General features: G+C 44.9%; 396 protein-coding genes, 9 pseudogenes, 9 riboswitches and 1 other annotated feature (1 of these 415 only partly in view). Of the genes and pseudogenes, 292 read left to right on the top strand and 113 right to left on the bottom strand.

Going from position 1 to position 408,191, the window contains the following annotated elements:
* Positions 1–735 precede the first annotated feature (735 nt).
* The 6 genes from gyrA to dnaA form a co-directional block, all read right to left on the bottom strand.
* Positions 736–3,318 (bottom strand): DNA gyrase subunit A, encoded by a 2,583-nt coding sequence (gene gyrA / locus IRE19_RS10890; RefSeq protein WP_191714523.1) that lies wholly within the window; start codon positions 3,316–3,318, stop codon positions 736–738.
* Positions 3,319–3,348: 30 nt separating this feature from the next.
* Positions 3,349–5,277 carry a DNA topoisomerase (ATP-hydrolyzing) subunit B gene (gene gyrB, locus IRE19_RS10885; RefSeq protein WP_191714524.1) on the bottom strand — a complete coding sequence of 643 codons (1,929 nt, stop codon included), beginning with the start codon at positions 5,275–5,277 and terminating at the stop codon, positions 3,349–3,351.
* A gap of 164 nt (positions 5,278–5,441) precedes the next feature.
* Complete coding sequence (gene recF, locus IRE19_RS10880) at positions 5,442–6,554, bottom strand: DNA replication/repair protein RecF (RefSeq protein WP_191714525.1); 1,113 nt, start codon at positions 6,552–6,554, stop codon at positions 5,442–5,444.
* Positions 6,544–6,783, bottom strand: a complete 240-nt coding sequence (yaaA, locus tag IRE19_RS10875) for a S4 domain-containing protein YaaA (protein WP_146555346.1) — start codon at positions 6,781–6,783, stop codon at positions 6,544–6,546. Before yaaA ends, recF begins: the two co-directional genes overlap by 11 nt.
* Before the next feature lie 106 nt (positions 6,784–6,889).
* The gene (gene dnaN, locus IRE19_RS10870) at positions 6,890–8,026 is read right to left on the bottom strand and encodes a DNA polymerase III subunit beta (protein ID WP_203340396.1); all 1,137 of its coding nucleotides are present in this window, start codon (positions 8,024–8,026) and stop codon (positions 6,890–6,892) included.
* A gap of 173 nt (positions 8,027–8,199) precedes the next feature.
* Positions 8,200–9,543, bottom strand: a complete 1,344-nt coding sequence (gene dnaA / locus IRE19_RS10865; protein ID WP_191714527.1) for a chromosomal replication initiator protein DnaA — start codon at positions 9,541–9,543, stop codon at positions 8,200–8,202.
* 491 nt (positions 9,544–10,034) lie between these two features.
* Here dnaA and rpmH point away from each other — a divergent pair, with 491 nt between their 5' ends.
* From rpmH to IRE19_RS10790, 15 genes are all read left to right on the top strand, one after another.
* Entirely contained in the window at positions 10,035–10,172 is a 138-nt protein-coding gene (gene rpmH, locus IRE19_RS10860) for a 50S ribosomal protein L34 (RefSeq protein ID WP_038705267.1), read from the top strand.
* Between the two features lie 80 nt (positions 10,173–10,252).
* A complete protein-coding gene (gene rnpA / locus IRE19_RS10855; protein ID WP_191714528.1) occupies positions 10,253–10,594 on the top strand; it encodes a ribonuclease P protein component in 342 nt (113 codons plus the stop codon).
* 60 nt (positions 10,595–10,654) lie between these two features.
* The gene (yidC, locus tag IRE19_RS10850) at positions 10,655–11,434 is read left to right on the top strand and encodes a membrane protein insertase YidC (protein ID WP_191714529.1); all 780 of its coding nucleotides are present in this window, start codon (positions 10,655–10,657) and stop codon (positions 11,432–11,434) included.
* Positions 11,431–12,177, top strand: coding sequence for an RNA-binding cell elongation regulator Jag/EloR (gene jag / locus IRE19_RS10845; RefSeq protein ID WP_203340395.1), 747 nt, complete (start codon positions 11,431–11,433; stop codon positions 12,175–12,177). The genes yidC and jag overlap by 4 nt, the downstream gene beginning before the upstream one ends.
* A 464-nt stretch (positions 12,178–12,641) precedes the next feature.
* On the top strand, positions 12,642–14,027 hold the full coding sequence (mnmE, locus tag IRE19_RS10840) for a tRNA uridine-5-carboxymethylaminomethyl(34) synthesis GTPase MnmE (RefSeq protein WP_191714531.1): 1,386 nt from the start codon (positions 12,642–12,644) through the stop codon (positions 14,025–14,027).
* Positions 14,028–14,049: 22 nt separating this feature from the next.
* A complete protein-coding gene (gene mnmG / locus IRE19_RS10835) occupies positions 14,050–15,939 on the top strand; it encodes a tRNA uridine-5-carboxymethylaminomethyl(34) synthesis enzyme MnmG (RefSeq protein WP_203340394.1) in 1,890 nt (629 codons plus the stop codon).
* Between the two features lie 139 nt (positions 15,940–16,078).
* Positions 16,079–16,792 carry a 16S rRNA (guanine(527)-N(7))-methyltransferase RsmG gene (gene rsmG, locus IRE19_RS10830; RefSeq protein WP_203340393.1) on the top strand — a complete coding sequence of 238 codons (714 nt, stop codon included), beginning with the start codon at positions 16,079–16,081 and terminating at the stop codon, positions 16,790–16,792.
* Positions 16,793–16,878: 86 nt separating this feature from the next.
* Positions 16,879–17,745: a nucleoid occlusion protein gene (gene noc, locus IRE19_RS10825; RefSeq protein WP_203340392.1), complete on the top strand. Its 867-nt coding sequence runs from the start codon at positions 16,879–16,881 to the stop codon at positions 17,743–17,745.
* A gap of 155 nt (positions 17,746–17,900) precedes the next feature.
* Positions 17,901–18,662 (top strand): ParA family protein, encoded by a 762-nt coding sequence (locus IRE19_RS10820; RefSeq protein ID WP_191714535.1) that lies wholly within the window; start codon positions 17,901–17,903, stop codon positions 18,660–18,662.
* Positions 18,655–19,488: a ParB/RepB/Spo0J family partition protein gene (locus IRE19_RS10815; protein WP_203340391.1), complete on the top strand. Its 834-nt coding sequence runs from the start codon at positions 18,655–18,657 to the stop codon at positions 19,486–19,488. Before IRE19_RS10820 ends, IRE19_RS10815 begins: the two co-directional genes overlap by 8 nt.
* A 150-nt stretch (positions 19,489–19,638) precedes the next feature.
* A complete protein-coding gene (locus IRE19_RS10810) occupies positions 19,639–20,352 on the top strand; it encodes a DUF554 domain-containing protein (protein ID WP_191714537.1) in 714 nt (237 codons plus the stop codon).
* A gap of 19 nt (positions 20,353–20,371) precedes the next feature.
* Complete coding sequence (locus IRE19_RS10805; RefSeq protein ID WP_203340390.1) at positions 20,372–21,259, top strand: mechanosensitive ion channel domain-containing protein; 888 nt, start codon at positions 20,372–20,374, stop codon at positions 21,257–21,259.
* Positions 21,260–21,278: 19 nt separating this feature from the next.
* Complete coding sequence (locus IRE19_RS10800) at positions 21,279–21,479, top strand: DUF951 domain-containing protein (RefSeq protein ID WP_146555360.1); 201 nt, start codon at positions 21,279–21,281, stop codon at positions 21,477–21,479.
* A gap of 88 nt (positions 21,480–21,567) precedes the next feature.
* Positions 21,568–22,668, top strand: a complete 1,101-nt coding sequence (gene ychF / locus IRE19_RS10795; RefSeq protein ID WP_203340389.1) for a redox-regulated ATPase YchF — start codon at positions 21,568–21,570, stop codon at positions 22,666–22,668.
* 433 nt (positions 22,669–23,101) lie between these two features.
* The gene (locus tag IRE19_RS10790; protein WP_203340388.1) at positions 23,102–23,482 is read left to right on the top strand and encodes a gamma-glutamylcyclotransferase family protein; all 381 of its coding nucleotides are present in this window, start codon (positions 23,102–23,104) and stop codon (positions 23,480–23,482) included.
* 14 nt (positions 23,483–23,496) lie between these two features.
* On the opposite strand, the gene IRE19_RS10785 is transcribed toward IRE19_RS10790, so the two are convergent.
* A complete protein-coding gene (locus IRE19_RS10785; RefSeq protein ID WP_203340387.1) occupies positions 23,497–24,057 on the bottom strand; it encodes a DUF3267 domain-containing protein in 561 nt (186 codons plus the stop codon).
* Between the two features lie 177 nt (positions 24,058–24,234).
* Between IRE19_RS10785 and rpsF the strand changes: the two genes are divergently transcribed.
* From rpsF to IRE19_RS10695, 18 genes are all read left to right on the top strand, one after another.
* Positions 24,235–24,522, top strand: coding sequence for a 30S ribosomal protein S6 (gene rpsF / locus IRE19_RS10780; RefSeq protein ID WP_106533339.1), 288 nt, complete (start codon positions 24,235–24,237; stop codon positions 24,520–24,522).
* 50 nt (positions 24,523–24,572) lie between these two features.
* The gene (ssb, locus tag IRE19_RS10775) at positions 24,573–25,046 is read left to right on the top strand and encodes a single-stranded DNA-binding protein (RefSeq protein ID WP_008427713.1); all 474 of its coding nucleotides are present in this window, start codon (positions 24,573–24,575) and stop codon (positions 25,044–25,046) included.
* 49 nt (positions 25,047–25,095) lie between these two features.
* Positions 25,096–25,332 (top strand): 30S ribosomal protein S18, encoded by a 237-nt coding sequence (rpsR, locus tag IRE19_RS10770; protein WP_006830564.1) that lies wholly within the window; start codon positions 25,096–25,098, stop codon positions 25,330–25,332.
* Positions 25,333–25,673: 341 nt separating this feature from the next.
* Complete coding sequence (locus IRE19_RS10765) at positions 25,674–26,633, top strand: YybS family protein (protein WP_203340386.1); 960 nt, start codon at positions 25,674–25,676, stop codon at positions 26,631–26,633.
* A gap of 14 nt (positions 26,634–26,647) precedes the next feature.
* Positions 26,648–28,624: a DHH family phosphoesterase gene (locus IRE19_RS10760; RefSeq protein WP_203340385.1), complete on the top strand. Its 1,977-nt coding sequence runs from the start codon at positions 26,648–26,650 to the stop codon at positions 28,622–28,624.
* Complete coding sequence (gene rplI / locus IRE19_RS10755; RefSeq protein ID WP_191714544.1) at positions 28,621–29,070, top strand: 50S ribosomal protein L9; 450 nt, start codon at positions 28,621–28,623, stop codon at positions 29,068–29,070. The genes IRE19_RS10760 and rplI overlap by 4 nt, the downstream gene beginning before the upstream one ends.
* Positions 29,071–29,082: 12 nt before the next feature.
* Complete coding sequence (gene dnaB / locus IRE19_RS10750; RefSeq protein WP_191714545.1) at positions 29,083–30,438, top strand: replicative DNA helicase; 1,356 nt, start codon at positions 29,083–29,085, stop codon at positions 30,436–30,438.
* 132 nt (positions 30,439–30,570) lie between these two features.
* Complete coding sequence (locus IRE19_RS10745) at positions 30,571–31,857, top strand: adenylosuccinate synthase (RefSeq protein ID WP_191714546.1); 1,287 nt, start codon at positions 30,571–30,573, stop codon at positions 31,855–31,857.
* A 376-nt stretch (positions 31,858–32,233) separates the two neighbouring features.
* Positions 32,234–33,511, top strand: coding sequence for a peptidoglycan DD-metalloendopeptidase family protein (locus IRE19_RS10740; protein WP_203340384.1), 1,278 nt, complete (start codon positions 32,234–32,236; stop codon positions 33,509–33,511).
* A 191-nt stretch (positions 33,512–33,702) separates the two neighbouring features.
* Complete coding sequence (gene yycF / locus IRE19_RS10735) at positions 33,703–34,410, top strand: response regulator YycF (RefSeq protein ID WP_191714548.1); 708 nt, start codon at positions 33,703–33,705, stop codon at positions 34,408–34,410.
* Between the two features lie 9 nt (positions 34,411–34,419).
* Positions 34,420–36,249 (top strand): cell wall metabolism sensor histidine kinase WalK, encoded by a 1,830-nt coding sequence (gene walK, locus IRE19_RS10730; RefSeq protein ID WP_191714549.1) that lies wholly within the window; start codon positions 34,420–34,422, stop codon positions 36,247–36,249.
* Positions 36,240–37,571 (top strand): YycH family regulatory protein, encoded by a 1,332-nt coding sequence (locus tag IRE19_RS10725; RefSeq protein ID WP_349291270.1) that lies wholly within the window; start codon positions 36,240–36,242, stop codon positions 37,569–37,571. Before walK ends, IRE19_RS10725 begins: the two co-directional genes overlap by 10 nt.
* Positions 37,558–38,367 carry a two-component system regulatory protein YycI gene (locus tag IRE19_RS10720; protein ID WP_203340382.1) on the top strand — a complete coding sequence of 270 codons (810 nt, stop codon included), beginning with the start codon at positions 37,558–37,560 and terminating at the stop codon, positions 38,365–38,367. Before IRE19_RS10725 ends, IRE19_RS10720 begins: the two co-directional genes overlap by 14 nt.
* A gap of 12 nt (positions 38,368–38,379) precedes the next feature.
* The gene (locus IRE19_RS10715; protein WP_191714552.1) at positions 38,380–39,168 is read left to right on the top strand and encodes an MBL fold metallo-hydrolase; all 789 of its coding nucleotides are present in this window, start codon (positions 38,380–38,382) and stop codon (positions 39,166–39,168) included.
* Between the two features lie 387 nt (positions 39,169–39,555).
* Positions 39,556–40,758 carry a S1C family serine protease gene (locus tag IRE19_RS10710; RefSeq protein ID WP_203340381.1) on the top strand — a complete coding sequence of 401 codons (1,203 nt, stop codon included), beginning with the start codon at positions 39,556–39,558 and terminating at the stop codon, positions 40,756–40,758.
* Between the two features lie 507 nt (positions 40,759–41,265).
* Positions 41,266–41,478 (top strand): CxxH/CxxC protein, encoded by a 213-nt coding sequence (locus IRE19_RS10705; RefSeq protein ID WP_349291269.1) that lies wholly within the window; start codon positions 41,266–41,268, stop codon positions 41,476–41,478.
* Positions 41,479–41,567: 89 nt separating this feature from the next.
* Positions 41,568–42,047 carry a 23S rRNA (pseudouridine(1915)-N(3))-methyltransferase RlmH gene (rlmH, locus tag IRE19_RS10700; RefSeq protein ID WP_191714555.1) on the top strand — a complete coding sequence of 160 codons (480 nt, stop codon included), beginning with the start codon at positions 41,568–41,570 and terminating at the stop codon, positions 42,045–42,047.
* Between the two features lie 333 nt (positions 42,048–42,380).
* Positions 42,381–43,889 (top strand): DUF1846 domain-containing protein, encoded by a 1,509-nt coding sequence (locus tag IRE19_RS10695; RefSeq protein ID WP_191714556.1) that lies wholly within the window; start codon positions 42,381–42,383, stop codon positions 43,887–43,889.
* 161 nt (positions 43,890–44,050) lie between these two features.
* Here the strand turns inward: IRE19_RS10695 and IRE19_RS10690 are convergent, their stop codons facing one another.
* Entirely contained in the window at positions 44,051–45,976 is a 1,926-nt protein-coding gene (locus IRE19_RS10690; RefSeq protein ID WP_203340379.1) for a sigma-70 family RNA polymerase sigma factor, read from the bottom strand.
* A gap of 649 nt (positions 45,977–46,625) precedes the next feature.
* Between IRE19_RS10690 and arr the strand changes: the two genes are divergently transcribed.
* A complete protein-coding gene (gene arr / locus IRE19_RS18425) occupies positions 46,626–47,039 on the top strand; it encodes an NAD(+)--rifampin ADP-ribosyltransferase (protein WP_238943192.1) in 414 nt (137 codons plus the stop codon).
* Positions 47,040–47,238: 199 nt separating this feature from the next.
* Positions 47,239–48,237 carry an alpha/beta hydrolase fold domain-containing protein gene (locus tag IRE19_RS10680; protein ID WP_203340377.1) on the top strand — a complete coding sequence of 333 codons (999 nt, stop codon included), beginning with the start codon at positions 47,239–47,241 and terminating at the stop codon, positions 48,235–48,237.
* A 98-nt stretch (positions 48,238–48,335) separates the two neighbouring features.
* Here IRE19_RS10680 and IRE19_RS10675 read toward each other — a convergent pair whose 3' ends face one another.
* Together IRE19_RS10675 and fdhA are read right to left on the bottom strand one after the other, a co-directional pair.
* Complete coding sequence (locus IRE19_RS10675; RefSeq protein WP_203340376.1) at positions 48,336–48,746, bottom strand: GlcG/HbpS family heme-binding protein; 411 nt, start codon at positions 48,744–48,746, stop codon at positions 48,336–48,338.
* A gap of 45 nt (positions 48,747–48,791) precedes the next feature.
* Entirely contained in the window at positions 48,792–50,009 is a 1,218-nt protein-coding gene (gene fdhA, locus IRE19_RS10670) for a formaldehyde dehydrogenase, glutathione-independent (protein ID WP_203340375.1), read from the bottom strand.
* Between the two features lie 216 nt (positions 50,010–50,225).
* Here fdhA and IRE19_RS10665 point away from each other — a divergent pair, with 216 nt between their 5' ends.
* The 3 genes from IRE19_RS10665 to IRE19_RS10655 all read left to right on the top strand — a co-directional run bounded on the left by IRE19_RS10665 (position 50,226) and on the right by IRE19_RS10655 (position 51,969).
* Positions 50,226–50,597 (top strand): winged helix-turn-helix transcriptional regulator, encoded by a 372-nt coding sequence (locus IRE19_RS10665; protein WP_191714559.1) that lies wholly within the window; start codon positions 50,226–50,228, stop codon positions 50,595–50,597.
* Positions 50,598–50,781: 184 nt separating this feature from the next.
* Positions 50,782–51,399 carry an NAD(P)-dependent oxidoreductase gene (locus IRE19_RS10660; protein WP_203340374.1) on the top strand — a complete coding sequence of 206 codons (618 nt, stop codon included), beginning with the start codon at positions 50,782–50,784 and terminating at the stop codon, positions 51,397–51,399.
* An 87-nt stretch (positions 51,400–51,486) separates the two neighbouring features.
* Positions 51,487–51,969 carry a nucleoside deaminase gene (locus IRE19_RS10655; protein ID WP_203340373.1) on the top strand — a complete coding sequence of 161 codons (483 nt, stop codon included), beginning with the start codon at positions 51,487–51,489 and terminating at the stop codon, positions 51,967–51,969.
* Between the two features lie 94 nt (positions 51,970–52,063).
* Here the strand turns inward: IRE19_RS10655 and ahpF are convergent, their stop codons facing one another.
* Both ahpF and ahpC read right to left on the bottom strand, forming a co-directional pair.
* On the bottom strand, positions 52,064–53,611 hold the full coding sequence (gene ahpF / locus IRE19_RS10650) for an alkyl hydroperoxide reductase subunit F (protein WP_203340372.1): 1,548 nt from the start codon (positions 53,609–53,611) through the stop codon (positions 52,064–52,066).
* Between the two features lie 12 nt (positions 53,612–53,623).
* Positions 53,624–54,193 (bottom strand): alkyl hydroperoxide reductase subunit C, encoded by a 570-nt coding sequence (gene ahpC, locus IRE19_RS10645; RefSeq protein WP_191714563.1) that lies wholly within the window; start codon positions 54,191–54,193, stop codon positions 53,624–53,626.
* 500 nt (positions 54,194–54,693) lie between these two features.
* Here ahpC and IRE19_RS10640 point away from each other — a divergent pair, with 500 nt between their 5' ends.
* A complete protein-coding gene (locus IRE19_RS10640) occupies positions 54,694–55,887 on the top strand; it encodes a DUF4317 domain-containing protein (RefSeq protein ID WP_203340371.1) in 1,194 nt (397 codons plus the stop codon).
* A gap of 107 nt (positions 55,888–55,994) precedes the next feature.
* Here the strand turns inward: IRE19_RS10640 and IRE19_RS10635 are convergent, their stop codons facing one another.
* Complete coding sequence (locus IRE19_RS10635) at positions 55,995–56,963, bottom strand: sugar phosphate isomerase/epimerase family protein (protein WP_203340370.1); 969 nt, start codon at positions 56,961–56,963, stop codon at positions 55,995–55,997.
* A gap of 201 nt (positions 56,964–57,164) precedes the next feature.
* Here IRE19_RS10635 and IRE19_RS10630 point away from each other — a divergent pair, with 201 nt between their 5' ends.
* The 6 genes from IRE19_RS10630 to IRE19_RS10605 all read left to right on the top strand — a co-directional run bounded on the left by IRE19_RS10630 (position 57,165) and on the right by IRE19_RS10605 (position 63,857).
* Positions 57,165–58,154 carry a LacI family DNA-binding transcriptional regulator gene (locus IRE19_RS10630; protein WP_203340369.1) on the top strand — a complete coding sequence of 330 codons (990 nt, stop codon included), beginning with the start codon at positions 57,165–57,167 and terminating at the stop codon, positions 58,152–58,154.
* 117 nt (positions 58,155–58,271) lie between these two features.
* Positions 58,272–59,255 (top strand): substrate-binding domain-containing protein, encoded by a 984-nt coding sequence (locus IRE19_RS10625; RefSeq protein WP_203340368.1) that lies wholly within the window; start codon positions 58,272–58,274, stop codon positions 59,253–59,255.
* A 64-nt stretch (positions 59,256–59,319) separates the two neighbouring features.
* Positions 59,320–60,834, top strand: a complete 1,515-nt coding sequence (locus IRE19_RS10620) for a sugar ABC transporter ATP-binding protein (RefSeq protein ID WP_203340367.1) — start codon at positions 59,320–59,322, stop codon at positions 60,832–60,834.
* On the top strand, positions 60,827–61,801 hold the full coding sequence (locus tag IRE19_RS10615; RefSeq protein WP_238943168.1) for an ABC transporter permease: 975 nt from the start codon (positions 60,827–60,829) through the stop codon (positions 61,799–61,801). The genes IRE19_RS10620 and IRE19_RS10615 overlap by 8 nt, the downstream gene beginning before the upstream one ends.
* Before the next feature lie 11 nt (positions 61,802–61,812).
* Positions 61,813–62,871: a Gfo/Idh/MocA family protein gene (locus IRE19_RS10610; protein WP_203340366.1), complete on the top strand. Its 1,059-nt coding sequence runs from the start codon at positions 61,813–61,815 to the stop codon at positions 62,869–62,871.
* Positions 62,872–63,080: 209 nt separating this feature from the next.
* The gene (locus tag IRE19_RS10605) at positions 63,081–63,857 is read left to right on the top strand and encodes an alpha/beta hydrolase (RefSeq protein ID WP_203340365.1); all 777 of its coding nucleotides are present in this window, start codon (positions 63,081–63,083) and stop codon (positions 63,855–63,857) included.
* Positions 63,858–64,108: 251 nt separating this feature from the next.
* Here the strand turns inward: IRE19_RS10605 and IRE19_RS10600 are convergent, their stop codons facing one another.
* From IRE19_RS10600 to IRE19_RS10590, 3 genes are all read right to left on the bottom strand, one after another.
* Positions 64,109–65,557 carry an SLC13 family permease gene (locus IRE19_RS10600; protein WP_238943167.1) on the bottom strand — a complete coding sequence of 483 codons (1,449 nt, stop codon included), beginning with the start codon at positions 65,555–65,557 and terminating at the stop codon, positions 64,109–64,111.
* Positions 65,558–66,739, bottom strand: coding sequence for a glycerate kinase family protein (locus IRE19_RS10595; RefSeq protein WP_203340364.1), 1,182 nt, complete (start codon positions 66,737–66,739; stop codon positions 65,558–65,560).
* Positions 66,740–66,977: 238 nt separating this feature from the next.
* Positions 66,978–67,547, bottom strand: a complete 570-nt coding sequence (locus tag IRE19_RS10590; protein WP_203340363.1) for a YdeI/OmpD-associated family protein — start codon at positions 67,545–67,547, stop codon at positions 66,978–66,980.
* A 378-nt stretch (positions 67,548–67,925) separates the two neighbouring features.
* Between IRE19_RS10590 and IRE19_RS10585 the strand changes: the two genes are divergently transcribed.
* From IRE19_RS10585 to IRE19_RS10525, 13 genes and pseudogenes are all read left to right on the top strand, one after another.
* Positions 67,926–68,378, top strand: coding sequence for a helix-turn-helix domain-containing protein (locus IRE19_RS10585; protein WP_191715064.1), 453 nt, complete (start codon positions 67,926–67,928; stop codon positions 68,376–68,378).
* Between the two features lie 248 nt (positions 68,379–68,626).
* Complete coding sequence (locus tag IRE19_RS10580; RefSeq protein ID WP_203340362.1) at positions 68,627–69,121, top strand: LURP-one-related/scramblase family protein; 495 nt, start codon at positions 68,627–68,629, stop codon at positions 69,119–69,121.
* Between the two features lie 183 nt (positions 69,122–69,304).
* Positions 69,305–69,490 carry a response regulator gene (locus IRE19_RS10575; RefSeq protein WP_203340361.1) on the top strand — a complete coding sequence of 62 codons (186 nt, stop codon included), beginning with the start codon at positions 69,305–69,307 and terminating at the stop codon, positions 69,488–69,490.
* Between the two features lie 58 nt (positions 69,491–69,548).
* Positions 69,549–69,827, top strand: a complete 279-nt coding sequence (locus IRE19_RS10570; protein WP_203340360.1) for a hypothetical protein — start codon at positions 69,549–69,551, stop codon at positions 69,825–69,827.
* Complete coding sequence (locus IRE19_RS10565) at positions 69,820–70,512, top strand: ABC transporter permease (protein WP_203340359.1); 693 nt, start codon at positions 69,820–69,822, stop codon at positions 70,510–70,512. Before IRE19_RS10570 ends, IRE19_RS10565 begins: the two co-directional genes overlap by 8 nt.
* A gap of 269 nt (positions 70,513–70,781) precedes the next feature.
* Positions 70,782–71,363 carry a VanZ family protein gene (locus IRE19_RS10560; protein ID WP_203340358.1) on the top strand — a complete coding sequence of 194 codons (582 nt, stop codon included), beginning with the start codon at positions 70,782–70,784 and terminating at the stop codon, positions 71,361–71,363.
* A 29-nt stretch (positions 71,364–71,392) separates the two neighbouring features.
* A complete protein-coding gene (locus tag IRE19_RS10555; RefSeq protein ID WP_203340357.1) occupies positions 71,393–72,085 on the top strand; it encodes a response regulator in 693 nt (230 codons plus the stop codon).
* Positions 72,069–73,175 (top strand): sensor histidine kinase, encoded by a 1,107-nt coding sequence (locus tag IRE19_RS10550; protein WP_238943166.1) that lies wholly within the window; start codon positions 72,069–72,071, stop codon positions 73,173–73,175. The genes IRE19_RS10555 and IRE19_RS10550 overlap by 17 nt, the downstream gene beginning before the upstream one ends.
* A gap of 279 nt (positions 73,176–73,454) precedes the next feature.
* Positions 73,455–75,368: a PTS mannitol transporter subunit IICBA gene (locus IRE19_RS10545; RefSeq protein ID WP_203340356.1), complete on the top strand. Its 1,914-nt coding sequence runs from the start codon at positions 73,455–73,457 to the stop codon at positions 75,366–75,368.
* A 96-nt stretch (positions 75,369–75,464) separates the two neighbouring features.
* A complete protein-coding gene (locus tag IRE19_RS10540) occupies positions 75,465–77,552 on the top strand; it encodes a BglG family transcription antiterminator (RefSeq protein WP_203340355.1) in 2,088 nt (695 codons plus the stop codon).
* A gap of 4 nt (positions 77,553–77,556) precedes the next feature.
* Positions 77,557–78,696 (top strand): mannitol-1-phosphate 5-dehydrogenase, encoded by a 1,140-nt coding sequence (locus tag IRE19_RS10535; RefSeq protein ID WP_203340354.1) that lies wholly within the window; start codon positions 77,557–77,559, stop codon positions 78,694–78,696.
* Positions 78,697–79,047: 351 nt separating this feature from the next.
* Positions 79,048–80,547 carry a malate:quinone oxidoreductase gene (locus IRE19_RS10530; RefSeq protein WP_203340353.1) on the top strand — a complete coding sequence of 500 codons (1,500 nt, stop codon included), beginning with the start codon at positions 79,048–79,050 and terminating at the stop codon, positions 80,545–80,547.
* Between the two features lie 129 nt (positions 80,548–80,676).
* Positions 80,677–81,316, top strand: a pseudogene (locus IRE19_RS10525) (O-methyltransferase).
* 59 nt (positions 81,317–81,375) lie between these two features.
* On the opposite strand, the gene IRE19_RS10520 reads toward IRE19_RS10525, so the two are convergent.
* The 4 genes from IRE19_RS10520 to glcT all read right to left on the bottom strand — a co-directional run bounded on the left by IRE19_RS10520 (position 81,376) and on the right by glcT (position 85,977).
* A complete protein-coding gene (locus IRE19_RS10520) occupies positions 81,376–81,918 on the bottom strand; it encodes an ECF transporter S component (RefSeq protein WP_203340352.1) in 543 nt (180 codons plus the stop codon).
* A 97-nt stretch (positions 81,919–82,015) separates the two neighbouring features.
* Positions 82,016–82,837 (bottom strand): endonuclease/exonuclease/phosphatase family protein, encoded by an 822-nt coding sequence (locus IRE19_RS10515; RefSeq protein ID WP_203340351.1) that lies wholly within the window; start codon positions 82,835–82,837, stop codon positions 82,016–82,018.
* Between the two features lie 97 nt (positions 82,838–82,934).
* Positions 82,935–84,971: a glucose-specific PTS transporter subunit IIBC gene (ptsG, locus tag IRE19_RS10510; protein WP_203340350.1), complete on the bottom strand. Its 2,037-nt coding sequence runs from the start codon at positions 84,969–84,971 to the stop codon at positions 82,935–82,937.
* A gap of 163 nt (positions 84,972–85,134) precedes the next feature.
* Positions 85,135–85,977, bottom strand: a complete 843-nt coding sequence (gene glcT / locus IRE19_RS10505; protein WP_203340349.1) for a glucose PTS transporter transcription antiterminator GlcT — start codon at positions 85,975–85,977, stop codon at positions 85,135–85,137.
* Positions 85,978–86,229: 252 nt separating this feature from the next.
* Here glcT and IRE19_RS10500 point away from each other — a divergent pair, with 252 nt between their 5' ends.
* Positions 86,230–87,111, top strand: a complete 882-nt coding sequence (locus IRE19_RS10500; protein WP_203340348.1) for a Cof-type HAD-IIB family hydrolase — start codon at positions 86,230–86,232, stop codon at positions 87,109–87,111.
* A gap of 137 nt (positions 87,112–87,248) precedes the next feature.
* Here the strand turns inward: IRE19_RS10500 and IRE19_RS10495 are convergent, their stop codons facing one another.
* Positions 87,249–88,232, bottom strand: a complete 984-nt coding sequence (locus IRE19_RS10495) for a cation diffusion facilitator family transporter (RefSeq protein WP_203340347.1) — start codon at positions 88,230–88,232, stop codon at positions 87,249–87,251.
* A gap of 167 nt (positions 88,233–88,399) precedes the next feature.
* On the bottom strand, positions 88,400–89,659 hold the full coding sequence (locus tag IRE19_RS10490; RefSeq protein WP_203340346.1) for a YeeE/YedE family protein: 1,260 nt from the start codon (positions 89,657–89,659) through the stop codon (positions 88,400–88,402).
* A 228-nt stretch (positions 89,660–89,887) separates the two neighbouring features.
* On the opposite strand from IRE19_RS10490, the gene mnmH reads away from it, so the two are divergent.
* The 13 genes from mnmH (at position 89,888) to IRE19_RS10425 (ending at position 109,825) form a co-directional block, all read left to right on the top strand.
* Positions 89,888–90,937, top strand: a complete 1,050-nt coding sequence (gene mnmH / locus IRE19_RS10485; protein ID WP_203340345.1) for a tRNA 2-selenouridine(34) synthase MnmH — start codon at positions 89,888–89,890, stop codon at positions 90,935–90,937.
* 500 nt (positions 90,938–91,437) lie between these two features.
* Positions 91,438–93,531: an Ig-like domain-containing protein gene (locus tag IRE19_RS10480; protein WP_203340344.1), complete on the top strand. Its 2,094-nt coding sequence runs from the start codon at positions 91,438–91,440 to the stop codon at positions 93,529–93,531.
* A gap of 489 nt (positions 93,532–94,020) precedes the next feature.
* The gene (locus IRE19_RS10475; RefSeq protein WP_203340343.1) at positions 94,021–97,176 is read left to right on the top strand and encodes a DEAD/DEAH box helicase; all 3,156 of its coding nucleotides are present in this window, start codon (positions 94,021–94,023) and stop codon (positions 97,174–97,176) included.
* Between the two features lie 157 nt (positions 97,177–97,333).
* Entirely contained in the window at positions 97,334–97,948 is a 615-nt protein-coding gene (locus IRE19_RS10470) for an NUDIX hydrolase (protein ID WP_203340413.1), read from the top strand.
* Between the two features lie 145 nt (positions 97,949–98,093).
* Positions 98,094–99,167, top strand: a complete 1,074-nt coding sequence (locus IRE19_RS10465) for a branched-chain amino acid aminotransferase (RefSeq protein ID WP_203340342.1) — start codon at positions 98,094–98,096, stop codon at positions 99,165–99,167.
* Positions 99,168–99,407: 240 nt separating this feature from the next.
* The gene (locus IRE19_RS10460; protein ID WP_203340341.1) at positions 99,408–100,607 is read left to right on the top strand and encodes a multidrug effflux MFS transporter; all 1,200 of its coding nucleotides are present in this window, start codon (positions 99,408–99,410) and stop codon (positions 100,605–100,607) included.
* Positions 100,608–100,757: 150 nt separating this feature from the next.
* Entirely contained in the window at positions 100,758–102,188 is a 1,431-nt protein-coding gene (locus IRE19_RS10455) for an alkaline phosphatase (protein WP_191714595.1), read from the top strand.
* 35 nt (positions 102,189–102,223) lie between these two features.
* Entirely contained in the window at positions 102,224–102,868 is a 645-nt protein-coding gene (locus IRE19_RS10450; protein ID WP_203340340.1) for a hypothetical protein, read from the top strand.
* Between the two features lie 204 nt (positions 102,869–103,072).
* Positions 103,073–104,083, top strand: a complete 1,011-nt coding sequence (locus IRE19_RS10445) for a hypothetical protein (protein ID WP_203340339.1) — start codon at positions 103,073–103,075, stop codon at positions 104,081–104,083.
* A gap of 315 nt (positions 104,084–104,398) precedes the next feature.
* Positions 104,399–105,835, top strand: coding sequence for a carbon starvation CstA family protein (locus IRE19_RS10440; protein WP_191714598.1), 1,437 nt, complete (start codon positions 104,399–104,401; stop codon positions 105,833–105,835).
* Between the two features lie 128 nt (positions 105,836–105,963).
* A complete protein-coding gene (locus IRE19_RS10435) occupies positions 105,964–107,211 on the top strand; it encodes a TerD family protein (protein ID WP_203340338.1) in 1,248 nt (415 codons plus the stop codon).
* Positions 107,212–107,750: 539 nt separating this feature from the next.
* Positions 107,751–108,521, top strand: a complete 771-nt coding sequence (proB, locus tag IRE19_RS10430) for a glutamate 5-kinase (RefSeq protein ID WP_203340337.1) — start codon at positions 107,751–107,753, stop codon at positions 108,519–108,521.
* Positions 108,522–108,550: 29 nt separating this feature from the next.
* Positions 108,551–109,825 (top strand): glutamate-5-semialdehyde dehydrogenase, encoded by a 1,275-nt coding sequence (locus IRE19_RS10425; protein ID WP_203340336.1) that lies wholly within the window; start codon positions 108,551–108,553, stop codon positions 109,823–109,825.
* 46 nt (positions 109,826–109,871) lie between these two features.
* Here the strand turns inward: IRE19_RS10425 and IRE19_RS10420 are convergent, their stop codons facing one another.
* Positions 109,872–110,285 carry a DUF4395 domain-containing protein gene (locus IRE19_RS10420; protein WP_203340335.1) on the bottom strand — a complete coding sequence of 138 codons (414 nt, stop codon included), beginning with the start codon at positions 110,283–110,285 and terminating at the stop codon, positions 109,872–109,874.
* Positions 110,286–110,377: 92 nt separating this feature from the next.
* Positions 110,378–111,736, bottom strand: coding sequence for a magnesium transporter (gene mgtE / locus IRE19_RS10415; protein WP_203340334.1), 1,359 nt, complete (start codon positions 111,734–111,736; stop codon positions 110,378–110,380).
* Between the two features lie 124 nt (positions 111,737–111,860).
* A riboswitch (cyclic di-GMP riboswitch) is annotated at positions 111,861–111,948 on the top strand.
* Between the two features lie 46 nt (positions 111,949–111,994).
* Between mgtE and IRE19_RS10410 the strand changes: the two genes are divergently transcribed.
* The 3 genes from IRE19_RS10410 (at position 111,995) to IRE19_RS10400 (ending at position 115,543) form a co-directional block, all read left to right on the top strand.
* Positions 111,995–112,864, top strand: a complete 870-nt coding sequence (locus tag IRE19_RS10410; protein WP_203340333.1) for an amidase — start codon at positions 111,995–111,997, stop codon at positions 112,862–112,864.
* A gap of 196 nt (positions 112,865–113,060) precedes the next feature.
* Entirely contained in the window at positions 113,061–114,107 is a 1,047-nt protein-coding gene (locus IRE19_RS10405) for a HEAT repeat domain-containing protein (RefSeq protein ID WP_203340332.1), read from the top strand.
* The gene (locus IRE19_RS10400; protein ID WP_203340331.1) at positions 114,104–115,543 is read left to right on the top strand and encodes a glycosyltransferase family 2 protein; all 1,440 of its coding nucleotides are present in this window, start codon (positions 114,104–114,106) and stop codon (positions 115,541–115,543) included. The genes IRE19_RS10405 and IRE19_RS10400 overlap by 4 nt, the downstream gene beginning before the upstream one ends.
* Positions 115,544–115,977: 434 nt before the next feature.
* On the opposite strand, the gene IRE19_RS10395 is transcribed toward IRE19_RS10400, so the two are convergent.
* From IRE19_RS10395 to mtnW, 5 genes are all read right to left on the bottom strand, one after another.
* Complete coding sequence (locus tag IRE19_RS10395; protein WP_203340330.1) at positions 115,978–119,178, bottom strand: hypothetical protein; 3,201 nt, start codon at positions 119,176–119,178, stop codon at positions 115,978–115,980.
* 134 nt (positions 119,179–119,312) lie between these two features.
* Positions 119,313–119,849, bottom strand: a complete 537-nt coding sequence (locus IRE19_RS10390; RefSeq protein WP_203340329.1) for a 1,2-dihydroxy-3-keto-5-methylthiopentene dioxygenase — start codon at positions 119,847–119,849, stop codon at positions 119,313–119,315.
* A 15-nt stretch (positions 119,850–119,864) separates the two neighbouring features.
* On the bottom strand, positions 119,865–120,479 hold the full coding sequence (locus tag IRE19_RS10385) for a methylthioribulose 1-phosphate dehydratase (protein WP_203340328.1): 615 nt from the start codon (positions 120,477–120,479) through the stop codon (positions 119,865–119,867).
* Entirely contained in the window at positions 120,476–121,141 is a 666-nt protein-coding gene (locus tag IRE19_RS10380) for a 2-hydroxy-3-keto-5-methylthiopentenyl-1-phosphate phosphatase (RefSeq protein ID WP_284700314.1), read from the bottom strand. Before IRE19_RS10380 ends, IRE19_RS10385 begins: the two co-directional genes overlap by 4 nt.
* Positions 121,142–121,146: 5 nt before the next feature.
* Positions 121,147–122,361: a 2,3-diketo-5-methylthiopentyl-1-phosphate enolase gene (gene mtnW, locus IRE19_RS10375; protein ID WP_203340326.1), complete on the bottom strand. Its 1,215-nt coding sequence runs from the start codon at positions 122,359–122,361 to the stop codon at positions 121,147–121,149.
* Between the two features lie 75 nt (positions 122,362–122,436).
* Positions 122,437–122,546, bottom strand: a riboswitch (SAM riboswitch).
* Between the two features lie 243 nt (positions 122,547–122,789).
* Positions 122,790–122,943: riboswitch (SAM riboswitch) on the top strand.
* Positions 122,944–123,017: 74 nt separating this feature from the next.
* Between mtnW and mtnK the strand changes: the two genes are divergently transcribed.
* The 5 genes from mtnK (at position 123,018) to IRE19_RS10350 (ending at position 128,927) form a co-directional block, all read left to right on the top strand.
* On the top strand, positions 123,018–124,208 hold the full coding sequence (gene mtnK / locus IRE19_RS10370; protein ID WP_203340325.1) for an S-methyl-5-thioribose kinase: 1,191 nt from the start codon (positions 123,018–123,020) through the stop codon (positions 124,206–124,208).
* Positions 124,205–125,266, top strand: a complete 1,062-nt coding sequence (gene mtnA / locus IRE19_RS10365) for an S-methyl-5-thioribose-1-phosphate isomerase (protein WP_191714613.1) — start codon at positions 124,205–124,207, stop codon at positions 125,264–125,266. Before mtnK ends, mtnA begins: the two co-directional genes overlap by 4 nt.
* Positions 125,263–126,345 carry a sugar ABC transporter substrate-binding protein gene (locus IRE19_RS10360; RefSeq protein ID WP_203340324.1) on the top strand — a complete coding sequence of 361 codons (1,083 nt, stop codon included), beginning with the start codon at positions 125,263–125,265 and terminating at the stop codon, positions 126,343–126,345. Before mtnA ends, IRE19_RS10360 begins: the two co-directional genes overlap by 4 nt.
* Before the next feature lie 64 nt (positions 126,346–126,409).
* The gene (locus IRE19_RS10355; protein ID WP_203340323.1) at positions 126,410–127,966 is read left to right on the top strand and encodes a sugar ABC transporter ATP-binding protein; all 1,557 of its coding nucleotides are present in this window, start codon (positions 126,410–126,412) and stop codon (positions 127,964–127,966) included.
* Positions 127,890–128,927: an ABC transporter permease gene (locus IRE19_RS10350; protein WP_191714616.1), complete on the top strand. Its 1,038-nt coding sequence runs from the start codon at positions 127,890–127,892 to the stop codon at positions 128,925–128,927. The genes IRE19_RS10355 and IRE19_RS10350 overlap by 77 nt, the downstream gene beginning before the upstream one ends.
* Before the next feature lie 47 nt (positions 128,928–128,974).
* Here the strand turns inward: IRE19_RS10350 and IRE19_RS10345 are convergent, their stop codons facing one another.
* A complete protein-coding gene (locus IRE19_RS10345) occupies positions 128,975–129,511 on the bottom strand; it encodes a dihydrofolate reductase family protein (protein WP_203340322.1) in 537 nt (178 codons plus the stop codon).
* Between the two features lie 330 nt (positions 129,512–129,841).
* Between IRE19_RS10345 and IRE19_RS10340 the strand changes: the two genes are divergently transcribed.
* Positions 129,842–130,846, top strand: coding sequence for an EAL domain-containing protein (locus IRE19_RS10340; protein WP_203340321.1), 1,005 nt, complete (start codon positions 129,842–129,844; stop codon positions 130,844–130,846).
* Positions 130,847–130,954: 108 nt separating this feature from the next.
* On the opposite strand, the gene IRE19_RS10335 is transcribed toward IRE19_RS10340, so the two are convergent.
* The 4 genes from IRE19_RS10335 to IRE19_RS10320 form a co-directional block, all read right to left on the bottom strand.
* Positions 130,955–131,962, bottom strand: coding sequence for a FecCD family ABC transporter permease (locus IRE19_RS10335; RefSeq protein WP_203340320.1), 1,008 nt, complete (start codon positions 131,960–131,962; stop codon positions 130,955–130,957).
* Positions 131,959–132,957, bottom strand: coding sequence for a FecCD family ABC transporter permease (locus tag IRE19_RS10330; protein ID WP_203340319.1), 999 nt, complete (start codon positions 132,955–132,957; stop codon positions 131,959–131,961). The genes IRE19_RS10335 and IRE19_RS10330 overlap by 4 nt, the downstream gene beginning before the upstream one ends.
* Before the next feature lie 148 nt (positions 132,958–133,105).
* Positions 133,106–134,032, bottom strand: a complete 927-nt coding sequence (locus tag IRE19_RS10325; RefSeq protein WP_203340318.1) for an iron-hydroxamate ABC transporter substrate-binding protein — start codon at positions 134,030–134,032, stop codon at positions 133,106–133,108.
* Between the two features lie 5 nt (positions 134,033–134,037).
* Positions 134,038–134,829 (bottom strand): ABC transporter ATP-binding protein, encoded by a 792-nt coding sequence (locus IRE19_RS10320; protein ID WP_191714622.1) that lies wholly within the window; start codon positions 134,827–134,829, stop codon positions 134,038–134,040.
* Between the two features lie 130 nt (positions 134,830–134,959).
* On the opposite strand from IRE19_RS10320, the gene IRE19_RS10315 reads away from it, so the two are divergent.
* Together IRE19_RS10315 and IRE19_RS10310 are read left to right on the top strand one after the other, a co-directional pair.
* Positions 134,960–136,009 carry an NAD(P)/FAD-dependent oxidoreductase gene (locus IRE19_RS10315; RefSeq protein WP_203340317.1) on the top strand — a complete coding sequence of 350 codons (1,050 nt, stop codon included), beginning with the start codon at positions 134,960–134,962 and terminating at the stop codon, positions 136,007–136,009.
* Positions 136,010–136,091: 82 nt separating this feature from the next.
* A pseudogene (locus tag IRE19_RS10310) lies at positions 136,092–136,508 on the top strand (cupin domain-containing protein); the annotation flags it as partial.
* Positions 136,509–136,610: 102 nt separating this feature from the next.
* Here the strand turns inward: IRE19_RS10310 and IRE19_RS10305 are convergent.
* Both IRE19_RS10305 and IRE19_RS10300 read right to left on the bottom strand, forming a co-directional pair.
* A complete protein-coding gene (locus IRE19_RS10305) occupies positions 136,611–137,804 on the bottom strand; it encodes an MFS transporter (protein ID WP_203340316.1) in 1,194 nt (397 codons plus the stop codon).
* The gene (locus tag IRE19_RS10300; protein WP_238943165.1) at positions 137,801–138,172 is read right to left on the bottom strand and encodes a MarR family winged helix-turn-helix transcriptional regulator; all 372 of its coding nucleotides are present in this window, start codon (positions 138,170–138,172) and stop codon (positions 137,801–137,803) included. Before IRE19_RS10300 ends, IRE19_RS10305 begins: the two co-directional genes overlap by 4 nt.
* A gap of 280 nt (positions 138,173–138,452) precedes the next feature.
* Here IRE19_RS10300 and IRE19_RS10295 point away from each other — a divergent pair, with 280 nt between their 5' ends.
* Positions 138,453–139,664 (top strand): MFS transporter, encoded by a 1,212-nt coding sequence (locus IRE19_RS10295; RefSeq protein ID WP_203340315.1) that lies wholly within the window; start codon positions 138,453–138,455, stop codon positions 139,662–139,664.
* Between the two features lie 112 nt (positions 139,665–139,776).
* Here IRE19_RS10295 and IRE19_RS10290 read toward each other — a convergent pair whose 3' ends face one another.
* Positions 139,777–140,121 (bottom strand): heme oxygenase, encoded by a 345-nt coding sequence (locus IRE19_RS10290; RefSeq protein WP_191714627.1) that lies wholly within the window; start codon positions 140,119–140,121, stop codon positions 139,777–139,779.
* Between the two features lie 162 nt (positions 140,122–140,283).
* Here IRE19_RS10290 and IRE19_RS10285 point away from each other — a divergent pair, with 162 nt between their 5' ends.
* Entirely contained in the window at positions 140,284–141,096 is an 813-nt protein-coding gene (locus IRE19_RS10285) for a protein phosphatase 2C domain-containing protein (RefSeq protein WP_203340314.1), read from the top strand.
* Here the strand turns inward: IRE19_RS10285 and IRE19_RS10280 are convergent.
* The 4 genes from IRE19_RS10280 to IRE19_RS10265 all read right to left on the bottom strand — a co-directional run bounded on the left by IRE19_RS10280 (position 141,090) and on the right by IRE19_RS10265 (position 145,325).
* Positions 141,090–141,683, bottom strand: a complete 594-nt coding sequence (locus IRE19_RS10280; RefSeq protein ID WP_203340313.1) for a histidine phosphatase family protein — start codon at positions 141,681–141,683, stop codon at positions 141,090–141,092. The two genes, IRE19_RS10285 and IRE19_RS10280, sit on opposite strands and share 7 nt — an antisense overlap.
* 117 nt (positions 141,684–141,800) lie before the next feature.
* Entirely contained in the window at positions 141,801–143,024 is a 1,224-nt protein-coding gene (locus IRE19_RS10275) for a dicarboxylate/amino acid:cation symporter (RefSeq protein WP_203340312.1), read from the bottom strand.
* Between the two features lie 214 nt (positions 143,025–143,238).
* Positions 143,239–144,081 carry an aldo/keto reductase gene (locus IRE19_RS10270; protein WP_203340411.1) on the bottom strand — a complete coding sequence of 281 codons (843 nt, stop codon included), beginning with the start codon at positions 144,079–144,081 and terminating at the stop codon, positions 143,239–143,241.
* A 17-nt stretch (positions 144,082–144,098) separates the two neighbouring features.
* On the bottom strand, positions 144,099–145,325 hold the full coding sequence (locus IRE19_RS10265) for an MFS transporter (RefSeq protein WP_203340311.1): 1,227 nt from the start codon (positions 145,323–145,325) through the stop codon (positions 144,099–144,101).
* A 141-nt stretch (positions 145,326–145,466) separates the two neighbouring features.
* Here IRE19_RS10265 and IRE19_RS10260 point away from each other — a divergent pair, with 141 nt between their 5' ends.
* Together IRE19_RS10260 and IRE19_RS10255 are read left to right on the top strand one after the other, a co-directional pair.
* The gene (locus tag IRE19_RS10260; protein ID WP_191714631.1) at positions 145,467–145,826 is read left to right on the top strand and encodes a winged helix-turn-helix transcriptional regulator; all 360 of its coding nucleotides are present in this window, start codon (positions 145,467–145,469) and stop codon (positions 145,824–145,826) included.
* A gap of 50 nt (positions 145,827–145,876) precedes the next feature.
* Positions 145,877–146,131 (top strand) — a binding site (T-box leader).
* A 63-nt stretch (positions 146,132–146,194) separates the two neighbouring features.
* Positions 146,195–146,359: pseudogene (locus IRE19_RS10255) on the top strand (MFS transporter); the annotation flags it as partial.
* A 254-nt stretch (positions 146,360–146,613) separates the two neighbouring features.
* On the opposite strand, the gene IRE19_RS10250 reads toward IRE19_RS10255, so the two are convergent.
* Entirely contained in the window at positions 146,614–147,465 is an 852-nt protein-coding gene (locus IRE19_RS10250; protein ID WP_191714633.1) for a MurR/RpiR family transcriptional regulator, read from the bottom strand.
* Between the two features lie 128 nt (positions 147,466–147,593).
* On the opposite strand from IRE19_RS10250, the gene gnd reads away from it, so the two are divergent.
* The 12 genes from gnd (at position 147,594) to IRE19_RS10190 (ending at position 157,526) form a co-directional block, all read left to right on the top strand.
* Positions 147,594–148,478: a phosphogluconate dehydrogenase (NAD(+)-dependent, decarboxylating) gene (gene gnd, locus IRE19_RS10245; protein WP_203340309.1), complete on the top strand. Its 885-nt coding sequence runs from the start codon at positions 147,594–147,596 to the stop codon at positions 148,476–148,478.
* 156 nt (positions 148,479–148,634) lie between these two features.
* The gene (locus IRE19_RS10240; RefSeq protein ID WP_203340308.1) at positions 148,635–149,975 is read left to right on the top strand and encodes a GntT/GntP/DsdX family permease; all 1,341 of its coding nucleotides are present in this window, start codon (positions 148,635–148,637) and stop codon (positions 149,973–149,975) included.
* A 65-nt stretch (positions 149,976–150,040) separates the two neighbouring features.
* Positions 150,041–151,585 (top strand): gluconokinase, encoded by a 1,545-nt coding sequence (gntK, locus tag IRE19_RS10235; RefSeq protein ID WP_203340307.1) that lies wholly within the window; start codon positions 150,041–150,043, stop codon positions 151,583–151,585.
* 370 nt (positions 151,586–151,955) lie between these two features.
* Complete coding sequence (locus IRE19_RS10230) at positions 151,956–153,614, top strand: FAD-binding dehydrogenase (RefSeq protein ID WP_203340306.1); 1,659 nt, start codon at positions 151,956–151,958, stop codon at positions 153,612–153,614.
* 1 nt (position 153,615) lies between these two features.
* Positions 153,616–154,044 (top strand): DUF4181 domain-containing protein, encoded by a 429-nt coding sequence (locus IRE19_RS10225; protein WP_203340305.1) that lies wholly within the window; start codon positions 153,616–153,618, stop codon positions 154,042–154,044.
* A gap of 20 nt (positions 154,045–154,064) precedes the next feature.
* The gene (locus IRE19_RS10220) at positions 154,065–154,229 is read left to right on the top strand and encodes a hypothetical protein (protein ID WP_203340304.1); all 165 of its coding nucleotides are present in this window, start codon (positions 154,065–154,067) and stop codon (positions 154,227–154,229) included.
* Complete coding sequence (locus IRE19_RS10215; RefSeq protein ID WP_203340303.1) at positions 154,226–154,630, top strand: GNAT family N-acetyltransferase; 405 nt, start codon at positions 154,226–154,228, stop codon at positions 154,628–154,630. The genes IRE19_RS10220 and IRE19_RS10215 overlap by 4 nt, the downstream gene beginning before the upstream one ends.
* Before the next feature lie 48 nt (positions 154,631–154,678).
* A complete protein-coding gene (locus tag IRE19_RS10210; protein WP_203340302.1) occupies positions 154,679–155,218 on the top strand; it encodes a GNAT family N-acetyltransferase in 540 nt (179 codons plus the stop codon).
* Between the two features lie 28 nt (positions 155,219–155,246).
* Positions 155,247–155,810, top strand: a complete 564-nt coding sequence (locus IRE19_RS10205; protein ID WP_203340301.1) for a GNAT family N-acetyltransferase — start codon at positions 155,247–155,249, stop codon at positions 155,808–155,810.
* Entirely contained in the window at positions 155,761–156,312 is a 552-nt protein-coding gene (locus IRE19_RS10200; protein ID WP_203340300.1) for a GNAT family N-acetyltransferase, read from the top strand. The genes IRE19_RS10205 and IRE19_RS10200 overlap by 50 nt, the downstream gene beginning before the upstream one ends.
* A gap of 37 nt (positions 156,313–156,349) precedes the next feature.
* Positions 156,350–156,718: a DUF4181 domain-containing protein gene (locus tag IRE19_RS10195; protein WP_203340299.1), complete on the top strand. Its 369-nt coding sequence runs from the start codon at positions 156,350–156,352 to the stop codon at positions 156,716–156,718.
* Positions 156,719–156,830: 112 nt separating this feature from the next.
* The gene (locus IRE19_RS10190; RefSeq protein ID WP_203340298.1) at positions 156,831–157,526 is read left to right on the top strand and encodes a Na-translocating system protein MpsC family protein; all 696 of its coding nucleotides are present in this window, start codon (positions 156,831–156,833) and stop codon (positions 157,524–157,526) included.
* Positions 157,527–157,584: 58 nt separating this feature from the next.
* On the opposite strand, the gene IRE19_RS10185 is transcribed toward IRE19_RS10190, so the two are convergent.
* On the bottom strand, positions 157,585–158,349 hold the full coding sequence (locus IRE19_RS10185; protein ID WP_203340297.1) for a nucleotidyltransferase domain-containing protein: 765 nt from the start codon (positions 158,347–158,349) through the stop codon (positions 157,585–157,587).
* 106 nt (positions 158,350–158,455) lie between these two features.
* Here IRE19_RS10185 and IRE19_RS10180 point away from each other — a divergent pair, with 106 nt between their 5' ends.
* From IRE19_RS10180 to IRE19_RS10125, 12 genes are all read left to right on the top strand, one after another.
* Positions 158,456–159,160: a Type 1 glutamine amidotransferase-like domain-containing protein gene (locus tag IRE19_RS10180; RefSeq protein WP_203340296.1), complete on the top strand. Its 705-nt coding sequence runs from the start codon at positions 158,456–158,458 to the stop codon at positions 159,158–159,160.
* A 2-nt stretch (positions 159,161–159,162) separates the two neighbouring features.
* Entirely contained in the window at positions 159,163–159,942 is a 780-nt protein-coding gene (locus IRE19_RS10175) for an alpha/beta hydrolase (protein WP_203340295.1), read from the top strand.
* Positions 159,939–160,421: a GNAT family N-acetyltransferase gene (locus IRE19_RS10170; RefSeq protein ID WP_203340294.1), complete on the top strand. Its 483-nt coding sequence runs from the start codon at positions 159,939–159,941 to the stop codon at positions 160,419–160,421. Before IRE19_RS10175 ends, IRE19_RS10170 begins: the two co-directional genes overlap by 4 nt.
* Positions 160,422–160,427: 6 nt before the next feature.
* On the top strand, positions 160,428–160,772 hold the full coding sequence (locus IRE19_RS10165; protein WP_203340410.1) for a DUF6176 family protein: 345 nt from the start codon (positions 160,428–160,430) through the stop codon (positions 160,770–160,772).
* A 254-nt stretch (positions 160,773–161,026) separates the two neighbouring features.
* On the top strand, positions 161,027–161,863 hold the full coding sequence (gene panB, locus IRE19_RS10160; protein WP_203340293.1) for a 3-methyl-2-oxobutanoate hydroxymethyltransferase: 837 nt from the start codon (positions 161,027–161,029) through the stop codon (positions 161,861–161,863).
* A 181-nt stretch (positions 161,864–162,044) separates the two neighbouring features.
* Positions 162,045–162,281, top strand: coding sequence for a helix-turn-helix transcriptional regulator (locus tag IRE19_RS10155; protein ID WP_203340292.1), 237 nt, complete (start codon positions 162,045–162,047; stop codon positions 162,279–162,281).
* Positions 162,274–162,621, top strand: a complete 348-nt coding sequence (locus tag IRE19_RS10150; RefSeq protein ID WP_203340291.1) for a DUF2178 domain-containing protein — start codon at positions 162,274–162,276, stop codon at positions 162,619–162,621. Before IRE19_RS10155 ends, IRE19_RS10150 begins: the two co-directional genes overlap by 8 nt.
* Before the next feature lie 183 nt (positions 162,622–162,804).
* Positions 162,805–163,392: an RNA polymerase sigma factor gene (locus IRE19_RS10145; RefSeq protein WP_238943163.1), complete on the top strand. Its 588-nt coding sequence runs from the start codon at positions 162,805–162,807 to the stop codon at positions 163,390–163,392.
* On the top strand, positions 163,389–163,937 hold the full coding sequence (locus tag IRE19_RS10140; protein WP_203340290.1) for a zf-HC2 domain-containing protein: 549 nt from the start codon (positions 163,389–163,391) through the stop codon (positions 163,935–163,937). The genes IRE19_RS10145 and IRE19_RS10140 overlap by 4 nt, the downstream gene beginning before the upstream one ends.
* A 1-nt stretch (position 163,938) precedes the next feature.
* Positions 163,939–164,622 carry a YfjL-like protein gene (locus IRE19_RS10135; RefSeq protein ID WP_203340289.1) on the top strand — a complete coding sequence of 228 codons (684 nt, stop codon included), beginning with the start codon at positions 163,939–163,941 and terminating at the stop codon, positions 164,620–164,622.
* Between the two features lie 157 nt (positions 164,623–164,779).
* Complete coding sequence (locus IRE19_RS10130) at positions 164,780–165,112, top strand: YolD-like family protein (RefSeq protein WP_203340288.1); 333 nt, start codon at positions 164,780–164,782, stop codon at positions 165,110–165,112.
* Positions 165,113–165,563: 451 nt separating this feature from the next.
* Positions 165,564–165,848, top strand: a complete 285-nt coding sequence (locus IRE19_RS10125) for a hypothetical protein (RefSeq protein WP_203340287.1) — start codon at positions 165,564–165,566, stop codon at positions 165,846–165,848.
* A 107-nt stretch (positions 165,849–165,955) separates the two neighbouring features.
* Here the strand turns inward: IRE19_RS10125 and IRE19_RS10120 are convergent, their stop codons facing one another.
* Positions 165,956–167,260, bottom strand: coding sequence for a murein hydrolase activator EnvC family protein (locus tag IRE19_RS10120; RefSeq protein ID WP_404825529.1), 1,305 nt, complete (start codon positions 167,258–167,260; stop codon positions 165,956–165,958).
* 405 nt (positions 167,261–167,665) lie between these two features.
* A complete protein-coding gene (locus tag IRE19_RS10115; protein ID WP_203340286.1) occupies positions 167,666–168,130 on the bottom strand; it encodes a universal stress protein in 465 nt (154 codons plus the stop codon).
* A 214-nt stretch (positions 168,131–168,344) separates the two neighbouring features.
* On the opposite strand from IRE19_RS10115, the gene IRE19_RS10110 reads away from it, so the two are divergent.
* The 9 genes and pseudogenes from IRE19_RS10110 to IRE19_RS10070 all read left to right on the top strand — a co-directional run.
* Positions 168,345–169,013 (top strand): Crp/Fnr family transcriptional regulator, encoded by a 669-nt coding sequence (locus tag IRE19_RS10110; RefSeq protein ID WP_203340408.1) that lies wholly within the window; start codon positions 168,345–168,347, stop codon positions 169,011–169,013.
* A 152-nt stretch (positions 169,014–169,165) separates the two neighbouring features.
* Positions 169,166–169,288, top strand: a complete 123-nt coding sequence (locus IRE19_RS10105) for a cytochrome C oxidase subunit II (protein ID WP_191714657.1) — start codon at positions 169,166–169,168, stop codon at positions 169,286–169,288.
* Positions 169,289–169,313: 25 nt separating this feature from the next.
* On the top strand, positions 169,314–169,787 hold the full coding sequence (locus IRE19_RS10100) for a cytochrome c oxidase subunit II (protein ID WP_191714658.1): 474 nt from the start codon (positions 169,314–169,316) through the stop codon (positions 169,785–169,787).
* Positions 169,784–171,436: a b(o/a)3-type cytochrome-c oxidase subunit 1 gene (locus IRE19_RS10095; RefSeq protein ID WP_191714659.1), complete on the top strand. Its 1,653-nt coding sequence runs from the start codon at positions 169,784–169,786 to the stop codon at positions 171,434–171,436. Before IRE19_RS10100 ends, IRE19_RS10095 begins: the two co-directional genes overlap by 4 nt.
* A 270-nt stretch (positions 171,437–171,706) precedes the next feature.
* Positions 171,707–172,327: a methyltransferase family protein gene (locus IRE19_RS10090; RefSeq protein ID WP_238943162.1), complete on the top strand. Its 621-nt coding sequence runs from the start codon at positions 171,707–171,709 to the stop codon at positions 172,325–172,327.
* 140 nt (positions 172,328–172,467) lie between these two features.
* Positions 172,468–172,887, top strand: coding sequence for an organic hydroperoxide resistance protein (locus tag IRE19_RS10085; RefSeq protein WP_191714660.1), 420 nt, complete (start codon positions 172,468–172,470; stop codon positions 172,885–172,887).
* A gap of 23 nt (positions 172,888–172,910) precedes the next feature.
* On the top strand, positions 172,911–173,348 hold the full coding sequence (locus IRE19_RS10080; protein WP_191714661.1) for a MarR family winged helix-turn-helix transcriptional regulator: 438 nt from the start codon (positions 172,911–172,913) through the stop codon (positions 173,346–173,348).
* 28 nt (positions 173,349–173,376) lie between these two features.
* Positions 173,377–173,859 (top strand): glutathione peroxidase, encoded by a 483-nt coding sequence (locus IRE19_RS10075; protein ID WP_203340285.1) that lies wholly within the window; start codon positions 173,377–173,379, stop codon positions 173,857–173,859.
* 124 nt (positions 173,860–173,983) lie between these two features.
* Positions 173,984–174,115: pseudogene (locus IRE19_RS10070) on the top strand (DUF3934 family protein); the annotation flags it as partial.
* Positions 174,116–174,237: 122 nt separating this feature from the next.
* Here the strand turns inward: IRE19_RS10070 and IRE19_RS10065 are convergent.
* Positions 174,238–175,542: an MFS transporter gene (locus IRE19_RS10065; protein ID WP_203340284.1), complete on the bottom strand. Its 1,305-nt coding sequence runs from the start codon at positions 175,540–175,542 to the stop codon at positions 174,238–174,240.
* 240 nt (positions 175,543–175,782) lie between these two features.
* On the opposite strand from IRE19_RS10065, the gene IRE19_RS10060 reads away from it, so the two are divergent.
* The 12 genes and pseudogenes from IRE19_RS10060 to pabB all read left to right on the top strand — a co-directional run bounded on the left by IRE19_RS10060 (position 175,783) and on the right by pabB (position 186,374).
* Positions 175,783–176,562, top strand: a complete 780-nt coding sequence (locus IRE19_RS10060; protein WP_203340283.1) for a PAS domain S-box protein — start codon at positions 175,783–175,785, stop codon at positions 176,560–176,562.
* Between the two features lie 108 nt (positions 176,563–176,670).
* Positions 176,671–176,849, top strand: a riboswitch (cobalamin riboswitch).
* A 152-nt stretch (positions 176,850–177,001) separates the two neighbouring features.
* A complete protein-coding gene (locus IRE19_RS10055) occupies positions 177,002–177,487 on the top strand; it encodes an acyl-CoA thioesterase (RefSeq protein ID WP_203340282.1) in 486 nt (161 codons plus the stop codon).
* A 1-nt stretch (position 177,488) separates the two neighbouring features.
* Positions 177,489–179,111: pseudogene (locus IRE19_RS10050) on the top strand (ribonucleotide reductase N-terminal alpha domain-containing protein); the annotation flags it as partial.
* A 123-nt stretch (positions 179,112–179,234) separates the two neighbouring features.
* Positions 179,235–179,972: a GIY-YIG nuclease family protein gene (locus IRE19_RS10045; RefSeq protein ID WP_203340281.1), complete on the top strand. Its 738-nt coding sequence runs from the start codon at positions 179,235–179,237 to the stop codon at positions 179,970–179,972.
* A 187-nt stretch (positions 179,973–180,159) separates the two neighbouring features.
* Positions 180,160–180,822, top strand: a pseudogene (locus tag IRE19_RS10040) (ribonucleoside-diphosphate reductase subunit alpha); the annotation flags it as partial.
* Positions 180,823–180,834: 12 nt separating this feature from the next.
* Complete coding sequence (locus tag IRE19_RS10035; protein ID WP_203340280.1) at positions 180,835–181,881, top strand: ribonucleotide-diphosphate reductase subunit beta; 1,047 nt, start codon at positions 180,835–180,837, stop codon at positions 181,879–181,881.
* Positions 181,862–182,311, top strand: coding sequence for a flavodoxin domain-containing protein (locus IRE19_RS10030; protein ID WP_203340279.1), 450 nt, complete (start codon positions 181,862–181,864; stop codon positions 182,309–182,311). The genes IRE19_RS10035 and IRE19_RS10030 overlap by 20 nt, the downstream gene beginning before the upstream one ends.
* A 64-nt stretch (positions 182,312–182,375) precedes the next feature.
* The gene (locus IRE19_RS10025) at positions 182,376–182,588 is read left to right on the top strand and encodes a hypothetical protein (protein ID WP_203340278.1); all 213 of its coding nucleotides are present in this window, start codon (positions 182,376–182,378) and stop codon (positions 182,586–182,588) included.
* 496 nt (positions 182,589–183,084) lie between these two features.
* The gene (locus IRE19_RS10020) at positions 183,085–183,489 is read left to right on the top strand and encodes a DUF1259 domain-containing protein (protein WP_203340277.1); all 405 of its coding nucleotides are present in this window, start codon (positions 183,085–183,087) and stop codon (positions 183,487–183,489) included.
* Between the two features lie 27 nt (positions 183,490–183,516).
* The gene (locus tag IRE19_RS10015) at positions 183,517–183,864 is read left to right on the top strand and encodes a GNAT family N-acetyltransferase (RefSeq protein WP_203340276.1); all 348 of its coding nucleotides are present in this window, start codon (positions 183,517–183,519) and stop codon (positions 183,862–183,864) included.
* Positions 183,865–184,009: 145 nt separating this feature from the next.
* On the top strand, positions 184,010–184,636 hold the full coding sequence (locus IRE19_RS10010) for an anthranilate synthase component II (protein ID WP_203340275.1): 627 nt from the start codon (positions 184,010–184,012) through the stop codon (positions 184,634–184,636).
* Complete coding sequence (gene pabB / locus IRE19_RS10005) at positions 184,611–186,374, top strand: aminodeoxychorismate synthase component I (RefSeq protein ID WP_203340274.1); 1,764 nt, start codon at positions 184,611–184,613, stop codon at positions 186,372–186,374. The genes IRE19_RS10010 and pabB overlap by 26 nt, the downstream gene beginning before the upstream one ends.
* Before the next feature lie 50 nt (positions 186,375–186,424).
* On the opposite strand, the gene IRE19_RS10000 is transcribed toward pabB, so the two are convergent.
* Positions 186,425–187,462 (bottom strand): PTS sugar transporter subunit IIC, encoded by a 1,038-nt coding sequence (locus IRE19_RS10000; protein ID WP_203340273.1) that lies wholly within the window; start codon positions 187,460–187,462, stop codon positions 186,425–186,427.
* Between the two features lie 127 nt (positions 187,463–187,589).
* Here IRE19_RS10000 and IRE19_RS09995 point away from each other — a divergent pair.
* The 17 genes and pseudogenes from IRE19_RS09995 to lpdA (IRE19_RS09915) all read left to right on the top strand — a co-directional run.
* A pseudogene (locus tag IRE19_RS09995) lies at positions 187,590–187,853 on the top strand (phosphonate ABC transporter permease); the annotation flags it as partial.
* A gap of 102 nt (positions 187,854–187,955) precedes the next feature.
* A complete protein-coding gene (locus tag IRE19_RS09990) occupies positions 187,956–188,699 on the top strand; it encodes an SDR family NAD(P)-dependent oxidoreductase (protein ID WP_191714686.1) in 744 nt (247 codons plus the stop codon).
* A 142-nt stretch (positions 188,700–188,841) separates the two neighbouring features.
* A complete protein-coding gene (locus IRE19_RS09985; RefSeq protein WP_203340272.1) occupies positions 188,842–189,540 on the top strand; it encodes an aspartate/glutamate racemase family protein in 699 nt (232 codons plus the stop codon).
* 274 nt (positions 189,541–189,814) lie between these two features.
* Positions 189,815–190,525, top strand: a complete 711-nt coding sequence (locus IRE19_RS09980; RefSeq protein WP_203340271.1) for a DUF5058 family protein — start codon at positions 189,815–189,817, stop codon at positions 190,523–190,525.
* 21 nt (positions 190,526–190,546) lie between these two features.
* The gene (locus tag IRE19_RS09975) at positions 190,547–191,284 is read left to right on the top strand and encodes a small-conductance mechanosensitive channel (protein ID WP_203340270.1); all 738 of its coding nucleotides are present in this window, start codon (positions 190,547–190,549) and stop codon (positions 191,282–191,284) included.
* A 25-nt stretch (positions 191,285–191,309) separates the two neighbouring features.
* The gene (locus IRE19_RS09970; protein WP_203340269.1) at positions 191,310–192,524 is read left to right on the top strand and encodes an amidohydrolase; all 1,215 of its coding nucleotides are present in this window, start codon (positions 191,310–191,312) and stop codon (positions 192,522–192,524) included.
* A 435-nt stretch (positions 192,525–192,959) separates the two neighbouring features.
* A complete protein-coding gene (locus IRE19_RS09965) occupies positions 192,960–193,646 on the top strand; it encodes a FusB/FusC family EF-G-binding protein (RefSeq protein ID WP_203340268.1) in 687 nt (228 codons plus the stop codon).
* A 270-nt stretch (positions 193,647–193,916) separates the two neighbouring features.
* Positions 193,917–194,303: a transcriptional regulator GutM gene (locus IRE19_RS09960; protein ID WP_203340267.1), complete on the top strand. Its 387-nt coding sequence runs from the start codon at positions 193,917–193,919 to the stop codon at positions 194,301–194,303.
* Positions 194,304–194,316: 13 nt separating this feature from the next.
* Positions 194,317–194,844 (top strand): PTS glucitol/sorbitol transporter subunit IIC, encoded by a 528-nt coding sequence (gene srlA, locus IRE19_RS09955; RefSeq protein ID WP_203340266.1) that lies wholly within the window; start codon positions 194,317–194,319, stop codon positions 194,842–194,844.
* Positions 194,845–194,879: 35 nt separating this feature from the next.
* Positions 194,880–195,932 carry a PTS glucitol/sorbitol transporter subunit IIB gene (gene srlE, locus IRE19_RS09950; RefSeq protein WP_203340265.1) on the top strand — a complete coding sequence of 351 codons (1,053 nt, stop codon included), beginning with the start codon at positions 194,880–194,882 and terminating at the stop codon, positions 195,930–195,932.
* A 27-nt stretch (positions 195,933–195,959) separates the two neighbouring features.
* Positions 195,960–196,331: a PTS glucitol/sorbitol transporter subunit IIA gene (locus IRE19_RS09945; protein WP_238943184.1), complete on the top strand. Its 372-nt coding sequence runs from the start codon at positions 195,960–195,962 to the stop codon at positions 196,329–196,331.
* 14 nt (positions 196,332–196,345) lie between these two features.
* A complete protein-coding gene (locus IRE19_RS09940; RefSeq protein WP_203340263.1) occupies positions 196,346–197,671 on the top strand; it encodes an NAD(P)H-dependent oxidoreductase in 1,326 nt (441 codons plus the stop codon).
* Positions 197,672–197,729: 58 nt separating this feature from the next.
* The gene (locus IRE19_RS09935; RefSeq protein WP_203340262.1) at positions 197,730–198,074 is read left to right on the top strand and encodes a bh protein; all 345 of its coding nucleotides are present in this window, start codon (positions 197,730–197,732) and stop codon (positions 198,072–198,074) included.
* A 119-nt stretch (positions 198,075–198,193) separates the two neighbouring features.
* Entirely contained in the window at positions 198,194–199,177 is a 984-nt protein-coding gene (locus IRE19_RS09930; RefSeq protein WP_203340261.1) for a thiamine pyrophosphate-dependent dehydrogenase E1 component subunit alpha, read from the top strand.
* 24 nt (positions 199,178–199,201) lie between these two features.
* Entirely contained in the window at positions 199,202–200,185 is a 984-nt protein-coding gene (locus tag IRE19_RS09925) for an alpha-ketoacid dehydrogenase subunit beta (protein WP_203340260.1), read from the top strand.
* Between the two features lie 12 nt (positions 200,186–200,197).
* A complete protein-coding gene (locus IRE19_RS09920; RefSeq protein ID WP_203340259.1) occupies positions 200,198–201,541 on the top strand; it encodes a dihydrolipoamide acetyltransferase family protein in 1,344 nt (447 codons plus the stop codon).
* A 13-nt stretch (positions 201,542–201,554) separates the two neighbouring features.
* On the top strand, positions 201,555–202,946 hold the full coding sequence (gene lpdA, locus IRE19_RS09915) for a dihydrolipoyl dehydrogenase (protein WP_203340258.1): 1,392 nt from the start codon (positions 201,555–201,557) through the stop codon (positions 202,944–202,946).
* 56 nt (positions 202,947–203,002) lie between these two features.
* On the opposite strand, the gene IRE19_RS09910 is transcribed toward lpdA (IRE19_RS09915), so the two are convergent.
* Complete coding sequence (locus tag IRE19_RS09910) at positions 203,003–203,953, bottom strand: sugar-binding transcriptional regulator (RefSeq protein WP_203340257.1); 951 nt, start codon at positions 203,951–203,953, stop codon at positions 203,003–203,005.
* Between the two features lie 236 nt (positions 203,954–204,189).
* Between IRE19_RS09910 and IRE19_RS09905 the strand changes: the two genes are divergently transcribed.
* Complete coding sequence (locus IRE19_RS09905; protein WP_203340256.1) at positions 204,190–205,080, top strand: fumarylacetoacetate hydrolase family protein; 891 nt, start codon at positions 204,190–204,192, stop codon at positions 205,078–205,080.
* 77 nt (positions 205,081–205,157) lie between these two features.
* Here the strand turns inward: IRE19_RS09905 and IRE19_RS09900 are convergent, their stop codons facing one another.
* Positions 205,158–205,514, bottom strand: a complete 357-nt coding sequence (locus IRE19_RS09900; protein ID WP_203340255.1) for a hypothetical protein — start codon at positions 205,512–205,514, stop codon at positions 205,158–205,160.
* A gap of 240 nt (positions 205,515–205,754) precedes the next feature.
* Between IRE19_RS09900 and IRE19_RS09895 the strand changes: the two genes are divergently transcribed.
* The 3 genes from IRE19_RS09895 to IRE19_RS09885 are packed head-to-tail and all read left to right on the top strand — an operon-like array spanning position 205,755 to position 207,717.
* Complete coding sequence (locus tag IRE19_RS09895) at positions 205,755–206,324, top strand: bifunctional transcriptional activator/DNA repair enzyme AdaA (protein WP_203340254.1); 570 nt, start codon at positions 205,755–205,757, stop codon at positions 206,322–206,324.
* The gene (locus tag IRE19_RS09890) at positions 206,321–207,217 is read left to right on the top strand and encodes a DNA-3-methyladenine glycosylase family protein (RefSeq protein ID WP_203340253.1); all 897 of its coding nucleotides are present in this window, start codon (positions 206,321–206,323) and stop codon (positions 207,215–207,217) included. The genes IRE19_RS09895 and IRE19_RS09890 overlap by 4 nt, the downstream gene beginning before the upstream one ends.
* On the top strand, positions 207,214–207,717 hold the full coding sequence (locus IRE19_RS09885) for a methylated-DNA--[protein]-cysteine S-methyltransferase (protein ID WP_203340252.1): 504 nt from the start codon (positions 207,214–207,216) through the stop codon (positions 207,715–207,717). The genes IRE19_RS09890 and IRE19_RS09885 overlap by 4 nt, the downstream gene beginning before the upstream one ends.
* Before the next feature lie 80 nt (positions 207,718–207,797).
* Here IRE19_RS09885 and IRE19_RS09880 read toward each other — a convergent pair whose 3' ends face one another.
* The 4 genes from IRE19_RS09880 to IRE19_RS09865 all read right to left on the bottom strand — a co-directional run bounded on the left by IRE19_RS09880 (position 207,798) and on the right by IRE19_RS09865 (position 211,198).
* Entirely contained in the window at positions 207,798–208,388 is a 591-nt protein-coding gene (locus IRE19_RS09880; protein ID WP_191714697.1) for a hypothetical protein, read from the bottom strand.
* A gap of 26 nt (positions 208,389–208,414) precedes the next feature.
* Entirely contained in the window at positions 208,415–208,678 is a 264-nt protein-coding gene (locus IRE19_RS09875; protein WP_191714698.1) for a hypothetical protein, read from the bottom strand.
* A gap of 154 nt (positions 208,679–208,832) precedes the next feature.
* Positions 208,833–209,804, bottom strand: a complete 972-nt coding sequence (locus IRE19_RS09870; RefSeq protein ID WP_191714699.1) for a class F sortase — start codon at positions 209,802–209,804, stop codon at positions 208,833–208,835.
* Positions 209,805–209,863: 59 nt separating this feature from the next.
* Positions 209,864–211,198: a hypothetical protein gene (locus IRE19_RS09865; RefSeq protein WP_203340251.1), complete on the bottom strand. Its 1,335-nt coding sequence runs from the start codon at positions 211,196–211,198 to the stop codon at positions 209,864–209,866.
* An 862-nt stretch (positions 211,199–212,060) separates the two neighbouring features.
* Here IRE19_RS09865 and ganR point away from each other — a divergent pair.
* From ganR to IRE19_RS09835, 6 genes are all read left to right on the top strand, one after another.
* Positions 212,061–213,053: a galactan degradation operon transcriptional regulator GanR gene (gene ganR / locus IRE19_RS09860; protein WP_203340250.1), complete on the top strand. Its 993-nt coding sequence runs from the start codon at positions 212,061–212,063 to the stop codon at positions 213,051–213,053.
* A 171-nt stretch (positions 213,054–213,224) separates the two neighbouring features.
* Positions 213,225–214,502 (top strand): arabinogalactan oligomer ABC transporter substrate-binding protein GanS, encoded by a 1,278-nt coding sequence (gene ganS / locus IRE19_RS09855; protein WP_489884407.1) that lies wholly within the window; start codon positions 213,225–213,227, stop codon positions 214,500–214,502.
* Positions 214,503–214,612: 110 nt separating this feature from the next.
* Complete coding sequence (gene ganP / locus IRE19_RS09850) at positions 214,613–215,869, top strand: galactooligosaccharide ABC transporter permease GanP (protein WP_203340249.1); 1,257 nt, start codon at positions 214,613–214,615, stop codon at positions 215,867–215,869.
* A 2-nt stretch (positions 215,870–215,871) separates the two neighbouring features.
* Entirely contained in the window at positions 215,872–216,711 is an 840-nt protein-coding gene (gene ganQ / locus IRE19_RS09845) for a galactooligosaccharide ABC transporter permease GanQ (RefSeq protein WP_203340248.1), read from the top strand.
* A 34-nt stretch (positions 216,712–216,745) separates the two neighbouring features.
* Positions 216,746–218,803 (top strand): beta-galactosidase GanA, encoded by a 2,058-nt coding sequence (gene ganA / locus IRE19_RS09840; protein ID WP_284700312.1) that lies wholly within the window; start codon positions 216,746–216,748, stop codon positions 218,801–218,803.
* Between the two features lie 258 nt (positions 218,804–219,061).
* Positions 219,062–221,047: a glycosyl hydrolase 53 family protein gene (locus IRE19_RS09835; RefSeq protein ID WP_238943161.1), complete on the top strand. Its 1,986-nt coding sequence runs from the start codon at positions 219,062–219,064 to the stop codon at positions 221,045–221,047.
* Between the two features lie 355 nt (positions 221,048–221,402).
* Here the strand turns inward: IRE19_RS09835 and IRE19_RS09830 are convergent, their stop codons facing one another.
* A complete protein-coding gene (locus tag IRE19_RS09830) occupies positions 221,403–222,221 on the bottom strand; it encodes an aldo/keto reductase (RefSeq protein WP_203340247.1) in 819 nt (272 codons plus the stop codon).
* Positions 222,222–222,391: 170 nt separating this feature from the next.
* Here IRE19_RS09830 and IRE19_RS09825 point away from each other — a divergent pair, with 170 nt between their 5' ends.
* On the top strand, positions 222,392–222,679 hold the full coding sequence (locus tag IRE19_RS09825; RefSeq protein ID WP_191714705.1) for a hypothetical protein: 288 nt from the start codon (positions 222,392–222,394) through the stop codon (positions 222,677–222,679).
* The gene (locus tag IRE19_RS09820) at positions 222,666–222,974 is read left to right on the top strand and encodes a TIGR04104 family putative zinc finger protein (protein WP_203340246.1); all 309 of its coding nucleotides are present in this window, start codon (positions 222,666–222,668) and stop codon (positions 222,972–222,974) included. Before IRE19_RS09825 ends, IRE19_RS09820 begins: the two co-directional genes overlap by 14 nt.
* A gap of 43 nt (positions 222,975–223,017) precedes the next feature.
* Here the strand turns inward: IRE19_RS09820 and IRE19_RS09815 are convergent, their stop codons facing one another.
* Positions 223,018–223,827, bottom strand: coding sequence for a hypothetical protein (locus tag IRE19_RS09815; protein ID WP_203340245.1), 810 nt, complete (start codon positions 223,825–223,827; stop codon positions 223,018–223,020).
* A 427-nt stretch (positions 223,828–224,254) separates the two neighbouring features.
* Between IRE19_RS09815 and IRE19_RS09810 the strand changes: the two genes are divergently transcribed.
* A complete protein-coding gene (locus IRE19_RS09810) occupies positions 224,255–224,842 on the top strand; it encodes a hypothetical protein (RefSeq protein ID WP_203340244.1) in 588 nt (195 codons plus the stop codon).
* A gap of 61 nt (positions 224,843–224,903) precedes the next feature.
* Here the strand turns inward: IRE19_RS09810 and IRE19_RS09805 are convergent, their stop codons facing one another.
* The 3 genes from IRE19_RS09805 to abc-f all read right to left on the bottom strand — a co-directional run bounded on the left by IRE19_RS09805 (position 224,904) and on the right by abc-f (position 227,648).
* On the bottom strand, positions 224,904–225,644 hold the full coding sequence (locus IRE19_RS09805) for a hypothetical protein (protein WP_203340243.1): 741 nt from the start codon (positions 225,642–225,644) through the stop codon (positions 224,904–224,906).
* A complete protein-coding gene (locus IRE19_RS09800; protein ID WP_203340242.1) occupies positions 225,637–225,849 on the bottom strand; it encodes a helix-turn-helix transcriptional regulator in 213 nt (70 codons plus the stop codon). The genes IRE19_RS09805 and IRE19_RS09800 overlap by 8 nt, the downstream gene beginning before the upstream one ends.
* 167 nt (positions 225,850–226,016) lie before the next feature.
* Positions 226,017–227,648, bottom strand: coding sequence for a ribosomal protection-like ABC-F family protein (gene abc-f, locus IRE19_RS09795; protein WP_203340241.1), 1,632 nt, complete (start codon positions 227,646–227,648; stop codon positions 226,017–226,019).
* 360 nt (positions 227,649–228,008) lie between these two features.
* Between abc-f and IRE19_RS09790 the strand changes: the two genes are divergently transcribed.
* The 3 genes from IRE19_RS09790 to yiaA all read left to right on the top strand — a co-directional run bounded on the left by IRE19_RS09790 (position 228,009) and on the right by yiaA (position 230,355).
* Complete coding sequence (locus IRE19_RS09790) at positions 228,009–229,079, top strand: aldo/keto reductase (RefSeq protein ID WP_203340240.1); 1,071 nt, start codon at positions 228,009–228,011, stop codon at positions 229,077–229,079.
* A 109-nt stretch (positions 229,080–229,188) separates the two neighbouring features.
* Positions 229,189–229,674 (top strand): hypothetical protein, encoded by a 486-nt coding sequence (locus tag IRE19_RS09785; protein WP_203340239.1) that lies wholly within the window; start codon positions 229,189–229,191, stop codon positions 229,672–229,674.
* A 231-nt stretch (positions 229,675–229,905) separates the two neighbouring features.
* Entirely contained in the window at positions 229,906–230,355 is a 450-nt protein-coding gene (gene yiaA / locus IRE19_RS09780) for an inner membrane protein YiaA (RefSeq protein ID WP_191714714.1), read from the top strand.
* 82 nt (positions 230,356–230,437) lie between these two features.
* On the opposite strand, the gene IRE19_RS09775 is transcribed toward yiaA, so the two are convergent.
* Positions 230,438–231,115: an ABC transporter ATP-binding protein gene (locus IRE19_RS09775; RefSeq protein ID WP_203340238.1), complete on the bottom strand. Its 678-nt coding sequence runs from the start codon at positions 231,113–231,115 to the stop codon at positions 230,438–230,440.
* Positions 231,116–232,237, bottom strand: a complete 1,122-nt coding sequence (locus IRE19_RS09770; RefSeq protein ID WP_203340237.1) for an ABC transporter permease — start codon at positions 232,235–232,237, stop codon at positions 231,116–231,118.
* A gap of 1,017 nt (positions 232,238–233,254) precedes the next feature.
* On the opposite strand from IRE19_RS09770, the gene IRE19_RS09765 reads away from it, so the two are divergent.
* From IRE19_RS09765 to IRE19_RS09745, 5 genes are all read left to right on the top strand, one after another.
* Positions 233,255–234,667 carry an ATP-binding protein gene (locus IRE19_RS09765; protein WP_203340236.1) on the top strand — a complete coding sequence of 471 codons (1,413 nt, stop codon included), beginning with the start codon at positions 233,255–233,257 and terminating at the stop codon, positions 234,665–234,667.
* Complete coding sequence (locus IRE19_RS09760) at positions 234,664–237,336, top strand: Z1 domain-containing protein (RefSeq protein ID WP_203340235.1); 2,673 nt, start codon at positions 234,664–234,666, stop codon at positions 237,334–237,336. Before IRE19_RS09765 ends, IRE19_RS09760 begins: the two co-directional genes overlap by 4 nt.
* Positions 237,320–238,273: a PD-(D/E)XK motif protein gene (locus IRE19_RS09755; protein ID WP_203340234.1), complete on the top strand. Its 954-nt coding sequence runs from the start codon at positions 237,320–237,322 to the stop codon at positions 238,271–238,273. Before IRE19_RS09760 ends, IRE19_RS09755 begins: the two co-directional genes overlap by 17 nt.
* A complete protein-coding gene (locus tag IRE19_RS09750) occupies positions 238,270–240,318 on the top strand; it encodes an AIPR family protein (RefSeq protein WP_203340233.1) in 2,049 nt (682 codons plus the stop codon). Before IRE19_RS09755 ends, IRE19_RS09750 begins: the two co-directional genes overlap by 4 nt.
* 172 nt (positions 240,319–240,490) lie before the next feature.
* Positions 240,491–242,218 (top strand): DNA cytosine methyltransferase, encoded by a 1,728-nt coding sequence (locus IRE19_RS09745; protein ID WP_203340232.1) that lies wholly within the window; start codon positions 240,491–240,493, stop codon positions 242,216–242,218.
* Between the two features lie 46 nt (positions 242,219–242,264).
* Here the strand turns inward: IRE19_RS09745 and IRE19_RS09740 are convergent, their stop codons facing one another.
* On the bottom strand, positions 242,265–242,747 hold the full coding sequence (locus tag IRE19_RS09740; protein WP_203340231.1) for a hypothetical protein: 483 nt from the start codon (positions 242,745–242,747) through the stop codon (positions 242,265–242,267).
* A 99-nt stretch (positions 242,748–242,846) separates the two neighbouring features.
* Positions 242,847–243,257, bottom strand: a complete 411-nt coding sequence (locus tag IRE19_RS09735) for a very short patch repair endonuclease (RefSeq protein WP_203340230.1) — start codon at positions 243,255–243,257, stop codon at positions 242,847–242,849.
* 42 nt (positions 243,258–243,299) lie between these two features.
* On the opposite strand from IRE19_RS09735, the gene IRE19_RS09730 reads away from it, so the two are divergent.
* The 4 genes from IRE19_RS09730 to IRE19_RS09715 all read left to right on the top strand — a co-directional run bounded on the left by IRE19_RS09730 (position 243,300) and on the right by IRE19_RS09715 (position 247,602).
* Positions 243,300–243,566, top strand: coding sequence for a hypothetical protein (locus tag IRE19_RS09730; protein WP_203340229.1), 267 nt, complete (start codon positions 243,300–243,302; stop codon positions 243,564–243,566).
* A 139-nt stretch (positions 243,567–243,705) separates the two neighbouring features.
* The gene (locus IRE19_RS09725) at positions 243,706–244,032 is read left to right on the top strand and encodes a nucleoside triphosphate pyrophosphohydrolase (protein WP_203340228.1); all 327 of its coding nucleotides are present in this window, start codon (positions 243,706–243,708) and stop codon (positions 244,030–244,032) included.
* Entirely contained in the window at positions 244,025–246,454 is a 2,430-nt protein-coding gene (locus IRE19_RS09720) for a DEAD/DEAH box helicase family protein (RefSeq protein ID WP_203340227.1), read from the top strand. Before IRE19_RS09725 ends, IRE19_RS09720 begins: the two co-directional genes overlap by 8 nt.
* 176 nt (positions 246,455–246,630) lie before the next feature.
* On the top strand, positions 246,631–247,602 hold the full coding sequence (locus IRE19_RS09715; protein WP_203340226.1) for a ribose-phosphate diphosphokinase: 972 nt from the start codon (positions 246,631–246,633) through the stop codon (positions 247,600–247,602).
* Between the two features lie 67 nt (positions 247,603–247,669).
* Here IRE19_RS09715 and IRE19_RS09710 read toward each other — a convergent pair whose 3' ends face one another.
* On the bottom strand, positions 247,670–247,837 hold the full coding sequence (locus tag IRE19_RS09710) for a hypothetical protein (protein WP_191714728.1): 168 nt from the start codon (positions 247,835–247,837) through the stop codon (positions 247,670–247,672).
* Between the two features lie 142 nt (positions 247,838–247,979).
* On the opposite strand from IRE19_RS09710, the gene IRE19_RS09705 reads away from it, so the two are divergent.
* Both IRE19_RS09705 and IRE19_RS09700 read left to right on the top strand, forming a co-directional pair.
* Entirely contained in the window at positions 247,980–248,195 is a 216-nt protein-coding gene (locus tag IRE19_RS09705; RefSeq protein ID WP_203340225.1) for a DUF6366 family protein, read from the top strand.
* A gap of 24 nt (positions 248,196–248,219) precedes the next feature.
* A complete protein-coding gene (locus IRE19_RS09700; protein ID WP_203340224.1) occupies positions 248,220–248,627 on the top strand; it encodes a DUF4181 domain-containing protein in 408 nt (135 codons plus the stop codon).
* An 88-nt stretch (positions 248,628–248,715) separates the two neighbouring features.
* Here IRE19_RS09700 and IRE19_RS09695 read toward each other — a convergent pair whose 3' ends face one another.
* The 3 genes and pseudogenes from IRE19_RS09695 to IRE19_RS09690 form a co-directional block, all read right to left on the bottom strand.
* The gene (locus tag IRE19_RS09695) at positions 248,716–250,125 is read right to left on the bottom strand and encodes a DHA2 family efflux MFS transporter permease subunit (protein WP_203340223.1); all 1,410 of its coding nucleotides are present in this window, start codon (positions 250,123–250,125) and stop codon (positions 248,716–248,718) included.
* Between the two features lie 432 nt (positions 250,126–250,557).
* Positions 250,558–250,686, bottom strand: a pseudogene (locus IRE19_RS18565) (arsenic resistance protein); the annotation flags it as partial.
* Positions 250,662–250,916, bottom strand: coding sequence for a hypothetical protein (locus IRE19_RS09690; RefSeq protein WP_203340222.1), 255 nt, complete (start codon positions 250,914–250,916; stop codon positions 250,662–250,664). The pseudogene IRE19_RS18565 and the gene IRE19_RS09690, both read right to left, overlap by 25 nt.
* Positions 250,917–251,122: 206 nt before the next feature.
* Positions 251,123–251,302: riboswitch (cobalamin riboswitch) on the top strand.
* A 159-nt stretch (positions 251,303–251,461) separates the two neighbouring features.
* On the opposite strand from IRE19_RS09690, the gene IRE19_RS09685 reads away from it, so the two are divergent.
* From IRE19_RS09685 to IRE19_RS09670, 4 genes are all read left to right on the top strand, one after another.
* Complete coding sequence (locus IRE19_RS09685; RefSeq protein ID WP_203340221.1) at positions 251,462–251,644, top strand: hypothetical protein; 183 nt, start codon at positions 251,462–251,464, stop codon at positions 251,642–251,644.
* A gap of 125 nt (positions 251,645–251,769) precedes the next feature.
* Complete coding sequence (locus IRE19_RS09680) at positions 251,770–252,231, top strand: hypothetical protein (RefSeq protein ID WP_203340220.1); 462 nt, start codon at positions 251,770–251,772, stop codon at positions 252,229–252,231.
* A gap of 213 nt (positions 252,232–252,444) precedes the next feature.
* Entirely contained in the window at positions 252,445–252,654 is a 210-nt protein-coding gene (locus IRE19_RS09675) for a hypothetical protein (RefSeq protein WP_203340219.1), read from the top strand.
* 45 nt (positions 252,655–252,699) lie between these two features.
* Positions 252,700–252,867 (top strand): Fe3+ hydroxamate ABC transporter substrate-binding protein, encoded by a 168-nt coding sequence (locus IRE19_RS09670; RefSeq protein WP_203340218.1) that lies wholly within the window; start codon positions 252,700–252,702, stop codon positions 252,865–252,867.
* A 62-nt stretch (positions 252,868–252,929) separates the two neighbouring features.
* Here the strand turns inward: IRE19_RS09670 and IRE19_RS09665 are convergent, their stop codons facing one another.
* Positions 252,930–253,076, bottom strand: a complete 147-nt coding sequence (locus tag IRE19_RS09665) for a lipoprotein (protein WP_191714738.1) — start codon at positions 253,074–253,076, stop codon at positions 252,930–252,932.
* Between the two features lie 188 nt (positions 253,077–253,264).
* On the opposite strand from IRE19_RS09665, the gene IRE19_RS09660 reads away from it, so the two are divergent.
* The 4 genes from IRE19_RS09660 (at position 253,265) to IRE19_RS09645 (ending at position 255,467) form a co-directional block, all read left to right on the top strand.
* On the top strand, positions 253,265–253,558 hold the full coding sequence (locus tag IRE19_RS09660) for a hypothetical protein (protein ID WP_203340217.1): 294 nt from the start codon (positions 253,265–253,267) through the stop codon (positions 253,556–253,558).
* A gap of 21 nt (positions 253,559–253,579) precedes the next feature.
* On the top strand, positions 253,580–254,221 hold the full coding sequence (locus tag IRE19_RS09655; protein WP_349291268.1) for a DUF3885 domain-containing protein: 642 nt from the start codon (positions 253,580–253,582) through the stop codon (positions 254,219–254,221).
* A gap of 66 nt (positions 254,222–254,287) precedes the next feature.
* A complete protein-coding gene (locus IRE19_RS09650; protein ID WP_203340216.1) occupies positions 254,288–255,016 on the top strand; it encodes a nucleotidyltransferase domain-containing protein in 729 nt (242 codons plus the stop codon).
* 4 nt (positions 255,017–255,020) lie between these two features.
* Entirely contained in the window at positions 255,021–255,467 is a 447-nt protein-coding gene (locus IRE19_RS09645; RefSeq protein WP_203340215.1) for a DUF7878 domain-containing protein, read from the top strand.
* 671 nt (positions 255,468–256,138) lie between these two features.
* Here the strand turns inward: IRE19_RS09645 and IRE19_RS09640 are convergent.
* The gene (locus IRE19_RS09640) at positions 256,139–256,465 is read right to left on the bottom strand and encodes a DUF3784 domain-containing protein (RefSeq protein ID WP_191714742.1); all 327 of its coding nucleotides are present in this window, start codon (positions 256,463–256,465) and stop codon (positions 256,139–256,141) included.
* A gap of 183 nt (positions 256,466–256,648) precedes the next feature.
* A complete protein-coding gene (locus IRE19_RS09635; protein ID WP_255548289.1) occupies positions 256,649–257,905 on the bottom strand; it encodes a helix-turn-helix domain-containing protein in 1,257 nt (418 codons plus the stop codon).
* 211 nt (positions 257,906–258,116) lie between these two features.
* Here IRE19_RS09635 and IRE19_RS09630 point away from each other — a divergent pair, with 211 nt between their 5' ends.
* The 7 genes from IRE19_RS09630 to IRE19_RS09600 all read left to right on the top strand — a co-directional run bounded on the left by IRE19_RS09630 (position 258,117) and on the right by IRE19_RS09600 (position 266,235).
* A complete protein-coding gene (locus IRE19_RS09630) occupies positions 258,117–258,326 on the top strand; it encodes a mersacidin family lantibiotic (protein ID WP_225218419.1) in 210 nt (69 codons plus the stop codon).
* Between the two features lie 35 nt (positions 258,327–258,361).
* Positions 258,362–258,577, top strand: a complete 216-nt coding sequence (locus IRE19_RS09625; RefSeq protein ID WP_191714745.1) for a mersacidin family lantibiotic — start codon at positions 258,362–258,364, stop codon at positions 258,575–258,577.
* 118 nt (positions 258,578–258,695) lie between these two features.
* Positions 258,696–261,845 carry a type 2 lanthipeptide synthetase LanM family protein gene (locus IRE19_RS09620; RefSeq protein WP_203340213.1) on the top strand — a complete coding sequence of 1,050 codons (3,150 nt, stop codon included), beginning with the start codon at positions 258,696–258,698 and terminating at the stop codon, positions 261,843–261,845.
* Positions 261,846–262,095: 250 nt separating this feature from the next.
* A complete protein-coding gene (locus tag IRE19_RS09615; RefSeq protein ID WP_225218420.1) occupies positions 262,096–262,377 on the top strand; it encodes a response regulator transcription factor in 282 nt (93 codons plus the stop codon).
* A gap of 15 nt (positions 262,378–262,392) precedes the next feature.
* On the top strand, positions 262,393–264,564 hold the full coding sequence (locus IRE19_RS09610) for a peptidase domain-containing ABC transporter (RefSeq protein WP_191714747.1): 2,172 nt from the start codon (positions 262,393–262,395) through the stop codon (positions 264,562–264,564).
* Positions 264,548–266,032 carry a S8 family serine peptidase gene (locus IRE19_RS09605; protein WP_238943160.1) on the top strand — a complete coding sequence of 495 codons (1,485 nt, stop codon included), beginning with the start codon at positions 264,548–264,550 and terminating at the stop codon, positions 266,030–266,032. Before IRE19_RS09610 ends, IRE19_RS09605 begins: the two co-directional genes overlap by 17 nt.
* A 14-nt stretch (positions 266,033–266,046) precedes the next feature.
* Positions 266,047–266,235, top strand: a complete 189-nt coding sequence (locus tag IRE19_RS09600; protein WP_191714748.1) for a hypothetical protein — start codon at positions 266,047–266,049, stop codon at positions 266,233–266,235.
* 53 nt (positions 266,236–266,288) lie between these two features.
* Here the strand turns inward: IRE19_RS09600 and IRE19_RS09595 are convergent, their stop codons facing one another.
* Positions 266,289–266,462, bottom strand: coding sequence for a hypothetical protein (locus tag IRE19_RS09595; protein WP_191714749.1), 174 nt, complete (start codon positions 266,460–266,462; stop codon positions 266,289–266,291).
* A 200-nt stretch (positions 266,463–266,662) separates the two neighbouring features.
* On the opposite strand from IRE19_RS09595, the gene IRE19_RS09590 reads away from it, so the two are divergent.
* The 7 genes from IRE19_RS09590 (at position 266,663) to IRE19_RS09560 (ending at position 272,336) form a co-directional block, all read left to right on the top strand.
* On the top strand, positions 266,663–267,091 hold the full coding sequence (locus tag IRE19_RS09590) for a hypothetical protein (protein ID WP_191714750.1): 429 nt from the start codon (positions 266,663–266,665) through the stop codon (positions 267,089–267,091).
* Between the two features lie 107 nt (positions 267,092–267,198).
* Positions 267,199–268,083 carry an ABC transporter ATP-binding protein gene (locus IRE19_RS09585; RefSeq protein WP_191715079.1) on the top strand — a complete coding sequence of 295 codons (885 nt, stop codon included), beginning with the start codon at positions 267,199–267,201 and terminating at the stop codon, positions 268,081–268,083.
* A gap of 2 nt (positions 268,084–268,085) precedes the next feature.
* On the top strand, positions 268,086–269,294 hold the full coding sequence (locus IRE19_RS09580) for an ABC transporter permease (RefSeq protein WP_203340212.1): 1,209 nt from the start codon (positions 268,086–268,088) through the stop codon (positions 269,292–269,294).
* 59 nt (positions 269,295–269,353) lie between these two features.
* Positions 269,354–269,528: riboswitch (cobalamin riboswitch) on the top strand.
* Between the two features lie 86 nt (positions 269,529–269,614).
* Positions 269,615–270,664, top strand: coding sequence for a nicotinate-nucleotide--dimethylbenzimidazole phosphoribosyltransferase (gene cobT / locus IRE19_RS09575; RefSeq protein WP_203340211.1), 1,050 nt, complete (start codon positions 269,615–269,617; stop codon positions 270,662–270,664).
* An 18-nt stretch (positions 270,665–270,682) separates the two neighbouring features.
* A complete protein-coding gene (gene bluB / locus IRE19_RS09570) occupies positions 270,683–271,324 on the top strand; it encodes a 5,6-dimethylbenzimidazole synthase (RefSeq protein ID WP_203340210.1) in 642 nt (213 codons plus the stop codon).
* Between the two features lie 158 nt (positions 271,325–271,482).
* Complete coding sequence (locus IRE19_RS09565) at positions 271,483–271,800, top strand: PadR family transcriptional regulator (protein ID WP_203340209.1); 318 nt, start codon at positions 271,483–271,485, stop codon at positions 271,798–271,800.
* Positions 271,800–272,336 carry a DUF2812 domain-containing protein gene (locus IRE19_RS09560; RefSeq protein WP_203340208.1) on the top strand — a complete coding sequence of 179 codons (537 nt, stop codon included), beginning with the start codon at positions 271,800–271,802 and terminating at the stop codon, positions 272,334–272,336. The genes IRE19_RS09565 and IRE19_RS09560 overlap by 1 nt, the downstream gene beginning before the upstream one ends.
* Before the next feature lie 83 nt (positions 272,337–272,419).
* Here IRE19_RS09560 and IRE19_RS09555 read toward each other — a convergent pair whose 3' ends face one another.
* Together IRE19_RS09555 and IRE19_RS09550 are read right to left on the bottom strand one after the other, a co-directional pair.
* Positions 272,420–272,728: a monooxygenase gene (locus IRE19_RS09555; protein ID WP_203340207.1), complete on the bottom strand. Its 309-nt coding sequence runs from the start codon at positions 272,726–272,728 to the stop codon at positions 272,420–272,422.
* 13 nt (positions 272,729–272,741) lie between these two features.
* Positions 272,742–273,671: a DsbA family protein gene (locus tag IRE19_RS09550; RefSeq protein WP_203340206.1), complete on the bottom strand. Its 930-nt coding sequence runs from the start codon at positions 273,669–273,671 to the stop codon at positions 272,742–272,744.
* 170 nt (positions 273,672–273,841) lie between these two features.
* On the opposite strand from IRE19_RS09550, the gene IRE19_RS09545 reads away from it, so the two are divergent.
* Both IRE19_RS09545 and IRE19_RS09540 read left to right on the top strand, forming a co-directional pair.
* Positions 273,842–274,402: a TetR/AcrR family transcriptional regulator gene (locus IRE19_RS09545; protein WP_203340205.1), complete on the top strand. Its 561-nt coding sequence runs from the start codon at positions 273,842–273,844 to the stop codon at positions 274,400–274,402.
* Between the two features lie 26 nt (positions 274,403–274,428).
* Positions 274,429–275,388, top strand: coding sequence for a LacI family DNA-binding transcriptional regulator (locus tag IRE19_RS09540; protein WP_203340204.1), 960 nt, complete (start codon positions 274,429–274,431; stop codon positions 275,386–275,388).
* Between the two features lie 256 nt (positions 275,389–275,644).
* Here IRE19_RS09540 and IRE19_RS09535 read toward each other — a convergent pair whose 3' ends face one another.
* From IRE19_RS09535 to hxlA, 5 genes are all read right to left on the bottom strand, one after another.
* On the bottom strand, positions 275,645–276,007 hold the full coding sequence (locus tag IRE19_RS09535) for a winged helix-turn-helix transcriptional regulator (protein ID WP_191714758.1): 363 nt from the start codon (positions 276,005–276,007) through the stop codon (positions 275,645–275,647).
* The gene (locus IRE19_RS09530; protein WP_203340203.1) at positions 275,979–276,839 is read right to left on the bottom strand and encodes a Cof-type HAD-IIB family hydrolase; all 861 of its coding nucleotides are present in this window, start codon (positions 276,837–276,839) and stop codon (positions 275,979–275,981) included. The genes IRE19_RS09535 and IRE19_RS09530 overlap by 29 nt, the downstream gene beginning before the upstream one ends.
* Before the next feature lie 45 nt (positions 276,840–276,884).
* A complete protein-coding gene (locus IRE19_RS09525) occupies positions 276,885–277,505 on the bottom strand; it encodes a cyclase family protein (RefSeq protein WP_191714760.1) in 621 nt (206 codons plus the stop codon).
* A 193-nt stretch (positions 277,506–277,698) separates the two neighbouring features.
* The gene (gene hxlB, locus IRE19_RS09520) at positions 277,699–278,253 is read right to left on the bottom strand and encodes a 6-phospho-3-hexuloisomerase (RefSeq protein WP_191714761.1); all 555 of its coding nucleotides are present in this window, start codon (positions 278,251–278,253) and stop codon (positions 277,699–277,701) included.
* A 1-nt stretch (position 278,254) separates the two neighbouring features.
* Positions 278,255–278,896 carry a 3-hexulose-6-phosphate synthase gene (gene hxlA, locus IRE19_RS09515; RefSeq protein WP_191714762.1) on the bottom strand — a complete coding sequence of 214 codons (642 nt, stop codon included), beginning with the start codon at positions 278,894–278,896 and terminating at the stop codon, positions 278,255–278,257.
* A 140-nt stretch (positions 278,897–279,036) separates the two neighbouring features.
* Between hxlA and IRE19_RS09510 the strand changes: the two genes are divergently transcribed.
* The 11 genes from IRE19_RS09510 to IRE19_RS09460 all read left to right on the top strand — a co-directional run bounded on the left by IRE19_RS09510 (position 279,037) and on the right by IRE19_RS09460 (position 288,891).
* Positions 279,037–279,237, top strand: coding sequence for a hypothetical protein (locus IRE19_RS09510; protein ID WP_191714763.1), 201 nt, complete (start codon positions 279,037–279,039; stop codon positions 279,235–279,237).
* Between the two features lie 126 nt (positions 279,238–279,363).
* On the top strand, positions 279,364–280,881 hold the full coding sequence (gene zwf / locus IRE19_RS09505; protein ID WP_318247986.1) for a glucose-6-phosphate dehydrogenase: 1,518 nt from the start codon (positions 279,364–279,366) through the stop codon (positions 280,879–280,881).
* Between the two features lie 146 nt (positions 280,882–281,027).
* Entirely contained in the window at positions 281,028–281,591 is a 564-nt protein-coding gene (locus IRE19_RS09500; RefSeq protein ID WP_191714764.1) for an NADPH-dependent FMN reductase, read from the top strand.
* 204 nt (positions 281,592–281,795) lie between these two features.
* Positions 281,796–283,556, top strand: coding sequence for a SulP family inorganic anion transporter (locus IRE19_RS09495; protein WP_203340202.1), 1,761 nt, complete (start codon positions 281,796–281,798; stop codon positions 283,554–283,556).
* A 28-nt stretch (positions 283,557–283,584) separates the two neighbouring features.
* A complete protein-coding gene (locus tag IRE19_RS09490) occupies positions 283,585–283,923 on the top strand; it encodes an ArsR/SmtB family transcription factor (protein ID WP_191714766.1) in 339 nt (112 codons plus the stop codon).
* 227 nt (positions 283,924–284,150) lie between these two features.
* A complete protein-coding gene (locus tag IRE19_RS09485; RefSeq protein WP_191714767.1) occupies positions 284,151–284,585 on the top strand; it encodes a MarR family winged helix-turn-helix transcriptional regulator in 435 nt (144 codons plus the stop codon).
* A gap of 67 nt (positions 284,586–284,652) precedes the next feature.
* Positions 284,653–285,636, top strand: coding sequence for a ring-cleaving dioxygenase (locus tag IRE19_RS09480; protein WP_203340201.1), 984 nt, complete (start codon positions 284,653–284,655; stop codon positions 285,634–285,636).
* 78 nt (positions 285,637–285,714) lie between these two features.
* A complete protein-coding gene (locus IRE19_RS09475) occupies positions 285,715–286,257 on the top strand; it encodes an NADPH-dependent FMN reductase (protein ID WP_203340200.1) in 543 nt (180 codons plus the stop codon).
* 160 nt (positions 286,258–286,417) lie between these two features.
* The gene (locus IRE19_RS09470; protein WP_203340199.1) at positions 286,418–287,023 is read left to right on the top strand and encodes a flavin reductase family protein; all 606 of its coding nucleotides are present in this window, start codon (positions 286,418–286,420) and stop codon (positions 287,021–287,023) included.
* Positions 287,024–287,753: 730 nt separating this feature from the next.
* Positions 287,754–288,524 (top strand): succinate dehydrogenase iron-sulfur subunit, encoded by a 771-nt coding sequence (gene sdhB, locus IRE19_RS09465; RefSeq protein WP_203340198.1) that lies wholly within the window; start codon positions 287,754–287,756, stop codon positions 288,522–288,524.
* A 52-nt stretch (positions 288,525–288,576) separates the two neighbouring features.
* Positions 288,577–288,891, top strand: coding sequence for a cupin domain-containing protein (locus tag IRE19_RS09460; protein ID WP_203340197.1), 315 nt, complete (start codon positions 288,577–288,579; stop codon positions 288,889–288,891).
* Positions 288,892–289,205: 314 nt separating this feature from the next.
* On the opposite strand, the gene IRE19_RS09455 is transcribed toward IRE19_RS09460, so the two are convergent.
* Positions 289,206–291,485, bottom strand: coding sequence for a putative bifunctional diguanylate cyclase/phosphodiesterase (locus IRE19_RS09455; RefSeq protein WP_238943159.1), 2,280 nt, complete (start codon positions 291,483–291,485; stop codon positions 289,206–289,208).
* 421 nt (positions 291,486–291,906) lie between these two features.
* Between IRE19_RS09455 and IRE19_RS09450 the strand changes: the two genes are divergently transcribed.
* Entirely contained in the window at positions 291,907–292,443 is a 537-nt protein-coding gene (locus tag IRE19_RS09450) for a glutathione peroxidase (protein ID WP_203340195.1), read from the top strand.
* A gap of 87 nt (positions 292,444–292,530) precedes the next feature.
* Here IRE19_RS09450 and IRE19_RS09445 read toward each other — a convergent pair whose 3' ends face one another.
* The 3 genes from IRE19_RS09445 to IRE19_RS09435 form a co-directional block, all read right to left on the bottom strand.
* The gene (locus IRE19_RS09445; protein WP_203340194.1) at positions 292,531–293,886 is read right to left on the bottom strand and encodes a hypothetical protein; all 1,356 of its coding nucleotides are present in this window, start codon (positions 293,884–293,886) and stop codon (positions 292,531–292,533) included.
* 206 nt (positions 293,887–294,092) lie between these two features.
* Positions 294,093–294,968: a hydroxymethylglutaryl-CoA lyase gene (locus IRE19_RS09440; RefSeq protein WP_203340193.1), complete on the bottom strand. Its 876-nt coding sequence runs from the start codon at positions 294,966–294,968 to the stop codon at positions 294,093–294,095.
* Positions 294,965–295,636 carry a GntR family transcriptional regulator gene (locus IRE19_RS09435; protein ID WP_203340192.1) on the bottom strand — a complete coding sequence of 224 codons (672 nt, stop codon included), beginning with the start codon at positions 295,634–295,636 and terminating at the stop codon, positions 294,965–294,967. Before IRE19_RS09435 ends, IRE19_RS09440 begins: the two co-directional genes overlap by 4 nt.
* A gap of 273 nt (positions 295,637–295,909) precedes the next feature.
* On the opposite strand from IRE19_RS09435, the gene IRE19_RS09430 reads away from it, so the two are divergent.
* The 7 genes from IRE19_RS09430 (at position 295,910) to IRE19_RS09400 (ending at position 302,957) form a co-directional block, all read left to right on the top strand.
* Positions 295,910–297,163, top strand: a complete 1,254-nt coding sequence (locus tag IRE19_RS09430; protein WP_432419932.1) for a CaiB/BaiF CoA transferase family protein — start codon at positions 295,910–295,912, stop codon at positions 297,161–297,163.
* A gap of 19 nt (positions 297,164–297,182) precedes the next feature.
* Positions 297,183–298,601 carry a 3-isopropylmalate dehydratase large subunit gene (leuC, locus tag IRE19_RS09425; RefSeq protein WP_203340191.1) on the top strand — a complete coding sequence of 473 codons (1,419 nt, stop codon included), beginning with the start codon at positions 297,183–297,185 and terminating at the stop codon, positions 298,599–298,601.
* Between the two features lie 2 nt (positions 298,602–298,603).
* The gene (gene leuD, locus IRE19_RS09420; protein ID WP_203340190.1) at positions 298,604–299,206 is read left to right on the top strand and encodes a 3-isopropylmalate dehydratase small subunit; all 603 of its coding nucleotides are present in this window, start codon (positions 298,604–298,606) and stop codon (positions 299,204–299,206) included.
* 62 nt (positions 299,207–299,268) lie between these two features.
* Complete coding sequence (locus tag IRE19_RS09415; protein WP_203340189.1) at positions 299,269–299,529, top strand: hypothetical protein; 261 nt, start codon at positions 299,269–299,271, stop codon at positions 299,527–299,529.
* On the top strand, positions 299,522–301,024 hold the full coding sequence (locus IRE19_RS09410; protein ID WP_203340188.1) for a sodium:solute symporter family protein: 1,503 nt from the start codon (positions 299,522–299,524) through the stop codon (positions 301,022–301,024). Before IRE19_RS09415 ends, IRE19_RS09410 begins: the two co-directional genes overlap by 8 nt.
* A gap of 46 nt (positions 301,025–301,070) precedes the next feature.
* Complete coding sequence (locus tag IRE19_RS09405; RefSeq protein WP_203340187.1) at positions 301,071–302,318, top strand: MFS transporter; 1,248 nt, start codon at positions 301,071–301,073, stop codon at positions 302,316–302,318.
* A gap of 36 nt (positions 302,319–302,354) precedes the next feature.
* Positions 302,355–302,957, top strand: a complete 603-nt coding sequence (locus IRE19_RS09400) for a flavin reductase family protein (RefSeq protein WP_203340186.1) — start codon at positions 302,355–302,357, stop codon at positions 302,955–302,957.
* A gap of 183 nt (positions 302,958–303,140) precedes the next feature.
* On the opposite strand, the gene IRE19_RS09395 is transcribed toward IRE19_RS09400, so the two are convergent.
* Positions 303,141–303,536, bottom strand: coding sequence for a RidA family protein (locus IRE19_RS09395; protein WP_203340185.1), 396 nt, complete (start codon positions 303,534–303,536; stop codon positions 303,141–303,143).
* A 24-nt stretch (positions 303,537–303,560) separates the two neighbouring features.
* Positions 303,561–304,514: a carbon-nitrogen hydrolase family protein gene (locus tag IRE19_RS09390; RefSeq protein WP_203340184.1), complete on the bottom strand. Its 954-nt coding sequence runs from the start codon at positions 304,512–304,514 to the stop codon at positions 303,561–303,563.
* A gap of 101 nt (positions 304,515–304,615) precedes the next feature.
* Between IRE19_RS09390 and IRE19_RS09385 the strand changes: the two genes are divergently transcribed.
* Positions 304,616–305,608 carry a 2-hydroxyacid dehydrogenase gene (locus IRE19_RS09385; RefSeq protein WP_203340183.1) on the top strand — a complete coding sequence of 331 codons (993 nt, stop codon included), beginning with the start codon at positions 304,616–304,618 and terminating at the stop codon, positions 305,606–305,608.
* Between the two features lie 55 nt (positions 305,609–305,663).
* Here IRE19_RS09385 and IRE19_RS09380 read toward each other — a convergent pair whose 3' ends face one another.
* Entirely contained in the window at positions 305,664–306,041 is a 378-nt protein-coding gene (locus IRE19_RS09380; protein WP_203340182.1) for a hypothetical protein, read from the bottom strand.
* 201 nt (positions 306,042–306,242) lie between these two features.
* On the opposite strand from IRE19_RS09380, the gene IRE19_RS09375 reads away from it, so the two are divergent.
* The 16 genes and pseudogenes from IRE19_RS09375 (at position 306,243) to IRE19_RS09300 (ending at position 325,022) form a co-directional block, all read left to right on the top strand.
* Positions 306,243–306,647: a (deoxy)nucleoside triphosphate pyrophosphohydrolase gene (locus IRE19_RS09375; protein ID WP_203340181.1), complete on the top strand. Its 405-nt coding sequence runs from the start codon at positions 306,243–306,245 to the stop codon at positions 306,645–306,647.
* 33 nt (positions 306,648–306,680) lie between these two features.
* Positions 306,681–309,575: pseudogene (locus IRE19_RS09370) on the top strand (DEAD/DEAH box helicase).
* A gap of 729 nt (positions 309,576–310,304) precedes the next feature.
* Positions 310,305–311,156 carry an IclR family transcriptional regulator gene (locus IRE19_RS09365; protein ID WP_203340180.1) on the top strand — a complete coding sequence of 284 codons (852 nt, stop codon included), beginning with the start codon at positions 310,305–310,307 and terminating at the stop codon, positions 311,154–311,156.
* Positions 311,157–311,227: 71 nt separating this feature from the next.
* Positions 311,228–311,986, top strand: coding sequence for an SDR family NAD(P)-dependent oxidoreductase (locus IRE19_RS09360; RefSeq protein WP_203340179.1), 759 nt, complete (start codon positions 311,228–311,230; stop codon positions 311,984–311,986).
* A gap of 41 nt (positions 311,987–312,027) precedes the next feature.
* Positions 312,028–313,662 carry an AMP-binding protein gene (locus tag IRE19_RS09355; RefSeq protein WP_203340178.1) on the top strand — a complete coding sequence of 545 codons (1,635 nt, stop codon included), beginning with the start codon at positions 312,028–312,030 and terminating at the stop codon, positions 313,660–313,662.
* A gap of 45 nt (positions 313,663–313,707) precedes the next feature.
* Positions 313,708–314,865 (top strand): ABC transporter substrate-binding protein, encoded by a 1,158-nt coding sequence (locus IRE19_RS09350; RefSeq protein ID WP_203340177.1) that lies wholly within the window; start codon positions 313,708–313,710, stop codon positions 314,863–314,865.
* 81 nt (positions 314,866–314,946) lie between these two features.
* Positions 314,947–315,819, top strand: a complete 873-nt coding sequence (locus IRE19_RS09345) for a branched-chain amino acid ABC transporter permease (RefSeq protein WP_203340176.1) — start codon at positions 314,947–314,949, stop codon at positions 315,817–315,819.
* The gene (locus IRE19_RS09340; RefSeq protein WP_203340175.1) at positions 315,816–316,838 is read left to right on the top strand and encodes a branched-chain amino acid ABC transporter permease; all 1,023 of its coding nucleotides are present in this window, start codon (positions 315,816–315,818) and stop codon (positions 316,836–316,838) included. Before IRE19_RS09345 ends, IRE19_RS09340 begins: the two co-directional genes overlap by 4 nt.
* A 1-nt stretch (position 316,839) precedes the next feature.
* On the top strand, positions 316,840–317,571 hold the full coding sequence (locus IRE19_RS09335) for an ABC transporter ATP-binding protein (protein WP_203340174.1): 732 nt from the start codon (positions 316,840–316,842) through the stop codon (positions 317,569–317,571).
* A complete protein-coding gene (locus IRE19_RS09330; protein ID WP_203340173.1) occupies positions 317,564–318,271 on the top strand; it encodes an ABC transporter ATP-binding protein in 708 nt (235 codons plus the stop codon). Before IRE19_RS09335 ends, IRE19_RS09330 begins: the two co-directional genes overlap by 8 nt.
* A 19-nt stretch (positions 318,272–318,290) precedes the next feature.
* Complete coding sequence (locus tag IRE19_RS09325) at positions 318,291–319,028, top strand: SDR family NAD(P)-dependent oxidoreductase (RefSeq protein WP_203340172.1); 738 nt, start codon at positions 318,291–318,293, stop codon at positions 319,026–319,028.
* A 242-nt stretch (positions 319,029–319,270) separates the two neighbouring features.
* Positions 319,271–320,320 carry a zinc-dependent alcohol dehydrogenase gene (locus tag IRE19_RS09320; protein ID WP_203340171.1) on the top strand — a complete coding sequence of 350 codons (1,050 nt, stop codon included), beginning with the start codon at positions 319,271–319,273 and terminating at the stop codon, positions 320,318–320,320.
* 38 nt (positions 320,321–320,358) lie between these two features.
* Complete coding sequence (gene lpdA / locus IRE19_RS09315) at positions 320,359–321,756, top strand: dihydrolipoyl dehydrogenase (RefSeq protein WP_203340170.1); 1,398 nt, start codon at positions 320,359–320,361, stop codon at positions 321,754–321,756.
* Between the two features lie 14 nt (positions 321,757–321,770).
* Entirely contained in the window at positions 321,771–322,730 is a 960-nt protein-coding gene (locus tag IRE19_RS09310; RefSeq protein ID WP_203340169.1) for a thiamine pyrophosphate-dependent dehydrogenase E1 component subunit alpha, read from the top strand.
* Positions 322,731–322,744: 14 nt separating this feature from the next.
* Positions 322,745–323,761 carry an alpha-ketoacid dehydrogenase subunit beta gene (locus IRE19_RS09305; protein WP_203340168.1) on the top strand — a complete coding sequence of 339 codons (1,017 nt, stop codon included), beginning with the start codon at positions 322,745–322,747 and terminating at the stop codon, positions 323,759–323,761.
* Positions 323,751–325,022: a dihydrolipoamide acetyltransferase family protein gene (locus tag IRE19_RS09300; protein ID WP_203340167.1), complete on the top strand. Its 1,272-nt coding sequence runs from the start codon at positions 323,751–323,753 to the stop codon at positions 325,020–325,022. The genes IRE19_RS09305 and IRE19_RS09300 overlap by 11 nt, the downstream gene beginning before the upstream one ends.
* Positions 325,023–325,171: 149 nt before the next feature.
* Here IRE19_RS09300 and IRE19_RS09295 read toward each other — a convergent pair whose 3' ends face one another.
* The gene (locus IRE19_RS09295; RefSeq protein ID WP_203340166.1) at positions 325,172–326,158 is read right to left on the bottom strand and encodes an acrylyl-CoA reductase family protein; all 987 of its coding nucleotides are present in this window, start codon (positions 326,156–326,158) and stop codon (positions 325,172–325,174) included.
* 201 nt (positions 326,159–326,359) lie between these two features.
* On the opposite strand from IRE19_RS09295, the gene IRE19_RS09290 reads away from it, so the two are divergent.
* Positions 326,360–326,830: a peptide-methionine (S)-S-oxide reductase gene (locus IRE19_RS09290; protein ID WP_203340165.1), complete on the top strand. Its 471-nt coding sequence runs from the start codon at positions 326,360–326,362 to the stop codon at positions 326,828–326,830.
* Positions 326,831–326,933: 103 nt separating this feature from the next.
* Positions 326,934–327,650 (top strand): FAD-dependent oxidoreductase, encoded by a 717-nt coding sequence (locus tag IRE19_RS09285; RefSeq protein ID WP_203340164.1) that lies wholly within the window; start codon positions 326,934–326,936, stop codon positions 327,648–327,650.
* 76 nt (positions 327,651–327,726) lie between these two features.
* Here the strand turns inward: IRE19_RS09285 and IRE19_RS09280 are convergent, their stop codons facing one another.
* Positions 327,727–328,953 (bottom strand): AI-2E family transporter, encoded by a 1,227-nt coding sequence (locus tag IRE19_RS09280; protein WP_203340163.1) that lies wholly within the window; start codon positions 328,951–328,953, stop codon positions 327,727–327,729.
* A 408-nt stretch (positions 328,954–329,361) separates the two neighbouring features.
* Between IRE19_RS09280 and IRE19_RS09275 the strand changes: the two genes are divergently transcribed.
* Positions 329,362–329,673, top strand: coding sequence for a DUF4181 domain-containing protein (locus IRE19_RS09275; RefSeq protein WP_203340162.1), 312 nt, complete (start codon positions 329,362–329,364; stop codon positions 329,671–329,673).
* 86 nt (positions 329,674–329,759) lie between these two features.
* Here IRE19_RS09275 and IRE19_RS09270 read toward each other — a convergent pair whose 3' ends face one another.
* The gene (locus tag IRE19_RS09270; RefSeq protein ID WP_203340161.1) at positions 329,760–330,344 is read right to left on the bottom strand and encodes a TetR/AcrR family transcriptional regulator; all 585 of its coding nucleotides are present in this window, start codon (positions 330,342–330,344) and stop codon (positions 329,760–329,762) included.
* A gap of 145 nt (positions 330,345–330,489) precedes the next feature.
* Here IRE19_RS09270 and IRE19_RS09265 point away from each other — a divergent pair, with 145 nt between their 5' ends.
* Positions 330,490–331,224, top strand: a complete 735-nt coding sequence (locus IRE19_RS09265) for a glucose 1-dehydrogenase (RefSeq protein ID WP_203340160.1) — start codon at positions 330,490–330,492, stop codon at positions 331,222–331,224.
* A 58-nt stretch (positions 331,225–331,282) separates the two neighbouring features.
* Here IRE19_RS09265 and IRE19_RS09260 read toward each other — a convergent pair whose 3' ends face one another.
* Positions 331,283–331,885, bottom strand: a complete 603-nt coding sequence (locus tag IRE19_RS09260) for a hypothetical protein (RefSeq protein WP_203340159.1) — start codon at positions 331,883–331,885, stop codon at positions 331,283–331,285.
* A gap of 241 nt (positions 331,886–332,126) precedes the next feature.
* Between IRE19_RS09260 and IRE19_RS09255 the strand changes: the two genes are divergently transcribed.
* A complete protein-coding gene (locus tag IRE19_RS09255; RefSeq protein ID WP_191714786.1) occupies positions 332,127–332,516 on the top strand; it encodes a DUF4181 domain-containing protein in 390 nt (129 codons plus the stop codon).
* A 5-nt stretch (positions 332,517–332,521) separates the two neighbouring features.
* Positions 332,522–332,914 carry an RDD family protein gene (locus IRE19_RS09250; RefSeq protein ID WP_203340158.1) on the top strand — a complete coding sequence of 131 codons (393 nt, stop codon included), beginning with the start codon at positions 332,522–332,524 and terminating at the stop codon, positions 332,912–332,914.
* Between the two features lie 54 nt (positions 332,915–332,968).
* Here the strand turns inward: IRE19_RS09250 and IRE19_RS09245 are convergent, their stop codons facing one another.
* Genes IRE19_RS09245 through IRE19_RS09235 form a run of 3 tightly spaced genes read right to left on the bottom strand, consistent with a single transcriptional unit; the run spans position 332,969 to position 334,906 of the window.
* On the bottom strand, positions 332,969–333,196 hold the full coding sequence (locus IRE19_RS09245) for a hypothetical protein (RefSeq protein ID WP_203340157.1): 228 nt from the start codon (positions 333,194–333,196) through the stop codon (positions 332,969–332,971).
* Between the two features lie 49 nt (positions 333,197–333,245).
* Positions 333,246–334,289: a beta-carotene 15,15'-monooxygenase gene (locus IRE19_RS09240; protein ID WP_203340156.1), complete on the bottom strand. Its 1,044-nt coding sequence runs from the start codon at positions 334,287–334,289 to the stop codon at positions 333,246–333,248.
* A 5-nt stretch (positions 334,290–334,294) separates the two neighbouring features.
* Positions 334,295–334,906 carry a hypothetical protein gene (locus IRE19_RS09235; protein ID WP_203340155.1) on the bottom strand — a complete coding sequence of 204 codons (612 nt, stop codon included), beginning with the start codon at positions 334,904–334,906 and terminating at the stop codon, positions 334,295–334,297.
* Between the two features lie 170 nt (positions 334,907–335,076).
* Between IRE19_RS09235 and IRE19_RS09230 the strand changes: the two genes are divergently transcribed.
* Entirely contained in the window at positions 335,077–335,802 is a 726-nt protein-coding gene (locus IRE19_RS09230) for a class I SAM-dependent methyltransferase (protein ID WP_203340154.1), read from the top strand.
* A 109-nt stretch (positions 335,803–335,911) separates the two neighbouring features.
* Here IRE19_RS09230 and IRE19_RS09225 read toward each other — a convergent pair whose 3' ends face one another.
* The gene (locus tag IRE19_RS09225) at positions 335,912–336,583 is read right to left on the bottom strand and encodes an HAD family hydrolase (RefSeq protein ID WP_191714792.1); all 672 of its coding nucleotides are present in this window, start codon (positions 336,581–336,583) and stop codon (positions 335,912–335,914) included.
* A 99-nt stretch (positions 336,584–336,682) separates the two neighbouring features.
* Positions 336,683–337,621, bottom strand: coding sequence for a Gfo/Idh/MocA family protein (locus IRE19_RS09220; protein WP_203340153.1), 939 nt, complete (start codon positions 337,619–337,621; stop codon positions 336,683–336,685).
* A 186-nt stretch (positions 337,622–337,807) separates the two neighbouring features.
* Here IRE19_RS09220 and IRE19_RS09215 point away from each other — a divergent pair, with 186 nt between their 5' ends.
* From IRE19_RS09215 to IRE19_RS09155, 13 genes are all read left to right on the top strand, one after another.
* The gene (locus tag IRE19_RS09215) at positions 337,808–338,119 is read left to right on the top strand and encodes a PTS sugar transporter subunit IIB (RefSeq protein ID WP_191714794.1); all 312 of its coding nucleotides are present in this window, start codon (positions 337,808–337,810) and stop codon (positions 338,117–338,119) included.
* Positions 338,120–338,138: 19 nt separating this feature from the next.
* Positions 338,139–339,425: a PTS cellobiose transporter subunit IIC gene (gene celB / locus IRE19_RS09210; RefSeq protein WP_203340152.1), complete on the top strand. Its 1,287-nt coding sequence runs from the start codon at positions 338,139–338,141 to the stop codon at positions 339,423–339,425.
* A 43-nt stretch (positions 339,426–339,468) separates the two neighbouring features.
* Positions 339,469–339,774, top strand: coding sequence for a PTS sugar transporter subunit IIA (locus IRE19_RS09205; RefSeq protein ID WP_203340400.1), 306 nt, complete (start codon positions 339,469–339,471; stop codon positions 339,772–339,774).
* 103 nt (positions 339,775–339,877) lie between these two features.
* A complete protein-coding gene (locus tag IRE19_RS09200; protein WP_203340151.1) occupies positions 339,878–341,275 on the top strand; it encodes a glycoside hydrolase family 1 protein in 1,398 nt (465 codons plus the stop codon).
* Positions 341,276–341,293: 18 nt separating this feature from the next.
* On the top strand, positions 341,294–342,616 hold the full coding sequence (locus tag IRE19_RS09195) for a 6-phospho-beta-glucosidase (RefSeq protein WP_203340150.1): 1,323 nt from the start codon (positions 341,294–341,296) through the stop codon (positions 342,614–342,616).
* Positions 342,617–342,792: 176 nt separating this feature from the next.
* Positions 342,793–344,724, top strand: coding sequence for a BglG family transcription antiterminator (locus tag IRE19_RS09190; protein WP_203340149.1), 1,932 nt, complete (start codon positions 342,793–342,795; stop codon positions 344,722–344,724).
* A gap of 51 nt (positions 344,725–344,775) precedes the next feature.
* Positions 344,776–345,690, top strand: coding sequence for an ROK family protein (locus IRE19_RS09185; protein ID WP_203340148.1), 915 nt, complete (start codon positions 344,776–344,778; stop codon positions 345,688–345,690).
* 31 nt (positions 345,691–345,721) lie between these two features.
* Positions 345,722–346,675 (top strand): mannose-6-phosphate isomerase, class I, encoded by a 954-nt coding sequence (gene manA / locus IRE19_RS09180; protein ID WP_203340147.1) that lies wholly within the window; start codon positions 345,722–345,724, stop codon positions 346,673–346,675.
* A 108-nt stretch (positions 346,676–346,783) separates the two neighbouring features.
* Positions 346,784–347,050 (top strand): phosphocarrier protein HPr, encoded by a 267-nt coding sequence (locus IRE19_RS09175; protein WP_203340146.1) that lies wholly within the window; start codon positions 346,784–346,786, stop codon positions 347,048–347,050.
* A 588-nt stretch (positions 347,051–347,638) separates the two neighbouring features.
* Positions 347,639–347,683: an erythromycin resistance leader peptide gene (locus IRE19_RS18560; RefSeq protein WP_203334236.1), complete on the top strand. Its 45-nt coding sequence runs from the start codon at positions 347,639–347,641 to the stop codon at positions 347,681–347,683.
* A gap of 361 nt (positions 347,684–348,044) precedes the next feature.
* On the top strand, positions 348,045–348,941 hold the full coding sequence (locus IRE19_RS09165) for a macrolide 2'-phosphotransferase (RefSeq protein WP_203340145.1): 897 nt from the start codon (positions 348,045–348,047) through the stop codon (positions 348,939–348,941).
* Positions 348,942–349,070: 129 nt separating this feature from the next.
* Complete coding sequence (locus IRE19_RS09160; protein ID WP_203340144.1) at positions 349,071–349,253, top strand: hypothetical protein; 183 nt, start codon at positions 349,071–349,073, stop codon at positions 349,251–349,253.
* On the top strand, positions 349,229–350,689 hold the full coding sequence (locus IRE19_RS09155; protein WP_203340143.1) for an Msr family ABC-F type ribosomal protection protein: 1,461 nt from the start codon (positions 349,229–349,231) through the stop codon (positions 350,687–350,689). Before IRE19_RS09160 ends, IRE19_RS09155 begins: the two co-directional genes overlap by 25 nt.
* A 331-nt stretch (positions 350,690–351,020) precedes the next feature.
* On the opposite strand, the gene IRE19_RS09150 is transcribed toward IRE19_RS09155, so the two are convergent.
* The 3 genes from IRE19_RS09150 to IRE19_RS09140 all read right to left on the bottom strand — a co-directional run bounded on the left by IRE19_RS09150 (position 351,021) and on the right by IRE19_RS09140 (position 353,853).
* Positions 351,021–351,890: a cation diffusion facilitator family transporter gene (locus tag IRE19_RS09150; RefSeq protein WP_203340142.1), complete on the bottom strand. Its 870-nt coding sequence runs from the start codon at positions 351,888–351,890 to the stop codon at positions 351,021–351,023.
* 396 nt (positions 351,891–352,286) lie between these two features.
* Complete coding sequence (locus IRE19_RS09145) at positions 352,287–353,237, bottom strand: nucleotidyl transferase AbiEii/AbiGii toxin family protein (protein ID WP_203340141.1); 951 nt, start codon at positions 353,235–353,237, stop codon at positions 352,287–352,289.
* On the bottom strand, positions 353,206–353,853 hold the full coding sequence (locus tag IRE19_RS09140) for a DUF6088 family protein (protein ID WP_203340140.1): 648 nt from the start codon (positions 353,851–353,853) through the stop codon (positions 353,206–353,208). Before IRE19_RS09140 ends, IRE19_RS09145 begins: the two co-directional genes overlap by 32 nt.
* 350 nt (positions 353,854–354,203) lie before the next feature.
* Here IRE19_RS09140 and IRE19_RS09135 point away from each other — a divergent pair, with 350 nt between their 5' ends.
* Positions 354,204–354,881: a leucine-rich repeat domain-containing protein gene (locus IRE19_RS09135; RefSeq protein ID WP_203340139.1), complete on the top strand. Its 678-nt coding sequence runs from the start codon at positions 354,204–354,206 to the stop codon at positions 354,879–354,881.
* 282 nt (positions 354,882–355,163) lie between these two features.
* Here the strand turns inward: IRE19_RS09135 and IRE19_RS09130 are convergent, their stop codons facing one another.
* The 5 genes from IRE19_RS09130 to IRE19_RS09110 are packed head-to-tail and all read right to left on the bottom strand — an operon-like array spanning position 355,164 to position 359,323.
* Positions 355,164–356,717: a hypothetical protein gene (locus IRE19_RS09130; protein ID WP_203340138.1), complete on the bottom strand. Its 1,554-nt coding sequence runs from the start codon at positions 356,715–356,717 to the stop codon at positions 355,164–355,166.
* Positions 356,710–357,423, bottom strand: coding sequence for an ABC transporter ATP-binding protein (locus tag IRE19_RS09125; protein WP_203340137.1), 714 nt, complete (start codon positions 357,421–357,423; stop codon positions 356,710–356,712). The genes IRE19_RS09130 and IRE19_RS09125 overlap by 8 nt, the downstream gene beginning before the upstream one ends.
* Before the next feature lie 19 nt (positions 357,424–357,442).
* The gene (locus tag IRE19_RS09120) at positions 357,443–358,210 is read right to left on the bottom strand and encodes an ABC transporter permease (RefSeq protein WP_203340136.1); all 768 of its coding nucleotides are present in this window, start codon (positions 358,208–358,210) and stop codon (positions 357,443–357,445) included.
* Positions 358,207–359,097: an ABC transporter ATP-binding protein gene (locus IRE19_RS09115; RefSeq protein WP_203340135.1), complete on the bottom strand. Its 891-nt coding sequence runs from the start codon at positions 359,095–359,097 to the stop codon at positions 358,207–358,209. The genes IRE19_RS09120 and IRE19_RS09115 overlap by 4 nt, the downstream gene beginning before the upstream one ends.
* On the bottom strand, positions 359,072–359,323 hold the full coding sequence (locus tag IRE19_RS09110; RefSeq protein WP_203340134.1) for a PLDc N-terminal domain-containing protein: 252 nt from the start codon (positions 359,321–359,323) through the stop codon (positions 359,072–359,074). The genes IRE19_RS09115 and IRE19_RS09110 overlap by 26 nt, the downstream gene beginning before the upstream one ends.
* A 215-nt stretch (positions 359,324–359,538) precedes the next feature.
* Between IRE19_RS09110 and IRE19_RS09105 the strand changes: the two genes are divergently transcribed.
* Entirely contained in the window at positions 359,539–360,057 is a 519-nt protein-coding gene (locus tag IRE19_RS09105) for a helix-turn-helix domain-containing protein (protein ID WP_203340133.1), read from the top strand.
* A 226-nt stretch (positions 360,058–360,283) separates the two neighbouring features.
* On the opposite strand, the gene IRE19_RS09100 is transcribed toward IRE19_RS09105, so the two are convergent.
* Entirely contained in the window at positions 360,284–360,946 is a 663-nt protein-coding gene (locus IRE19_RS09100; RefSeq protein WP_191715085.1) for a sulfite oxidase-like oxidoreductase, read from the bottom strand.
* A gap of 80 nt (positions 360,947–361,026) precedes the next feature.
* A riboswitch (SAM riboswitch) is annotated at positions 361,027–361,137 on the bottom strand.
* 168 nt (positions 361,138–361,305) lie between these two features.
* Between IRE19_RS09100 and modA the strand changes: the two genes are divergently transcribed.
* From modA to IRE19_RS09075, 5 genes are all read left to right on the top strand, one after another.
* Positions 361,306–362,079 (top strand): molybdate ABC transporter substrate-binding protein, encoded by a 774-nt coding sequence (modA, locus tag IRE19_RS09095; protein WP_203340132.1) that lies wholly within the window; start codon positions 361,306–361,308, stop codon positions 362,077–362,079.
* Positions 362,076–362,759, top strand: coding sequence for a molybdate ABC transporter permease subunit (gene modB / locus IRE19_RS09090; RefSeq protein WP_191714816.1), 684 nt, complete (start codon positions 362,076–362,078; stop codon positions 362,757–362,759). Before modA ends, modB begins: the two co-directional genes overlap by 4 nt.
* Before the next feature lie 4 nt (positions 362,760–362,763).
* A complete protein-coding gene (locus IRE19_RS09085; protein WP_203340131.1) occupies positions 362,764–363,402 on the top strand; it encodes an ATP-binding cassette domain-containing protein in 639 nt (212 codons plus the stop codon).
* 90 nt (positions 363,403–363,492) lie between these two features.
* A complete protein-coding gene (locus tag IRE19_RS09080) occupies positions 363,493–364,512 on the top strand; it encodes a ThiF family adenylyltransferase (protein ID WP_203340130.1) in 1,020 nt (339 codons plus the stop codon).
* A gap of 17 nt (positions 364,513–364,529) precedes the next feature.
* The gene (locus IRE19_RS09075; RefSeq protein ID WP_203340129.1) at positions 364,530–365,045 is read left to right on the top strand and encodes a MogA/MoaB family molybdenum cofactor biosynthesis protein; all 516 of its coding nucleotides are present in this window, start codon (positions 364,530–364,532) and stop codon (positions 365,043–365,045) included.
* Positions 365,046–365,202: 157 nt separating this feature from the next.
* Here the strand turns inward: IRE19_RS09075 and moaC are convergent, their stop codons facing one another.
* Together moaC and IRE19_RS09065 are read right to left on the bottom strand one after the other, a co-directional pair.
* Complete coding sequence (gene moaC / locus IRE19_RS09070) at positions 365,203–365,691, bottom strand: cyclic pyranopterin monophosphate synthase MoaC (RefSeq protein WP_203340128.1); 489 nt, start codon at positions 365,689–365,691, stop codon at positions 365,203–365,205.
* A 149-nt stretch (positions 365,692–365,840) separates the two neighbouring features.
* The gene (locus IRE19_RS09065; protein WP_203340127.1) at positions 365,841–366,701 is read right to left on the bottom strand and encodes an alpha/beta fold hydrolase; all 861 of its coding nucleotides are present in this window, start codon (positions 366,699–366,701) and stop codon (positions 365,841–365,843) included.
* A gap of 142 nt (positions 366,702–366,843) precedes the next feature.
* Between IRE19_RS09065 and IRE19_RS09060 the strand changes: the two genes are divergently transcribed.
* The 4 genes from IRE19_RS09060 (at position 366,844) to IRE19_RS09045 (ending at position 370,439) form a co-directional block, all read left to right on the top strand.
* Positions 366,844–367,728 carry an SDR family NAD(P)-dependent oxidoreductase gene (locus tag IRE19_RS09060; protein WP_203340126.1) on the top strand — a complete coding sequence of 295 codons (885 nt, stop codon included), beginning with the start codon at positions 366,844–366,846 and terminating at the stop codon, positions 367,726–367,728.
* 65 nt (positions 367,729–367,793) lie between these two features.
* Positions 367,794–368,696 carry an SDR family NAD(P)-dependent oxidoreductase gene (locus tag IRE19_RS09055; protein WP_203340125.1) on the top strand — a complete coding sequence of 301 codons (903 nt, stop codon included), beginning with the start codon at positions 367,794–367,796 and terminating at the stop codon, positions 368,694–368,696.
* A gap of 28 nt (positions 368,697–368,724) precedes the next feature.
* Positions 368,725–369,624: an SDR family NAD(P)-dependent oxidoreductase gene (locus tag IRE19_RS09050; protein ID WP_203340124.1), complete on the top strand. Its 900-nt coding sequence runs from the start codon at positions 368,725–368,727 to the stop codon at positions 369,622–369,624.
* Between the two features lie 167 nt (positions 369,625–369,791).
* Complete coding sequence (locus tag IRE19_RS09045; RefSeq protein ID WP_203340123.1) at positions 369,792–370,439, top strand: Yip1 family protein; 648 nt, start codon at positions 369,792–369,794, stop codon at positions 370,437–370,439.
* A gap of 52 nt (positions 370,440–370,491) precedes the next feature.
* Here the strand turns inward: IRE19_RS09045 and IRE19_RS09040 are convergent, their stop codons facing one another.
* Together IRE19_RS09040 and IRE19_RS09035 are read right to left on the bottom strand one after the other, a co-directional pair.
* Complete coding sequence (locus IRE19_RS09040) at positions 370,492–371,289, bottom strand: YsnF/AvaK domain-containing protein (RefSeq protein ID WP_203340122.1); 798 nt, start codon at positions 371,287–371,289, stop codon at positions 370,492–370,494.
* A gap of 143 nt (positions 371,290–371,432) precedes the next feature.
* A complete protein-coding gene (locus IRE19_RS09035; RefSeq protein ID WP_203340121.1) occupies positions 371,433–372,245 on the bottom strand; it encodes a YsnF/AvaK domain-containing protein in 813 nt (270 codons plus the stop codon).
* A 450-nt stretch (positions 372,246–372,695) separates the two neighbouring features.
* Between IRE19_RS09035 and IRE19_RS09030 the strand changes: the two genes are divergently transcribed.
* From IRE19_RS09030 to IRE19_RS09020, 3 genes are all read left to right on the top strand, one after another.
* Positions 372,696–373,496 carry an alpha/beta fold hydrolase gene (locus IRE19_RS09030; RefSeq protein WP_203340120.1) on the top strand — a complete coding sequence of 267 codons (801 nt, stop codon included), beginning with the start codon at positions 372,696–372,698 and terminating at the stop codon, positions 373,494–373,496.
* A gap of 12 nt (positions 373,497–373,508) precedes the next feature.
* Positions 373,509–374,447, top strand: a complete 939-nt coding sequence (locus IRE19_RS09025) for a diguanylate cyclase (protein ID WP_203340119.1) — start codon at positions 373,509–373,511, stop codon at positions 374,445–374,447.
* A 118-nt stretch (positions 374,448–374,565) separates the two neighbouring features.
* Positions 374,566–375,408, top strand: coding sequence for an STAS domain-containing protein (locus tag IRE19_RS09020; protein WP_203340118.1), 843 nt, complete (start codon positions 374,566–374,568; stop codon positions 375,406–375,408).
* Positions 375,409–375,450: 42 nt separating this feature from the next.
* Here the strand turns inward: IRE19_RS09020 and dapA are convergent, their stop codons facing one another.
* Positions 375,451–376,341: a 4-hydroxy-tetrahydrodipicolinate synthase gene (dapA, locus tag IRE19_RS09015; RefSeq protein ID WP_203340117.1), complete on the bottom strand. Its 891-nt coding sequence runs from the start codon at positions 376,339–376,341 to the stop codon at positions 375,451–375,453.
* A gap of 128 nt (positions 376,342–376,469) precedes the next feature.
* Positions 376,470–376,648, bottom strand: a riboswitch (Lysine riboswitch).
* Positions 376,649–376,754: 106 nt separating this feature from the next.
* Between dapA and IRE19_RS09010 the strand changes: the two genes are divergently transcribed.
* The 9 genes from IRE19_RS09010 to IRE19_RS08970 all read left to right on the top strand — a co-directional run bounded on the left by IRE19_RS09010 (position 376,755) and on the right by IRE19_RS08970 (position 388,024).
* Complete coding sequence (locus IRE19_RS09010; RefSeq protein ID WP_203340116.1) at positions 376,755–377,366, top strand: SAM-dependent methyltransferase; 612 nt, start codon at positions 376,755–376,757, stop codon at positions 377,364–377,366.
* A gap of 58 nt (positions 377,367–377,424) precedes the next feature.
* Positions 377,425–378,270, top strand: coding sequence for a KPN_02809 family neutral zinc metallopeptidase (gene ypfJ / locus IRE19_RS09005; protein ID WP_203340115.1), 846 nt, complete (start codon positions 377,425–377,427; stop codon positions 378,268–378,270).
* 130 nt (positions 378,271–378,400) lie between these two features.
* The gene (locus IRE19_RS09000; RefSeq protein WP_203340114.1) at positions 378,401–379,567 is read left to right on the top strand and encodes a TraB/GumN family protein; all 1,167 of its coding nucleotides are present in this window, start codon (positions 378,401–378,403) and stop codon (positions 379,565–379,567) included.
* 117 nt (positions 379,568–379,684) lie between these two features.
* Positions 379,685–379,930, top strand: coding sequence for a hypothetical protein (locus tag IRE19_RS08995; RefSeq protein ID WP_203340113.1), 246 nt, complete (start codon positions 379,685–379,687; stop codon positions 379,928–379,930).
* A 99-nt stretch (positions 379,931–380,029) separates the two neighbouring features.
* Positions 380,030–383,077, top strand: a complete 3,048-nt coding sequence (locus IRE19_RS08990) for an efflux RND transporter permease subunit (RefSeq protein ID WP_203340112.1) — start codon at positions 380,030–380,032, stop codon at positions 383,075–383,077.
* A gap of 98 nt (positions 383,078–383,175) precedes the next feature.
* Entirely contained in the window at positions 383,176–384,603 is a 1,428-nt protein-coding gene (locus tag IRE19_RS08985) for a DHA2 family efflux MFS transporter permease subunit (protein ID WP_203340111.1), read from the top strand.
* A gap of 294 nt (positions 384,604–384,897) precedes the next feature.
* Complete coding sequence (locus IRE19_RS08980; protein WP_203340110.1) at positions 384,898–386,109, top strand: NupC/NupG family nucleoside CNT transporter; 1,212 nt, start codon at positions 384,898–384,900, stop codon at positions 386,107–386,109.
* A gap of 335 nt (positions 386,110–386,444) precedes the next feature.
* Positions 386,445–387,743 carry an NCS2 family permease gene (locus IRE19_RS08975; RefSeq protein ID WP_203340109.1) on the top strand — a complete coding sequence of 433 codons (1,299 nt, stop codon included), beginning with the start codon at positions 386,445–386,447 and terminating at the stop codon, positions 387,741–387,743.
* A 95-nt stretch (positions 387,744–387,838) separates the two neighbouring features.
* On the top strand, positions 387,839–388,024 hold the full coding sequence (locus tag IRE19_RS08970) for a hypothetical protein (RefSeq protein ID WP_142826756.1): 186 nt from the start codon (positions 387,839–387,841) through the stop codon (positions 388,022–388,024).
* Between the two features lie 62 nt (positions 388,025–388,086).
* Here IRE19_RS08970 and IRE19_RS08965 read toward each other — a convergent pair whose 3' ends face one another.
* Together IRE19_RS08965 and IRE19_RS08960 are read right to left on the bottom strand one after the other, a co-directional pair.
* Complete coding sequence (locus IRE19_RS08965) at positions 388,087–388,974, bottom strand: MerR family transcriptional regulator (RefSeq protein WP_203340108.1); 888 nt, start codon at positions 388,972–388,974, stop codon at positions 388,087–388,089.
* Between the two features lie 140 nt (positions 388,975–389,114).
* On the bottom strand, positions 389,115–390,314 hold the full coding sequence (locus IRE19_RS08960; protein ID WP_203340107.1) for an MFS transporter: 1,200 nt from the start codon (positions 390,312–390,314) through the stop codon (positions 389,115–389,117).
* Positions 390,315–390,655: 341 nt separating this feature from the next.
* On the opposite strand from IRE19_RS08960, the gene scpC (IRE19_RS08955) reads away from it, so the two are divergent.
* The 3 genes from scpC (IRE19_RS08955) to scpC (IRE19_RS08945) all read left to right on the top strand — a co-directional run bounded on the left by scpC (IRE19_RS08955) (position 390,656) and on the right by scpC (IRE19_RS08945) (position 394,790).
* A complete protein-coding gene (scpC, locus tag IRE19_RS08955) occupies positions 390,656–392,158 on the top strand; it encodes a succinyl-CoA:acetate CoA-transferase ScpC (protein ID WP_203340106.1) in 1,503 nt (500 codons plus the stop codon).
* A gap of 98 nt (positions 392,159–392,256) precedes the next feature.
* Positions 392,257–392,901 carry a LytTR family DNA-binding domain-containing protein gene (locus IRE19_RS08950; RefSeq protein WP_191714862.1) on the top strand — a complete coding sequence of 215 codons (645 nt, stop codon included), beginning with the start codon at positions 392,257–392,259 and terminating at the stop codon, positions 392,899–392,901.
* A 374-nt stretch (positions 392,902–393,275) separates the two neighbouring features.
* The gene (scpC, locus tag IRE19_RS08945; protein ID WP_203340105.1) at positions 393,276–394,790 is read left to right on the top strand and encodes a succinyl-CoA:acetate CoA-transferase ScpC; all 1,515 of its coding nucleotides are present in this window, start codon (positions 393,276–393,278) and stop codon (positions 394,788–394,790) included.
* A gap of 61 nt (positions 394,791–394,851) precedes the next feature.
* On the opposite strand, the gene IRE19_RS08940 is transcribed toward scpC (IRE19_RS08945), so the two are convergent.
* Positions 394,852–395,322 (bottom strand): VOC family protein, encoded by a 471-nt coding sequence (locus IRE19_RS08940; protein WP_203340104.1) that lies wholly within the window; start codon positions 395,320–395,322, stop codon positions 394,852–394,854.
* Between the two features lie 155 nt (positions 395,323–395,477).
* Here IRE19_RS08940 and rlmN point away from each other — a divergent pair, with 155 nt between their 5' ends.
* The 8 genes from rlmN to IRE19_RS08900 all read left to right on the top strand — a co-directional run bounded on the left by rlmN (position 395,478) and on the right by IRE19_RS08900 (position 402,457).
* Positions 395,478–396,551 (top strand): dual-specificity RNA methyltransferase RlmN, encoded by a 1,074-nt coding sequence (gene rlmN, locus IRE19_RS08935; RefSeq protein WP_191714865.1) that lies wholly within the window; start codon positions 395,478–395,480, stop codon positions 396,549–396,551.
* 184 nt (positions 396,552–396,735) lie between these two features.
* Positions 396,736–397,860 carry a sn-glycerol-3-phosphate ABC transporter ATP-binding protein UgpC gene (locus tag IRE19_RS08930; RefSeq protein ID WP_203340103.1) on the top strand — a complete coding sequence of 375 codons (1,125 nt, stop codon included), beginning with the start codon at positions 396,736–396,738 and terminating at the stop codon, positions 397,858–397,860.
* A gap of 22 nt (positions 397,861–397,882) precedes the next feature.
* Positions 397,883–397,986: riboswitch (TPP riboswitch) on the top strand.
* 122 nt (positions 397,987–398,108) lie between these two features.
* Complete coding sequence (gene tenA, locus IRE19_RS08925; protein WP_203340102.1) at positions 398,109–398,792, top strand: thiaminase II; 684 nt, start codon at positions 398,109–398,111, stop codon at positions 398,790–398,792.
* Position 398,793: 1 nt separating this feature from the next.
* On the top strand, positions 398,794–399,579 hold the full coding sequence (gene thiM, locus IRE19_RS08920; protein ID WP_203340101.1) for a hydroxyethylthiazole kinase: 786 nt from the start codon (positions 398,794–398,796) through the stop codon (positions 399,577–399,579).
* Entirely contained in the window at positions 399,576–400,421 is an 846-nt protein-coding gene (thiD, locus tag IRE19_RS08915; RefSeq protein ID WP_203340100.1) for a bifunctional hydroxymethylpyrimidine kinase/phosphomethylpyrimidine kinase, read from the top strand. The genes thiM and thiD overlap by 4 nt, the downstream gene beginning before the upstream one ends.
* Positions 400,405–401,058, top strand: a complete 654-nt coding sequence (thiE, locus tag IRE19_RS08910; protein WP_284700310.1) for a thiamine phosphate synthase — start codon at positions 400,405–400,407, stop codon at positions 401,056–401,058. The genes thiD and thiE overlap by 17 nt, the downstream gene beginning before the upstream one ends.
* Entirely contained in the window at positions 401,055–401,540 is a 486-nt protein-coding gene (thiW, locus tag IRE19_RS08905) for an energy coupling factor transporter S component ThiW (protein WP_203340099.1), read from the top strand. The genes thiE and thiW overlap by 4 nt, the downstream gene beginning before the upstream one ends.
* A gap of 89 nt (positions 401,541–401,629) precedes the next feature.
* Entirely contained in the window at positions 401,630–402,457 is an 828-nt protein-coding gene (locus tag IRE19_RS08900; protein ID WP_203340098.1) for a YkuS family protein, read from the top strand.
* Between the two features lie 69 nt (positions 402,458–402,526).
* Here IRE19_RS08900 and IRE19_RS08895 read toward each other — a convergent pair whose 3' ends face one another.
* Positions 402,527–403,804 (bottom strand): MFS transporter, encoded by a 1,278-nt coding sequence (locus IRE19_RS08895; RefSeq protein ID WP_203340097.1) that lies wholly within the window; start codon positions 403,802–403,804, stop codon positions 402,527–402,529.
* 365 nt (positions 403,805–404,169) lie between these two features.
* On the opposite strand from IRE19_RS08895, the gene IRE19_RS08890 reads away from it, so the two are divergent.
* Positions 404,170–404,925 carry an exodeoxyribonuclease III gene (locus tag IRE19_RS08890; RefSeq protein ID WP_203340096.1) on the top strand — a complete coding sequence of 252 codons (756 nt, stop codon included), beginning with the start codon at positions 404,170–404,172 and terminating at the stop codon, positions 404,923–404,925.
* A gap of 69 nt (positions 404,926–404,994) precedes the next feature.
* Here the strand turns inward: IRE19_RS08890 and IRE19_RS08885 are convergent, their stop codons facing one another.
* Complete coding sequence (locus IRE19_RS08885) at positions 404,995–406,182, bottom strand: CDP-glycerol glycerophosphotransferase family protein (RefSeq protein WP_203340095.1); 1,188 nt, start codon at positions 406,180–406,182, stop codon at positions 404,995–404,997.
* A gap of 174 nt (positions 406,183–406,356) precedes the next feature.
* On the opposite strand from IRE19_RS08885, the gene IRE19_RS08880 reads away from it, so the two are divergent.
* The gene (locus IRE19_RS08880; RefSeq protein ID WP_238943157.1) at positions 406,357–407,979 is read left to right on the top strand and encodes a catalase; all 1,623 of its coding nucleotides are present in this window, start codon (positions 406,357–406,359) and stop codon (positions 407,977–407,979) included.
* Positions 407,980–408,038: 59 nt separating this feature from the next.
* On the opposite strand, the gene IRE19_RS08875 is transcribed toward IRE19_RS08880, so the two are convergent.
* Positions 408,039–408,191, bottom strand: partial view of a P-II family nitrogen regulator gene (locus tag IRE19_RS08875; protein WP_203340094.1) — the final stretch only. The gene runs 549 nt beyond the window's last position; 153 of the gene's 702 nt are visible here — the last part of the coding sequence; the start codon falls outside the window, past its right edge; the stop codon is at positions 408,039–408,041.

The following is a 408,191-nucleotide window of genomic DNA, read 5'->3' as shown; positions in this document are numbered from 1 at the left end:
GCTGTATGTTGACGTTTTGCTGTTCAGTTTTCAAGGTTCAAGTTGTTTGCCGCGCTCATTGGCGACTCAACTAATATACCATGCTTACGTAATAGAAGTCAACACTTTCTGCAAAAAACTTTAAAACTAATAAAAATGCCTGTGGTAAAAATGAAAAAACTGAAGTTTTGCCAAAGAATAAGGCTTGCAGTAAAGCCTTGATCCAGTCTGCAGATACCGCATGATCCACTCTATAATCTTTGCAGCATGTGCTGTTGCTGTCTTACTGCCAAAAGAAAGACTTTACCGAAAAGCTTGCTGGCTACCAAAAGGAATCAACCATAAGACGGCGCCGAACAGTCCCACTTTCAAAGACTAAACCATCATATTCTATAGAGTTCCGGCTTTTATAAAAACGAAAGCCCTCCAATACTTTTCTCTTTCTCTTAATGATAGAAGAAACAAACGCTACAAGTTTATTGCGGGCAGACGCTACTGCATTCGTACGACTCTAATCCGTTTGTTTAATCCGGAAGATTCATTCTCACCGCACAACTCTCTGAACAGCCAGTGTTTCAGCTAAGAAAATTCTTATCGCCTCACGAAATTCCCATCGTCTTCCTGCCACGCATCAAAAGCCATGGCTGAACTGCAGTTCCCGCTCCTGCAGGCGAGAATGTCCGCATTCTTTTCATTGCTCGCTGTTTCCATAAAAAAAAGCCGGCTGAATATGATCAGCCGGCTGCAAAAATTCAATTATTCTTCGTCTTCTTCTGGAGTTTCTTCTATATCATCAATCTTCTCATCAGCTACAACGTCTTCGTCTTGGAAAACATCTGCTTCAGCACTTTCTTCGATCAAAGTTTTCTCAACATCTTCATCGATGTCTTCCAGATCGTCAGGCATTTCAATATCTTTCTTCACTTTAGCTACAGTTGCCACAATTTCGTCTTCACCCAATCGGATCAAGCGAACCCCTTGTGTGCTTCTGCCCGTCGTTGAAATATCGTTGACATCCATACGGATCAAAATGCCATTGACGGTAATCAGCATAATATCTTCTGTTCCATTCACCGTCCGTACCGCAACAAGAGGTCCGTTTTTGTCGGTGATCTGGCAAGTCTTGATTCCCATACCGCCTCGGGATTGAACGCGGTACTCGGATTCTTTCGTCTGTTTGCCGTATCCTTTTTCCGTGATGACCAATACATTGTCGTTTGGATCCAAAATCTCCATGCCGACCACTGCATCTCCTTCACGAAGACGGATGCCCCGAACGCCACTGGCAGTTCGGCCCATGCTGCGGATATCGGTTTCAGGGAATCGGATCAAGGCACCGTCTCTAGTACCGATGACCATTTCCTTATTGCCGTCTGTCAGCTTCACTGAAATCAGTTCGTCTTCTTCACGAAGGCTGATGGCAATCAAACCGTTTTGGCGAATGTTGGCATAATTCGTCACAGGGGTCCGTTTGCTGACTCCTTCACGCGTCGTAAAGAAGAAGAATGCATCTTCTTTGAATTCATTGACACGAATAACAGCTGTGACTTTCTCTTCCTTGCCGATTTCCAACAAGTTGACCAATGGCAAGCCTTTGGCAGTACGGCCGTATTCAGGAATCTGATAGCCTTTTTTACGGTATACTTTCCCTTTGTTGGTGAAGAACAGGATCGTATCGTGAGTAGACGTGTACAGCAAATGTTCGACGAAATCATCTTCGTTTGTACCCATTCCCTGCACGCCGCGCCCTCCACGTTTCTGGCTGCGGTAAGTATTGGCTGGAAGACGTTTGATATAGCCATTATGCGTCAGCGTCAATACAGATGCTTCCACTGGAATCAAATCTTCGTCTTCAAACATTTCCGCTCCGCCGGTTGTGATTTCAGTTCTCCGTTTGTCGCTGAAACGTTCTTTTATTTCAAGCATTTCTTCCTGGATGATTTCAAGAATGCGGTATTCATTCGCTAAAATCTCTTTAAGGTCGTCAATCAATTTGACAAGAGCTTGATATTCTTCTTCAATTTTGTCTCTTTCCAATCCAGTCAAACGCTGTAGGCGCATATCTAAAATGGCCTGAGATTGGCGTTCAGTCAAGTTGAAGTCGGACATCAGCCCATTGCGTGCCTGCTCAGCAGTCTGTGATCCACGGATCAAGGCGATGATTGCATCAATGTGGTCCAATGCAATACGCAGTCCTTCAAGGATATGTGCGCGGTCTTCCGCTTTCGTCAATTCAAATTGCGTACGGCGGCGAATCACTACTTTTTGGTGTTCCAGGTAGTGGAACAGAATTTCTTTTAGGCCAAGAACTTTTGGATGGCCGTCTACAAGCGCCAGCATATTAATACCGAAGCTTGTCTGCATAGCTGTTTGTTTGTACAAGTTATTCAATAACACACTCGCACTCGCATCTCTGCGCACTTCAATAACGATGCGCATGCCGTTGCGGTCAGACTCATCCCGAAGGTCGGTGATGCCATCAATCCGCTTGTCGCGTACAAGCTCGGCAATTTTTTCGATCAACCGGGCTTTATTCACCTGGAAAGGAATTTCGTTGACGATGATGACTTCCTTGCCGTTGGCTTTTGTTTCAATATCTACTACTGAACGGATCAGGATGGAGCCTTTGCCCGTTTCATAGGCACGGCGAATACCGCTGCGGCCAAGGATGATGCCGCCGGTCGGGAAATCAGGTCCTGGAATGAATTCCATCAGCTCTTCCGTAGTAATTGCCGGGTTTTCAGCCAATGCTAAAACAGCATCAATGGTTTCACCCAAATGATGAGGGGGAATATTGGTAGCCATACCAACTGCAATGCCTGAAGTTCCGTTGACCAATAAATTCGGGAAACGGCTCGGCAAAACAACCGGCTCTTTTTCTTGTCCATCGTAGTTGTCTCTGTAATCAATTGTGTTTTTGTTCAAATCACGGAGCAATTCCATGGAAATTTTCGACATTTTGGATTCCGTGTAACGCATCGCAGCTGCTGAATCGCCATCAACCGACCCGAAGTTACCGTGTCCATCTACCAGCATATAACGGTAGCTGAAATCCTGTGCCATGCGGACCATTGTTTCATAAACAGCTGTGTCACCGTGGGGATGGTATTTACCAATAACATCTCCGACAATACGCGCTGATTTTTTATAGCCTTTATCTGAAGTGATCCCTAAATCGTACATTGCATAAAGAATGCGGCGATGGACAGGTTTCAGTCCATCACGCACATCCGGTAAAGCACGGGAAACGATAACGCTCATTGCGTAATCCAAAAATGAAGTCCGCATTTCCGTACTTATATTTATTTCTTCAACACCACTGCTAGGCCGTTCAGCCATACCTGCAGCCTCCTCTCAACTCTCTATCACTTAAACGTCCAAATTTTTAACGTATTTCGCATTTTCTTCGATAAAGTTACGGCGTGGTTCGACGTCGTCTCCCATTAGGATATGGAAAGTTTCGTCCGCCACCATCGCATCGTTTAATGTCACCTGGAGCAATGTCCGAACATCCGGATCCATTGTCGTATCCCATAGCTGTGTAGCGTTCATTTCTCCAAGCCCTTTATATCGTTGAATATTCGGTTTCGGTGTCGGAGACAATTTTTCAAGCGCCTCTTTTAACTGTTGGTCTGTGTAAACATAATCCACGTGCTTGCCTTGTTTGATTTGGAACAAAGGCGGCTGGGCAATATAAATATAGCCTGCTTCAAGCAATGGACGCATGTAGCGGAAAAAGAACGTCAGCAGCAAGGTGCGGATATGGGCACCATCGACGTCCGCATCGGTCATGATGACGACTTTATGGTAGCGTGCTTTTTCCAAATTGAATTCCTCGCCAATCCCTGTTCCAAGCGCTGTAATGATGTTGCGGATTTCAGCGTTGGTAAGAATCCGGTCAAGACGGGCTTTTTCTACGTTGAGGATTTTCCCACGAAGCGGCAGGATCGCTTGGAAATGGCGATCACGCCCTGATTTTGCAGAACCGCCGGCTGAGTCGCCCTCAACGATATAGATTTCACTGACTTTCGGATCCCGTGATGAACAATCTGCCAATTTACCCGGAAGACTGGATACTTCAAGCACGGATTTGCGGCGCGTGAATTCACGGGCTTTTTTAGCGGCCATCCGTGCATGGGAAGCCATGATGCCTTTTTCAACAATTTTTCGCGAAACGGAAGGATTCTCCAATAAGAACCGCTCAAATCCGCCAGAGAATAAATTATTGACGATTGTGCTGACTTCCGTATTGCCCAGTTTGGTTTTTGTCTGGCCTTCAAACTGTGGATCCGGATGCTTAATGGAAATGATGGCAGTCAAGCCTTCACGCACATCGTCACCCGTCAAGTTAAGATCCTGCTCTTTTAACATGCCATTTTTGCGGCCATAATCATTGACCACACGAGTCAAAGCCGTTTTAAAGCCCGATTCGTGCGTTCCGCCTTCATGGGTATTGATGTTGTTGGCGAATGAAAAGATGTTCGCTGCATAGCCGGCATTGTATTGCATAGCTACTTCAACAGTGATTCCTTCTCTTTCGGCTTCAACGAAAATCGCTTCTTCATGAAGTGGATCTTTTGTTTTATTCAAGTGTTCGACATAGGACTTGATGCCGCCCTCAAAATGATAGTTCTTCTCTTTCTCTTCACCTTCACGCTCATCTCTTACCACGATTTTCAAGCCGCGATTCAAATAGGCAAGCTCACGAAGGCGGTGATCAAGAATATCAAACTCGTAAACGGTCGTTTCTTTGAAAATTTCAGAATCTGCTTTAAAACGAATCGTTGTGCCGGTATGTTCTGAATCACCGATCACGTGAAGATCTTCTGTTACAGCACCACGTTCGAACTTGATGTAATGGCGTTTTTCGTCACGGTTGACGTATACTTCCGTAACTTCAGACAAAGCGTTGACGACCGAAGCCCCAACACCGTGGAGGCCGCCGGATACTTTGTAACCGCCGCCCCCGAATTTACCGCCAGCGTGCAATACCGTCATAATAACTTCAACTGCCGGGCGCCCCATTTTTTCCTGCATGCCGACAGGGATTCCGCGTCCGTTGTCTTCTACGCGAATCCAGTTGTCCGGTTCGATTGAGACTTGGATTTCTGTACAATGACCTGCCAATGCCTCATCTATACTGTTATCAACGATTTCCCAAACCAAATGGTGAAGTCCTCTTGAACCCGTAGAACCGATATACATACCCGGTCTTTTACGAACGGCTTCCAATCCTTCCAATACTTGAATCTGATTGGCTTCATATGATTCCTGTAGACCTTTTTCTTCCATAGACATTCCATTCACCTGCTCTTTCTTACGCATTTCTTTCTCTTGTATAAACAAACTCTTGATTTCCAAACAGACAAGCAGCCGCACAAAAACAGCCGGCATCTGATTTTCTTATTAAATGACGGCTCAGCTATTCAAAGGATATGTGCGGGTGCATAAGGCATTTGTTTTCACTTCTTGACTGTCCCGGCAGAAACCTCAAACAAGCGGGCACTTTGAATCGTTTCGTGCTGGATGCCTTCCACACTGGTTGTTGTGACAAACGTCTGGACAGACCCCTTGATCGTATTCAATAAATGCGATTGCCTGTAATCATCCAATTCGGATAGGACGTCATCCAGCAACAGGATCGGCGCTTCTCCGACTTCTTGCTTGATCAATTCGATTTCCGCCAATTTCAGAGATAAGGCAGTGGTGCGTTGCTGTCCCTGTGAGCCGTAAGTCTGGACATCGTAACCATTCACGAAAAATTGAAGTTCATCACGGTGTGGACCCACCAGCGTCACTCCGCGTTCGATTTCTCGTTTCCTGACCTCTGCCAATTTCTGCTCTAAAAAAGACGCCATTTCCTCAGGCGTCCAGTCGGGCTTTAAACCGTTGATCGGCTGATAACGGATTTCAAGTTGTTCCAGCCCCCGGGAAATGCCGTGATGGATCGGTTCAGCCCACTTCTGCAAAAGCTCCATAAACTGATACCGCTTGCGGATGATTTTGACAGCCGACTCGATAAATTGTTCGGTATAAACGTCAAACATGACGTCATTGATTGTTTGTTTCCCATAATGTTGCTTTAATATATGATTTCTTTGTTTGAGGAGTTTTTGATAAGTTACTAGATCATGCAGATAAACTGGAGAAATTTGTCCAATTTCCATATCAATGAACCGTCTGCGGACCTGTGGACTGCCTTTTACAAGATGCAGATCTTCAGGAGCAAACATCACGACATTCAATTGGCCGACATAATCACTCAGCCTGCGTTGTTCCAAATGATTGACTTTCGCTTTCTTCCCTTTTTTTGACAATGTAATTTCAAGGGGCAGTTTGCCGTATTTACGGTAAACATCAGCTTTTATTTTACCATATTCGGCGTCCCAGCGTATCAATTCCTTGTCATTGGAAGTGCGATGGGATTTAGCCATGGATAAAACATACAAGGATTCCATGATATTGGTTTTTCCTTGTGCATTCTCTCCTATAAAGACGTTGATGTCTGGAGAAAACTCCAGTTCCAGCGTTTCGTAGTTTCGATAATTGACAAGCTCGAGGCGGTCAATCCGCATCGAAGCTCATGCCTTCAGCCGTCACGATACGAAAATCTCCAAACCCTGGAATGTTGACCAGATCATCAGGGCGCAATTTGCGGCCTCTGCGGTTTTCAGCTTCCCCGTTTACAAAAACTTCGTGTTCGCCTAAGAACCATTTGGCCATTCCGCCAGAACTTATTGTGTCTGTCATTTTCAATAATTGGCCAAGCGTAATATATTCAGTCTCAATCCCGATTTCTCTCAAAATGCACTCATCCTTCGATTCATAGTCTATCCCTTTATTTTACCCTATTTTAGCTAAAAAGTAAAAAGGATAGCCTATATGGCTATCCTGAGGGTCTGTTTTAAATTTAATAGGTTCGGACGGGAAGAATAAGCTGCAAAATTGAATCATCCAATGCCGATTTTAAAATGAACGGGCGCATCGCTCCAGTGAACTGGATGACGACATCTTGTCCGTCGATCGCTTTCAATGCATCCATCATAAATTTGGCACTGAAAGAGATTTTCAATTCTTCTCCTTCGATGCTTTGTGCTTGAAGCTGCTCTTCTACTTTCCCGACTTCCGGAGAATTAGATGAAACTTCAACTTCACTGCCGGAATTTGTGGAGAAGCGTACAACGTTATTGCGTTCTTCTCTTGCCAGCAAGGATGCACGGTCAATTGCCTGAAGCAATGAACGGCCGTTTACAGTGACAGTTGTTTTGTATTCTGCCGGAATCAGGCGGCTGGTGTCCGGATAGTTGCCTTCTAAAAGACGGGAGAAAAACAAAATGTGTTTGGATTTGAATAGAACCTGCTGGTTGGTCATGACGATTTCCACTGCTTCAGAAGTGTCATCCAGAATTTTATTCAATTCAGTCAAACTCTTGCCGGGAATGACCACACTGTATTCCCCTTCTGGCAAAGTTTCGAGTTTTGTTTTGCGGCGTGCCAAACGGTGGCTGTCAGTTGCTACACAAACCAGCTCCCCGTCTTTGACTTCCCAATGGACGCCTGTCAGTACAGGACGTGTTTCAGAACTTGATACGGCAAATACCGTTTCTCGGTTAATGGTCTTCAATAGATCTGCTGGAATGGTAAACAGGCGATCATCTTGAATATCAGGCAATTGTGGATAATCCATTGCATCCAACCCGATTAAATGGAATTCAGACTTCCCTGAACGAATATGAGTCTGGAAATTTCCTGTGATTTCGATTTCCACTTCATTTGTCGGCAATTTACGGATGATTTCACCAAAAACTTTGGCTTGAAGAACAATGCTTCCTCCATCGGTTACTTGGATGATCTGCTCTCCATCTTCTTCAGCTGGAATAAACGTTTGAATCGTGATGTCAGAATCACTTCCTGTCAATCTCATTCCTTCAGAAGAAACGTCCATTTTAATTCCCGTCAAAATCGGAATGGTCGTTTTTGAACTTACTGCTTTCATTACATCGTTTAATCCTTCAACTAGTCGCTCACGTTTTATCTCGAATTTCATTCTCGAACCTCGCTTATATATATATTTTATTTAAAGGCTTTTAAAGTAATAGTAGTAGTAGGGCCTGTGAATATGTGGATAAGCCCTTTAAAGTCAATAAAAGCAGCTTATCCACATGTAGACAGTCTGTGCATAAACTGCTTGCCTATTTATTGGGTTATCCACAAGGAATTTTACTTGCCGAGTGAACTTTTGATGTCTTTTACATCTTGCTGAAGCTGTTGATTATCTTTCAGCATCTTAGAAATTTTGTCGTGCGCATGAATAACCGTCGTATGATCACGGCCTCCGAATTCTTCACCAATTTTCGGCAAAGAGAAATCGGTCATTTCACGGGACAAATACATCGCCACTTGGCGCGGATAAGCAATGTCCTTGGTGCGGCGTTTTGTTTTGAAATCTTCCAGTTTGACGTTGAATTGCTCACCGACCGCGTTTTGGATGTCCAAAATCGTAATCACTTTCGGCTTGGAATTCGGCATGATGTCTTTTAAGGCTTCAGCTGCCAATTCTGCACTCATATCACGGTTGATGAGAGAGGAGTAAGCCACAACACGGATCAAAGCCCCTTCCAATTCACGGATATTGGAGTCGATGGAGTTGGCAATATAGGTCATAACGTCGTTTGGAATATCCAAACCATCAGCTTTTGCTTTTTTGCGCAAAATGGCGATGCGTGTTTCCAGATCAGGCGGGGTAATATCAGTGATTAAGCCCCATTCAAAGCGGGAGCGGAGCCGATCTTCCAGTGTTGGAATTTCTTTTGGCGGCCGATCACTTGAAATGATGATCTGTTTGGATTCTTCATGCAGCGTGTTGAATGTATGGAAGAATTCTTCCTGGGTCTGCTCTTTGCCCGCTAAAAACTGGATGTCATCAATCAAAAGAATATCGACACCTCTGTATTTATCGCGGAATTCTCCAGTTTTATTGTCACGGATCGAATTGATGAATTCGTTCGTAAATTTTTCCGAAGATAAGTAAACCACTTTAGCATTCGGGTTGTGTTCGAGGACATAATGTCCGATTGCGTGCATTAAATGTGTCTTCCCAAGTCCTACTCCCCCATAGATAAACAGCGGGTTATAAGCTTTTGCTGGAGCTTCGGCCACGGCCAAAGAGGCGGCATGGGCAAAGCGGTTACCTGAACCAATGACAAATGTGTCAAAAGTATATTTAGGGTTCAGCATACCAGGCAAAAACTCTTGCTGCTGGTCTTGCCCCGGTTTAATGCGAGGTGCAGGGAGTTGAAAATCATCCATATCCTGATCTTTTGGCACAACAAATTTAATCATCATATCATCGCCGGTGGAATCCGATAAGATCCCTGTAATCAAATGGACGTAATGGTTTTCCAACCAATCACGTGCAAAAGAATTAGGCGCTGAAATAGTGACTGTATCATCCTGGTAGGATAAAAGCTTTGTCGATTTTAACCATGTTTCAAAACTTGGTTTGGAGATTTTGGTTTCAACTTGGGCTAAGACACTCGACCATAGTTCGTCTAAGTGTTCCAATAGCTCGTCTCCTTTATATGCAATTATATTTTAGAGTATACCATACACAAAACCACAGCTTGTGGATAACATTTGCAAACAAGGTGGTGAATAACTATCCACACCTTACCCACAATTTGTGGATAACTTATTTAGGGTGAAAACTGTTAACAAGTGAAAACAAGTTAATGTTACCAAAAAAGATGAGACAACACAAGAAGTTCTTTAAGTTATCCACATTTCTTTTTTTGTTCACATTGGATCTATCCACAAGGAGTTCTTATGTTAAAAAACTGTAGATAAGGCATGTGGATAATTATTTTTTAGAAAAAATTAATGCACAGGGGATCAAGGGATAAAAAAAGAAACTGTGTATAACTTAAGAGATGGAGAAGAAGAGGATCTGAAGAGGTTTTACAATAAGATATTGACATTTATACCCGTGCGCCTTTATAATAGTCGAGACTGTCTTTAGAAAAATAGTTAACTCTTTATATAGGAGGTGTCTTATAATGACATTGCGCACATATCAACCAAATACACGTAAACACAGCAAAGTACACGGCTTCAGAGCACGTATGAGCACAAAAAACGGACGCAGAATCATCGCTGCACGCCGTCGCAAAGGAAGAAAAGTATTATCAGCTTAAGTCCACTGACCGCATCAGTGGTCTTTTTTTCTTTTCTGCTGCATTTTAGCGGAGAGGCATTAAAATAAGCAGGTGAAAGAATGAACAAGCACCAACGGATCAAGAAGAACAAAGAGTTCCAGCATGTTTTCAAAAAAGGAAAATCTTTTGCGAATCGGCAGTTTATTGTTTACGTATTAAAAGGTGAGCAGCCCGAATTTCGCCTGGGATTGTCCGTCAGCAAAAAAGTAGGAAATGCAGTAGCCCGCAACCGTGTTAAACGGTATATCCGGCAAACGTTCCTGGAATTGAAGGACGATTTGCTGCCGAATGCAGACTACATTATCATCGCCCGACCACAGGCGGCCACATTGGATTTTCATGAAAGCAAGAAAAGTCTTGAACACGTATTGAAAATAGCACGTGCATTACCCAAGAAGTAGAAGACCGTGCCGAATAGATGTTATTATAGAAGTAATTGAAATTAGTTTGGGGGAAGAAGGGTGAATAAGAAATTAGTTTTACTTATTTCACTGATTGCAGTTACGTTGCTGCTTTCCGGCTGTACGGAGTTTGATCAGCCAATCAGTGACCAGAGTGAAGGGTTTTGGAACGAATTTATCGTTTGGCCGTTAGTATCAGCCATCACGTACTTCAAGAATTTACTGGGAACTTATGGCTTCGGGATTATTGCCGTTACGATCATCATCAGATTGGTAATGCTTCCATTGATGATCAAACAAACGAAAAGTTCGAAGCGTATGCAGGAAGTACAGCCTGAACTTGTTAAGTTAAAAGAAAAGTACAAGTCGAAAGATGCTGTAACGCAACAGAAATACCAAACAGAAATGATGGCGTTGTTCCAGGAAAAAGGCGTTAATCCGATGGCAGGTTGTTTGCCTGTCTTGATCCAAATGCCTGTCTTGATTGGGTTCTATCACGCAATCAGCCGAATGAACAACACACCTGAAATCGATTTGGGAGCGTTTCTCATCTTCCCATTGGCAGAACCAAGCATTATTTTAGCGGTAATCGCAGGGTTGATGCAGTTTATCGTTTTGCGGACTGGACCAGCTATGGACAATCCACAAATGAAGATCATGATGTATTTCATGCCGGTAATGATCATTGGATTTGGTATTATCTTGCCGTCCGCATTGACACTTTACTGGGTTATTGGAAATATCATTTCACTTATTCAAAACCTGTTCATCTACCGTCCATGGGAGAAAAAAGAAGTGCAGCAACCTGTTAAAACGAAAGCAGGAGGGGTTAAAAAGTGAAACAGATTACGCAGACGGGTTTAACTGTTGAAAACGCGATATCTGAAGCATTAGAAAAACTCCAAGTTACACGTGAAGAAGTGAGCATCAAGATTATCCAGGAGCAGAAAAAGGGCTTTTTAGGCTTCGGAGCCAAAAAAGCAGAAGTCGAAGTTACGGTTATTGAAAAAACGCCGATTTCGGAAAAGCCACTGGATGAAACACCGAAAAAACTTGAAGAAGTTCAGGGGAAACCTGAATTATTGCCTGAAAAAGAGGAAGAAGAGGAAGCGATTCCGGCTCTTTCCAATGAACAAGCAATCCAAGAGACAAAAAATTACATCCAATCCATTGCGGAAGGCATGAAAATTGAGGACTTATCGATTACTCATGAGCAGCGTGGGAAAAAAGTGAATTTTTACTTGGAAAGCGAAAAAGTGGCGATGCTGATCGGAAAACGGGGACAAACCTTGAATTCCCTTCAGCAATTGGCACAGCTTGTTGCCAATAAATACTCAAATCAGTTTATGATGGTTGAATTGGACGCTGAGAATTACCGGGAGCGCCGCCAAGAGACGCTGGAGCAGTTGGCAGACCGGATGGCGGATAAAGCGATCCGGACTGGTGGGCGTGTACAGTTCGAACCGATGCCTTCTTATGAAAGAAAAGTCATTCATCAGGCGTTATCAAGACGTCTAGACATTGATACGCATTCTGAAGGAAAAGATCCGAACCGTTATCTGGTCATTGAACCTCATAAATAAGCTTGAATCCGCCGATCTGGCGGTTTTTTTTATGCCGAATATGCTGCTTCAAACAAGAATTTCTATGGTTTTCCCGGAATCTCTGTATTTCTTGTATAGCTAAGCGGCTGCAGTGATTAAAAAGATAGGGGAGTTTCAGTTTCTACATGAAAAATGAAATTTGAATTGTTGGAAAGCCGGAAATACGGAGATTTCGCATTAAACTAAGCCAATACAAAAAGCTTTGTGAACTTTTGAAGCGGAATTTTATTAAGGCGAAGCGCTGTGTCTTTTGATTTCAGCCGTTTTATGCTATTGTAGTATGTTAGAAAGCCATGTACATTTATTGGTTGTCCACATGTGGACAACTTTTTTAAAGCTCAAAATAAAGTTATAAACATAGATTTGGGTAATCGGGCTGTCGCGTTGTTTTATTTGTTATCCACAGCCAGCGCGAACGCTTTTCTTTAAGAGGAGGAAACATCATGGAATTCGACACAATCGCTGCCATATCGACACCGAGCGGAGAAGGGGCAATTGCCATCGTCCGTTTGAGCGGGCCGGAAGCTGTAGCTATTGCGGACAAACTATTCCGGGCTCCCAGCAAAAAAGCGTTGGCTGTTCAGCCTACGCATACCATCCATTACGGACATCTTGAAGATCCGGCCACAGAGGAAGTAGTGGAGGAAGTTATGGTCTCCCTCATGAAAGCCCCTAAAACCTTCACACGTGAAGATGTCATTGAAATCAATTGCCACGGTGGAATTGTTTCAGTCAATCGAGTACTGGAATTGGCGTTGCGCGCAGGAGCAAGACTTGCAGAGCCCGGCGAGTTCACCAAACGGGCATTTTTGAACGGCCGCATCGATTTGTCGCAGGCAGAAGCAGTGATGGATTTGATTCGCGCGAAGACGGATCGTGCCATGGATGTTGCACTCAACCAGATGGAAGGCCGGCTATCCAAGCTGATCGGTACATTGCGCCAGGCATTACTGGAATCAATTGCCCAAATGGAAGTGAACATCGATTATCCGGAATACGACGATGTGGAAGAAATGACACGTCCGGTTATGCTGGAAAAATCAAAATGGGTGCAATCGGAAATCGAGAAATTGCTGCAGACTTCCTCACAAGGCAAAATTTTGCGAGAAGGGCTTTCAACCGTCATTTTGGGGCGTCCCAATGTCGGAAAATCTTCTTTATTGAACAGCCTTGTTCAGGAAAATAAAGCCATTGTCACAGAAATAGCGGGAACAACCCGTGATATAATAGAGGAATACGTAAATGTCCGTGGTGTTCCATTGCGTTTAGTCGATACGGCAGGCATCCGGGAAACGGAAGACATTGTCGAACGGATCGGTGTTGAACGTTCACGAAAAGTGTTGAAGGAAGCGGATTTGATTCTTTACGTTCTGAATTATGCAGAAGCACTGACTCCGGAAGATGAGCTGCTGTTTGAAACAGTCAAGGATATGGACTATATTGTCGTTATCAATAAAACCGATTTGCCGCAGAAAATCGACTTGGAACAAGTACAGAGACTGGCGGGCGATAAATTGTTGGTGACCACTTCTCTGATTGAAGAAGAAGGGATCGATCAGCTTGAAGAAGCGATTGCTGACCTGTTCTTCCAGGGAGAGATCGAAGCAGGGGACATGACCTATGTATCCAATGTGCGCCACATCGCATTGCTGCATCAGGCACATCAAACTATTTCAGATGCGATCGGAGCAGCCGAAATGGAAGTTCCCGTGGATATGATTCAAATCGATGTCACTCGAACTTGGGAAATCCTTGGCGAAATTATTGGAGATACCGCAGATGACGGCCTCCTGAACCAATTATTCTCTCAGTTCTGTCTAGGGAAATAAAACTCGAAGGGAATGAACGAACATGCCACAATACGAAGCAGGCACGTTCGATGTCATCGTCGTAGGCGCAGGACATGCAGGAGCGGAAGCCGCTCTTGCATCTGCACGGATGGGCGCTAAAACGCTTGTTTTGACGATGAATCTGGATATGATCGCATTCATGCCATGCAACCCATCAATCGGTGGGCCGGCGAAAGGCATTGTCGTACGTGAAATTGACGCACTTGGCGGAGCCATGGGGCGCGTTATCGATAAAACACACATTCAAATGAGAATGTTGAATACAGCTAAAGGACCGGCTGTACGCGCTTTGCGTGCACAGGCGGACAAAGTGCTTTACCAACAGGAAATGAAGCGCTTGATGGAAGAAGAACCGAATTTAACTTTGCATCAAGGCATTGCTGAGGAATTGGTTGTGGAAGATGGTAAAGTACAAGGGTTGATTACGCAGGTAGGAGGCATTTACCGTGCCAAATCCGTCGTTATTACAACAGGGACATTCCTGCGCGGCGAAATCATCATTGGGGATCTGCGTTATTCAAGCGGACCGAACAACCAGCAGCCATCTATTAAATTGGCAGAAAACCTGGAAAAACTCGGCTTTGAAACGGTCCGTTTCAAAACGGGTACGCCTCCACGCGTCAACAGCAACAGCATTGACTACAGCAAAACCGAAATTCAGCCCGGCGATGAAGTGCCGCGCGCTTTCGGCCATGAGACCACCGAATACATTACAGATCAACTGCCATGCTGGTTGACGTATACAAATGAAAAGACTCATCAGATCATTGATGACAACCTGCATCTGTCGCCGATGTATTCCGGGATGATCAAAGGAACCGGGCCACGCTATTGTCCGTCAATCGAAGACAAGGTTGTCCGTTTCAATGACAAACCACGCCATCAGATCTTCCTGGAGCCGGAAGGCCGTAATACGCGCGAGGTTTACGTACAGGGCCTTTCAACCAGTTTGCCGGAACATGTCCAACGGCAGCTCCTGGAATCGATTCCAGGGCTTGAGAAGGCGGAAATGATGCGTGCCGGTTATGCCATCGAATACGATTCTATCGTGCCGACGCAATTGTGGCCGACATTGGAGTCGAAACAGATTGAGAATCTTTATACTGCCGGCCAGATCAACGGAACTTCCGGTTATGAAGAAGCGGCTGGCCAAGGATTAATGGCCGGCATCAACGCAGCAGCTAAAGTGTTAGGCAAAGATGAAGTCATTCTGAGCCGCTCTGATGCTTATATCGGTGTATTGATCGATGACCTGGTGACAAAAGGAACCAACGAACCTTATCGCTTGTTGACTTCCCGTGCGGAATACCGCTTATTGCTCCGTCATGACAATGCAGATATGCGGTTGACGGATCTTGCCTACTCAATCGGCATGATTACAGAAGAGCGTTACGTGAAATACTTGGCGAAAAAAGAGCGCATTGAAGAAGAAATCAAGCGTTTGAGAAGCATCATGATCAAGCCGAACGAAGTGACCCAGCAAGTGATTCGCGACGCAGGCGGCAGTGAATTGAAGGATGGCATTCGCGGAGCGGATTTATTGAAGCGTCCGGAAATGACCTATGACATGATTTCACAGCTGACAACCTCAGTAGTGGATCTGGAAGACGAAGTAAAAGAGCAAGTCGAAATTCATATCAAATATGAAGGCTATATCGAAAAATCATTGCAGCAGGTTGATAAACTCAAAAAAATGGAGAATAAAAAAATTCCGGAAAATATTGATTATCATGCCATTTCAGGAATCGCGACAGAAGCGCGTGGAAAACTTGCGGAAGTCCGTCCGCTTTCCATCGCACAGGCTTCCCGCATCTCTGGCGTGAATCCGGCTGACATATCCATCTTATTGGTGTATATTGAACAAGGAAAGATCGCTAAGATTTCAGTGTAAACATTCAGGTGGGAGCACCTGTTCGATATCATGGGATTCCCATGAACCAAAGGCATAAGCTAGACAACAGAATGGGCTGGCTCACACCAGCCCATTTGCTTTTACATAGAAACCCCATAACAAGAGGGAGGAAGCCAACTTGAATGAACAACAGTTTAAAGATGCCCTCAGCGAAAAAGGGATCCTTTTAACAGAGGAGCAACTTGAACAATTCCGGGTTTACCATAAGGAACTGGTTGAGTGGAATGAGAAAATGAACCTCACTGCAATTACGGAACAATCTGCTGTTTACTTAAAACACTTCTATGACTCCATTACTGCAGCTTTTTATATAGACTTTACAAAACCGATGAAGATTTGTGATGTCGGTGCCGGTGCAGGATTCCCCAGTATCCCACTAAAAATTTGTTTTCCCCATATCGAGGTTACGATTGTGGATTCATTGAACAAACGCATTCAATTCCTGGAGCATTTGAGTAGCGAACTTGGCCTAACGAAAGTGAAATTTGTTCATTCGCGGGCAGAAGATTTTGGCCAGTCGAACGATCGTGAAAGCTACGATTTGGTGACAGCACGTGCAGTAGCCAGACTGTCGGTATTGGCCGAGTTGTGTGTGCCTCTTGTTAAAAAAGGCGGCGTATTTGCTGCTATGAAAGCTGCGTCTGCATCAGACGAATTGGAAACTGCCGAAAAAGCGTTGCAGAAGCTTGGAGTGAAATTGGAAGCTGTTCATTCGTTCCTGCTGCCAGTGGAAGAGAGCGAACGCTATATTCAGGTCTTTAAAAAGTTTAAGGAAACACCAAAGAAATACCCAAGAAAAGCTGGAGTTCCCAATAAATCGCCAATCTCGTAATGTTTCACGTGGAACATTTTTGCCGACGGAATAATAGCGATGAAGATTCAGCAGCTAAGTGAGCTTGCAAAAGGTGGTGCTTGAGGATGAAAAGTCCTTTTTCCCGTTTCTTCGGAGGCGGCGATAAAGCGAATGATACAGCGAAGAAGGAAGCGGGAGACCATAAAACTTCAGAAGAAGTCATTAAGCTGCCGCTCGACAAAATACATGCCAATAAATATCAGCCGAGAACGGTCTTCGATCAGGAAAAGATTGAAGAATTGGCAAGAACTATCCACGTTCATGGGGTTATCCAACCGATTGTAGTACGGAAGTCCGAGAGTGAAGGGCAGTATGAGATCATAGCAGGGGAACGGCGCTTCCGTGCTATGAAGTCACTCGAATGGACAGAAGTACCGGCCATCGTCCGGAACTTGAGTGACAAAGAGACAGCCTCCATTGCATTGATTGAAAATCTTCAGCGCGAAGAACTTACTTCAATTGAAGAAGCCCATGCTTACCAAAATCTGCTGGAAATCCAGGAGATCACACAGGAAGCATTGGCCCAGCGTCTTGGAAAAGGCCAATCGACAGTGGCTAACAAGCTGCGGCTATTGAAGTTGCCGGAAGAAATCCAAACAGCGTTGTTGAACCGTTTGTTGACGGAACGGCATGCAAGAGCTCTTCTGAAAGTGAAAGACGCAGAGCTTCAGCACAAATTGTTCGAGGAAACGATTGAAGAGAGCTTGAATGTAAAACAGTTGGAGGAAAAAGTGAGCAAGCTGCTCACGCCCCAACCGAAAAAACCGAAAGCCCGCAGAAAAGCATTTAGCCGAGATATGCGCATTGCGATGAACACCATTAAAGAGTCCTTGAACATGGTTTCCAAAAGTGGAATCGATTTGACGGCAGAAGAAGAAGAACACGAAGATTATTACCAAATCACAGTGAAAATTCCGAAAAAGAAATCGTAAAGGCTCTTTCCTTCTAGGAAAGAGCTTTTTTTACTAGCTTTGCCATCATATTGTTGAAAAATTTTGATACAATAGGAAAATGGAGCCTGCCAAAATAGCAAAAATAGAGGTTCCGCAGTAAAATGAAGAGAGTATTAAAGAAAGTTGGTGCAAGTGTGGGTAGAACTATTGCGATCGCCAATCAAAAGGGCGGCGTAGGGAAAACAACGTCTTCAGTGAACTTAAGTGCCTGCCTTGCTTATTTGGGCAAAAAAGTTCTGTTAATAGATATCGATCCTCAAGGGAATGCCACGAGTGGAGTGGGCGTAAACAAAGGGGATGTCGATCAATGCATCTATGAAGTTTTGATTGATGATGTAGATGTAAAGAGCACGATTATGGAAACCAAGGTAGAGAATCTCCATGTGGTTCCTGCAACCATTTCGCTTGCGGGTGCTGAAATCGAATTGGTTTCAACCATTTCAAGAGAAGCGCGCTTGAAAAACGCCTTGGCAGAAGTCAAAGATATGTACGATTACATAATCATTGATTGTCCACCGTCATTAGGGTTGTTGACCTTGAATTCATTGACGGCGTCTGATGCGATCATTATTCCGGTGCAATGCGAATACTATGCGTTAGAAGGACTAAGCCAATTATTAAGTACTATTCGCTTAGTGCAAAAGCATTTAAATCATGATTTAATGATTGATGGTGTATTGTTGACCATGTTGGATGCCCGCACAAATTTGGGCATGCAAGTAATTGAAGAAGTGAAGAAATACTTCCAGGATAAAGTTTACAAGACCATTATTCCCCGGAATGTGAGACTCAGCGAAGCACCAAGTCATGGAGAGCCAATTATCATCTATGATCCAAAATCCAGAGGCGCAGAAGTGTATTTAGAATTGGCGAAGGAAGTGATTCATAATGGCTAAAGGATTAGGAAAAGGCATCAATGCATTGTTTCCTGGCGAAACAATCAATGAAGCGGATAAAGTAACTCAAATCAACATCAGTAAAATAGGTGCAAACCCATACCAACCACGCAAAATTTTTGACCAGGCGGCTTTAGAGGAACTGGCGGAGTCCATTAAGGAACACGGTATCCTGCAGCCGATTGTCGTCAGAAAAACAGGCGAAAAATTTGAATTGGTGGTAGGGGAACGCCGTTTCCGAGCAGCCAAATTGATAAAATTAAAAGAAGTTCCCGCAATCGTTAAAGAGCTGACAGATCAGCAAATGATGGAACTTGCTATATTAGAAAATCTTCAACGTGAAGACTTAACGCCGATTGAAGAAGCAGAAGCTTACCAGAAATTGATGGAAGCTCTAAGTTTAACGCAAGAGCAACTTGCTTTCCGCTTAGGGAAAAGCCGTCCTCATATCGCCAACCATGTCCGTCTGTTGGCTTTGCCTGCAAATGTTCGCAAACTCATTTCTGACAAGGAATTATCGATGGGCCATGGACGTACGCTGCTAGGCTTAAGAAGCAAAAAACTTATTCCGGAAACTGCGGAAAAAGTGGTCAAGGAAAACCTCAATGTGCGTCAGCTTGAAAATCTCGTACAGCGATTGAACGAAAATGTTCCACGTGAAACAATTGAAAAAAAGAAAGATATTTTTATAGAAGAAAAGCAATCTGAGTTAAGAGATCGTTTCGGTACGAATGTACAAATCAAGAAGAGCAAGAACAAGGGGAAAATTGAAATCGAGTTTTTCTCAGAAGATGATCTGGAGCGGATTTTAGAGTTGTTAAGCTGACGAGTGCCTATTTCCCAAAATGGGAAATAGGTTCTGTTTTTGATAGGTGAAATACGGTGGGGATTGGACGAAGACGTAAAATCGACCTTCAAAAGAGGGAGAAGAGAGTCGGAAAAGAATTAACGCATATTGTGGGAGAGGAGAAATGAAGTGGTTCTCTTAGGGACGTTTATAAATGCGGTTTTAATTGTAGTGGGAACCATTATTGGACGGGCTCTTCGCAATATTCCTGACAAGATGAAAGAGACGGTCATGTATGTGATTGGACTGGCGGTCATTGTGCTTGGTTTGCAGATGGGATTTGAAAGCCGAAATTTCGTCATTGTCATCATTAGTCTGGTACTTGGAGCGGTTCTTGGAGAATGGGCAGATCTGGATGGCAAACTGAATGCCTTTGGCCATTGGATTGAGCGCATGTTGGGAGCGAAGGAAAGCAAAGGCAGCATCGCACAAGGGTTTGTAACTGCCACCTTGATTTTTGTCATCGGAGCGATGGGAATTATCGGGGCAATGGAGAGCGGCTTGAGCAATGAACACGGAGTGCTGATCTCCAAAGGGATCATTGATGGATTCACATCTATTGTCTTGGCTTCTACACTTGGTTTTGGTGTTTTGCTTGCTGCCGTTCCTGTATTTGTTTATCAGGGTTTGATTGCTTTGTTTGCTACTCAAATCAGTCGGGCTATTCCAGATGCTGCATTGGATATGTTCATTATGGAAATGACTGCGACAGGCGGCGTTATGATCGCTGCCATCGGTTTGAATATGATGGGTCTTACGAAAATTAGAGTGGCCAACCTATTGCCTGGAATATTGGTGGTCGGAATAGTGGTTACGGTCATCTATAAATTTAACTTGATGTAAGAGGTAGGAAGGTGAAAGAGTGAATTTAGAGAAAATAACGCATGAAATAACAACTGTATTGTCGGACCAAGAGATGTGGATTGACTTGGTTGTCATTTTGTTGAAAGTGGTTTTGATCACCATCGCTGCGGTTGTACTGGTGAAAGTTTTGCGTGTTGTCATCCGTAAAACATTTTCTGTACGCATTAAAGGGCCATTGCTATACAACGAACGCCGGCAACAAACCTTGTCGAAGCTATTGTCCAACGTTGTAGCCTATGTCGTGTATTTCATAGCAGCTGTTTCGATTTTATCGACGTTTACAATTGATATTACCGGCTTGATCGCCGGAGCTGGGGTGCTCGGCTTAGCCGTTGGTTTTGGGGCGCAAAACCTGGTGCGCGATGTGATTACAGGGTTTTTCATTATTTTTGAAGATCAGTTTTCAGTGGGGGATTACGTCCGCATTGGTGCTGCAGAAGGCACTGTCGAAGAAATCGGTTTGCGGACAACAAAAGTGAAAGCATGGACAGGGGAGCTGTTTATATTCCCTAACGGCACCATAACAGATGTCGTAAACTTTTCGATTCACAATTCCATTGCGGTCGTCGATGTCAATATTTCGTATGAATCAGATATTACTCGCGTGGAAAGTTTGATTATGGAATTTTTGGACGGTCTCCAGGATCGCTACGAACAAATCATCAAGCCGGCTGAATTGCTGGGTGTCCAAAATTTGACGACCACTGAAATTGTCATGCGGATCACTGCAGAGACATTGCCGATGCAGCATTTCGCTGTAGCCAGAGGAATGCGGCGCGACTTGAAGGACTTCCTTGATCATCGTGGAGTCGAAATCCCGTATCCACGTATGATAATGATGCAACGTTCTCCAGAAGAAGCGCTTGGAAAAAACGCAAACAGTTAATATAGAAGGAGGCAGGCTCATGGAAATGAAGGAGTTTGGACTGAACGATATAGTTGAAATGAAGAAAGGCCATCCGTGTGGAGCTAATGCGTGGAAGATTATCCGTATGGGGGCTGATGTCCGGATTAAATGTGAGGGCTGCCAGCATAGTGTCATGCTGCCGCGTATGGAATTCAATAAGAAAATGAAAAAAGTTTTAGTAAAAGCCGAAGCGGAATGAAAAATGGACATTTTCAGGTTCTATTCCTATAATGGAATGGTTGTGTAAAAAATAATTCGTTTTATATAGAGGAAAGGTTGTGCATCCTATGGCATTAACTGCAGGGATTGTAGGGTTACCAAACGTTGGGAAATCCACATTATTTAATGCAATAACAAAGGCGGGCGCTGAAGCAGCAAACTATCCGTTCTGTACAATAGATCCAAACGTCGGAATCGTTGAAGTACCGGATGAGCGACTTGATAAATTGACTGAACTAGTAGATCCGAAAAAAACCGTACCGACGGCTTTTGAATTTACCGATATTGCCGGAATCGTAGAAGGCGCCAGCAAAGGTGAGGGATTAGGAAATAAATTCCTTTCCCACATTCGCGAAGTTGATGCGATTTGCCAAGTTGTCCGTTGTTTTGCTGACGACAACATCACGCACGTAACTGGAAAAGTGGATCCGATCGCTGATATTGAAGTCATTAACCTAGAATTGATCTTAGCAGATATGGAAAGCATCGAAAAACGCATTGCGCGCGCAGCAAAATTGGTGAAACAAAAAGACAAAGACGCTGTTGCTGAAGAACCGGTTCTGATGAAATTGCGTGAAGCCTTTGAAAATGGCCAATTGGCGCGTTCAATCGAATTCACAGAAGACGAACTGCGCATTGCAAAAGGTCTGAACCTATTGACGATCAAACCGATGCTGTACGTAGCAAACGTATCAGAAGATGAAATCGCAGATGCGGACAACAATGAATACGTTCAACAAGTACGTGATTTCGCTGCTAAAGACAATGCAGACGTAATCGTAATTTGCGCGAAGATCGAAGAAGAAATGGCTGAATTGGAAGACGAAGAAAAAGAAATGTTCCTTGAAGAATTGGGCATTAAAGAGTCCGGACTCGATCAATTGGTTAAGGCTTCGTACAGCTTACTTGGATTAGCCACTTACTTTACAGCGGGTGTCCAGGAAGTTCGTGCATGGACATTTAAAAAAGGCATGAAAGCACCACAATGTGCCGGCGTCATCCACTCTGACTTCGAACGCGGATTTATCCGTGCCGAAACTGTGGCTTATGAAGACCTGGTTGAAATGGGTTCAATGGCAGCAGCTAAAGAAGCAGGAAAAGTGCGTCAAGAAGGTAAAGAATACATCGTCAAAGATGGCGACGTAATGTTGTTTAGATTTAACGTCTAAAAGCGAGGATGGCCGTTAAGATTCGACAGGCATAAGGCGAACCAGCAAAGTGGCGATCTTTGCCGCGTCGCTGGGTTGACTTATGACCCGAGAATCTGGCCACCGCAGCTGGATAAGACAAAAGCGGAGGCGCCTGTCCAGCCCCGACAAGCGCTGGAGACCTTTCTGGTAATGGCGTACTTTGCCATTGCTGGCAGGGGCGAAGCGACCTCGAGGGGCTAGGCGCCGCAGCTGGATATGCTAAAAGCGAGGATGGCCGTTTCAAGGAAGCTAACCGAAGGTCGCGACTTCCTGTCGCAACGGTTAGCTGACGCACATCCTGTGGGCCTCCGACAGGCGTAAGACGTTTTAAAAGTTCGAATGTGCAGCACCACAAAACTAAAAAGCAACCGGATGCCTTACCGCATCCGGTTTTTGCATGGAGGAATAGAAGATGTTGTTATTTGCATACGGAACGCTGAAACAAGGCGGGAAGTATCATTGTTATTTGGAAGAAGCGGAATTGGTGGAAGAACAGGCAACAGCAAAAGGAATCTTGTACGATACCGGAATGGGCTACCCGGCAATGGTTTTGTCGGATAATGGGCAGGTTGAAGGAGAAATTTATGAAATTCCTGACGTCCTTTGGCCGGCTTTGGATTATTTGGAGGACTATTCAGGGAATCCTGAGACGGATTTGTATGAAAAGGTGACGATTACCGTGCAGGCGGGAAGCAAAACGCTGGAAACGCTCGTTTATCTGGCAAAAGATGAAAAATTACTGAAGCAGCAGATCCCTGCAGGAACATGGGCTGTCGCTCATTCGATCGTATAGAAAAAGCGTCGACATCAGTCGGCGCTTTTGTTATGTTCAGGGTATTGATCATAGACGTGCAGGCGCGGCAATGAAGGGTCATCAATGATCCAGGCAGTATTTTTTTCTTTGCGCAATTCCTTATACATGATGAAGTCGCCGAACGCTCCGGCTGTCAGCATAGCACCAAGCAGAACAAGCACCTGGCTGTCGAGCCAAAAGCCTATTACAGTGGGAAGAGCAGCTGTCATCCAAAAAGGCAGCAGCAGTGCTTTGCGCATGGCGTGATTCTGCAGAGGCTTACTGGTGGTGGCGTAAGCAACACCAAGTTTCAAATCGAAACCATAATTCAGGGAAGACACCGGGACTTTTCCGAACACCACAAAGCCGATCAAATGGAAGATTTCATGGGCGACAATCAACAGCAGGTAACCGATCAGAAACAATAAAATTCCCCATAATGAAAAATGAAAAGATAATGGCTCGTTCAAAAAATGATAGGCAACTGCGAATGCCACGAGTAAAAAGACATTAAACCAAAGTGCTTTAGGGGCTATTTCTTCCATTTTCAATTCAATGATATGGGTGGGTGTCATGCCTTCACATCCTTTGCATCTATAATCAAAAGTATAGTTGAATCTAAATGGAAAATCGCGCTTGCGAGACCTTGTGAATTGTGATACAATACTGTGATGTGAGTAATATTTATGAATTGCTTGCTCCTTGCCCGCTGGATACAGCAGGGCCCAAGTCCATGAGGAGGTGACAACACGATGAGAGAATATGAATTAATGTATATCATTCAGCCTGCAATTGAAGAGGAAGCTAAAAAAGCTCTAGTTGAGCGTTTTAACGACATCCTTACTTCTAACGGTGCTGAAATCATCGAGTCGAAAGAGTGGGGTAAACGTCGTTTAGCTTATGAAATCAACGATTTGCGTGAAGGTTTCTACCAGATCGTAAAAGTAAACGCTGGTTCTGAAGCTATCAACGAATACACACGTCTTGCGAACATTAACGAAGACATTATTCGTCATATCGCTGTACGCAAAGACGCGTAAACAGGATAATGGCACTGCAAATTTTTTGACTTGAAGGAGGTTGAATTCTGATGATTAACCGAGTTGTTTTAGTCGGAAGACTGACAAAAGATCCAGATCTTCGTTACACACCAAGCGGCGCGGCAGTTGCCCGTTTTACACTTGCTGTAAACCGGACATTCTCCAACGCTCAAGGTGAACGCGAAACTGATTTCATTAATTGTACCGTTTGGCGCAAACAAGCTGAAAACACAGCGAATTTCCTGAAAAAAGGAAGCTTGGCTGGCGTTGAAGGCCGCATCCAGACTGGTAGCTACGAGGGACAAGACGGGAAACGCGTCTATACGACTGAAGTAGTGGCGGACAGTGTTCAATTCCTTGAACCGAAGAATGCCAATACAGACCGTTCACAAGGGCAGCAGCCTTCCTATCAACAGAACCAATCACCGAGTCCAAGTCAGCAAAACCATACTCGTGTAGATGAAGATCCATTCTCAAGCGGCAGCGGCCCGATCGAAGTATCGGATGACGATTTACCGTTCTAAGATGGACTGAAACTGACGGACAACTACTAAGCAAAGGAGGTAATTCGATATGGCACCACGTCGCGGAGGAAAAAAACGGAAAAAGGTTTGTTACTTCACTTCCAACAACATCACGCACATTGACTATAAAGATACTGACCTTTTGAAGAAATTCATTTCTGAAAGAGGAAAAATCTTGCCACGTCGTGTTACAGGCACTAGCGCTAAATGGCAACGTAAGTTGACAATCGCTATCAAACGCTCACGTATCATGGCACTTCTACCGTTTGTTGCGGAAGAAAGATAATTAAAGAAAAGCGAAAGCGCCCTAGAATCTGGGTGCTGGAGTCTGGACAATGATTTCAAAAAGACCGGGAAACCGGTCTTTTTTTTATGCCTTGAAACCGGTCGGTAGCCAGGCAAAGGTGTAATGCAAGAATGTGGTTTTTAAGAGGTGGCTTGTAGAATATCGAAGCGCCCGATGACCGAGTTTAAAGAAACCCAAGAGTTGTCCCCTTTGTGTCCGCTTCTCTTTAAAAGTCGGGCTTTTGCGCATTTCCCCAGACACTGCTGGTTTTGTTCAGGTTAATGAATCATGGTACAATTACAAGGATGAAATCTACCCGAAAGAAGGGGAAAAACAGTCATATGCAAAATCAACAAACGCGACAACTTACAAATGGGGCGATGATGGCGGCGGTCTTTACCGTACTGCTGGCGATCTCGGTATATGTGCCTGTTTTAAGTATAGTAAGTACTTTGTTTCTCGCATTGCCGGTCGCTTGGTACAGCGCAAAATATCCCTGGAAAGCTTCAGCGCTTTTCGCATCGGTCTGCCTGGTGCTGTCCTTTATCATCGGCGGGCTTTTGTCAGTGCCGCTGGCGTTGATTCATGTACCATTGGGATTGGCAATCGGCATTTCAATTTATTATAAGAAAAGCAAACTATTTATGTTCATGGGTGCGAGCATCGTGCTTTTGGCGTCATTGATGATCCAATATGTGGCTTCCATTGCTTTGTTCGGCATCAATGTCCTGGAAGAGTTTAAGAACATGTTCGATCAATCTTATGAGCAGGCAGGTTCTATGATGAAGACGATGGGAGCTTCCGAGGCTTCCATAAAAGAATACAATGAGCTCGTGGCACAAATGCAGTTTTCATTTGAAACGCTTTTGCCGGTGCTGCTGGTATTGGGGGTATTCATCACGGTCTGGGTCTTGCTGCTGATCCTGCTGCCGATCTTGAAACGCTTGGGGATTGCAGTTCCTAAGTTTCCGCCTTTCCGGAACATGAAATTGCCGAAATCCGTTTTATGGTATTATTTAATCGTGTTGCTTGTCTCGCTGTTATCGGAATTTGAACCCGGGACGATGGCATACATGATTTTCATTAATGCATCCGTGCTGCTTCAATTCCTGTTATTCCTGCAAGGTGTTTCTTTTTATCATTTCTACATCCACCAGGAAGGCTGGCCGAAATGGGTAACAGTGCTGGTGACGTTCTTGGCATTGCCGCTGCAATCATTTACGAGTATCGTCGGAATCGTAGACCTTGGATTTGATATTCGGGGCTGGGTCAAGCGGGCACACGAGTTTAAAGGAAAATAAGGAGCTGAAGAATAATGTCGGCTTTTTTTAGAAAGAGAAAACTTCGATATCCGCTTATCGCGCTGCTGTTTCTTGGTATTGTGGCAGCGATTCTGATTTCACTCTGGTCGGAATGGGCAGCGGGAATATTTACGCTGCTTTTTGTTATCGCCTTTGCTGTGGCATGGGTGACGGAAAAAAGAGTTTATGAAGCCACTGAAAAACACATTGAAACTTTGTCTTACCGAATGAAAAAAGTCGGAGAGGAAGCATTGCTCGAAATGCCGATCGGGATTTTGCTGGTCAATGAAAAATACGACATTGAATGGGCTAATCCCTATATGACATCGACACTTGAGTACGATACATTGATCGGTGAATCCCTCTATACCTTGTCGGACGAGTTCCATACATTGGTGAAATCAGAGGAACCGAGAGAGCTCACTATCACTTTGGGGGACCGCAAATACCGCGTATTCTACAAAGCCGACGACCGGTTGTTCTATCTTTTCGATATTACCGAGCAAGTGGAGATCGAGACGCTTTATTACGCGGACCGCACGGTTATCGGTATTTTGTTTATTGATAACTACGATGAATTGGCGCAAGGCATGGATGATCAGACGCGCAGCAACCTCAACAGCCTGGTGACTTCGCTCGTCAACCAATGGGGCGCCGATCATGGGATTTTTGTTAAACGCATTTCATCTGACCGCTTTATGGCGGTCTTCAACGAATCGATTCTGAAGGAATTGGAGCTGTCGAAATTCGCTATTTTGGATGACATCCGTGAAGTCACTGCCAAAGATAATTTGGCATTGACCTTGAGCATCGGAGTAGGAGCCGGATCTGCATCATTGGTCGAGCTTGGAGGCCTGGCTCAATCTGGGCTGGATCTGGTGCTCGGCCGTGGAGGCGATCAGGTTGCCATCAAGCATCCGAGTGGAAAAGTGAAGTTTTACGGAGGCAAGACCAACCCGGTTGAAAAACGGACACGGGTCAGGGCGCGTGTCATTTCCCACGCGTTGCGTGATTTGATTCAGGAAAGTGATCAAGTCTTTGTCATGGGCCATAAAATGCCCGATATGGATTCGATCGGTGCCGCTGTCGGTGTTGCTAAAATGGCTGCGATGAATAAAGTCAAAGGCCGCATCGTCATCGACTTTGATGAGTACGACCGCAGTGTCATGAGGCTCATGGAAGCAATTGAAGGCGCTCCGGAGCTGTTTGAACAGTTCATCACGCCCGAAGAGGCGCTAGCCGACATGACCGAGCATTCCCTGCTGGTCATCGTGGATACGCATAAACCATCAATGGTCATAGATGAACGGCTGCTGCAGCGGATGGAACGGGTCGTTTTGATCGACCACCACCGCCGAGGCGAAGAATTCATTACCAACACCATGCTGGTTTATATGGAGCCTTATGCTTCATCGACCGCTGAATTGGTGACCGAATTGATTGAATACCAACCGAAGCACGAAAAATTGTCCATGCTGGAAGCGACAGCGATGCTGGCGGGAATCATTGTCGATACCAAGAGCTTTACGTTAAGAACGGGCGCCCGGACATTTGAAGCAGCTTCTTATCTGCGTTCGAATGGAGCGGACACCGTGCTGGTCCAGCGGATCCTGAAAGAAGACTTGGAAACTTATGTTGAACGTGCGAAAATCGTTCAGACGGTGGAATTTGTCGGAGATGGCATCGCTATCGCCAGAGGCGAACCTGGACGCGTATACAGTCCGGTATTGATTGCCCAGACCGCAGACATCCTGCTGACGATGAAAGACGTCAACGCGTCTTTCGTAGTGGCTGAGCGCTCAGAAGGCGGCATCGGCATCAGTGCCAGGTCGCTTGGAGAAGTGAATGTCCAGATCGTTATGGAAAATCTCGGCGGAGGCGGCCATTTAACCAATGCGGCCACACAGATGCCGAACGCCACGATCGAAGAAGCCATTGGCCAACTAAAAGCGGCCATTATGGAAAACAATGAAGGAGGAACAAACGAATGAAAGTGATCTTTTTGAAAGACGTAAAAGGCAAAGGCAAAAAAGGCGAGATTAAAAACGTGGCGGATGGCTACGCACATAACTTCCTGTTGAAAAACAATTTGGCGATTGAAGCGAACCAAGCCACCATCAGCAAATTGGACGGACAGAAGAAGAAAGAACAGAAGGAAGCTGATCTTGAGCGCCAGGAAGCTGAACAGCTGAAAGAAAAGCTGGAAAGCCTGACGATCGAACTGACAGCCAAATCCGGAGAAGGCGGACGCATTTTCGGATCGATCACAACCAAGCAAGTGGCAACAGCGCTTGAGAAAAAACACGGCATCAAATTGGACAAGCGCAAAATGGAATTGGACGACGCAATCCGCGCGCTTGGCTATACCAATATTCCTGTAAAATTGCATCATGATGTGTCTGCTACGCTTCGAGTTCATGTTACTGAAGAAGCGTAAGGTGGAAGACCGATGAACGAAATGATAGATCGTGTCCCCCCGCACAACCATGAAGCCGAACAATCGGTTATTGGCGCCATCTTTTTAGAACCACCATCCCTCATCACGGTTGCTGAAATCGTGATGGCGGAAGATTTTTACCGGATTGCCCATCAGAAGATTTTCCAGACGATGCTGAACTTGGCGGATCAGGGAAAAGCGATCGATGTGGTGACCGTGACAGAAGAGCTTTCGGTCAAAAAAGAGTTGGAAGACATCGGCGGCCTATCGTATTTGACGGAAATCGCCAATGCTGTACCGACGGCCGCCAACGTGGCGCATTACGCCCATATCGTTGAAGAAAAAGCATTGCTGCGCCGCCTCATCCGAGTAGCGACGACGATTGTCGAAGACGGCTTTACGCGCGAAGATGAAGTGGAAGCATTGCTTTCCGAAGCGGAAAAGAAAATGATGGAAGTATCGAGCCGGAAAAAAGCCGGTGACTTTACCCACATCAAAGATGTTCTGGTCAAGACCTATGACAACATCGAACTTTTGCATACACGCAAAGGAGACGTTACAGGCATCCCTACAGGCTTCCGAGACCTCGATAAGGTAACTGCAGGGTTTCAGCGAAACGACTTGATCATCGTGGCTGCACGGCCTTCTGTCGGTAAGACGGCTTTCGCCTTGAATGTCGCGCAGAACGTTGCGACTAAAACAGACGAAAACGTCGCCATCTTCAGTCTGGAGATGGGCGCAGAACAGCTCGTCATGCGTATGCTTTGTGCGGAAGGCAATATCGATGCCCAAGTGTTGCGTACAGGTGCCCTTCAGAACGAAGACTGGCGCAAGCTGACAATGGCTATGGGAAGTTTGTCCAATGCCGGGATTTTCATCGATGATACACCGGGTATCCGCGTCAACGACATCCGTGCCAAATGCCGCCGCCTGAAACAGGAATACGGACTTGGCATGATCATGATCGATTACCTTCAGTTGATCCAGGGACCCGGTAAATCCGGTGAAAACCGTCAGCAGGAAGTATCGGATATTTCCCGTTCTCTAAAAGGCTTGGCGCGTGAACTCGAAGTTCCGGTCATCGCCTTGTCGCAGTTATCCCGTGGAGTGGAGCAGCGGCAGGACAAGCGGCCGATGATGTCGGATTTACGTGAATCCGGAAGTATTGAGCAGGATGCCGATATCGTATCCTTCCTGTACCGGGAAGATTATTACGACAAAGAAACAGAAGACCAGAACATGATTGAAATCATTATTGCCAAACAGCGTAACGGCCCGACCGGTACCGTAAAACTGGCTTTTGTGAAAGAATACAATAAATTCGTCACCATCGACTGGAGCCAGCATGAATCCGGCGGAGACTTTTAAACACGAACATTAAATGTGGTAACACATTTATATGTTCGTGTTTTCTTCTGTTTTGTATTGACGACAGCCCATTTCATTGATACAATAAACACTGTTTGAGACAGGGCATATAGCCTAACGGAGGTGCGGACGATGACATCAGTCGTAGTAGTAGGAACGCAATGGGGAGACGAAGGAAAAGGGAAAATCACTGATTTTCTATCTGAACATGCAGAAGTAATTGCACGTTACCAAGGCGGGAACAACGCTGGACACACTATCATTTTTGGTGGAGAAACGTACAAATTGCATTTGATTCCTTCAGGAATTTTTTATAAGGATAAAGTATCGGTAATCGGAAACGGCATGGTTGTAGATCCAAAAGCGCTTGTGAAAGAGTTGAAAGGCCTTCACGACCGTGGAGTGACAACCGAGAACCTGCGCATTTCCAACCGCGCACACGTTTTATTGCCATACCACATCAAGCAGGATGAAGTAGAAGAAGCACGCCGCGGAGCAAATAAAATCGGAACAACTGGCAAAGGCATCGGACCTGCTTATATGGACAAAGCAGCACGTGTCGGAATTCGCATGGCGGATTTACTGGACCATGTTGTGTTCGAAGAAAAGCTGCGCATGAACTTGAAAGAAAAGAACCGTCTGTTCGAGAAGTTCTACGAAACAGAAGGCTTTACTGTAGAAGAAATTATGGAAGAGTATTATGCATATGGCCAGGAAATCGCCAAATACGTAACGGATACGTCAAAAGTATTGAACGATGCAGTTGACGCTGGCCGCCGCGTATTGTTTGAAGGCGCTCAAGGCGTTATGCTCGATATCGACCAAGGAACTTACCCATTTGTTACATCTTCGAACCCGGTAGCGGGAGGCGTAACCATTGGTGCAGGTGTTGGCCCGACAACAATCCAGCACGTCATCGGTGTCTGCAAAGCCTATACATCGCGTGTTGGCGACGGACCGTTCCCAACGGAATTATTCGATGAAGTGGGCCAGCAGATCCGCGAAGTCGGTAAAGAATACGGAACAACTACTGGACGCCCACGCCGCATTGGCTGGTTCGACAGCGTTGTTGTCCGCCATGCACGACGCGTCAGCGGTTTGACGGACTTGACTGTCAATTCGATTGACGTATTGGCAGGCCTGGATACGGTGAAGATTTGTACAGCTTACCGTTACCAAGGCGAGTTGATTACGGAATACCCAGCGAACTTGCGCATGCTTGCTGAATGCGAACCCGTCTATGAAGAACTTCCAGGCTGGCCGGAAGATGTAACAAACTGCAAATCATTGGATGAACTTCCTGCAAACGCACGCCATTACCTGGAGCGCATCGCTCAGTTGACAGGCGTACAAATTTCGATTTTCTCTGTCGGTCCTGACCGCAACCAAACGAATATTGTTACAAGTGTTTGGAGATAATACTAAACATTGCTGATGAAAGCAGTCGCCTCAGGGCGGCTGCTTTTTGCGTTTACTGGGCTTTTAACATTTTCGCCACAAATGAAAAAGGGGGAAACAGAGAAATGTGACAAGTATGACGAGAAAAAAGAGGACGGCAGTTGAAGGAGGGAGGAATGTGCGTTTATTTCCCAGTGATTTCTCTCAGGTATTTTGCTGTAAAGCAAAATAAATCCAATTAATAACTATAAGTGGATGAAATGATACGTTTCCATTACGAGCGCTAAGAATCTGCTTTTCAGGTGTTTGGATGTGCTAAAGTTGGGAAGGAAAAAACGAGATTGCAGAATGGCTGCAGTAAAACGGCATTTGAAGAAATGAAGGAGTTACATAGGAAATGAAATACAGACTAAAAAACAACAAGGCGAGCCAATTGAAAGTAGGAGCTGCAGCGGTGCTGTTGGTGTCCGTGATTGGCGCGAATACCATATTTGCGAAAGATGCACCAAAAGAGCTGGAAACAATCCATCATTTATACAGCAACGGAAACTACATTGGAGCGGTTTCACAAGAGGATCCGGTTGAAGAGCTGATCGAAGAAAAGCTGGTGGAAGTGGACCAGCAATTCAAGAATTTGAAACTGCAGCCGAGCGAGGACTTCAAAGTGGTGACCGAACAGAGTTTTTCACCCAATGAAGCTGACGAGGAAGAAGTGCTGGACCGGCTGGATGGACAATTGGAGATCAAAGCATCGTCGTTTGCACTGGCTCTTAATGATGAACTGACGGTTTATCTGAAGGATCGGGCAGCTTATGAAGAAACGGTTCAGCTTTTGAAGCTGGCAGCCGTTTCTGAAGAAGAATTGAAAATCTGGGAAGATCAACAGGCTGCTGCAGAAAACTTGCGGGAAGTGGAGGCAGGAGAAACACAGATAGCTGATCTGGCCATCAGCCATAAAATCTCAGGAGTGACCCGGCAGGTTGACCCGGCAAAAGTCTTGACTGCCGAACAGGCGGCTGCTTTCCTGTTGGACAAAGCTAAGGTAAAAGTTATGGTGACAAAACAACAGAACGAAAAACAAGCCGTCGATTACAAAGTCGTTGAAAAAGAGGATTCGACGTTATTGATTGGCGAAACGAAAGTGGAACAAAAAGGGCAACAAGGCGAAAAAATGGTCAGTTATACAATACGTGAAGAAAACGGCAAACAGCTGGAGCGCGTGGCAGGGGAAGAAGAAGTCCTCAAGGAGCCGGTAGAGGAAATTGTGCTGAAAGGCACTAAAGAACTTCCAACTGTCGGAACCGGAGAGTTTGCATGGCCTGCTGAAGGCGGTTATATTTCAAGTGGGCGCGGGCAGCGCTGGGGAAGAATGCATAACGGCATCGACATCGCCCAACCGGATGAATTGACGATTAAATCTGCCGATCATGGCATTGTCAAAGCAGCAGGAGCTGCAGGCACTTTCGGAAACCGTGTAGTAGTCGATCATCAAAACGGCTATGAAACCATTTACGCTCATCTGTCTTCCATTGATGTAAGGGTGGGAGATAAGGTCCCGAAAGGCACCAAGCTTGGGAATATGGGCAGTACAGGGCGTTCAACGGGGCTTCATCTGCATCTGGAAATATCATTGAACGGAGTTACGCAGAATCCGTTAAACTACATCTCTTCATAAAGTTCCAGGCCGTGCCATGAAAATGGCCGGTTTTTTCTTTGGTGCTTACGCCATGCCTACCTGATCCGATCAGGGGCTTAGCCGCTGATAGGTGCGAAATGCCCTAAACAATGATAAAGTATAGGGTAGTAAAGAATGTGCAACGGCTGTCAAAATAGGGTGTAAGCGGGAAGAAAAAGGGGAGAAAAATGATGAGTAAAACCATTTTGGTTGTAGACGATGAGAAACCGATTGCAGATATTCTGCAGTTTAACTTAAAAAAAGAAGGCTTCAATGTGGTATGTGCTTACGATGGAGATGAAGCGATTAAGATTGCCGGTGAAATTCAGCCGGATCTGATGTTGTTGGATATCATGCTGCCGAACCGTGATGGTATGGAAGTGTGCCGAGAAATCCGTAAGAAATTCGATTTCCCGATTATCATGCTGACGGCGAAAGACTCGGAAATCGATAAAGTTCTCGGCTTGGAATTGGGGGCAGACGATTATGTCACAAAGCCTTTTTCAACCCGTGAATTGATTGCGCGTGTAAAAGCAAACTTGCGCCGCCAAAACATTGCGCCTGCTGAAGAAGAAGGACAGAATTCAAACGATATTCAGGTCGGTTCATTGACGATTCAGCCGGATGCCTATTTGGTCCTGAAGCGTGATGAAACCATTGAATTGACCCACCGTGAATTCGAGCTGCTCCATTACCTCGGAAAACATATCGGCCAGGTAATGACGCGGGAGCATTTACTGCAGACTGTATGGGGCTATGATTATTTCGGGGACGTTCGGACAGTGGATGTCACAATCCGTCGCTTGCGTGAAAAAATCGAAGACAACCCAAGCCATCCGGCGTGGATCGTGACACGCCGCGGCGTGGGCTATTATTTGCGAAACCCTGAACAGGAGTAGGTCGAGTTAATGTCTAAAGTGAATTTTTTAAAATCGATACATGTGAAGTTTGTATTAATCTATATTCTGTTGATTTTGCTGGCGATGCAGATCATCGGACTTTATTTTGCCCAGCAGCTTGAAGAAACCCTGAAAGGGAACTTTGAAAGCTCCATTAGAGACCGTATGGAAATTATTGAATTCAGTGTCCGGGAAGAAATGATCAAAGAGCGCACGGAGGAAGACCTGACTCTCGAGCAGACATTGCGGACCGTATTATATGGTTTCCAGTCGGACGACATCATTGAAATACGCGTCGTCAATACACGCTACAGCATTCTGGCGTCGTCAGTTATCGAAAACCAGTCATCCGTTGGCCAACGTTCCACAAATGATCTCGTCCGGCGTTCCATCATCGGAGAAACAGAGCTGGAGCAAACGTATGTGGATGAAGAAAGTGAAGAACGCATATGGGTGCGGACGCAGCCAATCATTGCAGCTGGCGGGGAAGTATTGGGAACGTTATACGTCGTGGCGGAAATTGAGAATGTCTACGACCAAATGGACGACATCAACTCCATTTTGGCCGTCGGCACCGCGATTTCTCTGGTGATCACGGCGATTTTGGGGATTCTGGTTGCCCAAACCATTTCACGCCCGATTGCAGATATGCGGAGACAAGCGCAGGCAATGGCTAAAGGGAATTTCTCACGCAAAGTGCGCGTTTACAGCGATGATGAAATCGGGCAGCTTGCCCGTGCCTTCAACCACTTGACGAACCGGCTGCAGGAATCCCAGCAGTCGACTGAAAGTGAACGCCGCAAGCTGGCATCTGTCCTTTCCAATATGACCGATGGCGTTTTGTCGACGGATCGAAGAGGCCGCATTATCCTGATTAACGATCCCGCTCTGCAACTGCTGAATGTTTCACGTGAAACGGTGATTAACCGTCCGGTAACCAGCATATTGGGACTGGAAGAGGAATATACTTTTGAAGATTTGATTGATATGAAAGAGGCACTGACGCTCGATTTCAGTTCATATGAGCAAAGTACTTTACTGCGGACGACGTTTTCAGTCATCCAAAAAGAAACAGGTTTTGTCAATGGGCTGATTGCAGTCCTGCATGACAATACAGAGCAGGAAAAAATCGATATGGAACGCCGTGAATTTGTGGCCAATGTCTCGCATGAATTGCGGACCCCTTTGACGACCATGCGCAGTTATTTAGAGGCATTGGCGGATGGGGCTTGGCAAGATCCGAACCTGGCACCAAACTTCCTGAATGTCACGCAAACAGAGACGGAACGGATGATCCGGCTCGTTAATGATCTGCTGAAATTATCGAAAATGGATTCCAGTGACACGGAATTGAGCAAAGAAATGGTTGAGTTCAATGTCTTCTTCAATCGCATCATTGACCGTTTCGAAATGTCGAAATCCCATAAAGTCCGCTTTGAACGGCAGTTGCCGAAAGAGCAGTACTTTGTGGAAATCGATCCTGATAAATTGACGCAGGTGATTGATAATATCATTTCCAATGCCTTGAAATATTCGCCGGAAGGCGGAAAAGTCCGTTTTGGCATGACCGTGGAAGAAGGATTCCTGCTGATTCAGATCAGTGATGAAGGAATGGGCATTCCAAAAGAAAATGTCGATCGCATTTTCGACCGCTTTTATCGCGTAGACCGCGCGCGTTCCCGCGAAATGGGGGGAACAGGTTTAGGATTGGCCATTTCAAAAGAGATGATTAACGCTCATGGCGGCGTCATTTGGGCAGAAAGCAAGTATGGAAAAGGAACGACTATTTTCTTTACATTGCCTTTCGAAATGGACGACGATGGAGGTGAGTGGGATTGAAATACGTAGAGCAAATTAAGTCGATAGCATTGTTTTTGCTGATCCTGCTCAGTCTGGCATTGACCTTTACAATCTGGACGTTCACCCCTACCCACGAAACCATCGCGCCTTCAGCCATCGTTGAAGAGCCGATAGCAGAAATCAAGAACACGGAAGAAGTTGTCCGCCCGGTAAAGGTGCTGTTCCATAGCGAAGAGACTGTTACAGGAACTGATGAACAAAGTAGTATCGAGGCAATATTGGACGCGGTGCAGCTTTGGGAAATCCGGGATATAAGGCTTGTTCAGGAAGAAGCGACTCCTGATGCTGTTGAATCCTATATGCACAGTTCCGAGCGAGCGGTCATTTATTATCCAGGTCCGATTCCTTTTCCGGTATTCGATTCGATAACCAATATTGCGGATGTAGCGATTCCCGAATCTTCCTTTAACCGCATTGTCATCGAATGGGAAGCGCCTGCTAATGATCAGCCAGCACTGTATTTTATCAATACGGTATCCGGCAGAATTTATAAAGCGACTGTTCCGCCGGCAGCGTTCAAGCAATTCGAAGAGGAATTTGTTACTAAGGCGGCCGAATACGAAACATATATCACGGATGAAGCAATCGGCTCATTGCCGATTTATGTGCAGGAAGGCGATGTCGAAAAACCAAGAGTGAATTATTTGCTGGATGAAATATCAACGGCAAGATTTGCCGAATCATTGCTGGACAGTCCAGGGCTGGCATTGTCAGCGGATTTCATGACACAGGAATACACAGATGATTCGGGTGCTTTGATGAGGGAAAACTCAAATAACAAAAGCATCAGCTATGTCCAGCCAAAAGCGGAAACTTCAGATCCGGCAATCCCTTCAGATCTGCTGTTCGATTCACTTGGATATGTCAATGAACATGGCGGCTGGACCGATCAATATTTTTACGAAGATATGAATTCACTGAAGCAGCAAATTAAGTATCAGCTGTATATTGAAGATTTGCCTGTTTTCAGCACAAGTACGGCCACAGGGCTAGAGATTACCTGGGGAGTGGATGCAGGCGAAGAGCAAGTGTACAGCTATCTTCGCCCTACCTATCAATTAGAGTCTGAAGCGGAAAAAAGAACAGTGGTAATTGCTTCCGGAAAAGACGCCTTGAATGCTGTCAAACAGCTGGATACCGATCTGTCAGCGATAACGGATATTAAACCTGGCTACAAATTGACGGAAAGTGAAGAAAATAAGTTGATTACGTTTGAACCGGCCTGGTATTTCGAAACGAATGATGCCTGGGCAGAACTGACGAGTGAATTGACAGGAGGTCGTAAGCTTGGATTGGAATAAAACCAAGACCATCTTTATTATTGTCTTTTCCATTTTAAACGTCTTTTTGTATTCCTTGTATTTGGATCGCTATACAGAAGCCGAAAACTTAGAGGAACTTCCGGAATCATCAGTTGATGAGAAATTAAAGGACGATAAAATCACGTATTCAAACTTGCCGGAAAATGTTCAGGATATGCCTTATATTCGAGGCGACATCAAGACCTTCACGGCTAAAGAAGCACCAAAAGAAAATGTGCGCGTCAATATACAGGACGGCAAACAGCTCCAAGTGACGTTTGAAAAGCCGGCTGCTCTGGCAGGAGAACCGGAAAGCGCTGAAGCGTTGATTGCTTTCCTTGAAAAAGAAGTCTATAAAGGCACTTCCTATGGCTTATGGGAAATTGATAAAGAACAAAATAAAGCAGTCTTTTTCCAAATTTTTAACGATGACATGCTTTATTTCAGTGAATATGGAAAAGTCACGGTTTACTGGAATGAAGATGGCGATGTTGTCCGCTACGAACAAACCATGTTCACGGATATCATTGAAAATCAGGAATCCAAAAAATTATTGTCAGCCATCACAGCGATCCATACGCTGTACCAAAAAAATGCGCTGGAACCTAACTTGACCATCACAAAGACCGAATTGGGTTATTCCATGCATGTTCAGGTTTCAGAAAGCCGGCAAATGTTTGTGCCGACTTGGCATATTGAAGCGGAACTTTCAGATGGCAGCCGCCAGGATTATTTTGTTAATGCGGTAAAAGATGGAGTCATCGAATTGAATCAACCACAAGAGGCAGTAGAGTAAGGAGATTTTGCTATGCAATTCAGTGTATTAGCCAGCGGCTCAAGCGGCAATGCCACTTATATAGAAAATGAAGGACATTCCTTTTTGGTCGATGCCGGATTGAGCGGCCGCAAGATGGAAGAATTGTTTGCGGCAATCGGCAAGAAAATGAGTGATTTGGATGGCATCCTGGTTACTCATGAACACAGCGACCATATTAAAGGGCTCGGCATCGTGGCACGCAAGCACAAGGTGCCTATTTATGCCAATGCCAAAACCTGGACGGCGATGGATGGATTGGTCGGAGCGATTCCAGTCGAACAGCGATTTCATTTCGATATGGATACCGTAAAGACTTTTGGTTCACTGGACATTGAATCATTTGCAGTGTCGCATGACGCGGCGGATCCGATGTTCTATGTTTTCCATGCAGGTGGCCGGAAGCTGTCATTGATCACCGACACAGGTTATGTCAGCGACCGGATGAAAGGCGTTATTCAGGCGTCGGATGCCTATGTGTTTGAAAGCAACCACGATGTCGGCATGCTGCAGATGGGCCGTTATCCATGGTCTGTCAAACGCCGCATTCTCAGTGATGTCGGACATGTTTCCAATGAAGATGCCGCAGTGGCAATGAGCGAAGTGCTCGCTGAAAAACCGACGCGCATCTATTTGTCGCATTTGAGCAAAGACAACAACATGAAGGATTTGGCGCGCATGAGCGTCGAACAGACCCTGCAGTCAAAAGGCATCATTGTCGGAGAATACGTCAATCTTCTCGACACCGATGCCAACATCCCGACTAAATTAGTCATTGTGTAAGTTTATTGCTGTTGAAACGCCCTTTTGTTGGCTGTTCAACAGCTTTTTTATTTTCAGAACTTAAACTGGCTGCTCTCCGTTCCGGTGCTCACTTTCGGGCATACAGGAGGTGGTGCGACAGGAAGTCACGGTACCATCTGCAAGAGTTTGCGCACCTGCATTCCAAGCATCTAAGTATAGAAAACAGGATTTTTAAGAGTTAAACCAAGATGTAAGAATCAACTCTTTACCATTAAGCGAGCTCAGCGATGTAAAAACTGGCTCTTCAACTTGCTTTATCAGCTTCAACTTTCTAAACTGAAAGTAAATATAAATTACAGCTTTCAGGAGTCTTAATGAGCGGCTAAGCTGGGTAAACAGGTACTAATTAAAGAAAGGATGAAGGCGATGGGCTATTACAATCAAACACCGAATGGCAGGCAGAAGCCAAGCCGTTTGGGCGCATTTGCTGCCGGGTTTGCGGGAGTGGCAGCGGGTGCATTATTGGTATGGTTATTGTTTTATTCGATGCCGGAATTGATACCGGATAATGGCAATGAAACACAGATCGTCCAACAGGAAACCGAAGGACGTTCTGAAACAGTTTCAGTGGATATCACGACAGATGTCACAGAGGCAGTAGAGATTGCGGCGGATACGGTTGTAGGTGTGACAAATCTGCAGGCAGCCGGAGATTTTTGGTCGCAATCACCTGGACAGGAGCAGGCAGTGGGCACGGGGTCAGGCGTCATCTATAAAAATGAAGGCGGCATCGCACATGTAGTCACCAATCATCACGTCATTGATGGTGCGAATGGCATCGAAGTGACGTTATCGGATGGTTCCAAAGTGGAAGCTACGCTGGTCGGCAGCGACATCTGGACGGATCTGGCCGTTCTTGAAATGGATGGAGCCAAAGTACAGGCGGTTGCCCAATTCGGTGATTCAGATGTTTTAAAACAAGGAGAGACTGTCATTGCAATCGGTAACCCCCTAGGGCTGGATTTTTCAGGTTCAGTGACAACAGGTGTGGTTTCGGGAACGGATCGTGCAGTTCCAGTCGATTTGAACGGTGACGGACAAGAGGATTGGCAGGCTGAAGTGCTTCAGACAGATGCCGCCATCAATCCAGGAAACAGCGGCGGAGCTTTAATCAACCTGGCAGGCCAGCTGATCGGGATTAACTCGATGAAAATCGCAACGTCTGCGGTGGAAGGCATCGGCTTTTCGATTCCCATCAATTCGGCAATGCCAGTCATCAATTCAATTGAAGAAAATGGAGAAATGATCCGCCCGGCGATGGGCATTACGCTGATGGATTTGATTCAAGTGCCTCAAGCGCAGCGCCAAGATACGTTAAACCTTCCTGAAGATGTCACACAAGGTGTCGTGGTCAATTCAGTAGTGGAAGGATCAGCAGCAGAGAAAGCCGGAATGGAGCAGTTTGACGTCATTGTAGAGATGGACGGCGTAGCCATCACAGACATCATCGAATTGCGCCAATATCTGTATAATGAGAAAAAAATCGGAGATACCATGACAGTAAGCGCCTATCGCGACGGCGAACTGATGGAATTCGAATTGGAGCTTGTCGATAACTCAGCTTTATAGGACAGAGAACCTGTGTAGACACTTCTATACAGGTTTTTTTGTTGGATAAATCTTTTAAGTGATTTATAAGTTGAAGTAATAATGCAATATAGTCGATATTCCGCAAAAAAGCTCCGTTTGCCGGGGGCTCGAGCTGAACTAACTCGGCCTAAACGCCCGAGTGGATTTCAGCACTTCGCTTGATCCCCAAGGCGTCTCCGCTGTTTTGCTCCATATCTTTAGAGATTTCTCTCAGCGCCGAGCTGAGAGAGAGCTTTGTTCATAGTGCCAAAGATTTTATAGGCTAGTTCTCTAGTTCAACTTATATAATAAACTTTCGTGTAATACTATTTAAATTCGCTTATTTTTAGATGAATTACAAGATACAATTTCCGAGAAATAAGAAAAAGACATGTGGATAACTTTTTCGGTGTTAATTTTTTATTAACAATCCACAGAGGGAGAAAAGCTTCGCTATCCGTAGCTCTTTTCTTCTGTTAGAATGGGTTGTGGATAAAAGAGAATGAAATGTGTATAACTGTGTGGAATATTCGGAAATCGAAAGAGGTGGAAAAAATGGAGATTAACTGCTGTAAAAACCATGTAGAGCATGCATTAGACATGTTCGTGGCGCAGGCTGAAACATACCCGATTCTTACTGAACTATCTGAAAAAGAAAAGTTATCCACAAAATGCGACTACTGTGAAGAGACTGCAACGTATCTTGTGGCAAACGCATAATTCGGCACAAGATGTAGAAAATCCTGTGGATATGTGTATAACATCTGTGCGTAACTTGTTTGTAAATTTAATGTGAAGGGGGATAACTTGTGAATATCTCAATTATCAGTGTCGGAAAGCTGAAAGAAAAGTATTTGAAGTCGGGTATCGAAGAGTACACAAAACGGCTGGGAAGCTATACAAAGATAAATGAAATAGAAGTAGCAGACGAAAAAGCGCCTGAGCAATTGAGCGACGCGGACATGGAAATCGTTAAAAAGAAGGAAGCAGAGCGGATTTTGGCGAAGATTGCACCGGATGCATATGTTATTGCATTGGCAATCGACGGCAAAATGAAGACTTCCGAGCAGCTGGCAAAAGATATCGAATCACTCATGACCTACGGGCGCAGCAAAATCGTCTTTGTCATCGGAGGATCGTTGGGGCTGCATGATGAAGTATTAAAGCGTGCGGATGAAAAACTGTCGTTTTCGAAAATGACCTTTCCACATCAGTTGATGAAATTGATTTTAGTGGAGCAGGTTTATCGGGCTTTCCGGATTATGAAGGGTGAACCGTACCATAAGTAAATGAGGTTTATCCTATAAATAAAGTCTAACTTATACATGATTTGTCCAAATGCTAAAAACAATTCAGTTATTGAAACTATCCAAGAGAAACAGATTTTATCATTTGGATATGCTAAATATTGATTTAAATTCTGTTATTTTAGTGGAATATCCTTGGTAAGGCCAAAGCGCTTATTAGGATAACCCACTCAATGAAGCAATTGGATCGATTTACTTTTTTTTAAAAAAATTTATAATGATAAAGGATGGATTTTTATTGGGATTTTCTCTTAAGGCGTTTTTATATACTGGGTTAAGAGAAAGCTTGAAGCATAGAAGGCGGGACTGAAATTAATGAAAAAAATTGGATTTGATTCGGAGAAATATTTGCAAGAACAATCAGCCTACATCCTAGAACGGGTGCAGCAGTACGATAAACTTTACTTGGAATTTGGCGGAAAATTGATAGGCGACAAACATGCAAAGCGTGTCTTGCCTGGATTTGATGAAGATGCCAAAATCAAACTATTGCATACACTGAAAGAAAAGGCGGAAATCATCATCTGTGTCTACGCTGGAGACATCGAACGAAACAAAGTTCGTGAAGATTACGGCATCACTTATGACCAAGATGTCTTGCGCTTAATTGATGAATATCGGGCATATGGCATTTCTGTCAACAGTGTCTTGATCACTCGTTATCAAGGGCAACCAACAGTCAAAGTATTTATGACAAAGCTTGAGAGAAGCGGAATTAGCGTCTGTATTCACCGCGAAATCGAAGGTTATCCGACAAACGTGGACGCGGTCCTTGGGGAAGAAGGATTTGCGACAAATCCTTATATTAAAACGACAAAGCCGATCGTGGTAGTAACGGCCCCTGGCCCGGGCAGCGGAAAGCTCGCCACCTGCCTTAACCAAATGTATCATGAGAATAAACTGGGGAATGAAGTCGGCTATGCCAAATTTGAGACTTTTCCGGTTTGGAACTTGCCGTTAAAGCACCCGGTAAATATCGCTTATGAAGCGGCTACCGTCGATTTGAAAGACGTAAATATGATTGACAATTATCATTATGAAGCATACGGCAAAGTTGCGATCAATTACAATCGTGATATTGAGACGTTTCCTGTCATCAAACGGATTATTGAAAGGATTACCGGCAAAGAGTCTGTTTACAGCTCACCGACTGATATGGGTGTTAATCGTCTGAAATCGGGCATCACCGACGATATGGTTGTCCAGGAAGCTGCCAAGCAGGAAATCATTCGCCGCAGTTTCATCGTAGAGAACGACTATAAAAAAGGGCTTGCTGATGAAGACAGTGTGCGCCACATGCAAGTGATTCTGGAAGAGACCGGTTTAAAGAAAGAGGATCGGGTACCTGTATTGCCGGCCCGTAATTATGCAAAAGCAATCCAAGCGCAAATTGACAGCACGAATTTGCAAGCCGTAATTGCGATAGAACTGCCGAATGGCGAGATAATCACCGGTCGAACGACCACTTTAATGGATGCTTCGGCAGCCGCGATTCTGAATGGGTTGAAGAAATTGACCAATATTTCCGATGAAATTAATTTGTTGTCGCCGATGATTTTACAAACGATTCAACGGTTGAAAACCGATGACTTGAATAGCCGCGTCCCGACATTAAGCGCCAATGAAGTGCTCATTGCACTGGCAATCAGTGCGGTCACCAATCCTACTTCTGAGCTGGCTTATAAGCAATTGCCAAATTTAAAAGACAGCCAAGCTCATTCCACGGTTATATTGAATAGAGAAAACGAACAAACCTTTAAGAAGCTTGGAATCGACATCACCAATGATCCGGTATATCCAACTGAGAACCTATATTACAATTAGATTTTAGTAAACACCTGCCTTTTTCTTCTTACATAGAAGTCTGAGGCAGGTGTTTTTCATTTATAGAGTTTACTAAAAAAGTTCATTCTTCTTTTAATGAGAAGACTGCACCTTTTTGCTTTTATAAAGGCTGACTGGTCTCGTTTACTTACCGATAACTTTTAAATATTACTGACGATAAGACTTCCTGTCGCTGCATCTATTCCAACTATCTGTTGTCTTGTTTCAAGTTGCCCCAATTTATATTCTAATACTTCATTTTGTTCATTTTCATTGTACTTTCTAGACCACTGTAAAAAGGCCTCGATTTTTTGTAAGACGGTCTTAACGTCCTCGAATGGTTGAATAGTTGAAGTTTCATAGGATTGAAGTTCGTCTACGTCAATCTTCGGAGACCATAATATATCGATAAATCCAGTTGTTTTGTTAACACCGACGTAAAAACGCTCACCTTCTATTTGTAAATCTTGAGCTAGGTATAGTGGGAAAGTGAAAAATGCGCAATTTACTCCATTGAAAGATGGTTTCTCGATTTGTACTTGCAGATAAGGAATGTACTCTTCAAAATACGTTGCAATAAATGTACAGGCAATATCACGGCAAGCTTCAAACGAAAGATCAAGCTCTCCTGTACGCTCTTTAAACCACATGAATTCTTTTAGCTTCCCGGAATACTTATCAATTTTTGCTTTTACTGTATCTTCCATACGTTCGAGAAGAAAGCTTTCCATTGTTTTATCTTTCGGCGCTTGCCAATCTTTTTTCCGCCACACGAAGACGAGTGTATGTTCATCTAGTTCCACTTGCCGCAGCTTGACCATCTCCGCCGACACGCCGATTACTTCTTCGATCGTCGCCCGTTTTTCAACTGCCTCTGTGTTTGGAAAGGGGATGAACGTCTCAGGTGCTTCCGGTTCATGCTCAAATGCAGACTGTCCGTTTATGGCATTAAAGGAATGGTAGACAATCGGACTTTCATAAACTGGATACAGGCCCGGCTTTGGAACAGAATAAATGTCGCTTGATAAATATTTCATCGATAATTTCCATGGAGCTTTATATAGTTGTCGTAAAATAGCCCCTTCGCCAGCAAGCTGCGATGGAAATGCCGGTGGTGTTTTCGTATACTCATTATACTTAAAGCCAATAATTTCACCGGATTTGGAAACGGTTATTTTTGTGGTATAGCTCGCAAGAGGATAGCCTCCTACATATTGATCAAAATAAAATATTGTTTCGTCCTCTTTTTGAATAACATTTGATAACGTTAAATAATCGAGTGCTTCAGCGTATTGCGAAATTAGGAATTGTTCTGCACTAGCTTGCTGCTGCTCTATTGGCAGAAGTATTCCATTTGTCGAGGGAAGTCTGGTTAACTCGATTAATTTTCCGTTTCGATCAAGAGTCACTTCAATTTCATTGACTGATTCATCTGTCGCCCATATAAATTTTGCTTGCTCATTCGAATAATCTTCTACAAACAGTTGATAGTCATGAGGAATTGATACAAAATTCAATGCGGATTTGGCCAGTTGTTCTTTTAACATGTGGATCACTTCTTTCTCCGTGATTGGTGTGTTCATATGCTGTTCAAGCTGCTTTTTTAATTGGTTACGACCGCGATGCAAATGCATTTTAATCGTATTGAGCGGCTTATCTAATAGAGAGGAGATTTCTTGTACCGGAAAATCATAAAAATAAAATAGGACAAGTACGGTTTGATAATCTTTTCGAAGCAAAGAGAGTGCCTCATGGACAAATTCATAGGCAGCAGTCTGCCCATGCTCTGTCAGCTGTTGTTGTATAAGTTCAGTTTCCACCACAAGTGTCCGCTTCCTTTGCCGAAGGAAAGCAAAGCATTGCCGTATTAAAATTTTGAAGAGCCATGTAGAAAAATATTTTGCTTCCTTTAATTGATGAATTGATTTATAAGCTTGCAGCAATGTCTCTTGTACAATGTCTGATGCGTCTTCTCTGTTGCCAACATAGGAGTAAGCTTTTGAGAGAAGCTTAGACTTCTCGGTTTCTATTAACTGTTCAAATGCTTCTGGCTGGCCGTCAATAGCTGCTCTTACTAATTGTTCCATTCAAATACCTCCTATATAGTTAGGGCAATAAAAACGAAAAAAGGTTTCACTGAGGAATTATTTTTTAAAATATCCAGATTGAGGTTAAAAGCGAGCTGTGCAATCAATGGGCCATTGAGCTCCCGTTTTTTTAGAAACTGGGGTTTAAATGAGGGCAATCAATTTGTCTGATTTCTTCTTTTCGGTGCGTGATTACTGCTGTTTCTTTATTATATAATATAACCAATTAGTAAAAAGATTCTGTACGGAACCTGCCATGATGATGCCTTCTTTCGACACGGAGCAACAAATCATTCATTTGGAGGGAACTTCTATGAAGATAAAATTCAGCCCAGCTAATGCCGTTGTTAAACTTTGCATGAAGGGAATGGCCTTGGAGAATAGCGGAAATGTAGAAGAAGCAGCCGGGATTTTTCAACAAGCCTGGAACGAAGCGGCTGATGACTATGAAAGATTTATTGCCGCTTATCATTTAGGCCGTTTACAAAAGAGCTTCGCAGAAAAATTGAAATGGATGGAAATGTCCCTTCAGTGTGCACTGAAAATAAACGATGAGAATGTCAAAAGTGCGTATCCGGCGTTATATAAAAACATTGCCGACTGCCATAAAGAAATGGGCGATCTTGAGAACGCAGAAAGAAATGCTGAATTGGCCAAATCATTTGAAGGCCCGCCAACTGATACTGGCCCGTTTTATCATGGAACGAAAGCGGACCTGGCAGTCGGTGATTTATTGACAGCTGGCGGCAATTCAAATTATAAAGACGGGCTTAAGATGAACCACATCTATTTCGCAGCAAATGCCAATGGCGCGGGTCTTGCAGCCGCATTGGCAGCAGGTGAAGAGAGAGAACGCGTCTATATAGTGGAGCCTACAGGTGAATTTGAAAACGACCCCAATGTGACGGACAAAAAATTTCCTGGGAATTTAACGCGTTCGTATCGCTCGAAAGAACCTTTGCGAATTATTGGAGAAGAGACGGAATGGACGGCATTGACAGCTGCCGAACTGCAAAAATTGCGGGAGAGTTCAGCGAAGAAGACAGGTGACATTATCAACTGACTGTAGGGGAACCTTATCATAAATAAGAATAATTTTTAGTGGGATTTATGAGAGTTATTAGAAGGCTGATCATTATAAATAGTGATGAGGAAAATCAAAAATCAATCTAGAAGTTTTGCTCTCTTCAATACTAAATTGAACCTCCTGATCTACTGAGGTAAAATTGATATTATAAATGTAGTTGATACGGAGAGTGAACGTGATAAAAAAGATAGTGGTCATTGTATTGGGAGCGATTTTAGCGTTATGTCTGCTCCTTGTAGTTGTATTTATAGCCTCTCCAAAGCCCACTGCCATACTGGTTCAACAGTTATTTGAAGGCGGCGTTGCAGTAAAGCCCCATAATTATGGCGAGATTGAGAAACTGGTTCATGTGGAGAACGACTTGTCCTATGATTCTGCGCATCAAGAAGGAAATCTGGACATTGTCGCGCCCAAGGAATTTTCAGGAAAGCTTCCGGTCATCTTTTGGGTACATGGAGGCGCTTTTTTGGGTGGCGACAAGTCCGACATTACTGAATATGCTGTTCAAGTTGCCAGCAAAGGTTTTATCGTCGTTAACATGAATTACGAATTAGCCCCGAGTGCCATCTATCCAACTCCTTTATACCAAGTGGAGGAAGCTTATCAATTTATCGAAAAAAATGCACAAGCATATGGCATTGATATGGATCGGTTGTACTTTGCGGGGGATTCTGCCGGTGCTCAAATCATCAGCCAGTTTGTAAATGTTCAAGTAGAAGAAGAATATTCAAACCTGATTGGAATAGAAGGCAGCGTATCACCGGATAAGATTGCGGGTGTTCTCTTATTTTGTGGACCCTATGACGTTTCAAAGTTTGGAGATCTCAGCGACAGTTTTTTAATCAATTTCCTATTTGACCGGGTCGGGTGGGCTTATATCGGCGAGAGAAATTGGGGAGATTCAGATCAAGTGAAGCAAGCTTCCGTCATTGATCATGTTTCGGCCCATTTTCCACCTACGTTCATCACTGATGGAAATACAGGGTCATTTGAGGAGCAAGGTTTAGAGCTGGCAGATAAATTGAATAAAAATGATGTTGAGATTGTCGACGTCTTTTATTCACAGGAAGAAGCTGAATTGGGGCATGAGTATCAATTCATTATGGATACACCACAAGCTGAAAACACCTTTAATCAGCTGATAGAATTTTTAGCTGATACCAGTAAAAAGTGATGGGCTGATTTGGATGGGGGTTCCTCTTGTCCTGCTCAGCCCTGCAAGATAAAAGAAGCGCCAGGATTGTACTCCTGGCGCTTCTTTGTATAGAGATTTTAATGCTTGTTAAATACATTTGCCCCGGCTTCTGCAACTTGCATATCATGCGGCACGCTGCTCCCGCTGACACCGATTGCTCCCATTACTTTGCCATTCAAGATAAGAGGGATTCCGCCGCCAAAAACGACAAGGCGTCCGTTGTTGGTTGTATTTAATCCGTAAAGTTCAGCCGCAGGGACCGTTGCATCGGCTAAGTTCGATGTAGGCATTTTCAGGGCTACGGATGTCCATGCTTTGTTTTGGGAAATATCAATACTCGCCAACCACGCATCATCCATCCGGTGAATGGCCATTAGGTTGCCGCCATCATCCACAACGGAAATAACCATGGCAACACCAATTTTAGTTGCTTCTTCTTCAGCGCCAGCAATAATTTCTTTTACTAGTTCCAAAGTGATTTTTTCCAAAGGAATTAACCTCCTTGTTTTTCCATAAGCAGATAGGAAAACAATTTACTTATTGAAATGTCCATGGGGATCAATGACAAACTTCTTGGAAGCTCCTTGGTCAAATTCAGCGTATGCCTCTGGTGATTGATCTAATGTAATGATCGTTGCATTTACCGCTTTGGCAATTTGTGCTTTTCCGCTTAAAATCGACATCATCAAGTTACGATGGTATCTCATGACCGGAGTTTGGCCTGTTACAAAAGTATGTGCTTTTGCCCAACCAAGTCCTAAGCGTACCTTCAGTGTTCCGATTTTTGCATCTTCATCGACCGCGCCTGGATCGCCGGTTACATAGAGCCCCGGTATCCCAAGACGTCCGCCTGCACGAGTGACTTCCATAATGGAGTTTAATACGATAGCTGGAGCTTCACCGGCACCTTCTCCATGTCCACTAGCTTCAAAACCAACACAGTCAATCGCGCAATCTACCTCTGGGACACCCAGGATTTGAGCGATTTGTTCGCCGAGATCTGAATGTTCCCGAAGATTTACAGTCTCACAGCCGAAACTATGGGCCTGTGCAAGGCGCTCCTTGTTTAAATCACCTACGATAACGACAGAGGCACCCAGCAGTTGGGCTGAATGGGCAGCAGCTAAACCGACAGGGCCAGCCCCGGCGACATAAACCGTAGATCCTGGTTTTACACCTGCACTCACAGCGCCGTGATAGCCTGTCGGGAAGATATCGGAGAGCATCGTTAAATCAAGGATTTTTTCCATGGCTTGATCTTTATCCGGAAATTTCAGCAACTGGAAATCTGCATAAGGGACCATGACGTATTCCGATTGGCCGCCGACCCATCCACCCATGTCGACATAACCATAAGCAGACCCAGGACGATCCGGGTTTACGTTCTCGCAAATATGTGTGTCTTGCTCTTTACAGCTGCGGCAGCGGCCACAAGCGATATTAAACGGGACAGATACCAGGTCGCCTTTTTTAATGAATTCAACATCACGGCCGACTTCAATGACTTCACCTGTAATTTCATGGCCAAGGACAAGCCCTTCAGGAGCGGTCGTCCGGCCACGCACCATGTGTTGGTCACTACCGCAAATATTCGTAGTCACAACTTTTACTACCACTCCATGTTCGCATTTGCGCCCTACATTCAACGGATTTACCCCGGGACCGTCTCTGATGATTAATTCAGGGTAGCTAATATCTTCAACCGCTACAGTTCCAGCACCTCTGTATACAACCGCTCTGTTTCCTGCCATTTCTGTCATCTCCTATCTAATTTTTTACATATAGAGATTCACTCTTTACACCGGGGCAGCATCATAGAAGGGGAAAACTTTAAGAATTTATATTAAATATTCTCTATCTTCGATTTATTCTAAATTATAATTCTTTTTAATGGAAGAACGCACTTTTTTGTGAGAAGGTTACCTAAAGGATACTTTCAGGAAGAAATGGAAGAAAGGGGCAGTCTGATGGAAGATTTGCGGTCAGAAATAAAAAGGGAAATTGAGAGCGGTGAATTTAATTGCGAAAAAGAACTGACCTTATCGATTATCAGCGGTAAATGGAAAATCATCATTATTTACTATTTGGGAACAGAGGGTGTGTTGCGCTTTAGTGAAATTACACGATTGCTTCCCAAAATTTCACACAAGGTACTGACTACTCAAATTAGAGAATTAGAGGAAGATGGGATTGTCCATCGGAAAGTCTTTGCTGAGGTTCCGTCTAAGGTAGAATATTCGTTAACGGCTTTGGGAGAAAGCCTCATTCCAATCGTTTTAATGATGGATGAGTGGGGGAAGAAAAACATCAAACACTTTCCTGTTGCAAAAAATGTGTGAGGATTCCTTCGTGGGGAATCCTTTTTCGTTTTTCCTAAGGCGTCTTCGCTGTTTTGCTCCATATCTTTAGGGATTTCTCAGCGCCGGAGCATATATCGTAAGCAAATGAAATTTATTGCTATACTTTTAGGTGGAGAAGAAACAACCATACTAACTAATGATTGAGAAAGAAAGGTGAACTGTTATGAAAATACTTGTTTTCGGTGCTACTGGCGGTGTAGGAAAAGAAGTCGTGAAGCAGGCCGTGGAAAATGGCTTTGAGGTTACAGCATTTGTTCGGACACCGGCAAAGCTGGAAGTTGCACACGATCAGTTAACCGTGGTTAAAGGCGATGCCTTCAACCAAACGGAAGTTTCCGCAGCAATTGCCGGCCATGATGCGGTCGTATCATGCTTAGGTTCGAGCCAGGGCATGAAAAAATCAACAGAACTCCAAGAGATGGTGAAAAATATCGTAACAGGCATGCAGGAGCATGGCGTGAAACGGATTGTTTATACGGCCTCTGCAGGGATTTATAATGAATTGCCGGGCATAAGCGGGAAATTGATGATGGGCATGCTCAAGAATGCGCTGACAGATCACCGGGCTGCAACTGATTCTATTAAAGCACATGGACTAACCTATACAATTGTCCGGCCGATGGGGTTAACCAATGGACCGTTTTCGGGAAACTACAGAGAAGCGGCAGAGGGGGTACCTGAAAAATCAAAGTCCATCTCACGGGCAGACGTTGCCCACTTCATCTTAAAAGCATTAAAGGACAATAAATATGAAAATGCATCGATCGGAATTGCCAATTAAATCGTAGAACAACTCAAGCGGGACCAAGACGTTCAGCAAGTCCTGAAGGATAGCTGGAATGGAAAGCATACGGAGGAGGAGTCGGAAATGATCAGCGAAACCGATTTAAAACATTTGCGCCGATGTGTGGAATTGGCGGAAACCGCATTAGAAAAGGGCGATGAGCCGTTTGGTTCTGTCCTTGTTTCGGCTGCTGGAGAGGTGCTATTCGAAGACCACAACCACGTAGCTGGCGGCGATCATACACAACATCCCGAGTTTGCGATTGCGCGCTGGGCAGCCAATCATATGGCACCGGAAGAAAGAAGCGAAGCGACGGTCTATACGTCAGGGGAACATTGTCCGATGTGTGCAGCGGCTCATGGCTGGGCCGGTTTGGGCAGAATCGTTTATGCGAGTTCTTCCGAGCAATTGGCGGGGTGGTTAAGCGAACTGGGCGCTGCTCCGTCGCGTGTGCGGAATCTGTCCATTCAAGAAGTAATCAAAGACACAGTGGTAGACGGGCCTGTTCCTGAACTGGCGGAGCACATGCACGAGCTCCATGGCCGGCTGCATAAAGCGAAACAGTGAGCCTCCATTGGAAAATAAGCACATACCGATAAAAAACAGGACTGAGGCAAGAGATTGAATCTCTTCCACAGTCCTGTTTTTTTTTGAGCTTTTCTTATACTAAAACGGGTACTTCACTTCTGATGAGGTGGTCGAAAGCACTCAACGATGCTGTCGCACCCGATCCCATTGAAATGATGATTTGTTTGTATGGAATGTTTGTGCAGTCTCCCGCCGCAAACACACCCGGTATGTTCGTAGCCCCACGTTGGTCGATGATGATCTCACCGTACTTCGTGCGTTCCACTACGTCGCCTAACCAGTCTGTATTTGGAACCAGACCGATTTGGACAAATACGCCCGACAATTCAAAGTGCTTTTCAGCCCCTGTTTGAAGGTCTATATAAGAAATGCCGTTCACTTTATCGGTCCCAGTGATTTCCTGAGTTCGTGCATGCGTGATGACTGTTGCATTCGGCAGGCTGCGCAGGCGGTCCTGAAGGACTGAATCTGCTTTCAGCTCTGCATTGTATTCAAGAACAGTTACATGGTTTACAATGCCCGCAAGGTCGATCGCTGCTTCGACGCCGGAGTTGCCGCCGCCAATTACGGCTACGTCTTTGCCTGCGAACAATGGACCATCACAATGTGGGCAGTAAGCGACCCCTTTGTTCTTGAATTCAGCTTCGCCGGGCACCCCGACGTTGCGCCAACGTGCACCTGTTGAAAGAATGACGGTTTTGCCTTTTAGCACAGCACCGTTTTCAAGTTCAATTTCGATGAACTCTTTTTTTTCCAAACGCTTGGCACGCTGCAGGTTCATCACATCAATGTTGTACTCTTTCACGTGCTCTTCAAGGCTCGCGGCAAACTTCGGCCCTTCAGTATGCTTGATGCTAATGAAGTTTTCGATGCTGAGTGTATCCAGCACTTGTCCGCCAAAACGTTCGGCAACAATGCCCGTACGAATGCCTTTGCGTGCAGCATAGATGGCTGCACTTGCACCCGCTGGTCCGCCGCCGACAACAAGAACTTCATAAGGCTCTTTATCCGCAAATTCGGACGCGTCCGGGGCACTGCCTAATTTAGCTAGCAACTCTTCCAATGACATCCGCCCGCTGGAGAACGATTCTCCATTTAAGAAGACAGTTGGGACTGCCATGATGTCTTTGCTCTCAACTTCTTCTTTGAATGCGCCTCCGTCAATCATCGTATGTGAGATGTTGGGGTTAAGCACACTCATTAAGTTCAAGCTCTGGACAACTTCAGGACAGTTCTGGCAACTTAAACTGATGTAGGAGTCGAAATGGTAAGTGCCTTCAATTTTTTTGATTTGGTCAATCAGTTTCTGATCGACTTTTGGCGCACGGCCGCTTACTTGCAATAAAGCAAGGACCAATGAAGTAAATTCATGGCCAAGGGGAATGCCCGCAAACGTGATGCCGGTTTCTTCTCCGATACGGTTTACGCTAAAACTCGGTGTTCTTTCCAACTGCGTGTGTTCGACTTTAATCTTGGCAGACATCGAAGACAATTCATCCACCAAAGCCAACATATCACGGGAGACGTTGGCAGAGCCTGCGCTGGCTTTCAACAGCACATCGCCTTCCAATAATTGAAGATATTGTTCTAATTGAGCTTTTATTTCTGCATCTAGTATCATTATCAGAACTCCTTAAATTTTACCTACAAGGTCAAGGCTTGGCTTAAGTGTTGCGCTGCCTTCTTCCCATTTTGCAGGACAAACTTCCCCTGGGTTGTTGCGTACATATTGTGCGGCTTTGATTTTGCCGACAAGCGTACTTGCATCACGGCCAATGCCGTCCGCATTGATTTCTGCTGCTTGTACAACGCCTTCAGGATCAAGGATGAATGTACCGCGTTGTGCCAGACCTGCTTCTTCGTCCAGTACATCAAAGCTGCGGGAAATTCGTTGAGAAGGGTCACCAATCATGATGTATTCGATTGTACTGATCGCATCTGAATGATCATGCCATGCTTTATGGGTGAAGTGAGTATCCGTTGAAACTGAATATACTTCAACACCTAAACTTTTTAGCGTAGCGTATTGTTTTTGAAGATCCTCAAGTTCCGTAGGGCAAACGAAAGTAAAGTCTGCTGGGTAGAAGCAAACCACACTCCATTTCCCTTTCATGTTTTCTTCAGTAATGTCGATAAATTCTCCGCTTCCGGCATTGTAAGCTGAAGTTGCAAATGGTTGGATTTCTTTTCCGATCAAAGACATATAAAATTCCTCCTAAGTATTATCTTTAGAATGATCATAGTTAATGACTTCATAAAAAATACCAACCGAAGTTATCTACTCGATTAATATGATTATTTAACTATAATTATTCTAATCCTACTATTAATGGTATATGAAATAAATTCTTTGTCAAAGGTAACCCATTATTTTGAGTTTTTCCTTTAAATACGGTAAAAAAAGGAACTTAAAGTAAAAATCCAACACTTCCAGAAAACCAAATTCAACTTTAAAATCTGATGAATTTAGAAAATATATATATTTCAGAATACTATTGATTCTTATTTTTTTAATTTGCATTCGAGTATGGAGAAATAGTTTGTTTCGCTTATTGCAGGATGACAGTCAAACCTGAATTGACTGTCATCCTTTCTTCATCTTAAATATTGTTATAATGAAGAGGTGGTAAAAGCTGCACGAAAACATTGGATGTCTTTTTATGCATCACACGGATTTTATTAGCCAGGGAGTTGGACTTGAAAATGAATAAAAAAGATATAGCAGATATTCGCAAGCGATTTAAACTGGATACCGATCTACTGAAGATCGCGGAAATTTATAATATCTACATCCAGCAGGAAAGCACGGAAATCTTCCACGAGGAAAGCCGTTCTTTTGCCATGTTGGACCGCGATCAGCAGGAATTGTTCCTTGAGAACTTTAAAAAAGTCTTGGGCGGCAAACTGGATGCGAAGATGTTTGAAGTGAAATTCCAGCCTCAGGAAGAAGGGCAAGCGGATCATACGCAAAAGCTTTTGTATGAAGGGCTGGAGGCAAGTGAGGTTGCTGAATGGAAAGCGAATATGCAGCGCATCGCCTTGAAGATGGTGGAAGAACGGCCATACGAAAAAGACACGGTGGTCACGTTCATCCGCGGGAATTATCATAAGACGACAAGACGCCAGCCCGATGAGACGGAAATCGACATGCGGGATGAAGTGTATACGACATCGTTTATCCTTTGCAGCATGAACCAGACGGAACTGCCGAAAAGCTCATTGGTCTTTGATTTTGTCGAGAAGGAGTATAAAGCGAATGTACTGGTCGATCCGGTCATCAAGCTGAGCTCGCCGATCGGCGGATTCCTGTTCCCAAGCTTCACGGACAATGCCGCCGATATCCATCACATCTTGTACGCAGCAGGCAAAGCGAATAAACCGGATTTCCAGTTTATCGAGAACGTCTTGAATGGCGACGAAATTGTTACAGCTGAGGAAGAGAAAGCGGTCTTTGAAGAAATTGTGAAAGCTGTCATTGGAGAAGAAGTGAATTCAAGAACACTTGCCGGTGTTTACGATGAAATCAATCAGATGCTCGTCGTAGCAGAAGAAAGTGAAGATGATGAAGAAAGCGCGCCGGTTCTGGATACAACAGAAATTACACGTGTACTGAAAGCGAGCGGCGTCAAAGAAGTCAGCCCCGAAAAAGTGGAACGGGCTTTTCAGCAAGTGGTTCAAGACAAAACCTACGAAATGAAAGCAAGCCATATCGTTCCAAGTTATGCGTCCAAGTCCATCAAAATCAACACGAAAGTCGCAAATATCGCAATCAGCCCTCAAGACTTACGATACGTCAAAGAAGTCAATTACAACGGCAAACGCTGTATCCTGATTGAAGTGGAAGAAGACACGATGATCGAAGGGTTCAAGCTGCTTGCGGAAGAAGAGCTGGAGTAGGAGAGAAAATCTGTGTCCATCCAGTTAAAGAAAACAATCAATAAACCTCATTCAGCCCTGTTACAGAGAGCTGAATGAGGTTTTTCTTGTTAACTAATGATCCACACTCACGTCCACCACATCTCACCAACAGACTCTTTCACGATCACGGGTTTCAAATTCTCTACAGCTTTCGTGAAGCCCTCATTAATCGACATCAGCCCGTCTTCGTGTTCGATGCTGACGACATAATCGTAGTCGTAAAGGCGCAAAGCACTGATGATGTCAGCCCAGGTTTTTTGGTCATGTCCGAATCCAACAGTACGGAAATACCAGGCGCGGTCTTTTATCTGGGAATAGTCGGTCATGTCCGTCAGGCCGTTTCGGTTTGTGTTTTGTTGGTCGATGACAGTGTCTTTGGCATGGAAATGATGGATAGCGTTTTCGCGTCCGAGAATTTTGATGGCTTCCACCGGATCGATGCCTTGCCACCACATATGGCTCGGATCCAGGTTGGCGCCAATGGCCGGACCGCACGCTTCCCGCAGCCGCAGCATGGTCGCCGGGGTGTGGACGGAAAACCCGCCGTGCAGTTCAAGGCCGATTTTCACGTTGAGCGATTCGGCGAGCCGGTTTTTTTCTTTCCAGTAAGGAATCAGTTTTTCTTGCCACTGCCATTTCAGGATTTCCTGGAAATCGTTTGGCCAGGCGGCAACTGGCCAGTTTGGATAAAGTGCGTTTTCGTGGTCGCCGGGACAGCCGGAAAACGTGTTGACGACCGGAACTTCGAGTTTTGATGCCAGCTGCAAGGTCTTGATGAGCAATTCGTCTGCAGGACCGGCAATTTGCTGTTGCGGATGGAGCGGATTGGCGTGACAGCTGAGTGCACTGATGATCAAGCCGGCATCTTCAATCTTTTGCTTGAAAGCTTGCAGTTTTGCCTCATCATCAAGCAGTTCATCCAATTTGCAATGGGCATCTCCCGGGAAGCCGCCAGTGCCTAATTCGATGGCCTCGATGCCTTTTGAAGAGACGTAAGCCAGCATATCTTCAAAGTTCCTATCGGAAAATAATACAGTAAAGACTCCTAACTTCAATAGAACCCCTCCTCCTTGAAATATCTGAATATACTGTCATGTAAACCATTACATTATTAACATATAGAAATAATACGCTTAAATCAATCTATTTCAAAGTAAAAAAATACTTATTGACAGATAATTCTGAATAAATTAAGATGAAAATGTAATCGATTACATTTCAAAACGAGAGCGTGGGGTCAGAAAGAAGGAACGTATATGGCAAACATCCAGCAAGTGGCTAAGCAGGCAGGCGTTTCAGTTGCAACAGTCTCTCGGGTGCTCAATGGTAAAGACAAAGTAAGCACAAAAACAAAACAAAAGGTAGAGGAGGCGATCCAATACTTAAATTATGAGCCGAGCATGCTCGGCCGGAACCTGCGGAATTCCGAAAGCCGCATTGTATTGATTCTGATTCCCTCTATTTCCAATCCGTTCTATTTTGAAGTCATCAAGGGAATTGAAAATATGGCACTCAGCCAGAATTACAGCATTTTGCTGTGCGAAACGGATTCGAAGCCGGAAAAAGAAGAGATTTATTTTGATTTGGTTCGGAAAAAGATGGCAGATGGCATCATCTCGATGGATCCGGCGGTAAATGTGGAGACATTGAAGGAATTGGCGGAAAACCATGCCATTATACAATGCAGCGAATATGGAGGAGGCATCGGAATTCCTTATGTCACCATCGACAGCGAAGAAGCTTCTTACCATGCGGTAAAGCACCTGATCCAGATCGGACACCGAAAAATCGCCTTAATGAATTCCGACGAAAAATTCCTCTATGCACGCGAACGGCGGATGGGATACGAGCGGGCACTTCAGGAACATGGCATTCCGTTGGACGGAGAGTATATCTTCTATACACAGGAATTGGGCTTCGAACAAGGCCAACAAACGATGAAAAAAATTCTTCAGTTGCAGGACCGGCCGACAGCTGTTTTTGCGGTATCGGATTTATTGGCAATCGGTGCATTAAAAGAGATTAATGCAGCAGGACTCCACGTACCGGAGGATGTGGCCGTAGTCGGTTTTGATAAGATTGATTTTTCCAATATGACGAATCCGGCACTGACAACCGTTGCTCAACCGATGTACAAGATGGGGACGGTAGCGGCAAGGATGCTGATTGAAAAGATACAAGGGAAAACAGTGGACAGCATCGTTTTGGGCCACGAACTGGTCATCAGGGAATCGACAACCGGATAAGGAGGCTGAGGCCAGCGCTCTGTTATTAAAAGCTTGATGATGGAGCGCTGGGCTTAGCTGATACGTAAGCATTCAGGTTAAGAAACGGGTTTTCAAAAATATAAAGGGGTGAATAAAGTGAAGAAATTGTGGATCATTTTATTGTCTTTTATCACAATTTTCGGTTTGGCGGCATGCGGCAGTTCAGAAAGCGGCGGCTCCGGTTCTACGGATGAAGGGGCAAGCGGCGACGAGCAATTGACGATTGGGATTTCCCTTCCTTCGGCAACGCATGGCTGGATGGGCGCTTTAATTGACAGTGCTGAAAAGCAGGCGAAGGCGTTAAAAGAAAGTGAAGGCATTGATTATGTCATGACCAATGCGGAAGATCCAAATACGCAGGCAAACGACGTGGATGATCTGATTGCACAAGAAGTAGACGTTATTGTCATGCTGCCGATTGAATCCGCGGCTTTGAGTCCGGTCGGACAAAAAATCAAAGATGCGGGCATCCCGTTGGTCATTGTTGACCGGGAACTTGAAAATGATGCGGCAACGGTGGTGGTTAAAGGAGACAATGAAGGAATTGGTGTCAATGCAGGAAAATACTTCGTGGAACAATTGAATGGCGAAGGGAAAATCGTTGAAATCACTGGCCCTCCAAGTTCTGTGACGGAACAGCGGGGATCTGGGTTTAAAGAAGCAGTTGCGAGTGAATCAGGAATGGAAATCATTGCATCCCAAAGCGGAGACTTCTCGACTGAAAAATCATTGGAAGTCATGCAGAATATTTTACAGGCAAACCCTGAAATTGATGCCGTCTTCACGCAAGATGATGGGATGGCATTAGGCGTACTGCAGGCCATTAAAGAAGCCGGCCGTACGGATATTCAATTTGTTACGGGTGCCGGCGGGGCAAAAGGCGTTTTTGAAGATATCCAAAACGATGGGCTCATGAAAGCTACGTTCCTTTACTCGCCGACTATGGTGGAAGATGCAGTGAAAATTGCGGGAGACATTGCCAAAGGCGAAGAACCGGCTGAAGCGATGGTTGTCAAGGAAGCAACGCAAGTAACAAAAGAAAATGTCGATGAGTATTATGATCCTGAATCGAAATTCTAGACGAATTGCCGGGAAATGCAATGGAGCCATTGCATTTCCTGTTTTCCTATAAGGGGGTAAAGGCATGGCTTCACATCCTTTTGTGGCAATGAACACCATCGAAAAATCATTTAATGGCGTACCGGTCTTGAAGAAAGTAACACTGGAAGTGGAAAAAGGTGAAATTCATGCATTGCTTGGTGAAAACGGAGCGGGAAAATCGACGTTGATGAATATTTTAGGCGGTGTCCATCAACCAGACAACGGACAGATCTTCATCAATGGCGAGGAAGTTAAAATGGCGGATCCGCATGTTTCACAGGCACAGGGCATCAGCTTTATTCATCAGGAGCTGAACATGGTCGGTGATTTGAGGGTTTATGAAAACATGTTTCTAGGTTCAGAAATTCGCAATAAAATCGGATTTTTGAACGTGGAAGAAATGTGCCGCCAAACCCGCGAAATTTTAGCGGAACTTGGCGTTACCATCAATCCGAAAGAGTATGTCCGCAACCTTGCGACTTCCTATAAGCAATTGATCGAGATTTCAAAAGCGCTGCTGCACAAGTCGCAATTGATCATCATGGATGAACCGACGACGTCGCTTGCAGAGCACGAAGTAAGCCGACTTTTTGTTCTCATGAAGAACTTGAAAAAGTCCGGCGTTTCCATCATCTATATTTCCCATAAGTTGAAGGAAATCCAGGAAGTATGTGATCGCTATACGGTTTTGCGGGACGGCCAGTTGGTGAAGACCGATGTCATGGAAAATGAGAATCTGGAAGTGATCACCAAGCTGATGGTGGGCAAATCCATTTCCCAGGAACGGTATGTGCATGGGCATGAGTTTGGTGAAGTGGCGCTGGAAGTAGAAGGATTGACGAGCGCCGGCTTATTTAAAGATATTAATTTCTCCGTCCGCCAAGGACAGATAGTGGGCTTTACGGGTCTTGCGGGCGATGGCAGAACGGAACTTTTTGAAAGTTTGTTTGGTTACCGGAAGAAATACTCAGGCATCGTGAAAGTGAAAGGCAAACCCGTGAAGATTAATCATCCCCGAAAAGCGCTGCAAGCGGGAATGGGCTATGTGCCGAAAGACCGGAAAGAAAATGCGATCATCAAAGATTTAAGCGTCATCCATAATATGAGCTTGTCATCGATGGGGAATTTTGAGCGGTTGGGTTTTATACAGGGCAAAAAGGAACAGCAGAAGTTCCAGACCTACAAAGAAGCCTTGAATATCAAAGTGCACAATCCGCGAATCACCATCGATAAGTTAAGCGGCGGAAATCAGCAGAAAGTCATCATCGCCAAATGGCTGGAAGCGGAGACGGATATCCTGATTTTCGATAACCCGACACAAGGAATCGATGTGGGAGCCAAACAGGAGATTTACCAGCAGATTCTGATGCTTGCGGATTTTGGCAAAGCCATCATTATCCTGTCATCCGAAGCCCCGGAAGTGATGCGGATTTGCCACGACATCAACGTCATGTACCACGGCGAAATCACTGCGCGCTTCACAGGCGAAGAGGCAAGCGAAGAGGAAATCATGCATTATGCCACAGGAGCAAAAAGGGAGGGAGAGAAAATTGGCTAATATAGACGCAAAACAATACAGCCCGGAATCTCCAAGCATGAAAAGCCGGATGTCCTGGCTTTGGTCGGAATACAGCGTCATTATCGCATTTGTCATCATTTATATCGGCGCTTCTGCGATGAACCCGCGATTTCTTGATATGAACAATCAACTTAATATCCTGATGCAAGTTTCGATTATCGGGATTATCGCACTTGGCATGACCGTCGTCATGCTGTCAGGTGGCATCGATTTGTCGGTCGGTTCCGTTCTGGCGCTCGCCGGTGTGGTGTCAGTGCTGGCATTGAATGCCTCCGGCAGTATTTGGATCGGCGTTTTGACAGCGCTTTTGGTCGGTTCGTTTGCCGGGTTCCTGAATGGCCTGATGGTCGCGAAAGGAAGAATCGCCTCATTTATCGCTACGCTCGGAATGATGGCAGGGGCACGTTCCATCGCGCTTTATATCGCGGAAGGCGGCAGTGTGTCGGGTGAAGTCAGCGGATTTACCGCTATCGCCAACAGTGATTTTTGGATTTTTGATTTTCCTGTCATCATTTTCTTCGTAATGGCTGTGCTGATTTATGTATTGATGCACAAAACCCGATTCGGCAGGTACGTCTATGCCCTGGGATCAAACGAAAAAGCGGCCATGCTGTCGGCGATCCGAGTAGACCGCATTAAAATTGGGGTCTATACGCTGATTGGAACCTTGGTCGGAATTGCGGCTGTCATTGAAACGTCACGGCTGAATTCGATATCTTCCTCAAGTTCAGGTGCGCAATACGAACTTGACGCCATTGCAGCCGTTATCATCGGGGGCACGCGCATGACCGGTGGACGCGGAAAAATAATCGGAACGATCTTTGGCATCTTGATATTGGGAATCTTGAACAACATGATGAATCTGATGAATGTTTCTCCTCACCTTCAGGGATTCGTTAAAGGATTGATCATCATTATTGCAGTGGTATTCCAAAAAAGAGAATAGGAGGAGATGGGATGGGCATCAAGGTAGGCATTATCGGATGCGGGTCCATAACGAAAATGCGCCATGCACCGGAATATACAGCAAATCCCTATGTCGATGAAATCGTTTTTTATGACCGGAACCTCGACCGGTCCGAAGCGATGGTGGAACTGTTTGGCGGAACGCTCGTAAAGAGCGTGGATGAGCTGTTTGCTGATCCTGACATTGCGGCAATCAGCGACTGTTCTTCAAATGAGCGTCATCATTTATTTTCTACACGGGCGCTTCTGAGCGGCAAGCATGTCTTGTGTGAAAAACCAATTTCATTGACAGTGGAATACGCGAAAGAAATTTTGGCGGCCCAAAAAAAATCCGGGAAAAAACTGATGGTTGACCATAATCAGCGCTTTACACGCGCCCACCAGAAAGCGAGGGAAATCCTTGCCGGCGGGGAACTTGGAAAGGTGCTGACGTTCCGTACAGCATTTGGCCATGCAGGTCCGGAAGCCTGGGGCATCAATAAGACCAAGTCAACCTGGTTTTTCAAAAAGGAGCGGTCCGGATTTGGCGTAGGCGGAGACCTTGGCATCCACAAAATCGACTTGCTGCATTATTTGCTCGATGATGAAATTGTTCAAGTCAGCGCATTTCAAGGAGCGTTGCATAAAGTGGATGAAAACGGGGAGCCGATAGAAGTATGTGACAATCTGGTATGCAGTCTGGCAACCCGAAAAGGGAGTCTCGGAAACGCAGCCTTTTCCTGGACCTATTATGGAGAAGAAGACAACAGCACCGTCGTCTATTGCGAGAAAGGCATCATGAAAATTTATCATAACGAACAGTACCAGCTTGAAATCATCATGCAATCCGGTGAAAAAGTGAATTATGAGCTGGAAGCCATCCAAACAAACGATAACCAGACACCCAGCGGCGTCATCGATGCTTTTATCGACGCCATCCGCCTTGATCAGGAACCGATTGTTACGGGTGAAGATGCACTCAAATCGCTGAAAGTGATGTTAGGCATCATGGAGGCAGCAGATACAAAACAAGTGGTCACCATCGAAAAAGAGTCTCTCCTTCATCGATAGGGAGAGATTCTTTTTTTTATGTTTCTGGATATAACGCTCAGTTGGTTGGGGAGTCATCTGTTCAGCAAATGTATAGCTTCAAAATAGTTGGTTTTAAAACCTAGTTGACAAGTAGGTTTTAAGTGTAGTCTAATGTGAATAAGCTTTTTTCAGTACTGGTAACGCCTAACAACAAAATATAGCTTTAAAACAGGCAAAGGAGGATTCAAATGGCTATTGAACAATATCCGGTTATCCCACAAGCTGATTCATTTTTTCTGAAAGGCAATAGCACGGGGATTTTATTGTGCCACGGCTTTTTAGGTACGCCGCAAAGTGTAAGGGATTTAGGCGAGGCAATAGCTGCACGTGGCTATACGGTTTCTTGTCCGAGGCTTCCTGGCCACGGCACGCATTTCAAAGACCTTGAACAGTTTATCTGCAACGATTGGTCTGCACGGATAGAAGAGGCCTATAATGAACTGCGAAAGACATGTTCCAGCGTGATCGTCATCGGGCAATCGATGGGGGGGACCTTGAGTTTGGATTTGGCCAGCCGCCACTTCGACATTGAAGGAATTGTCCTCATCAATCCAGCGATCAATATCCCTGCGTTTGAAACATACCGCACCCAACCATCTGCCACTTATGTTACAGAAGACCAGCCGGACATCAAAAAAGAGGATGCGGTGGAAATCACTTATGAGCAGGCGCCAGTGAAAGCGTATCACCAATTATTGCATTATATGAACGCGGTTGATGCTAAACTCTCGGACGTGCGTTGTCCGGTCGTATGTTTCCAATCGCTTGAAGACCATGTCGTGCCGCCGAGCAACACAGACTATATTCTCACTAAAGTTCAATCAGAAAACACCTGTAAATATGAACTGCACAACTCGTATCATATTGCCTCTATGGACCATGAATTGGATTTTATTGTCGAAAAAGCCATTCAGTTTGTCGAAGAGACGCTTTCAGTGGAAGCCGGAGAAAAACTTCAGAAATGACATAATTTCTAATTAACTAGAAATGAAGAGAGTTTAGTTTAAATAAGCGGCTAAAATTGAAAAGGCTGTTGAAAAGAAGTCGGTTCTTTTCAACAGCCTTAACTTTTGCTTGAGTTTTCATTAGCAAAAATTATCATTTTCGGGTGGGATGGTTGAGTGAGCTTAAGGATGCAGTTCTGCCATATGGATTGGATGCCGTTAATCGGTTAATATTTTACTTGATTCCGGAAGTGTTTGTTTGATGTCTCCTTTTACAATTGCAGCCCGGTCCATTGCCAATAAGAAAAATAAAACAGCATCATTACGCCGATGTAAATCGGCATTAACAGCAAACTGATTTTCAGTAGAGTTTTTGCATCGTATGAGTTTTCTTCATCCTCATAAAAGAGCAGCAATGCTTTTGAACTGACAGGGAACGTTACGCAATAGTTCATGCCAATTAAACTTAAAAAAACCACGGTAGATGCGTTTGCCCCGATTGCTTCACTGAACAGCAAAAAACCTGGGATAAAGACGATGGCACGAGTAGTATGTGAGGTAATATATAAATGGCTCGTCACGGATACGAGCAGAATAGCCAACACAATCTGCCAATCTGGAGCATCTGCAAATAGCTGGAGAAAGAACAGCATTTCTTTTTCCACCCATTTGACCACTCCTGTATCCACTAACACTTTCCCCAATGCTGCCGCTGCGGCCACAAAGATGATCAAATTCCATGAAACAGACTTCATTCCCTGTTTCCAGCTAATAATACCGTAGGTTGGTGCCATGACAAAAATCGCACCGACCATTGCCACGAAAGCAATGTCATAGCCGTGAATGCTTTCCGTCATCCAAAATGCAATCAAAGAAACCAACACGAATAATGTCTTTTTTTCTATTGGATTCATTTGTTTTTTTACTTCGGAAAGTTCAGCCATTTGGCTGTTTTCCAGCAGTTCCCCTCCATTTTTTGGCCAAAGCGTCCATTTCACAACGAAAAAGGAAACAATCGTCATCACGGCGGCAAAAGGGAGCCCCCAGATGAACCATTGGATAAAAGAAATGGACTGATGGACTGTACTTTCAAGCAGCCCAATTCCGATTAAATGCGAACCGGCTCCGATAAAAGTAGCGGAAGTGCTCATTAAGATGAGCAGTGGCGCTAACAGAACCAAAACACGTTGTTCTTCTTCTGTGTATTTTTTGCTTAGTTGATTGATGATTGGCATAGCTAATGCTGCCCGACCGGAAGTGGAGGGGATAAAAAACACAGTCGCAACTATAACAGCATTTATGCCCGCCAACACGTTTCCTTTTTTCTTTGATTTGCTCAAGATAATGAGTACTAACCTCTCTGCTAATCCAGATTCTTTGACGGCACTTCCGATAATGAAAGAGCCGATCATCAACCAGATAACTTGTTCTGAAAGTGATGTGTACAGCAAATCCGGTTCGGCAGCCTTCATAATAATAACGAATCCAATAAGTGAAATGGCAACAAATCCAGCTGGCATTTTCGTAGTAACCCATAGCGTCATCGCTGACAAGAAAGCGAATAAAGCAACCTTTGGTGGATAGTCCAGCGTGTCGATTGACAATATGGCTAAGAAAAAGAAAACATGCAGACCAGCAAGAACTGCCGGCTTCGAGTATAAAAAATTTCTGGAAGTTAACAGCCGCTCTTTTTTTAGATGATCTTCGAACCCTTTCATCATTTAGACGGACACCTTCTTTAATATGCCCTGATCAGTCATCCTCCAACCGATGGCTACTTTCCGCAACGCGGAGTAAGTGCTTTCCTCAATCCATTTCGGGGCATTTATCATAGCCGATTCCATCGAAACAGGTTTTTGAATAATACTGCTGTAGGCATCTATCCCCGCCTGGTAATTTAATTCTGCTCCTTCTCCGATGGTTCCAGTAATTGCAATCACCGGAATATGGCTTGTTTTGGCGATTCGCGCCACTTCCGATGGAATTTTTCCGTTCGGCGTTTGGAAGTCCAAGCTGCCTTCTGCTGTAAACACGATATCTGCTGTTGAAATTTCTTTTTCTATATTGATAAAATCCATAATGATATCAAAGCGGGGATGCAGGATTGCATTGGTGAATGCCAGAAGACCTGCCCCCAATCCTCCAGAAGCACCGCTCCCTGGCAATGAACGGACATCTAATCCTGTTTCGTTCTGTATAGCTCCAGCATATTGCTCCAATGCTGAGGATAAGACATCCACCTGTTTGGGAGTTGCTCCTTTTTGTGGTCCGAAAACGCGCGCTACACCTTTTCTTCCGCATAAAATATTCTTCCAATTACATGCGACATCGATGGATATATTCTTCAACCGGCTATCTACATTTGCCGCAAGAAGATAGTCCACTTCCAGTAAATCTTCTCCTCCTTTGATCTGGACAGGTTGTTGTTTCTTATCAAAAAATTGGACGCCTAATGCCTGAGCCATCCCAGCGCCGCCGTCTGAAGTGCCGGAATCTCCACAGCCGATCAAAATATGGTCTATACCAAAATCGAGAGCAGCAATAATTAATTCGCCTACCCCATAAGTTGTCGTTTTTAAAGGGTTCCGTTCGTCACGGGGAACAAGTTTCAGTCCAGCCACTGCTGCCATCTCAATAACTGCTATTCGTTTTCCGCTCTCTTGGTAAAAGCCGAAGTAACTATCAATTTTCTTTCCGACAGGCCCGGTCACTTTTTTATTGATGATCATCCCGTCTTTTATATTGATGATGGTTTTGACAAATCCTTCACCGCCATCAATCATTGGAATCACAACTGTATTAATCGATGGATCAAAACGTCTGACGCCCCGTTCCATTGCTGCTGCGACATCTTCCGCATCCAAGCATTCTTTAAAACCAGAAGGTACGATTACAATTTTCATCTCTAAACTCCTCCTAAAACTTTGATACTCTCTAAGCTACCCGTGGAATATGAGAAGAAGATGAGATGAACATGAGAATTTGAGTAGAAATTAGTAAAATACTAGAAAATAATTTAATTAACCCATAAAAAGAAGACAATAAGAGAGTGACCAAAAAGACGAACTATAAAAGGCTTTTGCTTAAGCCTTTTATAGTTCGTACTTAACCAGACCATTTGCATTGGATTTTTGGTGTTTTTCAATAATCAAGCAGCCGCCCATTGTCATGCCATTGGCCATACATTTTGTTTTCTTTTGTCTGTTCAATAAATTTGTCCAACCTTTTATTGAAAAGTTCAGGGTCATGTTTATAACTTTGGATGGTATCGATTCGGATTCTTTTATAGGGTTCAGGGAAGTTCAGGAAGTTTTGATAAACTTGCTCCTCTTTTTTCAGACGTGCTTCAATCTCCTCATCGATGACAAAGGACTCCGGACGCATATCAGGCAAAACCCGCCGTCCTCTTTCCGCCATCAACCCCAATTTTTCTAATCTTCTTATCCGCTCTTTATTCAACTCGGTAAAATTGCTGTTTTTCTTCCGCGGCGAAAGACGTTGGGCTGTCTCTGTCTCGGAGAGTTTCTTTTTTGTGCTGTCGATCCAACCAAAACATAAGGCTTCTTCAACTGCGTCTAAGTATTGAACGACTCCAGGCTGTTCTTTCACACTGACAACCACCCAGCAGAATTTCTCCGTTGCGGAATTTTCTGCAAGCCATTCCCTCAGTTCCTGCCGGGTCTTCACATCGATCAGATTTTCAATTTCCATTTTGGCCCCTCCTTTTTATCAGAGATAATTGCCTTTAGTATAACGGGTAAATAAGTTGGTATGAAATAGATGATCGGCCTAATAAAGGAGTAATCTGGACAAGAATCCTTATTGTTGGAATTTCCAGATATAGTAAATCCAGCTATGACGAAACGGAATACTTTATAGCACACCTAAGGAAATCGGGGAGACCTGGTTTCCTTTATTTTTTGGGGTTGTATAGTAAAAGAAAGGGAGAAACTGCGAGTTGCTGAAACTCCGCTATACATCGTTCACCAAGGCAGCAAGCAGAGGTTGCTCCTTAGTGCGCCCAGAACTCGCTTTACTTTGCTCTGTCTCTTCATAATACTGAAATTATAAGGAAAGGCGATGAATGCCATGATTTTTAGTGAACGATTAAAAAGTGAAAGAGAAAAAAAGGGGTGGTCCCAGGCAGAACTTGCTGAAAAGATTCATGTCAGTCGACAGTCCGTTTCGAAATGGGAGACAGGGAAAAACTATCCGACTATCGAAGTGATCATTGACCTCAGTGATCTGTTCGGTATCACGATAGATGAATTATTAAGGAGTGATAAGGAATTGAAGGATAAAGTGATTCAAGACAGTAAACAATTGGCTCACCCGAAGTGGAAAACGTTTTTTGATACGGTATTTATGGTGGGGGTAGTTTTATTGGCAGTAAAAATTATACTGCTCGCTTCAAATTATTTCTTTGGGACAAACGTTGTCATACCGGAAGGAGCACCACGATTTATTTCCAACTTCCTACCGTTGTTCTTGATGGTGGTCGGTGGAATTGGCGGAGATTCTTTGAAAGATAAATACATTTAAGAAATTACCGCATGATGAAAAAGCAAAGAGGAGCCGGAAAATCGGCTCCTCTTTGTCTGCTTACTGCCCTCTTCATGGGTTAACTCATAATGTGGGATGCCACCGGCAATATCAGCCCCATTCCTAAATCGCGTGCTTCTTCAAAGGCTTTCCTACATAATAAAGAAAACGCGAAATAGAAGCAGAAAAGGTTTGTTATCTACACTTCTTTATATGATCCTCAGTCTGATAAAAAGGAGACGATTAGGATGAATGAACTCTACATCAAACAAAAGGTATTCAGTTTAAGCGGCAAATTTACCGTGAAGGATAAGCAACAGCAGGATGTCTATTATGTGGAAGGCAGCTTTATGCAGATTCCTAAAACCTTCTCTATTATGAATATGGCCAGAGCTGAAGTTGCGCTCATCACCAAAAAGACATTCAGTTTTCTGCCGAAATTCTTTGTTGAAGTAAACGGACAGGAGCGGTTGACGATCCAAAAAGAGTTTTCCTTGCTCAAAGCCCGCTATACGATTGATGGAACTGGAATTGAAGTTCGTGGGAACTGGTGGGATATGGATTTTCAAATCCTGCAGAACGGGGAAGTGATTGGCCAGGTGAACAAAGAATGGTTCAGCTGGGGAGACAGTTATAAAGTCCAAATCTTGAATGATGAGATGGAGGAAGTGGTCATCGCCATTGTCGTAGCGATTGACTGCGTCAAGGCTGACCAGGCTGCAGCAGCTTCCGGAGGCGCATAGCCTTGTTGTAAAGATGATGAAGTCTTTTTGAAAGCTGCTGAAACAACGGCAGCTTTTTCTTTGTTTTTCAGAAACTCGAACCTAAATAAGCAATAAAAAAGGAACACTGGAGCCCCATGTGGAATGAAGGAGAAGAAACTATCGGTAAACATATTATGGAACTGCTCAGAGAGAAGGATGACGATGAACGAATTGATACTGCTCGTTGAAGATGATCAGCAAATTCATGAGATGGTGTCGAACCATCTGCAAAAAGAGGGGTATAAGGTCAGATCTGCATTTGATGGTGATGAAGCGCTGCCCATTTTTTCACAGCAGGCAATACGGCATCACTTTATTGATTTCCAGCCACAACCTGGCGGAAATTGAGCATATTGCCGATACGATCGGGGTGATCCGAAAAGGAAAACTGATCAAGGAAGCCTCGATGGACGAAATCCGTAGCACGCATGCCAACCACATGGAATTGGTCGTAGCGGATTATCCAAAAGCGGCTTTTGTGCTGGAAAATGAATTGAAAGCGTTGAACTTTCAGGTGAAGGAAGATAGAGGTGTCATTCATATTTATGATGATCAACTCACACAGAATGACATTATCCAGGCGATGGTCCGAAGCCAAGTCAAAATCGGTGCGCTCAATGATAAAAAGCAGCCTCTCGAAGATTATTTCCTGCAGCTCATAGAGGGAGGCGATTCGCATGCTTAATCTGATTAAATTGGAAATGAAAAGAATGAATTTGCCGGGCGTCGCTTTGGCGTTCGTCTTGATCAATGCGGCGATTGTCGGCATGCTCTTGTTGTTGGGGACGGAGCCGGACGCTGTAGAAGAGTTTTTTTCAAGTGCTGAAGACATCATGATGCTGATTGAACTGCTGGTAGTCGCTGCTTTTGTCATTTATGCCTCGGTCCTGCTATCTACTATGATCATTGAAGAATTTAAAAATAAAACAATTACCGTCCTATTTATGTACCCGGTCAGCCGAAAGAAAGTGCTGCTGGCTAAGCTGATCATCATCAGTTTGCTTACTTTTTTTTTCGTCATCGCTTCGATGATCATTGTGTTTTACAGCATTTCCATTTTTAACGGGATATATTCGTTCACTCCGGTTGTATTACCGTCCGCTCTGCTGGGAGAATACGCCATCCACCTGATCGTTATAGCTATTGCTTGTGCCGGTTTGTCATTAATCCCCTTGTTTTTTGGCATGATGAAGTACTCTGTTCCGGTGACGATCGTCTCCTCGGTTTTAATCGTGGCGCTTTTGTCTTCATCTGTCGATCCGGCAGGCACCAATCTGCTCTCCTATACAGCTGTCCCTCTTTTGCTTGGAATTGTTGGATTCTTTGCAGCGACTTTGGTGGTAGGCAGAGCCGTAAGGCAAGATTTTTAAAAGAAAACATGAATGAGAATGCTTTGAGGTTTTACATTCCAGTGATCTCCATAAATTGGCCGATCCAAAAACACATCAATCATAAAGAAGCAATTCTTTGGCCGTCAAATGGCTAAAGAATTGCTTTTTTTTTTATTTTCAACATTAACTAATCCTTTCTCTTTTCTTAAGAAAAACTTTAAAAATGCTGATTATACTTTAGTTATCCTTTGAAAGAAGGCATGCCGGCTACAAGGCGAATAACATAATCACTGCTAGGAGGAAGAAATATGAATGATTCCATCATCTTCACCATCAATTCGAGTTCCATTTTGTTGCCGTTATTTTTGATTTTTCTGATCTATTTGCTGGTTTCCACCTTTTTCAAAAGGAATTATTATGGAATGGGCCAATTTACGCTGGTGCTGTCTTTCGCCATTTATTTATTGAGTATGCTGCATTTGGTGATTTTTCCGATTGAAGTGAATCTGGGTGAATACCGCAACTTGACCCCATGGTATAAAGCGGCTAACTTTATTCCGATTCTAACGATTGATGTAAAGACTTTTGTGTTGAACGTCATCATGCTCGTGCCACTCGGCATGTACCTGCCGTTTTTGAGCCGGAAAATCCAATCTATTAAACAGGCGGCCCGCCTTGGTTTTTTTGTCAGCTTATTATTCGAACTCACTCAATTAGCGATTAGGATCTTGCTCGGAAGCGGAAGAAGTACAGACATCAACGATTTGATTGCGAATACATTAGGGGCTGTGATAGGGTTTTTACTAATAAGGCAAGTTTTGAAATTGTCATTGGCTCAATCCGTTTTCCATAAATTCAACTTGGAAAAAAGAGCCGGAATAAATCGCTGAGCCGGATTTTATAGAGGAGGGGAACGAAGGTGGGCCAAACTGTTTTAATTGTGGACGATGACCGTGATATTGCGAGGCTGGCAGAGATCTATCTGAAAAACGAAGGATATTCTGTTCTTCAGGCGCAGGACGGAGTAGAGGCGTTGGCAGTCATCGATCGTGTCCCTGTCGACTTGATCGTTTTGGATATTATGATGCCTCGCATGGATGGCATGGAATTTTGCCGGCAAGTGCGGAGCGGCAGCCAGGTGCCGATTCTCATGCTGAGCGCCAAAGTGCAGGACATGGACAAAATCACGGGCCTCATGACAGGCGCGGATGACTATATGACGAAGCCGTTTAATCCGTTGGAATTGAATGCGCGGGTAAAAGGTTTGCTTCGGCGCGCAAACTACATTCCGTCCGACAGAGAACATGGAAGCCTTCAGATCGGTTCCTGGATCATCGACAAAAAAGGCCATCAGGTCAGTATCCATGACAAAGAAATTAAATTGACTTCCAGTGAATTCGATATCCTTTATTTGCTGGCTAAAAATCAAGGCACTGTCTTCAGTTCGGAGGAAATCTTCAAGCAATTGTGGCAGGAAGACAGTATGGGTTCAAATAAAACAGTCATGGTGCACATTAAGAATCTTCGGGATAAGATGCAGACAGCCAGTCCCGGAGATGCGCTGATTCAAACTGTTTGGGGAGTAGGCTATAAAATTGAAAAAAGTCATTAAATTTATTCCTGTTTGGAAATTGCTGTTGTATGTTGTCCTGGTGCTCTTGTTGACAGCAGGAACAGCCCAAGTCCTGCTTTATGCCCTGTTTTTTCTGGAAACTCAATCTTCCCGTGTCGCAAAGTTCATTGAATTAAGCGCCACCTTTGGTTTAATGCCTTTCATCATCTTGTGTATTGTGCCCTTTACTTTGTTTTTATCCCTTTTTTATCTTTACGAACGGCAGAACTATACAGAAAGCATGATGAAGAAATTGATGGGCGAAATGGAAAGCATCGCAGACGGACGTTTTGTTCAGGAAATGACAATGGAAGACGATGGATTGATAGGAGAATTAGCCGCAAAAGTAAATCAGCTCCTTCTGCAATTGGACCAAGCGAAAACCGAGCAAAAAGAGGCAGCTGAAGTAAAAAACGACTTAATCACCAATGTGGCCCATGATCTCCGCTCACCATTAACGTCCATTGTCGGCTATTTGGACTTGATCAACGAAGACCGGTATAAAAGTGAAGTGGAGCTTAGGTATTACATTCAGATCATCCATCAGAAATCCCATGAGCTCAATCAATTGCTCAATGATTTATTTGAATATACCTTGGTGCAGAAGAAAGAGGCACTGGTCAATCGAGTACCGATCAATTTGGAAGAAATGCTGAACCAATTGGCCGTCCAGTTTCAATTCCAGCTGAACGAAGCGGGTATGGAACTTCGGCAGCACGGTGCATTCACGGAAAATCCCTTTGTTATGGGAGAAGGAATAAAATTGGCCAGGGTATTTGAGAATTTGATTCAAAACGCCATCCGCTACGGCAAACAAGGAAAGTATATCGATCTGTCAGCAACCGAATCAGAAAAGCTCATCCAAATTGAAATTGCGAATTACGGCCAACCCATTCCAAGCAGCGATTTGCCCTATTTGTTTGAACGATTCTATCGGGTTGAAAAATCACGCTCTCAGTATACAGGCGGTTCAGGATTAGGCTTAGCTATCGTAAAAAGCATCTTGGATCTGCACGGCGGCCAAATCCACGCAACAAGTGCATTCGATAAAACTGCTTTTGTCGTCACGCTTCCTAAAAAGAGTGAGTAAGCCTTTGCATCGGTGCAAAAAACCACGGAAAAAGACTGTCCTATCGTCATTCTTCAGGCGAAAGGACGGTCTTTTCCTGTAAAACAACAAGCTTGTCACGACAAGCCCGACAAAGTTGACTTTCCTTGTTGTTGAATGCGCTTCCATTTGGGGGCTATGATAAAGGAACATCATAGAAGTGAAAATTAGAAAGCGACCGTCTTAATTAAATGAGTTGCAACGGCAGTCGCGCTTATCCGTTTAGAGTAATTACCTAAAAACTTAAAAGGAGAGGATCACATGAACGATTCACAAATGAAAGTTCGGGTACAAAAGTTCGGCAACTTCTTGAGCTCCATGGTTTTACCGAATATCGGCGCGTTTATTGCTTGGGGATTGATCACGGCGTTGTTTATTCCAACCGGATTTTTCCCGAATGAAAAATTCGGCTCATTAGTAGGGCCAATGGTCAACTACATGTTGCCGCTGTTGATCGGGTATACAGGTGGCAGACTCATTCATGGCCAGCGGGGTGGAGTAGTCGGGACGATTGCAACGATGGGTGTCATTGTCGGAGCTCCTGATACACCGATGTTCCTGGGTGCCATGATTATGGGGCCTCTAGGAGCTTATGTCATCAAAAAGTTTGACCAATTGATCGAAGGAAAAGTCCGGACCGGTTTTGAAATGCTGGTCAATAACTTTTCTGCCGGTATTTTGGGTGGGGCACTTGCCCTTCTTGCATTTTCTGGTGTAGGGCCGGCTGTAAGTGCGTTTACCTCAGTTCTTGTTTCAGGGGTGGACTGGTTGTTGGCGGCTGGACTCTTGCCGCTGACCAGCATATTGATCGAACCGGCGAAAATTTTGTTCTTGAATAACGCCATCAACCATGGGGTGTTAACGCCTATCGGACTCGAACAGGTTCAACAAACAGGGAAATCAATCCTGTTCTTGCTTGAAGCAAATCCGGGGCCAGGTCTTGGAGTACTGCTTGGATTTATGTTATTCGGCAAAGGCATCGCGAAACAATCCGCTCCCGGAGCGGCTATCATTCATTTCTTCGGAGGAATTCATGAAATCTATTTCCCGTATGTATTGATGAAGCCAATGTTATTGCTGGCTGTCATTTTCGGCGGAATGAGCGGAGTGTTTACGCTTGTCTTAATGGGCGGCGGACTGGTCGCACCAGCTTCCCCAGGAAGCATTTTGGCTATTGCAGCGGTGACACCGCCTGAAGGAATGGCGTATGTAGCAAACTTTGCTGCCGTCATTGTGGCAACAACCGTCTCATTCCTCATTTCAGCAGTCGTCTTGAAATCAAGCAAACAGACAGATGAAGACATGGAAGAAGCAACGAAGAAAATGGAACAAATGAAAGGCAAAAAGAGTTCTATTTCCCGGGAAATAACGTCGCCCGCAACTGCTGGCAACGGTGTTTTTCCGGAAAATGTGCAAAAAATTGTCTTTGCCTGCGATGCTGGGATGGGGTCGAGTGCCATGGGTGCTTCGCTTTTGCGCAAAAAGGTAAAAGAAGCGGGATTGGGCGTAACAGTGACCAATACGGCCATCAGTACGATTCCAACAGATTCTCAAATCGTCATTACGCAGGAAAAATTGACGCCGCGTGCCGAAAGCAAGGTGCCGGATGCTTACCACATTTCTGTTGATAATTTCCTGTCGAGTCCTGAGTACGATGCATTGATTGATCGTCTGCAAAACGGTGGAACGGAAGAGCAACCCGAGCTGGTTGAAGAAAGCGGAGCGGTGGTTCCACATGCAGCGGAAGACGACCAGCTGTTGTTGGAGGAAAACGTCTATTTGGGGCAGAAGTTCCGGACGAAAGAAGAGGCGATCCGATTTGCAGGCCAAGCATTGGTCAGAGGCGGATATGTCGAAGAGTCCTATGTAGATGAAATGATGAAACGAGAAGAAATCACGACAACATACATGGGCAATAACGTCGCCATTCCGCATGGCACGGAAGAAGCCAAGAAATCTGTTCTTAAATCAGGCTTTACTGTTGTTCAGGTGCCAAATGGAGTAGACTTTAATGGAGAAAGTGCAAAAATGATTTTCGGCATCGCCGGAAAAGACGGTACGCATTTGGAAATCCTTTCAGGAATCGCCGTCATTTGCGCTGAACAGGATAACGTGGACCAATTGGTGAATGCTAAATCAGCCAAAGAGTTAATCGCCATCATCAACAGCAATTAAATAGCGACAATGGAAAGGCGGGGATTCCTGCCTTTTTGTTCTATTTACATTTCCGGGTCCGGCAGAAGGCATTCTAAAGTGAAATGAGTGAGATGAATGTTTATCACATTTAGGGAAAAGTCCATTATCGAATTGATTGTCAGGACCTCGGGTCAGCATACCGTACAATCGCTGTCTTCCTATTTGACCGTCAGTGCCCGGACCATCCAACGGGATTTAAAATCAATCGGAAAAATGCTGAAGGATTTTGATTTAACCGTCCAGCGTACGGCAGAAGAAGGTCTTTTTATTGCAGGGAAAAACGAACAGGTCTACCGGCTGATACAAAATTTGATCAGCGTCAGCCCAGCAGATGAAGCCCCCGAAGAGAGAAAGCTGAAATTGCTGATCATTTTAATGGAGGAAGGCCCCTTTTTTAAAAAACAGGTGCTGGCCGGCCAATTGGGAATCAGTACGGCCACTTTAACGGCTCATTTGGAGGATTTAACCGCATGGTTGCAGAAGTTCTTTATTGAAGTGTCGATAACGAGAGGCGTCGGAGTGGAAGTAGATGGCACGGAAGCCAACAAACGCCATGCCATAAGCAATTATGTTCTCGCTTATTTTTATGAAGAAATGGTCGAATGCCTGTATTTTCTCCAACAAGGGAAAAAGCAGGAAGAGAAAATCCTTGGTTATTTTTCGCCGGACTACCTGGCTGCTGTCGATGAACTGGTGAATCGAAAAATCAATAAAGAACAAAACCGGTTGGCGGATAGCGATTATATGGGACTGGTCGTTTACAGTTGCCTGGCTCTTCAAAGGACACAAGCCGGATTTCTGTTGGATCCGGAAGATGGAATCGGAAATGATTACGGCAATGAGTACCAATTGATGGAAGAGGTTTGCAATGAATTGAAAGAGCGTTTGTCGGCCCAGTTGAGCAAAGCCGATGTCCATTTTTTAACGGTGATTTTAAAGGGCTCGAAAGTCCAAGCAGCTGACTTGGCTTACTATGACAGCGTGTTGCTTGGGCGTCTGATCAAAAACTTGATCCGCGATGTTTCAGAGCAGCTGCATGTTGACTTGGTGAATGATTTCTCCTTGTATCAAGGGCTTCTGGCGCATATGGGTCCTTCCATTTTCCGTTTAAAGCAGCACCTTGAATCGTTCAATCCTTTGACGGACGAAATCAGACGGAAATATCCGGTATTGTTTATGGCGGTCAAGCAAGGGTTGGAAAATGAATTCAAGGACTTGGCGTTTTCCGCAGATGAGACGGCCTTTATTGTCCTGCATTTCGGTTCGGCTTTACTGATGAACGAGGAGCAGGTTCGAATTAATGCAGTCGTTATTTGTCCGACCGGCATCGGGACTTCTAAAATGCTCGCAAGCCGGATCCAAAAAGAGCTCCCTGAAATCAATTCAGTGGAAGTGCTATCGCTCAATGATTTCCAAAAAACGCATTTTCAAAATTATGACCTGGTGATCTCGACAATCAGGCTGCCTGTTGCCGAAGTCGATTATATTATGGTCAGCCCTTTGCTGAGTGACAGGGATATCGGCTATATTGAAAGCTATTTGCAGAATAACGTGGAAAAGCTAACCAGCAACAAGCATTATTTGAATCCTAAAGATTTGCCCGAAGCACAAGCCGCTAGCAACCAGCCTACTATACAAACTATGCTGCAGGAAATAAAAGAAGTGCAAAGCAGCATGGAAGCGATCCTCGCCAATTTTAAAGTCATCCACAAACCGTTGGCAAAAGACCATTGGGAAGTGTTGCAGGAAGTGGTTGAAATGGCCGAAGGGGCTGGATTGCTAACGGATATAGCCGCGGCCATGCTGGAACTGAAAGAGCGGGAGAAGAAAGGCGGATTGGGCATTCCAAATACCCATATGGCGCTTTTCCATTGCCGGGAGGATTCGGTTCAAGAGCTGCTCTTTCAAGTGATCCATTTGGACTCGCCCCTTACCGTTAAAGGGATGGATGGAGAAGACATGCAGATGAAGAACCTGCTGCTCATGCTGGCTCCTGAAAAGCTGACGGCCAAAGAGCAGGAAGTACTCAGTTTGATCAGCACCAGCCTCATTGAAAGTGATGAATCGAGGATGATTTTTTCATCTTCCAATGAAAAGGCAATTCGGCAGAAGCTCGAGCACATTTTCTTGGATTATCTACAAAATAATTTGATAAAGGGATGATTAGATGAGACAAACCGTCCATTTTGGAGCAGGAAACATTGGCAGAGGGTTTATTGGGGCTTTATTTTCCGAATCAGGCTATCATGTGACCTTCGTGGATGTGGCTGAACAAGTCATCAACAAGCTCAATGAAGAAAAAGGCTACCAGGTGAAGCTTGCTCAATCACAGGAAGAAACGATCAGCATCGGAAACGTTTCAGGCATCAATAACATGACGCATGAAGATGACGTCATTGAAGCGATCCAACAGGCTACGTATTTGACCACAGCGATCGGCCCGAATATCCTGCCGAGAATCGCACCGCTGATCGCCCGCGGTTTGGCTAAACGTGTGGCGGCAACAGATGACAAACTCTACGTTATCGCTTGTGAAAATCAAATTGGTGCAACGGATATCCTGAAACAGCATATACTGGATAATCTCGATGAAGAGACGAAGAACCAGTTGGAAGGGAAAGTCTATTTCTTCAACTCAGCGGTTGACCGCATTGTGCCGATACAGGATCAAAGTTCATTGGACGTTTTGGTTGAACCGTATTACGAATGGGTCGTGGAAACGGCAGAAGACATTCCACAGGTAACGGGCATGAAAATGGTGGCAGACCTTGCACCGTTCATCGAACGGAAGTTGTTTACCGTGAATACAGGACATGCCGTCATTGCATATCTTGGTTATCTGGCAGGAAAATCGACGATCGACGAAACCTTGGCTGATGAGGAAATCGTCACGCAGGTAAGAGAAACGCTGAAAGAAACCGGAGCGTACTTGGTGAAGGAATACGGCCTTGATGAAGAAGGGCATCTCGCTTACATCAATAAAAACATTGAGCGTTTTAAAAATGCCTATCTCAACGACGGCGTCACCCGAGTGGGACGTGCACCTATCCGGAAGCTGGGTCCTGAAGACCGCCTGATCCGTCCGGCAACGCAGGCGCAAAAAGCAGGCTTGCCTTACACGCATTTAGCCAAGGCAATTGCAGCTGCGCTATTGTTCGACCATCCAGAGGATGAAGAGGCAATGAAGATACAAGAGATGATCCGTGAAACGGGTCCAGAAGGTGTCCTGAAAACAATCAGTGGCCTGTCGGAAGACAGCGATATAACCAAAGAAGTGGTGCGTCAGTATAAGACATTACAAGGCTGACAATAGGTGACAATAAAAGCTGGATTTCCATAACAAAATAGATTTTATAATGTGCTGAAAAGATACAATAGCCGCTTTATAAAAGAGCGCCCAAATGCTGACATTCTGGAGAATGACTGCATTTGGGCTTTTCAGGCTCAATTCCTCTTAAAACAGGCATCTTTCTTTTGTAGCCGTATCACTTGAGGTATAATAAACAGGCAAAATCAAATGGGTATAATCCGGAAATATGATATAATTATATAATTGAAGCAGAAAAGGTGTGTTTTTTGGTTGTGCCTGGCTTTTTGTATTATTTGATCAGGAGCAAGCTGCACCTATTTGCAAATATACGGGATAAGGAAGGTTATAATGGACAACCTACAGAAAAAAAGAAACATCATCTTAATCGGTGCTGGCGTCATGAGCGCGACTTTAGGGTCTATGCTTAAAGAATTGGCACCAGACTGGAACATCAAAGTATTTGAAAAGCTTGAAAAAGCAGGGTCTGAAAGTTCCAACGAATGGAATAACGCAGGAACAGGACATGCTGCACTTTGTGAGCTTAACTATACACCGGAACAGGCTGATGGCTCGATCGACATCAAAAAAGCCATCAACATCAACGAGCAGTTCCAACTTTCGAGACAATTTTGGTCTTTCCTTGTAAACAACAAACGCATCAGCAATCCACAGGACTTCATCATGTCGATCCCTCACATGAGTATGGTTCAAGGAGAAGATAACGTTCGTTTTTTGAATAAACGATTTGAAGCATTGTCGGCCAGCCCTTTGTTCAAAGGCATGGAATATTCAGCTGACCCTGCAAAATTGAAAGAATGGATTCCATTAATCATGGAAGGCCGTCCTTCTGGTGAAGCGATTGCTGCTACAAAAATCGACTCTGGGACTGACGTCAACTTTGGCGCATTAACGGAGATGCTGTTCGACCACTTGAAAGAAGAGCAAGTCGAAATCAATTACAAACATGCAGTCAAAGACATTAAACGCAGTGGCGATGGCACATGGGAAGTAAAAGTTCAGGACTTGGTAAACGATAAAATTGAATACCATAACGCTGATTTTGTCTTTATTGGCGGCGGTGGCGGAAGCTTGCCATTACTTCAGAAAACAGGCATTCCAGAATCCAAGCATATCGGCGGATTCCCGGTCAGCGGACTGTTCCTGGTCTGCAACGACCCTGAAATCGTTGAGCAGCATCATGCAAAAGTATACGGAAAAGCGAAAGTCGGAGCTCCACCAATGTCCGTACCACATTTGGATACACGTTTTATCGACAACAAGAAATCTTTGCTGTTCGGGCCATTTGCAGGATTCTCTCCAAAATTCCTGAAAACAGGATCGAATATGGACTTGATCGGATCTGTAAAACCGAACAACGTCTTCACGATGCTGGCTGCAGGAGCAAAAGAATTGTCATTGACGAAATACCTTGTTCAGCAAGTCATGCTGTCAAATGAGAAACGCGTAGAAGAATTGCGTGAATTCATTCCGACTGCCAAACTTGAAGACTGGGATGTAGTCGTAGCAGGCCAACGTGTTCAAGTAATCAAGGACACGGATAAAGGCAAAGGCACTTTGCAGTTCGGTACAGAAATTGTAACGGCTGCCGATGGCTCGATTGCTGCATTGCTGGGAGCTTCTCCAGGTGCATCCACAGCTGTACATGCGATGCTGGAAATCTTCCAAAGATGTTTCCCGGATCATGTTGGCGAATGGGAACCGAAGATTAAAGAAATGGTTCCGTCGTATGGCATGTCCTTGTCTGAAAACCCGGATCTTCTTCAGGAAATCCATACTTCAACTGCGAAAGCACTTCAATTGGACGAAAAAAGCCCAATCGAAATATGATAATACCCAAAGCCCCTTGCATCAAATCTGATGCAAGGGGCTTTTTTTGGACAGTTGCGAATGCAAAGGGCTACAATTCAATTTATACATGGTTAAAAAAGTAAATTAACAAAAAAGGAGTTTCTGAGCATGAAAAAAATCAATCAATACATTGAGACTGTTTTCACTGAACAAGATTCAGTATTGGAAGGGGTCATCTCTTCTATTGAAGAAAAAGGCATGCCATCGATTTCCGTATCACCGTCATCCGGAAAACTGCTGACGATGCTGGTTTCGGTCGCAGGCGCCAAAAACGTATTGGAGATTGGGGCGCTTGGCGGGTAGCGGCATTTGCCTGGCGCGTGGATTCAACAGTCCTGAAGGGCGGTTGACTTCCCTGGAGCTTGAGGAACAGTATGCTGAACTTGCCCAAAGCAATTTAACGAAAGCCGGGTTTGGTGAACAGGTCTCGTACATGACTGGAGCGGCTTTAGAGAGCCTCAACAAACTGGCGGCAGAAAACCGCAAGTTTGATTTCTTCTTTATCGATGCAGACAAAGTGAACTACGAAAATTACTTGAATGGCTGCCTGAAGCTGGCGGAGCCTGGTGCATTAATCGTAGCGGACAACGTATTGGCAAGAGGGACGGTGGCAGATGACGCAGCTGAAACGAGCCGTCATACCGAAGTGATGAGGGCATTCAACCAAGTCGTGGCAAACCATCCTCAGCTCGAATCCTTATTGATTCCAATAGGTGACGGCCTGACCGTATCGAAAGTAAAGAACTGAAAAAAAGAGCGTGTCTGAATTTCAGACACGCTCTTTTTTGAATAGCTTCGCATAAAAGCTTATTTAAAAAACGGAGTTTTCTTTAAAGCGACGGCTACTGGGATCGCGATGATCAGTCCAACTGTATTTTGGACAAGATTTCCGGGGATCGAAGCGGCCGGAATAATCCAGCTGCTGAAAATGATGGCTTCACCGAGGTAGTAAATAGCTACCATTAAAGGGATTGAAACGACAGCGGCTAAAATATTGAAACCTGTGCTGCCGCCTTTTCTGCCCCCGGACCACGCAATCTTTCCGACCAGGTAACCCTGCAGGCCGCGCGCTAAGAAGGTGATCGGTGCCCACAAAGTCCAGCCGGAAACCAAATCGAACAGCCCCATGCCGATCGCACCGGCAATCATTCCTTTTTTAGGGCCAAACAAGATGGCAATGACGAAAAGCATGGCGGTCCCGAGATGGACAAGCCCGCCATTTGCTGCAATCGGCAGGCGGATGTTCAATAACAAAGTAGCGACAAAGACAAGTGCAATGGCCATAGAGCTTAAAATCAAATCAAAAGTACGGGAATTGGCTGCGGGTGAATAGCTGGTTGTTTTCTGCATTATTGGTTACCTTCCTATCTTTTCTTTTTCAGATAAGATTAGCAGAGGACTGAACCAGTTGAAAGTGCCAATTCTGAACAAAACTTAGGGGTCAGTTTTAAATTGACTGGGATGATTCTGATTCTTCAGGAATACGCACTTCAACTTCTACGCCGAAATGGTCGGAGAGGATGGACTTATTCCGGTTGTTGAAAATGACTTTGGACGACAGCACCGGGAAGGGTTTACTCATTAAAATCAAGTCGATGCGCAGGTCTTGCTTATTGTCATTCCATCCAGTAATTTTCCCTTCAACAGTAGTTCCCTGATCTTTCTGATCGGCCAACTCATACGTATCGTAAAGGCCGTGGCTGATCAAGTAATCATAGCCCTCTCCCCGCAGCGCAGCGCTGTTGTTGAAGTCACCCATCAGAAAAACAGGTGAATCAGTTTCCATCTGCTGCAAAAGCCTGTCTGCCTGCTGTTTGAAAGGTTCTTCTTCGTCTGTCCACCAGCCCATATGGCAGGAATAGAAGGACATTGGAAGCCCGCAAAAGTCGATTTGGGCACCGATGATTTTGCGCGTTTTCCAATAAGTGCTGTCTGTGCTTAAGCTGACGAAAAAGGATTCCTCTTTACTGATTGGGTATTTCGTCAATATCGCGACGCCTTCTTCATAGATGCCATAAACCAGATGCGAAAAACTCCAAACAAATGAATAATCGTGGACACCAATTTTTTCAAGTTCCTCCAGCAGTTTGATGCCGTAATTATCCTTTTTGATATCTCCGTAAAGCAGTTCGGCATCAATCGATTGATTGACTTCCTGAAGCGCGATGACGTCATAGGCTTTTTCTTTGATGGTATCTGCCAAATACCGTATTTTTTCAAGTTGATTTTCTTCGTGCCAGGCATGGCAGTTCAAGGTCAAGAGTTTCATCTGTTACAGCTCCTCCATTTAATCATTTATAAAGTAAAGCCCGGCTGCATACGGAATTTTTTCGAATACAGCCGGGCTTTTAAAGGGTCTTTCTAAATTAAACGACAGGCTCCCCATGTACAATTTCCATGATGTCCATATCTTTAGCTGCTATTGAGCCGGACTTTTTAAGCTTGATCGATTGGCCTTCTTCAAGGTTCGTGAAGACAACTGGCGTAATGATGGACGACGCGTTTTTAGCGATGTAATCCAAGTCCATTTCCATCAGAAGCTGTCCCTGTTCAACAATATCGCCTTGTTCAATATGTGAAGTGAAACCTTCACCTTTCAAATTGACTGTATCGATACCGATGTGGATCAGAATTTCTGTGCCGTTGTCTGCCGCGATGCCAATGGCATGTTTGGTAGGGAAGACCGTAACGACTGTGCCGTTTACCGGAGAAAAGACTTTTCCTTCTGCCGGTTTGATGGCAAACCCATCTCCAACCATCTTGCCTGAGAATACCTGATCAGGTACTTCTGAAATCGGCAGGAGTTCACCGGTAATCGGGCTATTGAATTCTAAAGGTGTTTCTGTAGCCGCTGCTGTTTCAGCAGGAGCGGCTGTTTTTGTTGCTGCACGAGGCTTTTTGCCGCTGATGATGTCTTGCATTTGGCCACGCAAGCTGTCGGAGACAGGTCCGAAAATAGCCTGGATGTTATTGCCGACTTCCATAACACCGGATGCACCAAGTTTTTTCAATCTGTTTTTATCAACATTGCCTTTGTCTGCTACGCTGACACGGAGACGCGTGATACATGCATCCAAATGGGTGATGTTTTCTTGTCCGCCCATAGCGGCAAGGATTTCGTATGGCAATTCGCCAACTTCTCCTGTTTCTTCATCGCCTTCTTCATCTTCTTCACGTCCAGGCGTCATCAAATTGAATTTCTTGATGGCAAAACGGAAACCGAAGTAGTAGATGACCGAGAACACAAGACCGACGACGATGACCCAGAACCATTCAGTTCTGCCAGGCATGACCCCGAAGAGCAGGAAGTCGATCAGTCCACCGGAGAATGTCATACCGATTTTAACGTTTAACAAGTGCATCGTCATGAACGACAGACCCGCGAAAACTGCGTGAATACCGAACAGAACAGGTGCAACAAACAAGAATGAGAACTCAAGTGGCTCTGTGATCCCTGTAAGGAATGATGTCAAAGCACCTGAAAGCATGATGCCGCCGACAATTTTCTTTTTCTCAGGGCGTGCACAATGATAGATAGCAAGTGCCGCAGCCGGAAGGCCGAACATCATGAACGGGAATTTACCGGTCATGAAGGTACCAGCTGTAAAGTCAACGCCGTCTTGCAATTGGGCAAAGAAGATGCGCTGATCGCCGCGGATGATTTCACCTGCAGCATTTGTATATTGGCCAAATTCAAACCAGAATGGTGAGTAGAAAATATGGTGCAAACCAAAAGGAATCAATGAACGTTCAATGGTTCCGAAAACGAATGCTGCAAGCGTACGGTTTGTTTCCAGCATAAAGTGGGACAATGCGTTCAAACCGGTTTGAGCGAATGGCCAAACCAGGAACATAACGATTCCAAGAAAAACAGCAGAGAACGCAGTAATAATCGGAACAAAGCGTTTGCCTGCAAAGAATCCTAAAAACTGTGGCAATTGGATATTGAAGAACTTATTGTACATAAACGCTGCCAGAACACCGACGATAATCCCGCCGAAGACTCCGGTTTGCAATGTAGGAATGCCCAAGACATTGGCATATGCGGGATCAGTGGTCATTTCCATAGTGATTCCGCCAAAGGCTTTCATGGTGACGTTCATAATCAGGTAACCGATGATGGCAGCAAGTCCTGCTACTCCATCACCACCGGCCAGGCCGATCGCGACACCTACTGCGAACAGCAAGGGCAGGTTATCGAAAATAACACCGCCGGCTTCCGCCATAATGAATAATAATTGCTGAATCCAGCCAGCTCCCATAAACGGAACCGCTTCCAAAAATGAGTCTTGTGCAAAGCTTGTACCGAAAGCCAGCAGGATACCGGCAGCGGGCAAGAGTGCAACTGGCAGCATGAGTGCTTTACCGACTTTTTGCAGCGTGCCGAACAAATTGAATGACATGTAGTTTCCTCCTCGATGGTGCGAATATAAAAAATGGCCAATTGAACACATAATAAAAGGCATGAGCAGAAAAGGGAAAAGTCAATAAAAGGACAGAGTTGTCCTGTTGAGTAACTTTTCATCTTTTCATACTCATGCCTGATCGAATCAGTAACACGTATGGTCAGAATTTATGTGTCAAGCGCTGCAGGTGAATCGTCAAATACATGACTTCAGCTTCATCTACGGGCTTATTCAATTGGTTTTGCATAACTTTAATGAGCTTCCAAGCAAGATTATAGCACACGGGATATTCGCTTTTCAACATGGCAGCTAATTTATTTTCTTCTCCCAATGGAGCTCCTTTATCGGCGCGGTCAATGGCCCGGTGAAGGTGCTGGATAAGGCGGTGGTAGTCGATATTGTCTTTTTCCAGTTGGATGTCCAAACTGTCTTCAATAATTTTCACCATTTTTGAAAGCAAGGCATGGTACCGGTTGATGTCGCGCAGGGACTTGTCTGTGACGGCGCTGTGGATATGCAAGGCGATAAAACCGATTTCCCCTTCAGGAAATGAAACACCGGTCCGCTCTTCGACTTTTTTCACCACGTCTTTGGCTACCAGGTATTCTTTGGGATACAAAGATTCAATTTCGAACAGAAAAGGATTGGAGAATTGAATGTCTTTTTTTGCCCGGTTAATGGCAAAGGCGATATGGTCAGTCAGTGCTACGTGAATGTGTTCGTTCAATTCCTTACCCATTTTTTCTTCGATGAAAAGCAGCAGTTCATGGATGAAAGCAATCAGTTTTTCTTCGATATAAGGAAGCAGATTGACGTATTGCTCCATTTCCTTTTCGTCTTTCAGCAAAAATGTTTTATCTGCTTCATCAAAAGGGACCGTGTCGCCTTTTTTTCGATTAAAACCCAGCCCGTTGCCGATTAGGACGACTTCTTTATAGTCATCGTGGTTGGCAATGACGACATTATTATTCAATACTTTTTGAATGGTCAAGATCTGTTTCATTTCAACCTCCATCTGCCGCCTGGCTTAATGCCGGTCTGACGTGCTTGCATAAATGATTTATTCTTTATTGGATAAACGGTTCCTGGCACCGGAAATAAAAATCTGAAAACTTCTGTATCCTTTATTCTAACATTTCCATCTCTTGTGCAATAGATATTAATCCCAGCGGGAATGGGCATTCATTGAGTTTGAAAAAAGCATGGCGTATACTGAGGCTGAATCAATTGTATTTAACTATCAGGAGGTCATACAGTGGCAATCAACCCGAAAGCCATCTTTTTGGATATGGATGGCACTATTTTAAATCATTTTAACGAAGTGAGCCTGGATACAAAAGAAGTTATAGACAAATTGCGAAACGAAGGCATATATGTTTTTGTGGCGACAGGCAGATCCGCAGATGAAGTGGCAGAAATGCTTCCGGAAGGATTTGCGGTGGATGGCATCATCACGGCGAACGGCATGGCGGGATATATTGGAGAAGAAGTCGTCTTTGAGCATGCGCTGCCAATGGAGTTGGTGGAAACCATCATCACAAAAGCGCGTGAACGAAAAATCTATTACGAATTGTTCCCGCACGGCAGCAATCGCCTGGTGCTCGAACAGGACAAAGCATTTGTCGAATCAGCAGTTCGGGAACCAAAGCCGGATTCCGTTCAGATCAACGAATGGATCTCCCGCCAAAAAGCGATTGAAGAAGAAATTGAATGGACAGATGAAATAACCGGAAGCCATTTCTCCAAATTTTACTTTTTTGCAAGAACCCGCGAGGAAATAAATGATTGGAAAATCGAACTGAAGCAGCTGCAAAAAGATATGAAGTTTACGATGACCCCCTCATCTCCGCATAATGCTGAAGTGATGGTCGCTGATGTCAACAAAGCATCAGGAATCGAACAGATGCTGGAGCGCTTTGGTTTAACCGGTTGTGAGACATTGGCCATTGGAGACAGTGACAACGATGTCAAAATGTTTGAGTATGTGACGCATGCGGTGGCGATGCAAAATGCAGCCCCACATATTAAGGCGTTGGTGGATGAAGTGACAGAGTTTACCTGTGATGAAAACGGCGTCTATCATTACCTGAACACAAAAGTACTGGCTGAAATCAATGCAAAAGCACCCAGAGTGTAGTAGTGGAAGTGAAGAAAAGGGAATGTGCCAGATGTCTCCGTGCATAGGGGGATTTCCTTTTTCCATGTATTCATGAAAACAACCCGTTCCAAGAAAGGAAAATCCTTTTCTGGAACGGGTTGTTTTTGGCTTTTAAATTAGTGCTGTTCTTCGTCCACAGCTTTTTTCCATGTAGGCAGACCATCGTCTTCGTCAAATTCGATGATGATATCAGTAACATTTTTTACGTTTTCTTTAATTTTTTCTTCGATGTAATCGCGGATATCATCGGCTTCGGCGATAGTCATTTGAGGATCGACTTCTATTTTTAATTCGACATGGAGACTGTCGCCTTCTTTAATGACATTCAAGTCCTGAATATCGTTGATCTGCGGATGCTGCAGGATTCGAGCACCCATTCTGGCCTGCATTTTCACATCGGCAACTCCAAGAGCCCCTGCCGCGTTATCCAGGAAGATGCGGCCGACAACTAAAATAAGGGCAACGCCGATAATGATTGAGGCATAACCGGTGGCACTGTGGAAAGGTGTGTAAGTAGCGATGACAATGGCCAGCATCGCAAGAAGTGCTCCGCCGACGGCAACGTTGTCTTCTAAAAAGACCAGTTTCGAAGCAGGGTTGGCACCTTTTACATGCTTATAACTTTCCGAAATTATTTTTAATCCTTTTGTTTGTTCTTTTGGCAAATGTTCTGTAATTTCTTTCATGGCTTTGTAAAGAACAGCAGACTCCAATAGCGCTGCTGCGCCAAGCACACCGATATTCAGCCAGAACCAATCTTCTGAATGGGTGGCATCGGAAATGTGATGGATTCCTTCCACAATGGTTTCATAAGCCAGTACACCGACAATCAATACAGCCCCCAGCAGCACGAGGTTGACCAAGCGTCCGAATCCTCCAGGGAAACGTTCTGTCGGTTCTTTTTTGCTGAACGCAGAACCGATGAAAACGAAAAACTGGTTGGCGGCATCTCCGAAACTGTGCATCATTTCAGCAAACATCGCTACATTTCCGGTAATCAAATAGGCAGCGGTTTTAATAAGAGCAACTACAGTATTGACGATGGCTGCCAATAAAGCCGATTTGGTTCCGAACTTCATTAAGCCAAAAAATTCTTTCATAAAGTTTTCTCCTCTCCATTATGGCGTCGATTGGATTTAGCGCTATTTAGTTTATTTCCCTTAAGATGAACATTGAAAACCAAAGGGATCGAAAGGCATCTTATCGAAAAAATCCCACAAAAAAACAGGCGGTCGGGATGTCCCGACCGCCTGTTTTTAAAAGAAATTTAACACACGGAATCATTGGATTTAGGTACCGACAACCCGAACAGAGGGCGGAGGTACAATGCTACAAATGTTCCGGCTAAGGCCAGGATGCCCCAAATATAACCATGAAGGCTGAATGACGCAATGCCGCCGAAATAAGCACCGATGTTGCAGCCGAATGCCAAACGGGCACCGTAACCCATCATTAGACCACCAATTACAGAAGCGAAGAAGTTGCCTACTTTCACTTTCGTGAATTTGAACAAACCGCCGGCCGCTGAAGCAAGGAAAGCCCCAATGATTACACCGAAGTTCAAAATTGTCGTAGAGTCTGCAAAGATCGAAGACTCGAGCATAGCAGCATTGGCACCTTGCCAATAACCCCAGCTTGCTACATCCACGCCGAACAATTCAGCGATTTTTGAGCCCCAAAGAGCAAATGCCGATGTGATGCCCCAAGGTGTACCGCGGACCATCAATGTTACTGCATTTAATACAGCCAGAACGATCGCCGCTGCAAATAAAGGCCATGAACCGCGGAAAATCCGTTTCCATCCAGAAGCGGATGGAAGAGGTGCCATTTTCGGAGAACGTCTCTTTTTCTCAATAACCAAACTGATCAAAGCGACCAAGCCGAAAATGACAATCGATACAAGCCAAGCACCGCCATAACCGAGTCCGGTTGATGTTGCCAAAGAAATCGGTTCAAACGCCGGCATTTCTTCTGTCCAGAACGGTAAATGGTAAGCACCGACGGTTGTTCCGATAATGAAGAACAGCAATGTCACGAACATGACAGTACGTCCGCCGCCAATGGCATACAAAGTGCCGGAAGCACAGCCGCCGCCAAGCTGCATGCCGATACCGAAGACAAATGCACCGACAACCAGGCTGACGCCTACAGGGGAAACATAGCCTGCCACGCCCGTTCCGAAGAACGAGTAGCCGTACGCTAAAATTGGCGCAAACAAAGTGACTGCCACAGCCAGCATCAGCATATGGGCCCGCATGGCTTGTCCGTTGCCGACCGATGCCAAGCGACGGAATGCAGAAGTGAAGCCGAAGCGTGCATGGAACAAGGTATAGCCAAGCAACAGGCCGATGATCAACAAGATAGGTTGTGAGATATGTTGAGTAGCCAACAAATAAATCGTCAACAAAGCGGCAACGACCAATCCGCCGACGATCAACGAAACTTGAGGGCTGTTTAAAGCTGTATCTTTTCGTGCAACCGGGTCTAGTGCTTCATTGACCGGTTGAACTTTCGTTATAGAAGTCATGAAATCATCCTTTTCTTAGTGAGTTAGTCGGGAATACTCCGTTATCATAATGCCTCAACCTTGCGGTGTCAACGAAAATCGCTCATTTGAATAGGGTAGATACTGGATTTGTAAGTTAAATAATAGAGTGCGTACCAAGTCAAAACAAGCAGCCAAAAACGAAAACTGCTCCAGATGGGTGTATACTAATAGAATGATGAAAAAGAGTGCGTGTTTGGAGGAAAATAGATGTTCAGTGATATTGCAGTAGAAGACTTGATTCCGTTAAGTGAAAAGAACAAAATGGTCCTGATCGATGTACGGTCGCCATCTGAATATAAGAATTTCTCGATTCCCGGCAGCATCAATATTCCTTTTTTTGATGATGCAGAGCGGGCGGAAATTGGAACTCTTTATAAACAAGTGAGTGTAGCGGCAGCGAAAGAGCGCGGCCTCGCGATTATATCTGCCAAACTTCCAGAGTTTGTGAAGCAATTTAAACAAGTTGAAGGCAATAAAACGGTATTTTGCTGGCGCGGCGGTATGCGCAGCCGGACAACAGCCACGCTCCTGTCGTTGATGGATGTCCATGTCAGCCGGCTGGAAGGCGGCATCCGTGAATACCGGAGATGGGTTCTCAATCAGCTTGAGCAGTCCGAAGCGCCTTTTAAGGCATATGTGTTGAACGGCCTGACCGGAACGGGCAAAACCCGAATTCTGAAAGCACTGGAAGAGCAAGGGTATCCGGTTATCGATCTGGAAGGGCTCGCCAATCACAAAGGCTCGATTTTTGGGCACATTGGCGTTGAACCCCATAACCAGAAAGTATTCGATTCCTTATTTGTCCAGCAATTTCGGGAACTGGAAAAAGCACCGTTTGTTCTATTTGAAGCTGAAAGTTCACGGATCGGCAAGGTAGTCATCCCCAATTGGGTGATGGAACTGAAAGCCAACAGCATCCAGCTCATCATAGACATGCCGATGGAAGAAAGAATCAAAGAAATCATCGAAGATTATCGTCCTGAAGAATATCAGGATGAGTGCATCGCCGCTTTCCAACGCATCAAAACCCGGATGCCACAGGATGTCTCGAAACAGATTGAAGAGGATCTGGAAACAGGTGAATTTGCTTCTGCTGTGCGTCTGTTGCTGGAGTTTTATTACGATTCCCGCTACAAGCACACCGGCCTTCAATATCCGGACCAGCAAAAGAAAGTACTTCAGGTCCGTAACCTGGAAGAAGCGATCGAAGCGATAAAAGAGCAGATTCCCGAACCTGAAAAGTCTTCGGTAAGCTGAGTCCTATCAAAATTGTAAGCGGGCTGTCCCATAAGGTCATGAAAAATGGCTTTTAGTGGGCAGCCCTTTTTTGCATACAAAAAAGGGCGATTGTCCATTTCGACGGACGCTTTCCGCGGGCACGGCCTCAGCCGGTTGCACCGTCTTCACCACGCGCTGTTCCCGCAGGAGTCGCCGCCTGGTGCTTCGGATCCTTGAGTGAAGGTTTTCTTGATCTGGTGGAATTACTTTTATTCACAATTTTCAGCTTTCTATTGAATAAAATGCGTCTTCAACAAGCAAAAAAATTTTTTTCAAAAAGCGATATTTAATGTAATTTAAATTACATTTTAATGGTACTATAAATCCAGTAACTTATACCTAATTCGTTTTCTTAAAAGTAGTAAAATGAGCTTCAGAAAAGATTCGGGATTTTCCGTTTGTATACTGAGACTGTTTTGTTTCTTTGTAGAATCTTGTTGAAGGTATAGAAATTATACCAATGAGAGAAGGTTCTACCTATGAAGAATAAATTATTGTTGAAAGTGATTTTTGTAGCTGTGCTGCTATTTTCTTTTTCCTTCACTATGACTGCACAGGCTGCAAGTAACCAATTGTTGAGTGATGGCAGCTATGTAGCAGGCCAGGAAATACCGGCAGGATTAACTCATCTCAGCATCCAAAAAGGAACAGCTTATTTATCTATTCTAACTGCAGAAGGTGCAGAAATTACAGAAATACTGGATGGCACAAATGAATTCAGCTCCAATCAATTTACCACTCGTTTGAAAGCTGGAGATGAAGTGGAGATTTCTTTATACGATGGAGCAGCGGGTGTAGCAGTCAAACAAATTTCTGCAATAGACCTTAAAAATTTAAGCGCGGGCTTCTATCAAGTAGGAACGGATATCCCTGCGGGCACTTATTCATTTAATTTGGATAAACCTGCGGACAATTACGATTACGCTATGATCGAAATTTACGATAACAAATGGAATTATAAAGAATCATTTGACCTCTCTCCAAAGCAAGTGTCAGGGACCTATAAGCTTGCTAAAGGAGATCAATTCTATATTTCTTATCTGTCAGGAACTATGAAGGCGCAAACAGTCATTACGACTCCCCAGAGCATCACGTTAAACAAGTCGAGCCTTTCGCTAGTAGTAGGAAATACAGGGAATCTAACAGCCGCAATCAATCCTTCGACTGCTCTTGATAAATCCGTCACATGGAAAAGCAGCCATCCAGGAATTGCGGCAGTGGATGCAAAAGGTACCGTTAAAGCTGTGAAGGCTGGAACAGCCACCATTACTGCAACAGCAAAAAGTGCAGCTGGAATCAGTAAAAGTATTAAAGTGACGGTCACCAATATCCTCCCTACTAGTCTTAAACTGAGTAAATCAGCATTGAACATCTCCAATAACCAAAAGGTAAAAATAACAGCCACCGTTTCGCCGGCTACTGCAGCAGATAAGACGGTTATTTGGAAAAGTTCAAATACAAAAGTGGCGACTGTTGATTCCCAAGGGACAATAAAAGGATTAGTTAATGGCTCAGCCACGATTACAGCTACATCAAAAGCCAATGCAAAAATATATAAAACTGTAACAGTCAAGGTTTCAACTAAAACAGTTAAAGTGAACAAGACAGCCCTTTCATTAATAGCGGGCAAGACCGAGACGCTTAAGGCCACGACTGCTCCTGCTGACAGCGTGGATAAAACAGCCACTTGGAAATCGTCAAATACGAAGGTTTCCACGGTGGATAGCAAAGGCAAAGTAACGGCAAAAGCCAAAGGTACAGCAACTGTGACAGCAACGGTTAAAGGTGCAAAAGAAGTTAAAGTAAAAATTACTGTAACAGCACCCATTGCAGCCAGTTCAGTGAAAGTGCACAAAACTTCCTTTACTTTGAACAAAGGAAATTCGTATACACTGATTCCTACTGTCAGCCCAAGCAATACAACCAATAAAACAATCAAGTGGAAGTCTGCCAATACAAAAATAGCGACAGTGGACAGTAAAGGGAAAGTAACGGCTGTGGGTTCAGGCACGGTGAAAATTACAGCAACAACTACTAACGGAAAAATCGCTACAGCTTCCGTCACAGTGCCATACGTCAAGACTCTAAGTGCCGGCAAATGGAAAGGCGGAACGCATTTACCGGCTGGGCGATATAAAATGACAACGAAATCAGGAAGTGGAAATCTGTTTATCGCAGAAAATGACTATGATCGTTACGTCAATGAAATCCTATCAAGTGAAGATGATGGATTTGGTGTTACCGCAGTCACTACAGATATAAAATCAGGTGACTCTATTGAAATCATGGGATTGGAAAATGTGCAGTTCACGCGTGTAGCCAATGTGATGTCTAATACTTTGCATTCAGGATACTGGACAGTTGGGAAAGACGTAGCAGCCGGAAGATATAAAATAACCACCACAAGTGAATTTGGGAATTTATTCATCTATCGGGGAAGCAATCTGCAAGTCAATGAAATTCTGACCAATAAAAAGCAGAAATACGCGGTTACCAGTGTCACAACCACACTGAAGAATGGTGATCGCATTCAAATTTCCAACCTCAATAAAGTAATTTTCACCAAGCAATAAAATCTACTGAAAAAAGACCTTCCTCTTAGAGAAAGGTCTTTTTTCGGTTCAGAGTATAAACAAGGTCTATGCAAAATGACTAGCGTGGCTAGTCTATTCGAATGTGTCTAGCTTATATGAAATAGATAAACTCGCTAATCGGTTCAAAAAAATCTACTAAACCCTTCACCCAGGGATTTGGAGCGCAAGTCGGCGACTCCTGCGGAAGAACGGAGTGATGAGACCCCGCAGGAGTTTGCGACGAGGAGGCTCAGCGCTTCGTCCGCGGAAAGCGTCCGCCTGGAGCGCAAAATCCGATGTAAATCCGATGAAATGTGTAATCTTGCTGTAAAAGCTACGAGTATTCTTTGGAGTAATCAAAATTTACAAGTGCAGACCAAAAGTTAGCTGAGTTGATTCACCCTAGGCAGTCAGAGATAATGGAGAGAGCAGCAAAATGCTATACAACTGTTTCCGGTATTCAGGCATATACAGGAAGGAACTGGCCTTATGAACTTCTCACTTAATGAAACAAAAATAAAAAAATTATGCGGTCAGGCTGCTTTCAAAAAGGGCCGGGCTTTTATTCAGGCAGGCAAAATCCAGTTATCGCCGGATCCGAATGAAGATCGGCTGATGAAAGGGGTCGTCAGCGGACGCAATGAATTTTACGTCAGCGTTAAACAGGAAGCAGACGGGGAAATCCTGGCTTCCTGCAGCTGTCCGCCAGTCGGGTTTGTGTCGACTTATTGCCATCATATTGCCGGCGTCTTGTTGGCGATTGAGGACATGCAGCAGCGTGAGAATCCGGCTATGAAAATGCTCAGTGTATTCACGCGGCAAACAGCCGGCACAAAAGGAAGACGGCAGTATTTCGACAAACGGCAAACGCTTCAAATTGAATTCAGCATCCTGCCGGTTTTAATGGGAAAATCGGGTTATATGCTGGGTCTGCGGATTGCTGGGGGAATAACGAACCTGGAACCGATTCGTGATATAGGAGGGTTCTTGGCTGCGGTAAGGACGGAAGAAGCGTATAGTGAATCACCGGGCTTTTCTTACGCACCACCGGACCACCGCCTTGAAGATGACACTGAAAAAGTCCTCGATTATTTGGCGAAAACCCGAATGGCCGGAGTTGGAAATCTTGAGCAAACTGATTTATTGGTGATGGCTGCATCGGATTGGGAGCGGCTGCTGCCTTTAATGCAAGCCGCACCTAACGTCAAACTTATAGGGGCAGGACGGATTATCGAAGGCATCCGTATCGAAAAGGAAATGCCGCTATCTTTCCATTTCGATAAAAACCGATCAGGTGGATTTCGGCTGGATGTAGAAGGGCTGGAAGAAGTGCTGATTCTGAAGGCTTACGACATGGCAATTGCGGATGGCGCTCTATACCATTTGGCTGAAGAAGATGCCAGGCGCCTTGCGGAACTGAAGGAAATGCTGCCTGGCTCAATCGACCAGCTGATCATTCCATCACAGGAAATGGATCGATTTATGGCGACGGTTGCCCCTGGGTTGGAGCGTTTAGGAAAAGTGCATATTTCAGATGCCGTAGCAGAGCGGCTGGTGGAAACCCCTCTACGCGCCAAACTGTTTCTCGACCGCATCAAACACCGGCTGCTGGCCGGAGTGGAATTCCATTACGGACATTCGGTCATCAATCCATGTGAAGAGCCGGAAGACGAATTCCGCCATTACCCGGGAGTCCGCAGACAGCGAGAGCAGGAACAGGAAATCCTGCGAATCATGAAAGACAGTGCATTTACACAAACTGAAGGCGGCTTCTACATGCAGGATGAAGAAGCGGAATACCAGTTTCTTTATCATGTCATTCCAGTACTGGAAGAATTGATGCAAATTTACGCAACGACAGCTGTGAAGCTGCGAGTCCAAAAAAATTATGGCGGCCCTAAAGTGAAAGTTGAAATCAGTGAACGCACTGATTGGCTGGAGTTCCGTTTCGACCTTCAGGATATACCGGAAGCAGAAATCAAAAAGATTCTAAAGGCATTGGAGGAAAAGCGGCCTTATTACCGCATCCCTAACGGAACGTTAATGTCTTTGGAGACGGCAGAATTCCTTGATTTAAGTGAATTTCTGCGTGAATTGGATATCACCGCAGCCAATTTTGGCAGAGAAGAGATCCGGATTCCATTGGTTCATGGGCTGCATTTGGCCGCATCATTGGATGAGGGACAGCTTCTTGATCCCGGAGCCGGCTTTGCGCACCTTCTGCAAAATTTGAATCGTCCGGAAGAGCTCGATTCAGACATACCGGAAAGTTTGAACGGTGTACTCCGCGATTACCAGGAAGCGGGTTTCCGTTGGCTCAAGCTGTTGGCCAAGTATAAATTCGGCGGAATCTTGGCTGATGACATGGGACTCGGCAAAACCTTGCAGAGCATCGCTTTCATCGTATCGATGCTGTCGGATATCCGTAAGCGTCAGCAGCCTGTGCTTGTGGTTGCGCCTTCATCGCTCGTTTATAACTGGTTGAACGAACTGACGAAGTTCGCACCAGCTGTAAAAGCCAAGATCATCGATGGCAATAAAACACAGCGGGCATCTTTGGTTAAAAACTCACAAGAGATGGATGTCATCATCACTTCCTATCCTTCCTTGCGCATGGATCAAGTACTGTACCGGGATCAACATTTTCATACGGTATTTTTTGATGAAGCACAGGCGTTTAAGAATCCTGTGACACAAACGGCGAAGGCCGTCAGAGGGATTCAGGCGGATTATCGCTTTGCGCTTACCGGTACGCCGATTGAAAATTCGCTCGACGAGTTATGGTCCATTTTCAATGTGGTGTTTCCGGAGTTGTTGCCAAACCGCAGGCTGTTCAGCGAGATGAGACGTGACAGCATCAAAAAGCGGGTGCGGCCATTCATTCTGCGCCGCATCAAGACGGAGGTTTTAACGGAACTTCCGGATAAAGTAGAGACAATCCAATTTTCGGATCTTCAGAAAGAGCAGAAGAAATTATACGCAGCTTATTTAGCTGAGTTGAAACAGGATGCACTGAAACATTTGAACAAAGACAGCTTCCAAAAGAACCGCATCCGAATTTTGGCCGGATTGACCAGGCTGCGCCAACTTTGTTGCCATCCCGCATTATTTGTGGAAGGTTATGAAGGAGGTTCCGCCAAATTTGATCAGTTGATGGAGATTGTAGAGGAATGCCGTCTTTCCGGAAGGCGTGTGCTGGTATTTTCGCAATTTACTCAAATGCTGGGCCTCATTGGCCGTCAATTGGCAAAAGAAGGGGTGCCTTATTTTTACCTGGATGGCCAAACGCCGCCTATGGAGCGGGTGGACTTATGCAGCCGCTTCAATGAAGGGGAAGGCGATTTGTTTTTGATTTCCCTGAAAGCCGGAGGGACAGGCCTGAATCTGACGGGCGCTGACACAGTCATTCTTTACGACTTGTGGTGGAATCCGGCTGTCGAACAGCAAGCTGCTGACCGGGCACATCGCATGGGACAGAAAAAGGAAGTGCAAGTGGTTCGGCTTGTCGCGAAAGGCACCATCGAAGAAAAGATCAATGAGTTGCAGATGAAAAAGAAAAACCTGATCGATGATGTCATCCAGTCAGGAGAAGAACCGCTGAAAGCCATGTCAGCTGATGATATCCGGGAAATTTTGACGATGTAATCCTATGAGTGTTGCTTATTTATGCCGTTTCAACGGTCAGTGTTATGAAAAATCCCCGCTGACCGAATTTTTTATGGATTCAACTAAAGAGCTTCTTCGAAAAGGAATTATTGTGTGGGTTTTGGTAAAATGGTTGAAAGAGAGCCGAGGTGTTGATATGGATCCGAAAAGCATGCTGGAAAAAGTGAAAAACCGGGTTCCTGATGTATTAGGGAATAAGGATTTTTCTAAATACGCCATTCTTTTGCCCCTTATCGAAAAAAAGGGAGAAATTCATGTCCTCTTTGAAGTCCGCTCATACGATTTAAGAAACCAGCCAGGCGAGATTTGTTTTCCAGGCGGCAAAATCGATTTCCAGGATCAGACCGAAGAAGACACGGCGGTCCGGGAAACGATTGAAGAACTGGGAATCAAAAGAGAAGAAATTTCGAATATCTTTCCATTGGACTACATCGTTTCGCCTTTTGGCATGATTGTCTACACATTTGCCGGCATTATCGATCCTGAAGCCGAATTCAGCCCGAATCCGCCGGAAGTAGATAGCATCTTTACGGTGCCGCTGTCTTTTTTCCTGGAAAAAGAACCGAAAGTGTACAGCATCAACTTTGATATCCAGCCGGAAGAAAGCTTTCCCTATGATTTGATTGCCGGAGGAGAAAATTACAATTGGCGGACGCGCCAGGTTGATGAGTTTTTTTATATTTATGACGACAAAGTTATTTGGGGATTGACCGCAAAAATACTTGCCCACTTTATTGAGATCATTCGCTGAATGGTCTTTTTGTTTTGGAAGAAAACGGGTCTTTTATCGTAATTTTTGAATTATGGCTGCCGAAGCTTTTAAAGGGCGGCAAGAACGTGTATAATTATTCATATTACTGATAATTATAATTATTTTCACAAAAGGAGTCCTGACGATGACTACATATCAGCTTGAGGTTATTGAAAATACCAGCAAAAAAGAAAAACCAGTGAAAGATCAAGTACCATTCGGGACTACGTTCACAGATCATATGTATATCTTGGAATACGAAACTGAAAAAGGCTGGTATGATCCAAAAATCGTTCCGTACGGCCCGATCAGCCTGGATCCGGCAGCGATGATTTTCCATTATGGCCAAACAGTCTTTGAAGGAATGAAAGCTTACCGTACAGAAGATGGCCGTATTTTATTGTTCCGTCCGGAAAAGAACTTTGAGCGTCTGAATCTTTCAAGCGAGCGCTTGAGCATTCCGTCAATTGATGAACAACAAGCTTTGGAGCATTTGACGCAATTGATCAAGCTTGAAAAGGAATGGGTACCGAAAACACCCGGAACTTCCCTGTATATCCGCCCTTATATCATTTCAACAGACGCCAACCTGGCAGTCGGACCGTCTCAAACCTATAAATACATGGTGATCTTGTCACCGGTCGGATCTTACTTCCCAGGTGGCCTTCAGCCGGTTGTCATCCATGTGGAAGACAAGTTCACCCGTGCTGTAAAAGGCGGCACCGGTATGGCCAAAACCGCCGGAAACTATTCATCGGGTTACCAGGCTCAAGCGAATGCCAAGAAAGAAGGCAACGCGGATGTCCTGTGGCTGGACGGCGTCGAGAAAAAATACATTGAAGAAGTCGGCAGCATGAACATTTTCTTCAAGATCAACGGCGAAGTGGTGACGCCTGAATTGAACGGCAGTATCTTGAAAGGCATCACGCGCATGTCCATTATCGAGTTGCTTGGCACATGGGGAATTAACGTAACAGAAAAACGCATTTCCATTGATGAACTGTATGAAGCCTATGAAGCAGGCCAAGTAGAGGAAGTCTTCGGCACCGGAACAGCTGCTGTTATTTCTCCGGTTGGAGAATTAAACTGGAAAGGCCAAAAAATGATCATCAACAACCATGAAATCGGTGAACTGTCGCAAAAACTATATGACACGATCACAGGCATCCAGACTGGGAAAGTTGAAGATACACTCGGTTGGACCGTAGAAGTAAAATAACAGCGAAAAAGTAAATCTGAAGCCCGTCGCTGCCCGGTTATCCTTCGTGATAACTTGGCAACGACGGGCTTTTTATTGTGTTGAGCCAACAGCGATTCATAAATTAATGAAAATCAGCACATCATTGAAGAAAGACAGGAATTATTATGATATGGTAGAAAACAGCAATTTACCCTTGAGCCGGAAATCCAAACTTGGATCGACCTGCTTATTTTGACGGGAAAAGGAGTGTGTAAAGCAGTGAAAAGCATAACCGGTTTAAAGCGCGTCCATTTTATTTTGCTGATGGGCGCGTTAACATCCTTGATTCCGTTCACGATTGATATGTATTTGCCGGCATTTCCAATCTTAGCCGACGTCTATGAAACGAATGCCACTTCTGTTCAATTGAGCTTGACCGCTTGCCTGCTTGGGCTGGCACTCGGCCAATTGATCGCCGGCGCACTCAGTGATATGCAGGGGAGACGCAAGCCGTTGCTAATTTCCCTGGTTGCTTATGCAATAGCGTCGGTAGCCTGCATTTTTGCTCCGAACATCTACATATTTATTCTTTTGCGCTTTGTACAGGGATTTGCGGCTTCAGGCGGGCTGGTTATTTCCCGGGCAATCGTACGGGATGTCAGCAGTGGAGCGGAATTGACCAGATTGTTCGCTTTACTGATGGTCGTAAACAACCTGGTGCCATTACTGGCGCCTTCTGTCGGCAGCGGAGTGCTGTTGTTTGCCGACTGGCGCGGAATTTTCCTGGTGCTGACCGTATTGGGGATCGTCTTGCTGCTGATTTCGGCTTTCCGCTTAAAGGAAAGTCTGCCTCCCGAAAAGCGCGTCCCGAGCAACTTAAAATCGACGTTCAGCAATTTCGCGGGAATTCTGAAGAACCGCCAGTTTACCGGTTACGCATTGGCGCAAGGCTTTCTGATCGGAGGTGTTTTCGCCTATGTGTCTGGAACGCCTTTCATCTATCAAAATATTTACGGCGTTTCACCTCAGGTGTTCAGCCTGTTGTTTGGTATGAATGGCATCGGTTTGATCATCGGAAGTTACGCTGTCGGCCGGTTCTCGCATGTCTGGTCTGAGAAACGCTTTCTGGAAACAGCTCTATACGGCGCAACTGCCGCTGGTGCGGTTCTGCTGGCCGTTGTTTTACTGGACGGGCCTTTGTGGGCAGTTGTCATTCCGATTTTCTTTTTCGTCATGTCGATCGGTGTGGTCGGAACGGCCGCATTCACACTCGCTATGGAAAGCCAGGGCCATGTAGCTGGAAGTGCTTCTGCGCTATTGGGGCTGTTGCCTTTCGTTTTAGGGGCTGCGACAGCTCCACTTGTAGGGATTGCTGGAGAAAATACCGCAGTGCCAATGGGACTCGTCATTTTCTCTATGTGTGCTATCGCCTTATTGGCTTATCTCCTATTGGTGAAAAATTCAACTTCAACGATTTAAACTCACGAAAGCCCAGAGATTTCTGGGCTTTTTGTAATGCGTTTAAATGCCTATTTTGGGGAATTTACAGAAGCTAAACATGAGCTTCATGAAGGCTTAATATTCAGACCCTACACTGAACTTGTTCATCAAATGACTGGAGGGAAAAAAATGATACATAGAAACTTGAAGATGAAAGTACTTCCGATTGCTTTAGCTTCAGCAGTAGCTTTAACAGGAGTAAGCTCCTTCTCGTTATCAGCAGAAGCGCATGGCCCCGGCAACAATCAAGGAAAAGCTCCCGAGCACAGTCAAGGGAAGGGCAAAGGCGGCCATAAAAAAGATAAAGTAAAAAACGTCATTTTCCTGATCGGTGATGGTGTTGGGACATCGTATACATCTGCTCACCGGTATTTGAATGACGATCCTTCTACTAAGATGGTCGAAGCTATGTCGTTTGATCCGTATTTGGTTGGACAGCAATCGACTTATCCGGAAGACCCGGCGCAAAATATCACCGATTCGGCTTCAGCTGCAACCGCCATGTCTGCCGGCATCAAAACGTATAACAACGCCATTGCTGTCGATAACGATGAGAGTGAAGTGAAAACAGTCCTCGAGGCAGCCAAAGAAAAAGGCAAAGCGACAGGATTGGTTGCAACTTCTGAAATCACGCACGCCACACCGGCATCATTCGGTGCACATGATATTGCCCGGAAAAACATGAACGCCATTGCCGACGATTATTACGATGAATTGATCAATGGCGAGCATAAAGTCGATGTATTGCTGGGTGGAGGCGTCGATTTATTCGATCGTCCGGACCGTAACCTTACGGAAGAGTTCCAGAAAGACGGCTATAGCTACGTGACAGACCGCGACGAATTGCTGAGCAACGATGCAGAGCAGGTACTTGGGTTGTTTGCGCCGGCTGGCCTTCCGAAACTGATTGACCGTGATGACAGCACGCCATCATTGGCGGAAATGACAACGTCTGCAATCGACCGATTGTCTGAAGATGAAGACGGCTTCTTCCTGATGGTCGAGGGAAGCCAAGTGGATTGGGCAGGGCATGACAATGACATTGTGGCTGCTATGAGTGAGATGGAAGACTATGATCGAGCATTCCAGGAAGCGATCAAATTTGCTGAAGAAGACGGCAATACATTGGTCGTCGCGACTGCCGACCATTCGACTGGCGGCTTCTCCATTGGCGCAGACGGCATCTACAACTGGTTCGCTGAGCCGATCAAAGCAGCAAAGCGCACTCCGGATTTCATGGCTGAACAAATCGTCAGCGGAGCGGATGCAGAAGCAACTTTAAAGGAGTTTATCGACCTTGAACTGACAACTGATGAAATTGCTGCTGTGAAAAAAGCAGCGGCTGGCGGCAAGTATACGGATGTCGACAATGCCATTGAAAAGATTTTCGATAAGCGCTCGCATACCGGCTGGACAACTGGCGGCCACACTGGGGAAGATGTTCCGGTTTATGCATACGGGCCCGCAAGCGATAAATTTGCTGGACAGCTCGACAATACCGATCACGCAAAAATCATCTTTGATTTGCTGAAAGCCAAAGTGGAGATCAACGATAAATAATGTTCTTGAAATAAAGGATGGAATGGGGAACTGACATGAAAAAAACCGTTTATTTATTGGCGCTCTCCGCGCTATTGCTGGGAGGATGTTCAGAATCGGATGATTCGACAATGATCGCTTCGGCAGCCGATCAGACAAACGATATTCCGGGTTATTATGATGGTTATGTTCTGAGCCCGCAGGTGACAGATGACCGTCTGCTGCAGGAAACCGGCCAAAACAAGCGGGATGCCAAAGGAGAGGCAACAGTGAAGGCGGTGAACATGGACAGTGAAACCTATAAGGCGGGTCCGGTGGAGCTGATTGTGGCAGAATCGAAAATCCTTCAGCTCGAACCGGATTATAGCCTGATTGATTTTTTTCATTCCTATACACATGAACAGGAATTTGAAGTCATGAAGATGTTTGTGGAAATCACCAATACCTCCGATGAACCTATTCATTTTGCACCGGTAGCGTTACTCGAAACTGCTGAAGAAGAATTGAAGCTGTGGGAAGATGATATTTATCTGGAAGAATTGAATGGTGAATTGGCTCCAGGTGAAACCAAGACAGGAAATGTCGGATTTATTATCGAAAAAGGTGGAATTGAATCGATAAATATCACCACCAGTGATGTCTTCGACAGTAAGGACAAACAAATCGCCAAAGCAGTAGAATTCAATACGCAGTTCGAATAATGGCGGGTTTTTGTAAAGTTTTTTTAGCAGAAAAAAAAGCAATTATTAAAGTTTGACAGGCTCTATTCCAGAGCCTGTTTTTCTATTTTTAAAATTGACGGAAAATAAAGAAAATATGTTTTTAAACAGATTGGAACAGTGTATGATAGAAGCAATTAAAACGGACGGAATAGGAAATTTCTTTACTAAAAGGAGAGGTTCGCCATGAAGCTGGTGGAACTGTATATCAGGGAAGTAACAAGAAGGCTGCCGGAAAAAAAACGTGCTGAAGTTGAAGAAGAGCTGCGGACTACTATTGCGGAGAAGCTGCCGGTTGACTACATGGAACAGGATGTGAAAAATGTGCTTGCCGAATTGGGCCATCCAGCAGTTTTGGCGAGCCGCTATGCGGATCGGCCCATGTATTTGATCGGTCCAAGGTATTATGATCTTTATCTTCAGCTGTTGAAGCTTGTCTTGCCGATTGCTATCACTGTAACGACCATTGTCATTTTGATTGTCACGATTGTTTCAGGGGCAGGAGAGGAACCGGTCTTCACCATCATCGGAGAATTGATTGGACGAATCATTTCGGGAATCATCAATGCAGTGGTTCAAGCGGTCTTTTGGCTGACACTGGTTTTGGCATTTGTGGAACGCGCAGAGCATTCGAAATCGCAAAGGCCGTTGGGATTGAATTTTGAAGAATGGACACCGGATGACTTAAGGGAATTCCCAGAGCGTCCGCACATTTCCAAAGAAAAACAAATTCCCCGAAGCCAAATATTCGGCAGCTTGATTTGGACGGCTATTTGGACGACCGTTTATTTTAATGCAGATAAGCTGCTTGGAATTTATCAGCAAGGGCGGCAAGGCGGACTGGAATTTACCACACCCATCTTCAATCAGGCTGTTCTTGTTTCCTATTGGCCCCTGATCATCCTGGTCGTCGTACTGGAAATCACTTTGGCAGTCTATCAATGGCGGGCTGTACAATGGACCAATAAACTGGCACTGTTCAACGCGTTTGTCCAAACGACTTCCGTATTGGTATTTGTTCTGGTATTCACCAATTCCAATTTAGTCAATGAAGCATTCCGCCAATGGCTTACTGACCTCTTTGGCGGGACGGCCTTCCTTAATTGGCTTATTGGCAGTATTTTAGTGGTGGTCATCATTTCTTCTGCTATAGATGCCATTCAAGGCATCCGAAAAGCCAGGATTCGTTCGCGATAGCAGTGGGCTGCACTGAATTCAACCACAAGGAAATCAACGATGGCGCAGGGAACTTTTCCCTGCGTTTTTTTGATTGAACAACCAACGATTTTAATAAAGACATAATGATTTTATAAGCGCATTCTTTAATATACTATTCAATCCTTATGAAAATATTCCTAGTAACCGCCGATAAATAAGGGGATGTAAATTATTTTAATGAAAAATAGTTATTTTACAGTAAATTTGTTTTTTTCTAAATATTATGTTTATATATTTAAAAAACATGGTATCATAATTTATGCTTTTAACCACGACATCAGGAGGAACGTTCATATGATTACATTTTTTGCTGCTTTGGCATTACTTATTTTAGGATATGTTTTTTATTCGAAATTTATTGAGCGTGTTTTTGGCGTCGATGACAATACACCAACTCCGGCCTATGCCAAAACAGACAAGCTGGATTATATGCCAATGAGCTGGTGGAAAGGCAATCTGATCCAACTATTGAATATCGCTGGCCTTGGCCCGATTTATGGAGCAGTTGCCGGAGCGTTATATGGTCCAGTCGCTTTTGTCTGGATTGTGCTTGGCTCTATTTTCGCAGGAGGCGTGCATGATTACTTTTCGGGCGTCATGTCCATGCGCCATGGCGGCGCCCAATTTCCGACATTGGTAGGGAAATACCTGGGTAAGAACGCCAAAGTATTTATCAATGGCCTGTCTTTAGTTTTGATGCTGCTGGTGACTGCAGCGTTTACTGCAGGACCTGCTCAGTTGATTGCCCAAATTACGCCAATTAACTTTATGACTGCTTTAATCATCATTTTCTTCTACTTTATCCTGGCAACGATTTTGCCGATAAATAAAATAATTGGCCGTATTTACCCCCTGTTGGGCGCCATTTTATTGTTTATGGCGGTAGCTGTAGCGGTAGCATTGGTCTTCTCGGGAAAACCGATGCCAAACTTGACATTTGCCAACTTGCATCCGGGTGATCTGCCGATTTGGCCATTGTTGATGGTGACCATTTCGTGTGGCGCCATTTCAGGATTCCACTCTACACAAAGCCCGATCATTGCACGCACGATGAAAAAAGAAACCGATGGCCGAAAGATTTTTTATGGTGCTATGATCATTGAGGGAGTTATCGCCTTAATATGGGCAGCAGCGGGCATGACATTCTTCAATGGTACGGAAGGCTTGGGAGCAGCGCTTGCTGCTGGAGGGCCATCAGGCGTTGTCAACGAAATCTCCATTTCCCTATTGGGTACGATGGGTGGACTGCTGGCGATTTTCGGTGTCATCATCCTGCCTGTAACGACTGGTGATACGGCGCTACGGTCTTCACGAATGATCTTGACGGACATCCTTTCGAAATTTGTAAACATGGAAGGAAAAGTGAAGGTCCTGCTGGTGACGATTCCACTGGCGATTCCAACCTTCTATATGGCAACAATCGATTATACTTTCTTGTGGAGATATGTCGGCTGGACGAACCAGCTGGTGGCGACATTCATGTTATGGACAGCTGCAGTTTATCTGATGAAGAACTATAAGTTCCACTGGGTGGCTGGAGTTCCTGCCATGTTCATGACTGCCGTAGTCTCCATGTACATCTTCTATGCACCGGAAGGGTTGAACATGGACTATCAGATTTCCGCCATTATCGGTGCTTGTATCACTTTGGTTGTGCTGTTATGGTATGTGGCACAAATTATTAAATACAGAAGCTTGAAACAGCTAGAGGCGGATTATCGCCCACTGTAAACAAAACTCCCACAGGGCCTGGCTCTGTGGGGGTTTTTTTCTGTCTATAAGGGAATCATGTGAACATAGAATTTATTTACAGTATAGTAAAATAAGAAGTATTTTTGATATTCAAGGAGGAGAAATGGATGGTTGCATTGATAAAAGGACAAAAAGTGGATTTAACGAAAACACATCCAGGCTTGAAGAATTTAAAGATTGGATTAGGATGGGATGTCAGCCAAACGGCTTCATCGGTTGATCTGGATGCAGTAGCGCTGCTCGTGGATGCGGAAGGCAAAGTCGCTGGAAAAGAACATCTGATTTATTATAATAACCTGTCGGACAAAGCCTCTTCGGTCAAACTGACAAACGATAATCAGACAGGAGCTGGGGATGCAGACGACGAACAAATCACTGTCCAATTGGATAAAGTTCCGAGCGGAATCAAGAAAATTGCCGTAGCGATCAACATTTATGAAGGAGCGGCTAAAAAACAGGATTTTGGACAGGTGGCAAATGCATATGTCCGGATTGAAGACGCCGACAGCAAAAAAGAATTGTGCCGCTACGATTTGGGCAAGGACTTCAACCAGGACCTGACGTTGTTGACAGGAGAAGTGTATTTGCATAATGGAGAATGGAAGTTTTCCGCGATTGGGCAAAGTGTTTCCGGTGATCTCCGGGAACTGTGCAGGCAATTCAATCTGGAGCTGCCAGCGGAAGCATTCATGAAAAAGGCTCAAGCTGTGAAAACGGAGACACCGAGCCCCAAATCTGCTCCGGTGAACTTAAGAAAAGTGGAGCTTAAAAAGACCGGGGACAAAATCAATTTGAACAAAACCGAATCGCCTTTAGGTGAAATAGTGGTGAATTTAAATTGGACGCAAAAAACGGGCGGAGGATTTTTGTCATCGGTTCTCAACGCCGGCAAATCAGTGGATTTGGATTTGGGCTGCCTGTTTGAGTTGGAGGATGGTTCCAAGGGTGCCGTCCAGGCGTTAGGCAATGCTTTTGGAAACTTGAAGCAACATCCCTATATCGCGCTTGACCACGACGATCGGACAGGTACGTCCAAAAGTGGAGAAAACCTTCGCATTAATGGAGATCAGCTCAAGAAATTCAAACGTATACTGGTTTATGCTTTTATCTATGAAGGAGCGGCGAATTGGGCAGAAGTGGACGGGGTAGTGACTTTGAAGCAAAAAAATGGCCCGGACGTCGAAGTCCGCTTGGATGAACACCGCAAAGGCAAGCGAATGTGCGCCATCGCTTTGATCGAAAATGAAAAAAATCAAACCTTGAGCGTCAAGAAAGTGGTCGAGTATTTTGCAGGCCACAGGGAAGTAGACAAAGCTTTCAATTGGGGCATGACCTGGAGCGCAGGATCTAAATAAAAAGAGCATGGAACCATTCCATGCTTTTTTGTTTTGGCCGAAATTGTTCTGATTTGTCGGACTGATTACGCGTTAATTTAAATAATTGCTTGTTGAATCCTGCTGTAAAAAGATCGGTGAAACCTTGTTTAAACTCCCTGCTTGTCTTTCAGTCGGCCGTTCCGTCAAAAGTGCCGTTTGCGGATGGTGGGATTTGTGATAGACTGGCATTTCAACTTAAAATTAAAATTTTCAATTTAGTTTGAATAAATAATCCTTTTGAGTCCTTAAAGCTTGTTGCATAAGGAAATAAGAGATTTATACTTTCATTAAAGTGAATAAATATTCAATTTTATTGCATATTTAGATTGAAGAAATGTATTTATAGAGGAAAAAACATTTTATAATATTGACTTAAAATGCAAAACAGTGCATAATAACTCTATTAAATAGATTCGGGAAAGAAATGTTGGAAACAATGTCACGGAGGCAAGATTCTTCCGTTTTTAGATGAAATGGAAGAATTTTTTTTATTTATCAAAATCGGGTGGTGACTGCACGTGGAGAAGAAAAGAATTGTTGTGAAGATTGGCAGCAGTTCATTGACAGATGAACGTGGCAAGCTGTCGATTGAAAAATTGCGTGAGCACGTGGATGCGCTGGCTCGCTTAAAAGAATATGGGCACGAAGTCATTCTAATATCGTCGGGAGCAGTTGCGGCAGGGTGCACAAGCATGGGTTATTTATCGCGCCCTGATACGGTGGTCGATAAGCAATCAGCCGCCGCGGTCGGACAAAGCCTGTTGTTGCAGGCTTATGCTGATGAATGCAAAAAACATGAGATCGTGGCAGCTCAGCTGTTATTGACGAAAGATTTGTATAAAAACGCCAATGCGACCATTTCAAAATTACTGGAAAGAAACGTCATGCCGATTATCAATGAAAATGACTCTGTTTCTGTAAAAGAGCTGACATTTGGAGACAATGATATGCTGTCGGCATTGGTCAGCGGGCTTGTCCATGCGGACTTCCTGGTGATTCTGACAGATATTAACGGCATTTATCAAGACAACCCAAGAACCAACCCACAGGCCCAAAAATACCTCCATCTTCAGGAAATCCCCGATGAATTAGTGGAAGCGACATCCTCGGAAGGCTCTGAAGTCGGAACAGGGGGCATGAAGTCAAAAGTTGAAGCCGCAAGAACGGCTTTGGCTTTAGGTGTCCAAGTGTTCATCGGTTCCGGGACAGGCAGCGAAAAATTAGTCGATATTTTCCAGGGCAGAGGCGACGGAACCTATATCGGTGTGAAAACAGAACTGAGTGTTTAAGCAAGGGGAAATCGAAAGGGGCATCAGGAATGACCGAACTTCTACAGGAACAGCAAACTGAAAGCGAACTTCTCCAAAAGGCTAAGCAAGCGAAACAAGCTGCAGCCACATTGGCGAAATTGACGACCAAGCAAAAAAATAACGCCTTGCGTTTGATTTCAGCTCAATTGCTGGAAGAACAGGCCTATATCTTGGAAGAAAACAGCAAGGATGTTGAACAAGGACGCCAAAACGGAATGAGTGATTCCTTGGTCGACCGTCTTCAACTGGATCAATCCCGCTTGAAAGACATGGCGGATGCGCTGGTTCAATTGACAAAGCTGGCAGATCCCGTAGGAGAAGTGTTGGAAAAATGGGAACGGCCAAACGGTTTGACGATGTCTAAAATCCGTGTGCCTTTAGGCGTTGTCGGAATGATTTATGAAGCGCGTCCGAATGTCACAGTCGATGCGTCCAGCTTATGCCTGAAAACCGGGAATTCCGTCGTGCTGCGCGGCAGCTCCACAGCAATCCACTCCAATAAAGCCATTGTTGCCGTTATTCATCGGGCACTCCAGAAAAGTGAAGTTCCAGTCGAATCCGTGCAATTATTGGAAGATACGAGCAGAGAAGCAGCTTCCCATATGTTTAAATTGAATCAATATCTGGATGTCCTCATCCCGCGAGGCGGTGCAAAACTCATTCAGACGGTCGTCCAAAACTCCACGGTTCCCGTCTTGGAAACAGGTGCAGGAAACTGCCATATATATATTGATGAGACAGCGGATGTAAAAATGGCGATTGAGATTGCGTTGAACGCCAAAACGCAGCGCCCTTCAGTGTGCAACTCCTGCGAAAGCATTTTGGTCCACAAAACTTGGGCAGACAAGCATTTAGCGGAGTTGTTGTCCGCTTTGCAGGACAAGCAGGTTGAAATCCATGGGGATGAGTCTATCCAACAACTCTCTCCTACGGTCATACCTGCAGAAAATGCAGATTGGGGAACGGAATACTTGGGACTGGAAGTGGCAATGAAAACGGTCACTGGTGTGGAAGAAGCGATTCAGCACATCAATACTTACGGAACCAAGCATTCTGAAGCGATCATTTCTTCCAATTCTGCGAACGTCGATCAATTCTTCATGGAAATTGATGCAGCAGCAGTCTACCATAACGCTTCTACGCGCTTCACAGACGGCTTCGAATTTGGGTTTGGTGCCGAGATTGGCATCAGTACACAAAAGCTTCATGCGCGGGGACCTATGGGCTTGCCTGCATTAACTTCGACAAAATACATCATCCGCGGCAGTGGCCAGATAAAGTAAACCATAGAAAAAAGACCGGAGGCATTTGCTTCCGGTCTTTTTTGTGTCAGGCCTGTGCTTTTGTTCGGTTATGCTTCCACATCAGGTAACGGTAGCGGACGGTGCAGCCGATGCAATAGCCCATCAATGCAACTCCTGCTGCGAGTATGACCATGATGCTGAAGGCATAAGCAGCCAGTTGGATGCTTAAAGAGAAGAAAAGGAGTGACAGCCCCAGGCAAATCGTTGCAATCCATTGATTGAACAATTGCTGGTCTTTGTCTTCCTGCTGGTAGCTCGCTGACGGCTTTTTCAGAAAGCGGCGGCTAAAGTGGATGACAGGATTTTTCTTGGTGATCAACGTATAGGCTCCAACCGCAAACGGCAACAGCAAAATTGCTGGATGGAACAACAATGCCGCCAATACGGTGACGACGATGAAAACCTGGTTTATTTGGACAAGGGGTTTGGGAATGGTCATGAACTCTCCTCCTTCAATTAAAACTTATTATACCTAGTAAATTACTAGGAACAAACCTAATTGCTCAGAAAGAGAGGCATTCGATTCGTTTTCTACATCAGGTGTGTAATGAACAATGTAGCCATGCCAAAATAGATCAACAAGGACAAGATGTCATTGATTGTCGTGATTAGCGGACCGGAAGCCACAGCCGGGTCAATATTGAATCGATAAAGAATCAAGGGAATGATGGTTCCGGCTAAGGTGCCGATAATCAAAGTCATCAGTAGCGAACCGCCGACCACAATGCCCAGCACAAAATTGCCTTGCCATACATAAGCAATCAATAAAATGAGAACAGAGCAGATGGCTCCGATGATGATGCCGACCCATAATTCCCTGATGACCAGCTGGACGGTCTGTTTAAAATTCAGCTTCTGGGAAGCCAATCCACGGACCACAACGGACAGCGACTGCGTACCCGTATTTCCGGTCATGCCGGCAATCATCGGCATAAAGAACGTCAGCGCTACAACAGTCTGAAGCGTTTCTTCGAATCGGCTGATGATGCCGCCGGAAAACAAGCCGATAAACAATAGGAGAATCAGCCAAGGCAGACGGCGATAAGCCGCAATCAAAGCAGGCGTATTAAAGTCGATTGACTTACCGGAAGCCGACAATTTTTCAATGTCTTCATTCGCTTCCTGCATGACGACATCGATGACATCGTCCACCGTGATGACACCGGCAAGCGTATTGTCTTTTTCAACAATCGGCAACGTGACGAAATCATAGCGGCTGATCAATTGGGCGGCCTCTTCCTGGTCGGTCAGGACGTCGGCTTTGATGACACGGTTGTACATGACTTCTTCGATTTTGTCCTCAAGGTTTCCAAGAATCAAATCCTTATAAGAAAGAACGCCAAGCAGCTTTTTGTCTTCGTCCACTACATAAAGATAGTTGAGGTATTCCGCTAATTCAGCAAATTGCTTGATCTTATCGATAGCTTGCCGAATCGTGTAATGCCGTGGAATCCATACATAGCGGTTATTCATTAAGCGTCCCGCTGTTTCAGGTGGATACGTCATCGTATTGTGGACAAACCGGGAGTCGTCCTGATTGATCTGCGACAACAGCTCTTCAATGCGTTCCGGTTCCAAGTCGGCCAGCAACAAAGCCAAGTCGTCGTTGTCCATACGATCAAGGACCTTTGCCGATTTTTCTATACCCAGCTTATGAAGAATATCAATTTGTTCATTTTTCGGAAGTTCCTGCATCAGTTCCGTCAGTTGGCGGATCGTCAAATAGAGGAGGAACTTATTGCGGTGTTTGTCCGGCAAATGCCGGTACTGGATCGCCATATCATACGGCTGGAGCTCATCCAGGATGTCCTGGAATTCAATTATTTTTCCTTCTTTCATGGCCTTGATCAACGCCAATGTAATTTCGTCTTCAAGCAATGCTACAGTCATGGTGCTCACTCCTTCTATGCGGAAAATCCAGAAACTCTATTGTTGATTATTGCCTTAAATGAATGATTTGAAAAGGGGAGAAAAAAAGATAGCAGAATTGAATTAATTGACATATAATAATGAAAATCTGAAAAGGCAAACTTCACCGAAAGGGAAGGACGCAAAGCCATGAGCCTAACCGTTGAAAAACGCAAGGTTGTCAGGTTGCCTGGGTCTCGTTCTGTGAGCCACGGCCAGCAGAATGGGAGGAATAGAGACATGAAAAAACTAATGATGGTAGGTGTGTGGTTATTGTTTATGCTGACACAAACCGGTTTTCAGGCTCAAGCGGCTGAAGTGGATGTCAAAGCCACTTGGTTGTGGAATCCGTGGATGATCTACGAAGATGAAGCGGGTACGATCGCTTTTCTCGAAAGCAAAAATGTAAACAAAGTATATGTCCAGATTGATGCGGATATTCCGGCTGGTGTATACCAGAGCTTCATCGAAAAAGCTGGAGCAGCGGGCATGGCCATTTACGCGTTGGATGGAGCGCCTGACTGGGTGGCAGCAAAAGGATTTACCAAACAGGACCGGTTGATGGCTTGGCTGTCAGCCTATCAACAAAAGGCTGCCTTGACGCAGAAGTTCGCCGGTGTACATTTGGATGTAGAACCTTATTTATACAGCGGCTGGAATACCAATCGTGCAGCAACAGTCAAAGCTTATCAAGCCTTGCTGATGAAAGCCGTATCCAGCACAAACGCGTTGAACTTGCCTCTGGAGGCCGATCTTCCTTTCTGGTTCGACGAAATTCCATATAAAAACACTTACGGTAGCGGCGTACTTGCCGAATGGGTCATCGCCAATACGCACAGTGTCACGCTTATGGCTTACCGGGACTCAGCAACCATGATAACAGAACTGGTAAGAAATGAAGTGGCCTATGGAGTAAAATACGGAAAACCGGTTGTGGTGGGAGTTGAAACAGGCCAAACCGATGAAGGTGAAGCCATCTCCTTCTATGAAGAAGGCGAGGCTTTCATGAACAATGAGTTAGCTGCCGTTTCTTCTCATTATGCCTTTTCCAAAGGCTTTGGAGGAATCGCAGTTCATCACGTGGACAGCTGGAAAACGATGGCTCCGTAAAAATTAGTCCACAACGATTTCTTTATTCTTCTAACAAGGAAACAGCAGACTCAGTTTAAATAGCTGAATCTGCTGTTTTTTTCGTAGAGTTAAATCAAGTGAAATATGTTACACTATCCATAAATTATGAAATAATAAGGTTTTTAATAGAAATATTTTACTTAGAAATGGTGACTTCGAAAAAGGAGACTGGTGAATGATTGAGCTATTTATGTGGGTGGTTTTGGGTTTATTGGGAATTCAATTGCTGATTCTAGCTTTGCTGATCGGTTGGAAAAGAAGGGATTTAGCCGATGAAAGAGTGATAGAAGAAACATTAGCTACGTTACGGCCACAATTCCGAGAATATATAGAAGGTACTAGGGAAATGGAACCTGCGTTGCCGCCCGGAAAAAAACATCGTTTTAAATTGATGGAAACGATGCTGGATGAGTTTTCAGCTGAAGATTTTTCGGAAATGCAGTTTTTGAAAATTCACAGGCTAGCGGAAAAGTATTTGGCAGAGCCTTACCGCCTTATTTTGAAAAAAGGCCAATGGGCAGAGCGTGTCAATGCGCTGTATTTTATTGAAGACTTCCGGCTTTTTTCGTTGAAAGAAGATGTCTATCAGCATTTCCTGAGAATCAATAAACGTGACGAAGAGTATCGCCAGTGCATCCGCGTCTGCGCTACACTGCAGGAAGTACGGCTGATGGATGCAGCTATTGAAAACAGGAGCTTGTCATTCGGAATGATCAAAGAATTGCTGCATCGCCTGGAAGATGATTTATTGAAGGTGACAGCGGAACGGATGCAGGTTAAAGAGGATATTTCCGAGAACATGCTTAATGCTTTTATTACATTCAGCGGGGAACGCCGGATGGCCCTGTTATTTCCTTTTGTCGAACAGAAGTTGCGCGATGAACGAAAGGAAGTGCGTCTGAAAGCCATGAGCAGCCTATGCCATTACGGAAAGATGACGGATCCTTCAATTCTTCTGGAATTTTATGATTCCGAGCATTGGCAGGAACGGATGTATGCGGCAAAACTGACGGGTGCCTGCCGTTTTGAGCAGTACAAACAAAACCTGGTTGACCTGCTGTCGGACAATGTCTGGTGGGTTCGCTTTGCAGGTGCTGAGAATATAAAAGTCTTTAAAGGCGGCAATGCCATTCTTGAGCAGGTATCAATCGAACACACGGATGCCTATGCACGAGATATTGCCAAACATATGCTGACAAGAGAAGGCGGGGAGCTCGCATGAATGGAGCTGGAATTACAGTAGTCATTGAAATCATTTCCTGGGCAATAATAGCTTATATGTTGGCTGCCGGCGCGATTTACTTGATCCTTTTCTTTGTCGCTAGCCCAAAGATAAGCAAAGAGAAGAAATTGAACCGCCAGGAGCAGATAGAAGAACTGTCGATCAATAAAGATACGTACCCTATTTCTATTCTGGTCCCTGCTTACAATGAAGAAGCAGGTGTGGTCAGCACTGTCCGGTCATTGTTGAACCTGAACTACCCTCAGTATGAAATCATCGTAGTGAATGATGGTTCCACAGACAGAACCAGTGAAAAAGTGCTTGCCCAATTTGGAATGGAGCCGATTGAACTGGCGATCCGGACATATTTTAAAACAGGGGAGATCAAGCGGGCTTATCGATCGACACTTCACCCCAATCTTTTTCTAATCGAAAAAGAAAACGGCGGGAAGGCAGATGCTTTGAATGCGGGCGTCAATTTCTCGAGATATCCGTACTTTGCGGCGATTGACGGAGATTCGATTTTGGAACAGGACGCTTTGCTGAAAACCATGAAACCGATTGTGGATTCGAGTGGCCTGGTCACAGCTACAGGCGGGACTGTGAGAATCGCCAATGGCTGCAAAATAAACCGGGGTGTCATCGAACAGGTGGCATTGCCTAAGAAACCGCTGGAAATTATGCAGATTATCGAATACTTCCGCGCGTTTCTTATTGGGCGCCTCGGTTTTAGCCGGGTCAATATCCTGCTGATCATTTCAGGCGCGTTTGGCGTCTTTGAAAAAAGCCGTGTCATCAAAGTGGGTGGCTATAAAACCGATACGGTCGGGGAAGACATGGAACTCATTGTCCGATTGCACCGTTCCATCAAAGATGAAAAGTCGAAACAACGGATCGAATACATCCAGGACCCTGTTTGCTGGACAGAAGCACCCAGTACTGTGGCTTCCTTGCGGGCGCAACGGATCCGCTGGCAACGAGGTCTGGCGGAAACGCTGTGGACTCACCGGGGAATGATGTTCAATCCGAAGTACAGAGGGATTGGTTTGTTTTCGATGCCTTATTATGTGTTTATTGAATTGTTGAGCGCAGTTTTTGAAGTGATGGGATATTTTATCATTATCGGCGGCTTTGCGTTCTCCTTCATTGAAACCGATATTGCGGTAGTGATGCTGCTGGTAATGATCCTGTATGGCTCCTTGCTGTCCGCGCTTGCTGTGCTGCTGGAGGAATGGACCTATCACAAGTATCCGACCGTCAAAAGCATTCTTGTGCTTTATATTTATGCATTGACTGAGACATTCTGGTACCGCATCCTAATGAACTTTTGGCGCGTACAGGGTCTGTTCTACGCCTTCAAGAAAAAATCAGTATGGGGAGACATGGAGCGAAAAGGTGTGTTCTCTGATGAAGAAGCAGAAGAAGGAAGCCTGTAAAAGGCTTCCTTCTTTCAGCTTGTAGACAAAAGAATAGTTATATCCTTTAAAGAATAATTATTCGNGTTTGCGACGAAGCTAGCGCAGCGATGCAGGAGCATATCTTTGCCCTTCGCCGCCTTGCGCTACGGATCCTTTGATGGATTTACCAAGTTTGTTTGGATGATGTCTTCGGGATTCTGACTAGCAAGCCCTTTTCTTTGATTGAAGCTACACGCCTCCGACCGGGCTGGCCACGGAGACTCCTGTGGGACAGCGAAAGCTGAAGACCCCGCAGGAACGCAGTGACGAGGAGACTGAAGCTGAGCCCACGGAACGCGAAGTGGCCGGACCGGTTGGGGTATGCACCGCTATTCATTTTGTAAAGACTTTGTCTACAGTCTGAGAAGGAAGCCTGTAAAAGGCTTCCTTCTTTTGGTTTCTATTTAATTTTTTTAATTTTTCTCGCTGAAGGTCTTTTGAAGAATATAATAAGATTGCTTCAGCCGCTCTTCGGATTGCGGCAGCCCCCAAGTTTCCCATGAGTACCGGGCTGCTTGAGAGGCTTCAAAAGTTTCAACAGCTTTTCCGTCGCTATCGGTCAGGCTGGCGGCGATGTCCAGCCCTTTGATCGTTTCGGAGGATTCGATGCCATCTTTCCAGAGATCACCGATGAATTCGCGCTTAGCCGGATCTTTGGCGTTCAACAACATCCACGGAATACGGATTTCCATGATTCCCGTCTTCTTGTCGTAATAATAATCGTTCAAGGAATCGTAATCCTCGTGCTCAGGATTGGCGATGCCAAAACGGAAGACGCCAGTTTCATAGGCATCGAACGGGTAGGTTTCGCCTGTATCCGGGCGTACGAATTCTTTGTTCAACGCAAGGCGGACAGGGTGGAACGTGGATTCAATGTTCTGTTCTGCGGGAATCATTTTAAGGCGTTCATGGTAATCATAATAGAAGCTATCGTAATCGCCCGCTACCTGGAGCTGTGCTTTTTCCAATCCTTTCACCTTCAAGCGGAAGTCTGCCAGAAACTCTGTTTTCTCCAAGGCATCGACCGCGATGCCTTGGCCTTCACGGATGCTGAAGTAAAGGTTGAAATCCTGGTTGTCCCACCAGTTTTTATTGGCTGGGTCGAATTGAGCTTTGATGTAGACATAACGTTCGTCCGAATCCATGGTTAAGGTCCTGAGTGCTCCATCCTCTTTTTCATAAAGGGTTTCGCCCTCTGTCCAATCATCTTCACCATCCACTTTGACTTTGTGGCGATCAAAACTCAGCAAGCCAAATTGCTGCTCGTTGGTTTGGGCGTTGGACCAAAATGGACGCTCGTCCGGATTGTCATAATCCATCGTATTCCAAGTACGTTTAAACCACTCATCCTGCCAGGTGAAGACCATACCGCCCAGCATGCCTTCTTCAAGAATGTCTTCATACATATGGGTGACGATTTCCCCTTGCTGCCGTTCAGAAATGAATCCTTGATTCCAGCCGAATGGATTTTCATGAGTCATGCCGCGGGAGGCCGGAACCCCGAATTCGGCGATGACGATCGGCATGTCGTGCGAATCATTCAAGTCCTTCAAGTAACCGGCATAGTTATTGAATTCGCCGCGGTGGTCAACAAATTCAGTATAGCGTTCCTCCAGATTCAGAAAATCGGGATAGTACGGATAGACATGGTAGGAGGCGAACATGCCGACTGTATCTGTGATGCCTTTGGTCTTGATGTGATTCGGGTCGACGGTGGCCATGTCTTCCTGTTCACTCGGTTCTGCAGGCTGATCGATGTTGTCTGTCGTTACCCAGTTGGTGAAGCTGAGAGGGCGCATGCTTTGGTATTCGTCCAACTCGTAGGCGGCCAAAAAGTCCAATTGCTGTGCCAGCCAATGCTCCATTGGATTTGCCTCTTCTGTATAGACATAGGTGCCTTCAAAATCACCCAAGTCCGGATAATCCTGCTCCATTTGATCGACTGTTAAAGGAAACCACTCAATGCCAATCATCCAACCGATGACGTAGGGAGAAATATCAGACTTGTAAGTTCCGTAAGCGTGGCCCGGTTCCTGTTCAACCACAGCATCGCCGTGGATCACATCGACAATTTTCTCGACTTCAGTTTGAAACCGTTCTGTGATTTCAGGAGTAAAAGCGTCCAATGTCTCCACCAGCGGCTCTTCGTCAATCCAAACCCCGTGATACAAGTAAAGCGGCTCGTCAGCGCTGGCATTGTAAGCAGCGAATGCTTCGTAGAAAGCCGGCGGATGGAGCGTATAGACACGGATTGCATTGGCATTCATCTCGCCGATTGCCTTGAACCACCGGTCGTATTCTTCGCGGGTGATGGCCGCTTCTCCTGGAAACGTTCCGGGTTTGGCCATTCCCATATTGACGCCTTTAATAGTGAAGGGCTGCCACTCGCCATCCTCATAAACTTCAAACGCTTGCCCATTAATGCGGGAAGGATATGCGATCCCCTCTTTCGTGGCCGCAGTAGCTTTAACTGTTTCAACTTGTTTTTTCTTCTGTTCTGCATTCGCCAAAATCGTTTCCATCATAGGTACGTAAGTCTGCCAATAAAAACTCTTTTCGCCATCAAGCGATTCCATGGAAAGGAATGAACGCAGCTTCGAGAATCCTGAATAGCGGTAGAAGTTTGGCGTGTCATCCATATCGACAAAATCCCCTGCAAAGTAATAAAGATCCGCTCCGTGTTTCGATTGATGAAAGACAGCTGGAAAATCCAACGGAATATCTGCTGCTTTCAATTTGTCGCTGCCTTTAGTTTCCAGGTTCCATTGGTAGTCTGCTAAGACCTCGGTGCCTGACTGCGCTTGGTTGATGTCAAACCAATAATCAAAAGAAGGGCTTTCCTTCAACTCGAATTGAGCTGTACCTTGTTCAGTGAATGCAAGGCGAAGCCCGTCAGTACCGACTTCTCCAGCATCTTCAGAAAGAACCACGATTTCACCTTCAGCATCATTGACCAAGACAAATCCGGCCCCTTCAAAATTCCATTCTGCATCATTTCTTTCATAGTTCTCAATAATCCATTGAGGTACTTCGCCGTCAGTAGAATGGAGATCCGCAAAGTGGCGCCCACTCCAGCCGCTCCATTCCAATCCCAGGAATTCGTTCATGTCCTGTGTGACTTCTTCCGTAGTTGGGGAGGCGAAGGTATTGAATTCTACAACCAAGTCCGTGCCTTGGGACTGCACCTGCTTTTTGATGGTTTGCCATTCAGCCATTTCAAGCCCGCCGGAAAGCATGGATGAAGTGCCCGGCTTTTTCTCTGCAGACTGCCAAGGAAGATCTTCTTCATAGACTCCATAAGAATCCGCTAAATAAATCAAGTCCGTTCCAGATAGATCTTGAGGCAACTCACGGATTGTATAGCTTTCCGCTTGTTCATCCGGAACAAAGCCGTAATAATCGGACTCTGCCTGATAGGGCTCTTGGGATTCTGTTACATAGCGATGGTGATTCAACAGCCAGGTCAGTCCTTTATGTTCCCGATAGCTATCAGTCGGAACTGTTTTATCGAGTATAGCTATGTTTACTATTTTTTCTTCTTTAAAGAACCAGACAAGGACGGGCAGCAAAAGCAGAATAATAATTGCTGATATAGATAGAAGCGTTTTCTTCATACATATCACTCATTTCTATTTACAAAATATAACTCAAAAGACATTATAGCTTAAAAGACATTAAAAATAGAAAAAAATTACCTGTTTTTCAAAATAAAAAAGACTCGATTACTCGAGTCTTTTTGAAAAAATTATTAGCTTTGTACACTGCTTTCTTCCTGGTAAACCGGTACCCATCCTTCAGTCGTTACAAATATGCGGATAGCTACGACTTTGCGGTCGTCAGCAAGTGTAAAGTAATGGGTGATGTTTTCAGGAACCGAGATCAAGTCGCCTGGCGTCAGGTGAACTTCAAAAAAACGTTCGTCTTTTCCTTGGATGATGAACACGCCGTGTCCGCTGACGATGTAACGGACTTCGTCATCTGTATGAATATGCTTGCGCTGGAAGTTTTTCAGCAGCTCATCCAATTTCGGATTAGAGTCAGACAGGGAAATGATATCCGCTGCCTGGTAGCCGCGGCGCTCGGAGATATCATCGATTTCTGTTTTGAACGCCTGAAGGATTTCGTCCTTGTCAGCATCGCTCAAATCAAATTTCTCGCGCAGGTTCTCGGGCAGTTTAGTGTTGTCCCAATGCTCATACACAACTTCCTGCTGCTCCAGAAATGCCGCTACTTCGTTTTGTGCCTCGATTGTTTCGTTTGTTCCTTGAATTTTAATGATCGCCATTTAAATCTTCCTCTCTTATTTTAACTGTAGTTGTAACGCTAATTGGTATTGAAATAAAAATTCGCTGGCTTCAAGCAGCTTCTTTGCTTCAAAGCCATCTTTTCCCCAAACGGTGATGCCGTGGTTGCGGATCAGCACCGCTCCTTTATCGGCAGTGATATAAGGTTCAAAGGCTGCGGCGAGCGTGGGGATATCGGCGTGATTTGGAATGATCGGAATGGTCAATACAGCATCTTCTTCCCATAATCCAAAGGCCTTGATCAATTCCTGCCCCTGGAAATCGATTTTTCCTACATCTCCGTATAATTCGGAAATGACGTTATTGGCTACCGTGTGGACGTGGAGGCTGCAGCCGGCCCTTGTCTTTCCATATATCGCACAGTGCAACAAAGTTTCTGCAGAAGGCTTCAATAGAGTCTCAGCTGCCGGCTGTCCATCGGCATCCACAAGAAGGAAGTCTTCGTCAGTGCGTTTTTTCTTGTCTTTTCCGCTGGCGGTAACCAGAAATTCAAGTGGCTCGTCCGCCACTTTGATGGCAAGATTTCCGCTGGTTCCCATAAACCAGTCACGAATCGCCAGTTCATCCTTGACGTCGGCCAGTTCCAGCCATTTATCGTGCAATGCCGTCATGACCTCACCCCTGTATAGTCATCCACAATGGCGATGACTTCATGGAAAGTTTCAAACGGTTTATAGTCGATGTCCGCTTCCTGGCATTTTTCAGCCAGCAGATCCCGGGCAATGACAAAATCGGCTTGTTTGGCGGCTTCCCAGTCACTGATGGAATCGCCGATGACGATACTTTTGGCGCTGCTGCCTAGAAGATCCCGGATGACGGATGGTTTGCAGCAGCCACAGCCTTGGCTGGTACAGGTTTCGTCACAGCCATGTGGAAATACCAGTTTGATGGTGTCTCCTGAAAAATCGGCGCTGTTGCAATAGATGCCGTCAAAAGGTCCAAATGGTTCAAGCAGCGGGTAAACAAAGAAATCGATGCCGCCGCTGACAATGTACAAAGGAAGCTGCTGTTGTTTCGTATAAGCGACAAAATCGCTGAAGCCTTCGCGTATTTCGGCCTGCTCCAGCACATACGAAATGATGTCGTCTTTTGCCTCAACCGGAAGGAGGGAGAACATCTTCGCAACCCCCTCACGTATCGAAATGGATTGGTCAAGAATCTGGTCTTTGACGGTTTCCCAGTTCGGTGGATTAAATTTCTTCATAATGGCGATGATGTTGTCATTGGCTGTAACGGTGCCGTCAAAATCGCAAAAAATAATCGGTTTACTCAAGTGGTTCACCCCCATAGCTCAAGTGCTGTTTGTAGTTCTTGATGTTGTTTGCCTGCCGCCTGCAGAGTTTCTCCCTGCAGTACCGCATCGATGGCCTGCCTGAAAGCCTGTCCGCCGCCAGCTGCACCAGCGGGATGTCCATGGACACCGCCGCCGGCATTGATGACACTGTCGATTCCATAATCAGCCATCAGCAATGGCACAAGGCCAGGGTGGATGCCTGCGGATGGAACGGGGAAGCTGCGCTTCAGAGGGCTGTCTATCGTCAGTTCTTTGCCGAGCGCAAGGGCCGCTGTTTTCTCCAATGCAACACTGCCGTAAGGAGAAGGAAACAGGGAGAAGTCAGCTCCTGCATAGCGGATCAATTTCCCGAGGGCGAGCGGCGTAGCGAGACCATAGAAAGTGGAAGAAGTGAAAGCACCGCTGAAAGCCGGATGTGCCATGAGCGGCAAAGCAATTTCATCATCTTCAGCCAGTTCCTGCAATACATCGAGCCCGTAGGCATGAACATTGAACAACAAAGCATCCGCACCAAGTTCACGTGCTTTTCGTGCTTTTCCTCTCAGTGCGGAAGTTCGTCCTGACAAGTTCACCGCATAAAGCGTACGATGGCCTGTTTCTTCATAAACGCTTGTCAGCACGTCCTTACCAGTGGTGATGCGTTTTTCAAATGGGGTCAGCGGATTGTCGAATAAAATTTCATCGTCTTTGACCAAGTCCACTCTACCCAATGCCTGTTCACGCAATTGAGCAGACAGAAAATCCAGATCGCGGCCGATGACGCCTTTGAATATGCTCATCAGAAGCGGCCGTCCGGCTACGCCAAGTGTGTTGCGGATTTCTTCAATGCCGAAGCGTGGACCGGGAAAATGGCTGAGTAAGTCGTGGCTGAAATCCAGATCCACTAACTTCACTTCTCCGTCCAATGACAATTTTCCGAAAACCGTGGTCAAGATGGCCGGAAGATCAGCAGAGAAATTGGCGGACGGATAAGCGACAGCAACTTCCGCTTTGACCAGTTCGGGTTTCAATGGATGGTTGATTTCTTCAAATTCCTTAATGGAAACGACGTTTCCTTTATGATGTTTCAGCTGCTCCTGTTCAAGGAGCGGCAAATCGGTCCAGGAGCCGATCGTCAGACCTAAAGCGATGCCTTCCGCCTTTTTCTCAAAAGAACCAGGCTTTCCGTATAATTGATAAGTAGCAGTCAAGATGCTCATGTATTCAACACTCCCATGCAATTTTAAAAAATAAAAAACCTCTTCAAATAAGAAGAGGTTAAGGGCTTTAACAACTTCTTATTTTTCAGCCATCGGTTCTGGCTGCAAGAATTAGCACCGTGTCCACCATTGGACCGGTTGCCGGGTATCATAGGGCTTGTCCCTCCACCTGCTCTGAATAAGAAAGATATGAAATTGGGTAAGTTTTTTGGGCTGGTCCTACTTATAGAATCTCAGCGTAAAAAGAAATGATCATTCGAAATGGTAGAGCTGCTTTAATAGAGTAAAGTAATTCTGATTATTTCATGTGCACAGAAATCTGTCAACAGCATTGTTGCAAAATTGTTTTTATTTAAAAAATGTGATTGACAGTCAATTCTGAATCGTGATAGGATTCATTTCAGAACTTAATAGCACGATAAGCAGTACTCTTATCAAGAGCTGGCAGAGGGATTTTGGCCCGATGACGCCCAGCAACCGACCGTAATACCGTTGTGAGACGGGGCGCTTTGGCGCCAGGATGAATATCCTGTAAGGCACGGTGCTAATTCCATCAGAAATTTATTTTCTGAAAGATAAGAGGCATGGGATCTCTTATTCTGGCCTCTTTCTTTTGGAAAGAGGCTTTTTATATTGCAGAGAAAGGGAGATTGACCATGACACTTACGGCTCCAACCACCTATAAAGCATTAACCGAAGAAGCTGCCATCGAATTGGCGAAAGCGATTCAAGCATTTGATCATACAGCTCACTTGACGTGCCGGGAAATCGGCGACGGCAATCTAAATTATGTTTTTCAAATTGAAGAGGAAGCCACAGGCAAGCGGCTGATCATCAAGCAGGCTTTGCCATATGCCAAAGTCATCGGCGAAAGTTGGCCGCTGACATTGAAGCGTGCGACGATCGAAGCCAATGTTCTGAAGAAGCACGGCGAGTTTGTGCCGTCTTTGGTGCCGGCCGTCCATGCAACGGACGAAGCATTGGCTATAACGGTGATGGAAGATTTATCGCATCTCGAAATTGCGCGGGAAGGCTTGATCAACGGCCGGCAATTTCCAAGGCTGTCACAGGATATCGGCGAATACCTGGCCCAGACCTTATTCCACACTTCTGATTACGGGCTGCATCCTTTTGAGAAAAAACGATTGGCTGCTGAGTTTTCCAATCCGGAGCTATGCAAAATCACAGAAGACCTGATTTTTACCGATCCATTCTTCGATGTTGACACCAATGATTACGAACCGCAGCTGCAGGCAGCAGCAGAAGCGATTTGGAACGACCGCAAACTGCAGCTGGAAGTGGCGAAATTGAAGAAGAGTTTCTTGACTGAAGCGGAAGCGCTGCTTCACGGAGACCTTCACACCGGCAGTATTTTTGCGGGGCCGGCCGAAACGAAAGTCATTGATCCGGAGTTCGGCTTTTACGGCCCGATCGGCTTTGATGTCGGATTGTTTCTGGCCAACTTGATTTTCCAAACGATTACACGGGAAGGCGAGGATCGCCAGGAAATCGTAGCCCACATTGAAAAAACATGGGAAGTATTCGCTTCTTCATTTACGGAACTGTGGCAAACGCAGAGCGTTGAATCGTTCAAGGAGACCGAAGGATATCTTGAATATGTCCTCGGCAAAGTACTGGCCGACGCCGTTGGTTTCGCAGGCTGCGAATTGATCCGCCGGACGATTGGCCTGGCGCATGTCAAAGACTTGGACAGCATCGAAGACAATGATAAAAGAATTTCCTTCAAGAAGCAGGCATTGCAGACTGGGCGGGAATTAATCCTTAAGCGCGAGCAAACTGCTTCCATCAAAGACTTGGTGGAAATTCTAAAGGAGGCACGCATATGAGCATTCCGTTATCCATCAAATGGGATGGGCAGCAGCTGACCATTCTGGATCAGCAGAAACTGCCGCATGAGATTGACTATTTAACACTTGAAACTGTAGAAGATGTGTACAACGCGATTTTCTCCTTGAAGGTGCGCGGAGCTCCGGCCATCGGCATCACCGCTGCGTATGGATTAGCGATAGGAGCACAGCGGCACGAGGCAGTTTCCTTGGAAGCTTTTCAGCAATACGTCGAAAAAGATGCAGCGTATTTGAATTCTTCACGGCCGACTGCCGTTAACCTGGGCTGGGCGCTCAGCCGCTTGAAAGACAAGGTGCAAGAAGCGGAGAACGTGCAGCAGGCAAAATTGCTGCTGCTTGCGGAAGCTGTGAAAATCCATAAAGAAGACGAAGAGTCCTGCCGCAGCATTGGTGAACACGCTTTGGTATTGCTGCAAGGAAAGACGAAAGTCATGACCATCTGCAACGCCGGTTCGATTGCTACCGCTAAATACGGTACGGCTTTAGCGCCATTTCATCTTGGCAGCGAACGCGGCCGTGAGTTTGAAGTATTTGCCTGTGAAACCCGTCCGGTTTATCAAGGTGCGCGTCTGACAGCTTGGGAGCTTCAGCAGTCAGGGGTTGATGTCACATTGATCACCGACAGCATGGCGGCGCACACCATTGGAGCCAAAGGAATTGAAGCCATCATTGTAGGCGCGGACCGCATTGCAGCCAACGGCGATACAGCCAATAAAATCGGGACGTATAACTTAGCTTTGTTGGCCAATGCTTTCAGCATCCCATTTTATGTAGCGGCGCCGGCATCAACATTCGATTTGTCGATTGAGGATGGAACCGTTATTCCGATTGAAGAACGAAACCCGGAGGAGATTACCCATACGAACGGACAGCCGGTCGCACCTCTTGGCACGAAAGTGTTTAATCCGGCATTCGACGTGACGCCGGCACATCTCATCACCGCCATCATCACCGAAAAAGGCATCATCACTGCAGAATACAAAAAAAACATCCCTGACTTGCTTGGTGCATTTACAGGAAAAGGAGAAATACGATGAAAAAACAATCCATCTGGCTGCTTGCCGCACTTTTATTTATCAGCATTTTATTAACCGCCTGCCAACCAAAAGGGAATGTCAGCGAGGAAGAAACTTCTTCAGATACGAAGGCTGAGGCTTCAGACCATCCACTTGCCGGCAAAGAAATTGCCTTGATCATGCAAATCAATTTAGGGACATTCAGCGCCCAATACATAGCGGGTGTAGAAGAACAGGTTGAGAAATTCGGAGGGAAAGCAACTGTTTTCACTTCTGAAGGGGATTTGGCGAAAATGGCCTCTAACCTGGATGCAGCCATCAATCAAGGTGTCGATGGCATTTTGATTGACCATGGAACAAAAGAAGCCTTGAACCAAGGTGTTGAAAAAGCGCTTGAAGCCGGAATTCCGGTTGTGGCGTTTGATGCAGGCATCGATGTTGAAGGTGTGGTTTCTTTAGAGCAAGGCGATCAGCAGATGGCCGAGATGACCTTGGAGAAACTGGCGGAAGACAATAACGGCGAAGCCAACATCGTTAAAATATGGACAGCGGGCTTTGCACCGATGGAAAGACGCCAGATAGCTTATGAAAAATTCCTATCCGACAACCCCGGCATCAAGGAAGTGACAGCATTCGGTGCCGCTACGAACAATACGGCACTGGATACGCAATCACAGATGGAAGCAGTTTTGAAACAATACCCGAACGAAGGGGAAATCACTGCAGTATGGGCCGCGTGGGATGAGTTTGCGAAAGGTGCTGTCCGTGCCATTGAACAAGCAGGACGTACAGACATTAAAGTATACGGCATCGATATGAGCGATGAGGATCTGCAATTGATGCAAAAAGAAAACAGCCCATGGCTCGCTTCGGCAGCAGTGGATCCGACGGATATCGGACGCATTCAAGTTCGTTACTTATATCAGTTGTTGAATGGCGAACAGCCGGAAGAAAAAGTGATTTTAGAGCCGGTTTTTGTTGAAGCGGAAAGTTTGCCGGAAGAAACGGTGACAACCGATAAGTTAAGCGAATACGTAGATGGCTGGGGCGCAAGCGAACAGGGCTACACGGATGAATTGCGCGAATTGGAAGGCCAATAATCTTCATCATTTCGAGCTGTCCTGAAAGATGGGACAGCTCTTTTATCAGAAAGGAGGCCTTTCTATGGCACAAGCTTTACTTTCGATGACCGCCATCGGAAAAACTTTCGGTGCAGTGACGGCGTTGCAAAAAGCCGAGTTCCATTTGGAAAAAGGAGAAGTCCATGCCATTCTTGGCGTCAATGGTGCAGGAAAAAGCACGCTGATTAAAATCCTGTCAGGCGTTTACCAGCAGGATGAAGGAACGATTAAATTGGATGGCGTCGATATTCGGCTGGAATCGCCGAAGGCAGCCAAAGAACAGGGGATTTACTGTGTTTATCAAGAAGTGGATACAGCCATTGTTGCTGAGCTGACTGTGGCAGAAAACATCCTTCTCGACACATTCGCAGGGAAAGGCAATTTATTCGTTTCCAGACAAAAAATCAATGAACGCGCACGTCTTGCTTTGCGCGAGCTGCAGGCGGACAACATCAATGTCCAGCAGAAAGCGGCGAGACTGACTTTGGCGGAAAAGCAGATGGTGCTGATTGCCAGAGCCTTGGTCCATTCGGCGAAAATCATTATATTTGACGAACCGACAGCTCCTCTCTCTATCCATGAATCAGAGAAACTATATGCAGTCATTGCAAAGTTAAAAGCACAGGGCGTCGGCTGCGTCTTCATTTCCCACCGTTTGCCGGAAGTATTTGAAATCAGCGACCGGATTACAGTGATGAGGGAAGGGACGCTTGTCAAAACCTACGATACGTCAGAAGCCGATCAGGATGGGGTGATTGAAGCGATGCTCGGTGCAGCACTGAGTCATGAATTAGAGCCGAGGGCGCATGAGATTGGGAACCCTTTGCTGGAGGTTGAGAATTTATCGGATGGCCAGAAGCTCAAAGATCTGTCGCTGACGGTTGCAGCAGGTGAAGTAGTGGGTGTCGTCGGATTGGTCGGCGCCGGTAAAACGGAGCTTGCCAAAGCCTTGTTTGGAGGAACGCCTTTAACCTCAGGTACGGTGAAGCTTTCGGGGAAAACGGCCAAAATCAAACATCCGGCAGACGCCATCAAAGCAGGAATGGCGTTGATTCCGGAAGAGCGCCGAAAAGAAGGGTTATTTGTCCAGGAATCACTGGAAACCAATGCATCATTCCCTAACCTGAAAAAGTTTTCTAAGAATTTGTTGATGGAACGGAAAGCCGAAAAGCGCTTTGCTGATGAAATCATCGAGCGTTTGCGCATCAAAACCGATAGTACAGAAACGCCTCTCGTTCACTTGAGCGGAGGAAACCAGCAGAAAGTGGCGATCGGCAAATGGATCTCCCTCGATTCGGCCTTGTACCTCTTCGATGAACCGACAAAAGGCGTCGACATCGGAGCCAAAGTGGATATTTTCAAATTGATCCGCCAATTGGCTGAAAGCGGCAAAGGCTGTCTGTATTTTTCAAGTGAAATTCATGAAGCCATCGGAATTTCCGATCGGATTCTCGTTATGTACAACGGTCAAATCGTGAAGGAATTATCACGACAAGAAGCGACCCAGGAAAGGATTTTATTGTATGCAAGTGGTGGAAAAGAAGAACTTGGGGAAACACAAGAGCTCGGTGAAAGACAACGCGATTCAGTTTCTGTTTAAATATGGCGCCATCGCATTACTTATTTTCATCATTTTTTACTTCAGCACAATCAGCGACGCTTTTTTCACATATGGTAACTTCACAGACATCCTGCGCTCCATTTCCATTGTCACGTTACTCGCTTTAGGTGTAACATTCACGCTGGTAGTGGATGGTTTCGATTTGTCGGTAGGTTCGACGATGTCTTTATCGACAGTCGTTTCCGCATCTCTGATGGTTTGGTACGATATGCCGTTATGGCTCGTCCTTCTCCTGCCGCTGTTGATCGGGGTGTTGGTCGGAGCAGTCAATAGCTTTCTAATTGTGGTTATCGGCATTCCGGATTTGCTGGCGACGCTGAGCATGATGTACATTATTGCGGGCTTGCATCGTACGTATACAGAAGGCTACTCGATCTACAACAATATGCCATTGACTTCAGGAGGAACCGCACCGGGTCAATTGTCGGAAGCGTTTCTGTGGATTGGGCAAGGGCAGATGCTGGGCCTGCCGGTTCCGGTTTGGATCATGCTGGTGATGGTCCTGGCTTCCTATGTAATTTTGAACCATACACGTTGGGGCCGAGTGCTTTACATGACCGGCGGGAACGCTGAAGCCGCGACGCTGTCCGGCGTCAGCGTCAAAAAAGTGAAATTTGCCGCTTATGTGGTATCGGGAATTTTTGCTTCAATGGCTGGCATTTTGTTTACTGCACGCGTAGGTTCCGGACAAATTGATGCAGGGGCTCCGTTGATGATGGAGGCGGTTGCGGCAGTATTTGTCGGTTACTCGGTGTTAGGGGCGGGCAAACCGAATGCGCTGGGCACATTTTTTGGAGCTGCAGTTATCGGCATTTTGTTGAACGGCTTAACGATTCAGAATCTCCCTTATTATGCTTTTGATATTATCAAAGGAGGCGTACTGGTTGCTGCACTGGCAGTCACTTATGTTTACGCCAAAAAGAAATTCAGCAAAAACTAAGCACGAAAAAGAAAGCCTCCCGTTGCAGGGGGCTTTCTTTTTCTGTTTTATTTGTCTGGTGTATAACTGGCAATGAGCACACCTGAATCTGTTGAACGGATGTCCTGTAAGTTGAACATTTTCTGATCAGCATTTTCCTTGAAAAGCCGTTTGCCTTCTCCTAAAACGAGCGGAAATGTCATCAGATGAAGTTCGTCGACCAAATCATGTTTCAGCAAAGTTTCAATGAGTTCAGCGCTGCCATAAACCAACAGACGTTGTCCGGTTTTTTTCAGTTTGGCGACTTCCTGCGCTACATTGCTGGTAATCAGGCGGGCATTCCATTCCGTGCGCTTCAGAGTGGTGGAAGCCACATACTTGGGTATTTTATTCATCCGGTCGGCAAACCCTTCTTCATCTTCAGCAGCGGGCCAAGCAGCTGCAAAACCTTCATATGTCACTCTTCCAAGCAGCAATGCATCACTGCCAAATAACAAATCCAGCTGGAACTTCGCGATTTCGTTATCCCAGTAAGGGGCAGTCCATGACGGCTCTTCCATAACCCCATCAAGCGTCAAATACATCGCAACAACGATTTTTCCCATGATCATTCTCCTTTGTGAATGAAATAACAGCGTGCCGTTCTTTTTAAATGGACAACAACTCGGGTAATCTAGAGCGGTTTCTGCTTATGGAACAGTTTCTTTTGCCTGTTAAACGATGAGCGGCAAGTTAATGTATACATTCTTCACCGTCGAAAAAAAACCTCTTTTTCCGACGGTTAAATCATCGTGTAACAAATGCTTCAGTTTTGCTAATAAAACAAGAACAACTCTTTTCACATTAGCGATTTTTTATTTTTTGTATAAAATTGTTAACTATTAACTAGTGAAATAAAGTAAAATGGAACTACCAAAATTAAGGAGGAAACGGACTTGCAATGCAATAATTGCTCCGTAACGGAGTTGAAGTTTGAGATTAAAATAGAAGACGACTCCAATTTGTTGGCATTGCCGCAAATTTATAGCCACTTGAATAGAAGAGGCATTGCTATAGTGACGACGGAAAATGGACTTATTGTAGATGAAGCAGGAGCCAAAGAGTTGATGGATTTTTGCCGTCATTTTATGGATTTGGAACAAGTCGTTTTCCGAATAAACCGTGAAGCGTGGAAGCCGTTTTCTGAAATTGAAACCGTGTTGGATATGCAATGGATTGATAAAGTGATTCAAAAAGAGCTGATTTCCTGCCATTATCAGCCGATTGTGAATGGAAATGAAGAGATTTTTGCATATGAAATGCTGGCGCGTTTCCAAAATGAAGACGGATCGATGATCTACCCGAATGAAATTTTTCCGGCTGCCAAAATCCGCGGGCGCCTGTATGCATTGGATCGGGTATGCAGAATGACAGCTGTAAGGTATGCAGCCAAACTTAAAGGAGAGAAAGCGTTCATCAATTTCATTCCGACTTCAATTTATTCCCCTGAATTTTGCTTGCGTTCGACAATTTCTTTATCAGAACAGCTGGGGGTGGATCCGAAATCCTTAGTATTTGAAGTGGTGGAAACGGAAAAAGTGGATGATTTGGATCATTTGAAGAAAATCTTGGCTTACTACAAGGAAAAAGGATTCGATTACGCGTTGGATGACGTGGGTGAAGGTTACAGTACGATTGAAATGCTGGCAGACCTGAAGCCGAAATACATGAAGTTGGATATGCAATATGTCCAAGGGGTGGCAATGGATCCGGCAAAGCAGAAAGTGGCGGAAAAGTTTTTGAAGAAAGCGCTGGAAATCGGCTCCATTCCTTTGGCCGAAGGCGTTGAAACACGCGAAGACTTTAAATGGCTTAAGCAGCGGGGGTACCAATTATTCCAGGGTTATTATTTCGGGAAGCCGGCGGCAATGCCTCTGTATGAGAAAAAAATCGAAGTATGAAATATCAGGCTAACAACCGTTAGAGTTGGTGGCTTTATTCAGAAGTTAATGGATAACAAACAGAAAGAAAATAAAAGCTGGAGAGAACAGTTAAGTTCTCAACAGCTTTTATTTTTTCAACAGCAAGTAAATGAAATATGGAGCTCCGATCAATGCAGCCATGATGCCTGCTGGGATTCCGGAAGGCTCGAGCAGGTTCCGGCCGACGGTATCCGCCAGCAGCAGCAGCCAGCCGCCGATCAGGATGGCAAGCGGCAAGAACAGCTGATGGCGTGGACCGACAATCGATTTGGCGATATGCGGAGCCATCAGGCCAATGAAGGCGATTCCTCCGGTAACTGACACAGCGGACGCCGCCAGCGCGACAGCCGCCAGCAAAAGGACGACCCGCTCTTTCTCAATGGATACGCCGATGCCGACAGCAACAGGATCGCTGAGGCCGAGGACGTTCATCCGATTGGCTTTGTACAAAGTGAACGGAATGAGCACCAGCAGCCAAGGAAGGATGGCCACAATAAACGGCCAATCGGCTCCCCAAATATTGCCGGCCAGCCAATTGGCGATAAAATCGACTTTTTCTGGTTCCGCTGAAGAAATCAAGACAATCATGACTCCCGACAAGGCCATGGAAAACCCGATTCCCACAAGCACAAGGCGGATCGGCTGCAAGCCGGTGGTGCGGGAGTAAGAAAAGGCATAAATCAATGCAGCGGTCGCAAGGGCTCCGCAAAATGCCACGATTGGCATCAAATAGACAAAAGATCCAGCCTCTACCGGAATGAACAAGAAGAAAACCGCAATGGCGACGCCGGCACCGGAATTGATGCCGATGATTCCGGGGTCTGCCAGGTCATTTCGCGTTACGCTCTGCAAAATCGCACCCGACAAAGCCAGTGCCATCCCGGCCAGAAGCGTGATCAAAATGCGCGGCAGCCGGATGGAAAACAGAATAAATTCTTCTTTAAATGTGCCTTGGCCAAGAATAGCCGGCACCAATCGATCATAGGAGATAGGGGAGTAGCCAAGCCCCATGCTGGCAATTGCTGTCACTAAAATCAATGCCAGCAATGAATAATACGAAATTCGTTGTTTTTTACGTAAGCTTGGGTGCATCATGCGAATGCTTTGCCTCCTTTACGGACAATGATCAGGAAGAACGGCAAACCGATGATTGCAATAATCGCTGCTACCGGTGTTTCAAACGGTGCATTGATCGTCCGGCCAATCAGGTCAGCCAGCAGCATGAAAATCGCTCCTGCCACTGCTGACATGGGGATGATAAAACGGTAGTCAGTTCCGACGATTGCCCGGACCACATGCGGAATCATTAAGCCGATAAACGCCATATTGCCGGCAAGTGCAACGGCAGCCCCCGCCAACAGCGTAATGATGACAAAAAGAACTGCTTTGATTTGGGCTGTTTTCTGACCGAGGCCGATGGCGGCTTCTTCACTTAAGCTGAGGATGGTCAGCTGGCGAGACAGCAGCAACGCAATCACCAAAGAGGCGGCGATAAACGGAACCACTACCTGCAGCTGGCCCCAAGAAGTGCCGATCAATCCGCCGGCTGTCCATTGGGAAACGTTTTTTGAAATATTGAAATACAGGCCGATTCCTTCAGCAATCGCTGTCAGGAAGGCCGAGATGGCCGCACCGGCAAGAACAATCCGGAAAGGCGAGAATCCGCCTTTTTTTGCGGCACCGATACCGAACACCAACGCGGCACCGGCTGCTGCTCCGATAAAGCAGGCAACCATGATGCCAAAATAATTGGCAGCCGGAATGAAAGCCAACGTGAAGGCTAACGCCGCGTTAGCACCTGCAGTCAAACCGAGAAGACCTGGGTCAGCCAGCGGATTGCGGGTCATGCCCTGCATCATCGCACCAGATACAGCAAGAGCAGCGCCGACAAAGATGGCGGCAATTTCGCGCGGCAGCCGGATCTCCCGAATGACCCCGATGCCGTCACTGGAGCTGGTTGAAAATAACGCCAGCCCTACTTCTTTCAGACTGATATCCGCCGCTCCAAAAATCAAGGAAATGACCAGAGTCAGCACAAGCAGGAGCAGGCTTAAAATAAATTTAATGGGAAAGGAAACTTTAGGGCTCATTCATCATCATCTTTTCCTGAGAATAAAAGAGGAATTCTAAAATCAGAATTCCTCTTCTTTGGTATAGAAGTTTAGTTTTTGTTAGGTTTACTCCTTTTAAATCCGATTCTAAAGGAGTTGCAAACCAGATTTAACGTAAAGCAGTTGGTTACTCGCCTAAAAAGTTTTCAATGAAGAATTCCAATTGGTATTCCAATGTAATCGGGTCATTGAAGTAGAACTCTTTAGCATTGGCTTCAAAAATTTGGCCGTTTTTAGCTGCGGGTGTGTTTTTGTACAGGTCGGTTTCCTGGAATGAGTTGTCCTGTGTGCTGTCTTTGCTGAAGATGACATAGTCACCCATGTATTCCGGCAAGACTTCCTGGGAAAGCATATAATAACCGTCCGCTAAAGCCATTTCTTCCACTTTTGCAGGCATTTTCAATTTCATTTCCTGGTAAAGGATTTCAGTTCCGCGTCCCCAGTTATCTCCGAATACATACAATTGCTTGTCGAAGTTCTCAATAACAGAGACGGTTGCGTCTTCACCGATTTTCGCACGGATGTCTTCACCCGCTTGCTGTGAGCGTTCCTGGAAATCTGTAATCCATGCTTGTGCTTCTTTTTCTTTGTTCAACACTTTACCGATTTCCAAGTGTTGGTCCAAGTAGCCCAATTTGCCGTAAGTGAACGTGACAGTTGGTGCGATTTCTTTCAATTTGTCGATATTGTTGATGGTCGAACCGCCAAGAATCAAGTCAGGTTCCAATTCGATGATTTTTTCAAGGTCTGTGTCAGCTACTTCTTCCACGTTTTTCAGTTGTTCTTCGAAACGCGGGTTGTTTTTAGACCATGAATCGACGCCCACTAAAGGAACATCCAAGGACATGACGTCACCGCCATAAGTGGACAGCACGATGACGCGCTGTGGATCTGCAGGAACTTCAACAGGGCCGTTTTCAGATTCGTATGTAATGGTTTCAGGTGCTTTGTCAGCTTCTGCAGCGTCTGCGTCTTCAGTGGTTGACTCAGAATTGCAGGCACCCAGGATCAGCAGCAATGTTAATAGGAAGAAAGGCAAGAATAATTTTTTCATGTCGGTTAGACTCCTCTGATTAAGTTATAGGTTGTGCACATCGGTTTTTGTGTACGCGGATCCAAGCCGATTTCTGCATCGATCCGGAATACTTCTTTCAATACAGGTTGTGTAATGACTTCGTGGCAATTGCCCGCTTTGACGATCTGGCCGTCTTTCATCGCGATGATATGGTCGGCAAAACGCGCTGCCTGGTTCAGGTCATGGAGCACCATAATGATGGTCCGTTCCTGTTCACGGTTGAGTTGCTGCAGCAGTTCCAGAATTTCCAGCTGGTGGGCCATATCCAGGTAGGTCGTCGGTTCATCCAGGAAAATCATTTCTGTTTCCTGTGCCAATGCCATCGCAATCCAGACCCGCTGGCGCTGTCCGCCGGATAATGCGTCAACGGGGTGGTATTTAAAGAATTGCGTCCCGGTGACATCGAGTGCCCAATTGATGATTTCGTAATCCTTCTTGGACAAACGGCCAAAACCTTTCTGGTAAGGGAAGCGGCCATAAGAAACCAGTTCGCCAACCGTCAATCCGGCGGCACTGTCAGGCGTTTGTGGGAGGATGGCCATTTTCTTCGCCAGGGATTTCGTATTTTCCTGAGCAATATTGCTGCCATCCAATACCACGGATCCGGATTGATGCGAGATCACCCGAGTAATCGCTTTTAACAGCGTCGATTTGCCGCAGCCGTTGGAACCGATGATTGTCGTAATTTTCTTGTCCGGAATTTGGACCGTCAAATCTTTGACAATCAGCCGGTCCCCATAACTGATATTCAGCTCCTCGGTGAATAAACGCACCATCCAAAAACCTCCTTTTCTAAATTTATACTCTTTTTCATTGATAATGATTCTCAATTTCAGTACAATCAATACTATAAGACTAATTATTTTTATTGTCAATAAAAATATGGATGGACAGGAGTGAAGATAGATGGGGGAAAAAGAGCTTTTTGATGTAACAATTATAGGTGGGGGCCCAGCAGGATTGTATTCGGCTTTTTATAGTGGTTTACGTGAGATGAAAACGAAAATTATCGAGTTTCAGCCGGAATTGGGCGGCAAAATTCATGTCTACCCGGAAAAAATGATTTGGGACGTTGGGGGACAGCCGCCGATTCAAGGAGCTAAGCTCATCGACCAATTGGTTGCACAAGGGCTGACATTCCACCCGGAAGTCGTATTGAATGAAAAAGTTGAGTCCATCGCAAAAAATGAAGAAGGCATCTTTGAAATGATCGGTTCTTCCGGTGAAGTGCATTTATCAAAAACGGTGATTGTCGCTGTCGGTGGAGGCATCCTGAATCCGCAAAAATTGCAGATTGAAGGAGCGGAGCGTTTTGAAGTGTCGAATCTGAATTACACCGTCAAATCACTGGAGCGATTCAAAGGCAAAACGGTCTTGATTTCAGGCGGCGGAAATTCTGCCATCGACTGGGCAAATGAATTGGAACCGATCGCCAAGCAAGTATATGTCACCTATCGCAAGCCCGAGCTTGCAGGACATGAAGCGCAAGTGACGCAGCTGATGAACGGCTCTGCCATCTGCTGCCTCCATACGAATATTTCACGGTTGATCGCATCGGATGATCGGGATGCCATCGAATTTGTTGAATTGACGCATCAGGAAACGAACGAAAAACAAGTACTGCCGATTGATGAGATGATCATCAACCATGGCTACGAGCGCGACATCAGTCTGCTCGGCAACAGTCCGTTGAATATTGAAATTGCTGATGATTATTACATCGCGGGCACGCCGAGCAGCGAATCATCAGTCGAAGGCCTCTATGCAGCGGGTGACATTCTGCAGCACGAAGGCAAATTGAACCTGATTGCCGGAACATTCCAGGATGCAGCGAACGCAGTCAATAAAGCCAAGCACTACATCCAGCCGGACGCGAATAGAATCGCCATGGTGTCTTCTCATAATGAAGTGTTCAAAAAGCGCAATAAGGAATTGGTCAAGCAGTTATTGGTGTAGCAAAGAACTTTTCCGGAAAGTTTGAGACGGCTGAGACTGAGGTATAGAAGGCTGTGAAGATAATTCGGAGGAGGAATAGGCTATGGAATTAAAAGATTATGGAGCAGAATCGTTTGTGGTGAATATCGAAGAGGCGACCAAGCAGAATGACACATTCCGCACCGCTCTATGGACAGGCAAGAACCTGCAGGTTACCGTCATGAGCATTGAAGTGGGAGACGACATCGGCCTGGAAGTCCATGAAGGTGACCAATTTCTGCGGATTGAAGCCGGAAAAGGCTTTGTCCAAATGGGCGACAGCGAAGACAACCTGACCTTTGAAGAAAATGCTGAAGACGATTACGCCATCATGATTCCTGCTGGGAAGTGGCATAACGTCACAAACAAAGGCGATCAACCATTAAAAATATACTCCATTTATGCGCCGCCGGAACATCCTCATGGCACCGTGCATGAGACCAAGGCGATTGCTGAGAAAGCTGAAGAAGAAGAGGAGTAACTGATCCGCTAAGTAAGCTGGATTATTAGCAGTGTGCAACAGTAAAATAAGATATAGAAATGGCCATCAATTCTTAGGTGAATTGATGGCCATTTTTTATTTCTAAACCAATGCCGCTGCTTCTGCACGTTCTTTTTTGCCGTGCATCAAATAATACAAGACAGCAGTTGCAAGTACCGCAAAGCCCAGAATGCCGTAAAGCGAACTGTAACCGATCAACGGAATCACAAAGCCCAGCAGGTACGGGCCGAAGCCAAGCCCGGCGTCCATTGAGATAAAGAAAGTCGAAGTGGCAAGGCCCATGCGGTGAGGCGGCGTCAGCTTGACCGCGACTGCTTGCGTCGTCGATTGCATATTGCCGAAGCCCAAACCAATCAAAGCACCGGCAACCAATAAGCCAGCACTGCTGCTGGTGACGCTTAACAGGAAAAGTCCTGCTGCAAAAATGGCGAAAGCAGGATACATGACGAAGTTCGCGCCTTTCAGGTCCATCAGTCTTCCAGTGAATGGCCGGGAAACTAATATCGCAATGGCGTAAACAAGGAAAAAGTAGCTGGCTGCCTGCACTAAATCTTCTTCCATCGCAAAGAAGTTGATAAATGACAGAACGCTGGAATAGCAAAGGGCGATGGCCAGACAAACGAGTGCAATCGGTACAGCTTTCGGTTCGATGTAATCTGAAATCTTAAACCCTTTCGTTTCGTCAGTTGCAGGTGGCGCAACGACTGGCGGTACATAAACAAACAAGGATACAGCCAAGCTGACAACGCCGAGCGCCAGGCATACCGAAAAAATCATCTCATAGCTGCTGTGCTGGCTCATCATTAATCCGATGAAGGGGCCAAAAGCCGTCGCTAAAGTCGAACTAAGGCTGAAATAACCGATGCCTTCACCTTTGCGTCTCATTGGAATAATTTGAGCAACGATGGTTCCGGCTGCCGTGCTGGCCATTCCCAACGTCATCCCGTGAAGAAAGCGATTGAGCATGAGGAAAGGAAGTCCGAAATTCAGGAAATAGAAGAATGTAGTCAATGTGAACAACAGTAAGCCGATGACCAAAGTCTGTTTGCGGCCAATTTTGTCGATTGTACGGCCGATGACCAGCCTTCCCGCTAAAGCGCCCAGAATGAAAATCCCGGTGACGAGGCCGGCTTCGCTTGTTGAAGCCCCATATTCCTCAACGGCATAGACGGCGATTGTGACCATCAGTAGATAGAAGATGAGAACTAAGAAAAAATTCACTAAAGCAGTGACGATAAAGTCTTTTGTCCATAAAGGAGGATTGTTTTTATTCATTTGGAATTCTCCCTGCTGATTAAATTCATGCGTATGGTTTTCATCATCTCAATCCCGGCAAGCTGATCTTCTTCCGGAATATGAGACAGAATTTCTTTTTCAAATTGATCGATTGTGACACGGACTTCCGCATATACTTTTTTGCCGTAGGCGGTGAGCTGCATCCGTTTTTCACGTCTGTCTTTGCCGGGGATGTGCTCTAAGTAACCTTGCTCTTCCAATCGGGTTACGGTGCGTGTCACGGTCGGTTTTTCAATCCGTTGATAATGCGCAAGCTCAACTAACGTTGCGGAGTCATTATTGGCTATATAATACAAAATTGACCATTGAGCCCGGTAGAGCCCATGCTTGCCAAGTTCGTTATTCAAATGATGTTCAAAAGGCCTGGACAGTAAAAGAAACTGATGGAAAAACTCTTGAAAAGCTTTAATGAAAAACACCTCTTTATAATGTTGATGACGTTTGTTATCAAGGGTAACCATATCAAAAGATAGAGACTGAAACAACGTTTTAAATCATAAAGAAAGTGAAGGCTTCTGTACTTTTGTTGAAAACCCTGTATAATAATTAGTTATCTTGGGTAACTAGTTTGCTTCTGGAATGGATAGCAATTGTCTAAAAATCATATGGAGACAGGTGAGTAAGAAAATGGAACAGAAAAAAGAACCATTATGGACAAAAGATTTTCTGCTTGTTTTTGGCGTGAACTTCTTATTGTTTTTAAGTTTTTATTTATTGGTAGTCATCATTCCGGTTTATGCAAAAGGGGAGTTTAATGCCTCCACCAGTATGGCCGGTTTGGCTTCCAGTATTTTTGTGGTCGGTGCATTGATGGGCCGGCTGTTCGGAGGATCAGCTATTGAACGGATAGGAAGAAAAAAACTGTTGTTTATCGGCTTGGCTGCGTTTCTCGTACTGACGCTATTGTATTTCATCATCAACAGTTTGGCCGTGCTCTTGTTTATCCGCCTCTTCCACGGCATCGCCTTTGCGCTGGCTTCTACAGCTACAGGCACGATAGCCGCTAGCCTGATTCCCAATTCCAGACGTGGGGAAGGGACGGGGTATTACGGCGTCAGCATCATCATCGCCTCTGCGATCGGACCGTTTATCGGTCTATTGATCACGGACCGTATATCGGCAGAAGCCAATTTCATTATTTGTAGTGTATTGGCGCTTGTCACTTTGCTTGCTGCATTGTTCATGAATATTCCGCGTCTTGTATTGACCGCTGAACAAATGAAAGAAATGAAAGGACTTAAATTGTCCAATTTTCTGGAACCAAAAGCTGTCCCGATTTCAATCATCAGTTTTGTCATGGCCTTGGGCTATTCAAGTGTACTCTCCTATCTGACCTTTTATGCCAAGGAAATAGATCTTGTCGAAGCCGCAAGCCTATTCTTTATCGTCTACGCTGTGGTGGTAATCCTGTCCAGACCGTTTACGGGCCGCTTATTTGACGTTAAAGGCGTCAATATTGTGATGTATCCGGCAATCATCGCTTATGCCATTGGCATGGTACTATTGAGCCAAGCACATAGCGGGATTATTCTGCTCCTTGCAGGCGTATTTATTGGTCTTGGATACGGTACATTGCAGTCCAGTTCTCAAGCCTTGGCGATTAAGCTATCGCCCGCACATCGAATGGGGCTGGCAACCTCCACTTTCTATATTTTTGTGGACATCGGCATCGGTTTTGGACCGTTTGCACTCGGGTTCATCACGCCGCTTGTCGGATTTAGGGGAATGTATTTATTGATAGCGGCCATGCTTGCTGCCAGCGTGGTTTTATACCATCTGCTGATTGGCAGACAACAAAAGAACAGCTGGGAAAAAGCCGAAGGCGTCTCGGTCGAATAAAAAAAGATCAATTGAACACCATCTCATTTTAAAAGTGAACATCAAAACAGGCACTTTCCCGATAACGGGGAAAGTGCCTGTTTTTACATTAAAGTTTAAAGCAGTTCATTTTTTATGCTTGTTTTTTGGGTGTAGCTTCGATAGTAGAAGCCACTTTAGCGATGACCAATTCACTGCCAAGCATTGGAGATTCTTTTGGTGGTTCATTGGAGTTTTCTTCCGGACGCTTATGGGATTGTTTGAAAGCATCACTTGATTTCCAAGCTTCAAAGCTCTCCAGGTTCTCCCAATACATATTGACGTTCAATTCATCGTGTTCTTCCAAGTTCTGAGTGATGGTCGCTTCAACTTTAACGAAGCCTTCCATTTCCTGCAAAGCACCTGGACGAGTGAAGTTAGGAGCCATCTTTTCTGCAAATCCTTTTTTCATTTTAATGCGGTTGGTTACTACATACATTAAGAACCTCTCCTTTTCAGATTGTGTTTTGTTTTTCACTGATATAAATTTTATCACATTCTCCAGATGGATGTGTGTACTGGCAGTGTCCATCTTCTTTCTCTACTCAATTTGATTAATGTTGATTATAATTGAAAGAATATTGGGGAATGGGGTTATGACATGGTGAAACAAAGAAAGCAGTTCAGTTGGATTGGCAGTGAGCATACATATATCGACCAAATGGACATACTGCCTTTGGGACATATGGTACTTGGCCGATTCGGTGGAAACTCGGCTGCCGGCCAGTCTAAAAATGAAGACGGCTGTCTGATTTGGTTGGAAGATAAAGAAGACTGGGAGTTCGTGATGGTTCTGGATGCGCATAATTCTGCCCAAAGTGCCGAATTAGTCATCAGTCAAGTTGAAAATCATAAAAAACAAATCGCTTCTCTACTGTCGGGTAAGGTCAGTGTTAGCTTGTTCAAGGGTATTGAAAACGTTCTGTTGCAGTTGTTTCAGGAGGATAGCTTTAAAGAAGATTGCCGGCAGGTGCAAGGCGAAACAGCTTGTTTGATAGTAGTCAGGAAAGGGAAGTACCTCTACTGGTTTTCTGTCGGCGATTGCCTGTTATACCTTTTTCATCCCGAACTGGCCGCTTTTGGGCAATACCAACTAAATCAGCGCCACTTCTATGAATGGGTCGGCCAAGTGAATACCTTTGCGCAAGAAGCTCCATGCTACAGCAGCGGAACCAGGGAGTTGCGGCAAGGCGAAAACCAGATCTTGCTGACGACAGATGGTCTGGTGGAGTGCCCAGGGGGGATATTTGCTGAACCCGAAAGTATCTGGCAGGAGTGCAAAGATACCGATACCGCAGCGGGCGTCGCTGGCTTACTAGCCAAAATTCAAAAAAACCACGTCCGCGACAGCACGACAGTGGTTTCCTGGAAAGTGAATATAGACGAAGCGGCAGCTTATGCCAGTAATCAATAACTTTCGCTTTTCTGCAAATGGACGGTGCAATTATATAATGAGCAATTCCACTGGCTTTCGGCATTTTTTAAAATCGTGATGGACGTATTGTCCATGGCAGTTTCCTGGAACTTCTCCGGCATAAGTTTTTTTAACGTCAAGCCGATCAACGCTCCGTGGCTGACAATTAGTACACGCTGTCCGCTGAAATTTTCCAGTATATCTTCAATGCATGCCAGTCCGCGATCGGCTGCCTCTTCTCGGCTTTCCATTGCCAAATCAAGTTCGCGCCAATCGGCTCCCCATTTTTCCAGACGTTCTTTTTCCGTTGTGCCTTCAATTTTTCCGCCGCTTCGTTCACGAAGCCGCGTGTCAAAATGGCTGACCGGAAAATGAAGCTTTTTGCCGATGATTTCCGCTGTCTCTTTGGCGCGGGACAAATCACTGGAGATGATCAAATCCCAATCCTCTTCTCTCGACAGCCGTTCTGCAAGCGCCTCGGCTTGCTGTCTGCCGGTTTCATTCAACGGAATATCCGCTGACCCTTGCGCGATGCCTTGTATGTTCCAATCCGTGATGCCATGCCGTACCAAACCAATTGTCGTCAATAAAGCCATCTCCTTTGGTATCTTACTTAACAGAATAACGAAATGCGTTTGTCAGAACAAGTTGAAAGAATACATGAACCTCAAAAAAGGCTGCCGGAAGGGCAGCCTTTTTCGGAGTCATGCAGTTTTTCGTTTCTTTTCGTTTTGGTCGATCACAGTGGTTCCTACCAAATCACCGGTTACATTCAATGCTGTACAGCCCATTCCAACCAATGCATCGATGGCGGTCAGCAATGCCACAGCTTCCATCGGCAATCCCAGTTGGACGAATACCGTCGCAATCATGACAATTCCGGCACCCGGAACGCCAGCCGTACCGATGGAAGCTAACGTTCCGACCAATACCACCATCAGCATTTCGGACAGGCTTAATGGATCTCCGACGAGGTTTGCGGCGAAGACGGCTGAAACGGCAATGCGGATGGCGGCTCCGTCCATATTGATGGTTGCGCCGAGCGGCAGGCTGAAGCCGTACAAGCTCTTGGACAGCCCAAGGTTTTTAGCGGCAGTCAACGTCAGCGGCAAGGTGCCCGAGCTGCTCTGCGTCACAAAGGCAGTCAGCATCGGTGTGCGCGCCTGCTTGAAAAATTGGCCCGGTTTGACTTTGAACAGTACCAGAACCAAGGTATACAACAAAATCTGGACGATCAAGGCAACGTAGAGGACGAGCACCATTTCGCCAAGGGACAATAGTGTATCGAAGCCCTGGTTTCCGACAGTCTCTGCCATGATGGCGAAAATTCCAATCGGCACATACTGGAGAACTGCCTTTAAAACCAGCAAGGTCAGTTCATTCAATGCAGTGACGGTTTTATACAAATGGTCGCCGAGGCTTTCAAATTCACTGGATTGACGCATATAGGACAACGCGATGCCAAAAGCGAAAGCAGTGAAAATGATGCCGAGCAGATTAAGTTCCGTAAAAGCGGTGAAGATGTTGGAAGGGACGATGTTCAACAGAACACTGACAATCCCTGGGTTTTCCGGGACATCGAAAGTTTCATTGCCCTGCAGCTGCATGCCGGTTCCGGGCTGAAAGAAGCTGGCGACGGCCAAACCGACAAGAATGGCGAAGGCGGAACTGAGGGTGTAGTAAATGAATACTTTACCGCCCATACGTCCGAGATCCCCAATCGAGGATTGGTTGATTCCGACCATCATGGTAAAAAGAATCAAAGGAATAATCAGGAAGGTCAACAGATTCAGCAATAAGTCACCGAAAGGCGCTAACACAGCAGCCTGCTCTCCAAAAATAAGGCCGACAGCGATGCCGAGAATGAGTGCAATCGTGATTTTTAAAATTAATGAGGCATCGAGATACCGTTTCCAGAAAGTTTTCATTTTCTCTCTCCTTTTTCAAGAAATAATAATTCTTATAAAATCTATCGGAATTTACTTCATTAACTTATAACAGAGAAAGGAGGAGTGTCAAAACACCTGCTTAGCCTTTCGATAAAATCGTTGCAGGTTCAAGGCGGCTTTTTCAATCTGTTTTGTGATTTATTGAAGCAGCAGTAAAAGCAGGCAGCCTTGATGGAGGGCTGCCTGCTTGAGGTTAAAAATTGAAGTTGTCCGGATCCGGTCCGACACGCTTGTTTTCATTCAATGCCGAAATCCGTTCCATGTCTTCGTCTGTCAGTTCAAAATCAAAGACCTGTGAGTTTTGAATGATTCGGGCTTCTTTGATGGATTTGGGAATGGTCACGACACCGTTCTGCAGATCCCAGCGCAGAATCACCTGTGCGACTGTTTTTTCAGTTTTCGCAGCGATCTCCACGAGCACCGGATGATCCAGCAGCTTGCCCTGCATCAATGGGGACCAGGCTTCCAGTTGAATGTCATGAGCTTTGCAGAATTTATGCAATTCCGCTTGTGTCAGGAAAGGGTGGTACTCCACTTGATCAACCATCGGGGTGATTTCCGCATCTTTCAGCAATTCCTCTAAATGATGGATATGAAAATTGCTGACGCCGATCGCTTTAACACGGTCTTTCTTATACAAGGTTTCAAGTGCGCGCCATGCTTCTTTGTATTTTCCTTCAACTGGCCAATGGATCAAATACAGATCTAGGTAATCCAAGCCCAGATTTTTCAGGCTGGTTTCATAGGCGGCAAGGGTCGACTCGTAGCCAAGATCGGAATTCCATACTTTTGAAGTGACAAAAAGTTCTTCTCTGGTGATGCCGGCTTCCGCCAATCCTTCACGGATGCCTTGCCCAACGCCTTCTTCATTGCCATAAGCGGCAGCTGTATCGATGCTGCGGTAGCCATTGATGATCGCGGTTCGGACTGCATCGATAACTTCCCCTCCTTCGCTGACTTTGAATACACCCAGACCGAACCATGGCATTTTAACCCCGTTGTGCAAAGTGGTGGTGTCTTGTAAGGTTTTCATTATTCTCATCCTCCATAAAATTAGTTGATTGATGTTTCATGTAAATTTCGTAAAATTGTTTTGCTGCTGGTTTCTTTGTTTTCAAGATGCCGGCTCCAGCCGCTCAATAAGACCGCACCGAACACCATGAGGGCGCCAATCCACGAAGTATGGATAAGCCCTATTGAATCGGCGACAGCTCCACCAACAAATGCACCGATGGCAATTCCTGCGTTAAATGCTGATATGTTGATGGCTGATGCAACATCTACGGCACTCGGTACATACCGTTCCGCCAACATCACTGCATACACTTGAAGGCCCGGAACATTCATGAAGGCGAAGAGGCCCATGATGATGATGGTAATCAACCCTGCGGTTTTGAATGGAGCAGTGAAAGCCAGGACCAGCAAAATAATGGATTGGATCAGAAACATATAAAACAGGGCTTTGATCGGGTTCTGATTGGCCAGCTTTCCGCCAATCGTATTGCCGACGGCTATGGCAATGCCGTAGGCCACTAATATGAGAGTGACAGTTCCCGCCTGAAATCCGGTCACTTCCTGCAATAATGGCGACAGATAAGTGAATACTACAAAAGTTCCTCCATAACCAAGGGCTGTAATGCTGAAAACCAGCAACAGCCTGCCGTTCGTCACCAGTTTGACTTGATCCCGGAAAGAAGTACGGACAGCTTTTTTTAAGTCAGAAGGAATCCATATACTGTTTCCGATAAATGCAATGATGCCGATAACGACAATGGCCATAAAAGCAGCACGCCAGCCAAATTGCTGCCCAAGAAATGTACCAAAAGGAACACCGGTGACAGTAGCAACAGTCAAACCCGTAAACATAATCGCAATAGCACTGGCCCGCTTGTTATCAGGAACTAAATCTGCGGCGATAGTAGCACCGATAGCCATAAATACCCCATGGGCAAGAGCTGAAACTACCCTTGCTATCAATAATACGCTTACGGTAGTGGCAGTCGCTGCAAGTACATTGCCGATGATAAAGACCACCATAATCCATAGCAGCAAGGATTTTCTGGACATATTGGCAGTAACTGAAGTCAAGACAGGAGCACCGAACATTACGCCTAAGGCATACAGAGATACCGTCAGTCCGGCTGTCGTTACACTGATGGTTAAATCCTCCGCGATCATCGGCAACAGGCCGACACTGATGAATTCGGTGGTGCCGATGGCAAAGGCGCTGAGTGCCAGCGCCAATAAGGCTAAGTTGCTTCTTTTTTTATCTAGAGACATATTTTTCTCCTCCAACTAGTTTTTCTATCGATCAATTCCAATCGATAAATGTTAGTATGTGTTATGGAGTAAATTAAGGGAAGTACGCACTTTAAAGTGCTGTAGGTACTTTTTAGTACCTATAGAAAGGGGAGAAGGCCGTTGGACAAGAAATACAATATATCCGTAGAAGCGACACTGGAGGTCATCGGCGGGAAGTGGAAAACCGTCATTCTTTGCCATTTGATGCGCGGCAAAAAGCGGACCAGTGAATTAAAACGGCTCATGCCTGACATCACCCAAAAAATGCTGACCCAGCAATTGCGCGAATTGGAAGCAGACGGTGTCATCAACCGCATTGTCTATAACCAGGTCCCGCCAAAAGTGGAGTATGAGCTCAGTGAATACGGCATCAGTCTGGAAGGTATCCTAAATTCCCTTTGTTCTTGGGGGGATATGCACCTCACGAAAGTCTATGGAGACAAGTCTGCAGTGTTGCAGGAAGGCATTTTGAACGAATAAACACTAAAAAATATGTACAATCATTGGGGAGAATGCTAGGATATAAAAAACAAAATGCGTTGAAGAGAAGAGTAGATCAATCCATTCTTTCCAGAGAGTTCCGGCAGCTGAAAAGGAACAGGTATGGCTGATTGAAGCAAAACTCTGAGCAGCACATCGGAACCGGACTAAGGGGATGGTGTGACAGGAGCTCCTGTTATCGAGCTGAAGTATACGCAGGTACCTCTGCCGTACTTGATGAGTTCGATATGGTGACATGTCGAAACAACTGGAGTGGCACCGCGAAACCGATTCTCGCCTCCAAGACAATGGTCTTGGAGGTGGGATTTTTTTATTTTCCAAATAAAAAGGGGAGCGGGGAATGAAGGATGAAAAACTGGAGAGCGCCAGTGATTATGCTGATGGCCATTGGAATAGCGAATATCAGGGCTTGGATTTACCTGATTGCCATGAACCTGCTGGTGCTGGAGATGACAGGAGGATCGGCCTTGGCGGTAGCTGGCCTTTACTTGATGCACCCGGCAGCGGCATTGCTGTTTTTTTCATACGGCTTGTAATCATTTGCGGATCCGTGAGCATGCTGTGCATCGGTGCACTGGTGGTTTATGCAGTAGTGGACAAAGAAAGAGCAAAGCTCGACTATCCGACTGAAGTTAATAGATAGCAAATAAGCTGAGCGATAAAGCCTTCAACTGTAATCCTTTCTGCTTTGGACTGGTGTTAGGAGCCTAAAGGGTAGATAAATAAAAAGCTCGTTCCTTTATAGTAGGAACGAGCTTTTTCACGGCTATAACCGCTTGCGCGACATCGCTTCACGCATATCCTGAAGGGATTTTTTGCCTTCATTGCCACGGGCGATCATCAGATTGGTATAGAGCGCATCAATCAAACTTAATTGCGCAATGCGGGATGACAAGGCTTCAGAACGGAAATCGGTTTCTTCTGACAGCGTGTATAGGGCGATATCCGCTTCTTTGGACAAAGGGGATTTGGCGAAATTGGTGACGCAAATGATGGTGACGCCTTTTTCTTTCAGAATCCGCAGCACATCCAGGACATCAGTGGTGGAGCCTGAATGGGAAATAACAATCGCCACATCGTCCGACTGGAGCTGGGAAGCGGCCATCAACTGCATATGAGAATCCAAATTCATGGAAACATGAAGACCTAAGCGGACGAATTTATGATAACCGTCCATGGCCACCATGGCTGAACCGCCATTTCCGTAAAAATCAATTTTCCGGGCGCTCATCAATTTTTCAATTGCCGAATTCATCGCTTCTGCATCAACAATCTGAAGGGTATCCTCAAGCGTTTTGATATTGGAGCGGAATACTTTTTCAGTGACAGCACTGATGCTGTCGCCTTCTTCAATTTTTTCATGAATGTCCTTTAAAGGAGCCACAACTTCTGCGGCGAGCGAAATCTTAAAAGCCTGGAAGCCCTTAAAACCAATCCGTTGGCAAAAGCGGAAGATGGTTGATTCAGCCAGCCCCAGATCATCGGCAATCTGGTTAATGGTCAAATGAATGATATTTTTTGGATCGTTCAAAACATAATCGGCGATCTTTTTTTCTTTTTCACTGAAATGGCGGTAACTACCGCGTATGGCAGCCAGCGCAAATTGCTGTTCTTTCATGATCCGCGCCTCGTTTCTAGGGAAGTATTTTTATCTATTATACTTTAACATGTTGCGTACGGAAAAATATTTGATACAATGGACGAAATAAGGAAAAAAATTCTTTTATTCTGAAGGAGGATTCCACAATGGAAATTGGAATTATTGGGTTAGGCAAAATGGGATTGAACTTGGCACTGAATTTAACGGATCATGGCCACAAAGTTATCGGTTACGACAGCTACGCAGCAATTGAAGAAAGCGGTTTCACGCAAGCTTCTTCTATTGAAAAAATGGTGAAAGAGCTGAAAGCTCCCCGTACGCTTTGGCTGATGGTGCCGGCTGGCGAAATCACCGAATCGGTTATCGGACAATTAATGCCTTTGCTTGAAGAAGGAGATACCATCATTGATGGCGGAAATTCGAACTACAAAGACACAGTGCGACGGGCGGCGACTTTGAAAGAGCACGGCCTCTTCTTTTTTGACTGCGGAACGAGCGGAGGAACTGAAGGAGCCCGCCACGGGATTTGTGCGATGATCGGCGGCGATGCAGAGAAGTTCAAAACCATTGAACCGTTATTGAAGGACATTTCTGTATCGGATGGCTATTTGTATACAGGCGAAGCGGGCAGCGGACATTTCTTGAAAATGATCCATAACGGAATTGAATACGGCATGATGCAGTCGATTGCGGAAGGGTTTGACATCCTCAACAAAAGCCCGTTCGACTTTGATTACGAAAAAGTGGCTGACGTTTGGAACCACGGATCCATCATCAGTTCATATTTGATGGAAATGACGAAAAACGCATTTTCAAAAGACGCCAAACTGGAAAGCATCAAAGGTGTCATGAATTCTTCAGGTGAAGGCAAATGGACTGTAGAAACGGCGCTTGACTTGAATGTTCCGGCACCGGTTATCACCTTGTCGCTCATGATGCGCTATCGCTCATTGGAAGAGGATACCTTTGCAGGAAAAGTCGTGGCAGCACAACGCAATGAATTCGGCGGCCATGCAGTAGAGAAGAAATAATACTTGGTTTAATCAGCAATTAGCGATTGCCCAAAGTAGTTTGTGCAGACATGCGCTGGCGCATCCGGGGGATGAACGCCAGCCAGGCTAAAAGTGAAGGAAATAATTTCTGATCCAGCTGAACAGGCTGGAGCTACATAATAAGGGGGAGAAGATTTGTCAGGTTCAATGTTGATCATGGTCGCACTTGCAGGTATATTCTTATTATTATTTTTGGTCATCCGAACTAAATTGCATGCCTTTGTGGCTTTGCTGCTGGTCAGTTTGCTGGTGGGGATAGCCGCTGGCATGCCGCTTGGCGAAGTGATTAATTCCATCCAAAACGGCATGGGCGGCACACTCGGCTTTGTTGCGGTAGTGGTCGGCTTGGGTGCCATGTTCGGTAAAATGCTGGAAGTGTCGGGTGGTGCGGAACGTTTAGCTGCTACGATGATCAGCAAATTCGGTGAAGACAAAGCGCAATGGGCGTTGGGTGTGACCGGCTTTATCGTGGCGATTCCGGTATTTTTCGATGTCGGTTTCATTATTTTGGTGCCGATCGTTTACGGTTTGGCAAGAAAAACGGGCAAGTCGCTGTTGCATTACGGGATTCCGTTATTGGCAGGATTGGCGGTTACACACAGTTTTATTCCACCGACTCCGGGACCGATTGCAGTTGCTGAACTGGTCGGTGCAGAACTTGGATGGGTCATTCTGTTCGGGGTACTTGCGGGGATTCCGGCGATGATTTTAGCTGGACCGGTATTCGGGCGTTTCATCGGCAAAAAGATTCATATTGTGATTCCGGATTACATGGAGTTGGAAGAAAAAGAATACGATAAAGAGTTGCCGAGCTTTGGCATGATCACGTCGTTGATCCTGATTCCTCTGATTCTGATCCTATTGAATACTTTATCCGGTGTTTTGCTGGATGAAGGGAATATGGTGCGTGAAATTCTGACATTCCTCGGGCATCCTTTCGTTGCATTGACGATTGCGACGATGTTGACGTTCTATTTGCTCGGGACAAAGCGCGGCTATTCGCGTCAGGAAGTGCAGGATATTGCCACCAAAGCGCTTGAACCTGCCGGGATCATCATCCTCGTAACAGGCGCAGGCGGTGTTTTCAAGCAAGTGCTGATCGATTCTGGAGTCGGCGATGTATTGGGTGAAATGATGGGGGATTCGGCTTTGCCGCCAATCGTTCTGGCATTTTTGATTGCGACTGCTGTACGTGTAGCGCAAGGTTCCGCAACGGTTGCCATGGTGACTGCGGCCGGTTTGATCACACCGCTTCTTGAAATGGTCGGAATGACCGGACCGGCGTTGGGCTTGATCGTTATTGCCATTGCTTCAGGCGCAACGGTCTTATCCCACGTCAATGACTCAGGCTTCTGGCTCGTTAACCGTTACTTCGGCATGGACGTCAAGGATACCTTGAAATCCTGGACCGTCATGGAAACCATTATCGGTCTCACCGGGTTCGTGGTAGTGTTGATCATAAGCTTTTTTATCTAAATTAAACCTGAAGAGAAAAAGGAAAGATTCCTTTTTCTTTTTCTGCTATATAGAGGAGGGCTCTTATGCCTGAACAGTCATATTATCTGGGAGTAGACATCGGTACCACTTCCACAAAAGCCGTTTTGTTCAATAAAGCTGGCGCTGTATTAGAAGCCGATACCGTTTTTTATGCCCTGGAAACGCCAAGTCCACTGATTGCGGAACAAGATCCGGAAGAAATTTTTCGGGCAGTATTGACCGCTGTGCGCAAAACCATCCGCCAAAGCGGCATTGACGTGCAACAGCTGAAACTGGTGTCATTCAGTTCAGCGATGCACAGCCTGATTGCGGTGGATACGGCGGGAAATCTGCTGACACAAAGCATCACCTGGGCCGACACAAGAAGCTCGAAGCATGCCAAGCACATAAAGGAACAGCTGAACGGCCACGAAATCTACTTGCGTACGGGGACACCGATCCATGCGATGTCGCCGCTCTCAAAATTGGTCTGGCTGAAAGAGGACAAGCCCGAAGTATATGCGCAGGCAGCGAAATTCATTGGCATCAAAGAGTTTGTGTTTCACCATTTATTCGGCGAATACGTCATCGACCATTCCATTGCTTCGGCAACCGGGCTCTTCAACCTCCAGCAGCTGAATTGGGATGAAGAAGCGTTGGCAGTGGCTGGTGTTGCGCCTGCGCAATTGTCGCGGCCGGTTCCGACAACGCACCAGCTGACCGGCCTCGCTCCGGAACATGCCTTGTTTATGGGGATTCCGGAAGAGGTTCCGTTTATCATTGGCGCAAGCGATGGCGTCTTGGCGAACCTGGGCGTTGATGCCATCGAACCGGGTATCCTGGCTGTCACGATCGGCACAAGCGGCGCCATCCGCACCGTGACTTCGGAACCGAAAACGGATCCGAAAGGACGGACTTTCTGCTACGCATTGACTGAAAACCACTGGGTGGTCGGCGGGCCTGTCAACAATGGCGGCATCGTCCTGCGCTGGCTGCGGGATGAGTTCGCTTCATCCGAAGTGGAAACGGCGAAACGCCTCGGCATCGATTCCTATGACGTGCTGACGAAAATTGCCGAGGGCGTCAATCCTGGAGCAGACGGCTTGTTGTTCCATCCATATTTGACTGGGGAACGGGCGCCATTATGGGACTCGAATGCCCGCGGATCGTTTTTCGGGCTCAGCATCCATCATAAAAAGCAGCATATGATCCGTTCTGTGCTGGAAGGCATTGTCTTTAACTTGTATACGGTGCTGCTGGCTGTTGAAGAACTTACCGGGGAACCGGTGCGCATCCAGGCATCAGGCGGCTTTGCCCGTTCGGAAATGTGGCGCCAATTGCTTGCCGACGTGTTCGGCAAGCCGGTGGTCATCCCGGAGAGCTTCGAAAGCTCCTGCCTCGGCGCTGTCGTTCTCGGCATGTACGCCACAGGGGAAATCGAGGATTTCAGCATCGTCTCCGAAATGATCGGCCAGACGCACACGCATGAGCCGGATGAAGCAGCGGCCGGTGTTTATCGGGAACTGTTGCCGATTTATATCCGTTTATCGCGCCTGCTGACAGAAGAATACGAAAGCATTTCAGACTTCCAGCGGAAGCATTTGGAATGAGACGCAGCACCCGAGACCAGAAAGCTGGTTTCGGGTGTTTTTTAGGTTGAATGTTTGGGAATATTTTCTTTATTTATTCTAATAAAATCGGAAAATTGCTTTTGCCTAATCTTATGCACGCTCAGCAAATTATATGCACGTTCAAAATAAAATGCGAATGCTTGGCAATATTTACGCACGTTTAAAATAAAATACGCACGCTCAGCAGAATATGTTCCTAAAATAAATTAAACAATCAGAAAACAACTAAAAATATCTATAATTTTCCAAACCCGCATGATACGATAAAGATAAACTTCAAACTATGGGGAGTTACTCCTCAAGATGGAACAACAGTGCTTAATCATTCAACATCAAGGGGGATGTACGGATGGAATTTGATGCGATTATTGTGGGGGCAGGCCTTGCGGGGCTTGTGGCGGCAGCGGAAATCGCTGACGCAGGCAAAACAGTATTGCTGTTGGATCAGGAGCCGGAAGCGTCTTTTGGCGGGCAGGCGTGGTGGTCGTTCGGCGGCCTGTTTTTAATCGATTCGCCTGAACAGCGGCGCATGGGCATCAACGATTCAAAAGAATTAGCTTGGCAGGACTGGCTTGGGGCAGCCGGTTTCGACCGGGAGCAGGATGAAGATTACTGGGGCAAGAAATGGGCAGAGGCCTATGTGGAGTTTGCAGCAAATGAAAAGCGGAGCTGGCTCGCCGGAATGGGCGTCAGATTCTTTCCAGTCGTTGGCTGGGCTGAACGCGGCGGTTATTTGGCGGAAGGGCACGGCAATTCGGTGCCGCGCTTCCATATCGTCTGGGGAACAGGACCGGGAATCGTTGAGCCGTTTGAACGGCGGGTGCGCGAACATATGAAAAACGGACTGATTGATTATCGGCCGAGACATCAAGTGGATGAATTGCTCACCAAAGATGGAGTGGTGACCGGTGTAGTCGGGTCGCTGCTGGAGCCTAGCGATGCCAAGCGGGGAGAAGCCAGTTCGCGGCAAGTAGTCGCCAATTTCCGATGCGAAGCAAAGGCCGTCGTCGTTACAAGCGGCGGCATCGGAGGCAACCATGACTTGATCCGGAAAAACTGGCCGAGCCGCATGGGGAAAGCGCCGGAAGCCATGTTGTCTGGAGTACCCGAGCATGTCGATGGCAGGATGCTCGCCATTACGGAAAAAGCGGGCGGGCGCATCGTCAACCGGGACCGGATGTGGCATTATACCGAAGGCATCAAGAATTGGAATCCGGTCTGGAGCAAACACGGCATCCGGATTCTGCCGGGGCCATCTTCCATGTGGTTCGATGCCACAGGGGAACGTTTTCCTTCACCGAATTTTCCAGGGTTCGATACGCTTGGAACACTCGAGACCATCCAGAAGACCGGCTATAGCTATTCCTGGTTCATTTTGACGCAGAAAATCATCGAAAAGGAATTTGCGCTATCAGGTTCCGAACAAAATCCGGATTTGACGGGCAAAAGCATTCCACAGGTATTATCCCGTGTCCGTGCTGGAGCGACGGCACCGGTGCAGGCCTTTATGGACAAAGGGGAAGATTTTATTGTAGCGGATACACTCGAGGAACTGGTCAAAGGAATGAACAGCTTGACCGGGGAAGATCTATTGGATTTTGAACGAATCAAAGAACAGATCGAGGCGCGTGACCGCCAGCTCGAAAATCCGTTTTCCAAAGACCTGCAAATCACAGCGATGCGCGGCGCACGGAATTACCGGGGAGACCGATTGATTCGGGTGGCGGCACTGCATAAATTGCTGGACCGTAAAAAAGGGCCGCTTATTGCGGTTCGCCTGAATATTGTCAGCCGCAAAACCTTGGGCGGCCTGCAGACGGATTTATCCGCCCGAGTGTTGAATGAAGCCGGAGAGCCGGTGCCTGGTCTGTATGCTGCTGGAGAAGTGGCAGGATTTGGCGGTGGCGGTGTCCATGGCTACCGGTCATTGGAAGGGACTTTTCTCGGCGGATGCCTGTTTTCGGGCAGAGCAGTAGGCAGAGCTGTGGCTCAAAGGGGAGGTTCTTGAAGTGTTTTTTGAAGGCATAGGATGGCGCGTGATTCTTTTTATAATGGGAGTCGGAGCCAGTACTTTCTTGGTGAATTCCGTCTTGCGAAGAATTTTCGGGGTGGAGAGAAAACCTTTTTTTTCAAAAGATGAAGAGTACGAGGGACAGAAAAAGTGGGACCGGATATTTAATGGCTTATCCGCGGTTGCGGCGTTTTCCGTGCCGTTGTTAGTCTACGAATACGGTGCTGCCAGCCTTTATGTTTTGATGATTTCGATTGTCATCGGCGCAGTCCAGCTGATAATCCGTGCCGCATTTCAGAAAAAACATGCAGACAATCCACATGAGTATATGTACACCTTGCTGGAATCGCTTACGGGTGCCGTTATTTTCATTACTTTCGGTTTGAGTTTATTCCCTGAGTTTTTGGAATACGTCTACAATATCTAACCGGATTGGAGGAGAGAAGAATGGGAGATATAATCGCCGCAATCTTTATTTTAGTACCCGCTTTTATTGTTGCATTCGCATTGAGATGGATTAGAATCATGCGCATCAATTCAGAAAAACAGGTGGAGCAGAATGAAGAAATAATTAGCTTGCTGAAAGCGGACGCACGGGAAGGCAACCGATGAAAGCGGAAAAAGACTTTTTAATACGCTCATATCGTGAAGAGGATTTTCCGGCCATACATGATTTGAATAAACAGGAGCAGTGGAGCAACCTTGTGGAAAAAAAACAGAAGACAGAATGGGCTTGGGGCAATTCTGCAGTAGCAGTCGTAGCGGTAATTGATGGGCAAGTGATTGGTTGTTTGCGTGGACTAACAGATGGCTTTGTCTCTCTCTATGTCTGTGAATTATTGGTTAGCGAACATCATCGTAAATTAGGGGTGGGGAAAACACTGCTCCGCTATGTCCACGAGTTATATCCGGAAACCCGGCTTGAATTACTAGCCAGCAGTACCTCCCACAGCTTCTATGAAACAATGGGCTATCGGCCATTTTATGGCTTCCGTAAAAATGCTGATGAATAGGTTGCCAAGTGTTTCACGTGGAACTTTGTCACGCAAAGGAGTGATCCAGTGAAAGGCGAAAAGGTGTACGTCAGGTTTTTGCATCCCTCAGATGCAGCGGAAAAGCTGGAACTTGAGATAGAAAACAAGGGATTTTTCGAGGCATATGCCATGACCCGTTATCCAGACTTCTATACGCTATCGCTTCAACAGGAACTAATCGGAATTTATGCGGAACAAAAAGAAGATGACCAGGCTTACAGCTTTGGAATCTTTGAAAATGAAACAGATCGATTGGTCGGAACCATCAGCCTCGTGCAAGTGATGCGCGGGCCGCTTCAAAGTGCAGTTCTCGGGTATGCCCTCGATCAGAAACATAATAATAAAGGCTACACCACAGAAGCGGTAAAGCTGGTTGTAGGCTATGCTTTTCGGAAACTGGCGCTGCACAGGATTGAAGCGGGTGTCATGCCTGGAAATTATGCATCCGTACGGGTTCTGGAAAAAGCAGGTTTCCACAAAGAAGGAATTGCGTTGCAAAACGTCCAGATAAACGGTGAATGGCAGGATCATCAAGTGCTGGCCATCATCAATCCGCGGGATCTCTGAACGACAGAATTGAGAGAAGGGTGGTTCTATGCACATTCAATCGAATAGGCTCCAGTTCCGAAATTATACAGACGAAGATTTTCAATTTTTATGGTCGTTGTTGGCCGATCCAGAAATGATCCGTTATATCGGCAAAGGGCAGACGCGAAATAAAAGCGAAGCTCTCGAATTCCTTTATTGGATTTATCGTTCCTATAAAGAAAATCCTCAAAGTGGCTTAATGCTGCTGGTCCGGAAAGAAGACGGCAAGCGAATTGGCCATGCTGGACTGGTGGCTCAGACCATCGAAGGAATTGATGAATTGGAGGTTGGCTATTGGGTAGCCAAGGAATTTTGGGGCCAGGGTTACGCCAAAGAAGCGGCAGAGGCTTTGCGCGACTATGGGCTGCATCAGTTAGGAGAAAAACGCCTCATTTCTCTGATTCAACCGGGGAACACCGCTTCACACAAAGTGGCACAGCATATCGGCATGACAGTAGAGAAAGAAGTTATCCTGTCCGGACAAAACGTCTGTGTCTACGCAATTGAAAAGGAGGGACAAAATGGACTTCCCGCAACTGGAAACGGAAAGGCTGTTGTTAAACAGGATTGAGGAATACGATGCCGGACGGTTTTTTGATATCATGTCGCGCGATGAAGTAACAATTTATTGCGGCATGGATAGTCTGGTCCACTCCGAAGAGGCTGTTGAAATGATTCGTTCCTTCCAAACCAGTTTCAATTTAAAAAGAGGAATGCGTTGGGCAATCCGTCTGAAGGAGACTGGCGATTTTATCGGAACAATTGGTTTGAACAATTTGTATCTGGGCTCCAAAAAAGCGGAAATCGGCTATGAATTGCATCCGGATTATTGGCGCCAGGGGTTCACGCAAGAAGCGATTCGTGGCGTATTAAGCTATGCTTTTGCAGAACTCAATCTGTACCGGATCGGGGCAGTGACCTTTCCGGAAAACCTGTCATCAAACCAGCTGTTGGAAAAGCTCAGCTTTACGTTGGAAGGGCGGCTCCGCGGCTATTTGCATCAGCGAAACCAATCCCATGACGCTTTTATTTTTTCCATTCTCAGGACGGAATGGATGGACGAAAAAAGCTGAAGGATGAACAGAGAATTTCAAGGAGGGAGGGAAAAGCTTGATTGTTGAAGCGCTCCTATTATGCGTGAGTTATATTGTCGTCAACTTTTTTATAAGGCGTTATGTAAGAAAACGCTGGGACATTACAGAGCGCAGGGAATGGCTGTATTGGCCCTTGAACCGGATTCATGCATTGGTTGAAGCATTCTTGATGATTGCTTTCCTAGTCGGGGCATTCACGTTGGGGAATCAATTAATGGGATCCATCAATTGGGTGTATTACCTCTTTCTCTTTTTCTTCATCAGTCTGGTCAGCCGCGCTTTTATGGAATGGAAATACGCTAAAAGCGATAATATATGGATCAGGCAATTATCGGAAGCAGGTATTGTGGCAATCCTGCTGCTCAGTTTTTTTGTCCTTCCCTAAAGGGGAATCAGTTTCGGCCTCTTTTTTGAACGGCTGTAGAGGGTTTAATGCCCGAGGATAGGGGAGTAGCATCTGCAACATGCTCCATCCCACCTAAAGGAGAGAGGCCGTTATGAAGAAAGAAAAAACGACTGAAGCGGAAGTAAGCGGTTACATATCAGGATTATTCCGGGCGCATTTCGGGAAAGGCCCGGCCTCCGTATTCGTGGCAATCCGTGAACCATTCATTATCATTCATTTGCGTGAATTCCTGGCTCCGACTGAAAAAGTACTGATGAGCCAAAAAGAATCGGTCAGAGTACAAGAAATCAGGGATTTGCTTATGAGAGATTTGAAAGAACAAATTAAGCTGGATTTGCTGAAGTCAGCGGAACTGGAAATCAAAGAAATTCATGCGGATTGGAATTTGGAAAATAAAACCGGGTTATTGATTCTGGTGTTGAATGGAGAAGCTGAAGAAAAAGCGCAGGAATGGCCGAAAGATATCGACAAAAAAGCTTTTTATCAAGAAGTGGCGGATGCCAGCAAGAAAGCTCAAAAAGAACCGGATAAGACAGAAGTCGTTTGGCTGAATGAGCGGACGGTATTGATCCGAAGAGAAGGAATTTTGATTGAGATTGAAAAGGAATTGATCAGGAATAACTTCACGGAACAATTGAAATTGGCCAAGCGCCCACTGGAAGCAAAACTCATCTATAATTCCTCGTTGGAGCAGCTGCTAAACAGGAAAATAACCGAGGCCTTTACCGATTGGGATTTTAAAGACGATATCGGTTACATGGTGCTGCTGATTGAAGCGAAAAAGTGAACAAGAAATCCTGAATAATAAAAAGAGAAGCGCCGCATTAGGCGCTTTTCGCGTAGGTTCACTCGATTTCGATCATTTTTTTCATCAGTGGCATAATCTGTTCTTTATCTTTTACTTGTTCTTCCATCCAAAGGTATTCTTGTCTCAACAGCTGTCGGATCTGCGAAGCGGCTTGTGCATGATCTGCCGGGGTCATCTTACTGGAAATCTGTTCGATTTCTGAAAAGACAGCTGCCGGCAATGAACGGCTCACTGCTTTCAAGCCTAATTGCGTCCGTTCTGGGGCGTATCGGTACAATAAGACCCGCGCCAAATGTTCCAGCACATGCGACAGCATCTTCACTGCCCACACCCCGTTTCCTCTGGCACCCGCTTTTCGGTACTGAAATAAAAACCACGCGACATCAATGACATGATCTTTATACTCGGCTGGAGTGATTTCCAGACTCTGCGATTCTGTGAATTGTTCCAGCAGGTTTTCAGGGTCATAAACGACTCTAAAGAAATCTTTTGCCGTAAATGATTCCGCTGTCACCGTAAACAGGTCGATGTGCAGCAAATTATCAAAGACCGCTATAAGCTGCGGAGCAATGATGAGAATGTCATCCTGAAAAAGCACCGGCCGGTATGCTTGAAGATGCGCGAGGCGCTCAGCCAGGAAAGCTTCTTCCTGCTCTTTTTCGACAAGGCAATACAAATCAATATCTGAATGTTCGTCGTGTTCATTTCTGCCCATGGAGCCTTTTAGGAAAACAGCTCGAACATGAGGGCTTTGTATCAAACTGGCTGTGATTTTTTCTACCGCGACTTCCTGTACAAGCATAAGAATCCCCCGATGGCTGATTTTTTTTCTTATTACTATAGCATAGAAGGATAAACCTTCCAATTTGAAGAATAAAGAGAAAAAGAAGCAAAGAAAGGTGAGAAATATGCGTCAAATTATTGCTATGGGCGGTGGAGGGTTCTCGATGGAACCTGATAATCCATTACTTGACCGATACATATTGAAGCAAGCCAATAAACCCTGCCCAAAAATCTGCTTTATTCCGACAGCGAGCGGAGATGCAGACAGCTATATCGGAAAGTTCTATGATTTTTTCAACCAGCAGAACTGCGTGCCAAGCCACCTGTCTTTGTTTAAACCGCCGACACGGGATTTGGAACAGTATGTACTGGACCAGGACATCATTTATGTAGGCGGCGGCAATACCAAAAACCTGTTGGTGCTCTGGAAAGAATGGGGATTGGACAAAATGTTAAGAAAAGCCTGGGAGCAGGGAATCGTCTTAGCTGGCCTCAGTGCCGGCTCGATCTGCTGGTACGAAGAAGGTGTTACGGACTCCTATGGAGATACACTCGAACCGCTCCAGGCATTGGGTTTTCTGAAAGGCAGCCATTGCCCGCATTATGACGGAGAAGCCGATAGAAGGCCGGCATACCGGCGGTTCATCACTCAAGGAATCCTGCAAGCAGGGATTGCGGCGGATGATGGAGCGGCCATCCACTATATTGGACAAGACATCAAGCGGATTGTTAGTTCGAGACCGGCTGCTAAAGCTTATCGGGTGAATACGGACGGGGAAGAAGCGTTGGCAGTGGAGTATTTGGGATCTACGAAACATAAAGGAGAATAGAAATGCTGGATATCTTTCCGATGACGATGAAAGCTTTTAAACAAGACCGCGTGATTCGGGTCTATCTGCCACAAAACTATCCATCCAGCAATAAAAAGTACCCTGTGCTTTACATGCATGATGGCCAGAATGTCTTTCAGGACGATAGAGCCATTGGAGGAGTATCGCTGGAGCTTGAAAAGTATTTAGATGAACAAGAGTTGGATGTCATTGTGGTAGCCATTGACCAAAACAGTGATGAACGAAAAAATGAGTATTGTCCGTGGGAGAACGGGGCATACAGCAAACGGTTTTTAGAAGTGGAAGCTCCTTCTTTTGGAGGAAATGGAGCAACCTATATTGACTTTATTGTCGAAGAGCTGAAGACTTATATCGATAGAACATACAGAACGAATAAGAATCACACAGCAATAGCGGGAATATCAATGGGTGGCCTGATTAGTTTATATGCTGCTTGCCGATACTCTTCGATTTTTAAAGACTTGATTATATTGTCCGGCGCATTTTACGCAAATCAGGAAAAAATGGAGGAGTTGCTGAAGACGGCAGACCTATCCGAGATCCGCAGTCTGTACATGGACTGCGGAACAAATGAAGGAGGCATGGGAACCTTCTTGAGCAATGAATTCCTTGCTTCAAATCAGGCCATTTATGAAGCCATCAAAAGAAATATGCCTGCAGCAAAATTCAAGGTATTTGCGGGTCAAGGACACCATTATCGTTCTTTCCAAAAAAGAGTGCCACAGCTTTTTTCTTTTTTAACCAATGGGGTGCCCTCATGAAAATCAAATTGGAAAAAGCGACTGCCTTGGATGCTCCCGCTATTCTGGCCATGCAAAAAGCGGCTTTTCTGCCGCTGTTGGAGCAGTATCAGGATCATGACACCAATCCAGTGAACGAAACACTGGAACGGGTACTCGGCAGAATCAGTGATCCTGCTTCAATTTACTATAAGATTGTCGCGAAGGAATACATGGTCGGAGCAATTCGGATCAAATGGGAGGAAGAACGCCGGTTTTGGGTCAGCCCGTTGTTTGTGGACCCTCTTTATCAAGGGCTTGGCATTGCACAGAAAGCGATGGAACAGGTGGAACTTCTGCATGCGGAAGCGGAAACTTGGGAACTGGCCACAATTTTAGAGGAGGAAGGGAATTGCCGGTTCTATGAAAAATTGGGTTACCTGGCAACTGGTGTCACCAATCAGTTAAACGATAACGCCACTCTGGGTTATTTCAAAAAAACAGCAAAGGACGTAATCTAAATGAAACTGACCGCAGAGCTTTCGCGATTCAAAGTCAAACAAGGAAAAATGGAAGCAGTCGAACAATGGATGGCTTTTTTGAATGATCATATGGGCCATGTGCTGCTGACACTTGATGATGAAAAGATGTTCGTCGAAACCATCTTCAAAGAAGAACGGGACGGTGAAGCCTATTTATACTGGTACTCGGTGCAGGGAGAAGGCGGAACCGAACTGGAGAACTCCAGCCACGAAGTGGACAAAAAACACATGGAGTTCTGGAATGAATGCATTGATTCTGCCTATGGTTCAGTGGACATGGAGCCTCAGGTTGTCATGATTCAAGAAAAAGTAAGAGCAGCTATGGAATAGATCCGTTTGTGTGGAATTGACCGCAACTTCGTACATAAACCATGTTCCAACATCCAAGCTTCTGCTATAGTGGCAATAAGGGCGGTATCGTTGTTGAACTGCACCCGTATAAAGACACTCAACAATTGCATAGTTCTGCCTTGATCTTACATCGACAGGGACGGAGAAAACCACTGATACTTATTCTGCCCGTCTGTCCAGTTTTGGAATGGATGGGCTTTATTTCGGTTTTCCTCCCAAAAGGAGAGAAAAAAATGAAGAATACAGCCTCACTCATTAAAATGAAAGTACAAAATGAAAAAATCGCCATGCTCACCGCTTATGATTATCCGTCAGCGAAGCTTGCCGAGCAGGCTGACGTGGATGCGATTCTGGTCGGCGATTCTCTTGGAATGGTCGTCCTGGGATACGATTCCACTGTGAAAGTGACGGTCGATGACATGATTCATCACGGCAAAGCAGCCCGTCGCGGTGCACCCGATACTTTTTTGGTGGTGGATATGCCTTTCGCTTCGTTTCATGGCAGCCTGGAACGCACACTGGATAACGCGGTCCGTATTTTCCAGGAAACCGGAGCGGAAGCGGTAAAGCTTGAAGGTGCGGATGAAGTCGTGGAGGTAGTGAAATTGCTGACACGGACCGGCATTCCGGTTGTCGCGCACCTCGGTCTGCTTCCACAGACAGCAGGGGTGCTGGGCGGCTATAAAGTACAGGGGAAAACAGCAGACGCCGCGCAAAAGCTGATCGATGATGCGCGGGCATGTGAAGCGGCAGGAGCCTGCATGCTCGTTCTCGAATGCATCCCTTACCAATTGGCGCAAAAAGTAACCGCAGCATTGATGATACCGGTAATCGGCATTGGAGCCGGCAGCGAAACAGACGGACAAGTCTTGGTTTATCACGACGTCCTGAAGTACGGAACCCATCATTTGCCGAAATTCGTGCGTTCTTACGCGGAAACCGGGGACTTGATGAAAGACGGCCTGACCCAGTACGTCGACGAAGTAAAAACCGGCGCTTTTCCTGCAGAAGAACACCGCTTTACAATGAAAGAAGAAGAACTCCAACAATTGTACGGAGGAAAAGAATAGAAAGAAGAATAAACCCGGCATCTTGAAAAAGATGCCGGGTTTTTCATGTGTATTTATTGCAGAACCATATACGGATTCTTATGTAGCAATAGCTGGAAATAAAAATATTATTTTATTAAGTATAAGTTTACTTTACTTTAATAAAGAATTGATTTATTATAATTTTTAAGAGGTGATGATCATGAAGAAAGATTTTGGGGACTCGATATCCAATAAGGTTTATGAATATCGGGTGCTTGCCAGAATGTCTCAGCAAGAATTAGCGGAAAAAGTGGGAGTTTCCAAACAAACCATCTTTGTTATGGAAAAAGGGAATTATGTTCCAACCTTGCTGTTAGCTTTCCGAATTGCCGACTTTTTTAAGGTTGATGTAAACGATGTATTTACTTATGTAAAAGGAGATGGTCAAAATGAATAATTTTATCGCGAATATCCATCACGCTATTTTCGATCCTTTTAGGACTTGGGCTGAACAATCTACTGGGAATTGGAATATTCTCATCGGGATTGGATTTTTACTGCTCATGGGCAGTCTGATTCTTCTTTATGTGTCTTATAAGAAGATGGGGGAAAGCGATGAACGGACAAATCTATTGTCTTTAAAGAGCTGCTACTGGATGCTGTTGGCCATCATTTTGTGTGACGTCATCTTTCCGAAAGAGTATATGTGGACAATCTTTTTCCTGTTCAAATATTCGTTGGCATTTTTAGCTGGCGGTATCTACCTGGCTGTCCAGTATAAAAGGGATTTTGCATAAAAACTACCAGACATGGATAGAGGGGAGGGGATGTAGATTGATTACATTCTCTCTTCTTTTTGTTTATACGGAGAACTTCAGTGCTGGACTGAAGTCCTTTTTGTCGTTTAAAGCATTCTTTTGCTAGCTTCAATTTGGATTAACGAAATATTTCCGAAACGATAGGTGGGGAAAATCTATGGAATGATAGGGGAAAGAAAATTTATTAAAGGATTTTGTAACGAAATAGATGGTGGCGGTATTAATACTAAGAACAGCAAGAAAGCGAGGGCAGTGATGAATAAGCTTAATGAAGAATACGAAAAACTTCACCCAAAAATCTATGCGTTTTTCTATGCGAAGACAGGCAATCAGGCGACGGCTCAAGACCTTTGCCACGATACCTTTTATGAAGCGTGTAAAAGTATAGCGTCTTTTAATAACCATTCTACACTGTCCACGTGGATCTTCTCGATTGCGAATAACTTACTGAAAAAATATTATCGAAAAAACATGTATCAGCAAAGCTTAATGCAAAAACTCGCAGAGATTCCAGAGGCTGAAATTCATTCGCTAGAAGAGTTGGTAGAAATCAATGAAGACACAAAACTACTGTTGCACCACATTTCGAAACTGGATGATGCTTCAAGAGAAATCGTGTTGCTTCGGATATATGGAGAGCTGAGTTTTGCAGATATCGGCGTCTTAATCGGCAAATCAGAAAATTATGCGCGTGTAACATTTCACCGTTTGAAATTAAAAATTCAAAAACTGCTGGAGGTGACGTTATGAAGAATGAATGTGCAATTGTGCAAGATCTTCTGCCTTTATACGAAGAAGAGTTATTGCAGGTAGAGACCAAACAATTTATCGAAGAACATTTGAAAAGCTGCAAAGAGTGCCGTCTTCTTGCGGAACAATCACAAATTCCGTTGCCCGCCAAAGTAGAACCGGGAGAGCCTTCGAAAAAGATGATCCGTAAAATAACGTTACGGCTGACCACAATTCAGATTTTCTTTGTGGCGATTGCCTTTATGTTCGCGATGGGTACAACCATTATGAATGACAATGCGGGTTTTATTCTGACCTACACTATCTTGGGGCTGGTCACGTATCTCTTTTACCGGTCGGTCCTTATTGCTGTTCTTCTTGCAGGTGTGCCCAACTTCATCTGGAATTGCCTGTTGTACATGACGGATCTGCTTGGTGAGTTCTATGCGGAAAGTTTTTGGGAAGCACTTCAATTAGCACTGTTTTCACTAACCATCTATCTTGTATTTACCATAATCGGCATTGTCATCGGTTTCTGTATTCTGAAAATAATGGAGGAAAACTAATATGAAAAAGAAAATAATATACGGTACGATCGCAATTTTATTAATTGCTGCTGTCGTGTTCGCTTATATACAAATGAGCGGGAATCCATTCGAAAAAAACAGAGCGCAAGAGAGCTTGGAAACGTTTTTAGACCAAACGTATCCGGACATGGACTACAAGATCAAGCGGTCGGCAGATTATGGATGGACCGATGCTACTTTTCGTTTTACCGTAATGGAAACGGAAGCGATAGGAGTGGAAACGGCTTATGAATACGATGTCTCTGCTATTGAACCATACGGAATTCTGGGCGACACCATCCACTTCTCCAAGGTCGACAAAGAAGCTTCGAAAAAATTAAATACCGAGGCAGAGCAATACATTCTGGCGCTTCTTCAGAAAAAAGTTCCAGAAGTCGGCGATGTGGCCACAGACGTAGAGGTTTACGACAAACAAGCAGAAGAATGGACACCCCAAACGAAAACACCCAAACCAATTTTGATTATGCTGGAAATTGAAAAAGGGAATTTGTCTAAAGAGCAAATGCTGCAGCAGAGTCGGGAAATACAAAAGCAATTGAACAGTGAATCCATCGATTATTATCTAGCTGAAGTAGGATATCACCACGTTGTTGAGGGCGAAGAAATTTATGACTACACCAGCTTTACGCCAGAGCAGGAATTAACGATAGACGATGTAAAGTAAAAAGCTGCCAACATATTGAAAAAGAGGAGGTTGAAAAACTTCTTCTCTTTTTTTGCAGTTCTTCTTCAAAATAAAAAAACTTCTCTGAAATAGAGCAATTCCTCTTTTAAATGGGTATAATAAGAACAAATGTTCTTATTTAAAGGGAGTGTAGGGTATGGAGCAAAGAAACATTACCGGCAAAACAAATGAAAGAAGACAAACAAGGTGGGATGGCCTTTTCGTGTCGGAACATGCGTGGGATTCCATTAATGATCCGCAGCCGATGCTCAGCGCCGATGAACAAGGAGCCATCATTGATATGTTGATAGTAGCCTGCGAACGGCAGTGCACGATATTTATCCAATCCTGGCAGGACCGTCATTTCCACTATCACCGTTGCATAATTCAAAAGCTGGACCAAGAGCAGTGGACCATCACCTATGAAGATGCGTTCGGCGAGTGGCGACTGCCAATCGGTATGATTATATCTATACATATGCTTGATTGAATGATAAATTCTTTAAATTTATATAAGTTGAACTAAAGAAATAACATTTTATATACCACTTCGACTCTGAGAAAAAACTCTAAAGATATGGAGTAAAACAGCGAAGAAGAGCGTACTGCTCCTGCATCGCTTCGCTGCTTCGTCGCAAAGACGTAGCCTCGCAAGCTTCGGCTACTGTCTTTCCTGCGGCTTAGCGAGACGACCGATACACCGCAGGGAGCGCAGCGGACGAGGAGGATTGGGCGCGAGCCCGCTGGCAGGCGGCACCGCGACGTCCTGTCGCGCCGGCTGCATGACCCACATCCTGTGGGCCCGAAAGCGTAGCTGTTTTACGGAATATCGGCTCCTACAAATCATTAGTTCAACTTATATAGAACTTATTAGCGTAATGAAAAGATGCAGTTAAAGTAAAACTTACAGTAAAGTAACCTTGAATTTTAGGAGGAGAAAAATGCATAAAATCAGCAAACAGGAAGAAAACGAATTTCCGCTATTTACTACTCATGAAGAAGCGATAACTTATTTTGAAGAAAAATATGGAGAGAAGTTTGTATTTGAAGAGTCTTCGGATACCAGTGATGGATTGTGTTTCTTCTATCGGTTAATTACAGACGAAGAGGCCTATATAAAAGGGATATCAGAATTGAATTCTACTGGATACATAGGAATTGAGTTTAAAAATAGCTATCAACCGATCCAAATTATGGAGAACGGCAGTATACAAATCGATCATTAAGAAAAATTGTTCGATTAAAACATCCATCCAAAATGCTTAGGCTATCCGATAAAGAAAATTGAAAGAAAAAACCGGCATCTCCTGAGAGAAGCCGGTTTTTTAACATGTTATCGAACGTAAGGAGCAGGATTGACCGCATTTGAACGTGCGCCATTCCAAGGTCCTACGTGAATTTCAAAGTGAAGGTGTGTGCCTGTAGAACGGCCTGTGTTACCCATGCCGCCCACTTGCTGGCCTTGTCCAACTGATTGTCCAACAGATACATTGATCGAGCTCATGTGGCCATAAACGGTAGCGTGTGTCTGGCCGTTGATGGAATGTGTCAGGATGACCACGTTTCCGTATCCGCCCATATTGCCGGCGTAGGACACCATACCGCTCGCTGCGGCAACAATTGGTGTTCCAGGTGAGTTCGCGATATCCATTCCAAGGTGTGATTCTGCTCCGGCACCGATGTCACGGCCACCGAATCCAGAAGTGAAGCGTCCTGTTGAAGGAAGGATAAATGTTGAGCTGCCGGCTTTTGAAGATACCGAAGCTTGTGTAACAGTTGAAGCAGGTGCTGATGCAGACGCTGCTGCCTGGCGTTGAGCTTCCGCTTTGCGTGCTGCGGCTTCTTTAGCCAATCGTTCCTGCTCTGCTTTTCTGGCAATTTCCGCAAGACGTGCTTGTTCTGCGCCAATTTTCTTCTCGAGGTCTGCATTGATGTTCATCGTTTTCGCATGTTCTGCTTGCAGCGATGATTTTTCGTTAGCTAAGCGTGCCTGCTCTGCTTTCAAATCTTTCTCAAGCTGAGCCTGTTCGTTTTTCTGTGCATCAAGTGAATTTTTCAAGTTGACCAATTCGGCCTTTTTGGCTTCCTGTTCAGCTAGTTTCGTTTCCACTTCCGCTTTTTGTTCAGCTAAAAGTTTTTTATCGGCTGCTTGCTCACGCATGATTTCGCGATCCGCTTCGATTAAGATGTTGACTGCTGAAAAACGGTCAATGAAATCTACAAAGCTGTTTGCTCCAAGAAGTACATCTATGTAATCAACTGAACCTCCGCTCAACTGAATAGCACGTGCGCGTTCTTTCAAAAGCTCTTCACGTTCTGCAATTTTTCTTTCCAATTCTTCAATAGACTTTCTCAATTCATCGATTTCGATTTTTGTTTGATCGATTTCTGCTTGAGCAACGTCGATTTTGGTTTGTGTTTCGATGATTTGGTTATCTAACTCGCGGATTTTTGCGATGATTTTTTCGAGTGTGGATTGGTTTTGGGAGATTTCGTTGGTTTTCTGTTGAATCCCGGAGTTCAATTCACTTTGTTTCTGTTGAATTTCTTGTTGCTTTTTCTCTAAATCACTTAGTTTATCAGCGCTTGCAGTTGGCAAAAACATGGTTAGCGCCAGTAAAGCCGATAATGCGATCATCAGACATTTAGCTAATGGTTTCAAACTCTTGTGCTCCTTTCGATTTCCGTGGCTATTTATAATTATCCTGAAAAATTATTATGAGTCGATTGATTTTTCTTGGCAGTAGCCAAATGAAAAATCCAGCAGACCCATTGTAACACCACATAAACGTCTTTATTATTACAGTTTCTTATCATTTTGACTGCTAAAATGACAAAGTGTCTGATAAAGGGCGCCAAAACAATGATTTTTAATATAAATATGACATTTGGTGAAATATTAATTGAAGACGATAAAGCTTTGGTGATTATTTGCTTTTTTTGGTAGTGGATTTACTGGAGGAAGGAAGTAGCGGAAGGTAAAGTAGGAAAAAAGAACATAAAAAAACCTTTCCCTTATTGTTTTTTAGGGAAAGGTTGCTGTTTAGTTTTCGGTAAATAAGTCTTCTTGGTCTCTGCGGACAACCAATACGTCGCATTTTGCTGTGCGGACAATTCGTTCGGAGACACTGCCCATGATAAAGCGTTCAGCTGCGTTCAGACCAGTAGCGCCACAAATGATGACATCGACATTCAATTTAGGAGCCAACTCTTTAGGGATGGCAACTTTAGGGACGCCGTATTCAATAATGACGTTTACATTTTCAACACCTGCTGCTTCTGCTTCTTGCTTGTACTTGGCGAGCAATTCCTCAGAATTTTTCATCGTGCGATCAGCAATTGTGCGGTCATAGGCTTCAATTGAACCGAACGACCGGTTGTCGATGATATGTGCCAAGTGCAAAGTAGCATTGTTGCGGACCGCTGCGGCCGCCCCTTTTTTAAAAGCTAATTCTGATTCTTTGGAACCGTCTACCGCTACCAGTATGTTGGAATATTTTAAAGTCATTTAGCATTCCTCCTCAATCTCTATACTAGGAACTTCTCTACCGGAGAATAAAGTTCCTTCTTATTTGATATATTCTTTTGGCAACAAGTGTCGGAATGATGAATTTGTACCTTTTTAAAAAGAAATTCATGGTAAAATCATTTTAATAGGAATGATTGTATAACGGGAAGGCGGTTGCACTTTGAAAACGGGTACCGGAAACGCAGAGGCATTGATGGATATGAAAGAGTTATTGTCTGTACGCCATCAAGTTAAGGAATTAAAGAAAGACAATTATTTGTTTCGTGAAGGTGATGCCATCGGCGGTGTTTACATCATCCGGTCCGGTAAAATCCAAATTGAAAAAGTGACGCCGAATGGCCGTGAACTTACGTTGAAAATTTGTGGTCCAGGGCAGCTTGTTGGAGAAGTGACCCTTTTTTCTGATAGGCCCAAATACATGCTGGACGCACGTGCGGTCGAAGATGCAGTATGCCTCCATATTTCAATTGATGATTTGGAAGAGGCCTTGTTGACGAATGCCCGATTGTCTGTCGCTTTTATGAAATGGATGGGAATCGATCAGCAGAAAACCCAGACGAAATTCCGTGATTTAATGCTTCATGGCAAAAAAGGGGCACTGTATTCAACCTTGATCAGGCTTTCCAATAGCTATGGGGTGAAAAAAGAGAATGGTGTGTTGATTGATCTCGTATTGACCAATCAGGATCTTGCTAATTTCTGTGGAATGACACGGGAAGTGGTGAACCGGATGCTGGCTGAGTTGAAAAAACGCGGCGTTCTGACATTGAGTGAAGGAAAAATACTGCTTCATGACATTCAGCATTTAAAAGAAGAAACCAATTGTGAAGACTGTCCAATTTATTTATGCAAAATCGATTAACAGGAGAACTTGCCCATGGGGCAGGTTCTTTTTTTGTCTAAAATTTGTCATTTCATTAAAAAAAGACCTTGAGTGTGAGAAATGTCACAGTGCGGGAGAGGCCGATAGAATAGGCTGAAAGTAAGAACAAAACGCGTAAGAGGTGAGAGGAAATGGGTCAAGAGAACCGGGAGCCGGAGACCAATCTGAAAGGTACATTAGTCAGTGTTTTTGTAGTGGGGCTGATCATTATTGTCATGTGGGTCGCCGTTTATTTATTGTATGTAGCCCGTTAAGGCGGAATGAGAGGAGAAGACTAAAATGCATCTTCATAAATATGAAAAAATTTGGCTGGTGTTCGGTATTGCATCGCTGATTGTATTTTTAAGCGTTGTTGGGGTAAGCGCATTTTCACAGGACCATACCCCTGCAGGAGGAATGGAAACAATCGATCCCAAAAAAGTAAGTGAAACGGCACCTTTTGATAATCCGGGAGTCACGCAATTGGACGACGATACATACCAGGCGACGATTGTGGCTATGGCATTCGGATATCAGGCACCGGAATTGAAAGTTCCGGTTGGAAAAGAAATTATTTTTAAAGTAACCAGTACCGATGTAGTCCACAGTCTGACGATCGATAATACAAAAGTCAATATGATGGTCGTTCCAGGCCGGATCACGACAAAATCCTACACGTTTGAAGAACCGGGCACATATTTGATTCTTTGCAATGAATATTGTGGAACGGGCCACCATATGATGTATACAGAGATAGAGGTGTATGAACAATGATTGCTGTGCAAGATCGAAAAATTGCTTTATGGAATATCGGCGTGGCGTATACCGCCTTTTTAATCGGCACCTTATGTGGGCTGCTGCAAGTTTTTATCCGCAATGATGCGCTTCAATTACCGGCTTGGCTGGACTATTACCAAATTCTGACTGCACACGGCGTTTTACTCGCACTTGTATTTACGACATTTTTTATTTTCGGCTTCTTTATTACCGGTATGAGCAAGAGCCTTGGAAGTTTCGGTCCGAAAGTCCGTTTGTTTTCGTGGATCGGCTTTTGGGTAACCTTGCTTGGAACAGTTATGGCAACAGCGATGATCGTGGCCGGAGAAGCTTCAGTGCTGTACACCTTTTATGCACCGCTGAAGGCAAGTGGCTTTTACTATGTAGGTCTTGCTTTGGTGATTATCGGTACGTGGATCAGCAGTTTTGCGCTGGTCGGACATTACAGAGTATGGCGGAAAAATAATAAAGGGCAGTTGAGCCCACTTTTCGCTTTCATGACCATCACGACCATCATCATGTGGATCATTGCATGTCTGGGCGTCGTGGCAACGGTCCTTTTCCAATACATCCCTTGGGCATTCGGCTGGACCGATACCATTGATGTAGAACTCAGCCGCACCTTGTTCTGGTTTTTTGGCCACCCATTGGTGTATTTCTGGCTGCTGCCGGCATACATGGCCTGGTACGTCATCGTACCAAAAATCCTGGGTGTAAAAGTATTCAGTGATTCATTGGCACGTCTGTCTTTTGTTCTTTTCATCCTGTTTTCCATTCCTGTCGGTTTCCATCACCAGCTGACAGAACCGGGGATTTCGAACTTCTGGAAATTCCTGCAGGTGGTCTTGACGTTTATGGTCATCGTACCTTCCTTGATGACGGCGTTCTCGATGTTCGCGACATTTGAAATTGCCGGACGCAAAAATGGCGGGAAAGGCTTGTTTGGCTGGTTTACAAAATTGCCTTGGAAAGATATCCGCTTTACCTCTATTTTCATTGCCATGGCGTTCTTTATCCCCGGTGGAGCTGGAGGAATCATTAACGCAAGTTTCCAATTGAATGAAGTGGTCCACAATACCTTATGGATTGTCGGGCATTTTCACATCACGGTCGGCACTCCGGTGGCGATGACGTTCATGGGCTTGACGTTCTGGCTGATTCCATATTTGACAGGCAGAAAATTCACCAAATCCATGAAAGTGCTTGGGCTTGTCCAAATCATCACTTGGTCGTTCGGCATGCTGCTGATGTCAACAGCGCAGCATCTGCTGGGCCTTCTCGGAGCGCCAAGAAGAACCGCTTATTCCGGCTACAACGATCACCCTGCTGCATTGGAATGGTTTGACGGAATTCTGACCAACCATGTGACGATGGCCATCGGCGGCAGCATCTTGTTCGTTTCGGCAATGATTCTGATTTATATCGTCGTCATGACGATGTTCCTTTCGCCTAAAGCGGTTGAACCGAAAGACATCGTTGATTTCCCGCTGGCGGAAAGCGACATGTCCCGTACCCCGAAATGGCTTGAAAACTGGTGGATTTGGATCGGGCTTGCACTGGCACTCATTGTCATCGCCTATGCGATTCCAATTAGCCAGATGATCCACCATGCACCACCAGGTTCAGAAGGATTCAAAACGTGGTAGGAGTTGAAGGATAATGTTCACAATGGTGCTCTCGTTAATGGTTGTTTTTATCGCATTCACTGCGATGCTGGTCGAAATCTCTTCCATTGAAGATTAAATGGGAAGCTAAGCGGGGGAATTTGATGTAAAGACGCCCTGCAGCTATAGTTTTCACCTTTTTAAAGAAGAGATATAGATAAAATGTAGTGAAGGAGTGCTTTGCCAGGTGGGCAAAGCGCTCTTTTCTGGTTTCACGCTAGTCGTCCAAGTTTATTTGGCAAGGGGTAGAAATTGTATTGTTTCGAAATGTTCTATATATTGGAAGGAAAAGAACAGGAAGTTGAGGCCTCTTTTATGACGATGATTGAATGGATTTTTACAGCAATAAGCTTGTTTTGGCTCAGTGAATTTCTGATTTTCCGAAATCGCGGCATCGGCCAAGGCGACCCATTGGAAAAACGGACATTCTTCACCATCTTTGCAGTTTTGATCGCGACCATTCTTATCGCGGCGGTTTTGCAGGAATTGATGGCGTTCGAGACGATAGCTAGGATCAGTCAAGCAGTGGGAGTTATTTTGCTGGCTTCAGGGGTTTTTCTGCGTTTTTGGGGAATCGTCCATTTGAAATCACAATTCACACGTTACGTAACTGTTCGGGAAGGCGATGAAATCGTCAGCACCGGACCTTACCGAAAACTTCGCCACCCGCTTTACACCGGGTTGTTGTTCATTACTCTCGGGATGGCCTTGTTTTTCACCAGTGCGATGGCGACCGTTCTTGGCGGCCTGGCAATGGTATGGGCTTTGCTGAAGCGAATAAACTACGAAGAGCAGCTGCTGATTGAGAAGTTCGGACCGGATTATCAGCAATGGATGAAAAAGCGTGCACGCTTGATTCCTTTTATTTATTAGAAAACGATCTTTCCCAAAAGACTTTATTCGCCAGGACGGTGAATAAAGTCTTTTTTCGTGTGAGCATATATATTTACATCGCGCACGATTCAGTTTAAAGTAGATCGTGTAAGATATATATGAACGGAGGAAAACACATAATGAAAACACTATTCGAAACAACAATGATCAATACAGGCGGAAGAGACGGTGCGGTTTATTCACCGGACAATATTTTTTATTTGGATGTAGCAAAACCACAGGCTCTTGGAGGTTCAGCAACAACGGCAACAAATCCGGAACAGCTATTTGCTGCAGGTTACAGCGCATGCTTCAACAGTGCATTGGAATTGGTGCTGGAAGCTGGTAAAGTGGAAATTGAAAAGAGTGAAGTAACAGCAACTGTTGCCTTGATTGGGGATAAAGACAACGGCGGCGTTAAACTGGCGGTGAAACTTGTCGTCGACATCACAGGCATCGATGAAGAATTGAAACACGAATACGTAGAGAAAGCGCATCAGTATTGCCCATATTCCAAAGCAATCAAAGGATCTGTGGATGTGGAAATCAGCGTTCTATAATAATTAGCATAGGTGAGATGCAAATGGAAAAACCAACGAAACTCGAACAACAATTGTGCTTCGAAGTCTATAAAGCCTCCAGCAATTTTTCAAAAATGTATGCAAAAGCGTTGGAGCCTTTCAATCTGACGTTTCCACAGTATCTGGTGCTTCTTGTCTTGTGGGAAGAAGACGGATTGTTGACTAAAAATATCGGTGAACGGCTGGGGCTTGGCACCGGAACTTTGAATCCGATCATCAATCGTATGATCGAACAGGGGCGGCTGGTTAAAGAACAATCCCAATCAGATAAACGTGCATTTACGATTTCATTGACGGAAAAAGCCAAAAGCGAACAGGCGGCAGTCGAACAGGCTGTCCTCGACAAACTCATCAGCTGTGACTTTATGGGAGTCAACGCCATCACCTTGATGAAAAACTTGAAAGAGCTGAATGCCTCTTTCAAAACCATGGATTTGTAATAGAAGAATGAATAAGGAGAGATGCCGCATGAATATTTACGATATTGCCGTACCAAAGCCGAACGGGGAAGAATACCACTTAAGCCAATACAAAGGCAAAGCCATGCTGATAGTCAACACAGCGACAAAATGCGGTTTGAGAGATCAATTCGACAGTTTGGAAAAAATGTACGAAGAATACAAGGAACAGGGATTAGTTGTTCTAGGCTTCCCGTCTGATCAATTCGGCCAGGAAAAAGGAAGTGGGGCAGAAGCACAGGAAGCTTGCCGCATGACGTACGGCGTTACTTTCCCTATGCACGACTTGGTCAAAGTTAACGGCAAAGAGGCACATCCACTGTTCAGCTATTTGACTACTAACACAAAAGGGTTTTTATCAAGCGCCATCAAGTGGAACTTCACAAAATTCCTGATTGATCAAAACGGCAATATCGTTTCACGGTTCTCTCCAAAAGATAAACCCGAATCATTTGAAAAAGACATTCAGAAAGTACTCGGCAAACAACACTAAGAGCCGATCGCCAATTGCGAACTGGAAAAAGGGCTATCCCGCCTGTAAAGCGAACATTTCTGTTTCACTCTGAGCGTTGATGTGATAAGCTGTACATCATCGTAGCAGTAATGGAGTGATTATAATGAGCAAAGCAAAAGCAAAAGCGAAAAGCGGTACAGGCCAGGGAACCGGCAAAAAAGGCTGGACGCGCTGGAAAGCAGGAGCCAATAAAGCCAATAGTTTTAAGCCTTACACCAGCAAAACCAATAAAAAAGCCGACGAACCAAAAACAGAGAAAGAAATAGCTTCTCAATGGGTCGATGCATAAATAGCAAGGTAAAGGTTGTCCGAATGGGCAACCTTTTTTTGCCCTTTATTCCTTTTTAAAAAAACCCTTTACTCCGCGAGTAAAGGGTTTTCTGCAGGTCCTTCTATTTCTTTGGCAACGGGTTGTTGGATGGAAGCTTCCTTTTTCGGCGGGTCTGCCAGCAAAGCTGCCACGATACCGAAAATCGGGAAAATCATCAATGTCCAGAGGATTTCGGTATAGCCGCCGAATAAATCGAAAGCGATGCCGAGCGGCAACGGACCGAGTGCAGATCCCGTGACGACCATTGCCATCGAGATGCCGCTGATGCTGCCGATATGTTTACGGCCGAAATAATTGGGCCAGACGACAGCCATGACAATCCGTTCGATTCCCATGCTGACGCCCCAGACCAATCCGAAGACCATGGCAGCCGCCAAAAAATCAGCTTTCTGCAGAAGAAATAACGACACTAGCTCGCCTGCAAATACCAGTGTCAGCATATACTGGACTTTTACTTTTTCCAGCAGAATTCCTGTGATGAAAGTGACTGGCAAGCCGATCAATGCCGTTAAACTTAAAATGCCGGCTGCAGTTTCAAGAGACAGGGACTTTTCAGCGAAAATGGAGACCAGGTGGAAGGTCAAACCGGTATTGACGATGCCCGGAATGGCTGCACATAACAGCAACAGCCAGAAAGCACGGGTTTTTGAAGCTTCTTTCACTGACCAACTGACTTCTTTTATGAGTTTCTTTTCAGGCTCCGCCTTAAGCGCAGCGCCGTTATCCGGCAGCAAGCCCATTTCTTCAGGAGAGTTTTGAATGAGGAAAAGAGCAAGCGGCGTAAAGCAAACAATGATGATGATTCCTAAAATCAGCCATGAACTGCGCCAGCCGAATGACTCGATCAGCCAAACGTTCAGCAGGGGAAAAGCGGCAGAACTGACTAAGCCGCCGATTGCGGCAATGCTGATGGCGCGGCCCCGTTTTTTGACAAACCATTGCGGAATGAGCGAGCTTGATATAAGTGCCATAGAGCCTTGGCCCAACAAGCGAATAAAAAAGAAGCCGATAAACAGCATGACGAGACTTGTTACGAAGCTGTTGAAAAAGCAGGCGACGGCAAAGGAGACGGATACGGCAACGGCCATTTTTCGTGAACCGTTGCGGTCAATCAGGCGCCCGACGAAAAACAGCAGGAACCCTGCCGTCAATGTCGCAGCTGAGTAGATACCGGAAACCGTGGAACGGCTCCAGCCAAAATCTTCTATATAATAATCAATAAAAATTGAGTTGGAATAAGTTTGTCCGGGACCAGAGAAAAATTGAGACAAGGCCGCGATCGCGATAATGACCCAGCCGTAGTGAAAAGCGTTTCCTGTTACTTGTTTCATCGTGCATCTCCAATAACTCTAACCTTAAGGTAGTGTATTTCCTAAAACGGCATCTAAAAATACGTTAAAATCACAGTTTCTTATCATAACATAATAATTTTCCTTTACAAGATTTGAAATAAAACTGTAAAGAAAAGAATCATTCAGAAATCTTTCAGCCTTTCCAAAGACTGAAAGTTTTTCTGAAAAAGTGTAGAATAGAGAGAACGGCAGTTTCTTAGCCAAAAGGAGTGAAAGAAAATGCCAAATACAGTACCGGAAAGACCATTGAGTATTAAAGAGAAAGAAGAAATTTACCAGCAAATCGCGGAGTATTCCGATGAAACAACCATCATTCATTCGAATCAGAAAGTTTTATATATAAATCAGCCCGGATCGGAATTTTTCAAAGCCGATAAAGAAGCGCTCATCGGTGCAAACGTGGTGGATGTGTTTACGGATGATTACAAAGAACTGATTACGGAACGGATCCGTAAGGGGATGGAGGACCGTACAATCGGAGCCTTGATGGAGACAACCGTCAAACGCTTTGATGGAACTCAAGCCGATGTAGAGCTTTACTGCTACCCGGTCCAATACGGGGAAACGGTCGCCATCCAATCCATTATCCGCGACATTACCGAACAGAAAAAAACCGAACGGGATTTAATGCAATTGAAAAATGAAATATCGACTCCCATCGTCCCAATTATTGATGGCTTGGCCGTTTTGCCGCTCGTAGGTTCAGTGGATGGCGATCGCATAAACTTGCTTCTTGATATCATCCCGCAAAAAATTCAAGGAGAGAATCTGCATTGCCTCATCATTGACGTATCCGGCATCTATAACATCGATAATGTAGTGGCAGAATTTCTTTATAAAATCGATCACATTATGCGTTTGCTCGGAATCAAATTGATTTTCACAGGAATCCGTCCCGAACTCGCATTAAAAGCGATTGAAGCGCGTGTGGACTTTAGCCAATTGACGACGATGGGCACTGTGAAACAGGCATTGAAGCGGCATTTACCGGCAAATTAAAACCTTACCTAACCAGAGGCTTAAGAAATCCCTTGTCAAAGATCAGAAAGTGATTTATAGTTTAGGAATACAAGATTTAGTGGTTTTTTAAAGTTTGCCACTATATATAGTGGAACCAATAACGAAGGTGCCTGAAAAGGCTTAATAGGGAATCCGGTGAAATTCCGGAGCTGTTCCCGCAACTGTAAGTGCAGACAAACTATCGCAATCCACTGTCCAACGGACGGGAAGGAGATAGCAGAGGATGACGCACAAGCCAGGAGACCTGCCTTCGTTATGAGTTTATGATCTTCTCCGGGAGCTGAGAGGGATAACGAAGGTATTATGCATGGGATAGCTGTATTCTGCTTCCCATCCGATATTCTGCGTATCTAAACCCCATCCTCCCTGAGAGGATGGGGTTTTTTCTTGTATATCAGAGATGGAGGAATGGATACTCATGACAAAACCGTTAGCAGCGGGGGTGGCAAGAACGATTCAAACACGATTGGTTTTGCCCCCGGACACCAACCATATGGGTACCATATTCGGTGGTACCGTATTGGCGTATATAGATGAAATTGCTGCCATTACAGCCATGAGGCATAGCGGAAAAGCCGTAGTGACCGCTTCGATCGATACCGTAAATTTCCTGTCTTCGGCAAAAGTCGGGGATATCCTTATTTTGGAGGGTGTGGTCATCTCAACAGGCAGAACGTCCATGGAAGTATATGTGAAAGCCGAATGCCAACGAATTGAAACACGCAGCAAAAGCTTGACGACCACAGCCATTTTGACGATGGTGGCAGTCGACAGCGACGGCAAGCCGACACCAGTGACCGGCGTGATTCCCGAAACGCCTGCCGAGGAAAAATTATTTAAAAGCGCACAGGAACGGAAACAGCGTCGCATGACAATAAACGAAATCGCAAAGGAGTTGTGCTGATATGAATATGAAGACTGAGGCAACCGAAATGGACGCAGTAGAAAAGGCCCTTCAACGGGCAACAGAGGTATACGGGCTGGAAACGCGAGAACTATTGGAGCGGACAGCGAACTTAGCTGAGCAGGCAAAAGGAGAACAATCCTTGCTGTATGCGTTGAACCGCATTACGATGGACGAGCCAGATTGGACGTACACCGCAGCAGAATTGTATGCTGGCGACTTATACAAAAAAGCTGGAGACAGCCGCAACTTTTCCGCTTCCCAGAAATATGGCGACTTCTATCGCCTTATTGAAAAACTGACAGGGATCGGCATTTATTCAGGAGAGCTTCTTGCGGCTTATTCGAAAGAGGAAATCATATTATTGGGTGAGGAAATCGAACCGGAACGGGATCTTTTGTTCAACTACATCGGCTTGTTCCTGTTGGCTGACCGCTACTTAGCGAAAGACTATGAAGGAAGGTTATTTGAGCTTCCGCAGGAGCGTTTTCTCGTCATTGCGATGACGTTGATGCAAAACGAACCAAAAGAGCATCGCCTCGAGTTGGTGAAAGAAGCCTACTGGGCCATGAGCCATCTCTATATGACAGTAGCGACGCCGACTTTGTCGAATGCCGGCAAAAGCTTCGGGCAATTGTCTTCCTGCTTTATCGATACCGTCGACGATTCACTGGATGGCATCTATCTGAATAACTGGGATATCGCACGCCTCAGCAAAGACGGCGGCGGCATCGGGATCTATTACGGAAAAGTTCGTGCTTTAGGATCGGACATCAAAAAATTCAAAGGCAATTCTTCAGGCGTCGTACCGTGGATCCGTCTGGTCAACGATACGGCGGTCAGTGTCGATCAGCTCGGACAGCGCCAAGGCGCAGTGGCGATTTACTTGGATGTTTTCCATAAAGATATCATGAACGGCTTCCTGGACCTGAAGACCAATAACGGCGATGAGCGCCGTAAAGCGCATGATATTTTCACCGGGGTATCGATTCCGGATCTGTTTATGGAGCGGCTGCAGGAAAAAGACGAAAACGGCCGCAGCATCGGCGAATGGCACACATTCTGTCCGCATCAGATCAAGCAAGTGATGGGCTGGAAAGATGAAAACGGCAACGCGCTCGGACTTGAAGATTTTTACGACGAAGCCGATGAAAAATACTTCAGCGACAAATACCAGGAAGCTGTGGACCATCCGCTATTGCCGCGTAAAACTTACCGTGCAATGGAAATCATGGCGCGCATCATGGTTTCCCAGTTGGAAACCGGCACACCGTATATGTTCTACCGGGACGAAGTGAACCGCCAGAATCCGAACAAGCACACAAGAGGCAGAGGGCTCACGTCGATTTACTGTAGTAATTTGTGTACAGAAATTATGCAAAATATGTCAGCTACTACCATCATGAAAGAATACACCGATGAAGACGGCAACCTTGTCATGATCCGCAAGCCAGGCGATTTTGTGGTCTGCAACCTGTCGTCCATCAACTTGCCGAGAGCGGTCAAAGCAGAGGTGCTGGAGCGGGTGATTCCGATCCAGATGCGCATGCTTGATAATGTCATCGATTTAAATACGATTTCTGTCGGACAGGCCGATGCCACGAATAAAAAATACCGCGCCATTGAGTATCCAGTGGCTTAAGGGGGTAACCCTTTAAGAAAACCCTGTTAAACGGGGAAACTCTCAGACGAGACAATCCCGTGCTAAATTATCTCAATTGAATCTAAAGGAAAGGAGGACAAAGTAATGAAGGGAATTTATTCGATTTTAAATAACGTAACGGGTAAGTATTATATCGGAGAAACTGTAAATTTAAATAGGCGGACAATTTGTCACTTTTCTGAACTAAGAAAAAATAGACACAAAAACGATCACCTTCAAAAAAGTTTTAATAAGTACGGAGAAGAAGCTTTTGTTTTCACTGTAATAGAAGAAAATGAAAAGTTCACCCAAGAAGAACTTTATGCTCTTGAGGCATATTATGTCATGAAATATAACAGTTTTGCTCACGGATATAACTTAACTTTAGGTGGTACAGGAACAAAAGGTAGGCTATTTTCTGAAGCAGAGCGAAGACTCAAATCAAAAAAAATGACAGGAAGTGGAAATCATTTTTATGGGAGAAGCCACTCTGAGGAAGTTAAAAAGCTACTCTCAGAAAAAGCTTCTTTAAAAACAGGAGAAAAAAATTCTTTTTTCGGGAGAACTCATGTAAGTAACTGGAAAGAAATAAGAAGGCAGCTGTATAAAGAAAAAAGTATAAACGGATGGGTTTCAAGTAATAAAGGAGTTCCTAAGCCTAAGTTGGCTGTGGAAAGTATGAAAAAAAATATGCCTCATAGAAAAGAAATCTTAGTTGATGGAATTTGCTATCTAAGCATATCTGAATGTGCAAAATTAACCGAGATTAAGCGTACTACTATCCGAGCTAGACTAAAAAACGATAATTTCCCAAATTATTTATATAAAACAGTTGAGGTATAAAAGCCTAACGACTATCGAAACCACTCCTCATAGGAGATAAGGGAGTAGAGTACACTATAAGTTTATGATAGTGGAAAAGCAGGGGTTCCTTAAAAAAGGAACGTGATATAGTCTAATCTGCATGGTGACATGCAGCAGTTCATAAGAGAACGGATAAAGGCTTACGACCTTTATTGAATAGAAATGAGGATTAGGAACTTTCGGTTGGCACCACTTACTGGCACTTGAAGGCATCCATTGGGAAAGCGAAAAGGCTGTGGAATTTGCGGATACGCTGTATGAGGAAATCGCTTATCAGACGATCCGCGCCTCAATGCAGCTGGCTGAAGAAAAAGGGGCGTTCAGCAAATTTGAGGGCTCTGAATGGCATACAGGCGAGTACTTTGAACGCCGGAACTACAGCAGTGAACGCTGGAACAAGCTGCAGCAGGAAGTTGCATCGACCGGTGTCCGCAACGGTTGGATGATGGCGGTCGCACCAAACTCATCGACCGCCAAAATCGGCGGTTCGACAGATGGCATCGATCCCCTTTACGCCGTTGAATATGCGGAAGAGAAGAAGAACTTCAAATTTAAGGTGACAGCGCCTGACCTGGACCACAACACGTACGATTATTACCGCCGTGCACGCCACGTGCTGGACCAGAAATGGAGCATCCGCCAAAACGCGGCGCGTCAGCGGCATATTGATCAATCCATCAGCTTCAACTTTTATGTGCCGCATACCATCAAAGCAAAAGAGTTGCTGGAACTTCATTTGGAAGCATGGAAGCAACACTTGAAAACGACTTATTATGTCCGCAGCACATCACAAGCGGAAATCGAAGAATGCGAAGCGTGCCAAAGCTAAAGGAGGATTTTCATGACCATACATGAACCGTTGACTAAGATTAAATTACTGAATCCGGAACATCCGAACAAATCGACTGGCGTCTTGAACGGCCAGTCTTCAGGTTTGTTGAACTGGAACGATATTGCTTACCCCCAAATGTACGACTTGTATCAGGCGCTATTGGCCAACTTCTGGAAAGCGCAGGAAATCAATATGCAGGACGACATCAAGCAATGGGACAGCTTGAGTGAAGTGGAGAAGGACGTCTTTTTGCGCATCAATACGCAACTGGCATCGCTCGACAGCCTGCAGACCCCGACAATGAGCCAGGCGATGGATTACGTCACGGACTCCAGCTTTAAAGCTATTTTTGCGGTCATTTCCCAGCAGGAAGCGGTCCATACCGAGTCGTATTCCTATATTTTGAGTTCGCTGGTCTCGGTGAGCGAACAGAATGCGCGCTTCAATCAGGCGAAAAGCGATCCGGTTGTGCAAAAACGGAATGACCTAATTTTGGATGCCTATGAAGCGTTCCGCCAAAACCCGACGCCGCAGAACTTGTTCAAGCTGAGCGTCAATTCCATTAACCTGGAAGGCATTTATTTCTATGCCGGCTTTGCTTTTTTCTATCATTTGGCGCGCCAGCAGAAGATGCTGAAGACCAGTACCATGATCAGCTATATCCAGCGAGATGAAATGCAGCATGCGTATTTTATTGCCCAGTTTATCCGGATCATGCTGACGGAAAATCCGGAATTGAATACGGATGAAAATATTCAATACATCTACACGACCATCGATCAGGCTGTGCAGCTTGAAAAAGAATGGGCGCATTATATTCTGGCGGATATCGATGGGCTGGATCTTGAGGAGTTTGCCGGTTATGTGGAATATTTGGCCAACAAGCGCTTGCGCCAGCTTGGATTGGATAATCTATACGAAGAACGCAGCAATCCAATGCCATGGATCCAGGTCTTTGGCGACGACATGATGAACGAAACGAAATCCGACTTTTTCGAACAGAAATCCCGGACCTATACAAAAGTGTCGCAGTCCAATGGCTTTGACGAACTCTAACCCCAGACTGGCGATTGTCTATTCCTCGGTTACCGGCAATACAGAAAAATTGGCGGAAATGGTGCAGGAAGCTGCACGGAATCAAGGCATAACTATTGAGCTGTATCCAGTTGACGAATTTCCATTGTCCCAATTACATTGGTTGGACGTGGTAATGATCGGCACCTACACATGGGGGAGCGGCGAAATTCCGGAAGAAATGCATTCTTTGTATCAAGCCATCGAAAAGTTGGGCCGAAAAGAGCTCCGGACAGCCGTTTTCGGAACCGGAGACAGCTTTTTCGCAGAATTCTGCGGAGCTGTCGATCGCTTCCGTGACATGTTATATGTAAAGACGCAGCTGGTTGCGACCCTGAAAGTGGAGTTAACGCCGCAGCCAAGTGATGAGGCACGCTGTGAAAAGCTGATCGAGCTGATGCGCTCTCAATGATGTTTTTCCTGAAAAGCAAAGGGTATAGAAGGAAGACGAAACGATGTGCTGAGGAGGAATAGAGATGATACAGGCAAAATGGCTGAAAACTGGAGCTGCATTATTTTTATCTGTAGGCATGCTTGCAGCCTGCGGAAATGAAGAACCAAACGAAGAAGACAATGGCGATTCGGAAATGCAGAATGAAGAGGATTCGAATTCAAATGATACGGATTCTGAAAATGATTCTTCCAACGATGAAGAAGACGATGAGGAAGATGATTCCGAAGAAGATTGAGTGTCCGGTACTTACAAAAGTGAAAATAAGTCTTTTTTAAAATCGCCGAAAGGCGGTTTTTTGTTTTATTGAAAAGTGTTTAATTTTGAAAAAGGGGTATATAAAAAGTAAATAAAACGCATTTCTGCTAGGGTTAGGGGTTTTAAGGGAAAGTGAAGGGCAGTTGGTTTTTACCTATTTGATTGTATTGCCAAGTCGATTTACCAATTTTTTGTCTAAAGTTTTGGTTCAAAGGTTTTACATCTGTTTTGAAAGGTGTTAAGTTGGAAACGAACGAAAAACGACTGAGTTTTCGTTAAAATCCATTTTGTCCGTAATTGATCACTTAAAAATAGATAAACAATCGAATAACCATTTGGCTGGATGCAACAGACAATTAGGGCTGTAAACAACGCCGAAAAGAATTCAACGATTCTTTTCGGCGTTTTTGTATGCCAGCTAACTTATTTATCCATTTTCAGGAAGTATTCTGGAAAAAACAGAAAGGATGAGGAGGATGGAACAATTGGAGCAGTTGGCTGAACAAGTGGGCATGCTCATGAACTCTGAGGTTGAACTACAAGCAGGTGAATGTTTAATAAAGAGAAAAAGAACCATTAACATATCATCCCACAGCAAAAATTTCAGTTGTACATTGGATCACGATATTTCTTTTAAAAACTTAAAAGATAATGGAAAAGCCATGAATCGAGCGGAAATATTTCTATTGCCGAGTGAACTGGCATCTTTTATGAATGCGCTTCACTGGCACCCGATTCCTTTGCCGACCAATTACCAACAGCGGATGGACGTCAATCCGGATATCATTTGTGTTTATTTGGCGTCAGAAGAAGCACCAGAAGATTTCGCCGGAAGATTGTCTGCCGCTTTTAATGCCGTCGAACAGAATACGCTGGTTTGAACAACTGCTGAAGGAAAGGAGATTCCAATGCTGACCAGATATAAACGCTCGCACGAAAAAATCGCAATGGGCCTGTTGTCATTCATGCCTAGAGAGCGGGATGTAAAACAATTGAAAAAAACCATGGAGCTATATAATGAACGTCCGGACTGGCAACTTTTCCTCTGGAAAGCCGGCGATGATTATATCGGCGCTATCGGCATTCATATAGAAGATGATGAAAATTTCACGGTTCAGCACATTTCCGTAATTCCTTCGTATCGCGGAGAAGGGATCGGGCATAGAATGGTCGAACGTGTGGAACAGCTGATGAATGGCAGGAGACTCAAGCCAACTGAAGAAACCAAACCATTCCTGATGAAATGCAGGGTATAAAAATAATATATATAAATAAAAAAGCCGGTTGTGGCCATTCACAGCCGGCTTTCACACGGCTAAATTTCCATCTGCGGCGGCACACAGCGTATAATGAAAATATCTGACTTACACAAGTAAAGAGTAGAATAAAGAGGTGCCATCCATGATCATCATCATCGATAACCAGGATTCATTCACCTATAACCTGGTCCATTATTTTGAGCAGCTGCAACCAAGCGTGCTTGTTATTCAAAACGACGAACTGACTGCAAAGCAAATAGAAGGGCTGATGCCGGAACTCATCGTGTTGTCTCCAGGTCCGGGGCGTCCGCTTAAAAATGGGGCAAGCCGGGAAGTGCTGACGGAGTTGAGTGGGAAGATTCCGGTACTGGGCGTTTGTTTAGGGCATCAAACCATTATTGAATATTTCGGAGGACGGATCATCAAAGGGAGCCAGCCCATGCACGGAAAAGTCTCGATGCTGATGCATACGGGCAAAGGAATTTTCACGGGCATTTCCAATCCAACGACCGTGACCCGTTACCATTCCCTGGTTGCGGAAGAAGCCGCCTTGCCCGACTGCCTGGAAGTGACAGGCCGCTCTGATGATGGCGCTATTATGGCTGTCCGTCATCGAATGCTGCCTGTGGAAGGCATCCAGTTTCACCCGGAATCGATTTTGACGGTGGAGGGGTTCAAGATGCTAAAAAACAGTTATGAATTTGCGAAGCAGTGGAAAAAAGACAATAAGGGAGGTGCCGGACATGTCAAACCCTTACCTATTGTATGAGTTCCGTAGTGAAGATGGAGAGATTGAACCGCTTCTTTTCACCGATCCTTTGGAAGTTTTCGAAACTCATCTACTTGCTGAAGTGCCGACGATTCTGGAAAAGCTGGAGCAAGCACTTAACAAGGGATTTTATGCAGCCGGCTATGTTTCCTATGAAGCAGCCCCGGCTTTTCAGGCAGAAATGGTGACGCAACCGGCAGGTGAAATGCCGCTCGTTTGGTTCGGGATTTTCAATGCCCCCCAAAAAGCGCCTGTTTTATCTGAAGAACAGCAGCCTTATAAGGTTTCGGAATGGAAAATGGCCAGTTCTGTAGAACATTATCAAAAAGGCATTCAGCAGATTAAGCAGGCGATTGAAGAAGGAGATACCTATCAGGTCAATTACACGGAACGCCTGTCAGCGGAATTTGCAGGCAGCGATTTGGCATTTTACCGCCAATTGGCCAGAAATCAGCAGGCGGATTACGCTGCCTATCTGAATCTTGGCAGGTTCCGCGTGCTTTCTGCGTCTCCGGAACTGTTCTTTAAAGTCCGAAATGGCAAGCTGACCGCCAAACCGATGAAAGGCACAGCGCCAAGGGGCCGCACGACACAGGAAGATCAGGAACAGGTTGCGGCTTTGCTGGCTTCGAAGAAAGAGCAGTCCGAAAATCTGATGATCGTCGATTTGCTTCGCAACGATATCAGCCGGTTGGCTAAGCGGGGATCAGTCAAAGCCGATCCGTTATTTACGGTGGAAACCTATCCGACAGTCCATCAGCTGACTTCGACCATCGAAGCACAGCTGGACAAAGAGACGACAGTTTTGGAATGGTTTCAGGCTTTATTTCCATGCGGTTCCATTACCGGTGCACCTAAAATCAGTACGATGAAGTACATCGCCGGATTGGAACAAACTCCCCGGGAAGTCTATTGCGGCGCAATCGGTTTCATTACGCCTAATAAAGACGCTGTTTTTAACGTGCCGATCCGGACCGTCGTCATCGATCGGGAAAAAGGAACTGCGCGTTATGGTGTGGGCGGAGGAGTCACCTGGGACTCTACTTCTGAAGGAGAATACAAGGAATTGCAGACAAAAGCGGAAGTGCTGACCGCCAAACGGCCGGTCTTCAACCTGTTGGAATCTCTGAAACTGGAGAATGGGCAGTACCCATTGCTCGACTACCACTTGGCCCGTCTGCAGGATTCTGCGAATTATTTTCATTTCCCGGGAAATATTCAACAAGCTGAAAGTGAATTGATGAAACTCGCAGAAAAACACCCGCAAGGCATTTACAAAGTCCGGCTGTTGCAAAATAAAGCAGGCAAACTAGAGCTGGAAGCGCAGGAAACTGCAGCCATTGGGCAGCCGGTTAGATGCGCAATCGCCCTTTCTGCAGTTGACGGCAAAAACCCATTCCTGTTCCATAAAACCACCCATCGCGAGGTATACAACAAGGCAAGCGAAGGTTTGCCCAAAGACGTATTTTCGATTCTGCTCTGGAATGAAAAACAGCAGCTGACAGAATTTACGATCGGCAACTTAGTGCTGGAAAAGGCGGGCCGCTTTTTCACGCCGCCAATTTCCTGCGGATTGCTGGCTGGTACGTTCAGGCAGCAGCTGCTGGACCAGCAGCGTATTGAAGAGAAAATCCTCGATAAAAAAGAGTTGGAAACTTGTGATGCCATCTGGCTGATCAACAGTGTGCGGGGCTGGCTGAAAGTAGAATTGATAAACCAGCCTTCCGAGATCATTTAACTGAATCTGCAATAAAGCCCAGCCGGATAGTTTCCGGCTGGGCTTTATTTTTATTCGAAATCGAGTTTGTAATCGGAGGCTTTGATCATTTTCAGCTTGCGTGAGAAAACGAAGAGCAAACCGATGTTTAAAAGGATCGGCAAGACCAGGAAGGTGCTGATCATGACGGCGATATTGTGGCTGTTCCAGCCGCCTTCCGCAAGATTCATGTAATTCAGCGGTCCGACAAGGCCGGACAAGCCGAAACCGGCACTGTAAGGTGTGCCTTGTATGTTCAGGATTCCTGCGAGTGCACCGAGGACAGCTGCTGTAATCAGCATGGGAATGGCAATCTGCGGTTTCATCAGAAAGTTTTTCATCTGAATCTTTGGAGATCCCAATACATGTGCGAGCGCTGTTCCCATGGAATTGGCTTTGTAGCTGGAAATGGCCAGCCCGACACCGGCTGCAACGATTCCAAGATTCGCAGCGCCTGCCCCGATGCCCGAAAGCATAATGACTGTGGCGACACCGACCGTTGAAATCGGCAGCAGGATAATGGTACAGAAAATCATCGCAATCAAGGCCCCCATCACTACCGGTTGCAGTGAGGTGATATGCGCAACTGCTGTGCCGATTATGCCCGTTGATTGTTTCATGAACGGCAGCAGCAGGTAACCGACCATTCCGGGAATGAGGATGCTCAAAGTAGGCATCAGGAGAATGGCGTAAGCCTTTAGTTTATCTCCGAGAAATTGGACAAACAAAACAGTTAAGGCCGCCGTGATTCCGATATTGATGACAATGCCGATGCCGTTCAAGGTCATGACGCCTTCAGCGGTCTTCTGAATGACGCCGCTGCCGACCATGGAAGCGATCCCGACACTGGCTGTCTGGATTGGAGTCAATTTAAACGTGATGCCGACCATAACCCCGATCAGGACCGGCAATAAACTCATGGTAAAAACCGTAATATCAAAAAGATGCTGCAGGGGAGGAAAATGGGGAATCAGTAATTTCAGTATTTCTCCTAATAATGCGTTTGGAATCAAAGCGACGACAATGCCGATGCTCATTCCGTTCAATAACTTACTGATGAATTCTTTCATAGCTGCAACTCCTGTCTAAGTTGTTTGAAATATGTTACTACTATAATGAATATTCTGAAATAAATCAACAAAAAGTTTGTCGCATTAACGCGTTGGTGCGCGAAAGCGTTTTAGGGTGGCAGCCTCTGTGCACGCCGTTTTGCCATCGACCTTCACCTATCTGTTGTCCTGGACCTTTCTCCGGTTCGAAATCAATTTTTCAGTTGCAGTGGCAATGGGTGCGGCAGCAGGGGCAGGAGGTATTGGATTTGAATTATTCATGGCTTCCGGTTTCTATTACGATTTACGCGAAGTGGGAATGATTACTTATATGATATTGATTTTCGCCATTGTTCTGGAATTCCTTTCGACCAAAATGAAGGACCGCTATTTCCCGGCGACAATAAAGTAAAGACAGAGGTTCTGCTGATGCACCCTAATAGATGTTGTAATATTCAGACCACTGGGGTTTAATAAGAGTGAACATTTTTTTCAACACAAGGGGGCAAAACAGATGGAATTGACAGGGAAAACGGCAATCGTTACAGGTGGAGCATCCGGCATTGGGTTGGCGACAGCAAAAGCGTTTCTTGAAAAAGGAGCAAAAGTCGTCATCGCGGATTTCAATGAGGAAGGCGGCAAGCAAGCTGAGCAGCAACTGAAGCAAGGAGATGCTGAAGTGGTCTTCGTCAAAGTGGATGTGGCCAGTGAGGAATCGGTTGAACAATTGGTCGCTGCAACAGTCGAACGTTACGGAAGAGTTGACATCATGGTCAACAATGCCGGCGTGGGCGTCTTGGGTGTGACGCATGAACTGACGTACGAGGATTACCATAAAGTAATTTCCATCAACCAGGACGGGGTCTTTTTCGGTGCCAAGCATGCCATCAAGAACATGCTGGAAAATGGGGATGGCGGCGTCATCATCAACACATCTTCGATTCTTGGGACTGTTGGAGAAGGCGGTGCTTTCGCCTATAACGCAACGAAGGGCGCGGTCAACTTAATGACCAAGTCATTGGCTTTGCAATATGCTGAACATAATATTCGCGTCAATGCAGTAGCGCCGGGCTATGTGGAGTCAGGCATGGTCAGCAAAGAAGCATTGGGCGATTTTTACGACGCATTGGTTGCTAAACATCCTGTCGGCAGACTGGGTCAGCCGGATGAAATTGCACATGCAATTGTCTTCCTGGTGGAAAACGAATTTGTTACGGGCAGTACATTAATGGTCGATGGCGGATACACCGCTCAATAAAATGGACGACACGGGAGCTGCAGACTGCAGCTCTTTTTTTATGGACGTTTTACTTTTTCTGAAGAGGGAAATTTCAAGCAAGGATGTCTTTAAATGAAATTCATCATCATGATGGAAAAACAGAATAGACAGGAGGGGCGGCATGAAAAAACTTGGCATGATTGGTGGCACGGGACCCGAGTCGACGGTTGATTATTACCAATCCATTATCAGCAAGTTTCAGGAAGAGACAGGCAGCAAGGAAAGCCTGCCGGAATTATTGATTTACAGTATCAACATGTACAAAATATTTGATCTGCTCCAGAACAATCAAGAAGAAGAGCTGGCGGAATATTTGGCTGCAGCGGTGTTGAGCCTGGAAAGGGCTGGTGCGGACTTCGCGATCATTTCAGCCAATACACCGCATATCGTTTTTGACAAGGTGCAGCAAAAAGTGAACATTCCAATGATCAGCATTGTGGAAGAAAGCTACCGGAAAGCCGATCAGCTGGGTCTTCACAAGATTGGCTTGTTGGGAACTAAGTTCACTATGGAAAATGATTTTTTCAAAGAACCGTTCACGGCGAACGGAAAAGAGATTTTTGTGCCGAATGAAGAAGACCAGCAGTTTATCCATGAAAAAATTGTTAAGGAACTGGAGCAGGGAATCGTCAATGAGGAAACGAAGAAGGAACTTCTGGTTATTGCTGAACGGATGATCGAACAACATGGCATCGAAGGCCTGATTCTTGGCTGCACTGAATTTCCAATGATCTTTAAGCCGGAGGACCTGGATATTCCGCAATTGAACACAGTAGAGATCCATGTTGCCAAAATTGTCGACATGATTACAGCAGATTGAAGAATTTAGCGAGAAAGGGGCTTTCCACCGGGAAAAGTCCCTTTTCTCGTTTTTCAATAACTAAACAAAAAAAATCCGGAAATTCTGTAACCCCTTTCTTTATGATAACGTCAGCTATTTTTCCCTAAACCCTTGCAGCAGCACGCAAATTTTGCCATTGCCCATACAAAATAGAATGTATATAGTGGACCATATGAACCGAATACGGAAGATTTAGACAAATTCGTTTTTTCGGTGGTCTACAGACTAATTAAACGGCAGAGAGGATGTACGGATGAGCAAAGTTATGGAAACAGCCAACAGTTTACCGCTTTGGATTATTGCAGGATTGGTGGTCAGCATTGTTATTTTTCAAGCCATCACGTTTATCAGGTTGGCTTCACGGACAGCTTCAACTGTCGGGATGAACAAGCTCGAAGTTAAGACAGCCCTCAGAACAGGGGCCATCAGTTCCCTTGGACCTTCTTTCGCTATTTTGATCGTCGCTATTTCCTTGCTGACACTGATCGGCAATCCGGTCACCTTGATGCGCATCGGCATCATCGGTTCAGCGCCGGTTGAAACAATCGGGGCGACAGTGGGGGCGCAGGCAGCAGGATCTGATCTCGGATCAGCAGAGTTCACCCATCAGGCTTTCACCAACGCAGTATGGGTCATGTGCCTGGGCGGAGTCGGCTGGCTCTTGGTAACTGCGCTGTTCACCAAATCGCTCAGCAAAGCCCAATCGAAAATTGCGAACAATGGCCAGAAAAGCGTGACGCTGTTAAAAGTGATTTCAACGGCTGCTTTACTGGGTGCTTTCAGTTATCTCGGAACGACACAAGTAATTAAAGGAATGAACGAAGCGATGGTGTTCCTTGCTGCCTTTGCTGTCATGCCGCTCATCCTTTGGTGCGCTGCCAGATTCAAACTGAACTGGCTCAGGGAATGGTCGCTCGGCCTGATCATCCTCGTGGGAATTTCAGTCGGCTATTTCATATCCTAAAGAGAATAGAGGAGACTGTGTATGACCTTGAATAAGGAAGTGCAAAATGAAACACTGGAACAGGGACTTGAAGGATTTAGAGAGACAGCAGCAGTCAAGACCATCAGTTTCGAGAAATTCCATGACCGTTCCCATTTCTGGGGAAGGCTGACCATTTGGGCAGTTATCCTCCTTTCCCTGGCCTTGCCGTTATACTTATCGTATGGCCTCGGTTTTCATCCGGGCTGGTCGGCGATTTTATCAGGTTTTCTGGCCTATGCCGCAGTCGTCGGGGTTCTATGGTTTGTTGAACCCATCAGCTATTATCCGATTTTAGGAATTTCCGGTACTTACTTAGCGTTTCTGACAGGAAATATCGGCAATATGTGTTTGCCGGCAGCTTCTATCGCCCAATCAGCTGTAGGTGTAGAACCGGGAACGAAAAAAGGTGAACTGACCGCTACGCTTGCCATGGCAGCTGCATCAATCGTCAATATTGTCATGCTGCTGTTCATCGTACTGGGCGGCTCATATGTCGTTACTTTATTGCCGCAGTCGGTTGTGGATTCGCTGGTATTCGTCTTGCCGGCGATTTTCGGAGGGCTTATTGCGCAACTGGCTATGCAAAAGCCATTGTGGGGAGTGATCGGCATCGCTTTGGCGTTGGCCGTCAATCTGGGACCGGTACCGACTTCATTGAAAGCCTTCTGCTGTATTTTCGGCCTGGTGATTATCTGCCTGCTGCTGGAAAAACTGAAAAAGACCAAAGAAATCGCTTGAATACATCAACAAGGAGGAAGATAAAATGGTACAGCAAGCCCACTCATCTCAGCTTAAGGAGCAATTAGTGAATATGCTGGAAAGCCGGAAGGAGGAAATGATCCAAATCCGCCGCCATCTTCACCAGCATCCTGAGCTGTCATTTAAAGAGGAAAAAACCGCGCAGTTTATTGCGGATTTCTATAAAGGAAAAGACGTTGAAGTCCAGACACATGTTGGAAACGGCTATGGCATCATCGTCACTATCAAAGGCGGCAAGCCTGGCAAAACCATTGGCTTGCGTGCGGATTTTGATGCACTGCCGATTCAGGAAGAAGTGGATGTTCCATTCAAATCACAGAATGAAGGCGTCATGCACGCCTGCGGCCATGATGGCCATACCGCCTATATGCTGGTACTGGCGGATTGCCTGATTCAATTGAAAGAAGAATTAGCCGGCACCATCAAAATCATCCACCAGCATGCGGAAGAAACGCCGCCGGGCGGAGCGAAAAGCATCGTGGAATCCGGAGTGCTTGATGATCTGGATGCCGTCTTTGGCACCCATTTGTTCCCGACTCATCCCGCAGGCACCATCGGCTACCGAAGCGGCTATGCCATGGCGGGAAGAACGTATTTTAAACTGAAGATCCAGGGACGCGGCGGCCATGGATCGTCTCCGCAAAACGCCAATGACCCGATTGTCGCCGGTGCCCATTTTATCACCGCCGTGCAGACTGTCGTCAGCCGCCGCCTGAACCCGTTTGAAATGGGCGTCGTGACCATCGGTTCTTTTGACGGCAAAGGTTCCTTTAACATCATCAAAGACAGCATCGAAATCGAAGGTGACGTCCGGTACATGAACGACAAGACGCAGCAGCTGATCGACCGGGAAATCCACCGCATCGTCAGCGGCATTGAACTGCAGTTTGATGTGAAATGCGATTTAACCTATACTGCCGATTACCCGCCGCTTCGCAATGATGAAGCCGTAACAGAAGAAGTCGTCGCCATACTGAAAAAAACGACAGATTCCGATATCAAGGAAGTCGTCGAATATCCGGTGTTTTCGGGTTCGGAAGACTTTGCTTATTACTTGGAGAAAACGCCGGGCCTATTCTTCAATATCGGCTGCAAACCGAAAGGCCGGGAAGAAGTCTTTTTTAACCATCACCCGAAATTCGATATCGACGAAGACGCTTTGCTGGTTGCCGCTAAAGCAGTCGCTTACGTGGTTTGTGATTACGGAAGATCCAATTGAAGTGAAGCATAGCCGTTCCCATCAAGGGAGCGGTTGTTTTTTGTGATGATTTTCACTGTATCTGGAGGCAATCCCTTGGATGGAAAATGGCCGCTGGATAAAGTATGATAAAAACAAACTCAATCAGTGAGGAGTTTCATTCCCCCACGGATTGTTAGTTGAGCCAATCGGACTTTTAGGGTCAATAGATCTCCCGTAAAATCGGGATAAAAACACAATCAAAACCCCTATCTTCAAAGGAGGTGGTATCAGATGACAATCGCGGTTCAATTGTCAGCGTCAGGAAACACTCATGCAAAGCCTGGTATTTGGAATGGCGATACTTTGCATGGGGAGACAGGCAAACTCTAATCGCCCCCGCAATACCCAGCCGTTCTTTATGCCGGGCTTTCTTCCTTATACATCCGGTAAATAAAACATAAGGAGTGGGCTCATATGATCCATACAAAAGAAACGAACGACAACACTGGCAGCACGGCGGAAAATCCAAAAGCGTTTATCCGGAACGACCAATACAATTTCATCAAAGACCAGGCAAAAATCCTGGTGGCAGGGCAAGCCAGCGTCAATGATGCAGAAGTGCTCAACGTCCTGCGGCACTTGGCGCATGAGAAGGTCTATAAATTATTCCCGTCATTGACCGAGGAACAGAAGAAAATCCTCAATCCATTGGTGCAAGTGAAGGAGCTCGGCGAGGCGGAAGCATTTCTGGAAACACTTCAGCCCTACATCATTCCATTTAAATCAGTCGGCGTCCCGGGACTGAAGAAATTGTTCCCGAAAGCAAAAAAATTCAAGGGTCCAAAGCTCGAAACGATCAACTTCAACAGAACTTCTTACCTGGCTTGGACGGAAAGTTCCAATCTGATGTATTTGGTCACTGAAGAAGACGACCGGTTGATCGGCATTCAAGGCAGTTTTACGCGCAGCGGCAAGCAGGGCATCTGCACCATCTGCAACCGCCACAGCGAAGTCGGCATGTTCATCGCCAAGACGAAAAGTTCGGGGCAGGATCAATTTATCAAGCGGGGCAATTACATTTGCCAGGATGCTGCAGCCTGCAACGACCATGTGAAAAAGTTGGACAAGCTGCATGAGTTCATTGGCCGCTTAAAAAAATAAAAACAAACGAAAAGTTTTCCGGCATAACCGGGAAGCTTTTTTTATTCCCAGAAATATTTAGAAACCCAATAAGATCAATCATTTCACTGCTTAATTCATCATTTAATTCCATTTTTTATAAGTTGAAATCATTATTTAAGCAATAATAAAAAAACACATTAAATAATTTGAATTTTCTATTATTTATATTGATTTATCAGATATCTGCTCTTATAATAGGTGGTAATAGCAAATGTCACGGAACTGAACATATGTAAAGGGGCGATGAATATGTGGGGATGGTTCATTGTTTTGTTTGCTGCAGTCTGGCTGCTCCAAATTTGGATGGCTAAAGCGCAGCTGAAAAACTACCACGGGACAATCAGAGAGCTGAGCAGAAGGCCATCGGGCTATCTGGGGGTAGGGATTCAAAAGCAGAAGCTGGGAATAGGTGCAGTCGCCATTGTGGTGATCGATGACACCGGAACGGTTGTTGAAAGCCGGTTGATGAGGGGGGTGACGGTGTTCAGCCGTTTTGAACCTTTTCCGGAATACATCGGCCTGCCGCTGGATGCGCTGAAGGCAAGTCTGGGAGAGGAGCCTGAGGATCGAGCTTTTAAGATGGCCATTGATAAAATTGAATCCCAAATGACCGGAAACACAAATCTAGCAGTATAGGGAGGAAGAACAAATGGACTTTTTAGTTAGGCTGGCAGAAGGGTTTATCGGAATGTTCCAGGAAGGCGGCAATACCTTTGTAGGCCTGGTAACGGGCATTATTCCATTGCTTATCGTGCTGATTACGGCCGTCAACGCATTTATCCGATTGGTGGGGGAAGAACGGATCAACAGGCTGGCGCGCAAAAGTACGAAGTACATGCTATTGCGCTATACACTGTTTCCCGTCCTGGCGGTTTTCTTCCTGACCAACCCGATGGCCTATACGTTCGGGAAATTCTTGCCGGAAAAACAGAAACCGGCATTTTATGATTCGGCCGTTTCGTTTGTGCATCCGATCACGGGCTTGTTCCCGCATGCCAATCCTGCAGAGTTATTCGTGTACCTGGGCATTTCCGCAGGCATCACACAATTGGGCTTTTCGTTGGGGCCATTAGCGATCCGCTTCTTTCTCGTTGGGGTCATCGTCATCCTGATACGGGGCATCGTTACGGAAATCATCACGGTCCGCATGATGAAAGCAAGAGGCATGGAAGTCTGATCATCCGAGCGGTTTAAAAAAGGGAGGCAAAGAAAATGAGCAGCATTCAAACGCCGTTGAATTTTAAGCCAGTAACAATAACTAAAGGAAGAGGCGGTTGGGGCGGTCCGCTGACCATTCGGCCAAATGAGCAGCAGCGCTACATTGTGTCGGTGACAGGGGGCGGCATCCATCCGATTGCTGAGGAAATTGCCAAGCTGACAGGTGCCGAAGCTGTGGATGGTTTTAAAGGATCCTATGATAAAGAAACTATGGCCTGTGTTGTCATCGATTGCGGCGGGACAGCCCGTTGCGGAGTTTATCCAAAGATGAATATTTTGACGGTCAATGTCAATGCCACTTCGCCGTCCGGTCCGCTGATGAAGTTCATCAATGAAGAAAATTTCGTTTCCGGAGTGAAACTGGAAAATATCAGTGCCGTGGCTCCATATGAAGACCAGGATGCTGTAGAAGATGCGGTCGAAAAAGTGGAAAGTCCGGCGGCCAGCCCGAAAACAGCACAGGAAATCAAAGAAGAGGCGAAACAAAAAGCCGCCGGTTATCAGCAGGAACCGAAAAAAATGAACATCATTGAAAAAATCGGCCGTGGAGCCGGTAAAGTGGTCGGGATTTTCTATCAAGCCGGGCGTGAAACCATCGATCAGGTGCTGAAGAACATTTTGCCGTTCATGGCTTTTGTCAGTATGCTGATCGGGATCATCGTCTACACGGGCATCGGTGACTTGATCGCCAACTTCGTCTCCCCATTAGCCGGAAATATTGGCGGCTTGCTGATCCTTTCGGTGATTTGTGCCTTGCCGATCCTATCGCCTTTATTGGGTCCGGGAGCGGTTATTGCACAAGTAGTCGGTGTGCTGGTCGGCGTTGAAATCGGCCGCGGGAATATTCCGCCGGCATTGGCGCTGCCTGCATTGTTTGCAATCAACCCGCAAGTGGGGGCGGATTTCGTACCAGTGGGGCTAACGCTTGGAGAAGCAGAACCGGAAACCATTGAAGTCGGCGTGCCGGCGGTCTTATTGTCACGTGTCATAACAGGGCCATTGGCGGTTGTCATTGCCTACTTGTTCAGTTTCGGTCTGTACAGCTAAAAATAAGGGGGCAGTCAGGTGGAGGATATGATGACAAAAAAATACGAAGCGAAAATAACGGAAATCGGTGAAGAAGTGGATGTTTTCATTGAAGAAAACATGTTGGTCATTTTTAATGACACCGTTCCGGATTCCTTGCGGTCAATCGGCGTGATCCATGAACGGGCAGATCTGCTCGACAAGGTGATGGCAGGTGATGTGCTGGAAATCAATGAGCAGCGCTATGAGATTTTATTCGTCGGAAGCAAAGTCAATGACACGTTGGATGAAATCGGCCATTGCACGATCGCTTTCAATGGCGAAACGGAAGCCAGCCTGCCCGGAACGATGTGCGTGGAAAAGAAGGCGTTGCCGAACTTGAAAGTCGGTTCGGCCATCCGGATCATCAAGCCTGAATAAGAGGGGGTTAATTCATGCTGGGAATAAATAGAAAACTCGAAGAACTGGAGCGCAGCGGCATTATGATCAAGGTAGGGCTGGTGGGAGCTGGCCAAATGGGGCGTGGAATGATTTCCCAAATAGAGGGGATGGCGGGCATGCGTGTCGTCATCACCGCAGATATTCAACTCACTAATGTCACATCCGCTTACGTGAAGTCGGGTGTGCTGGGTGAGCAAGTGGTGGAAACCAATAATCCGCAGCAGGCGGAAGCGGCCGTCAAGGAAGGCAAGGTCGTGGCGACTACGGACGCACAGCTGGTGACATCATTGCGGGAAGTGGATGTAGTGGTGGATGCCACCGGAATACCGGATATCGGAGCGAAGATTGCCTGGGATGCCATCTTGAACCGCAAACACATTGTCATGCTGAACGTGGAAGCTGACGTTACGGTAGGGGTTATCCTCAAAAAAATGGCGGATGCCAGCGGTGTGGTTTATACAGGATCTGCCGGTGACGAACCGGGAGCGATTATGGAACTGTACGACTTTGCCGATGCGCTGGGGTTCGAAGTCGTCGCGCTTGGGAAAGGCAAGAACAATCCGCTGAATCTGGCTGCCAATCCCGAAACTGCCGCGGAAGAAGCGGCCAGAAAAGGAGCCAGCCCAAAAATGCTCGCTTCTTTTCAGGATGGCACCAAAACCATGGTGGAAATGACGGCAGTGGCCAATGCGACGGGTTTCCTGCCTGACAAACCGGGCATGCATGGCTTTGTCAGCGATGTAAAAGGCCTTCCGGAAATCTTCAAATTGAAAGCGGAAGGCGGACAAGTCGGCAACAAGCGGATCGTTGAATACATCAACGGCATCGCCCCTGGCGTATTTGCCATCATCGCTTCTGAAAAAGAAGAGGTCAACCATGAATTGAAGTATCTGAGTATGGGGGAAGGGCCGAATTATGTGCTGTACCGTCCGTATCACTTAACCAGCCTGGAAACGCCGATTTCCATCGCGCGTGCCTATATTTATAACGAAGCGACCATCGCTCCGTGGCACGGACTTCAAGCTGAGACGGTAACCGTAGCCAAAACCGATCTTGCGGCCGGTGATTTCCTGGATAGCATCGGTGGATTCACCGTCTACGGCCACATCCTGACTGCTCAGGAAGCGCGCCAGCAAAAAGCATTGCCGCTGGGGCTGGTCGATAAGCATGTCCGCTTGAAGCGGGACATCAAAAAAGGTGAAGTGATCACCTATGATGATGTCGAGCAAACGGTGGATTCAACAATTTGGCGCCTGCGCCGCATGCAGGACGACACATTTAAAGCAGAAACGGAAAAACAGGTTCCGCTGCAAGCATAGACGGATAAGAGCGCCACGAGCAAACAACCCAATCATCATGAATGGGAAGGTGTCCAGCATGGAAATCAAAACCATGGAAGCGGCTTTATTCTGCAACCATTGCAGGGAAGAAGTGAACCATGAAATCACCTATATCAACGATGACATCAAAAGCATCCGCTGCGAGCAATGCAATAAAACCAAACAGCTCAAAGTGGACGTCAACCGGAAATTCTACAAAGAAATCTACGATCGGATTTCGTCCAAACCGACACGCATCACAAATGAGTACCGGGAGGATCTGGGGCATCTGCTTTTGTCGCTGCCGGTGCGGACGATCAGCAAGCCTTACCGCCTGCTGAAAGACGTCAATGCTTCCCGGAAAATCCTCAAACAATACAAACCGAAAAAGAAACCGAGTTGAATACCGGAACTGTCCAAGGGCCAGACTTCTCCATAGCCAGTTGAGAGGGCTGGTTCTTTCAGCTAACGGGAGCAGAAAGCGGATCTCATCCGTTCAGCCATGCAAAAGGAGGAAGACAGATGACGCAGAAACTGAAATTGCCGCCTCAAGTGAAGACAGAGGAACTGACGGGTTTGTACAAGCAGATGTGGTTGATCCGTTTTTTTGAAGAAAAAGTGGACGAATTTTTTGCCAAAGGGATGATTCATGGAACCACTCATTTGAGTGTTGGACAGGAAGCCTCAGCAGTCGGTTCCATAGCGGTTCTCGAAGATCAGGACAAAATCACCAGCACGCACCGGGGACACGGCCATTGCATTGCCAAAGGAGCGACGGTCAATGGCATGATGGCCGAACTGTTCGGACGGACCACCGGCTACTGCAAAGGAAAAGGCGGATCGATGCATATCGCGGATGTCGACAAAGGCAATTTGGGGGCCAACGGAATTGTCGGCGGCGGCTTTGCGATTGCGGCTGGAGCGGCGCTGACTTCACAGATGAAGAAAGCAGGTTATGTCGTCTTGTGCTTCTTTGGAGACGGAGCATCGAATGAAGGCAGCTTCCATGAAGCAATCAATCTGGCGTCCATCTGGAAATTGCCGGTCGTCTTTATTTGTGAAAACAATCAATACGGCATGTCGGGGCCGGTACGGGAGATGATCAACATCGAAGACATCGCCGCACGGGCGGCAAGCTACGGCATCCCGGGGAAAGTGGTCGATGGCAACGATGTATTCGATGTCATGAACGGAGTCGGTGAAGCAGTGGAACGTGCGCGCAACGGGGAAGGCCCTTCCATTATCGAAGCCAAGACTTACCGTTCCAAGGGACATTCGAAGAGCGACGCCAAAAAGTACCGGACGCGTGAGGAAGAAAAGGAATGGCTGTTGCGGGATCCGATCAAGCTGATGGCGGAAGTGCTGATTGAAGAAGGGATTTTCACGCAGCAGGAAGCGGATGGAATCAAAGCGGAAGCGAAAAAAGAAATTGAGGAATCCGTTGAATTTGCGAAAAACAGTCCGGAACCCGAGTTGGATGCATTATTGGAAGACATTTACGCATAAGGCGGAGCAAAGGAGAATCGAGGCATGAGAGAGCTGACATATTTAGAAGCGGTAAGAGAAGCCATGAGCCAGGAAATGCGTGACAACGAAGATGTCTTTGTGCTCGGGGAAGATATTGGTGTTTACGGCGGGGCCTTCGGTGTGACGCGCGGAATGATTGAAGAGTTCGGTCCGGAGCGGATCCGCAACACCCCCATTTCAGAAGCGGCCATCTCAGGTACTGCAGTCGGAGCGGCTTTGACGGGGATGCGGCCGATTCTGGAATTGCAGTTTTCCGATTTCATCACCATTGCCATGGACAATATGGTCAACCAGGCGGCAAAGATCCGGTATATGTATGGCGGGAAAGGGAAAGTGCCCATGGTGCTCCGCACGCCTGCCGGTTCCGGAACGGGTGCCGCAGCGCAGCATTCACAAAGCCTGGAAGCGTGGATGGCGCATATTCCTGGGCTTAAAGTGGTCCAGCCTTCTACGGCCTATGATGCCAAGGGATTGCTGAAGGCGGCGATTGATGACGACAACCCGGTCATCTTCTATGAACATAAATTATGCTACCGGACGAAATCCGAGGTTCCCGAAGAAGCCTATTCGATTCCTTTGGGGCAGGCCGACGTCAAAAGGGAAGGGACGGATGTAACGATCGTCGCTACAGCCATCATGGTCCATCGGGCGCTCGAAGCAGCGGAAGAGCTTGAAAAAGAAGGGATTTCTGCCGAAGTGGTCGACCCACGAACATTGGTGCCGCTTGATATCGACACCATCGTCGAGTCCGTCAAAAAGACCGGGCGCCTGGTCGTGGTCCATGAAGCGGTGAAGCGCGGCGGTTTTGGAGGAGAAATCGCCAGCTTGATTGCGGAAAGTGAAGCCTTCGACTATTTGGATGCGCCCATCAAACGGCTTGGCGGCAAAGCGGTTCCGATCCCTTATAATCCAGAGCTGGAAAAAGCGGCGGTTCCGGGAATGGACGATATCGTTGCAGCAGCCAAAGAAACGCTAAACCGCCTGTAGGGAGGAGAAATGATGGCTAAAGAAATTTTCATGCCGAAGCTGAGCAGTACCATGCAGGTCGGCACATTGCTTCAATGGTTCAAAGAAGAAGGGGACCCGGTCGAAGTGGGGGAACCGCTGTTTGAGATCATGACCGATAAGATCAACATCGAAGTCGAGTCCTACGAAGAAGGGATTCTGCTGAAACGCTATTTTGAGGAAGACGATGAAGTACCGATCAACCATGTCGTCGGCTATATTGGGGACGAAGGAGAGGAAGTTCCCGATTCGCCGCCGGGAGAATCCGGTGTCAGCAGCAAACCAGCCGCTGTAGAACCGACAGAATCGCCTGAACAACAGCAAACAGAAGCCGCATCACCAGGGCAACCCTCTGAACAGCCGGAAAAAGTCCGGGCAACGCCGGCTGCCAGAAGAATTGCCCGGGACAACGATGTCCGACTCACAGAAATCGAAGGATCAGGTCCGAAAGGGCGGATTCACCAGGCAGATGTTGAAAAATTTGCCGCCACCGCCACCGCTTCCCGCAGTGTTACGCCGCTTGCTGAAAAAGTAGCGAGCGCTCAAGGCGTAGACCTGCAGGACGTTACAGGCAGCGGTCCGCAAGGCAAGGTTTATCGGGCAGATGTAGAAAAAGCCAAACAACCGGCAACTGCCTCTCAAGCTGCACCGGTTAAGCGTGTGAAAATGGTTGGAATCCGGAAAGCCGTAGCGGACCGGATGCTCCACAGCAAGACGACCGCACCGCATGTCACACTCAACAGTGAAATTGACATGGCTGAAGCGGTCGCGCTGCGCAAACAATTGCTGGATCCGATTGAAAAGCAGACCGGTTACCGCATCAGTTACACAGAAATCATTTTGAAGGCGGTTGCCCATGCCTTGAAGCGCCATCCGAACATCAATATTTCATTGGAAGGCAACGAAATCGTTCATCATGCATCCATCAATATTGGACTGGCTGTAGCGCTTGAAGATGGCTTGATGGTTCCAGTGATCAGAGATGCCGACCAAAAAGGCCTGGCTGAATTAACGATAGCCTGCAAAACAGCAGGACAGGCAGCGAAAGGCAACAAACTGAAACCGGATCAACTGTCAGGAGGCACTTTTACCATCAGCAACCTCGGCATGTACGCGGTTGATACGTTCAACCCGGTCATCAACCAGCCGGAATCGGCGATTCTTGGAATTGGACGAATCAATGAAAAACCGGTCGGTGTGGAAGGACAGATTGTGTTGAGGCCGATGATGGGAGTCGGGTTGTCCTTTGATCATCGCGTCATCGATGGTGCCCCGGCTGCGGCTTTTTTGACGGAGTTGAAGTCACTGCTCGAACATCCATTTGAATTACTCATATAAGGGGTAGATCCTATTGAAGACTTATGAAGTGGTGGTCATCGGAGGCGGGCCGTCCGGATATGTGGCTGCCATCAGAGCCGCGAAGCTCGGCAAAACTGTGGCGTTGGTGGAAGCGCGGGAACTTGGCGGGACCTGCCTGAACCGCGGCTGTATTCCTTCCAAGACTCTGCTGCGGCATGCCGAAGTCATCGACAGCATCGAGAAAGCCAAAAGCTGGGGCATTGAGACGGGACCTGTAAAGGTGGCGTTGTCCAAAATGATGGAGCGCAAGGACCAGGTTATCCAAACATTACGGAACGGCATTGGTCATTTGATGAAACAGGGAAAAATCGATGTGCTGAACGGTTATGGGGAAGTGGAGCCGGATGGAATCGTTCGGGTGGACCAAAACGGCAGCGAGGAAACGATCAAAGGCGACAAACTTATTTTAGCGACCGGTTCGAAGCCGATTGTTCCGCCCATTCCGGGTCTGGAAGAAGGGCGGTTTCATACCAGTGATACGATTTTTGGCATTACGGAGCTGCCGGAATCGCTGGTCATCGTGGGCGGCGGCATCATCGGTGTGGAATTTGCCTGTATCTTTGCTGCTCTTGGCGTACCGGTGACCATCGTTGAAATGGGCAGCCGCATTGTTCCGAGCGAAGATCCGCAAGCTGCAAAAGTATTGGCCAAATCATTGAAGAAGAAAGGGATTTCGATCCTGACAGCGACCAAAGTGACAGCAGTGGAGCAGGGAGAGAACGGAGAGAACGGCCAGACAGTTCACGTTGAAAGTGAAAAAGGACAGTCGGGAGTACTGGACACCGGTATGGTTCTGCTGTCGGTCGGCAGGTCTCCGAATCTGTCGGCGTTCGATTCCCTGAAGTTGGAGATGAACGGGCCGTTCGTGAAAGTGGATGAGCACATGGCCACCAGCTTGCCGAATGTCTATGCCGCTGGTGATTTAGTCGGCAACTGGCAGCTGGCACATGTAGCGAGTGCGGAAGGGTTGGTGGCGGCAGCCAATGCGGCAGGTGAGGAAGAAACAATCGATTATCATGTGGTGCCGCGCTGCGTCTATACCAGTCCGGAAATCGCCAGCGTCGGCATGACCGAAGAAGAAGCGGAACAAAAAGGCATTTCGTTTAAAGTGGTGAAGATTGATCATGCCGGCAACGGCAAGGCGTTGACATTAGATGAAAAAGAAGGGTTCACCAAATTGATTGCGGATACCACCTACGGGGAGATCCTGGGAGTCTCGATGGTCGGATTCCATGTGACCGAAATGATTGCGGAGCCTTCCGCCTTTATGCGCCTTGAAGGAACGGTTGACGAACTGGCCACCATGATCCATGCCCATCCGACTGTGACGGAAACTCTTTATGAAGCTGCCGCTTCCTGGCTTGGAAAAGGTGTGCACTACTAAAAAAACCAGTTGTTGAGCCATCTCAACAACTGGTTTTTTGGATAGAAGCTATCGTGTTATTCTGAAGGACGGAGCAACAAGTCTGCCGTTACGTCATCGATAACGAGCACGTCCAAATAGCCGCCTTTCAATGCGGCTCTGATGCTTTCCACTTTATGGGCGCCTTCCACAATGCCGACAACTTGCGGGATTTTTTTGAACTCCTCCAAATCCAGGCCGATGACCAAGTCGTTCAAAGGATGCTGAATCTGGTTGCCTTCCGCATCATAAAAGCGCGAACCGATATCGCCTGCAGCTCCAGCCAGTTTCAATGACTCCAAATCCTGTGGAGTCAGATATTTCATATCGGCCATCGTCGAACCTTCAAAAGGGTTGCCAAGTCCGACAACCGCCATGTCCACATTGCGTCCTTCTTCCAGCACCATCGCGATGTCTTCCGATTGGATGAGGCGCTCTTTCAGTTCACTTGATTCCACCATGGCGGGTGCATACAGGTAGGAGCAATAAGAGTTCATTTTCTGAGCCAATTGATACGCCAGCAAATTTGAATGGATGTCCACGAATTTCCGGCCCATTCCCCCAACTAACGGAACAATCTGCAAATCCCGATGCTGTTCATACGGATATTCCTGGACAAATTTGGACAAGGTGCTGCCCCATGAAATGCCTAGCGAATGGAGGCCATCGACGTTCTTGGATACATAAGAAGAAGCTGCTTTTCCGAGTGCATGCTTGATCATGTCGGTGCTCAAATTGGCTGCCGGCACAACCAGCGCTTCCTTCAGACCATATGCTTTCTCCAGCTGCTGTTCAAGTTCCACTGTATGGGCGTTTTCGTCTTTAATGTAAATTTCCACAATGCCCATTTCCCGTGCCTTGTTCAGCAATTTTGAAATCACCGGGCGGGAAACACCCATCTTGCTGGCGATTTGCGCTTGGGTTTGGCCATCAAAATAATAGAGGTTGGCGACCTTTACGATTTGTCTGCGTTCATCCCAATTCATCATCGTTGCACCTTCTCATCCGAGTCCGATTAGCGGCTGCGTAATTCAGTATATTCACCGCTTTCATGCCCCTATTATACGATTAAGGACGTTCATTGTACACCATCCAGAAAAGGAAGAAGCTGACTATTTTATGGTTAGAAACAGGAAGGCGCAGCAAATTTTCATTCAATAGATAAATAAGTGAATTTTCTGTTATCATTATTTTGGAACAGTGAAAACTAAGGGGGAATGGACAGATGCGTTTAGCGACCATTAGACAGGGAAATCAGGAAAGCGCAGCGTTGGTGCTTGAATCTGGAGTGGTCCCGCTTAAAAGATTGAATGAAATCTTCAACCAGCGATGGGCAACCGATCTGTACGAATTGATCAAATCAACCCAATTGGACGCCTTGAATCATTGGTATCAGGATGAATTTCAGCAGAAGATAAAAGAGGAAGCCTTTAAGGAACTGATTGTTCCGTTCGATCGGGTCACTTATGCGCCGCTGTATCGGCAGCCGCGGAAAATTTGGGGTATTGGTTTGAATTATCTGGAACATGCCGCTGACTTGCACGAAGTGTCACCCAACACCGAACCGGCAAGCTTTATGAAACCTGATACGGCGATCATCGGTTCGGGCGACACCATTCAAGTGCCTATGCAGTCGGAACGAACCACTGCCGAATCCGAATTGGGCATCATCATCGGCAAAACATGCAAAAATGTATCGGAAGAAGACGCGCTGGATGTCGTAGCAGGCTACACGACAATCATCGACATGACGGCGGAAGACATCCTGCAGAAAAATCCGCGTTATTTAACGCGCGCCAAAAGCTTCGATACATTTTTCAGCTTCGGTCCTCAGCTGGTTACGCCGGATGAAGTGGACGATGTCCTTGAACTGAAGGTGGCGACCATCATCAACGGCAGCGTGCACCGTGAAAATACGGTTTCGAATATGACGTTTCAGCCGCAGTTCCTGATTTCATTCCATTCCCAAGTCATGACCTTGTTGCCGGGCGACATCATTTCAACCGGAACGCCGGGTGCGGTGGTGATCCGACAAGGGGACGTCGTGAGCTGCCGGATCAACGGTTTTGAACAACTGGACAATCCGGTGGAGGACCTAAAGGAGGCTGGAAAGTAAGACTGCTGAAAAAAAGACCGCTGTTTCCCCCGTAGGATGGGAGCACAGCGGTCTTTAGCATGAAAGGGAGCAACCCTTTAAAATGCATATTGGAATAAAGCGTAATAGAGTGGGCCAAGGAGAACCAGCATCATTACACCCGAAATGACGGTCATGGACGCGCTTCCGGCTTCCGGTTCGGCTTCCGTAAAATAAGCCTTGATAAAGAAGAAAAACAATAAGTCCCACAACACCACAGCTGCAAGAACCACTTGCCAGATGAATGGCGTGAAAATCTGGGAATGGGTCACGAAACCGAACAGGCCGACCCAGGCGATAACGGAGAATGCCAAATCAATCAGGAAAATAGGGCTCTTATAGCCGCCGTGAATGAAGAATCCGATTGTGGAAGTAGCCAAAAATGCAGCGTATATGTACCAAAAAATTTGTATCATGAGCATAATCCCTCTTTCATAGACATCTTATCCATTATAAGAGATGGAGGCAGGAAATAAAATTCTTCCGCCTGTAATTTTTTTCGGACCATAAAGACAAGATTGAGGAGGCATCGGGCAACTGAGCATTATAGAATGAAGAAAAGGAAAAGCCGAAAGCTGAAGAAAGTCGCGTACCGGCATATAATAGAGGAAAGGACAAGGCATCGTATACGCAGTTCAAGTGGAGGAGGGATAGAAATGGAAAGAGCTTATTTTACTTTTGATGAAATGTGGGAAAAAGTTATTGCCTGCGACCGGAGGTATGACGGCCTTTTTTATACAGCTGTTAAAACGACCAAAATTTATTGCCGGCCTTCCTGCCGCTCGCGGAAACCGAAAAAGAGCAACGTCGAGTTTTATTCGACCATGGCGGAAGCCGAAGCGAAAGGATTCCGCGCCTGCAAAAGATGCCGGCCTGAAACTGAATATACGCCGGATGAAGAACTCGTCCGCAACGTGATGGCTTACCTGACCGCCCGTTATAAAGACAGCATCAGCCTGCAGGACATCGCAGTTCATGTCGGCCTAAGTCCATCTTATCTGGAACGTGTGTTCAAGCAGGAAACAGCCGAAACACCGCATGCCTGCCTGGAGAGAATCAGGATCGACAAGGCAGCGCATCTGCTGACACACACCCGTTTATCCAATCTGGACGTCTGTTTTGAAGCGGGATTCCAAAGCCCCTCCAATTTCTATAAAATCTTCCGTAAGCGCAAAGCCCATTCACCGAGCGAGTTCCGTAAGCTGAGCGAGGCTGTTCCTTCATGAAGAGAGTGCACGAAAAACGGTATTCAGAGATTACACTGCCCACGGATTTTAATTTTGAGGAATGCCTGGTTCATCTCGGCAGATCGTCGCAGGAGAATTTGTACCGGCTTGATGGCAGCGGGATCACGAAACTGTTGAAAATCGGCGGACAGCTTGTGTTGTTTCGCATCGTGCCGGCAGCCGGTGCCTTGCGAATCGAATTTCCCCTTGGCGTGCCGTCTTATCAGGAAAGAGACGAGGTTGCTGCCTATATCGAGGATTGGTTCGATCTGCAGACGGACCTGCAGGGATTTTATGCCATTGCGGAAACAGATCCAGTGTTGAATGGAGTGGTGCGGCGGCATTACGGCTTGCGGGTCATCGGCGTCCCGGATTTGTTTGAAGCGCTGGTCTGGGCGGTGATGGGCCAGCAGATCAATCTGACATTTGCTTACACATTGAAGAAACGGTTCGTTGAAAATTTCGGGGAATCCCTGTTTTATGAAAATGAGCGTTATTGGACATTTCCAAGTGCCGAGAAAATCGCCTCGCTGAACGTCGCTGATTTGCGTGCCTTGCAGTTGACCGTCAGAAAATCCGAGTATATTTTGGGGATTGCGCAAGCGATGGCGAGGGGCGAATTGCAGAAGCAGCGCTTGCTTCAGGAACCGGACATGGAACGCGTGTTACTGGAAATCCGGGGCATCGGCGCCTGGTCAGCCAATTACGTCATGATGAAATGCCTGCACAGCCAGTCGGCCTTTCCGCTCGCGGATGTTGGTTTGCACAATGCATTGAAAGCCCAATTGCAGCTCGACCGAAAACCGACACCGGTAGAAATCATGGAGCTCGCGAAAAATTGGGAAGGGTGGCAGGCATACGCCACATTCTATCTATGGAGGTCTTTATTATGAATCAAATGCATCGTGCAGAATTCCAATCGCCGATCGGCATCGTGGAAATCACCGGAACAGATAGAGCAATCCTCTCCATTCTGTTCAGCGAAAAAACCGACATGGAACATCCCGTCGGTCCGGGCAGCCCGGCGGTCATCGTGGATTGCCAGCGGCAGCTGGAAGAATACTTTAAAGGAGAGCGTACAGAGTTCAGCATTCCCTTCACTTCTGCAGGCACTGAATTCCAGCAGAGGGTCTGGTCTGCTTTGACCAGCGTGCCGTACGCAGAAACCGTCTCCTACGGGGCAATCGCCAAAGCGATCGGCAGCGATAAAGCCGTAAGGGCAGTAGGGAACGCCAACAGCAAGAACAAACTGACCATCGTCGTGCCTTGCCACCGCATCATCGGATCGAACGGCAAACTGACCGGCTACGCCGGTACGCTGACCCGCAAAGAATGGCTGCTCCGGCACGAAAAAGAAGTGGGGGAAAAGCGTCAATCTGCTGGTTTGGTATAACGAAATACATGAAGAAAAACGATAAGACCGCCAATTCGCAGCTGAATTGGCGGTCTTAAAATGTTGTCGAATTGAAGCCTTTATTCCTGTATGGCTTGATTCAACCCATCCTGGTCATCGAATTGGATTTTTCCGATCTTTCCTTTTTCCGGAACAATGGAGTTGCCTTCGAAACTGTAGACACCGGTTTCGCCGGACTCATTTTCATAGTTGACATCGAAAGTGAAATTATAAAGCGTAGGTTCGTTTTCGCTTTGTGTAATTTCAAGGTCATCGGTGTTGAGTGTGTAGTCCTTTTCAGAAAAACTATACGCAAAAGCACCCGTTCTGCTGAAGGTTTCGTATGCATTCGCAGTGAAATAAGGAGCATACGTTTCTTCCATGTAATTCAGCAGTTCCTTGTATTCAGGCGTTTCCTGGAAAGCGTTATATTCTTCCTCATCCATGTCATCTGTCTGGAAAGCCATTGCGGCTTCCCACAATTCTCTGTACTTTTTGTCAGGGCCATTAAACTCTTTCTCGATGACCGCCTGAATCGCTTCTTTATTTTCATCAGCAACATTGTTCTGCTGGGCTTTCCCGCTTTGCGAACAACCGGCGACAGCCAGAGAAACGCAGGCCAGAAGCAGTATAAGCATTGATTTTCTAAAAGATAACTTCAAACCATTCATCACAATTCCCCCTTTTAAAGAATAGGTTAAAAATAAAACCAACCCGCTAAAGCTAAGAAGATGGCACTTAAGATCAGCTTACTGATCAAAAAGGCTTTCTTTTTCTTAACAATCAGCTTCTTTTCCATATTTCCAAGAAAAATAATCATCAACCAAAGGCCTGCGAAAGTCAAAATATACCCTGGGCTGTCCTGGATTTTTAGGAATCGAAGTGCGCCCAAACCGATAAGAAAGAAACCTGCATATCCGATAAGAAAGGAGAGCATAGGGTCCTTTTGTCTCTTTTCCATCAGCGTCCTCCTTTTTTAGTATCCATACCTTTAATACGAATGGAGTCCCAAGAAGTTCCATTTAATATCAAATCAAAAAAAGAACACACTCAGTCCGCGTTTCAGGTTAATGAAAACCATGCGGACAGGGGTGCTCTTTCAATTATTTGGTTGTTTACTTTACCTGGGCTTGCGCTTTTTCGGACTCGTTCAAATCGACATCAACCGAAGTGACGAAATAGCGTTTGGCCTCATCCGTTTTGAGTTCGACTTTCTTTCTGTCGAACAAGGAAACAGTTTCGATTTTCTTCATTTCGCCTGTCTGGATATCTTCTTCATAGATGCGGTATCCGATAATGGCGTCATCACGCACCGCATGCCAGGAAACATTAAATGCCGTAGCTACTACGTTTTCTGGAGGTGCTGGCTGAGTTGTTTCAAGGCTTGAATCGGAAACCAGCTCGGCAGTCACCACCAGGCGCTCTTCATGGGAGCCGATGTCGCGGTTAAAATCACCCGTACACGTAATGAGATTGATCATCCGTTTGTCCGAGTTGCCGAAAATCTCTTCAATCGGTGCTTCGTCCGTTTCATAGCTGGTCAGGTTTTTTACCTCAAATACCATCTCGCGTCCATCCGCATCCGTCAGAATTACGGTTTCTCCAACTTTTACATCTTTCAATTCATAAAAGACAGCCGGCCCCGTCAAACTGTCGACATGGCCAGCCAGCACGGCATGGCCTTTGGCGCCGGCTTTAAAGCCAGGTTCAAACCAGCCGACCTGATCGACATCTTCCGGCACACCCATTTCGCCATTGTCCAGAATGCCAGTCGCTTCGATCTTTGCCTTTACTCCGATGGAAGGAACTTCAATCTGGGCAGGTTCCATGCCTTTGATGCTTTCCTGGCGTTCCCGCTGCAGCATCTCCAATTTTTCCCGCTGTTCCGGAAAGATCGGAAACTCCGCAATCTTATCTGTGTCACTGCCGGAAGCTGTATCCTCAGCTTCTGCTTTCTCACTTTGTTCTTCGGGTTCAACAGCTCCGGCTTGTTCTTCAACAGTCGGACTGGCGGCTAAAGGCTTTAAAATAATAAACAGCACCAGGCATAGAACGATGGCTGTTCCCATGGTGATAAGCTGCTTCATCTGCGATCTCTCCTTCCCAATCAGGAACAGAGAGAGCCAACTTGGCCCTCCCTGAACAATTATTGCTGGTTTTTACTTTGACGATAAGTGATGGTGCCAGCTGCCAATAAAATCATCAGGCTCAATGTAATCCAAAGAACCATGGTGTTTGTTTGTCCAGCTGTGCCGCCAAGCCCTGTTGCCGGCATTTTTTCAGGTGCGGTGTTCTCGAAGTTCTCAGGGAATTGATCGACCACTGCGCCGCTCAATCCTTTGCCGATATCAAACATGATCGCATAGCCTGTGCGGTAACTTTCATAAGATGCTGTGTAATCTCCCGCTGCGTATTGCTGGAACGTGTCAACAACAGATGTTTCATGTGCCTGTACACCGGCAATGGTTTCATCCAAAGGCATGCGGTCTTCAGTTGCGCTGTTCAGGAAGGTGCCAAGGTCAGTCGCAAATGTGCTGGTCAAAGTAGAAGTAGCTTCTTCAACAGCGGCTTGATCGTCAGCTGCTGCAGCGGTAGCCAAATCACCTTGAACGGAAATGTGTTCGTTATTCCACAGCTCGGCAAATTGATTGCTTGCTTCTTCACCGTAGACAGAAGCAAGTGCTGCACGGAATTCCTCGGTGTTCTGATCTTGTGCCCAATCGGCAAAATCAAAGTCATCAGATCCGTTATAGCCTTTGGTCATACTTAGTTGCGCCAAAGCGAAATGTTCGGCCGCAATGCGGTTCACCGTCGAACGGAAATCACCGGCTGGCGTGTTCGGATCGGAAAACTGATCAGGGAACTGAGTAGCAATCGCACCGCTGATGGCGCTTCCTGCTCCAAAGATTTGCGTGAAGCCTTCCAGGTAAGAAGTATAAGCGGCTTCAAAATCACCGGCTGCGTAAAGGTCGAACGTGTTCTGAACAAAATCTTCGTGTTGGCGAAGCGCTTCAGTCGCTCCGTCTTCCGGTAGGTTGCCTTCAGTTGCTGTGCCAAGGAAGGCACCCATGTCATCAACGAATGACTGGATTTCGTCCAATGCTTCCTCCTGCATCTCCTCGTCGCCAGCTTTGACAGCTGCGGCGTAATCATCTGTGCCTGTATTGTGCTTATCAAAAATCTCTACAAAAGCGGCTCCGCCTTCTTCACCATAAACAGAGGCGATGACCGGCTCCATATCTGCTGTGTTGGCATCAAGTGCTGCCATCGCTGCTTCTGCCGCTTCGTCTTCGTCATAAATCTTCATCATCGAATCCACTGCCAGCGCGTAATGCTCCGACAATAAAGAATCCAATGTAGCGCGAAGTTCCACGCCCGTCGTTTCCGTCGGCGGAAGTTCATCCGCGAATGCCGCCGTTCCCATGCCAGGTACTAAAAGTGCGGCTCCCAATACAGGTGCCATTACTTTTTTCCAATTCATCTAAACCACTCCTCATTTTTTAATTCTTACAGACATAACGGAGTGGATTGGAAATTAGATCACATTTTTTGTGCGAAAAAGAAGGGTGTTTCGTCCGTGAGCGGATTTTGCTCACGGACACAGGCAGTTTGCTGGGGCAAACTGTTTCCATTCGGGTCTTTTTTTGTTGGGAATTTGGGTTTTTCCAGGAAATTTGGCTTTTGGAAAGTATTTGGACTGTATTGGAAAGTAAAAGAGCGCTTTTGGAAAGTATTTCGTTTGGAATGGAAAGTATTTAAGCGATTCCAGAAAGTATATCCAATTAACTGGAAAGAACGTTCTTATATAAAGCAATAAAAGCTAAAATTTCAACATAGTGCGGCCATAGATAAAACAGCGGTTAATGAAAAAACTTTTTCTGGATGATATTTCCCCTTTTTGTTAAGACTTAATGACAATCTTTATTGAAGCAATCTCAAAACACATAAAATAATTATCTAAATAGTGTACTAGTCTCCTATTTTTTATAATAGACAAGGGAAGTAAGTCGATAATTAGTTCTTTTCAATTTTTAAATCAACTCATTCAGCTCTTTTTCAATAAAGAACGGATTTTTGTATATAAATAAGGAGATTGGGAAATTGTTAACGTAAACGGATTGTATTTAACTCGTTTTGGGCTGAATATCCATTTAATAGAATGAAAAATGGGAGAAGTTTAAATCCAAAACACTTTCTTTGCTAGCTAGAAAAGAAGCGTACATATTAAAAAACAAAGACTTATAAAAGATAGTCCAATATAGCTTGACATCAAAGGAAAAACAAGTAAAAATTAAGTAAAACAATTTACTTAAGTCTTTTTAAATAATATGGAGGTGAAAACTTTGGCAACAATCAAAGATGTTGGGGAAAAATCCGGATTTTCTATTTCGACAGTGTCGCGTGTATTGAGCAACGATCCAAGCTTGTCGGTACCGGAAGAAACCCGCGAAAAAATATTTGAGGCTGCGGAACAACTGGGTTACCGCAAAAAAACGATTAAATCCTTAGTGAAAAATATTGCTTTTTTGTATTGGCTTACTGACCGCGAAGAGCTGGAAGACGTTTACTTTAAAACAATGAGAATTGAAATAGAGAAAATGGCCAAACTTTCCAATGTGGAATTGACGACTTATAAAATAGATGGCGGTATCAGCCAAATCCCAGACGATATTGAAGGGTTTATCGCAGTCGGCACATTTTCAGATGTTGAAATTGCTCATTTGCGAAAACTGACACCTCATGGGGTGTTTATTGATTCGACACCGGATCCGGAGCATTTTGATTCTGTAAAACCAGATTTGGCTCAGATCACTAGAAAGACAATTGATTTTCTCATTGAAAAAGGTCATGAAAAGATTGGTTTTATTGGAGGTACCTATCACAATCCGAACACCGATGGCGATGAAATGGATATACGTGAAGTGACTTTTCGGGATTATATGGAGAAGAAAGGATTATTGGAGAACCGGTATGTCTATTGCCATAGAGGATTTTCGGTAGATAATGGATACCGACTGATGACAAAAGCGATTAATGAGTTAAATGATGAGCTGCCTACCGCCTTTTTTATTGCGGCAGACCCCATTGCAGTCGGCTGTCTCCAAGCGTTGAACGAATACGGTATTCAAATACCAAAGAGGGTCAGTGTGGTAAGCATAAACAATATCAGCATTGCTAAATACATTTCTCCGCCTTTAACCACTTTTCATATTGATATTGCAGAAGCGTGCAAAAATGCGATTTCTTTATTGCTGGAGCAATTGTTGGAAAAACGGAGCTCTACAAAAACCTTGTACTTGGGAGCGAATTTAATAGTGAGGAAAAGCACTAATTAAGGAAACAGCCTAGTAAAATAGGCTGTTTTTTATTTTCGTAAAAGTTTTTACTTTTTTCAGTAAATTAATTGTTTACAGTTTTTTCTAATGGTGCTATATTTATTTTCAGGAAGCGCTTTCATCAGAAACTTGTGGAAGAGTTTTGAAAATGACTTGAAAGGGTGTATATTCGTGAAGAAATCTAACAAGTATATCGGTTTGATGAGTGGAGTTGCGTTAAGTCTGTCTTTAGTTGCATGTGGACCTCAAGAAAGTGGAGACGGGTCTTCCGGTGGAGAAGCGGAAGCGCAGGATCGGGAATTAGTTATTTGGGAAGATATCGAGAAATCCGATGGCATCAAAGATGCGGTGGCAAAATTTGAGGAAGAAAACGACGTCACAATAAAAATCGTTGAAAAGCCATATGCTCAACAAATTGAAGACTTGCGTCTAGATGGGCCAGGTGGAACCGGGCCGGATGTTCTGACAATGGCGGGGGATCAGATTGGTACAGCAGTCGTTGAAGGCCTGCTTAAAGAAGTAGCGGTGGAAGAAGACGTTCAATCCATCTATACAGATGCTGCGATGCAATCGCAAATGGTAGATGGAAAAGTCTACGGATTGCCTAAAGCAGTAGAATCGACAATTCTTTATTACAACAAAGACTTGATTACTGAAGAAGAGTTGCCGGCCACTCTTGAAGAATGGTACGACTATTCGAAAGAAACGACAACGGGTGACCAGTTCGGATTTCTGGCATTATTTGACCAGATTTACTATGCACAAAGTGTCATGAGCGGATACGGCGGCTATGTCTTTGGGCAGGATGCTGATGGCAATTATGATCCAACAGATGTGGGATTAAATAGTGAGGGTTCTCTGGAAGGTGCCAACTATATTCAGAAATTCTATAGTGAAGGTTTATTCCCGGCTGGAATCATTGGGGAACAAGGCATTAACGTGTTGGAATCCCTGTTTACAGAAGGGAAAGCAGCTGCGATTATTTCTGGCCCATGGAATGTTGATCCTTTTACCGATGCAGGCATCAACTTCGGAATGACAAAATTGCCTGAACTGGAAAATGGCGAAAACATGAGCTCCTTTATCGGCGTGAAAAGTTACAATGTCAGCGCTTATTCGGAAAATGCGAAGCTTGCTGAAGAATTGCTTGTATTCCTGGCAAATGAAGAAAATTCCCGTACACGCTTTGAAGAAACACAGGAAGTTCCTGCGATAGAAACTCTAGCCAACGATCCTATTGTTGCAGAAAGCGAAGTTGCACAGGCAGTTGCGGAACAATCGATTTTTGCTGAACTGACACCGAATATCCCGGCTATGAATGAAGTGTGGACTCCGGCAGACTCAGCGTTGCAGACAATTGCAACGGGCAAAGCACAGCCGAAAGATGCATTGAACCAAGCGGTAGAAACAATTGAAGGACAGATAGAAGCCACTCATAGCGGTAACTGATCTGTAAATGAGATAAATGGTGTCAAACAGTTTTAGCGTTTGGCACCATTTGTTATAAAATCCGGTAAGCACGAGGTGCAGCCGGAACATACATAAATGAGGTGAGAAAAGTGCAAGTTCGTAAAATCGCTTTACTGTTATCAATCATTCCGGGAATCGGCCAATTTTACAATAAGCAGTGGATTAAAGGGCTGTTGTTCCTCGGTTTAGCCATTTCTTTTGTCTTGGTATTCGGAGATCTCTTGAATATGGGATTCTGGGGACTTTTTACACTTGGGACTGAAGTGCCGCGCGACAACTCGATTTTTCTTTTAGCAGAAGGTCTGATAGCTGTTATTGTGACAATTTTCGGCTTGGGCTTCTATTATGTGAATTTGAAGGATGCTTATAAGAATGGCAAACTCCGTGATGAAAATCAGCCGCTGAGTTCACTGAAAAAAGATTATCAGAACCTGATAGCAAACGGTTACCCGTATTTAATCAGTGGGCCATCTTTGTTCATCTTGATTTTCGCGGTCATTTTCCCGATTTTGTTCAGTTTTGCCCTAGCTTTTACAAATTATGATTTATACCATTCCCCTCCGGCCAATTTAGCTGATTGGGTAGGTTTTGATACATTTGCCAAGATATTCACTGTCGACATCTGGCGCTCAACTTTCTTCAGTGTTTTGGGCTGGACGGTCATCTGGACGCTTGTCGCTTCTACTTTCCAAGTCGCTTTAGGGATTTTTATGGCCGTGTTAGTCAATCAAAAAGACCTTCGCTTCAAGAAATTTTACCGGACGGTTCTGGTGCTGCCTTGGGCAGTTCCGGGATTCGTAACGATTTTAATTTTTGCCGGTTTATTTAATGACAGTTTCGGCGCCATTAACAACGACATTCTATCCATGATGGGAATCGATGCCATTCCTTGGCTGACGGATGAGAACTGGACAAAAGTGGCGTTGATTCTGATGCAGGGTTGGCTGGGCTTTCCGTTTATCTTTCTGGTTACGACAGGGGTTCTTCAATCCATCCCGGATGACTTGTATGAAGCTGCACGAATTGACGGCGCCTCGATTTTTGCGCAATTCCGCAATATCACCATGCCGATGATTTTGATTGCGACGGCACCGGTGATAATTACGCAGTATACGTTTAACTTCAATAATTTCAATATCATTTACTTATTCAATGGCGGAGGGCCTTCTGTTCCAGGCTCTACAGCCGGCGGAACAGACATCCTCGTATCATGGATCTATAAGTTGACGCTGCAATCAAGCCAGTATTCGCTGGCGGCGGCATTGACGATACTGCTTTCCGTTTTCGTTATTGCGATTGCCTTATGGCAATTCAGACGGACTGATGCATTTAAGGAGGGAGCTTAAGAATGAACAAAGCAAAATTTTTTCGGCTCCTGGCTTCCCATGCAATTTTGATTTTTATGGCCGTTGTCATTATCTATCCGTTGCTATGGACAGTGGGTGCCAGTTTTAATCCCGGCAACAGTCTTATTAGTACGACCATGATTCCCCAGAACCCCACATTGGCCCATTACCGGGAGCTCTTCGCCGGTAGTGAAAGCCTGCAATATGTCCAATGGTACCTAAATTCTTTGAAAATCAGTTTCTTTACGATGGTCGGGGCCGTGTTTTGCGTCTCCTTCACAGCTTATGCTTTTTCGAGATTCCGATTTAAAGGCAGGCAGAATGGATTAACCTTGTTCCTGTTACTGCAAATGATTCCTCAGTTTTCCGCGTTGATTGCGCTTTTTGTTTTAGCACAGATTCTGGGGATGATGAACAGTCACTGGCTGCTGATTTTGCTCTATATCGGCGGGTTGATTCCGTTGAATACGTATTTGATGAAGGGCTATATGGATTCCATCCCGATGGATTTGGACGAAAGCGCCAAAATCGATGGAGCAAGCAATACCCGGATTTTTTTGCAGATTATTATGCCATTGTCAAAACCGATGATTTCTGTAGTGGCGATGACCGGCTTTACAGGTCCGCTTGGAGATTTTATCCTGGCGTCGACGATTCTGCGTTCGCCTGAATATTATACCTTGCCGATCGGCTTATATAATTTAGTGAATGATGTCATGGGTGCCAGCTTTACGACCTTTGCTGCGGGCGCAATCCTCATCAGTATACCGATTGCCATTATTTTTATACTGCTTCAGAAGAACTTTGTATCTGGCTTGACGGCAGGGGGAACAAAAGGCTGACAGCAGAAGCTGCAGCAATTGGAAGGAGAACATTATGCTTAAAAATGAAAAAACTTTTACCACAGCGGCTGATTTCATGCTGCACGGCGGAGACTATAACCCTGACCAATGGTTAGACCATCCTGAAATCTTACAGGAAGACTTAAAGCTGATGAAGCTTTCGAACAGCAATACGTTTTCACTGGGGATCTTTGCATGGAGCACACTTGAGCCCCAAGAAGGCGACTATCACTTCGAGTGGTTGGACAAGATTATCGACAACATCCATAGCATTGGGGGACGCGTCATTCTGGCAACGCCGAGCGGCGCGCGTCCATCTTGGATGTCTCAGAAATACCCTGAAGTCCTGCGGGTTGACGGAGCACGAGTGAAGCAATTGCACGGAGGCCGGCATAACCATTGCTTTACATCGCCGGTTTACCGTGAAAAAACTGCCCAAATGAACCGTCTGTTGGCGGAGCGCTATGGCAAACATCCCGCTTTGCTGATGTGGCATATTTCTAATGAATATGGCGGTGAATGCCATTGCGAAAGATGCCAGGACGCTTTCAGAAACTGGCTTAGAGACAAATACAAAGAAAATTTGAAAGCCTTGAATGATTCCTGGTGGGGGCCTTTCTGGAGCCATACCTTCAGCGATTGGTCACAAATTGAATCGCCTTCTCCAATTGGTGAAAACATGGTCCACGGCCTGAATTTGGATTGGAAACGCTTTGTGACAGACCAGACAATTTCATTTTTTGAAAATGAAGTGACAGCAATCAGGGAGTTGACGCCAGAAATTCCGATTACCACTAATTTCATGGCTGATACCCATGATTTGATTCCGTTCCAGAGTTTGGACTACAGCAAATTTGCCAAACACTTGGACGTCATCAGCTGGGACGCTTATCCAGCATGGCACAACGATTGGGAAACGACAGCCAACCTGGCAATGAAAGTCGGCTTCATCAACGATCTGTACCGGAGTTTGAAACAGCAGCCGTTTCTGCTGATGGAATCTACGCCAAGTGCCGTCAATTGGCACAAGGTCAACAAAGCCAAACGACCAGGTATGCATCTGCTGTCTTCGATGCAGATGGTTGCCCATGGTTCTGACAGCATCCTGTATTTTCAGTGGAGAAAATCGCGTGGTTCCTCAGAGAAATTTCACGGCGCCGTAGTCGACCATGACAATAGCGTGGATAATCGAGTATTTAAGGAAGTGTCAACAGTCGGCGAGACGTTAGGGAAGCTGTCCCAAGTGGTCGGAACCAATCGTCCGGCAGATGTTGCGATCCTTTATGATTGGGAGAGCAATTGGGCGCTCAACCATGCCCAAGGTTACGGAACAGAAACCAAATGTTATCCGCAAACGCTGCAGGAGCATTACCGGACATTCTGGGAACAGGATATTCCTGTTGATGTCATTACGAAAGAACAGGAGTTTTCAAGATATAAATTGCTGATTGTCCCCATGCTGTATCTGGCAAGCGAAGAGACAATCGCCCTGCTTAAACAGTTTACGGCTGAAGGGGGCACCTTGGTTATGACTTATATCAGCGGCATCGTCAACGAGCATGATTTAACTTATTTAGGAGGATGGCACCAAGATCTGCAGGCTGTTTTCGGAATCAATCCAGTTGAGACAGATACACTTTATCCGGGGGATAGAAACTCAGTCCAGTATGGCAACCGTTCATATGAATTAACCGATTACGCAACAGTGATAGAAACACATTCGGCAGCTGTCGATGGCATATACGAAGCAGATTTTTATGCCGGTTCACCAGCCATGACAAAGAATAGCTATGGAAAAGGGCGAGCTTACTATATTGGAGCCCGTTTGGAAGAGCAGTTCAACCGTGATTTCTATCAAGAGTTGATCACCGATTTATCGCTCCAATCAGTATTGCCTATTGAACATGGTCCTGGCGTTTCGGTTCAGGTACGGCAGGATGGAGATGTTAATTACGCATTCGTTATGAATTTCACCGAGCAGGAGCAAACCGTGTCAATCCATGTGGTAGCGAAAGACTTGATGACAGGTGAAGAGCTTTCGGGTGAACTATTGTTGGCGAAGTATGAGGTACGGATTCTAGCGGTAAAGTAGTTTAATGGAAATTAATTCGCTGATTTATCCCTTAATCCACATTCAACACGGACATTCAGCAAAGAAATCTGCTGTCATGTTGTGTTTTGTGGCAGTTCTTTCAATGCCTGACAATTCTACAGGCAAATTAAATCCCTTATATAAATGTCACCGGCATCCGCTCTTATAGGAAAACGATCAAGCGGGTGCTTTTTCTTCAGTTATAAAAGGATGTTCAGCATCTTTTTTGGCGATAAAACTAAAGGATGTGGAAAAAGGATGAGAAAGAATGGGAAATGGAAAGCTTTACTGGCGGCTGTTTCTGCAGCAGTCATGATAATGGGTTCATTTGGTTTCAACCAAACAGCAGCAGAGGCGGCACCGTCCGAACCGGTAAAAGGGGATATCTTTGTAGAAAGGATTCCTGGAATCGATGATGACTTCATTAAAGGAGTCGATGTTTCCAGCATCATTGCGCTGGAAGACAGTGGGGTAAAATTCTATAATAAAGCCGGGAAAAAACAGGACATTTTTAAGACCTTGGAGCAATCTGGCGTCAATTACGTCCGTGTACGCATCTGGAACGATCCCTATGATTCAAAAGGAAATGGTTATGGCGGCGGCAACAACGATATCGAAAAAGCCATTGAAATCGGCAAAAGAGCTACCGCCAGCGGCATGCAAGTCTTAATGGATTTTCATTACTCGGATTTCTGGGCGGATCCTGCCAAGCAGCAGGCACCAAAATTCTGGGCAAACTTAAATTTTGAAGACAAGAAAAAGGCCCTTCACAACTTTACAGTGGATAGTGTCCAAGCGATGCTGGACGCTGGGGTGGACGTTGGGATGGTTCAGATAGGAAACGAAACCAACGGCTCTGTGGCTGGAGAAAAAGACTGGACGAAGATGAGCCAATTGTTCAATGAAGGCAGCCGGGCAGTGAGGGCAGTTGATCCGGACATCCTGGTGGCACTGCATTTCACCAATCCAGAAACAACCGGAAGATATGTCTCTATTGCAAAAACACTGAAAGACAATAAAGTAGATTATGATGTGTTTGCCAGCTCATACTATCCATTTTGGCATGGGACGTTGACCAATTTGACGGCTGTGCTGAAAAATGTGGCAGATACTCATGACAAGCAAGTCATGGTGGCAGAAACTTCCTACGCCTATACAGCAGAAGACGGCGATGGCCACGGAAACACGGCGCCGAAAAGTTCAGGGCAAACATTGAATTACCCGATCACGGTGCAAGGACAGGCCCACGCGATTCGCGATGTTGCGGCAGCTGTTGCCAAAGTAGGCGATGCGGGACTAGGCGTATTTTACTGGGAACCGGCGTGGATTCCTGTTGCGCCTGATAAAAAACTGAAAAAAAGCAAGATGATATGGGAAAAATATGGCTCGGGCTGGGCGACCAGTTATGCTGCGGAATATGATCCGGAAGATGCGGGTGAATGGTATGGCGGCAGTGCGGTAGACAACCAGGCGCTATTCGATTTTTATGGCCGCCCTTTGCCATCCCTTAATCTCTTCAAGTATTTAGAAACAGGAGCAACCGCTCCTTTGAAAATTGATGAAGTGAAAGACCTTTCGCTCTCTCTTATTGAAGGAGAAACGGTTGTTTTGCCAGAGACAGTGACTGCCATTTACAACGACAGAAGCACAGGTTCAGTTGCAGTTGTTTGGGACAATGAAGCGCTGAAGCAAGCAGTTTCCGGCGGTGCCGGCAGTTATGTGATTGAAGGCAAACTGACAGACGGCCATCTCGTTAAAGCCAATCTGCAAATTAGTCCAAAAAACTATGTGAAAAACGCCGGATTCGAAAATAGCGATCGAAGCATGTGGGAAATTACGCATCGAAACGGTACGGTTGCCCACACAAGCTATCAGAACAAGGCTTCCGATGCAAAGTCCGGAAACTATTCATTGCATTTCTACTCAGCCGACACCATCGATTTCCAGGTTGAGCAAACCATTACAGGTTTGGAACGGGGATATTATAAGCTTTCTGCTTTTATCCAAGGAGGAGATGCAGCATCTTCGGAGATGTATATTTATGCTGAAGCAGCTGGGCAGCGCTATACCATGAATACCTCAGTAAAAGGCTGGGCCAACTGGAACCAGACGGAGATTGGGACCATTCTTGTAGAAGATGGGACATTGAGGATTGGCGGAAGCATCAAAGCCAATGGTGGAGCTTGGGGAAGCTTAGACGACTTTTCCTTGTACCGTGTACAGGATTCTGGATCAGCCGATTAATAAATACAAGTTCAATGGAGGAATTAAAGAGCATCGAGTCGGGAGTGAGCGTAAGCGCTCACGGACACAGGCAGTTTGCTGAGGCAAACTGTTTCCATCCGGCTCTTTTTGTTGGGAATTTGGCTTTTTCTAGAAAATCGGGCGTTTGGAAAGTATTTGGACTGTATTGGAAAGTAAGGAAGCGGTTTTAGAAAGTATTTCATTTGAAACGGAAAGTATTTAAGCGATTCCAGAAAGTATATCCAATTAACTGGAAAAATAGCTCTCATATAAAGGAAAAAAACATAAATTTCAGCTTCCAGCAAATAACCTCCTAATGTAAAATGAAAAAAACCGCCACATTGGGCGGTTTTTTTCATTTTGCGCGAACATCTTCGAATGCATCAAGCTTCTGGACATCTTCTGGAGAAATGCTGAAGTCCAATTGGCTGTTTTCGATAATTCGTGCTTCATTAGTCGATTTCGGAAGCGGCAATGTGCCGTGCTCCAAACAATAACGAATGCACAATTGAGCAGGCGTTACGCTATATTTAGCAGCCATCTCTTTGATTTCAGCACTGTCTAAAATCTGTCCGGTTGCAAGTGGCGAGTAAGCTTCGACAACAATATTGTGTTGTTTGCAGAATTGCAGCAGCCCCGCTTGATCGCGGCCGATATAGAATGGAATCTGGTTGGCCATCGGTACAATGTCGCAAGCATCGAGAAGTGCCTGGATATCGCTTTCGGAAAAATTGGAGACACCGATTGCCCGGATCTTGCCGTCTTTATAAAGCTTCTCCATCGCTTTCCAGGATTCAATATTGCCTTCTGTACAATCCTTGCCAATTTCATCCCATGGCCAAGGCGCATGAATCAAGTAAAGATCCAAATACTCTACACCGAGATTCGAAATGGTTTCTTCAAAAGCCGACAGTGTTGCATCATAGCCTTTGATTTGAGCCGGCAGTTTGCTGGTGATAAAAACCTTTTCCCGGGAAATATCAAAATCCCGGATTGCTTTGCCGACGTTTTCTTCATTCTGATAAGCTAAAGCCGTATCAATATGTGTATAGCCATTCTTAAGGGCAGTCGTCACTGCCGCATATGCCTCTTCATTCGGAATCTGCCAAGTGCCGAATCCGATGTCTGGAATTTTCACCTCATTATGGAATGTAAAAAATCTGTCGTTTACCATTGATAAATTTCCTCCCCTTTGCTCAACGTTCTTTCTCATTGTAAAGCTCATACGGTAAAAGGGTCCAGAATTTAGGATGCTGAAACGAATGAAGTCTTCGAAAACCGAAACTTCCATTAACCTGAACCGTAAAGTTAGATACAGATCTAACGAAAGGGGGGTGGTCGATTATGTGGCCAACCATATTCACTTTACTAATACTCATCGCATTCGGATTTTCTATTAAAAAGATCATCACGAAAAGGAAAGCAGCATCAATTACAGGCTGGAAATCCCTCGGGACGTCCCTCTGCTTTTTCCTGATTGCTGCAATCAACTTATTGGCATACTGGTTTGATTTGATCGGAATCATTTCACTGAGCCTGACAATCCTGCTTCTCATTATAGGGGCGTACTTTACCCGCTACTTGCCAGCAAACTATGAGAATGGAAGGAGGGGGAACCATGCCAAACTGTGAAAACTGCGGCCGGAAATGGCAATGGAAGACGATTGTCTCAAAAACATTGAAACTCACCAATAAAGTAACTTGTCCATATTGCGGAAAACCCCAATACATCGTACCGAAGTCCAGAGTCCTCACCGGTTTTTTCAGCTTTTTGCCCACTTTTATCATCATCATGATCGGAATGGTTTTTGACATTAATGTATGGCAGGTCTTGTTGAGTGCGGCGGGGCTGCTGCTTGTGTTTTTGGCTATCTATCCATTTACCATGAAGCTCACCAGCGAAGACAAATCACAAACTCTTCTTTAGAAAAAGCCGTTCCTGAATCAACAGGAACGGCTTTTTTCTTGTTTCATTCATCAGTTTCAGGAAACTGCTTTTCATAAATAAACCGGACCATGGCATAATCTTCGTCCCATTCAGCTTTGGCGTCAGCCATTGCCAGCCGCTTGGCTTCGGTATCAAGTGTTTGGGCTTCAATCCACTGGTAAGCTTGAAGCTGCCGCCTGTATTCATGGCGAATCAAAATGTAATTATCGGGGTAATTTACTTTAGCTATCTCAATCAATCGTTTTTCGAGAGGCGGAAGACGGCTATTGTTTATTTCCTCATAAGCTGCAAGTTGATCCATGTACTCGGAATGCATATTGCGGAAACTCGGCACCTTGTCCTGGATGGCGTTGTTCAATAGCGTTTCTTTATGCGGTGCATCGATTTCCATTGCTGACAGCTCCGACAAAGCGGTCATTTGCTTTTCGCTAAAGTCGTCCTGTAACCGTCGGTTGTCGGGCCATTCCTCTTGAGCCAATTGCTTAACAGCAAGGCTTGCTTCGGATGAATTGATCAAAGTGAGCGTATTGACCAGTTCATCGGATCCGTATTGTTCCTGGCGAATTTTTTGGGCCTCCGCCACTTGTTCTTCAATGGTCGAACTCGCGGGCAACGGTTCCGATTCTGCCATATCGCTTTTATCCAACCCCTGCAATTGCGTATATAACAAACCGATCCCCATTAGAAAAACCAAAGCGGAAATGCCGGCGACACGTCCACCGGAATGAGGCTTTTTCGTGACGTTCCCGACAATCATCCAACCGATACCGATTAAAATGCCGGCGATTCCCGCCAGTAAAAGCATGAGTATTAACTGCATCAGACCAGCCATGCTGCAACTCCTCTCAGAAACGTCTATTGAACTTAACCTTAGAGAGTTTTAACGGATTCCGCAACAGGAATTGGCAAAAATTTCTTTCTCCTTTCGAATTAAAAGAATATTCAAAACATCATATATTTGAAAAAAAGAAGACATGGATGTTTGGAAATGAAGAATGAGGAGGAATTATGAAAGGGGTATTTTCTTTTAAATTGATTAAGAGAGGCTTTTCTGCCGCTTCCTAATCAAATCAATTGATGATTCGAAGTCTCTCATCAAAAGCGAAAGGACCAAATCATTATTTTTGGAAATAAAAGTACTATTTTCAATTAAACCAATAAAATGGAAAAAACTTTGTGATACCATTTTTTACGTAGTCATTCTATTCCGAGTAAACATTCATGAGGGACTGCAAAACTAAAAAATGGGGGCAAGACACATGAGAAAAAGAATGGAAAAATGGTTGATCGCATTAACTGCTTTATTCTGCCTGAACTTTGCATTTGTGCAAGGAGCATCTGCACAATCTACGGGTGGAACAGAATTACAGCTTTCAGATCTGACTGCGGAAAAATTAGAAGCATTAGGCAACAGCATTTATTTTGATGTCGACAACAGCTTGAAAATTGATGAGAAAAAAGCACGCCAAGCGTACAAGAAGTTTACTGGAAAAGAACTGAAAAGCATTGCCGGGCAATTGGCGGCGATTCCTGAAGAACGTGTGCTTGAATTAAAGCAGATTGCTTTGGCTGAACAAGCGGCAGGCGAAGGCGAAGTTCAAGTAATGGCCATTCCCTTGATTGTTTGGGCAGGTATTGGAGTAGCGGGCATCTTGGCAGGCGGCGCAGCTATTTACTTCACCGGTAAATACATGAGCTGGCAGGAAAAGAAATACTTAGTGGACACTTGCTATGCAGCAGGCGGTCGTCCAATTCTTGATAGTGGAGATACAGCCGGCATCAATTCGGCTCCTCAAAAAGCATGGTGGAAATTTGGCAATACCTATAGCTTTGAGTGCGCAAAATAAGTCATGACGAAAACAGCCCTTTCCCTTAACAAGCAGGGAAAGGGCTTTTTGAATCCCCTTTTTAGTTTTGGCTGCAAGTCACGGAATTGAGTCCGTACCAATTGGTTTCTTCACTGACAACAGTTCCACCATTATCCAGACATTTTTCTGCCTGCTCAAGGTTGGCTTCATGGGTACTTTTCATTTGGAAAATGGCAGTGGCGGTCATCGCTGCTACGAGAACGAGTATACCTACAACGACCAAAGGAGCAGTCTTCCGCAGATTCTTTTTCGTCTGAACCGGCTTTTTAGGCAAAGGCGTCTCGTCCAAATAATCGGTATCGGCTGAGAAGTATTTGCGGACTTCCAGGTAATACAGCAAGTTCTGGATGATGAACACCAGGCATAAAGCCACGATGAACACGTAGCGGTTGAACGGAAAGAGCATCAGCAAAATGAGCAGGGGCAGGAATTGCCAATAGAACACATAGACTTTTCGTGTGGCATTTTGTGTCACTTGCTGAAGCATTTCATCGTCATCGATAAACTCACCGGGTTTGAACAAGGAAAACCCGTCAATCTGCTGGTGAGGGTACCGTTTATTGTGCTTATGTATTTTCACTGCATATAGAACAAGGAACAGGAGCATCAGGAAAGTTCCGCCAAATAGAGCGGTGATTGCGGCAATGTTCCAGTTGTGGGATTCCAGCCCGTTCATCAGAAGGTCCACGGCATAGATCACCCCGTAGGTCCAAATCATGAAAATGAACCATAACGCGATATTCCATAAAGGGAATTGGACACGAAAATCGTTGTTATTCATCAAATTCCTCCTCTTCCAACCAAAAGATATCATCCACTTTTGTCTCCAAATTAGCCGCCAGGCGAAGCGCCAATGCAACAGAAGGCGAAAATCCGCCTTTTTCGATAAAGCCGATCGTTTGACGGGTGACACCTACACGTTTCGCCAATTCAACCTGAGAAAACCCGTGGCGTGCCCGTAATTCTTTTACACGATTTTTAAGCATAATGGAGTCCTTTCGATTTGGTATTGGTTAATTATACTATTCATAATGTATAGTATAATTAACATTATGTCAATAATACTTGTCTTGCTATCTTAGAAAACCTTTCACAACAAATAAAAAAAGCTTTTCCAATCCAGCTGGAAAAGCTTTTTCAAACCCAAAATCCATCAATGATGTTTCTTGATTTCCTGCGTCAATTCATTGAACCGCCGGTCAAGCTCGGCGTACTGTGGATCTTTTGCTGTCATAAAACTCAATTTCCCCAGCACTTCCTGCCTTTCCGTTTCAAGGCGCATCAGCAATTCGCCCGTATCATCGCGTTCCGGAGCGGGGGCGTCCAGATGCTTCTCAATCCTTTGGTCCGTGATGACCAGTTTGCCGGTGGTCGTTTTCTCGCGGAAAGCCTGGTCATGGGAGACAACCAGCAAAGTGCCCGTATAGTGGGACAGCGTTTCCTCAAGCTGCTCGCGTGACGGCAAATCAAGGTGGTTGGTCGGCTCATCCAGAATCAGCGCATCCCGTTCTTCCAGGATATAGAGCATCAGCTTGCATTTGATGCGTTCGCCCATGCTCATGGCGCTGATGGGCTCGTTCCACTGCTCCGCCGTGAAGCCGAGATGCTTCATGAGGTTCTGGACCTTTCCGCGTGCTTCGAAGGTTTCCTTATAGAACAGTTCGCCCGGTGTTTTCCCGAGCGGCAAGTCAAACACTTCCTGCGTCAAGTAGCCGACACTCGCCGAAGGGGACATCCAGACTTCGCCGTCTGCGGTTTCCTGTCCCAGCAGAATTTTCAGCAACGTCGTCTTGCCGCTGCCGTTTGGGCCTTCAATGGCGACTTTTTCACCGTGGAGAATGGTGAAATTCGCTTGATCGAACAGCAGATTCCCGTCAAATGATTTCGACAACCCCTTCGCTTCTAGAAACCGCTTACCGGTTTTGTGCGTGGCTTTCATGGAGAAGTTGACTTCGTATTCCGGCTCGAGCGGTTCAGCGTTGATTTTCTCCAACTCTTTTTCCAGCCGCTTCTGCTTGGATTTGACCTGCTTGTCCATGCGTTTCGCTTTCAGGCGGTAATGTTCTTTATAGCCTTCCTGGTTGGTCGATTCGGCATGCGCTTTGTGCGACCAGGAAGTCAGCTCGTCCATCTGCGCTTCGATGCGCCCGACCATTTTCTGCTGCTGGTCGTATTCGCGCTGCTGGGCCAGCCGTTTTTGCTGCCGCGCTTCCATATAGCTGGAGTAATTGCCTCGGTGCTCGATAAGCTTCCGGTTTTCCAAGGACCAGATCTTGGTTGCGACAGCGTCCAGGAAATGCCGGTTATGCGACACCAGAATGAGAGTTCCGGGATACTTGCGGATCTGGTCCATCAGCAGCTCAATGCTGCCGCTATCAAGGTGATTGGTCGGTTCGTCCAGCAACAACAGGTGGGCATTTTGTGCAAAGCCTGCAGAAAGCCGGGCTTTCAGTTTTTCCCCGCCGCTGAGAAGCGAAAAGTCGTGTTCCGGCACCTGCCACCTGTGCAATAAAACCGTTTCGGAAGCGGACACCTCATCGAACGAGTGGGTTTCCGTTTCCTGTTCCACAAAAACAGTTTCCGTATTTGGCTGAAGCCAGTCCAACTGGCCGCCTGATGGAACCAATTCTCCGGCGATCAAGCGAAGCAAGGTCGACTTGCCGGCACCGTTTTTGCCGATGATGCCGATCACATCGCCTTGCTGTACGCTCGCATTCGCTTCTTCAAAAATCACCATCTCTTTTATTTCATACTGTACATTGTGCAGTTTCAGCAGTTCTTTCATCCAATCAATCCCTTCAGGAGAGGGAGAATCAAAAAATCCTCCCAAATAAATTTGGAAGGATTAGCCGCATTATGCCCGAACTTAATAAACCATGAAAGTACAATGGTTCGACAGTTGGTGCAGATGGGCAGACTAATCCTATTTCGCGTGAGTTGAAATCTACAATTTCAGCCGCTAAAACAAGATTAGTTACGCATCGTCCACCCATCAGCCTTTCTGTCGTTTGATAAGGCCAGTATAACATAAGAAATCATCCTTTTACAGCAGGGCTGCCCATCCCAATCCGCTGTTTTGTAAAGCAGGCCAACGGGTAACCTAAGACTGTCTTGTTTTTAAAAATACAGTTTTCAGGAGGCTATCATGGAATATATCTATCTCGGAAATTCAGGTTTGCGGGTTCCGAAGTACATACTCGGGACGGTCCCTTTCAGCGGAACAAACGGTTTTGAAGCAGCCGGCAATATCGATGATAAACTGGCGCGCCGCATGGTCGACATGTCACTCGAAGCGGGCATCAATATGTTCGATACGGCGAATCTCTATTCGAAAGGGGATGCGGAACGGGTCTTGGGTTCAGCCATCAAAGAGCGCCGTGAAGACGTATTGCTGACATCGAAAACCGGTTTCCATATGGAAGACAACCCTAACGCAAGAGGAGCTTCAAGAAGCAACATCCTTCGATCCATCGATCAAACGCTGGAACGTTTGGGAACAGATTACCTCGATTTGTATTTTGTTCACCTGTGGGACGGGCAGACACCGGTCGAAGAAACTGTCGAGACGATGACCAGTCTCGTGAAGTCCGGAAAAATCCGCCATTGGGGCGTATCCAATTACAGCGGGTGGGCACTGGCACGGACGTTCACCGTCGCAGAGCAAGGCGGCTATATCCCGCCGATCACACAGCAGATCTATTACACGCCGGAAGCGCGGGAAGCGGAATACGAACTGCTTCCGGCAGGCCAGGAGCTCGGCATCGGTTCAATGATCTGGAGTCCGCTCGGCGAAGGGCTTTTGAACGGCAAAATCGGACGCAACAAACAAGCGCCTGAGAACACACGCCAAGGCGCCGGATGGCCGGAGCCTTGGGTGCAGGACCAGGAGCGGCTTTACCGGGTCATCGATGCATTAGAAGAAGTTGCAGCTAACCACAATGCTTCCGTACCGCAGATCGCTTATGCGTGGGTGCGTGACCGTCCGAATGTCGGGCCGATCGTCATCGCTGCGCGCAACGAAGAACAGCTGGAGGAAAACATCGCTTCTTTCGACATCAAGCTGACGCAGGAAGAACACGACCAAATCGAAGCCGTCGCCCGTCCAGTACCGATCTACCCGAATTGGCACCGTGCCATGAGTTCGCTGGACATGAGCAGCCCGTCCGAGAAAGTGTATTTGGAAGGCTATAAGAAATCAATGGGAATAGAGGAATAAGAAAGCGCACCGATCTTGAGCACTAACCGGCTCTGGATGGGTGCGTTTTTTGTTTTTGTAACTTTTCATCCGGCGAAAGGTCTAATGGATGCAAAGGGAGGGCAAGAAAATGAAATTCAAGCAGCTAATTGTGGCCGTTGGCATCCTGCTGGTACTCGCAGCATGCTCAGAAGAAAAAGCGGTAAAACCCGCTGATCCTGTCATGGAAAGCAGAAAGGACCTGGAAGAGGCACTTCCAGCCCTTGACGTAACGGTAGATGGAAGGGAGCAACCGACTATCCGGGGCGGCTATAGCTGGAGCTTCTTTGACGAGAAGGAAAATGCATCGGCAACAATCGAAGCGGAATCCCTTTCGCCTCTGGAGTTGGCCGAGAACCAGAAAGCGCCGAAAGTAAATGAAGAAACGACAATCGATCTCCATTTCGACAAGCAACCGGACAGCTACTATGTGCAAATCTGGGATTCGAAAGGCGTTGGCAGAGGACCTTTTGATGACATCGTGCTGGATGAGCCTAACGGGAAAACGGTGTATCAGATTATTGCGGAGTGGGAGCAGGGGACGGCTACATATGTTTTCTCGCTGACGGTTGAATAGCAGATGTTCTCACGGACATACCGGGTTTCTGTAGAGAGGATAAGCTGTCAGAAAATTTACATTCTTAAAGGGCGGGCTGTGATAAACTGGAATAGGGAGAGGGATATTCACCTGGGATAAAACCGGGACTCAAACTGAGCCAGCAGAATAAATTCTCTGTGCGGCAAGCAATCGAAGATTGAATTCACCAAAGGCAGGCATCATGAAACAAGCGAAAAGGGGTTGGGACGGATGGGCGAAAACGAAGACTTGTTCAGCAGAAAACCGAAAGAAGAACGCAGATTAGGGGAACCGACCGGTGCGTTCAAAGGCGCAGCCTGGGGCTCATTGCTGATCGGGGTATCGGCGTATTTGATCGGACTGTACAATGCGCTGATGGAATTGAACGAAAAAGGCTATTATATTACTTTACTAATTCTGGGGCTTTACGCTGCCGTGTCGCTTCAAAAAGCGGTCCGCGACCGCGACGAAGGAATCCGGGTCACCAACCTGTATTTCGGCATCAGCTGGTTTGCACTGATTGCCGCGATAGCACTGATGGCAATCGGCCTGTTCAATGCCGGAAGCATCACCTTGAGCGAGAAAGGCTTTTACGGCATCTCGTTCGTCTTGAGTTTGTTTGCCGTCGTTACTGTGCAAAAGAATGTGCGGGATACGGAAGAGGCGAATCAGGATAAATAAGCCGTTACCAGCAGGATGTTCAAGTAAAAGAATACAGTAAAAAACACCTGACTTTTTTCGAGTCAGGTGTTTTTGTGAAAACTTAAGCTTCGATCGTCAACACGCCGTCTTCCATGCGGTAGACTTTATCGCAAAACTCAAGCATGCGCTCATCATGTGTCACCATAATGGCTGCTTTGTTGCGGTCTTTCACTTCTTTACGGATTTGTTTCACGACTTCAAAAGCGCGGTTCGAGTCCAGGCTTGCCGTAGGCTCGTCCGCAAGAATGATGTTCGAATTGTTGACGAATGCCCGGGCAATCGCAACGCGCTGGCGTTCCCCACCGGATAATTCATTCGGGAACTTCCCTAATTTCTGTCCCAGCCCTAAATCATTCAATAGGGTTCTCGCAAACTCCATGTCTTTGGGAGCGACTTTGCCTTTCATTCTGCGGACCAATAACAGTTGATCCAATACGTTCAAGTACGGGATCAAGTTCGCTGTCTGCAAAATAAAGCCGATGTCCGTCAGACGGAATGACGAAAGCTCGGTTTCTTTCATCTCGCCGATATTGGTGCCGTTCACCAGCACTTCACCGGTTGATGGCTGCAAAAGCGCACCGGCGATGTACAATAAGGTACTCTTGCCTGAACCGGATGGGCCGATAATGGCGATAAAATCGCCGGGTTCGACAGTCAATGAAACATTTTTCAGCGCATCGACTGTGGAGTCGCCTTCTTTAAAGGATTTGGTTACGTTTTTTAAAGTTAAGCCTGTCATTTATTCCACTCTCCCAATTGCTGTTAATGGATCGATTTTCGTCACTTGACGCGCTGAAATCATGGAGCCCAGAACAGAAACAATCAATAGAACCACGCCATAGATCAAGACCATTTTAAAGTCCAGGTTGAACGGCATGCCTGCTGGGAAGACCAGCGCCGTCAAATAAGTCAACACGATACCGGCAATGATGCTGACCAATGACAGCACAAATACTTGGGAAACAATGGAGTTTTTGATAAAGCGGTCAGAAGCGCCAATCGCTTTCATGACACCGAATTGCTGCGTTTTCTGCAGAATGAATACATAGAAGAACACGGCAATGATCACAGCAGAGATGGCGAACAGGAAAGCAAGCATCATGTAGATCGTCGCGCTTTCTTCTTTATAGCCCGGCATGCCCATGACGGCTTCGGATTTCGTGAACGTTTCAATCGCATCGTAATGGCCGTTGATTTGATTGCCGTCGATCGATTCGCCCTGAAGCGCAATCATCGTTACCGGGTTTTCAAGGCCATTGTCAGACCCGGGTGCAGCAAATGCATACGACTGCCACGTCTCAAGATTTCCGAAGACCGTCGGCAAATGGTTGAACGTTTCGCCTTCTGTGAAACCGATGACTTCAAGTTTGATATCGGAGCTGGTAACGACGATGGTATCGCCGAGATCGTAGCCTTTTTCGTGCAGGGATTCATCGATCACAACACCGAATGGATCGTTGGCATCCAGCTGTTGGCCTTCTACAACTTCCGGCTCGATAAACTTGCCGGGTTCGATCCCGATAAAAGTGACGTCATTTTTTTCTTTTGAATCTGAAACGACTTCGTTCTGGACAATAATTGTGGATTGCTCAAATTTCGCAGCGTTGTCGACACCGTAGTTGCCTTCGATATCGTCCGCAATCGTGCCCGCCACTTTCGTTTTCATCATCGTTGCTCCAGAGCCTTCTTCATAAACGAACAAGTCCCCGTCAATATTTTTCATCGTGGCAGCTGCCAAGGTCGATAACCCCTTGCCCAGTCCCGACAAAATAAAAACAAGCCAGGCAATCAGCATAATGATGGCGCCGATCATCGCAAAGCGCGTTTTTGAATGCTTCATTTCTTTTATGGCTAAAAACATTCCATATTCCTCCTGTTTGATCCAGATCGAATCCAAGCTCTTAGATTCCCCTGCCGCCAGAGAAGGTAAGCATATGAAAACAGGTTATCCATCTTTAAAAACTATCTTCAAATAATACATATAAGACATAACTGAATATAGCTTTTTCAAGCACGGACAAAGTGTTCTTCTGATTCATCCTGGATATTATACATCCTCAATATCAATTCAATATAAACTTTTGGTGAATATTTGAGAATATGTTATTTTGAAGTTATTTTTAAATAGTTAGAGACAATGCTCGAGATTAATTAGGGTATTCTCGGTTGAACCTCTGAGTTAGTTTAATAAGAACTTATCTCCATAATATCGTGAACTCAAAGTGAAAAAATTAAGGTTAATAGTTTTGCTGAAGGTGTCGTTTAAATAGGTAGTCCGCGACGACGTAATCGGGATCACAAACTAGTACTTCAGCAGTAGCTAGTTTATGCTAATTGCAAAATTGATGCTAGTGCTCGGCATGCTCAATGTTAGAAATATAGCTTCGAGAAAAAAGAGTATACGACATCTCGTTAGGCTTGATTTTGTTTGCCATGGGTCACAATTTGTAAAAGAATGTGCGGGATACTCAAGAAACGAATCAAATTAAAAAAGTTATTAATTAGAGGAACGTTTTAGTAAAAATAATACAGAAAAATACCCTGACTTATTTTTAATTAGGTTTTTTTCGTTTTAGAGTTCTAGATGATCAGTGTTAAGGTACTACTTATCTTAAAGAGTGGCTTGGTCGATAGTTAATATTTTTTCTGGAAAGTTATTTTGATTATTTTACTATTTAATAAAAAGCGTTTTTACACATTTGAACTTTTCAATCTAATAAAACATTATCTAATGACATGAATGCTAAAAAATTAGTTATAAATATTTTTAGAATAGGCAGTAAGTTCAATCAATTATATATTTTTACATGAAAATATTGTAAAATAAGTGTTAAGATACTTTTATCACCATACTTAATACTACAAAAGAGGGATATTAATGCGTTCAGAAGTAATAGAACCTAATGTAAGTAATTTTGTTAATTCTTTAAGAGACATGGGATACACTTTTCCCATTGCTATCGCTGATATTATTGATAACAGTATAACTGCAAATGCAAAAAACATTGATATTTTTACTACAGCAAAATCTCAAATGCAACTTTCGCTTTTAGATGATGGAGTTGGTATGAATGAAGAAGAATTAGTTGAAGCAATGCGTCTTGCTACGAAGAGTCCAGGTTTAAAAAGAAAAAAAACTGATTTAGGTAAATATGGTTTAGGTTTAAAAACAGCTTCTTTTTCTCAATGTAAAAAGCTAACTGTAATCTCAAAAATAGGAGTAGAAATTAATGCGAGACAGTGGGATCTTGATTACATTTCTGCAGAAAATAAGTGGCTTTTGCTGGCACCAGAAATAAGTTCACTAAATAGAATTCCATTGTTTGAAGAATTAACTAAACTGAGATCTGGCACACTTATAGTTTGGGAAAATATTGATGGCATCGAAAGTCAGGCTTTTTCCAATGAGGTTATTAAACTGAGAGATCATCTAGCCTTAGTTTTTCATAGATTTATTGAGGGAATACCTGGCACTAAAATTCTTAAAATTAATATAAATAATAATATTATAAAACCGTTTAATCCATTTAATCCAGAGCATCCAGCTTCTCAACAGTTATCAACTGAAAAAATTAAAATCAAAGGAGAAAATATCTTAGTTCAACCATTCATTTTACCGCATCATTCAAAAGTATCTCAAGCAGAATATGAAAAATATGCTACAGATGAAGGTTATACCAGATCTCAAGGATTTTATTTGTATAGAGCAAATAGACTTTTAATATATGGAACATGGTGGAAGTTGCATAAATCTATTGATGCTCACAAGTTAGTAAGAATAAAAATTGATATCCCAAACGACCAGGATCAACACTGGGGAATTGACATTAAGAAATCAACTGCTAGTCCAGGTGAAGAAATAAAAAAGGATTTAAAAAGAATTATTTCACAAGTGACAGAAATAGGATCACGTCCATACACTGGCAGAGGCAGGAAAATTGAAGATAAGACTGTTAATAGATTTTGGAGTTTATCTCCTTTGAACGGCGAGGTTAGGTTTACATTAAATACTCAACATCCACTGTTAAATTATTTAAAAATGCTCCTTGATCATGAAGAAATGGAAATACTTGATACTTATCTTAAAGGAATACAAGCATTCTTACCTTTAGATGCAATTCAGTCTAAGTTGCAACAGAGCCCACATGAAGTAAATCAGAAGTCAGTACTTACTAATCAAGAATTAGAAGATATAATCAACAAATTAAAATCTTCTAATCTAGATGAAAGTATGATGGAGCAGCTATTAAATACTGAAATTTTTAAAGAATACAGGAGGTTGAAACAATGAAAAATAATAGTTATCAAACAATTAAAAGCTTTATAATGGGAAAACTGAACAAGATTGACGGGTCGATTCCAGCGGGAAAGATTGATGAAGAGATAAATAATTTAAAAACAACTGCAGAACATATAGGCTGGGATGTATTGGCAACGATTTTATCGGCAAATGAGTTAACCGCGCTAGATGATAAAGAATGGAACAGAATGGAGAGAGAATTAGAAACTCATTATAATGTCGAAATGAAAGCAGGGGTTTTAGTTCAAGGAACAGATCAACAAAGCAGAGATACAACCTGGTGGTCCAGTAAAGAGAAACAAAACAGTAAAAATTACTATTGGAGTAGATATAAGGAGTATCTAGAAGACTCTATGCCGCCTAACGTGGTTAGAACTATTGATGAAGATACAGACATTGTTATGGACAATATTGAAAATCCAGCAGAATTTGATAACTTTTCGAGGTACGGCATGGTTGTAGGGCACGTCCAATCCGGTAAGACTGGAAATTACGCAGCTTTATTATGCAAAGCTGCTGATGCAGGTTATAAATTTATTGTGGTAATTGCAGGCGGTCTAGACAACCTACGTGATCAAACTCAAGAAAGAATAAATGAATCTTTTGTAGGCAGTGACAAAGCTGGGAATTTAATAGGGGTTGGAAAAGTCAGCGGTCTACTCCGAGAATTTCAACCTATAAGTTTGACTACAGAGGACCAAGACTTTAATAGCAGAGACGCGGATAGATTATCTCAGGGATTGAACTTCGATAATATAAACACACCTATTATCTTAGTAATTAAAAAGAATGCTAGCACTTTAAAGCATGTAATTAAATGGTTAACTTCTCAGTATAAAAATCAAATAGCTAATCACGCAATGTTATTAATAGATGATGAAGCAGATTACGCTTCAATAAATACTAAAAAAGAGGAAAATCCTACTATTATAAATAAGAATATACGCCAATTATTAAATTTATTTAGCAAAAGATCATATGTAGCTTATACAGCAACACCATATGCAAATATACTTATTGACCATGAGGTAGAAACTGACGATACAGGAAAAGACTTATTTCCAAGTGACTTTATATATGCGTTGGAAGCTCCAGGAAATTACTTTGGCGCAAAAAAAATATTCAAAAAAACACATTTAAAACACATTGTTGAAATTGATGACTATACCGACTTTCTTCCAACTAACCATAAAAAAGATTCTTATTTGAATGGCTTACCCGACAGTATGTATGAAGCTATAAGAGTATTTACAATTAATGTTGCTATAAGAAATTTAAGAGGACAAGGAAATAAACATAATAGTATGCTGATTCACGCATCTCGATTTACGAATATGCATATGAATATAAGAGGATATGTACAAGATTATGTGGACGAATTAAAAAAAGAAATAGTAGCTTACGGAAAATTAACTGATGCAGAAGCACAAAGCTCTTATATAAGTAAGCTTAAAGAAACATGGCGTGATAGACATAAGGAAGATAATTTTGAGTGGACAGATATATTACACAGTATGGTGGAAACAATCGAAGCAATAATAATTCGGGAAGTACACTCTAATACTAAAATACCTTTAAAATATCGAAAAGATGTAGCCACTAATGCAATAGTGATTGGGGGAACTAGTTTATCTCGTGGGTTTACGTTAGAGGGGTTGAGCGTCAGTTATTTTATAAGAAACACGGCTTTTTACGATACATTAATGCAAATGGGTAGATGGTTTGGTTATCGTCCTGATTATGAAGATCTATGTTATGTGTACATGTCTCCAGAAACTATTAATAAATTTATTTCTATTATTGATGCTACTGATGATTTAATAGAAGATTTGAAAGAAATGCGGAGACGGAAAATGACCCCTCGGGATTTTGGTTTAGCTGTAAGGCAGCATCCAGAGAGTGGTCTACAGGTTACAGCTAGAAATAAATTAAGAAACAGTCATGATGTTTATTTTGAAATGAAGTTAGATGGACATTTAAAAGAAACTAGTTGGTTAAATAAAAATCCGAAAGTTATGGAAAAAAATTTACAAGCAATTGAAAATATTATTGATAACTTACAGAACCTGGGCTATAAATTCGAAAGACCAGATAAAGGAAGCGCATTTGTATGGAAAAATGTTAAACGCGCAGTTATTAAAGACTTTTTACATGACTTTGAAACTTACATTTATGATTCGACCGGAATCAACGCAAGAATGCCTATAAACTTTATCCGTGAATATGTTAAAGATGTTAATAAAGAATGGGATGTCGCGCTTTACGGTGGTGATAGCAAAAATGATTTCACGCATAACGGTATATCAATTAAGCCTCAAATGCGGGTATTTAAAACTAAGGAGGATTATTATGAAATTGATCATCGACAAGTTTCTTCAGGGACTGCTGAAAAAATAGCGCTAGATGATGGTGTAAAGAAAACGGTTGGAGATAAAAGAAAAGATATTAGACAGCGTTTAGAAAAGCCACTTCTTATGCTCCATGTACTAGAGCCGCGAGATGTTAACGATAAATTACCTTTCTGTAAAGTTGCAGCGTTTGGAGTCAGTTTTCCAAGTGGGGTAAGTGGTTACAAAAAAACTGTTAAATATAAAGTAAATACAGTTAAGTTACAAGAATTAATGAATGAGGAGGCTGAATTTGATGACGACGACAGATAATCCGTGGAAAAATATGGGTAATTTGACTCGCAGAAGAGCTGATCCTAACACTCCCCATGATATTTATTGGATAAAAGAAACTACTGGGAAGTATGGGCTATGGATTAACGCTGCTAGCGTAGTGAATTTTAAAGAAGAAGCTATCAAATTAAAAGGGATAACTATTACAAAAAATATAAAAAAGGATGGAGGAGATCTTTTTCTGATTTTGGAATCTAGTGAAGATTGGGAAGTATTTAGATCTCTATGTAAAGATTTAATAAGTGTTACTGTGAAATATAAAGATGAAGAAAAAATGATGAGTGTAATTGATGGTAGACTTCATAAATGGCAACAAATGTTAAAGTCAGCTAGTCTAAAGAAACTGTCTATTGAAGAACAGATGGGTCTATACGGAGAGCTTCTGTGTTTAAAAGAACTAGTTATTCCCGAGTTGGGAGTTTTAGATGCTTTAAAGGCTTGGACTGGACCCCAAAAAGATAAGCAAGACTTTTTATTAGAGAATGCAGTTATAGAAGTAAAGTGCTCAAAGACAACTAAAGGAGAGATGGCGACTATTTCTTCTTTAGGACAGTTAAGTAGTAATAAAAATAAATTTTTCATAACATTTTATAATATATCACCTTCTGAAAAAGGTACGACTATTGAAGAACTATCGAAAGAAATAAAAGAAAAACATTTTAATGAACATCCTTCATTAGTAGAATTTTTCGAAAGTAAATTATTGGAATACGGCTATATTTCAGAGCTAAATCCTCTATTAGAAAAATTTCAAGTAGACAATAAAAAAGCCTATGTTGTTAATGAAAAATTTCCAAGGCTTACCTCTTCACAAGTAGATACAAGAATAGTATCTGTTAAATACACTATTGACTTATCAAGACTATCCGAATTCGAGGTAGAATATGACAATGTAATTAAAGAAGAATCGTTATGATAGGACTTACTGAATATCATCAAAATTTTTTACAGACAGTTCTTTCAGAATCAGAAAGCCGGGGATTATTAAAGCCACAAGCTTTTTTGGAAATTTGTTGCGAAGAATTGGGAGAGATAGGTGACTTAACAAATAATTATACTGCTGCAGAATACATTAAAACGGGTATTGAAATTCATGGATATGATTTTGATGAGGAAAGAGGTATTCTTTCACTGTTAGTACATCAATTTTTTCAGGAAGATGAAATTCAAACGCTTACAAAAACTCAAATTAATACTAAGTTTAATAGGCTCAAAAATTTTTTGAAAAAATGTTCGGCACTCCAAAATGATTTAGAAGAAACTTCTGAAGCATATGAAATGGTGCATTATATAAATAAATATCTGGAAAAAGATAAGGTACAAAAAGTTAGACTCATATTAATATCAGACGGTAAATCCACTAGAAACTTGTCAATAATTGAATCTGAAATAATAGCCGATTTACCAGTTGAGTTTAGGGTTATCGATATAGAATATTTTTATCAGACTTATATGTCAAAAAGCGCTAGTGGAGAGATTGAAGTAAATACATCCTTACCGTCGTTGGAAATTAAGGGTAACTCTGAGACATACAAGTCTTATTTATCTGTAATAAGTGGTGAGCAGTTAGTAGAAATTTACGAAAATTATGGACAAAAACTTTTCGAGCAGAATGTAAGAACTTTTTTGCAATTTAAAGGAAATGTAAACAAAGGAATAAAAAATACAATAGAGTATCAACCAGATATGTTCTTTGCATATAATAATGGTATAACTGCTACTGCATCTTCAGTGGAAACAGATAATAAAGGAAATATAGTGAAAATTCAAAATCTACAAATAGTAAATGGCGGTCAAACTACTTCAGCCATATATGCATCTAAAAGAAATCTTAAAAAAAATGTTTCTGATATATCCGTTCAAATGAAATTAACTGTAGTTAAGAAAGAGGGGGATCAGAGCAATTTTGTTTCAAAAATATCAGAGTATGCGAACACCCAAAATAAAGTAAATAAATCAGACTTCTTCTCTAATAGTCCATTTCATTTAGAAATGAAAGACTATTCCAAGAGAGTTTGGGTTCCTGCTACAAATGGATCTCAAAGAAGAACACATTGGTTTTACGAAAGAGTGCGAGGAGAATATTTAAATGAACAAGCATATTTAACAAAAGCTGAGAAAACTAGGTTTCAGCTTGAAAACCCTAAAAATCAAATGCTAGACAAAACTTTTCTGGCAAAAAGCGAGAATTCCTGGATGCAAAAACCTCAAGTAGTAGCGAAAGGTGCGCAATATAGTTTCGCGGATTTTGCCGACTACGTTACTTCACAACTTGAGAAAAATAACAAAGTTATTACAGAAAGTTATTTTAAAGATGTTGTAGCTCGAGTGATATTATTTAGAAACATCGAAAAAATTGTTTCCGATGCTAACTGGTATGAAAATGCTTTTCGAGCACAAATAGTAACTTATACTATGGCATACTTGTCCTATATTGTTGAAAAGAAAGATAAATTCTTTAACTTCCAGAGAATATGGGAAACACAAAAATTACCAAGGGATGTCTACAACGCTATTGAGGTTATAAGTGAACACGTTCACAAATCTATTACTAATCCTCTAGAAGGATCGGCTAACATTACTCAGTGGAGTAAAAAAGATGCTTGTTGGAGTAAAATAAAAGAGTTACAAATCCCTGTAAAACTCACTTCAGAAATGCTTATTGCAAAGGAAGAAGCAAAAAATATTATGAAACAGGAGAAAAAAGAAAAAAAACTCCTTACTGAAGTAGAAATGCAAATTTTTGTAGTGAAAACAGAAATGAAAATTTGGACTCAAGTTTATGAATATTATAGAGACCAAAACAGTAAAAAAATTAATTCTATGCAATTAGACATTCTTAGAAAATGGGCTACTGGCCGTATGGATTATCCTTCAGAAAAACAGAGTGTCATATTATATAAATTACTTAAACAAATTTCTGAAGAAGGGATATTTGTTATCGAAGGTATAAAGTATTGAATAATCTTTAAATGATAAGTGATCACTCTATAGTGATCGCTTATTTGCTTTAAAATGAAACGAATGTTCGTTAAATGTTCAATTGAGTTAGTAATAATCTTTTGTTTGATGATATAATTATTTAACTGGAAAATGGCAAATAGATTTTTCTTTGGAGAGGTGATATTAAAGAATGAAAAAATTAAATGTACTAGACCTATTTGCAGGTGCTGGTGGTTTAAGTAATGGATTTGAACAAACTGAACAGTTTAAGATCAAAAAAGCTGTAGAACTTAATAGAGCAGCAAGACAAACGTACATTAAAAATCATGAAAATGTTGAAGTAGAAGAAGATATAACTAAAGTGAAATTTAGCGATTCTAATGGCAGGTTAAAAGAAGAATATCAAGATATCGATATAGTAATCGGTGGACCGCCATGTCAAGGTTTTTCAAATGCTAATAGACAGAAGAATAGTCTTATATCAAATAATAATCAATTGATTAAAGAGTATCTAAGAGCAATAGAAAAGATTAAACCCACTGCATTTGTTATGGAAAATGTAAAAAACATGAATTCAAAAACCCATAAATTTTATTTAACTTCTTTAGATAATAAGGAAGAATTAAGTTTTTTAAAAATAAACGTAATTAAAGAAAAGGTAAATATAGGTGAAAGAACAGATTTGTTCGATGATTTAAAAGCTTTTATTGAAAGCTTTATAAATAAAAATGAACCTCATCTTCTTGAGTACATACTTAAAGAGGAAATTTTTTCGAAATTAAATACTGTATACAGGCTTTTAAAAGCTTCGAATATAAATAAAGCAGACAATTTTTTTGAAAAAACAAATAATATTAAAGCATTTAAAAAATATTTACTTCGGTGGGAATCAAGTCATGAAAAATACTGGAATCAGAGTTATAAAGACGATTGGTTCAAACTAAAAGTTTTATTAGAAAAAGCCATTTGTGAAAAAAATAGAAATCATAGTGAAATTTTTTATGCATTAAAACAAATTATTGAAAATCAGAAATTACTTAGAAAGTTTCAAGAAATCTTTCAGAGTAATGTAGTTTTTAAAGAGTTAAACGCGGAAGAAGAAAGTATTATTCTAGAGTTATACACATATAATGTCTTCGATTTTTTAATTTCAAAAATAAAAAGTTTAGGGTACGTAATCAATGAAGAGAAACATATTTTTAACGCTGCTGATTATGGGGTTCCACAACTTAGAAAGCGCCTAGTATTGATTGGAGTAAAGAAAGAAAAATTAAAAATTCCTGAAGTGAAAATCCCTGATCCTATTTGTTCGAAAAAAGAAGAATACTATTCAATCTTTGAAGCAATAGCTGATTTAGAAAGTGAGACTCCTGAAACTGACATGGCATGTTCTCAAGCTAACCGAATTAATAAAATTATTTTAAATAACAAGCTTAATAGCTATTTAAATAATCTGAGTGAACCGATAATATATAATCATGTAATGACCGAAAGTACAGAAGTCGCTAAAAACCGTTTTAAGGTGTTAAAGGAAGGTCAAAATTTTCATGATTTAGATGATTCATTAAAGACTTCATATAGTAATCATGCAAGAACTCAAAATACAATATATAGAAGACTTAAATATGACACAACATCCGATACTGTAGTGAATATTAGAAAGTCGATGTGGGTCCATCCTAGTAAAAATAGAGCCATAAGTATTAGAGAAGCAGCAAGGCTTCAATCTTTTCAAGACTCTTATGTATTTAAAGGCACTAAAGACCAACAATATCAGCAAATTGGGAATGCAGTTCCTCCTTTGTTGGCAAGAAGCATAGCAGAAAGCATACTTACTTCATTAGGTATTGAAATAGCACTTCCTGTAAAGAATCAATTGAAACGAGAAACTTTAAGTTTAGCCATAACCGGAAATTAAATTATTATAAAGTAAAGCTCCTAACTTTTAAGTTAGGAGCTTTACTTTATAATACATCTTTACCTTCAACGGGTTTAACGATAAATACACCGTTTTGTTTTTCTTCGGTAATTAAGCCAAGTCCCAAAATCTTATTCTCACCTTTAGCTTGTCGATATAGAATTCCAATTGGAATGCCATTGTTTAAATTAAATCGAGCAGCAGCAATATCGCTTTTTTTTCTGTTATCTTTTTCTTTACTGGGAGGTAGCATGTTTATATCAGAAAAGGCTTCTCCAGTAATTTCCCACTCTATTTGTCTTCCGTAATTCTCACTTAGTTCTGTAGCTTGATATGACAGTAAATATGGTTTGCCCTTAGGTTTATAAAATCCGCGAATTAGATCGTGTAATATATGAGGGCCAGAAACAAATTCGTCAGCTGGTAGTGTTTCACCTTTTTCCATGCCTTTGATTCTTTTTTTTCCGATCAAAACCTCTCCTTTAAGATGCTCGAATTTAAATAATAATTCTCGATGGATTTTCTCCAAATCATCACTCCTTAATTGATATATAATAATTATATTAATGGTACATTTTTCAAAAAAATAAGTCTATAGTATATTCTATTTAGTCTGAAATTTTAAAATTTATTTAACAGAATTAATAAAATTTATGATTTCTTTAATAGTAAAATCAAAATTACTTTTTAAATCGTGCTCCCATACTCTAAATATGTGCCATCCATTACTTTTATAAAAGTTATTTACAATGATGTCTCTTTTTGTGTTTTTAATTAATTTCTTTTCCCAATATTCTTTATTATTTTTGGGTTTGTTCCCATGTATTGGACAAGCATGCCAGAAGCAAGAATCGATAAAAATTACTATTTTATACTTTTTTATTGCAAAGTCTGGATTTCCAAATAAACTTTTTACATTTCTTCTGTAACGGACTCCATTTTTCCATAATGCTTTTGATACTTCATCTTCTAATTTAGAAACTGACTTTATTGCTTTCATGTTATTAGAGCGTTTTACTGACACGTTTTTAAATTCCATAATATTTACCTCGCTTTCTAAAAATAATAAAGGAGTAGTTATATGATTATTGATGTTATTTTGGGACAGAATATTGATACTTCAATGTGGATTAATGAATTAAAAGAAATGAAAGCTGATTTTATTGCTGTAATTAATTATGACAGCGTTAATGAATTCGAAGAAGTAGAAAGGGTTATCTACCTTTCTCCAAATATCGCAAAAGAATACTTGAAAAATTTTGATACAATTAATTTTTATAAATCTCTTTATGCATATCCAGGTATGCAAACAAATATGAAATCATTATATAAAAAAGATAAAGAATAAAGAAATGTATTATAAATTATTAAATAACTATGATTGTTGAAAATAAGGTTGATTTCATAAGGTCTATATTTAAAATTAAGTTGTTGTTAATTTGTTAGATATCAGCTATAGACATATTTTTTAAGAGAGGAAGTATCTTATGCCAGTTTATAATAAGCTAGTACGTGACCGCATACTTGAAATCATTATAAAGAATGGGAAAAAATTATCGAGTCGTATTCTTAATGAAAAAGAATATGAATATGAAGTGAAAAAGAAACTAGGCGAAGAACTAGAGGAATATAAAGAAGCCGCAACTAACGAAGAAGCCGTTGAAGAGTTAGCCGATATTCTTGAACTTCTCCACGCAGCTGTGAAAATTCATGGTTCTTCTATTGAAGAGTTGGAGCAGGTCCGCCAGGCAAAAGCCGAGAAGCGCGGCGGTTTCGACAAACGGATCTTTTTGATTGAGGTTGAAGATGACTAAACTGGAATTGGTGACTTCCCAACTTGTTTCGCATTTGGAGAGGCTATCCAAAGAAGCGGTTGAGATTCAGTGGATCACTGCGTTTGCGATGAAGTCAGGGGTCGAAAAAATTTTACCGTTCCTTCGAAAAGCTGCCGACAGAGGGGTGCCGATTAAACTACTGGTAGGCGATTACCTGTTTGTGACGCAGCCGGATGCCCTGCAGTTGCTCTTGGAAAAACTACCTTCTGCAGAAATTCGGATATGGAAAAGTGGAGGAGTTTCCTTTCACCCGAAATCCTATCTGTTCCGTGGGACAAACACATCTCATCTGATTGTCGGATCTTCTAATTTATCGTCGTCTGCACTCACGAAAGGGGTGGAATGGAGCTTGATTGCCCCGACTTCTGTTGATGCAGAGGTTTTTGAAGAAGCGGTTACCCAATTTCTGAAATACTTTTATGCCGATCAGACAGTGTCTATAAATGCAGAGACACTTGCGGAATATCGGTCATTACATAAAGCGGCAAATCTTAAGCGCCCGATCAGTCCGATATGGTCCGAAGCGGAAGAAGTCGAGATGACGGTCGGTCCGACTCTGCCGCAGCAGCCTGAAGTGGCAGAAACGCAAGCGCCTTACCGTGCGCCCATTTCTCCAAGGCCTGCCCAGCGTGAAGCGCTGGATGCACTGGATAATGTACTTGCTGAAGATTACAGCCGGGCCATGGTGGTACTGGCGACAGGACTGGGCAAAACTTATTTAGCCGCTTTCTTTGCAGAGAAATTCAAGCGGGTATTATTTGTTGCGCACCGGGAAGAGATCCTTACTCAGGCGAAGCAATCATTCCAGCATGTACACCCGGACAGATCAAGTGCTTTTTATAATGCCTCGGAAAAAAGAACAGATGCGGATTTTATTTTTGCTTCTATCTATACACTGGGGAGCCAATATCATTTAGATCAATTTGAAAAAGATGCTTTTGATTTAATTGTAGTGGATGAGTTTCATCATGCAGCAGCGCCGACCTATGAACGCCTGTTGAATCATTTTGAACCCAAGTTCTTATTGGGCATTACAGCCACGCCTGATCGCATGGACAATAAAGACGTCTATGCCTTGTGTGATGGAAACGTGGCGATTTCGATTCATTTTCTGGATGCCATTGAATGGGCATGGCTTGCACCCTTCAATTATTATGGTGTCTATGATGACACGGATTACTCCGCTATCCCGTGGAGAGGGACCCGCTATGACGAGCAGGAATTGCTGCAGGTCCAACTGCGTGAAGAGTTTGCGGAAAAGATCTTTAAAGAGTGGAACCGTTACAAGCAGACAAGAACAATCGTCTTCTGTTCATCCGTAAAGCAGGCGGTATATATGAACAATTTCTTTCAGCAAAAAGATGTCCGTTCGATTGCACTCCATGGTGAGTCTCACCCCGACGAGCGTAAAACTGCTCGTTCCAAACTGGATTTGGGGGAGCTTGAACTCATTTTCACAGTTGACTTGTTCAATGAAGGCGTCGATATTCCGAAAGTGGATACACTCCTGTTCATCCGCCCGACAGAATCTTTATCTGTTTACACGCAGCAAGTCGGCCGCGGTCTGCGAATTGCAGAAGGAAAGTCGCATTGCGTCATCATCGACTTTATCGGCAATTATCGAAACGCGGACTTGAAGCTGGCTGTATTTAATAAAGAAGAGAGCAAAGCATCAAGTAAAACAATAAATCCGCTTGTGCCTGCAGTGTGCGGATTTAATTTGGACCTGCAAGTAATCGATTTGCTGGAGGAAATGCGCAGAAAAAGAGCGCCTCGTAAAGAAGTACTCGTTATGGCTTATGCTGATTTGAAAAAAGAAATGGGCAGGCGCCCAACATATCTGGAATTTCACCTTCACGCCAACCTCGATGCTAAAACTGTAAAGCAGGAATTTGGCAGTTATTTTGGTCTGCTTGCCTATGCCGACCAGCTGACGGAAAACGAACAAGATGTGTGGCTAAAATTCAAAGCATGGTTTATAGAGGTCGAAAAAACAGCAATGAATAAAAGCTATAAGATGGTTGTTTTGAGTTATATGCTGTCAAAAGGTGAAGAAAGATGGCTTGAACCGACAACTGCGGAAGAAGCGGCACCTTTTTTCCATAACTACTTAACAGAAAAAGAATACCGTATGAACACCGACTTCAGTGATGCACAAGGAAGACGGCTGCGCAAATACGACCAGAAGAAAATAACGGATTTGATTGCGCAGATGCCGATGGCGAAGTGGAGCGGGAGCGCGAAAGACGGCATCGTTTCTTTTGAAGAAGGAATCTTTATGTTCCAGCTGCAGCCTTCTATAGAAGAAAATGAACTCTTATATAAATGGACTCGGGAAATAGCGGAGTACCGCCTGCATGTTTATTTCGAAAGGAAAGCAATTTCTGCAAAAACGAACTGAATTAAAAGATAAATTCAACGTTTTTATGTACAGTACCTTTAATCTATTGGCTATTCTCCCGTAAACAGGTATCATAAAACCAACTACTAAAGGTCATCTGCCAGTCAGGTGGCCTTTAAGCGAGCCAGAAAGCTGTCAGGTTCCACAAACTAATCTTCACGGAGGGGGATTCGAAATTGCCTTATCAATTACGAAAAAACTTTAAGCTGTTCACTTTGAATTCAAACCCGGAATTGGCACAGGAAATCGCAGACTTGCTTGGCTGCGAAATGGGCAAAAGCTCCATTACCCGCTTTAGCGATGGGGAAGTCCAGATCAACATAGAAGAGAGTGTCCGGGGAGCAGAAGTCTATCTGGTCCAGTCGACATCGCAGCCTGGAAACGAACACGTGATGGAACTTTTGATCATGATCGATGCGCTGAAACGGGCGTCTGCGGAAGCCATCAACGTGGTTATTCCGTATTACGGCTATGCGCGCCAGGACCGGAAAGCGAGTTCACGTGAACCGATTACGGCCAAACTGGTAGCGAATATGCTGGAGACGGCTGGGGCGACCCACGTCATCACCATGGATCTGCATGCGCCCCAACTTCAGGGCTTCTTCGATATGCCGGTTGACCAGTTATTGGGCGGAACGGTCTTGTCGAAGCATTTCGCTGACAAGGGCTTGGAAGATGCCATTGTTGTGGCGCCGGATAACGGGGGTCTGGGAAGAGCCCGTAAACTGGCCAATTACCTGGATGTGCCGATCGGCTTTATCGACAAACGCCGGATGCAGCCGGATGAACCTGAAATGATCAATATTGTCGGTGACATCAAAGGCAAAAACGTCATCATCATTGTGGACATCATTGATACGGCAACGACCATCTCATTGGCTGCCAACGTGCTCGCTGAAAATGGCGCGAAAGCCATTTATGCCTGCTGTACGCACGCCGTCTTATCCGGACAGGCGGTTCAACGGATAGAAGAGTCGGCTCTGACGGAACTGGTGGTCACCAATACCATCCATATTCCAGAAGAAAAACGCACGCCGAAAATCAAAATCCTTTCCGTCGCTCCTTTATTGGCGGAAGCAATCGAACACGTTCATAACGAGAAACCGGTAAGTCCGTTATTTGAAAACATTCCGGTCAGCGATCAGTAAAGATCTCCTGATAAATAAATCCATAAAAAACACCGCAGAAAACTTTCTGCGGTGTTTTTGCTGTCTTCTAGACACGTTGGCTTTGTTTCTTATGGAGCATATAAAAGAATGCGGCAATGGCTAAGGAAGCAATAAAGGCGCCGATTGTAACTTCACCTGGAAGCAAGAACATCAAAGCCAAAAAAGCCGCTCCGACTACTACCATGAAGATAGACAATAAGAGATTTACATTCACAGACAGTTCCTCCGTTCAATCAGACGTTTCATCTATCAATCCATTCCCCTTTTTCGGGAAAATAAAAGTAATAACTAAAATCTATGTCATAATAGATTTATACATAAATTGAATTATTAGTAAACTTAGGAGGGGGAGGCAGATGGATTCAAAAAGAACGGCAAAAGAAAACGGGGAACGTGCCCGGCAGAAAGAACTGAAAAATAATCCTGGAGGATCTTTGCGTGATGGAGTGGACGGTGGAGCAGGTAATGGCAATATGACCGACATCGCAGGAGATATGGGCTGGAAAGGCATGGTGCTGTTGATTGTTCTTTTGATTGCAGGCTACGTCATCTACCAACTCTTCTTTAGTTGAAATAGGGTTAGGGGAGGAATTGCAATGGTGTGGTTGAAAATCGGCTTATCTCTGGTGATTTTATTTGCTGTGCTGGAATTGGTGAAATTTCTCTTGAGAAAAATCTTTAAGATTGAGAAACAAAAAACAGAATGGTTTTCTTATAATCATATCAACAAAACCCATCAAAAAATCGATTGGGTTGTCAGAATTCTTTCGACGATCGTACTGATTGCCATTTCATATCTGGTTATTTTCAAAGAGTATTCCATCATCTTTTATCTCATTCCACTTGTGCTGCTCATGGCACTAGACTATATTATTAGGGCATTTTTTGAGTGGAAATACTCGGATCATCCAAAGCAGGCGATCTTGACGATCGGAGAGATGGTGGTTATTGCAACAGCACTGGCTTTAACTATCCAGTATGATTTACTGAATTTAGGCTATTAAAAAAATATTCTTCGGCGAAAGATGTCGCTGGGGATAAAACTTAAAAAACACACCAGCCCCCCTTAAAGGGCTGGTGTGTTTTCATCTTTTATTTAACGACTTCCCGGTTGTTTCTGATAAACAGGGAACCGATCAAGCCAAGAACTGCGGCGATCAATACCGCATAGAACGCGTAATGGGTGCCGAATGCCAAAAACTCAGCGGGGTTGACGGCGCCGAATTCCGCGATGTAATTCTTTTGGCCGGCTGTGAACAAGGTGATGGCGATCGCCGTACCTGCAGCTCCAGCGACCTGCGTCAGTGTGTTCATCGCAGCTGAACCGTCTGCGTACAGTTCCCGCGGCAATTGATTCATGGCATGGGTCTGTGCAGGCATGATGGTCATGGAGATCCCCACGAACAGGATACAGAGAGCGCCAATGACCTGCCATACAGGTGTTGTAGCGGACAAAATCAGCAGGAAGACGATGGCTCCCACGGTGATGAAGGAAAAGCCCAGGCGTGTAAAGATGCGTGCGCCCACTCGGTCAAAGTTGGAACCGACGATCGGTGCCATGATGATGTTCAATAGGTTCGCCGGCAGCATCAACAAGCCCGCGGCAATGGATGTATAGGCCAGGACACTCTTCAGGTAGATGGGAATCAGGATCGCCACGGAAAGGATGACGAACAAAGTGATGACCATCAATACTGTGCCGAGTGCAAACATCGGGTATTGGAAGACGCGCAGGTCGACCATCGGCTCCGGCATCTTCAGCTGGCGGAAGATGAACAGCCCAAGTGCTGCAACGCCTGCCAGAAGCGGTGCCCAGACGGCCGGGCTTGCAAACGGTGTTTCGGCCAATGTCGATAAGGCATAGATGAGGCCCCCGAAAGCGACCGTCGACAGCAGGAGCGAACCGACATCAATTTTCGGTTTGGAGATTTCCGAGACATTTTCGATGTTCAAGGCGCTGATCAACAACAGCACATTCAAGATCACCATCACCCAGAAGATGTAATGCCAACTGCTGGCACTGATGATCAATCCGCTTAAGGTAGGACCAAGGGCAGGACCGGCTGTAATGACCAGGCCGACGATGCCCATCACCGCTCCGCGTTTTTGGATCGGGAATATCAGCATGATCACGCTGAACATAAGCGGCAGGAAAATCCCTGTGCCAATCGCTTGAACCAGACGGCCGGTCAACAGCACGGCAAAACTCGGCGCCACTGCGGCAAGTGCAGCACCGAGTGAAGAAATGACCAATGCGGCGACAACCAATTGGCGTGTCGAAAACCAGCGGACCAAATAGGCCGATAAAGGAACCAGAATCGCCAACACCAATAAATAGCCGGTTGTCAGCCATTGCGCAGTTCCGGCACTGATGGCGTAGTCTTCCATAATGTTGGTCAGCGCCATATTCAACGCGGTTTCACCAAACAGGCCGATAAACGCGCCGAGCATCAGAATGGCTGCCATCGTTTTTGGTTTTTTTACTTGTACATGAGAATTCATAAATCGGTTTCCTTCTATCTATATGTAATTTTAACTTGCCGGCTTTCCCGGACATTCCCTTCTATTGAAGAAATGCATTCACTAAAGCCGTTGAGTCACTTTGCAACTATACAAAAACTCTTCTAAGAACTCAATACTATTCGAAGGAACTCTGGAGTGATTGTGGAAATTCGGACACATTTTCTTCCGAAAAAATGCGATAAATAGAAAGGCGAAACACTGGAAACAGAGAGAGGAAAATAAAATTGCTTCTATATGTTGGAAATGATCTTAAAAGTGATTCGGTATTTTCTGAAACTCCTTACTGCGGCAAGGGAAAAGCCACTTGCAGAGTTGTGCTACCACTATGCTGGAAATCGCAATAGTTTAATCGTCAAATCAAGAAAAAATAGACAGGAAAATGGACGGGATAAAAAATATTGAAACCCGCTTTTAGTTAGAGGGAATGCTGCGTTTTCGGAAAAACAGCAGCAGTTGCGATGCGGCTGCAAGAACCGGCAATTCAAGCAGAGGACCGATCACGAGCGTCAATGCGATCAGCGGCTGGTCGGGAAAAGCGGTGTCCACAAAAAATTAATCAGCAATGAAGCAGAAGCGAATTTGACATTGCCGAAAGCCTGTTTCGCTTGTTGGAGCGGGATTTGCAAGAACGTGAGATAAAGCATCACCATCAGTAAGGGAACGATGAAATGCTCCGCGTTTTCCTGAATCATCTCAATGCGCCCTGCGCCAATGCCGATCACCGCAGCAGATAGAATTATGATTGTATATAGCTTTTCGACTATGTTCATCGCTTTTCCACACCTCGCTGGATTGGAATGTTCCGTAAAATCTTATATTATCATAATAGACAGAGACAGCAGGTTGACAAGACAGGACAAAGTGCTTTTGCGAGAGAACAAAAAAGGTGAGGGGCTGAAATCATTCGTTGCCGCACTGATTTATGTAATTATGAACTTAAGCGGGTTATTGATTTTGTGGTATAGTAACACTAATTACATAACGTGTAGGAATAGGTGCTTATGCAAATAAGCTTAAAAGGGAAGCTTGGTGAAAATCCAACACTGTCCCGCAACTGTAAATTCGGAGCAAGTCATAACAAGCCACTGTGAAAATGGGAAGGCATGATGAGCGTAGATGAAAAGTCAGGAGACCTGCCTTATTCCAGTACACACCAAATACCTGCGTGGAAATAGGTGGTGCTTTGTGCGAATCTGACGTTTATTGAGATTTTAACGTTTTTTTCTTATGCATAAAAAGTGGAAGGCTATTTCTGGAAAACAGAAATGGCCTTTTTTATTTGGGTTATGTAAAAAGAAAAAGGAGGAATAAAAATATGGCGTCACAATCCGGTACTTTTTACGAAGAACAATTCAGGGTATGCGTTATGCAAAGAATGTCAGAAGGCAAATCCACAGACTTAAAATCGTTCCAGCAACAGTTGATTGATGAAAACAAAAAAGAATATGCAACAATCAATTCTGCTTATCTGAAAGTAAAAAAAGAATTACTGGGTTAAGGGAAGCGAAGCAGCGGCTGTACGCTGCTTCTTTTTACATAGGCCAGAGCGAAAGCAAATCACAAAATACATTTATGGATATTTTTGGTATGATTGTTTGAGATAATATTGAAAGGAAGACGCGGATGAAATATCTGGTAGACGAAGAACAGTGGGATTTAGCAGGTTATGCAGAACAGAAAGAAAAAATTCTGGGCAGATTCAATCAAGAAACAGCTGCCTTTTTAAAGAATGATTCATTTCATGATGGCAAGGTCGTGTCGATCGATATTGTGAATCAGGAAAATGGAGAGATGAAAGATCCGACGTCTATCAAGATGGTAATCAAGCACTACAGTGGAGGAATTTATGAAATTCACTGGACCCATGTCCGGAAGTTCTTCATGGATTATGACATTACCCGAAATGTATACGGCAATGCACCTCATAAAATCGTTTTTGGCGGAAGACGGGGTCTCGATGAATGGGGCTATGATGAACTTCTTCCCTTAAGCAAGAGGAAACTCCAGCATGAGATTCGGTTGTTTTCCCGGACAACGATCATCATTCATTGCGCAAATGTGAAAATCAGAAAAATCAAAGCCTGACTGCAACTTAATGCGAATTCAACCGTAAGTAAAAGAAGGGGTTTTTGCCCTCTGTTACTGCGTTTTTTAGAAGATACATAAACAGGATAGCGATAAATGGAAGGGGAGAATAAATTGCTTAACATAGGAGATATCATTTACACTGTCTTATTTTTCATCGCGGTCGTTTTTATTTTTAATTTGGTGAAAAGGAAAATATCGAGGTGAAGCAAAATGGATAGGAAAGTTTTGAAATGGTTTTTGGTGATTCTGGGACTGTCTGCATCTTTAGTGAGCATGGGAATCGGTATCTATGTCTACAACAATCCGTTGGCTGACCATGCGCAATTTTTGCTGCAGCTTCCCTTTTTGCTGGTTACGGTTACGCTGGCTTCGGCCATTGTGTTCAATTGGTTAAGAAAAATCGGTAACAAATCTGCGTGAAGCAATTAAGAGAGAGTTTTCTGCATATACCAGGAGGTGAAGACAATGTTCAATGAAAGTCCGAAATGCTCTGGATGCGGCAAGGAAATCGAAGGGGATGAAGTGGTCTTCATCAAAATGCGCTACCCGAAAAGAAAAGGCTTTATGGAAGTTAAAGTATATTTAAAGAATGAAGGCCAGTTTATCTGCGAAGGCTGTTACGATAAAAAGTAAAGAGATCGATTGGTCGTATACCTGAAAAAGCAGAGAAGGAAAGACCCTTCTCTGCAGCTTGGTTATTCTTCCTCTTCTTGTTTCTCATCTTTATTGTCTTTGAGATCAATCGTGAATCCGTCTTCTTGCTCCGGATCTGCATCACGCACTTCAAATGAACAACCGGCCAATAACAAGGCTGCTAATCCCACTAAAAAAATTTTCCTCATCGGACATCCCTCCTTCTTTTTTATTTCCGAAATGGTATTACTGGAGTATACGGATGGATTCCTGAAAGGTTTCCAATTGACTGGAAATAGTTTTTCCGGGTTTCGGTTTTAGTTGATTGGTTTTGCTGTGTTCTGCAAAGCGATGGAAACCGGGTATATAGAGCTTAGAAGTTTAAGGAGGCCATACTTTGTCGGCGAAATTGAAAATTATTTTCTCGTTTTTTATTTTATTTGGCGCAGTGCTGTTGTTGGCGAAAGTCGATCAAACTTTCAACCTGTATAACACGCCTTACATTCTGATAGCTGCCGGTGTGATTGGCCTGATTTTTTCTTTGCTGGCCACCAACAAGGAAAGCAGTTTGTTGTGCCGGATTGGTTTGCATAAGTACAAACGGGGCCAACGAGATAGCGAAGTGCCGGCCATGTACGTCTACACATGTGAAAGATGCGGCAAGAAGAAAAAAGCGGCTTCGGTTGTTTAATGAAAAGAATGAGGTGAACAAGTGGAATTTACAGATTTTATGCAAGAGAATTTTCCGGATTTAGAACTCACTCCACCTTTGTTTTACAACTGGGATGTTGGCATCCGCTTCGAATTAGGAGTGAATTACAAACGGGGCGAGTGTTCCCCGAACAGCCCCTATCTTAAAGGTGTTTACCACAGGGCGATCACGCTGTTCAATTCCCTGCATCTTCAAGAGGATGAAATTTTTCTGGTCGTAAACGTACATGATTACGGCAAGAACACGAGTTTAAGACGCAAACTGAATGTTTTCTCCAAGTACACAAAAAATCAATCGGCTTTGAACAAATTGAAGCACCTGACACTGCCTTATATCATTCCGGAAGACGATGAAGATGGAAATTACCGGACCCATCGATTTGTCCTGAAATGCAAAGTGTCGGACCTAAGGTATATGCCTTTGTTAAAAGCAATCTGTAATACCGATATGGGATACAAGCCGGCTATCCATCATGATGTTTTCTTTATCAGCCTTGAAAATAAAACCATTTTCCATGTATATGATGACAGGGGCTGTGACTTGGTGGCGGCATCAAAGGAAGACATTCGCCATATGTACAATACGCACAACGATTGGATATTGGATTATGACAGAGATGAGATTGACCAGGTGTTTAAGTGAGGAATGATTAGGCAGTGGAGATTGGGAGATGGAAATCAAATTCAATAGGAAGAGGTGAATGGGGTAGTGGGAGATGGAAACAAGTTAAATCCAGTTGAAGCAGCAAGGCTTTTTGTAAACAAGCATTTTCCTCATTGTGAAGGAGCTTTAGTGGCTGGCAGTGTTATTCGAGGGGAAGCAACGGAAACATCTGATCTTGATATTGTGGTATTCGCTCAACAATTTCACACTTCTTATAGGGAATCGGTGGTCGATTTTGGATGGAGAATTGAAGTATTTGTACATAATTTAACTTCTTATAAAGACTATTTTTTCAGTGATTGTGAGAGAGCCCGGCCTTCGATGCCTAGAATGGTGGCAGAAGGTATGATTTTAAAAGACAAGGGAGCCATTGGCCCGATAAAAGAGGAAGCTAAAGAATTGCTGGATAAAGGGCCTAAAGAATGGTCAACAGAACTAATAAATACAAAGCGCTATTTTATTACGGATGCATTGGATGACTTCATTGGGTGCACTAATCGAGCAGAGGCGATTTTTATAGCCAGTAGCCTGGCAGAATCAGTAAGTGAATTTGTATTGAGAATTAACAAACGATGGGTTGGTACTTCTAAATGGATCATACGGTCATTAAGATACTACGATGTTGAGTTTACCAATCAATTTGTCGAAGCTTTTGACGAATTTTATAAGAACGAAGACAAGCAAAAGATTATCCAACTCGTTGATGAAGTGTTGGAGCCCCATGGGGGACGTTTATTCGAAGGCTTTTCTCTAGGGAAAATCAGAAGGGAGTAAGTACATGAAAAGTTTAGCAATGCATTTTGCGTTGGACCCAATCTTAACCTTAGATAAGAAGCTGGTTCGTCAAAAGAACGGAAAACTTTTGACCGATGTTCAGGGAGAATTAAAGATTATGCTTGAGGAGTCATGCTTCTTTCACGAGCCATCTCTGGCGCTTCTCGAGCTGGGAGTCAGTTTGAAAACGTGGAGGACAAGAGATCCGGGAGCGGCACAGCGTTTTGAGTATTTCACGATGGAACATGATGAAAGAGAAGGCCCCATTTTAGCCTTCATCAAGAAAGGCGAAGACGAGTGGCAACTCTTTTCCATTTGGCAGGAGTTTGAACACAAAGATACTGTCTCTCTTAATGTATTGCTGGGGGCAGTAGACCAATATTTATCTGAATTGGAAGAGCTGTTGATGAACAGATTCCGTATCAGGTATTCTGATTTTGCAAAAGTATAGAATGAGAACCGCGTTCAAGCGCATCACCTCCACTGCGAAGAATTGAGACTAAGTTAAAAGAGGAACAAGTATCCACTCAATGAACCACTTGAGGAGAAACATAAAAACAGTCACAATTACTACTCCAGCTAAAAAGTAGAGGCTTAATCTCGAATTGTCTATAAGGGCACCGGTCAAATCCTTCAAAAAACTGATCATGGTTTATGCCTCCAATTTTATGGATTTGAATTTCTTTAAAGAAGTCAGTTAAACAGTAATTAGTACCTACGATGACGAAATCAGAAAATAAGAGTTTCTTTATTAATGATCATTTTAATCATAATTGGTCTGTCATCATTCTTTCAGCCATTTTATTGGTAAGATGGATCATCAAGGAAAAAACTAATTTTTAAAAAAATATTAGACTAACAAGTTTTCATCAAAACCTCCCAATCTTAATCAGACTGGGAGGTTTTTTTAGAAGTTTTTCTTCGCGATTTGTCTGTGAAAATAAAATAGAAAAGAGTGATGAGCAGCGATTGCATAAAGTTATCCAACCATTCGAATGAACCAATTTTAAAATAATCGAAGGCCATGAGAATAGAAAACACGCCTATAAATGACAGTAAATAAAAATAGGCGCGACTGATTTTCATTTTCCTCACTCATTTCTTTAGGGTTTTCCCGGTGTTCTATTCTTCTTTTTTCAAGTAACGATTGCCTGTATTGATATAAATGATGCCAACCAAGATGATGACGACCATCAAGACAACCCCGGCAATGATGAGCCCTTCCACTTGGAATAACTCCCCTAAAAAGATGAAAACCGTGGAAAACGTAATACCGAACATCATTTTTCCGGTCGCTTTGCATAAAGCCTTTTCGTCGTATTTTGCCTTTTCCTCATCTGAAAGTGTATTGTACCCGGCGATTAGCCAAGCCCCTTTTCCTTGCAGCAGCGCAATACCCAGAATCAAGAGCAATATCATTCCAACCAGTGGAATAAGCATTTCCATCATAATCACCTCCTGAAGAAAAATGGCCTGTATGTACTATACCGATTTGTTTCGGATAAAGTTTCGTTTTCTATAAAAAGATACCAGTTAAAATGTTCTCGGAATTTCCAATCCACCCCGCAAAGAGTCTGAGTTTCCATACCGGCTGACAAAAAAAGAACTCCGTGGCGAGTTCCTTCTTGTTAATCAGCATAAAAGCGCAATTTGATAATACTTAGCGGCCATCTTATAAGCGCGAACTTCGTTATAATGTTCTGCTAGTTCGGTACTGATTTCTTTGGCCAGCAATGAATACTTGCCTTTTTGTGCCAACTGAACCGCCTGCTGCAGTTCTTTCTCATAGGAAGGAAAATCAAAGCGTGCTTTGTAGATCTGGGATCTCAAGTGCAAAAGCTGAATATAGGAATTGGGCAGGTTATACAAAGTGGTCAGGCGAAAGCCTTTCTTTAAATAGTCATCAGCTTCTTCCCAATTCTTTCTTTGAATGCTGATATCACTTAGAACTTCAAGGGCATGAATGGTTTCTTCTTCTTTATCTGCGTTTATGTCATATTCAATGCTCTGGAGCATGTATGCGGCCGCTTGATCGAATTGCTTCTGTTTTTGATAAACGCGTCCATAATTATAAGCCAAAATGGGTGCATAATAATCTTTATTAAACCCCTCCGAGAACTGGAAAAGTTCATCCAAAGTCTTCAATGCGTCATCATATAAATCGTTTCGATGGTATTGGATGGCTAATTGGGCCAAAGAATTTGCGATTCCCCCTTTAAAATCCTGGTCTTTGAAGATTTGCAAGGCCTTTTTCGTATACAGTCTTGCCAGTTCTAAATCTTCATCCATTTTTGTTCGGACTTGAGCCAAGTTCAAATAAGCTTTTGCTGCCCGCAACGATGTTTCTTCGTATTGTAAGGAGTCAAGATGAAGATTCGCGTAAAACAAAGCTTCTGAATAATTCTTATTCGTGTTGAAATATTTGTAAAGGCTATGGAAGTAATAAGAAGTTTCATTCTCGAAAGTGGGTTGGGCAGGTGAAATAATGTTCTTGGCTTGTTCGACTATGGGATGGGCTTCTTCCATATCATTTGCGGTGTAATACGAGATCAACACATAGTAGATTTTAATCAAAGTGAAATTCGAATGGTTTTCCTTCGAATGGAGTTTTAATAAAGCGAGGTCCTGGGAATTGATTTTTCTGAAACTGATATAACTTTCGTAAATCCGGTGGACGTCCGGCTCTACATTCTTCATATTCATATCAAGCAGAAACTCGGCGTCCACTTCCAGTACCTTGGCAATTTTCGTGATGAACGAGTAGGAAGGCTTGGCTTTGCCGCTCTCGATTTTGCTTATGTATGTATTGGAACAAATTCCTTTGATCAACTCTGTTTGAGTCATTCCTTTATGTATCCTGACCTGGCGTATTCTTTCTCCTATTTCCATTTCTTCACCCTTTTCGTTTCAATCTAATGTCATTCTCTCTCTGTTTGACAGCTTACAAAATCAATCATTGTAAAGAAAATAAATTTACAAATTTAGTTGTTTATTTTTTATTATACAATATTTTGCAATATTGCGTAGTGTTAGAAAATTCAGGTACGTAATAATATGAATGTAGCAAGACCACACCAACCAAAAAGAGGAGATGACTTCCATGTCAAGAAAAGAAAAAATCAATGCTTTGAAAAACCCTGAAATCCGTAATCATGAAATTGAAAATCCGGTAGGGAAAACAATGAATGAGCTATCAAGCGATGAGTTAGCTGGAATCCAAGGAGCTTCTGATGTGAATGCAGAAACAACTCCATTGTGCATCGCAGCATCTATTGGCGCAACTATTATCTTTTCAATGAGAAATTGCTAATCTAACCTAAACTAAAAAAATTGGAGGAATTAAAAATGACTAAACAACAAATTATCAATGCGTGGAAAAACCCTGAAATTCGTGATGGTGTTGAAAAAGTAACGCCTCATCCATCTGGAAAAGCATTTAACGAATTGACGTTGGACGAGCTTGCAGAAGTGCAGGGCGCCTCAGACGTAGCGCCTGAAACTACTCCAGCTTGTGTGGCAGCATTTGCGACGGGCTTGCTTTTCTCAATCAAATTTTGCTGATCAACTTTTAATAGTGGAGGATATTCCTCCACTATTACTTTTTAAAAATAATGAATTTGAGAATGTCTATGACCAGTCGTATGCATTCTCAAATTTATCATGAAAAGGAGTGGAAGAGATGGAGAAAGTATCAACCCGAACAAACCATAGTGATTACATCCATGCCCTGTTTAGTTACGAGAGAAGCCGTTTTTTAAAGGAGGAAGGAATTGATCCGGCTCCAGCTATTAATAAATGGAGAAAACGCCTTTCCATGACTTCGGATGCCATTTTTCAATCTAAACTAGCTGTGGCAGGCCTTTCTGAACAACAATTTGCGGAAATGATTACGCCGCTTAGTGAAAAGAACCTGGACGAAAAGCAACTTCAAGAACTGGCAGCCTTCTTAAAATCAGAGATGAACTTAGACCTTGTGATAGAAGGGTTGAATCTATCTGAGCAAAATGAAAAAATGAAAGAACAACTCGATTTGGGATTGTTTATCCGCCCGTTCCTTTCTTATATCTCCAATCGGCTTGATTTGGCATTGGAAGAGCTTTCGCGCACCCAACCTGCCAATATCGAAAAGATCAAAGAAACGCTGATGTTTGCCATTGGCACCCAATTGATCACTCAGGCGTCCCGATCGATCGTTTTGGAAATGCATGTTTCCAAGTTGAAAGATGAACTTTACGGTTCGACAGCAGAAGAAAGATTCCAGTCGTTCATCAGAGAAAAAGCTTTAAATCCTTCAGAATTGATGAAGTTTTATGAGGAATATGCCGTGTTGACCCGAATCCTTATTCTCCGGAGTGAATTTTTTGTTGAAAATATCAATCTTACCTTAGCAAGATATATGGATGATTTCGATTCCATGTCAAATGCGTTCGGTTTAGACAACGACGAGCTGGATTCCATTGAATTTGGACTGGGAGATACCCATCAGAAAGGCAAGACAGTCGGTAAATTTGTGTATAAAAACGGAAAAACAATCATCTACAAACCGAAAGGGCTTTCCATCTCCTTAAAATACCACGATTTATTGGATTGGATTGCAGAAAGAGCGGAATTCCCGACATTGTCTCCTTATAAAATTCTGGATTTTGGAACACATGGCTGGGAGGAATGCGTATTATACAGCAGCTGTCTTACGCAGCAGGAAGTGAAGCATTACTACCAGCGATTCGGTGTTCTCTTGGGGATGATGCATTCGATCAAAGGCGCTGATTTCCACTTGGAAAATATTATAGCAGGCGGCAACACGCCGTATATTATTGATCATGAAACTTTATTTCACCAAAGCCCGAAACTGGATTTCCCGGATTCCGTTGAAGTTGACTTGAAGTATGAACAGGCCAATTCTGTAGTGGGCACCGGGCTGCTTCCGATTGCCATGTTTAAGAATGCGGAAGGAAAAGGGATTGATCTCAGTGCGCTCAACGGAAAAGAGCAAGAGTTGCCTTTTAAGGTATTGAAGCTTGAAAATGCCATGACCGATGATATGAAATTTTCCATGCAGTCTGAACGCTTCCGCGGCGCCAATAATCTTCCCACTTTGAATGGGGAAGGTGTCGATGCAGAAGAGTATTTGGAGGACATTTTAATCGGATTTGAAAATATTTTTAATTTCTTTATCGATTATAAAGATGAACTGCTGGGCTCCAAAGGGCCGATTGAATCATTTCGCAATGAGAAAATCCGTGTTGTAGCGAGGGCTACTCAGCAGTACTTCAACTTTCTCAATGAATCCAGCCACCCGGATTATATGAGAGATGCGCTGTATTTGGAAAATCTGTACGATCGTTTATGGTTTTATCCTTATCATGACAAGCGCATCATCCCCCATGAAATTTTGGATCTGATGGCAGGCGATATTCCGTTCTTTAACTCGCTGGCTGATTCAAGGGATCTTTATTCGAGTACTGGAGTGAAAATTGACAATGTGTTCGCCCAAAGCGGGTATGAAATAGTGGTCGACAGAATCCGGAAATACGACCTTGATGAACTTCAAACCCAGCTTGGATGGATCCGAACCTCGCTTGTCGGATCAAAAAAAGAGGAAGCGGACGTTCAAGAAGAAAAGTGGGCCGACGAAAAAGTGCCGAGTGATGTTGATTTGCTGTTTTTGCATGAAGCGAAATCCATTGGAGAGGAAATTTTGAGCAAGCTCCGCTATTCAAAGGCGAAAGACAAAGCTTCTCTCTTGTGCTTGTCGCCGAATAGCGAAGGAACCTGGTCGGTAGCGCCTGCCTTGCAAGGCCTTTACGATGGGCTGGGCGGCATTTCCCTCTTTTTCCAATACTTATGGAAAGAAACGGGGGATGAGCGTTATAAACTGGCTGCTGAAGCCACGCTGCAATCAGCTGCTGCGCCGATGGTTGAAAACCAGGGACTGGTTTCTTCATTCACTGGATCCGCTTCTCTTTTGTATCCGATCTTGCATTTCCATAAAAACTTCGGCAGCAATGAATATGAGTGGAAAGTCGACGAAATCAAACAAAAACTAAAGCAGAACGTTCAAAAGGATGAAGTTTTTGATTTCCTTGGCGGAGCTGCAGGGGTTTGCCACGTATTGATGAATTCTTTTGAATGGACAGGTGACCGCGAGTATTTAGAAATAGCGGAACTGTATGGCGAGCATTTGTTGGCAAACCGCCATTCTCCGGCTCCTGGCCAAGCAGCTTGGGCATCAGGAGAATCCGGCAATTATTTAGGCGGCTTTTCACATGGCACAAGCGGCATTGCCCAAAGTCTTTTCAGACTATTCTATCTGACAAAAGACCAGAAGTATCAAGAAGTTGCAGAGAAAGCTTTGCGCTTTGATCAATCGCTGTTTGATAGTGAAAAAGGGGCTTGGAAAGACAACCGGCGCTCTGAAGGCCAATATGCCCATCACTGGTGCCATGGGTCAATGGGGGTTGGGTTAAGCAGAATCATGATGTCTGATTATACCGCCAATTCCACAGTTGGGACGGAGATAAACCAAGCGCTCCAAAATCTTCGGAATCACGGCTATAAGAGCTCGGACTCTTTATGCCACGGAAACTTTGGAGACACGGAACTATTCTTGCAAGCCGGCATGCACTTCCAGGATTCCAGCTTGTCAGAAGAAGCGAAACAAAGAGGATATAATTGTGTGCTGCAAAAAGAAGCGCGCGGCTTTTATCAGGTAGACGGGCCGAAAGGGTTTATCCAGCCCGGCTTATTTACCGGCCTTGCCGGAGTTGGCCTGCAGTTGCTGAGGTTATCGAATCCGAAAGAGGTACCGTCCGTCTTGTTATTGGGTTAACTAGTACAGAAAGAATAGAAAAAGCAGTTCAGTCAAGGGGGATCCGTCCATTGCCCTTATCGATTGAACTGCTTTTTATTATTGATTCTTCATAAAAACCATATAAAGGGAATTTGGTTAAAAGGAGCAGGGTTAGACGGCGTTTTTTCACGCCTTACTTACTGTTTTTTTACCTGTTCTATTCACCTTTCCCGATTCTTTATAGTTAACTTAACAAAAAAATTAAGTTACTAATGGAGGGATAAAACGTATGGTGGTCAGGAAATTAAGCACCAGAGAACGTGAAGTTGCTGTCTTAGTCGCTAAAGGGAAAAAAGATGTGGAAATAGCAACTCTGTTATTCATCAGCCGAAGAAGAGTAGGGGAATTGATTTTTAATATTAAAGAAAAGTGGGAGATTACGTCCCGAGTGGAAATCGGGATCGGTGTGTATCATTTCGGTTGGCTGCACTCCCAGGAAGAGCGTTCGATGGAACACGCTGCCCCCATTCCGTTTTACGCAACAGATCATTATAGGGAAGTCCGAATTTAGAAAGGGGAGGGTTGTATGGCTAGTAAAGTACCCTTCATTGAGCAAATGGAACACAGTGAGTGTGGACTGGCGAGCTTGGCTATGGTATTTGCCTTCCATGGGAAATACGTTTCATTGGCCGAATTGCGGGAAAGCTTCGGGGTGCCCAAAGGAGGGACATCGCTGTATCAGTTGATGCTCATCGGAAAGCATTACGACATGAATGTAAAAGGGTTTAAAGTGGAAAAAGAGGCTTTTAAAGACATGGCACTCCCGGCCATCATCCATTGGGAAAACAAGCATTATGTTGTGTTGGAATCCATTTCTAAAAAGCATATTGTGGTTGTGGATCCGGCTTTGGGCAGAAGAAAAATCCGCCACGAAGAGTTTGATGAAAAATTTACCGGCTTTGTCCTTTGTTTAACTCCAACGGAACGATTTGTGAAAAGCAAAGGGCCTTCGCACATTAAATTCTTTTTATCGTTTGCACTCGGAAAGCCGAAATTGATTTTTCTGATCCTGTTTGGCTCTTTGGTGCTGCAGCTTTTCACTCTGGTGGTGCCATGGATGACCACTTGGATAACGGACAATATCATCGTACCGAAGAATGGGAATGCGATGAGTTCCATCGGAATTGGCCTCTTTGTATTATTCATCAGTTTCCAGATTCTTTCGTGGTTTAGAGGCTTTCTCGTCGCTAAACTTCAGACGACCATCGATCAATCATTGATGGAGACGTTCATCGGGAAGTTATTGACATTGCCGTACAATTTTTTCGAAAATCGTTCGGTCGGTGAATTATTGTTTCGGGCCAATTCCAATGTATACATTAGGCAAATCCTATCCACAAAGGTTATTTCCTTTCTGATAGACGGCATTTTGGTATTCACTTATTTAGCCATCATGTTCCACTATTCTGTCCGGATGACCACAACAGTGCTGCTGATTGGCATTACCGTCTTTACCTTGCTGGTGGCCAGCACAAAAGTTTCGAAAAAGTTATCGGATCAAGATGTATCAGCGCAATCAAAAGTCCAAAGGATCTTATCGGAAAGCATCAATGGCATCAGCGATATTAAAGTGATGGGGCTTGAGAATATGGTGTTCTCTGAATGGAACGGACTTTTCCATGACCAATTGAAAACTGCAGAAAAGCGCTCGATTTGGGTGTCGTCGGTCAACACGGTCGCTTCCTCTGTCCAATTCATCCTGCCGGTTTTTCTTTTATGGTACAGCAGCTCCGCCATTTTGAGCGGTTCAATGACTTTAGGCACTGTACTAGGATTTAATGCTTTGGCGATGGCTTTCATCACACCCATCATTTCTATTGGCAGCGGCTATGGAGAGTTGACTTACCTAGGTTCGTATCTCCAACGCTTATATGATGTCATGCAGGCAAAATCAGAAGTCGCAGATCCGGAAAGCGAAGCATTGAAAATACAAAATTTGGCGTTCAAGGGAGACATTGAATTTGAAAATGTGTTTTTCCGGCATAATCATTTCAGCGAAATGGCTATCAAGGATGTGTCTTTCAAAATAGCGGCTGGAGAGAAAGTGGCTATCGTTGGATCTTCCGGATCCGGAAAAAGTACGATCGTCAAACTGCTTTTGGGCCTCTATTCCCCTACAGCGGGAAAAATCAAATTTGATGGGCGAGAGAGTTCGATGATCAATCTCGCAGCGCTGCGCAAATCCATGGGAGTCGTATTCCAGGAAGCACGGCTCTTCAATAAAACGATAGCTGAAAATATCACTGCCCAAAGAACAGCCATTGAGAAGGAAAGCATCATCAAGGCTGCCAAAAAAGCCAATATCCATAAAGAGATTATGGAGCTTCCATTGAACTTTGATACCACTGTCTCTGAATTTGGCGCAAACTTTTCCGGAGGGCAAAGGCAGCGGTTATTGATCGCGCGGGGGTTAGTCGCAGATCCGCCTATCCTTGTTCTCGATGAAGCGACCAGTGCCTTGGATACCTTATCAGAAAGCATCATCGATAATGAGCTTAACTATATGTCGTGTACGCGTGTTGTTATTGCCCATCGATTAAGCACAGTCCAGAACGCCGATAAAATCATCGTGATGGATGAAGGGCAAATCGTGGAAATCGGCAATCATGAAGAATTAACAAAAGCCAAAGGCTATTACTACAATTTATGCAAAGCACAAACCTTGATAGGAGAGTTGAAAAATGAACGTTCAGCGTAACGCACCAAAAACTTTTTTAGTGATTGCTTCTTTAGCCGTCAGCATGAGCTGCTTAGGGCCGGCTGTACAAGCTTCCGAACCTTCTGCACCATTCAGGCAAGCAGAAGAAAGGGAGTCCTCCATGATTTACTTGTTTCAGGAAGGGACTGATCTGGACGCGGTTGCCGAAGATATTCAGGAAGTTGACGCCAAGGCATCCGTAGCACTGATGAACGAAATTGACACCCTGACCGTCCAAGCTTCCGGGCATGCCCAAAGTGAGGAGATTGTGGAACTTGTCCAGCGTAAATACGGATCACTCGTTGCAGAAAAAGGGGAAGACCAGACGGTTAATGCCGGCGATGTCCAACCGGATGGCGTGCCGCTGATTTCGCCATTGGCACCGATGCTAGTAAGCCGCCAAGCTGCAGCTTCCGCAAATCAGGACCCGGAGAGCGGGGAAAGCTCCGCGTACCAGAAATGGTTATGGGATATTGATTTAGTCACCCGAAACGGGGCAAGCCGGGCCATGCAAAGTGGAAATCACAGCGTGAAAATCGGAATTGTAGATAGCGGCCTGGATTTCAATCATCCGGATTTAAAAGCCAATATTGTGTCGAAAGGCCGCTCTTTTATTGAGGGAGTGGCAGATACGCAGGATTACATGGGACATGGCACGATGGTGGCCGGATCGATTGCTGCCAACGGCCATATAAAAGGAATTGCCCCGGACATCGGAATCGTGCCTTATAAAGTGTTCCACACCGGAAATGCCGATTCCAGCGATGTCATCGAAGCGATCGTAGCCGCAGCGAACGACGACATGGATGTCATCAACTTAAGTTTAGGCGTTTATAAGTCCTTGAAAAACAAGGAGGAAAAAGCTGTGTATGAAGCTTATAAACGGGCATTGAAATATGCAGAAAAAGAAAACAGCTTCGTAGTCGCTTCTTCCGGTACAGAAAATGCAGGATTTGATATTTTTAATGCGAAAAAATTGGCAGTTGCCCGTGGCTTCTCGAAAGATGCCCAACTCCATATGCCTGGAGGATTAGGCCATGCCTATACAGTAGCTGCAACAAACAAAGAGAATGCTTTAACTTTCTACTCCAATTATGGAAAGAACGTCTCAATCGGAGCACCAGGGGGGGACTACGGGCCTCTTGCGGATCAGGGACTTTATGATGTGAGGCATATGACCCTCACCACCTATCCGACTAATCTGGCGCAGTCAGTGACTAGCCAGTACGCCGGGTTTGAAAAAGGTTATGAATTCATGACAGGTACGAGCTTGGCGGCGCCTAAAGTGTCCGCAACCGCCGCCCTGGTAATTGCGGAATACGAAGAAGTACATGGGAAAAAGCCCAAAGTACGTGAAGTTGAAAAAATCTTGGAAAAAGGCGCGGTGAAGGGAGACTCCAAAAAGTTTGGAGCTGGAATTGTGAATGCGCATGATTCACTCCAATTAATCGGCCAGAAGAAAAAATAAAAGGAGGGACCAAGATGAGAAAAAAATTCTTTGGCTTTTTGCCCAAAAAAGAAAGTGCATCAAAAACCAATTATCATGCAGCTGAACTTTCGGAAAAGGAAATGATGGGAGTTGAAGGAGCTTCTAGTGCCTATTTAGAACATTTTTACGAACAGGATAAAGTGAAAGGTGTATTGGATCCCATTTATCAAAAAGCATTTTAAATAAAAGAAGTCATTCAGCAATTAAGCTGAATGACTTCTGATCAATAGAGATATTAGTAACCTTCAGGTTCTCGGTCGAATAACCCGATAATCTCCTTCACATCTACTTTGATGGCAACTTTAGGCGACTCGGTTTGCGGTGCATCAGAGGCTTGAAAAGCAGATGCAGAATCAGTGGCTGTGACAAGAGAAGCAAAAAGTGTAAGGGAAACGAGTAATTTTTTCATGAATGATAATCTCCTTTTTGTTGGATATTTTTTTCTTATATCCATCATAAGGCGGGAAACTGGTTGAAAAAAATTGGTAAAATTCGCTCTTTTATTCTTGATGAAATCTTGGATTTAAACAGGTTTTTTTACCCGAAAACTGTTAAGTAACTGACGCAATGAGCAAAATGCTAAAAAAACTTAAGGAAGGAGGATGCGCAATGGAGATTGCCTTTCCATTTACCATTTACACAGACACGGAAACTGACATGCACTTATCGAACAACAAGCCGCTGATCCACTTGAATACACTGGCCCAAATTTGTTTCCGCGCTTTTTCCCAGGCATCGGGTCTGCCAAAGCCTGAAATTGTCATTCTCGATGATAAAGCTGTAGAAGGGGTTAGCCAGTCGGGTCGATTCGAGATGGATTTTGATCACAATTACTTTAAAAAAGTAGGGGAAATCAGTTCAGAGCTTGCAAAAGAAAAAAGATTTCGATTGGGCCTTTTGTATGAAAAGAATGCCGAAGAAGAACAAGTGATTGAAAGCTACGAAAAGGCGGTTCTTCTGCACGGAGAATTAACAATTGTCCGCGAAAGCAAACAACTGGATTCAAAAGAAACAGCCATTCAATGGATTACAGACTAAGGAGATGATTTCATGAACAAGCTATTGCAATATGGACTCTTAGCGATTGCGGGTGTACTGGTAGTCGTAGTGTATAAAACATTTTTCTAAAGAGAGGAAGATAGATGATGAACCTGACAATAAACGATGTGAACAAGCATTTCGGACCGTATCATGCAGTAAAGAACTTGTCTTTATCAGTAAGCCAAGGCGAAGCCGTGGGACTGCTGGGACGAAACGGCGCAGGAAAAACGACGACGATCCGGATGATTCTCGGGTTATTGCAGCAGGAAAGCGGAAGCATCGAATGGGGAGGAAAGTCATTCTCACGGAAAGAAGTCAAACTGGGCTATTTGCCTGAGGAAAGAGGGCTTTATCCGAAGATGAACATGATGGACCAACTGGTTTATTTTGGCCAATTGGAAGGCATGAGCAAGCGTGCTGCAAAGCAGGAGGCGATGAAATGGATTGAACGATTGGAAATAAGCCAGTATATCAAAAAAGACACAGGAGATTTATCGAAAGGAAACCAGCAAAAAATTCAATTGATCGCTGCGCTTATGCATGATCCGGATTTGATTATTTTGGATGAACCTTTCAGCGGACTTGATCCTGTTAATGCCCAAATGTTGGAGCAGGTGATAGAAAGTCTGATTCAAGAGAAAAAAACCTTAATCTTCTCAAGCCATCGAATGGAGAGCGTTGAATCATTTTGCGATCGGGTCTATTTGATGAAGCAAGGCGAGGTCGTGCTTTCAGGATCCATCTCGGATATCAAGACCCAATACGGATTTAAGTATGTAAATATCGAATCTACCCAGCCCCTGGAAGAATATTTGATGGGCTTGCAAACTGAGTTTATAAAAAAGGGGAAAGAATATCAATTACAGGTAAAAACCATGGATCAAGGGTTATACCTCATCGAAAAAATAAAAAGCTTGGTTCCGATTCGGAAAATCGGCATCGCCGATCCATCATTAAACCAAATCTTTATTGAAAAGGCAGGGGATTGAGATTGAGAAATTTTTATCTGGTCTTTAAACAATCTTTTCGGGAAAGAGTGACTTCGAAGTCCTACCTTACGACAACGTTTGCGTTGATTCTGATTTCCATATTCGCCATTTCATTGCCCAGCATCTTGGAGAATTTTGCGGATCCGAAAGAAGAAATGGTGGTTGTATCCAATGCCGCCGATATAACTGTCTCGGAACTGGAAAAGCAATTGACCGATTGGGAGTGGAAAGAAGGGGCACAACAGCAGATAGAATCTTTGAAAAAAGAAGCGCAGGAAGGAAAAATTGCTGGCTTATACCTAATTGATGACAATGCCAGCAATTATTCTGTGACCTATTTTTCCAAATCGAATGACGTCGCTTTAAATTCGTCTCTGTCCCAGTATCTTCAGGCGAAGAATACGCAAAGAATTGCCGATAGCAACGGTATGTCGGAAGCGGATCAACAGTCCTTGTTCGTTCCGGTTGCCATGGAAAAAGGACAATTCACTTCAGAGAATGAAGTATCGGTGTTTGTGATTTACTTGATGCTGATGTTCATTTTGATGGCAGTTATGATGTATGGCACAACGATTGCAACCGGCGTCGCCTCAGAAAAAGCTTCACGGGTCATGGAAGTAATGGTGACAAAAGTAAACCCGCTGGCGATGATTTTCGGTAAAATATTCGGAATCGCTTTAGCAAGCCTCATGCAGTTCGCCGCTTTCTTTGGATCTGTTGCGTTGTACTTGAAATCAGGGCTTGTGGAACCCGCACAAAGTTTAGGGAATTTTGACTTGAATCTATCGGCGCTGACAGTCGAGCATTGCGTGTACTTCTTCATCTTCTTTTTATTGGGGTATTTATTATATGCTTCTCTATATGCGGTGTTCGGTTCCATGGTCAGCCGTCCTGAAGAACTGAACGGAACGACGATGCCAATTTCTATTCTCTTGATGGTCAGTGCTTTCTCGGGAATCCTTTTTGTCATGGATGACCCTGCATCAACGCTATCCAAGTTCATGGCAACATTTCCGTTTACCTCACCATTCAATATGATTATTCTGATCATGAAAGACGCTGCATCATTTGGGGAAATCGCTCTATCCATCGGCTTGCTGGTGATCACCACCTTTGCATTCGGTTATTTTGCAGCAAAAGTCTATCCGAAAGGCATCCTTCACTTCGGAGAAAATTTGAAACTGCGTCAGCTTATTATGAGGAAGTCATAAATTGCTTCTCTGGTTGTGTTTGCAAAAACGCGCTTTTGCGGTAAGCTAAATGAAAGAATAATTGAATAACCGTAACAGGTGCCCTTCGGGGAGAATAGGGAATGAAGTGAAAATCTTCAGCGGTCCCGCCACTGTAACGGGGAGTTTTACAGATTTGCCACTGGAGATTGGTCCGGGAAGGCCTGTAAAACGGTGATCCGGAGCCAGGAGACCTGCCTGCTTACGTTCTGCTTATAGATCATGGAAAAGTCTTTAGTTTATTTGTTCACGCAAATAAACTGGAGGCTTTTTCTTTTTAATTCAGGAAGGGGAAGAGAAGGATGAATGTATTGCAGCAAACAATGGAGCGTATTCAAGGGTTGGACCAGGAAATGATGGAGAAAGCGCGGGAGCGTGTGGACAGCCTGATCAAGCCGCCGCGCAGTCTTGGCAAGCTGGAAGAGCTCGCTGTGCAATTGGCTGGGATTTCGGGAGAAATGTATCCAGTGTTTGATCGAAAAGCGATTATCGTGATGGCTGCCGACCACGGCGTTTATGAGGAAGGGATTTCTTCCAACCCGCAGGAAGTGACATATGCGCAAACGATGTTCATCGCAAAAGGCATCACCGGAGTCGGGGTGCTGGCAAAAACAGCGGGAGCGGAAGTGGTCACCGTCGATATCGGTGTAAAAGGAGACTTTCCGAATGATGCAGGAGTGATTGACCGGAAAATCAGGCAAGGCGCAGGCAATATTGCGGCAGGACCGGCGATGACGATAGAAGAGGCGATCCGTTCGCTGGAGACGGGGATTTCCATCGCAGAAGCGGAAATCCAAAAAGGCGCCAATCTGTTGGGGACCGGCGAAATGGGCATCGGCAACACCACGCCGAGCACAGCCATTTTATCGGTGCTTGGACACATTCCGGCTGAAGAGATTACCGGCAAAGGTGCAGGCGTCGGCAGTGGAGGAATCTCGCATAAAGCCCAAGTCATTAAGAAAGCCATTGAAACGAACCGGCCGGATAAAGACAATGCCATCGACGTTTTGGCCAAAGTCGGTGGACTGGAAATCGGCGGCATGGCAGGTGTCATGATCGGAGCGGCAGCAAACCGCGTGCCGGTTGTACTGGATGGGTACATCTCCACCATTGCGGCGCTGATAGCGGTGTCGATCGAACCGAAAGTGAAATATTACCTGATTGCTTCGCATGCAAGCGCTGAACCGGGCGGGAAAAAAGCAAGTGAATTGCTGGGCATCCAGCCGGTGCTGCATATGGAGATGTGTTTAGGTGAAGGGTCGGGCGCCGCTTTAGCATTCCCACTTGTAGATGCGGCCTGCCGGATAATGAAAGAAATGGCCACGTTTTCGGAAGTTGGCCTTAAGATTTGATGAAGAGAGGAGAAAAAGATGTTTACTGAAGAAGAAAAAAGAGGTGTATATAAAGCAATTTACACTAGAAGAGATATTCGCAGCTTTTTGCCGACGCCTGTCCCGGAAGAACTGATCACCACTATTCTGGAGGCTGCACACCATGCGCCGTCCGTAGGGTTCATGCAGCCCTGGAATTTCATTGTGGTATCTTCGCCCGAAATGAAAGAAAAGCTGGCCTGGGCCGCAGATAAGGAGCGGCGGGCACTGGCCATTCATTACGAAGGGGAGAAAGAAAACAAGTTTCTTGGATTGAAAGTCGAAGGCATAAAGCAGGCACCCGTAACGATTTGTGTAACTTGTGATCCGACAAGAGGCGGCTCCCATGTCCTGGGGCGCAATTCCATTCCTGAAACAGACGCTTTATCTACGGCCTGTGCCATCCAAAATATGTGGTTGGCTGCCTGTGCAGAAGGCTTAGCGATGGGCTGGGTAAGCTTCTATAAGAAAAACGACGTCCGGGACATCCTGGACATTCCGCCGCATGTCGATCCGATCGCCCTTCTGTCGCTTGGCTATACGCAAGATTATCCCGACAAACCGATTTTGGAAGCAGCGGGATGGGAAAAAAGGCGTTCGTTAGAAAACCTGATTTTTGAGGATATATGGAGTGGGAATTAGAGCTTTTGTAAGTAATGAAACAGCTGATGACAAAAAAGAAAAGCCATTTAAAAAGGAAAAACTTTCTCAAAAGTTTTTCCCTTTTTTATAGACAGTTATATCACTTAATGATATATTACTTTTAGACATATCACAAAGTGATATAAAGGAGTGGGAATATGAAATCATTAGAGCAGCTGACGGATTCCGTTTTTTACATTATGGCCGCTTTCACAACACCAAGGCACGGCTACGCAGTAATGAATATAGTGGAGGAGATAACGGATGGAGCGGTAGTGATCGGACCGGCATCCCTTTATACGATCATTAAAAAACTGACAAATGAAGCGTATATTGAGCTTTACGAAGATGCGGATTCCAGGCGCAAAGTCTATATGCTGACGGCTTTGGGAAGAGAAGTCTTAAAGCAGGATATTGAACGAAGAAAAACGATGGTCCAATTTGCAGAAACAGGATTACAAGGAGGAGAAGCCTGATGAGAAACAAAAAATACATGATGTCCGGTGGATTAGCATTTTCAGAACAAAGTGATTTGAAAAAGTTGCGGGAGAAAGCGGCGCAGGGCTGGAATGTTAAACGCTTTAAATTTATGGGATACCAACTGGAAAAAGGCGCACCGGAAGACGTGATTTTCAGCATCGATTACCGTGATTTTAAAAAAGGCGAAGAAGAGGAATACTTCGAGATGTTTGAAATGGCTGGTTGGAATCATGTCAGTTCAAATGCCGGCATCCATTTGTTTAAAGCCTTGCCGGGCACAAAGCCGATATACAGTGACAAAGAATCGTCTGTCGATAATCTGGTCCGCCAGCAAAAGCCCTTGATTTCCATTTCCATCGTTTGTGTATTAATCACAATCATCAGTTATGTACTGTCCCAAATGGGTCCGGATCTCGTTCAAACTGTTTTTCATGTGCTGTTTCTCAGCTTTGTGGTACTTACTTTCCCGGTATTGATGACCGCGGGTGCCATCACATTTCAGCTATGGAGAGCAAAACGCGTTCACGTATAGAAAAAATGGATGTAAACATAAAAAGAACAGGCAACGCGTATCCAATCGCGTCTCCTGTTCTTTTGAAGTTGGAACTGTATTGTTTACTGATTGACTGGACCTTTATTGATTTCCGTCAGTGCAGAATTGACTTCGAAAATCTTGGCATGGACCGGTGAAATGCCAAACCCGGCTAAGCGCTTGGTGTGCATATCGACGTATTTTTCAGCGGTCTCTTTTGTTTGGAAAAGATATATACCACCGGCTTCCTTTGTTTCCGGGTTTTCAGTCCAAATCTTCCACAGAAAGCCCTCTTCCTCGTTGATGCTTTTCGCCAGTTCTGTAAACGCTTCTGCCATTTCATCTCCGAAAGGGCCGTCCATCTTAAAATCTACTTGAAGAATATATGCCATGGTGTTTTCCTCCTTATTTTGTAGCTGGTGTGAAATACGATTCCCCTAAAATTTCATGGGCCTGATAATGGCCAGGGGCGAGTTCTTTTTCAATAAATGCGTTTATCTCAGCTGGTTCCACATCGTACATCACTTCAATTTCCTTGGAAAACAGCAGTTGTTCTTTTTCCAGCAGCTGAGAAAGTGCAGGTTGCGGCTTGGCTTGCAGTTCTTCCTCATTCAGCACTTGCTTCAAGCCGTTTACATAGGATTCGAACGGCCGACCGCCGACAAGTTTGACGCCTTTGTTGTCTTCATTGACCATGATGATGGAAGGGAATCCTCGGGCGCCCAAGCTTCTGGCCAATGCAAAATCTTCATTCAATGCCTGCTGTCCGGCTGCTTGTTCCGCCTGCTGCACAATGGTTTGACCATCAAGGCCCATCTGATTGACGATGTCGATCATAACGGAAGCCTCTGAAATGTTTTGGTTGAATGCGAAAAGGGCTTCTCTTGCGCGGCGCAGGTATTCATTCGCCTTGGCTTCGCTATGGACATCCTGAATCACTTTAAAGACGCGGGAAGGAGGATAAGACGACTGGACAGGATTGTCGATCATCAATGATCCGTCAATCGGCATTCTTGAATGGTCGCCGACTTCTCTCCAATGGCCTGCGACGTCGGCTGGCTTATAGATGCCATTTGCAGGATCGATGGGCCCGTCATGCCATTTTTCCAGTAAGCCGCCCATAACGGTCTGGAAGTTGAAATGTTCACCGTACTGTTCTGTGAATCGGCGCAACACCGGTTCGATGGCCCAGCAATGGGAACAGATCGGATCTGTTACATAATAAAGCGTAACTGATTTTTGAGGCTTGCTGAAATCAATGAGTCCGGTTTCCTCTTCTTCTGCAACGCCGCAAATGCCTGTTTCGATATCGCACATCAGATTGTTATTTTTCATTTTTATTTCCTCCTCCTGCTAAATTGGGTGTAGCTGAGTGTTTTCGGTTAGCTTATTTGCTTTACAATTCGATCTTAAGCCATAATGAAAGCAATCAACACCAATAGTTCCGGTGATTTGTCGCTTATGCAACACATTCCGGAAATTGTCGGAAAAGGAGTGAAAGCCGAATGGCGCAAACCAAGACGGACCCACGTGTAATCCGGACCCGTAAATTGATTATGGATTCCTTCATCACACTATCAGAAGGAAAAGAGTTTAAGGATATTACGGTAAAAGACATCACAGCCGAAGCCATGATTAACCGCGCGACGTTCTATTACCATTTCGAGGATATATACGATTTATTGGAGAAGGCCTTATCGGAAGTTTTATTAGTGAATCTGGATTCAAACACATACCGGCACGATGAACTGAACGAAGAAACGTTCGTCAAAATCTTCGAGGCGGTCACTAATTTCCAAACCTCCCTCTCGAACCGGTGCCACCGGGGATACGAGGATACCATCGCCCGGATTATACGGGAACAGCTCGAAGTCCTGTTCCATAAACTATTGGTGAAGCAAAAAGGAATCGAGCAAGAAGGAGCCCTTAAAACTACTGCGGTCATGCTCAGTTGGGGAATCTACGGGGCATCGGTGGAATGGAAAAGGAACAGCCAAGCCTCTCCGGAAGAATTCATCAAAGCGGCTGTCCCTTATATCGAGCATGGCATTCATTTTAATAAGTAAGGAATGAAAAGTGGGGAGGCGATGGGATGGCAAGCATCCAGGATATTGCCAGAATAGCAGGCGTTTCTGTTGCGACTGTTTCACGTGTGTTGAATAACCATCCATATGTGACGAAGGAAAAAGTAGAAGCGGTGGAAAAGGCCATTGCAGAAACGGGATATATCCAAAACATCAATGCCATCAATTTGAAAAAAGGCAAAACAAACCTGGTGGGAGTCGTGCTGCCCATCGTGGATCATCCGTATTTTTCGCAATTGATACAAGGGATCTCTCAAGCGGCAGCAAGCCATCACTATAAGCTGGTTCTTTACCAGACCGGTTATCATGAAGGCCAGGAAATGGAAGCGTTGGAGATGTTGAAGCTCAAGCAAATCGACAGCCTGATCATTTGTTCGAGAAAAGTTTCGCTGGAGACCATCGAGCGCTATCGCCAATACGGCACGATCGTGTTATTCGAAAACGGGGGAACCACGCCATTAAGTTATACCTTCGTTGATCATTACGCCTGTTTTATGAATGCACTGGCTTACCTGTATGATAAGGGACATCGGGAAATTGGATTTTCCATCAATCGATCCGATGGCACAAACAGCAGATGCCGTGAACAGGCATACCAAGATTTTCTGAAAATGCAGGGTCTGCCTTATCATGAAGAATACACGGTGAAGGATTGCCTGTACCTGGAAGATGGTGAACGCATATTAGAACGGTTTTCGCAGCTTCAGCGCCGTCCAACAGCTCTGCTGGCAACGAGTGATCAAGTGGCGGCTGGCATTGTGATTGCCAGTTCCAAATACGGCATCTCCATTCCGGAAGATTTGGCGATCATCGGATTCGATAATCACCCGATCGCCAAAGCGATGGACATCACCACGATCGGCATCCCTTTGAATTCCATCGGCCAGCTTCTGTTCGGCCAGACCTTATCAAAAGAGATGTCACACGAAGAAGTTGCCGTCCGCTTGATTGAAAGGCGGACTGTTTGAAGAGCTTTTGTATACGACAAAAAGCAGCGTGATCGTTAAACAGTAATGGCAAAGAGTCTGGTGCAATCATGCCCCGGAAAGGGTTACACTCACAAAAGACATCTCCAACTGCCACAAATCAACGAAAGCTGCTTCTTGTTTTCAGCATACGGTATGATATCGTTCTCAGGTCAAGGAGATTCCTGTAATTCTTTTGAGGATCGCACTCAAATAAATAAGGCGAATCGCATCTTACTTGCGATCCGCCTTTTTTCGTTTACACGTTCTGTTTGCTTTCCACTGTCGTACCTAGATTATGTTCCATATAATCCTTGCCCCATTCATACATCGAGTCAAGAATGGGAATGAGGGTTCTTCCTTGGTCGGTGAGGGAGTATTCCACTTTCGGCGGAACGACCGGATAGATTTCGCGGTGCACAATCAGGTGTTCTTCCAGTTCGCGCAATTGAGTCACCAGCATGCGTTGCGTAATGCCCGGCATCAGGTTTTTCAGTTCGCCGAATCGTTTTGTTCCTTCTTTGCCCAAATGCCACAGGATCAGCATCTTCCACTTGCCGCCGATAATGGAAAGGGTCAGTTCTTTTTCACAATTAAAGCTCTTTTCTCCCAAGTTGGGCATCTTCTTCGCTTCCTTCCTGCGTTGTGCCAGCGTTTGCCGGTTCCAAAATGAATTTGTCGATGGCGTACATTACACCTTCGTCATTGTTCGAGAGGGAAATATAATCCGCCATGTCCTTTACTTCCTGGACGGCATTTCCCATGGCGATGCCGAAACCGGCTGCCTTCAACAGTTCAGCATCGTTGTGGTTGTCGCCGATGCCGATGATTTCTGAACGGTCGATGCCCAACTCGTTCGCCAAGAACAAAAGGGCGCTTCCTTTATTGGCTTCCGGATGTGTCACTTCCAGGTAAGTTCTCTTTGATTTTGCGATATAGGCGGACTCCCCGAATAATAACTGCAATTCCTTTTGCAGGGGATCCAAAACTTCCGGCTCATCGATAAAGAGCAATTTCGTAAATCCTTTTTGAGCCAGCCCGATTAGGTCCGGCTCTATCGTATACGGAACTTGGACGGCATTCGCATAAGCAATCAGCTTGTCCGTTTCTGCAGCACCGTAAAGAATGTCGTCTTGGTAGACTTGCAGGTGAATGTTTTTCTCGCGGGCGATTGTGAGCAGTTTTTCTGCAATGTCAGGGGAGACCGGGCGTTCATACAATGCTTCCGCTTCGCCTGCGATTCTGATCATGGCACCTTGGTAGGTGATCAGCGGGGCATGGATCCCCAACTGTTCGGCAATCAATTTAGCGGATGAAAACATTCTTCCCGTCGCAATCGTTACCACGGTTCCCATTCGGATCGCTTTTTGGATGGTCGCCGCGGTATTCGGTGAAATGGTCAACTCATCCGTGAGCAGCGTACCGTCAAGATCGATTGCTATCATTTTATACATGGGCTCTCTCCTTGAAGTTTCTTTTTATCCTGCTTTCTGAAGCGATTAAAAATTCAGTTCATCAAACAGCAGAACTCGGGCAGGTGAAGCATCCGTACCCGTTAATTTTAATGGCGCCGCCACCATGAAGTATTCGCCTTGCTGGACTTCCTTTAAAGCCAAACCTTCTATGATGATGATGTCATGGGCAAATAAAGTTTTATGCGTCGGATGGCCTTCCTGGCTTCGTTCGATGCCAAGTGCGTCTATTCCAACTCCGCGAATCCCTACTTGGGACAGATAGTCTGCGCCGTCTTCCGCAAGAAAAATGAAATCAAAATTAAAATTTTCGTCAAATGAGTTTTTCGTTTTAAATAGAACAAAGTCATCTTTTTCGAGCTCGAATCTTTCCAGATCCGCTTTTGAAATGCCTTTCTCTGTTGCGGTCAAATCCAAGACTTTGCATTTTCCGACAAGTTTATCCAACGGAATCGATTCAAACGTTTCTCCATCCACAATCATATGAAGCGGAGCATCGATATGGGTCCCGGTATGGACATCCATCTCCAGGCGCGTTTCAGTTACATAGCCGTTTGTCCGCGGGTTTATTTTTGGCTGTTTTTCCGGTTTGTCCTTATAGACGGCCATTCCTTCGTAGATGGTACCTGTTACATCATACATTTTCATTTCTTCCATCCTTTCGTTGCGCACATTATTTTAAGCAGTACGTTCACATTGGCATGTTATTTACATGTCTGTCCAGTGAAAGCTCTTGAGTCCGGAATCATTGCAATAACGAACGGCGGATCGCCCCTGTATCTCGCTGAACAATGAAAATAAGCCTGAGCCGAAATGACTTCAGGCTCAGGCTTATTGGTTTTCATTCTAAATTGGCGTGTCTGCCGTACATGGTGTCGGATTTCAGCCCTTTTTTATCCATAAACCTTAGAATCACCGCATCGTAGAAAAGGAGAAGCGATTGCTCGAACAGGGAGCCCATCGGTTGAATGGATTTGCCGCTTTCGCCGTCCGCTTTCGCTTGAGCCGGTATTTCAATCACGATGTCCCCGAGGCTGCCGATGGCAGACTCCGGATTTATGGTGATGGCCACTACCGTTGCCCCGATGGCTTTCGCTTTTTTCGTCATGGCAACAAGGCTTTGGGTTTCGCCGGAACCGGAACCGACGATGAAAATATCATCAGGTTCCAGATTCGGAGTTACCGTTTCCCCTACCACATATGCATCCAGTCCCACATGCATCATGCGCATGACGAATGCTTTCGCCATAAAGCCGGAGCGGCCGCCGCCTGCCACAAATATTTTTTTTGCCTGCAGGATGCCAGCCACCAGTTTTTCGGCTTGTGCGTCATCAATGAGCGTGAGGGTCTGTTTCAGTTCATCCAATATTTCATCGGCGAAGCCTGTGGTGTTCATGTTATACCGTTACGCTTTCTTTGATCAACTGTTGGATTTTCTCAGCTTCTGCGCCTTTGTCTTCTTTGCTTGTGATGCCGCCGCCGACGATGATCAGGTCAGGTTGTGCTTTGATCACTTCAGGCAATGTCTCCAGTTTGATGCCGCCTGCAATGGCTATACGGGCATTTTTCACGACGCTTTTGATGGTGCGCAGGTCTTCAAATGAATCTTTGCCTTCTGCCTGCAAGTCGTATCCAGTGTGTACACAGATGTAATCCGCGCCAAGCAGGTCAAGTTCTGCCGCACGTGTTTTGATATCTTTGACGGCAATCATATCAACCAAGATTTTCTTGCCTGTTTTTTTAGCTTCTTCAACTGCGCCTTTAATGGATGAATCTTCTGCTTGTCCAAGGATTGTAACGATATCTGCTCCTGCAGCAACCGCATTCGACACTTCATAAGCTGCCGCGTCCATGATTTTCACATCTGCGAGAACTTCCAGATTCGGAAAGGCTGCTTTCATTTCTGAAACGGCTTTTAGGCCTTCTTTGTTGATGACCGGCGTTCCGATTTCAACGATATCGATAAATGCCTCTACTTCTTTAACTAATTCGATTGCTTGTGGAATGTCTACTAAATCTAATGCCAATTGTAATTTCATATATGTGTATCTCCTCGTTTTTTGATTTTGCTTCCCGCTCAGTGTAAGCCTTGCTGTTGATTATGTGAAGTACGCACTTTAATCGCACATACTGACAAATTGTATACTATCAGGTCCTGCTTGGGTTAGGCGGGGCGTCAATGCTGCTGCGATTGGATGAAGTCGACGATTCTCCTAAGCGCTTTTCAACAGCAATCCAATTAGGCGGGGAACCAGCCTGCAGGAAAGATGCAGGCGAAGAGTTCGGGCGGCAGGGTTGCAAAGGAGCTGGCGCAGGGAAGGTGAACAAGTTCCGCTTGTCCCAGCCGTCTGCTTTTCAGAGCGTAAGGGAGACGGTATAGTATTTCTCACTATGTGCTGCTAAACTGCGTACTATCATAAAAGTAGGCAAGTCCTTATACTGAAACCTGTTGCGATAATCAGATAGGTGTGAAAGCCATGGCTGATAAAGTGGGAGGATTCAATATATGGACAACGAGAGTCAGACAGAAGGATTCGATTTAAAAGATGCATCAGTTGAATTCCAAAACGAATGGTCAATGGAAGGCATGACTTTTGTTTTGTTCGGCGCCACAGGAGATTTAGCTCAACGAAAACTGTTTCCTGCGCTTTATAATTTATATCTGGATGAGAAATTACCGGAAACGATGTCGATCATAGGGTTGGGCAGAAGGAATTATTCAGATAAGGTATTTCAAGAAAAAGTGGAACAAGCACTCTATGCGTACTCCCGCAGAACCGTTCAAAGCGGATCTTTGCCGGATTTCTTAAAGAAATTCCGGTATTGCATATTCGATGCAACGGAAAAAGAAGCTTATCGCCAATTGCACGAACTTGTTGAAAAAAGAGAAAATGAACTGGACATTCCACAAAACCGGCTGTTTTATCTGTCTGTGGCACCGCGCCTGATCGATGTGATTGCTTCCGGCCTTTATACAAGCGGAATTACGCAAGGCAAAGGATGGAAACGCCTCATTGTCGAAAAACCATTTGGACGAAACTTGGAAACGGCAAGAGCATTAAATCAGAATTTGAGAAAAGTGTTCAACGAAGATGAAATCTACAGAATTGACCACTATCTTGGCAAGCCGATGGTTCAGAATCTGAGAACCCTGGTTTTAGCGAATCCGGTCTTGGGATCGCTGCTGAATCATGAAGAAATTTCAAATGTCCAAATTACGGCAAGCGAAACAGTAGGAGTGGAAAGCCGGGCTGATTATTACGATCAGGCAGGAGCTGTACGCGATATGGTCCAGAACCACCTTCTGCAATTGGTGATGATGACCGCCATTCACTTGCCGGACAGCCTCACGGGAAATAACAGCGGCATTAAAAAGACCGACATCATAGAATCTCTTCAACCGATCTTGAAGGAACATGCACACCGCACCATCGTCCGTGGGCAATACGAACCTGGAGAGATTGAAGGGGCGCCAGTTGCTGGATACAGGGAAGAGCCAGGAGTCGATGAGCTGTCGAAGAACGACACTTATTTTGCCGCACGAATCGCCATCGATCACCCGTCGTGGAAAGGAATCCCTTTTTATATACGAACAGGCAAGCGAATGAATGCAAAGTCCACACAAATCGTCATCGAGTTTGAGAACAAGGCGATGGATACAAGGGGGCTGCAGGGAACCTCGCCCAATTTGGTGATGCTTGAAATCAGTCCGAATGAAAGCATTTCGCTGCGCATAAATTTAAAAGATGCTTCTAATAATCGCTTCAATCCTGTTTGGACCAGTTTGTCCAGCAATTCAAAAGACCAGCCGGAAGCATATGAGTTGCTGCTGTATGACGCATTGCGCGGCAACTCGACATTTTTTGCTGACTGGCAAGAAGTGGAGTTGTCATGGAACTGGATTCAACCGGTATTGGAAGCGTTCAACGAAGATTTGCTGCCTTTGCATTTCTATCCCGCAGGTTCAAGGGGACCGATAGTTGCGAATGAATTATTGACGGCCGATCAATATAAGTGGTGGTAAGAAAAATCGCTGCACTGCTGGCGTTTGGCGGAATATTCAAGCAATTGGTTTGAAACCGAGAGTTATTTGTCTTATGATAAAGAGGCATCAAGGAGTGAAAGTTCACAGAGCTAAGGCAGCATCACAAATTGAGGAGGAATTTATCCATGACGAAGATCGGTATCATCACAGGAAGCACACGCCCGGGACGCAATAGCGTACAGGTTGCGGAATGGGTCAAAAGCATTGCGGACAAACGCGGGGACGCTGAATACGAAATCGTGGATCTGAAGGAATATAATCTGCCGATGTACGCAGAGCCGATTTCGGCAGCCTACAGCCAGGATTACCAGACCCCTGAAGCGATTCCGTGGTCTAAAAAAATTGCGGAGCTTGATGGTTATGTTTTCATTTGCCCCGAGTACAATCACGGTGTGACATCGGCCTTGAAAAATGCCATCGATTATCTTTACGTGGAATGGAACAACAAAGCGGCAGGCATCGTCAGCTACGGCTCGTCAGGTGGAGTACGGGCAGCCGAAGCCCTCCGTATTATCATGGCTGAACTGCAAGTGGCTACAGTCAGAGCGCATCCCGCGATGTCCCTGTTCACGGATTTCGTCAATATGAACGAATTCAAACCGGCGGATGTCCACGAAGGTTCGGTCACGACGCTGCTCGATCAGGTCAATGCCTGGACGAATGCGTTTGAACCTCTTCGGAATAAGTAAATCGATAACCTATTATAAAAGATGACAGAGAGCGATCCGGAACATGCGGATCGCTCTTTTTTGATGAATGATAGCAGGAATGCTTGAACACCGATTAGTGGAACATCCGGCAAGTTGACAAAAAGTTTTGTAAGGAGTATATTCGGTTTAATCAATATTCAAATAATCAGATATACTATAAAAGGAGAAAAGAAGGTCTTTCATATGGAGAAAAAGTCGATGTTTACTGGAAGGTACGCGGGCTATTCATTCCAAAGCTTTAAAAAAGACTTTTTGTCGGGCGTTGTGGTGGGGGTAATCGCGATTCCGTTAGGCATGGCTTTTGCCATCGCTTCCGGAGTTAATCCGGAATACGGGATCTACACCACCATCATTGCCGGAATTTTGATATCGCTGCTCGGCGGATCGAAATTTCAAATCGGCGGACCTACCGGAGCCTTTATCCCAGTGCTGTTTGCCATCGTTATTGCCTACGGTTATGAAAGCCTGCTGCTGGCAGGCTTTATGGCCGGCATCATCCTGCTCTTCATGGGAATCTTTAAACTGGGTTCGTTGATCCAATACATCCCCCGACCAGTCACAATCGGCTTCACCTCAGGGATTGCCGTCATTATTTTCGTCGGGCAGATTGCAAACTTCCTGGGATTGACCGATGTGAAAAAGCATGAATCGTTTCTGGCAAACGCAAAAGAAATCTTCCTGCACATTGGTACGATTAACGTCAACAGCGTTATAATTGCCGCTGTTTGCCTTGCGACTATGCTGGTGACACCTAAATTTATCCCGAAAGTTCCAGGTCCTTTAATCGGTTTACTCGTTTCCACGGTAGTAGCGAGTGTTTTTTTTGCAGGTGAAATGGCTACGATCGGTTCGACTTTCGGGGAAATCTCAAACTCCCTCCCAAAATTTCAGTTTCCAGAAATCACTTTCGAACGGATTCAGCTGCTGATCGGCCCCGCTTTCGTCATTGCCATGTTGGGCGGAATCGAATCCTTACTGTCCGCTGTCGTTGCAGATGGCATGAGCGGCAGCAAACACAACAGCAACCGGGAGCTGGTAGGACAAGGAATCGCGAATATGGTCACTCCTTTATTCGGGGGAATTCCCGCTACCGGTGCCATCGCCCGGACAGCCACCAATATCAAAAATGGGGCCGTTTCTCCTTTTTCTGGTGTCATCCATGGCGTGGTTGTTCTGCTGGTTCTCTTGCTTTTTGCCCCTTATGCTTCAGTAATTCCACTCGCCAGCATGGCGCCTGTACTGATGATTGTTGCCTGGAATATGAGTGAAAGACATACATTCATCGATCTTCTGAAAATGAAAACCGCGGATTCCCTGGTTTTGGCTGCCACTTTTTTATTGACTGTTTTTGTCAGTCTGACCGTCGCTGTTCAAGTCGGGTTATTATTCGCTGTCATTTTGTTCACCAAGCAAATGAGCGAACTGTTGGTCACAGCCAAAGCGTTGCCGGACCCGAACCATAAAGACGAAAAAATGGCGACCCATATGGTGACGGATATCCACGATTGTCCGCAGATCAGCATCTATAATGTGGAAGGGCCGCTCTTTTTCGGTTCTGCCCAAGCTTTCGAACAATCCATTATGAATACGATCAACTACAAGCCCAATGTGCTGATGCTCAGAATGGGAAAAGTGCCTTATATGGATACAACCGGCGAATCCTATTTATCGAGCATCATCAAAGATTTTTCAAAACACGGAACAGTTGTGATCTCCGGCATGAAACCGCATCCCATTAGTGTAATGAAAAAAACAGGGTTGTATGGCTATACTGGAGAAGAGCATTTCTTTGAACATACCGGCGAAGCCATCGACTTTTCATTAAACAAGCTCGACAGAAACAAATGTCTGGGCTGCCAACATTTTGCCTTTAAGGAATGTACGGCTCTTTCGGCTGGATTGGAGTTCCGCAAACCGGAAACAGCAGGGGTGAAGAAAACTTGAAATAGCTATAGAAAGGAAGGGATAGAATTTGGACATGGAAATGCAGCAGTTTAAATCTGAGTTTTTTAAAGCACTGGCACACCCGCTTCGCATTCGGATTCTGGAGATTTTAGCCGAAGGGGCTAAAAGTGTCAATGAAATCCAACAACTCGCGGAAAGCGAAGGCTCGACCGTCTCGCAGCAGTTGACCGTCTTAAGGTCGAAGAACATCGTCACAGGCAGCAAAGAAGGAAACCGGGTCATTTATTCATTGCGGGATCCGATGATCATCGAATTATTGGATGTGGCGAAGAAAATTTTCAACAACCAGCTATCGGAAACCATTACCATATTGGACCGGCTCAATTACACAGATAAAGCAGAATGAAAAAAGAGAACAGAGAGGCTTTTAGTAAGCCACCGATAAAAAGGAAGTGGGGAGAGCGTGCCCATTTCCTTTTTTTATATGGAGTAAAAAGCGGAAATGTAGGTATAGATGTTTGTTCACAGAGCAAAAAAGATAATTCAGCTCAAATGATTGACTCCCCCAAATACACATGTTATGATTATCTCGAATTAAAGATATATTAATTAAGAGTAAATGAGGTGAAACGCATGAATATGCCAAATCTCAATTTGAAAGCATTGACTGTACTCGTTCGAGCCGCTGACGCTCTTCATGAATTGATCAAAAAGGACGTTGCACAATACGGTTTGAACCCGACTGAATTCTCGGTATTGGAATTGCTTTACCACCGGGGCAGACAACCGATTCAACTGATCGGCAAAAAAGTGTTGATTGCCAGCAGCAGCATCACGTACGTCATCGATAAACTGGAAACAAAACAATACGTCGTCCGGCAGGCGTGTCCGGAAGACCGGCGCGTGACATTTGCGGAATTGACCGATCGGGGCCGGCAATTGATGGATGAGATTTTTCCGAAGCACGAACAAGTGATCAATCAGGCATTTGAGGGAATGGAACAGCAGGAAATGGAAGAGATGATTGAGGCGGTCAAAAAGATCGGCTACCAATCACAGCGTGTTTAAATTTTTTTAATCCTATATCTCGAAATCGAGATAATGACAATACTTACACAACGAGGAGAGATTTATTATGAACGAATTAAAAGGAATCCACCACGTAACCGCCATCACCAGCAGTGCGGAAAAGAACTATGAATTTTTCACTTACGTACTGGGCATGCGCCTGGTCAAGAAAACAGTGAACCAGGACGACATCCAGACCTATCATTTATTCTTTGCGGATGACAAAGGTTCGGCAGGGACCGACATGACATTCTTCGATTTCCCGAACATCCCGAAAGGCACCCACGGCACGAATGAAATCTATAAAACGGCTTTCCGTGTGCCTACTGACGAAGCCCTTAACTACTGGATTAAGCGTTTTGATAAATACGGCGTGAAACACAAAGGCATCCAGGACGTATTCGGCAAGAAAACCATCTCATTCGTCGATTTCGACGACCAGCAGTACATGCTGGTATCAGATGAACACAATGAAGGCGTGGCATCCGGCACACCTTGGCAGAACGGACCGGTTCCGCTGGAGTTTGCCATCACAGGACTTGGCCCGATCCATATCCGCATCGCGGAATTCGATTATTTCAAGGAAGTATTGGAAAAAGCCATGCTGATGCGCCAAGTCGCAAAAGAAGGTTCCTTCTATTTATTCGAAGTAGGCGAAGGCGGAAACGGTGCGCAGGTGATCGTCGAGCACAACAAATTGCTTCCGCAGGGGCAGCAGGGCTTCGGCACCGTCCATCATGCCGCATTCCGTGTAGCCGATACCAGCGTCTTGCAGGAATGGATCGACCGTATGCAAAATCTTGGCTTCAATACATCCGGCTATGTCGACCGTTTCTTCTTCGAGTCGCTGTATGTACGTGTAGCACAAGGCATCCTGTTCGAATGGGCTACAGACGGACCAGGCTTCATGGGCGATGAGCCTTACGAAACCTTAGGGGAAAACTTATCCTTGCCGCCATTCCTGGAACCGAAACGCGGCCAGATCGAGAAACTGGTGCGTCCGATCGATACGGTACGCAGCACGCGCACCATCGAAAAAGAATATCTGTAAAAAGGGGAAAACAACTTGAGCATTTTCAGTAAATTATTCGGCAAACAACAAACAGAACAACAACAGGAGGAAACAACCATGACAAAATTGAACATCGGCATCATCTTAGGATCAACACGTGAAGGGCGCTTAAGCCCGCAAGTAGGAAACTGGGTAAAAGACTTGGCAGACAAACGCGGAGACGCGAACTATACCATCATCGACATCGCAGATTACAAATTGCCGCTTTTAGGCGAAAACGGCGGAGACGCATCGGGCGCAGCTGCATGGTCTGAAGCGGTCGGAAAACAAGACGGCTTTGTCTTCATCGCACAGGAATACAACCACTCGATCACGGGATCGTTGAAAAACGCACTCGATTACCTGCGTGTGGAATGGAACAACAAAGCGGCAGGCATCGTATCCTACGGTTCAGTCGGCGGTGCACGAGCTGCAGAACATTTGCGCGGCATCCTGGGTGAATTGTCGGTGGCAGACGTTCGCGTCCACCCGGCATTGTCCCTGTTCACTGATTTCGAAAATGGTGCCGAACTGAAAGCGGCACCGGTACAAGCGGATTCAGTGAACCAAATGCTGGATCAGGTCATCCCTTGGTCAACGGCATTGAAAACCATTCGCTAATCCATTTTTAACAAATCACAGAATGTGCAGGAACACCCGCACATTCTGTTTTTTTCGCTACAATGGAGAAATAGAGGGAATGGAAGAGAAAAATAGCATATCGTATTCCTTCGTGCGCTTATTACTCCAACAAATCCCACCAGCAAAGGAGCAGGTAAACATGATTTCAATTGATCCGGAACAAAACGAGGAACGCGACAATTACAAACTGCTGATTGGTTCGATTATTCCGCGGCCCATCACCTTCGTCACCACACAGTCAGAGGCGGGCGTCGTCAATGGCGCACCGTTCAGCTATTTCAACATCGTCTCTTCCAATCCGCCGATGGTTTCGATATCGATTCAGCGGCCAACAGGCGAGCTAAAAGACACGGCACGCAATATATACGGGAACGGTGAATTTGTGGTGCATATCGTGGACCGGGACAACGTCGGGAAAATCAATGAAACCGCCGCTTCCTTGCCGCCTTCGGAAAGTGAAGTGGATATGGCGGGGCTGACAAAAGTGCCGAGCGCAAAGGTGTCGGTTCCGGGCATCAAAGAATCGAAAATCCGCATGGAATGCCGGTTGGTGGAGTCTGTCCCATTTGGCGGCGACGGCCCCGGCAGTGATTTGTTTATCGGCAAAATCGTCCAATTCCATGTGGATGAAGCCATCTACGAAAACGGGCGTATCGACCCGAGAGGCCTGGATGCGGTCAGCCGTTTGGCAGGATCCAGTTATGCGGCAATCGGTGAGATCTTTTCATTGGAGCGGCCGAAATAGAAAAGTGCTAATTAATTATCAGTTAATAAAAGACGTCTACTCACAACCTTTTTCAGGTGTTGGATAGACGTCTTCTTATTTAAAAAATAGTAGTGATTGTTATTTAGTGGAAGTAGCAGAGTTTTTCAATCCACTCGGGTGAAATAATGTACCGCTTTCAGAATTAAACTGGCAATGCCTTGATGGATGTCAATTTCTTCTGAGTAAAGAAACCGTATACTGAGGTTATGAAGAAGCAACAACAAAAGAAGAAAAGAAATTATGATCGCACGGCTTGGTATTTTTGATGAATATTCATTTAATATTTTCTTAATTTTCTGAAAGTATGATAAGGTTAAGTTGTATCTGCTTGTTTTTGAATCATAATGACAAAGAGCACAGAGTCAAAATTATTGTGTAAAAGCATTTAGGGACTCGTAAAAAAGTTATATAAGTTGAACTAATGATTTGTAGTAGCCGATATTCCGTAAAACAGCTACGCTTTCCAGCGGGCTCGCGCCCAATCCTCCTCGTCCGCTGCGCTCCCTGCGGTGTATCGGTCGTCTCGCTAAGCCGCAGGAGTCTTCGCTGTTTTGCTCCATATCTTTAGCATTTTCTGTCAGAGTCGAGGCGATATATAAAAGGCTATTTCTTTGGTTCAACTTATATACCAGAAAAGTGAAGAAGGGAATCAGTTCACTTTGGAAAATGGCATTATTCCTATACTCATTAAAAGAGGAGTTGATTGATCATGGGAGAAGCAGCAAAGACGGTAATTTTTGAAATCGAACGAAGAAATTCTACGAATGAAGATCCGTATTGGGAAAAGTTCGAATTGCCCTATGTGATGAACATGAACGTCATTTCTGCTTTGATGGAAATCCGCCGTAATCCGGTCAATATGGAAGGGCAAAAAACTACTCCTGTGACATGGGACATGAACTGTCTCGAGGAAGTATGCGGAGCCTGTTCAATGGTCATCAATGGCTACGCGCGCCAATCGTGCACAGCATTAGTTGATCAGCTGGAACAGCCCATCCGGCTGCAGCCGATGAAAAAATTTCCCGTTGTCCGTGACTTGATTATAGACCGCAGCTCCATGTTCGATACATTGAAAAGGCTAAAGGCTTGGATTCCAATTGATGGAACCCACGATCTTGGCGAAGGTCCGCGCATGCCCGAACGCAAACGCCAATGGGCATATGAATTGTCCAAATGCATGACATGCGGCGTCTGCTTGGAGGCGTGTCCGAACGTCAATGACAAATCCGATTACATTGGGGCAGCCCCCATTTCACAAGTCCGCTTGATGAATGCGCATCCCACAGGCGCAATGAATAAAGACGAGCGCTTGAATTTACTGATGGGGCCAGGTGGAATCCAAGAATGCGGCATGGCACAAAACTGTGTGGAAGTCTGTCCCAAAGGCATTCCGTTAACAACTTCCATCACGTCCATGAACCGCGATACGACCGTTCAGATGTTCCGCAACTTCTTTGGAAGTGACAATATGGTTGAATAGCGGTAAAGATGGAAGACAATCTAAAAAACTGAAGAAGAATGGAGAATAAATCATGACAATCAAAAAATTGCAGGATCTTCAAACATACGATGAGAAAAGGATGACAAAACAAGTTGTTATCGAAGAAGAAAAAAGTAAAGTTATCGTGTTTAACTTTCTTCCGGGACAAGTGATGCCTAAGCACGGGCATCCTCATAAAAATGCCTATGTGTTTGTAGTCGAAGGGGAAGGAATATGTTATCTGGATGACAACGATTCTGCTATTCAACCAGGAGATATCATACACTGTAATCCCCATCAAAAAATCAGTATCGAAAATACCGGAAACACATCGATGACGGTATATGTCGTGCATGCAGAAGAATAGATTAGCCGTTTGGCAGGGGCAAACTATGCCGCTATTGGAGAAATCTTTTCACCACATTCGGGCAGCAGTCAGGAAACAGATTCAGTTAAAAAGAAGCGGTGACCAGAAAAAACTGGTTATAAAGAGAAACTTCAATCAGGGGGGTTCTTCATCCCCACTGATTGTTAGTTGATCCAATCGGACTTTTACGGTCAGTGGATCTCCCGCTTGTAGAAGCGGGAGTCTTACTGACCGTTAAAGCGGGATAAAAGAACAGCAAAAAAAGCAGTTGATTTCTAACTGCTTTTTTTGCTGTTCTAAAATGATTACCTTGCCTAAACCAATTTCACAGAAGGAAATCCATTCACAAGCAGGCCCCTAAATTGTTCGGCTGTCAGCGGCCGGCTGTAGTAATACCCCTGGATTTCGTCACAGCCCAGTTTCTTCAGCAACGCCAGTTGTTCTTCGGTTTCCACCCCTTCGGCTACGACTGACATGTCCAAGCTGTGGGCAATGAAAATCATGGCTTCGACAAGTGCCCTATCGTAAGGGTTGGAAGCCATATCCTGGACGAACGGCTGGGCAATTTTCAAGTGATTCAGCGGGAACCGCTTCAAGTAATTGAGCGACGAGTAGCCAGTGCCGAAATCATCGATGGCAATGCGGACACCCAATCTTCTCAATTTCTGCATTCGGGAAATGGCTTTTTCCGCATCGTCGACAGCGACGCCTTCCGTAATCTCCAATTCCAGTGAAGACGCCGGAAAGCCGGTTTTTTCAAGTGTCTGGCGGATCATGCTCATCAACTCATCGTCAAGAAATTGCAGGGGCGATAAATTCACGGCCAGTTTCAGTTGGGAGTAACCTGAGTCATGCCATAGTTTGGCTTGCTTACAGGCTGTAGAAAGCACCCATTCGCCCATGGGAAGAATCAGGCGGGTTTCTTCCGCGAGTGGAATGAATTCTCCAGGAGAAATGGTTTTGCCCGCTGGAGTCTGCCAGCGGATCAAGGCTTCCATGCCGATGATATCACCTGTTGCGGCTTGGATCTGCGGCTGGTAATGCAGGATGAACTCTTCTTTCGCGATAGCCCGGCGCAGCTCATTTTCGAGTGCAATTTTTCGGGAAGCGATAAAGGCCATGTCATCCGAAAAGAACTGAAAATTGTTTTTGCCTTTTTCCTTGGCGTTGTACATGGCACTGTCTGCATGTTTCAGCAGTTCATCCGGTGTTTCGCCGTCTTCCGGATAAACGGCAATGCCGATGCTCATGGAGACATGCAATTCCTGTCCCTGGATGGTCAGGGGTTTTTCAAGAGCTGACTGCAGCCTTCGGATCAAAGGCACCATATCTTGCTGCGAATGGAAATTATTCAAAATCAATGTGAATTCGTCGCCGCCCTGCCGGGAAATGGTATCGTTGGAACGCAGGTTTTCCTGCAGTTTTTGGGCGAATTCCTGCAGCAATAAATCACCGAATTCATGGCCGAATGTATCATTGACGTTCTTAAAGCGGTCCAAATCAATGAACACCACAGCGACTTTCTGGGAAGTTTGCCCGGCGGCCCTTATGGCGCTTTCCAATTTCTCGAGGTAGAGCCTTCTGTTCGGCAGGCCGCTCAATGCGTCATGGTAAGCCATGTGTTTCATTTGATCGACGGCTTTTTCCAGCAGATTATTTTTGGAAGTGACTTCCTCTGTGCGTTGCTCCACTTTGTGCTCGAGAACAGAGGTCAGTTGATGGTAGCTGGCCAGTAATTTTCGGTTATCCCGCAAAGTGAAGATTTGTCTAGTGATAATGAGAATGACTGAAACGCCAGCTCCTGCGATTAAGCCGTTCATGTCTCCTTTTTGTTCAAAAATCATGACGACAAACAGCAGAACAAGGCTGAAATAAGGGAGCAGCAAGCGCAGGGAAATTTGTCCTTCGTCGATCCGTTCGGCAACTTTTTGGGGCGGTGCTTCTGTATGTTCCAGTGCATACAAACCGGCGAGAGACATCAATAGCAGGCCGAGAGACCATAATGGATCGTAAATACTGCCGGAACTATACCCGCCGTTAGCAGTTGAAAAGAGATAAGCGGTATCTGCCAGAACTTGAACGATTAAGCTCGCTGCAATCAAGCACAGTACCCGGCGCGGAAAAAAGTAAGCAGAACCGATGTAGAAACTGACGGCACCAAACAATAAGAGTAGATCTCCAATCGGATAACTGATGGATACAGCGAAAAGAATGGGAGATACAGAAACTTCTTCTATTAAAGGTTGGATCAGAAAATGCCAGCTTAAGGCTGTGGATACGGCGATAATGATGGCCATATCGAAAAGAAATTTAATCTGATAGGAGTTTTCCTTCCTTTGTCCAAGCTGGTAAGCGAAAGCTGCTATGTAAAAAAAGATTTGAAGGAAGAAAAACAGGTCAGCCCATCCGGGATAGCTGACTTCCACATGTGCAATATTACGGCTATAGAACCAAATGCCTTCGGCGACTGAAAAGCTGTAACATCCGAGTGACGTCAATAACCAAAAATAGCGGTCCTTGCTGAAAGATTTCAAAAAGACCATGAATAGGACCGTTCCGGCAATTACAGGAACCAGGGGAATCAGCCAAGACATCAGACTGGCTCCCGACAAAGGCATAAAGTGGCTGTCCGAACCAAGTAAAATCCAAGTATAGTAAAATAAGATATAAATGAAGCTGCAATAGATGAACAACTTTTGGATTTTGGAAAGAGCGATCGTTTTCACCTCATTAGGCTTAAAAGAATAGAATGTTAAATTCTGAATTTATTGATATTTCCTCTATTATAGACAAGTTCCTTCTATAAAGGAACAGTGTTCTTACAGATAATAACAATTTTTGAAGAGTTGAGTAGAAATGCTGAAAAGAAGACTGACTGGACAAGGAAGCAGTAAATTTGTAACTGTACTCGAAAAACGGGATACTGGGTCTAGATGCAGAAAATGAAGCAGGTCTGGTTTTGGACAGCCGAGAAAAGCGCAAAATTGACGAAACCTGCAAAAAGGGGGATATTCAATGTCGATTTATTCATTTCAGACAACATTATCGAACGGGGAAGAAATGCCATTCGAGACTTTTACAGGGGACGTCCTGTTGATCGTCAACACCGCGAGCAAATGCGGATTAACGCCTCAGTACGAAGAATTGGAAGAACTGTACAAAACCCATAAGGAAAAAGGATTGCAGGTTGTTGGTTTCCCGTGTGATCAGTTCGGCGGACAGGAGCCGGGTACGGATGAAGAAATCTCGGAATTTTGTTCCGTCAACTATGGCGTCAGTTTCCCTCTTTCCCAAAAAATCGAAGTAAACGGCGAAAATGCTCATCCGATTTATGAGTACTTGCGCAGCAAAGCGCCAGCGGATGCAGAATTCGATGAAGCCGGTGCTTTGCAGAAAGAAGACCGCGACATGCTGGAAAGTTCCGATATCCAATGGAACTTCACTAAATTCCTGGTCGACCGCAAAGGAAATGTCGTCCACCGTTTTGCGCCGACCGTAAAGCCGAAAGCGATGGAACAGATTATTGAGCAATTATTGGAAGAGTCTCGATAAAAGGCAGAGTAGATGAACAGAAAAAGCACAGCCGAAACAGGTTTTACTCCTGTCTTGGCTGTGCTTTTTGATTTGTTTCAGCTTCATTTAAAGAATGGTATACAACAAGGAAATCACTGCATACGAAACCAGCCAGATCAGCAAGGCGAATGTGAAATTCATTTTATAGGCGATATAGACGGATGACTTTCTGCTGATGGCGGCGAGCAGCAGGTTCAACCCCGAAAACGGTGAGGTCATAATGGCCAGCATCCAGCTGGCGAACAAGCCGACACCCAAATACAGATGGTCTTCCGCAAATAGCGGGGAGTTGCTCAAGGTGATGGCCAGGATGGTAGCGGTAATGATGGGATGAATGCCAATCCACGACGGAATGGCCATCAGCACTGCCAGGACCGGGAGCAGCAGCAGGACATGGGTGATGTTCAAGCTCTCGAGAAGGTAACGGATCCAATCATCGGCTCCGTTGTTTAGAAGCGCCGTACCAAATGCGCCAGCCATGATGAAAATCGATAATTCATTGCCCATTGAAGCGATTTTTCCAGTCGCATAGCCTTGCAGGTTTTCAACCAGCTCCCGCGGCGTGCCCAGCAACAATGACCATACGAAAGAGACCGCAATCGCCCCTAAAGGAACAATCGTCAATACCGACAACTCGGTCAAATTTTCAATGACGAGAATCATCGCAGTGACCGCCAGCAGGATTAACGCGAGTTCAAATACTTTTCTTTTAGCAAGCTTCAATGGGACCGTGCTCTTTATGGAAGAAGCTTCTGGGATGGGTCGGCTTTTTCGCCGTTCATTCCAAAAACCGATGGCCATCATCATTACGGTGATGGCAAGGCCGATCGGGAAAAGCTGCAGCCAGCTGACCTCAAAATAGGAAAGCACCAATGCCATGGAAATGAAATACGGCGACCACATGAATGCCATGACGAATCCTCTGCTCATCGCTTTCAGACGGACTTCGTCAAATGGTTTGAAGGAAGGTGTATCAGTTAGGTCGTAGAGGATGGGCAAAGTTCCGACGTTCATGACGGCGCCGATGCTGCCGGCAGCCACGGTTGAGAACAAGTACAGATGATGCGTTTTTTTGATGTAATGAGCAAAAATGACTTCTATGTATTTCAGGTACTGACCTTGCTGGATGGGAACGGACAGCAAAGGGACGAAAATGAAAATCGCCAGCAAGTTGATGTTGGTCTGAAGCGCCATGAAAAATTCCCGGATGCCTGCTGCGCTTGGATCCAACAATAATCCGACAGCAAACAGCACCGAAATCAGGATTTTAGGCATTCGCGGCAGTGTCGGGAAATAGGAAACGAGTACGGCCAGCGCAAACAGGCTGATCAAAAAAGGTGCATAAGGAATGGAAACAAAGAATGACAGCAAGTAGATGCCTCCCATAAGCAAGGTGCTGAGAGGGCGGATGGCCGGTTTCATAGAGAGGACTCCTTTGCGAGATAGTGTAGTATGTTTTTCTTCAGTTTGACAGAAAAATTCCAGGGCGTCTTGGGAAATGCATCGATTTCAGCAGCCGAGCTAAGTGTTTTTCTGAATGCCCATTGTTTCCGTCGCATGACATAAGAGAAAGCCGAAATCTGAGAAAAACAGATTTCGGCTTTCTTGTGTTTTGGAAGAGACGGAGTTTACAGCTTCATCAGCATGCCATCCAATGGGCGTTCCATTTGAACCTGCATCCACTCGGCGGTTTCAACGAGCTTCTGAAGGTCGGTGCCGGTTTCTGCTCCCATACCTTCAAACATATTGACCATGTCTTCCGTACAGACATTGCCGACAGCTTTTGGCGCGAACGGGCAGCCGCCAAGGCCGGCGATTGACGAATCGAAACGGCGGACACCGGCCTGGTAACCCGCCAGCACATTGGCAAGTCCGAGGCCTCTGGTGTTATGAAAATGAAGGCCCAGTTTGATGTCGCTGCCGAATTGGCCTTGGAACTGCTGGACCAGATTTTTGACTTGCAAAGGATTGGCCAATCCGGTCGTATCGGCCAAGGTGATTTCAGTGGCGCCGGCGCGGGCGAAGCGTTCGGCAATTTCCATTACGCGGCTGGCGGGTACGTCTCCTGAAAACGGACAGCCGAAGCTGGTGCCAAGTACCGCGGCCACATTTTTCTGGGCGCCGGTGGCTTCTTCGATTACCTTGAGTAATTCCGTTACGTTTTGGTCCACTGTTTTTCTGGCGTTTTTGAGGTTAAAGGCATCGCTGGTTGCTGTAACAATGTGATAGCTACCGACTGCGGTTTCGAGCGCCCGTTTCAAACCCGAATAGCTGAGAATCAGTCCGGCATATGAAACGCCGTCGATTTTCGGGACTCGCTTCATCACTTCTTCAGCATCTGCCATCTGCGGCACCACTTTGGGATTGACGAAAGAAACGGCTTCAATTTTTCGGATGCCGGCGTCGATCAGCCGAGTGATCATTTCAACTTTCTGGTCGGTGCTTACCTGTTTTTTTTCATTTTGCAGCCCATCACGGGGGCCGACTTCACAGATTTCAATCATTGCGCTTCTCCTTTCCATAATTCGATTTGCGGGTTGTTCAATTGAATCAGCACATCATCGCGACCCTGGTATATGTGTTCTTGCATCGCAATCTTTGCACGTTCAGGTTCTTGGTTTTCAATCGCGTTCAAGATGGTTTTGTGGACTTCGAGAGAACGGAGCAGCTGCCGTTCGTTATACCAATAGAATGAACGGAAGACGAGTGGAACCACGACCACCTTCGAAATCAGCAATCGCAGATGTTCATTTTTGGCTGCTTTGAAAATCTCTTCGTGAAATTCCTGGTTGGTCTGCTGAATATGTTTAATGGTAGCGATGTCCGATCGCTTCCACTGCGAAATCGCTTTTTCATACTCCTCATTTTTAGTGCGTATCGCTTCGACTTCTTCTTCGGTCCGGTTTAAAGCGGCTTCGCTGGTTCCGTGGCTTTCAAGCAGAGCGCGTACATTGTATATTTGCCGGATGTCGTCTGTAGAAAATTCCCTGACGATATAGCCTCTTCGTTTATAAGGCACGATCAATCCGTCCGTTTCTAATTGCTTGATTGCATCACGTATAGGCGTCCGGCTCACCTGCAACGCTTCTGCAAGCGCCTCTTCGGTCAAACGTTTACCAGGTTCATATTCTCCTATAATAATGGCGTTTTTGATGGCAGTATAGGGGTTCATAAACTAATCACCTCGCGATTATTGTATACAATAAATAAAATAGAATCAATTAAATAATTTGAAAACTTCGTATTTAAAGGTTTTATTATAAAAATAAAATGAATTCACATTTTTTGTTGACGGATTGTATACATTGTGATATTTTTTTAACAATTACTAATTGTTTGAAAATTTAATGTTCTTTTTCGGACAGAAGTCTTTTAATGCTGCCGATGATCTAAGCAAGACAATCAGGTAGGAATTGTGATTGAAAATATTTTGGGGGTGCTATAGATGATGAAAGAAAATGAAAGAACAATAGTTGGAGAAACATCGACGATGACCGAAGAAAGGGAGAGACTGCCGCTTGAAGGCGTCCGCGTGCTGGAATTGGGTACATTGCTGGCGGGGCCATTCACCGGCCGCATGCTGGGGGACTTTGGAGCGGAGATCATCAAAATCGAAGCACCCGACAAAGCGGACCCGATGAGGCAATGGGGCAAGCAGAAAGACGGGGAAGGGTTGTGGTGGCCGATCCAGTCCCGCAACAAGAAATCGGTGACCTTGAATTTGAGAACACCGGAAGGGCAGGAAATCTTTAAGGAGCTGGTCAAAGAAGCGGACATCATCATCGAGAACTTCCGTCCGGGCACCATGGAGAAGTGGAACCTTTCTTATGAACAGCTTTCAGAGATCAACCCGAAAATCATCATGACAAGAACGTCCGGCTTCGGCCAGACCGGGCCTTACAGCAAACGCGCCGGGTTCGGCAGTGTCGGCGAAGCGATGGGCGGCATCCGCCACGTCACCGGATTTCCGGACCGGGCACCTTCAAGAATCGGCGTGTCACTGGGCGATACATTGGCGGCTTTGTTTGCGACCATCGGAACACTGACGGCATTGAATGAACGCCATCATTCCGGCAAAGGCCAGATGGTCGACACGGCAATTTACGAATCGGTATTTTCCGTCATGGAAAGCACGGTGCCGGATTACCTGTTGACGGGTTATATCCGCGAGCGAATGGGCAATATTTTGCCAGGAGTCGCACCGTCCAATATCTATTTGACGCAGGAAGGCACATATATCGTCATCGGCGCCAATGCAGACGGTGTGTTCAAACGGTTGTGTGAAGCGATGGGCCGACCGGAGCTTGCTGAAGATCCACGATACCAGACGCATCACGCCAGAAGCGACCATATGACGGAACTGGACCAATTGATCGAAGAATGGACGAAAACACAGAAAACAACAGAAGTACTGGAGCTGCTTGCTGAAAAAGGCGTGCCATCAGGGTTGATTTATTCAGCTAAGGACATTGTGGAAGACCCGCAGTACGCCGCACGTGACATGATCATCAAAACCGAACATCCGGTACTTGGCGAATTCCCGATGCCGGGCATTGTGCCGAAGCTCAGCCGGACACCTGGGAAAGTGAAGCATGTGGGAGCGGAGTCGATCGGCAAGGACAATGCAGCCGTCTATGGGAAATTATTGAACTATGATGAAGAAAAACTGAAGGATCTAAAAGATAAACAAATCATTTAAACGAAAGAAGGGAGCCGCTATGGGCAAAACGCTTTATGAAAAGATCTGGGACCGCCATGTGGTGGTGGAACAGGAAGCGCAGCCGGACATCATTTACATCGATCTTCATTTGATCCATGAAGTCACGTCACCTCAAGCTTTCGACGGATTAAGGCTGGCAAAGCGCAAAGTCCGCAGACCCGACCGGACATTGGCGACGATGGACCATGCCATCCCGACGACGGACCGCCACCTGCCGTTCGAAGACAAAATAGCTGAAAAGCAGGTAGAGGCATTGCGCCAAAACTGCAAGGATTTCGGCATCAAATTATTCGATCTGTTCAGCGCAAGACAAGGAATCGTCCACATCATCGCGCCGGAACTGGGCCTGACGCAACCCGGCCAGACGATTGTCTGCGGGGACAGCCATACCGCGACGCATGGGGCTTTCGGGACATTGGCGTTTGGAATCGGCACGAGCGAAGTGGAGCATGTACTGGCCACCCAGACGCTGAAGCAGTACAAATCCAAAACGATGGCTGTGAATTTCAACGGAGAACTGCCGATCGGTGTTACAGCCAAAGATTTGATCCTTGCGCTGATCGGGAAATACGGCCATGATTTTGCGACTGGCTACGTGCTGGAATACCGCGGTGAGGCGATTCGCAGACTGACGATGGAAGAACGGATGACGGTCTGCAATATGTCCATTGAAATCGGTGCACGCGCCGGGCTGATTGCGCCGGATGACACCACTTTCAACTACTTGAAAGGAAAAGAATACGTGCCGCAGGGAGCAGAATGGGAAGCGGCACTGGAAGACTGGCGCCAGCTCCGAAGCGACGAAGATGCCCTGTTTGACCGGGTGGTCGACTTTGATTGTTCCGAAATCGAGCCGCAGGTAACATGGGGCACGAATCCGGGGCTCGTTGTCAGTGTCAACGGCACAGTGCCGGGACCTTCGGACGTACCGGAAGAAAAACGGCAAATGGTTGAAAGCGCACTGGCCTATATGGATTTGAAGCCGGGAACGGCCATAACGGATATCGCCGTCAATACGGTCTTTATCGGATCCTGTACAAACGGGCGCATTCAGGATCTGCGGGAAGCAGCAAAAGTGCTCAATGGCCATCATGTGGCTCCGGGAATCCGTGCTTTGGTCGTGCCGGGTTCACAGTCGGTCAAGCAGCAGGCAGAAGACGAAGGGTTGGACAAAATCTTTACGGATGCCGGCTTTGAATGGCGGCAAGCCGGGTGCAGCATGTGCCTCGGCATGAATCCGGACATCGCGAAGCCGGGCGACCGGATCGCCTCTACATCGAACCGCAATTTTGAAGGGCGGCAAGGAAGAGATTCCAGGTCGCACCTGGTCAGTCCGTCCATGGCGGCTGCGGCTGCAGTTGAAGGCCATTTTGTCGATGTCCGCAACTGGCCGGCCAAAATCTGGGAAGGGGTGTAATCATGGAAGCATTCAAAACGCATACCGGGATTGTGGCGCCGTTGGACCGTGCGAATATCGATACGGATGCCATTATCCCGAAACAATTCCTGAAACGCATTGAAAAAAGCGGATATGGCCAGTATCTGTTCTATGACTGGCGCTATAACGACCATGAAGAAGAAAACCCGGATTTCCTCCTGAACCGGGAACCCTACCGCAAGGCAACGGTTTTGTTGACGCGGGAGAACTTTGGCTGTGGCTCGTCACGCGAGCACGCTCCGTGGGCCATTGAGGATTTCGGCTTCCGCGCCGTCATCGCGCCGTCATTTGCGGATATCTTCTATAATAACTGTTTTAAAAACGGGATTTTGCCGCTAAGGCTGCCGGCGGAAGAAGTGCAACGGCTGTTCGAAAAAGCCGCATCCATCCCGGGCTATCAACTGACGGTCAATTTGGAAGAAAACGTCTTAACTGACAGACAGGGCTTTGAACGCGGATTTGAAGTGGATGAATACCGGCGCGAGATGCTGCTGAAAGGCTTGGATGAAATCTCGTCAACGATTCAACATGAAGCGGAAATAACAGATTTCGAAACAAACCATAAAATCCATTACTCGCTGTGACAGGAGATCGCGAATAAAAACAGCACTCATTAAATCTAAGTACGCAGAAAAGGGGCTATCATATGGACCATAAATCAATCAAAGAACCGATCCGCAAAAAATGGATCTGGGTTGTTCTCGTCTTAATCGTGCTCGGCAACGTTCCATGGTATATGCCGGTCGGATCCTATGAGCCGCTGATTTTAGGGATTCCATACTGGGCGTGGATTATTGTCGGTTTTTCTCTCATCCTCTGCGCTTACTTGAGCTGGGCGACATTGAAACAATGGAACATCGTGGAGGACGAGGAAGAAGAGGAGAAGAGAGGGAAGCTAAATGAATGAACTAGTCTTTTCGGGTCTGGACGGTGTCCTGATCTTGTCTGCCTATGCCGTCATCATGCTGCTGATCGGGTATTTCTCCGGGCGCGGCGATAAGACGCTTCATGACAGCATGAGCAACTATTACCTGGCCGGCAAAAATCTCGGCTTTATCGCTTTGTTCTTCACACTTTACGCGACGCAATACAGCGGCAATACCATCATCGGCTATGCGCCAACCGCTTACCGGACCGGTTTTGCCTGGCTGCAGTCCATCACGTTCATGACCATTATCATCGGAGTGTATTTACTGTTTGCACCGAGGCTGTATGTGGTGTCAAAACGGCTGAACTTCATCACACCGGCTGACTGGATCACTTACCGCTTTAAATCAAAAGCGGTGACCATTCTCGCTGTCCTGTTGATGCTCTGGGGACTGGGCAATTACCTGCTTGAACAGCTGGTGGCAATCGGACAGGCGGCTTCAAGTCTGACCGGCGGAACCATTCCGTATCAGGTTGCCGTGATTGCTTTTGTCCTGGTCATGCTGATCTATGAATGGCTCGGCGGCATGAAGGCTGTTGCCTTCACGGATGTCATGCAGGGGCTGGTGCTGATGGTAGGAATCGTGCTGTTCCTTGTTGGAGCCGTTTACCTGGTCGGCGGAAATTTTGCGGGTGCCACACAGTTTATTGCTGAAACGGAACCCGCCAAGCTCGGCGTCCCGGATATGATGACGTCGGTCAACTGGCTGAGCATGATTCTGCTTGTCGGCTGTGGCGCTGCAATCTATCCGCATGCCGTCCAACGAATTTTCGCTGCCGAAAGTGAGCGGACGTTGAAGCGTTCGTTTTCCCGTATGGCATGGATGCCACCGATTACGACCGGGCTGGTATTCATCATCGGGATTTTAGGAATCGCGCTGATTCCGAATCTGAATGAAGCGGGATCAGAGCAGCTGGTCGGGTTGATGGCCAATGAAATCGCCGGCATCAATGGCTTCTTTTATTGGGTCATGATCATTTTCTTCGGTGCGATTGTCGCAGCGATCGTCTCTACCGCCGATTCGGTGCTGCTCAGTTTCTCATCGATTGTATCAAACGACATTTACAGTCGCTTTATCAACCCGAATGCACCGGAACGCAAAAAAGTGTTGGTCGGTAAAGTCACCGGTGTCCTGGCTGTTGGGATTCTGCTGTGGATCGCCTGGTATCCGCCGGCGACGCTGTATGAAATTTTCGTCCTGAAATTCGAGCTGCTGGTTCAGGTGTTCCCTGCATTTGTGCTCGGGTTGTATTGGAAACGGATGTCCGCATCTCCAGTGTTCTGGGGCATGCTTGTCGGGGCTGTCATTGCCGGCGTCCTTACGTGGACCGGCCATAAAACGGTATTCGGCGTCCACGGCGGCGTTATCGGTCTGGCTGCCAACTTCCTGATTGCGGTGGTCGGTTCTTACCTGGTGCCGGTGACTGTAACAGAGGAAGAAGCGGAAGACTTGAAGAAAATCGACTTGGCCTGACGGAGAGAGTTTTCTGTTGGAGACCAGTAAAAAGAGATGACTGCGCATGAATAAAACCCTTGTTCAAGATAACGCAATCGTGAATATCAACCCGTGGCGCATGCTCACTTGGCTGCTGATTGCCCAGATCATGGTGGCATTTGTCGGCCGAAGCCTTGCGCCCTTGGGTGTGCTGATCGGGGACGATTTGACGCTGACCAAAGCGCAGATCGGCATGCTCCCGGCAGCATTATTTCTGGGGCAGTCTTTGGTGGCGATTCCGGCCGGCTTTATGGCCGACCGGATCGGCTCAAAAAAACTGCTCTTTCTTTTGTCTTTGTGTCTGGGTCTGTCTTTCATCCTCATGACCATCACTTCGATTTATGCGGTGGTGCTGTTCCTGGTGGTGCTCGGCGGAGTTGGCTATGGGACCATGCATCCGACGTCCAATAAAGGCATCATCTACTGGTTCGCTGAAAAGCGTGGAACCGCCATGGGCATCAAGCAAATGGGTGTCACGCTTGGTTCCGCATTGGCTGCTCTCTTGATGCTCCCGGCTGCGGTGGCCTGGGGCTGGCGACCGGTGCTGTTCGGCGCCTGCACGCTGTTGATCATCACCGGCATTCTTGCGTGGAGGTTCTATCAGGACCCTCCGGCCGCGGAGAATAGCGGCACGGAAAAACCGGTCCGTTTGCTTGCTTCGATCGTTCAAATGTTCAAGGAGAAGCCGTTGGTGCTGGTCAGCCTCGCAGCGATGGGGCTGAGCGGGAGCCAGCTTATTTTGAACACCTATATTGTGCTGTTCGCCTATGAACAGCTGGGCATCAGTCTGGTGCTTGCGGGCATGCTGCTGGTCATTTCCGAAGTCAGCGGGTCGTTCGGGCGCGTTGCTTGGGGAATCATCAGCGACAGTTTATTTGCCGGCAAGCGGATCATCGTATTGGTCATCATCGCATCCTTGTCGATTCTGACTTCACTGGTCATCAGCCAGCTGCCGCATGGAACTTCGTTTTGGGTCATGGTGCCGATTACGGTGGTGTTCGGTTTCTGCATCTCCGGCTTCAACGGCATCTGGATGAATGCCGCAACGGAGTTGGTGCCGATCCAGCAGGCAGGCATCGCCAGCGGTTTCAGCCTGATGCTCGGTTCATGGGGCGTCGTCATCGGCCCGCCATTGTTCGGCTATATCGTCGATGTCACCGGCACCTTCACATTCGGCTGGCTGTTCCTGGCGCTTATGCTCGCAGCTGTCATTGTGCTGCTGCTTATGGCAATGGCCATCGTGAAAAAAGAAAAGCAGAACCGGGAAACTTGAAAGTAACGCCCACGAACTTCAAATGGAGGAATTTGCATGAATATAGACCTGAGGGAAATCGATACACAGCAAGCTTATAAATTGATGTCCGGTTCCGTTGTGCCCCGCGCCATTGCCTGGGTATCGAGCATCGATGCGGAAGGGCAACGGAACCTTGCGCCGTTCAGTTTTTTCACCGTCGCTTCCCGTAATCCGCCCATGCTGTGCATCTCGATCGGGCCGGGTGTCGGGGAAAGGGAAGGCACCGTCAAGGATACGCTGGAAAATATCCGCTCGCAAAAGCAGTACGTCATCAACATCGTCAATACCGAACTGGGCAACGAAATGCACGAAAGCGCCAAAAATTTCCCCAGTGACGTGGATGAATTCGAAGCCGCCGGTGTAACCGCAGCTGACAGCATATCGGTCGTTCCACCGCGTGTCGGGGAAGCGCCCATTTCCTTCGAACTGGAACTTGATCGCATCATCGAACTCGGCAGCGACCACCTCATTCTTGGCAGGATTGTCCATTACCACATCAAAGATGATTACTACCTCGGCAACTACAAAGTCGATCTGGAAAAGCTGAAGCCGCTCGGGCGTCTGGCCAACCGCTATAGTGAAATGCAGGGGCTGTTTAGTTTGCCGAGAGAGGAATGAAGAGGAGTGGTAGCTGTGGGAAAGCTGGAATCACTCATTAAAGCGAAGGAAATGAAAGTGCTTCTTTAAACAAATTGGTTCAGAAAAACTTCATTTGCGTAAAACAGGAAAGCCCAGTTGGAGCGGTTTATCACCGTCCAGCTGGGCTTTTTCAGGAGATTGTGGCAATAGAGAAGAATTGTCCTAAACTTTTGCCGCCCAAATCTCTATTTCAACTTTGATCTCTGGCAAGCCTAATTCCGTAAGATATCCGATCGTCATTGCAGGGTAGTCTTCGCCGAACAACTGCGACCATTCGGTATACATAAAGTCCCAATCAATCTTTTCTGTCGCCCATATGTTAACTTTGATGATGTTTTCCGCGCTGAGCTGTTCTGCCTGCAAGACTTTTTTGATGTTATCGAACGTATTGGTGAGCTGTAGATTGAAGTTCTCTGGCAGTTCTCCGGTTGATCCGGTGCCGATTTGTCCGGAGGTCACATACAGCTCTGCGTTTCTGGGGATTTTGGTGATGTGCGTATAGTTCCCGACAGGTTTAGGCATGTTCTCGGGATTTCCTCTGGTGATCTTGTTGTCCATATCCACTAGCTCACCTTCTTCATCTTATTTGTTCCATATTGAATTCGTCTGTTCCTTCTCATTCACCGTCAGCTGAAAAACATCCGGACGGGAATAATGGCCTGATACATCAAAGTCAAACTGGCTTTCAGCGATCTGATCCAGGTCGAGTTCCGCGTATAGGATCGCTTCTTCTCCGTATACCGGTTCAACGATCAGTTCGCCGAGAGGACCGGCGATGCAGCTGCCGCCACGGGACATTTCTTCGGGCAGCTTTTTGAATTCCTCGCGGGAAGTGATTTCTTCCGGATACATGGATTTTGTCGAATACTGGTTGCAGGACAGCACGAAGCAGCGGCCTTCTGCAGCCACATGGCGAACGGTCGCTGTCCAGGTGTCACGCGCATCGGCAGTGGGCATGACATAGATCTGGATCCCTTTTTCGTACATGGCGGCACGCGCCAAAGGCATGTAATTCTCCCAGCAGATCAAAGCGCCGAGGCGGCCGTACGGTGTATCAAAGACCGGCAACGTGCTGCCGTCTCCCTGGCCCCAGATCAAGCGTTCGGACCCCGTCGGTTTGAGTTTGCGGTGCTTGCCGAGCAGTTCGCCATCGGGGCCGAAAAACAGGGCGGTGCAATACAAAGTGCCCTGGCTGCCGGCTGTATCTTTTTCGATGACGCCGATGACAACATAGGCATCTGCTTGCTTCGCCGCTTTGCCGATTGTTTCTGTTTCAGAGCCTGGTACGGTGATGGAATTATCCCAATAGCGCCGGAAATCTTTACGGCCTTCCGGGGAGCGGCTGCCGACGACGGCGCCAAACGACATGCCGCGCGGATAGGCGGGAATGAACGCTTCAGGGAAAACAATGATCTTTACGCCTTGCGCTCCAGCTTCTTCGATTAACCGAACCGTCTTCAACACGCCTTTTTCCTTGTCCATGATTTCAGAGCCGGCTTGGACGACGGCTACTTTGAATTTAGTGGATTTTTTCATTGATCTCATCCTTTCATCACTTATTTCATTCTAGCATTGTTATAATATTCATGAAATTATATTAGAGAACTGGAATTCTTAATCAAATAGGAGGTACACGGATGAAACCCCAAGTTTATCTTGCGCGGCCGGTCTCAAAAGAAGTGGAAGCATATATAGGAGAGCATTGCGATTACCGGAAGTGGGAAGGGAAAGGTAAGATCCCGCAGGATGTCCTGATGGAAGAGCTAAAGGACGCGGAAGGGGTGCTCGTGCAAAATGCATCCGTGACGAATGAATTGCTGGAGCAGGCGCCGAAGTTAAAAGTCATCAGCAATTCGGCGGTCGGCTACGATTCTTTCGACCTGGAAGCCATGAAGCAGCATCGGGTGCTCGGCACGCATACACCATTCGTGCTGGATGAAACAGTGGCAGATCTGGCTTTCAGCCTGGTGCTTGCCACAGCAAGACGGGTACCGGAGCTGAACAATATCGTCAAACAAGGAAAATGGGGAAAACAAAAAGATTCCCGGCAATTCTTCGGTACCGACGTGCATCACGCGACGATGGGCATTGTCGGCATGGGCCGCATCGGGGAGAAGATTGTCAGACGGGCGAGGCTCGGTTTTGAAATGGAGGTCCTCTACAACAGCCGGACCCCGAAGCCTGAACTCGAAGAGAAGTATGGCATCGTCTACAGTGAGCTCGACTCTCTTCTGGAAAAATCCGATTTCGTCGTGCTGATTGTGCCATTGACGCCTGAAACGCATCATTTAATGGGAGAAAAACAGTTTAAAACGATGAAAGACAGCGCGATTTTGATCAATTGTGCCAGAGGGGCAGTGGTGGATGAAAAAGCCTTGATCGAAGCTTTGGAAAAAGGGGAGATTTCCGGAGCGGGACTCGACGTTTTTGAGCAGGAACCGGTCTCGCCGGACAATCCGCTCCTGCAGATGGATCAGGTCGTCGTCCTGCCGCATATCGGGTCAGCCACAGAACAGACCCGCGCTTCCATGCTGATGAAAGCGGCGGAGAACTTGGTTGCGGGCGTGACAACCGGAGTTCCTGAGAATGTCGTGAAGGAATTGCAGGGGCTCTTGGAAACGGAATCTTAACTCCATACGAAAAGGCCAAAGAACTAATCCCAGCTTCTTTGGCCTTTTTATATGCTTATGTATCCTCTGCTTCTTTTTTGGAAGCCCGTACATACTCCAACCAGAAAATCCACAGCGTCACAGCAACGGCAATCCAAAGAGAAGGGCTTGTGAGCGAAATGCTGTTTCGGGATTCTCCGCCCAGCAATGTCAAGATGGCGAGCACAATCAACGGCACCACAATCATCAGGACAGGGAAGATCATCATGTAACGTTTCTTCTTTCGCTGCGGTTTAAGGGTCACGCCGCTCAGCACCACCATAAGGGCAATGACTGCGAATGGAATCCACGGAGGTATGCCGAGAGCAGCAAGAGTTCCGGGGAAATAATCATTGACCAGAAGGATACATAAATTAACCAATAGGATGGCAACAACAAGCCAATAGATCTTCAAACTAAAAATCCTTTCGATAAAGGCATATTGGATCTGCCTTTTCTTAAGTGTAACAAAAAATATTGGCTAATACAGGTAATTGATTGACTGGAGCAAAATACAGTTTAGTTAATAATGGAAAGAAAATGATAGAATAAAGAAAATTGAGTGTTTGATTTTCAAGAATCACTTTAAATTTTGAGAAGCAGGTGAAGAGTTGTTATGAAGAAAAACATACGTGTAGTTGGAGCAGTAATTATAGATGGTGACAAAATTTTGTGTGCGCAGCGGGGAATGGAAAAAAGCTTGCCTGGCTTATGGGAATTTCCTGGTGGGAAGATCGAAGAAACTGAAACGCCTCAATCAGCACTGCAAAGAGAAATTCAAGAAGAAATGCATTGTCAGGTGGAGATTGGCGAGCAGGTGGAACATACCGTGTACGAATACGATTTTGGTATCGTCCATTTGACCACATTTTATTGCCAACTAATTGAAGGCACACCCGTGCTAACAGAACATATAGAAATTCAATGGTTGAAGGCGGATGAACTTGACCAATTGGAATGGGCGCCAGCAGACATACCGGCCATAGAGAAACTGAAAAAGACATATCAAGCTCAGAAATAAGACGGGTAGTTAAGGGAAAAGCGGGGGACGGATATGAACTTTCTGCAGAATTTAGAAGACTCTCTATACAAAGGTTTCATTGATCAAAGAAAACCAAGTGGTGAACGCTTTAAACCCACTTTGCTGATCAACAACACCAAGACAAATGAAACCGTATTGAATTCGATTATTGAGGAACTGGACAACTGCCAATCGTTTCTCTTTTCTGTAGCTTTCGTGACTGAAAGTGGCTTAGCGACTTTAAAAACACATTTATCGGACCTTGACCGAAAAGGAATCAAAGGCAGAATTTTAACGTCGACTTTTTTGAATTTCAATCAACCCAAAGTATTTAAAGAACTTATGAAAATCAATAATGTAGAAGTCCGATTATCAAGCATGAAAGGATTTCATTCAAAAGGCTATATTTTTTCGCATGAGACGCATCAAACCTTGATCGTGGGAAGTTCGAATTTAACGGCGCAAGCTTTAAAAGTGAATTATGAGTGGAACGTCAAACTGAGCTCCCATGAAAATGGCGAATTGGTTTCTCATTTCTATCAGCAGTTCGAAGAGGTGTGGGAAAACGCGCAATCGCTGACGGAACAATGGATTACCAATTATGAGCAATCCTACGTCCCTCTGGAATACCGAAAAGACTTAACCAATGTAGCTGAATTCCCGGAAGTATACACAGAAAATCCATTAGAAGAAGCCATCAACATCAAACCGAATAACATGCAAAAAGCCGCTTTGCAGGAAATACAGTCAGTGCGAGAATCAGGAAAGGACAAAGGTTTGGTTATTTCAGCGACAGGTACTGGGAAAACCTATCTCTCTGCTTTTGATGTGCGGAACTTTGCGCCAAAAAGAATGTTGTTTATTGTTCATAGAGAACAAATTCTTCAAAAAGCGAAGTCTGATTTTATTCGAATACTTGGTGGGATGGAAAAAGATTTTGGGATCTTGTCGGGCAACCTTCGCCAAACAGATGCACGTTATTTATTTGCGACAATCCAAACGATTTCAAAGGAAGAAACGCTCCAGCAATTAGACCCACAAGCGTTTGATTATATTTTGATTGATGAAGTACATAAAGCGGGAGCCAAGTCGTATCAAAAAGTCATTGAGCATTTTCAGCCAAAGTTCCTAATGGGGATGACGGCAACGCCTGAACGGACCGATGATTTTAACATCTACGAGTTATTCGATTACAATGTGGCTTATGAAATTCGCTTACAAGAAGCACTGGAAGAAGACATGCTTTGCCCATTTCATTATTTCGGGGTAACAGATGTTGAGTATGAAGAAGGTGTGATTGACGAAGCGACGGTTTTTACGAAGTTGATCACCGAAGAACGTGTGGATCACATTTTACAGAAAATCAATTATTATGGCCATTCGGGTGAAAAAGTGCGTGGCCTTATGTTTTGCAGCCGAAAAGAAGAAGCGATCAAACTTTCAGAAGAACTGAATCAGCGCGGTTTAAAAACCGTTGCCTTGACTGGCCAACACTCTCAGGAAGAACGCGTTCTGCAAGTGGACCGATTGGAAAATGGCGTCATCGACTATATTTTAACTGTGGATATTTTCAATGAAGGAATCGATATTCCAAGCGTCAATCAAGTGGTCATGCTGAGACAAACGCAATCGAGCATTATTTTTATCCAACAGCTTGGGCGTGGACTTCGAAAGCATGGATCTAAAGAGTTTGTGACAATCATCGATTTTATCGGAAACTACAAAAATAATTACCTCATTCCCGTTGCGTTGTCTGGGGAACGTTCGCAGAACAAAGACAATATCCGCCGTCGAATGAAAGACACGAGTTACATCAAAGGAATTTCCACTGTGAATTTTGAAGAAATCGCGAAAAATCGGGTCTTCTCCGCGATTAAACGAAGCAATTTAAACGATATGAAAATTCTTCGCGAAGCTTATGTAGAGTTGAAAAATAGAATCGGGCATATTCCGCAGCTCCAGGATTTTATCCATCACAATTCCATCGACCCGTTGGTGATTGTTCAAAAATACACGACCTATCACCAGTTTTTATTGAAGCTTAAAGAAATTGATCCGATAGTAACTGGCTATGAAGAACAGGTGCTGACGATGCTGTCATTGGAAATTCTGAACGGCAAACGGCTGCATGAAATCCTGTTGCTCGAACTATTGCTGGAAAACAAACAAGTCACGATGGAAGTCTATAGACAATACATAAGTTCTCATAACTGCTCTACCGATCCAGACACCTTGGCATCGGTGCAACGGGTTATGGACTTAAGCTTTTTCAATCAAGGGCCTCGAAAAAAGTATGGCAATAAACCACTTGTGGTCTTCGGAGCGGCAGGTATCCAATTGAATGAAGAAATTTAAGAAAGTCTTGAACGGAATTCAAACTTCAAAGCGATGCTGAGCGATATCGTTATGAGCGCGAAAGAGTTAAGCAAAAGCTATAGATGCGATCAAGCTTTGACGCTCTATAAAAAATATACGCGCAAAGATGCATGCCGTTTATTGAATTGGACAAGCGATGAAAGCTCTACAATCTATGGATACAAAACGAAGCATGGCAACTGCCCGATTTTTGTTACGTACCATAAAGATGATGAAGTCGAATCGAGCGTAGCTTATACAGAGGGGTTTGTCAGTCCTGAAATTTTTAAATGGTCGACACGGAGTAACCGTACTTTAGCGTCTGCAGAAGTAAAAACCATCATAGACGCCACAGAAAATAACATTGACCTTCATCTATTCATCAAAAAAGACGACGATGAAGGTGGCGATTTTTATTATTTAGGACAGGCGCTTCCAGATAAAGAAAGTGTGGAGCAAGCGTTGATGAAAGATAAGAATTTAAGAGACATCCCGGTTGTTCATATGCATTTGGCTTTGGAAAATACGGTAGAACCGAAGCTATACCATTATATTTCTAGTGAAGAAATTTAATTTTTTATTTTTTCTAATCAAAATACTTACATATCAGCCTGAAAAAATATCTTGCTTCCTATGCATGAGAACGATTCTCCCTTATTTGAAGAAAAGAGGTTATTAGTATTTCTTAGCTTATATTAAAAATGAAATATAAATAAACCATTTCGCAAAAGAAAAAATATTTTTTAATATTTTCATATCATTTTATATTAATAAAAACAACTTATTTTTAGAATAGATTTAAGATCGCTTCTCTTGTATTAACTTTTAAAAGAAAAAGAATTTCCTATATAAAAATTTGAATTTCATGCTAAAATTTTTCTGGTAGAAAAGTTATGAGCTTTAATAAACTTATAGCTTCTAGTAAAAAATGGATTTGATAGGTCGTTTTCTAATCTAAAGTTGAATTAGTCTTCTTTTAGAATGGCTTCTTATAGATCAGCTAAAAAATAGTTTTTCTTAAACACTTATAAGGAATTTCTTTGGGAAATTTAAATGAGTGCATTAAAAACCTTGTCTAATGATAAGGTTTTTATTTTTTTAGAAAACTATTTTAACTATTTATAAAAAGTAATAAAAAGATATTATTATTTCTAATAATTGAAGTAGTTAAAAAAATTATCGAAATACATTGACAATTCTAAAAAGTTAAAATAATATGTAATTCATTAACACATAGTGTAATTGGATTTCAATATGTGATACAGAGTTCCATATAAGCGTTTTAGAAGGAGTTGTAATGAAATGGAAACTGAGAAAATGGAAGTGGATGTCAGAAGCATTTTAATGAATGGTGAATCTACTGATGAAACGTCCATGAAGAAAACAAGTAGCGATGTTCGTGATACTTCTATTAACCAATCGGTCGAAAAGGCGATTTCGATTCTGAATTTGTATTCGGCAAAAGAGCTCCAATTCACAGTGAACGAGATATCTGAGTTAGCGAAGATTAATAAAGCTACTGTAATCCGTTTATGTAATACGCTAGAAAAAGCAGGATTTATCGAAAGATTCCATGACTCGAGAGCATCATACTATCGTTTAGGAATCGGTTTAGGAAGACTGGGGAATATCGTAATCCAATCTCTAGATCTTACCAGTCGAGCAAAGCCTTATTTAAAGAAATTGACAGATTTGACAGGTGACAATTCCTATTTGTTCATCGAAAAAAATAATATGGCACAATGTATCGATATTATGAAAGGGCCAAGAATGTACGATGAATCATCAGTAGAGCTTGGAGATACCTTACAGCTCAATCAGGGTGGCGCGCCCATGGCAATATTTGCTCATTTAAGTGCTTTGAAAAAAGAAAAATTATTGACTAAATTAAATTTGGAGGAAGAAGAAAAACTAATCGGACAGTTAGAAGTTATTAGAAAAAATGGCTACTCTTTGAGCCAAGGAGATATTTTACCGCATATAGCTGCTGTTGGTGCACCAATCATTGATTTTAGAGGGAATGTAATTGGAGCTCTTAGTCAAGGTGGTTTAGCTAGAGAATATGTTGATGAACGATTATCAGAAACTATAAAGATTGTTAAAGAAGCAGCCAGGGAACTGTCTAGGGAATTTGGTTGGGAAGAGGAAATATAAAGTATTTTTAATTTTAAATTAAAATGAAAGCGCTTTAAAATCGGAAAAATACAATTTGGAGGAGGAGTTTAATGGATTTATTTTCATTGAAAGGCAAAACGGCAATTGTTACTGGGGGTAACCGGGGATTAGGTAAAGCAATTGTAATGGGACTGGCAAAGGCTGGAGCAAATGTAGTAGTCGTTAGCCGGGATATGGAAAGAAATAAAGCGGTTATTGACGAAGTTGAAAGTTTGGGAGGAACAGGAAGCAGTTTTTCAGTAGATCTTAGAAATAAAGATTCTATAGCTGCGATGGTGGACCAAGTGGTTGAAAGGCATGGTTCCATAGACATCTTAGTAAATAATGCAGGTGTTTCTTCTACAAATTTTGCACTTGATGTGACAGAGGAAGACTGGGATCGGGTGATGGATTTAAATGTAAAATCTTTATTTTTCTGTTGTCAGGCGGTTGCGAGCAAGATGAAAGAGCAAAATTTCGGAAGAATCATCAATATGTCATCGGTTGTTGGACAAGTCGGTGATGTTGGTATCAGTCCATATACTGCCAGCAAAGCAGCTGTCATCAATTTAACAAGGTCTCTTGCTTTGGAATGGAGTCGATTCGGTATCAATGTAAATGCTGTTGGTCCCGCTTATATCGAAACTGAGATGAACCGAGATGAACTCAATACTCCGCATGTTCGTGACAAAATTATTAACAAAACACCACTCAAGCGTTTAGGGGAACCAGAAGAATTAACAGGAATGATTATTGCTTTAGCAAGTAATGCGGGTAATTTTATCACTGGACAAACTATTTTTGTGGATGGTGGATGGTTAGCGCAATAGGATGGGATGCTATTCAAAAAAAATCGAAAGGAGGTTGGCGGATGGAAACACGTATTACCTCAGAGCTAATAGAAGAATACGTCAGCAAAAATTATTGGTTGAACAAATCATTAAGAGAGTATTTTTTAGAAACAGTTAAAGCCTATCCTGATAGAGACGCAGTGGCAGATGAGTATAAGGTTCTCAATTATCAAGAACTGCATGATTTGATGGAGAACATCATTAGCGGTTTGCATGCATTAGGGGTTGAAGCGAGAGATCCAATAGCGTATCAACTACCTAATTGGATTGAAGGTCACGCTATCCATAATGCTATTAGAGTAATGGATGGTATTTGCTGTCCAATAGTTCCAATTTATAGGGAAAAAGAACTTAAATTTATTTTAAATCAGACTGAAGCTAAAGTTATTTTTATTCCGGATGTATTCCGCAAACACAACTATCCTGAAGTCATCGGAAATATTTATTCTTCATTGCCTAATCTAGAGCATGTGGTTGTTTTAGGTGACACTGCTCCAAAGGGAATGATAACGTTCGATGAATTTTTGGATAGGGGAAAATCATATAAATCCCAAAAGAGCCTTCAGGAATATAAAAGCAATCCGAACGATGTAGGGTTGATCATGTATACATCTGGAACCACATCCGAACCTAAAGGGGTCCAACATACAGATAATACATTAATCCGTGAGTATCTGTTGACGATTGACAATTTCAAATTAGACCAGGAAACAATTATGCTGATGCCGTCGCCTATTACTCATATTTCAGGTTTAACGCCTTTAGAGTTGTCTTTGTTGATTGGATCTAAAGTAGTTTACATGGATATATGGGACGATACTAAAGCAGCAAAGCTGATCAGTGATCAGAAATGCAATTTTATGATCAGTGCGACACCTTTTCTGAAATGGTTAGTTGAATCGGATCTGACAGAAAAATATGATTTATCTTCTATGCAAAAGTTTGTTTGCGGAGGTGCATACATACCACCGGAGTTAATAAAGAAAGCACCGAATGCAGGAATTAAAGCTGTGCGCGTCTATGGCTCTACTGAATGTCCCACAGTTTCTTTAGGATTATTGAATGACAGCACTGAACGAGCGTTTTACACAGACGGCAAGATTCCAGTGGGATACGACATTAAAATAGTATCTCTAGATGGTGAAATTTTATCAGAAGGTCAGGAAGGCGAAATTGCAGTCAAAGGTCCTGAAGTATTTATCGGTTATAAAAATACAGATCTGAACCGAGAGTCATTTGACCACGAAGGCTATTTTTATACTGGTGATTTGGGAAGAATCGAGGAAGAGCGGTATTTGGTCATTACTGGTCGAATAAAAGACATCATTATTAGGGGTGGAGAAAATATATCTACTAAAGAAGTAGAAGATCTTCTGTATGAACATCCTGCGCTTGACCAGGTAGCAATAGTTGCTATGCCAGATCCGACTTTAGGAGAGAAAGCATGTGCATATGTAAAAGTCAAAAAAGGTTATGAATTCACTTTTGATGAAATGATTTCGTATTTATCAGAGAAAAAGATCGCTAGGCAAAAGTTACCGGAACGATTGGAAGTATTAGCCGAATTGCCAACCACCACGTCAGGGAAAATTATGAAAATTGAACTTAGAAAAATGATTGCAGAAAAATTAGAAACGAATTCTCTACAAATGTAATGATTTTATTTTTACAAAATAGATGAATGAAAAGGAGTAGATATGATGAAAAAGCGATTGATGAGTCTACTGGTTCTATTGATTACTGCGGTATTTTTGGTTGGGTGTGGAGGAGACAGTTCTGCAGGAGCAAGCGGCGACAAAGCTAAAATTGGCGTGGCTTTAGCGACAACAGGTCCAGCAGGACAAACAGCAAGTTGGGTCTTGGATGGTCACCAATATGCAGTAGACAAGATTAACGCAGATGGTGGTGTTCAAATTGGCGATGAGTTTTTTGAGTTGGAGTTGGTTCATTACGATACAGAAGGAAGAACAGCGACTGCCACGTCAGTTACAGAGAGGTTGATCAGTCAGGATAAAGTCGCAGCGATTCTTGGTACATCTATTAGTTCTGAAACACAGGCTATCATTCCAATTTCACAGAGAGCTAAGGTGCCTCTTGTGACTGTGGCAGCATCCAGCGACAAATTGGTTGAGCAAGGATCTGAATTCTTTTCACAAGCTGGACCGGCTAATGTTAATTATGTAAAGGGTGGTACTAAAACTTTAAAAGATTTAGGAGCTAAAAAAACCGCTGTCCTTTATATCGATGATGACTGGGGACAATCGTATTCACGATTGTATCCAGAAGAATTGGAATCTCAGGGAATTGAAGTGGTTGCTAAGGAAGGTTTCTCTCCGGAGCAGAAAGAATTTGTAACTTTACTAAACAAAGTTAAAGCATCAAATCCGGATTCAATCATTGTGGCCGCGCAAACTGAAATCGCAGTACCACTTTTCAAACAAATTGAATCCGTAATGCCCGATGTGCAGGTCTTTGAAGCAGGTGGGGTTATTCCTGAAGAACTGCTGGCCTTGGAACCTGAAATTGCAGAAGGCATGATTGTTATGAGCCGTGCTGGTGAAGAAACGCCAGGAATTGCTGAAGTGCAAAAGAGCTTTGGAGAAAGCCATGACTATGAAGCCAATTCTTTCACATATTCAGGGATAGATGGAGTTTATATTCTTAAAGAAGCGATGGAAAGAGCAGGATCAGTTACTGATTCGGTTAAAATTGCAGAAGAAATTCGAGCTTCTCAATATGAAGGTTTGATTGGATATTACGAATTTACTGAAGAAGGTGGAAATGGATTAGTTGGAAATCGGGCTGTTATAAAAGATGGCAAAGTAATTTATCAATCCACTGATTCTGATCTTCCATAAGCAAGTTTTAAGTAACCAGGACATTAGTAGGTGTAATTAATGTTCTGGTTCTTTACTTAAAAGAAGATGGGAGGAAAAGATATGACTGACCAAATAATTCAAGCATTAGTTAATGGATTAGTAAGTGGAAGTATATATGCTTTAATGGCAATTGGTTTCACACTCGTTTTTGGAATTATGCATGTTATTAACCTAGCGCACGGGGAACTATACATGCTTGGAGCTTTTACTACGTTTATCTTGGTGGGCGTTTATGAAATTAATTTCTTTGTTTCTTTAGTGATCTCTGCATTTATCGTGGGTGTATTGGGATTTTTCATCGAACGCTTTATTTTCAGGCCACTTCGGAAAACAGCTATGCTAAATACTTTACTAGCTTCGATTGGTCTGTCCATATTTTTAAGTAACTTAGTTTTACAAATTGCGGGACCACAAATGAGAACTATTGCCTTTCCTTTTGGAACCGAAGAGATTGCGATTTTCGGCATCACGATGACTATTCAAAGATTGTTGATTGTTGGAATTACAGCAGCTTTGGTTATTTCACTTTTTGTTATTTTTAAATTCACCAAATTTGGTAAAGCATTGCGAGCCACTTCTCAGAACCGAGATGCTGCCGCTTTAATGGGCGTTAATATTAATCTAATGTATGGGTTAATCTTTATGATAAGTGCTAGTTTAGCAGCAATTGCAGGAGGCATGATTGGTTCATTATATGTAGTTGATGCTGCCATGGGAATTGCCCCAGGTATGAAGTCTTTTATCATAGTTATTCTTGGAGGAATGGGTAGTGTCGTAGGTGCGGTTATTGGTGCATTGATCTTAGGATACGCTGAGACATTTACAAACTTGTATGGTTCTGCATCTCTACAGGATTTGGTAGGCTATGTAATTCTAATCCTGGTACTTTTGCTGAAGCCAAGCGGATTGTTCGGAGGTGCTAAGATCAAATGAAAAATCTTAAAGGTAATAAGAAAATCCTCATCCCAGTTCTGTCTTTGGTCATCGGGATAGTGCTAGTTATGCTGCCACTGTTTATGGGAGACTATGTTATCCACGTCATGAATCAGATTGGAATCATTATCATTTTGGTTTCCAGTTTAAATCTAATTGTGGGTTACACCGGCCAATTATCATTTGCACATGTCGGATTATTTGCTGTAGGTGCATATACTAGTGCGATTTTGACTACTGCTTATGGCCTCTCTTTTTGGATGGCGTTACCTCTTGGGGCTCTTGCCGCAGCAATGATTGGATTTTTGATTGGTCTTCCATCATTGCGCTTTCAGACACATTTCTTTGCAATTGTTACATTAGCCTTTGCAGAAATTATTCGTTTGGCCATTTATAACGGAGGAAGTTTGACTGGTGGACCGAACGGAATTTACAGTATTCCTTTTCCTAATGACATTTTGGGGTTGGATTTTACGCAACGTGGTAATTTCTACTACATTATTTGGGTAGCTGCAGCAGTTACAGTGCTCTCGATTTATTTAATTACACGATCAAGAGTCGGAAGAGAAATGATCGCTATCAGGGAAAATGAAACTTTCGCTAAGTTTATCGGAATCGATACGTGGAAAGTGAAGATAATCTCTTTTACTATTAGTGCTTTCTTTGCAGGTTTTGCAGGTGGTTTATACGCACATTACAATTCTTTTATTTCACCTTTTTCCTTCGAAGTATCCGAATCTGTTACCTATTTATTAATGGTAATTATCGGGGGCATGGGAACCATACTGGGCCCAATTCTTGGAGCAATTTTCTTGTTAATTCTTCCTGAGTTATTAAGAAGCATTAATGATTACCGAATGATTATTTATGGGGCTATGCTGGTTCTAACAATTATGTTTCTGCCAGGAGGATTTGTCGGACTTTACAGAAACATGAAAAGTCGGTTGTTAGAAAGAAAACCGGCATTAAAGTCATTAAAAATAAAACCGGAAATCAGGAAAGTGGAGGAGGAGAACTGAGATGTTAGAGGTGAAAAACGTTAGTAAGTTTTTTAAAGGGCTGGTTGCTTTAGATAATGTTACTTTTACCGTAGAAAAAGACACCATACAAGGTATTATCGGACCAAATGGTGCGGGAAAAAGTACGATGTTCAACTGTATCACTTGTTTCTTCCCTGCGTCCAAGGGCGAAGTGATTTTTGAGGGGAAAAATATTTCGGGGATGAAGCCGCACAAAATAACTGAGCTTGGAATTACCCGTACTTTTCAGCATACACAGGTTTTTCCAGAGCTGACTGTTCGGAACAATATATTGACCGGCCAAAATGTCATGCAGAGAAAAGACCGTAAACGTTCTAAAGAACAATTACGGGCGAAAATAGACGAAATTATAGCGTTCGTTGGATTGGAGTCACTTGAAGAAAATTTGGGAAAAAACTTAAGTTTAGGCCAGCAAACTAAATTAGCGATTGCCATTTCTCTAGCTACAGAACCGAAAATGCTCTTGCTGGATGAGCCGGCAGCAGGAATGAATCCTGAAGAAACCAATCAACTTGTGGATCTCCTCAGAAAAATTAAGAAAATGGGCGTTACGGTAGTATTGATCGAGCATGATATGAAAGCAGTCATGGGCTTGTGTGAACGAATTGTGGTTCTAGAACATGGGAAAAAAATTGCCGAAGGCAGTCCTAAAGAAATTCGTAACAATCCAAAAGTGATAGAAGCTTATTTAGGGAGTGAGGAGCTTGCTTAAAGTAAGAGGGTTAAATGTCAACTACGATAAAGTTCAGGTACTTAAAGAGGTTTCCATAGATGTAAATGAAGGAGAAATTGTTACATTGATCGGTTCTAATGGTGCCGGTAAAACAACATTGTTACGAACTATCTCCGGAATAAAAAAGAGCCAGAGTGGAACAATCGATTTTTTAGGAGAATCTATTGAAAAAATGGAATCCCATAAAATCGTTGACAGAGGGATAGCGCATGTACCTGAAGGTCGGCAAGTATTTTCTGACATGAGTGTGCGCGAAAATTTGGAAATGGGTGCTTATCGCAGAAAAGATAATGAAAATATCAAAAAAGATCTCGAAGGGGTATATGAATTGTTTCCAAGGTTGCGCGAACGTGAAAAGCAATTAGCGGGTACGATGAGTGGTGGAGAACAGCAAATGCTTGCAATTGGTCGAGCCATGATGTCGAAACCAAAGTTGTTTATCTTTGACGAACCTTCATTGGGGATTGCTCCAATCATTGTCCAGGAAATTGCCCAATTGATTGTTAAGTTGAACCAATCCGGTGCCACAGTCCTGCTTGTTGAACAAAATGCGAATTTGGCTTTAAAGATATCGCATAGAGCCTACATTATGGAAACCGGAAAAATCGGCTTGGAAGGACAATCACAGGCATTATTGAACGATGAGAGAGTAAGTAATATCTATCTGGGATTTGAATAATGGATAAGAGGTGAACTGTATGTTTAGTGAGTTGAAAGATAAAGTGGCGATTGTGACAGGCGGGGCTTCGGGAATTGGTGCTGAAACTGTAAAGCGCTTAGCCTCATTGGGGGTGCGGGTAATATCCGCAGATATGAATGACGAGTTAAATAAAGAAAATGCGGAGACATTCAAAGGACAAGGACTGGATGTAACTCCGATTTATAACGATGTTCGAAGTATCGACAGCATTAAAGAAGTAGTGGCATATACAAAAAAAAATTTCAATCGGATTGATATCTTAGTGAATAATGCAGGCATTGGGGAACGAAAAAGTTATGACAAAACTAATATCGAAGAATGGGATCGCGTAATCGAAACTAATTTAAGAAGTGTCATGTTTTATTGTTTAGAAGTTCTTCCGGTCATGAAAAATCAAAAGCAAGGAAGAATCATTAATGTTTCTTCCATGGCTGCCAAAATTGGCGGTTTTCACTCGGGGACTGATTATGTTGCTTCGAAGGCAGGCATTATTGGAGTGACAATGAATCTGGCGAAGCAAGTTGGAAGTTATGGAATAAACGTCAACGGCATCGCACCGGGAGTTATCCATACGCCTATGACCGCAAGCTATCCTAATGACATTACAGAGACGATTCCGCTACGACGCAAAGGAACGCCGGAAGACATCGCGGATTCTATTTTATTTTTAGCTTCAGGATTATCCAGTTATATTACCGGCATTACTTTGGATGTTAATGGTGGATTGCATATGTAGAAAGAATAAGGAAGAAAGAGTGAAAGTTAAGATGCTAATATTATGCTTTTTGCATGATTTAGATTATTATAACTGACCGGCTAGATGAAGCAATCATTAGCTCCACTTTGACTATGATCAGGTTCTTTGGACTAGATATGGGTAAGAACTGATTGGTTCAAATGAATATAAAGAAATTTTCTTTTAACTTTAATAACACTCAGGTGCAGATTAACTGTAACTCAATAAAGAGGAGGTAAAGTATGAAGGCGGCCAGATGGCATGGAATAGAGGACATCCGAATTGAAGCTATCGCAAACCCACTTTTTCCTGATGAGGACTGGGTACAGATTAATGTTAAAGCATGCGGAATATGTGGTTCAGACATTCATGAATATGAAAATGGTCCAATTGCTTTGGGAAAAAAGAATGGACAAAGACAGCAACTTCCACCTGTAACTTTGGGACATGAATTTTCTGGAATAATTAATGAAGTGGGGAAAAATGTTTCAAATTTAACTAAAGGAATGAAAGTGGTTATTGATGCCGGAATTCCCTGCTGTGAATGCCATTATTGTAAAAGTAATTTGAATAATTTATGCAATGATCGTGGCATTTTAGGATTAACTCTAGATGGAGGTTTCGCTGAGTACATAAATGTTCCATCTAAGAACTGCTATCCAGTAGAAGAAGAAATTGACTTTGGACTGCTTGCTTTAGCAGAACCTGTCACCGTAGCGTTACATGCATTAAACCGTAGTGAATTTAAAAAGGACGATGAAGTTTTAATAATCGGCGGGGGTCCGATAGGTTTGATGATATTAATTGCATTAACAAAAAAAGGAATACAGCGTGTGGGATTGGTGGAACCGATTGAGGTAAGAAGATCACTGGCTCTGGAATTAGGTGCACAATATGTAATTGATCCCATAAATGAAGATCAGCAGCAGATTGTGTTGGAGAATACTTCCGACTTGGGCGCCGATATTGTTTTCGAATGTGTCGGCTCTGAAAGGACATTCCAGTCTGCATTAAGTTTAACGCGGAAGAGAGGGAAATTTGTAGTCGTCGGCAGCAGCCCTGAAAACATTCCCATTAATTTTTTTGACTTACTTGCTAATGAAAAAGAAATTATCGGTACATATGGACGTTTAGATGAGTGGCAGGAGGCAATCAATTTATTAATTAAAGAGGAAGTGTCATTTCGAAAATTGATCAGCCACAATTTTGAGTTAAATCAGGCGCAGGAAGTTTTTCATAATATTATCAATGATAAAGCCTCTTATATCAAAGTAATTTTGGAAAACAGATAATCATTTTAATCGAAAAAGCAGAGAGGTGGGATGATTAAATGCCGGAAAATTATGATGTGGTAGTAATTGGCGGAGGACCGGGAGGGTATTCAGCTGCAATCAGAGCGGGGCAATTGGGTTTAAAAACAATGCTCATTGAAAAAAATGAGATTGGCGGAACTTGCTTAAATGTAGGTTGTATCCCGACAAAGCATTTTGTGCATTACTCAGATGTATATTCGACAATAAAAAATTCTTCAAAACTGGGTATTCATACAACCTTAGAACGTCTAGATCTAAATATGTTTCAAAAGGAAAAAAATAAGGTTATTATGCAATTGAAATCTGGAGTGACCAGTATTTTAAAATCACAAGAGGTGGATATTATAAAAGGGTTTGCAACAATTAAGACAAAAAATATAGTTATGATCAAAAATGGACAAAAAGAACAGAGCGTGTCCACAAAAAATATTATTGTGGCTACAGGTTCTTCGCCAAGAGAGCTGCCGTCTCTTCCATTTAACGGAGAGACGGTTTTATCAAGTAATGACATTCTGTCGTTGAGTGAGCTGCCTAAAAAAATCGCTATTATCGGCGGGGGCGTAATTGGAATCGAGTTCGCCAGTATTTTTTCTCAATTAGATGTAGAAGTTCATGTTATAGAGGCATTGCCAAAAATTTTGATGGCTGAAGACGAAGATATTGTCCGGTACTTGAAAAATAGCTTGAAAAAAAATGGAGTCACCATTTATGAACATACTTCTTATAACGATTCTGTGATTAACGATGATCAAGTAGAGTTAATTCTTAAGAATAACGAGGGACAAAATATTAAGCTACAAGTTGATCAAGTATTAGTCGCCATTGGCCGAACAAGAAATACTTCGCAAATAGGTCTGGAAAATGCAGGGGTCCATATTGTAAATCAGCAGATTGAAGTTAATGAATTTATGCAAACGAATGTCCCTTCCATTTATTCAGTTGGTGATATTAATCCTGGCTGGCAGTTAGCACACGTCGCATTTGAAGAAGGTGTCGTGGCGGCAGAGAATATTGCCGGTATGAGCAGAAAGATGGATTATAAAGTTGTCCCAAGGTGTATTTATACTTCTCCAGAAATTAGCACAGTTGGTCTAACAGAAAGAGAAGCAAAGAAAGTCTATTCAGAAGTGGAAGTTCATACATTTCCTCTAGCAGCTAATTCAAAAGCTATGATGGCTGGAAAAAAAGAAGGCATGGCTAAAATAGTGCTGGAAAAAGAGTATAAAGAAATACTGGGAATCTCTCTTGTGGGAGAAGGTGTTAATGAATTGATTTCTGAAGGGTCTTTGGCAATTTATTTGGAAGCTACAGCTGAAGAACTGGCAAATTTAATCCACCCTCACCCGTCACTTTCAGAAATCCTTAAAGAAGTTTCGTTGCTGGCTATGGATAAACCGTTGCATATCACTAATTAGAAAGGGTGTTTCATATGAGTTTGGACAATGATCAAAAGAAAAAACTTTATCGCTTGCTTTATCTTGGACGAAGATTTGAAGAAAGATTAGGCGAACTCTTTACATCTAATGAAGTAGAAGGATGGGTTCATCTTGGAATTGGGCAGGAAGGTACAGGAGCGGCCCTTTCTCTATGTTATGAAGAAGGAGATTATCTGGTTCCCTACCACCGGTCGCGAATATCGATGCTTGGCAAAGGGCTAGAGCCGAAATCTTTATTAGCAGAGATCATGGGGAAGAAAACAGGTTGCTGTAATGGCGTTGGTGGTGAAGCACATATCATGGATGTGAAATCAGGCATTTATGGCACAGGTGGAATTATCGCCGGAAATATTCCAATTGCAGTCGGATTGGCTTATGCCAGCAAATTGGAAGGTGAAAACAGAGTTGTCGTATGCGGCTTTGGCGATGGCGGCAGCAACAGAGGGGCCTTTCATGAATCCTTGAATATGGCAGCTATTTACGAATTACCCATCGTTTTCATTTGTGAGAACAATCAATTCGCTGAATTCACTGCAACCAAGGATACGATGAAAATAGAAAACATTGCAGACAGAAGCGCTGCATACGGCATGCCAGGTGTCATCATAGATGGTTCTGATCCTGAGACATGTGTTGGGGTGATTCAAAAAGCAATGGATGATGCCAGAAATGGAAAAGGCCCAACTTTAATCGAATCAAAAACCTTCCGCGTACATGGTCATTATGAAGGAGATCCGATGAGATACGTGGACGGCGAAGAAACAAAAAAATGGTTGGAAAAGGATCCCTTTATAACTTACCGAAAGCAACTATTAGATGGAACTTTTGCTGCAGAAGATGAATTGGCGGCTATCGAGGAAGAAGTAGAAAAAGATTTGGAGGAAGCAGTTCAATTTGCCTTGGAATCGGAAAGACCAACAGCTGAAGAAGTCGTAGAAAATATATATGCTTGAATGGAGGCAATTAAATGCAAACAGTAAAATTCAGACGAGCAATAAATCAAGCATTAGATGAAGAAATGAGTAGAGACAACAAAGTATTTCTGATGGGCGAGGACATAGGGGCTTCGGGAGGAACTTTTGGTCTGACAAAAGGATTAATGGATAAATATGGGGATATGCGTGTAAAAGACACTCCTATAAGTGAAGAAGCCATTATGGGTACTGTATTAGGAGCTTCACTAGTAGGCTATCGTCCTATTTTTGATTTGATGTTTATGGATTTCATCATGATTGCAATGGATCAATTGGTAAATCAAGCTTCAAAAACTCATTATTTATCCGGAGGGAAAATTAAAGCCCCATTAGTTGTCAGAGCTTTAGCAGGAGGGGGGTTCCGTGCAGGTGGCCATCACTCCCAAACCCTGGAAAGCTGGTTTACTCATGTACCGGGGTTAAAAGTGGTTTATCCTTCTACTCCTTATGATGCAAAAGGATTATTGAAAGCGGCAATACGTGACGATAATCCAGTACTTTTTCTCGAACATAAATCTTTGCTCAGTATTCAACAAGAAATTCCTGAAGAAGAGTATATAATTCCGCTTGGAAAAGCGGATGTGAAACGACAAGGCAGCGATATTACAATTGTGGCGTTTGGTCGAATGGTTCATACAGCGTTAGAAGCTGCTGAAAAATTAGCTGAACTTGGTATTGAAGCAGAGGTGGTTGACCCGAGAACATTATTGCCGTTAGACAAAGATACTATTTTAGCTTCGGTGAGGAAGACAAATAAAGTAATAATCGTTCATGAGGCACCCAAAAATAGTGGATTTGGCTCGGAAATTGCTGCAGTGATAAGTGAAGAGGCAATTTATGATTTAGATGGACCCATTATACGGATTGGCGGCGTATTTTCCACCATTCCTGTAGGAAGCATCGAAGATAATTTATACCCTAAAGTCGGTGAAGTTGTAGAAGAAGCAAAAAAATTAATAAGTAAACAGGAAATAAATAAAAAAAGCGAGGTGAAAGTTTATGACAGTTGAAGTTAAAGTTCCAAAGATAGGAGTAGAAATGCAAAGTGCTGTAGTCGATAACTGGCTGATTAAAAATGGTGAATGGATTGAAAAAAATGATATCCTTCTCGAAATCCAAACGGATAAAGTTACATATGAAGTCGAATCGCCTTCGAGCGGATATGTGAAAATTTTCGGTGAAGAAGGACAAGAGTACAAAATTGGTGAAGTATTGGCTGAAATCGTTGGAAAAATGGAAGAGTTACAAGCTGGGAATACAGATGCGCCATCAGCAACTCAGCATGTTGAAAAAATAAAGAAGAAAGAAAGTGTTGAGTATAACGCAAGTCAATCTGTACCTACTGATAAAAAAGTGAAAGCTTCTCCACTTGCTAGAAAAATAGCTTGGGATCAACAATTAAATTTAGCAGAAATTAAAGGGACAGGACCAAGTGGCGCCATTGTAAAAGAAGATATCCTTAGAAAACTGCAAGACGTTTCGCCCATTGATCAACAGGAAGAAACTCAACAGGATTTTGGTTTGACTCATGCTATTACTGATGAAATTTATGAAAAAGTTGAGGCTTCAACTTTAAAAGCAATTAAAGATATAAGAAAAATTTCACCTATTCGACGAACTATAGCTCAAAAAATGAAAGAAAGTTTGTTGAATACTGCACAAATGACAGATATTAACGAGTTTAATGTAACTGAATTGGTAAAGTTCAGAAATGAATTAAAAGAATTGCAAGGAGAAATTGGTTATAAAATTTCATACTTAGAGTTATTTGTGAAAATAACAGCCATTATCTTAAAAAAGATTCCAGAATTGAATGCAAGTATTGAAGAAAACAAAATAACATATTGGGAAGATATCAATATTGGAATTGCAGTAGCTATTGAAGATGGCCTAGTAGTTCCTGTTATACACCAAGCTGATAAATTATCTTTACTAGAAATTCATCATAAGTTACAAGAATTGATTAAAAAGGCAAAGACCAACAAGTTGTCTACAGTGGAAATGTCTGGCGGAACTTTTACAATAACTAATATAGGAAGCTATGGTGGTTATTACGGAACACCGATTATTAATCCTCCAGAAGTAGCTATATGGGGAATGGGAGCAATTCTTCAAAAGCCAGTAATTGTGAATGGTGAAATTATCGTGGGGGAAATGATAGGATCCAGCTTGACTGTAGATCATCGATTAATCGACGGTGAAGTAGCTGGAAGATTTCAAAGTGAGCTGAAGAAATTAGTAGAAAATCCTAAATTGATAATAGCACAGTAATCCTAACAGAATTGTCGATGGATGTAACCGACGAAATGTTTAAAAGAGTGTATGAAGCTGCGGCTGGGTACACGGATTACACAATTGGAAAGAAACATGAAAAAAGCGGAAAGGCTAACATCAGCCTTTCCGCTTCTTCTTGTTTTTAGTTACAACTTAACAATCGTCCGCCCTAAATGCTGCCCATTCTTGATGGCGTCAATCGTCTCAGCCAATTCTTCAAGGGGAATTTCTTTCACCAGCGTCGTTTGGGTGATGTTCCAGTCGTTGGCCATCTTCTCCCAGATGCTGCCGCGTTTCTCGATTGGTACGTTGACCGAATCGATGCCAAGCAGGTTGACCGCTCTCAGGATAAATGGCAGCACCGTAGTGTTTACCGGAAGGCCGCCTGCGTTGCCGCACATGCTCATGCTGCCGCCGTAGGAAATCTGTGGAATCAATGCAGAAGCGACGTCTCCGCCGACTGTGTCCAAAACAAAGTCGAAGCGGGTCTTGGCGAGTGGTTTCTTAGCGTCTCCCAGCTCGTTCGCAAAAATGACCGTGTTTGCGCCGAGTGTTTTGGCGACGTCCACCTGATTCTCTTTCCGCACCAATGCGGAGACGTTTTTATAGCCGCTTTTCGAGAGGATCTGCACAGCGATGCTGCCGACTCCTCCGGTTGAGCCTGTCACCAATATTTCCGGGTTGTCTGCAACATTCATTCCGTTCTTCTCAAGTGCAAGAATGGAAAGGGCCGCCGTGAAACCGGCCGTGCCGAACACCATGGCATCCTTTAAGCTTAAGTTCTCCGGCATCGGCACGATCCATTCCGCAGGGACGCGTGCATATTCCGAAAAGCCGCCGGTATGGCTCATGCCCATCGTAAAGCCGGTGACGATCACTTCCTGTCCTTCTGTGAAGCGTTCGTCTGTTGATTCGGCGACGGTACCGCTCAAATCGATTCCGGGAATCATCGGGTAATTCCGGATAACGCCTGAATTTTTCTGGACTGCCAGCATATCTTTGTAGTTGATCGACGAATAGGCGACTTTAATCAGCACATCCCCTTCAGAAAGCTGATCGGTGTTGATCTCCTCCAACCCATAGACGACCTGGTCTTCCTGTTCCTTTACTCTGACGGCTTTGAATGAATTCACAATGATTGACCCCTTCCGTATCCTGTTTTTGCAGTAAAACTGCTGTAATACAAAATCTACCATTCTAAAGTGGACACCGTCAATTCAGAGGGACCGGGCAACATGGCCTTTTCTGACTGGCACGGCATGAAAATGATAAGCTGCACACAAGGAAATGGTATATTTACAGTAATTCAATTTACACAAAGAGGAGAGCCGATTATGGAAACAGTTTATTTGGCGGGCGGATGTTTATGGGGTGTTCAGGCTTTTGTAAAGACTTTGCCCGGAGTCGAATCCACAGAAGCAGGAAGAGCGAATGGAACGAGCCATTCGCTTGAAGCGGACTATGACGGGTACGCGGAATGCGTGAAAACAGAATTTGACCCGGCCATTGTCAGCATTCAGGAACTGATGAAGCACTTATTTGAAATCATCGATCCTTACAGTGTGAACAAGCAAGGGGAAGATGTTGGCGAGAAATACCGGACAGGCCTGTACAGCGAAAATCCCGTCCACTTAAAAGAAGCGCAGGCTTTTATTGATAAAAGAACTGATTCCGAGCGGATTGCTGTGGAAGTCTTGCCTCTAACCAATTACGTGAAGAGTGCAGTGGAGCATCAGAATCGGCTGGCCAGATGTCCGGATGATTATTGCCACATCCCGGAAGAAATAATGAACCGTTATAAATAAAAAATTCTTCCTCACTCTAAAAAGAATATTTAATTGAGAACAATTATCATTCGTAGTATAGTAGATGAATACAGAGAACGATAATTGAGGGGGAAAATAAATCATGCAAATTTATTGGACAAAAATCAATAAAATCATTGAAGAAACACCTGAGGTCAGAACGTACCTGCTTGACCGACCGGAAGATTTTACTTGGCAGGAAGGTTCTCATACCCATTTTGCGCTGGAAGGCTTTAATGCGGGGGAAAAACCGAACCGCGGATTGATCCGCCACATGTCGATCTCCACGCTGCCGCATGAAAATTCAATCGGCATCACTACGCGCATCAAAGAGCAATGCTCGGAGTTTAAAGCGACGTTGAGAAATCTGGAAGTGGGCCAGGAAGTGGCGATTTTTAAAACACATTCGAATGTTCCGCTTAAACGGGAAGACAAAAACGTTTACTTGCTTTCATCCGGTGTCGGCCTGGCAACGTTCAGACCGCTGGTGCTTGATTATTTGGAGCGTGCTGACAACGTCAATCAAATCCATTCCCTGAATATCGACTCATCAAAAAATTTCTTGTTCACGAATGTCTTTGAATCCGCGCCTGACAAGAAATTCACTTCGCAGTTTGTCGATAACCGCAAAGAGTATTATGAAGAAGTGAAGAATCTTGCTACAGACAAAGACGGATTGTTCTATGTTGTCGGCAGTGATGAATTCCTTGTGCATAACATTAAAGCATTGCGTGAGCAGGGCGTTCAGCCGGAACAGATCATGCTCGACAAGCGTGAACAGTCGATGGCTGAATTTCTGCCGGTTGAATTGGCGAACTGAGAACGGCTGAAGCAATTTTCAACTTTAATCCCAAAAGCCTAATCCCATTCTGAAAGGGGATTAGGCTTTTCAGGTTTCATCTCAGTTTCTTCTTCAGGCTCAGTTGCTTCTTCTTTTTCTTCTCGGAAACGAGCGGCTTTGGAGCCGGATTGAAGTCATCGTCGTACAGGCCGGTGTAGGTCTGGTACCAGTTGAACAAATGCACCAGGATAACCTTGGCGACAGCATAAGCGGGGATTCCGAGAATGACACCCGGTATGCCGAAGAGATTTCCAGCCGTCAACAGGACGGCGATGATGGTGACGGGATGGATGTTCAGGTTGCTGCCGAGAATGAGCGGTTGGATAACCCGCCCTTCAAGCGTCTGCTCGATGAAAAAAACCACCAGCACTTTGACGATCATGATGGGCGGATGCAGCACAATTGCGATAATGATAATCGGGAAGAACGCGATAAAGGTCCCCAGAAAAGGAATCAGGTTCAAAGCGCCGGCTGTAATGGCGAGGATCAATGCATATTCGAGGCCGATGATGCTGAAGCCGATCCAGAACAGCAGGCCGACGAAAAAGGCGACGAGCAGCTGGCCGCGGATATACTGGCTGATCTGCAGGTTCATTTCGCGCAGCAGCAGGTAAGTATGTTCCCGCATCTTGGAAGGCACCAGCTTCATGATGTGATAAGGCAGGTGATGGCCGTCTTTCAACAGGTAAAAAAGGATGAATGGTGTCGTAATGATTGCCAGCACAGTGGTCGACAGGATGCCGAAGACACTGCCGATGCCGGTAACGGTTGTATCAACAACGTCATCTGCCTGATCGGTAATGGAAGTGGATAAGCTGTCCTCTTCTCCGGTCAGCTGCATTTGCAGTTGTGACAGGATATCGCTCTGGAAAAAGTTGTCGATTTGCGAGATGAAGCTGGTCAAATAATTTTGCCAGTTGTCGAGCAGACTCAGGGACTGTTCGCGAATGATTGGAATCAGAGTCGCAATGCCCCAGGCCAGTAATCCGAGAATCACCACAAAGACGATGGAAATGCCGCCGGCACGTGAGATGTTCTTCGTTTCCATCCAGTCGATGAGCGGATTCAGCAGGTAATACAAGACGCCCGCCATAACCAGCGGCAGCCCCATGACGTTAAAAAAAGCGATAAAAGGCTGAAAGATGAAACTGACTTTCGGAAGCAGGAATAAATTCAGCAGAATCAACAAAATAATGAACAGTACGGATACCGCCTTGTTGTTCAGGACCCATTTCACAAACCAGGAAGCTGCATGGCTCAGTGCGCTTTTGTTCTGCTTCATCACGTGCACCTCTTTCCCCATATCAAACTGTTTCAGTGCCGATCAAACCGTAATTTCTTCTACAATTAAAGTACCCCCGCCGTACATTTTTCACACCAGCCGCATTAAACTATGCGGTTGTGGATACGTTTTTTTATTTAAAATTTAAAATTATCTTATCCACATGTGGATAAGATAATAAGAGTGACGAAACGGCAAAGTTATCCCCGTTTCGGAGCCGAACCATCCACATATCCAAGATCTTGGGGGATAACCTGTTGAGTCCATCCAGTCGATTTGACGCCTTTTCAATAATCTTTTAGAACTTCCACCTGGCATGACCGTAGAATAGATAAAGGCTTTGGAGGTGCGAAATGGAAGTTTTAATCATTTGGCTGGCCGTTTTTTTTTGGTTTTGGATTTTTAAGGATGTTCTTGAAAAAGCGGTTTGGCATCGCTGAGGAAGAGCGGGCGGGCATAAATGTAAGAAGATTTGAACGCTGGAACGGCTGGGTGATGCTGGCGGGAATTATTGTGTTGTTTTCGATTTTCCCGGACTCGCTGGAAGTGTTTTTCTCTTGGCTATTGATTGTTTTCTTGATAGTGAATGGGGTACAGGTCTTTCTGGAATGGAAATACTTGAAAGGATCCCGGAAATATCAGGCGTCGCTTATCTATTTTGCCATCACTGCAGCGGCTGTCGTTTTATTCATCAGCATTGTAAGTTGGCAACTGGGATAGCAATAACCAAATTCTTACACGCTACGTTAGGGTATTGGGTAAATTCGTCGAAAAAAGCATTCCTTAAGTGGAATGCTTTTTTGTCTCTATTCTTCTAAAACCACAGCGCCATCATACATTTTGCCGTGAAGCAACGCCAGCTTTCCGGCCATGGCTTCAGGAGAATCCTTGAAATCTTCTTTGGTCCAATAAAGGAAGAAGCCGAGGCTTCCGTAGGTCATGAAATAATTGAGCGAGGGAATTTCGATATCACTGTCTTCCTCCAATCGCAGCTCGGTTGCGGCCACTTGACCGAGGCTTTCGCAAAATTGATTCTGCGATCCCGGCAGTACTTCGCCTGTAATGATCAGCCGGAAGATGAACTGATGCTGATGGATGTATTCAAAAATGGGCAGGTGGCGCTGTACATCCGTTGAGGAAAAACGTTCCATGCCCTGAAAGCTTTTGCGGAAATAGCTGACCAATCCATCGAGGTGTTCTTCAACGACAGCCGCCAACAGTTCGTTTAAATCTTTGTAATGGGAGTAGAAGGTAACGCGGTTGCAATTTGCCTGTTTGGTGACTTCCGTGATGGTCAACTCTGTCAGGGATTTTTCTTTCAAGAGATCAACTAATGCGGTTTTCAGTTTTTTTTGTGTCCGCAAGATGCGGCGATCTTCGGTGCCTTTCATCGCGATATCCTCCTGTATGTCCGAAATATGGACAAGCTTGTGAATTAAGTATGACATGAATCCTTTTCGATGGACAAACAGAATGGTTTTCTGTTAATTTACATATGTAGTTTATTTATGGGCAGAATTTTAGGAGGAACAGAAAATGGCACGTTTAGCAGAAAAAGTGGCAATCATTACAGGGGCAGCTCAAGGCATGGGAGCGTCACACGCGAAAAAATTCATCGATGAAGGCGCGAAGGTCATTTTGACGGATTTGAATGAAGAAAAAGGGCAGGCGCTGGCTTCAGAACTTGGAGAACATGCTGCATTCGTCAAACACAATGTAACCAGTGCAGAAGATTGGGCAAATGTAATAGCGCAGGCTGAAGAGAAGTTCGGTCCGGTCAACGTATTGGTCAACAATGCAGGCATTACGATGGCAAAATCAATCTTGCAGACGACGGAAGAAGAATACCGCCGCATCGTTGACATCAATCAAGTTTCGGTATTTTTGGGCATGAAGGCAATCATCCCATCCATGCAAAAAGCAGGTGGCGGATCGATCGTCAACATTTCTTCCATGAATGGCTTGGTGGCTGGAGCAATCGGCTATACGGATACGAAATTTGCGGTCCGCGGCATGACGAAAGCAGCAGCAATGGAGTGCGCCAACTACGGCATCCGCGTAAATTCTGTGCATCCAGGTGTCATCGCAACGCCGATGGTTGTTCAGGAAGATACTAAAGCGGCAGTCGAGGAATTCTCCAAACATATTCCCATGAAGCGCGTTGCACAATCTGAGGAAGTCTCCAATATGGTCTTGTTCCTGGCGTCTGACGAAGCCAGCTATTCTACGGGCTCGGAGTTCGTGGTAGACGGCGGATTGACGGCTCAATAAGCATTATAAAAACGGCCATTACGCAATTTTCAGCGTAATGGCCGTTTTTTTGTTGGATTCAACGTGTCTGATAGTTTTTGTTAACAAACAGCACCAGTACCGGTCCGATAATCGGAATCCAGGCGAGCGCTTTGAGTTTGGCCTGTGGGTAAAAGCGATAGGTCGTGTAAACGGATAATCCCCATAGCACAAACCAGTCGACGGTCATGACGGATACGAGGCCAGATGCGAAAAAGGCTTCGCGATAGGCGGCGAATGAAAAACCCTGCAGCAGCGTCAGCCCATTGACGGCCCACGATAGCATCAGGAGGATCAGCCAAAAGCGCGAACCGAGAAAACGCACGAGCCAGTGGGGCGTCCGCAGCTTTCTGTCAGCTTTCCGGTCGCCGAAAGCAAAATAGAGCAGCAGTGAGAAAGCTCCGACAACGAAAGACAGGAGCGCGAAGGGCCAGGCCGGCCATTTCTGCCGGTCATTCAACAGCAGCAACGTCAGAAATACCATCGGAAACAGCCCGAGCGAATTGAAGACGGCGAGCACCAATGGATCGATCGCTCCAAGATTGCCGCTGAATATGTTTGACAAGATGGGGTCGGCCTCGCCGCCGGGTGCCAGAAACACGGCGTAGCCAACCAACAGCAGCCACACGATAAAAAAGATCACAGTCATTCCCCCTTTTTCAACTTATTCCATTACCTCATGGGTTCCCTGAAGGATGCACCGGCAAACCGTTAGCTGACCGCTTGAAAAATCATAAAACTTAATAACACGAACGTGATCAAGCTTTTGATTTTACTGGTCTTCCATATAGAGCCCGTTGAAAGATTCTGCTTAGTTTCCAATGTTGACTAAAGAAGGGGAATAAGTCCAAAATGGAGAGGTAAACTATTCTGGAGGTTGTTCCATGCATTCAGTCACGATCATCGGATTCATCGCAATTTTTGTGGCTTATTTCCTTTTTATCGGAATCTACCTCAGAAAACATCGCGGCATCAAAGGCTTGGGAGGAAGCGTTTTCCTGAAGGACAGAAACCTTTTGGGGATCGCACTTGAGGTGGCGCTTTTTATCGGCTTTGTGTTTGCCTTGATCGCTATCAACATGAAAGATGACGGCGCCGGGATTTCGTTGATTGCCCGTCTCAGTCCTTTTGCGGCGCTGTTTTTCCTGCAGACCTTATTTCGGGGAATCGGGGAATGGCGTGCGCACCGGGAAGAACGACGCTACTGGTATGAATGGTCAGCATCTTTGACCATCCTGTCAGCTTTTACTTTATTACTCATTTTGGAAGGATGAATCAGATGAATGAATTGATGAAAAAACGCACGAAGGCACTGCTGATCGACACAGCCATTTCCACAGCCGTATCGTTTGCTGTTGAGCCTTTATTGAAAAGAAAAACGAAAAGCAGCTTTATGTATACGGTAGTGTCCCCAACCGTGATTTTCTGGGGCTTAGAATATGCGCAAATGCGGCTGAAAGGCCAGACCATCGGACATAGAATGATGGGCATCGAAGTTCAAAACGAAGCGGGCGGCGAACCGACGCCTGAACAAATTTTGGAGCGCATGGTACACCGCGATACAGTCAGTCCGTTCATCTATTTGAAAGACCGTGCCCAGTACGATGCGTACGAAGGCGATAGATTTCCACACGATCTGTATTCGTACACAGTTGTTAAAGAAGTCGAATGAAAGCAGCCCTCCTTGAGAAAAGGAGGGCTGTTCTTATGTCAGGCAGCGAGGGGTCTAGACAAGGCTAAAAGCCAAAAACAGCCCCATGATAAGGACCGCGCTGAGTATCGCGATCCCGTTTCCCACATTCTTTTTCACGTTGAGTTCTTCGTAACCCAGAACAGTAAACAACAGGACCATTATTCCAAAGGCATAGATCATCAAATCGAAGTTCTGAGAGACAAGAATAACTGTGAAAAAGGTCAGCGAGACGATTTGCAGAAACACTTTGAGTATCCCCAATCCGATTTCATCCACCTCCTTTTATTGATTATCCTAAATTTTTTCGTTTTCAGTGGTAGGTAGCTGCCGCGCCGTTCTCTTTAAACAATTCTTTAAGTTCGCTTGGCGAGTCGGATTTGATTGCAACGAAATTATATTCTTTTTCAATTCCCATAAACAAAACGACTTTTTGCGGTGTCTTCATTTTTAAAATAAAATCCGGATAGACTTTTTCGAAATCCCGTACGGCAAAGTCGATGGTGTCTTTGGAAAGCTTTTGTTCAAGGATCGATGCGTCCTCAATGATAGATTCCACGTTCGAATAATCGATTTGTGCCCGCTTCATTAAACCAAGTGACAAATAGACTGCGTCTTTATCGGAATGAATCGGGTTCAATCGCAGAGCCTGGATATCGGCTAAGAAGAAAATGACCGAGTAAATATTCAGCAGCAACAAAATAATCGAGAGGATCGGTGCTTTGTCATGGAGCCAATAATGAATGCCGATCGTTTCGATGACGATGGCGTGGATCATCATAATCTGTAAGGCGATATAGCTCGATTTCTTGTACAGGGTGATTCCGGAGCGCGGTGCCTTTTTCCAGCTCGCGAATGCGTAATAAAACATCAGCGATTCGGAACAGACCACTTGAATAATGGGATGGGTGCGCACGTACCGATCAACGGCCTGTGAAAATGAAAATACAACCGGAAGCGGGCTTTTCTTGACATCAGCTGTAATTTTAGGCATATACCGGACAAAAGCGACAATCAGCAACAGTTCCAGGAGAACAAGGCTGCCTTCTGCCAGAATCCCGATCCAGGTGATGGTTTCAAATGGTTCCAGCAATGAAGAAGGGATAAGGAATCGGAGCAGCACACAACCGAGTGCAGAAAGCGCAATCGTTGTTTTTAAGGTGAATTTATTGAGGTAAAGCATTGTGAAAAGAGGCGCCAGGATAACGAGGTCCAACAGGGAACCCAGCACAACATATTGGGTTTCTTCAGGCATGATCGTAAGCCCGAAGGAAGTCTGGTACAACAAGAAATTACCGGTGAAAATACCAACAAGCATCAAAAACCAAATGGGTTTTGCTTTCTCTATCCAAGTCATTTTATTCACTCCTTGTCTGTAATAACATCTTCATTTGCATGAAATTCTTCTATCGTATACTCATTTTGAATTTCCTCAATTACCGCTTCATTTTCATCCAGAAAGTAGAAGGAAGACTGAAGGGTGTCCTTTTCCAGCTCTTGAGGGAAGTCCCAGAGAATAAGATCTTCAAAAGTAGATTCGGAAAAATAATCTGCCAAAGAGTGGACTGGATAGGGAGCTTCATATTCCAACGGCCATGAATTTGTTAAATGTTCTACCTCTTCACTTTTCAGGAGACCGTAAGCATGCTCCCACTTCCCAGGTGCGTTTAGAAAAGCGATATTTTGGTCAAGGTCCACATCAAAGACATTCAGATTAGTAGGGGAAATCTCAAAGTCTGTGTAAAGGGTGGTGATCAAGAAGCCGCGCTCGGGAATCATGAGTGCAAGGGAAAGTTCGCCGTTTTCATCAATCAGGACAACATGACTCTCATCCACCATCGGAATAAGCGTCGCATCTGTTGATTGCTGGAGTTCTTCGAATGCGCCTTCCGGAGTGGTATGGTATCCGGTTGCGAGCCAGATAACGACTAAAGTTAGGGCAATACCGGTGATCCATAGAAGAATCTTTTTCATTATCCAGCTCCTTTTTTCAAATCACCCAATCAATTTCCAATTACCTTTATTGTAGTTTAAAAGTCCTAAGTTTACTAGTCGATATTTTCTGTTAAATCTATGAATCACTTTCTATCAAACTTCCGCCCATCCGCTATATAATAAAAGAAAAATCGGAAGGGTGAGTCCGCATGAAGCTGTACCAGGAACTGGCAACGTGGTGGCCGTTATTGTCTCCGCATACGGAGTACGAGGAAGAAGCCCATCTTTTCCTGAAAATCATCCGACAGTATCATCCTGCAGTCAAAGAAGCGCTGGAATTCGGTTCGGGAGGAGGCAGCAATGCCTTTTACCTGAAAAAGTATTTTTCGATGACATTGACGGATTTATCCCCGGACATGCTGGCAGTCAGCCGCCAGCTGAATCCGGATTGCCCGCACATGCAAGGGGACATGCGGACGATCGAAGTGGGCAGCCAATTTGATCTGGTGTTCATTCACGATGCGATTACGTATTTTACGGATAAGTCCGATTTGCTGGCAGTCATGAAAAACGCCAAGAAACACCTGAAACCGGATGGACTGCTGTTCATCATGCCGGACGAGTACATGGAAACGTTTGAACCACGGACGGACCATGGAGGAATTGACAAGGACGGACGGGGCATGCGGTATTTGGAGTGGACTTATGACAGCGACCCGGACGATCAGATATTGGAAACAGAATATGCGTATGTTATGCGGGACAGGGACGGGAAAGTGACCCATGAGCATGACAGCATGAAAGGCGGCTTGTTTTCCATGCCGGAATGGGAAGAGCTGCTTAGGGAAGCGGGATTTCAGGCTCATTTCGAACGGGTTGTGTTTTCGGACGATCCCCGTTCCTTTTTCGGAATTGCCGCGACACAACCCCATTAAAAGAGTGGAGAGTGTATCAGACTGTTCGAATTGCTTGGGTGCGAAGAAGAAATTTTGATGAAAATAGAAAAAGAGGGTTCTGGCATCCAGCCAGAACCCTCTTTTCACTTTAACGATTTATTTTCACTGAAGCCACATACTCAAGAAGCTCCGTCAAAGGCATATCTGCCATCGAATCCAGCCGGTGCTCGACTTCACAGAAATCCATCGTGCTGGTGATTTTGTTCGGTACGATGACGCATCCCATGCCAGCCCGTTTGGCGGCCGTCGCGCCGTGAGCCGAATCTTCGAAAACCAGGCAGTTTTCCGGAGCCAGTTCCAAACATTGCGCCGCTTGGATATACAATGCGGGATCAGGCTTCACTTTTTCCACATGATCGGAAGTCCGGATGCACTGGAAGTAATCGAACAATCCTAGGTTCTTTAAATGGCCCGAAACCCAGCGGTAGCTAGAACTGGAAGCCAAACCGATTTTTAATTCCATCTCTTGTGCCATCCGCAGGTAATCTTCCACGCCGTCACGCGCTTTCTCCTGCGCCAATGTCGAAAGGAACTTTTCTTTGTACTGTTTTTCAAGCAAGGCATGCTCGACTTGTTTCCCGATTTGTTCCTCCATATAATGGAACGGCGAGAATCCACTGTCGGTGCCAACTTCGTTTTGCCATAACGCCAGCGGCAATTCACTGCCATGCTGGCCAAACATTTCCTGGAGAATATGGTATTGATGCGTTTCCGTGTCAAAAATCAAACCGTCAAAATCGAATATGATTCCTTTTATCATAGGGCACTTCCTTTGCTGTTCAATTGGATAAGTTGAGTAATCGAGCTGATCTTACATACCTATTTTATCAGGTTAAGAACGTTTCTTTAAAACGATCGTTCACACCAGCAGTTCCATTACTTCCCGTGAAATGGCATGGGTGTTAATGGATGATTCCAATTGTCCGTTTTTCACACAGTTGATGAACTCGGCCAATTCGTAATACATCGTATCGAATTCATGCGCTACAGACAAATCCTCTGTCCGGCCGTCTCTGTAGTTGATGGTGATGTTTTTCGGGTCACTGATCCGGTCGATTTGAATCGTGCCGTTCTCGCCCTGTATTTCACTTGGTAAAAACGAATTCGAAATCTTCGAGTACATAATAATGGCTTCCATGCCATTGTAGTTCAAGATCATGCTGCCTTGTCCATCGGCACCTGTCGACAGAAGGTAATCGTTTTTCCATGCCGACTCCGGTGCTCCCGCTAAATGAACGACCGGCGCGATGCCGTAGACACCAAGGTCCATTTTGGCGCCGTTGCCGAGTTCCGGTTTAAAGGCATTTTCAATGATGCCGTTCTTGTAATTGTCGTAGCGTGACGAGTATTGATTGTAATGGAAGACGAAACGGCGGATCGGTCCAATCTTGTCCAAGTTCTTTTTCAAATTCAGGAAAGAAGGGGTCACCGTTGATTTCATCGCTTCCATAAAGGTTGTGTTGTGCAGGCGGGAAGCTTCGATGACGCGGTCCATTTCCTCAACGGACGTGACCGCCGGCTTTTCACATAGGACGTGGATGCCGTGTTCCATTGCCAAAATGCTTTGCTCGGCATGGAAGGCGTTGGGGGATGCGATATAAACAGCATCGATGTCACCGCTGCTGAAAAGCGCTGATAAATCCGTGTAAACTTTCTCCACGCCGTATTTTTCCGCAAATGCGCTGCCGGTCTCTGTCGAACGGGAATAAACTGCGCCGATTGTAAATTCAGTATGCTGATTTGCCGCTTTGATAAAGCGGTCGGTAATCCAATTCGTTCCGATGATGCCAAATCTCATTGTGATTCCTCCTATTGACTGATGGTATGCTTATCTTCTATTCTAACGCAGATTTCCAAAAAATGAGTGGTTACTCTTTTCCTCCATGAAGCGGAAAATTAATGAGTAGAGTTGTAAGCGGTTTCAACCTAAACTGATATTGTAGTCGAATATTTCAGAAAATTAAAGGGAGAGGGGTTATACAAAATGAAGAATATTTTATTGGCGTGTTCAGCAGGAATGTCGACCAGTCTACTGGTCACCAAAATGGAGGAAGCAGCAAAAACGAAAGGGCTTGAGGTGACGATCTGGGCGGTCTCACAGGACAAAGCAACGAAAGACATGGAAAAGGCGGATGTTCTGCTGATCGGTCCGCAAATGAGATTTTTGAAAAAGAAATTCGCAAAAGTGGCGGAAGAAGTCGGTATCCCGTTGGAAGTTATTGACTCAATGGCTTATGGCAGATTGGACGGCGAATCCGTATTGAATAGAGCAATGGAATTAATCGAAACCTATTAACAGGAGCGGAGGAAAGAAAATGGAAAACAATAAATTCATGCAGTTTCTGGAAAGCTTCTTGCTGCCATTGGCGGATGCACTGAACAACAATCGTTACTTGACTGCTTTGCGTGATGGCTTCATGGTTGCTTTGCCTTTAATTATTTTTGGTTCCATCTTTGTGGTGATCGCCAACCTGCCATTCCTCGATCGTGTCATCAGTCCGGAAGCCTATACAGCCTATCAAAATGCGTTAGGTCCGGCTTCTGCTGCGACGCTCAGTATCATGGGGATGTTCGTCATCATTGGCATCGGCTACAAGCTGACCGCCCATTATGGACAGGAAGCCATCTATGGTGGAGTTGTCGCTTTGGCGGCATTCCTGATTTTGACGCCGCAGGTTTTGGAAGATGTACCGGGTGTGATTCCAACTTCAGCCCTCGGAGCACAAGGCATGTTCCTTGGGATTTTCACTGCATTTCTTTCTGCAGAGCTTAACCGCTTTTTCATTGAGCGTGGCTGGACCATCAAAATGCCGGCCGGTGTGCCTGCAGCGGTATCAAAATCATTCAGTGCCTTGATTCCGATTACGTTGACGCTATCGATTTTTCTGCTCATCCGGGTACTGTTCAGCTTTACTTCATTTGAAACGATGCAAGCCTTTATTTTCACGATTATCCAACAGCCGTTGACGATTCTCGGAAGCGGGCTGCCGGCGACGATTATCATTGTCTTGCTGACACAGGTTTTCTGGTTTTTCGGTCTCCATGGGCAAATTATCATCAACTCGGTATTCGATCCTATCTGGTTTACATTGAATGACCAGAACCTGGTGGCTTTCCAAGCCGGAGAAGTACTTCCGAACATTGTGACCAAACAATTCATCGATTCATTCCTTGTCGGAATGGGTGGAACGGGAATGACGCTTGCCGTCATTGTATTGATTTTTGCCATCGGAAAAAGCCGTCAGCTCAAAGAGTTAGGGAAACTCGGAGCACCGGCAGGCGTTTTCAATGTCAATGAACCGATTATCTTCGGATTGCCGATCATCATGAATCCGTTAATCATCATCCCTTGGATGCTGGCACCGGTTGCAGTCACACTCATCACTTACTACTCGATGGCAGCAGGGCTTGTTCCAAGACCGGCAGGCATTATCGTGCCTTGGACGACACCACCCATCCTCAATGGCTTCCTGGCGACAGGAAATGCGTGGCAGGGCGGTGTGCTTCAGGCAGTTAACATGCTGGTCGTCATGGTGATCTGGTGGCCGTTCCTTCGGATTCTGGACAAAAATTATTATGATACTGAACGGGAAGAAGCATGATCATTTTCCAAAAAACTATTAGTAGAGGTGACAGCAAATGCAAATGGACACAATTACAGAAATTGCTTTTCAAATAATCTTGAATGCCGGAAACGGAAAATCCAGCGCTATGGAAGCCATCCAGGCTGCAAAAGCCAATGATTTTGAGGAAGCTGACAGGCTGCTGGTTGCAGCGGGCGAAGAACTGGGTAAAGCCCATGCGTACCAGACCCAATTGCTGCAAAAAGAAGCCAGCGGAGAAGAAAACACCATTACGGTCATGCTCATCCATTCTCAGGATCATCTGATGACTTCGATGACTGTCCGGGATCTGGCTGTCGAAATCGTTGAAATCTACCGGAATAAATAAAAAAATGCACTCAGTGGGATGTTTAGATCTACTGAGTGTTAACTGAACTAATCGGACTTTTACGGACCGTTAAAGCGGAATAGAACCCAATGGAGGTTGCAGAATGGCTTTACAGTATAAGTTTCCAGAAGGATTTTGGTGGGGGAGTGCGACTTCTGCCACCCAGATAGAAGGGGCTGCAGACGAAGGTGGGAAAGGGCGCAACATCTGGGATCAATGGCATGAAAATGAACCCAATCGTTTTTTTGATGGCGTAGGCCCGGCATCCACTTCTGATTTTTATCATCTATATAAAGAAGATATTAGGTTAATGAAGGAAATCGGCCACAATACATTCCGGCTGTCCATTTCCTGGTCCCGCCTCATTCCGGGAGGACAAGGGGAGATCAATCCCGAAGCGGTGGCTTTCTATAACAATGTCATCAATGAATTGATTGCCCAGGAAATCGAGCCCTTCGTCACGCTGTACCATTTTGACATGCCGTTTGAACTGCAGGAGAAAGGCGGATGGGAGAGCCGGGCCGTTGTAGAGGCTTATGCGAAATTTGCCGAAGAATGCTTCCGTTTGTTCGGTGACCGGGTGAAGAAATGGTTTACGTTCAACGAACCGATTGTACCGGTCGAAGGCGGCTACCTGTACGATTTCCACTATCCAAACGTCGTCGACGCGAGACGCGCTGTGCAAGTGGCCTATCACACCATGATTGCCCATGCCAGAGCGGTTGGTGTGTTTCGGGCAGCCGGGATTGAAGAAGGCCAGATTGGCATCATCCTGAACTTGACGCCTTCCTATCCAAGAAGTCAGCATCCGGCCGATCTGAAAGCTTCCAACGCCGCCGATCTGTTTTTCAATAGAAGTTTTCTGGACCCGGCAGTTCTAGGGGAGTATCCGGAAGAGCTGGTGGAAATGCTGAGGGAGCATGGCCAGCTGCCACATACCGAAAAAGGCGATCAAGAGCTGGTGAAATCGGGAATTGTCGATATTTTGGGCGTCAATTACTATCAGCCGCGACGTGTCAAAGCCAAAGAACATCTGCCGAATCCATACGGGCCGTTCATGCCTGATTGGTATTTCGATAATTACGAAATGCCCGGCAGGAAAATGAATCCGTACCGGGGCTGGGAAATCTATGAAAAAGGCATCTATGACATCATGGTCAATCTGCGGGACAACTACGGGAATATCCAGTCCTATATTGCTGAAAACGGCATGGGTGTCGAAGATGAGTCGAGGTTTGTTGACAACGGTGAGATCCAGGACGATTACCGCATCGAATTTATCAGCGGGCATTTAACCTGGCTGCATCAAGCGATTGAAGAAGGCTGCAATGTCAAAGGCTATCACTTATGGTCATTCATGGACAATTGGTCGTGGATGAATGCCTATAAAAATCGCTACGGCTTCTTTTCAGTCGATATTGAAACGAAAAAACGGACACCGAAAAAAAGCGCCCATTGGATCAAACAGGTTGCTGAACAGAATGGCTTCAACAGAGCCTGAAACGGGAGGGATGAACAGATGGAAGGCATTAAAATAGTGACAATCGGCGGCGGCTCCAGCTACACGCCCGAGCTGATCGAAGGCTTCATTAAACGCTACCCTGAAGTGCCGGTCCGGGAATTATGGCTCGTCGATATTCCGGAAGGACAGGAAAAGCTCGAGATCGTCTCAGCGCTTGCCAAACGGATGGTGGAAAAAGCGGGGGTGCCGATTGAGATCCATATGACACTTGACCGACGGGAAGCATTGCCGGGAGCGGATTTTGTCACCACACAAATTCGCGTAGGCCATTTGGAGGCCCGTGCCAAAGATGAACGGATCCCATTGAAATACGGAGTGATTGGCCAGGAAACCAATGGTCCGGGCGGCTTATTCAAAGGGTTGCGTACCATACCGGTCATTTTGGAAATCTGCAGGGACATCGAAGAGCTTTGCCCGGAAGCCTGGTTCATCAACTTCTCGAATCCTGCCGGAATGGTGACAGAAGCTGTCCTGCGCTACAGCGGAATTACGAAAACGATTGGCTTGTGCAATGTGCCGATTGGGATGCATATGGCTGTGGCAGAGATGCTTGAAGTCGATCAAAGCCGCGTCCACATCGACTTTGCCGGATTAAACCATATGGTCTACGGACTGGAAGTATATTTGGACGGTAAAGCCGTTATGGGCGAAGTGCTGGATAAGCTGACAAGCGGGCCGTCGATGACGATGAAAAACATTGTCGATGTCGGCTGGGAAAAGGACTTTATCCAAGCCCTGAATCTGCTGCCATGCCCATACCACCGCTATTACTACCAGACGGAGAAAATGCTTGAGCAGGAACAGCAGGCGCTGCAGGACAAAGGAACGCGCGCCGAAGTGGTGCAGGAGCTGGAAAAAGAATTATTCACTTTATACAGCGACGAGAACCTGGCGGTCAAACCGAAACAATTGGAAGAGCGGGGCGGTGCATTTTACAGCGATGCGGCCTGCAACCTCATCAACTCCATCTATAACAACAAACAGGATATTCAGGTGGTCAATGTCCGGAATAATGGAGCGATTTCCAGTCTTCCGGCGGATTCGGCAGTAGAAGTCAGCTGCATCATCACAAATGAGGGGCCAAAGCCGATCGCTATGGGCGGCATGCCGGTTGCAGTCAGTGGTCTGGTCCAGCAAATCAAATCATTTGAGCGCCTGGCTGCTGAAGCGGCTGTGACGGGAAGCTACCATACTGCTTTGCTGGCAATGGCCATCAACCCTCTGGTTCCGTCAGACAGTACAGCCAAACAAATCCTGGACGAAATGCTGGAAGCGCATAAAGAATACTTGCCTCAGTTTGAAAAGTCTTATGCAGGCTGAAGCAGTTTAGAGAAATGATTTTAACTCAGCGTATTTCTTGTGAAAGCAGAAATTTATGTCGGTGCGAATTAAATATAAGTAAAAAGAATCATTAATAATTGATTAGTTAAGGTATATTAGACTTAAAGTAACAGTGGGAAATAGATTGAAAAGCGATTGTAAGGAGAAGTGGTGATATGTTGACCTCGCGAATGAAAATAATATTCCGTGAGTTGATGGCTGCGGAAACGCCGATTACAGGTAAATACCTGGCCATGATTAATCAGGTGTCTTCGCGGACCATCCGTGAAGATATCAAAGCATTGGATTCACTGCTGGTTGATCATGGGGCTTATATCGATTCGGTCATGGGGCAGGGCTATAAACTCGGAGTCATGGAAGATCCGCTTTTCCGCAGTTATTTAAAAAAGCTGGCTGCAGAAGATGCGGAACTGGATTCCTTCGTTCCTAAAATGCCCGAGGAGCGGATCGCTTATTTGGTCAAACGGTTTTTATTAAGCGATGGTTATATCAAGCTTGAGGAATTGGCTGATGAAATGTATATAAGCAAATCGACTCTCCAAAACGATTTGGGGCATGTGAAAAAAATGCTGTCGGCGTATGATATCCGTCTGGAATCACGTCCGAATTATGGTTTGTATGTCCATGCTGATGAACTGAAGCGCCGGTTTTGCATGGCTGAGTATGTTTTTGTTCGTGAAGCGCCGGTAAATGAACTGTTCAAGCCCCATTTTGCTTCGTTGACTCAAGAAGAGTTGGATACCATTTTAGCGATTGTCATGGAACAGATTCAGGAAAGCGGCGTTTTTGTATCAGACATTGCCATCAATAATTTGGTGATTCATCTGGCAATTGCCTATAAACGAATCAAAGAAGGCTATAACGTTACGTTACACTCATCGGATATTGATGAAATTCTGGAGCAAAAGGAATACAAAGTAGCCCAGAAAATCGTCAGGAAAGTACAGGAGAAATTTGCTGTTCATTTTCCTTTGGAAGAAGTGGCTTACATTGCGATGCATTTACTCGGCACCAAGATAGCTGCGCATCCGGAAGCCGGTGAAAAAGCGGTCCAGCAAGTGATCCAAAAAGAAATTTATGCATTGGTGATCAAGGCATTGGAACGGATCGAATCGAAACTGAATTTGGGCATTCAGAATGACCAGGAATTGATCATCGCCTTGAGCCTGCATTTAAAGCCGGCTGTAAACCGTTACCGGTACGGCATGAACATCAGAAATCCGATGCTTCAGGACATCAAGGTCAACTATCCCGTTGCGTTCGAAGCTGGAATTCTTGCGGGAATGACGATCAATGAAGCGATTGGGACGGTCATCGATGAAAATGAAATCGGCTACCTGGCCCTCCACATAGCGGCGGCCATTGAACGGCGTAAATCCGAAATCGTTCCGAAAAGATGTCTAATCGTGTGCGCATCCGGATTGGGGACGGCCCAATTGATTTACTACAAATTAAAATCTCAATTTGGCGATAGCCTGGAAGTGGCCGGCACGACCGAATATTATAAGCTGAAGAATTGTGAGCTGGCCGGTATTGATTTCATCATCAGCTCCATTCCCATCCAGGAAGAACTGGCGGTGCCGGTGATTGTGGTCAATGCCATTCTGGGAGATCCCGATATCCGGAAAATCGAAAAATACATCTTGAAGGAACAGCAGCATATTTCCGCCTATTTCCAAGAAGAGCTGATCTTTCTGGGGCAGGAGCTGCGCACAAAAGAGCAGGTGCTGGAATTTCTTCATAAAAAGTTGATCGAACGCGGGTTGGTGGATGAAGGCTGCCTTCAGGCTGTATACGAACGGGAAAGAGTGGCACCGACATCCTTTGGCAACCTGGTGGCGATTCCGCATCCCATTACCCCGCATTCAACAACGACTTTTTTAACTGTCTGCACACTGAAAAAACCGATTATGTGGAAAGAAAAGCCGGTTCAATTTGTCTGCCTGTTGAATGTCATGAAAGACAGCCAGGAAGATCTTCAGGTCATGTATGATCTGCTTGGCAGGATCATTCACGACAGCGCGGTTGTTGAACGGTTAATCAAAGCCAAAACCTATGAGGACTTTATGAAAGTAATCGCTTTATAGAACAACTCGGCTCTTGCCGAAGAGGCAATCTTTAGGTTAGGAAGTGGAAGAATGAAATATGCCATTGGCGTTGACATCGGTGGAACCAAGACAGCCATTGCGGCAGTAGATGAGCGGGGAGTCATCGTCAGCCAATCGGTTATTCCGACAAACCTGCAAATCCGGCCCCAAGCGATGATTGCTGAAATTCAACAGGAAATCAGCCGTGTCATCGAAGAGTCCGGCGTCTTGATAGAGGAGATTGCGGGAATCGGCATAGGGGCACCTGGTCCGCTGGACAGTAAAAATGGTCTTATCTCTTGTCCGCCCAATTTGCCGGCATGGGTGGATATCCCGGTTCGGGAATTGATTGGACGTTCATTTTCTGTTCCGGTTCTATTGGAGAATGATGCGAATGCCGCAGCTCTTGCCGAAAAATGGATCGGGGCAGCGGTTGAAAATGAGAATTTCATTTATATTACAGTCAGTACAGGAATCGGCGCTGGAATCATTGCGGAAGGTAAGCTTCTCAAAGGGTTGAAAGGCAATGCTGGAGATATTGGCCATATGGTCATTGACCCGTCTTTTGGAGAATGTGTCTGCGGGCAATGGGGCTGTCTGGAATCCATTGCATCCGGGACGGCGATTGCTAAACGGGCTTCAGCAATCATCGGCAGGGAGGTAACGGCGAAAGATGTTTTCCGTTTTTACAAAGAAAGGGATCCCGACATAACTGGCTACATGGAAGATGTCTTTAACGTGCTCGGAGTGGCTTCTGTCAGTATGATCAATACCTTCGATCCTGAAAAGATTGTTTTCGGCGGCGGGGTTTCTAAATTCGGAGAGCCGATGTTCGATTCAATCCGCCAGTACGTCCGCCGCTATGCCTTGAACCCAACAGGCCGAAAAACAGAGATTACTGCGGCTAAACTGGGGCAAAATGCCGGGGTTATCGGTGCGGCAGCCCTCTGTTTTCAAAATGGGTAATTTCATTAAACGGGAATCGGAGGAACTTCATATGTACGAAGAACCTATTTTTTTGGAACCAGTCTTCCAGAACCGGATTTGGGGTGGAAAGAGACTCCATACCCTTTTCGGCTACAACATCCCTTCGGATAAAACAGGAGAAGCATGGGTGATATCGGCTCACGAAAAAGGGCCATCCATCATTGCCAACGGCTTGTTAAAAGGAAGGAATCTGATGGAAGCCTGGAACGACAATCCGCTGTTGTTCGGTAAAAAACAACGAGACGGAGATTTTCCGTTGCTGGTAAAAATTTTGGACGCCAACGAAAGTTTGTCTGTTCAAGTCCATCCAGATGCCGGTTATGCAAAGGAAATGGAAAACGTCCCGTATGGAAAAGCGGAATGCTGGTACGTATTGGATTGTGAACCGGACAGCCAAATCATTTTGGGGCACCGGGCAGAGAGCCGGCAAGATTTCAAAGAACGGGTGGATGCAGCGCAATGGGATGAGCTGCTGATGCCGGTATCGGTCAAAAAAGGGGATTTCTTCTATATCCCCAGCGGTACCGTCCATGCCATCGGAGAAGGAATCATGGTGCTGGAAATCCAGCAGAGCTCCGATATCACCTATCGTCTATACGATTACGATCGGAAGAGTAATGAAGGGAACACACGCGAACTTCATATTCAATCAGCGATTGATGTCATCAATTTTCCTTACCATGCTGTTCAACCTTCCCAAAACTCAGTGAATGACGGGGACTTGGAAAGTAAGCAATTAATAAAAGAACCCTATTTTACGGTGTATCATTGGATCATCCGAGGGAAAGTAGACACTCCTTTGAAAATGGACTATCTTTTGATCAGTGTCATTGGGGGATCGGGAGAAATCTCTGTCAATGGAAACAGGTTTGCATTAGCCAAGGGCACTCATTTTATTTTGCCATCGATGGTCGAATCATATGGAATCGAAGGAAATCTTGAACTGATGGTCACCCATGAATAAGCAGGTTGTACCCTTACATGAACAATAAGCGAGAGAAGAAGTCCATTTTAAATTAACTGATTGTTCGGTTAAATTGGAGTGGCTAATCGACAGAGGAGTTGGGACAGAATGGTAGAAAAAAAGTTTGTAATCACAGATAAAGCAGGGATTCATGCCCGACCGGCAGCAGTTTTGGTTAACTTGGCAAATAAATTTGATTCGGAAGTAAACATTGTCCATCGGGAGAAAAAAGTGAACTTAAAATCTATTTTGGGATTGATGTCATTGGGAATCGCTTACGGCACCGAATTTAAAGTGAACATTGAAGGGGCAGATGAAAAAGAAGCCCTTAACGAACTTGAAAGCTTGATGCAAAAAGAAGGACTGGCTAAATAACGCATTTCTAAAAAGGGCAGTCCCACAAGTCCAGCAAAAAACGGAAGGAGAAAAAGCATTCCTTTTTCTCCTTCCGTTTTTTTGAATGGGAATATTTTTCTGAAAAAAATTGGCGGGAGAGGGAAGCTGATGTTTTCATGGCTTCTAATTGTCGGCTTTTATTTTAATCTTTGTTACTAACGCTTATGTATTCAGGTTTGCACTGTTACAAACTTCTCTTCGTAAAACGATTGTTTCCTCTCATTTACCCGAAAAGCGTTCGTAAATATGTATGTAATTTCGCGAACGTTCGTAATGTGTTCTAACACGTTTACGAACGTTCACTTTGCCGTTTTTCAGCCTTTTTTCAACCGTTCGTAAAAGTGTACTTTTACGAACGCTAATTAATTAGAAATGCATTTATATTCCTTAGTCAATTTATGTGTGGAAATAATTGGTGCATCAAGTAGAACTTTAAACTCCTATGAAATTATTAATTTCTATAAATGAATTCCAGGAAGATGGAACAAGCCAACTCTTTTGACTAACTTTATTTAGTAATTTACAATGATGAATGTACGCTTATTCGATAAGGAGGATTATTAAAAAATGACACACTCAATGAAACTTCGTTTCCCGACTTTGAATCAGTAATTGAATACGTTCAAAGGCTCTGTTTGTGAAATCAGAGTAAACGGGATAAGTCTGTCCTTTTTTATTAATCTTCACTCTATAAAATTAAAATAGTTAAAGAAGAGGTACAACTCTACCTTTTATAATTCTGTAGTTTTCTTTCTTCAACAAGGATTTTAAAGGAGTTTGTATGAAATCTATCTTTATTTACCTGATATTAATTGATTAGTAATATCCCTTTTACTCACAGACAAGCCGTCTGTGAGTTTTTTTATTTTCTGGAATCACCATGAGTTTGTCAAATGTGCGGCAGATCATGGAGAGAATACAAGAAAATAGAATCAAACAAATTTATTAGAATAAACAATTGGAGGAAATAAACTTGAATACACTTAAACTTAAACAATTAGCAGCGGATAGAGGATTGGATATTGTAGAAAGCAGCATCAAAATCAATGAGTCGGGTGTTGACTTTCAAGTAGTCCACGCCAAAGATCAACATGGAGATAAATGGATTTTAAGAATTCCACGTAGACCTGAGTCAATGAGACATGCAGGCCAAGAGAAAAAAGCGTTAGATATCCTTCACCAACAAGCGAGCTTTCAAGTTCCGAATTGGTCTATCTTCTCTGAAGATTTAATTGCTTATAAGCAACTAAAGGGCATTCCTGCAGCGACGATTGATGTGGAGCAACAGAACTATGTTTGGAGTTTTGATGAAACCAATGTTCCACCTGCGTATTATCAATCATTAGGCAAAGTCCTAGCAGATTTACACGCATTGCCTCAGGAAGAATTCAAACATATCGGGGTTGAAACCCTTCGTGCCGATGAGTTAAGAACTTCCTTGAAACAGCGAATGGAACGGGTAAAGAAACAATACGAAATCAATCCAGCTTTATGGGACCGTTGGCAAGCATGGCTTGCCGAAGACTCTTTTTGGCCCTCCCATGTAGGAGTGAAACACGGGGACATACATCCGGGTCATATCCTTATTAATAAAAACTATCAAGTAACGGGCTTAATTGACTGGACAGAAGCAGGGATTGCTGATGTATCTGCCGATTTCCTGTCCCATCACCTTCTTTTTGGGAATGATGGACTAACAAAGTTAATCAATGCTTATGAAAATGCCGGTGGAAAAACGTGGTCAAGAATGGATGAGCATATTGTAGAACTTCTTACAACCAGCGCCATCACTATAGCTGAATTTGCAGAAATCTCAGGCCTTCAAGAGATGCACGAAACAGCTGCAAACATGCTCGCTAACGAAATGTAATGAAATGGACTGGTCGTTTAGCTGTGCTTAACGATCAGTTTAGCGCAAAGGGTGTAGTTGCGAATGCAGGAATTGTTGCAGAAGCAACAACTATAGCTGCTTTATTTGCTGTTACAGGATGTTCGATTGTTGTTAATGCCATCACCTGTAAATGGTAACTTGAAATTTGAATTAGGAGGGGAACGTAATGCAATTTTTATTGTTTTATTGATTGATGCGGGCTTGAAGCAGAAGCTCGTATCGATCTTGGCTATCGGTACGAAATTAAAAATTTCGGAGGTAGCAAAATGGAAAAACTTTGTTTTGAATTAAAAAATATTGAAGTGTCCTATTTAGATAAAGAAATCTTGCGAATTGAAGATCTAGCTATCCACCAGTTTGACCGCATTGGCATTGTGGGGAAAAACGGTGCAGGAAAAAGCACATTACTGAAATTATTAGCGAAAGAAATTCAGCCAACAGTGGGGCAAGTGAAGAGTTACGTTGAGCCAGGATACTTTAAACAGCTGGAGACTCCTAAAAAAGAAGAGGCCGGTATTGATCCAGCATTGCTTAGGCAATTAGCGGTACCACGAAATCTAGAGTCACTGAGTGGTGGAGAACAGACGAAATTAAAGCTCGCTCAGCTAATGAGTCATTATTATGAAGCGTTATTGCTGGATGAGCCAACCACTCATATGGATAAGCAGGGCATTTCGTATTTGCTCGAAGAACTTCGCTATTACTATGGTGCTTTGGTGATCATCAGCCATGACCGGGCCGTGTTGGATGAACTTGTGACAAAGATCTGGGAAGTCCAGGATGGGCAAGTGCATGTGTATTCGGGAAATTATAGCGACTACATGAATCAAAAAAGGTTGGAATGGGAACAACAAAATCAAGCTCACGAACAGTTCTTAAAAGAAAAGAACCGACTGGAAAAAGCTGCAAAAGAAAAGATGAAGAAAGCAGAGAAGGTTGCCCAAGCCGGAAAATATTCGAAGAAGGAATCAAAGGCCATGGCAAATCGAATGTTTGAGACAAAATCCAAAGGCACAAGCCAGAAAGCGGTACATCGTGCGGCCAAGGCAATCGAGCAGCGAATGGAGAAGCTCGAGGAAGTGAGTGAGGTTCAAGTTGAGAAGCCGATTGTTTTTCCACATCAGAAAGCACTGGAGCTGCACAATAAATTTCCAATCATGGCCAATCGTTTCACTTTATATGCCGGAGATAATATATTATTGGAAGAAGTGAACTTCCAACTTCCACTTGGTAAAAAGATTGCGATTTCAGGTGTGAATGGGAGTGGTAAAAGTACATTGCTTCAACGAATTGCGAGAAAGGATGAGCAATTGACCATTTCTCCTAAAGCAAAGATCGGGTATTTTCAGCAAATGAGTTATCAGTTCAGCGGTGATGAGACTGTCTTCCATTACATCAAAAATCGTTCGGAACATGAGGATAGCTTTTTAAGGAGCGTCCTTCATTCGATGCAGTTTGTGGATACAGACTTGCTAAAACAGGTGAAAGATTTAAGCGGGGGAGAAGCCATCCGGCTGCAGCTTTGTTTACTCTTTCTAGGTTCTCATAATATCCTGTTATTGGACGAACCAACTAACTTTTTAGATATTAAAGCGATTGAAGCACTAGAGCAGTTCGTAAAGGCCTATCAAGGCACCATCGTATTTGTTTCCCATGATGAGTTCTTTATCCGAAATACAGCAGATATTCAGTACATCCTAAGTAATAAGAAGTTGCAATTGATATAAGGAACTTGAAATAGTCATCGATATTAGTCGATGACTATTTTTTGTTTCTTTAATTACTTGAAAGATTTGTATTTCGAGAAGATTTTTAGTCTTTTATTCCAGTTTATATATCATCAGATTATCGGCAGAGATAAACTATACATCTAATGAAGAAAAAAGGAAGAGAAGCTGCCAATTAGAGCATTTTCTCTTCCTTTTTGATGTTTCAAGTGTCCTTCTTTAAATCCTACTCCTTAAGCAGCAATTTAAATCAGCGAAATACTAAGATTTCTCGAAAAGTTGTTTTATTAAGGAAATCTCTTAGAGAGTTAGAATCTTTAGCGTTTTTCTACTAATTTGGTTCCACATGCACATGAACAGCAGAGATATCATACATCTTCATCAATTCTTTTTCCACCTTTGTTGAAATGTCATGAGCAACGCGAATATCCAAATCGGACCGGACAAGCAGAACAATATCCACTGCCGCACGATTGCCATAGTTTCTGGCTCGGATGTCTTTGACTCCTGTGACACCATAAACGTTTAAGACGGTTTCTTTAAATGATTCAATCAAATTTTTGTCGAACCCATCCGTTAAATCATGGGTGGCATCCCAAAAAATTCCCCATGCGGTTTTGCAAATTAAGAAGCCCACCAGTACGGCTGTCAAGGTATCAAGCCATGGCAAATGAAATTGAGCACCGATAATTCCAACCATTGCCGCGATGCTTACCCAGGCATCGGAAAGGTTATCTTTTGCTGCAGCACGGACTGCCTGACTGTTGATTTTTTTACCCAACTTTATGTTATATCGGTAGACAAAGTACATGATAATTGCAGAAAAACCGCCCGTCCAGGCTGCAAGCAGATCGGGAGCTTCGTGGCGTCCGGCAAAAACAGAAGTGATAGCCGCATAGACTACCTGCAAGCCAATTGCCATCATAATGAAAGAGGCAATTAATGCAGCGATTGTTTCAGCTCGCCAATGTCCATACGGATGATTATCATCTGCGGGCTTTTGGGAAAATTTCAATCCAATCAAAACTGCTATAGAAGCGACGATATCGGTCACATTATTGAATCCATCTGCTGTAAGGGCTGCCGAATCGGCTATGTACCCAATAAACAGCTTGAGTACAGATAAGATAATATAGGCGGTAATACTAATGATCGCACCCTTTTCCCCCAGCTTTAAATTATCATATCTTTCTTGTTCCATAGTTCATTCCCCCACTTTCAAAGTCACTTGAATATGATAACAGCCGCTTATCGAGTGGGTCTACAGCAAAGGTTTTTCAGCATAGCATAAGGAGGGAGGTAGGGCAAGAAAGTTTCAATAAGGAAAGACACTCCAAATCCTTGTGAAATCTAACGTGATAGCTTTTCTTAGTTGCCTTTCAGCCTATTTTTAAATGTATAGAGGTAGATTTATCGGTATATAAAAAAAGTTAACATATGACACCTTATCGGAAGCAGAATCAATTACTAATGAAATCGGGCGGTTCACTGAAGCTCAAAAAGAATGAGGAACTCCGGTCTTTTCGATAACTGGCTAAAGACTATAGCTTTCATGGTTTTCGACAAAAATCGCCCAACCAGTTAGCTGGTTGGGCGTTTATATTTGGATGACAGTTGGTAAAAAGTCGCTGTCGATAATTTTTTTCAAGCTATCGATGGTTTCTTCATAAGACACATCTTCAGCCAGGAACGTTTTCGTATTGCGGTTATAGTCCTGCTTATAGAAATCGGTGCTAATGATTTCATTCAATGTCTTTATCAGTTCATAGCCAGGCTGACAGGAAGCCGTGTCCCGACCATCTCTTCGAATCTCGATCACCTCAGGAATTAGTAATTTCAATCCTGCTGCATCGACGAATCCACTTCCTTCAATCATATGCAGATCGTATAGGTGCCTTGAATAGCGAGTACTTTCTTTTTTTTCGTAATAATCGCAGATGGCAAAGATTTTATCAAGAAACGTCCGGTCGATCGTCTGCACATTCGCCGCAAATGGTCTCATCTCGTATTCATCCAAAAACCGTTCTTTTTCCGCTTCGTCGCCCTCTGCAGCCATAACGAACTTCGTGATGTAATTGCTTACTCCAAGCTGTTCGAATGGAAAGGGCTTATAGGCGACATTCGTTTCCACAAGGATGTGAGGGGACATCTCATCGTCACCTTCAAATACTTTTCGATAGGCAATTTCATACTCATTGAACTCCCGGCCTGATCGAATCTGATCCGGATTAAGCAGGGAAAATCCGAGGTCCTCAATCACAAATTCGATCGCCGCTTTCAGCTTCTTTTTTTCGCTTCTCGGCAGCTTATTGTTGTCTCCAAGCGGAACGCTGAGATCTAGGTCTTCTGAAAAACGCTTGATGACATCGTAGCACTTCGAGAGGGAGGTTCCGCCCTTAAATACAACGCCAGGGAAGACGGAAACCAGCCACTTCAGAAGCAGGGACACATAATAATCCTTTTCAATCTGGAAATTCTGCAGTCCATACGCTGCAGCCGCTGACCGGACCAACTCATTAAACAACTCGTTCTCTTCGTGCAATCGCATCTAATAACCCCAATTCATATACTCTCAGTTTTGTTTTTATCGGGTACACATCGAGATATTCCTTCACTTCCCGTTCATTCAATGACACGCCCTCTAGATAGGACAAGATTTTCTCTTTCACCACTTCAAGCGGTTTTTCACTGTACTGCTCATAATTATTCAATAGGTCGAGCACTTGAAGAAGCTTGTAGTTGGATTTATTCACGTTTACTCTTGGTTTTCGGATGATGAACCTTTTTTTGTAGACATTTACTTCCCGCTTGGCGGCGGAAGCATTATTTGTCACGATGGTCGCAACCGCTGCTGTTTGGGAAGTCAGGCCCAAAGCATTGGCGAAATTGGTACCTGACTTGTAACCGATGATACGATCCCGATCCTCTAAAAATTTTTTTCGCACAATCTGGTCTGTATCTAGCACAGCTGAGCCGAACAGCGGTTTCTTTTTTGGAATGAAGTAGATGCCGTTCTGGACTTTCGCCAGCAGACCTTTGTCAGAAAGGCGCTTGATATACTGCCTGAGGGTACTTGGATTCAGCTTGAGCTCCTCTTTTAGTTGCTCCGTGAGAATAGGTTCATCGTATCCGTATTCTTCTAATAGATATTGATAAAGTTCCATCGGTACTCACCTCTTTCCTATATTGTAACATATTTAAAATACTAATTTCAAAAAACGTTACAATCAATATTGCTGAAACCCAAAGGAGAACTTCTATTTTTTAAAGTGACGAGATAGTTCGTTAATAAAATAGAGGAGGGAGAAATATATCCGCTTAGAGCTGCATTTTCTCCTGATATGTTCGTAAAAGTGTACTTTTACGAACGCTCTGTAAAACAAATTCTCATACAAAGTTACACTCCATAAATTATTTATTCTCACCGTGTTAAAATTAGTAAAAACCATGTCTTCGATTTCACCCATCCTATTGAAAGTTTTGAGGGGGTTACGGAGGGAGAAGGAGCGATAAATTGGATAATTGGAAGAATAATACGATATGGTTTGAAGATATTCCTACTGAATTACAAGGCTATATAAATTTAAAAGAGGAAAAGATGGAAATCGAATCTTTGTCGGAGATAGAATATCTGACGCTGTGGCATTACAAAAGCAAGCTTCATAACTTTGAAGAGCTTCCCTATATGGAAAAGCTTTTGTACCTTGAACTGAACTGGTCTAACCAGCATGACTTTTTTGGCGCCAAGAAATTTCCTGCCCTCAAACGCCTGGAGCTTCATTACTGTACCAAGTTGGCTAGTGATCATGGGATATCCAACTTAGCATCGACATTGGAACACCTGCATATCAACCAATCAAAGAAATTTGAGATGAGCGATGAACTTCTTTCGTTGAAGAACCTTCGAGTTCTCTGTTTGAACTCTTGTGCAGACTTGCCGAACCTGGGCTTCTTAAAACATTTCCCGCAACTCATTAATTTCCGATTTGTAGATACAAAAGTAGTTGATGGGGACCTAACACCAATTTTGGAGCATCCTACTATACGTAGAGCAGGAACCATGGATAAAAGGCATTACAACATGAGTTCTGAGAAACTAAATCGTCTGCTTGAACAAAAGGATGGGGGTCAAGAATACCGATCAGTAGTAAAAAAAGGGAAATGGGAAACATTTCGTTATGTGGAGAAGTGAAAATCGCATCCTCTAACTTAAAAATAGTTTACATATCATGGGTTATCGGAAGCTGCACATATAGAAGGGAGACATTCAGAAAACCACTGAATATCTCCCTTCTATAATTATAAGTACTTACAATGAGGTTACCTACTGCCCAAACAGTCCGAGTAAAGGGAAGAAACAAGAATACCAAGTACATCTCCCAAAAGCCACATTAAGAGAGAAGGGACTCCGAAGGTTCTGGTGCCAATTGCTTCAAAGATAGTGTTTAATTCATACTTGGCAGAGCTAATTGCTTTATTCCATAAGTAACGAGCTTTCCCTTAGCTTGTAAATTAAAACTATAATTATACAGACATTTACCAATAAGAGAAGTTGGAATGTGAAATTGAAATCTAGTAGAATCAAAATCGCCGTGATTGAGATAAGAAATGAACTGATAATAGCGGTGATTATAGTGGATTTACCCTGCTTGATTACTTCCATCTCACTGGACCAGTTGTAATTAGGGAATTTCAAATTGACAAAGAAGCCTAACATGCTAATAAGCAGTAAACTAGTGAGTGTAAAAGAAATGAAGAGCAGTGAATCCAATAGTGATGAACTGAAATTTTGAGTATAGACCAAAATAGCACAAGCTAATCCTGGTACAAAAAGCAGCACGTTTAATGCCATCTTGGCTTTTGCAAGTTCCATCAAAGAGAGCGGAGACGTCAACAAAATCCAGATGCTTTGGCCTTCAAAAGATAGGCTTGAAGACGTGGTTGTGGTCAAAAGAATACATACAGTCGTAAATAGAATGAAGATATACTTGCTTGACATCGTGATGAAGGACAGTTCCAAGGTGTAGTCATACAAAAGAGAGGAAATATTGAACAAATAAGCCAGGCTGCCCATTAGTAATAGCGCAGGTGTAAGCACTGTATTGCTGACATAGGTGATAGATGATAGATATAGTTTCAGCTCTTTTGAGAATAGATTTTTAAATAAACTATTGGAAGAAAACGTGCTGGAATCACGTGCTTTTCTTTTTGACGAAGTAGAGTAGCTTGCAGCTAAGAAAGCATGCCTTTTAGTAAATAGGTATCCGGTTATGAAAACAAGAACGAGGGTTATTGTTAGTAAGCTCACCGAGTTAAAGAATCCGAATTCTGGTGTAGAGTTGCTAATGATGCCGAACAAGTAGAGTGGGGAACTAATAGAAAAAATATCTTTGTAATCCAATGAAGAAGTGCTGTACGTGATATACAAAAGAGGTGAAAGGAATAAAAAGATTGTAAGCAAAGCTTCGATTACATTACTATGGATGGTTAAAAAATTAAGAAGAGTTTTTACTGTTAATGAAATGATGAACGTTGTTGTGATAACTAGTAGAGGAAGTATCACCACAAGAAGAAGACTGGATAATAGTACGAACCAGAAGTCGGGAATAATGAACATATGCAACAAGATGCCAACAAAAATGGCAGTTGCAGCAATGAGTAAATAAAGGATCAGGAGTTTGATTACATTAAAGAGCTTGGCTTGCCACAATGGAATGGGCAGGCTGAAAATAAATTCAGTATCTGACGAAACAATCATTTTCTTAATGCCGCTTAAGATGGTCCAGAATCCCAGGGTCCAAAACAAAATGGACGAAAGAATCGGAAAAAACAACGTAGATTCTTCGTTGCTGTACAAATCAAAAGCGATATAGACAATATAGCCGATGGCCATGACAACAGCGGCACAATAGCCTGCCAACGTAAGAACAGCGTGCTTTCGGTCGTCCTGGTTAGTGGATAATCCCAATCTGGAAAATTGAAAATCATTTGCTAAAATATACTTTTGCAATTGGATTAGCTTACTCATGTGCTGTGATGCTCCTGAATTTTTCACCTAAGCTACTTTCGGACAATAGATTGATCATCGTATCATTGACGACCACTTCGCCGTTGTGGATCATGACCACTTTGTTGCAGAGCTTTTCCGCTACTTCTAAAACGTGGGTCGAATACAACACAATGGATCCTTCAGCAGCCCGTTTTTCCATTTCTTTCTGTAAAAAATAAGTGGCGTTCGGATCCAGTCCGATAAAGGGTTCATCCAATATGATCAGCTTTGGATTGTGCATCAGGATGGAAATAAGCACGAGTCTTTGTTTTATGCCATGCGAATAGGTAGAAATCAACTCATGGATAGCACTGCCGAAATTGAGCTTTTTCAGCAAGGTGTTCAATTGCTCGTTTATCGTCTCGTTGTCAATCTGATAAATGCTTCCAATGAGTTCCAGGTACGAATACCCCGTCATGTTCCCATAGAGCACAGGAGTGTCGGGCGAGTATCCGACCATCTGTTTAAATTCTTGTGGGTTTTTTTCTATGCTCACGCCATCTAATTCAATAGCGCCTTGATCAAAGCCATAAATGCCCACGATGGATTTGATGGAAGTCGTTTTTCCTGCCCCGTTCATGCCGATGAAGGCGCAAATATCGCCTTCCGCTAAATCCAAGGTTAAGTTCTTAATGCCTTTTTCAGATCCTTTGTATAACTTGGTCAAGTTGTTTATCGATAACATTTGAACCAGCCTCCTTCAATCAAGACTTTTTGAGATTCCTATTGGCCCATGAGAGATTAAGTAAAATGAATGCCAAACAAGTTGCAATACTGAAGTAGTTTAAGTCGTGGACCGACAGCAACTGGTTCTCCGCCAGGTTTAAGATGCCGCCTGGGGACAGCTGGAACAAGAAGTGGTTGAACCCCTTGATCAGAATAAAGAAAATAGAAGCGGCGATTGTCGTGACGGCGATTAGGATTGGGCTCTTGACAAAGGTGCTGATCAAGATGGCCAGACTCACGACGAAGAGGATCCATAAACTGTACAACAGCAGAAACAGCAGAAAGTTTGAAAAAGAGAAAGAACCGAATAAGAAAATGGTGTAACCATAGGAAACGGCTGCCCCAATGGAGATGCTGAACATGCTCACTGCCCAATGGCCCGCCAGCTTCGACAATAGGTAGGAGCGCAGGGAGACGGGGCGGGTCAATATGAAATCTTGCATGCCGCTGTTGCGGTCGGCTGCAATCAGCCCCATGAAACTAATAATTAAGATGATGAGTCCGATTTGATTGAATTGGCCGGAAATGGTCGACAAAAGAACTTCGGCAGAACTTGGTACCGGCCGGTTCGGATCGATGGTGATGCCGTCGGCACCGCCAACGTTTTCGAGGATAACGTCCATGTATTTAGTGATTAGCGGTTGGGTAAGGCCCAAGATCACGAAAAACAGCGTTAACCAGATGAACTTAAATTCTTTTGCGGCTTCTACTAGTTCAGTGCGCGTTAATGTATAAAAGTTTGTCATGTGTCCGATACCATCTCCAGGAAAATTTCTTCTATCCCTCTTTCATAAAACGCAATGGACGTAATATCCATTTCTTTTGCAGCGAAATCGTTTACGACTTTCTTTAAATCCAATTCCTCAGCTCCCGTTAAAAGAAAGGTGTTTGGTGATAACCATTCAACGTGTTCGAACTCAGAACTTTTCAATGCTTCACTTGTTTGCGGGACATTCCCCGTCTTAACTAGAATTTGTTTGCGGTATGATTTCTGAAGTACATCGTTTATGTTTCCGACAATCATTCCATTTTTAATGATAATGTACCGGTCGCAAAATTCGCTGGCGTCGTCCAATATATGCGTCGAAATGATGATGGTCGTTTGCTTCTTTAAGCGAGCGATCAACTTTTTTACTTCATTTCTGCCAATCGGATCTAACGCTGAAACCGGTTCATCCAAAATCAGCAACAGCGGTTGGTGCAAAATGGCCTGGGCGATCCCGAGCCGCTGTTTCATGCCGCCGGATAATTGTTCCACTTTGTAGTTTTCCTTATCCTTAAGCCCAACTTCTTCTAAAACCGCTGAAATATTCCCCTTTAAAAATGTCTTGTCCAAGCCCGACAATTTTCCGAAGAAAAAGAGGGATTCCTCACAGGTCATCCAAGGTTTGAAGTCCGTATGTTGGGACAAATAGCCAATATTTTTCTTATGTTGCACGATGGGGGCGGAATGGAATGTAATGTCCCCCTGCTCATGCTGCAGAATGCCGGTCATGCATTTAATGAGCGTCGTTTTCCCTGCTCCGTTTTGTCCCAATAAGCCAACGCATTCACCTTCTGCAATCGAGAAGGTGACATCGCTCAAGATTTTTCTTTTTTTGATGGTCTTATGAAGTTTCTCGACTGTAATCATTTCGGATCATTCTCCTTCCAATCACTAAATACAGTATCGGCCCGAGCAATTGGAGCAATATAATGGCGGCCAGCCAAATATAGGGCGAGACAATTAGTTCTTTTCTTTTGAACCAATCATAAAGCGCGACTCCAATCAATAATAAGTTGAATAAAATAATCGGCAAGGCAAAAGGAAGGATCTGCGGCCAATCGATTTCCAGTAGAGCATTTATATCTGTATTCATCTCAATCACTCCTTCAATTATCATTATCAATAATGATAATTGAAAAGTCAACCACTCTACTGTATTTTAGATATATACTTAAAATAAATTAAAGAGTCATCTCTTTTATTTATTTTTAAGAAAATCCTAATATGGATGTTTACGAGAAGCTGGTAATACGAAAGAAAGACTATATAATAGCGATCTAATCACGAAGAAAAAGGGGATCGAAATAGATGGAATTTGATTTATTTAAAAACCAGGTCAGGTTTAAAATAGCTTTGGAATTAATAGATGTCGATGAAGGATACTCGATTATGCAATTGAATAAATTATTGAAAGAAGTATCGCAAGCGACATTATACAGACACGTAAACTCAATGGTGGATGACGATCTATTGAAAGTCGTTGGCATAAATCGTATTGGAAAAGTTGAAGAAAAGCTATATGCCCTGAATACTCAAGCTTATAAGATTAGCGAAGAAGATTGGCAGTCTGCCACTTACGGCGATAAAATAAAATTTGTAACTTATTTTTTTATGTATATTCTTCAGAACTATAAAGACTATCATGAGAACAGAGTTACAGAAGATACTCAGGATCAAGCGACATTTTCTTTAGTGAAATTGAACTTAACAGATGATTCATTCGAAGATTTTCAGTCGGAGTTAAGTACGTTAATGGAAAAGTACTATAATAGAAAAGATGATAAAGAAGGAAAGGATCGGACGATTTCCATGGTGATTATTCCGTAATTTCTCTTCTTAGAAGAGAAGTTATTCTTTCATTGAATTTGTTTACATATGAGAGGTTTATCGGAAGCTGCCATTCATTCTATATATGATTTAAAGAACCCATCAACCTTCACATGAAGGATTGATGGGTTCTTTGAAATAATACGAAATATAAAGTTCTAAATTGATGCAAGTTATCTCTTAAAGTGACAGTTCAATTATCCTGGAATCATAAGACTGGACGGAGTCAGTCAAAATCTTTCTTCTCCCATTCGTCTTCAGGAATTTCCAAGTCTTCGCCGGAAAAGCGCTCTTCCTGAAACGGGTCGCCGTTCATGTGGAAACCGTTCTGCTCCCAAAAGCCCGGCTGGTTTTCATCGATGAATTCGATGCCTCGGACCCATTTGACACTTTTCCAGAAATACAGATGGGGTACGATAAAACGCAGCGGGTAACCATGCTTGGCGGTCAACGGTTCGCCGTCAAGTGAATGGGCAAGCAGCACGTCTTCCCGGTCCAAATCGGATAATGCAAGATTGGTGGTGTAATCGTAGTCGCCGTGAAGCATCACATAGCCGCTTTTCGGCGTTACACCCAATTCTTTTATCAGGTCAATAAAACGGACGCCGGTAAAGGTATTGTCGAAGCGGGACCAGCGTGTCACGCAGTGAATGTCGCGTGTTATTGTCGTTTGCGGCAATTTCAGCAGATCCTCGTAATGCAGCGTGATTTCCTTATCAACCTGGCCAAAGATTTTCAATGTCCAAGTGGCCATATCGTAAACCGGCACCTCGCCTTCGTGCAGGACAGGAAAGCGCTCGGTCAACACCTGTCCAGGCGGGAGGCGTTCAACCAGGGAAGGATCCACTACAGGGACCCGCGTACGTTTGATTCGTTCGGCTTTGCTCAGCTTCATGTGATCACTCCTTAAAATAAATAAAACTCTTCCACTGAAAAAGGGAAGAGTTGGGTCTGCTGGTGAAATTCTCTTCCTCATCTTTCAGAACATCGTGGTTCTGTTGGATTTGGCACCATTCCAGTTTGTGAACTGGCGGTTGCCGGGCGTCATCGGGCCATTCCCTCTGCCTCTCTTGATAAGGATAAAGCGTATTTAATTTCTGGTATGACTTATTTTACCGAAACCGCTTATTTCCTGCAAGATTATTCGGAAAATAATTCAGCTTCTCTCCGGCTGGCGTTATACTGATAGTACGTGGAGAATCACGTGCATAGCAAGCGTCACTTTCTGTTTATAAGGAGTCCTGCAAAATGAAAAAAATGATCGGCATTATAGGAATGGCCGTACTGTTGAGCGGCTGCACCAACACAACAGCAGAAAACGGCGATGTGCTGCTTGTTTCAACAGCTTCAAGCCTGACAGAAGTCATGAAAAAAATGGAAGAGGAATTTCATCAAGTGGAGCCGGATATCGAGCTGTCATTCAATTATGGATCATCGAGCAAGCTGCGAAGCCAAATTGAACAAGGCGCACCGGCAGATTTATTTTTATCAGCCAGTGAAAAGGATATGGAGCAGCTGGAATCCGAGCAACTGGTGAAAGCCGAAACTGTGGTGCCTTTTGCTGAAAATCGCCTGGTACTTGCGTCATTGGAGAAGTTTCCGGAAACTGCAGATTTTACAGAAATAGTGATGAATGCAGAAGAAACCATTGCGGTCGGAGAGCCGGACAGCGTACCGGTTGGAAATTTCACAAAGCAGGCGCTGGACAGCCAAGGGTTATGGCAGCCGCTTGAAGGGCGCCTTATCTACGCAAAAGATGCACGGCAAGTGGTGACGTATATCGAAAGCGGAAATGCCGGACTTGGCATCGTCTATTCCTCGGATGCGGTTATTTCCCAGGAAATAAAAGGGGCACTCGAAGTGCCGGGGCAGGAAAATCCTGTCGTCTATCCGGGAGCTGTCGTCGCGGATTCAGAAAAACAGCAGGCCGCTGTGGCTTTTCTGGATTTTGTAACGGGTCCCAAAGGGCAGACTATCCTCGAACAATACGGCTTTTTGCCTGCAAATGAGGCGACGCCATGATGCCGTATGATTTGTCGCCGCTTTGGCTGTCGCTGAGAGTTGCGGTTATTTCCACTCTATTTGTGTTTTTGGCTAGCTTGGCGCTTGCACGGTTGATGAGCAGACGTGAATTTTTCGGCAAAAGCCTGGTGGAAGCGTTGATTTTGCTGCCATTGGTCTTGCCGCCGACTGTCATCGGCTTCGGCTTGATCGTCTTGTTTGGCGCCAATGGACCGCTTGGGATTCTGCTTGAACAATGGTTTGGATTTCGCGTGGTCTTTACCTGGATCGGGGCAGCGATCGCTTCATTCGTCGTGTCACTGCCGCTGATGTATCAAAGCGTTATGGCTGCTTTTGATAAAGTGGATCCGCGCTGGGAGAATGTGGCGCGGACGATGGGCGTATCCGAATGGCGGATTTTCCGGACCATCACCTTTCCACTTGCCTGGTCAGGTATTCTGGCAGGTTTGATTTTGGCCTTTGCCCGTGGCATCGGTGAATTCGGAGCCACATTGATGATTGCCGGTTACATTCCGGGCGTTACAGAGACCGTGCCGCTAGCGATTTACTTCGCTTATGAAGCAGGGGATATGGAAAAAGCCCTGTTTTGGGTGCTGATCATATCGTCGCTTGGAGTAGCTGCCATCACATGGGTCAATTATTGGCGAAAAAAGAATGCTGTACGTATTGGAAGGGAGTAAGCGGATGCTGAAAGTGAATTTTCAAAAACAATTGGATCATTTCAATTTGGAAATGCAATTCGAATTGAATATAGAAATTCTGGCATTGGTCGGCTCTTCCGGTTCGGGCAAAACAACTTTATTGAACTGCCTGGCAGGCATTGTCCATCCGGATAACGGAACGATTCTGTTAAACGGCAGGCATTTTTATAAGGAAGGACAAAAGCCGCTGAAAATCCAAAAGAGGAAAGTCGGTTATTTATTTCAGGATTATGCGCTGTTTCCGCATCTCACTGCCGAACAAAATATTCTCTATGCACAGCCAAGAGGAACGGATGTATCGCATATCACGGAACTGACCAAAATCCTTGGCATTACCGGTTTGCTTGGCAAATACCCGCACCAGATTTCGGGGGGCGAAAAGCAGCGTGTTGCGTTGACACGGGCATTGGCTGCACAGCCGGATATCCTGTTGCTGGACGAGCCGTTTTCGGCTTTGGATGATGCCAATCGAGACCGTTGCCAAGAGGAATTGCTGCGGATTCATGAACAATGGCAAATCCCTATCATTTTTGTGACACATCGGATTGCGGATGCTGAAAAACTGGCAGACCGCATCATCCGGGTTGAAAAAGGGCTAATGGCTGAAGAAACTGTGGTTTGATGCCTGCTGCAGTTTGAGAAAAGCAATGGTACAGTGATAGTAATGAAGAAACCGTTTGACACACTAAGCGGATGGAAAAGGGGAACCAATGTGGATGAACGCTATTCAAGGCAGGTCTTATTCAAACCGCTCGGCCAAACCGGCCAGCACAAGCTGGAATCATCGACCGTCACGATCGTCGGCTGCGGCGCTTTAGGTTCCGCTATTGCTGAAACACTGACACGCGCGGGCATCGGGACCATCCACTTGGTCGATCGGGACTATGTTGAGCTGTCGAATTTGCAACGCCAACAGCTTTTCACCGAAACAGATGCCCAGCAGATGCTGCCGAAAGTCGCGGCTGCCGAGCAAAGGCTCAAAGCGATTCGCAGCGATCTTCAGTTATTCACGTATTTGGAGCATTTGGATGCAGCAGGGATGGAAAAACTGGCGGCTGTCAGCGACTTGATCCTGGATGCCACCGATAATTTTGAAACGCGCTTGTTGATCAACGACGCTTCTGTGAAATTTGGTGTGCCGTGGATCTACGGCGCCTGTGTCGGCAGTTCAGGAGTGGTTTTTCCATTCATACCGGGAGAAAGTTCATGTTTCCGCTGCCTGCTGCCGGTGCTTCCCGCAATCAATGAAACCTGTGATACGGTCGGCATCATCTCGCCGGCTGTCCAAGTGACGGCGGCGCTTCAATGTACGGAAACCTTGAAATGGCTGAGCGGCAACCGCGAGGCAATGCGGAAAAAGATCCATCATTTCAATCTTTGGGACAACAGCCAATTGGATATCGGCGTGTCGCGCATCAAAGATCCTTCCTGCAAAACCTGCGGACCGGCTGCCGTGTTCCCGTCACTCAATGAAACAGGTGCGAGTTCCTATGCCGTTCTATGCGGTAGGGACGCGGTGCAGATTCTGCCCGATCCGAACCGTCCCATCACATTGGACGATGCTGAAAAAGTCGGTGCCCGTTTGGAAGCTGGAGTAAAGCGGACGCCTTATTTCGTTGAACTGAAGGTCTTCAATCACCGCATGGTGCTGTTCGGAAATGGCCGGTTGCTGATACACGGAGTCCATAACGTGGCAGCCGGCCGGAAATTGTATCATCAAGTATTCGGTTAATCAAAGGGGGAAGTTAGATGTCAGAATCATTCAAAGGGGATCAACAGGTTCGTGTCGCGGTACTGACGATCAGTGATACACGGACAAAAGAAACGGATACCGGAGGCCAGCTCGTGCAGCGGCTTGCCCGAAATGAAGGGCTGGAACTTGTGGATTACGATGTTGTGGAAGATGACATCGCGTCTATTCGCGTCATCCTGTCGGAATGGTTGGAAAATGAAGAAGTGGATGTAATTATTACAACGGGAGGGACAGGAATCGCCAAACGCGATGTCACACTCGAGGCGGTCAAACCGTTTTTCGAAAAGGAAATTGACGGCTTCGGCGAGCTCTTCCGTTACGTCAGTTTTTTAGAGGACATCGGCACAAAAGCGCTGTTAAGCCGTGCTGCAGCGGGTATTGCCAACGACAAAGCCATCTTTGTCCTGCCAGGTTCCCGTGGAGCTGTAAAACTGGCGATGGAACGATTGATCTTGCCGGAAATCCAGCATATCCGCTCCGAATTGACCAAGCATCAGCAATTGGATCGTTAAGTGGTTGCCGAGTGTTAAAATCATCCATCTATAAAATGTAAAGCCTCCGGATTTGTCAGTGTATGACAAGTCCAGAGGCTTTTTTTGTTTAATGGATAACTTTAAAATTACTGCTGACCATGTGGCCAGTTGGCTGCTTTCAGTAAATCAAATGCCGTCAACTGCGCTCGTAATCGCCTGATTTTCCGCCGGTTTTCTGGAGCAGCATGGTCGGCCCGATGACCATTTCCTTGCCGGCTGCTTTGCACATATCGTAGATGGTTAAAGCAGCAGCTGATGCGGCCGTGAGAGCTTCCATTTCGACGCCGGTTGGCCCTTTTGTTTTGACTTCGGCAGTTAACAGCACTTCAAAATGATGGGCGTCTTCATCGACGTTCCATTGAAATTCAATATCGACACCGCTCAGCGCCAAAGGATGGCACATCGGAATGATTTGCGCAGTATTTTTGGCAGCCATGATGCCGGCAACTTGTGCCACGGCAAAGACATCGCCTTTTTTATTGGTGCCTTCTTTGATCTGCTGGTAAATTGCTTTATTCAGCAGTATCGAAGTGGTGGCGCGGGCTGTACGGACACTGTCTTGTTTGTCAGAGACGTCGACCATTTTGGCGCGGCCCTGGGCATTAAAATGAGTTAGTTCAGACAAAGAAATCATCCTTTCGTTATTGAATGATTTCAGTATAGCACGGCTGGTGGAAGCCGCTAATGAGCCTAATAAAAAAAATAAAAAGAATCTTTCTCTAAGATAAAAGGAATAATCTCTGTGGCTGTTACAGAGATTATTATGACGACTTTTCACTCCTTCAAAAACTGTAGCACTTCTTCGCCGGTTTCCTCAGGAGCCTCTTCTGCAAGATAATGTCCGCAATCGATGCCGCGCCCTTTGACGTCATCCGCCCAGTCTCTCCAAACATCCAGCACCTCGTACCACTTCGGTAATGCTCCTTTCTCACCCCACAGGACGAGGACGGGACAGATGATTTTATTTGTTCCCCGGTCGGCTTCGTCCAGTTCATAATCGACGGTGGCACCGGCCCGGTAATCCTCGCACATGGCGTGGATTGTTCCAGGATTTTGGATGCCCCGCCAATATTCGGCAAGCGCCTCGGGACGAAATAGGTGGCGTGTGCCTTGGAAGTAAAAGTTATGAGGATTTGCCTCGATGATCCGTTCTGGAAAGTCAAAAGGCTGGGCAAGGAAAAACCAATGCCAATAGCCTATAGCGAATTCTTTATCCGCTCTTCTAAAGGCTTCTCCGGTTGGAATGATGTCCATGACTACAAGCTTTTCCACCGCATCAGGAAAGTCCAGCGCTAAACGGTAGGCGCATCGGGCTCCCCGGTCATGGCCAACGACTGAGAAACGGGAAAAGCCGAGCTGTTTCATGACGGCTACTTGGTCTCTGGCCATCGCCCGTTTGGAATAAGTTGAATGATCAGGAGAAGAGGCAGGCTTGGAACTGTCACCATATCCCCGCAAATCCGGCATTATCACGGTATAATCCTTTGCCAGCCGTGGCGCAAGCAGATGCCACATTACATGGGTTTGCGGATGTCCGTGGAGCAGAAGCAGTGGAGGGCCAGCTCCTCCATAACACACATAAATCTCCGTTTCGCCAGTGTTAATTGTCGCGGTCTGAAAATTTTCAAGCAACATAGCTTCTCTCCTTTCTTTTTAATACTCCCATTCCCCTCAAAAAGACTTTCCGAACCCCTCTGCAAATACGTTTTCGTTATGGTGAAAGGGGTAGTTAGTAAGCAAACAAAGCGAATTTATTTTCCAGACAGGGGGAGAAGGAGTGGGCCGGAAAAAGGAACGGCACGGATTGACTGTAGTTGTCACTGGAGCTTCGAGCGGTTTTGGCCGGGGCATTGCCCAGCAGCTGGCAGCGGATGGCGCCAATGTGGTGCTGGCGGCCAGGCGGACCGGCTTGATTGAGGAACTTGCAGCAGAGCTCGGCGACCGCACATTGGCTGTAACGAAGGATGTCAGCGAGCCAGAGGAAATGGCCAGGCTGATGGCTGCGGCGGAATCCCGTTTCGGCAAAGTGGATGTCTGGATCAATAATGCGGGGCTCGGCATCATGGGATCATTCACGGACGTTCCGCTGAACGATATGCTGCGGCTGGTGGACATCAACTTGAAAGGCATGATTTATGGCAGCCATTGCGCCCTTCACCACTTTAAAAAGAACAGATCCGGAACCCTAATCAATATGTCTTCTTTTATCAGCAGTGTACCGCTGCCGTTCGGTGCCGTCTATTGTGCAACGAAATATGGCATTGCGGGACTGACGGCAGGCCTGCATCTGGAAATGGAGATGGAAGGGTGGAAAGATATCCACGTCTGTATGGTGCATCCATGGGTTACCGACACGCCCTGGCCTGAGCATTCCGGGAACTACAGCGGCCATGAAATTACATTGGGGCCGGTCGATGCTCCAGAAACTGTGATTGCCGCTGTTATTGACTTGATTGACCGGCCGCAGGAAAGTGTGGAAATCGGCACCAAATCAAAAGCCGCCATTGTCTCCAAGCAGCTGATGCCGCACACTACGGAGAAATTGAATGGCGCTTTATTGCTGGAGATGTTGAAGGCGGCGCCGATCGCCAAAAACACTTCGGGCAGCATCCATTCACCTCGGCCGGAAGGGATAGCGGTCTCTGGAAATATGCGGAACTGATTGAAGCAACAGCTTCGAAAAGGAAAGCAACACTGAAGCCAGTTTTACGGATAGGAGGAATAGACATGGCAACTGAAGTAAAACGTGCAGGACTGACGGTCGTCATAACGGGCACCTCGAGCGGCATCGGCAAAGGCGTGGCACAGCAGCTGGCCGCGCAAGGAGCCAATGTTGTATTAGCGGCACGCCGCACCAAGGAAATTGAAGCGCTGGCGGACTCCTGTGGCCCGAATGCCATTGCAGTGACGGCGGATGTCAGCCGGGAAGAAGACGTCGCTAAGCTGTACGAAGCAGCGATGGAAGAGTTCAGTGAAATTGATGTCTGGATCAATAACGCAGGGATTGGAACATATGGTTCATTCACGGATACGCCGCTAAGGGATTTGAACCGGACGATGGAAATCAATTTTCTTGGCACTATTTATGGCAGCCACTATGCCTTGAAACAATTCAAGAAACAAGAGTATGGAACGCTGATCAATGTTTCTTCTTTCGCCAGCAAAACACCGCTGCCTTTTGGAGCCGCGTACACAGGCAGCAAATACGGCATTTCAGGATTAAGCAATGGCTTGCATCAGGAGATGAGAATGGATGGCTTTGACGATATCCATATCTGTTCAGTGGATCCATGGGTAACAGATACCCCTTGGACACAACATGCGGGCAATTACAGCGGCCATGAAATTCTTGTCGGACCGGCAAATGATCCGCAAAAAGTGGTGGATACCATCATCGGGCTCATTGATAATCCGAAAAAATCAGTGGAAATTGGCGCTAAATCCAAAGGTATTGCGATTGCCGGTTCGCTGATGCCGAAAACGACTAAAGGATCGACCGGACGCACTCTATTTAATATGATCCAGGAAGCCCCTCCTGCTCCGCCCACATCCGGCAGCCTGTACGAATCCAGTCCTGAAGGGACAAGCGTATCAGGTGATTTGCGTGAGCGGCTGAAAACCAAAACGTGACTCAATGCAGAACTGAGGAGGAATGAAAATGGCAAAAAAGAAATCCCATGAAGGAGTGACCGTGGTCATCACCGGTGCTTCCAGTGGATTTGGAAAAGGTGTCGCAAGGGAACTGGCTGCACAAGGCGCCAATGTCGTGCTTGCCGCACGCCGTGTGGGCCTGCTTGAAAAGCTGGCAGAAGAACTGGGTCCGAATGCGGTTGCGGTGAGGACAGATGTCAGCCTGGAAGAGGAAGTGGCGCATCTCTTCGAAACAGCGTTGGCACGTTTTGGGAAAATTGATGTGTGGATCAACAATGCCGGAGTCGGCGCAATTGGTCCGTTCACTGAAATTCCAGTTAAGGACTTGGCGCGGGTAGTCGATGTCAATGTCAAAGGCACCATCAATGGCAGCCACTTTGCCTTACGCCATTTCAAAGAAATGAAACGGGGCATCCTCATTAATATCGGTTCCATCACAAGCGAAATCGCTTTTCCTTATTACACCGGATACAGTGCCAGCAAGCATGCTGTGCTGGGGCTCAGTGCCGCGTTGAATGAAGAAGTGAAACTGGAAGGTTTTGATGATATCCATGTCTGTACTGTACTGCCATGGGCGACCGATACACCCTGGTTTGAACATACGGGAAATTACACAGGGCATGCCGCTGAAATGAAGCCGATGGATGACCCGGAAATCGTCATTGAGGCAATCATTAGCTTGATCGATAAGCCGCAGGAAACTGTGGCAGTCGGTGCGAAATCCAAAGCCTCGGCCGTTTCCAGCCATATTCTGCCGGGTGCTACTGAAAAAATGAACGCGAAATTTGTCCAAAAAGTGATTGAAGATGCACCGCCGGCCGGCCCGACCAACGGCAGCCTTTATATTCCGATGGAAAAAGGAACGGAAGTGGAAGGCGGAATCCGGGAGCGGATGAAACGGGAATAAGAGATAGGCTTAAATGAAAGAAGATCCACTCACCAGAGGGATCTTCTTTTTTGCATCAGTAAAAATCTGGTTTTTTAACTATTAATGGAGATTTGTTCTATCATTTACATTATTCTTCCAGTATGTTTGAATAAAGGAAGAACAATAAGACAAAGGTGGAGACAGAATTGAATGATGTTGAAAAATATGAAAAGCTAAACCCGTTTACAGCCATTTGGACCCGTCCTCGTGCTGCAGTGCGCCATGTAATTGAAGAAAAATCTTCCGGATTCATTTTCCTGTTGATTGTCCTTGCAGGATTTGCTGCCGGCCTGCTCAGCAGCCTGGATTCAGAACAGTTCCTGCCGGTCGGGGGAATGATCCTGATTGCTCTTTTCTTCGGACCAATTGGAGTGGTGGTAAGCACGGTCATCGGCGCCGGTATCTATTTGCTGATCGGCAAGCTGTTTAAAGGGAAAGGCACCTACACGGAAATGTTCCGGGCAATTCTGACCGGGCTGATTCCACAGATCTGGCTTATTCCGATAATCCTTTTATGGATGCTGCTGTTGCCGGAAACCTATTTCCTGCAAGCAGATGACATGCTGTTCGCTGAACCTGATTTTCTTTCGCTTGTCTTCCTGATCATCCTTGGGGTCATCTCTGCTTGGACTTTCTTTGTCCAGTGCAAGGCGGTTGCAGAAGCACACAGGTTTTCTGCCTGGAAAGGCTTTTTCGTCATCATGATTCCGACAGTTCTGGTTATCGGTGTAATTATCGGGCTGATCGCATTATTCTTTACGATGCTTCTTCCTGCAGTGGGTGGAGCCAATTAATTAAATAGACCATAAAAAGAACAAGGCAGCCCTCATGGCTGCATTGTTCTTTTTATGGTTTTTCGGTTTTATGGACTGTGCCATTTTCTTCAATGTCCGCCGTCTCCCGGCGCACGGTTTCATTGATGACCTGCACATCTTTGACTTTGCGCTTGCCGATGACGATTTCTTCGCGGACCACTTTCTTTTTGCCGATGTCCAGACGTTCTTCAGAAAGGGGGATGTAGATCGCATCTCCTTTTTCGTAAGCTTCTTTCGGAGACAGCACCTGACCGTTTTCTGCGGCTTCTGCACCTTCAGAAATTGGTCGCCGGTCAATGACGATTTCCTCACGCTCTACCGGTACTTGGATTTCTTTGTCTTCTTCCACCAATTGCTTTTGGACTTGGACTTCACCAGTCTGCACGCGTTCTTTCTCGATATCCAGACGCTCTTCATGCAGAGCGAGTTTCTGCTCTTCTACAGGAAGGCCATCTTTTGAACCAGCTGATATGGCCGTTTCCGGCTTAGCTGTTGGCAGGCTGTCCGTATATAAAAGCAGCTTTCCGGCTTCCACCTGCTGGAAATAATAATCAGTTTCGTCTGCGTCCAAACCCATGCGATTGAAGGCATCTTTCGTAATATCTTCGCCGGATAAAAAAGCGATGAATTTGCCTTTGAAATTATCTCGGTCTTCTGTATCGACATGGACAGAGGTGTGCTCAATGAGCAAAGGAATCTGTTCGTCGCGTTTTGCTACAAGATATAAATTTTCTTCTTCATGTCCTTTTGCTCTCAATTCACCAATTTGGATCAATACTTGCGCTTCTGCATCAAAAAGCCCGACAAGTTTGTTTCCCTTTTTCTCCATAGTTAATTCCCCCCATGTCAGTTGCACCAAAAAACTTGTTAACGTTAATTTACCCTTAGTCGCAGGTTAGATAAACCTTCAGGAATCCAGGCTCAAAAAAGGCGTCTCCGGAGAAAAATATCCGGAGACGCCTTTGCTGTTTTTTATAAGGAAGTGCGTCCGTCTTTTTTCGCTTTTACATTCTCGTCAATATCCGCTTCTTCACGGCGGACGGTTTCATTCACCACTTCGGTATCTTGGACTTTGCGTTTGCCGACGACAATCTCTTCGCTGACGACGTCTTTTTTGCTGACTTCCACGCGTTCCTCGGAAACCGGAACATGAATAGAATCTCCATCGTCATAGGCGCCTTTATCCGTCAATCCGCCTGTTTCCGGTGTGACTTCCTCGTTAACCGCACGGCGCTCTATATAGACCTCTTCGCGCTCAACCGGAACTTCGATGGTCTGCTGTTCTTCGACCACATGTTTGCCGACATTCACTTCGCCAGTCTGTACGCGTTCTTTGTCGACATTCAAGCGTTCTTCATGAAGGCGCAAATGCTCCTCTTCTTCATGGCTGCCAGCAGTTGCCGTTCGGGCTGTTGTCTGTGCACCTGAGTACTGTTTATAAGAAGTGCCGTAGTCGCTGTTCACGTAAAGAACCAGCTTGCCGTTTTCGACTTGGCGGTAGTATTCATCTGCTTCGCCGCTGCCTAATCCCATTTGAGTGAATGCATCCCGTGTGGAATCTTCACCTGAAATGAACGATTTGAATTTGCCCATGAAGTTATCGTCTTCTTGTGTGTTTAAGTGTACATCCGTCTGGCCTTGGACCATGGACAGTTGATCGTCATGTTTGGCAATTACATACATGTCTTCTTCGTTATAGCCTTGTGCTTTCAGATCGCTGATTTTATGAAGAACTTCTGCTTGTACGTCATATGCTTGGATAAATGTATTTTTATTGTTTGTCATTGTCAATTCCTCCTAATAGTGATAAATCACCTGTGAAGTTAAGGTATTGACTGTCTACCCCGTAGTTTTTGAAATAAACCATGGGAGGGTTGGAGCGGGAGTAAAGTATCTTCTGTTCAGCGTGAACGCATATGCTATGAAACTGCATAGTGTCAGGCACCGGAACAATTTCTGGGACACAAATATTTTTTAAATAAAGATTTTATTACACAAGTAGAAGGAGAATAAAAAGCATTTTCGGTCTTATTTGAAAAAGCAGATAGTTATCTGCTTTTTTAAGATTGTATAAGATGCTGGTTCAAATGAATGGAATCTTTAAAATTAAGGGAGTGCCTAATGTATAAACAGTAATATTGAACTATTAATGCTATGATAAGGGTATATTTTACTTTTACATAGTTGCATTTAGCCTTAGGGCTACAAGTTCAATAGGAATGGGATGACAAGACGATGGGGATTAATATTTTAAAGCGCAATAATGTCCAGGTGACCGGGCAAGGGGAAAAAACAATTGTATTCGGACATGGCTTTGGCTGTGATCAACAAGTATGGAACAATACCATCACGGCCTTTGAGAAGGATTACCGGGTTGTCACTTTTGATTATGTGGGAGCAGGGAGCAGTGATAAGAAAGCGTATTCTAAAGAGCGCTATAGCACTTTGGATGGCTATAAACAGGATCTTGTGGAGGTATGCGACTCACTTGAAATAGAAGGGGTTCTATTTGTCGGCCATTCTGTCAGTTCTATGATCGGTATGCTCGCGTCAATTGAGCGGCCTGAACTGATGGAGAAAATGATTATGATCGGGCCTTCGCCTTATTATATGAATGAACCTGGCTACAACGGCGGGTTTGAACGGGCAGATATTGACGAGTTATTGGATATGATGGAAACCAATTATATGGAATGGGCTAAATACTTGGCGCCGGTCGTCATGCAGAATGAGGAACGTCCTGAGCTCGCGGCAGATTTTGAACATCTTTTATGTTCGAATGATCCAATGATTGCAAGGCAATTTGCTGAAGTGACGTTTACTACGGATCTTCGCGATCAATTGGAGAAAGTGGCTGTGCCTACTTTGATTCTTCAGACGAAGTTTGATGCTATTGCACCGGCGGAAGTCGGGCAGTATGTCCACGACCATATTCAGGGGAGCCGGCTGGTTGTGATGGAAGCGGTTGGCCATAATCCGCATTTAAGCGATTCTGGTGAAACAGTGAAACACATCAAGGCCTATTTGGCGGAGTAGGGAGGGAAGACAGTGGAGCAGCAACTTGATCGAGCGCCATGCGGGTATTTGATATTGGATCATGAATTGCGCATAGTGGAAATGAATAAAACGCTGCGGCTCATGATAAGTGCGCAACAACCAAAGCATATGCATGATTTACTGACAGTCGCTTCACGGGTTTACTTCCAGACCTACTTTACTCCTTCCATCAAAATGCATGGCACTGTAAATGAAATGTTTTTGACATTGAAAAGCGAAACGGGGCCAATGCCTGTCCTGATGAATACTATAGAACAGGACGGTTACTATGAATGTGCGTTGATTCAAATGAGCGTCCGCGGAGAGTATGAAAAAGAATTGCTGCTGGCAAAGCGTAATGCCGAAAAGGTCAATCGTGAGACGGTCGAAGCATACGAAAAGCTGAAAGCAGTAATGGATGAAGTGGAATGTAAGCAACAAGAGCTGATGGACCTTAATTCCAAACTTCAGCAATTGGCTACAACAGATCCGTTGACGGGATTAAAAAATCGCCGTTACCTGACCGAACAATTGGAAGAACTCTTTCTTCAGGTGGATAATGGACGGGAAGTGGCTTTGTTGATTGTGGATATCGATCATTTCAAGCAAGTCAATGATATACATGGCCATCAGATGGGCGACGCGGTCTTGCAGGAACTGGCTTGGCGTCTGGAAGCGGAAACCGGCTCCGCCGATATCGTTGCACGGCTCGGCGGTGAAGAATTTGTGGTAGTCATGCCGGACGCTGGCCTGAAGAAGGGGCTGGCCATGGGCAATGCGTTATGCAAGCATATGGAAACAGCTGACTGGGTGCACGTGCCTGTCACTGTCAGCATCGGTGCTGCGGTTTATGTGGCTGGAGAAGGAATGGATAGTTTGCTGTCGCGGGCTGACGAATTTCTTTACAAAGCGAAAGCCAATGGCAGAAACTGTGTAATTGGAGATGAGTAGGAAATGACATTGCTCCTTCAACTTCGGTCCGGCTGAATAGAAAAATAAAACCCTTACATTCTTTGGAGCAAAGGCTATAATAAGCATATATAAATGTCTTCGTCTTTGGGGGATTCCGATGGAAAAAGATATTCAATTGCTAGGTGGACGGGTAACTGAGGATAAAGAATTAATTGCCCAATTGGTCCATGAAGAAGTGGTGAAAGATGTTCCGGCAGTACAGCTTGAAACGAACAAAGCTTTTATCGAAACTGTCACTCAAACCCGAATCCGTTTCGTGGAACTGATTGGAAAATCGATCAGCAATAGCTGCGACGTTCAAAAAGTTTATGCAGACGTTCAGGAGTGGGGAGAAGAGACAGGAACTTTTTTTCTTGAAACTGGCAGATCGCTTGAAGATGCATTGGCGGAAACTTCCCTTTACCGCAAGCATATTGGAACCGTCATCAAGACAGAAGCGGTCCAAAGAAAGATGGAGCTTCAGCTTCTTTTTGACGTCATGGAATTTTTCCATTCTCTGCTGGATCATGCGGCATATTCGTATACGCAGGCTTATACGTCATCGTACCAGCGGAAACTGAAATCAGCCAGAAAGGAATTTCTGGAACTTTCCGCCCCGGTCGTGCCGGTCAGTGACCAGATCGCAGTGTTGCCTTTGGTGGGCAATATTGAAATTGATCGCGCCCGCTACATTCTGGAGAAAACCTTATTGGCCGCGAATCAGCTGAAAATCAGTGTGCTGATTGTGGATTTATCAGGGGTAGTGCGCGTGGATTCGATGGTGGCTGAACAGATCATCAAAATTATCCAATCGTTGAAGTTGGTCGGTGTGCGCTCGATTTTAACCGGAATCCGTCCCGAAATCGCTACAACGTTAACTGAGATCGGAGTTGACTTGAAGGTGCTGGAAGTCGGCGGCAGCTTGAAGCGGGTTTTGGAACAAATGAAAATTAGTCAATAAAAAACGCTGAAGCCCCGGGCTTCAGCGTTTTTCATCATCTAATTAATTCGTTACAGCACCGGAGTGCAGGTCAGGCAAAGATTTGCGCAATACCAAAGCTTCTTCGTCGGTCAATGGAATCATTGGCAAACGTACGCCGCCAGTCTGTACGCCGGTCATATTAAGTGCCGCTTTAACAGGCGATGGGTTTGGCGCAGCGAATAATGCTTTCATTGTCGGCAACAATCTGCGGTGGATAGCAGCCGCTGTTTTTACATCTCCAGTTTTAAAGCTGGTGATCATGTCCTGCATATCGTTGCCGATGATATGTGCGGAAACCGAGACGATGCCCGTGCCGCCGATGGACAGCATCGGCAGTGTTAAGCTGTCGTCTCCGCTGTAGACAGAAAAGGTATCCGGCGTTTTTTCGATGATTTCTGCAGCAGCGTCCAAGTCTCCACTCGCTTCTTTGACAGAAACGATATTGTCGATCTTGGACAAACGAATGATCGTTTCCGGAGACATATTGACCACGCTGCGTCCCGGAATATTGTAAAGCATGACCGGCAGACTTGTAGATGCGGCAATCGCCTGGAAATGTTGGAACATGCCTTCCTGCGAAGGCTTATTGTAGTATGGTGTGACCAGCATAATGCCGTCAACACCTGTTTCTTCTGCTTGTTTTGTCAAGGAGATGGAAGCCCGTGTATTATTGGAGCCTGTTCCTGCGATGACTGGGATCCGTCCGGCTACTGTGTGGACGGTGAACTGGAACAATTCAACTTTTTCCTCTGCCGTTAAAGTCGGCGATTCTCCAGTTGTTCCTGCGACGACAAGGCCGTCTGAACCGTTTGCTATCAAATGTTCTATCAATTGTTGTGTTGCCGGGAAATCAATTTCTCCATGTTGATCGAACGGCGTCACCATTGCTGTAATTACTTGGCCGAAATTCATAAAGAACACACCCTTTTCTAATTTTTGTCGTAGCTTAGAGGTGAGGGGCCTAGTCAGGAATAAACAAAAAAAGCAGCAACGAGGGACTCGTTGCTGCAGTAGAAACAATGTTTACCAATCGTTCCTGTGCATCAGATAGCCCTCCATATAGTTTCCTATATGACAGTCCTGCATTTATTGAATGCAGACCCAGCGCACGGAAATATGAGATTTCCGCCACTTCGGCAAATCCCCCTTTCGGCAAACGTCAACGGAGCTCATACTCCTCGTTTTGCGTACTGATGGTTTTTGCGCCTCTATCCTACTCCATAAAAGCTGGAGCAAGAAATATTGAATTAGCTGTACTATAACAAATTCCCCTGTTAATTGCAAGGTCATCAGAGTAAAATTTTATGCCGAAGGAGTGATTTAGAATGGATGAGCAAGCATACGACCGCCGGTTGAATATTGCAACAGCCGGAAATCAGCAGGGCTTCACGGATTCCCTTCACCATAACCGCTATGAACCGACTCCTTACGAATTGCTCGAGAGGCTATTCGACAACTATAGCCTTTCTCCCGGTTGCCGTCTGGTGGATGTGGGCTGTGGCAAAGGAAGATTGAATTTTTATGCCCATCATGTATTTGGAACAGAAACAGCAGGAATCGAAATGAATCCCGACTTTTATGCAGAGGCCCTTGAAAATAAAAGACAGTATGTAAAAAAGCATAAAAATGCTGAGCAGAAGGTGACATTCTATAACTGCCTTGCGCAGGATTACCCGATAACGGAACGGGACACTGTGTTTTATTTTTTTAATCCGTTTTCCGTCCAGGTATTCATTGCATTTATCAATGAAATCATCCGGTCTGCCGAGAAAAATCCAAGGATGATCGAGGTGATCTTGTTTTTTGCTTCACAGGATTACAGTGATTTCCTGGAGACGCGCACCGTTTTTGAATTGGCAAAAGAAATTCAGCTGCCTGGTTTCCATAAAGATCCCCGGGAACGTTTTTTAATTTACCGTTTGCCTGAAATGGATTAGAACAAGTGTTGCAACGGGTATGGGTAACTAAAACAGAATGGTGAAACGAGGGAATCCTATGGAGTGGAAAGGCAGAAAAGCCAGTAGAAACGTTGAAGACCGGAGAGGAAAAGGTGGGGCGATGGTGGCTGGCGGCGGAATCGGCGGTATCCTGATTGTGCTGCTCGTGGCTTTTTTAGGTGGTGACCCCGGCGTCGTCCTGGATCAATTAGGAGGATCGGGCGGAACCACCTCTAATCAGCCTTATGAGGCAACGCCGGAAGAAGAGGAATTGGCTGAATTTGTTTCGGTTGTCCTCGCAGATACCGAAGAGGTCTGGACAGAAGTTTTTGCTGAGGAAGGCATGGAGTACGTCGAACCGACATTGGTGCTGTATACCGGAAGTGTTGAATCCGCATGTGGTACGGCAGGTGCGGCAGTCGGTCCATTCTATTGTCCGGGCGATTACAAGCTCTACATTGATTTGAGCTTCTACAATGAATTGCAGACCCAATTCCAGGCACCAGGTGATTTTGCCATGGCTTATGTGGTTGCGCATGAAGTTGGTCACCATGTCCAGAATTTGCTGGGCGTTATGGAAGAAGTGCAGCCTCTGCGCAATCAATTGAGTGAAGAAGAATACAACAAACTGCAGGTTCGTCTGGAACTGCAGGCGGATTATTTATCCGGTGTCTGGGCGCATCACGCACAAGGCATGGGCTATTTGGAAGAAGGAGACCTTGAGGAAGCGCTGACGGCGGCAAGTGCGGTGGGCGATGACACCATTCAGCAGCGTTCACGCGGTTACGTGGTGCCGGAAAGTTTTACGCACGGAAGTTCAGAGCAGCGTAAGCGTTGGTTCTATAAAGGCTTTCAATCCGGCAACCTGAAAGATGGCGATACTTTCAATGCGGCCGATTTATGATTCTGAACCGCTTTTAGCGGAAATCCAAGGGTGCGGCATTGATATTTTCGCTATTGTGATTCATTATAAAGAATAGACAGTCTTTTCATCCATTATGAAAAGAAATTCAGTTCTATAAAGGAAGTACAACATGACGCAGGATAATATTACTCGCATAGAATATGAAGGAAAAGAATTGATTTTGATTGGGACTGCGCACGTATCCAAAGTCAGTGCAGAACAAGTGAAAGAAGTTATTGAAGCGGAACAGCCTGATTCGGTGTGCATCGAATTGGATGCGCAGCGCTATGAATCGGTGATGCAGGGCAGCAAATGGAAAGAGACCGACATTTTTAAAGTCATCAAAGACAAGAAAGCCAGTCTGCTCTTGATGAACTTGGCGATTTCTTCATTCCAGAACCGCCTTGCAGATCAGTTCGGGATCAAGCCTGGACAGGAAATGATCCAGGGGATCGCTTCCGCTAAAGAAGCCGGAGCAGAGCTTGTGCTGGCAGACCGCAATATCCAAGTGACGTTTTCACGCATCTGGGGAAATATCGGCTTCATGGGCAAGGCCCAGTTGTTGACTTCGGTTTTCTTCAGTATTTTCAGCAAAGAGACCATTTCAGAAGAAGATTTGGAGAAAATGAAGTCTCAAGATACCTTGAACGCAGTCATGAACGATTTCACCCAGTCTTTCCCTAAACTGAAAGAGCCGTTGATCGATGAGCGGGACCAGTATCTGGCGCAGAAAATCAAAGAAGCACCGGGTAAAAAAATTGTGGCAGTTCTTGGTGCTGCCCATATTCCGGGTATTGTGAAAGAAGTCCACAACGACCACGATTTGGCGGAATTATCGAAAGTTCCTCCAAAATCAAAATGGCCAAAAGTCATCGGCTGGGCCATTCCGTTGGCGCTTGTGGCCATGATTGCAGTCACATTTATGAATAATCCAGCAGCTGGAATCGACCAGACCGTCAGTTGGATCCTATGGACGGCATGCTTAGGGGCAATCGGTGCCGCTGCTGCATTCGGACACCCATTTGCCATCCTGACAGCATTTGTGGGCGGACCAATCGGCGCCCTCCATCCATTGCTGGCGGCCGGCTGGTTTTCCGGACTGGCTCAGGCTTACGTACGCCGGCCGAATGTCGGTGATTTCCAAACCCTGTCTAAAGATGTTTTTACTTTGAAAGGGTTTTGGGACAATAAAGTCACGCGTGTTCTGCTGGTCGTCGTACTGACCAATTTGGGGACTGCGGCGGGAAATGTCATCGGTGGACTTGATGTTATCCGGTTATTTTTCCAGAATCTATAAGTAGAATTTTTCAGACAGCCTTTATGGCTGTCTTTTTTTATTGTATATGGATGTTTATTTCGAGAAATTGGGTATAGATTAAGTGAGAGATTGATGACGATAGGGAGGCGCGTTGTGGTGAGCTTCTTTTTGGTTGGGATTGTATTGTGGTCTCTGGTCATTGCGTCGATTGTGCTGGTGATTGTCGGTCTCTGGAAAAAGTCTTGGAAAGCCATAGCGTGGAGCGGAATTGCCTTGCTTCCACCCATGTTGCTCATTTTTATGGGCGGAGAAGGAATTTGGTTCCGTTTATGTATTTTGTTGCCGCTGGTCTTGTTGATCGCCGCTTTTTTGATGAAACAGCAAAAAATACAAAGTTTGTAGAACCGGATGGAAACTCGTCCGGTTTTTCTATGCTTTTTATTGGTCTTTTCAAATACATAGTTATACAATAGTTATACAAAATGCAGAGGAGCCTGGCTGATGAACTATATTTTAGAACGCAGCAAACTTTTGATTTTTTTGATTTTGATTTTCTCCATTATAGGAGCATATACGTTTCTGACTTTGCCCCAGCGTGAAATTCCGGAAACACCGCCTAGCCTGGTTCTGGTCTCCACGATTCTGCCGGGTGCGGGGCCTGAGGAAGTGGAGACATCGATAACCAATCCACTGGAGCGTGAAATTCAGAAAGTGGATGGCATTACATCGATGCAGTCTGTTTCTTCGAATTCCGCTTCCATCATCACCTTGGAATTGGAGGATGGTGAGAATCCCGATGAGCTGATCAACAGCATTCAGCAGCAGGCGAGCAATGCAACAGCGGGATTCCCTGATACCGCTCAGGAGACGTCGGTTGAGAAATTGGACCTGACTTTCCCGTTGGTGTCGTATATGTTCTACGGGGATGAAGAAGAGTTGGCCGATATGGACAATGCTTTATCCGATTTATCGGAAAGAGTGGAGGCTGTCTCTGGAGTTGCTGGAACCACAGTGAAAGGCTTGGACACGCAACAGGTTCTTGTTGAACTGAACAGCGAAGAACTGGCTGCCAACAACCTTCAGCCGTTTGAAGTACTCGAATCGCTTCAGCAGGCGAACCAGCCGCTGTCGCTCGGTACCCATGACAACGGCAACGAACAGGTCAGCTTGACTGTACAGCGAAGCGAAGGCATTGAAAAGCTGGAGCAGCTGCAAGTAGGGGCAGCCGCAATTCCTTTGGCTGATGTTGCGACGATTGAAATGGTAGATCAGGAAACTAGCGACATCGTTACATTCGAAGGGGAACAGGCGATTTCCTATACCGTTTTTCTGCAGACTGAGCAGGATGTTCCTTCTGTAGATGAAAATGTGTCTGAAATCATCGAAGCATTTTCAGATGGCCTGCCAGCTGGAGTTCAGGCTGAAAAATACGAATCCCAAGCGGATAATGTCAATACGATTTTTGACGGCCTATATGTTTCGTTGGCTATTGCTGTACTGGCTGTCTTGGTTGTTACTACTGCCGGTCTGACTTTATATGGTTCATTGGCTGTTGCATTGACGGTACTGGCTTCTGTGCTGATCGGCATGATTCCGATTCCGTTCATGGGCGTGGATTTGAATCAGATTTCAGTCATCGGCCTAATTATCGCTATCGGTATTCTGGTGGATGACAGTATTGTGGTCAACGACAATATCCAGCGACGCTATAAATTGGGCGATTCTGCGCTTGATGGAGCCATAACGGGTGTCCGGGAAGTATATCCATCGATTATTTCCTCCAGTTTGGCGATCGTTGTGACATTCTCGCCGTTGTTGCTGTTGTCAGGCGGAAATGGCGCGTTTATCAAAGCTTTGCCGAGTATCCTGATCACGACAATTATCGCTTCTACGGTGCTGTCGATTACATTGGTGCCGATGATGCAATACTTGAAAACGAAGCGGAAAGCGAAGAAAATTTCGGATACTCCCGGATTTTTAGGGAAACCACTCGAGAAAATTGCATTGTTTTATTCGAATAAAGTTCTGCGTGGTGTGTTAAAACGCCCACTTCTAGTGGGAGTCGGTGGCTTGCTGGTTGCAACGGGTTTGCTGTCGCTGGCGCTATTTACACCGTTTGAGTTTTTCCCTGCCGCAGACCGTGAAGAGGTGACGATGGACGTCCGCCTTGCAGAAGGAACGACCATTGAAGAAACAGATGCATTCCTTGCGGATTTAACGGAACAGGTCATTGCTGAAGATGAGCATGTTGCTGAAACGGCCATTTTTACCGGTGAAGGATTGCCGAACTTGTTCTCGGCGTCGATGGACAATACGGGCGGCAACACAGGGCAAGTGGCATTCCGCATCGACGGGGAAAGCACGACAGCTGCCGATTTCATCAGTAAATGGCAGCCGGAACTGCGTGAACGTTTCCCGGAAGCTGAAATCTTCCTGGATACCATTGTTCAAGGTCCGCCAGTCGGAGCTCCTGTCACTGTAGATATTAAAGGTGAAGACATTGAAGAGTTGCAGTCGCTTCGTGACCGGTTAGAAGAGCAGCTGCTTGAAAACGGTGCAGACATCGTTACCGATAATCTGGGGGAACCGGTGCCGGCCATTGAATACGTGCCGAACCAGGATGCGCTTCAGACGAACAATATAGCGCTCAGCACTGTGACGAATCAGCTGCAGCTTCTGACGCAAGGCGTACCGCTCTACACGATTTATGATGGCCAAAAGCCATACGAAGTGTTCTTGAAACAATCAGGCATTGAAGATGGAGAACCGATCGATTTGTCTCAGTTCGATGTCCCTTCACTCAGTGAACAGGGACCGCCGCAATTGATTCCGATGGATCAATTGCTGACGGCTGAAGAAACCGAAACCTTGGCGCAAATTCCGCATCAGCAGGCGGATCGTACGATTACGCTCCGTGCATTCGGAGAAATCGACGACTTTGAAAACAAAATGCTGGATGTCGTGGATGCAGAACGTGCATCCTTGCCGGAGGGCTATGAACTGTCTACAGGCGGAGAAAATTCAGATCAGGAAGCTTTCTTTGCTGAAATCGGCGTGTTGTTCCTGGTTGTGCTCCTTCTGGTTTATCTGGTCATTGCGTTCCAGTTCAAATCATTCAGTTTGCCATTCCTTGTTTTGATTGCGGTGTATTTAGGAATTTCGGGTGCGATTCTGGGCTTGTTCCTGACACAAACGCCGCTCAGTTTCCTGGGGGTTATGGGAATCGTTTCCCTGACCGGGATTGTTGTGCGTAATGCAGTTGTTCTGATTGACTTTGTAGAAGCGCGCCGCTTGTCAGGTGACTTTGATATCAAAGAAGCCATTATCGAATCAGGATATGCCCGCATCAAGCCGATTCTTCTGACATCGATTACGTCGATCATTGCACTCGTGCCGGTCGCGTTGTCGGGAGATCCTTTATTTGAACCTTTGGCTATCACCATTATTGCTGGACTCGCATTCTCAAGCTTGTTCACTTTGGTAATGATTCCATCGCTTTACTTGGTGTTCTATCGCGTGAACCGCAGAAGAAATGGTGTAACCGAATAATTAAAGACTGCGTGGCCTTCGGGCTGCGCAGTTTTATTTTTATGGGGGAATAATTGAAAAGCGAGCGGGTAAGCAAAGGAGTAAAGGGGGAGCGGGAGATGGCCGAAATCCAAGAAAAGAAAACCGAAGCGGGTATGGCAAAAGGTCCTTTCCTGGCAGTGCTGATGGCTGGTGTCTTTGTGGCCATCCTGAATCAAACCTTGTTGGCGACCGCTTTGCCGCACATCATGGACGATCTGAGCATTTCCGCCAACACGGCGCAGTGGCTGACCACTGTTTTTATGCTGGTCAACGGCGTCATGATTCCAATCACCGCTTTTCTGATCGGAAAATTCTCCACACGCAATCTGTTTTTTGTCGCAATGGGTCTATTTGCAGCGGGTACGATTATTTGTGCATTTGCGCCCGGCTTTGCGCTTCTGATGGTCGGGCGGATTGTTCAGGCAGCTGGCGCAGGCATCATGATGCCGCTGACACAGACCGTGCTGTTCATTGTTTTTCCTGTAGAAAAGCGAGGGCAGGCGATGGGCTTGTTCGGATTGATCATCTCTTTTGCCCCGGCGATTGGACCGACGCTGTCTGGGTGGATTGTGGGGCAATATCCATGGCGTGCCTTGTTTTACATCGTCATCCCGATTGCGTTGCTGGACTTGGTGCTCGCGTATTTTTTTCTGAAAAATGTCACTAAGCAAACCTACCCGACGCTGGATCTTCTGTCGATTGTCTTGTCGACAATGGGATTTGGCGGAATTCTGTACGGCTTCTCCAGTGCGGGTTCGCTTGGATGGGGAAGTCCTGCAGTAGGCGCCTCCATTGTGGTGGGGATTGTTTCGCTGCTGTTCTTTATCCGCCGCCAGTTCCGGCTGGATCAGCCGATCTTGGAATTTCGGGTATTCTCCTACGGCATTTTCACGCTATCCACTATTTTAAGTGTCATCGTTTTTATTTCCATGATCGGCAGCGCCACGATCTTGCCGATCTATATGCAGAATATGCATGGTTTTACAGCACTTGAATCAGGGCTGATGCTGCTGCCGGGAGCCATCATCATGGGGCTGATGAATCCGATCACTGGCAGGGTCTTCGATAAAGTCGGTGGAAAGTGGCTGGCCATTGTCGGTTTAACGATTGTTACGGTGTCGACTTTCCAGTTCGCGGTGCTGACAGCGACGACTTCTTTCTTGTACTTGACCGTTATGCATGCCATCCGGATGTTCGGAGTTTCCATGGTGATGATGCCGGTGACGACGGCAGGCCTTAATCAGTTGCCGGAGCGGCTGATTCCGCATGGCACGGCCATGAGCAATACCATGCGTCAAGTGTCCGGATCCATCGGGACGGCGCTATTGGTGACAATCATGACCGGTACTGCCTTGGATCCTGAACAATTTGGCGTACAAGGATTGATACGCGGTGTCAATATCTCGTTTATCGTCGTTGGCATTTTAAGTGCTATTGGTGTGTTTTTAGCGTTTTTTCTACGGAAAACTGGTGCTGGAACAGAAGAAGAAAAACGGGAGGAATGATGGGGAGGGGCATTGCGATAAAGCCGCCTATGAATGCGTTATCATTTTGTCACACGATAGCCATTTACTTCTCTCTTTAGATTTGGTAAGATGTCTGACGACAGTTGAGTTAAACAAATAATTTGCTTAATTTTCTGATAAAGAGAAACTTCACTTAGTGAGGATTTTCTTTTTCCTCACTAAGTGTTAGTTGATCGAATCGGGCTTTTACGGTCAGTGGATCTCCCACTTGCAAAAGTGGGAGTCTTACTGACCGTTAAAGCGGGATAAAAAATATACCAATGAGGTGAAGTTGTGAATTTATTGTGGGGCATCTTTGGCGTATTCATTGTTCTCGGAATCGCCTTCCTATTATCAAGCGGCAAGAAGTCTATCAAGCCACGGACAATTCTCGGCGGATTAGCCATCCAAATCACATTTGCATTTATGGTGCTGGAATGGGATTTGGGAAGAAAGATGTTATTGTGGGTTTCGAATAAGGTCCAGAATGTCATCAACTATGCAGGTGAAGGGATCGCCTTCGTGTTCGGCCCGGCAGCTGATACCGAAGGATTTGGTTTCGTCTTCGCTTTCCAAGTATTGACAATCATCATTTTCTTCTCTTCTTTAATTTCAGTTCTTTACTACCTTGGCGTTATGCAAATCATCATCAAACTTCTGGGAGGCGCGTTATCGAAGCTTCTTGGAACAAGTAAAGCGGAATCGATTTCAGCAGCAGCGAATATTTTCGTTGGCCAGACAGAAGCACCGCTTGTCATCCGTCCATTTATTGCGGGCATGACCAAGTCGGAATTATTTGCTGTCATGACCGGTGGACTGGCATCTGTTGCCGGTTCAACCTTGGCGGGATACGCGCTTCTCGGCGTACCGCTTGAATACTTGCTGGCAGCAAGTTTCATGGCTGCACCAGCCGGTTTGATCATGGCTAAAATGATGATGCCGGAAACAGAGGAAGTCGAAGAAAAAGACTTCGTTATGGAAAAAGACCAGACTTCGGTCAACGTTGTGGATGCAGCAGCACGTGGGGCATCTGACGGCCTTCAATTGGCGTTGAATGTTGGTGCCATGCTTCTTGCATTCATCGCATTGATCGCTTTGTTGAATGGTATGCTTGGTGGACTCGGTGGCTGGTTCGGCTTTGAAGGCTTAACGATCCAAAGCATTCTAGGTGTCATCTTCGCACCGCTTGCCTGGGCAATTGGTGTGCCTTGGGATGAAGCTGTCCAAGCCGGCAGCTTCATCGGACAAAAACTGGTGCTCAACGAATTCGTTGCGTACACGGCGTTTGCTCCTGAAATTGCTGACTTGTCACCTAAAACAGTCATCGTTGTCAGCTTTGCCCTTTGTGGATTCGCTAACTTGAGTTCACTCGCAATCCTTCTTGGGGGACTTGGTGCAATGGCGCCAAGCCGCCGTCCGGATATCGCCCGCCTCGGCATTCGCGCCGTTGCGGCAGGTATGCTTGCATCATTATTGAGCGCAGCTATTGCCGGGATGTTCGTTTAAATTTCAAATTGTGAGGACCTGCAGTTGCTGCAGGTCCTTTTTTATGTGGTTTTGGTGCTTTTCGCTTGCGGAAAGCGGGCATTATGGGTGTTTTAATGGTGGGACTGGCTGAAGAAGCTTCGAAACAAGGCACATCCATCTTTATGCACGCTTAATCAAAAATACGCACGCTCATGCTCGAAGCCATGGCAAAACAGCTCTAGCCTACAGCCGATCTTCATCAAGCACATCTCCTTGACAGCGCTATCTTTTTGGATTACACTCCTATCTTGGCTTACCTATTTCGATAGGCAGAGCGGGTAGGGAGAGGGCTAATTTAATAGAAGGTTAGAACTATGTTTAATTGGATGGACCGATATTTCGGTCTTCAGGAAAGTGGGACTACGGTCAAACGGGAAATGACGGCGGGGCTGGTCGGCTTTTTCACGGTAGTGTACATTATTGCCGTCAATTCGCTGATCTTGTCTGAAGCGGGCATGCCGATTGAAGCAGCAATTGTCGCGACGATTGCGGCGTCAGTCTTCGGCTGTTTGATCATGGGCTTTTGGGGAAACGCGCCGATTTTGCTGGTGCCTGGTATGGGAATCAACGCGCTATTCTCCTATACGATGGTTCAGTCGATGGGCTTGTCATGGCAGGAAGCGCTGGCTGTCGTATTTGTTTCTGGTGTAATCTTTGTGGCAGTGGCATTCACTCGTTTTGCCAAAATGTTGAGTGCAGCAGTGCCTCATTCGCTGAAAGAAGCGATTACGGTCGGACTGGGTTTATTCCTTATGCTGATTGGCCTTGAAAAAGGAGGAATCGTGGAGCGCGGGACGAGTTCAATTCTGGCACTCGGTTCGCTTGCAGAAGCACAGGTGCTGGCGACAGTGCTGACGTTCCTCATTGCGATTGTGCTGTTCATCCGCAATGTACCGGGGAATTTCCTGATTACAATTGTGGCAGGGACGGCGATTGCATCGTTTTTCGGCCTCATCGACTTCAGCGGCCTGAACGAGTCCTCAATCACTGCAGCAGAAGCTTTCGAGGTGTTTGGTGCATTGTCTTTCGGCAATATCCTGTCGATGACGTTTTGGGTGGCGGTGTTCTCGCTGACGATGGTGCTGGTGTTTGAAAACATCGGGCTTGTCCACGGGCAAGTGGCGTTCATCGAGCGTCCGGAGAAATTCGGCCGTGCGTTTCAAGCGACTTCGGTGTCTGCAATGACTTCCGGTATTTTTGGCACAAGCCCGACCGTGGCAACGGTTGAAAGTGCAGCCGGCATGACTGCAGGTGGCCGGACAGGTTTGACGACGATTACAGCCGGTTTGTTGTTTCTGGTCGCGTCGTTCTTCATTCCGGTCATCAAATTGATCCCGGACAGCGCCATTGCACCGATTCTGATCATTATTGGCGGACTGATGCTGCAAAACATCAAGAACCTGGATCTGGCGGATATGACCGAGAGTTTCCCGGCGTTGCTGATTGTGGCATTGATTCCGTTTACGTACAGCATTGCAGACGGCATCGCTTTCGGATTCATCTTGTATCCGATTTTGAAAATTGCAACGGGCAGATGGCGTGAAGTTTCACCGACCCTGTTTGTCATTGCCGGCTTATTCCTGGCGAATTTCGTGTTTCATTATGTAAGCTGAGGCTATTAAACAAGTAACGCACTTGCAGAGGCAAGTGCGTTTTTTCTTGCGGCGGTGTACAATAAAGAGAAGAAGATCCAAAAGGAGCGGATAAAATGAAATACACCAAATCCAAAATGGAGCAGTTGGTCAGCGATCATCCGGAACTGAAAAAGCGGTTGAAAGTGTTGATGAAGGAAATGGAATTGGAAAAAGGCTTTGCTTTAAAGGCTCTTTACCATTCAGAAGTGACGGACAACGGACCTTATCAGAAAGATTATCAGGACCTGGATTGGGAATAAAGTTATAAAAAAATTATACAAAAACGCCCTCAATTCAATAATTGAGGGCGTTTTTGACTGCCTTAAAAATTTTGTTCATCCAGCCATTGCTGCCATACTTTCAAATCGCTGCCCAAATACCAGCGGTTGCCTTCAACTTGTTCGCAATCGACACCTTGCCCTCCAAGAATGAAATGGAGTTCAGGTTTGGCGATGGCCAACGCATCAATGTATTCATTGGCTGTTTTCAACAACTTAGGTGAAGCGATGGACATGCAAATCATTTTGAAATTTTGTTTGGCGACCATTTCTTCCAAACCTTCAAGTGGTGTATCCGGTCCGATATAGATGACAGGATAGCCATTTTCCCGCAGGAATAGCGTGAATAACAACAGCCCGAGCTGATGCTGCTCGCCGCTTGGGCTGAGTGCCATCACCTTCGGCAAATTCGGTGAAATCGGGAAAATCCGGAAAAACTGGTTAAAACGCTGTTGGACAATATGGGTGATCATGTGTTCATGGGCGACGCTGATGACACCGTCTTCCCAAGCCTCTCCGATGCGCACCATCAACGGTGCAATAATATAAAAAAAGACTGTTTGGTGATGGAATAAGGAAAAATGCAAATCCAATAAATAATTGAAGCGTTCGGTATCCATCTCGGCCGCAGCCTGGAAAAGTTGTTCTATTTGTTCATCGTATTCCAAAGCTTCCCGTTTCGGAAGTTCTTTATTGGGGACGATGAATTTTTTGCGTGAAGCATGAAGCTGTTTGACGGCTTCGCTGATTTTCATGCCGTTTTCCTGCACTTGTATTTTGAGCCATTTCAAATCTTCCAGATTTTGATCCGAGTACAAGCGATGACCGGATTCTGTTCGTGCAGGAGTGATCGCTTCGTAGCGCGTTTCCCAGGAACGAATCGTCACTTTCGGCATATCTAAGATTTTGGCAGCTGCTTTAATGTTATACATAGCATTACCTTCATTCTATAGATTTTGTGGTTGGTGTTGTACAAATATTATACAACGTATAAACAGATGCGTAAAGTTCTAGCCGTTATCCTACAAAAAGAAAAAACGGGCTCTCCTAAGAGAACCCGCAGCATTATTCATTAAAGAGCTTCAGAAGCTTTAACGGCACGTGAACGTTGCCACGCCACAGTGATGAACATGGTGATGATCAGCATAATTAATCCTAGAATGAAAGGATAGATGATGTTGATGTCATAAAGGACGCCGGCCAACAACGGCCCGATCACATTCCCGATGCTCATATAGGCATTGTTCATGCCCATGGCAAAGCCGACTTCACCGTCAGCCATTTTCGAAATCAAGGTGTTGAGGACAGGACGCAAGATGGACGTAGCCATAAAGATGATCAATGAAACGGCGAAGAACATAACGTAACTTCCCGCAAACAAGGACATCAGGAAACCGAAGGCTGCGACACCGAGAAAAGAAACCAGAATGGCCACTTCACCGTAACGGCGGACAATGCGGTCAACGATAAACAATTGCACAATAACGCTGACGACTCCCGTTGCAGTAATCATAAAGGCGATGTCTTTAGCAGTTGAATTGAATTGGTTATCCAAGTACAGGCCAACTACTGACTCGTAAGCCAGCAAGCCAAAGCTCATGACCAAGGTAATGATCAAGGGGATAAAGTACGGCATCTTGGTAGAGCGGCCGATTTTTGCGAACATGGATTCTTCATCCGTTAAGGTAGCGGCCAGTACAGGATTAGCGTCTGTCGCATCCTGTTCTTTCAGCCAGATGACAGAAAAGAGAACCGCGCCTAAAGAGACTAATGCTGAAACAAGGAAAGGCAATTTCAGGCCATAATCCGCAAGGAAGCCACCGATTCCGGGACCTACCACAATTCCCAGTGACATTGCCGCAGAAACGAGGCTTGTGCCTTTAGCACGCTGGTCAAAAGTTGTAATATCAGCGATATAAGCAAAAATTGCAGGAATCAGCATAGCAGCTCCCACACCGCCGATGACGCGTGACAAATACAATACCCAAATGGCGTCAGAAGCATAAAAAACGAACATGGAGATGGTTAAGCCAAGAAGCCCGTAAATGATCATTTTCCGGCGTCCGTATTGGTCGGCCCATTTTCCGGCAATTGGCGAGAAGACGAATTGGGCAGCCGCAAAAATGGCGATCATCAAGCCTGCAGCCATGCCGCCTTGATTAATCGATTCCAGATAAGAAGGCAGGATTGGAATGACAATCCCAAAGCTCGCGATGGCGATGAACATATTGATCATCAAGATAAAAATTTTCTTTTTTTGGTCTGGAGACATGACAAGTACCCTCTTTTCTTCTATATACTGTTACGAAGTTTTTTTCTTCAGCTTTTTTATATTATTTGAGCTTCCACTTCTTGTCAAAGGAACAGACTTGAATTTTTTACCGCTTTATAACCTTGTAAGTAAACAGAATCTCTAGACTGGAGCTTCAGCTTCAACAGCATGATTCATTGTCATTAAATAGAGCGTTTTCTATCCCGGTGTATGGTGGCTGTACCTTCTGAAGAATAGCTATTGAAGAAAGTGAAAGCGGGGAATTGGTTTATTTTCAGATAATAGGGAATAAGGGATACTAAAAGATTGATCAAAATTTGAGACTGCTGAAGGTGATAACTATGGAAGAAAAACTTCAACGCATCAAAGCGATCGAACTACAGAATCGCATGGTCACAGCTGAAGAGGCAGCATCTTGGATAAAGGACGGGATGACGCTTGGACTGAGCGGATTTACACGAGCAGGCGACGCCAAGGCAATACCGTATGCATTAGTCCGCCGCGCAGAAACGGAGCAGTTTAAAGTAGATGTCCTCAGCGGTGCTTCACTTGGTTCGGGTGTCGATAAATTATTGGCGGAAGCAGGCATCGTCAATAAGCGGGCACCGTTTCAAGCTGAACCGGCCATGCGGAAAAAAATCAATGAAGGTGAAATGCTGTTTGTCGATCACCATTTGTCCCAGACTGCCGAATGGATCCGTGCCGGCGTCATTGGACCGATTGATTTTGCAGTAATTGAAGCTTTGTCTATAACAGAAGACGGCATGATCATTCCCACGACATCGGTCGGAAACTCATCAGTTTTTGTCGAGCACGCCAAAAACGTCATAATTGAAATCAACCTTTCACAACCGCAATTATTTGAAGGAATACATGATATTTATGAGCCGGGCATGCAAGGGCAGCGATCGCCGATTCCGTTGACAAAAGTCGATGACCGAATTGGCACAATCGGAATTCCAGTCGACCCTGAAAAGGTCCGCGGCATCGTCTTTACGGCGCAGGAAGATTCGCCTTCGACCATTCTGCAGCCGGATGCTGAATCTAAAGTGATGGCCGAGCATCTTTTGGATTTTCTCCGGAAGGAAGTGGCTTCGGGGCGGTTGAGCAACCGGCTTGCACCTTTGCAATCGGGAATTGGTTCAGTAGCGAACGCGGTTCTTCACGGCCTCATAGATTCCGAATTTGATAACCTGGAAGTCTATTCGGAAGTGCTCCAGGATGCAGTGTTCGATTTGATCGATGCTGGGAAAGTGAAATTTGCTTCTGCATCGTCCATCACGTTGTCCGAAGAAAAGATGAAGAAGGTGTTTGGGGATTTCGGCACATACCGTGACAAGCTTATTTTGAGGCCGCAGGAAATTACCAATCACCCAGGCCTCATTCGCAGGCTTGGGTTGATTTCCATCAACACGGCACTGGAATTCGATATTTACGGCAATGTCAACTCAACACACGTATCCGGTACGAAAATGATGAACGGCATCGGCGGTTCGGGCGATTTTGCCCGCAATGCCCGCTTATCGATCTTTGTCACTAAGTCGACTGCCAAAGGCGGCAGCATCTCGAGTGTTGTGCCTTTCGTATCGCATGTGGACCACACGGAGCATGACGTCGATATCGTTGTGACTGAACAAGGGTACGCCGATTTGCGTGGGCTAGCTCCGCGTGAGCGGGTTCCTTTGATTATTGAGCGCTGCGTCCATCCGACGTATCGGGAGCAGATGCGTTCATATTACGAAGAAGCACTTCTTCGCGGTGGGCAGACGCCTCATGTATTGGAAAAAGCTTTTTCCTGGCATAATCACTTAGCCGCCAACGGCACAATGCATTTATCGGAATAAATAATACGAAACCAGTCCTCCTGCAGGACTGGTTTTTAAAATATTGGATAGACTTTTGATGTATAATCAAAATATTGAGTTGAAACAGGAGGGTTACTATGGAAAGCATTAAGTTGGATGCGCTATTGGATGTCATTGGGGAATTGTTCTCTGATGAAATTTCGATAGCCGTCACAAACACAAAGGAATACATTTATTACAGGCCGAGCAAACGGGTCGATTTGAAAATAAAACCAGGCGATCCTGTAAAGCCGGGGACGATTGCCCATAAAGCATTGCAGGCAAACCAAAAAACCTCGGAATTTATCAACCGTGAGCTTTTCGGCGTCCCGTACCACGGCATGGCAGTGCCATTTGAGCATGAAGATGTCCTGCAGGGATGCGTCATGGCGATTTACCCGGCCTTTACCGAGGGTAAATCAGTGGTTACCGTGAAAAGTCCAGATGGCTGGAAGCCGATTCCTTTTACAGAAGTCAAATACCTGGAAGTGAAAGACCGCAAAACCCATGTCCATGCTGAAGGTTATTCAGGAACCAATAAAAATTCTCTTCAGGAATTTGAATTTTTGCTGCCCCGCGAATCATTTATTCGATGCCACCGGTCATTTATCGTTAATGTCCATCATATAGAAGAAATTTATCCGGATACCCATTCGACATTCGTACTTGCGATGAATAACGGAGAGCGGATTCCCGTCAGCCAATCCTACTCCAGCTATTTCCGGAAGCTTCTTGGATTTTAATGAATAAAAGCAATGGCGTCCCTTAGCGGCGCTTTTTTTTATGCGTGCAGTAAAAGGCTTGAGAACACCAATGTTTAAATTACGGATAATTAAGAAAATATCGTTTTTTAAAGGTCCGATTTGAACCTTTTTAATAAAATGCTGCTTCAGACATTCCTTTCTCTGCTTCGCGTCATTAAACTCTTTTCCAATCTTCAAAGCTCAATAACCTGTCAAAACAAGTTAAAATTATCTAATAATTAAGTTGTTAATAGATAATGAAAAACTATACCCTTTTTTGCACGAATCGCGATTTTTAACTGAGCGACCGCTCATGAAAACGCTTTATCAATTAAATATTATTGAAAACTAAAAATTGAAAGAGAGTGATTAGCATGGAAAAGAAACTTTCACGCATTAAAGCGGAACAATTACAGGATCGAGTAGTTACAGCAGATGAGGCAGCTTCATGGATCCAGGATGGCATGACTCTTGGACTTAGTGGATTCACGCGCGCAGGAGACGTTAAAGCGATTCCTCAGGCATTGGTTAAGCGTTCAGAAACTGAAAGTTTTAAAGTAAATGTCTTTACAGGCGCTTCTTTAGGTTCAGACACTGACCATATCTTTGCAGAAGCAGGAATTGTCAATAAGCGTTTGCCATTCCAGGCAGAGCCGGCAATGCGCAAAAAAATAAACGAAGGCGAAATGCTATTTGTGGATCACCATCTTTCCCATACAGCGGAATGGATCCGTACGGGCGTTACTGAGGCAATCGATTTTGCAATCATCGAAGCATTGTCCATTACAGCAGACGGCATGATCATTCCGACGACTTCTGTAGGAAACAACGCAATCTTTGCAAAGCATGCTAAAAACATCATCGTTGAAATCAACATGGCACAGCCTGAACGGTTTGAAGGCCTTCATGACATTTACGATACTGGCAAACAAGGCGAACGCTCGCCGATTCCATTGACAGAAGCGGATCAGCGCATCGGCACTATCGGAATTCCGATTGATTTGGAAAAAGTGAGAGGCATTGTTTTCACTGACCAGTTGGATTCACCATCAAACATCTTGCCTCCAGACGAAGAAACGAAAATCATGGCCGATCATTTGCTTGAATTCCTGCGCTCAGAAATCCGTGCAGGCCGTTTAACAGAGAAATTAGCTCCTCTGCAATCCGGAGTTGGATCTGTAGCGAATGCTGTTTTGCACGGCATGATCGATTCTGAATTTGAAGACTTGGAAGTATACTCGGAAGTCCTTCAGGACGCAGTCTTCGATTTGATCGATGCAGGGAAAGTCAGCTTTGCTTCTTGCTGTTCCATGACTTTGTCGGAACCGAAAATGAACCAGGTTTTTGCTGATTTTGAAAACTATCGCGACAAAATCGTGATGCGCCCTCAGGAAATCTCAAACCACCCTGAATTGATTCGCCGACTCGGCTTGATTTCAATCAACACGGCTTTGGAGTTTGATATGTACGGAAACGTCAACTCGACACACGTATCCGGTACGAAAATGATGAACGGCATCGGCGGTTCAGGTGATTTCGCACGGAATGCACGTCTGGCGATTTTTGTAACCAAATCAGTTGCTAAAGGCGGAAATATCTCAAGCGTAGTACCGTTTGTTTCTCACGTAGACCACACAGAACATGACGTAGATGTAGTCGTAACAGAGCAGGGCTATGCAGATCTTCGCGGCTTGGCACCACGTGAACGTGTGGAAGTCATTCTGGCAAATTGTGTACATCCAACTTACCGCGCTCAACTTCGCGAGTACTATGACGAAGCATTAACACGTGGCGGACAAACACCGCATGTGTTGGAAAAAGCTTTCTCATGGCACGCTGACTTGGCGAAAAACGGCACAATGCTCCAGAAAAAAGAGCAATTGGTGTAAGAAAAGCGGAAGCTGCCACATCAATCAAAAAACCAGGTCGCTTAAAAGCGCCTGGTTTTTATTATTGATTTCCATAAATTTCAGAAGTACTGCGCGTGTATAATTCAATGATGTGGCCAAAAGGGTCTTCAGCATAAACCAGGTAATGAGGTTTGCCTTTATTGACATTCCATATTTTGCTGCGTTGCTTGCCGCCATACTGGACAGCTTTTTCAATGGTCCCAACCAGATCATCGACAACCAGGCAAATGTGAAAAAATCCGGCATGAGGTGAATAAGATTCGTTGTAGTATGTAGGATCCTGAAATTCAAACAGCTCAATGCCAACGCCACCAGAAGACATCAAGTGGACATTTCGCATTTTTTTCAATTCCTCCCCCTGCAAATCCAATGTCATGGCACTCGGGTTTTCATCTGCTGCATTAAAGTTGAAGGGACCTGCCAATATATAAAAATCAAATACTTTCCTGTACCAGTCGATGGCCTGATCCAAATCTGGAACCGCCAGTCCTACATGGGTAATCGCACTCATGAAACCCACTCCTTTCTATCTTTCTGTACCCAGAGAAAAGGGAAAGTAAGCAGTTATTTATAACAGAGTTTTCTGTCTAAATAAAAATAGTTGTTGTCAAGCGTTATTTTTAGTATTATAATAAGCAATTGTGAAATTTGAAATGAGGGTCTGAAATGAAAAATTCCATCTATGGATTAACGATAGAACAGTTAAAAGAATGGTTTTTAGAAAATGGCCAGAAAAAATACCGTGCTGAACAGGTATGGGACTGGTTGTATATTAAACGTGTCACCGAATTTGCAGAAATGAACAACCTTTCGAAGGATTGTATTCAATTGCTTGAAGATAATTTTACAATCCGTACATTGAAAGAGACAGTCAAACAGGAATCTGCGGATGGTACAATCAAGTTTCTTTTCCAGATGCAGGACGGCAACTTGATTGAAACGGTATTGATGCGCTTCAAATACGGAAATTCTGTTTGCGTAACGACGCAGGTCGGCTGTAACATCGGCTGCAGTTTCTGTGCCAGCGGACTTTTGAAAAAGAGCCGCGACTTAAACGCGGGCGAAATCGTTGAGCAGATCATGCAGGTACAAGCGCATTTTGATGCACAACAAAAAGATGAGCGTGTCAGCCATATCGTAGTAATGGGTATCGGAGAACCTTTCGATAACTACACAAATTTGATGGGCTTCCTGAATATCGTCAACTCGCAAAAAGGCTTGGCTATCGGTGCTCGCCATATTACCGTATCGACAAGCGGTATCGTGCCAAAAATCTACGATTATGCAGACGAAGGTTTGCAGGTTAACCTGGCGATCTCTATCCATGCGCCAACCAACGAATTGCGTACACGCATCATGAAGATCAACAAAGCGTACCCGATCGAGAAATTGATGGCGGCAATCGATTACTACTTGGAGAAATCCAACCGCCGCATCACGTTCGAGTATATTTTACTGCGTGATGTCAATGACCATGTGGAAGAGGCGAACCAACTGGCGAAACTGCTGGAAGACAAACGCCATCTGTCATACGTCAACTTGATTCCGTATAACTCAGTTGATGAGCATGACCAATATCAGCAGAGCACACCGGAAGCCATTTCTGCTTTCTATGATGCATTGAAGAAAAAAGGCATCAATTGTGGCGTACGCCATGAGCAAGGCGCCGACATTGACGCAGCTTGTGGACAATTGCGGAGCAAGCAGATCAAAAAAGAGAAAAAAGAAGTAACTGTATAATGCAATATAGAAAAGCGTTCCTGATAAATTTCAGGAACGCTTTTCTTATTGGTATGGAGGTGGAAATAGACTGAATGAAAGAGAATATATTAAAATAGTCCCTTTGCGTATCTTTATTTCTATTGGTAATTTAAAGATATTTAACTATAATCGAAGGAAAAGCGGTTAAAAAGGAGAATGCAAAGTGGTAGAGATCAAAATCGAAAAGCTCGGGAAAAGATACGATAATGGTGCTCTTGCTGTATCGGATTTTAACTTGAATATCCAGGATGAAGAGTTTATCGTCTTTGTCGGCCCGTCGGGATGCGGAAAATCTACTACTCTCCGGATGATTGCAGGCCTGGAAGAAATTACAGAAGGTGAGTTTTATATAGACGGCAAACTCATGAATGAAGTCCAGCCGAAAGAACGTGACATTGCGATGGTTTTCCAGAATTATGCCCTTTATCCGCATATGACCGTGTATGAAAATATAGCTTTTGGATTGCAGTTGCGAAAGTTCAAGAAAGCGGAAATCAAGCGGCGTGTCAATGAAGCCGCCGTTATTCTGGGATTGGAAGATTATTTGGACAGAAAACCGAAAGCATTGTCAGGCGGGCAGCGGCAGCGTGTGGCTCTTGGGCGTGCCATTGTGCGTGACGCTAAAGTCTTCTTGATGGATGAGCCTTTATCCAACCTGGATGCGAAACTGCGGGTACAGATGCGTGCCGAAATCGTTAAGTTGCACAGACGGTTGAAAACCACAACTATTTATGTAACTCACGACCAGACTGAGGCCATGACGATGGCTTCTCGAATCGTGATTATGAAAGATGGGCTGATTCAGCAGGTCGGCTCTCCGAAAGAAGTCTACGATTTTCCGGAAAATCGCTTTGTAGGCGGCTTTATCGGTTCTCCTGCCATGAACTTTTTTGAAGGGAGAATTGATAAGGGGCGTTATGTGATGGGTGACAAAATGTTGGATATTCCACCGCAGATGATGGAAATGCTGAAAAATGAAGGCTATGAAGGAAAATCAGTTACGTTGGGAATCCGGCCGGAACATATTCATGTAAACAATGAAGATTTGTCGAATATTCCAACCAGTGAGTTTGAAGCAGTCATCACAGTTTCTGAACTGACAGGAGCAGAAACGATTCTTCATGCGGTTTATGCCGAACAAGAATTCATTGCTCGCGTAGAAGCTACAACGACTATCGAGCCGGGCCATACGGCAACGCTTGCATTTGATATGGCTCATGTTCATTTTTTTGATGATGAAACAGGAAATCGAATAAAAGCTGTAGAATTTTCTGAATCTATGCTATAGTGATTTCGAAAACACAAATAAAAAACACCACTAGGGGAGCCGGATATCGGCTGAGACGAGCATAAGCTTGGACCCTTTGAACCTGATCTGGATCATACCAGCGGAGGGAAGTGGCGACCGTCTGCTATTTTCCTTCTACAATTGCAAACGCCGCTTCCCTTTGCCGGGAAGCGGCGTTTTTATTTTGTGAAAAAAAGTTGCAAGTGGCTGGCCCCTTGCAACTGGATAAAGAAAAGGGAGATGGAGAAATGACATTTTGCAAAGAAGTAAGAAAAGAATGCGACAGCCTATGGCAGGCAAGTTTTGATCATCCGTTTGTGAAAGGCATAGCAGATGGAACCTTGCCAATTGATAGATTCCGTTTTTATGTTATGCAGGATGCCTATTATTTATCGCATTTTGCAAAAGTGCAGGCGATTGGCGCATCAAAGGCCAAGGATCTGGAAACGACACAACGTTTTGCATTTCATTCTGCACATACTTGCAGTGCTGAGCTGACATTGCATGAATCGTTCATGGGAATTTTGGAAGTTACTGAAGAAGAATGGATGACCTTTGAACCATCTCCAACTGCATATGCCTATGTTTCGCATATGTATCGTTCGTCAGAAGGCGATCTGGCTGATGTGTTGGCCTCTATTCTGCCTTGTTACTGGCTTTACTTTGAAATCGGGGAGCGTTTGAAACATGCCAAGCCGGACCACGCTATTTACAACCGGTGGATTGAAACTTACGGTTCTGATGAGTTCGCTTCACTTGTCAATGAACAGATTTCGCGAATGGACAAGCTGGCGGAAGGGCTGCCGGAAATACGGAGGCAGGAACTGAAAAATCATTTCCGGAAAAGCAGCTACTATGAATGGAATTTCTGGGAACAGGCATGGAAAAAAGAATCCTGGGCATTAGAGTCTATTAAGGAAGTAGGTGTGTGACATGTTCAGCCAAATAAAACGTGAAAATCCGCTGATCCATTGCATCACCAATCATGTAGTATCGAATTTTCAAGCCAATGGCCTGTTGGCAATCGGGGCTTCTCCGATCATGGGAGAAGCGCCTGAAGAAGCAGCTGAACTTGCCGCTTTGGCGCAGGCCTTGTCATTGAATATCGGAACCTTGCATGCAGAATCGTTGAAAAGCATGCTGATCGCCGGAGAGGCGGCCAACCGACTGGGCATTCCTGTCGTACTGGATCCGGTTGGGGCAGGAGCAAGCAATTTCCGGAAGAAGGCTGTAAAAGAAATTTTGGACCTGATTGACGTTAGCGTTCTTCGGTGCAATGCAGGAGAGCTTGCAGCGGTAGCGGGGGAACAATGGCAGTCGAAAGGTGTGGACGCAGGAGAAGGGCTTCTGGACGTCGGGGAGCTTGCTGTCACCACAGCGAAAAGATTTAACTTAGTGGTAGCGGTCACTGGAAAAACGGATATTGTCACTGATGGAAAATACGTGATTGAAATTCCTTTTGGAGATCCGATCATGGCTTCGATTACCGGTACGGGTTGTTTGCTTAGCAGCATTGTGGCTGCTGCGATGGCAGTCCGGCCAGAAGACCCTGTAAAGACTGTCAGCAACGCATTGCGTTTTTATGCAATCGCCGGTCAGCAGGCTGCGAAATCAACGAGTCTTCCGGGAGATTTTCAAGCGGCTTTCATCAATCGTTTGGCCAGCCTGACGGACAGCGATGTGGAAGAACAGATCTATTTGCAGGAGGGATTACGATGAGCAAAATTCCGCAGACTTTAACAATTGCCGGATCGGATTCCGGAGGAGGTGCGGGCATCCAGGCAGATCTGAAAACGTTTCAGGAACTGGGAGTTTACGGAACGTCTGTCGTCACCGCCGTGACTGCTCAAAACACGACAGGAGTCAACGCCATTTATCCCATGTCTGCCCAAGCCGTGCAAACGCAATTAGAAGCTGTCGGCAGCGATTTTAAAATAACCGCTTTAAAAACGGGCATGTTGTTCAATTCGGAAATTATTAAAGAAACTGCTGCCGCGATTCAGCGATTCAACTGGAGGAATGTGGTTGTGGACCCGGTGATGATCGCCAAAGGAGGAGCCAATTTACTGCAGCAGGAAGCAGTGGAAGCATTAAAACACCATTTGTTGCCTGTGGCTTTACTGGTCACCCCAAACATCCCGGAAGCAGAAGTGCTGACAGGCATCTCCATTACAGATGTCTCGAGCCGCCGCCTGGCTGCTGAAAAGATTATGGCATTGGGAGCAAAGTCCGTCGTCATTAAAGGCGGTCACGGAACAGATCCGGAGTACGCTGAAGATTACTTGCTGCAGACGAATGGAGAATCGTTAGTATACCGCTCAGCACGAATTGCGACTGGACAGACTCATGGCACGGGTTGCACGTTTGCAGCAGCAGTGACCGCACAGCTGGCTAAAGGGCAGGGTCTGGAGGATGCAATCCACGTAGCTAAGCAATTTATTCAGGCTGCAATCAGCGCACCTTTGAATATCGGGTCTGGACATGGCCCAACCAATCATGCTGCGTATAAAAAAGCATTGGCCGAAAGCAAGGAGGCGGCGAATATTGAAATTTTCCGATAAGCCCTCCATTTATTTTATTATGGGATCCAGGAATTCAGGAGAGCGAAATCCTTTTGTGGTATTGGAAGCGGCGTTGGAAGGTGGAATCAACCATTTTCAGCTGCGCGAAAAAGGTGAGGGCGCATTATCGGGCACTGAATTGCTGGCGTTTGCTTTGCATTGCCAACTATTATGCAACGCTTACAAGGTTCCCTTCATTATTAATGATTCAGTCGAGCTGGCCTGCCAAATTGGAGCAGACGGTGTACACATCGGGCAGGATGATCTAAGCGCCTCCCAGGCACGCAAACTAATCGGCAAGGAGAAAGTCTTGGGCGTCTCTGTCCATTCTTTAGAAGAAGCGAGAAAAGCTATGGAGGATGGTGCCGATTACGTCGGGATGGGCCCGATATTTGGGACAACTTCAAAAGCTGATGCAAAAAAGCCAGCAGGTGTTGAAGGGATTCTGGCAGTCAAAAAAGAATTTCCTGAATTGCCGGTAGTGGGCATCGGAGGCATCACTGCTGAAAATGCAGGTCTTGTATGGGCGGCGGGAGTTTCTGGAGTTGCTGTCATCTCAACAATAACTGAAGCGAAGGATATTGCGGGGCAGGTTGCTGCCTTACAAGCTGCCAATAAAGAAGGTGTTCGAAAATGAAAACTAGAAAACTGGTTCTGATGGCGATGTTTGTCGCTATTGGAGTGGCTGGTTCCGCTTTTGTTTATTTTCCCGCTGGAATTGCCCGTGCATATCCCATTCAGCATGCCATCAATGTCATCGCTGCAGTTCTTTTTGGGCCGGGTCCAGCGATCCTGATCGCTTTTTTGACAGGTGTCGTCCGAATTTTGACCGGTACCGGGTCGTTGCTGGCTTTTCCAGGCGGGATGATTGGAGCGTTGTTGGCGGGGCTGATGTATGCGAAGTTCGGGAAAATCTGGTTAGCAGGTTTAGGGGAAGTAGTGGGTACTGGAATCATCGCATCTTTAGTTGCGGTGCCCTATGCGCGGATTTTGCTGGGTACTGAATTTGGCGCTTTGTTTTTTGTGCCGCCCTTTTTCATTTCCAGTTTGACCGGTGCCATTTTAGGAGGCGTATTGGCAATGCGCCTTGCGAAAGCTAATCCTTTAAAAGTATGGTGAAAATCTCGGAATTTTCTTGCAGGTGTTTATAAATTCTTAATTGAGGGGAAACAGTGCAATATAGACTTTTAAAAGGGAGTGGACAGATTATGGTGAAAATTGCAGTTGAACATCCATTTACATCAGTACGTGAAGCATTGGAGAAAAAAGGATATCAGGCAGAAATGCTTGAAGACAAATCAGATTCAACCGACTATGACGTCATTGTTGTGAGAGATCAGGAAGATTTAGCTGATTATCATATGAGTGTATCACTTGTTGAAGCTAAAGGACGGACCTTATATGAAATCGTGGAAGAGGTGGAAGAGCGCCTCGTACGTGGCGGCAAAATCCAATCTCCACAGCCTACTGAAGCTGAACGCAAGGAAAGCGGCGGAGGCGGTGGTTTCTTAGCCGGTGCAGCAACAGGCGTAGTTATCGGAGCAGCAGCTGGGCTATTATTCGCACCGAAGAGCGGGAAAGAGCTTCAAGAAATCGTTAAAGAAAAAACAGCCAGCTCGAAAGATCCGAACGCTGAAAGTTCAGGCGGTAAATTGGATCAAGTGAAAGAAAAGGCCAACCAATTGAAAGATAAAACAAGTGGCCTTACCGATAAAGCAAAAGAAACAACATCTGGAATTACAGAGAAAGCTAAAGGTAAAGCTGATGAGTTGAAAGCGAAACGTGTAGAAAAACAAGAAGAAAAAGAATTGAAGAAACAAGAAAAAGTGATTGAAAAAGAAGTGAAAGAGCAGGAAAAGGCTCAAAAGGAACATGAAAAAGCTGAAAAAGCTGTAGAAAAAGAAATCAAAAAAGCTGACAAGGAAGCCGACAAAGAAAAAAGCGGCATCGAAGTCGTTGAATTAGGCGATGCATCTGTCGAAAAAGACAGCACTGGCAGCGTAACTGTAAAAGCTGAAGACAAAAACAAAAAATAACATTATAAAAGGTGTCCGCCAGATGGATTGGCGGGCACCTTTTTGCGTTTGTTCGAACACGTTGCTTTTTTACTCAGGAGCAACTTTGTCTATTGGTTCATGGGGCGTCGGTTCTGGTACGCGGGAAAGGACGACAAGGCCGATCACAAACAAGATGACTAGGCTGAATACACCCATGCTCGAGTTGCCGGTCACTTGTGAAGTGACAGCTACAAGCAAAGGTCCTGTGATTGCAGCAAACTTTCCGAAGATATTATAAAAGCCGAAGAATTCATTGGAATTCTCTTTAGGCACCAGTTTTCCGAAGTATGAACGGCTGAGTGCTTGGATGCCGCCTTGGCTGGTGGCCACAAGCATTGCCAAAATCCAGAAATCCGTAATGGTTTCCAAGAAGAAGGCATAAATACAGACGACGATATACACGCAGATTCCTACGTACAGCATTTTTTTGCCGGTAAATCGATTTGCCAAACGGCCATAGAGAATAGCGAAGGGAGCGGCCACCACCTGGGTGACAAACAGGACAATCAAGAGGCTTGTTGCACTTAGCCCCAAGTCAGTGCCGTAAGCCGTTGACAGGGAAATGATCGTCCCGACGCCATCGATGTAAAAGAAGTAGGCAATCAGAAACAGGAACAACGCCCGGTACTGACGGATTTCCTTTATGGTTTTTCCAAGCCGTTTAAAGCTCTGGTGAACAGGATTGGGTTCGCGTTCGATATAGTGAAGCTGTTTGACATGGCGGAACATCGGCAGTGAAAAACAAACCCACCAGACTGCTGTAATGAGAAAGGCGATACGGCTCGCGACGGTGGCCGAAATTGGCAGCACTCCATTTTGAGCCAGTAAAATGATGGCGATCGACAGGATAAATGGAATGGTGGATCCAATGTAACCGAGTCCATAGCCGAATGCCGAAACACTGTTCATCCGTTTTTCTGTGGTTACATCTACAATGAAAGCATCGTAGAACAAATTGGCGCCAGTAGCACCAAGAGCTGCAAAAACGTAACAAATCAGCATCAATAACCAATTGTCGCTTGGTACAAACGCTAACAAGGCGGTGGAAATAGTGCCCAACAGGAAAAAGGCAGTGAAAAACTTTTTCTTCATGCCCTGGTAATCGGCGATAGTTCCGAGTATGGGTCCAATCATCGCCAAAATAAATGTAAAAATCGCAATGGTGTATCCTAAATAAGCCGTTGAATCAGATAAACTCACACCGGCTTCAGTGGCTGATGCTTTGTAATAAATCGGAAAAACTGCTGTCGTAATGATGATGGAATAAGCAGAACTTCCCCAATCGTATAAAGCCCAACTTTTCTCTTCTTTTGAGAATTTTTTCATCGCCCTATCCCCTTTGTCCCGCTTTGGCAATCAATAGTCTAAAACCATGAACTCCACTTTCCTCTGTCAGATAACTTTATCCCGCTTTAACGGACAGTAAGACTCCCGCTTCTACAAGCAGGAGTTCCAGTGAACGTAAAAGTCTAATTGCATCAACTAACAATCAGTAGGGGATTAAGCCCCCACTGATTGAAGTTTCTCTTTATTGTACAAGAAGACAATAAAAAATGATGCAGAATATTTAAGGAAATACAGAAATTTTACATTTCGAACGGATTATTTTGAAAACAGAAACCCTATCGCATTTGTTGAGTCCTATTTAAGCTTGCATTAAACTTATAGAGAAGAAGAAAGAGGGATATGTTTTGAAGTTAATTTCGTGGAACGTCAACGGCCTTCGCGCAGTCATGAAAAAAGGCTTTATGGATTTTTTCGCTGAAGCAGATGCCGATGTTTTTTGCCTGCAGGAAATTAAACTGCAGGAAGGCCAGATAGAGATGGATTTGCCGGGATATTATACATATTGGAATTATGCACATAAAAAAGGCTATTCCGGAACCGCAATTTTTACAAAACAAAAGCCGTTATCGGTCCAATATGGCCTTGGGTCTGAAGAACATGATACGGAAGGGCGAATGATTGCGTTGGAATTCGAAGACTATTATGTGGTGAATGTCTATACTCCGAATTCTCAGCATGGTCTGCTCCGGCTGGATTACCGTTTGTTGTGGGAAGATGCTATTTTGTCATTTGTGAAAACCCTGGATGCTCACAAACCTGTTGTATTGTGTGGGGATTTGAATGTGGCCCATGAAGAAATCGATTTAAAAAATCCGAAAGCCAATAAGAAAAATTCAGGATTTACACCTGAAGAACGCGGGAAAATGACACAGTTTTTAGCGAGTGGTTTTGTAGATACATTCCGTCATTTTCATCCGGAAGAAACGGGTTTTTATTCATGGTGGTCGTACAGATCAAATTGCCGTGAAAAGAATATAGGGTGGAGAATCGATTATTTTATCGCCTCCCAAAAATTGCTGCCGAATTTATGCAGTGCAAAAATCCACGCAGATGTTTGGGGCTCGGATCATTGTCCCGTTGAATTGAAAATGGAACTATAAAAAACACACTCGATTTCCGAGTGTGTTTTTTACAATTAAAAGCATTCAGAATAGTTTCACGTGAAACTATTAAAGCCCCATAACGCGCTGTGTAAGGCGTTTGCAATTGTCTTGGTCAAAATAATCGATATAGTCGCTCGCCTTTGGATACCATTCATTGTAAGTGATTTTTTCTTCAATAATTTTCTTCAGGTATTCATAAACATGATCGATTGAATCCGCTTTGTAACCGTATAAATCACTGTCCAGATTCAAGTAAGTCCCTCTTTTTTCGAGGTATTCCTGCTGATCGAACATATAGAAGATAATCGGTTTATTGAGGTAGAGAAAATCCCAGGAGACACTGGTGATATCCGTCAAAAGCATGTCATTATGGTCGATTGAATACTCAATGGTTTCCTGATTGAAATCCAAAAACTTGATGCCGTGTTCATTGTCTGTCAGGCCTGTAAAGTAACCTTCGAACTTTTTCATAAAAGGATGCAAGGCAATATTCAGGTGGAGATTGTGGTCGGTAAGCAGTTGCTGGATGCCTTCATGCTTCAATAAACCTGTGGTGTTCTTAAAATAGGGACTGTCGATAAATTCTTCTTTTGTCAGATCAAATAGCCACTCACGCCACGTCATCATCATTAGGATATTCTTAACTTCTTTGGATGGTTGGTTTGGCGGATACCGATCAAATCGCGGAAATCCGGTGATGATCAGTTTCTTTTCGGGAATCTTCCATTTGTTGAGTTTCAGTTCATATTCATACTGGGAAGCACAGTTGAAGTAATCCGTGCGTTTCAACAATGGTACATCTTCTTTTTGGATCAGGATTTTCTTGAACCCTTCAATTCCATGACTGACATGAGTAATGACTGTTTTTCGGTTGAGAAACAGAAACTTGTCAGCTGAAGGAACGATGTCGTAAAGAAGAGAGTGGCCATGGAATGTATAATCAGCCTGGAAAAACAGCAAATAGTTTTTAAAACTGCCCAGTGGAACGGCATTTTCAATTTTTTGGTTTTTCGCATAAGAAGTTTTTGGATCATACATCCAATAGGCGGTTACCTGTTCTTTATGGTTATTCAATAAGTACTTATGATAAACCGCAGCATTATCTTCATACTTTTCACCGAGGTTTCCTCCGACCAAGGCAATTTTCTTCCCGCTTTTTTTCTTTGTGAACAAAGAGAGGAGATATGCGGCTGAGACTTTTGAAAATACTTTCAAAGGATCCCATCTCCCTTTTTCTTTTAATTCTACACTCATCTAAAAGCCCTGCTTTCTACTAGTTGTCATTACATTAGTTTTTCATACAACGCTGTTTTTGTCTATCTCCAGTTAATAAACTAATAATTTCGATTACTTTCTAAATAAGGTGTTTATTTTTAAAGAGAAATGGGAAAAGTATTAGGTGATAGTACATTGCAGAGGAGGATATTCATGAAGGAAAATAATGAAGAGTTAAAGAAGAAAATGGGTACAGGCGAAAATGAAGAATCGTTGACAGACCGTCAAGGCCATCCGATTAGAGATAATCAGAATATGCGGACTGTCGGTAACCGTGGCCCTGCTACACTTGAAAATTATCATTTCATTGAAAAAATCTCGCATTTCGACCGTGAAGAGATTCCGGAGCGAATTGTCCATGCGCGTGGCGCTGGTGCATTTGGTTATTTTGAAACTTATGGTAAAGTCGGCGATGAGCCGGTAGAAAAATATACACGCGCTAAAGTATTTTCAGGTGCGGGGAAACAGACGCCGTTGATGGTACGTTTCTCAACAGTGGCAGGATCAAGACATTCTCCGGAAACTGACCGCGATCCTCGTGGGTTCGCCGTTAAAATGTATACGGAAGACGGCAACTGGGATTTGGTCGGAAACAACCTTAAAATATTCTTTATCCGTGATGCAATGAAATTCCCGGATATGATTCATGCCTTTAAAACTGACCCAGCATCGAATATTGCTGATCCGCAGCGGATGTTCGATTTTGTTGCCCGTTCTCCGGAAGCAACGCATATGATTACGTTCCTGTTTTCACCATGGGGCATCCCGGCAACGTACCGCCATATGCAGGGATCTGGAGTAAATACGTACAAATGGGTCAACGAAAAAGGTGAAGCCGTATTGGTCAAATACCATTGGGAGCCGAAACAAGGCATCCGTAACTTGACTCAAAAAGAAGCTTCTGAAATCCAGGCGGAAAATGTCGGACATGCAACGCAAGACCTTTATGAAGCCATTGAAAACGGAGATTATCCGGAATGGGAGTTGTTCGTTCAAATTATGAGCGACGATGAGCATCCGGAATTGGATTTTGATCCGTTGGATGATACAAAATTATGGCCGCAGGATAAATTCCCGTTCCTTCCAGTCGGAAAAATGGTGCTGGACCGCAATCCGGTCGATTACCATGCTGAAATTGAACAAGCAGCGTTCGGTACAGGAGTTCTTGTAGACGGTTTGGATTTCTCTGACGATAAAATGCTGCAAGGTCGGACTTTCTCTTACTCCGATACACAGCGTTACCGCGTTGGAGCCAACTACTTGAAACTTCCGGTTAATGCTCCTAAGAAGCGTGTCGCAACCAATCAGCAGCGAGGGGCGATGGATGTGAAAAATCCTTATGAAAACCCTTCAAATCCATCTATTAACTATGAACCATCTGTTCTCGGTGGATACAAAGAAGCGGATTCGAGCGAAACGCCTGCTCACGAACCGGCATATAACGCAAAAGTAGTATCAGCGCCAATCGATCGCACCAACAATTACGGGCAAGCGGGTGAAACATACCGCAGCTTTGAGGATTGGGAGCGCGATGAACTGATCAACAATTTGGGTGATGCGTTATCGGTCTGTGATCCTCGCATCCAGGAAGAGATGATCCATCACTTCACACAGGCGGATGAAGACTATGGCCGCCGTGTACGTGAGAATATGGAAGAGAAGATGAAAGCGAATGAAGAAATGAAAAAATCTGGACCGAAAGTATATGGTCAGCCTGCTGCCAATAAGGTGGCACAAGGTGCAGCTGCAAAAGGCCACGAAGCAAAACCATATTAAAATTCATCAAAAAACCGGTAGCCCTCAGTGGCTTACCGGTTTTTAAATGGAACTATTCTTCACTGATTCTTGTTCCTCAAAGAGGAGTGGTTGACCCCAAACACTTTTTCGACATCTATCAGAAAAGCAATGCCTTTGCCGGGAGCATTGAGATCGACAGCCTGCTCGATGCTTTCGACGACTTGTTCTGCATAACTGCTTGGAACAAGTGT

The organism is Planococcus beijingensis (assembly GCF_016820615.1).
Classification (GTDB): Bacteria; Bacillota; Bacilli; order Bacillales_A; family Planococcaceae; genus Planococcus; species Planococcus notacanthi.
The sequence above is the reverse complement of the archived record's forward strand: the minus strand, read 5'-3'. Positions and strand labels throughout refer to the sequence as shown.

Coding starts and splice junctions, on each gene's coding strand:
- gyrA (WP_191714523.1), bottom strand. CDS start 3,318: ATGGCTGAACGGCCTAGCAGTGGTGTTGAAGAAATAAATATAAGTACG.
- gyrB (WP_191714524.1), bottom strand. CDS start 5,277: ATGTCTATGGAAGAAAAAGGTCTACAGGAATCATATGAAGCCAATCAG.
- recF (WP_191714525.1), bottom strand. CDS start 6,554: ATGCGGATTGACCGCCTCGAGCTTGTCAATTATCGAAACTACGAAACG.
- dnaN (WP_203340396.1), bottom strand. CDS start 8,026: ATGAAATTCGAGATAAAACGTGAGCGACTAGTTGAAGGATTAAACGAT.
- rpmH (WP_038705267.1), top strand. CDS start 10,035: ATGACATTGCGCACATATCAACCAAATACACGTAAACACAGCAAAGTA.
- rnpA (WP_191714528.1), top strand. CDS start 10,253: ATGAACAAGCACCAACGGATCAAGAAGAACAAAGAGTTCCAGCATGTT.
- mnmE (WP_191714531.1), top strand. CDS start 12,642: ATGGAATTCGACACAATCGCTGCCATATCGACACCGAGCGGAGAAGGG.
- mnmG (WP_203340394.1), top strand. CDS start 14,050: ATGCCACAATACGAAGCAGGCACGTTCGATGTCATCGTCGTAGGCGCA.
- noc (WP_203340392.1), top strand. CDS start 16,879: ATGAAAAGTCCTTTTTCCCGTTTCTTCGGAGGCGGCGATAAAGCGAAT.
- IRE19_RS10815 (WP_203340391.1), top strand. CDS start 18,655: ATGGCTAAAGGATTAGGAAAAGGCATCAATGCATTGTTTCCTGGCGAA.
- IRE19_RS10800 (WP_146555360.1), top strand. CDS start 21,279: ATGGAAATGAAGGAGTTTGGACTGAACGATATAGTTGAAATGAAGAAA.
- ychF (WP_203340389.1), top strand. CDS start 21,568: ATGGCATTAACTGCAGGGATTGTAGGGTTACCAAACGTTGGGAAATCC.
- IRE19_RS10790 (WP_203340388.1), top strand. CDS start 23,102: ATGTTGTTATTTGCATACGGAACGCTGAAACAAGGCGGGAAGTATCAT.
- IRE19_RS10785 (WP_203340387.1), bottom strand. CDS start 24,057: ATGACACCCACCCATATCATTGAATTGAAAATGGAAGAAATAGCCCCT.
- rpsF (WP_106533339.1), top strand. CDS start 24,235: ATGAGAGAATATGAATTAATGTATATCATTCAGCCTGCAATTGAAGAG.
- ssb (WP_008427713.1), top strand. CDS start 24,573: ATGATTAACCGAGTTGTTTTAGTCGGAAGACTGACAAAAGATCCAGAT.
- rpsR (WP_006830564.1), top strand. CDS start 25,096: ATGGCACCACGTCGCGGAGGAAAAAAACGGAAAAAGGTTTGTTACTTC.
- IRE19_RS10765 (WP_203340386.1), top strand. CDS start 25,674: ATGCAAAATCAACAAACGCGACAACTTACAAATGGGGCGATGATGGCG.
- IRE19_RS10760 (WP_203340385.1), top strand. CDS start 26,648: ATGTCGGCTTTTTTTAGAAAGAGAAAACTTCGATATCCGCTTATCGCG.
- rplI (WP_191714544.1), top strand. CDS start 28,621: ATGAAAGTGATCTTTTTGAAAGACGTAAAAGGCAAAGGCAAAAAAGGC.
- dnaB (WP_191714545.1), top strand. CDS start 29,083: ATGAACGAAATGATAGATCGTGTCCCCCCGCACAACCATGAAGCCGAA.
- IRE19_RS10745 (WP_191714546.1), top strand. CDS start 30,571: ATGACATCAGTCGTAGTAGTAGGAACGCAATGGGGAGACGAAGGAAAA.
- IRE19_RS10740 (WP_203340384.1), top strand. CDS start 32,234: ATGAAATACAGACTAAAAAACAACAAGGCGAGCCAATTGAAAGTAGGA.
- yycF (WP_191714548.1), top strand. CDS start 33,703: ATGAGTAAAACCATTTTGGTTGTAGACGATGAGAAACCGATTGCAGAT.
- walK (WP_191714549.1), top strand. CDS start 34,420: ATGTCTAAAGTGAATTTTTTAAAATCGATACATGTGAAGTTTGTATTA.
- IRE19_RS10715 (WP_191714552.1), top strand. CDS start 38,380: ATGCAATTCAGTGTATTAGCCAGCGGCTCAAGCGGCAATGCCACTTAT.
- IRE19_RS10710 (WP_203340381.1), top strand. CDS start 39,556: ATGGGCTATTACAATCAAACACCGAATGGCAGGCAGAAGCCAAGCCGT.
- IRE19_RS10705 (WP_349291269.1), top strand. CDS start 41,266: ATGTGTATAACTGTGTGGAATATTCGGAAATCGAAAGAGGTGGAAAAA.
- IRE19_RS10695 (WP_191714556.1), top strand. CDS start 42,381: ATGAAAAAAATTGGATTTGATTCGGAGAAATATTTGCAAGAACAATCA.
- IRE19_RS10690 (WP_203340379.1), bottom strand. CDS start 45,976: ATGGAACAATTAGTAAGAGCAGCTATTGACGGCCAGCCAGAAGCATTT.
- fdhA (WP_203340375.1), bottom strand. CDS start 50,009: ATGGCAGGAAACAGAGCGGTTGTATACAGAGGTGCTGGAACTGTAGCG.
- IRE19_RS10665 (WP_191714559.1), top strand. CDS start 50,226: ATGGAAGATTTGCGGTCAGAAATAAAAAGGGAAATTGAGAGCGGTGAA.
- IRE19_RS10660 (WP_203340374.1), top strand. CDS start 50,782: ATGAAAATACTTGTTTTCGGTGCTACTGGCGGTGTAGGAAAAGAAGTC.
- IRE19_RS10655 (WP_203340373.1), top strand. CDS start 51,487: ATGATCAGCGAAACCGATTTAAAACATTTGCGCCGATGTGTGGAATTG.
- ahpF (WP_203340372.1), bottom strand. CDS start 53,611: ATGATACTAGATGCAGAAATAAAAGCTCAATTAGAACAATATCTTCAA.
- ahpC (WP_191714563.1), bottom strand. CDS start 54,193: ATGTCTTTGATCGGAAAAGAAATCCAACCATTTGCAACTTCAGCTTAC.
- IRE19_RS10640 (WP_203340371.1), top strand. CDS start 54,694: ATGAATAAAAAAGATATAGCAGATATTCGCAAGCGATTTAAACTGGAT.
- IRE19_RS10630 (WP_203340369.1), top strand. CDS start 57,165: ATGGCAAACATCCAGCAAGTGGCTAAGCAGGCAGGCGTTTCAGTTGCA.
- IRE19_RS10620 (WP_203340367.1), top strand. CDS start 59,320: ATGGCTTCACATCCTTTTGTGGCAATGAACACCATCGAAAAATCATTT.
- IRE19_RS10610 (WP_203340366.1), top strand. CDS start 61,813: ATGGGCATCAAGGTAGGCATTATCGGATGCGGGTCCATAACGAAAATG.
- IRE19_RS10605 (WP_203340365.1), top strand. CDS start 63,081: ATGGCTATTGAACAATATCCGGTTATCCCACAAGCTGATTCATTTTTT.
- IRE19_RS10600 (WP_238943167.1), bottom strand. CDS start 65,557: ATGATGAAAGGGTTCGAAGATCATCTAAAAAAAGAGCGGCTGTTAACT.
- IRE19_RS10595 (WP_203340364.1), bottom strand. CDS start 66,739: ATGAAAATTGTAATCGTACCTTCTGGTTTTAAAGAATGCTTGGATGCG.
- IRE19_RS10590 (WP_203340363.1), bottom strand. CDS start 67,547: ATGGAAATTGAAAATCTGATCGATGTGAAGACCCGGCAGGAACTGAGG.
- IRE19_RS10585 (WP_191715064.1), top strand. CDS start 67,926: ATGATTTTTAGTGAACGATTAAAAAGTGAAAGAGAAAAAAAGGGGTGG.
- IRE19_RS10580 (WP_203340362.1), top strand. CDS start 68,627: ATGAATGAACTCTACATCAAACAAAAGGTATTCAGTTTAAGCGGCAAA.
- IRE19_RS10575 (WP_203340361.1), top strand. CDS start 69,305: ATGAACGAATTGATACTGCTCGTTGAAGATGATCAGCAAATTCATGAG.
- IRE19_RS10570 (WP_203340360.1), top strand. CDS start 69,549: ATGGACGAAATCCGTAGCACGCATGCCAACCACATGGAATTGGTCGTA.
- IRE19_RS10565 (WP_203340359.1), top strand. CDS start 69,820: ATGCTTAATCTGATTAAATTGGAAATGAAAAGAATGAATTTGCCGGGC.
- IRE19_RS10560 (WP_203340358.1), top strand. CDS start 70,782: ATGAATGATTCCATCATCTTCACCATCAATTCGAGTTCCATTTTGTTG.
- IRE19_RS10545 (WP_203340356.1), top strand. CDS start 73,455: ATGAACGATTCACAAATGAAAGTTCGGGTACAAAAGTTCGGCAACTTC.
- IRE19_RS10540 (WP_203340355.1), top strand. CDS start 75,465: ATGTTTATCACATTTAGGGAAAAGTCCATTATCGAATTGATTGTCAGG.
- IRE19_RS10535 (WP_203340354.1), top strand. CDS start 77,557: ATGAGACAAACCGTCCATTTTGGAGCAGGAAACATTGGCAGAGGGTTT.
- IRE19_RS10530 (WP_203340353.1), top strand. CDS start 79,048: ATGGACAACCTACAGAAAAAAAGAAACATCATCTTAATCGGTGCTGGC.
- IRE19_RS10520 (WP_203340352.1), bottom strand. CDS start 81,918: ATGCAGAAAACAACCAGCTATTCACCCGCAGCCAATTCCCGTACTTTT.
- IRE19_RS10515 (WP_203340351.1), bottom strand. CDS start 82,837: ATGAAACTCTTGACCTTGAACTGCCATGCCTGGCACGAAGAAAATCAA.
- ptsG (WP_203340350.1), bottom strand. CDS start 84,971: ATGTCATTCAATTTGTTCGGCACGCTGCAAAAAGTCGGTAAAGCACTC.
- glcT (WP_203340349.1), bottom strand. CDS start 85,977: ATGAAACAGATCTTGACCATTCAAAAAGTATTGAATAATAATGTCGTC.
- IRE19_RS10495 (WP_203340347.1), bottom strand. CDS start 88,232: ATGAAAGAATTTTTTGGCTTAATGAAGTTCGGAACCAAATCGGCTTTA.
- IRE19_RS10490 (WP_203340346.1), bottom strand. CDS start 89,659: ATGACTTCTATAACGAAAGTTCAACCGGTCAATGAAGCACTAGACCCG.
- mnmH (WP_203340345.1), top strand. CDS start 89,888: ATGTTCAGTGATATTGCAGTAGAAGACTTGATTCCGTTAAGTGAAAAG.
- IRE19_RS10480 (WP_203340344.1), top strand. CDS start 91,438: ATGAAGAATAAATTATTGTTGAAAGTGATTTTTGTAGCTGTGCTGCTA.
- IRE19_RS10475 (WP_203340343.1), top strand. CDS start 94,021: ATGAACTTCTCACTTAATGAAACAAAAATAAAAAAATTATGCGGTCAG.
- IRE19_RS10470 (WP_203340413.1), top strand. CDS start 97,334: ATGGATCCGAAAAGCATGCTGGAAAAAGTGAAAAACCGGGTTCCTGAT.
- IRE19_RS10465 (WP_203340342.1), top strand. CDS start 98,094: ATGACTACATATCAGCTTGAGGTTATTGAAAATACCAGCAAAAAAGAA.
- IRE19_RS10455 (WP_191714595.1), top strand. CDS start 100,758: ATGATACATAGAAACTTGAAGATGAAAGTACTTCCGATTGCTTTAGCT.
- IRE19_RS10450 (WP_203340340.1), top strand. CDS start 102,224: ATGAAAAAAACCGTTTATTTATTGGCGCTCTCCGCGCTATTGCTGGGA.
- IRE19_RS10445 (WP_203340339.1), top strand. CDS start 103,073: ATGAAGCTGGTGGAACTGTATATCAGGGAAGTAACAAGAAGGCTGCCG.
- IRE19_RS10440 (WP_191714598.1), top strand. CDS start 104,399: ATGATTACATTTTTTGCTGCTTTGGCATTACTTATTTTAGGATATGTT.
- IRE19_RS10435 (WP_203340338.1), top strand. CDS start 105,964: ATGGTTGCATTGATAAAAGGACAAAAAGTGGATTTAACGAAAACACAT.
- IRE19_RS10425 (WP_203340336.1), top strand. CDS start 108,551: ATGACCGAACTTCTACAGGAACAGCAAACTGAAAGCGAACTTCTCCAA.
- IRE19_RS10420 (WP_203340335.1), bottom strand. CDS start 110,285: ATGACCATTCCCAAACCCCTTGTCCAAATAAACCAGGTTTTCATCGTC.
- mgtE (WP_203340334.1), bottom strand. CDS start 111,736: ATGACTGTAGCATTGCTTGAAGACGAAATTACATTGGCGTTGATCAAG.
- IRE19_RS10410 (WP_203340333.1), top strand. CDS start 111,995: ATGAAAAAACTAATGATGGTAGGTGTGTGGTTATTGTTTATGCTGACA.
- IRE19_RS10405 (WP_203340332.1), top strand. CDS start 113,061: ATGATTGAGCTATTTATGTGGGTGGTTTTGGGTTTATTGGGAATTCAA.
- IRE19_RS10400 (WP_203340331.1), top strand. CDS start 114,104: ATGAATGGAGCTGGAATTACAGTAGTCATTGAAATCATTTCCTGGGCA.
- IRE19_RS10395 (WP_203340330.1), bottom strand. CDS start 119,178: ATGAAGAAAACGCTTCTATCTATATCAGCAATTATTATTCTGCTTTTG.
- IRE19_RS10390 (WP_203340329.1), bottom strand. CDS start 119,849: ATGGCGATCATTAAAATTCAAGGAACAAACGAAACAATCGAGGCACAA.
- IRE19_RS10385 (WP_203340328.1), bottom strand. CDS start 120,479: ATGACGGCATTGCACGATAAATGGCTGGAACTGGCCGACGTCAAGGAT.
- mtnW (WP_203340326.1), bottom strand. CDS start 122,361: ATGAGCATCTTGACTGCTACTTATCAATTATACGGAAAGCCTGGTTCT.
- mtnK (WP_203340325.1), top strand. CDS start 123,018: ATGACACTTACGGCTCCAACCACCTATAAAGCATTAACCGAAGAAGCT.
- mtnA (WP_191714613.1), top strand. CDS start 124,205: ATGAGCATTCCGTTATCCATCAAATGGGATGGGCAGCAGCTGACCATT.
- IRE19_RS10360 (WP_203340324.1), top strand. CDS start 125,263: ATGAAAAAACAATCCATCTGGCTGCTTGCCGCACTTTTATTTATCAGC.
- IRE19_RS10355 (WP_203340323.1), top strand. CDS start 126,410: ATGGCACAAGCTTTACTTTCGATGACCGCCATCGGAAAAACTTTCGGT.
- IRE19_RS10350 (WP_191714616.1), top strand. CDS start 127,890: ATGCAAGTGGTGGAAAAGAAGAACTTGGGGAAACACAAGAGCTCGGTG.
- IRE19_RS10345 (WP_203340322.1), bottom strand. CDS start 129,511: ATGGGAAAAATCGTTGTTGCGATGTATTTGACGCTTGATGGGGTTATG.
- IRE19_RS10335 (WP_203340320.1), bottom strand. CDS start 131,962: ATGATGCACCCAAGCTTACGTAAAAAACAACGAATTTCGTATTATTCA.
- IRE19_RS10330 (WP_203340319.1), bottom strand. CDS start 132,957: ATGAGCCCTAAAGTTTCCTTTCCCATTAAATTTATTTTAAGCCTGCTC.
- IRE19_RS10325 (WP_203340318.1), bottom strand. CDS start 134,032: ATGAAAAAATTATTCTTGCCTTTCTTCCTATTAACATTGCTGCTGATC.
- IRE19_RS10320 (WP_191714622.1), bottom strand. CDS start 134,829: ATGGTGCGTTTATTCACCGAGGAGCTGAATATCAGTTATGGGGACCGG.
- IRE19_RS10315 (WP_203340317.1), top strand. CDS start 134,960: ATGGGGGAAAAAGAGCTTTTTGATGTAACAATTATAGGTGGGGGCCCA.
- IRE19_RS10305 (WP_203340316.1), bottom strand. CDS start 137,804: ATGAATAAAAACAATCCTCCTTTATGGACAAAAGACTTTATCGTCACT.
- IRE19_RS10295 (WP_203340315.1), top strand. CDS start 138,453: ATGGAACAGAAAAAAGAACCATTATGGACAAAAGATTTTCTGCTTGTT.
- IRE19_RS10290 (WP_191714627.1), bottom strand. CDS start 140,121: ATGTATGTAGTAACCAACCGCATTAAAATGAAAAAAGGATTTGCAGAA.
- IRE19_RS10285 (WP_203340314.1), top strand. CDS start 140,284: ATGGTGAAACAAAGAAAGCAGTTCAGTTGGATTGGCAGTGAGCATACA.
- IRE19_RS10275 (WP_203340312.1), bottom strand. CDS start 143,024: ATGAAAACTTTCTGGAAACGGTATCTCGATGCCTCATTAATTTTAAAA.
- IRE19_RS10265 (WP_203340311.1), bottom strand. CDS start 145,325: ATGTCTCTAGATAAAAAAAGAAGCAACTTAGCCTTATTGGCGCTGGCA.
- IRE19_RS10250 (WP_191714633.1), bottom strand. CDS start 147,465: ATGAAAGAACAGCAATTTGCGCTGGCTGCCATACGCGGTAGTTACCGC.
- gnd (WP_203340309.1), top strand. CDS start 147,594: ATGGAAATTGGAATTATTGGGTTAGGCAAAATGGGATTGAACTTGGCA.
- gntK (WP_203340307.1), top strand. CDS start 150,041: ATGCCTGAACAGTCATATTATCTGGGAGTAGACATCGGTACCACTTCC.
- IRE19_RS10230 (WP_203340306.1), top strand. CDS start 151,956: ATGGAATTTGATGCGATTATTGTGGGGGCAGGCCTTGCGGGGCTTGTG.
- IRE19_RS10220 (WP_203340304.1), top strand. CDS start 154,065: ATGGGAGATATAATCGCCGCAATCTTTATTTTAGTACCCGCTTTTATT.
- IRE19_RS10215 (WP_203340303.1), top strand. CDS start 154,226: ATGAAAGCGGAAAAAGACTTTTTAATACGCTCATATCGTGAAGAGGAT.
- IRE19_RS10205 (WP_203340301.1), top strand. CDS start 155,247: ATGCACATTCAATCGAATAGGCTCCAGTTCCGAAATTATACAGACGAA.
- IRE19_RS10200 (WP_203340300.1), top strand. CDS start 155,761: ATGGACTTCCCGCAACTGGAAACGGAAAGGCTGTTGTTAAACAGGATT.
- IRE19_RS10190 (WP_203340298.1), top strand. CDS start 156,831: ATGAAGAAAGAAAAAACGACTGAAGCGGAAGTAAGCGGTTACATATCA.
- IRE19_RS10185 (WP_203340297.1), bottom strand. CDS start 158,349: ATGCTTGTACAGGAAGTCGCGGTAGAAAAAATCACAGCCAGTTTGATA.
- IRE19_RS10180 (WP_203340296.1), top strand. CDS start 158,456: ATGCGTCAAATTATTGCTATGGGCGGTGGAGGGTTCTCGATGGAACCT.
- IRE19_RS10175 (WP_203340295.1), top strand. CDS start 159,163: ATGCTGGATATCTTTCCGATGACGATGAAAGCTTTTAAACAAGACCGC.
- IRE19_RS10170 (WP_203340294.1), top strand. CDS start 159,939: ATGAAAATCAAATTGGAAAAAGCGACTGCCTTGGATGCTCCCGCTATT.
- panB (WP_203340293.1), top strand. CDS start 161,027: ATGAAGAATACAGCCTCACTCATTAAAATGAAAGTACAAAATGAAAAA.
- IRE19_RS10155 (WP_203340292.1), top strand. CDS start 162,045: ATGAAGAAAGATTTTGGGGACTCGATATCCAATAAGGTTTATGAATAT.
- IRE19_RS10150 (WP_203340291.1), top strand. CDS start 162,274: ATGAATAATTTTATCGCGAATATCCATCACGCTATTTTCGATCCTTTT.
- IRE19_RS10145 (WP_238943163.1), top strand. CDS start 162,805: ATGATAGGGGAAAGAAAATTTATTAAAGGATTTTGTAACGAAATAGAT.
- IRE19_RS10140 (WP_203340290.1), top strand. CDS start 163,389: ATGAAGAATGAATGTGCAATTGTGCAAGATCTTCTGCCTTTATACGAA.
- IRE19_RS10135 (WP_203340289.1), top strand. CDS start 163,939: ATGAAAAAGAAAATAATATACGGTACGATCGCAATTTTATTAATTGCT.
- IRE19_RS10130 (WP_203340288.1), top strand. CDS start 164,780: ATGGAGCAAAGAAACATTACCGGCAAAACAAATGAAAGAAGACAAACA.
- IRE19_RS10125 (WP_203340287.1), top strand. CDS start 165,564: ATGCATAAAATCAGCAAACAGGAAGAAAACGAATTTCCGCTATTTACT.
- IRE19_RS10120 (WP_404825529.1), bottom strand. CDS start 167,260: ATGATCGCATTATCGGCTTTACTGGCGCTAACCATGTTTTTGCCAACT.
- IRE19_RS10115 (WP_203340286.1), bottom strand. CDS start 168,130: ATGACTTTAAAATATTCCAACATACTGGTAGCGGTAGACGGTTCCAAA.
- IRE19_RS10110 (WP_203340408.1), top strand. CDS start 168,345: ATGGATATGAAAGAGTTATTGTCTGTACGCCATCAAGTTAAGGAATTA.
- IRE19_RS10105 (WP_191714657.1), top strand. CDS start 169,166: ATGGGTCAAGAGAACCGGGAGCCGGAGACCAATCTGAAAGGTACATTA.
- IRE19_RS10100 (WP_191714658.1), top strand. CDS start 169,314: ATGCATCTTCATAAATATGAAAAAATTTGGCTGGTGTTCGGTATTGCA.
- IRE19_RS10095 (WP_191714659.1), top strand. CDS start 169,784: ATGATTGCTGTGCAAGATCGAAAAATTGCTTTATGGAATATCGGCGTG.
- IRE19_RS10085 (WP_191714660.1), top strand. CDS start 172,468: ATGAAAACACTATTCGAAACAACAATGATCAATACAGGCGGAAGAGAC.
- IRE19_RS10080 (WP_191714661.1), top strand. CDS start 172,911: ATGGAAAAACCAACGAAACTCGAACAACAATTGTGCTTCGAAGTCTAT.
- IRE19_RS10075 (WP_203340285.1), top strand. CDS start 173,377: ATGAATATTTACGATATTGCCGTACCAAAGCCGAACGGGGAAGAATAC.
- IRE19_RS10065 (WP_203340284.1), bottom strand. CDS start 175,542: ATGAAACAAGTAACAGGAAACGCTTTTCACTACGGCTGGGTCATTATC.
- IRE19_RS10060 (WP_203340283.1), top strand. CDS start 175,783: ATGCCAAATACAGTACCGGAAAGACCATTGAGTATTAAAGAGAAAGAA.
- IRE19_RS10055 (WP_203340282.1), top strand. CDS start 177,002: ATGACAAAACCGTTAGCAGCGGGGGTGGCAAGAACGATTCAAACACGA.
- IRE19_RS10045 (WP_203340281.1), top strand. CDS start 179,235: ATGAAGGGAATTTATTCGATTTTAAATAACGTAACGGGTAAGTATTAT.
- IRE19_RS10035 (WP_203340280.1), top strand. CDS start 180,835: ATGACCATACATGAACCGTTGACTAAGATTAAATTACTGAATCCGGAA.
- IRE19_RS10030 (WP_203340279.1), top strand. CDS start 181,862: ATGGCTTTGACGAACTCTAACCCCAGACTGGCGATTGTCTATTCCTCG.
- IRE19_RS10025 (WP_203340278.1), top strand. CDS start 182,376: ATGATACAGGCAAAATGGCTGAAAACTGGAGCTGCATTATTTTTATCT.
- IRE19_RS10020 (WP_203340277.1), top strand. CDS start 183,085: ATGGAACAATTGGAGCAGTTGGCTGAACAAGTGGGCATGCTCATGAAC.
- IRE19_RS10015 (WP_203340276.1), top strand. CDS start 183,517: ATGCTGACCAGATATAAACGCTCGCACGAAAAAATCGCAATGGGCCTG.
- IRE19_RS10010 (WP_203340275.1), top strand. CDS start 184,010: ATGATCATCATCATCGATAACCAGGATTCATTCACCTATAACCTGGTC.
- pabB (WP_203340274.1), top strand. CDS start 184,611: ATGTCAAACCCTTACCTATTGTATGAGTTCCGTAGTGAAGATGGAGAG.
- IRE19_RS10000 (WP_203340273.1), bottom strand. CDS start 187,462: ATGAAAGAATTCATCAGTAAGTTATTGAACGGAATGAGCATCGGCATT.
- IRE19_RS09990 (WP_191714686.1), top strand. CDS start 187,956: ATGGAATTGACAGGGAAAACGGCAATCGTTACAGGTGGAGCATCCGGC.
- IRE19_RS09985 (WP_203340272.1), top strand. CDS start 188,842: ATGAAAAAACTTGGCATGATTGGTGGCACGGGACCCGAGTCGACGGTT.
- IRE19_RS09980 (WP_203340271.1), top strand. CDS start 189,815: ATGAGCAAAGTTATGGAAACAGCCAACAGTTTACCGCTTTGGATTATT.
- IRE19_RS09975 (WP_203340270.1), top strand. CDS start 190,547: ATGACCTTGAATAAGGAAGTGCAAAATGAAACACTGGAACAGGGACTT.
- IRE19_RS09970 (WP_203340269.1), top strand. CDS start 191,310: ATGGTACAGCAAGCCCACTCATCTCAGCTTAAGGAGCAATTAGTGAAT.
- IRE19_RS09965 (WP_203340268.1), top strand. CDS start 192,960: ATGATCCATACAAAAGAAACGAACGACAACACTGGCAGCACGGCGGAA.
- IRE19_RS09960 (WP_203340267.1), top strand. CDS start 193,917: ATGTGGGGATGGTTCATTGTTTTGTTTGCTGCAGTCTGGCTGCTCCAA.
- srlA (WP_203340266.1), top strand. CDS start 194,317: ATGGACTTTTTAGTTAGGCTGGCAGAAGGGTTTATCGGAATGTTCCAG.
- srlE (WP_203340265.1), top strand. CDS start 194,880: ATGAGCAGCATTCAAACGCCGTTGAATTTTAAGCCAGTAACAATAACT.
- IRE19_RS09945 (WP_238943184.1), top strand. CDS start 195,960: ATGATGACAAAAAAATACGAAGCGAAAATAACGGAAATCGGTGAAGAA.
- IRE19_RS09940 (WP_203340263.1), top strand. CDS start 196,346: ATGCTGGGAATAAATAGAAAACTCGAAGAACTGGAGCGCAGCGGCATT.
- IRE19_RS09935 (WP_203340262.1), top strand. CDS start 197,730: ATGGAAATCAAAACCATGGAAGCGGCTTTATTCTGCAACCATTGCAGG.
- IRE19_RS09930 (WP_203340261.1), top strand. CDS start 198,194: ATGACGCAGAAACTGAAATTGCCGCCTCAAGTGAAGACAGAGGAACTG.
- IRE19_RS09925 (WP_203340260.1), top strand. CDS start 199,202: ATGAGAGAGCTGACATATTTAGAAGCGGTAAGAGAAGCCATGAGCCAG.
- IRE19_RS09920 (WP_203340259.1), top strand. CDS start 200,198: ATGGCTAAAGAAATTTTCATGCCGAAGCTGAGCAGTACCATGCAGGTC.
- IRE19_RS09910 (WP_203340257.1), bottom strand. CDS start 203,953: ATGATGAATTGGGATGAACGCAGACAAATCGTAAAGGTCGCCAACCTC.
- IRE19_RS09905 (WP_203340256.1), top strand. CDS start 204,190: ATGCGTTTAGCGACCATTAGACAGGGAAATCAGGAAAGCGCAGCGTTG.
- IRE19_RS09900 (WP_203340255.1), bottom strand. CDS start 205,514: ATGATACAAATTTTTTGGTACATATACGCTGCATTTTTGGCTACTTCC.
- IRE19_RS09895 (WP_203340254.1), top strand. CDS start 205,755: ATGGAAAGAGCTTATTTTACTTTTGATGAAATGTGGGAAAAAGTTATT.
- IRE19_RS09890 (WP_203340253.1), top strand. CDS start 206,321: ATGAAGAGAGTGCACGAAAAACGGTATTCAGAGATTACACTGCCCACG.
- IRE19_RS09885 (WP_203340252.1), top strand. CDS start 207,214: ATGAATCAAATGCATCGTGCAGAATTCCAATCGCCGATCGGCATCGTG.
- IRE19_RS09880 (WP_191714697.1), bottom strand. CDS start 208,388: ATGAATGGTTTGAAGTTATCTTTTAGAAAATCAATGCTTATACTGCTT.
- IRE19_RS09875 (WP_191714698.1), bottom strand. CDS start 208,678: ATGGAAAAGAGACAAAAGGACCCTATGCTCTCCTTTCTTATCGGATAT.
- IRE19_RS09870 (WP_191714699.1), bottom strand. CDS start 209,804: ATGAAGCAGCTTATCACCATGGGAACAGCCATCGTTCTATGCCTGGTG.
- IRE19_RS09865 (WP_203340251.1), bottom strand. CDS start 211,198: ATGAATTGGAAAAAAGTAATGGCACCTGTATTGGGAGCCGCACTTTTA.
- ganQ (WP_203340248.1), top strand. CDS start 215,872: ATGAACAAAGCAAAATTTTTTCGGCTCCTGGCTTCCCATGCAATTTTG.
- ganA (WP_284700312.1), top strand. CDS start 216,746: ATGCTTAAAAATGAAAAAACTTTTACCACAGCGGCTGATTTCATGCTG.
- IRE19_RS09835 (WP_238943161.1), top strand. CDS start 219,062: ATGAGAAAGAATGGGAAATGGAAAGCTTTACTGGCGGCTGTTTCTGCA.
- IRE19_RS09830 (WP_203340247.1), bottom strand. CDS start 222,221: ATGGTAAACGACAGATTTTTTACATTCCATAATGAGGTGAAAATTCCA.
- IRE19_RS09825 (WP_191714705.1), top strand. CDS start 222,392: ATGTGGCCAACCATATTCACTTTACTAATACTCATCGCATTCGGATTT.
- IRE19_RS09820 (WP_203340246.1), top strand. CDS start 222,666: ATGCCAAACTGTGAAAACTGCGGCCGGAAATGGCAATGGAAGACGATT.
- IRE19_RS09815 (WP_203340245.1), bottom strand. CDS start 223,827: ATGGCTGGTCTGATGCAGTTAATACTCATGCTTTTACTGGCGGGAATC.
- IRE19_RS09810 (WP_203340244.1), top strand. CDS start 224,255: ATGAGAAAAAGAATGGAAAAATGGTTGATCGCATTAACTGCTTTATTC.
- IRE19_RS09805 (WP_203340243.1), bottom strand. CDS start 225,644: ATGAATAACAACGATTTTCGTGTCCAATTCCCTTTATGGAATATCGCG.
- IRE19_RS09800 (WP_203340242.1), bottom strand. CDS start 225,849: ATGCTTAAAAATCGTGTAAAAGAATTACGGGCACGCCACGGGTTTTCT.
- abc-f (WP_203340241.1), bottom strand. CDS start 227,648: ATGAAAGAACTGCTGAAACTGCACAATGTACAGTATGAAATAAAAGAG.
- IRE19_RS09790 (WP_203340240.1), top strand. CDS start 228,009: ATGGAATATATCTATCTCGGAAATTCAGGTTTGCGGGTTCCGAAGTAC.
- IRE19_RS09785 (WP_203340239.1), top strand. CDS start 229,189: ATGAAATTCAAGCAGCTAATTGTGGCCGTTGGCATCCTGCTGGTACTC.
- yiaA (WP_191714714.1), top strand. CDS start 229,906: ATGGGCGAAAACGAAGACTTGTTCAGCAGAAAACCGAAAGAAGAACGC.
- IRE19_RS09775 (WP_203340238.1), bottom strand. CDS start 231,115: ATGACAGGCTTAACTTTAAAAAACGTAACCAAATCCTTTAAAGAAGGC.
- IRE19_RS09770 (WP_203340237.1), bottom strand. CDS start 232,237: ATGTTTTTAGCCATAAAAGAAATGAAGCATTCAAAAACGCGCTTTGCG.
- IRE19_RS09765 (WP_203340236.1), top strand. CDS start 233,255: ATGCGTTCAGAAGTAATAGAACCTAATGTAAGTAATTTTGTTAATTCT.
- IRE19_RS09760 (WP_203340235.1), top strand. CDS start 234,664: ATGAAAAATAATAGTTATCAAACAATTAAAAGCTTTATAATGGGAAAA.
- IRE19_RS09755 (WP_203340234.1), top strand. CDS start 237,320: ATGACGACGACAGATAATCCGTGGAAAAATATGGGTAATTTGACTCGC.
- IRE19_RS09750 (WP_203340233.1), top strand. CDS start 238,270: ATGATAGGACTTACTGAATATCATCAAAATTTTTTACAGACAGTTCTT.
- IRE19_RS09745 (WP_203340232.1), top strand. CDS start 240,491: ATGAAAAAATTAAATGTACTAGACCTATTTGCAGGTGCTGGTGGTTTA.
- IRE19_RS09735 (WP_203340230.1), bottom strand. CDS start 243,257: ATGGAATTTAAAAACGTGTCAGTAAAACGCTCTAATAACATGAAAGCA.
- IRE19_RS09730 (WP_203340229.1), top strand. CDS start 243,300: ATGATTATTGATGTTATTTTGGGACAGAATATTGATACTTCAATGTGG.
- IRE19_RS09725 (WP_203340228.1), top strand. CDS start 243,706: ATGCCAGTTTATAATAAGCTAGTACGTGACCGCATACTTGAAATCATT.
- IRE19_RS09720 (WP_203340227.1), top strand. CDS start 244,025: ATGACTAAACTGGAATTGGTGACTTCCCAACTTGTTTCGCATTTGGAG.
- IRE19_RS09705 (WP_203340225.1), top strand. CDS start 247,980: ATGGATTCAAAAAGAACGGCAAAAGAAAACGGGGAACGTGCCCGGCAG.
- IRE19_RS09700 (WP_203340224.1), top strand. CDS start 248,220: ATGGTGTGGTTGAAAATCGGCTTATCTCTGGTGATTTTATTTGCTGTG.
- IRE19_RS09695 (WP_203340223.1), bottom strand. CDS start 250,125: ATGAATTCTCATGTACAAGTAAAAAAACCAAAAACGATGGCAGCCATT.
- IRE19_RS09690 (WP_203340222.1), bottom strand. CDS start 250,916: ATGAACATAGTCGAAAAGCTATATACAATCATAATTCTATCTGCTGCG.
- IRE19_RS09685 (WP_203340221.1), top strand. CDS start 251,462: ATGGCGTCACAATCCGGTACTTTTTACGAAGAACAATTCAGGGTATGC.
- IRE19_RS09680 (WP_203340220.1), top strand. CDS start 251,770: ATGAAATATCTGGTAGACGAAGAACAGTGGGATTTAGCAGGTTATGCA.
- IRE19_RS09675 (WP_203340219.1), top strand. CDS start 252,445: ATGGATAGGAAAGTTTTGAAATGGTTTTTGGTGATTCTGGGACTGTCT.
- IRE19_RS09670 (WP_203340218.1), top strand. CDS start 252,700: ATGTTCAATGAAAGTCCGAAATGCTCTGGATGCGGCAAGGAAATCGAA.
- IRE19_RS09665 (WP_191714738.1), bottom strand. CDS start 253,076: ATGAGGAAAATTTTTTTAGTGGGATTAGCAGCCTTGTTATTGGCCGGT.
- IRE19_RS09645 (WP_203340215.1), top strand. CDS start 255,021: ATGAAAAGTTTAGCAATGCATTTTGCGTTGGACCCAATCTTAACCTTA.
- IRE19_RS09640 (WP_191714742.1), bottom strand. CDS start 256,465: ATGATGGAAATGCTTATTCCACTGGTTGGAATGATATTGCTCTTGATT.
- IRE19_RS09635 (WP_255548289.1), bottom strand. CDS start 257,905: ATGGAAATAGGAGAAAGAATACGCCAGGTCAGGATACATAAAGGAATG.
- IRE19_RS09630 (WP_225218419.1), top strand. CDS start 258,117: ATGTCAAGAAAAGAAAAAATCAATGCTTTGAAAAACCCTGAAATCCGT.
- IRE19_RS09625 (WP_191714745.1), top strand. CDS start 258,362: ATGACTAAACAACAAATTATCAATGCGTGGAAAAACCCTGAAATTCGT.
- IRE19_RS09620 (WP_203340213.1), top strand. CDS start 258,696: ATGGAGAAAGTATCAACCCGAACAAACCATAGTGATTACATCCATGCC.
- IRE19_RS09615 (WP_225218420.1), top strand. CDS start 262,096: ATGGTGGTCAGGAAATTAAGCACCAGAGAACGTGAAGTTGCTGTCTTA.
- IRE19_RS09610 (WP_191714747.1), top strand. CDS start 262,393: ATGGCTAGTAAAGTACCCTTCATTGAGCAAATGGAACACAGTGAGTGT.
- IRE19_RS09605 (WP_238943160.1), top strand. CDS start 264,548: ATGAACGTTCAGCGTAACGCACCAAAAACTTTTTTAGTGATTGCTTCT.
- IRE19_RS09600 (WP_191714748.1), top strand. CDS start 266,047: ATGAGAAAAAAATTCTTTGGCTTTTTGCCCAAAAAAGAAAGTGCATCA.
- IRE19_RS09595 (WP_191714749.1), bottom strand. CDS start 266,462: ATGAAAAAATTACTCGTTTCCCTTACACTTTTTGCTTCTCTTGTCACA.
- IRE19_RS09590 (WP_191714750.1), top strand. CDS start 266,663: ATGGAGATTGCCTTTCCATTTACCATTTACACAGACACGGAAACTGAC.
- IRE19_RS09585 (WP_191715079.1), top strand. CDS start 267,199: ATGAACCTGACAATAAACGATGTGAACAAGCATTTCGGACCGTATCAT.
- cobT (WP_203340211.1), top strand. CDS start 269,615: ATGAATGTATTGCAGCAAACAATGGAGCGTATTCAAGGGTTGGACCAG.
- bluB (WP_203340210.1), top strand. CDS start 270,683: ATGTTTACTGAAGAAGAAAAAAGAGGTGTATATAAAGCAATTTACACT.
- IRE19_RS09565 (WP_203340209.1), top strand. CDS start 271,483: ATGAAATCATTAGAGCAGCTGACGGATTCCGTTTTTTACATTATGGCC.
- IRE19_RS09560 (WP_203340208.1), top strand. CDS start 271,800: ATGAGAAACAAAAAATACATGATGTCCGGTGGATTAGCATTTTCAGAA.
- IRE19_RS09555 (WP_203340207.1), bottom strand. CDS start 272,728: ATGGCATATATTCTTCAAGTAGATTTTAAGATGGACGGCCCTTTCGGA.
- IRE19_RS09550 (WP_203340206.1), bottom strand. CDS start 273,671: ATGAAAAATAACAATCTGATGTGCGATATCGAAACAGGCATTTGCGGC.
- IRE19_RS09545 (WP_203340205.1), top strand. CDS start 273,842: ATGGCGCAAACCAAGACGGACCCACGTGTAATCCGGACCCGTAAATTG.
- IRE19_RS09540 (WP_203340204.1), top strand. CDS start 274,429: ATGGCAAGCATCCAGGATATTGCCAGAATAGCAGGCGTTTCTGTTGCG.
- IRE19_RS09535 (WP_191714758.1), bottom strand. CDS start 276,007: ATGCCCAACTTGGGAGAAAAGAGCTTTAATTGTGAAAAAGAACTGACC.
- IRE19_RS09530 (WP_203340203.1), bottom strand. CDS start 276,839: ATGTATAAAATGATAGCAATCGATCTTGACGGTACGCTGCTCACGGAT.
- IRE19_RS09525 (WP_191714760.1), bottom strand. CDS start 277,505: ATGAAAATGTATGATGTAACAGGTACCATCTACGAAGGAATGGCCGTC.
- hxlB (WP_191714761.1), bottom strand. CDS start 278,253: ATGAACACCACAGGCTTCGCCGATGAAATATTGGATGAACTGAAACAG.
- hxlA (WP_191714762.1), bottom strand. CDS start 278,896: ATGAAATTACAATTGGCATTAGATTTAGTAGACATTCCACAAGCAATC.
- IRE19_RS09510 (WP_191714763.1), top strand. CDS start 279,037: ATGCTGCTGCGATTGGATGAAGTCGACGATTCTCCTAAGCGCTTTTCA.
- zwf (WP_318247986.1), top strand. CDS start 279,364: ATGGACAACGAGAGTCAGACAGAAGGATTCGATTTAAAAGATGCATCA.
- IRE19_RS09500 (WP_191714764.1), top strand. CDS start 281,028: ATGACGAAGATCGGTATCATCACAGGAAGCACACGCCCGGGACGCAAT.
- IRE19_RS09495 (WP_203340202.1), top strand. CDS start 281,796: ATGGAGAAAAAGTCGATGTTTACTGGAAGGTACGCGGGCTATTCATTC.
- IRE19_RS09485 (WP_191714767.1), top strand. CDS start 284,151: ATGAATATGCCAAATCTCAATTTGAAAGCATTGACTGTACTCGTTCGA.
- IRE19_RS09480 (WP_203340201.1), top strand. CDS start 284,653: ATGAACGAATTAAAAGGAATCCACCACGTAACCGCCATCACCAGCAGT.
- IRE19_RS09475 (WP_203340200.1), top strand. CDS start 285,715: ATGACAAAATTGAACATCGGCATCATCTTAGGATCAACACGTGAAGGG.
- IRE19_RS09470 (WP_203340199.1), top strand. CDS start 286,418: ATGATTTCAATTGATCCGGAACAAAACGAGGAACGCGACAATTACAAA.
- sdhB (WP_203340198.1), top strand. CDS start 287,754: ATGGGAGAAGCAGCAAAGACGGTAATTTTTGAAATCGAACGAAGAAAT.
- IRE19_RS09460 (WP_203340197.1), top strand. CDS start 288,577: ATGACAATCAAAAAATTGCAGGATCTTCAAACATACGATGAGAAAAGG.
- IRE19_RS09455 (WP_238943159.1), bottom strand. CDS start 291,485: ATGTCTTGGCTGATTCCCCTGGTTCCTGTAATTGCCGGAACGGTCCTA.
- IRE19_RS09450 (WP_203340195.1), top strand. CDS start 291,907: ATGTCGATTTATTCATTTCAGACAACATTATCGAACGGGGAAGAAATG.
- IRE19_RS09445 (WP_203340194.1), bottom strand. CDS start 293,886: ATGAAACCGGCCATCCGCCCTCTCAGCACCTTGCTTATGGGAGGCATC.
- IRE19_RS09440 (WP_203340193.1), bottom strand. CDS start 294,968: ATGATTGAAATCTGTGAAGTCGGCCCCCGTGATGGGCTGCAAAATGAA.
- IRE19_RS09435 (WP_203340192.1), bottom strand. CDS start 295,636: ATGAACCCCTATACTGCCATCAAAAACGCCATTATTATAGGAGAATAT.
- IRE19_RS09430 (WP_432419932.1), top strand. CDS start 295,910: ATGATGAAAGAAAATGAAAGAACAATAGTTGGAGAAACATCGACGATG.
- leuC (WP_203340191.1), top strand. CDS start 297,183: ATGGGCAAAACGCTTTATGAAAAGATCTGGGACCGCCATGTGGTGGTG.
- leuD (WP_203340190.1), top strand. CDS start 298,604: ATGGAAGCATTCAAAACGCATACCGGGATTGTGGCGCCGTTGGACCGT.
- IRE19_RS09415 (WP_203340189.1), top strand. CDS start 299,269: ATGGACCATAAATCAATCAAAGAACCGATCCGCAAAAAATGGATCTGG.
- IRE19_RS09410 (WP_203340188.1), top strand. CDS start 299,522: ATGAATGAACTAGTCTTTTCGGGTCTGGACGGTGTCCTGATCTTGTCT.
- IRE19_RS09405 (WP_203340187.1), top strand. CDS start 301,071: ATGAATAAAACCCTTGTTCAAGATAACGCAATCGTGAATATCAACCCG.
- IRE19_RS09400 (WP_203340186.1), top strand. CDS start 302,355: ATGAATATAGACCTGAGGGAAATCGATACACAGCAAGCTTATAAATTG.
- IRE19_RS09395 (WP_203340185.1), bottom strand. CDS start 303,536: ATGGACAACAAGATCACCAGAGGAAATCCCGAGAACATGCCTAAACCT.
- IRE19_RS09390 (WP_203340184.1), bottom strand. CDS start 304,514: ATGAAAAAATCCACTAAATTCAAAGTAGCCGTCGTCCAAGCCGGCTCT.
- IRE19_RS09385 (WP_203340183.1), top strand. CDS start 304,616: ATGAAACCCCAAGTTTATCTTGCGCGGCCGGTCTCAAAAGAAGTGGAA.
- IRE19_RS09375 (WP_203340181.1), top strand. CDS start 306,243: ATGAAGAAAAACATACGTGTAGTTGGAGCAGTAATTATAGATGGTGAC.
- IRE19_RS09365 (WP_203340180.1), top strand. CDS start 310,305: ATGGAAACTGAGAAAATGGAAGTGGATGTCAGAAGCATTTTAATGAAT.
- IRE19_RS09360 (WP_203340179.1), top strand. CDS start 311,228: ATGGATTTATTTTCATTGAAAGGCAAAACGGCAATTGTTACTGGGGGT.
- IRE19_RS09355 (WP_203340178.1), top strand. CDS start 312,028: ATGGAAACACGTATTACCTCAGAGCTAATAGAAGAATACGTCAGCAAA.
- IRE19_RS09350 (WP_203340177.1), top strand. CDS start 313,708: ATGAAAAAGCGATTGATGAGTCTACTGGTTCTATTGATTACTGCGGTA.
- IRE19_RS09345 (WP_203340176.1), top strand. CDS start 314,947: ATGACTGACCAAATAATTCAAGCATTAGTTAATGGATTAGTAAGTGGA.
- IRE19_RS09340 (WP_203340175.1), top strand. CDS start 315,816: ATGAAAAATCTTAAAGGTAATAAGAAAATCCTCATCCCAGTTCTGTCT.
- IRE19_RS09335 (WP_203340174.1), top strand. CDS start 316,840: ATGTTAGAGGTGAAAAACGTTAGTAAGTTTTTTAAAGGGCTGGTTGCT.
- IRE19_RS09325 (WP_203340172.1), top strand. CDS start 318,291: ATGTTTAGTGAGTTGAAAGATAAAGTGGCGATTGTGACAGGCGGGGCT.
- IRE19_RS09320 (WP_203340171.1), top strand. CDS start 319,271: ATGAAGGCGGCCAGATGGCATGGAATAGAGGACATCCGAATTGAAGCT.
- lpdA (WP_203340170.1), top strand. CDS start 320,359: ATGCCGGAAAATTATGATGTGGTAGTAATTGGCGGAGGACCGGGAGGG.
- IRE19_RS09310 (WP_203340169.1), top strand. CDS start 321,771: ATGAGTTTGGACAATGATCAAAAGAAAAAACTTTATCGCTTGCTTTAT.
- IRE19_RS09305 (WP_203340168.1), top strand. CDS start 322,745: ATGCAAACAGTAAAATTCAGACGAGCAATAAATCAAGCATTAGATGAA.
- IRE19_RS09300 (WP_203340167.1), top strand. CDS start 323,751: ATGACAGTTGAAGTTAAAGTTCCAAAGATAGGAGTAGAAATGCAAAGT.
- IRE19_RS09290 (WP_203340165.1), top strand. CDS start 326,360: ATGGAAACAGTTTATTTGGCGGGCGGATGTTTATGGGGTGTTCAGGCT.
- IRE19_RS09285 (WP_203340164.1), top strand. CDS start 326,934: ATGCAAATTTATTGGACAAAAATCAATAAAATCATTGAAGAAACACCT.
- IRE19_RS09280 (WP_203340163.1), bottom strand. CDS start 328,953: ATGAAGCAGAACAAAAGCGCACTGAGCCATGCAGCTTCCTGGTTTGTG.
- IRE19_RS09275 (WP_203340162.1), top strand. CDS start 329,362: ATGTTCTTGAAAAAGCGGTTTGGCATCGCTGAGGAAGAGCGGGCGGGC.
- IRE19_RS09270 (WP_203340161.1), bottom strand. CDS start 330,344: ATGAAAGGCACCGAAGATCGCCGCATCTTGCGGACACAAAAAAAACTG.
- IRE19_RS09265 (WP_203340160.1), top strand. CDS start 330,490: ATGGCACGTTTAGCAGAAAAAGTGGCAATCATTACAGGGGCAGCTCAA.
- IRE19_RS09255 (WP_191714786.1), top strand. CDS start 332,127: ATGCATTCAGTCACGATCATCGGATTCATCGCAATTTTTGTGGCTTAT.
- IRE19_RS09250 (WP_203340158.1), top strand. CDS start 332,522: ATGAATGAATTGATGAAAAAACGCACGAAGGCACTGCTGATCGACACA.
- IRE19_RS09240 (WP_203340156.1), bottom strand. CDS start 334,289: ATGACTTGGATAGAGAAAGCAAAACCCATTTGGTTTTTGATGCTTGTT.
- IRE19_RS09235 (WP_203340155.1), bottom strand. CDS start 334,906: ATGAAAAAGATTCTTCTATGGATCACCGGTATTGCCCTAACTTTAGTC.
- IRE19_RS09230 (WP_203340154.1), top strand. CDS start 335,077: ATGAAGCTGTACCAGGAACTGGCAACGTGGTGGCCGTTATTGTCTCCG.
- IRE19_RS09225 (WP_191714792.1), bottom strand. CDS start 336,583: ATGATAAAAGGAATCATATTCGATTTTGACGGTTTGATTTTTGACACG.
- IRE19_RS09220 (WP_203340153.1), bottom strand. CDS start 337,621: ATGAGATTTGGCATCATCGGAACGAATTGGATTACCGACCGCTTTATC.
- IRE19_RS09215 (WP_191714794.1), top strand. CDS start 337,808: ATGAAGAATATTTTATTGGCGTGTTCAGCAGGAATGTCGACCAGTCTA.
- celB (WP_203340152.1), top strand. CDS start 338,139: ATGGAAAACAATAAATTCATGCAGTTTCTGGAAAGCTTCTTGCTGCCA.
- IRE19_RS09205 (WP_203340400.1), top strand. CDS start 339,469: ATGGACACAATTACAGAAATTGCTTTTCAAATAATCTTGAATGCCGGA.
- IRE19_RS09200 (WP_203340151.1), top strand. CDS start 339,878: ATGGCTTTACAGTATAAGTTTCCAGAAGGATTTTGGTGGGGGAGTGCG.
- IRE19_RS09195 (WP_203340150.1), top strand. CDS start 341,294: ATGGAAGGCATTAAAATAGTGACAATCGGCGGCGGCTCCAGCTACACG.
- IRE19_RS09190 (WP_203340149.1), top strand. CDS start 342,793: ATGTTGACCTCGCGAATGAAAATAATATTCCGTGAGTTGATGGCTGCG.
- IRE19_RS09185 (WP_203340148.1), top strand. CDS start 344,776: ATGAAATATGCCATTGGCGTTGACATCGGTGGAACCAAGACAGCCATT.
- manA (WP_203340147.1), top strand. CDS start 345,722: ATGTACGAAGAACCTATTTTTTTGGAACCAGTCTTCCAGAACCGGATT.
- IRE19_RS09175 (WP_203340146.1), top strand. CDS start 346,784: ATGGTAGAAAAAAAGTTTGTAATCACAGATAAAGCAGGGATTCATGCC.
- IRE19_RS09155 (WP_203340143.1), top strand. CDS start 349,229: ATGGAAAAACTTTGTTTTGAATTAAAAAATATTGAAGTGTCCTATTTA.
- IRE19_RS09150 (WP_203340142.1), bottom strand. CDS start 351,890: ATGGAACAAGAAAGATATGATAATTTAAAGCTGGGGGAAAAGGGTGCG.
- IRE19_RS09145 (WP_203340141.1), bottom strand. CDS start 353,237: ATGCGATTGCACGAAGAGAACGAGTTGTTTAATGAGTTGGTCCGGTCA.
- IRE19_RS09140 (WP_203340140.1), bottom strand. CDS start 353,853: ATGGAACTTTATCAATATCTATTAGAAGAATACGGATACGATGAACCT.
- IRE19_RS09130 (WP_203340138.1), bottom strand. CDS start 356,717: ATGAGTAAGCTAATCCAATTGCAAAAGTATATTTTAGCAAATGATTTT.
- IRE19_RS09125 (WP_203340137.1), bottom strand. CDS start 357,423: ATGTTATCGATAAACAACTTGACCAAGTTATACAAAGGATCTGAAAAA.
- IRE19_RS09120 (WP_203340136.1), bottom strand. CDS start 358,210: ATGACAAACTTTTATACATTAACGCGCACTGAACTAGTAGAAGCCGCA.
- IRE19_RS09115 (WP_203340135.1), bottom strand. CDS start 359,097: ATGATTACAGTCGAGAAACTTCATAAGACCATCAAAAAAAGAAAAATC.
- IRE19_RS09110 (WP_203340134.1), bottom strand. CDS start 359,323: ATGAATACAGATATAAATGCTCTACTGGAAATCGATTGGCCGCAGATC.
- IRE19_RS09105 (WP_203340133.1), top strand. CDS start 359,539: ATGGAATTTGATTTATTTAAAAACCAGGTCAGGTTTAAAATAGCTTTG.
- modA (WP_203340132.1), top strand. CDS start 361,306: ATGAAAAAAATGATCGGCATTATAGGAATGGCCGTACTGTTGAGCGGC.
- modB (WP_191714816.1), top strand. CDS start 362,076: ATGATGCCGTATGATTTGTCGCCGCTTTGGCTGTCGCTGAGAGTTGCG.
- IRE19_RS09085 (WP_203340131.1), top strand. CDS start 362,764: ATGCTGAAAGTGAATTTTCAAAAACAATTGGATCATTTCAATTTGGAA.
- IRE19_RS09075 (WP_203340129.1), top strand. CDS start 364,530: ATGTCAGAATCATTCAAAGGGGATCAACAGGTTCGTGTCGCGGTACTG.
- IRE19_RS09065 (WP_203340127.1), bottom strand. CDS start 366,701: ATGTTGCTTGAAAATTTTCAGACCGCGACAATTAACACTGGCGAAACG.
- IRE19_RS09055 (WP_203340125.1), top strand. CDS start 367,794: ATGGCAACTGAAGTAAAACGTGCAGGACTGACGGTCGTCATAACGGGC.
- IRE19_RS09050 (WP_203340124.1), top strand. CDS start 368,725: ATGGCAAAAAAGAAATCCCATGAAGGAGTGACCGTGGTCATCACCGGT.
- IRE19_RS09040 (WP_203340122.1), bottom strand. CDS start 371,289: ATGGAGAAAAAGGGAAACAAACTTGTCGGGCTTTTTGATGCAGAAGCG.
- IRE19_RS09035 (WP_203340121.1), bottom strand. CDS start 372,245: ATGACAAACAATAAAAATACATTTATCCAAGCATATGACGTACAAGCA.
- IRE19_RS09030 (WP_203340120.1), top strand. CDS start 372,696: ATGGGGATTAATATTTTAAAGCGCAATAATGTCCAGGTGACCGGGCAA.
- IRE19_RS09020 (WP_203340118.1), top strand. CDS start 374,566: ATGGAAAAAGATATTCAATTGCTAGGTGGACGGGTAACTGAGGATAAA.
- dapA (WP_203340117.1), bottom strand. CDS start 376,341: ATGAATTTCGGCCAAGTAATTACAGCAATGGTGACGCCGTTCGATCAA.
- IRE19_RS09010 (WP_203340116.1), top strand. CDS start 376,755: ATGGATGAGCAAGCATACGACCGCCGGTTGAATATTGCAACAGCCGGA.
- ypfJ (WP_203340115.1), top strand. CDS start 377,425: ATGGAGTGGAAAGGCAGAAAAGCCAGTAGAAACGTTGAAGACCGGAGA.
- IRE19_RS09000 (WP_203340114.1), top strand. CDS start 378,401: ATGACGCAGGATAATATTACTCGCATAGAATATGAAGGAAAAGAATTG.
- IRE19_RS08990 (WP_203340112.1), top strand. CDS start 380,030: ATGAACTATATTTTAGAACGCAGCAAACTTTTGATTTTTTTGATTTTG.
- IRE19_RS08985 (WP_203340111.1), top strand. CDS start 383,176: ATGGCCGAAATCCAAGAAAAGAAAACCGAAGCGGGTATGGCAAAAGGT.
- IRE19_RS08975 (WP_203340109.1), top strand. CDS start 386,445: ATGTTTAATTGGATGGACCGATATTTCGGTCTTCAGGAAAGTGGGACT.
- IRE19_RS08970 (WP_142826756.1), top strand. CDS start 387,839: ATGAAATACACCAAATCCAAAATGGAGCAGTTGGTCAGCGATCATCCG.
- IRE19_RS08965 (WP_203340108.1), bottom strand. CDS start 388,974: ATGTATAACATTAAAGCAGCTGCCAAAATCTTAGATATGCCGAAAGTG.
- IRE19_RS08960 (WP_203340107.1), bottom strand. CDS start 390,314: ATGTCTCCAGACCAAAAAAAGAAAATTTTTATCTTGATGATCAATATG.
- scpC (WP_203340106.1), top strand. CDS start 390,656: ATGGAAGAAAAACTTCAACGCATCAAAGCGATCGAACTACAGAATCGC.
- IRE19_RS08950 (WP_191714862.1), top strand. CDS start 392,257: ATGGAAAGCATTAAGTTGGATGCGCTATTGGATGTCATTGGGGAATTG.
- scpC (WP_203340105.1), top strand. CDS start 393,276: ATGGAAAAGAAACTTTCACGCATTAAAGCGGAACAATTACAGGATCGA.
- IRE19_RS08940 (WP_203340104.1), bottom strand. CDS start 395,322: ATGAGTGCGATTACCCATGTAGGACTGGCGGTTCCAGATTTGGATCAG.
- rlmN (WP_191714865.1), top strand. CDS start 395,478: ATGAAAAATTCCATCTATGGATTAACGATAGAACAGTTAAAAGAATGG.
- tenA (WP_203340102.1), top strand. CDS start 398,109: ATGACATTTTGCAAAGAAGTAAGAAAAGAATGCGACAGCCTATGGCAG.
- thiM (WP_203340101.1), top strand. CDS start 398,794: ATGTTCAGCCAAATAAAACGTGAAAATCCGCTGATCCATTGCATCACC.
- thiD (WP_203340100.1), top strand. CDS start 399,576: ATGAGCAAAATTCCGCAGACTTTAACAATTGCCGGATCGGATTCCGGA.
- thiW (WP_203340099.1), top strand. CDS start 401,055: ATGAAAACTAGAAAACTGGTTCTGATGGCGATGTTTGTCGCTATTGGA.
- IRE19_RS08900 (WP_203340098.1), top strand. CDS start 401,630: ATGGTGAAAATTGCAGTTGAACATCCATTTACATCAGTACGTGAAGCA.
- IRE19_RS08895 (WP_203340097.1), bottom strand. CDS start 403,804: ATGAAAAAATTCTCAAAAGAAGAGAAAAGTTGGGCTTTATACGATTGG.
- IRE19_RS08885 (WP_203340095.1), bottom strand. CDS start 406,182: ATGAGTGTAGAATTAAAAGAAAAAGGGAGATGGGATCCTTTGAAAGTA.
- IRE19_RS08880 (WP_238943157.1), top strand. CDS start 406,357: ATGAAGGAAAATAATGAAGAGTTAAAGAAGAAAATGGGTACAGGCGAA.